398 protein-coding genes, 5 pseudogenes and 1 riboswitch (1 of these 404 only partly in view) are annotated in these 461373 nt (G+C 57.6%); of the genes and pseudogenes, 132 read left to right on the top strand and 271 right to left on the bottom strand.

The annotated features are described in order from the left end of the window. On the top strand, window positions 1–1139 hold the 3' portion of the coding sequence (locus QWJ34_RS09895) for an amidase (protein ID WP_302727387.1). 361 nt of this gene lie to the left of the window's left edge; only the last 1139 of its 1500 coding nucleotides appear in the window; the start codon falls outside the window, past its left edge; its stop codon occupies window positions 1137–1139. A 98-nt stretch (window positions 1140–1237) separates the two neighbouring features. Here the strand turns inward: QWJ34_RS09895 and QWJ34_RS09890 are convergent, their stop codons facing one another. Then, window positions 1238–2518, bottom strand: a complete 1281-nt coding sequence (locus QWJ34_RS09890) for a DUF1835 domain-containing protein (RefSeq protein ID WP_302727385.1) — start codon at window positions 2516–2518, stop codon at window positions 1238–1240. Window positions 2519–2738: 220 nt separating this feature from the next. Here QWJ34_RS09890 and QWJ34_RS09885 point away from each other — a divergent pair, with 220 nt between their 5' ends. Then, complete coding sequence (locus QWJ34_RS09885; RefSeq protein WP_302727505.1) at window positions 2739–3668, top strand: DUF72 domain-containing protein; 930 nt, start codon at window positions 2739–2741, stop codon at window positions 3666–3668. Window positions 3669–3770: 102 nt separating this feature from the next. Here QWJ34_RS09885 and QWJ34_RS09880 read toward each other — a convergent pair whose 3' ends face one another. Further along, window positions 3771–4373: a nitroreductase family protein gene (locus tag QWJ34_RS09880; protein WP_302727383.1), complete on the bottom strand. Its 603-nt coding sequence runs from the start codon at window positions 4371–4373 to the stop codon at window positions 3771–3773. 460 nt (window positions 4374–4833) lie between these two features. Between QWJ34_RS09880 and QWJ34_RS09875 the strand changes: the two genes are divergently transcribed. Next, entirely contained in the window at window positions 4834–6339 is a 1506-nt protein-coding gene (locus tag QWJ34_RS09875) for an alpha-amylase (protein WP_302727381.1), read from the top strand. A 412-nt stretch (window positions 6340–6751) separates the two neighbouring features. On the opposite strand, the gene QWJ34_RS09870 is transcribed toward QWJ34_RS09875, so the two are convergent. Then, window positions 6752–7387, bottom strand: coding sequence for a LysE/ArgO family amino acid transporter (locus tag QWJ34_RS09870; RefSeq protein ID WP_302727379.1), 636 nt, complete (start codon window positions 7385–7387; stop codon window positions 6752–6754). A 204-nt stretch (window positions 7388–7591) separates the two neighbouring features. Between QWJ34_RS09870 and QWJ34_RS09865 the strand changes: the two genes are divergently transcribed. Further along, complete coding sequence (locus QWJ34_RS09865) at window positions 7592–9058, top strand: aminotransferase-like domain-containing protein (RefSeq protein WP_302727377.1); 1467 nt, start codon at window positions 7592–7594, stop codon at window positions 9056–9058. Between the two features lie 536 nt (window positions 9059–9594). On the opposite strand, the gene QWJ34_RS09860 is transcribed toward QWJ34_RS09865, so the two are convergent. The 8 genes from QWJ34_RS09860 to QWJ34_RS09825 form a co-directional block, all read right to left on the bottom strand. Further along, window positions 9595–10266, bottom strand: a complete 672-nt coding sequence (locus tag QWJ34_RS09860; RefSeq protein WP_302727375.1) for an NAD(P)H-dependent oxidoreductase — start codon at window positions 10264–10266, stop codon at window positions 9595–9597. Between the two features lie 122 nt (window positions 10267–10388). Further along, window positions 10389–11402 carry a WD40 repeat domain-containing protein gene (locus QWJ34_RS09855; RefSeq protein WP_302727373.1) on the bottom strand — a complete coding sequence of 338 codons (1014 nt, stop codon included), beginning with the start codon at window positions 11400–11402 and terminating at the stop codon, window positions 10389–10391. Further along, a complete protein-coding gene (locus tag QWJ34_RS09850; protein ID WP_302727371.1) occupies window positions 11402–12757 on the bottom strand; it encodes a DUF4850 domain-containing protein in 1356 nt (451 codons plus the stop codon). Before QWJ34_RS09850 ends, QWJ34_RS09855 begins: the two co-directional genes overlap by 1 nt. Next, complete coding sequence (locus QWJ34_RS09845) at window positions 12754–13290, bottom strand: RNA polymerase sigma factor (protein WP_302727369.1); 537 nt, start codon at window positions 13288–13290, stop codon at window positions 12754–12756. The genes QWJ34_RS09850 and QWJ34_RS09845 overlap by 4 nt, the downstream gene beginning before the upstream one ends. Window positions 13291–13491: 201 nt before the next feature. After that, a complete protein-coding gene (locus tag QWJ34_RS09840; RefSeq protein ID WP_302727367.1) occupies window positions 13492–13893 on the bottom strand; it encodes a FlxA-like family protein in 402 nt (133 codons plus the stop codon). Window positions 13894–14116: 223 nt separating this feature from the next. Beyond that, complete coding sequence (locus QWJ34_RS09835) at window positions 14117–14659, bottom strand: hypothetical protein (RefSeq protein ID WP_302727365.1); 543 nt, start codon at window positions 14657–14659, stop codon at window positions 14117–14119. 294 nt (window positions 14660–14953) lie between these two features. Continuing rightward, window positions 14954–15604, bottom strand: coding sequence for a pyroglutamyl-peptidase I (locus tag QWJ34_RS09830; protein ID WP_302727363.1), 651 nt, complete (start codon window positions 15602–15604; stop codon window positions 14954–14956). A 49-nt stretch (window positions 15605–15653) separates the two neighbouring features. Beyond that, window positions 15654–16637: an aldo/keto reductase gene (locus QWJ34_RS09825; protein ID WP_302727361.1), complete on the bottom strand. Its 984-nt coding sequence runs from the start codon at window positions 16635–16637 to the stop codon at window positions 15654–15656. Window positions 16638–16813: 176 nt separating this feature from the next. Between QWJ34_RS09825 and QWJ34_RS09820 the strand changes: the two genes are divergently transcribed. After that, window positions 16814–18850: a DUF2207 domain-containing protein gene (locus QWJ34_RS09820; protein ID WP_302727360.1), complete on the top strand. Its 2037-nt coding sequence runs from the start codon at window positions 16814–16816 to the stop codon at window positions 18848–18850. A 248-nt stretch (window positions 18851–19098) separates the two neighbouring features. Further along, entirely contained in the window at window positions 19099–19608 is a 510-nt protein-coding gene (locus QWJ34_RS09815; RefSeq protein WP_302727359.1) for a hypothetical protein, read from the top strand. A gap of 189 nt (window positions 19609–19797) precedes the next feature. Here the strand turns inward: QWJ34_RS09815 and QWJ34_RS09810 are convergent, their stop codons facing one another. After that, a complete protein-coding gene (locus QWJ34_RS09810; RefSeq protein WP_302727358.1) occupies window positions 19798–21723 on the bottom strand; it encodes an acyltransferase family protein in 1926 nt (641 codons plus the stop codon). Window positions 21724–21970: 247 nt separating this feature from the next. Here QWJ34_RS09810 and QWJ34_RS09805 point away from each other — a divergent pair, with 247 nt between their 5' ends. Next, complete coding sequence (locus QWJ34_RS09805) at window positions 21971–22378, top strand: BlaI/MecI/CopY family transcriptional regulator (protein WP_302727357.1); 408 nt, start codon at window positions 21971–21973, stop codon at window positions 22376–22378. A gap of 31 nt (window positions 22379–22409) precedes the next feature. Then, on the top strand, window positions 22410–24038 hold the full coding sequence (locus QWJ34_RS09800) for a M56 family metallopeptidase (RefSeq protein ID WP_302727355.1): 1629 nt from the start codon (window positions 22410–22412) through the stop codon (window positions 24036–24038). 136 nt (window positions 24039–24174) lie between these two features. Here the strand turns inward: QWJ34_RS09800 and QWJ34_RS09795 are convergent, their stop codons facing one another. Genes QWJ34_RS09795 through QWJ34_RS09780 form a run of 4 tightly spaced genes read right to left on the bottom strand, consistent with a single transcriptional unit; the run spans window position 24175 to window position 28004 of the window. Next, on the bottom strand, window positions 24175–25245 hold the full coding sequence (locus QWJ34_RS09795; RefSeq protein WP_302727354.1) for an ABC transporter substrate-binding protein: 1071 nt from the start codon (window positions 25243–25245) through the stop codon (window positions 24175–24177). Further along, entirely contained in the window at window positions 25242–26063 is an 822-nt protein-coding gene (locus QWJ34_RS09790) for an ABC transporter permease (protein ID WP_302727353.1), read from the bottom strand. The genes QWJ34_RS09795 and QWJ34_RS09790 overlap by 4 nt, the downstream gene beginning before the upstream one ends. Next, window positions 26060–26881, bottom strand: a complete 822-nt coding sequence (locus QWJ34_RS09785) for an ABC transporter permease (RefSeq protein WP_302727352.1) — start codon at window positions 26879–26881, stop codon at window positions 26060–26062. The genes QWJ34_RS09790 and QWJ34_RS09785 overlap by 4 nt, the downstream gene beginning before the upstream one ends. Next, window positions 26871–28004, bottom strand: coding sequence for an ABC transporter ATP-binding protein (locus tag QWJ34_RS09780; RefSeq protein WP_302727504.1), 1134 nt, complete (start codon window positions 28002–28004; stop codon window positions 26871–26873). The genes QWJ34_RS09785 and QWJ34_RS09780 overlap by 11 nt, the downstream gene beginning before the upstream one ends. A 291-nt stretch (window positions 28005–28295) precedes the next feature. Between QWJ34_RS09780 and QWJ34_RS09775 the strand changes: the two genes are divergently transcribed. Further along, entirely contained in the window at window positions 28296–28481 is a 186-nt protein-coding gene (locus QWJ34_RS09775; protein WP_302727350.1) for a hypothetical protein, read from the top strand. Window positions 28482–28512: 31 nt separating this feature from the next. On the opposite strand, the gene QWJ34_RS09770 is transcribed toward QWJ34_RS09775, so the two are convergent. From QWJ34_RS09770 to QWJ34_RS09730, 9 genes are all read right to left on the bottom strand, one after another. Beyond that, window positions 28513–29703 carry a GNAT family N-acetyltransferase gene (locus QWJ34_RS09770; RefSeq protein ID WP_302727348.1) on the bottom strand — a complete coding sequence of 397 codons (1191 nt, stop codon included), beginning with the start codon at window positions 29701–29703 and terminating at the stop codon, window positions 28513–28515. Then, window positions 29681–31024, bottom strand: coding sequence for a F390 synthetase-related protein (locus tag QWJ34_RS09765; RefSeq protein ID WP_302727346.1), 1344 nt, complete (start codon window positions 31022–31024; stop codon window positions 29681–29683). Before QWJ34_RS09765 ends, QWJ34_RS09770 begins: the two co-directional genes overlap by 23 nt. A gap of 150 nt (window positions 31025–31174) precedes the next feature. Further along, window positions 31175–32089 (bottom strand): MBL fold metallo-hydrolase, encoded by a 915-nt coding sequence (locus QWJ34_RS09760; RefSeq protein ID WP_302727345.1) that lies wholly within the window; start codon window positions 32087–32089, stop codon window positions 31175–31177. Next, complete coding sequence (locus tag QWJ34_RS09755) at window positions 32082–33095, bottom strand: NAD-dependent epimerase/dehydratase family protein (RefSeq protein ID WP_302727343.1); 1014 nt, start codon at window positions 33093–33095, stop codon at window positions 32082–32084. Before QWJ34_RS09755 ends, QWJ34_RS09760 begins: the two co-directional genes overlap by 8 nt. A gap of 318 nt (window positions 33096–33413) precedes the next feature. Further along, the gene (locus tag QWJ34_RS09750) at window positions 33414–34784 is read right to left on the bottom strand and encodes an ATP-grasp domain-containing protein (RefSeq protein ID WP_302727341.1); all 1371 of its coding nucleotides are present in this window, start codon (window positions 34782–34784) and stop codon (window positions 33414–33416) included. A 365-nt stretch (window positions 34785–35149) separates the two neighbouring features. Next, window positions 35150–36148: a beta-ketoacyl-ACP synthase III gene (locus QWJ34_RS09745; protein WP_302727339.1), complete on the bottom strand. Its 999-nt coding sequence runs from the start codon at window positions 36146–36148 to the stop codon at window positions 35150–35152. Between the two features lie 234 nt (window positions 36149–36382). After that, entirely contained in the window at window positions 36383–36598 is a 216-nt protein-coding gene (locus QWJ34_RS09740; RefSeq protein ID WP_302727337.1) for a cold-shock protein, read from the bottom strand. A 113-nt stretch (window positions 36599–36711) separates the two neighbouring features. After that, window positions 36712–36912, bottom strand: a complete 201-nt coding sequence (locus tag QWJ34_RS09735) for a cold-shock protein (RefSeq protein WP_302727336.1) — start codon at window positions 36910–36912, stop codon at window positions 36712–36714. Window positions 36913–37298: 386 nt separating this feature from the next. Further along, window positions 37299–37898, bottom strand: coding sequence for a guanylate kinase (locus QWJ34_RS09730; RefSeq protein ID WP_302727335.1), 600 nt, complete (start codon window positions 37896–37898; stop codon window positions 37299–37301). Between the two features lie 196 nt (window positions 37899–38094). Between QWJ34_RS09730 and pepT the strand changes: the two genes are divergently transcribed. From pepT to QWJ34_RS09715, 3 genes are read left to right on the top strand one after another with little or no spacing between them, the layout of a single operon-like run. Continuing rightward, entirely contained in the window at window positions 38095–39330 is a 1236-nt protein-coding gene (pepT, locus tag QWJ34_RS09725; RefSeq protein ID WP_302727333.1) for a peptidase T, read from the top strand. A 44-nt stretch (window positions 39331–39374) separates the two neighbouring features. Further along, the gene (locus tag QWJ34_RS09720) at window positions 39375–39980 is read left to right on the top strand and encodes a pentapeptide repeat-containing protein (RefSeq protein WP_302727331.1); all 606 of its coding nucleotides are present in this window, start codon (window positions 39375–39377) and stop codon (window positions 39978–39980) included. Between the two features lie 41 nt (window positions 39981–40021). After that, window positions 40022–40969, top strand: coding sequence for an aldo/keto reductase (locus QWJ34_RS09715; protein WP_302727329.1), 948 nt, complete (start codon window positions 40022–40024; stop codon window positions 40967–40969). 173 nt (window positions 40970–41142) lie between these two features. Here QWJ34_RS09715 and QWJ34_RS09710 read toward each other — a convergent pair whose 3' ends face one another. Next, window positions 41143–42099: an IS30 family transposase gene (locus QWJ34_RS09710; RefSeq protein ID WP_302727327.1), complete on the bottom strand. Its 957-nt coding sequence runs from the start codon at window positions 42097–42099 to the stop codon at window positions 41143–41145. Between the two features lie 550 nt (window positions 42100–42649). On the opposite strand from QWJ34_RS09710, the gene QWJ34_RS09705 reads away from it, so the two are divergent. From QWJ34_RS09705 to QWJ34_RS09690, 4 genes and pseudogenes are all read left to right on the top strand, one after another. Further along, complete coding sequence (locus QWJ34_RS09705; RefSeq protein ID WP_302727325.1) at window positions 42650–43471, top strand: hypothetical protein; 822 nt, start codon at window positions 42650–42652, stop codon at window positions 43469–43471. An 890-nt stretch (window positions 43472–44361) separates the two neighbouring features. Next, window positions 44362–44957 (top strand): annotated as a pseudogene (locus QWJ34_RS09700) (uroporphyrinogen decarboxylase/cobalamine-independent methonine synthase family protein); the annotation flags it as partial. 414 nt (window positions 44958–45371) lie between these two features. After that, window positions 45372–45995: an acetate uptake transporter gene (locus QWJ34_RS09695; protein ID WP_483314258.1), complete on the top strand. Its 624-nt coding sequence runs from the start codon at window positions 45372–45374 to the stop codon at window positions 45993–45995. 246 nt (window positions 45996–46241) lie between these two features. Further along, a complete protein-coding gene (locus QWJ34_RS09690) occupies window positions 46242–46979 on the top strand; it encodes a DsbA family oxidoreductase (RefSeq protein WP_302727321.1) in 738 nt (245 codons plus the stop codon). A gap of 224 nt (window positions 46980–47203) precedes the next feature. Here the strand turns inward: QWJ34_RS09690 and QWJ34_RS09685 are convergent, their stop codons facing one another. The 3 genes from QWJ34_RS09685 to QWJ34_RS09675 form a co-directional block, all read right to left on the bottom strand. After that, a complete protein-coding gene (locus QWJ34_RS09685) occupies window positions 47204–48388 on the bottom strand; it encodes a response regulator (RefSeq protein ID WP_302727319.1) in 1185 nt (394 codons plus the stop codon). Between the two features lie 88 nt (window positions 48389–48476). Continuing rightward, on the bottom strand, window positions 48477–48854 hold the full coding sequence (locus QWJ34_RS09680; RefSeq protein ID WP_302727318.1) for a LytR/AlgR family response regulator transcription factor: 378 nt from the start codon (window positions 48852–48854) through the stop codon (window positions 48477–48479). A 106-nt stretch (window positions 48855–48960) separates the two neighbouring features. Next, the gene (locus QWJ34_RS09675) at window positions 48961–51984 is read right to left on the bottom strand and encodes an ATP-binding protein (protein ID WP_302727317.1); all 3024 of its coding nucleotides are present in this window, start codon (window positions 51982–51984) and stop codon (window positions 48961–48963) included. Window positions 51985–52211: 227 nt separating this feature from the next. Between QWJ34_RS09675 and QWJ34_RS09670 the strand changes: the two genes are divergently transcribed. Beyond that, entirely contained in the window at window positions 52212–52790 is a 579-nt protein-coding gene (locus QWJ34_RS09670; RefSeq protein WP_302727316.1) for a TetR/AcrR family transcriptional regulator, read from the top strand. A gap of 107 nt (window positions 52791–52897) precedes the next feature. Here the strand turns inward: QWJ34_RS09670 and QWJ34_RS09665 are convergent, their stop codons facing one another. The 11 genes from QWJ34_RS09665 to QWJ34_RS09615 all read right to left on the bottom strand — a co-directional run bounded on the left by QWJ34_RS09665 (window position 52898) and on the right by QWJ34_RS09615 (window position 68260). Further along, window positions 52898–53857 (bottom strand): helix-turn-helix transcriptional regulator, encoded by a 960-nt coding sequence (locus QWJ34_RS09665; RefSeq protein WP_302727315.1) that lies wholly within the window; start codon window positions 53855–53857, stop codon window positions 52898–52900. A 54-nt stretch (window positions 53858–53911) separates the two neighbouring features. Continuing rightward, on the bottom strand, window positions 53912–54769 hold the full coding sequence (locus QWJ34_RS09660; protein ID WP_302727314.1) for a GNAT family N-acetyltransferase: 858 nt from the start codon (window positions 54767–54769) through the stop codon (window positions 53912–53914). Window positions 54770–54909: 140 nt separating this feature from the next. Next, window positions 54910–56124 (bottom strand): NAD(P)-dependent malic enzyme, encoded by a 1215-nt coding sequence (locus QWJ34_RS09655; RefSeq protein WP_302727312.1) that lies wholly within the window; start codon window positions 56122–56124, stop codon window positions 54910–54912. A gap of 122 nt (window positions 56125–56246) precedes the next feature. Next, window positions 56247–57623 carry a 2-hydroxycarboxylate transporter family protein gene (locus QWJ34_RS09650; RefSeq protein WP_302727311.1) on the bottom strand — a complete coding sequence of 459 codons (1377 nt, stop codon included), beginning with the start codon at window positions 57621–57623 and terminating at the stop codon, window positions 56247–56249. Between the two features lie 780 nt (window positions 57624–58403). Then, window positions 58404–59111, bottom strand: a complete 708-nt coding sequence (locus QWJ34_RS09645) for a response regulator (protein ID WP_302727309.1) — start codon at window positions 59109–59111, stop codon at window positions 58404–58406. Beyond that, the gene (dcuS, locus tag QWJ34_RS09640; RefSeq protein WP_302727308.1) at window positions 59108–60757 is read right to left on the bottom strand and encodes a DcuS/MalK family sensor histidine kinase; all 1650 of its coding nucleotides are present in this window, start codon (window positions 60755–60757) and stop codon (window positions 59108–59110) included. Before dcuS ends, QWJ34_RS09645 begins: the two co-directional genes overlap by 4 nt. A 393-nt stretch (window positions 60758–61150) precedes the next feature. Next, window positions 61151–62287, bottom strand: coding sequence for a response regulator (locus QWJ34_RS09635; RefSeq protein ID WP_302727306.1), 1137 nt, complete (start codon window positions 62285–62287; stop codon window positions 61151–61153). 216 nt (window positions 62288–62503) lie between these two features. Further along, the gene (locus tag QWJ34_RS09630) at window positions 62504–66358 is read right to left on the bottom strand and encodes a DUF8202 domain-containing protein (protein WP_302727304.1); all 3855 of its coding nucleotides are present in this window, start codon (window positions 66356–66358) and stop codon (window positions 62504–62506) included. A gap of 234 nt (window positions 66359–66592) precedes the next feature. After that, entirely contained in the window at window positions 66593–67375 is a 783-nt protein-coding gene (locus QWJ34_RS09625; RefSeq protein ID WP_302727302.1) for an MBL fold metallo-hydrolase, read from the bottom strand. A gap of 39 nt (window positions 67376–67414) precedes the next feature. Beyond that, the gene (locus QWJ34_RS09620) at window positions 67415–68110 is read right to left on the bottom strand and encodes a type II toxin-antitoxin system VapC family toxin (RefSeq protein ID WP_302727301.1); all 696 of its coding nucleotides are present in this window, start codon (window positions 68108–68110) and stop codon (window positions 67415–67417) included. Next, on the bottom strand, window positions 68111–68260 hold the full coding sequence (locus QWJ34_RS09615) for a hypothetical protein (RefSeq protein WP_302727300.1): 150 nt from the start codon (window positions 68258–68260) through the stop codon (window positions 68111–68113). It lies immediately after the preceding gene. Between the two features lie 263 nt (window positions 68261–68523). Between QWJ34_RS09615 and QWJ34_RS09610 the strand changes: the two genes are divergently transcribed. The 3 genes from QWJ34_RS09610 (at window position 68524) to QWJ34_RS09600 (ending at window position 73893) form a co-directional block, all read left to right on the top strand. Next, window positions 68524–69399, top strand: a complete 876-nt coding sequence (locus tag QWJ34_RS09610) for an AraC family transcriptional regulator (RefSeq protein WP_302727299.1) — start codon at window positions 68524–68526, stop codon at window positions 69397–69399. A gap of 249 nt (window positions 69400–69648) precedes the next feature. Next, window positions 69649–71712: a YheC/YheD family protein gene (locus QWJ34_RS09605; RefSeq protein ID WP_302727297.1), complete on the top strand. Its 2064-nt coding sequence runs from the start codon at window positions 69649–69651 to the stop codon at window positions 71710–71712. Between the two features lie 24 nt (window positions 71713–71736). After that, entirely contained in the window at window positions 71737–73893 is a 2157-nt protein-coding gene (locus QWJ34_RS09600; RefSeq protein WP_302727295.1) for an S-layer homology domain-containing protein, read from the top strand. Between the two features lie 931 nt (window positions 73894–74824). Here the strand turns inward: QWJ34_RS09600 and QWJ34_RS09595 are convergent. The 3 genes from QWJ34_RS09595 to QWJ34_RS09585 are packed head-to-tail and all read right to left on the bottom strand — an operon-like array spanning window position 74825 to window position 78095. Then, window positions 74825–75766, bottom strand: coding sequence for an ABC transporter permease (locus QWJ34_RS09595; RefSeq protein WP_302727293.1), 942 nt, complete (start codon window positions 75764–75766; stop codon window positions 74825–74827). A 6-nt stretch (window positions 75767–75772) separates the two neighbouring features. Next, window positions 75773–77104 (bottom strand): ATP-binding cassette domain-containing protein, encoded by a 1332-nt coding sequence (locus QWJ34_RS09590; RefSeq protein ID WP_302727291.1) that lies wholly within the window; start codon window positions 77102–77104, stop codon window positions 75773–75775. Continuing rightward, window positions 77088–78095, bottom strand: coding sequence for an ABC transporter substrate-binding protein (locus QWJ34_RS09585; RefSeq protein ID WP_302727289.1), 1008 nt, complete (start codon window positions 78093–78095; stop codon window positions 77088–77090). Before QWJ34_RS09585 ends, QWJ34_RS09590 begins: the two co-directional genes overlap by 17 nt. Before the next feature lie 259 nt (window positions 78096–78354). On the opposite strand from QWJ34_RS09585, the gene desA reads away from it, so the two are divergent. The 5 genes from desA (at window position 78355) to QWJ34_RS09560 (ending at window position 82881) form a co-directional block, all read left to right on the top strand. Further along, window positions 78355–79443 (top strand): Delta(5) desaturase DesA, encoded by a 1089-nt coding sequence (desA, locus tag QWJ34_RS09580; RefSeq protein ID WP_302727287.1) that lies wholly within the window; start codon window positions 78355–78357, stop codon window positions 79441–79443. A gap of 172 nt (window positions 79444–79615) precedes the next feature. Continuing rightward, entirely contained in the window at window positions 79616–80899 is a 1284-nt protein-coding gene (locus QWJ34_RS09575; RefSeq protein ID WP_302727503.1) for a sensor histidine kinase, read from the top strand. 21 nt (window positions 80900–80920) lie between these two features. After that, a complete protein-coding gene (locus QWJ34_RS09570; protein ID WP_302727285.1) occupies window positions 80921–81520 on the top strand; it encodes a response regulator transcription factor in 600 nt (199 codons plus the stop codon). Window positions 81521–81567: 47 nt separating this feature from the next. Further along, complete coding sequence (gene rluF, locus QWJ34_RS09565; RefSeq protein ID WP_302727283.1) at window positions 81568–82335, top strand: 23S rRNA pseudouridine(2604) synthase RluF; 768 nt, start codon at window positions 81568–81570, stop codon at window positions 82333–82335. A 399-nt stretch (window positions 82336–82734) separates the two neighbouring features. After that, the gene (locus tag QWJ34_RS09560) at window positions 82735–82881 is read left to right on the top strand and encodes a hypothetical protein (protein ID WP_302727281.1); all 147 of its coding nucleotides are present in this window, start codon (window positions 82735–82737) and stop codon (window positions 82879–82881) included. A 286-nt stretch (window positions 82882–83167) separates the two neighbouring features. Here QWJ34_RS09560 and QWJ34_RS09555 read toward each other — a convergent pair whose 3' ends face one another. The 3 genes from QWJ34_RS09555 to QWJ34_RS09545 form a co-directional block, all read right to left on the bottom strand. Beyond that, the gene (locus QWJ34_RS09555; RefSeq protein WP_302727279.1) at window positions 83168–84043 is read right to left on the bottom strand and encodes an SDR family oxidoreductase; all 876 of its coding nucleotides are present in this window, start codon (window positions 84041–84043) and stop codon (window positions 83168–83170) included. 217 nt (window positions 84044–84260) lie between these two features. Beyond that, window positions 84261–85349: an alpha/beta hydrolase gene (locus tag QWJ34_RS09550; protein ID WP_302727277.1), complete on the bottom strand. Its 1089-nt coding sequence runs from the start codon at window positions 85347–85349 to the stop codon at window positions 84261–84263. 177 nt (window positions 85350–85526) lie between these two features. After that, window positions 85527–85808 (bottom strand): hypothetical protein, encoded by a 282-nt coding sequence (locus tag QWJ34_RS09545; RefSeq protein ID WP_302727275.1) that lies wholly within the window; start codon window positions 85806–85808, stop codon window positions 85527–85529. A gap of 223 nt (window positions 85809–86031) precedes the next feature. Between QWJ34_RS09545 and QWJ34_RS09540 the strand changes: the two genes are divergently transcribed. Further along, window positions 86032–91305: an S-layer homology domain-containing protein gene (locus tag QWJ34_RS09540; RefSeq protein WP_302727273.1), complete on the top strand. Its 5274-nt coding sequence runs from the start codon at window positions 86032–86034 to the stop codon at window positions 91303–91305. Window positions 91306–91489: 184 nt separating this feature from the next. Here QWJ34_RS09540 and QWJ34_RS09535 read toward each other — a convergent pair whose 3' ends face one another. The 8 genes from QWJ34_RS09535 to QWJ34_RS09500 all read right to left on the bottom strand — a co-directional run bounded on the left by QWJ34_RS09535 (window position 91490) and on the right by QWJ34_RS09500 (window position 102692). Beyond that, window positions 91490–91675: a hypothetical protein gene (locus QWJ34_RS09535; RefSeq protein ID WP_302727271.1), complete on the bottom strand. Its 186-nt coding sequence runs from the start codon at window positions 91673–91675 to the stop codon at window positions 91490–91492. A 326-nt stretch (window positions 91676–92001) separates the two neighbouring features. Beyond that, window positions 92002–93843, bottom strand: coding sequence for a glycoside hydrolase family 2 protein (locus QWJ34_RS09530; protein ID WP_302727270.1), 1842 nt, complete (start codon window positions 93841–93843; stop codon window positions 92002–92004). A 49-nt stretch (window positions 93844–93892) separates the two neighbouring features. After that, window positions 93893–94705 carry a carbohydrate ABC transporter permease gene (locus tag QWJ34_RS09525; RefSeq protein WP_302727268.1) on the bottom strand — a complete coding sequence of 271 codons (813 nt, stop codon included), beginning with the start codon at window positions 94703–94705 and terminating at the stop codon, window positions 93893–93895. A gap of 37 nt (window positions 94706–94742) precedes the next feature. Then, a complete protein-coding gene (locus QWJ34_RS09520; RefSeq protein WP_302727266.1) occupies window positions 94743–95708 on the bottom strand; it encodes a carbohydrate ABC transporter permease in 966 nt (321 codons plus the stop codon). A 197-nt stretch (window positions 95709–95905) separates the two neighbouring features. Then, window positions 95906–97210: an ABC transporter substrate-binding protein gene (locus tag QWJ34_RS09515; protein WP_302727264.1), complete on the bottom strand. Its 1305-nt coding sequence runs from the start codon at window positions 97208–97210 to the stop codon at window positions 95906–95908. A gap of 595 nt (window positions 97211–97805) precedes the next feature. Beyond that, window positions 97806–99410: a response regulator gene (locus QWJ34_RS09510; RefSeq protein ID WP_302727262.1), complete on the bottom strand. Its 1605-nt coding sequence runs from the start codon at window positions 99408–99410 to the stop codon at window positions 97806–97808. After that, window positions 99403–101364, bottom strand: coding sequence for a cache domain-containing sensor histidine kinase (locus QWJ34_RS09505; RefSeq protein WP_302727260.1), 1962 nt, complete (start codon window positions 101362–101364; stop codon window positions 99403–99405). The genes QWJ34_RS09510 and QWJ34_RS09505 overlap by 8 nt, the downstream gene beginning before the upstream one ends. A gap of 5 nt (window positions 101365–101369) precedes the next feature. Then, window positions 101370–102692 (bottom strand): extracellular solute-binding protein, encoded by a 1323-nt coding sequence (locus QWJ34_RS09500; RefSeq protein ID WP_302727259.1) that lies wholly within the window; start codon window positions 102690–102692, stop codon window positions 101370–101372. A gap of 373 nt (window positions 102693–103065) precedes the next feature. Between QWJ34_RS09500 and QWJ34_RS09495 the strand changes: the two genes are divergently transcribed. From QWJ34_RS09495 to QWJ34_RS09480, 4 genes are all read left to right on the top strand, one after another. Beyond that, entirely contained in the window at window positions 103066–104430 is a 1365-nt protein-coding gene (locus tag QWJ34_RS09495; RefSeq protein WP_302727257.1) for a family 43 glycosylhydrolase, read from the top strand. A gap of 297 nt (window positions 104431–104727) precedes the next feature. Next, window positions 104728–105333, top strand: a complete 606-nt coding sequence (locus QWJ34_RS09490) for an immunoglobulin-like domain-containing protein (RefSeq protein ID WP_302727256.1) — start codon at window positions 104728–104730, stop codon at window positions 105331–105333. A 118-nt stretch (window positions 105334–105451) separates the two neighbouring features. Next, window positions 105452–107083: a formate--tetrahydrofolate ligase gene (locus QWJ34_RS09485; protein WP_302727254.1), complete on the top strand. Its 1632-nt coding sequence runs from the start codon at window positions 105452–105454 to the stop codon at window positions 107081–107083. A gap of 782 nt (window positions 107084–107865) precedes the next feature. Beyond that, window positions 107866–110139 (top strand): beta propeller repeat protein, encoded by a 2274-nt coding sequence (locus QWJ34_RS09480; RefSeq protein WP_302727253.1) that lies wholly within the window; start codon window positions 107866–107868, stop codon window positions 110137–110139. Between the two features lie 249 nt (window positions 110140–110388). Here the strand turns inward: QWJ34_RS09480 and QWJ34_RS09475 are convergent, their stop codons facing one another. The 3 genes from QWJ34_RS09475 to QWJ34_RS09460 form a co-directional block, all read right to left on the bottom strand. Then, window positions 110389–111090, bottom strand: a complete 702-nt coding sequence (locus QWJ34_RS09475) for an NAD(P)H-dependent oxidoreductase (RefSeq protein ID WP_302727252.1) — start codon at window positions 111088–111090, stop codon at window positions 110389–110391. 899 nt (window positions 111091–111989) lie between these two features. Next, on the bottom strand, window positions 111990–113420 hold the full coding sequence (locus tag QWJ34_RS09465; RefSeq protein WP_302727250.1) for a DUF3999 family protein: 1431 nt from the start codon (window positions 113418–113420) through the stop codon (window positions 111990–111992). Continuing rightward, window positions 113407–116052, bottom strand: a complete 2646-nt coding sequence (locus QWJ34_RS09460; RefSeq protein ID WP_302727248.1) for a DUF2339 domain-containing protein — start codon at window positions 116050–116052, stop codon at window positions 113407–113409. Before QWJ34_RS09460 ends, QWJ34_RS09465 begins: the two co-directional genes overlap by 14 nt. A 242-nt stretch (window positions 116053–116294) precedes the next feature. Between QWJ34_RS09460 and QWJ34_RS09455 the strand changes: the two genes are divergently transcribed. The 3 genes from QWJ34_RS09455 to QWJ34_RS09445 all read left to right on the top strand — a co-directional run bounded on the left by QWJ34_RS09455 (window position 116295) and on the right by QWJ34_RS09445 (window position 119015). Next, the gene (locus QWJ34_RS09455; RefSeq protein WP_302727246.1) at window positions 116295–117503 is read left to right on the top strand and encodes an MFS transporter; all 1209 of its coding nucleotides are present in this window, start codon (window positions 116295–116297) and stop codon (window positions 117501–117503) included. Then, window positions 117496–118242: a TetR/AcrR family transcriptional regulator gene (locus QWJ34_RS09450; RefSeq protein WP_302727245.1), complete on the top strand. Its 747-nt coding sequence runs from the start codon at window positions 117496–117498 to the stop codon at window positions 118240–118242. Before QWJ34_RS09455 ends, QWJ34_RS09450 begins: the two co-directional genes overlap by 8 nt. A gap of 242 nt (window positions 118243–118484) precedes the next feature. Then, window positions 118485–119015 carry a DoxX family protein gene (locus tag QWJ34_RS09445; RefSeq protein ID WP_302727244.1) on the top strand — a complete coding sequence of 177 codons (531 nt, stop codon included), beginning with the start codon at window positions 118485–118487 and terminating at the stop codon, window positions 119013–119015. 174 nt (window positions 119016–119189) lie between these two features. On the opposite strand, the gene QWJ34_RS09440 is transcribed toward QWJ34_RS09445, so the two are convergent. The 3 genes from QWJ34_RS09440 to QWJ34_RS09430 form a co-directional block, all read right to left on the bottom strand. Then, window positions 119190–119735 (bottom strand): DUF2812 domain-containing protein, encoded by a 546-nt coding sequence (locus tag QWJ34_RS09440; RefSeq protein ID WP_302727232.1) that lies wholly within the window; start codon window positions 119733–119735, stop codon window positions 119190–119192. After that, window positions 119713–120057, bottom strand: a complete 345-nt coding sequence (locus QWJ34_RS09435; RefSeq protein WP_302727231.1) for a PadR family transcriptional regulator — start codon at window positions 120055–120057, stop codon at window positions 119713–119715. The genes QWJ34_RS09440 and QWJ34_RS09435 overlap by 23 nt, the downstream gene beginning before the upstream one ends. A 195-nt stretch (window positions 120058–120252) precedes the next feature. Then, window positions 120253–120594 (bottom strand): winged helix-turn-helix transcriptional regulator, encoded by a 342-nt coding sequence (locus tag QWJ34_RS09430; protein WP_302727230.1) that lies wholly within the window; start codon window positions 120592–120594, stop codon window positions 120253–120255. Window positions 120595–120724: 130 nt separating this feature from the next. Here QWJ34_RS09430 and QWJ34_RS09425 point away from each other — a divergent pair, with 130 nt between their 5' ends. Next, window positions 120725–121627, top strand: a complete 903-nt coding sequence (locus QWJ34_RS09425) for a DsbA family protein (RefSeq protein WP_302727229.1) — start codon at window positions 120725–120727, stop codon at window positions 121625–121627. On the opposite strand, the gene QWJ34_RS09420 is transcribed toward QWJ34_RS09425, so the two are convergent. From QWJ34_RS09420 to QWJ34_RS09410, 3 genes are all read right to left on the bottom strand, one after another. Beyond that, the gene (locus QWJ34_RS09420) at window positions 121618–122031 is read right to left on the bottom strand and encodes a hypothetical protein (protein ID WP_302727227.1); all 414 of its coding nucleotides are present in this window, start codon (window positions 122029–122031) and stop codon (window positions 121618–121620) included. The two genes, QWJ34_RS09425 and QWJ34_RS09420, sit on opposite strands and share 10 nt — an antisense overlap. A gap of 117 nt (window positions 122032–122148) precedes the next feature. Beyond that, window positions 122149–123192, bottom strand: coding sequence for a glycosyl hydrolase family 18 protein (locus QWJ34_RS09415; protein ID WP_302727226.1), 1044 nt, complete (start codon window positions 123190–123192; stop codon window positions 122149–122151). A 241-nt stretch (window positions 123193–123433) separates the two neighbouring features. Further along, the gene (locus tag QWJ34_RS09410; protein WP_302727225.1) at window positions 123434–123805 is read right to left on the bottom strand and encodes an IDEAL domain-containing protein; all 372 of its coding nucleotides are present in this window, start codon (window positions 123803–123805) and stop codon (window positions 123434–123436) included. Between the two features lie 194 nt (window positions 123806–123999). Between QWJ34_RS09410 and QWJ34_RS09405 the strand changes: the two genes are divergently transcribed. Then, window positions 124000–124446 carry an RrF2 family transcriptional regulator gene (locus tag QWJ34_RS09405; protein WP_302727224.1) on the top strand — a complete coding sequence of 149 codons (447 nt, stop codon included), beginning with the start codon at window positions 124000–124002 and terminating at the stop codon, window positions 124444–124446. 118 nt (window positions 124447–124564) lie between these two features. Here QWJ34_RS09405 and QWJ34_RS09400 read toward each other — a convergent pair whose 3' ends face one another. From QWJ34_RS09400 to QWJ34_RS09390, 3 genes are all read right to left on the bottom strand, one after another. Then, a complete protein-coding gene (locus QWJ34_RS09400) occupies window positions 124565–125611 on the bottom strand; it encodes an ABC transporter substrate-binding protein (RefSeq protein WP_302727223.1) in 1047 nt (348 codons plus the stop codon). A 370-nt stretch (window positions 125612–125981) separates the two neighbouring features. After that, the gene (locus QWJ34_RS09395; protein WP_302727222.1) at window positions 125982–128645 is read right to left on the bottom strand and encodes a cation-translocating P-type ATPase; all 2664 of its coding nucleotides are present in this window, start codon (window positions 128643–128645) and stop codon (window positions 125982–125984) included. Between the two features lie 147 nt (window positions 128646–128792). Next, window positions 128793–130325: a DUF4153 domain-containing protein gene (locus tag QWJ34_RS09390; RefSeq protein WP_302727220.1), complete on the bottom strand. Its 1533-nt coding sequence runs from the start codon at window positions 130323–130325 to the stop codon at window positions 128793–128795. 189 nt (window positions 130326–130514) lie between these two features. Between QWJ34_RS09390 and QWJ34_RS09385 the strand changes: the two genes are divergently transcribed. Further along, on the top strand, window positions 130515–132347 hold the full coding sequence (locus QWJ34_RS09385) for an ABC transporter substrate-binding protein (RefSeq protein ID WP_302727218.1): 1833 nt from the start codon (window positions 130515–130517) through the stop codon (window positions 132345–132347). A gap of 64 nt (window positions 132348–132411) precedes the next feature. Here QWJ34_RS09385 and QWJ34_RS09380 read toward each other — a convergent pair whose 3' ends face one another. The 3 genes and pseudogenes from QWJ34_RS09380 to QWJ34_RS09370 form a co-directional block, all read right to left on the bottom strand. After that, the gene (locus QWJ34_RS09380) at window positions 132412–133089 is read right to left on the bottom strand and encodes a hypothetical protein (RefSeq protein WP_302727216.1); all 678 of its coding nucleotides are present in this window, start codon (window positions 133087–133089) and stop codon (window positions 132412–132414) included. An 18-nt stretch (window positions 133090–133107) separates the two neighbouring features. Beyond that, window positions 133108–133767: a zinc-dependent metalloprotease family protein gene (locus tag QWJ34_RS09375; protein WP_302727214.1), complete on the bottom strand. Its 660-nt coding sequence runs from the start codon at window positions 133765–133767 to the stop codon at window positions 133108–133110. A 58-nt stretch (window positions 133768–133825) separates the two neighbouring features. Beyond that, window positions 133826–133999 (bottom strand): annotated as a pseudogene (locus QWJ34_RS09370) (winged helix-turn-helix transcriptional regulator); the annotation flags it as partial. Window positions 134000–134022: 23 nt separating this feature from the next. Here QWJ34_RS09370 and QWJ34_RS09365 point away from each other — a divergent pair. Together QWJ34_RS09365 and QWJ34_RS09360 are read left to right on the top strand one after the other, a co-directional pair. After that, window positions 134023–134286: a zinc-binding dehydrogenase gene (locus QWJ34_RS09365; RefSeq protein ID WP_302727502.1), complete on the top strand. Its 264-nt coding sequence runs from the start codon at window positions 134023–134025 to the stop codon at window positions 134284–134286. A 166-nt stretch (window positions 134287–134452) separates the two neighbouring features. Continuing rightward, window positions 134453–134821 (top strand): VOC family protein, encoded by a 369-nt coding sequence (locus QWJ34_RS09360; protein ID WP_302727212.1) that lies wholly within the window; start codon window positions 134453–134455, stop codon window positions 134819–134821. A gap of 171 nt (window positions 134822–134992) precedes the next feature. On the opposite strand, the gene QWJ34_RS09355 is transcribed toward QWJ34_RS09360, so the two are convergent. The 5 genes from QWJ34_RS09355 to QWJ34_RS09335 are packed head-to-tail and all read right to left on the bottom strand — an operon-like array spanning window position 134993 to window position 140666. Further along, window positions 134993–136531, bottom strand: a complete 1539-nt coding sequence (locus tag QWJ34_RS09355) for an extracellular solute-binding protein (protein ID WP_302727211.1) — start codon at window positions 136529–136531, stop codon at window positions 134993–134995. A gap of 51 nt (window positions 136532–136582) precedes the next feature. Next, window positions 136583–137449, bottom strand: a complete 867-nt coding sequence (locus QWJ34_RS09350) for a carbohydrate ABC transporter permease (RefSeq protein ID WP_302727210.1) — start codon at window positions 137447–137449, stop codon at window positions 136583–136585. A 22-nt stretch (window positions 137450–137471) separates the two neighbouring features. After that, entirely contained in the window at window positions 137472–138464 is a 993-nt protein-coding gene (locus QWJ34_RS09345; RefSeq protein ID WP_302727208.1) for an ABC transporter permease, read from the bottom strand. Between the two features lie 2 nt (window positions 138465–138466). Next, entirely contained in the window at window positions 138467–139663 is a 1197-nt protein-coding gene (locus QWJ34_RS09340; RefSeq protein WP_302727207.1) for a Gfo/Idh/MocA family oxidoreductase, read from the bottom strand. Beyond that, window positions 139650–140666: a Gfo/Idh/MocA family protein gene (locus QWJ34_RS09335; RefSeq protein ID WP_302727205.1), complete on the bottom strand. Its 1017-nt coding sequence runs from the start codon at window positions 140664–140666 to the stop codon at window positions 139650–139652. Before QWJ34_RS09335 ends, QWJ34_RS09340 begins: the two co-directional genes overlap by 14 nt. Before the next feature lie 232 nt (window positions 140667–140898). Between QWJ34_RS09335 and QWJ34_RS09330 the strand changes: the two genes are divergently transcribed. Further along, entirely contained in the window at window positions 140899–143178 is a 2280-nt protein-coding gene (locus tag QWJ34_RS09330; RefSeq protein WP_302727203.1) for an AraC family transcriptional regulator, read from the top strand. 514 nt (window positions 143179–143692) lie between these two features. Here QWJ34_RS09330 and QWJ34_RS09325 read toward each other — a convergent pair. The 5 genes from QWJ34_RS09325 to QWJ34_RS09305 form a co-directional block, all read right to left on the bottom strand. Continuing rightward, window positions 143693–144820, bottom strand: coding sequence for a GNAT family N-acetyltransferase (locus QWJ34_RS09325; RefSeq protein WP_302727202.1), 1128 nt, complete (start codon window positions 144818–144820; stop codon window positions 143693–143695). Between the two features lie 90 nt (window positions 144821–144910). Further along, complete coding sequence (locus QWJ34_RS09320) at window positions 144911–145987, bottom strand: dihydrodipicolinate synthase family protein (protein ID WP_302727201.1); 1077 nt, start codon at window positions 145985–145987, stop codon at window positions 144911–144913. Between the two features lie 2 nt (window positions 145988–145989). Beyond that, on the bottom strand, window positions 145990–147006 hold the full coding sequence (locus tag QWJ34_RS09315) for an NAD-dependent epimerase/dehydratase family protein (protein WP_302727199.1): 1017 nt from the start codon (window positions 147004–147006) through the stop codon (window positions 145990–145992). 111 nt (window positions 147007–147117) lie between these two features. Next, window positions 147118–148434, bottom strand: a complete 1317-nt coding sequence (locus tag QWJ34_RS09310; RefSeq protein ID WP_302727198.1) for a hypothetical protein — start codon at window positions 148432–148434, stop codon at window positions 147118–147120. A gap of 59 nt (window positions 148435–148493) precedes the next feature. Then, complete coding sequence (locus QWJ34_RS09305; protein WP_302727196.1) at window positions 148494–149525, bottom strand: potassium channel family protein; 1032 nt, start codon at window positions 149523–149525, stop codon at window positions 148494–148496. A gap of 240 nt (window positions 149526–149765) precedes the next feature. On the opposite strand from QWJ34_RS09305, the gene QWJ34_RS09300 reads away from it, so the two are divergent. Continuing rightward, complete coding sequence (locus QWJ34_RS09300) at window positions 149766–150278, top strand: DUF4178 domain-containing protein (protein ID WP_302727194.1); 513 nt, start codon at window positions 149766–149768, stop codon at window positions 150276–150278. 138 nt (window positions 150279–150416) lie between these two features. Here the strand turns inward: QWJ34_RS09300 and QWJ34_RS09295 are convergent, their stop codons facing one another. Genes QWJ34_RS09295 through QWJ34_RS09275 form a run of 5 tightly spaced genes read right to left on the bottom strand, consistent with a single transcriptional unit; the run spans window position 150417 to window position 153750 of the window. Continuing rightward, a complete protein-coding gene (locus tag QWJ34_RS09295) occupies window positions 150417–150830 on the bottom strand; it encodes a DUF350 domain-containing protein (protein ID WP_302727192.1) in 414 nt (137 codons plus the stop codon). Further along, the gene (locus tag QWJ34_RS09290) at window positions 150830–151471 is read right to left on the bottom strand and encodes a signal peptide protein (RefSeq protein WP_302727190.1); all 642 of its coding nucleotides are present in this window, start codon (window positions 151469–151471) and stop codon (window positions 150830–150832) included. Before QWJ34_RS09290 ends, QWJ34_RS09295 begins: the two co-directional genes overlap by 1 nt. Beyond that, complete coding sequence (locus tag QWJ34_RS09285; protein WP_302727189.1) at window positions 151472–152749, bottom strand: glutathionylspermidine synthase family protein; 1278 nt, start codon at window positions 152747–152749, stop codon at window positions 151472–151474. Continuing rightward, window positions 152746–153495, bottom strand: coding sequence for a hypothetical protein (locus tag QWJ34_RS09280; protein WP_368046418.1), 750 nt, complete (start codon window positions 153493–153495; stop codon window positions 152746–152748). The genes QWJ34_RS09285 and QWJ34_RS09280 overlap by 4 nt, the downstream gene beginning before the upstream one ends. Window positions 153496–153537: 42 nt before the next feature. Beyond that, a complete protein-coding gene (locus QWJ34_RS09275) occupies window positions 153538–153750 on the bottom strand; it encodes a hypothetical protein (RefSeq protein WP_302727187.1) in 213 nt (70 codons plus the stop codon). A gap of 420 nt (window positions 153751–154170) precedes the next feature. Between QWJ34_RS09275 and QWJ34_RS09270 the strand changes: the two genes are divergently transcribed. After that, a complete protein-coding gene (locus QWJ34_RS09270; protein ID WP_302727185.1) occupies window positions 154171–155682 on the top strand; it encodes a peptide MFS transporter in 1512 nt (503 codons plus the stop codon). Between the two features lie 243 nt (window positions 155683–155925). Here QWJ34_RS09270 and rhaM read toward each other — a convergent pair whose 3' ends face one another. The 7 genes from rhaM to QWJ34_RS09235 all read right to left on the bottom strand — a co-directional run bounded on the left by rhaM (window position 155926) and on the right by QWJ34_RS09235 (window position 162849). Then, window positions 155926–156243 carry an L-rhamnose mutarotase gene (gene rhaM / locus QWJ34_RS09265; protein ID WP_302727183.1) on the bottom strand — a complete coding sequence of 106 codons (318 nt, stop codon included), beginning with the start codon at window positions 156241–156243 and terminating at the stop codon, window positions 155926–155928. Between the two features lie 125 nt (window positions 156244–156368). Next, window positions 156369–157445 carry a dual-specificity RNA methyltransferase RlmN gene (gene rlmN, locus QWJ34_RS09260; RefSeq protein WP_302727181.1) on the bottom strand — a complete coding sequence of 359 codons (1077 nt, stop codon included), beginning with the start codon at window positions 157443–157445 and terminating at the stop codon, window positions 156369–156371. 188 nt (window positions 157446–157633) lie between these two features. Then, window positions 157634–158929 carry a glycosyltransferase family 2 protein gene (locus QWJ34_RS09255; RefSeq protein WP_302727179.1) on the bottom strand — a complete coding sequence of 432 codons (1296 nt, stop codon included), beginning with the start codon at window positions 158927–158929 and terminating at the stop codon, window positions 157634–157636. A 2-nt stretch (window positions 158930–158931) separates the two neighbouring features. Then, entirely contained in the window at window positions 158932–159066 is a 135-nt protein-coding gene (locus QWJ34_RS09250) for a hypothetical protein (protein ID WP_302727177.1), read from the bottom strand. Between the two features lie 13 nt (window positions 159067–159079). Beyond that, window positions 159080–159985, bottom strand: a complete 906-nt coding sequence (locus QWJ34_RS09245) for a diguanylate cyclase domain-containing protein (RefSeq protein WP_302727175.1) — start codon at window positions 159983–159985, stop codon at window positions 159080–159082. A 62-nt stretch (window positions 159986–160047) separates the two neighbouring features. Continuing rightward, entirely contained in the window at window positions 160048–161151 is a 1104-nt protein-coding gene (locus tag QWJ34_RS09240; RefSeq protein WP_302727173.1) for a glycosyl hydrolase, read from the bottom strand. 189 nt (window positions 161152–161340) lie between these two features. Continuing rightward, the gene (locus QWJ34_RS09235) at window positions 161341–162849 is read right to left on the bottom strand and encodes an HD domain-containing phosphohydrolase (RefSeq protein ID WP_302727171.1); all 1509 of its coding nucleotides are present in this window, start codon (window positions 162847–162849) and stop codon (window positions 161341–161343) included. A gap of 198 nt (window positions 162850–163047) precedes the next feature. On the opposite strand from QWJ34_RS09235, the gene QWJ34_RS09230 reads away from it, so the two are divergent. Together QWJ34_RS09230 and QWJ34_RS09225 are read left to right on the top strand one after the other, a co-directional pair. Further along, window positions 163048–163479, top strand: coding sequence for an NAD-dependent epimerase/dehydratase family protein (locus tag QWJ34_RS09230; RefSeq protein WP_368046414.1), 432 nt, complete (start codon window positions 163048–163050; stop codon window positions 163477–163479). Window positions 163480–163494: 15 nt separating this feature from the next. Continuing rightward, window positions 163495–164130: pseudogene (locus QWJ34_RS09225) on the top strand (epimerase); the annotation flags it as partial. On the opposite strand, the gene QWJ34_RS09220 reads toward QWJ34_RS09225, so the two are convergent. The 4 genes from QWJ34_RS09220 to QWJ34_RS09205 form a co-directional block, all read right to left on the bottom strand. Further along, window positions 164127–164414 (bottom strand): hypothetical protein, encoded by a 288-nt coding sequence (locus QWJ34_RS09220; protein ID WP_302727170.1) that lies wholly within the window; start codon window positions 164412–164414, stop codon window positions 164127–164129. The pseudogene QWJ34_RS09225 and the gene QWJ34_RS09220 overlap by 4 nt on opposite strands. Before the next feature lie 63 nt (window positions 164415–164477). Then, a complete protein-coding gene (locus QWJ34_RS09215) occupies window positions 164478–165494 on the bottom strand; it encodes an LLM class flavin-dependent oxidoreductase (RefSeq protein WP_302727168.1) in 1017 nt (338 codons plus the stop codon). 181 nt (window positions 165495–165675) lie between these two features. Beyond that, a complete protein-coding gene (locus tag QWJ34_RS09210; protein WP_302727166.1) occupies window positions 165676–166584 on the bottom strand; it encodes a methyl-accepting chemotaxis protein in 909 nt (302 codons plus the stop codon). 298 nt (window positions 166585–166882) lie between these two features. Next, window positions 166883–167797 (bottom strand): methyl-accepting chemotaxis protein, encoded by a 915-nt coding sequence (locus QWJ34_RS09205; protein ID WP_302727164.1) that lies wholly within the window; start codon window positions 167795–167797, stop codon window positions 166883–166885. A gap of 250 nt (window positions 167798–168047) precedes the next feature. Here QWJ34_RS09205 and QWJ34_RS09200 point away from each other — a divergent pair, with 250 nt between their 5' ends. Both QWJ34_RS09200 and QWJ34_RS09195 read left to right on the top strand, forming a co-directional pair. Beyond that, window positions 168048–169478 carry an AAA family ATPase gene (locus QWJ34_RS09200; RefSeq protein WP_302727163.1) on the top strand — a complete coding sequence of 477 codons (1431 nt, stop codon included), beginning with the start codon at window positions 168048–168050 and terminating at the stop codon, window positions 169476–169478. Then, complete coding sequence (locus QWJ34_RS09195) at window positions 169475–170023, top strand: hypothetical protein (protein WP_302727161.1); 549 nt, start codon at window positions 169475–169477, stop codon at window positions 170021–170023. Before QWJ34_RS09200 ends, QWJ34_RS09195 begins: the two co-directional genes overlap by 4 nt. Window positions 170024–170128: 105 nt before the next feature. Here QWJ34_RS09195 and QWJ34_RS09190 read toward each other — a convergent pair whose 3' ends face one another. Further along, window positions 170129–171535: a GGDEF domain-containing protein gene (locus QWJ34_RS09190; protein ID WP_302727160.1), complete on the bottom strand. Its 1407-nt coding sequence runs from the start codon at window positions 171533–171535 to the stop codon at window positions 170129–170131. Between the two features lie 251 nt (window positions 171536–171786). Between QWJ34_RS09190 and udk the strand changes: the two genes are divergently transcribed. Next, entirely contained in the window at window positions 171787–172422 is a 636-nt protein-coding gene (udk, locus tag QWJ34_RS09185; RefSeq protein ID WP_302727158.1) for a uridine kinase, read from the top strand. Window positions 172423–172578: 156 nt separating this feature from the next. On the opposite strand, the gene QWJ34_RS09180 is transcribed toward udk, so the two are convergent. The 8 genes from QWJ34_RS09180 to QWJ34_RS09145 all read right to left on the bottom strand — a co-directional run bounded on the left by QWJ34_RS09180 (window position 172579) and on the right by QWJ34_RS09145 (window position 183553). Further along, on the bottom strand, window positions 172579–172935 hold the full coding sequence (locus tag QWJ34_RS09180; RefSeq protein WP_302727157.1) for a nucleotide excision repair endonuclease: 357 nt from the start codon (window positions 172933–172935) through the stop codon (window positions 172579–172581). Between the two features lie 130 nt (window positions 172936–173065). Next, a complete protein-coding gene (gene ypfJ / locus QWJ34_RS09175; protein WP_302727155.1) occupies window positions 173066–173917 on the bottom strand; it encodes a KPN_02809 family neutral zinc metallopeptidase in 852 nt (283 codons plus the stop codon). Window positions 173918–174084: 167 nt separating this feature from the next. Further along, window positions 174085–174936: an EcsC family protein gene (locus QWJ34_RS09170; protein WP_483314257.1), complete on the bottom strand. Its 852-nt coding sequence runs from the start codon at window positions 174934–174936 to the stop codon at window positions 174085–174087. Window positions 174937–175183: 247 nt separating this feature from the next. Next, window positions 175184–176602, bottom strand: a complete 1419-nt coding sequence (locus QWJ34_RS09165; protein ID WP_302727151.1) for a YfcC family protein — start codon at window positions 176600–176602, stop codon at window positions 175184–175186. Further along, window positions 176603–177859 (bottom strand): M20 family metallopeptidase, encoded by a 1257-nt coding sequence (locus QWJ34_RS09160; RefSeq protein ID WP_302727149.1) that lies wholly within the window; start codon window positions 177857–177859, stop codon window positions 176603–176605. Between the two features lie 750 nt (window positions 177860–178609). Then, entirely contained in the window at window positions 178610–179521 is a 912-nt protein-coding gene (locus QWJ34_RS09155) for a LysR family transcriptional regulator (RefSeq protein WP_302727148.1), read from the bottom strand. 1163 nt (window positions 179522–180684) lie between these two features. After that, entirely contained in the window at window positions 180685–182319 is a 1635-nt protein-coding gene (locus QWJ34_RS09150) for a sigma-70 family RNA polymerase sigma factor (protein ID WP_302727146.1), read from the bottom strand. 271 nt (window positions 182320–182590) lie between these two features. Further along, window positions 182591–183553: a helix-turn-helix transcriptional regulator gene (locus QWJ34_RS09145; RefSeq protein ID WP_302727144.1), complete on the bottom strand. Its 963-nt coding sequence runs from the start codon at window positions 183551–183553 to the stop codon at window positions 182591–182593. Window positions 183554–183957: 404 nt separating this feature from the next. Between QWJ34_RS09145 and QWJ34_RS09140 the strand changes: the two genes are divergently transcribed. From QWJ34_RS09140 to QWJ34_RS09130, 3 genes are all read left to right on the top strand, one after another. Continuing rightward, window positions 183958–184581: a DedA family protein gene (locus QWJ34_RS09140; protein ID WP_302727142.1), complete on the top strand. Its 624-nt coding sequence runs from the start codon at window positions 183958–183960 to the stop codon at window positions 184579–184581. Between the two features lie 159 nt (window positions 184582–184740). Continuing rightward, on the top strand, window positions 184741–185034 hold the full coding sequence (locus tag QWJ34_RS09135) for a putative quinol monooxygenase (protein WP_302727140.1): 294 nt from the start codon (window positions 184741–184743) through the stop codon (window positions 185032–185034). A 447-nt stretch (window positions 185035–185481) separates the two neighbouring features. Continuing rightward, a complete protein-coding gene (locus tag QWJ34_RS09130) occupies window positions 185482–186462 on the top strand; it encodes a catalase family peroxidase (RefSeq protein WP_302727138.1) in 981 nt (326 codons plus the stop codon). A gap of 400 nt (window positions 186463–186862) precedes the next feature. Here QWJ34_RS09130 and QWJ34_RS09125 read toward each other — a convergent pair whose 3' ends face one another. The 4 genes from QWJ34_RS09125 to QWJ34_RS09110 all read right to left on the bottom strand — a co-directional run bounded on the left by QWJ34_RS09125 (window position 186863) and on the right by QWJ34_RS09110 (window position 190592). Next, window positions 186863–188113 (bottom strand): TIGR02452 family protein, encoded by a 1251-nt coding sequence (locus tag QWJ34_RS09125; RefSeq protein WP_302727136.1) that lies wholly within the window; start codon window positions 188111–188113, stop codon window positions 186863–186865. Window positions 188114–188116: 3 nt separating this feature from the next. Next, window positions 188117–188674 (bottom strand): riboflavin biosynthesis intermediates N-glycosidase, encoded by a 558-nt coding sequence (locus QWJ34_RS09120; protein ID WP_302727500.1) that lies wholly within the window; start codon window positions 188672–188674, stop codon window positions 188117–188119. Next, window positions 188671–189645, bottom strand: a complete 975-nt coding sequence (locus tag QWJ34_RS09115; protein WP_302727134.1) for an NUDIX hydrolase — start codon at window positions 189643–189645, stop codon at window positions 188671–188673. The genes QWJ34_RS09120 and QWJ34_RS09115 overlap by 4 nt, the downstream gene beginning before the upstream one ends. Before the next feature lie 149 nt (window positions 189646–189794). Further along, a complete protein-coding gene (locus QWJ34_RS09110) occupies window positions 189795–190592 on the bottom strand; it encodes a helix-turn-helix domain-containing protein (RefSeq protein WP_302727132.1) in 798 nt (265 codons plus the stop codon). Between the two features lie 268 nt (window positions 190593–190860). Between QWJ34_RS09110 and QWJ34_RS09105 the strand changes: the two genes are divergently transcribed. Together QWJ34_RS09105 and QWJ34_RS09100 are read left to right on the top strand one after the other, a co-directional pair. Then, the gene (locus tag QWJ34_RS09105) at window positions 190861–192327 is read left to right on the top strand and encodes a sulfatase family protein (RefSeq protein ID WP_302727130.1); all 1467 of its coding nucleotides are present in this window, start codon (window positions 190861–190863) and stop codon (window positions 192325–192327) included. 57 nt (window positions 192328–192384) lie between these two features. Next, a complete protein-coding gene (locus QWJ34_RS09100; RefSeq protein WP_302727128.1) occupies window positions 192385–193227 on the top strand; it encodes a YkgJ family cysteine cluster protein in 843 nt (280 codons plus the stop codon). Between the two features lie 145 nt (window positions 193228–193372). Here QWJ34_RS09100 and QWJ34_RS09095 read toward each other — a convergent pair whose 3' ends face one another. From QWJ34_RS09095 to QWJ34_RS09085, 3 genes are all read right to left on the bottom strand, one after another. Next, window positions 193373–193798: a GNAT family N-acetyltransferase gene (locus tag QWJ34_RS09095; RefSeq protein ID WP_302727126.1), complete on the bottom strand. Its 426-nt coding sequence runs from the start codon at window positions 193796–193798 to the stop codon at window positions 193373–193375. 204 nt (window positions 193799–194002) lie between these two features. Beyond that, entirely contained in the window at window positions 194003–194170 is a 168-nt protein-coding gene (locus QWJ34_RS09090; protein ID WP_302727124.1) for a DUF3934 family protein, read from the bottom strand. A gap of 190 nt (window positions 194171–194360) precedes the next feature. Then, a complete protein-coding gene (locus QWJ34_RS09085) occupies window positions 194361–195341 on the bottom strand; it encodes a radical SAM protein (RefSeq protein WP_302727123.1) in 981 nt (326 codons plus the stop codon). Between the two features lie 301 nt (window positions 195342–195642). Between QWJ34_RS09085 and QWJ34_RS09080 the strand changes: the two genes are divergently transcribed. The 5 genes from QWJ34_RS09080 to QWJ34_RS09060 all read left to right on the top strand — a co-directional run bounded on the left by QWJ34_RS09080 (window position 195643) and on the right by QWJ34_RS09060 (window position 201431). Next, window positions 195643–196872: a branched-chain amino acid ABC transporter substrate-binding protein gene (locus QWJ34_RS09080; protein ID WP_302727122.1), complete on the top strand. Its 1230-nt coding sequence runs from the start codon at window positions 195643–195645 to the stop codon at window positions 196870–196872. 820 nt (window positions 196873–197692) lie between these two features. Further along, window positions 197693–198679, top strand: a complete 987-nt coding sequence (locus tag QWJ34_RS09075; RefSeq protein WP_302727120.1) for a branched-chain amino acid ABC transporter permease — start codon at window positions 197693–197695, stop codon at window positions 198677–198679. Window positions 198680–198707: 28 nt separating this feature from the next. After that, entirely contained in the window at window positions 198708–200003 is a 1296-nt protein-coding gene (locus tag QWJ34_RS09070; RefSeq protein ID WP_302727118.1) for a branched-chain amino acid ABC transporter permease, read from the top strand. Continuing rightward, window positions 199945–200730: an ABC transporter ATP-binding protein gene (locus QWJ34_RS09065; protein ID WP_302727116.1), complete on the top strand. Its 786-nt coding sequence runs from the start codon at window positions 199945–199947 to the stop codon at window positions 200728–200730. The genes QWJ34_RS09070 and QWJ34_RS09065 overlap by 59 nt, the downstream gene beginning before the upstream one ends. Continuing rightward, the gene (locus QWJ34_RS09060; RefSeq protein WP_302727114.1) at window positions 200727–201431 is read left to right on the top strand and encodes an ABC transporter ATP-binding protein; all 705 of its coding nucleotides are present in this window, start codon (window positions 200727–200729) and stop codon (window positions 201429–201431) included. Before QWJ34_RS09065 ends, QWJ34_RS09060 begins: the two co-directional genes overlap by 4 nt. A 91-nt stretch (window positions 201432–201522) precedes the next feature. Here the strand turns inward: QWJ34_RS09060 and QWJ34_RS09055 are convergent, their stop codons facing one another. Further along, on the bottom strand, window positions 201523–203124 hold the full coding sequence (locus QWJ34_RS09055) for a histidine kinase N-terminal 7TM domain-containing diguanylate cyclase (RefSeq protein ID WP_302727112.1): 1602 nt from the start codon (window positions 203122–203124) through the stop codon (window positions 201523–201525). A 232-nt stretch (window positions 203125–203356) separates the two neighbouring features. Then, on the bottom strand, window positions 203357–204376 hold the full coding sequence (locus QWJ34_RS09050) for an SDR family oxidoreductase (protein ID WP_302727110.1): 1020 nt from the start codon (window positions 204374–204376) through the stop codon (window positions 203357–203359). A gap of 157 nt (window positions 204377–204533) precedes the next feature. On the opposite strand from QWJ34_RS09050, the gene QWJ34_RS09045 reads away from it, so the two are divergent. Beyond that, the gene (locus tag QWJ34_RS09045) at window positions 204534–205742 is read left to right on the top strand and encodes a hypothetical protein (protein ID WP_302727108.1); all 1209 of its coding nucleotides are present in this window, start codon (window positions 204534–204536) and stop codon (window positions 205740–205742) included. Window positions 205743–206035: 293 nt separating this feature from the next. Here the strand turns inward: QWJ34_RS09045 and QWJ34_RS09040 are convergent, their stop codons facing one another. Beyond that, window positions 206036–206515 carry a GNAT family N-acetyltransferase gene (locus QWJ34_RS09040; protein WP_302727107.1) on the bottom strand — a complete coding sequence of 160 codons (480 nt, stop codon included), beginning with the start codon at window positions 206513–206515 and terminating at the stop codon, window positions 206036–206038. 49 nt (window positions 206516–206564) lie between these two features. Next, complete coding sequence (locus QWJ34_RS09035) at window positions 206565–207152, bottom strand: NAD(P)H-dependent oxidoreductase (RefSeq protein WP_302727105.1); 588 nt, start codon at window positions 207150–207152, stop codon at window positions 206565–206567. A gap of 161 nt (window positions 207153–207313) precedes the next feature. On the opposite strand from QWJ34_RS09035, the gene QWJ34_RS09030 reads away from it, so the two are divergent. Further along, the gene (locus QWJ34_RS09030; RefSeq protein ID WP_302727103.1) at window positions 207314–207742 is read left to right on the top strand and encodes a MarR family winged helix-turn-helix transcriptional regulator; all 429 of its coding nucleotides are present in this window, start codon (window positions 207314–207316) and stop codon (window positions 207740–207742) included. 163 nt (window positions 207743–207905) lie between these two features. Here the strand turns inward: QWJ34_RS09030 and QWJ34_RS09025 are convergent, their stop codons facing one another. The 4 genes from QWJ34_RS09025 to QWJ34_RS09010 all read right to left on the bottom strand — a co-directional run bounded on the left by QWJ34_RS09025 (window position 207906) and on the right by QWJ34_RS09010 (window position 211296). Continuing rightward, complete coding sequence (locus tag QWJ34_RS09025) at window positions 207906–208406, bottom strand: SRPBCC family protein (protein WP_302727101.1); 501 nt, start codon at window positions 208404–208406, stop codon at window positions 207906–207908. 2 nt (window positions 208407–208408) lie between these two features. Then, entirely contained in the window at window positions 208409–208756 is a 348-nt protein-coding gene (locus QWJ34_RS09020) for an ArsR/SmtB family transcription factor (RefSeq protein WP_302727099.1), read from the bottom strand. Between the two features lie 934 nt (window positions 208757–209690). Beyond that, the gene (locus QWJ34_RS09015; protein WP_302727097.1) at window positions 209691–210755 is read right to left on the bottom strand and encodes an LLM class flavin-dependent oxidoreductase; all 1065 of its coding nucleotides are present in this window, start codon (window positions 210753–210755) and stop codon (window positions 209691–209693) included. A gap of 118 nt (window positions 210756–210873) precedes the next feature. Further along, window positions 210874–211296: a DUF3592 domain-containing protein gene (locus QWJ34_RS09010; RefSeq protein ID WP_302727095.1), complete on the bottom strand. Its 423-nt coding sequence runs from the start codon at window positions 211294–211296 to the stop codon at window positions 210874–210876. A 229-nt stretch (window positions 211297–211525) separates the two neighbouring features. On the opposite strand from QWJ34_RS09010, the gene QWJ34_RS09005 reads away from it, so the two are divergent. Next, window positions 211526–211792, top strand: a complete 267-nt coding sequence (locus QWJ34_RS09005; RefSeq protein WP_302727093.1) for an AbrB/MazE/SpoVT family DNA-binding domain-containing protein — start codon at window positions 211526–211528, stop codon at window positions 211790–211792. Continuing rightward, entirely contained in the window at window positions 211789–212124 is a 336-nt protein-coding gene (locus QWJ34_RS09000; protein WP_302727091.1) for a type II toxin-antitoxin system PemK/MazF family toxin, read from the top strand. Before QWJ34_RS09005 ends, QWJ34_RS09000 begins: the two co-directional genes overlap by 4 nt. Window positions 212125–212189: 65 nt before the next feature. Here QWJ34_RS09000 and QWJ34_RS08995 read toward each other — a convergent pair whose 3' ends face one another. Both QWJ34_RS08995 and QWJ34_RS08990 read right to left on the bottom strand, forming a co-directional pair. Next, entirely contained in the window at window positions 212190–215258 is a 3069-nt protein-coding gene (locus tag QWJ34_RS08995; protein ID WP_302727089.1) for a type III restriction-modification system endonuclease, read from the bottom strand. Window positions 215259–215271: 13 nt separating this feature from the next. Further along, entirely contained in the window at window positions 215272–217317 is a 2046-nt protein-coding gene (locus QWJ34_RS08990; RefSeq protein WP_302727087.1) for a site-specific DNA-methyltransferase, read from the bottom strand. Between the two features lie 147 nt (window positions 217318–217464). Here QWJ34_RS08990 and QWJ34_RS08985 point away from each other — a divergent pair, with 147 nt between their 5' ends. Then, a complete protein-coding gene (locus QWJ34_RS08985) occupies window positions 217465–217845 on the top strand; it encodes a helix-turn-helix domain-containing protein (RefSeq protein WP_302727085.1) in 381 nt (126 codons plus the stop codon). A gap of 281 nt (window positions 217846–218126) precedes the next feature. Here QWJ34_RS08985 and QWJ34_RS08980 read toward each other — a convergent pair whose 3' ends face one another. The 3 genes from QWJ34_RS08980 to QWJ34_RS08970 all read right to left on the bottom strand — a co-directional run bounded on the left by QWJ34_RS08980 (window position 218127) and on the right by QWJ34_RS08970 (window position 221214). Beyond that, entirely contained in the window at window positions 218127–218594 is a 468-nt protein-coding gene (locus QWJ34_RS08980) for a type II toxin-antitoxin system PemK/MazF family toxin (RefSeq protein WP_302727084.1), read from the bottom strand. Window positions 218595–218706: 112 nt separating this feature from the next. Continuing rightward, a complete protein-coding gene (locus QWJ34_RS08975; protein ID WP_302727082.1) occupies window positions 218707–220548 on the bottom strand; it encodes a stalk domain-containing protein in 1842 nt (613 codons plus the stop codon). 18 nt (window positions 220549–220566) lie between these two features. Continuing rightward, complete coding sequence (locus QWJ34_RS08970) at window positions 220567–221214, bottom strand: hypothetical protein (RefSeq protein WP_302727081.1); 648 nt, start codon at window positions 221212–221214, stop codon at window positions 220567–220569. Between the two features lie 141 nt (window positions 221215–221355). Between QWJ34_RS08970 and QWJ34_RS08965 the strand changes: the two genes are divergently transcribed. The 3 genes from QWJ34_RS08965 (at window position 221356) to QWJ34_RS08955 (ending at window position 222949) form a co-directional block, all read left to right on the top strand. After that, the gene (locus tag QWJ34_RS08965; RefSeq protein WP_302727080.1) at window positions 221356–221745 is read left to right on the top strand and encodes a helix-turn-helix domain-containing protein; all 390 of its coding nucleotides are present in this window, start codon (window positions 221356–221358) and stop codon (window positions 221743–221745) included. Window positions 221746–221880: 135 nt separating this feature from the next. Next, window positions 221881–222525: a helix-turn-helix domain-containing protein gene (locus QWJ34_RS08960; protein WP_302727078.1), complete on the top strand. Its 645-nt coding sequence runs from the start codon at window positions 221881–221883 to the stop codon at window positions 222523–222525. After that, window positions 222503–222949 carry a hypothetical protein gene (locus tag QWJ34_RS08955; RefSeq protein WP_302727076.1) on the top strand — a complete coding sequence of 149 codons (447 nt, stop codon included), beginning with the start codon at window positions 222503–222505 and terminating at the stop codon, window positions 222947–222949. Before QWJ34_RS08960 ends, QWJ34_RS08955 begins: the two co-directional genes overlap by 23 nt. Before the next feature lie 105 nt (window positions 222950–223054). Here QWJ34_RS08955 and QWJ34_RS08950 read toward each other — a convergent pair whose 3' ends face one another. Genes QWJ34_RS08950 through QWJ34_RS08940 form a run of 3 tightly spaced genes read right to left on the bottom strand, consistent with a single transcriptional unit; the run spans window position 223055 to window position 227732 of the window. Continuing rightward, the gene (locus QWJ34_RS08950; protein WP_302727075.1) at window positions 223055–223681 is read right to left on the bottom strand and encodes a hypothetical protein; all 627 of its coding nucleotides are present in this window, start codon (window positions 223679–223681) and stop codon (window positions 223055–223057) included. Beyond that, window positions 223678–224430, bottom strand: coding sequence for a DUF4391 domain-containing protein (locus QWJ34_RS08945; protein WP_302727074.1), 753 nt, complete (start codon window positions 224428–224430; stop codon window positions 223678–223680). The genes QWJ34_RS08950 and QWJ34_RS08945 overlap by 4 nt, the downstream gene beginning before the upstream one ends. Beyond that, on the bottom strand, window positions 224427–227732 hold the full coding sequence (locus QWJ34_RS08940; protein WP_302727073.1) for a helicase-related protein: 3306 nt from the start codon (window positions 227730–227732) through the stop codon (window positions 224427–224429). Before QWJ34_RS08940 ends, QWJ34_RS08945 begins: the two co-directional genes overlap by 4 nt. A gap of 219 nt (window positions 227733–227951) precedes the next feature. Between QWJ34_RS08940 and QWJ34_RS08935 the strand changes: the two genes are divergently transcribed. Both QWJ34_RS08935 and QWJ34_RS08930 read left to right on the top strand, forming a co-directional pair. Continuing rightward, the gene (locus QWJ34_RS08935; RefSeq protein ID WP_302727072.1) at window positions 227952–228521 is read left to right on the top strand and encodes a UbiA prenyltransferase family protein; all 570 of its coding nucleotides are present in this window, start codon (window positions 227952–227954) and stop codon (window positions 228519–228521) included. A gap of 178 nt (window positions 228522–228699) precedes the next feature. Continuing rightward, the gene (locus QWJ34_RS08930) at window positions 228700–229617 is read left to right on the top strand and encodes an aldo/keto reductase (RefSeq protein WP_302727070.1); all 918 of its coding nucleotides are present in this window, start codon (window positions 228700–228702) and stop codon (window positions 229615–229617) included. A gap of 184 nt (window positions 229618–229801) precedes the next feature. Here QWJ34_RS08930 and paiA read toward each other — a convergent pair whose 3' ends face one another. Continuing rightward, window positions 229802–230320, bottom strand: a complete 519-nt coding sequence (paiA, locus tag QWJ34_RS08925; RefSeq protein WP_302727069.1) for a spermidine/spermine N(1)-acetyltransferase — start codon at window positions 230318–230320, stop codon at window positions 229802–229804. Window positions 230321–230371: 51 nt separating this feature from the next. Beyond that, the gene (locus QWJ34_RS08920) at window positions 230372–230824 is read right to left on the bottom strand and encodes a MarR family winged helix-turn-helix transcriptional regulator (protein WP_302727067.1); all 453 of its coding nucleotides are present in this window, start codon (window positions 230822–230824) and stop codon (window positions 230372–230374) included. A 231-nt stretch (window positions 230825–231055) separates the two neighbouring features. Here QWJ34_RS08920 and QWJ34_RS08915 point away from each other — a divergent pair, with 231 nt between their 5' ends. Continuing rightward, a complete protein-coding gene (locus QWJ34_RS08915; RefSeq protein WP_302727065.1) occupies window positions 231056–232084 on the top strand; it encodes a CdaR family transcriptional regulator in 1029 nt (342 codons plus the stop codon). A 21-nt stretch (window positions 232085–232105) separates the two neighbouring features. Here the strand turns inward: QWJ34_RS08915 and QWJ34_RS08910 are convergent, their stop codons facing one another. From QWJ34_RS08910 to QWJ34_RS08870, 9 genes are all read right to left on the bottom strand, one after another. Beyond that, window positions 232106–235546: a DUF5704 domain-containing protein gene (locus tag QWJ34_RS08910; RefSeq protein WP_302727063.1), complete on the bottom strand. Its 3441-nt coding sequence runs from the start codon at window positions 235544–235546 to the stop codon at window positions 232106–232108. Continuing rightward, on the bottom strand, window positions 235546–236763 hold the full coding sequence (locus QWJ34_RS08905; RefSeq protein WP_302727061.1) for an S-layer homology domain-containing protein: 1218 nt from the start codon (window positions 236761–236763) through the stop codon (window positions 235546–235548). Before QWJ34_RS08905 ends, QWJ34_RS08910 begins: the two co-directional genes overlap by 1 nt. A gap of 311 nt (window positions 236764–237074) precedes the next feature. Next, window positions 237075–238217, bottom strand: coding sequence for a glycerate kinase family protein (locus tag QWJ34_RS08900; protein WP_302727059.1), 1143 nt, complete (start codon window positions 238215–238217; stop codon window positions 237075–237077). A 53-nt stretch (window positions 238218–238270) separates the two neighbouring features. Continuing rightward, window positions 238271–239566: a GntP family permease gene (locus QWJ34_RS08895; protein WP_302727057.1), complete on the bottom strand. Its 1296-nt coding sequence runs from the start codon at window positions 239564–239566 to the stop codon at window positions 238271–238273. A gap of 57 nt (window positions 239567–239623) precedes the next feature. Beyond that, window positions 239624–240118 (bottom strand): hypothetical protein, encoded by a 495-nt coding sequence (locus tag QWJ34_RS08890; RefSeq protein WP_302727055.1) that lies wholly within the window; start codon window positions 240116–240118, stop codon window positions 239624–239626. A 3-nt stretch (window positions 240119–240121) separates the two neighbouring features. Next, window positions 240122–240490 carry an aldo/keto reductase gene (locus tag QWJ34_RS08885; protein WP_302727053.1) on the bottom strand — a complete coding sequence of 123 codons (369 nt, stop codon included), beginning with the start codon at window positions 240488–240490 and terminating at the stop codon, window positions 240122–240124. A gap of 55 nt (window positions 240491–240545) precedes the next feature. Continuing rightward, window positions 240546–241490, bottom strand: coding sequence for a pentapeptide repeat-containing protein (locus QWJ34_RS08880; protein ID WP_302727052.1), 945 nt, complete (start codon window positions 241488–241490; stop codon window positions 240546–240548). 394 nt (window positions 241491–241884) lie between these two features. Next, on the bottom strand, window positions 241885–242229 hold the full coding sequence (locus QWJ34_RS08875) for a zinc ribbon domain-containing protein YjdM (protein WP_302727050.1): 345 nt from the start codon (window positions 242227–242229) through the stop codon (window positions 241885–241887). Between the two features lie 55 nt (window positions 242230–242284). Beyond that, window positions 242285–243526: a Zn-dependent hydrolase gene (locus QWJ34_RS08870; protein WP_302727048.1), complete on the bottom strand. Its 1242-nt coding sequence runs from the start codon at window positions 243524–243526 to the stop codon at window positions 242285–242287. A 205-nt stretch (window positions 243527–243731) separates the two neighbouring features. On the opposite strand from QWJ34_RS08870, the gene QWJ34_RS08865 reads away from it, so the two are divergent. Continuing rightward, complete coding sequence (locus QWJ34_RS08865) at window positions 243732–244628, top strand: diacylglycerol/lipid kinase family protein (protein ID WP_302727046.1); 897 nt, start codon at window positions 243732–243734, stop codon at window positions 244626–244628. 31 nt (window positions 244629–244659) lie between these two features. Here the strand turns inward: QWJ34_RS08865 and QWJ34_RS08860 are convergent, their stop codons facing one another. From QWJ34_RS08860 to QWJ34_RS08835, 6 genes are all read right to left on the bottom strand, one after another. Next, window positions 244660–245529: a helix-turn-helix transcriptional regulator gene (locus QWJ34_RS08860; RefSeq protein ID WP_302727044.1), complete on the bottom strand. Its 870-nt coding sequence runs from the start codon at window positions 245527–245529 to the stop codon at window positions 244660–244662. A 116-nt stretch (window positions 245530–245645) separates the two neighbouring features. Then, on the bottom strand, window positions 245646–246884 hold the full coding sequence (locus tag QWJ34_RS08855; RefSeq protein ID WP_302727043.1) for a VWA domain-containing protein: 1239 nt from the start codon (window positions 246882–246884) through the stop codon (window positions 245646–245648). 1 nt (window position 246885) lies between these two features. Further along, window positions 246886–249348 carry a DUF5682 family protein gene (locus QWJ34_RS08850; protein WP_483314256.1) on the bottom strand — a complete coding sequence of 821 codons (2463 nt, stop codon included), beginning with the start codon at window positions 249346–249348 and terminating at the stop codon, window positions 246886–246888. Further along, entirely contained in the window at window positions 249345–250448 is a 1104-nt protein-coding gene (locus QWJ34_RS08845) for an AAA family ATPase (RefSeq protein WP_302727040.1), read from the bottom strand. The genes QWJ34_RS08850 and QWJ34_RS08845 overlap by 4 nt, the downstream gene beginning before the upstream one ends. 44 nt (window positions 250449–250492) lie before the next feature. Further along, complete coding sequence (locus QWJ34_RS08840; protein ID WP_302727038.1) at window positions 250493–252331, bottom strand: HEAT repeat domain-containing protein; 1839 nt, start codon at window positions 252329–252331, stop codon at window positions 250493–250495. 33 nt (window positions 252332–252364) lie between these two features. Further along, window positions 252365–253804 carry an SWIM zinc finger family protein gene (locus QWJ34_RS08835; RefSeq protein ID WP_302727036.1) on the bottom strand — a complete coding sequence of 480 codons (1440 nt, stop codon included), beginning with the start codon at window positions 253802–253804 and terminating at the stop codon, window positions 252365–252367. 291 nt (window positions 253805–254095) lie between these two features. Here QWJ34_RS08835 and QWJ34_RS08830 point away from each other — a divergent pair, with 291 nt between their 5' ends. From QWJ34_RS08830 to QWJ34_RS08800, 7 genes are all read left to right on the top strand, one after another. Beyond that, window positions 254096–254749 (top strand): TetR/AcrR family transcriptional regulator, encoded by a 654-nt coding sequence (locus QWJ34_RS08830; protein ID WP_302727034.1) that lies wholly within the window; start codon window positions 254096–254098, stop codon window positions 254747–254749. Then, window positions 254746–257424, top strand: a complete 2679-nt coding sequence (locus QWJ34_RS08825) for a PEP/pyruvate-binding domain-containing protein (RefSeq protein WP_302727032.1) — start codon at window positions 254746–254748, stop codon at window positions 257422–257424. Before QWJ34_RS08830 ends, QWJ34_RS08825 begins: the two co-directional genes overlap by 4 nt. A gap of 195 nt (window positions 257425–257619) precedes the next feature. Next, the gene (locus QWJ34_RS08820; RefSeq protein WP_302727030.1) at window positions 257620–258915 is read left to right on the top strand and encodes a DNA-binding protein; all 1296 of its coding nucleotides are present in this window, start codon (window positions 257620–257622) and stop codon (window positions 258913–258915) included. Between the two features lie 123 nt (window positions 258916–259038). After that, entirely contained in the window at window positions 259039–259248 is a 210-nt protein-coding gene (locus QWJ34_RS08815) for a hypothetical protein (RefSeq protein ID WP_302727028.1), read from the top strand. A 50-nt stretch (window positions 259249–259298) separates the two neighbouring features. Next, window positions 259299–259811 carry a type II toxin-antitoxin system PemK/MazF family toxin gene (locus tag QWJ34_RS08810; RefSeq protein WP_302727027.1) on the top strand — a complete coding sequence of 171 codons (513 nt, stop codon included), beginning with the start codon at window positions 259299–259301 and terminating at the stop codon, window positions 259809–259811. Between the two features lie 294 nt (window positions 259812–260105). Then, the gene (locus QWJ34_RS08805) at window positions 260106–260975 is read left to right on the top strand and encodes a hypothetical protein (protein ID WP_302727026.1); all 870 of its coding nucleotides are present in this window, start codon (window positions 260106–260108) and stop codon (window positions 260973–260975) included. Between the two features lie 70 nt (window positions 260976–261045). After that, complete coding sequence (locus QWJ34_RS08800) at window positions 261046–262026, top strand: glycoside hydrolase family 43 protein (RefSeq protein WP_302727024.1); 981 nt, start codon at window positions 261046–261048, stop codon at window positions 262024–262026. Between the two features lie 549 nt (window positions 262027–262575). Here QWJ34_RS08800 and QWJ34_RS08795 read toward each other — a convergent pair. Continuing rightward, window positions 262576–265122 (bottom strand): carbohydrate-binding domain-containing protein, encoded by a 2547-nt coding sequence (locus QWJ34_RS08795; protein ID WP_302727022.1) that lies wholly within the window; start codon window positions 265120–265122, stop codon window positions 262576–262578. A gap of 273 nt (window positions 265123–265395) precedes the next feature. On the opposite strand from QWJ34_RS08795, the gene QWJ34_RS08790 reads away from it, so the two are divergent. The 6 genes from QWJ34_RS08790 to QWJ34_RS08765 all read left to right on the top strand — a co-directional run bounded on the left by QWJ34_RS08790 (window position 265396) and on the right by QWJ34_RS08765 (window position 276226). Further along, a complete protein-coding gene (locus QWJ34_RS08790) occupies window positions 265396–266256 on the top strand; it encodes a helix-turn-helix transcriptional regulator (protein WP_302727021.1) in 861 nt (286 codons plus the stop codon). A 219-nt stretch (window positions 266257–266475) separates the two neighbouring features. Continuing rightward, the gene (locus QWJ34_RS08785) at window positions 266476–267429 is read left to right on the top strand and encodes a glycoside hydrolase family 43 protein (protein WP_302727019.1); all 954 of its coding nucleotides are present in this window, start codon (window positions 266476–266478) and stop codon (window positions 267427–267429) included. Between the two features lie 135 nt (window positions 267430–267564). Further along, a complete protein-coding gene (locus tag QWJ34_RS08780; protein WP_483314255.1) occupies window positions 267565–269295 on the top strand; it encodes an extracellular solute-binding protein in 1731 nt (576 codons plus the stop codon). A gap of 178 nt (window positions 269296–269473) precedes the next feature. Next, window positions 269474–270433, top strand: coding sequence for an ABC transporter permease (locus QWJ34_RS08775; RefSeq protein WP_302727017.1), 960 nt, complete (start codon window positions 269474–269476; stop codon window positions 270431–270433). Window positions 270434–270452: 19 nt separating this feature from the next. Then, window positions 270453–271355, top strand: coding sequence for a carbohydrate ABC transporter permease (locus QWJ34_RS08770; RefSeq protein WP_302727016.1), 903 nt, complete (start codon window positions 270453–270455; stop codon window positions 271353–271355). Window positions 271356–271606: 251 nt separating this feature from the next. Then, window positions 271607–276226, top strand: a complete 4620-nt coding sequence (locus QWJ34_RS08765; protein ID WP_302727014.1) for an S-layer homology domain-containing protein — start codon at window positions 271607–271609, stop codon at window positions 276224–276226. A gap of 85 nt (window positions 276227–276311) precedes the next feature. Here QWJ34_RS08765 and QWJ34_RS08760 read toward each other — a convergent pair whose 3' ends face one another. The 9 genes and pseudogenes from QWJ34_RS08760 to QWJ34_RS08715 all read right to left on the bottom strand — a co-directional run bounded on the left by QWJ34_RS08760 (window position 276312) and on the right by QWJ34_RS08715 (window position 285859). Then, entirely contained in the window at window positions 276312–276827 is a 516-nt protein-coding gene (locus QWJ34_RS08760) for a hypothetical protein (RefSeq protein ID WP_302727013.1), read from the bottom strand. A 762-nt stretch (window positions 276828–277589) separates the two neighbouring features. After that, window positions 277590–278396, bottom strand: a complete 807-nt coding sequence (locus QWJ34_RS27100; protein WP_368046396.1) for a response regulator — start codon at window positions 278394–278396, stop codon at window positions 277590–277592. Beyond that, window positions 278389–279633, bottom strand: a complete 1245-nt coding sequence (locus QWJ34_RS08745; protein ID WP_302727011.1) for a sensor histidine kinase — start codon at window positions 279631–279633, stop codon at window positions 278389–278391. The genes QWJ34_RS27100 and QWJ34_RS08745 overlap by 8 nt, the downstream gene beginning before the upstream one ends. Window positions 279634–279887: 254 nt before the next feature. Continuing rightward, complete coding sequence (locus QWJ34_RS08740) at window positions 279888–280379, bottom strand: GyrI-like domain-containing protein (protein ID WP_302727010.1); 492 nt, start codon at window positions 280377–280379, stop codon at window positions 279888–279890. A gap of 173 nt (window positions 280380–280552) precedes the next feature. Then, a pseudogene (locus QWJ34_RS08735) lies at window positions 280553–280921 on the bottom strand (helix-turn-helix transcriptional regulator); the annotation flags it as partial. Between the two features lie 240 nt (window positions 280922–281161). Then, window positions 281162–283615 (bottom strand): carbohydrate-binding domain-containing protein, encoded by a 2454-nt coding sequence (locus QWJ34_RS08730; protein ID WP_302727008.1) that lies wholly within the window; start codon window positions 283613–283615, stop codon window positions 281162–281164. A 130-nt stretch (window positions 283616–283745) separates the two neighbouring features. Then, on the bottom strand, window positions 283746–284435 hold the full coding sequence (locus QWJ34_RS08725) for a DUF4956 domain-containing protein (protein WP_302727007.1): 690 nt from the start codon (window positions 284433–284435) through the stop codon (window positions 283746–283748). Then, a complete protein-coding gene (locus QWJ34_RS08720; protein WP_302727006.1) occupies window positions 284428–285237 on the bottom strand; it encodes a polyphosphate polymerase domain-containing protein in 810 nt (269 codons plus the stop codon). The genes QWJ34_RS08725 and QWJ34_RS08720 overlap by 8 nt, the downstream gene beginning before the upstream one ends. Before the next feature lie 481 nt (window positions 285238–285718). Beyond that, on the bottom strand, window positions 285719–285859 hold the full coding sequence (locus QWJ34_RS08715) for a hypothetical protein (RefSeq protein ID WP_302727004.1): 141 nt from the start codon (window positions 285857–285859) through the stop codon (window positions 285719–285721). 144 nt (window positions 285860–286003) lie between these two features. Between QWJ34_RS08715 and QWJ34_RS08710 the strand changes: the two genes are divergently transcribed. Both QWJ34_RS08710 and QWJ34_RS08705 read left to right on the top strand, forming a co-directional pair. Next, the gene (locus QWJ34_RS08710) at window positions 286004–286684 is read left to right on the top strand and encodes a response regulator transcription factor (protein WP_302727002.1); all 681 of its coding nucleotides are present in this window, start codon (window positions 286004–286006) and stop codon (window positions 286682–286684) included. Beyond that, complete coding sequence (locus tag QWJ34_RS08705; RefSeq protein WP_302727000.1) at window positions 286684–288189, top strand: sensor histidine kinase; 1506 nt, start codon at window positions 286684–286686, stop codon at window positions 288187–288189. The genes QWJ34_RS08710 and QWJ34_RS08705 overlap by 1 nt, the downstream gene beginning before the upstream one ends. Before the next feature lie 516 nt (window positions 288190–288705). On the opposite strand, the gene QWJ34_RS08700 is transcribed toward QWJ34_RS08705, so the two are convergent. Both QWJ34_RS08700 and QWJ34_RS08695 read right to left on the bottom strand, forming a co-directional pair. After that, window positions 288706–289278: an SEC-C metal-binding domain-containing protein gene (locus QWJ34_RS08700; protein WP_302726999.1), complete on the bottom strand. Its 573-nt coding sequence runs from the start codon at window positions 289276–289278 to the stop codon at window positions 288706–288708. 26 nt (window positions 289279–289304) lie between these two features. After that, window positions 289305–289868 (bottom strand): hypothetical protein, encoded by a 564-nt coding sequence (locus QWJ34_RS08695; RefSeq protein ID WP_302726998.1) that lies wholly within the window; start codon window positions 289866–289868, stop codon window positions 289305–289307. A 153-nt stretch (window positions 289869–290021) separates the two neighbouring features. Between QWJ34_RS08695 and QWJ34_RS08690 the strand changes: the two genes are divergently transcribed. Then, window positions 290022–290939, top strand: coding sequence for a phosphatidate cytidylyltransferase (locus QWJ34_RS08690; protein WP_302726996.1), 918 nt, complete (start codon window positions 290022–290024; stop codon window positions 290937–290939). Between the two features lie 15 nt (window positions 290940–290954). On the opposite strand, the gene QWJ34_RS08685 is transcribed toward QWJ34_RS08690, so the two are convergent. After that, window positions 290955–291626, bottom strand: coding sequence for a hypothetical protein (locus tag QWJ34_RS08685; protein ID WP_302726994.1), 672 nt, complete (start codon window positions 291624–291626; stop codon window positions 290955–290957). Continuing rightward, window positions 291623–292513 (bottom strand): helix-turn-helix transcriptional regulator, encoded by an 891-nt coding sequence (locus QWJ34_RS08680; protein WP_302726992.1) that lies wholly within the window; start codon window positions 292511–292513, stop codon window positions 291623–291625. Before QWJ34_RS08680 ends, QWJ34_RS08685 begins: the two co-directional genes overlap by 4 nt. 128 nt (window positions 292514–292641) lie before the next feature. On the opposite strand from QWJ34_RS08680, the gene QWJ34_RS08675 reads away from it, so the two are divergent. Together QWJ34_RS08675 and QWJ34_RS08670 are read left to right on the top strand one after the other, a co-directional pair. Next, on the top strand, window positions 292642–293619 hold the full coding sequence (locus tag QWJ34_RS08675; protein ID WP_302726990.1) for a DMT family transporter: 978 nt from the start codon (window positions 292642–292644) through the stop codon (window positions 293617–293619). A gap of 335 nt (window positions 293620–293954) precedes the next feature. Beyond that, window positions 293955–294404 (top strand): helix-turn-helix domain-containing protein, encoded by a 450-nt coding sequence (locus QWJ34_RS08670; protein WP_302726988.1) that lies wholly within the window; start codon window positions 293955–293957, stop codon window positions 294402–294404. 215 nt (window positions 294405–294619) lie between these two features. Here QWJ34_RS08670 and QWJ34_RS08665 read toward each other — a convergent pair whose 3' ends face one another. Beyond that, on the bottom strand, window positions 294620–295534 hold the full coding sequence (locus QWJ34_RS08665) for a DMT family transporter (RefSeq protein ID WP_302726986.1): 915 nt from the start codon (window positions 295532–295534) through the stop codon (window positions 294620–294622). Window positions 295535–295735: 201 nt separating this feature from the next. On the opposite strand from QWJ34_RS08665, the gene QWJ34_RS08660 reads away from it, so the two are divergent. The 3 genes from QWJ34_RS08660 (at window position 295736) to QWJ34_RS08650 (ending at window position 298418) form a co-directional block, all read left to right on the top strand. Continuing rightward, window positions 295736–296572, top strand: a complete 837-nt coding sequence (locus QWJ34_RS08660) for a TrmB family transcriptional regulator (RefSeq protein WP_302726985.1) — start codon at window positions 295736–295738, stop codon at window positions 296570–296572. A gap of 33 nt (window positions 296573–296605) precedes the next feature. Next, window positions 296606–297283 (top strand): TetR/AcrR family transcriptional regulator, encoded by a 678-nt coding sequence (locus tag QWJ34_RS08655; protein ID WP_302726984.1) that lies wholly within the window; start codon window positions 296606–296608, stop codon window positions 297281–297283. 154 nt (window positions 297284–297437) lie between these two features. Beyond that, a complete protein-coding gene (locus QWJ34_RS08650) occupies window positions 297438–298418 on the top strand; it encodes an SDR family NAD(P)-dependent oxidoreductase (protein WP_302726983.1) in 981 nt (326 codons plus the stop codon). Window positions 298419–298971: 553 nt separating this feature from the next. On the opposite strand, the gene QWJ34_RS08645 is transcribed toward QWJ34_RS08650, so the two are convergent. The 3 genes from QWJ34_RS08645 to QWJ34_RS08635 form a co-directional block, all read right to left on the bottom strand. Then, window positions 298972–299829: a class I SAM-dependent methyltransferase gene (locus tag QWJ34_RS08645; RefSeq protein WP_302726981.1), complete on the bottom strand. Its 858-nt coding sequence runs from the start codon at window positions 299827–299829 to the stop codon at window positions 298972–298974. A gap of 446 nt (window positions 299830–300275) precedes the next feature. Continuing rightward, window positions 300276–302765 (bottom strand): GH36-type glycosyl hydrolase domain-containing protein, encoded by a 2490-nt coding sequence (locus tag QWJ34_RS08640; RefSeq protein WP_302726979.1) that lies wholly within the window; start codon window positions 302763–302765, stop codon window positions 300276–300278. Between the two features lie 301 nt (window positions 302766–303066). Beyond that, window positions 303067–304788: a protein adenylyltransferase SelO gene (locus QWJ34_RS08635; RefSeq protein WP_302726978.1), complete on the bottom strand. Its 1722-nt coding sequence runs from the start codon at window positions 304786–304788 to the stop codon at window positions 303067–303069. Window positions 304789–305267: 479 nt separating this feature from the next. Here QWJ34_RS08635 and QWJ34_RS08630 point away from each other — a divergent pair, with 479 nt between their 5' ends. The 4 genes from QWJ34_RS08630 (at window position 305268) to QWJ34_RS08615 (ending at window position 308694) form a co-directional block, all read left to right on the top strand. Further along, on the top strand, window positions 305268–305972 hold the full coding sequence (locus QWJ34_RS08630) for a response regulator transcription factor (protein ID WP_302726976.1): 705 nt from the start codon (window positions 305268–305270) through the stop codon (window positions 305970–305972). Continuing rightward, the gene (locus QWJ34_RS08625) at window positions 305973–306950 is read left to right on the top strand and encodes a sensor histidine kinase (RefSeq protein ID WP_302726974.1); all 978 of its coding nucleotides are present in this window, start codon (window positions 305973–305975) and stop codon (window positions 306948–306950) included. 132 nt (window positions 306951–307082) lie between these two features. Next, a complete protein-coding gene (locus tag QWJ34_RS08620; protein WP_302726972.1) occupies window positions 307083–308027 on the top strand; it encodes an ABC transporter ATP-binding protein in 945 nt (314 codons plus the stop codon). Beyond that, window positions 307999–308694, top strand: coding sequence for an ABC transporter permease (locus QWJ34_RS08615; RefSeq protein ID WP_302726971.1), 696 nt, complete (start codon window positions 307999–308001; stop codon window positions 308692–308694). Before QWJ34_RS08620 ends, QWJ34_RS08615 begins: the two co-directional genes overlap by 29 nt. A 101-nt stretch (window positions 308695–308795) precedes the next feature. Here QWJ34_RS08615 and QWJ34_RS08610 read toward each other — a convergent pair whose 3' ends face one another. Genes QWJ34_RS08610 through QWJ34_RS08600 form a run of 3 tightly spaced genes read right to left on the bottom strand, consistent with a single transcriptional unit; the run spans window position 308796 to window position 310422 of the window. Continuing rightward, window positions 308796–309386: a TetR/AcrR family transcriptional regulator gene (locus QWJ34_RS08610; protein ID WP_302726970.1), complete on the bottom strand. Its 591-nt coding sequence runs from the start codon at window positions 309384–309386 to the stop codon at window positions 308796–308798. Beyond that, window positions 309383–309856 (bottom strand): VOC family protein, encoded by a 474-nt coding sequence (locus tag QWJ34_RS08605; protein ID WP_302726968.1) that lies wholly within the window; start codon window positions 309854–309856, stop codon window positions 309383–309385. Before QWJ34_RS08605 ends, QWJ34_RS08610 begins: the two co-directional genes overlap by 4 nt. A gap of 14 nt (window positions 309857–309870) precedes the next feature. Next, a complete protein-coding gene (locus QWJ34_RS08600; RefSeq protein WP_302726966.1) occupies window positions 309871–310422 on the bottom strand; it encodes a GNAT family N-acetyltransferase in 552 nt (183 codons plus the stop codon). Between the two features lie 284 nt (window positions 310423–310706). Here QWJ34_RS08600 and QWJ34_RS08595 point away from each other — a divergent pair, with 284 nt between their 5' ends. Continuing rightward, complete coding sequence (locus QWJ34_RS08595) at window positions 310707–310940, top strand: hypothetical protein (RefSeq protein WP_302726964.1); 234 nt, start codon at window positions 310707–310709, stop codon at window positions 310938–310940. 116 nt (window positions 310941–311056) lie between these two features. Here QWJ34_RS08595 and QWJ34_RS08590 read toward each other — a convergent pair whose 3' ends face one another. From QWJ34_RS08590 to QWJ34_RS08540, 12 genes are all read right to left on the bottom strand, one after another. Then, entirely contained in the window at window positions 311057–313978 is a 2922-nt protein-coding gene (locus tag QWJ34_RS08590; RefSeq protein WP_302726962.1) for a glycoside hydrolase family 3 protein, read from the bottom strand. Between the two features lie 309 nt (window positions 313979–314287). Then, entirely contained in the window at window positions 314288–314422 is a 135-nt protein-coding gene (locus QWJ34_RS08585) for a hypothetical protein (protein WP_302726960.1), read from the bottom strand. A 92-nt stretch (window positions 314423–314514) separates the two neighbouring features. Beyond that, window positions 314515–315450, bottom strand: a complete 936-nt coding sequence (locus QWJ34_RS08580) for a hypothetical protein (RefSeq protein ID WP_302726958.1) — start codon at window positions 315448–315450, stop codon at window positions 314515–314517. 45 nt (window positions 315451–315495) lie between these two features. Continuing rightward, on the bottom strand, window positions 315496–315675 hold the full coding sequence (locus QWJ34_RS27095; RefSeq protein ID WP_368046461.1) for an SEC-C metal-binding domain-containing protein: 180 nt from the start codon (window positions 315673–315675) through the stop codon (window positions 315496–315498). 365 nt (window positions 315676–316040) lie between these two features. Further along, window positions 316041–317351, bottom strand: a complete 1311-nt coding sequence (locus tag QWJ34_RS08575) for an MFS transporter (RefSeq protein WP_302726956.1) — start codon at window positions 317349–317351, stop codon at window positions 316041–316043. 94 nt (window positions 317352–317445) lie between these two features. Then, window positions 317446–318021 carry a TetR/AcrR family transcriptional regulator gene (locus QWJ34_RS08570; RefSeq protein WP_302726954.1) on the bottom strand — a complete coding sequence of 192 codons (576 nt, stop codon included), beginning with the start codon at window positions 318019–318021 and terminating at the stop codon, window positions 317446–317448. A gap of 551 nt (window positions 318022–318572) precedes the next feature. Next, on the bottom strand, window positions 318573–319625 hold the full coding sequence (locus QWJ34_RS08565) for a threonine aldolase family protein (RefSeq protein WP_302726952.1): 1053 nt from the start codon (window positions 319623–319625) through the stop codon (window positions 318573–318575). 116 nt (window positions 319626–319741) lie between these two features. Further along, window positions 319742–320248: a MerR family transcriptional regulator gene (locus tag QWJ34_RS08560; protein WP_302726950.1), complete on the bottom strand. Its 507-nt coding sequence runs from the start codon at window positions 320246–320248 to the stop codon at window positions 319742–319744. Between the two features lie 134 nt (window positions 320249–320382). Next, complete coding sequence (locus QWJ34_RS08555) at window positions 320383–321456, bottom strand: TDT family transporter (protein WP_302726948.1); 1074 nt, start codon at window positions 321454–321456, stop codon at window positions 320383–320385. 48 nt (window positions 321457–321504) lie between these two features. Beyond that, the gene (locus QWJ34_RS08550) at window positions 321505–322200 is read right to left on the bottom strand and encodes a GDSL-type esterase/lipase family protein (RefSeq protein ID WP_302726947.1); all 696 of its coding nucleotides are present in this window, start codon (window positions 322198–322200) and stop codon (window positions 321505–321507) included. A gap of 148 nt (window positions 322201–322348) precedes the next feature. Then, window positions 322349–323452: a DUF4179 domain-containing protein gene (locus tag QWJ34_RS08545; RefSeq protein WP_302726945.1), complete on the bottom strand. Its 1104-nt coding sequence runs from the start codon at window positions 323450–323452 to the stop codon at window positions 322349–322351. Then, window positions 323433–323972 carry a sigma-70 family RNA polymerase sigma factor gene (locus QWJ34_RS08540; RefSeq protein WP_302726944.1) on the bottom strand — a complete coding sequence of 180 codons (540 nt, stop codon included), beginning with the start codon at window positions 323970–323972 and terminating at the stop codon, window positions 323433–323435. Before QWJ34_RS08540 ends, QWJ34_RS08545 begins: the two co-directional genes overlap by 20 nt. A 247-nt stretch (window positions 323973–324219) precedes the next feature. On the opposite strand from QWJ34_RS08540, the gene QWJ34_RS08535 reads away from it, so the two are divergent. The 6 genes from QWJ34_RS08535 to QWJ34_RS08510 all read left to right on the top strand — a co-directional run bounded on the left by QWJ34_RS08535 (window position 324220) and on the right by QWJ34_RS08510 (window position 331024). Beyond that, a complete protein-coding gene (locus QWJ34_RS08535; RefSeq protein WP_302726943.1) occupies window positions 324220–324657 on the top strand; it encodes a hypothetical protein in 438 nt (145 codons plus the stop codon). Window positions 324658–324814: 157 nt separating this feature from the next. Further along, on the top strand, window positions 324815–325909 hold the full coding sequence (locus tag QWJ34_RS08530) for an S-layer homology domain-containing protein (RefSeq protein ID WP_302726942.1): 1095 nt from the start codon (window positions 324815–324817) through the stop codon (window positions 325907–325909). 591 nt (window positions 325910–326500) lie between these two features. Then, on the top strand, window positions 326501–327385 hold the full coding sequence (locus tag QWJ34_RS08525) for a helix-turn-helix domain-containing protein (protein WP_302726941.1): 885 nt from the start codon (window positions 326501–326503) through the stop codon (window positions 327383–327385). Continuing rightward, on the top strand, window positions 327382–328446 hold the full coding sequence (locus QWJ34_RS08520; RefSeq protein ID WP_302726940.1) for an alpha/beta hydrolase: 1065 nt from the start codon (window positions 327382–327384) through the stop codon (window positions 328444–328446). The genes QWJ34_RS08525 and QWJ34_RS08520 overlap by 4 nt, the downstream gene beginning before the upstream one ends. Before the next feature lie 121 nt (window positions 328447–328567). Continuing rightward, window positions 328568–329443, top strand: a complete 876-nt coding sequence (locus tag QWJ34_RS08515; RefSeq protein WP_302726938.1) for an SDR family oxidoreductase — start codon at window positions 328568–328570, stop codon at window positions 329441–329443. 267 nt (window positions 329444–329710) lie between these two features. Beyond that, entirely contained in the window at window positions 329711–331024 is a 1314-nt protein-coding gene (locus QWJ34_RS08510; RefSeq protein ID WP_302726937.1) for a histidine--tRNA ligase, read from the top strand. Between the two features lie 47 nt (window positions 331025–331071). Here QWJ34_RS08510 and QWJ34_RS08505 read toward each other — a convergent pair whose 3' ends face one another. From QWJ34_RS08505 to QWJ34_RS08495, 3 genes are all read right to left on the bottom strand, one after another. Next, on the bottom strand, window positions 331072–332226 hold the full coding sequence (locus tag QWJ34_RS08505; protein WP_302726935.1) for an epoxide hydrolase family protein: 1155 nt from the start codon (window positions 332224–332226) through the stop codon (window positions 331072–331074). A gap of 144 nt (window positions 332227–332370) precedes the next feature. Further along, window positions 332371–333489, bottom strand: a complete 1119-nt coding sequence (locus QWJ34_RS08500; protein WP_302726934.1) for a Fic family protein — start codon at window positions 333487–333489, stop codon at window positions 332371–332373. 154 nt (window positions 333490–333643) lie between these two features. Then, window positions 333644–335143: a malate:quinone oxidoreductase gene (locus QWJ34_RS08495; protein ID WP_302726932.1), complete on the bottom strand. Its 1500-nt coding sequence runs from the start codon at window positions 335141–335143 to the stop codon at window positions 333644–333646. A 297-nt stretch (window positions 335144–335440) separates the two neighbouring features. Here QWJ34_RS08495 and QWJ34_RS08490 point away from each other — a divergent pair, with 297 nt between their 5' ends. Then, window positions 335441–335653 (top strand): hypothetical protein, encoded by a 213-nt coding sequence (locus QWJ34_RS08490; protein WP_302726931.1) that lies wholly within the window; start codon window positions 335441–335443, stop codon window positions 335651–335653. 94 nt (window positions 335654–335747) lie between these two features. On the opposite strand, the gene QWJ34_RS08485 is transcribed toward QWJ34_RS08490, so the two are convergent. The 13 genes from QWJ34_RS08485 to QWJ34_RS08425 form a co-directional block, all read right to left on the bottom strand. Beyond that, entirely contained in the window at window positions 335748–336731 is a 984-nt protein-coding gene (locus QWJ34_RS08485) for a glycoside hydrolase family 43 protein (protein WP_302726930.1), read from the bottom strand. 179 nt (window positions 336732–336910) lie between these two features. Further along, window positions 336911–337183, bottom strand: a complete 273-nt coding sequence (locus QWJ34_RS08480) for a hypothetical protein (RefSeq protein ID WP_302726928.1) — start codon at window positions 337181–337183, stop codon at window positions 336911–336913. A 71-nt stretch (window positions 337184–337254) separates the two neighbouring features. After that, on the bottom strand, window positions 337255–338514 hold the full coding sequence (locus QWJ34_RS08475; RefSeq protein WP_302726926.1) for an MFS transporter: 1260 nt from the start codon (window positions 338512–338514) through the stop codon (window positions 337255–337257). A 690-nt stretch (window positions 338515–339204) separates the two neighbouring features. Further along, window positions 339205–340266: a Gfo/Idh/MocA family protein gene (locus QWJ34_RS08470; RefSeq protein ID WP_302726924.1), complete on the bottom strand. Its 1062-nt coding sequence runs from the start codon at window positions 340264–340266 to the stop codon at window positions 339205–339207. Window positions 340267–340375: 109 nt separating this feature from the next. Beyond that, complete coding sequence (locus tag QWJ34_RS08465; protein ID WP_302726922.1) at window positions 340376–341251, bottom strand: M15 family metallopeptidase; 876 nt, start codon at window positions 341249–341251, stop codon at window positions 340376–340378. A gap of 115 nt (window positions 341252–341366) precedes the next feature. Next, the gene (locus tag QWJ34_RS08460) at window positions 341367–342455 is read right to left on the bottom strand and encodes a sensor histidine kinase (protein ID WP_302726920.1); all 1089 of its coding nucleotides are present in this window, start codon (window positions 342453–342455) and stop codon (window positions 341367–341369) included. Further along, window positions 342448–343143, bottom strand: coding sequence for a response regulator transcription factor (locus QWJ34_RS08455; RefSeq protein WP_302726918.1), 696 nt, complete (start codon window positions 343141–343143; stop codon window positions 342448–342450). Before QWJ34_RS08455 ends, QWJ34_RS08460 begins: the two co-directional genes overlap by 8 nt. A 796-nt stretch (window positions 343144–343939) precedes the next feature. Next, window positions 343940–345067, bottom strand: a complete 1128-nt coding sequence (thiO, locus tag QWJ34_RS08450) for a glycine oxidase ThiO (RefSeq protein ID WP_302726916.1) — start codon at window positions 345065–345067, stop codon at window positions 343940–343942. A gap of 113 nt (window positions 345068–345180) precedes the next feature. Beyond that, a complete protein-coding gene (locus QWJ34_RS08445) occupies window positions 345181–346095 on the bottom strand; it encodes a thiazole synthase (RefSeq protein ID WP_302726914.1) in 915 nt (304 codons plus the stop codon). Between the two features lie 5 nt (window positions 346096–346100). Next, on the bottom strand, window positions 346101–346301 hold the full coding sequence (thiS, locus tag QWJ34_RS08440; protein WP_302726912.1) for a sulfur carrier protein ThiS: 201 nt from the start codon (window positions 346299–346301) through the stop codon (window positions 346101–346103). Between the two features lie 10 nt (window positions 346302–346311). Then, the gene (gene thiE / locus QWJ34_RS08435) at window positions 346312–346938 is read right to left on the bottom strand and encodes a thiamine phosphate synthase (protein ID WP_302726910.1); all 627 of its coding nucleotides are present in this window, start codon (window positions 346936–346938) and stop codon (window positions 346312–346314) included. A gap of 92 nt (window positions 346939–347030) precedes the next feature. Beyond that, on the bottom strand, window positions 347031–348143 hold the full coding sequence (locus QWJ34_RS08430; RefSeq protein WP_302726909.1) for a ThiF family adenylyltransferase: 1113 nt from the start codon (window positions 348141–348143) through the stop codon (window positions 347031–347033). 71 nt (window positions 348144–348214) lie between these two features. Continuing rightward, window positions 348215–348325, bottom strand: a riboswitch (TPP riboswitch). A gap of 362 nt (window positions 348326–348687) precedes the next feature. After that, on the bottom strand, window positions 348688–349476 hold the full coding sequence (locus QWJ34_RS08425) for an AAC(3) family N-acetyltransferase (RefSeq protein WP_302726907.1): 789 nt from the start codon (window positions 349474–349476) through the stop codon (window positions 348688–348690). 292 nt (window positions 349477–349768) lie between these two features. Between QWJ34_RS08425 and QWJ34_RS08420 the strand changes: the two genes are divergently transcribed. From QWJ34_RS08420 to QWJ34_RS08405, 4 genes are read left to right on the top strand one after another with little or no spacing between them, the layout of a single operon-like run. Further along, window positions 349769–350899 (top strand): iron-siderophore ABC transporter substrate-binding protein, encoded by a 1131-nt coding sequence (locus QWJ34_RS08420; protein ID WP_302726905.1) that lies wholly within the window; start codon window positions 349769–349771, stop codon window positions 350897–350899. 5 nt (window positions 350900–350904) lie between these two features. Further along, window positions 350905–351945, top strand: a complete 1041-nt coding sequence (locus tag QWJ34_RS08415; protein WP_302726903.1) for a FecCD family ABC transporter permease — start codon at window positions 350905–350907, stop codon at window positions 351943–351945. Then, window positions 351942–352997, top strand: a complete 1056-nt coding sequence (locus tag QWJ34_RS08410; RefSeq protein ID WP_302726901.1) for a FecCD family ABC transporter permease — start codon at window positions 351942–351944, stop codon at window positions 352995–352997. Before QWJ34_RS08415 ends, QWJ34_RS08410 begins: the two co-directional genes overlap by 4 nt. After that, the gene (locus tag QWJ34_RS08405; RefSeq protein WP_302726900.1) at window positions 352997–353824 is read left to right on the top strand and encodes an ABC transporter ATP-binding protein; all 828 of its coding nucleotides are present in this window, start codon (window positions 352997–352999) and stop codon (window positions 353822–353824) included. Before QWJ34_RS08410 ends, QWJ34_RS08405 begins: the two co-directional genes overlap by 1 nt. Before the next feature lie 117 nt (window positions 353825–353941). Here the strand turns inward: QWJ34_RS08405 and QWJ34_RS08400 are convergent, their stop codons facing one another. The 14 genes from QWJ34_RS08400 to QWJ34_RS08335 all read right to left on the bottom strand — a co-directional run bounded on the left by QWJ34_RS08400 (window position 353942) and on the right by QWJ34_RS08335 (window position 366483). Beyond that, window positions 353942–354346 (bottom strand): VOC family protein, encoded by a 405-nt coding sequence (locus QWJ34_RS08400; RefSeq protein ID WP_302726898.1) that lies wholly within the window; start codon window positions 354344–354346, stop codon window positions 353942–353944. Window positions 354347–354510: 164 nt separating this feature from the next. Further along, window positions 354511–355920: an MDR family MFS transporter gene (locus QWJ34_RS08395; protein ID WP_302726896.1), complete on the bottom strand. Its 1410-nt coding sequence runs from the start codon at window positions 355918–355920 to the stop codon at window positions 354511–354513. A gap of 846 nt (window positions 355921–356766) precedes the next feature. Then, entirely contained in the window at window positions 356767–357240 is a 474-nt protein-coding gene (locus tag QWJ34_RS08390; protein WP_302726894.1) for a MarR family transcriptional regulator, read from the bottom strand. Window positions 357241–357445: 205 nt separating this feature from the next. Beyond that, a complete protein-coding gene (locus tag QWJ34_RS08385) occupies window positions 357446–358180 on the bottom strand; it encodes a KDGP aldolase (protein WP_302726892.1) in 735 nt (244 codons plus the stop codon). Between the two features lie 20 nt (window positions 358181–358200). Continuing rightward, window positions 358201–359310 carry a DgaE family pyridoxal phosphate-dependent ammonia lyase gene (locus QWJ34_RS08380; RefSeq protein WP_302726890.1) on the bottom strand — a complete coding sequence of 370 codons (1110 nt, stop codon included), beginning with the start codon at window positions 359308–359310 and terminating at the stop codon, window positions 358201–358203. Between the two features lie 19 nt (window positions 359311–359329). Then, on the bottom strand, window positions 359330–360004 hold the full coding sequence (locus QWJ34_RS08375) for a DUF4310 family protein (RefSeq protein ID WP_302726889.1): 675 nt from the start codon (window positions 360002–360004) through the stop codon (window positions 359330–359332). Window position 360005: 1 nt separating this feature from the next. Beyond that, window positions 360006–360791: a DUF4311 domain-containing protein gene (locus QWJ34_RS08370; RefSeq protein ID WP_302726887.1), complete on the bottom strand. Its 786-nt coding sequence runs from the start codon at window positions 360789–360791 to the stop codon at window positions 360006–360008. Between the two features lie 30 nt (window positions 360792–360821). Further along, window positions 360822–361160, bottom strand: a complete 339-nt coding sequence (locus tag QWJ34_RS08365) for a DUF4312 family protein (RefSeq protein WP_302726885.1) — start codon at window positions 361158–361160, stop codon at window positions 360822–360824. A gap of 7 nt (window positions 361161–361167) precedes the next feature. Then, window positions 361168–361533 (bottom strand): SFCGS family glycine-rich protein, encoded by a 366-nt coding sequence (locus QWJ34_RS08360; protein ID WP_302726883.1) that lies wholly within the window; start codon window positions 361531–361533, stop codon window positions 361168–361170. A gap of 63 nt (window positions 361534–361596) precedes the next feature. Beyond that, window positions 361597–361956, bottom strand: coding sequence for a PRD domain-containing protein (locus tag QWJ34_RS08355; RefSeq protein ID WP_302726881.1), 360 nt, complete (start codon window positions 361954–361956; stop codon window positions 361597–361599). Then, window positions 361947–363080 carry an amidohydrolase/deacetylase family metallohydrolase gene (locus QWJ34_RS08350; protein ID WP_302726879.1) on the bottom strand — a complete coding sequence of 378 codons (1134 nt, stop codon included), beginning with the start codon at window positions 363078–363080 and terminating at the stop codon, window positions 361947–361949. Before QWJ34_RS08350 ends, QWJ34_RS08355 begins: the two co-directional genes overlap by 10 nt. 32 nt (window positions 363081–363112) lie before the next feature. Beyond that, window positions 363113–365023, bottom strand: a complete 1911-nt coding sequence (locus QWJ34_RS08345; protein ID WP_302726878.1) for a BglG family transcription antiterminator — start codon at window positions 365021–365023, stop codon at window positions 363113–363115. 26 nt (window positions 365024–365049) lie between these two features. Next, window positions 365050–365307, bottom strand: a complete 258-nt coding sequence (locus QWJ34_RS08340) for an HPr family phosphocarrier protein (protein WP_302726877.1) — start codon at window positions 365305–365307, stop codon at window positions 365050–365052. Between the two features lie 348 nt (window positions 365308–365655). Further along, window positions 365656–366483: an NADP-dependent oxidoreductase gene (locus QWJ34_RS08335; protein WP_483314254.1), complete on the bottom strand. Its 828-nt coding sequence runs from the start codon at window positions 366481–366483 to the stop codon at window positions 365656–365658. 303 nt (window positions 366484–366786) lie between these two features. Between QWJ34_RS08335 and QWJ34_RS08330 the strand changes: the two genes are divergently transcribed. Then, window positions 366787–367362 (top strand): TetR/AcrR family transcriptional regulator, encoded by a 576-nt coding sequence (locus QWJ34_RS08330; protein ID WP_302726873.1) that lies wholly within the window; start codon window positions 366787–366789, stop codon window positions 367360–367362. A gap of 400 nt (window positions 367363–367762) precedes the next feature. Here the strand turns inward: QWJ34_RS08330 and helD are convergent, their stop codons facing one another. Together helD and QWJ34_RS08320 are read right to left on the bottom strand one after the other, a co-directional pair. After that, window positions 367763–370210 (bottom strand): RNA polymerase recycling motor HelD, encoded by a 2448-nt coding sequence (gene helD / locus QWJ34_RS08325; RefSeq protein ID WP_302726872.1) that lies wholly within the window; start codon window positions 370208–370210, stop codon window positions 367763–367765. Window positions 370211–370435: 225 nt separating this feature from the next. After that, a complete protein-coding gene (locus QWJ34_RS08320) occupies window positions 370436–371044 on the bottom strand; it encodes a TetR/AcrR family transcriptional regulator (RefSeq protein WP_302726871.1) in 609 nt (202 codons plus the stop codon). Window positions 371045–371199: 155 nt separating this feature from the next. On the opposite strand from QWJ34_RS08320, the gene QWJ34_RS08315 reads away from it, so the two are divergent. Beyond that, entirely contained in the window at window positions 371200–371892 is a 693-nt protein-coding gene (locus tag QWJ34_RS08315) for an SDR family NAD(P)-dependent oxidoreductase (RefSeq protein ID WP_302726869.1), read from the top strand. Window positions 371893–371922: 30 nt separating this feature from the next. Here QWJ34_RS08315 and QWJ34_RS08310 read toward each other — a convergent pair whose 3' ends face one another. The 5 genes from QWJ34_RS08310 to QWJ34_RS08290 form a co-directional block, all read right to left on the bottom strand. Continuing rightward, complete coding sequence (locus QWJ34_RS08310) at window positions 371923–372288, bottom strand: GntR family transcriptional regulator (protein ID WP_302726867.1); 366 nt, start codon at window positions 372286–372288, stop codon at window positions 371923–371925. After that, entirely contained in the window at window positions 372285–372941 is a 657-nt protein-coding gene (locus QWJ34_RS08305) for an ABC-2 transporter permease (RefSeq protein ID WP_302726865.1), read from the bottom strand. The genes QWJ34_RS08310 and QWJ34_RS08305 overlap by 4 nt, the downstream gene beginning before the upstream one ends. Then, window positions 372934–373788, bottom strand: a complete 855-nt coding sequence (locus QWJ34_RS08300) for an ABC transporter ATP-binding protein (RefSeq protein WP_302726863.1) — start codon at window positions 373786–373788, stop codon at window positions 372934–372936. The genes QWJ34_RS08305 and QWJ34_RS08300 overlap by 8 nt, the downstream gene beginning before the upstream one ends. Before the next feature lie 102 nt (window positions 373789–373890). Further along, window positions 373891–374238: a DUF4260 domain-containing protein gene (locus QWJ34_RS08295; protein WP_302726861.1), complete on the bottom strand. Its 348-nt coding sequence runs from the start codon at window positions 374236–374238 to the stop codon at window positions 373891–373893. Continuing rightward, complete coding sequence (locus QWJ34_RS08290) at window positions 374231–374863, bottom strand: TetR/AcrR family transcriptional regulator (RefSeq protein WP_302726859.1); 633 nt, start codon at window positions 374861–374863, stop codon at window positions 374231–374233. Before QWJ34_RS08290 ends, QWJ34_RS08295 begins: the two co-directional genes overlap by 8 nt. Before the next feature lie 234 nt (window positions 374864–375097). On the opposite strand from QWJ34_RS08290, the gene QWJ34_RS08285 reads away from it, so the two are divergent. Next, window positions 375098–376048 (top strand): aldo/keto reductase, encoded by a 951-nt coding sequence (locus QWJ34_RS08285; RefSeq protein WP_302727499.1) that lies wholly within the window; start codon window positions 375098–375100, stop codon window positions 376046–376048. Window positions 376049–376553: 505 nt separating this feature from the next. Here QWJ34_RS08285 and QWJ34_RS08280 read toward each other — a convergent pair. From QWJ34_RS08280 to QWJ34_RS08265, 4 genes are all read right to left on the bottom strand, one after another. Continuing rightward, entirely contained in the window at window positions 376554–377048 is a 495-nt protein-coding gene (locus tag QWJ34_RS08280; RefSeq protein WP_302726858.1) for a VOC family protein, read from the bottom strand. A gap of 74 nt (window positions 377049–377122) precedes the next feature. Then, a complete protein-coding gene (locus QWJ34_RS08275; RefSeq protein ID WP_302726856.1) occupies window positions 377123–378841 on the bottom strand; it encodes a putative glycoside hydrolase in 1719 nt (572 codons plus the stop codon). A 33-nt stretch (window positions 378842–378874) separates the two neighbouring features. Next, window positions 378875–379813, bottom strand: coding sequence for a DNA-3-methyladenine glycosylase family protein (locus QWJ34_RS08270; protein WP_302726854.1), 939 nt, complete (start codon window positions 379811–379813; stop codon window positions 378875–378877). 81 nt (window positions 379814–379894) lie between these two features. Further along, window positions 379895–380728, bottom strand: coding sequence for a helix-turn-helix transcriptional regulator (locus QWJ34_RS08265; protein WP_302726852.1), 834 nt, complete (start codon window positions 380726–380728; stop codon window positions 379895–379897). Between the two features lie 141 nt (window positions 380729–380869). On the opposite strand from QWJ34_RS08265, the gene QWJ34_RS08260 reads away from it, so the two are divergent. Continuing rightward, the gene (locus QWJ34_RS08260; protein ID WP_302726850.1) at window positions 380870–381472 is read left to right on the top strand and encodes an isochorismatase family protein; all 603 of its coding nucleotides are present in this window, start codon (window positions 380870–380872) and stop codon (window positions 381470–381472) included. Between the two features lie 197 nt (window positions 381473–381669). On the opposite strand, the gene QWJ34_RS08255 is transcribed toward QWJ34_RS08260, so the two are convergent. After that, window positions 381670–382653, bottom strand: a complete 984-nt coding sequence (locus QWJ34_RS08255) for an aldo/keto reductase (protein ID WP_302726849.1) — start codon at window positions 382651–382653, stop codon at window positions 381670–381672. Window positions 382654–382992: 339 nt separating this feature from the next. On the opposite strand from QWJ34_RS08255, the gene QWJ34_RS08250 reads away from it, so the two are divergent. Beyond that, window positions 382993–383577, top strand: a complete 585-nt coding sequence (locus QWJ34_RS08250) for a TetR family transcriptional regulator (RefSeq protein ID WP_302726847.1) — start codon at window positions 382993–382995, stop codon at window positions 383575–383577. A gap of 68 nt (window positions 383578–383645) precedes the next feature. On the opposite strand, the gene QWJ34_RS08245 is transcribed toward QWJ34_RS08250, so the two are convergent. Beyond that, window positions 383646–384434 (bottom strand): nitroreductase family protein, encoded by a 789-nt coding sequence (locus tag QWJ34_RS08245; RefSeq protein ID WP_302726846.1) that lies wholly within the window; start codon window positions 384432–384434, stop codon window positions 383646–383648. A gap of 218 nt (window positions 384435–384652) precedes the next feature. Further along, entirely contained in the window at window positions 384653–385099 is a 447-nt protein-coding gene (locus QWJ34_RS08240; protein WP_302726844.1) for a TetR/AcrR family transcriptional regulator, read from the bottom strand. Window positions 385100–385246: 147 nt separating this feature from the next. On the opposite strand from QWJ34_RS08240, the gene QWJ34_RS08235 reads away from it, so the two are divergent. Next, window positions 385247–385999 (top strand): SDR family NAD(P)-dependent oxidoreductase, encoded by a 753-nt coding sequence (locus tag QWJ34_RS08235; protein WP_483314253.1) that lies wholly within the window; start codon window positions 385247–385249, stop codon window positions 385997–385999. Window positions 386000–386039: 40 nt separating this feature from the next. Here QWJ34_RS08235 and QWJ34_RS08230 read toward each other — a convergent pair whose 3' ends face one another. Continuing rightward, window positions 386040–387353, bottom strand: a complete 1314-nt coding sequence (locus tag QWJ34_RS08230) for an MFS transporter (RefSeq protein WP_302726843.1) — start codon at window positions 387351–387353, stop codon at window positions 386040–386042. A gap of 12 nt (window positions 387354–387365) precedes the next feature. Continuing rightward, complete coding sequence (locus QWJ34_RS08225; RefSeq protein WP_302726841.1) at window positions 387366–389399, bottom strand: alpha-L-rhamnosidase-related protein; 2034 nt, start codon at window positions 389397–389399, stop codon at window positions 387366–387368. A 169-nt stretch (window positions 389400–389568) separates the two neighbouring features. On the opposite strand from QWJ34_RS08225, the gene QWJ34_RS08220 reads away from it, so the two are divergent. After that, window positions 389569–390540: an AraC family transcriptional regulator gene (locus QWJ34_RS08220; protein WP_302726839.1), complete on the top strand. Its 972-nt coding sequence runs from the start codon at window positions 389569–389571 to the stop codon at window positions 390538–390540. 44 nt (window positions 390541–390584) lie between these two features. Here QWJ34_RS08220 and QWJ34_RS08215 read toward each other — a convergent pair whose 3' ends face one another. The 8 genes from QWJ34_RS08215 to QWJ34_RS08180 form a co-directional block, all read right to left on the bottom strand. After that, the gene (locus QWJ34_RS08215; protein WP_302726837.1) at window positions 390585–390950 is read right to left on the bottom strand and encodes a VOC family protein; all 366 of its coding nucleotides are present in this window, start codon (window positions 390948–390950) and stop codon (window positions 390585–390587) included. A 51-nt stretch (window positions 390951–391001) separates the two neighbouring features. Beyond that, the gene (dnaN, locus tag QWJ34_RS08210; RefSeq protein ID WP_302726835.1) at window positions 391002–392129 is read right to left on the bottom strand and encodes a DNA polymerase III subunit beta; all 1128 of its coding nucleotides are present in this window, start codon (window positions 392127–392129) and stop codon (window positions 391002–391004) included. Between the two features lie 100 nt (window positions 392130–392229). Then, window positions 392230–392496, bottom strand: a complete 267-nt coding sequence (locus QWJ34_RS08205) for a ribbon-helix-helix protein, CopG family (RefSeq protein ID WP_302726833.1) — start codon at window positions 392494–392496, stop codon at window positions 392230–392232. Between the two features lie 197 nt (window positions 392497–392693). Beyond that, on the bottom strand, window positions 392694–394154 hold the full coding sequence (locus tag QWJ34_RS08200; protein WP_302726832.1) for a DHA2 family efflux MFS transporter permease subunit: 1461 nt from the start codon (window positions 394152–394154) through the stop codon (window positions 392694–392696). An 89-nt stretch (window positions 394155–394243) separates the two neighbouring features. Further along, a complete protein-coding gene (locus QWJ34_RS08195; RefSeq protein ID WP_302726830.1) occupies window positions 394244–394831 on the bottom strand; it encodes a TetR/AcrR family transcriptional regulator in 588 nt (195 codons plus the stop codon). Between the two features lie 215 nt (window positions 394832–395046). Beyond that, a complete protein-coding gene (gene araA / locus QWJ34_RS08190) occupies window positions 395047–396465 on the bottom strand; it encodes an L-arabinose isomerase (protein WP_302726828.1) in 1419 nt (472 codons plus the stop codon). Between the two features lie 49 nt (window positions 396466–396514). Continuing rightward, window positions 396515–397210, bottom strand: a complete 696-nt coding sequence (locus QWJ34_RS08185; protein ID WP_302726826.1) for an L-ribulose-5-phosphate 4-epimerase — start codon at window positions 397208–397210, stop codon at window positions 396515–396517. Between the two features lie 31 nt (window positions 397211–397241). Next, on the bottom strand, window positions 397242–398843 hold the full coding sequence (locus tag QWJ34_RS08180) for a xylulokinase (protein WP_302726824.1): 1602 nt from the start codon (window positions 398841–398843) through the stop codon (window positions 397242–397244). A gap of 554 nt (window positions 398844–399397) precedes the next feature. Here QWJ34_RS08180 and QWJ34_RS08175 point away from each other — a divergent pair. Next, on the top strand, window positions 399398–400489 hold the full coding sequence (locus QWJ34_RS08175) for a GntR family transcriptional regulator (protein ID WP_302726823.1): 1092 nt from the start codon (window positions 399398–399400) through the stop codon (window positions 400487–400489). Window positions 400490–401259: 770 nt separating this feature from the next. Here the strand turns inward: QWJ34_RS08175 and QWJ34_RS08170 are convergent. The 5 genes and pseudogenes from QWJ34_RS08170 to QWJ34_RS08150 all read right to left on the bottom strand — a co-directional run bounded on the left by QWJ34_RS08170 (window position 401260) and on the right by QWJ34_RS08150 (window position 406469). Further along, window positions 401260–402879 carry an ORC-CDC6 family AAA ATPase gene (locus QWJ34_RS08170; protein ID WP_302726821.1) on the bottom strand — a complete coding sequence of 540 codons (1620 nt, stop codon included), beginning with the start codon at window positions 402877–402879 and terminating at the stop codon, window positions 401260–401262. A gap of 1 nt (window position 402880) precedes the next feature. After that, window positions 402881–403603, bottom strand: coding sequence for a hypothetical protein (locus tag QWJ34_RS08165; RefSeq protein WP_302726820.1), 723 nt, complete (start codon window positions 403601–403603; stop codon window positions 402881–402883). 135 nt (window positions 403604–403738) lie between these two features. Continuing rightward, a pseudogene (locus QWJ34_RS08160) lies at window positions 403739–403999 on the bottom strand (ABC transporter ATP-binding protein); the annotation flags it as partial. Between the two features lie 86 nt (window positions 404000–404085). Continuing rightward, the gene (locus tag QWJ34_RS08155) at window positions 404086–405876 is read right to left on the bottom strand and encodes an S-layer homology domain-containing protein (protein WP_302726819.1); all 1791 of its coding nucleotides are present in this window, start codon (window positions 405874–405876) and stop codon (window positions 404086–404088) included. 185 nt (window positions 405877–406061) lie between these two features. Then, window positions 406062–406469, bottom strand: a complete 408-nt coding sequence (locus QWJ34_RS08150; RefSeq protein ID WP_302726817.1) for a VOC family protein — start codon at window positions 406467–406469, stop codon at window positions 406062–406064. A 308-nt stretch (window positions 406470–406777) separates the two neighbouring features. Here QWJ34_RS08150 and QWJ34_RS08145 point away from each other — a divergent pair, with 308 nt between their 5' ends. Beyond that, complete coding sequence (locus QWJ34_RS08145) at window positions 406778–407437, top strand: YczE/YyaS/YitT family protein (RefSeq protein WP_302726816.1); 660 nt, start codon at window positions 406778–406780, stop codon at window positions 407435–407437. A 101-nt stretch (window positions 407438–407538) separates the two neighbouring features. Here QWJ34_RS08145 and QWJ34_RS08140 read toward each other — a convergent pair whose 3' ends face one another. Both QWJ34_RS08140 and QWJ34_RS08135 read right to left on the bottom strand, forming a co-directional pair. After that, complete coding sequence (locus tag QWJ34_RS08140) at window positions 407539–409029, bottom strand: aldehyde dehydrogenase family protein (protein WP_302726814.1); 1491 nt, start codon at window positions 409027–409029, stop codon at window positions 407539–407541. A gap of 15 nt (window positions 409030–409044) precedes the next feature. After that, window positions 409045–410130, bottom strand: coding sequence for a 5-methyltetrahydropteroyltriglutamate--homocysteine S-methyltransferase (locus QWJ34_RS08135; RefSeq protein WP_302726812.1), 1086 nt, complete (start codon window positions 410128–410130; stop codon window positions 409045–409047). Window positions 410131–410657: 527 nt separating this feature from the next. Here QWJ34_RS08135 and rsgA point away from each other — a divergent pair. Together rsgA and QWJ34_RS27090 are read left to right on the top strand one after the other, a co-directional pair. Then, window positions 410658–411695, top strand: a complete 1038-nt coding sequence (gene rsgA, locus QWJ34_RS08130; RefSeq protein WP_302726811.1) for a ribosome small subunit-dependent GTPase A — start codon at window positions 410658–410660, stop codon at window positions 411693–411695. A gap of 486 nt (window positions 411696–412181) precedes the next feature. Then, window positions 412182–412709 (top strand): phosphotransferase, encoded by a 528-nt coding sequence (locus QWJ34_RS27090; protein WP_368046370.1) that lies wholly within the window; start codon window positions 412182–412184, stop codon window positions 412707–412709. A gap of 141 nt (window positions 412710–412850) precedes the next feature. Here QWJ34_RS27090 and QWJ34_RS08120 read toward each other — a convergent pair whose 3' ends face one another. The 14 genes from QWJ34_RS08120 to QWJ34_RS08055 form a co-directional block, all read right to left on the bottom strand. After that, window positions 412851–414761, bottom strand: coding sequence for an RNA-binding domain-containing protein (locus QWJ34_RS08120; protein WP_302726809.1), 1911 nt, complete (start codon window positions 414759–414761; stop codon window positions 412851–412853). A gap of 271 nt (window positions 414762–415032) precedes the next feature. Continuing rightward, a complete protein-coding gene (locus QWJ34_RS08115; protein ID WP_302726808.1) occupies window positions 415033–416772 on the bottom strand; it encodes an ABC-F family ATP-binding cassette domain-containing protein in 1740 nt (579 codons plus the stop codon). Window positions 416773–416926: 154 nt separating this feature from the next. Continuing rightward, window positions 416927–417337 carry a DUF6157 family protein gene (locus tag QWJ34_RS08110; RefSeq protein WP_302726806.1) on the bottom strand — a complete coding sequence of 137 codons (411 nt, stop codon included), beginning with the start codon at window positions 417335–417337 and terminating at the stop codon, window positions 416927–416929. Between the two features lie 250 nt (window positions 417338–417587). Next, window positions 417588–418259 carry an MOSC domain-containing protein gene (locus QWJ34_RS08105; RefSeq protein WP_302726805.1) on the bottom strand — a complete coding sequence of 224 codons (672 nt, stop codon included), beginning with the start codon at window positions 418257–418259 and terminating at the stop codon, window positions 417588–417590. 16 nt (window positions 418260–418275) lie between these two features. Further along, window positions 418276–419514, bottom strand: a complete 1239-nt coding sequence (locus QWJ34_RS08100) for an MDR family MFS transporter (RefSeq protein WP_302726803.1) — start codon at window positions 419512–419514, stop codon at window positions 418276–418278. A 23-nt stretch (window positions 419515–419537) separates the two neighbouring features. Beyond that, window positions 419538–419855, bottom strand: coding sequence for a YciI family protein (locus QWJ34_RS08095; protein WP_302726801.1), 318 nt, complete (start codon window positions 419853–419855; stop codon window positions 419538–419540). A gap of 47 nt (window positions 419856–419902) precedes the next feature. Beyond that, the gene (locus QWJ34_RS08090; protein WP_302726799.1) at window positions 419903–420907 is read right to left on the bottom strand and encodes a radical SAM/SPASM domain-containing protein; all 1005 of its coding nucleotides are present in this window, start codon (window positions 420905–420907) and stop codon (window positions 419903–419905) included. Between the two features lie 24 nt (window positions 420908–420931). Further along, window positions 420932–422152, bottom strand: coding sequence for a M16 family metallopeptidase (locus QWJ34_RS08085; protein ID WP_302726798.1), 1221 nt, complete (start codon window positions 422150–422152; stop codon window positions 420932–420934). Window positions 422153–422169: 17 nt separating this feature from the next. Next, window positions 422170–423420, bottom strand: a complete 1251-nt coding sequence (locus QWJ34_RS08080; protein WP_302726797.1) for a M16 family metallopeptidase — start codon at window positions 423418–423420, stop codon at window positions 422170–422172. A gap of 52 nt (window positions 423421–423472) precedes the next feature. Further along, window positions 423473–423616 carry a hypothetical protein gene (locus QWJ34_RS08075; RefSeq protein ID WP_302726795.1) on the bottom strand — a complete coding sequence of 48 codons (144 nt, stop codon included), beginning with the start codon at window positions 423614–423616 and terminating at the stop codon, window positions 423473–423475. Between the two features lie 24 nt (window positions 423617–423640). Continuing rightward, window positions 423641–423928 (bottom strand): PqqD family protein, encoded by a 288-nt coding sequence (locus tag QWJ34_RS08070; RefSeq protein ID WP_302726793.1) that lies wholly within the window; start codon window positions 423926–423928, stop codon window positions 423641–423643. A 15-nt stretch (window positions 423929–423943) separates the two neighbouring features. Next, on the bottom strand, window positions 423944–424978 hold the full coding sequence (locus tag QWJ34_RS08065) for a radical SAM/SPASM domain-containing protein (RefSeq protein WP_302726792.1): 1035 nt from the start codon (window positions 424976–424978) through the stop codon (window positions 423944–423946). Between the two features lie 281 nt (window positions 424979–425259). Next, a complete protein-coding gene (locus tag QWJ34_RS08060; RefSeq protein ID WP_302726791.1) occupies window positions 425260–425844 on the bottom strand; it encodes a helix-turn-helix transcriptional regulator in 585 nt (194 codons plus the stop codon). Between the two features lie 396 nt (window positions 425845–426240). After that, window positions 426241–427152 (bottom strand): DUF7687 domain-containing protein, encoded by a 912-nt coding sequence (locus tag QWJ34_RS08055; protein ID WP_302726790.1) that lies wholly within the window; start codon window positions 427150–427152, stop codon window positions 426241–426243. A gap of 68 nt (window positions 427153–427220) precedes the next feature. Between QWJ34_RS08055 and QWJ34_RS08050 the strand changes: the two genes are divergently transcribed. Then, entirely contained in the window at window positions 427221–428096 is an 876-nt protein-coding gene (locus QWJ34_RS08050; protein ID WP_302726789.1) for a DNA adenine methylase, read from the top strand. A 6-nt stretch (window positions 428097–428102) separates the two neighbouring features. Here the strand turns inward: QWJ34_RS08050 and QWJ34_RS08045 are convergent, their stop codons facing one another. After that, window positions 428103–429047 carry a nucleotide-binding protein gene (locus QWJ34_RS08045; RefSeq protein WP_302726788.1) on the bottom strand — a complete coding sequence of 315 codons (945 nt, stop codon included), beginning with the start codon at window positions 429045–429047 and terminating at the stop codon, window positions 428103–428105. A gap of 235 nt (window positions 429048–429282) precedes the next feature. On the opposite strand from QWJ34_RS08045, the gene QWJ34_RS08040 reads away from it, so the two are divergent. Beyond that, window positions 429283–430143, top strand: coding sequence for a hypothetical protein (locus tag QWJ34_RS08040; protein ID WP_302726786.1), 861 nt, complete (start codon window positions 429283–429285; stop codon window positions 430141–430143). Window positions 430144–430268: 125 nt separating this feature from the next. After that, the gene (locus QWJ34_RS08035; RefSeq protein ID WP_302726785.1) at window positions 430269–431312 is read left to right on the top strand and encodes a hypothetical protein; all 1044 of its coding nucleotides are present in this window, start codon (window positions 430269–430271) and stop codon (window positions 431310–431312) included. 33 nt (window positions 431313–431345) lie between these two features. Here QWJ34_RS08035 and QWJ34_RS08030 read toward each other — a convergent pair whose 3' ends face one another. After that, window positions 431346–431717 (bottom strand): helix-turn-helix domain-containing protein, encoded by a 372-nt coding sequence (locus tag QWJ34_RS08030; protein WP_302726784.1) that lies wholly within the window; start codon window positions 431715–431717, stop codon window positions 431346–431348. Window positions 431718–432058: 341 nt separating this feature from the next. Here QWJ34_RS08030 and QWJ34_RS08025 point away from each other — a divergent pair, with 341 nt between their 5' ends. The 11 genes from QWJ34_RS08025 (at window position 432059) to QWJ34_RS07975 (ending at window position 443784) form a co-directional block, all read left to right on the top strand. Beyond that, window positions 432059–432340: a hypothetical protein gene (locus QWJ34_RS08025; protein ID WP_302726782.1), complete on the top strand. Its 282-nt coding sequence runs from the start codon at window positions 432059–432061 to the stop codon at window positions 432338–432340. A gap of 21 nt (window positions 432341–432361) precedes the next feature. After that, window positions 432362–432856, top strand: a complete 495-nt coding sequence (locus tag QWJ34_RS08020; RefSeq protein ID WP_302726781.1) for a hypothetical protein — start codon at window positions 432362–432364, stop codon at window positions 432854–432856. A gap of 45 nt (window positions 432857–432901) precedes the next feature. Then, complete coding sequence (locus tag QWJ34_RS08015; RefSeq protein ID WP_302726780.1) at window positions 432902–434584, top strand: copper amine oxidase N-terminal domain-containing protein; 1683 nt, start codon at window positions 432902–432904, stop codon at window positions 434582–434584. Between the two features lie 159 nt (window positions 434585–434743). Beyond that, window positions 434744–435379, top strand: a complete 636-nt coding sequence (locus tag QWJ34_RS08010; protein WP_302726778.1) for a hypothetical protein — start codon at window positions 434744–434746, stop codon at window positions 435377–435379. Window positions 435380–435668: 289 nt separating this feature from the next. Continuing rightward, window positions 435669–436700 carry a hypothetical protein gene (locus tag QWJ34_RS08005; RefSeq protein WP_302726777.1) on the top strand — a complete coding sequence of 344 codons (1032 nt, stop codon included), beginning with the start codon at window positions 435669–435671 and terminating at the stop codon, window positions 436698–436700. A 293-nt stretch (window positions 436701–436993) separates the two neighbouring features. Next, window positions 436994–437512 (top strand): bifunctional DNA primase/polymerase, encoded by a 519-nt coding sequence (locus QWJ34_RS08000; protein WP_302726776.1) that lies wholly within the window; start codon window positions 436994–436996, stop codon window positions 437510–437512. Continuing rightward, complete coding sequence (locus QWJ34_RS07995; protein ID WP_302726775.1) at window positions 437491–439350, top strand: DNA primase family protein; 1860 nt, start codon at window positions 437491–437493, stop codon at window positions 439348–439350. Before QWJ34_RS08000 ends, QWJ34_RS07995 begins: the two co-directional genes overlap by 22 nt. A gap of 576 nt (window positions 439351–439926) precedes the next feature. Next, window positions 439927–440391 carry a JAB domain-containing protein gene (locus QWJ34_RS07990; RefSeq protein ID WP_302726774.1) on the top strand — a complete coding sequence of 155 codons (465 nt, stop codon included), beginning with the start codon at window positions 439927–439929 and terminating at the stop codon, window positions 440389–440391. Window positions 440392–440425: 34 nt separating this feature from the next. Next, on the top strand, window positions 440426–440554 hold the full coding sequence (locus QWJ34_RS07985; RefSeq protein ID WP_302726773.1) for a hypothetical protein: 129 nt from the start codon (window positions 440426–440428) through the stop codon (window positions 440552–440554). Then, window positions 440555–442168: a recombinase family protein gene (locus QWJ34_RS07980; RefSeq protein WP_302726772.1), complete on the top strand. Its 1614-nt coding sequence runs from the start codon at window positions 440555–440557 to the stop codon at window positions 442166–442168. Further along, the gene (locus tag QWJ34_RS07975; RefSeq protein ID WP_302726771.1) at window positions 442147–443784 is read left to right on the top strand and encodes a recombinase family protein; all 1638 of its coding nucleotides are present in this window, start codon (window positions 442147–442149) and stop codon (window positions 443782–443784) included. Before QWJ34_RS07980 ends, QWJ34_RS07975 begins: the two co-directional genes overlap by 22 nt. Before the next feature lie 35 nt (window positions 443785–443819). On the opposite strand, the gene QWJ34_RS07970 is transcribed toward QWJ34_RS07975, so the two are convergent. The 6 genes from QWJ34_RS07970 to QWJ34_RS07945 form a co-directional block, all read right to left on the bottom strand. After that, the gene (locus QWJ34_RS07970; RefSeq protein ID WP_302726769.1) at window positions 443820–444110 is read right to left on the bottom strand and encodes a DUF3892 domain-containing protein; all 291 of its coding nucleotides are present in this window, start codon (window positions 444108–444110) and stop codon (window positions 443820–443822) included. Window positions 444111–444130: 20 nt separating this feature from the next. After that, on the bottom strand, window positions 444131–444298 hold the full coding sequence (locus QWJ34_RS07965; protein ID WP_302726767.1) for a hypothetical protein: 168 nt from the start codon (window positions 444296–444298) through the stop codon (window positions 444131–444133). A gap of 67 nt (window positions 444299–444365) precedes the next feature. Beyond that, complete coding sequence (locus QWJ34_RS07960) at window positions 444366–445025, bottom strand: ImmA/IrrE family metallo-endopeptidase (protein ID WP_302726766.1); 660 nt, start codon at window positions 445023–445025, stop codon at window positions 444366–444368. Window positions 445026–445030: 5 nt separating this feature from the next. Further along, a complete protein-coding gene (locus tag QWJ34_RS07955) occupies window positions 445031–445375 on the bottom strand; it encodes a helix-turn-helix domain-containing protein (RefSeq protein ID WP_302726765.1) in 345 nt (114 codons plus the stop codon). Window positions 445376–445497: 122 nt separating this feature from the next. After that, a complete protein-coding gene (gene rlmH / locus QWJ34_RS07950) occupies window positions 445498–445977 on the bottom strand; it encodes a 23S rRNA (pseudouridine(1915)-N(3))-methyltransferase RlmH (protein WP_302726764.1) in 480 nt (159 codons plus the stop codon). A 231-nt stretch (window positions 445978–446208) separates the two neighbouring features. Continuing rightward, complete coding sequence (locus QWJ34_RS07945) at window positions 446209–447168, bottom strand: quinone oxidoreductase family protein (protein WP_302726762.1); 960 nt, start codon at window positions 447166–447168, stop codon at window positions 446209–446211. A gap of 244 nt (window positions 447169–447412) precedes the next feature. Here QWJ34_RS07945 and QWJ34_RS07940 point away from each other — a divergent pair, with 244 nt between their 5' ends. Beyond that, on the top strand, window positions 447413–447880 hold the full coding sequence (locus QWJ34_RS07940; protein ID WP_302726761.1) for a MarR family winged helix-turn-helix transcriptional regulator: 468 nt from the start codon (window positions 447413–447415) through the stop codon (window positions 447878–447880). 127 nt (window positions 447881–448007) lie between these two features. Here the strand turns inward: QWJ34_RS07940 and greA are convergent, their stop codons facing one another. From greA to QWJ34_RS07885, 11 genes are all read right to left on the bottom strand, one after another. After that, entirely contained in the window at window positions 448008–448487 is a 480-nt protein-coding gene (greA, locus tag QWJ34_RS07935; protein ID WP_302726760.1) for a transcription elongation factor GreA, read from the bottom strand. 75 nt (window positions 448488–448562) lie between these two features. Continuing rightward, window positions 448563–449630 (bottom strand): YdcF family protein, encoded by a 1068-nt coding sequence (locus QWJ34_RS07930; protein WP_302726759.1) that lies wholly within the window; start codon window positions 449628–449630, stop codon window positions 448563–448565. A gap of 123 nt (window positions 449631–449753) precedes the next feature. Beyond that, window positions 449754–449921: a CxxH/CxxC protein gene (locus QWJ34_RS07925; RefSeq protein ID WP_302726758.1), complete on the bottom strand. Its 168-nt coding sequence runs from the start codon at window positions 449919–449921 to the stop codon at window positions 449754–449756. Window positions 449922–449980: 59 nt separating this feature from the next. Beyond that, window positions 449981–451231 (bottom strand): S1C family serine protease, encoded by a 1251-nt coding sequence (locus QWJ34_RS07920; protein ID WP_302726757.1) that lies wholly within the window; start codon window positions 451229–451231, stop codon window positions 449981–449983. A gap of 100 nt (window positions 451232–451331) precedes the next feature. Beyond that, entirely contained in the window at window positions 451332–452141 is an 810-nt protein-coding gene (locus QWJ34_RS07915) for an MBL fold metallo-hydrolase (RefSeq protein WP_302727498.1), read from the bottom strand. A 31-nt stretch (window positions 452142–452172) separates the two neighbouring features. Next, entirely contained in the window at window positions 452173–452898 is a 726-nt protein-coding gene (gene yycI, locus QWJ34_RS07910) for a two-component system regulatory protein YycI (protein ID WP_302726755.1), read from the bottom strand. 116 nt (window positions 452899–453014) lie between these two features. After that, on the bottom strand, window positions 453015–454310 hold the full coding sequence (locus QWJ34_RS07905) for a YycH family regulatory protein (protein ID WP_302726754.1): 1296 nt from the start codon (window positions 454308–454310) through the stop codon (window positions 453015–453017). Continuing rightward, window positions 454311–456176, bottom strand: coding sequence for a cell wall metabolism sensor histidine kinase WalK (walK, locus tag QWJ34_RS07900; RefSeq protein ID WP_483314252.1), 1866 nt, complete (start codon window positions 456174–456176; stop codon window positions 454311–454313). A gap of 3 nt (window positions 456177–456179) precedes the next feature. Further along, on the bottom strand, window positions 456180–456899 hold the full coding sequence (gene yycF, locus QWJ34_RS07895; protein WP_302726753.1) for a response regulator YycF: 720 nt from the start codon (window positions 456897–456899) through the stop codon (window positions 456180–456182). 387 nt (window positions 456900–457286) lie between these two features. Continuing rightward, window positions 457287–458927 (bottom strand): M23 family metallopeptidase, encoded by a 1641-nt coding sequence (locus QWJ34_RS07890; RefSeq protein ID WP_302726752.1) that lies wholly within the window; start codon window positions 458925–458927, stop codon window positions 457287–457289. A 214-nt stretch (window positions 458928–459141) separates the two neighbouring features. Further along, window positions 459142–460428, bottom strand: coding sequence for an adenylosuccinate synthase (locus tag QWJ34_RS07885; protein WP_302726751.1), 1287 nt, complete (start codon window positions 460426–460428; stop codon window positions 459142–459144). 455 nt (window positions 460429–460883) lie between these two features. On the opposite strand from QWJ34_RS07885, the gene QWJ34_RS07880 reads away from it, so the two are divergent. Continuing rightward, the gene (locus QWJ34_RS07880) at window positions 460884–461030 is read left to right on the top strand and encodes a hypothetical protein (RefSeq protein WP_302726749.1); all 147 of its coding nucleotides are present in this window, start codon (window positions 460884–460886) and stop codon (window positions 461028–461030) included. Window positions 461031–461373: the final 343 nt, after the last annotated feature.

Genomic DNA, 461373 nt, shown 5'->3' with positions numbered 1-461373 from the left:
ACACGAACACGCCGGAGTTCGGCCTCAAGAACATTACCGAGCCGGCGCTGCACGGCCCGGCGCGCAATCCGTGGAATCCGGCGTATTCCCCGGGCGGCTCCAGCGGCGGCGCGGCGGCCGCTATCGCCTCGGGCATCGTGCCCGCCGCCGGCGCGAGCGACGGCGGCGGCTCGATCCGCATCCCGGCGTCGTTCACCGGCCTGTTCGGCCTCAAACCGACGCGCGGACGGACGCCGGTCGGCCCCGGAGTGGGCCGCCAGTGGCAGGGCGCGTCGATCGACTTCGCCCTGTCGCGCACCGTGCGCGACAGCGCCGCGCTGCTGGATCTGCTGCAAATCCTGCAGCCGGAAGCCGCGTTCCAGACGCCCCTCTACCCGGGCGTCTATGCCAGGGACATGCGGACGCCGCACGAGCGTCCGCTGCGGATCGCCTTCACGACCGCTTCGCCGGTCGGCACGCCGGTGTCCGGCGACGCCGCGGCGGCGGTCATGAAGACCGTCCGGTGGCTCGAAGACCGGGGCCACGAAGTCGAAGAGAAGCTCAGCCCCGTCAACGGCGTGCGCCTGATGGAGAACTACTACACGATGAACGCCGGCGAAGTATCCGCCATGTTCATTACGCTGGAGCAGATGCTCGGCCGGCCGATCCGTCCGGACGAAGTGGACATCATCACGTGGGTGTTCGCCGAAGCCGGCAAAAACGTCTCGGCGGCGGAGTTCGTGCACAGCCTGAACGAATGGGACGTCGCCGCCGCCCAGATGGCGGAACTTTCGCTGCGCTGCGATCTGTACGTCACTCCGGCGACGGCTTATCCGGCTCCCCGCGTAGGCGAGCTGACGCACAAGCCCGACGAGATCGCGCCGTGGATGAAAGTCAGCGAACTTTCGGCAGACGAGCAGCGCCGGATGCTGTACGACATTTTCGAGCGCAGCCTGACCTATACGCCGTTCACCCAGCTCGCCAACCTGACCGGCCAGCCCGCGACCAGCCTGCCGCTGCACCTGACGGCGGACGGACTGCCGCTCGGCGTGCAGATGATCGCCGCCAAAGGCCGCGAAGATCTGCTGCTGCGGGTCGCCGGACAGTTGGAGCAGTCCGAGCTGTGGGTCGGGATGCAGGGCAATCCGATGCTGCCTTAGCTTTTAAGCAGAGCGCCAGCCGCTTCCGCCAGCCGAGATCTTCGGCCCGGAAACGGCTTTTCTTTCACTCTCCCGCGGCTTTTCCCGCTTCCAGCCGCCTACCGTACAGGCCGCACTTCGTACATCCGCATCAGCCGGGGCACGCCGCGAAACTCCAGTTTGCCCGAGTAAACGAGCATATTCAGCCGGTGATTGAGAAAACCGTCGCTCAAGTGTTCCTCCGAGTAACCGATCGCCTGCCCGACGACCCGCGCCGCTTTGCGGTATTCGCCGCCGGGACCGCAGACTTCCGCCGCGGTTTCCAGCAGATAACCGTCGTAATAATCCTCCGGCACCGCGACCACGGAGCCGTCCCGATACGTCCGAAGCGTAGCGCCGTCCACCGACAGAGCGGTCCATTCCCGTTCCAACCTGCGGCGCTCTTCGCCGGGCAGCGCGATAGAAATAAGCCCTTCGTCCTCCGCTTCCACCGCTTTCCCGTCGCGTAGCATTCCCGGCTCCTTCAGCCGCGCCGCCTTCTCCCACGTCATCCCGGACGCCGCTTGCCACACCGCGCGCAGATCGTCGGGCATCATTTCACCGCTGTGCAGATGCGTAACCGTAATCCCTTTTCGCCCGATGCGTCCGAGGCTTTGCAGCCGCCCGTAAACGTCGAGCGCGTCCACGATCCGAACCGTGCCCGCAAAATGCCGGAACAAGAACAACACCAGCCGCAGCGCCGTCTGATCCGCCGCCGTTCCAGCCGCCCAGATCACAATCTCCGTATCGGCAGACAGCCGTTCCGGCAGTTCCGCCAGCAGCCGGTAATCGCCGTCCAGCCCGCGCCGCCGTTCTGCATCGCCCAGCCCGGCCGTTTCCTCCAGCCAGCCCAGCCGATCGATCCAACCGCCTTCATGCTTTCCGGACTCTTCGTACTGCCCGTTTTCCTCGTTCCCGCCGCCTTCCCGGCTGTCCAATCCCCGGATCGGCCCGTAGGACAAATTGTCGCCCAGCGCATACACCCGCTCCCGCCCGGACTCGATCTCCGGCTGCAAAGCCTGACGCAGGCCGGCCGCCGCCGAATCGCTCGGCACGATATGGACGCGCTCCAGCGCGTCCGCCGCACTCAACCCCGGTTCCCGCTCAAGCAGCGTCCGGCGGAACGTATTCCAGTCCCCGACTCCGACCCCGGACGCTTCGTTTTCAATCTTCTCGGCTCCGAACGCTTCCGGCCCGAAGCCGTTCCCCGTCTCTGCCTGCAGCGCCTCTTCTCCGCCCAGCAGCTTATCCAATACCGCCCGCAGCTGATCTTCGTTCATCCCCGCCGTCATTTCAAGCAGCCGGCGCTTTCGATCCGGCTCTTCAAGCTTTGTTTTCCGCGCTCCCTCTCCGTTCCCCATCCCTGCATTCCCCATCCTTCCCTGCCCTATTCGTATACGGCTTTTTACTCATTCTAACCGCTGCGCGCAGTCGATTGCATCCGCCCGCGATCCGTTCCGCCCGCGAATCGCGCATCTCCCCCCGATTGCCCCTCCCCCGTTTCGTTTAAGTATCTAACAAGACGGAGAACCGGCCGCCGGCTCTCCGCGCGAGAATGACGGCCATAAGGAGGAGATCCCCATCATCACCATCGGACTGACCAATTTCAGCGACCACGACGAGCTGTACGGCAAGCTCAAGCCCGCAGAGCGGCTGCCCGCTTACAGCGAGGCGTTCAAGATCGTGGAGCTGGACAGCTCGTTTTACGCGATTCAGCCCGTCAAGAATTATGAAAAATGGGTCTCGCAAACGCCGGACGACTTTGGCTTCGTAATTAAAGCTTATCAGGGCATGACCGGACACCTGCGCGGCAAAAAGAACTACTTCGATACGGCCGAAGAAATGTTCGCCGCTTTTCATACCAGCCTGGAACCCGTGATCGACGCCAAAAAGCTGACCATGACCCTGTTCCAGTACCCGCCCTGGTTCGACTGCACCCGCGAGAACGTGGAGAAGCTGCGCGTGACGCGCGAGTTTATGAAAGACGTGCCGTGCGCGCTCGAATTCCGGCACCAGTCGTGGTACTCGCCGCAGTTTCGCGAGAAAACGCTGGACTTTATGCGCAAAGAAGGCTGGGTGCAGACCGTCGTCGACGAACCGCAGGCCGGCAGCGGCTCGATCCCGATCATCGCGCGCGCGACGAGCGACGACGCCACCTACGTCCGGATGCACGGGCGCAACGTCGGCGGCTGGCACAAGAGCAGCGATCCCAACTGGCGCAAGCTGCGCTACCTGTACCGCTACAGCACCGAAGAACTGAGCGAGTGGCGCGATATCCTGCTCGATCTGGACAAGCAGAGCAAGCACGTCTACGTCGTGTTCAACAACAACTCGGCCAAAGACGCCACGCCGAACGCGCTGGAGCTGATGGAACTGCTCGGCCAGCGCGAACCGGACGGGACCTCGTCGGCGGACGGCGGTACCGGCAGGGCCGGCGGCGATGCCCGGTCCGAAGACGGACAAAGCGGCGGCGGTGAAACCGATCCGCCGGACACCCTTTTTCAAGACTGAATCGATACGCATCATAAAAAGCAGCCCGGCTGTCCGATCCACGGATCGCCGAAGCTGCTTTTTTGCAGTCGTTCTTATTCGTTCACGGTCCTGCCTTGCGGCTTACTTAAACCACTTCAACCGTTCTTCCAGCGGCTTGAATTCTTTCTCGCCGGCCGGCGCGGTCGGTTTGCCGAACGGCATCTGCGCTTCGAGCTGCCAGCTGGCCGGGATGTCCCATTCCGCTTTGACTTTCTCGTCGATCAGCGGATTGTAATGCTGGAGCGAAGCGCCGTAACCCTCGCCTTCCAGCAGCGTCCAGATCGCGTACTGGTGCATGCCCGAAGACTGCTGCGACCAGACCGGGAATTTGTCCTGATACAGCTGGAACTGCTCCTGCATGCCGCGGATCACCGATTCGTCCTCGAAGAAAAGCACGGTGCCGTAGCCGGCTTTGAAGCTGTCCATTTTCTCCTGCGTCGAAGCGAAATTGCCTTCCGGCACGATGCCTTTGAGCACTTCGGTCGCGATGTCCCACAGACGGTCGTGCTGCTCGCCGAGCAGGACCACGATGCGCGCGCTTTGCGAGTTGAACGCCGACGGCACATGCAGCAGCGTCTGTTCGATCAATTCGCGGATTTGCTCGTCGGATGCTGTCTGTTCTTTGCTGATTCCGTAAATACTGCGTCTGTTTTTAATCAGTTCCAGTGTTTGTTCGGTCGTCAAAGTGAACGCCTCCTCATTGATGATTGTTCCGCGGACAACCGCGAAAGCAAGCCCACTTTATCATTACCTTTTTTCGGCGCATTCCAAGCATCGCGGGCGAATTTTGACAGTTTGTTCGATTTCTCCGCTTCGGCGTTCGCCTTTTCGAATCCCGCCGCGCCTCCGCGCTTTTTGCGTTGAAACGTTATCGGAATGTTTACTTTTCAAAATCGCCCGCCCATCGTTTAAATCCCCCGTCCTTTTGGGTAACTTGTATTATTCCTGAATAGCTAGCAGTATGGCTAACGAATTTACCGCGTTCGACTTTCCGGATGGCCGCTCGGCCTTATCCTTATTTGCAACTATAAAAGAGGCGCTCCCCGCGGCCTCCTTCCTGCACCTATCGACCCTACTTTCGGCTCCAAAACCGAATAGGCGGCACACTACGCGAATCCAGACTACGAGGAGGCTTTTTTTTGTTATGACCGTAAATCATACGATGATGCAGTTTTTTGAATGGCATGTGGACGCGGACGGGCAGCACTGGAACCGGTTGAAGGAGATGGCCCCCGAGCTGAAAAAGCAGGGCATCGATTCCGTCTGGATTCCGCCCGTCACCAAAGGACAATCCGCGGAAGATACCGGCTACGGCATTTACGACCTGTACGATCTCGGCGAATTCGACCAGAAAGGCACGGTGCGCACCAAATACGGCACCAAAGACGAGCTGAAAAGCGCGATCGCGGCCTGTCACGAGTTCGGCGTAGCCGTGTATGTCGACCTGGTCATGAACCACAAAGCCGGCGCGGACGAAACCGAACGCTTCAAAGTGGTCGAAGTCGATCCGAACAACCGCAACGAAGTCATTTCCGAGGAGCCGTTCGAGATCGAAGGCTGGACCAAGTTCACGTTCCCGGGCCGGGGCGACCAGTATTCCGCGTTCAAATGGGATTCCCGCCACTTCAACGGCACCGACTTCGACAACGCGACCGGCAATAACGGCATCTACCGCCTCGGCGACGAGAACCGCAGCTGGGACGACAAAGTCGACAACGAGTTCGGCAACTACGATTACCTGATGTTCGCGAACCTCGATTACCGAAACGACGAAGTCCGCGAGGAAATGATGGAGTGGGGACGCTGGCTCGTCGACACGCTCCAGTGCAGCGGCTACCGCCTTGACGCGATCAAGCATATCAACCACGACTTTATCCGCGAATTCGCGGGCGAAATGATCCGCAAGCGCGGCGAGGACTTCTATATCGTCGGCGAATTCTGGAACAACGACCTGAACGCCTGCCGCGAATTCCTCGATACCGTCGATTACCGGATCGATCTGTTCGACGTATCGCTGCACTATAAGCTGCACGAAGCTTCGCAGTCCGGCAGCGCGTTCGACCTGACGAAGATCTTCGACGACACGCTGGTGCAGACGCACCCGACAAACGCGGTTACATTCGTGGACAACCACGATTCCCAGCCGGGCGAGTCGCTGGAATCCTGGATCGACGACTGGTTCAAGCAGAGCGCGTACGCGCTGATCCTGCTGCGCCGCGACGGCTATCCGTGCGTGTTCTACGGCGATTACTTCGGCATCGGCGGCGAGAATCCGATCGACGGCAAAAAGCAGGCGATCGACCCGCTGCTGTACGCCCGCTGCCAGAAAGCGTACGGCGAGCAGGAAGACTACTTCGACCATCCGAACACGATCGGCTGGGTGCGCCGCGGCGCCGAAGAAGTGATCGGCTCCGGCTGCGCGGTCGTGATTTCGAACGGCGACGAAGGCGGGAAGCGCATGTGCGTAGGACCGGAACGCGCCGGCGAAGAGTGGATCGACCTGACCAACACGCGCGAAGACAAGATCGTGATCGAAGAAGACGGCTTCGCCACTTTCCCGGTCAACGGCGGCAGCGTGTCCGTGTGGGCCCTGCCGGAAGAAGACGGCACGATGGACTGCGCGGCGGACAGCCCGACGGACGGGGAGTAAAGCTCGGCGAAGGCGAGACGAGGCGGATCGGAGCCGCGCGGCTGCTCGAGCGGGGCGAAACGGCAAAACGGAGGAACGCGGATTGCGGGACGCTGCAAAAACAGCCAAAGCGCGGCGGAACGCGGATTGCGGCCGCCCAGGCTCAGCCGGGCAGCGGCGCTTGGACGTTCCGAACGGCGCGGTTGCGCCTGGAAAACAGGTTGTTTCCCGTCTGAGCATCCTGTCGCTCCGTTAGCACACAGTCGGTATCGTTCTCCATCCCGATCGGCAGACCCGATGCTGCATGTACCCGTGCCGCACCCCAAATTCCCAGATAAAAAAAACCGTGAACGCCGCGCGCATCGAGACGCGCCGCGGCCGTTCACGGTTTTTTGCCGTTTTTCCGCTCGGCTTCGTCCTGCTTGTCCCTGCCTTATCCGCCCATGCGCCGCGATGCTTCGCGGATCAGCCCCGTCAGCAAATACGCGGCCGTTCCCCAGATAAACAGCGCCGACGCTTTGTTGAACAGCGTCATGACGCGGTCCGCTCCGCGCAGGCGGCGCAGCGCCGATCCGGCGGCGGCCAGCCCGGCGAACCACAGCCAGGACACCGCGACGCAGGCGGCGGCGAACCGCAGCTGCGCGGCGCCGGAATAGGCCAGCGCGCTCGTGCCGATCACGCCGACGGTATCCAGCAGCGCGTGCGGATTCAGCAGCGAGACCGACAGCGCGAACAGAATTTGCCTGCGGGCCGCCAACGGCCGCGCTTCGGCGCCGTCCGCGGCCGCCGGCTTCGCGCGCCAGAGCGACAGGCCCATATAGAGCAGGAACAGCACGCCGGCCAGCAGCAGCGCCAGGCGCAGCCCGTCGAACTTCAGTACGACGGCCGATACGCCGAATACCGCCAGCAGGATCAGCAGCGTGTCGCACAGCGCCGCGGCCAGCACGGCCGGCAGCGCCCGGAGCAGCGAAGGCTGCGCCGCTCCCTGCGAGAATACGAATACGTTCTGCACGCCGAGCGGCAGAATCAGCCCGAAGGCCAGGATCAGTCCGTGCAGCACGGCTTCCATTGGATCGACTCCTTTTTGCGTACGGCTTGGCCGGTTACGGTTTTCATTTGCCCTGCTTCCATGTTACGATGCCGGGAGCAAAAGAAAACGGCCAATTGGACGGTTTTTCGCCCATCCAATTCTTCGATACGGCCTGCCGCGCCCATTTCGCACAGGGTGCCGTTCCGCCGAATCCGATCCTATTCGCAAAGGAGCGTGTCCGCCATGGACTGGAAACCTTCTCCCCATCCCCACCTGCCTTTGCAGCGCCAGATTGCAAGCTGGATCGCCGAGCGCGTCGAGACCGGCGATTGGGCGGCGGGCACCCGTCTGCCCGCCCAGCGGGAGCTGGCCGCGCGCTGGGGCGTCAACCGCAGCACGGTGCAGGCCGCGCTGGACGAATTGAAAGCGGACGGGCTGCTCGAAGCCCGCCGGGGTTCCGGCGTCTACGTCTCGGGCGGCGCCTGGAATTCGCTGCTCAAGAGAGCGCAGCCCAACTGGCAGCGGCATATCCGCGCCGGCGTGCACCGGCCGAACCGGCACACGATCCGGCTGATCAACGACAGCGAGCCGGACCCGTCGTTTATCCGGCTGGGCACCGGCGAGCTGTCGCCGGACCTGCTGCCGGCCGCGGCGATCGAAGACTCGCTGCGCGAGATCAAGATCGATCCGCAGGAGATCGGCTATTCTTCGCCGCTCGGCAGCCTGCGGCTGCGGCGCGCGCTGTGCGCCTATCTGGCGGAACGCGGCGTGCAGGCCGCGCCGGACAATATCTGCATCGTGTCCGGCGCGCTCCAGGCGCTTCAGCTGATTGCCGTCGGGCTGCTGGAAGAAGGCTCGGCCGTGTTCCACGAGCCGGCCACTTATTTGAATTCCGTGCATCCGTTTCAGTCCGTCGGCATGCGATTGTTCCCCGCGGAACTCGGGACGGGGCTGGAGGAGCGGCTTGCGCGCATCGCACGCCGACGCCAGTCGCTGCTTTACGCCATTCCGGCGCTGAACAACCCGACCGGACGCTGCTGGACGCAGGCGGAACGCGACCGCGTCTACGCCGCCTGTACCAAGCTGCGGATTCCGATCGTCGAAGACGACGTCTACCGCGACCTGACCTTCGATCCGCCGCCGCCTTCCATGAAGTCGGCGGATACGTCCGGCCAGGTATTGTACCTGGGCAGCCTGTCCAAGACGCTCAGCCCGGGGCTGCGCATCGGCTGGATCGTCGCGCCTTCGCCGGTCGCCGCCCGGCTGGCGGACGTCAAGATGCAGACGGATTACGGCTCCAGCGCCTTTTCCCAAGCCATCGCCGCGCACTGGCTGGAAACCGGCCTGTACGAGCGCCATCTGGAGTCGCTGCGCGGCGAGCTTCGGGCAAGAGCCGACTTCGCGCAGGAAGAACTGCGCCGCCTGGGATTCGACGAACTGGCGCAGTGGACGCCGCCGGAAGGCGGCTTCTATATCTGGCTGCGATTCCGCCGCCCGATCGTGGACAAACCTTTCTTCCTGCGTCTGCTGGAGCGCCGGATCTTGATCAATCCGGGCTATATCTACGATCCCGGCGATCTGCATCATATCCGCTTATCGTACGCTTATGCGTCGCGCGCGGAGACGATCGCGGGGCTGACCGCCCTGCGGGAAGAAGCGCTGCGGGCCGAGGCGGAGGCCAAGACCGGCGCCGAGGCCGCGGACGATTGAGCCGGTCCGACTTCACAATTGCGAAGCCGGGCAGCCGGGCATTCTTTTTACGCCCCCATCGTGCAGGTCCTTTGAAGCTCCGCGGAAAATGTGTACATTTAGTCCGCATTTCGGGCTGAAAAAGAAACGGTACGGAAAAATGCTGACTTTTAGTCCGCATTTTACGAACGAATCGTCGTTTTTTGCGATTTTCACGCCCTAATGCGCACATTTAGTCAGCATTTTCGTTCGATCCTCGAATTTATCGCTCAAATGCTGACTTGGCGTCAACATCTGTTGAGCCTCCCCGGTGCTCCCCTTCAGCCTTGAGCGGCGGCGGCGCCTTCCGATCTCGCCGCCGGATCGACGAGCCGTCTCGTTTGTACACCTAATATGCACTTGACCAAATCGGCCAGCGCTTCTTCGATAATAGCGGTATTTGCGGAGCTGCTTTGTTGTTTACACTCATTTCGCGGAGAAAAGCAGACTGCTCGGCGCACGAAAAAGGCTTCGGAACATAGTTCCGAAGCCTTTTTCCGCCCGCTCCCCGGTCCAATTCAAACCCAGCGGACCGCGTCTTCTTTGGTTCGTCTCGTCTGCGGGCGAAGCTCTTTATGCGGGTTCCGGTAGCCGAACGCGGCCATCACGCTGACGCCGTAAGCGCCGCCTTCCAGCAGGCCGGCTTCGTCCAGCACGGCGTCCAGCTTGACCCGGTCGAAGCCTTCGATCGGGCAGGAGTCGATGCCGATCTGCGCGGCGGCCGTCATCATATTGCCGAGCGCGATATATGTCTGCTTCGATGCCCAGTCGAACAGGCTGCGCTCGTCGCGCAGGTCGAAGTCGGATTCCTGGAAACTTTTATAGATGCTGGACGTCATCCGTTCGACCAGCTCTTCCGGGTAGCCTTTGACCTTGAGCATATGCTCGGCCAAATGCGGGGAATCGTAGCGTACGTCGCGGCGGGCCAGAATCACGACGAAGTGGCTGGCTGTCGGAGCCTGCCCCTGCGCCCCCCAGGAAACTTCGCGGATCTTCTCGCGCAGTTCCGGGCTTTGCACGACGACGAATTTCCACGGCTCAAGACCGATCGAACTCGGCGACAGCCGGCCCGTTTCCAGAATAAAATCAAATTCCTCGGCCGGAATCTTCCGGTCGGGATCGAAAGATTTGGCTGCGTGTCTGAAGCGGTATGCGTCCAGGATTTGTTGTCTTGTCGTTTCGCTGCTCATCGGGTAAATGTCATCCTCTCAAAGTTGCGCGCAGCGGTCGATGCGCACGGCGATTGATAAACCGATAACCGAACCGGTTACTTTTAATTACCGATTAATTTTACCGCTTTATCCAACCCCGGTCAATCGCTCTTCCGATAAACGATCCGGCCTTTGAGACTTTCCGCCGCATTCATCAATTCCGCCCGGCCGGCATCCCGCAGCCGCTCGATTCCGCCGGTCCGCGGCGTATACCGGTACAGGCCGAAGCGATCCGACGGATTCTCGCCGATCCAATCCAGGAAATCGCCGTTTTTGCTCCAGACCAGAATCGCAACGGAGTAAAAGTCGCCGGCAGCGATTCCGCTCAATTCTTTCGTCTGCGGATCGTACAGCGCAAACCGGTTCTCGGCCGCGTCCCCGAATGTCAGCGCGAGCGTATGGCCTTCGGGCGACCAGGCCGAAGTATGCGCGCTGCCGGCGCCTCCGCCCCATTTTTCCAGCACCCCGCTCATCTTCTCGTAGGTTCCGGCCGCCAGGTCCAGGATCAGCAGTTGATTCCGAGGATTGAGCGGTCCGGCTTCGCTGCCGATCAGAGCCAGATACCGGCCGTCCGCGGAAAAAGATACCTGTACCAGCGAATCCAGCTCGTTCTTCAACGCGACCGGCTCCGGCAGCGCTCCGCCCTCGACCGTAATCGCGCCGACTTTCGCCGCTTCCAGCGGTACGCCTTCCCCGGCCGGCTCTCCGTAATATTGCTCCACTTCGGCCTTCACCTTGTATGCGCCGCTTTGCCAGGTCATACGGTCCGGCAGCACGGTTTGGACGATCGACCTGCCGCCCAGATCGTACGCGGACATATCGATGGGGCCCGAATCGGGCCCGATAAGGTCTTCGGCGCCCTCGCCGTCGCTTTGGACCGCCGCATCTCCCGGCGCTTTCCCGTTCGTCGCCTGCGCGCTGCCCGGCCCGGACGGCGAGCTTTCTTCCGCAGCCTGCGACTGCCGGACGTTCCCGTTCCCCGGAGCCGATGCCGTCTGCTCCGGCGAACCGCAGCCGGCCGGCAGCGCAAGCGCCGCGGCCCCCGTCAGCAGCACGGCAAATATCCGCGACAGACCGGCTTTACCGCTGCCGCTCTGCCTTTTCGGCCTGCTCATCATAAGATCTTCCCCGTTTCGTAATCGTTCAACGCATCGCGAATCGCCTTGTCGTAACCAAACGGATTCTCGCTGTCTCCGCCGGTCCAGTACACGACGACGAAGTTCGCCCCGATAAACAAATGCGGGGAAATGCCGGATTCGTTCGTGCCGGCTCCGGCGTTCAAAGTCCCGTTCAGGTTCTCCAGACCGGCCTGCGCGTCTTCCCGGCTGGCGAAGCGGAAGAACGTCAGCCGCTCGGGCCGCGCGCCGCCGGCTTTCTTGAGGTCGATCAGCCGTTCGCGCGGCTCGACTCCGTTCACCGGCCGGTCGTACACCGGAGTATCCGATTCGGACAGATCCGACAGAACGAGCCCGTCCGCGCGAAGCCGTTCATAGAGTTCTTTGATGTCGTAAATCATCTCTTCCGGCTTCAGGGCCTGCGCCTTCGCCTCCAGAGCGCCGTCGTTGTCTTCGAAGAACCGGAGGATGGTATCTGCGGCGGTACTGTTTGCCGTGCCGGCAAGCGACATTTCCAGCTTGCGAAACAGATTTCCCTGTCCGGTCATCGAATAATAAGCCGCGCCGCCCGCGACCGCCCCTTCTCCCTGGCGTGTCCACTCATAACGGGAAAAACCCTTTTCTTCCGCCTCGTTGGAGTACAGCACGCGCAGATTCGTCCCTTCGCGGGTGTCCGGCTCGTAACCCTGCTGCCCGGCCCATTCCGCGCGGTCCGGGAAATACGTTCCGATACCCGAAATTGCAGGGCCGTTAAAGGAGACGTCGTATTCCAACTGCTCGACGGGATTGTCCGGGTCGGCAAATATTGAGCTGAACGACCCGTTCGCTCCGGCGACGGCGCTGACGAGCGTCCACGTTCTCGGCACCAGCAGCAGATAACCCTGCCCGTCGTCCGGGTGATAGACCAGCACCGATTTGAGCTGCGCGGCTTCTTCCTCGGTCAGCGCAAACGTCATCTTCGGCAGCGACGGCGCGGTTTCCGTGCGCGGGTAGCCGACCGACATTCTCGCCTGAACGGTCTCCAATGGAACGGAAACCGCTCCCGTGCCGACCGATCCGTCTTCTTTCTTGTGCGGAAAAGCCAGCCATACCGACTGCCTCGGCGTATCCGGCGCCGACACGGCCGGCTTCTGCCGCAGCGAAGACAGCGCTCCGCTGCTTTCCAGCGCGATCACGCCCGCCAGCAGCGCCGCTCCCAGCGTCAGCACGCCCGCGCGGCGTCCGAACGTCGACACGCGGCTCGGCCCGGCTTTGAGCTGTTCTTCCACCCGGCGCATCATCTGCGGCGTAAACGAATTATTGCGAAAAGGTTTTGGCTTCAGCTCTTTTTCCCAGTCGATATCTTTTTTCGTCATGCTTCGCTCCGCTCCTCTCCCCATAATTCGGCCGCTTTGCGGCGCGCGCGCTGCAATCTCGACTTGGCCGCCGATACCGTAATGCCAAGCGCTTCCGCCAGCTCTTCCATCGACATTTCGTAATGCGCCCGCAGCATCAGAATCTCCCTGTATTTGACCGGCAGTTCCAGCACCGTCCGCCAGACTTCGCTCGTCAGCTCGGCGCGCAGAAATTCTTCTTCCGCCGAATCGGACGCGTTCGTTTCCGGCAGTCGGTCGGTCAGCGTAACCCGGCGGACGAACGCCAGACGCCGGTACGAATACCAGCGGTTGCGCGCGATTCGCAGCAGCCACGTTTTGACGGCCGCTTCTCCCCGGTACGAATGCAGATGGCGATAGGCCCGGATAAACGTTTCCTGAGCCAGGTCGTCCGCCAGTTCCCGGCTGCGCGTCAGCATGTATAAGTAATTCCATACGTCCTCCCCGTATTGTTCCATGACCGGTACAAAAGCTTCCGCGCTCATGGCCACGACGTCTTTCAGTTCATGCGCCATACCGCCCCTCCTTCTCTTCTCTATCCACAATGACCCCGTCAGCGGAAGAAAAGTTGCTGGTCCCGGAAAAAGAAAAGAACCCGGACGGCGGGATTGGGCCGCGTCGGGTTCTTTTCCAAGGGGTGGAGCTGCATAAGACCGCTTCGTTCAGAGCCGCCGGGACCGGGGGATCGCCGGCGGGAAGGGGTGACGCCGGGCGGTTTACGCCCGGATGTCGAGCAGGCTGCCGACCGGTCCGGCCGAAGCCGAAGCCGTATTTTGCAGCAGGGCTTTGCTTCCGCCGGACGCCTGATCGGCGGCCGAGCCGTCCGCCTTCGCGCCGCCGGCGGGAGCCGCGGCCTCGGACGATTGGGAAGATTGAGTCTTCTGCGCGTTCAGCTGGGCGATCTGGCGTTCGAGCTGCTGAATCTGCTGCTGAATCTCTTTGGTTTTTTCCGCTTTTTCTTCTTTGCTGTCCGAGCTCTGCTTAGCCTTGGTCAGTTCCGATTCCAGCGTTGTTTTCTGCTTCTCCAGCTGCGCAAGCTGCTGCGACGCGCTTGAAGAAGCGGAGTAGCCGGAGTAGCCGGAAGAGACGCCTGCGGCGGATACGGATGAGATCGCCATGTTGAACCCTGCTTTCTATACGGAAATTGGAGGACCGGACTGGGATCGGTCCGCCTGCTGCCTCGTATTATAAAGCGGCTGTATGAATTCCGTATGAACGAAAGAGCGAACTCCGAAATTCCGTCAAAAAAGTCCGTCCCCAGGACCGGGGACGGACTTCGCATTCTTTTCTTCAAAAGCGTAATCCCTGCGCCGGAGCAGTCCGGCTTCCGCCGCCGCTCAATCAAACGCTGACGTCGAAATTGCGGCCGAGCTTCGCGGCCTGCGCGGGCGGCTTGTGGCTTTCCCACGGCTGAACGGCGCCCGCAGTCGGCGGAGCCGCGTACAGCGAACCGGGCGCGTCGAACGAAGCGAAAGCCGCCCGGGCGAGCTCGCCGCCTTTGCGCATCAGCTCGGAATGCGCGGCGGAAGAAGTTCCTTCGCGGGTTTGCGGTTCTTCCGGTTCCTCGGGCAGCGAGAATTCCGGCTGTTCCCGGTGTTCGGAGCCTTCATGCTCCTGACGGCCCTGAACGGTGAATTCGGGACGTTCGCCGTTGGCGGCGTCCAGCAGGGCGATATGGCGTTCCAGCAATGCAATATGACGCCGCAGGCGCATGGCGCGCTGTTCGCGGTCGGCTACCGATTCCGGCATCTGAAGCACGCGCGACAATTCGACTTCCAGGCTGGTCTTGCGATTCTCCAGGGGCGCTTTGCCTTGACGGCTCGGCGTATAGCTGCCGTTCATAGCGGGCAGCTTGCTGAGCGAAGATATTGGAGAGAAGCTCATGATGTCATCCGCCTTTCCTGATGAAAGTTTGAAATCGTCCGGGCATTCGCAGGTCGAGTCTGGATTCTTAAAAGCAGCAGCAACGGCTACTATGTATGGGCAACGGAAGTCCGTTAATGGGCTGAATCCGAAAATCGGCACAGGGCATGCCGATTCCGTATTCATTACCCCCTTTTTCTCATTTGTAACAGCCGAATGCAAAAAAACTTGCAGAAACCGGTAATTCGGTCGCTGCAAGCTTATCGATTTGCTAATTCTTTAATTTAGGACGTGCACGTAAATTCGGCGACGCGATTACGGCAAAGCACGCCGGTCGCCGTCAACCTGCCCGCGCACCGCTTCCGCCGTCGCGCGGACGATCAGGCGCAGCCCGTCCAGCAGCGTTTCCTGCGGCAGCGACGGCAGCGACGGCTTCAGGGCCGCCAGCTTGGTCGAAGCCGGAAAGTGCACGAAGCCGGCGAGCGTGTCCGCGCCGCTCCGGCGCAGTTCGTCCAGCAGCGCGTACATCGTATTGTTGCAGATATACGCGCCGGCGGTGTTGGACAGGGCCGCCGGAATTCCGGCGGCGCGCAGCTCCTCCACGATGCGGCGAACCGGCAGCGTCGCGAACAGCCCGTCCGGTCCGCCGGCGCGGATCGGTTCGTCCCGCGGGCTGCAGCCGCCGTTGTCGGCGTAACTTTCGGTGTCTTTGACATTGATCGCGATCCGCTCCGGCGTGATCGCCGTGCGTCCCGCGGCCAGGCCGCAGGCGATGACGGCGTCGGGGCGCAGCCGATTCACTTCGGCGAGCAATTCCGCCGCGCAGTCGTCGTAACGCACCGGCAGCAGCAGCGTATGCAGCTCGACGCCGTCGAACGATTCTCCGGCGATCCGCTCCGTCAGTTCCTGCGTCGGATTGATCGGCGAATCGCCGAACGGCTCGAAGCCGGAAATCAGAATTTTCATGGATAGACCTCCGTCTTTTTTGCCTATTGTATCATTTTTGCGCGCGGAGTCAGATCTCGCCCCGGACATGCGGCTTGACGCGGTCGCGATAGAAGTCGGCCAGCCGGCCGATTTCTTCCTCGCTGTAACCCGGCGCCTGCGCCGCGCCCAGATTGTCTTCGACCTGGCGCGTATTTTTGAAACCCGGAATAATCGTGCTCACGCCCGGCTGATCCAGAATCCAGCGCATCGACGCCCGGGCCATATCGCCCCGTCCTTCCGCGATCCATTTCAGCCCGTCCGCCAGCTCCACCCCTTTTTCAAACGGCAGGCCCGCAAACGTCTCGCCCACATTGAACTGCTCGCCGTTGGCGTTGAAGTTCCGGTGATCGTTCGCGGCGAACGTGCTTGCTTGGGTAAACTTGCCGGTCAGCAGCCCGCTCGCCAGCGGCAGCCGGACAAGAATGCCCACGCCTTTTTCCGCGGCCTGCGGCAGCAGTTCCTCCGTCGGCGTCTGCCGCAGCAGGTTGAAAATGATTTGAAGCGCGCTTACGCCCGGCACGTTCAGACAAAGAAGTCCCTGCTCCACCGTTTCCACGCTGACGCCGTAATGCCGGATCTTGCCTTCTTTCTTGAGCTTGTCCAGCACGCCGAAGACGGCCCCGTCCCGCAAAATGCCGGTCGGCGGGCAGTGAATCTGGTACAGATCGATCCGCTCGCGGCCGAGCCGCTTGAGGCTGTCTTCGCAGTAGTGTCGCACCGCTTCCTCCGAATAGTTGGCCGGATCGCCGATATCGCCCGCCCGGCAGAATTTGGTCGCGATATGGATTTCGTCTTCGCGCCCTTTCGTCGCTTCGGCCAGCAGGTTCTCCGCATGTCCGCCTCCGTACACGTCCGCCGTATCGAAAAAATTCACGCCTTCGTCCATCGCGCGGCGCAGTCCTTCAAGAGCGTCTTCGTCGCTGGAGCCGCCCCAGTCCCCGCCGATCGCCCATGTGCCGAAGCCGATCTCGCTGACCCGCAGATCACTTTTGCCAAGCTGTCTGTACTTCATGCTCGCGCCTCCCGTCAATCTGTTTCTTCATTTCAATGTACGTAAAAAAGGAAGCGGTTGCAAGCGGACGCGCTCTTTTACTTATTCGAAACGACTTTCCGGAGCGCGCGTAAAAGGATACACTGGAACGATAAAAAAGAAGCGAAACGCAGCAAAATCCGAACTGGAGGAACCTTATGTCCCGCATAACCCGCAAATCCCCTTATCCGGTTAGCCCGGGAGATATCCGCCGCAAAAGGCGCCGCACATGGAACTGGATCGCCGCCCTTATGCTGGCTGTCGTCCTGGCTGTTTCGACGTGGGGTACGCTGACCGAGCGCAAATTCAAGATCGAACGGACCGAAGTGAGCGCGATCGTCCGCGAAGACGGCAACCTGATCGTTTACGAAGTGTACGATTACCGGTTCAAAGGTCATTATAACGGAACGACCCGGGCACTGCCTTCTTCCGGCTACGGAAAAATCGAGGCGTTCGAAGCTTACAAAGCGCCGGCGGAACTGTCTTTGGACACGCTGCCGACAGACGAAGAACTTGCCGGTCTGGAGAAGCTGGAGACGACTCATCGCTATGAAAACGGCCTGCCCGTATACCGGGCGTACACCGAATCGGAAAGCGAAAAAGTTACGGTGCTGTACCGTTACGCACTCAGCGATGTCGTACATACCGAGAACGGAACGGCACTGCTGAACTGGTCGTTTTTCGACAAAGACAACCAGAGCGCGCTGCGGAACCTGAGCATCGCCGTCACGCTGCCCGCCGCCGCGGCGCCGGAGCAAACTTCGGTCTTTCTGGAGGACAAATACGGCGGCCGGATCACCGCACAAACCGGCCGGACCCTCAGTTATTTCAACGATCTGCTGCCGAAATACAGCGAATCCCGGCTGCATTTCCGCTTTCCCGCCGAACTGGTGCCGCAGGCTCCCGCAGGCGCTGCGCTGGCGGGAAAGACCGAGCGAAAGCTCCGGGAACGTTATGCGCTTCGGGAAGCGCTGCCTTCCATTCCGCACGTGCTGGGCGTTTTCGCCGCGATCTCGGCGGCGTTCGCGCTGCTGTGGGCGCTTCTGCCCCGAGTGCGCAGGCTGTTTGCGCCCGGCGGCCTTCCGTCCGACGAACAGCTGCTCGATCTGGACCCGCTGCGCATGGCTTATATCCGCCGCCATTCGCGGCTCCAGGACGAAGACGTCGCTTCCGGACTGCTGTCTCTGTATCGCAAAGGAGCGGTGCGGATCGACAAAAAGGATAAGCACGGCGCATCGGCGGAAAGCCGGCACTACCGGTTGTCCGCCGACGCCCGGGCCGTTTCTTTGCAGCCGTCCGAACGCTTTCTGATCGGCTGGCTGCTTCCGAACAGCGGAAACGAAACGTATACGCTGAATTCGTTGAGCGGGTTGAGCGCAGCGGAACGTTCGTCGGCCAAGCGTCTGGAGCAGGGACAGAAAATCTACAATCAAACCTTCAGGCCGAACTTCAACGAATGGTCGAAGCTTGTCGGGGAAGAAGAGCCGATGCGCGGCGACGTGCGCCGAAACCGCTGGTTTACTCCCGCATCGGTCGCGATCGTATGGATCATCGCAGCCCTGGCCGTTTATCTGCTGGCGGCCGGCCTGGCATCCGTAACGGCAATCGTATGGGGCGGCCTGCTGTTCGCGGCGCTGGGCGCGCTGGCGACCTATATGTGCCTGACGAATCCGGAAAGCGGAGCCGCCGCCGGACGCGCCGGCATCCTGATTTGCGGCGCGCTCGCTTCCCTCGCTGTGCTGTACCTGGACGAACGATACGGCTTCCGGCTGGCCTCTTTGACGATGTGCGCCTCCGCTCTGCTGACGTTCTCTCTCCCCGCCGGCTTCGCTTCGGGCGAAGCGGTCCGGCTGCATGCCGGCATTCGCCACCTTTCCGGGCGGCTGTCGAAGCAGCCCGAAGCGCTGCGGGGACTTGCGCCGGCGGAAGCGGAACGACTGACCGTATGGATGATCGCCGCCGGCACCTATCAAGACTCCGCGAAGCCGCCGCACGAACGGCCGAGCTTCGATTATCGGCACGACGACAACCGATTCCCGCTCTCGATGAATCCGAACGCCTCCTTGTTCGCGTTCCACTTGTTCTCCGGCTCGCTATCGTATCCGCTGCTTCCGGGCGGCGGTTCGGATTCCGGCGCCGGCACGACTTCGAGCGGCGGAAGCGGGGGCGGAGGAGGCGGCGCCGGCGCGTTCTGAATGCTCCGGGACGAAGAGCGCGGGCAGGCTGCAGCCCTCTGCACGAGTGCCGCGCAGGCAGCCGCCGCTCCGCAAATCGGTCTCGGGACCGAGGCCATTTCCACCCGCTGGACGAGGAAAGAGGCTTCCGCCCGGCGTAGAATAAGAAAAGTAAATAGGAAACGCAAGCTCGTCCAAGCTTTATCGGACCTGTCGGGTTAACGCTATCGCCGATTTATATTCTACATAAAAGAAAAGGAGGAATTGCGATGGCAAAAAAAGCGATTCTGGGCCCGCTGCTGATCCTGCTCGGCGCTTACATGCTGTTCGGCCAGAGCACGGGCATGACGCCGGGTTCGATCTTCGGCTACTTCTGGGCTTCGCTGTTCATTCTGCCGCTCGGTCTGTTTTTCCACTGGATGTATTTCTCGATGACGCACGGCCGGGCGCCGGGGCTGCTGATTCCGGGCGGCCTGCTGGTGACGGTCGCCATCGTCTGCCAGATCGCCATGCTGTTCGGCAGCTGGGATATCATGTGGCCGGGCTTTATCCTGGCTCCCGCGGTCGGATTGTTCGAATTCTACTGGTTCGGCGGCCGCAACCGCTGGCTGCTGATCCCGATCAACATCCTGACCGTGCTGTCGCTGCTGTTCTTCGCCGTGTTCTCGATCTCGGCGCTAACCACCGGCGTCTTCCTGGGCCAGCCGGTGCTGGTGTTCCTGCTGATCGGGGCGGGCGTTCTGCTGCTGCTCTCGTCCCGCCGGAAAGTCAGACATTGATCGGGCGGCCGGGTCGATAAACGCAAAACGCGCCAAAAAGCTCCCGTTTTTCGCGATAAGCGGAAAGCGGGAGCTTTTTGGCGCGGGTTCGAAACCGTAACGGTGTCTATGCGCACATTCAAAAAAAGGGATGGGCTCCGCTTCGCCGCAGCGAAAGCGCCCCATCCCTTCATATATCTATCTGCCGATTTATGCGCCGCGCAGCGCGTCCACCAGCAGTTCCGTGTACGCCCGCGCTCCGGCCGGCATCAGGTGCACGCCGTCCTTGGCGAAATAATCGTCGCGGCCGGCGCTGGCCGAGTACCAGTCGACGAGCGTGATCCGCTCGTCGCGCTGCGCCGCGCGTTCCAGCGCCGCGTTGACGACCTGTTCCCACGGACGGGGAACCCGGGTATTCATCAGCACGATCTTTCTCACGTCCGTCAGCTCGGCGAGCAGCGTGTCGAGCTGTTCGTCGGTAAACGAGCCGTTGGTGCCCAGCTCGATCACCACCGTGCTGCCGATCCGGTTCCGCGATTCCAGTTCGGTAATCAGCGCCGGAGCCTGCGACATCTGGCGGCCGACCAGTCCGTCGACTGTGATGCCCGGCAGCTCGGCCGCCAGGTACGGCTCGATATCGAGCATGACGGAGTCGCCGATCGCCGTGATGCCGATGCCCGCTCCCGCCGGCAGCGCCGCCGCTTCGCCGGTCCCGGCCGAAGCTTCCGCCCCGGCGGCCTGCGCGCCGCTTTCCGGCGTTCCCGCCGCCGCGCCCGGCTGCGGCTCGGCGGCCGCGGCTTCGGTGCCCGCGTAAGGCGTCTGCTCTTCCGGCGCTGGCGCCAGCACATTCATGAGCACGCCCAGCAGCAGAATGCCCGCCGCGGTTCCGCCCAGCGTGCTTGCAAGCCGTTTGCGTCCCGCGCCCGGCGCGCGCATGACGCGCCGCCACCATTTGCCGAATTCGCCTGTACGCACCGGCTGCTCGATATAGCGGTAAGACAGCGCCGCCAGCGCGAAGCTGACCAGCAATTGCAGCAGAATCCGCGTGATATTCGGTCCGCCCGTGTTGACGAGCGGAGTCGTCAGCACAATCACCGGATAGTGCCACAGATACAGCCCGTACGAGCGGGCGCCGATCCAGCGCAGCGGCTTCGCGCCCAGCACCCGGCCGAGGCGGCAGGCCGGATGAGCCAGCGCGGCGACGAGAATCGTCGTCGCCAGCGACAGCAGCACCATGCCGCCCCGGTACAGGAACGTGCCGTAATCGTTCGACTTGAAGATCAGCACCGCGATCACGATCAGGCAGATCGTCGCCGTGATATCGAGCGTCTTCGTCGCGGATTTCGAAATATTCGTTTTGAGCTTGCGGCTCGGCCAGACGACGGCGAGCGCCGCGCCGATCAGCAGCGAGAACAGCCGCGTATCGGTACCGTAGTAGACCCGGCTCGGATCTTCGCCGGGATGATACATGATGCCCATGGCCAGCGCCGAAGCCAGCGACAGGCCGGCCAGCACCAGCGCCAGCCTTGCGCGCCGCTTGTTGGCCAGGATCAGCCCGATGCCGAGCAGCACCGGCCAGAAGATATAGAACTGCTCTTCGACCGCCAGCGACCAGAGGTGGCCGAGCGGCGACAGCGGGCCGAAGCTCTGGAAGTACGAGACTTCGTGGAAGATCAGCCACCAGTTGCTGTAGTACAGCAGCGCCGCCGGAACGTCGCCGAGCATGGCCGGCAGCCGGGACCGGTCGACGACGATCGACCACAGCACCGTCGCCAGCACGACGGCCAGCATGGCCGGCAGCAGCCGCTTCGCGCGCCGCACCCAGAAGTCTTTCATGTCGAAGCGGCCCATTCGGTCCCACTGCGCCATCAGGATATCCGTGATCAGATAGCCCGACAGCACGAAGAACATCGTGACGCCGAGCAGTCCGCCGGGCGCCCATTCCGTATGAAGATGATAAAAAATGACCGCCAGTACGGCCAGCGCCCGCAGTCCGTCCAGTCCCGGCATATAGCGGCCCGCATTGTGCTTCGGCCGCTCGGCGGCGGAAGTCCGTCCGCCCGATGCCCGGGAATCGCTGCCGTAACGCCGATTCTCGCTTTTCGCCTCGTTGCCTGCGTGTTGTCCGTTGATCATGGCCTCTGCCCTTTCGCTGATTCGGATTCTGTCGTTCTCCGGCGGGAATTCGAGCCGCCAAGCAGCGGTCCGGTTCAAGATAACTATGTCTTATTATAAGCAGGAGTCGCCGCGATAGCCAGAATTGAGTCGTTTTTTTCCAGCTTTCATTTTGCCGGAACACACATTGGAGGAGTTGACTTCTTTATTCGACAAATGTAAAATCAACTTAATTAATTCACCATTTGTCGAATAAGGAGCGTGCAGGATGAAAAACAAATCGGGACGGCTGCCGGATGCGGAGCTTGAAGTCATGAAGATCATCTGGGATTCGCCGCAGCCTGTAACGTCCGCGGATATTATGAAAGCGCTGGAAGGCAGCAAGACCTGGGGCGTCACCACGGTGCTCAACTTTTTGAACCGGCTGCAGGAACGCGGCTTCGTGTCCAGCGAGCGTCGAGGCAGATTCAATGCGTACCGGGCCGTCGTCGACGAGAACACGTATTTGAAAAGCGAAAGCAAAACGATCCTGGAGAAGCTGTACGGCAATTCCCTGAAAAGCTTCGTGGTGTCCTTGTACGAGAGCGATTCGCTGACGGAAAAAGATTTGAAGGAACTGCGCGATTTTATCGACGACCGAACCAACGACGCCCACTCGAACAAAGACAAGGATTAAGCTTGGAAGATCCCCTAAAGGAGGACTGACTTTGCTTGAACATCTGTTGGCGACTCTGATCGAAATTACGCTGGGCGCTTCGCTCGTGATCCTGGCGCTGCTGCTGCTCCGCCCGCTGACAGGCAGGCGGTACGCGGCCAAATGGCGGTACTGGATCTGGCTCGCCGTGGCGATCCGGCTGCTGATTCCGCTTAACTTCTCGCTGCCTCAAGCGCCTTTGCAGATCGAGCGTCCGGCCGCCGTCGAATCGGCAGAGCCTGCTTTTCCGGCCGAAGCCGTCTCTGCGGCGGATACCGTGGCCGGCAAAGAAGCGGCATCCGGAATGCCGGGCAATACGAAGACAGGCGATAGCTTTCTCGCTTCGGCGAAGGCGTCCATGACGGCGGCGCAGATCGCGTTATTCGTCTGGCTTGCGGGCGCGATTGCTTTCCCCGCATTCCATATTGCCGGGCATCTGCTGTATATGCGCAAAGTCCGCAGATGGGCGAGAAACGCCACCGATCCGGACCACGTCGAAACGTTCGCGCAAACCCTGTCCGAACTCGGCATCCGCGGAAACGTCCGGCTCAGAACGAGCCGCGCGCTGAACGGGCCAATGCTGACCGGACTGCTGCGCGCGACCGTCTGGCTGCCCGCCGGGACGTACGACCGACAGCAGTTGGAGGTCATTTTCAGGCATGAACTTATTCACCATAAACAGCGCCATCTCGTTTACAAAACCGTTCTGCTTGCCGCGCAGTCGGCGCACTGGTTCAATCCGTTCGTGCATCTGCTCGCTCGGGAAGCCGGCCGAGACGTCGAACACGTCTGCGACAGCGAAGCCGTCAAAGGCCGAGGCCTGGAGTACCGCAAACGGTACAGCGAAGTCATCCTGTCCATGATGAGCGCGCAGTCGGGCAGAAATTCGGCTTTATGCACCCCTTTTACCGGAGGCAGAAAAGCGATGCTGCGCCGCTTCGCGAGCATTCTCGATACGCGAAGCAAATCCGGCGGACTGCCGGCCGGACTGCTGCTATCCGCGTTGCTGGTGTCTTCCGGCGTTCTGGTGGCGTGCGGAACGGAACCGCGCCAGACCGCCGAATCTGCGACCGCGTCGGACCCCGCCGCTTCTGGGAAAGAGTCCGAATCCGAAGTACCCGAGCCGGCAGTGTCCGAACCCGAAGCGGCCGAGCCCGAAGATTCGGACAAGAGCGAACCGGCCGATAACCCTTCTTCCGCGGAAAAAACCGAGCCTCCGCAATCGGACGCCTCCACGGAAACGAACGAGCCGGCTCCGGCGAAGCCGACCGAAGGAAACCTTCCTTACCGCACAACGGTCCGGGACGACGCATCCCGCGATTTTCTGAACAGCGAGAGCGGACGCGACCTGCAGCAGACAGCCAGAACGTTCACGGAAGCTTATCTTGCAGGCGATCGCGAGAAGATGAACGCTTATTTGACCGATCCCGATCGCAGAAGAAACCATTATCCTTCGAAAACCGATAATCAGACGATACAATCCGTCAATCTTAAGTTCATCATCGAAGACAGACCGGGTAGACTGCAAGGCGTGTCGATGGAGCTGTACTATTCGGACAGAGGTATGCTTTACTATCTGACACTGGAAATGCAAGAAACCGAAAACGGCTGGACGATCGCCTCTTACGGACTGGAAGGATAACGGACCGAACAGCCCGGACAACCGGGCAGCGCGCACAAAAAACGGCTTCGCCGTCCACTTGCCGCCGTGGATTGCGAAGCCGTTTGCTTTTGTTTACTTTATCCGTGCCCGCGCCCGGAGCTTTCCGTTCCGCCGGTCAAGCCCCGTTCATTTTAAATTGCAGGAACAGCTCGTTGTAGTGCACCAGCATCTTTTTGCCCAGATTCTCGTATACTTCAAGCTGTTCGGTCAGGCTGTCCGGCGGGTAGAAACGTTCGTCGCCCGAAATGTCTTCCGGCAGCAGGCCGAGCGCGGCGTCGTTCGGGGTCGAATAGCCGACGTACTCCGTATTCTGCGCGTTCACTTCCGGGTCGAGCATAAAGTTGATAAACTGCATCGCCCCGTCGACGTTCTGCGCCGTTTTCGGAACGACCATGTTGTCGAAGTACAGATTGGACCCTTCCTCCGGCACCACGTAATCCAGTTCCTCGTTCTCGCTCATGATCTCCGACGCGTCGCCCGAGAACACCAGCCCCGCCGCCGCTTCGCCGTTCGCCAGCAGCAGCTTGATCTCGTCGCCGACGATCGCTTTGACGTTCGGGGACAGTTCGTTCAGCTTATTCAGCGCCTGCTGAAGATGCTCTTCGTTCGTCTCGTTAAGCGAATAGCCGAGGCTGGCGAGCCCCGTTCCGATTACTTCCCGGGCGCCGTCCGTCAGCAGGATATCGTTGCGCAGCGACGGGTCCCACAGGTCTGCCCAGCTCTTGAACGTCAGGTCGGTCAGGTTCGGGTTGTACACGACGCCGAGCGTGCCCCAGAAGTAAGGCATCGAGTATTGGTTGTCCGGGTCGAACGACAGGTTCAGGAACTTGGGATCGATATTGGCCATATTTGGAATCTTGTCGTGGTCGAGCGGAATCAGCAGGTCTTCTTCCCGCATCTTCTCGATCGCGTAATCGGACGGCACGGCCACGTCGAACGTGGTGCCGCCCTGCTCGATCTTGGTCAGCATCGCTTCGTTCGAATCGAACGTCTGGTAGATGACCGTGATGCCCGTTTCTTCCTGGAAACGGTCCAGCAGTTCGGGATCGATATAATCGCCCCAGTTGTAGATGGTCAGCGTGTTTCCGCTCGTATAGCCCTGGCTGGAGTTGAGCCGGTTCGCCAGGAACATCAGCGCGAAGGAAACCGCCAGAATCAGGATCAGCACGCGGCTCATCGACTTCATCTCGGCACCCCCATCCGCGCGGCGGGCTCGCCGTTTTTCCGCTTCTCGCCGCGCCGCGTCGAAATGTAGTACGCGACGACGAGGAATACGGTAAACAGGAAGATCAGCGTGGACAGCGCGTTGATCGACAGCGACACGCCCTGCCGCGCCCGCGAATAAATCTCGACGGCGAGCGTCGAATAGCCGCTGCCCGTCACGAAGAACGTGACGGCGAAGTCGTCCAGCGAGTACGTCAGCGCCATGAAAAATCCGCTGAAGATGCCCGGACGGATAAACGGCAGAATGACTTTCGCCAGCACGTCGCGCCGGCTTGCGCCCAGGTCGCGGGCCGCGTCGATCAGCGTCGGGCTCATCTCCTGGAGCCGCGGCAGGATCATCAGCACCGCGATCGGGATGCTGAACGCCACGTGGGAGATCAGCACCGACGCGAAGCCGAGCTTGACCCCGACCAGCGTAAACAGGATCAGGAACGAAGCGCCGATAATGACGTCCGGGCTGACGATCAGGACATTGTTGAGCGACAGCAGCGTGTTTTGCACGCGGCTGCGGCGGATGCTCTGGATCGCGAGCGAGCCGAATACGGCGATGACGGTCGCGATCGTCGACGACAGCAGCGCGATGACCAGCGTGTTGATGACGATAATAATCAGCCGCGTATCGGCAAATACTTCTTTATAATAATCCAGCGTAAAACCTTCGAAGTCGTGCATGGTGCCGCCGCTGTTGAACGAATAGAACATCAGGTACAGAATCGGCGCGTACAGCACGGCGAACACCAGCACCAGGTACAAGTTGGAGATCCCGTTCTTTTTCCTCATCTCCGCACCCCTTTCTTACCGCTGCCGCCGGTCAGGAACATAATGACGGCCATCGCCACGATCAGGAACACGGCGACGGTCGAGCCCATGCCCCAATCCTGCGTAACGAGAAAGTGCTGTTCGATCGCCGTGCCGAGCGTAATCACTTTGTTGCCGGCGATCAGGCGCGTAATCATAAACAGCGACAGCGCCGGTATAAACACCGAGATGCAGCCCGATTTCACGCCCGAGAGCGTCAGCGGAAAAACAACCCGTCTGAACGTGATCCAGCCCGAGGCGCCGAGGTCGCGGGCCGCGTCGGTCAGCGATACGTTCAGTTCTTCCAGCGCGTTGTAGATCGGCATGATCATAAACGGCACGAAAATGTAGATCGACACGAACACGAAGCTGCCGCTCGTAAACAGCAGCTGTTTCTCGCCGAAACCGATCGAGCCCAGCAGCGCGTTGATCGGGCCGTACGTGCCGAAGATGCCGATAAACGCGTACGTTTTCAGCAGCAGGTTGATCCACGTCGGCAGGATGATCAGCAGCAGCCAGAGCTGCTTGTGCTTGGTCCGCGTGAGCAGGAACGCCGCCGGATACGCGATCAGCAGCGAGAACAGCGTAATCAGGAACGCGTACCAGAACGAACTGATCGTCATTTTCAGGTATACGGGCGTAAAAAAGTCCACATAGTTGGAAAACGTCAGATTGCCGTCCACGTCGAACAGCGAGTAGTACACGACCAGCACGACAGGCGCGATGACGAACAACGCCACCCACAAATAGTACGGAATGTAGGCGAGCGACCGCGCGTTTCCGCTGCTTTTACCGTTCATGGCCCGCTCCCGGCGTTTCCGCTTCGTCTTCGTCGTCCTCGTAGGCTTCGAGTCGTCGGTCGAACTCTTCCTCCGTTTCCCCGAAGCGCATGACGTGGATCGCTTCCGGTTCGAACGTCAGGCCGATCTGCGCGCCCACCTCGGCCCGCCTGGTCGAATGGACCAGCCATTCCTGGCCGGATTCGTCGTAGCAGCTGATCTCGTAGTGGACGCCGCGGAACAGCTGCGTATCGACTTTGACTTTGAGCTTTCCGGCTTCCTGCGCGGTGATCTCCAGGTCTTCCGGACGGATGACGATCTCGATCGGCTCGTTTGCGCGCAGGCCGGCGTCGACGCACTCGAACCTTTTGCCGTTGAACTCGACCAGATAGTCCTCGATCATCACGCCCGGCACCATATTCGATTCCCCGATAAAGTCCGCCACGAAGCGGTTGATCGGCTCGTCGTAAATATCGTTCGGCGTGCCGCTCTGCTCGATGCGCCCTTCGTTCATGACGAAGATATAATCGGACATCGCCAGCGCTTCCTCCTGGTCGTGCGTGACGAAGATGAAGGTGATGCCGAGGCGCTGCTGAAGCTCGCGCAGCACGTACTGCATCTCGGTGCGCAGCTTGAGGTCGAGCGCGGACAGCGGCTCGTCGAGCAGCAGCACTTCCGGCTCGTTCACGATCGCCCGGGCGATCGCCACGCGCTGGCGCTGGCCGCCGGACATTTCGGTGATCGCGCGGCGCTCGTAGCCTTCCAGGTTGACCATTTTCAGCGCTTCGGCCACTTTGGCCTCGACCACGCTTTGCTTCAATTTCTTGATGCGCAGCCCGAACGCCACGTTCTCGAACACGTTCAGATGCGGGAAAAGAGCGTAGTCCTGGAACACGGTATTGACCTGGCGTTTCTCCGGCGGCACTTTGTTGATGATCCGTCCGCCGAGGTAGATCGAGCCGGCGGTCGGCTCCATGAATCCCGCGATCATGCGCAGGATGGTCGTTTTGCCGCAGCCCGAAGGACCGAGCAGCGTGTAGAACTTGCCCCGCTCGATTTCGAAATCGATCTTTTTCAATACGGTCAGTCCGTCTTCGTACGTCTTGGTGACGGAGTCGAAACGGATGATAGTCTGTTCTGCGATGATGAAACCCCTCCTCTGGCAACAGGATATCCGGACCCCGAACGGCTCCGGCCTTATCCCGATATTCAACGTGATCGTTAACCTGTTTCTACCCGCTATTCTATAGAAAAAAACTCGCGGATGCTACATATGTATGTATACCGGGGTCGCTTTGTTGGTTAAAACTTGGGGGAATATTCGGCATTTTGCGATTTGTATGCGGCAATGGAGAGTCGAAAAAAAGGTTCAGGTTCGTTTAAGGGGACGGCGTTATATTGGAGGCATTACCCAAAGTGAAAGGAAGCGATAGATATGTCTATGCTCACTGTAATCACCACGGTGTTCCTGATCGCCGTGTTCGCCCTGATCGTGATCCGCAAGATTCCCAAGAAAGCCGTGCTCCCGGCGCTCGCCGGGGCGATGATGCTGCGTCTGGCGGCGGCCGTGCCGCTGCTGGCGGGAACCGGGCTGCTCAGACGGCTGACGGAACTGCTCTGATCGGGCTGCAAAAAAACGCGGCGGCGCTTCTTCAAAATTTGTATTTGCGCATAATCGGGACGCCGACGCGGTTCAGCAGCGGCGAGAGCAGCGCCCAGCCGACGCGGCGATAAAGCGGCAGATGACCGTCGTAAACCGCGCTGTATTCGATCTCGGCCGCCGCGCCGCGGTTGCGCTTGAACTGCGCGGCGCCGGCGCTTTCGTGCAGCAGGCAGCCTTCTTCGGCGGCCAACCGCAGCAGCACGGCCGACAGCATGCGGTACAGGCCAGTTTCCTGCGGCAAACCGGTATCGTAGCCGAATACCGGCGTCGTCATCACGCCGCCCTGCGTGTAATAGCCGAGCACCGCGTCGAGGCGGCCCGTCGCGGCCGAGCGCAGCGCGTGAACCTTGAGCAGACCGCCGCTCAGCGCCAGCTCGAAGAAGCGCGGCGTGAACACCGGGTTGTGCGCCGAGTATTTGTCGATGTACAGCAGCCGGTACAGCTCCGCCAGGCGGGGCGCGTCCGCGGCGCACAGTTCGTCCGGGCCGCAGACTTTATAGCCGTGCTTGTCCAGCAGGGCGTAGTCGCGCTTCTGGAGCCAGCGGGCTTTGGACGGAATGCGGTCCGGTGAATCGTACAGGTAGACCTGCCGGCTCGGCACAAGGCGAAAGCCCAGCTGCGCCAGCGTCTCCAGCCAGAGCGGCGTGGTTCGCGCGTTGAGCGAGCGGAAGATCACCGCGCGGTCGGGGTACTGCCGCAGCAGCAGCGCCACGGCGGAGCGGATCTGCTCTTCGCCGCGCCCGGGTTCGAGCGGCGGGTAGAGATTGGTGGACAACAGGCGGTTGTTCACCTGCACCGCGCGGTTGAAGCGCGAAGCTTTGAGCAGCACGCCCGCCGGCGCAAGCAGCGCGCCGAGCGCCAGCCGGGCGGCGCGCGACTTGAGCAGCGCGAGTTCTTCGCGCGCGTAGCTCACGTAATGCGTGTACGGCGAGAACACGTAGGAGTCGCCGTATTCGCGGTCGCCGACGCTCAGCGGCAGACAGAGCCCGGAGTCGTCGTCGCGCAGCAGCGCGGGGCGCGTGTGCACGTTCGCGATCAGGGCGGGCACGCCTTCGCGGTGCATCGCGGCCAGCCAGCGGAGCGCGTGGGCTTCGCCCGGCACGGGCGCGGCTTGCGGACCTTCAAGCGCCCGCAGCAATTCGTCAAGCTCCTCCGGTCTATACAGGCTCCATCCGCTCATCGACCGCGAACCTCCTCCGCACGCGCCTCAGCTTGGTTCCGTCCGGGACGAACCGGTACGGCGCGAACTCCATGGCCGGCACGACCGCCCCGATGCGGCCGCACAGTTCGGCAACCGCCCGGCGCACGTCGGCTTCGGCCTGCCCGAACCCGGTTTGCGTATCCGTTTGAAGCTCCACGATCAGCCGGGACGGCGATTCCTGCTCGGCGCGGTACGCTTCGATATGCGCCGACGCCCCGATAATCGCCCGCGATACATAATCGGGAAACAGCGTCACGAATCCGCCGCCGTCCTCCCGGGGCAGCACGAACAGGTCGTCGCTGCGTCCTTCGATACGCTCGATCGCCGTGAACGGCGAGCCGCACAAACAGGGCTTCGTGCTTTCGGTAAGCAGATCATCGAGCCGGTAGCGGACGATAGGCTGCGCGAAGCGCACGAAATCGGTCACAATCGGGGTAAAAACGCCGCGCTCCCGGTCGACGTATTCTTTTTCGATATGCACGACATCTTCGTTCAAATGCAGCGTGCCGTGGGGGCAGGTCGCGCCCAGAAATCCTTCCGTGCACTGATACACCTGGTGAATCCGCCGGCCGAACGCTTCCTCGATCACAACGCGGTCCAGCGGGTCCAGCACTTCGGCCATCGACACCAGATGCCCCGGCGCAATGCGCAGTTCTCCGGTCCGCAGCCGCTCGGCCAGCAGACGCAGCATGGACGGCGGCGCGGCGAGCACGCTCGGATTCTGCGCGTTCAGCCTCGCCACATGTTCCTCCAGCGGATTCAGCAGATCGTAGAATTCGAACGCCACCCGGCGGCTGCGGACCGATCCGTACAGATTGCTGTCGGCCCGCAGGAAAAAAGCGATATTGTGCCGCTGAAGCAGCGAGCCCGGCAGCACTCTCGCCAGAATCGTCCCCGTCCAGGCCAGACGTTCGCGGCGGCTGACCAGAAACAGCCCGCGGCTTCCCGACGTGCCGGAAGACAATCCGATCGTCAATCCGCCGATCTCCGGCGTAAAGTCGCGCGTGCGCTCCGCTTCGAGCGCCAGGCCCATCGCTTCTTCTTTGCGGATGCCCGCCGTGTTCAAACGGTCGAAATTGTCCATCATCGCTTGTTTGTCGATCTCGGGAAACCCGCGCCAGTCCGGCGTCGGCCGGTCTCCCCAGAGCTCGCGGTAAAAAGGCGAAGCCGCGCGCACGCGGTCCAGATGATGCACGATGCGCGGCTCGCGCCAGCGTTCCAGCTCATCGCGGCCGTCGAACTTCGCGCGGCCGCGGGCGGCGAAGTAGTGGTAAAGGATAGGCAGAGCGTCGGTGTTCATAGCGGTCGAAGCCTCCTTTCAAAATGATAAAGAGCTGCATACGTAGATTTGTTTTCTGGAAATTCAGGTTTCTTGGATCAAGTCCGTATTTGTGCGTAAAAACCAAGCAGGCCGGTTTGCCGGGGAGGGCGGCGATCTGCGATCGCGCCGTTACAGACTCCGTCCTTCCTTGACATACAGCCGCTCCGCTTCCGGGCAGTGCGACGCGATCACGGTGAGTTCCGGGAAGGCCGCGGCCAGCTTCCGCAGGCGGCGGAAGCTGGCGGCGTAAGCCCGGCGGTCCGGCATAATCACGCCGGCCAGAGCGCTCGGCGGGCGGTTCTCCCGGTAAGCCGCGGCCGACCAGGCGGCGTCGGCGCACAGCAGGCGCGGCCCCCGCTCCGTGCGCAGCAGCAGGCCGATCTGCCCGTAGGCATGGCCGGGCAGATCGACGGCGAGCAGGCTGCCGTCGCCGAGCACATCGGTCGCGCGGCGGAACGGAAATTCCGGCAGAAAGCCTTCCGGCAGTTCGATGCGCGATTCCGGCGCGAACGGCTGCGCGCGCTCCGCGAAATCGTCCGGCAGCAGCCCGGACAGATAGCCTTTGCGCACAGCCGCGATGCCGCGCAGCCGGCGCATGCAGTCGAACGCTTCGGGTTCGTACAGCAGTTCGGCGGCCGGGAAATCGCGCAGGCCCGCGATATGATCCGCGTGAAAATGCGAAACGATAATTCGCGGAATCCCGGCCGGATCGATGCCCGATGCTCGAAGCTGCGCGGCCGCGCCCTGCTCCGGGCGAAAATCGACCGGCGTCGCCATCCGGTACAAGCGGGCGGGAAACGGCTGCGTTTCCCGGAAAAAGCGCTGCGCGTAACCGGTGTCGAACAGGATCGTTCCTTCGTCCGGATGGAATATCGCCGCAAACAGCGCCGGTATACGTACGCTGCGCGGACTGCCGCCGCGAATCGTCACCCACTCCGGGTGACGGCAGCTTCCGGCGGAGAACAGCCGCAGCGATACCCGCGGAGCAAAGCGGCCGGTATACGCCCAGAGGGCGTCGAGCTTCGAATGCGCCGGATTACTCATCCCGCCGTTCCTCCTCCCGAGCATACCACCATCTTGCGAAACGCTCCAATCCGTCTTCAAGCCTTATCCGCGGCCGATAGCCGAGCACTTCGCGCGCCGCGTCGATATTCAGCGTCTGGCTGCGTCCGAGCATCCCGACCAGCGGCGCGGTCAGCATCGGTTCGCCGCGCGTCAGCCCCAGCCGGGCGGCGCTTTCCATCGCCAGGGCGGCGGCGCGGGCGGCTGCAAAAGGCAGCTTCCTGGCGCGGAGCGGACGATCCAGCTTGTCGAACAGCAGCCTCGCGGCTTCGGCGAACGGAACCGGCGCGCCGCCGCTGATATTGAAAACGCGCCCCAGCGCTTCCGGCGGAGCCGAAGCGCACAGCTTGAGCGCGCGCACGGCGTCGTCGATATACGTCAGGTCGAGCAGCGCCCGGCCGCCGCCGATCAGCGGCACGCCGGTCCGCCCGTTCGCTTCGACGATCCGCGGAAGAATCGAAGTATCGCCGGGACCGTACAGGGCGCGAGGACGCAGCATAATCGTTCCCAGTCCGGCTTCGGCGGCGCGAAGGATTTCGCATTCCGCCGCAAGCTTGGTCCGGGCGTACGTTCCCGACTGCCGCGCGGGCAGCGGATCGCTTTCGCGCACGCCGGTCCGATCCCGCGCGCCGAAATACACGCTCGGCGTCGAGACGTGCACCAGTCGCGGCACGTCCGCCCGCAGACAGCCGTCCGCGATATTGGCCGTGCCGCGAATATTCGCCGCTTCGAATATGGCCGTGTCGCCCCAGGAAGCGGAATGCGCTCCGCAGTGGTAAACCAGATCGAAAGCGCCGTCCGCCACAGCCGCCAGAATCGCCTCGCGGTCGGCCAGCTCCGCGCGCGCAAAGCGGATTCCGCCGCGCTCAAGCTCCGCGCCCGCCTGTTCGCTGCGGCCGAGTCCCGTAACTGCATGGCCATCCGCCGCCAGACTGCGCGCCAGGCTTCCGCCCAGGAATCCGGTCGCGCCGGTAACCAGTATGTTCATAAGCGCGTCTCCTTTCGTTAAAAATCGTTATCTTGTTTGCTTCCCGGTACAGCCGTCGGCATCGCGACTTTACGACGGGCGGAATGCAGAAATGCAGCCCTGTGGATGACTCGCGAACAAAGCGACTTATCCACGGTTATCCCGAGCTTATCCACGCTTTCTGTAGATTTCTCGCCCAAAAGGGGCGGAAAAAGGACTTATCCACATGTGGATAGCGCATTTTTTCTCTTTATTCGCTGCGGATCTATCCACAGTTTTCGGGGCGTATTCGCTTTTCTTTCTCTATCCCCTTTTGGAGAAAAGAAGTTCGAATGCCGCTTATGTAAAAGTGCCGTTCCCGCCGGCCGCCGATTCTCCGATGGCTTCTCCGTTCCAGCGAATATCGTGCACGGACGCTTCGGAAGACGATATGCCGAGCTTGCGCGAGCGGCGGCGCAGTTCCAGCAGCATGCGCAGCGCTTCCGGCATTACGGCGGCGTCGCCGCGCCGCAGCAGCACATCGCGCGAGCCGCGAAAATCCCGCAGCCACTTGGCGAACCGGCGCGGCGAACCCGTCTGGGCCAGGCCGCTGCCGAGCATCGGCAGCAGCAGCATCGGCGTCCGCGCCGGAGCCGCGAAGATCGTCTCCCGCACCTTGTCGGGCCGCGCCAGGGCGTCCAGCAGATCCGGACGACGGTCCGGATCGGTCGCCCCCTCCGAAGGCGCCGGCCGCAAACCGGCTTCGGCCCGGACCGGATCTTCGCCGGCCGCCTCCGGGCCGGCCGCCGTTCCCTCCGCGCCGCGCTTCGCCTGCGTCTGCGCCGCCAGCAGCAGATGCACGCCGCTCGTGGCGCGCGGGTTGCATTCGATCGGCAGCAGCGCTCCTTCATCCGTCCGGATGAAGTCGAACGCCAGCTGTCCGCTGAAGTTCGTCCGCTCCGCGAAGCGGACCGCCCATTCCCGCGCCTGTTCGTCCGCCGCGGGTTCGAAGCAGACGGACGCTCCGCTTGCCGTCTGCGGCGCCCGGTACGCCGCGTGCGCCAGCAGCCGCCCGCGATGGGCGACGCCGTACGTGCACAGCATCTCGCCCGCGGCGAATCGCTGCGCGACCCAGGCCCCGCCCGCGCGCGCCGCTTCCGCGCGGGCTTCTTCAAGCGTCCCGTGCAGCGACAGCCGGGACGAGAAGCGGGAGAATTCCGGCTTCAGAATATAAGCCGGATCTCCGGATCGCGAGCGCGGAATCTCGCCCGCGATCCGCTCTTCGCCGATTCCGCTTCCCGTCTCTCCCCGGTCCGGAAACTCCAACCGGACCGTTTCCGGCACCGCGAAGCCCAGCCTCGCGCAGAGGCGGATAAAGGCCCATTTGCTGTGCAGTTCGCGCAGCGTTTCGAGCGGCGGCGCCAGCACGCGGCAGTCGGGGCCGAAGCCGCCCCGATGCGCGGAGATATAGAAGATCTCCTCGCAGGTCGGCAGCAGCAGGCCGATCTCTTCGCTGCGCACGATCTCGCGCAGCGCCGCGGCGTAGCCGTCCGGGTCCTGCGCCGGAGGCGGCACGCGGAAGCTGCGTTTGACCGCGCGCGAACCCGCGCACAGATGATGCTCCAGGCTTTCCGCGGCGTACACTTCCGCGCCGCGCGCCGCGAAAGCGCGCGAAAGATCCAGCGCGCAGGGCGCGCGTCCGCCCGTAATCAGAACCCGCAGTCCGTTCATCGTCTTCCTCCTTCGCTTGTCGTTCGCCCGTATCCGCCGCTTTTTCGAACGGCTGCAAGTCCGACTGCGCGCGGGACATCGTCCGGCCGTAACCCGGCCTTCTCCCTCGCCCCGGCCGGATAGCAAGAATCGCCGGACTTTTCCTCTCCGCGTCGCCCTGCTCTGTCCTTGTCCAAATAAAGTGCACAAATCCATCTCTTTCTCCGCCCGCGCCCCGATTCTCCCGATCAAATGCAGAAATCCACTTTATTCGCGGTATAATCGCAAAAGCTTGCCCAACCGCGGAATTAAGATGGATTCCTGCATCCGTTTCGCAATCCACAGGCGTTCCCGGACAAATAAAGTGGATTTTCGCACTTCACTGCTCAATACACCAGCGCGACTCCGCCGAGCGACAGTCCGGCGGACGTGCCGACCAGCAGCACGTTGTCGCCGCGCGCAAGCCGGCCTTCGCGCACGGCCATATCGAGTCCGAGCGGGATCGACGAAGCGATTACGTTGCCGTAATGCGGCGCGATAAACAGCATCTGTTCTTCCGAAATGCCCAGCTTGCGCCGCAGCAGCTTCATCGCCATCACGCTGCCCTGATGCGGCACGACCAGCTTGAAGTCGGACATGGACAGCCCCGCGCCGCTGAGCAGCTTCCGCATAAACTCCGGCAGCAGGCGCGAAGCCTGGCGGAAGATCGCTTCGCCGTCCATCGAGAACAGGTAATCGGCCGCGTTTTCTTCACTGTAAAGCGAAGCCGGGATCCCGCTGCCGCCGCCGCGGATCTCGGAATGGTGCGCGCCTTCGCTGTGCGTGGTCATCGCGGCGTGCAGGATGCGCGACGGCTCGCCTTCGGCCGAACGCTCCACGACCGCGGCCGCGGCTCCGTCCCCGAACAGCGCCGCGCTTTCTTTGTTCGACCAGTCCAGTCCTTTCGAAGCAATCTCGGTGGACACGATCAGGATGCGGCGGTAGCGCCCCGCGTCGACCGGATACGACATGGTATCGAGCGCGGTCACAAAGCTCAGGCAGGTCGAGTTGATATCGAAGCACGGAACGCCGGAATCCTGTTCGCCCAGCGCTTCCTGGATCAGCGAAGCGGTGCACGGAATCGGCTGCTGCATGGTGCCGCTCGCGCAGACCAGGCAGTCGATATCGGAGAACGACAGCCCGGCCGCTTCCAGCGCATCGCGCACGGCGAAAGCGCCCATCTGAGCCGCCGTTTCTTCGCCCGCGAAGTGACGATTGGCGACGCTCGTTTTGCGCATTACCCAGCCGGGTTCGATCCCCAGCCTCCGGTCGATCTCCGAATCCGGTATTCCGGCGCCCGGCACATATTTTCCCGTTCCCGTAATCTTGACGCGTCGTGCTTGCATGACATTTTCCCCCTCGGCGTATTCTCTGTATTCCGCCCGATGCTTACGGCAGTTATGCGTTTGTCAGCATTATACTATTTGTTCGCTAATCCTTCTAATCGGCCTTTTACTCTCGCAAAGCGAATTTGCCCGTAAACGCAAAAAAAACCGCATCCGGATTCCGCGTTGCGGCTCCTTGGCGGTGGCTCGATGCGATGCTGTATCGGCTTGCTTTGCTTTTCGTTCGCGTCTTTCCTATTTCGCTTTCTGTCTGGCTTCGGCGGTCAAATTGGCCAGCACCGGAAGCTTTCTCACGCTTTTTTGCATGGGAGAAGAACAGATCGGGCAGACCGGAACGTCGTCGAACGAAAAATTATCCCTCATCCAGCCTTTGCATTCTTCCTTCCCGCAAACCCACACTGCCGTCTCTTCTTCAGGAACATCGTCGGACATCTTCTTGCGAAAATACATAAGTGCGCCTCCTCGGGTTGGATTAAAAACATGCTCAGCGACAGCTGACGGACGTTGATACGAAAAAAAGACTGTCCTCAACACAAGTTAAGGACAGTCTTTCCAAAGCTAAATTACAGCTTTACAACGTTCTCAGCTTGCGGTCCGCGGCTGCCGTCAACGATGTTGAATTCTACGCGTTGTCCTTCGTCGAGGGTTTTGAAGCCGTCGCCTTGGATTGCGGAGAAGTGTACGAATACGTCGTTGCCGCCTTCAACTTCGATGAAGCCGTAACCTTTTTCTGCGTTAAACCACTTAACTGTACCTGTTTCCATGAGAGAATACCTCCAAAAATTTAATTCCGGATCTTGTCGAAAAGCCCGGCAACATGCATTTTTTATGGTCCGTTTGGGATATAAAAAAATCACACATTGGAAAAGGTTCCATAAACCACTCATGACAACCCTTTCCAATATGTGAAATCAGGTATGTTCAGTCCGTTCATGACTAAGACGATCTTATCATACCTCGTATTCGAAAGCAATCTTTTTACAAATGTTCGGGTCGGGAGGCGCAGTAAAGAAAAACCCCCTCGGTCCGATAGACCCGGAAGACCTTTCTTTTACCTGCTTGCTTTCGGGACCTAAGCCTACTGTCTTGCGCCGTAATCGGCCGGGGCCGACCGCATTCGCGGCCCGCCGCTTTTTTGCGTCCGGGCGCTTCAGTCCGCCGCCCCCAGCAGCGGACGCAGCGCCCGGACGATCGAACCGGCGCGCGCAAGAGCCCCTTCGCCGCTGCGCACGACCAGGTCGCAGCCGTCCAGCGCGGCGATCTCTTCGTCGTAGCCGGCGAGCCGCGCCGCGATCTGCGCTTCGTCGGACCCGCGCGCAAGCAAACGCGCTTCGCATTCGCCGCGCGACGCCGACACGCCGAGCAGCAGCGAACGCTCGCCGAGCAGTTCCCGCGCCACCCTCGCGCCGCTCGGATCGAGCACGATCGAGCGGGCCTGCCCGCCTTCCGCCGTTTCCCGGATGGAAGCCAGCGACGTGCCGTACAGATGTCCGCGGTATTCGCTCGTCTCCAGCATCGATCCTTCGCGCATCATGCGCTCCAGCGTTTCCCGCCGCGCAAAATGATAATCGACGCCGTCGATTTCGCCTTCCCGCGGCGCCCGCGACGTCCAGGTGACGATGCGCGGCAGTCCCAGCAGCGCCTGCAGCGTCGTTTTGCCCGAAGCGCTCGGCCCCTGGAACACGACCAGGGAAACGTCCAGGCCGCCCGCTTCGTTTCTGTCTTCGCTTCTATCGATCATGGAATTCATATTCGACCTCCGTGCGCCGGAAATATTTGCGTTTGTATTGTCGCATGTTTGCGCTTGATGCGCCAGCCGAGTTTTCCATGCTAAAATAACGGTATGCGCCTGCCTGTCGCATTGACCGCGGGGCGGCCAAATCGAACGGTTCCTGCGTGTAACGCATTTATATGGAGGAACCGAAGCGGAAAGAAGGAGTTTATCCATGAAAAAAGAGCTGATCGAACGTCTCGACCGTTACGCCCGTTTCGATACCCAGTCCAACGACGAGAGCGAGACCTGCCCGTCCACGCCGGGACAGATGCTGCTGGCCGAGCAGCTCGTGCGCGAGCTGACGGAACTGGGCCTGACGGAAATCACGCTCGACGAGAACGCCTACGTAATGGCAACGCTCCCCGCCAATACGGACAAAGAAAACGTGCCGGTGATCGGCTTCCTCGCCCATCTCGACACCGCGACGGAACTGACTGGCGCCAACGTGAATCCGCAGGTAATCGACAGCTACGACGGCGGCGATATCGTGCTCAATACGGAGCTGAATATCGTTTTGTCCCCGCGCGAGTTTCCCGAGCTGACGCACTACGTCGGCCACACGCTGGTCACGACCGACGGCACGACGCTGCTCGGCGCCGACGACAAAGCCGGCATGGCCGAGATCATGACCGCGCTGAACTACCTGATCGCGCACCCGGAACTCAAGCACGGCAAGATCCGCGTCGCGTTCACGCCGGACGAAGAAATCGGCCGCGGACCGCAGCGCTTCGACGTCGAAAAGTTCGGCGCGAAGTACGCGTATACGATGGACGGCGGACCGCTGGGCGAGCTGGAATACGAAAGTTTTAACGCCGCGGCCGCCAAAGTCACGATCAACGGCGTCAGCGTCCATCCGGGCACGGCGAAAGGCAAAATGATCAATGCTGCGAAGATCGCGATGGAATTCCACCGGCGTCTGCCGGAGCAGGAATCGCCGGAATTCACGGACGGTTACGACGGCTTTTTCCACCTGATCCAGATGGGCGGCGGCACGGACCGGGCGACGCTGTCGTACATTGTCCGCGACTTCGACCGGGAAAGCTTCGAGCGCCGCAAAAACATGCTGGAAAACATCGTGGCCGAGTTCCGTCAGACTTACGGCGAAGAGAACGTGATTCTGGAGCTGCGCGACCAGTACTATAATATGCGCGAGAAAATCGAACCGGTGATCGAGATCGTCGATATTGCGCGCGAAGCGATGGAAGGGCTCGGCATCAAACCGGACATCCGTCCGATCCGCGGCGGCACGGACGGCTCGCAGCTGTCGTATATGGGCCTGCCGACGCCGAACATCTTCACCGGCGGCGAGAACTACCACGGCCGCTACGAGTACGTGTCCGCCGACAATATGGTCAAAGCGACCGAAGTCATTCTGGCCGTGGTACAGTCGTTCGAACGCAAGGCCTGAACCGCCAGGCGGCCGGGAACGGCGGAAGGAGATCAGCGAACGCTATGTTTGAATACGAAAACCGGACTTACGAAGACGTCGATTTCGGCGCGCAGGATCTGCGGGACGGGGAACTGACGAACTGCACGTTTATCAAATGCAGGTTCTCGTTCGGCTCCCTGGAGGAGATGCTGACGCAGAACTGCCGGTTTACCGAATGCGATTTTCGCGGCGCGGGGCTGAACGGCTCCATCCACCGCGAAACGGCGTTCGAAAACTGCAATTTTGCCGAAGCGAATCTGTTCGCGGCCAAGTTCGACAGCTGCAAGATGACGGGTTCCGACTTCGCCGGCGCGAAGCTGGACGGCTTCACGGTCGTGCGCGGGGACTGGTCGTACACCAATCTGCGCCACGCCCGGCTCGACCGGCAGGATCTGCGCGGCGCGCGTTTCTACGAAGCCGACCTATCGGAATGCAGCCTGCAAAAAGCCGACCTGCGCGGCGCGGACCTGACCCGCTGCCAGCTCGCCAAGTCGAAGCTGGCCGGCGCGGATCTGCGCGACGCCGTGCTCGACGGAATCGATTTCAAAGCGCTCGACGTCAAGAACGTGCGCATGGACCGGGAGCAGGCGGTGCTGTTTATGCGCTCGTACGGGGCGAAAGTGGATTGAGCATTCAGACCTTTTATTTTCCGGAAAGCGAGGGTTCTTTTATGACAAAAGCAGTGAACACAAGAGTGAAACTGGGCAAAAGCGGATTGGACGTATCGCCTGTCGGCCTCGGCGCCAACGCCGTCGGCGGACATAATCTGTTTCCGAACCTGGACGAAGAAGCCGGTAAAGCCTCGGTGCGCGCGGCGCTGAGCGCAGGCATCAATTTTCTGGATACGGCGTTTATCTACGGACCCGGTCGTTCGGAAGAGCTGATCGGACAGGTGCTGCAAGAACTCGGCCGCCGGGACGATGTCGTAATCGCCACCAAAGGCGCGCACAAGATCGTCGGCGGGAAGACCGAATTCGACAACTCCCCGGCCTTCCTGCGGCAGTCGGTCGAAGACAGCCTCAAGCGTCTGCAAACCGACTATATCGACCTTTACTATATTCATTTCCCGGATGAACATACGCCGAAAAACGAAGCCGTGGGCGAGCTGGCGAAGCTCAAACAGGAAGGCAAGATCCGTGCGATCGGCGTGTCCAACTTCTCGATCGATCAGCTGCGCGAAGCCAACCAGGACGGCCACGTCGACGTGTTCCAGGGCGAATACAACCTGTTCAAACGCGGCGCCGAAGACGAACTGCTGCCTTACGCGCAAGCAAACGGCATCTCGTTCGTCCCTTACTTCCCGCTCGCTTCCGGCCTGCTGACCGGCAAATACAGCGAAGACGACAAACTGAGCGAGAGCAAACTGCGCAATCCGCTGTTCCAGGGCGAGACCTTCAAGCGCAGCGTGGAAAAAGTCAACCGCCTGCGCGAAATCGCCGTCGCCCAGAACGCCGGCATCGCCAACGTCGTCCTCGCCTGGTACCTGACCCGGAGCGCCATCGACGCCGTGATCCCGGGCGCCAAAACCGACGACCAGGTCTCCGCCAACCTCAAAACCCTGGACGTCGACCTGAGCCCTCAGCAGATCGAACAGATCGATTTCCTGTTCAGGGATTAATAATAAATATCATTTTTTACTTAATACAAACTAGATTTATTACTGGATCATAAAAAAATTATATATTTTGAATAAAGATGTGTAAAAACTCGGCCAGTCTATGATAGACTGGCCGAGTTTTTACTCCTTTTATCAAAATAAATATATTAAATTTTTACTTATATGACGAATTATCAATCCAAGTGCAACAACTCATGTTGAAAAGATTCGTGCGTCGAGTTCCAGCTTAGACATTTGCGAAGCCGGTTGTTAATGAGGTCAAGAGCCTGCTGAAGCTCGGCGTCGGATACGTCGGCAAAATCATGGCCTTTGGGAAAAAACTCTCGAAGCAGGCCATTTGCATTCTCGTTTGAGCCTCGCTGCCAAGAGGAATACGGATTAGCAAAGTAAACCTCCACGCCATGGACCTGTTTGAGCGCAGCATGACAAGCAAATTCTTTGCCCCGGTCTACCGTTGCCGTTTGAATCGCCGCCTTCGGATACTGCGCAGCCAACACGCCAAAGGCGACTTCCATCGACAACGCCGTTCGATTCGCCATCTTAATCGCCTGGTAAAATTGAGTTTTTCGTTCGATGAAGGTCGCGAAGCAAGCTTTGCTTTTTCCACGGCTGGAGACGACAGTATCCAGTTCCCGGTGGCCGAACGTTTCTCGGCTGCGAATCTCTTTCGGACGCTGCTGGATCGAGAGGCCGAGGGTAAAGCGTCCCCGTTTCTCCGGCGGTTTCCGGCGTTTGCCTTTGTGCCGAAGGACCTGGAGATCCCCACGGTTTAGTCGGCCCGTGTAGAGCCAGTTGTAGAGCGTTTTAAAAGCGACCGTGGGAAGCCCCTTAGCTTTCCGACGACTTGCGATTTGCTCGGGAGAATGGGTCTTCTTGAGATCCGCTTCGATCTCGCTCGCCAGTGTTGGATTCCATTTTCCGTTGGGTTTCGAAGCTTCTCTTCGATCCGCGTAAGCTTGTTGGACTTCTTGCGCCTCGTACCGTTCGGGTGATCCATTGCGCCTCAATTCCCGGCTGACGGCTCCCGCTGATCGGCCCAATGCCCGTCCAATCGCCCGGACCCCGGCTCCCTGACTGCGTAAGAGTTCTAGTTTGCTGCGTTCGATTATGCTAAAAGGAGTGTAGCTCATAGTAGATTCTCCTTGTAGAGAGGTTGTGGGGACTTTATTCTACACGAATCCGGCCATAAGCCGTTTTATATTCAATTCGAGGTGTTGCAGCTCATTTTACAATCCGTCATATAAAATATAGTAAATATATTTATTTTGTAATATATAATTTAAAAAATACATATTATATACATTTTTTTGAATTTAAATTAATTTAATTAATGTTTTTAGAACGTACTCTTTTTCTTTCTCCTCCAAACCATAAGAGACTAAGCATTTAAATTTTTTGACGATATTTCTTACGCTTGTTTCAGCTTACTTTTACTTATCAAATTTATATTGACACCAAATCAGTCCTTGTATGGTAATGATTAATTTATGGATAAGATTTTTTACAATTATCTTTACTTTCAAAAATATTTTAGTATAATTTGTAATTGTAGTATTCTATGTTACAAGTAAGCGATAATGATGTAATTTTTAAATTTAAATTTATGTTATTAAACTCACTTGCTAATAAAGGATTCACTACGAAACAAATATAAATTAATTATGAAAGAAAGTTGCTATTTTGAGAAAAAAGAATGTATTAAGTGTTATGTTGTCGTTGCTTATGGTGTTTACTTTTTTATCTAGCGCTAGTGCTGAAGTTGTTGAGGATCCTAAAGAAGACTTAATCTCTGCTTTGCCGGATTCCACTTATGCAAATGAAGTTGAATTAGATAACCAGTTGAAAGAAATGGGGTTTAATTCGGAGGAAATTTCAGGAATGCCAATTGATTTAAAAAGAGAGATTTCTTCTAAAAAAGGTAAAAAAGCAATTTTACAGAAAATAGATTCTATAGACTTAAATCAAAACAAAGGAAATGAGTTAAATCCTGATCAATTTGGCATTACAGGATTAGTTCCCACTCCAATTCTGTCCGGCTATGCAGTATATTCAGGCACATCGAATAATGGCAAAGAAAGTATTTACCAAGTTTACGCTACATACTATTGGGATGGAAATCCAGAAGTTTATCTTACTGATACTCTAGCTATGGCTTGGAAAGAAGCTGCCGTACCTACGGGAACTGCAAATGGACAACACACTCTCGTCGACTCTATTGGTTCGAGATCATATAGTTCGCCAGTACAAACCCAAAAAGTTAGCGGAACTGCTTGGAATGTTGATATAAAGTATGCTGGAGTTTCTGGTGTTCAAAGTGGATGGGGACGTCAAGAATTGCGCTATTTAACTTCTCTTAGAGGAACTACTACCGCTATTGAAGTGGGCTATTCTCATCGAACAGTTCCAGCATTTGTCACTGCAGTATCACTCAACTTTGGTTACATTTCTTTTAGTGGAGTTGGACAATTTAGTTACGGTAACCGCTTTACCTTCATTTTGTAAACTGTCTTATGATATAATTAGTATTCCACAAAAATCTTCTCATTAACTCAATGAGGAGATTTTTTAATCTAAAGTATTTAGAATTAAAATTGTATGGTTATTTAGGTAATGTTACAATTTCAATGATATATAAGCGATCCAATGAGTAAGTATATTATATAGCAAGCTTCATAGATTAATAATTTTATACAAACTAAAACAAAAGGAATGAGCATGCAATGGTTTTATTTCTTTATATTTTTGGCACTTTTGTTTCTACTTTAATATTGTCTTTACTATTCAATTTCATAGGTATTGATGTTTTCTCCGGTCCTGATGCTAATGCTTTTTATTTTTATGGATCATTCATTATTGGTATTTTGCTATATATCAGTAATAAATTTCGTTCTAAGTAAAAATCATTGACTTGTCCTCTGTAACATTAAAAAAAGTGCCTGAAAAAATTGTTTTTTTAGAAGACTTCATCACATAGTCTGTGAGGCTATGTTTACTCATTCAATCATCCAAACAAGATTTACAATCCTAACAAGCTCTATTAGGATTTCAATAAATCAATTTACGGATAGGAAAATGGGATACTGACACAAACTTTGAACACCGGACTTTGGCGCGCCGTCAAGCTGCAAAAAGAAACCGGCCTCCAGATCGTCACCGACAGCGAATTTCGACGGGCCTAATACCTTGTCAACTCTAATCAGAGGATTACGTTCTCCTGAAATGTACATGCTTTAGGTGCGTTTCAGGAGAGCCTAATCTTACCTTTAGCGTCGACAAGTTACCGGAATAATTCCCTATTCATGGATAAAATGAATGAAATCCAGTTCCACGGCAAGAACGAGTTCCCACTGTACGAAGATCACGAAGCGCTGCTCCGCGACCTAAGCGAAGCTTACGGCAAAGCAATCCGTGCGTTCTACGACGCGGGCTGCCGCTACCTCCAGCTCGACGATACGTCGTGGTCCATTTTCTTCACCGGCAATATGCCGGAAGCGTTCCGCGCCAAAAGCTTCACGATGGAGCAGCTTCAGGAATATTCGGTGCGCTCGATCAACGAAGCGTTCAAAGACAAACCGGACGATATGGTCATCACTATGCATATCTGCCGCGGCAACTTCCAGTCCACTTGGAACGCTTCGGGCGGCTACAACGCCGCTTCGGAAGCGATTTTCCAGGGCCTCGAGCTCGACAGACTGTTTCTGGAATTCGACGACGAACGCTCCGGTTCGTTCGAGCCGCTGCGTTACGTGAACCATCCAGACCTGCAAATCGTGCTCGGCCTGGTTACGTCCAAGTTCGGCGAACTGGAAAGCAAAGACGAGATCAAGCGCCGCATCGAAGAAGCGTCCCGCTACGTCTCACCGGACCAGTTCTACCTGATCCCACAGTGCGCTTCGCTTCGACCAAAGAAGGCAATCTGCTGACCGAACAGCAGCAGTGGGACAAACTGCGTTATGTAGTCGAGATTGCGCAGGACGTCTGGAAATAAGCAGCCTGTTACTTTATCAACGCTAAATGTAAGTTTACGCCCACCTGTGATTAAGAGTTGACAACGTACAAGCGAGAAGCGTTTCGATTCGAAGGAACCTCCCGCTTCCGCTCATGCCGCCGCCCGACGGACAATCGATCCGTCAGGCGGCTTTTCTCGTGTTCGACCGTATGGGCTCGTCTGCGTTGCTCTCGCGCAGGCCCGGATCATACGTCAAAATGAACGTAAGCGCACTCATTTCCGCATTCATGTTCCCGAGGCTTGTTTTTTCGGAAATTTTTCATCGAAACGCGTTTTTCCGTATTCATTTCGTCTTTCTTTTCGAGTACAATGGGTCAGTTGAGTTCCGCGAAGAACGGAACGATTCGGTATTTACTCGCTTTTTATTTTGCATTGTTGGAGGAATCGTTTACAATCATGAACCACCCGTCCCCTTCTACCGTCAAAGTCGTAACCGCCGATCCGGGCGCCATCGGCTTGTTCGGTCTGGCCATCGTCACGCTCGTCGCTTCGTCGCAGAAGCTCGGACTGACCGAGGGCCTCGGCTATGCCGCTTCCTGGGCCGTTTTCCTGGGCGCTTTCGCCCAGCTCTTCGCCAGCATTCAGGATGCCAAGCATAACAACACGTTCGGCATGACCGCTTTCGCCGCTTACGCCTTTTTCTGGTTCGCCATGGCGACCAACTGGCTGATGAAAATGGGCACGTTCGGTCCCGGGCTTGCGGGCACCGTCGACGGCAAACAGCTCGGATTCGCTTTTGCCGGATACCTCGTCTTCACGTTATTCATGACGATCGGGGCGATGGAAACGAATAAAGTATTATTCATCATCTTCTGCCTGATCGACTTCCTGTTCCTCGGCCTGACGCTCGACGCGTTCGGCGCGCCGGAGTTCTTCCACGAAATGGCGGCTTACGCGGAAATGGCGATCGGCATCGTATCGCTGTACGGCTGCGGAGCCAACGTGCTGAACGTCCACTTCGGACGCGAATTCCTGCCGATCGGCAAGGCGTTCGGAATCTTCAAGCCGCGGGCTTAATCCGCTTCGCCATTCGCTCCCTATCCATAAACGAAATAAACCGCCCGCTCGCGCCGGTCCGCGAAGCGGGCGGTTTATTTTCAGTTTGCCGAAACGAAGAATGCGCGGATAGAAACGAATTTATTTTGTAATCGTTCGAGTTACCGCTTGATTTACTTACTAATTGTAACTATAATAATTTTAAGTAAGTAAATTCACCGCCGTTTTCGTCTGTTTACGGAAATCGGCCCAAAGGAGTCAATCCCGATGAAAATCGAAGTATGGTCGGACTTTGTCTGCCCGTTTTGTTATATCGGCAAACGCAAGCTGGAGCACGCGCTGGAACGTTTCCCGCAAAAAGACCAGGTCGAAGTGGTATATAAGAGCTTCGAACTCGATCCGAATTCTTCGCGCGAAGCGCACAGCGGCGATATTCACGATATGCTCGCCGGCAAATACGGCATGAGCCGCGAGCAGGCGATGGAAGCCAATCGCAATGTCGGCGAAGCGGCGCGCGCCGTCGGTTTGAACTACGATTTCGACCGGATGAGCCCTACGAATACGTTCGACGCGCACCGGCTGGCGCACTTTGCCGCGGAGCAGGGCTTGTCCCATGACGTAACCGAACGGCTGCTCCAGGCTTACTTCACGGAAGGCGTATTCCTCGGCGATCACGAGGAGCTCGCCAAGCTGGCCGCAGAATCCGGCCTCGACCGCGCCCAGGTGCTCGATATCCTGAACTCGGACGCTTACAGCGAGAACGTCCGCGCGGACGAGGAAGAAGCCGTGAATCTCGGCGTTCGCGGCGTGCCGTTCTTCGTGCTCGACGGCAAGTTCGCCGTATCCGGCGCGCAGCCGGATTCGGTATTCGACCAGGCGCTGGAACGCGCCTGGGGCGAGCGCCCGGCGCTGACCGTGCTCGGCGGCGAGTCCGCGGAAGCGGACGGCTGCGCCGACGGCTCGTGCGCGGTGCCGCAGGATAAGCCGGATAACCGGGCGCATTAAGAATAATGGCGGATATCCCGTTATTGGGGGATAAACAGCGGGATGTAAGCCGCAATCGGCAGGCTCGACACGAAAGGCTCCCGGTCTTCGCATCGTTTGCGAAGACCGGGAGCCTTTTTGCCTTGCTTGTTCTTTTGGCTTTCTGCACGCAGGACGGCGGACCGACCGGCATAAACGGCGGGCGCTGACGGACGATCCGCATCCATGCCGGTCTGCTTTGGCCTTTACGCCAGATGGGACAAGCGCAGCCGCTCGTGCAGCTGCCGGGTCGCTTTCTCCGGCGGCACGCCGAGTTCTTCGTCCAGGCGGCGTTCCAGCCGGCGGTAGCAGTTGAGCGCTTCGCGCAGATCGCCGGAGCGCTCGCAGGCCAGCATCTGCTGCCGGCAGACTTCTTCCGCGAACGGTTCTTCCTGCTGAAGCAGCGACAGGCGGCGGTTGGCCGCGGAAGATAATCCCGCCTCCGTCTCGTAAGCGGCCAGGTCCAGCGTCAGGCGCAGACGCCGGCGCTTCAACTCCTCGGCCCGCGCTTCCGCCCACGGATAGTCGTGCTGCTCCAGATAACCGCCCGTCCACAGGGCAAGCAGGCGCTCCGCCGAAGCGGCGCCGAAGCGGTCGAGCGACTTCAAGCGGTCCGCTTCGCGCTCGAAGATTTCGGCGTCCGTTTCCAGCCCGCCGCGCAGCAGGCGGTAGCTCTCCTGCCGGTACTCCAGCTTGACCTCCGCGTTCCATTCCTTGAGAATCTTGCGGATCTGATACACGGACGTATGCAGATGCGTGACCGCTTTGTCCGCCGACGCTTCCGGCCAGAGCAGCTCGATCAGTTCGTCGCGCGTTACCCACTGCTCGCCCCGGTGCAGCAGATAAGCGAACAGCTCCTGCGATTTGGCCGTTCTCCATTTGACGGGCTTCGACGCGCCGGTCTCCCGGACGCGCAGCTCAAGCCGGCGGAACGCCAGGATGCCCGGCGCGCACGCCTCGGCTTCCCGGGCCGGTTCGCCGCCTGCGGCCGCTTCTTCCGCTTCCGCGCGGTCTGCCGGCTGCGCCGGACGACGTTCGCCCGGCGAGAGACGGCCGATCGCTTTTTCCAGTCTCGAAGCGCCGATCGGTTTGAGCAGATAGTCGATCGCCTGCAGATCGAACGCTTCCACGGCGTAATCGGAGTAGGCGGTCACGAATACGATCGAGATGCGCGGATCGAGCTGCTGAATATGCTCGGCCGCCTCCAGCCCGTTCATTTCCGGCATGCCGATATCCAGAAACACGACATCCACCCGCTCCCGGGACAGATATTCGATCCCTTCCTTTGCCGAAGTGCACAGCGCCGCCGGTTCGATCCGGCCGTTCGCGCGCAGAAGGCGCTCCAGATGGGCCAGGGCCGGTTTTTCGTCGTCGATCAGAATTGCCCGCATGAATGAATCACTCCGTATCTGTCAGTTTCTTGGGTGCGCTTGCCGGGGCTTTGGGACGCGCGCCGCCGACAAACCGCGGGCCGCGCCTTCAATCCGTCCGGAGTTCCCCGCAGTCCAGCCGCAGCCGGCCGATCGTCCGGTCCAGCCTGTCGCTGTTCAGCGGTTTCAACAAGTAATCGAACGCTCTTTGTTCAAAAGCGGCGACAGCGTAATCCCGGCTCGCCGTCACATAGACGATGCGGACGTTCGGCAGCAGGCCGCGAATCCGCTCCGATGCGGTCAGGCCGGACGCTGCGCCCAGTCTCGCATCGACGAACAGGGCGTCCGGGCCGAGCGCGGCCGCTTCCCCGACTGCCGAGGAAGGCTCGGCCGAGCGGCCCACCAGTTCCACGTCCGCGTAGCGAAGCAGCAGCCCGGCCGTATTTGCGCAGGAATCTTCGTCGCAGTCCAACACATAAATTTTCACGGCTTCCTTCCTCCCTTCGGAACAACGAATTCGATCTTCGTATTCCTATCATAAGGGAGAAGGCTGAACATTTTCTGAACATGGCCGCGCGGCGCGGTTAAGCGGTTTACAGGCCGGCGGCTTTGGGCAGCTCGAACGCGATGAGCGTGCCTTCGCCGCCCGAACGGTCGCCGAGCTTCAGCGACGCCCCGTACTGGGCAAGCAGCCGCTGCTGAATATTGCGCAGGCCGACGCCGCCCTGGCGTCCGGCCATGATCTCTTCGAATTCCGCCGCGCCCATGCCGACTCCGTCGTCGGCGACGACAACCGAGACCGAAGACCCGAGGTCGCGGATCTCCAGCCGGACGGTCCCGCCGGAAGAACGCCGCATAATGCCGTGCCGGACCGCATTCTCCACCAGCGGCTGGATGCTGAGCGGCGGCACGAATTCGCCGAGCAGATCGTCGACTTCGCATTGGAACTGGAGCCGGTCTTCGAATCTCGCCTGTTCCAGCGCGATATACGCATGCACCAGATCCAGTTCTTTGCTCAGCGGCACCAGGCGTTCCCGGTTGTGGAAGTCGAAGCTGCCGCGCAGATAATGACTCAGCTCGATCAGCAGTTCGGTCGCTTTGTCCGGGTCGACCGGGCAGGTCGAGATAATGACGTTCAGCGCGTTGTACAGAAAGTGCGGCTTGATCTGCGCCTGGAGGAACGCCATCTCCGTACGCACGGCTTCTTCCGCCGCGCGGCGCGTCGCGATCAGGGTGCGCGCCCGGGCCCGCAGTTCGCCGGCGTCGACCGGCTTGCCCAGGAAGTCGCTCGCTCCGGCGTCGAAGCCGGCGCGAATATCTTCCGGCAGCACCCGCGCCGTCAGCAGCAGGATCGGAAGCTCGGCCAGCGAGCGGCGTTCGCGCAGCCGGCGGCACAGCTCGATGCCCGACATGCCGGGCATCATCCAGTCCGTGATGACCAGCTCGACGCCCGCGCCGCTTTCCATAAAGGCCAGCGCTTCTTCGCCGCCGGAGACGGCCGAAGTATCGTAACCGGCCGTCGTCAGCAGATTGAGCAGCACCCGGCGGTTGATCGGATCGTCGTCGACGATCAGCACGCGGCCGGAGCCCGAAGGCGCAAGCGGCATATCCGCTTCCGGCGTTTCTTCCGCGGCGTCCGCTTCTTTGAACGCCGCGGGCGGCAGCGATGCTTCTTCCGACGCCGGAAGCGTAAAGAAGAAACAGGAACCCGCGCCGGGTTCCGACTCCAGCCAGATCCGCCCGCCGGCCAGTTCGACCAGCTCTTTCGTAATGCTCAAGCCCAGGCCGGCTCCGGCTGCGTTCCGCTCGTCCGTCACCCGTTCGAAACGGCGGAAAATATCCGGCCAGCGATGCCGTTCGATGCCGACTCCGGTATCCGATACCCGGACGGTTATCGTTCCGCCCAGCTCGGAAGCGCCGATCCGGATTTCGCCTTCGCGCGTATATTTGACGGCGTTGCCCAGCAGGTTGTACAGGATCTGCCGCAGCCGGTCTTCGTCCATCTTTACGCTGGGCAGATCGTCCGGCAGGTCCTGCACGATCGCGATCGGCTTTCCGTCCAGCGTATAGCCGATCACCTCGACGACCGAGCGGACGACCGAAGCCAGATTCAGGGGGCGGGCGTCCAGACGCAGCCGGCCTTCTTTCATTTTGGAAAAGTCCAGGATATCGCCGACCAGCAGCGACAAGCGCTGTCCGACCGCCATAATCATGGCCAGGTTTTCTTTCTGTTTGAACGATGCCGGACCCGCCGCCCCTTCAAGCATCGAGCGCGCGATATTGATAATGCCGTGCAGCGGCGTGCGCAGCTCGTGCGACGTATTCGCCATAAACTCGTCTTTCAGGCCGTCCAGCGTCAGCAGGCGTTTGGACAAACGCTCCACTTCGGCAAAGGCGCGGACGGAGCGGCGCACCAGCAGCACCGTCTGCGCAAGCACGAACAGCACCAGCTCGTACACGATCATCCAGCCCGTTTCCATCTGACCGAACAAATAAAGCAGGCTCAGCAGGATCGACATGGAGATGCTCAGCAGCCCGATTCCGATAAACAGCAGATCTTCCGGCTGCCGGCGCGCCCATTTGCTTATAACCAGGCAGACGTAAACGATGCTGGCAAACGAGATAAGCGGAATCAGGCCGTCGGCCCGCGATACGAGCGCCATCGGCAGAATCAGCACCGCCGCCGTTCCGACAGCCGTGACCGCGATATACGCCGTCAGCACGGCACGGCGAACCGCGCCCGGGGACAACGCCGCCATATAGGCGATCAGGAACAGGTAGATCAGATTCGACGAAGCGGCCTGAAGTTTCAGCACCGCCATGTAAGACAGGTCGGGCAGGAAGAAGTCGATCAGCTTCTCGCCGTGCGTCAGCACGTAGATCGTGCCCATCAGACAGAACAGACCCAGGAACAGCTGGGGCAGTTCGCGTTTATGCAGCCCGTACAGCAGCAGGCAGAGCACGCCCGGCATCAGGAACCCGCCCAGCATGGCGACATCGCGAATCACATCGCCCTGATTGTCGTGCAGAATGACATTCTCCGGCCCGAACTGCACGGGAGAGATAATGCCGCCCGACGAGTAGCTGAAATTGGAAGCCTGCACGATCAGCTCCGCCCGGTCGCCGCGCACGCGCGTAAAGCCGGTATACGGAATATTTTTCTGCACGCCCTCCGACACGGATGCCGCGGGCGTTCCGCTTGCGCCGATCTCTTCGCCGTTCAGGTAGACGCGGCTCGCCATGCGCACATTGGCGATGCGCAGCCCGTAATCCTCGTCGACGCTGCGTCCGAGCAGCACGGTCAGCCGGTACGTGCCGGATCCGAGCGGTCCGTCCGGCATCGCGCGGTTCCAGGCGCCCGGCACGGCGGCCGTCAAACTTTCCGGCGCATTCTCGGCGAAATCGTCCGGACCCAGCAGGCGGCCGGGATAGAATATCCACTCGCCGTTCAGCGAGACCGGGCCGCTCCGCTCGTAATTCCAGCCGCCAAGGTCGATGACTCCGGCTTCGGCCTGCGGCAGATCCCGCTGCGAGTTCCACATATTCATGAGTCCGACGCCGGGAACGATCATAATCAAGAAAGCGCCAAGCAGCAGTTCCAGTCCTTTTTTCCACATCTGTCGTATCGCTCATTTCTGTGCGGCAGGCGCGCCAAGCCGATGCCTTTATCGTGAAAAAACGATCTTTTTATCTTTTTTTCGGCAAAAGGGGGCTTTTTATAAAGAGCAGCGAAAAGGTTTTTTGAAAAAGTAAAAACCGCGGGCGCGCTCTGTGCGGGATTGCGGCACCGAAAAGGAGCTGGTACGCTGAATGGGTCGTTCGACCAGGAAAGAGGGAAGATCGCTTGAAGGAGAATCCGAGGAAAAAGCAGATTGTCGAAGCGGCGGCGCGGGCTGTTGCAAACCGGGGATACGACCACGCTTCGATCAAGGAAATCGCGGCGGAAGCCGGTCTGGCCGCGCCGGGATTGATCCATTATTATTTCAAAACGAAAGAAGAAATTCTGCGCGAGGTGCTGCTGCAAAGCGCGCGGCAGTATGCGGAAGAGATGGACGGGCTGCGCGGCGAAGCGTCCCCGGAGCTGTTCGGTCCCAAAGGCCGCCGGCGCGCCGGAGAAACGCCCGGGCACGAGCCGGAATGGTACAAGCTGCGCTATGAATTGTTCGCCCAGGGGCTGCGCAATCCCGAGCTGTCCGCCGGCGTCGGCGGCCTGATGGAGATCGGCCGCGGCGGCATCTCCGGCGTGCTGGATTCGGCGCTGCACGGACTGGAAGAAGCGGAACGCGAAGCGCTGTCCGCGATCCTGCTCGCCTGCTTCGACGGCCTGGCCCTGCAGAAGCTGCTTCAGCCCGAACTGGATCTGGAACAGGCGTACGCGCTGCTGGAGAAAATGATCGTGAGCCGTTTTCCGGAAGCGGAGTAAGCGAGGGCGCAAGCGAACCCGCGCGGGGACCGCTCACGGCGAACAAGCCCCGGCCTGGAAAAGCGCGAGGCTGTTCGATATCGCTTCCCGCTGCCGACAGCATTCTGTCAGTAGCGTTTCAGCATATTTTGCAGTTCGTCGCGCACAAGCGTCCGAAGTTCTTCCGGCTCGAGCACTTCGGCCGAAGCGCCGAGCCCGAGCAGCAGCGGCAGCAGCTCGCGGAAATGCCGCACCCGAAAATGCAGCAGCCGGTCTGCGCCGTCCGGCTCCATCCGCTCCAGGTAGTACGAGCGCTGCTCCTTCACCCGCTCGGCCGCGGACGCGTCGGCCCGGACGACGGCCCGGAGGGTCCGGTCGTCGGCCGCCCGGTAATCCGACAGGCGGAAATCGTCCGGCATGCGGAACGTTTCGTCCGTGCGCGTCAGGCCGCGCATGCGCGATACGCGAAAATGGCGAATCGCCTGCTGGCGGTCGCAGCGCGCGATCAGCATCCAGACGCCGCGCAGCAGAGCCAGACCGTAAGGCGCGGCCGTCCGGCGGTCTGCTTCGAGCGCGCTGCCGGATGCGGAGGACTCTTCGCCGGCTTTGACGTAGACGAACTCCACTTTGCGCCGCTCCAGCACGGCTTCCCGCAAGCATTCCGCGGCTTCGAGTTCATCTTCGCTTTCCGGCGGCTTTTTCTCGCTCACCAGCTTGGTCGCGGCGCGCAGCCGTTCCACTTCTTCGAGCACGTTCGCGGGCAGGATCAGTTCGAGCTTTTCCCGGAACGCGCGCGATCCCGTCTGCACCCGTCCGCCGAAATAACGGGCCGTAAAGTCCGTGCCGATCAGCGCCGCCAGCGCTTCGTCGGCCGTCAGCATAACCGGCGGAAGAAAATAGCCTTCCATCAGCGAATAACCGGTTCCCGGCGTGCCGAGAATCGGAACGCCCGACTCGCTGAGCGCCTGCATATCGCGATAGATCGTCCGAACGCTGGTCTCGAATGTCCGCGCCAGGTCTTCCGCCCGGCGCGGGCCTCCGCGCTGCAGGCGCAGCAGAATCGCCAGCATTCGGTCGGTTTTGTTCAACAGCGATTCCTCCTTTGAAAATCGAACACGCGGACCCGCCGGCAAAAGCTTGCGCTACCGCGCATTCGGTTCATGGAAGCGCACATCCAGCAGCCGTCCTTTCGACACAAATCCGACTCTGCGGTATACGCCGTTCGAGTCGGGATTGGCCGTATCGGCAAACAGCATCGGGGTGATGCCTTCTTCCAGCATGCGCAGGCAGAGCGCCGAGACCAGCGCGCCGGCGTAACCGCGTTTGCGGCATGCGGGCGGCGTGTAGACTTCGTTCATCCGGCGGTGCCGCCGCGACGCATGGGCCAGATTCGCCATCGCCGCCGGCTGCCCGCCGACTTCCCAGAAGAACAGATTGCCGGAAGCCGCCATGCCCGCCGCGTCGTCCGCAAACGAATCGGCGGTCCGTTCCATGCCGAACGCGTCGCGCACGAATCCGGCCAGAAACTCCGCCACCGTCTCCGCATCGTCCGGACGAACGGCGCGCGCCGCGCCTTCCACTCCCGAAGGCGCGCGCACGTCCGTACAATCGTACGCTTCAAGCCCCATATTTTCTCTCGCTTCCAGACCCTGCCGCGCCGCGTACTCCTTCATCAAAAAGCGCATATCGTCTTCTTGCCCGGTCGCTCCGCTCAAACGGACGCTTCGGCGATCCAGTTCGTCCAGCAGTCCGCGCACTCGGGTCTCCCGCTCCGCCCGATCCAGCGAGGCGTCGATCCACAGCCAGCCGTTCCGTCCCTGCGACCAGGTAAAGATCAGTTTCTCGTCGCCCGCTTTCAGGCGCAGCGCTTCCGGGTTGTCCCGGTTCAGGTGCATCAGATTGTAGCGCACCTCGTCGTCCGTAAACGGCCGGCGGTCCAGCACGTCGTCTTCGCGGCCGAAACTTTGCAGCGCGGCCGGTTTCTTCGTTTGCTTATCCATCGCCTTGTCCTCCCTGTTCATCCCTATGTAAAAAAAGCTCCGTTCCTCGGGAACGAAGCTTGTCTCCGTATACGGACGGTATAAATTCCAGCCATTGTAGCATTGGCCGGGCGGGGGCGTCAATGACGAAGTCGGGGCCGTTATTCCGCCGGCACCATCGAACGGATTCGCGCGGCTTCCGTGCGGTCCGCCGCGGAACGCGCCGCGCCGCTGCGCGCGGCCGCTTCGGCTACGGCTGCGCGGACCCGTTCGACGACGAGCGGGTCGAACACGTCGGGGACAATATAGTTCTCGTTCAGGTCCGCCGGGTCGATTACCGACGAGATCGCTTCGGCCGCGGCCAGCTTCATCTCTTCGTTGATATCGGTCGCTCCGCAGTCCAGCGCGCCGCGGAAAATGCCGGGGAAGCAGAGCACATTGTTGATCTGGTTCGGGAAGTCCGAACGTCCCGTCGCCATGACGCGGACATACGGCGCGGCCAGCGCCGGGTCGATCTCCGGCACGGGATTCGCCATCGCGAATACGATCGGGTCCTGCGCCATGCCGCGCACATCGCCCTGCGTCAGCACGTTCGGCGCGGACACGCCGACGAATACGTCCGCTTCCGCGATCACGTCGGACAGCGTTCCTTCTTCCAGATACGGATTCGACACCCGGGCGAAGTCGTTCCAGTGTTCGTTCCCGTAGACCTCGGCCCGGGTCAGCGCGCCGTGCCGATCCACGCCGATCAGGTTGACCGCGCCGGCTTTAAGCAGCATTTTGGAAACGGACAGGCCGGCCGCCCCCATGCCGTTGACGACGATCTTGACCTCTTCGATCGACTTGCCGCAGACTTTGAGCGCGTTCAGCAGCCCCGCGAGCACGACGATCGCCGTGCCGTGCTGGTCGTCGTGGAACACGGGAATATCCAGCTCCGCCCGCAGCCGCGCTTCGATCTCGAAGCAGCGCGGCGAAGAAATATCCTCCAGGTTGATGCCGCCGAACGTCGGCGCGAGCGCTTTGACGACGGCGATGATCTCTTCGGTATCTTTCGTATCCAGGCAGATCGGCACCGCGTCCACGCCGGCGAACTGTTTGAACAGCGCCGCTTTGCCTTCCATGACCGGCATGGCCGCTTCCGGACCGATATCGCCGAGCCCCAGCACCGCCGTGCCGTCCGACACCACGGCGATCGTATTTTTTTTCGTCGTCAGCTCGTACGCTTTCCCTTGATTGCGCGCGATCTCTTCGCACACCCGGGCGACACCCGGCGTATACACGCGGGCCAGGTCCTCTTTGTTGCGAATCGGATTTTTCAGCAGGGTCTCCAGTTTGCCGCCTTGATGCAGATCCATAATTTCTTCAAGCAGTCCCATATCATTCGTCCTCCCGTATGCGATTTGTCGGTTGCGTTTGACTTTTACGATTCCGATTCGATATTTCGATGTTTCGATCAGGCTTCGCCTTTAAGCGGCACGGCAGTCCGGCCGGCGCGCGGTCAGCCGCCCCAGACCGCAATCAGCAGCGTGGCCGCGACCACCGTCAGCGCGCCGCCGATCCGGGTCGAGATCTGCGCGAACGGCATCAGCTCCATGCGGCCCGATGCCGACAGGATCGCCACGTCGCCCGTGCCGCCCAGACCGCCGCGGCAGCCGGTTACGATCGCCGCTTCGACCGGATACATGCGCACCCATTTGCCGACGAAGTATCCGCTCAGAATCATCGCCGCGATCACGCTTGCGCAGGTCAGCACGTAAGGAACGGAGATTATCGCCGCCACGTCGCCGAGCGGGATGTACAGGATGCCCAGACCGACCATCAGCGGCCACGTCAATGTGCCGGAAACGAATTTGTAAAGATGATACGCGCCCTGCTCGACTTTTTTCGGCAGCAGATTGCTCACTTTCAGCAGCGCGGCGCCGAAGATCATCAGGATCGGACCCGGAATGCCGACGAACGGCGACAGCAGACTTCCGGTAATAAACAACCCGCAGGCGAACAGCAGGCCCGCTCCCATCAGCGCAAAGTCGATCTTCTCGCCGTCGTAGGCGCTGCCGCCGAGCTTCTTGCCGTCTTTCTCGCGGACCAGCACGCCGCTGCCGGTGATCGAAGGATTCTTGTCCGCCATTTTCTTCAGCAAACCCGCCCCGATAATCGCGAACACGTTGCCGATTACCGCCGCCGGGATCATCTGGGCGACGAACGCGCCGGAGTCCCCGCCGAGAATCTGCGAGAACGCGATCGACAGCGGCAGGATGCCTTCCCCGACGCCGCCGGCGATGATCGGGATCACGATGTAGAAAAACGCGCGGTGCGCGCTGTAGCCGAGCAGCATGCCGACGCCGACGCCCACTCCGACCGCGGCGAACGTGCCGGCCATCATCGGGATAAAGATGCGGATAAAACCGTCGATCAGCGTGCGCCGGTTCATGCCGGTGATGCTGCCCGCGACGAGACAGGCAATGTACAGGTAGAGAAAATTCGACGTTTTCATCAGCGTGTGCACCGCGTCGATGACCGGCGGATTCAGCACGTTCCAGAATACGAGGAAAGACGGAATCATCAGCGACAGAATAGCCGGACCGCCGATATTTTTGAGCAGCGGAAGCTTGAAGCCCAGATCGCTGAGCAGGATGCCCAGAATGATAATGACCGCAAGTCCGCCGATCATATCGTTGGGCAGCCGGCCGAGCGCGGCGGCTGCGAATATGATGACCGCAAGCACCAGATACAGCGGGAGAGGAACGACGCCGACTTTGAGCCGCATGACTTTCAGATCGCCGACTCTGCGCAGCACGCTTTTCTTGCTCTGCGTCTCTCCGGCGCCTCGCTCCTCCTGCTGCGGCAGGATCGGCTGCTGGATTGCTTTTTCCATGGGGTTGACCTCCTTGTAATCGTTTGCAAGATCATCCTACTCCCCTTGGGAACACTTTTGTTTTTATGAAATTAACGAATTCTTTTTTTAAATTAATTAAGTAAGCGTTATCAAAAAAAGACGTCCGGCGTTGGATGGGCGGGCGGGCTATGTAGGGACGGTCGGGAGAATCGGCGAGGAAACGCGCCGACAGCGCGCGGATACGAAGCGGATACGAAGCGGATACGGCGCAAAAAAAGACTTCCGCTTGTTCGGCGGAAGCCCCGGGCTGTCGGGAAAGCCGGGTAGAGTTCCCGACGGAAAATAGCGACGCAGGTACACTTATTTAGGGCGAAACCCTTCGGTTTCTTCAAATAGCGACGCAGGCGCAGCTATTCGGGAGCCAAAAGCCGAATCGGGGCGAAAAAACTCGAAATAGATGTATCAGCGCCGTTATTTCCTCGAAAGCGTGAGATTAAGCCGGAATAAGGGCCTATACGCAGCTATTTCGATTTTTCTTGCCCTCTGCTTTATTTCTCCAGCCTTTTCCCCGAACTTTCATTCCAATCGAACCTAACTCGTACTTTGACCGCATTCAATTTAAGGTTTGCGTCCATCGGAAACACGCACGGTTCAAGTGCGATTCCAACGGAGACTTCGTACACGGGTCAGGTACGAATCTCAGACGAGCATAACCTTACATTCATCTGTGACAAAGTACTAATTGGGTTTACATCAAATCGTTTCTCGACAATCCAAGGCTTCCGCTCGTTCGGCGAAAGCCCTGGCTGTTCTATCCGTTCAGACGTAAGCCGCGATAATCGTGCGCCCGCCCGGCAGGACGCGGTAGCGCTGCACCGGCCGGCCGATGGTGCCGTACATCTGGTCCATCTCCAGCACGTTCATCTCCGTCAGGCCGGCGAGATACTTGCCGGCCGAGACGCGCGAGACGCCGGTCGCGGCCGCGATCTCCTCGCTGGAGAACGAATCGCCCGGCAGCGATTCGATCGCGTTCCAGACCGCGCGCAGCGTCTGCTTCGTGAAGCCTTTCGGCAGCGGCTCGCCGCGGGCCGGCTCGGCGGTCCGCCTCGTCAGCGCGTCCAGCTCGGCCTGGCCGAGATTCGAGCGTTCGCGCAGCAGCAGGTGCCGCTCCCGGTAAGCGCCGAGCGCGCCTTTGAATCGGCCGAATTCGAACGGCTTGATGAGATAATCGACGACGCCGTTTTGCAGCGCCCGCTGGATGCTGCCTTTGTCGCTGGCGGCCGAGATCACGATCGCGTCGATCGGTAGGGAGCGGCGGCGGATCTCCGCCAGCAGTTCCAGGCCGTTCTCTTCTTTCATGTACAAATCGAGCAGAATCAAGCCGAACGATTCTTCTTCCAGCTTCTTCAGCGCTTCTTCGGGCGATTCGGCCCAGCCGCCGAATTCAAACCCTTCCACCCGTTCCAGATAGAACCGGTTCATCTCCGCCACCATCGGATCGTCTTCGACAATCAATACCCGGATCATCCGCTCACCCCATTTTTCGTAAAGTACGGCAGTTCCACCACAAAGCAGGTGCCTTCGCCCGCTTCGCTCTCCCAGGACACCGAGCCTCCGAGGCGTTCCGCGCTGCGGCGAACCAGGTACAAGCCGACGCCGCGGTCGCCGCCTTTGGTCGAACAGCCCTGCTCGTACATGCACGCCGCGACTTCCCCGGAGATACCGGTGCCGTTGTCGCGCACCCCGATCTCAAGCGAGCTTTTCGCGTACACGAACCCGATCTCGATTTCTTTGCCGGTATCTTCCGGCCTCGGCGCTTCCATCGCGTTCTGGAGCAGATTGCCGACAATCGTCACCAGTTCCCTGGATACGGCCGGCTCCGCCGCTTCCGGCAGTACGCCGTCTTCGCGCACCGTGAGCCGGATCCCGGCTTCGCGCATCAGGCTGAGCTTGCCGAGCAGGAAGCCGGCCATCACCGGGTCTTTGACCTGGGTCGCCACCGCGCCCGCTTCGATCTGCAGGCTCGGCACGGCTTCCTGCAAATACTCTTCCAGCCGGTCGTAGCGCTTCATATGCGTCAGCCCCATGATAATATGCAGCTTGTTCATGAACTCGTGCGTCTGCGCCCGCAGCGCGTCCGCATACAGCGAAATGCCCGACAAGCGCTCCATCAGCAGCGCGATCTCGGTCTTGTCGCGGAACGTGGCGAACGCGCCTTCCACCCGTCCTTCGATCCTCACCGGCACGACGTTGACCAGCAGCGCCGTCCCCCCGCGCTCCACCTCCAGATTGTAGACCGGCTCGCCGCTCGCCAGTACCCGTTCCAGCCGCAGCAGGGAACGGAAATCGGATTCCGCCGGATCGGCTGCCGGTTCCCGCGCCTCCGGTTTGCTGCCGCCCGGCGCGGCTTCCGGCCGCCGTTCTTCGCCGATCAGCCGCTTCGCTTCGGCGTTGATGAGAGTGATCCGCAGCTCTTTATCGACGGCGAGTATGCCTTCCTTCGCCGATTGGAGCATGGCGCTGCGCTCTTCCAGCAGCCGGGCGATCTCGTCCGGCTCCATGCCGAACATCATGCGTTTGAGCCTGCGGCCCAGCAGCACCGCGCCGAAGATGCCGAGCAGCCCGCCGAGCAGGATGCCCCAGTAGAGCAGCCACATATTTTGCCCGACCGCCGTTTTTACGCTGCCGAGCGACAGGCCGACGGCCACCGCGCCGACCTGTCCGCCGCCTTCGCCGTAGATCGGCGAGAACGCCCGCATGGACGGGCCCAGCGACCCGGTCGCCGCGGAGATCGATTCCTGTCCGCGCAGCACCGGCGATTCGTCGCCGCCGGAGAAATGCTTGCCGATCAACGTCGGATCGGGATGCGAGAGCCGAATCCCGTTCATGTCGATCACGACGACGAACTGGATATTGTTCGCCCGGCGCACTTCCTCCGCGTAAGCCTGCACCGCCGCGCGGTCTCCGCCGGCCTCCAGTCCTTTCTGCACCGTCTCGGTATGCGCGACGGTGCGGGCGATGCCGACCGCCCGCTGCTCCAGGCCTTCGCGCGTATGCTTCGAGATTTCGATGCTGATCATGGTGTACAGCGCGAGCAGCGCAAGCGCCACGACCGAAAGCACCATGAGCGTAATCGTGGTTTGAAACCGCATTCTATAACGGCCGATCTTCACCGGTATCCCTCCGTTTTTGCATAGTTGTTAGGCATTATAACCGATTCGCCCGGTAAACACGAGGAACCCGCTCACAGGAGAGAGCGGGTTTGCGGGTGATCGGGAAAGTCCAGCAAGAACAAAAAGGCCGGGGAGCGCCGGGGGAATTTCGTTCCGATCGCGTGTTGAAACCAGAAAGTTTGATTGGATTTTCAGGGTATCTTCCCGGTTTCAAAGGCGACCACTACCGTTTCTCCACGATATTCCCCCTCTGCCTAAATCGCCTTTTTCTCAGGCTGTAGACCTTTCCACACATCCTAACGACCCGCTCGCCGAAATGAGCGGGTCGTTCGTTTTTACGGCGCGAATCGTTTATGTAGTTGTAGTGGGGTCAGAGTGTCGTCTGCGCCGATTCTAGCGTGCTTTGCGCCAGCGTCTGTACCAGCGGATAATATCCGCGCCGATCTTCGCGTCCATATCGGCGTAAAGTTTGGATTCCAGCAGGCGGTACTGTTCTTCCACCGCCGTTTTGTCGCCGATCTCGGCGTAGATGCGCATCAGGTTGAAGTAGCTCTGCTCGCTCAACGGACATAATTTCTGCACCTGCTGATTGACTTTCTCGGCAGAATCGAAGCGGCGGCGCTTGACGTAAAAGTCGTTCAGATTCTGCGCGTGCCTCAGCCAGAGCCGGCGAAGACGTTCGCGTTCGTTCTCGGCCCACAGATAGTCGTGGTCCGCCAGATAGTCGCCGGCGTAGCCGCTCAGCGTTTCTTCATGCTCGCTTTCCGAAGACGGATCGAGCGGGGGCAGCGACGTCAGCCGCTCTTCCCAATCTTCCGCGTCCACCCGGATATCGCCGAGTTCCAGGCGGTAGCCGGCGCCCGGGCCGCCTTTGGCGATCGCGACGTTCAGCCCCGCCGCTTTCATCGTGCCCCGGATCGCGTAGATCGTGTTGTAGAGCTGGGCCGCGGCCCGTTCGAGATCGTATTCCGGCCACAGCAGATCGAACAGCACGTCGCGCCCGACCACCCGGCTGCGGTTGTGCAGCAGGTAGGCGAACAGCTCCTGCGCTTTCGACGTTCTCCATTTCAGAAACTCCGGTTCCCGACCGGGCTCCTGCATTCTCAGATGCTGAAAACAAACCAGCTTCGGCTGCTCGCTGATACTCTGATCGTACTTCCGCCGGGCGTCCAGACGCTTTTTGACATATTTCATCGTGCTTCGCAGCCGCTCCCGGTTGACCGGCTTGACGATGTAGTCCAGCGGATGGACCTCGTAAGCTTCGACCGCATAACGATCGTAGCCCGTGACGAACACGATCTCGATCGGACGACCGAGCCGGTGAATCCGCCTGGCCAGTTCCAGCCCGTCCGTCTCGGGCAGGCGGATATCCAGAAACACGACATCCGGCTCCAGCGTATCGACCGCTTCCATCACTTCCCGCGCATCGTTCAGCATCCCCACCACCTGCACATCGACAGGCTCGCGTTCCAGCATACTTTTTAACCGCAGCAGCGCCAACTTTTCATCGTCGACCAGTAACGCTTTCATGACCGTTGCCTACCTCTCTATCCCCTGAATCTGATTCATGACGTCCACTTCCCCGTCCAATTTCGAGCATACCAAGAACGCATCTACAAAAAATATACAATTTGAATAATCCTGCCCGGCCGGAAGGCGGCGCGCTTATAACAAAGAACCTTTCCCCGCCGCGGCGGCGAGAAAAGGTTCTTTCGCAGTAGACTTACAGGGAGCCTAAATTCCGGTTCAGTTCCCGGAAATCCAGTCTTCCCCGCCGCCGCTGCGGTCGGTGTAGACGTGCCCGGTCGCGGCTTCCAGCAGGTCGCCGTACGCCCAGTGGCCGGCCGGCACGTCTTTCCACGACGCAGCCGGCGATCCGTGCAGCGGACCGCGTTCGAACAGCCGGTTCAGGATCGTCACCGCTTCGGCGCGGGTGAGCTGCCCCTGCGGACGGAACGTGCCGTCCGGATAGCCGCTCATCACGCCCTGCGCCTGCACCGCCGCGATCGCGCCCGCGGACCAGCCTGCCGCCGGCACGTCCGGGAACAAACCGGAAGCGTCGCTTTCGCTCAGACGCAGATAGTTAAAGGCGATCGTCGCCATCTCTTCGCGCGTGATCGCGCCCTCCGGCTTGAACGTCCCGCCGGTGTAGCCTTGCATCCAGCCGGCTTCGCTGACCTGACGGATCTCGTCGGACGCCCAGTGGTTCTTCGCCACATCCGCAAACGAAGCCGGCGACAGCGCGCCCAGTTCGCCCAGACGAACCAGCATCGCCGCCATCTCGGCGCGCGTTACGCTCCGGTCGGGACGCAGCGTGCCGTCGGTGTAGCCTTGCAGGTAAGCCTTATGACTGCCCTGCTCGGCGTCCAGCGACACGATCGTAAACGTGCTGAACTTCGAGATGCCGAAGCGCAGGCCGAGTTTATTCGCAGCCGCCGCCGGGCTGTCGATCGTCTCGACCGCGCCGCGCACCACTTCTTTCGTGCCGTCGCTGTGCTCGATATAGACGCCGAGGTTTTGCAGGAACGTTTCGCGCGCCTGCGCATCCGCCGGCAGTTTGGCGCCGTCCAGCGGCAGCACCAGCGTCACCGGACGGCTCGACAGATTGGTCTCGATCGTCATCGGGCGGGACACCACCTCCGCCGCTTTACTGCCGCTCAGTTCGCGCACCACCCGTTCGGTCTGCGCGCGCTGCTCCACGCTCTCGCGCTCCTGCGCATTCTTCACCGGAACGAGGCGGAAGTAAAAGCTGCTGTCCCAGCCTTCCAGCGAAGAAGCCGGCAGGACGACCAGTCCGTTCGGATTGTGGATCTCCAGGTCCATCTTGTTGGCTTTGAGCAGATTCACCGTTTCCAGCGGCACATCCACGTTGACCCGGCTGACCGCGTCGGCCTCGTCCGGGATAAGAATGCGCGCGACGGGATCGTTTTTGGCCAGCGCTTTATCGATCGCTTCCCGCGCTTTTGCCGGCGTAAACGTTACCCGGTCGCTCAGCGTGCCGTCGGTGTCGGTAGTGCGCTGAAGCTCCACCTTCGTGATGTCCCGAAGGTCTTCCGCGCCCGATGCGACGTCGACCGCGATGATCTGCGTAGTCGGGCCGTTCGGCTGAGGAGTTACGGCAGCCGGCGGGTTGGAAATGCCGGGATTGCCCGGTTCCGGCTGCGTCGGCGGATTGTTGGTGATCGGCGTCAGGTTGGCGCGCGCCGTATTCAGCTTGTCCAGAGCCGCGTCCACCTGGGCCTGCGTCGCTTTCGGATCGTTAAGAACGCTGCGCGCTTCTGCTCGCGCGGTCTCCAGAGCCGTCCAGCTTGAAGATGTGTAGCGCGACGGATTCAAGTTCTCCGCGTCGATCCGGTCGGCGCGGTTCTTCAGCGCGGCTTTGTCGGCGGCAACGGTAAATATTCTCGTCCGGGTCGCCGTCTGGCCGTCTTTGGCCGCGGTGACTTTGAGCGTATACACGCCCGGCGGCAGATCGCCGACCGGCGTAAATGTCCAACTGCCGCCCGCGTCCACCCGAGCCGTTCCCGAACCTTCCGGCAGCGGCCGGCCCTGCGCGTCCAGCAGTTCCACCGTGACGTCCGAGCCGGATTCGACCGTTCCTTCGAACGAAAGATTCGTTCCCGGCACGGATGCTCCCGATCCCGGCCGCGTGATTTGCAGCGAAGCGCCCAGGCCGCTTTGCGCGGTTTCTTCAAAGCTTGCGACCGGTCTTCCGTTCGTGCCTTTGAGGCTGCCGGCCGCTCCGTCGTAAGCGATGCCCGCTTCGTCGATACCGGATAGATCCAGCTCTTCCGGCAGCGTTACGATCACTTTCGTCGCATCACCGGGATCGACGGCGATCGTCAGGTTCTCGACAGGGACGTTTTGTCCGCCTACGGTAACGGTAAAGCCCGCAGGAGCATCGCCGCCGAACGTTACGGGACGATCCAGCGTAACCACGATCCGGCTGCCCAGCGGCGTTTTCTCCAGCACCGCTTTTTCGAACCCGACTTCCGCAAGTTTAAGCGCTTCGTAAGCGTCGCTCAGATTGTGCAGCGCCGCATCGATCTGCGCCTGCGAGGCATTCGGATTGCTCAGCGCCGCCGCGGCGGCGTCCCGCGCGTTTTGAAGCTCCGTCCAGCTCTCCGAAGTATAATTTTCCTCCTTCAACGCTCCGTTTGCGACTGCCGTATCGATCTCGCCGCTCAACGCGCTCAGGTCCGTTTTGTCGACGTGCGCAAACGTGAAAAAGCTGCCGTCCGGCAGATCGGCGCTGTTCAGCGTGACCCGTCCGTCGCCGTCAAGCGGAATCAGCCGCGGTTCGCTCAAGTCCTCGCTGCCGCCGATTACCAGGTAATACTGCTCCGGTTCGGCCGCGGCGCGCTGGGCGATATCCGGCTTTAACGTGATGTTTTGGTGGGACCAGTTTGCGGTCGCCTCTACTTTGTGCATGCGCTCCATGCGCTTGAGCACCGAGGTTCCTTGGGCATCCGTGTAGCCGACGCTCAGATCGTAGCCGCCGCCGAGTCCGTTGTCGCTGAACGTATAGAAAGACCGGTCTTGCGGGATACTTACCGGATTGGCGGCGTTGAATTCCGCAATCGCGCTGCCCAGCGCCAACGTGACCAGGGAATCGGCTCCCTGCGACTTGGATTGTTTTTGCAGCAGGCTTCCATAGTCGTCGCGCCCGATACCGGTGATGCGGCTGCCGAATTCCTCGTTATCTGCGGCCGCCCATACTTTCGAAGCGCCGTCGCTGGAGATATAGTCGGTCGGATCGCCGTTATCGGCCGTAAGAGTAATCCCGTATTTCAAAGCCAGGTAGCTTTGTACCTGCTTGCGTTGCGGTTGAGTCAATTCGCTATCGAAAATAATCAATTCTCCCACCGACCCGTTGAGGGGCTCGCCAAGATTGTTCGGTATGCTGGATACATAGGAACCGATAGCGACGGGCGTCGGATGAGGAGCAAAAGAAGCTTTTGGCGCCGCCCCGGCACGACCGTTATTCCAGCCCAATCCCGCCGCCGCCGAAACTCCAAAGAGGTTGAAATTCCCCGCCGGATCAAGAGGTCCTCCATTTATCGCGCTTCCTACCCTGGACCCCGCGTCGCTGAACTGGGTCCCGGTTTCTCCCGTCGGAGTCCCTCTGAACAACGAGCGAATAGCCGGATTGGAAGCCGTGGAAAAGTAAGGCCCGGCGACCGTGCCGCCCGCACCCTTTTTGCGTACAGCCGCAAAAGCTTCGTTCGTCGCATACACGCCGGAGTCTTCCGTCGGTCTAAGCACGCTCGACAACTGGCCGGGAAATACCACTGCCGGATTGAAGTTTGCTTCGCCGGCATGAACGGCAGTCGAATTCGTTCCCAGATCCTCGAAAATATTGATTCCCGTTTGATCTGCCCAATTCTTGAATTCACCGTTTTCAACTTGGACTCCCGCATCGGCCCGCAGCCATAGCTTTAAGTGGGCAGGGTCCACTCCGCCCGGCGAAGGATTGCCAGGTCCCGCTTCCGCGTCTGCCTGCCTTTCCCCGATTCCCGCGAAACCGCCAAAAACCAGCGTCGCCGCCAACAGCATTTTAAGCGGTTTCTTTACATTCGTCCCGCTTTTTCTTTTTACCAACTTCATCCTGCCTCCTTATTGACCCGAATTGCCTGTTTTCGTCAAATATCCCGCGTATAAACAGGCTTTTTCGAGCATAGCAGGAGCGCCTCTACAAAAAATATACAGGGCGGAGCCGGAATCTCGGCTTCCGTATTGCGCTCCCCGGCGCCGTCCGGAAACATAAAAAAGACGGAGGATCTTCCCTCCGCCTTTGTCGTTATCCGCTTCTTTTTATCCGATTCCGTTCCGACTCTAAAATTGCACGCTGAACCCTTCGAACCGGTGAATCCCCGTCCCGAACTTCGCCAGCCCCCGGTCCCGCAGGGTTCCGGCCGCTTCGCGCGCACGTTCCAGGATGGCGGCGTCCAGACCCAGCGTATTGTGCGAACCGTAGACGCGGCTTACGTTCGGGATATCCGCGATTTTTTCCCACGAAGCGATCAGGTCCTGCGGGCTCGTCGACGGGTAGAACGCGTAGATCGGCGTCTCGCCGTACAGCAGGTCGCCCGTAAACAGAAAGCCTTCCCGTTCGTCGAAAAAGCTCAGATGTCCCGGCGAGTGGCCCGGCGTATGGTAAACCGAAAGCGTGCGGCCGCCGAGATCGAGCGCGTCGCCGTCGGCAAGAACGCCCGCCGGTTTGCCCCGAAAAGGCGTATACGCGTGCGGATTGAAGCCGGGCGGAATCGGACGGGTGATGTCCCTGCCGATATCGCGCCGAATCTGTTCGATGCTCAGTCCGGTAATGCCGTTTTCCAGCCAGTCCCGATCCAGCTCGTGCACATAGATGCGCTCGAACCGCCCATGGCCGCCGATATGGTCGGTATGAACGTGCGTGGTCACGACGTCGATCGGCAGAGCGGTCAGCCTGTCGGTGACGCGCTTGATATTGTCGATGCCGAGGCCGGTGTCGATCAGGATCGCCTTTTGCCCGCCCAGCAGCAGAAACGAATGAACTTTCTCCCAATGTCCGTACTCGCTGATCGCAAACGTCGAATCCCCGATCGGCTGTACGGTAAACCAACTGTCCTGAAGCATGAAGCAAACCCCTCTCGTCAGGAGTAGATACTTTAGAGCTTAAGGGAATTTTCTATCAAAAACTTCCTGCCCTAAATTTTCGAGCAAATCTTCTTTAAGATCTAATTTCTCCAACATACCGCGGGTATCGTAACTTTCGTTCTTTTTGTCTGTTCTGAGCACTTCAACTTTAGAGTTATTGCCCATGTCTTTGTCATTGGATACGAGGTAGAGACACTGAATGTTTAAAGCCGACGCTACGATCATAGCATCGGCGGACGCCAGAGGATCATGGATCATAATATCCATCGCATCTTCTACAACCCCGTCCGTGCACTCGAACAGAACAAAATACGAAATGAGAGGACGAACCAAGCTAATCGCTCGTTGACTATATTGCTTAAGCTTTTCCGGTTCTTTTTTGATAACTTGTTCTACCCAAGAACGTCTTAGAAGAAAAGCCTGCTTTTTAAGTTTTGTATTATCCGCGTCAGGATGAATATTTTTGTAATTTGTGACCTCGTCATCGATATATAACAAACGCGACAACGTATTGATTAACTCGACAATAACGGTTTCGGAAGTACAAAGCGCAGCTTCTTTCTTAATTAGATAAGTCAGAAACAAAAAGCAGGGAAGGTGCTGTCCGTCTTGCTCATAGAGATAAGAAACCAGGATATTTGTATCTACAAAAAAAGCATCTGTACCTGAGACCGGCACAATGCTTTCTCCAAAATCTATTGTCGATGTCGTCATTTATTTCCCTCTAACTTCACGACAAATTCCTTGAGCATCGATCACATTTTTAGTTTTAACAGACCCGGCGGCTTGGATCATTGCACGCTTGGCTTCAGGTGTTATTTGTTTTTTCTTTTCTGCAATTTTAGCTAAAGCTGTTGGAGACATGGTATTTACCTCCTACTGAAATATAATATTTTGGGATAGACAACTAATTTCAAAATGTAGATGCTACTAATCTTAGATTACCACAAGTTCAGACAACTTTATATAACTTTGAACAATCAAGTGTGTCCGAGATGCTGAAATTCACTAAGCGCAATAAGATCCACTTCTACTTCAAGCGTATTATCCGTCCGAACCGGCGCGGGAAATATCGGGCGGAGCGGCGGCGATTCCCGGTATGCTGATGCAGAGAAGGAGGACTTGCGATGGATATGCTGAAAAATATGAACGACGCCATGGCCGAGATCGAGCGCCGGTTGGGCGAAGAGATCGACCTCGGACGGATCGCCCGGATCGCGTGCTGCTCGGAGCATCATTTTCGGCGGATGTTTTCGTTTCTGGCCGGCGTGACGCTTCCCGAGTACATCCGCCGGCGCAGGCTGACGCTGGCCGCGATGGAGCTGCACAGCGGCGAAAGCCGCATTCTCGACCTCGCGCTCAAATACGGATACGGTTCGCCGGATTCGTTCGCCCGCGCGTTTCGCGAGCTGCACGGCATTATGCCGTCGGCGGCGCGCGGGAGCGGCGTGACGCTCAAAGCCTATCCTCCCCTGACCTTCCGGCTCACTATCGAAGGAGGCGATCCTATGCAGTATCGCATTGTGGAGAAAGAAGCTTTTCGCATTGTCGGCATCATGAAAAGAGTGCCGATCGTGTTCGCCGGGCCCAACCCGGACATCGAAGCCATGTGGCGCGGCCTGGACGAAGAGCGAATCCGCGAACTCGCGGAACTGTCCGACACGGAGCCGGGCGGCATCGTCAGCGCATCGGCCAATTTCTCCGAAGGGCGAATGGAGGAAAAAGGCGGGCTGGATCACTATATCGGCGCCGCGACGACGCGGGAGGCCCCGGACGGCCCGGCTTCGCTCGACGTAGCGGCGGGAAGCTGGGCGGTGTTCGAGACGGTCGGCGGTTTCCCGGAGACGACGCAGTCGACCTGGGGCCGCATTTATTCCGAATGGCTCCCCTCCGCCGATTACGAAGTCGCGGAAGGGCCGGAGATTCTGTGGACCGAGCGCAGAGATCCGAAGCTGCCGGACTACCGGAGCGAGATCTGGATTCCGGTGCGGCGAAAAGGCTGAACGGCGAAGCGGGCGGCTCTGTCCGGGCGTTTCCACTCCGGAGCGCCGCCCGTTCTCGATTCTTTTTTCGATTCGTTTTTGCAAACCCGCCGCCTTTTGCCGGCGGGTGATTTTTTTGTGGTTTTATTGCAATATCTATCCATAATTACATTCAAAAATCCGACATATTCAGTATAAAAGCCGCTGTATGTCCGTTCTTTCGACGCATTCAACGAAAGTTCGGGGCTAAAAAGGAGGATTTCGGGCATTATGCTGCTCGGCGTATATCACCGTACAGACCCGCTCGAAGCCATCGGACGGGAACGCATTCAAGCCATGATCGAAGAAGCTCGGCGTCAGGATATGGCAATCTGCTTTTTCGATGCGGAAGGCATCGACCTGCAGCGCGGAACGGTCACCGCGCTGCACCCGCACGAAGACCAGTTTCACCGGCGCGAAACGCCGTATCCGGACATCGTGCTCAACGAATGGCCCGAACTGGCCGCGGGGCGTCCCCAGCAGGAGAAAGAGCTGCGCAAACTCGTGCCGTTCGTCGTGCACCTGATCGGCGGCAAGAAAACGATCTACGACCACCTGCGCGCCGAATTCGGCGAACTGCTGCTGCCGACGGAAAGACTCGATTCGTCCGCGCAGGCCGTCGAAGCGCTGGAGCGCTGCGGCGATATCGTCGTCAAACCGAGCGGCGGCCGGCGCGGCGAAGGCATCCTGCGCGTCCGGGCGGAAGGCGAAGGGTATCGGCTCGACGGGAGCGACGGCGAATCGCGGCTGCTCTCCCGCGAAGAGCTGGACCTGCGGATAAACGAAATCGCGGCGCGGGAAGAACTTTATCTCGTGCAGGCGTATCGGCCGGTGCTGACCCCGGCCGGCGAACCGCTCGACTTCCGCGTGCATGTGCAGCGCGACGAGCACGGCGAATTCCGCGTCACCCGCACCTACGCGCGCGCCGGACGCCCGGGGGCCGTCACCAGCAATCTCAGCGGCGGCGGGCGCAGCCCGGATCTTGAGCAAACGCTCATCGCCATGTACGGAGAAGACCGGGCCGGCGCCATGCGCGAGAAGCTGGAAACCACCGCGCTGAAGCTGGCGGAAGCCGTCAACCGGCCGTATTCCTTTCTTATTAACGAACTGGGGATCGACCTGCTGATGAACGAAAAAGGCGAGCTGCATTTCCTGGAGGCCAACACCGCTCCGGAAACGCGCGACCACGAGGCGCTTCGCGTCGTTCGGCTGCTCGGCTTCTGCCGGCATATGGACGATGTGCGGCGCGGGCGAATCCGGTCGCGGCGGTCGATCGGGCTGCTGATTCTGGAAAAGGACGAAGAGTTCCGGCTGTACGACGCGCTCGCGTTCGCCAGCGCCGCCCACGAAGCGGACTTTTTCTACTTCCGCGCTTCCGACGCCGCTTTTGCTTCGCCGCTGATCAAAGCGCTCGTATTTCGCGGCGGCGGCTGGGAAGCGCAGTACCGGCGTCCGCCGGATGTGGTATACGACCGGCTGAAAGAGCGGGGACTTCAGCGGTCGGAGAAAGCCTACCTCAGGCTCGAAGGCATTCCCAATACGCATTCCCGCCTCGCCGGCAGCTTCAGCAAGCTCAAAGCTTACGAGATGCTGAGCGGCGACCCCGACGTCGATCTGCACCTGATCCCTTACGCGGCGCTCGACTCGGCGGAGAGCGCGCTGGAATTTATCGACCGGCACGGACAAAGCGTCATCAAGCCCAGCGGCGGGACCAAAGGCTCGGCAATTGTCGTCGTGCGCAAAGAAGGCCGCAAATACCGCGTGGACGATCCGCTGTACAGCCATCTGCTGCCGGCGGCGCAGCTGACCGATCTGCTGCGCGGACTGGCGCAAAGCAAGGATATGGTGCTGCAAAAGTTTATCGACAGCGTAACGCCGGACAATCTGCCGTTTCATATCCGGGTTCACCTGGCGAGAAACGCCGAAGGCGAGCTGCGCATTATCGGCCATATGCCGTATATCTCGACGCAGCAGCGGCACAAAGTCGTCAACCATCATTCCAATTTGCGGGCGTATACGCAGTGGCAGTGGTTTACCGCGCATCAGTTTCCCGGACGCGAAGCGGACATGCAGGCGAAGATCGAACGCGCCGCTTATACGATCGCGAATCGGATCGAAGAACGGATGGAGCATCGTCTCTGGGAGATCGGCCTCGATCTGGGCATCGAACAAGACGACTCTATCTGGCTGTACGAAGCCAATATGAACAAAGTCGGCGTCATTACGCGGGAGCTGGAACTGGCCAAGGTCATCGTCCCTTCCTGCATCCGTTTAATGGGAACGGTTTCTCCATAATCTTGACAACCAGGAGCGTGCATCATGAAAAAAAACAAGAAATCGGCAGCCAGCCGCAAAAAGAAAACCGTCATCTTCCGTTCCGCCGTTCTCACCACCGGCATGACCATGCACATGCTGTCGGGAGCTCCCGCCGCCGTGCACACGGAGTCCGTTTACGAAGGCGATTCCTACGCGTACCTGAGCCAGTACCTCGGCATCGGCAAAGCTTCGGCCGAAGCGGCCATCGAGCCGGACAACAAGTCGAAGTCCGATATGCAGGCGCTGACGGAAGGCGATAACGGAAATCCGCCGAACCCGGGCACGGGCGGTGGCGGCGGCATGCCGCCGATTACCGATCCGGCCCCGGGGCAGAACGAGCCGAATCAACCGACCGAGCCGAATCAGCCGACCAATCCGACCGAGCCGACTCAACCGACCAACCCAACCGGGCCGAATCAACCGACCAACCCAACCGAGCCGAATCAGCCGACCAACCCAACCGAACCGAATCAGCCGACCAATCCGACCGAGCCGAATCAACCGACTAACCCAACCGAGCCGAATCAACCGACCAACCCAACCGAGCCGGCTCAACCGACCAATCCGCCTAATACGGATCCGGCCTGGCAAAGCGTCAAGGTATCGGCAGGCGACGGCACCATCACATTGAGTTACAATACGCCGAAGAAAATCAGCAGCGGCCTGCTCGAAGTATCGACCGACGGCGGCAAAACGTATAAACTCGTCGATAAATCCCAGTACCAGAATTTTTCCGAGCATTCGCTGACTGTAACCGGTCTCGCCAACGGACAAACGTATTACTTCCGTTTCAAAGTCTCGGACGGAGCAAATTCGGGTTACTCGAATGTCGTATCGGTCACGCCGAAAGCCGCGGTATCCTCAAGTAAGCCAAGCAGTCCGTCCACGGTGGAAACGCGCGTGCCGACGCCGGCCGTTCAGACGCCGGCTCCGGCCTCGTCCGGAACTTCGATCCAGGCGCTCGCCGTAACGGCCGGCAAACTGAGCTCCCAGGCGGCCAGTCTGACGCAGGCGACGACGCCGGACGGCAAAAGCCGGGCCGATCTGAAGCTGTATGCGGAAGGCATCACGGCTGCCGCCGTGCAGGCCCTGCAGGGAGACACCGTCGCGATCCGTCTGCCGGAGCTTAAAAATACCGGACTTCAGGTCTCTGTCGACGGCAGCACACTGAGCGCTTTGTTCGCCAAATCCAACAGCCTTTCCGTCAGCACGGGCGACGTGGGCATCAAGTTCCCGGCCGACCGGCTGAAGCTGGCCGACGCCGCCAAGATTCTCGGCGTAACCGCCGATCAGGTTCAAGTCCGGATTCAGATCGAGCAGACGCCGGTCACGTCGGACGCGGCCGCCTGGGCCAAAGTCAATGGAGCCGTTCCGGTCGGCAGCGCTTATACGTTCCGCATGCTGGCCACCAACGGAACGAATACGACGGAAATCTCGACCTACGACAAACGCTACGGGCAGCAGACGATCCCGGTTCCTGCGGGAACTTCCGATCCGGGCAGTCTGGGCGCGGTCATGCTGGTCAGCGGCAAATACGTTCCGGTTCCGGTAACGTTTAACGCGGACGGACAGGCGGTCGTGCACACGACGGGCAGCAGCCCGGTCATGCTGGTCAGCTATGCCAAACCGGCCGCGCAGGGCAAATGGTTCGACGGCGCGGTAAGCACCGCAGCGTCCAAAGGCATCCTGGACGGAGCGGACGCTTCGGCACCGCTCAGCCGCGAACAGTTCGCGAAGATGGCCGTGCGCGCGCTCGGTCTGGAAGCCTACGGAGCGGATTCGACCTCGGCGCTGGCAGCGGCGAGCCAAGCCGGACTGCTCGACGGGCTGCCGGAGAACGCGCTGCAGCCGGGCGGAGCGATCACGCGCGAAGAAATGATCGCGGTGCTCGTTAACGCAAGCCGCCAGTTCGGCTTGACGCTGGGCGAATCGGGCGGCGCGTCCGCATCGTCGACAACGGCTCGCGCAGCGTTCAAAGACGGCGCGCAAATCTCCGATTGGGCCGGCTCGTATATCGATGCCGCCTACGCGGCGGGCATCGTGCAGGGCGACAAAGGCAAGCACATCGCCGCCCAGCGCCAGGGCACGGCCGGCGAAGCGGCCGCGATGCTGGTCAACCTGCTGCGCAGCACGGGATTGGCCGACCCGGCTTCCAGCTGAGGCGGACGGCACGGGTTTGGAACCGACCGCGTTTTTAAGAAAAGGAGTTCCGGCGGATTCGCCGGTCTCCAAACCGTATCGCATGTGAAAATCGAAAAGGACCCGTTCTCGCTATTGAGCGAGAACGGGTCCTTTTCGCGCGGTTCCGGCCGGACGCCCGGACACAGCATCAAAATCCATGCGTGCGTAAAAATCCATGCTTTGCTTAAAAACAAAGCGAGCCGCGTCCGGCGGCGCTTGAGAGCGATTCCGCCGTTTTCTCAAGCTGGACCGCTCGTTTCTCGCGATAAAACAGGAAATGCTGATCGTAAAGCAGCATATATCGAAAAATCCGGGCGAAAAACTAAATTGCTGACCTAATATGCGCATTTTGTCTCAAAAACCGATAAAAATGATGATTTGCCTATAAAATGTGTTCTTAATGTCAGCATTTTGCCGCCAACCTTCTTTTTCCGCCGAAAATGTTGACCGGATATGCGCATTTCCAGCGCAGCTTTGAAAAGAACTTGCATAACGAGGCGGCAAAGCGAAATTCCGTTTGCAGCTCTGTTTCGGAGCGGAGCCTTTTTGCACGATTTGCGACAAGGCGCCGGGCGATAATTTCGGGCTGCATTGCTTTTTAGGACACGTAGAGAAGCGATTTCAGATTTTTCTGCGGCTACGTTGACGAAAAAGCAGCGTAGGAAGCCCAATCGACTCTTTTGAAGACTTTTATAGGCTCTACGCTGCTTAATTGTCAATTTAGCTTCGCTCTGCGCGCCTTTTGCATGCTCTACGTTGACTTTTAAGCAATCGGATGACTGCCGCCCTCCGGCTTGGCCTGTGCTTAGGGCGTGTTTTAAAACTTCGAAGGGAGCAGATTTGACTGAATTTTTGTTCGATGCAAGGAACTTTTTCGAAGGCGTGCCGGGGCACGATCGAGTCCGAGCTTCTAATCGCGCCAGCGCATAAACCGGTGCTCGAACAGGTCGACCAGCACGAACAGCACAAATCCGACCAGGCTGAACAGCAGGATGCCCGCGTACATTTGAGGATAATTCAGCCGCAGCCAGGCGTCCATGATAAAGTAGCCCATACCGTGCTCGGTGCCGTAAATCTCGGTGAAGAACAGGATGGAAAACGCCGTGCCGAGCGAGATGCGCACCGTGCTCAAGATCGAAGACAGCGCGCCCGGAAGCGTGATGTACGCAAATTTCGCCATACGGCCGGCGCCCAGGCTGGACAGCACGTCATACGTATTGGCGGGGATCGCCCGGACGCCGTCCCGCACGGAAATGATAACCTGGAACACCAGGATCAGCGCGATCATGACGATCTTGGACGTTTCGCCGAGCCCCAGAAACAGCATCGCCACCGGAAGCAGCGCGATCTTGGGCACCGGATAAGTCAGGTACACGACCGGATCGAGCAGCCGGTTCCAGCGCGGCGAGCGGCCCATCAGCAGGCCGAGCAGCAGGCCGGCGACCAGCGCCAGCAGGATGCCCGCGAATACGCGGCCCATACTGAAGCCGATATTGAGCAGCGCTTCGCGGCCGTCCAGATCAAGCAGCGCCCGGTATACGACGGCGGGCGACGGCAGAATATCGCGATGCAGCGCCGCGGCAAGCAGCGCCCACAGCAGATTGAGCACGGCAAACACGGCGACAAGCCGCAGGGGAGCGGCCCATCGGCCCGCCGCTCGGACGGAGCCGGCAAGTTCCGTGCCGCCGGGGGCGGGCGAGCCGAGCGGCGATGCGGGCTTTCGGACGCCATCGTTCGATTCGGCCTCCTCCGGCTCCGGCCGCCGGGCGTATCCCGGTTCATCGGCCGGCTCCCGCTTCGGATCGCGGCCGTTTAAGCGTTCCCGTTCGGATTGTTCAGGGTCGGATTGCATATCGGTTCACCACGCTTCCCGGATCATCCGGCGGACGATCTGCGTTCGTTCATGAAATTCGGCGCTGCTCTGTTTGTCCGTGTACGACATGGCGAACAGGTCTTCGTTGTCCACGATCCGCACGCCGCTGCCGGACGATTCTCCGGCGGGCGCCAGAATCACGATCTTCCGCCCGAGCAGCAGCGCCTCTTCCACGTCGTGCGTGACGAAGAGCATGGCGGCCGGCTGCTGCCGCCAGCTGCCGAGCAGCAGGCGCTGGAGGCTTTCGCGCGTCAGCGCGTCGAGCGCGGAGAACGGCTCGTCGAGCAGCAGCAGCTCGGGCCGGATCGCGAAGGCCCGGGCGATCGCCACCCGCTGCTGCTGCCCGCCGCTCAGCGAGCGCGGATAGCGGCTTTCCAGGCCGGCGAGGCCGACCAGGTCGAGCCAGTGCCGCGCGGCCGCGCCGTGGGCCGCGCTTTTCTCTTCCGGCCGCGCGATCTTGAGCGCGGTCCGGACGTTGGCGTAAGCGGTCTGCCACGGCAGCAGACCGTAGTTCTGCGGCACGAGGCCGATGCGCATGGCCCGCGCGCTCCCGGCTCCGCCGGCCCGGCCGCCGCCCAGCGGGCGGCCGTCCAGCGCCATGCTGCCGGCATAGCCCGGCAGCAGCCCCGCGGCGGCGCGCAGCAGCGTCGATTTGCCGCTGCCGGAAGGGCCGAGCACGGTATAGATCCCGTGCCCGGGCAGATCAAGGTCCAGCGGCCCCAGCACCGGGCCGCCGCCGTAATCCGCGACGAATCCGCGGATTTCCAGCCCTTTGCCCGGCGCGACTGCGTCCGCGCCGCCGCGCCCTGAAGCCGCTATCATTCCCGGCGCCGCCTCTACCGTTTCGGCCTCGGCTCCAGTCGCGCGCTTTGGCTCCGCTCCTCCGGCTCTTCCACCCGAGCCTTCGGCCGGCATTCCCAGGGCCGCCTCTACCGTTTCGGCCTCGGCTCCAGTCGCGCGCTTTGGCTCCGCTCCTCCGGCTCTTCCACCCGAGCCTTCGGCCGGCATTCCCGGGGCCGCCTCTACCGTTTCGGCCTTTTCGCCCGTGTGCGCTTCCGCCATGCGCCCGCCTTCGGTTGTCTCGGCAGCATAGGGGCCGGCCATCCGTTCGACTCCGTCCCCGGCCGCGCGCTCCGGCTCCGCTTCTCCGGCTTTTCCAGCAAAGCCCCCGGCTGTCTCTCCCGGTTCGGCTCCTCCGGCCAAGCCCCCGCCTGCCTCCTCCCGCTTCGCTTCCCCCGAACCGGCGCTCAAATGGCCGCTTCCGGCCGCCGCTTCTACCCCGTCTTTTCCCCGTTCGTCCCTATTTGAACTGGACATCGGAGATCACATCCGCGGCCTTGATGTCCTTCGTCAGCAGTCCTTTCTCGCGCGCCCAGTCCAGCGCCGAATCCACCTGGGCCGGATCGACCTGGTTCGCCGGCACGTAATCCGGCACGTCGATCTGGTCTTTCAGCGTTTCCGGGTAGCCGACTTCCTTGATAATCAGGTCGATGTATTCGGACTGGTCGTGGCTCTTCATATATTCGACCGCTTCGTCGTAAGCCGCGTACATCTCGCGGATCGCGTCGCCTTTGGCGTCGATGACGCTCTGCGGGAACGCGAGCACAAAAGGCTCCACATCCGCGCTGTGCGTCGAGCCCAGCACGTTCAACCCGTCCGCTTTGCCCATCGTCACAAACGGCTGCGGCAGCACGGCCGCGTCGGCTTTGCCGTTCTTGAGCAGTTCAAGCCGGGTCGGAATCTGCGGCACTTCGGTCACGGTGATATCGTCTTCGGTCAATCCCGCCTGCTTGAGCATCATCGCCATCGTGTATTCGGTCGACGTATTTTTGGACAGGATGACGGTTTTGCCTTTGAGGTCGGCGGCGCTCTTGACGTCCTCGCTGCCGGTCAGCAGATCGAATTCGCCGAACGTCGTGCTGGTAATTTTCACGTCCTGCCCCGCTTCGTTATAGATCGAGATCGCGACCAGGTCGGCGCTCAAACCTTCGACTTTGCCCGCCTGGAACGCCACGTCGCGGTCTTTCGCGCTTTTGAACGTCTGGATATCGAGATTCACGCCCTGCTCTTTGTCGAAGCCCCGGTCGTGCGCGATGATAAATGGAATCGCGTCGATCGACGGCAGCAGGCCCAGCGTAATCGTTTCGGTCTCGGCCGTCTTCCCGGCCGCATTCGCCGCTCCTTCGCTCGTTCCCGCCGCGTTCGAATCGGTCGTTCCCCCGCAGCCCGCCAGCGCCGCGCCGAACGCGGCGGTGAGCATCATCAGCATAACGGGACGCTTCCCGATTCGTGTTTTGTGGTTTTTCATTTGTTCCAGCTCCTGTTCTATATCTGTGTTTTCGGCTCCCGCAAAGATAATTGTTCATTCGTTCACAATCCTGCTCAACCGTACCCATTTTACTCCCGTCTCCGCATTTTGTATATTCATAAATTGAAATAATCGGCCGAACATATGACATTTGTCATGCCTTCGAACTGACGTTTATGACTACGTGCGCAGACGGATTTTTTCTATACTTGGGGACAATAGAGACGTTCGGCGAACGCTCGCGAAAGGGGAATCCATCATGAACCCGTCCACGAAGAGCCCATCCGTCAATCCCATTGCGGAACTGAAGAAATACATGAAGCCTTTTGAGAAAACGGATTCCAGAGCCAGCATCCTGCAAATGGTCAACACGCTGGTCCCGCTTGTGCTGCTGTGGATCGGCGGTTATCTGCTTCTGTCCGTATCGTACTGGCTTGCGCTGCCGCTGCTGATCGTCGCCGCCGGCTTCGTGATCCGCACGTTTATCATTTTTCACGACTGCTGCCACGGTTCGTTCTTCAAAAATAAAAAAGCGAACGACGTCGTCGGCACGATTACCGGCGTTCTGACGCTGATGCCGTACCGCAAATGGAAGTACAGCCACTCCCGCCACCATGCGACGAGCAGCAATCTCGACAAGCGCGGCGAAGGCGATATGTGGCTGCTGACCGTCGGGGAGTACGCGGAAGCTTCGTTTTGGAAACGCCTGGCGTACCGCTGCTACCGCAATCCGCTGATTATGTTCGGGCTGGGCCCGATTCTCGTGTTCCTGATCCAGAGCCGCTTCAACCGCAAAGGCGCAAAAAGCAGCGAACGCAACAACACGTACCTGACCAACGTTCTGATCGTCCTTCTGTACGCCGCTTTGATCTGGGCGGTCGGCTGGCAGGCGTTTGTACTGGTACAGGGGCCGGTGATGTTCGTATCCGGACTGCTGGGCATCTGGCTGTTCTACGTGCAGCATCAGTTCGAAGATTCGTATTTCGAGCACGAAGAAGAATGGAGCTACGTACAGGCCGCCGTCGAAGGCAGCTCGTACTACAAGCTTCCCAAGCCGCTCCAGTGGATCACGGGCAATATCGGATTCCACCATGTGCATCATCTGAGTCCCAAAGTGCCGAATTACAATCTGGAGAAAGCGCACGATGCGTCGATTCCGCTGCAAAAAGCGACCACGATCACGCTGCGCACCAGTCTGGAGTCGCTGAAGTTCCGGTTGTGGGACGAGGACACCAAAACGTTTACCGGCTACCGGGGCGCCGCCTCGACCGTTCTGCCGAAAACGGCCGTTCGTCCGTCGGACGTCCTCGAAACCAAGACCGCGCATCCGCTGCTGCCGCGCGAGTAGGGAACCGCGCCCCGGAATCTTGCATTCCGGGGCTTTGTTATGGGCAAATCCGGCCTACCGAACCCTGTGAAGGAGGAAATCCGTGGGTTATAATGGAATCGAAAACATCAAGCGTACCGGAGCCGGAGCGGCGGGGTCCGCTGACGGCGAAAGGCGAGGAGGCCTGACGATCGTGCAAAAATGGTATCAGATTTTCCAGCGCAGCACCGGACTGAATCCCTATGTATGGGTCGTCTTTTACATTTTGCCGTTTTACTTTATCTTCCGTTCGTCCACCATGTATCACGCGGCGGCCGGCATTTTTATGGTGATCGGATTCTTCGTCTGCTACCTGCTCGCTTTCGCGACGCGCGGCCGGCTGCGCTATTTCTGGACGGGGATGCAGATGCTGTTCTCGGTCGCGATGTCGCTGATGTTCGGCTATATTTATTTCGCGGTTTTTCTCGCTTATTTTATCGGAAATATCCGCAGCCGAATCGGCTTTTTCATTCTGTACTCTCTTCAGCTTCTCGCTGTTCTGGCGTCCGTATATGTGGGCTATATGCGCCTGAACCCGCTGATGATCGCCCAGTGGCCGTTCGTCGCGCTGTGCGTAATCGCCGTGATTCTTCTGCCCGTCACGACCTATAACCGCAACCGCAGCGAGCGGCTCCAGGGGCAGCTGGAAGACGCGAACAAGCGGATCTCGGAGCTGGTGGTAATGGAAGAGCGGCAGCGGATCGCCCGCGATCTGCACGATACGCTGGGACAGAAGCTGGCGCTGATCGGCCTCAAAAGCGATCTGGCCGCCAAGCTCGTCGCCAAAGACCCGCAGCGCGCCGAAAGCGAAATCCGCGATGTGCAGCAGACCGCCCGCGCCGTGCTCAAAGAGCTGCGCGAGCTGGTCACGCAGATGCGCGGCACGCATATCGAAGACGAAGTCTACCGGCTGCGGCAGATTCTCAAAGCGGCGGATATCGACTTCACTCTCGAAGGCGATCCGAATGCGACCCAGACTTCGCTGCTGAACGAGAACGTAATCAGCATGTGTCTCAAAGAAGCGGTGACCAACGTGGTCAAGCACAGCGGCGCGTCCGCCTGCCGGATCGAGATCGAGCCTTCGCCCGCCGAGCTGATCGTCCGGGTGGGCGACAACGGCTCGGGCATCGCGGAAGATTACGCCCGGAGCCGCGGCAGCGGACTGCGCGGGATGTTCGAGCGGCTGGAGTTCGTCAACGGCAGCCTGGAAATCGCGAACGGACAGGGAATTTTTTTCGACGCCGAGGAAAACGGGGTCTCTACGAACGCTGCGGAAGATGCCGATGACGCTCGCGCCGCGAAGCCTGCCGGTCCGGAACATGCGCATGCGAACCGCCGGGCAAGAGGACGCGGCACGCTGCTGACCATGCGGATTCCGAACGTGCTGGTCCGGCCGGACGCCGGAGCCGCGGAGCCGCGGCCTCACAAAACGCATTAAGCCGGATAAGGAGGGGCACGGATGATTCGAATCGTAATCGCGGAAGACCAGCGGATGCTGCTCGGCGCGCTGGCTTCGCTGCTCGATCTGGAAGACGATATGGAGGTGGTCGGGCGCGCCGGCGACGGCGAGGAAGCGGTGCGGCTGGTCCGGCTGCACAAGCCCGACGTGTGCGTGATGGATATCGAGATGCCGCTCAAGACCGGGCTCGAAGCGGCCGAGGCGCTCAAAGGTTCCGGCTGCCGCATCCTGATCCTGACGACGTTCGCGCGTTCCGGCTACTTCGAGCGGGCGATCAAGGCCGGCGCGCACGGCTACCTGCTCAAGGACAGCCCGAGCGAGGAACTGGCGGATTCGATCCGCAGCGTCATGTCCGGCCGCCGGATCTACGCGCCGGAATTGGTCGACGACGCCTACGCCGAGGAGAATCCGCTGACCGACCGGGAGAAAGAAGTGCTGCACCTGATCGCCGAAGGCAAGAACACGAAGGAGATCGCAAGCCTGCTTTTTCTGACCAACGGCACCGTCCGCAATTACGTGTCCGTCATCCTCGACAAGCTCGGCGTCAGCAACCGGATCGAAGCGATCACGCGGTTCAAAGAGAAAGGCTGGTTCAAGTGAACCGGCTTTTTTGAATTGCGCGTCAAACCTGTACAACCCCCGCCCGCATGCGCTATGGTAAACAAAGAACTTTTTTCGAATCAGAAAGGTGTGCGTACAATTTGCGGATCAACAAATATATCGCCGAGTCCGGCTTCACGTCGAGACGCGGCGCGGACAAGATTATCGCGGAAGGCAAAGTGACCATCAACGGCGTTAAAGCCGATCTCGGCAGCCAGGTGGAGCCGGGCGACGACGTGCGGGTAAGCGGCAAGCGGATCAAGGAAAAAGCCGCGCAGGAGAACGTGTATATCGCGCTCAACAAACCCGTCGGCATCACCAGCACCACCGAGCGCAGCGTCAAAGGCAATATCGTCGATTTCGTCGGCCACTCGCAGCGGATCTTCCACGTCGGCCGGCTCGACAAAGACTCCGAAGGATTGATCCTGCTGACAAACGACGGCGATATCGTGAACGAGATTCTGAGAGCGGAGAACCGGCACGAGAAAGAATATATCGTCACCGTCGATCGCCCGATCACGCCCGAGTTTCTCAAAAAAATGGCGGCCGGCGTAGAAATTCTGGATACGAAGACGCTGCCGTGCGAAGTGGAACAGCTGTCCAAGTTCGTGTTCCAGATCACGCTGACCCAGGGCCTCAACCGCCAGATCCGCCGCATGTGCGAAGCGCTCGGCTACAACGTCCGCGCGCTCAAGCGCATCCGTATCATGAACATCTACCTGAACAGCCTCCCGACCGGCAAATGGCGCGACCTGACGGCGAAAGAGCTGGACCGGCTGTTCAAAGATTTGGATTATACGCCGCGGCAGCTTTAAGCGAAAGAATCCCGGGTTGAACATGCAGGCCGAGCACAGCAAAAAGCAGGATTCGAGGAACCTTCCGCCGCCGAGTTCTCGGGGTGTCGAGAAAGCCGGGTAGGGTGCCAAACGGGAAATAGCGGCACAGGTACACTTATTTGAGGCGAAACGCTTTGATTTCTTTAAATAACGACGCAGGTGCAATTATTCGGGAGCCAAAAGCCGGATCGAAGCGAAAAAGCTCGAAATAATTGTATGAGCGCACTTATTTTCTAAAAAGCGTAAGATTAAGCCTGAATAAGGGGCTATACGCAGCTATTTTAGATTCGTCCTGCTGCTCGCTTTATTTATCCAGCCCTGCGGCTTGTTCCGGCTTCGCTGACGCTGGGCACCGGACTGCTGGGCGCCTGCGGGACTTTGTCCGAAACGGGCGCTGCCGTCCACCGGATAAGCCAGCGGATCATGGTCATGAACGGCGGCCGCCTCGTCGATACTTTCGCCGCGCCGGAACTGTTCGCGGAAGAACGCCATCCGTATACGAAAGAATTGATTTCGATTTTCTGAAGGCCGCCGGCGTCCCCGATGCGGCTAAAGGATATACGATCCGTTACACCGCCGCCGCAAGAATTTTCGGTATCCGCAATCGCCTTTTCCCCAAAAACGCCCCTCTAGGCTTACCGAATACCGCTTAGCGGTTCGATAAGCCTATCGAGGGGCTTTTTCAATACTTTAACACTTCAACGACGCTTTCCCGATAGCATTCCGTGATCGTTTTTTACGTCTCGCTTTTTCATTTTCCCGTTCCGATCCGGGCTTGCCGACAGGAACGGGCTTTCAAGGACAATTCGATTCAGCCTTTCACGACCGCTTCCACCGCCGTTTTCAGCGGCGTATAGTCGTCCCCGATCAGCTTCACCAGATCGTCCGACGGAGCGGCGAACTGGCCGCTTTCGATCGCCGTGTCCACGACGTGGACCATAAAGCCCGCGCCGCCTTCCGGCACGCCGGCCGCGACCAACGCGCTTACGGCTTCCGGGGCCGGCAGCGCCGTATGCCGCACCGGCTTGCCGGATACTTCGGCCAATACGGCCGCGTATTCGTCGTAGGTAAACGGCTGCGGAGCCGTCAGTTCGTAGATCTTGTTCTCATGCCCTTCGCTCGTCAGCGCGACGGCGGCAGCGCGAGCCAGGTTGTCGCGCGTCACGTAGTTCATCCGGCCCGTCGGCGCGGCCGAGATCACCGTTCCGGCTTCCGCCACGGCCGACGTGCCTTCGTTGACCAGCAGGTCGAGATAGAATCCGTTGCGCAGGAACGTATACGGGATGCCGGTCGTGCGGATCGCGTATTCCGTCGCCAGGTGGACGTTTTCCAGCCCGATGTTCATCTTGTCCGCAAAAGCGAATCCGGTATACGCGATATGTTCGATCCCCGCGTTGCGCGCGGCTTCGACGACCGTCGCGTGCTGGCGGACGCGCAGCGTGTTGTCCATCGAGGAAGCGGAGACGAACAGCAGCTTCTCCCCGCCTTCGAACGCGGTCGCCAGCGAAGCCGCGTCGTCGTAATCGCCCAAACGCAGCTCGACGCCGAGCCCGGCCAATTCCGCAGCTCTGGCTTTGTCGCGGACGACGCCGGCGATATCGGACGCGTTTACGCCCAGGTCCAGCAGATGACGGATCGCGGCGGCGCCCAGGTGGCCGGATGCTCCGGTAACGATAATTTTGCTCATGTGTATTCGCTCCTTTGAAGGTGAAATTCAATTGTAACCATTATAGTTCCAGGAGCGAAACCCTGTCAAGTCGGCGCCGGACGGGAGCCGGGTGTCGGAGAACCTGACGGTCTTGAAGCCCGCATGCTCCTCTGCCGATTCGAAATTTTTCGAATCTCCGGTTCCCGAACCCTGACTCCCGCATCCTCAATCCTCAATCCTCAATCCTCTCAAAACTTTATCGCGCGCTCCCCGTCAGCTCCAGCGCCGCTTCCACAATTTTCTGCGGCTGATAAGCCTGGATGGAGTGGGCAGAATCCTGCACCACTTCAAGCTTCGCGTCGGTGGACCAGGTGCTGCCGAACTCGCGCAGGCTGTCCATCCGCTCCTCCGTCGCTTCGCCGAACCAGTCGGCCGCCAGCACGATCATCGGCGCGTCGAGCTGCTTTTTCTGCGCCACGATCTTGTTCGCGTTGGCGTGCATCCGGCGCATCTCCTCCGTCACGTTGGTATTGCAGGCCACCAGCAGCGTCGCCAGCCGATCCTGCTCGCGCATCTCCGGGGTCAGCAGCTTCAAGCCGTTTCGCTGTCCCGACAAATACCCGGCGAAGCCGTTGACGTGATACAGCGCGCGCACAATGCCGGACTTGATCGCGATCCGGTTCAGGTCCGAACGCAGCGCGCCGGAGCGGAACGTCTGGTAAAATTCCGGGCTGCCCGTGTCGATCATCAGCAGTCCCGCCACATCGTCGGGATACAGCTGCGTGTACCGGATCGCTTCCAGACTGCCGAGCGAATGCGCGGCCAGGACGAACGGCGGACGGACGTCCGCTTGCGCCAGCGCTTCGTGCAGCTCTTCCGCGATCTCGTCGATGTCCCGCTTCTCGTCCGTCACGTCGCTGTACCCGTAGCCGAAACGCTCGACGACCGCGAACTCCGCCTGCCCGCGCAGGCCTTCGTACACCGGCGAGAAATCCGCGTACGGATTCGCCGTCCCCCAGCCGGAGATCAGCACCACGGCCGGCTCGGCCGGCGCGCGGTCCGTTTTCTCCTCTTTGTACACATGCATCCGGTGCCCGCCCACCTGCACCAGCTGCCCCGGCACGGTATACGCGGCCCGGTCGCTCTGCTCGCCGAACCATTGATACACGAATCCCGTCAGCAGCAGCGCGAATACGACGATCAATCCCCAGCCGAAGCCGGACAGAAGCCTGCGGATCAAGCTTTTTTTCCTGCGCCGCGGCTTCCGCTCTTTCGGTGCGGTCTGCTCCATTTGTTCCGTTTGACCGATCCCGGTGTCCGCCTGCGTTTCCGGTTGTTTCTCCATCCGAACGCCTCCTTTTTCCCAACCTGTTATTTCCCTCTATCCAAAAAGACGCATTCTCCGCACAAAACCTCACCGGACGGAGCAAATTTGCCGCCGATCCGCCGACCGTTTCGTATGAAAAATGCGTCTTCGCTTTGCACGTATCTATTAGACGCGCGTCCGCTCGGGGAATCCTGCTCAGTCCTCGTAACCCGCCAGGCCCTGCTCGGTCAGGTAAGCCATTTCGGCGTCGAGGATTTCTTCCACCTGGAGTTCGTTCAGCTTGACGTCTTTGCGGCTCATCACGTAATCTACCAGCTCGTCGCCGTCCACTTCGATCACGTCGCCCGCTTTTTTCGCCGCAGCGCCGATAAAGTCCGTCTCGTGCTTCAGCACCAGCTTCACCGCGTCTTCTTTGAGACTTGTTTCCTTCGTAATATAGGCGATCAGTTCGCTCCGGTTCACTTGTTGCTCGCTCATTTTCGTGTTCATCCTTTCGCCGCTTGCGTTGATCCGGCCTCTGCCGGCACGCTCCCATTGTAGCACAGGGGCGGCGGGACATTGTTCAGAATTTGTTCAGAACGGTTTTCTATAATGAAAGAGCAAGTTCTTCCCGATCCATCGCCCCTTTCAAAACGTAAAAAAAGGAGAAGTGAAAGTCACGAAACACCCAATAAGCACTATTCGGAGCAGGAAAACGCCTATGCTTTTTGCTTTGCTGCTGATGCTGGTCCTGTTTGCGGCAGCGGGAGCGCCCGTACATGCCGAAGGAAGCCGCGATCTCGTCGAAAGCGGAAAAGGCAATCGGCCTTATATCGAATGGGCGCCCGGCACCACGCTGGCGGGAATCGAGCGCAAGACCACCCTGTATACATACGCAAAACCGGGAGAAACGATCTACCTCGGATCGAGCGTAGCGGAATCTTACAATGCCGACAGCACTCTCGCAGGCAAAGAAGATATCGTGGTAACGGACCCCGACGGCCGAAGAACGGCGCTGGATGTCAAGTCGACCGGATCGGGCCTGATCGATACGCTCGCCAAGGAAAAAGCGGGACCCAAAACGGCGTCCAATACCGGCGGCTACACGCCTCTTTCGGTCGAAGCCGATTCGGAAGGCTGGTGGAAGATCGAGTTTCACGGCACCACGGCCAAAGAAGATCCCAAAGTCGTTAAAGTTAACGATAATTTCCCGACGGGAACCGAGCAAAAAGGGACGGTAGCCGCCTGGGATATCACCGTGACAGACTCCTCGAGAACCCCAAAAGAAGGACGGACGTTTTCTTACTACCTGTCGCTGAATATGGGCGGAAACGGCGCGAATCTGTACTCGAAACTCTTTATACTCACCAAGGACGGATTTCAATACGAAACCGACCTTAACGGAATCGATCCGTACGGATTCGGCTTTTTCTCGAATAACCGGGGATTTACGGACAGCAGCGGGAAGACGCTGTATCACTCTTCCACGATGAAAAACTCGGCGCTTCAAGGCGGCATCAAAGTCCAGGACCCGACGCTGCCCGATACGGAAACGGACAAAACGCACCGGATTTTCTTCAATGTTCCCAGCAGCGATCTGCCCGGGAACGTACCGACCGAACCGCGGCCTCTGGCCGATATAACCGACGGCAGTTTTCGGTTTACGGGAAAAGATACGGAGTATCCGTCCGCTTCTCCGGGAGCCGGAGGCGAATTTTCTTTTGAAGCCGGCAAATCCGGTACTTACCAGCTGGTGATCGATACCAACCGGGACGGCAGTTTCAATCCCGCTTCGGACCGCGTATTGGAAAATACGTTCGGCGCCGGAACCAACCGGACCGTGTGGGACGGCAAAGATCGTGCCGGAACCGTTCTTCCGGAAGGCCGATACAATGCGAAGCTTATTATCAAAGGCGGCGAATACCATTTTCCGATGCTCGATGTGGAAAGCGCGAATAACGGAATCAAGATCAAAGCGCTCAATCAGCCGAAAACTCCTGCGCTGCCTGCCGGCGTAAACGAGTCCACTATTTATTGGGACGACACCAACTATACGACTTCCAGCGGCACGCCGGCCGTTACAACGAACATCAATCTCGATCCGGGAGCTTCCCAGCTCGCCGCGAGTCCGCGGGATGCGACAGCCGGCCAGGACAGCTCCGGCGGAAGCCGCGGCTTCACCAACAATTACGGCGACCAGAAAGCGATCGACACCTGGACGTATTTCCCGGGTCCGAGCTACAGCGCTGCGTTCACGGTCAAGCCGGCCGTATCCGGTCTGGTGTTCGTCGACCTCAATAAAAACGGCGCGCGCGAAGCGGGCGAGCCCGGCTTTGTCTCGGCCAAAGTGACGATCACCGGGGCGGATAAGCTGCCGTATCCGGTCATCACCGACGAGAACGGCGCTTATCGCTTCTCCGCCGGTTCGGGCAGCGTCAATGCCGGTCTGAGCCTACCGGACGGCTACCGCTCCACAACGGGCGGAGAATCGCAAACGGTCGTCGTGACGACAAGCGCCGACGCGACGTTCGCCCCGTTCGGCATCGTGGACGATACGCCTCCGGCCGCTCCCGTTGTCGTCGGAATTAAAGCGGCAACGGACACGGGCGCAAGTTCGTCAGACCGTATCACCGCGAATCGGACCCCGGTATTCTACGGAACGGCGGAAGCCGGTTCCACTGTTGTGCTGTACGATACGGACGGGACCACGGTACTCGGCTCAACTCGAGCCGACGACAGCGGGAAGTGGGAGATCCGCTCCTCCGCGCTCGCGAACGGCGAGCATTCAGTCAGCGCGAAGTCCACGGACGCTGCACGCAACACAAGCGCACGCTCCAATATTCTTTCGCTGCTTATCGACACGCAGACTTTCGTTACGATCGACCGGCCTGTCAACGGCGCGGAATTCGCCGATAAGCGGCCGGAATTCCGCGGCAGCATGGATCGTCTGACCGGAGTCGCCGTTTCGATCGACGGCGCTGCGGCCGAACAAGCGGCAGGCTGGTCGTCCGCAGGCTTCGGAAGCTGGACCTATACGCCGGCCTCCGATCTGTCGGAAGGTCCTCATACCCTGAAAGCTGTCGCAACCGATACTGCCGGCAACGTCGACGAGCGCGAAATCTCGTTTACGGTGCTGCCCGCTCCGGCCGAGCCTGCAGAACCTTCCGAGCCGTCGGAGCCGTCCGAACCGGTGATTTCCGGCCTTATTGTAAGCGGAGCCGATTCGCTGCCGATTCCGAAATCCGGCGAAACCGATACGGCATCCGTCTATACGGCGGCTTATAAAGAAACGCCGGAAACCGCGCCTTCGGAAGAAATCGTCTGGTCCCTGAAAGAACCCGCCGCAGGCGTCGAGATCGACGAATCGACCGGCAAACTGACGGTGACGGACGCGGCGCAGCCCGGCTCGGTCGAAGTCGTCGCTTCGCTTAAAAGCGATTCGAATATCACCGGCAGCAGGGCGGTAACGCTGAGCGCCGCGCCGCCGGCGGAAGTGTTCGCTTCCCTGAGCGGAACGGTTTACAGCTCGACCGGCGGCATCGTTCCGGGCGTTACCGTCCGGGCGGAAACCACGGACGGCAGCGAGCAGTCGTTCGACACGGTGAGCGGCGCTAACGGCGGATACGCGTTCGACAAACTGCCTGCCGGCAGCTACGCGGTCTCCGTTCGCGGCGGCGGACGCACGCTGGCCGAGGAATCGCTTACGCTGAGCGACCGGCCGGAAATTCGCGACCTGCACCTGGCGGAGCTCGCTGCGATCTCGCTGTCCGCCGATCCCGATGAGCTGATCGGCGACGGACTGTCCTCCAGCAAACTGCGCGCGGACGTTACGGACAAAGTATCCGGCGATCCGGTCGAGAACTTGCGCATTGGGTTCTCCGCAAGCTCTGGCGAACTGAGCGCAAGCGAGGTCCTCACCAACGGGAAAGGTATCGCGGAGGTTGTTTATACCGCGCCGAAGCTCGACAGCGACCAGCCGAAAGAAGAAAAAGTCCGGCTGGTCGTCCGCGATTACAAATCCGGCATCTTCGCCGAAAAAGAAATCACGATCAAGCTGCTTCCGCCGTCGATTAACGGCGTAGTCACAAGCGGAGGCGTCGCGATTCCAAACGCCGTCGTCAAGATCGCCGAAGACTTCGACAACAACGGCACGATCGACTTTACGGCCGAAACGGTCACCGGCGCGGACGGCAGCTATCATATCGCCGTGCCGAGAGGCAGCTGGAAGTATACGCTGCATATTTCCGCGCCGATCTCGATCGGCGGCAGGACCGAAACGATCCGGCTTCAGCAGCGCAGCGACGTCGGCGCGCTGAATAAGCCGAACGAAGAAGTCCCGGCGATCCGGCAGATCAGCGGCAAGCTGTTCGTGCAGGAAAGCGAAGGCCTGGCTTCGCCGTTCGACGGCTTCGTGCAAAGCGGCGGCGTAAGCGGCTCGCTCTACGACGCAAAGGGCGCTCCGCTCTCCAAAAGCGTCGATATCGAAACGGACGGCAGCTATCGCGTCGACGATGTGCAGCCCGGCACGTACCGGCTGCTGTTCAAGTTCAAAGCGCCTTCCGGCGACACGCTGGCCGGCGTATTCAAGGAAGTGACCGTCGACCAGGAAGGCCAGCTCACGATCGAACCGGTGCTGATCGACCCTTACGGCGTCGTAACCGACTCGGCGACCGGAGCCGCGATTACGGGCGTGGATATGCGGCTGTATTGGGCCGATACCCCGCTGAACCGCAGCCAGGGACGGACGCCGGGCGCACGGGTCGACCTTCCGGAGCTGAAAGATTTTGCGCCGAACCAGAACCACAACCCGCAAAGCACCGTGACCGACGGAAGCTATGCCTGGATGGTCTACGAGAACGGAGACTATTACATCCGGGCGGCCAAGACCGGTTACGACGATTACGACAGCCGGATCGAGAAACGCAATCGCCCGGCAGCGCCGGGCGAGGACAGCTGGATCGAGAACGGGATCATCCACGTCGGCCAGACGATCGTGCAGTACGATCTGAAGCTGACGAAAAGCGGCTCGTCCCCGGGCGTTCCGAGCACCCCGGGCAGTCCGGCGGCGCCGAGTACGCCGGCTTCGCCGGGCGGCGCTTCGTCCGGCACGGGCGCGGCTCCGGCCGCCAAAGTGCCGGCCGCGCCGATCAAGCTGTCGCTCAAGACCGCCGAGATCGGCGGCTCGAAGCTGACCTGGCAGCCGGCGGACGGCGCGGATTACTACCGCGTGTACCAGGGCGGCGTCCTGACGGCCGACAACGTCAAGCTGCCGGAATACTGGCTTGCCGGCCTCGAAGCCGGCCAAAGTTATACGTTCCGGGTCTCGGCGGTCTCCGCCGCCGGCGAATCGCCGCTGAGCGAAGAGATCGCTTGGACCGCGCCCGAAGCGGGCTCGCATATCCATTATATCTTCGGCTATCCGGACGGCACGTTCCGGCCGGCGCGGTCCATCTCCCGCGCCGAGATGGCGGCGATCATGACGCGCATCATGATCGGCAACGAAATTCCGGCCGCGGAATCCCTCCGCTACGCCGACGTGCCGGCATCCCACTGGGCGGCCGGTTACGCCGACAGGGCGGCTTCGCTCGGCGTTATGAACGGGCTGCCGGGCGGCGCATTCCAGCCGGACCGTGCGATTACGCGCGGCGAACTGGCCGCGATCCTGGTCCGGTTCCGCAATCTGGAACCGGCGGCGTCCGGCGGCTTCTCCGACACCGCCGGCCACTGGGCCGAAGGCGATATCGGCGCCGCGGCCCGCGCCGGACTGCTCAAAGGCTACCCGGACGGCACCTACCGTCCGAACGCCCCGATCTCGCGCGCGGAGCTGGTCACCGCGGTCAACCGCATGCTGGGCCGCGGCCCGCTGCTGGGCAACCTGCCGGCGGACTGGCCGGACGCTCCGGTCGGCCACTGGGCGTACCGCGACATTATGGAAGCCTCCCTCGATCACGACTATGCGATCCAAAGCGGCGGCGAGTACCGAAGCGGACCGTAAAGTCCGCTTCCCGTCCGTCCTCCGCAGCGTACTCCAGGCTCCCGCCCCCATCCGGCGCGGGAGCCTGTTTTGCTTTCTTTGAATAATTCCAAATAAAAAGCCGCAGAACCCGGAGTCCCCGAGTCTTGCGGCTTATCGTATTTCAAGGTATCTATTCAACCTTGACGCGCTTATATATAACAACTTAATGAAATTGAACGATCTTGTTGCGCGCTTCTTCCTGATAGGTCAGCGGGCTCGGAGTCTGCGGCGTGTGGAGATGACGCGCGGCGGAGAACTCCAATTTCTCATAGTCCGCGTCTCCCGAAGCCATGTCCGCGTGCCGCATGCCGGATACCCAATTTTTAAATTCTTTCAATCCTGCGATCATATTTTCCATCCTCCCTGGATGATGAAACTCTGCAAATTTGATTGGAAATGATTACACTTACATTATATCGGAAACAGGCTTTATCGAAAATAGTGTCCACTCCATAAAAACATGATTTTCCCGTGAACATTATGTGTCAAAAGATATACGGCGTCTTTTTGTATATGTATAACAGATAAATGTATTCCCAAGGAGGACATCGGTAAATTTTAAAATAAAATGAATTCATAAAAAATCCGGTCCCGCCCGGCTTCCGCGCTGTCGAACGCGGAAGCCGGGCAGGAACCGGATCGGGTACATCGTATTCAGGCTGCGCGAACGCCGGCTTACCGCCCGCCTCTTACCACTTTGCGGATCTCCTCCAGCGGAACTTTCGGCGTCCGGTCGTAGGTGACCAGGCCGTTGATCTCCTGCTCCACGTCGGTCAGCTGCGTATAGCAGAAGCCCTGCACGACGCCGGATACCGTCATCGGACGGATGACCGCGCCGAGGCGCTCCAGGAAGTCTTCGTCGTTCTCCGCGCCGGAGTAGCCCCAGCCTTCCTGCTCGGTCTTCTTGTAGGCGATGCCGCCGAATTCCGTCACCAGGATCGGCTGGCCTTCGTAGCCGCTGCCGCCGACGAAGATGCGACGGTTGCCCGGAACGCCGCTTGTGGCTTTTTCCGGCGTCGCATAGCGCTCGTTCAGCACGTCTTCCCTCCACTCGTAATCGTGGACGGCGACGATATCCGTCCGCATCATTTCCCAGCCGTCGTTGTAGATCACGGGGCGGCTGTCGTCGAGCGAACGCGTCAGGTGGTACAGCGTCAGGCCGTGATCCTGCTGGCGTTTGTCGATCTGCACGTTCGGGATGCCCCAGCTTTCGTTCATCGGCACCCAGACGACGATGCACGGATGGTTGTAATCGCGGTCCACCGCTTCCTGCCACTCGCGCGTAAAGCTGCGGACGTACTCTTCCGAATACGCGTAAGCGTTGGCCGCTTCGCCCCACACGAGCAGCCCCATCTTGTCGCACCAGTACAAGAAGCGCGGGTCTTCCATCTTCTGGTGTTTGCGCACGCCGTCGAAGCCCATTTCTTTCGTCAGCTTAATATCGCGCACCAGGTCTTCGTCCGTCGGCGCGGTCAGCACGCCGTCCGGGAAGTAACCCTGGTCCAGCACCAAACGCATATAGTACGGACGATTGTTCAGGTTGATCCGGCCGTCTTCGATCGAAATCTTGCGCATGCCGAAGTAGCTGCTTACCGCATCCACCGTCTCCCCGCCGCGCACCAGCTCAAGCTCCGCGTCGTACAGGCTCGGCTTCTCCGGCGTCCACCAGCGGCCGAGGCCGTGGTCATTGAAGTCGCTCAGTCCGATCGCGCGCGATTCTTCGGCGTTCAGCACCGGGAAGCGTTCTTCCGCGATCAGTTCTCCGTCGAAACGGATGCGCACGACCGCGGTGACGGCTTCTTCCGCCGCAGCGGTTTTGGTTCCCGCCGCGCGTCCGGCGTTGACCGCTTCCCGTGAGAAGAACACCCGCATCCGCACTTCGTTCCGGTCGATATCCGGCGTGAATTTCACTTTGGCGATATGCGCTTCGGCCACCGGCTCCAGCCAGACCGTCTGCCAGATGCCCGTCGTGCGCGTATAAAAGATACTTTCCGAGCCTTCTTTCCAAAACTGCTTGCCCCGGGGCAGCGTCACGTCGCGGCTGAAATCTTCGGCGCGCACCACGATCTCGTTGCCGCCGTCCGCATTCAGCAGGTCGGTCACATCGGCGTGAAACGGCGTGTGTCCGCCTTCGTGCGAAGCCGCCCAGCGTCCGTTGACCCACACGGTCGACGCATAGTCGCACGCCCCGATATGCAGGACGACGCGTTTGTCCGTCCAATCGGACGGGGCGTCGAAGCCGCGGCGGTACCAGACCAGGTCGTGGAAGCCGGGATCGCCGATTCCGCTCAGCCTGCTTTGAAAAGCGAACGGCACCGTAATCCGGCGATCGAACGCCCCGGCGCCCGAATCGTACCAGCGCTCGCGGTCGCCCCGGCGCTCGTCGTCGAACGCGAACTCCCACTCCCCGTTCAGATTCAGCCACTCCGCGCGTTCGAACTGCGGACGCGGATATTCGGGACGGGGCGGCACTCCCGCGCCTTCCGATTGATTTTGGAATACAGATAGATTCGACATAATTCCTCCTAAAAAATAAAGTTGTCCAGATAAAACTTCCACTTCCCGCCTACATTTCCTTCCCGCCGGTGAAAGCGATTCCTTTGATAATCTGCTTCTGGAAAATCAGGAACACGATCAGCACCGGAATCGCGGCCAGCGCGTTCGCGGTCATCGGCAGGGCGTATTCCTGGTTGTACGAACTCTGGAACATCGGCAGGCCGAGCGTGATCGTCATGTAGGCTTTGTCCGAGATGGAGATCAGCGGCCAGACGTAATCGTTCCACGAGCCGATAAACGTAAAGATACCGAGCGCGGCCAGCGCCGGACGCGACAGAGGCAGGAAGATGCGGTACCAGATTTTGAAAAAGCCCGCTCCGTCGATCCGCGCCGCTTCCTCCAGGTCTTTGGGCAGCCCGTCGAAGAATTGTTTGAGGATGAAGATGCCCATCGGGCCGGCGATCGCCGGCAGGATCAGCGACACGCGCGTGCCGAGCAGATGGAAATCGCGCATAAGCAGATACAGCGGGATCAGCGTCGCTTCGGCCGGGATCATCATCGCCGACAGGAACAGGACGAACAGCACCCGGCTGCCGGGAAAACGAATGCGGGAAAACGAATACGCGGCCATCGACGCCAGCATCAGCACAAGAGCGGTGGTGACCGCCGAGACGACCAGACTGTTGCCCATCCAGCCGAAGATCGGAGCCTGGTTCAGCACCGTCCGGTAATTGTCCATCGAGACATGGAAGCCGCCGCCAAACAGATTGCCGCCTTCCGGAGTCAGCGACAGCAGCAGCATCCAGACGATCGGCGTCAGGAACATCACGGCCAGCACCGCCGCCGCGATGCGGACGACATACGGATATATGCGGTCGAGCATGGGAACCCCTCCTATAACCTTGTCAACGCTAAAAGTACTATTCTCCGAGTTTGCGCAGCAGCAGCGTTTGCAGCAGCGAGACCGCCAGAATGACCAGCATGAGCACAAAAGCGATCGCCGAAGCGTAGCCCATCTGGAACGTCTGGAAGCCGTTTTCGTAGATCGAGAACACGACCGTCTTGGTCGCGCCCGCCGGTCCGCCGCCGGTAATCAGCTTGGACTGGCCGAAGATCTTGAACGAAGCGATCGTTTGCAGCACTACGACCAGCACCGTCACGCGCGACAGCGAAGGAAACGTGATATAACGGAACGTCTGCCAGCGGCTCGCCCCTTCCAGGCCGGCCGCTTCGTAGAACGATTCGGGAATGTCCTGGAGTCCGGCGAGGAACAGCACGAACACGAAGCCGATCGTCCACCACAGCGTCGCCATGACGATCGAAGCCCAGGCCAGCGTCGGATCGGCCAGCCAGAAGATCTCGCCGCCCGCAAGCCCGATCCCGCGCAGGATCTTGTTCAGCAGGCCGGTATACGGCTGGAGAAAGATCACCCAGATGCTGGAGATGACGGAGACGGACAGCACGTACGGCATGAAAAAGGATATCCGCAGGAACGATTGTCCTTTGCGAATCCCGTTGACCAGCACCGCCAGCAGCAGGCCGACGCCGGTAATCAGCGGCACGCTGACGACCGTGAACAAGACCGTATTGAACAGATTGGAGCGGAACTCCTCGTCGGCGAACAGATTCGTATAATTTTGCAGCCCGATAAACGTTTTGTCGCCGAGCAGCGACCAGTCGTAGAAGCTGACCCGGAAGCCGTACAGGATCGGGATCAACGAGAACAGCGCAAAGAATATCGTATACGGCAGCACCATCAGGATGCCGGCGGCCCAGCCCTGGCGGTTCAGCGAGCTTTTGGGCGAGCGGGCGCTCGCGCCGGCGCTGCCGGTACCGCCCGCGCTGCCCGGACTGCCGGTATTTCCGGCCAAAGTCTTGGAAGCCATGGTCAAGCAACTCCTCTCGTGTGGATAATGAACGGCGGACGAAGCCGAAGACAAGGCGCCGAAGCGGCCCGATCATCGAGTCTGCGGCGGAAGTTTGCGCGCAAGCGCGCCGGGGCCGATAAAAAAGGGAAGCCTCCGGCGGCACTGCTTGCCCCCGGCCGCTTCCCTGTCGCGCGTTCTTCGCCCGACGCCCGGCGTTACTTGCCCGTCGTCTTGTCGATCGCCGCGTTCGCTTTTTCAAGCGTCGTTTTGGCGTCCTGTTTGCCGGCCATCATTTTCTCGAATTCTTTGACCACGTTGTCGTTAACCTGGCCCTGTTTGTCGTTACGCGGCCAGTATTTGACGAAGTTCGCGGATTCCGCGTAATCGCTGCGGTACGGCATGTCCTTGAACGCCTGCGAATCCAGCACTTTGGTCACGCTCGGGATATGTCCGGCTTTGGCCCACATTTCCCCGTTGTCGGCCAGCCACTTCGCAAAGGTCAGCGCGGCTTTCTGCTTCGCCGGATCTTCTTTGCCATGCTTCGGCAGCGCCAGCGTGTGCGAATCGCCCCATGTCGCCGGCTGGTCGTAAATCTGCGGCATCGGCACGACGCCGAAGTCCAGGCCGTCGATATTTTCAAACGAACCCGTGCTCCACACGCCCGTAATCAGCACGGCGGCGCGTTTGTCCTGGAACAGCTTGACCGCGTCGTCGATCTTCGGCGGAATCAGCCCCGAGGTATACAGGCTGTCCACGTATTCCAGCGCTTGAAGCGCCTGCGGATTGTTCAGCTCGGCTTTGCCGCTCTCGTCGTAGAACTTGCCGCCGTCTTTGAGCTGGTTGTAGAAGCCCCAGAACATCCAGTACGAATCGATGCGGACGCTCGGCTGCGCCAGCGGCGCGACGTCTTTCGGAGCCGCGGCCTTGATCTTGTTCAGGAACTCCGTGAAGCCTTCCGGCGACTTGTCGTAGATCGGATTGCCGTCGTCGCCGAGCACGCCCGCGTCTTTCAGGTAATCTTTGTTGTAGTACATGACGATCGCGTGCGTATCGAGCGGAACGGAATAGTGCTTCTCGTCGTAAACGGTCGAATCGAGAATGGTGGGATTGAATTCGCCCCAGTCGAGTTGGACTTCCGAAGCCAGTTCGTCGAGCGGCGTCACGAATCCGGCCGGAACGAACTGCGGCATGCGCGCGGAGTGCAGCACCGTAAGGTCCGGCGCCTGGTCCGACGCGATCGCCGTTTGCAGCTTGGTGTAGTAGTCTTCCGCTTTGTTGGCGAGCTGTTCCACGCGGATCTCGCTGTTCTCCTGGTTGAACTTGTCGATCATGGCGGTCATGAACTCCCCGTCCCCGCCGCTAAAAGGCGTCCAGAACGAAATCGTCGTTTTCTCGCCGGCGGCCGTCCCTCCGTCGCCGGTATTCGTCGTCGTGCCCGGCCCTCCGGCGGCGCACGCGCTCAAGCCCAGCATCGTCGTCAGCAGCAGCGCGGCCATTTTGAATTTCGGTCTTTGTCTCATCTTGCGGCCTCCCCTTTGTGTATGATCCGTTGCGGATGCTTTGTGCTTCCTGACCGTTTCGCATCTTGTTCACGCTTACATCTTTATCATACGAGCGGGAAGCTCCCGACAAAATGACGCTTCTTTGGACGGAGTGGACATATATTTAGAAATTAACCTGTGGGTTACGGAGTGGGAGGGAGTTGTCGGATAGGCCGGAGGCCGGGGAGAGGAAATTCGGGAATAAAGCGCGGTCGGGCAAATAACGTCGCGGGTACACTTATTTTCGATAGGTGGAAGGTAAATAGACAAATAACTGCACAGGTACACTTATTCTCGCCTTTTTTGTCGTTTGGCAGGCTGTTTGGGCAAAATAAATGTATGTGCGCAGTTATTTCGTCTGATGGGCGGTTGAACGCAAAAATAACGGTATGCGCGCGCTTATTTTCCACGGCCGATTGTTTTGGATTTCGAGCCGGTCATTTCGGATTTCGAAAGGGGGATGCGATGGGTTTAGGCTTCGGACATGCTCGAAAAAGCGAATTCCGGCTTGAACCGGTTCGAATCCCGCCTTCACAGCCGGGAGGTCGTTCGCTGCGCGAAGCGGGATTCGAAATCATACGTTCAACCGCCCGCCGCGAAGGGTTTCGCGGTACTCCTTCGGCGTGCGGCCGGTTTCGGCTTTGAACACGCGGTTGAAGTGGCGGATATTGGAGAAGCCGGTCTCGTAGGCGATGGCGGCGATCTTCTCGTCGCTGCCGAGCAGGCGCTTCGAGGCTTCGCGGATACGCACTTCGGTCAGGATCTCGACGAACGAGCGGCCCAGCCGATTCTTGAACAGGCTGCTCAGGTACGAAGCGTTCAGATAGACCAGCTCGGCCATGCCGCCGAGCGTGATCGGCTCCGCGTAGTGCTCCTCGATATGGCGGACCACCCGGTCCACGGCGTGGACGCTGCCGCCTTCGTCGGACGAGCGCAGCCTGCGGTGCAGCGAGCGCATCAGCTCCGCGCAGTACAGCGCCAGCTCGGTCCGCGAGCTGATCGACAGCGCTTCGCTCAGCGCGCCGCCGATCTCGCGGCCTTCCGGCCAGTCGCCCTGCAGGCCGCGGTCCGCCGCCAGGGCGTAGGCTTCGAGCAGCATCCGGCTGATCTGCTCGTGGATCACGGCCGGGCTCGCGCCGGAGCCGCACAGCGCCTCGACGCCGCCGCGCACCCGCTCGGCCAGTTCGTCCTCGCTTTCTTCCAGCAGGCTGTGCTCCAGCACATGGCGGCTGGTCAGCTGCGTGCGGGCCGCGCCCGGTTCCTGGCGCGGCGGATCTTCGTACAGCAGCACGCGGTTGCCGCCGGCCGTCAGCCGGTAGAGCAGGGCGATCTTCGCCTCGCCGTAAGACTTCGAGATCTCTTCGACGCCGTGCACGCCGCCTCCGACTCCGATCGTGATCGTCAGATCGGCTTCGCGGTGGATCTTCGCCGCGATGCGCTGCGCCAGCGCCGCGATATCCCGGCGCGACGCCTCCGATACCTCGGCGTCCAGCAGCGCTACGACGCTGTCCCCGCGCCGGAAGACGAAGCCGGAGCGCACGCCGGCCAGCGATTCCTCCACGAACTGCCGGATATACAGCGCGAACAAATCCGCCGCCTGGCTTTCGTAGCGCTTGGGCTCGACCGAGTCTTTATCGAGCTCGGCCACCAGGGCGTACACGCCCCGCTCGAACTCGATGCCCGCTCCGCGCAGATCGCCCAGCCGCGCGTGCGGCAGCTCGCCGCGGACGAGCCCGTCCAGCAGCCGGCCGCGTTCTTCCGCCAGCGCCGACGGCTTGGGAGAGGCCGAGCGCTCGCGCTCGTCCAGCTCCTTTTCCACCTGCCTCAGCACTCTGTACAATTCTTCTTTGTCCACCGGCTTCAGCAGATAGTCGCGCGCGCCGAACCGCAGCGAACTCTGCGCATAATGAAAATCGTTGTATCCGCTCAGCACGAAGCAGCGGATCTCCGGGTAACGCTGCCGGATCGTTTCCTGCAGCCCGATTCCGTCCAGTTTGGGCATACGGATATCCGTAATGACCAGATCCGGCCGACAGCGCCCGATCTCTTCCAGCGCTTCCAGTCCGTCTTTGGCTTCCGCGGACACCTCCCAGTTCAGGCCCGACGTTCCGATCAGATGGCGAAGTCCCCTTCGGAAGATCGTTTCGTCGTCGACTACCAGCACTCTGCGTTTATTCATTGCTCCGTCTCCTTTCTTCCTTCCGCGGCTTCGCCGCGCTTTGCTTGATCGTCTCCGGCGGCGCGGCTGCCGAAGGCGACGCTTCGCGTTCCGGCCCCGGCGTTTGCGCCGGCTCGTACTTCCGTGCGTCCGCTTCTATTCCGCCGCGCCCTTGCTCCCGTTCCGCCGCCTCCGCTTCGGCGCCGGCCGGAAGGCCGATCTCCGCTTTGAGCCCACCGAGCTCCGACCGCTCCAGGCGGATGCCGAAGCCCGCGCCGTATTTCAGCGCCAGGCGCCGGTGCACATTGACCAGGCCGTGCCCGCCCGGTCCTTCGGGCAGCAGGCCTTCTTCCATCTTGGCGTTTTGCAGCCGCAGCGCGTCTTCGTCCAGGCCGGGACCGTCGTCTTCGATCGCGATCGACGTCGCATGCGCGTCTCCGCCGATCCGGATCAGGATCTCGATATCGCCGCGCCCCCGTTCCAATCCGTGCACGATCGCGTTCTCCACCAGCGGCTGGAGCGTCAGCCGGATAATCGGCCGTTCCAGCAGACCCGGGCCGGCTTCGATCCGGAACCTGAGCCGTTCCTCGTAGCGGATGCTCTGGATCGCCAGATAACCGCGGATATGCTCCAGTTCCTCGCGGATCGTCACTTCCGCCCGGCCGCCGCCGATGCTGTAGCGCAGCAGCGCGCTCAGGTGGTTGGTCATGCTGACCACCTCGCGGTTGCCTTCGAGCTCCGCGTACATACTGATCGAACCCAGCGTGTTGTACAGAAAATGCGGATTGATCTGGCTTTGCAGCGAAGCGATCTGGGCGTCTTTCTCCCGGATCTCGGTCTCGTACAGCCGGTAGGTCAGCGAGCCGAGCCGCGAGACCATCAGGTTGAACGTGCGGCTGAGATGGCCGATCTCGTCTTCGCTCTCGACCGGGATGGAGATGCCGAACTCGCCCTGCTCCACCCGCTTCATCGAGCGGCGCAGCCGGCTGAGCGGCCGGGTAATCCGCAGCGAATACAGGATCGACGCGAGCACCGACGCGAACAGACAGGCCGCTCCGACCAGGAGCATCTGCCGGTTGACCGTGTCCGCGTCTTTGAGCAGCACGCTCATCGGCACGGCCTGAAGCACGGTCCAGCCCGTGACGGGCGACGTGATATAGGTCATGAGCGCTTCGGAACTTCCGCCGCCGAGCGTTACCGTGCCTTCTCCGCGATAATCGGCCAGCCCGCCGGCCGGTTCGGGAAAGCTCCCGCTCCGGTAGACCTGCTTGCCTTCAAGGTCGATGACCGCGACCGAGCGCTCCCCGCCGCCCGACAGGCTCGCGATGCGGTCGCGCAGATCGCCGGACGGCACATCGATCTTGAAGATGCCCAGCGTTTCCCCGGTTTCCAGGCTGCGGATCACGCGCACGGCCGAGAATACGTCGTAGGTCGAACCGTTGTCGGACAGCATAAGATGCGGACCGAAGAACACGGCTTTGCCCGACGAAGCCCCCTGCGCGAACGACCGCAGATCGGGATCGTAATCTTCGGTAAAGCGGCCCGGACTGTCCGGCGGCTCGATATACGAACGCACCTTTTCCGCCTGAAGCGTGATCCCGATCGTGTCGACCCGGCCGTTGACCCGGATGCGCCGCATAAATTCCTCCAGCAGCTTTCTTTCTTCGTACAAACTGCGCGCCTCGACGCCCCGGCGTTCGAGATAATCGAGCAGGTCGGGCGTTTGATACGGCAGCAGCGTGAGCAGCGCAAGTTCGTTCATATAAATATCGAGATTGTTGCTGAACTCCCGCACGGCGTCGGCCTGATAAGAGCCGACGTTGCGCTGCATCGACTTGGAATAGCCGATGCTGCCCAGCAGCGAGGACAGCAGCAGCGGCACCGCGATCAGGATCAGGTTGATGACGATCAGCTTGAAAGCAAGCCCGCGGTTTTTGCGGAACCGGCTTCTCCAATGCGTTATGCGTTCGCGCATGAGACTCACTCCTCCAGAATCCGGTCGATCGTCGGTTCGAGCCGCTTGAGCATCCCCGCCACCGTCTGCCGTCCGGACCAGATCCGCTCCAGCTCGCCGACAAGCGCGTCGCTCACCCGCCCCTGCCGCGGATTGTCCGGGAAGTACGCCACGTCGTCCGCCGCCGCGGCATAATCGCTCCGGTGGGGCAGCGCGAGAAATTCCGTCGATCGGGCCGCCGCTTCGAAAGCGGGGATATGTCCCGCTTTGGCCCAGACGTCGCCGTGGCGGGTCAGCCAATCGGCGAAGCGCAGCGCGGCCCGGCGCTTGGCCGGATCGGGCTCCGGCTGCGTCGGCAGCGCCAGCGTATGCGCATCGCCCCACGAAGCCGGACGGTCGTAGATCTGCGGCAGCGGCATCACGCCGAAGTCGAGGTCTTCCGCCTGTTCGAACAGCCCGATCGACCAGACGCCGAGAAACAGCGTCGCCGCTTTGCCGCGCGCGAACTGGCTGGTCGCGTCGTTGATATCCGGCGGAATCAGCCCTTTGCGGTACAGCGAATCGACATAGTTCAGCGAGCGCTCGGCCGCCGGCATATCCAGCTCGGCGTGCTTGCCGTCCGCTGTATACAGCGTGCCCCCGCCGTCGATCTGGCTGTACAGCGACCACCACAGCCACAGCGAATCGATGCGCACGTTCGGCACGGCCAGCGGAGCGACGTCGGCCGGCACGCTGCCCTGAAGCTGCTCCAGAAAGTCCGTGAAACCCTGCTCGCCCGGCTCCATTTTCACTTGGCCGTTCTCGTACAGCCCGGCTTTCTCCAGCCATTTCTTGTTGTAATACAGCACGCTGAAATGAGCATCCAGAGGCACGCCGTAATGGTAATTCCCGTTCTCGAACACGGTTCTGCGCAGGATGTTCAGATTGTAACCCGCCCAATCGATCCCCGCCTCTTCCGCCTCGGCCGCTCCGATCTTCGTCAAGAAGCCCGCCGGCACGTACTGCGCGTACTGCGACACATGCACGATCGCGATATCCGGCGCTTCCCCGGTGACGATGGCGGTCGGCAGTTTCGTATAATAATCGTCCAGCTTGTTGTTGTTCATCCGCACAATAACCCCGTCTTGATTCTCGGCGTTGTAGCGGGCGACCAGCGCGTTCATAAACGAGCTGTCCCCTCCGCTGAACGGCGTCCAGAAATCGATCGTTACCGGCTCCTCCGGCGCGGCGGGCGCTTCGTATCCGTTTTTATAGCCGGAAACCAGCCAGATCCCCAGGCCCAGCAGCATCGCGGCCGGCACGATCCACAGCAGCTTTTTGTAACCTTTTCCCCGTTCCCGGCGGCTCATCCCGCTCTCCTCCTTGCTGCCGACTCCGCGCCCTGCCGAACCCGCCGCATGTTCCGCAGGCCCGCGCGCGCTCGTACGACAATTGTAATGCGAAAACCCGCGCAAACGGCGTTTTCTTTCCTTTTCCCAAAATACCGTCCAGACCCAAAGATATGTCCACTCTCCCGCCGCATGGAATCTCTTTCCAAAAATAAGACCGCGGTTCCCAAAAATCCGTCCTGTTCACGTCCGCTTTTTTGCGTTACCTTGTTTATGTACAAGTTCAGGTTGAAATTCGCACTCTTTTGTAAGCGCTTATTTTGTAAAAAAATCGCGAAATCGGAGGGAGATGCAGATGAAGAAACGTTCCTGGATCAAGGGAGGTCTGGCGCTTATGTTAATCAGCACAGTGCTTACCGGCGGAACGGCCCTGGCCGCGCCTACCGTGCAGAACAATTTTTACAACGTGGTGATGCAGGACGGGGCGGACCCGTTTATGTACCGGCACACCGACGGATTTTACTATTTTACCAAAACGACCGGCAATAATGTGACGCTCTGGCGTTCCAGCACGCTGACGGGCGTGGACGCGGGCGATACGCGGGCGATTACCACCGGCGGAAGCGGCGTGTGGGCCCCGGAACTGCATTACATCAACGGCGCCTGGTACATCTACTACGCCAAAGACGACGGCGACAACGCCAACCACCGCATGTACGTAATGCAGAATACTTCCGCCAACCCGATGGAAGGCGCGTGGGTCGACAAAGGCCAGATCACCGATTCCACCAACCGCTGGGCGATCGACGGCACGGTGCTGCAAAGCGGCGGACAGCTGTACTTTATCTGGTCGGGCTGGGAAGAGGGCGTGAACGTGCGGCAGATCCTTTATATCGCGCATATGAGCAACCCGTGGACGATCGATTCGGCGAGAACGGAAATCGCGCGCCCGAGTTACAACTGGGAAACGAACTACTCGCCGAACGTCAACGAAGGTCCGCAGATCCTGGTCAAAGGCGATACGATCAACGTGGTTTACTCCGCCAGCGGCAGTTGGACCGACGACTATTCGCTGGGCCTGCTGACGGCAAAAACGAACAGCAACCTGCTGAATGCGTCCTCCTGGACCAAGCGCAGTACGCAGGTGTTCAAGACCGGGAACGGCGTTTACGGACCGGGGCACGCCAGCTTCACCAAGTCGCCGAACGGCCAGGAAGACTGGATCGTGTACCACGCGGCCAAGCGGCAGGGCTCCGGCTGGGATCGGGAGGTCCGCGCGCAGAAGTTCACTTGGAACGCGGACAATACGCCGAACTTCGGCAGCCCGGTCAACCCGAATCAACCGATTACCCTGCCGGGCGGCGAGCCGCAGCGTACCCGCTACGAAGCGGAAAGCGGACGTTTCGGCGGCACGGCCAAAGTCTCGCAGCACCCGGACAGCTCCGGCGGCGCGAAAGTCGGCTATATCGATACGGACAGCAGCTACGTGGAAGTGGACGTGAACGCGGCGACCAGCGGCACGTACATCCTGTACGCTCGCACCGGCAACGGCACCGCGGGCGGCGCCTGGTCGACGCTGAAGCTGTCCGTGGACGGCGGCGCGGCGAGCGATTTCTACGTGGCGAACCAGGGCTGGGACAACTGGGGCACTTCGACCAGGAAGCTCACGCTGAGCGCGGGCAATCATACGATCCGCTTCGCCAAAGGCACCGGCTACGCCGAGCTGGACGAGTTCGATTTGTTCCGGATCGGGAACTGAATCGGAGCGGATTCGCGCAAAAAACGGCGGACGCCCGAGGCGAGATACGCAGAGCGGATAACAATGAAAAGCGAATTACGGAAAGCGTATGTATGATGGAAAAGCAGATCGGAAACGTTCCGGGCGCGCCCACCGCGCTCGGGGCTTTTTTGGCGTTTGGGGCGCGGCGGATCAGGCGAGTACGGCACGCGATCGGCGGGCGACGGGCAACCTTTTTTCGTTTCGACGCGTTGTTATAGAAAAGGAGCGGGAGCGAAGCGGAGGCCGGCGGTTCGCAGTCCCGGAAGGAGGCGCGCGATGAATTTCATCATACGCATAGCGAGTGAACGGAGAATGAACCGGGCGATCCGCGACGAAAAAAGGCGAAGCAAAAGCGAGACGCCGCGGCGGCCCGGGGTGCTGCGGCGGATTCCGCTTCTGCTGCTCGCGCTGCTGACGCTGCTGGCGGGCTGCGAAGGCGGCGGGCTGCCGGACGATTTCGCCGGCAAGCATTCGCCGGGGAAGTACGGCAATACGACGGACGACGGCTCCACCACGATTATGGGCTGGAGTACCGAAGCGGACGCGGTCTACGCATTGGCGGAACAAGAAGTGTATGGTCCGGACTCCGCGGTTTCTCTTGTCCTGTTCAATACAAGCGAAGAAAACCTGTTCTACGGTATCGATTACCGCATCGAGATGAAGACCGGCGGCGCCTGGACGGACGTGCCGTTCGGGCAGACGGTAGGAATCGATTCGCCGGGAATCCGGCTGGCTCCGAACGAAGTCTGGCGGCAGCAGGTGCAGTTGGAAGACTTCCCGCCCGGCCTGTACCGCTACGCCAAAGACGTCGAGCTTGAAGAAAGCGGCGGCAGGAAGACGGCGTACGGACAGTTCACGGTGAAATCTGCGGATTCGGACTGACCGCCGCCGGTGACAAACCCCGTTGCATCCCCGGCCCCGATCGACGATAATACCCCTGTGCGTATTCATTTAGATTAGATGCGCAAACTCCGAAGGAAGCGGGAGGTACACAACCGGCATGAGACCGATTTACGAAGTGGCCGCGGGAGCCGGCATCGACGAGGAACATCTGGAACTCTACGGCAGGTACAAAGCGAAGCTGAACCCTTCGCTGCTGCATGAACGCAAAGACCGCCCGGACGGCAGGCTGGTGCTGGTCACGGCCGTTAATCCGACGCCGGCGGGCGAAGGCAAAACGCTGACCACGATCGGGCTGGCCCAGGCGCTCTGCGCGCTGGGCACAAACACGGTCGCCGCGCTGCGCGAGCCGTCGCTCGGACCGTGCTTCGGCATGAAAGGCGGCGCGACCGGCGGCGGCCGGGCGCAGATCGTGCCCGCCGAAGACATCAATCTGCACTTTACCGGCGATCTGCACGCGATCTCGTCGGCGCATAATCTGCTGTCGGCGCTGACCGACAACCATATCTACCACGGCAACGCGCTGGAGCTCGATCCCAAGCGGATCGTCTGGAAGCGGGCGGTCGATATGAACGACCGCGGGCTGCGCAGCATCGTGACCGGCCTCGGCGCGGGCAACGGGCTGCCGCAGGAAAGCGGCTTTCTCATCACGTCCGCTTCGGAAGTGATGGCCGTGCTCTGCCTGAGCGAAGACGCCGCCGATCTGAAGGAGCGGCTCGGCCGCATGATCGTCGGCTACAACACAGCCGGCGAAGCCGTCACGGCCGCGGACCTGAACGCGGTCGAGGGCATGGCGATTCTGCTCAAGGACGCGATCAAACCCAATCTCGTCCAGACGCTGGACGGAACGCCGGTCATTGTGCACGGCGGGCCGTTCGCCAATATCGCGCACGGATGCAGCAGCGTGATCGGGACCAAGACGGCGCTCAAGCTCGGCGACGTGGTCGTGACGGAAGCGGGCTTCGGCGCGGAGCTGGGCGCGGAGAAGTTCTTCGATATCAAATGCCGGCAGGCGGGTCTTGCGCCGGACGCGGCGGTGCTCGTCGTCACGGCCAAAGCGCTCAAATACAACGGCGGCGCGCCGGTCAAGGAACTCGGCGCGGAGAATCCCGAAGCGCTGACGGCCGGGCTCGGCAATTTGCGCCGGCATCTGCGCAACTTGAAAATGTTCGGCGTGCCGGTGCTGGTGGCGGTGAACCACTTCGCCGCCGACCGCGAGTCCGAGATCGCACTGATTCTGGACGCCTGCCGGGAGCTCGGCGTGCCGGCCGAGCTGTCGGACGTCTGGGCCGACGGCGCGGCCGGCGGCGAAGCGCTGGCGCGGACGCTGCTGCGGCTGCTGGACGAGCAGCCGGGCGCTTATGCGCCGCTGTACGACGCGGCGCTTCCTCTGCGCGGCAAGATCGAGACGATCGCGACGCGGCTGTACGGCGGCGAAGGCGTATCGTACGCGCCCGGCGCTTCGAAAGCGCTGGCCGAGTTCGAGCGGCTGGGCTTCGGGCATCTGCCGGTGTGCATGGCGAAGACGCCGTACTCCTTCTCCGACCGCCCGTCGCTGCTCGGCGCGCCGGAAGGCTTTACGGTCGGCGTCTCCCGCGTGTCGCTGTCCGCGGGAGCGGGCTTCGTCGTCGTCGAGACGGGCAGCACGATGACGATGCCCGGCCTGCCGAAAGTTCCGGCCGCGGAGCGTATGCAGCTTGAAGCGGACGGGACGATCGAAGGGCTGATGTAAGCGGAAGCCTGTGTGCGCGCGGCGCGGCGCAGAAGGCGGTTCGTTGACGGCAGGCCGTAATTTGCGGCAGGCGATGGTTTGTTGGAGAAGCCGGTCCTTCGTGGAGCCGGCTTTTCGGCTTTACGGAATAGGTGCATTGCAGAAAATCATAGAGTTTCTCTTTATTTCCGCATTGTGCAGGTCACCTTCTAAGGCGCGCCGGAAAATGTGAGCGTGAGGGCAACATTTCCGGCAAAAAAAGAAACTTGGCCGTAAAATGTTGACGTTTGGAACATATTTTGAGGGAAAATCTGCGTTTTTGTCGATTTTCGCGCCAAAATGTATGCGTGAAAGCAACATTTTATCGAATAGTTTGGATTTTTTTGATAAATGTTGCCTTACCGACAACAAGCTCTGCTGCAATACGATAACGCTCCGGCAATCTTGAATATCGGAACCGCCATCAAGCGTCGTAAGGACGCGGTCCCCTTTGTTTTTACACACAACACAAGTACGGACTTGATCCAACTTGGGCTGTGCGGCAGCCGATTTTATATGTTAATTCTGCTCTCCCTTATCTCTTCCGCCCTTTTTCAATATCTGCCTCCCCTCCAATCCGCTTCACACGTCCGCCCCTCGAAGCTCCAGCAGGTTACAAAACTGGAATCTAATATGACAGCCTCCCGGTTGAACCGGACGGCGCAAAACCCGACAATGGGTAAGGCGCATGGAGCGTTTCCGGCGCCCTTTCTATTTTTCTGCCCAAACGGATCATCTTTATCATAACCAAAGGAGCTGACGGTATGATCGGACCGAATGCCAATTCGATATTCGCCCTGCTGGGCGCAAGCCTGCTGATTCTGGGCGGCGCGGGAACGGGATCGACAATCACGACAACGGAAAAAGCGAGTCTGGCGGAGGCGGCCGTACTGCTGACGGCGGCGCAGCCTGCGCAAAAATCCGACGGAGGCGGAGCCGCCGATAAAGCCTCGACAAACTTGTCCGCGCAAAAAGGAACCGCCGGCGCCGCACGATCGGGAGCCTCGTCCAAAACGGCGCAGATGCAGGCGGACGCACAGAATACGTTCGTACAAGACGGCAGCCGGGCATTGGCCGATGCCTCCGCCGTGCCTTCGAGCATCGAGCAGATGCGTTTTCTGAACGGAAAGACAGGCTGGATCGTCCGAGCGGACTCTCCCGTTCCGGATCGCGCCAAGCAGCCGCTGCGCCTGCTGACGACCCGGGACGGCGCGGCAAGCTGGAGCGCGGAACGGACGATGCCCGGTCGTTACGCCGCAGGACTCGACCCGGTCAGCGCCGACAGCGGCTGGGCGCTGGTTTACGACGGCCCCGAAGAGCGCGATCTTACGCCGTACTACACAAGCGCGCGGATCGTACATACGTCGGACGGCGGCCGGACCTGGCAGACCCAGTGGAGCGGGAAAGCCAATTATCAGGACACTTTCCCCGCCCGGAACGACCTGATGATGAGCAGCGCCAAGAACGGCTATGCGATCGTAAACGGCAAACTGCTGACCACGACCGACGGCCGCAGTTGGAAGGCCGCTTCGCTCGGGCAGGAGGGCTTTGTGCCCCAGCACCTGACGCATTCCGGCAGCGGAAACGTCTGGGTATCCGGCGTCATGCCTCCGCGCAAAGGCGCGGTGGACGCGCTTGTCGTCGCGGTGCTGCATACGACCGACGGCGGCAAATCCTGGACCAGGCAGCTGGCCGCCGGACCGGTGGACGAAGAGAACAGCGACAGCAGCCAGCTGCGCAGCGGCGGACTGGACTTTGCCGACGCCAAAAACGGCTTTCTGCTGACGCACGATCCGAGCATGCTGGCGGGCGATCTGTACCGGACGAGCGACGGGGGCAAGACCTGGAAGAAAGCGCAGAGCAAGCTGCGCAGCGGACGCCCGACCCTGACGGCGCTCGATTTCGTCGACGGCCGCAGCGGCTGGATCGCGGCTTCGCCCGGCGCGGGGCCGATCGAAGGCGGATTGATGATGACGAGCGACGGCGGCAAAACGTTCGAAAGCAGTCTGAAAGCGGGCGACGACGTGAGCTTTGCGCAGCATTTTGCGGACGGGAACGGCTATGCGGTCGGTACCCGCAGCGCAGCCGCGGACTACCTTGTGCGGACGGACGACGGCGGACAATCCTGGTCGCCGGTTTATCCGTCCATCCTGCCGGCGCGGGAGATTTCGTTCGTCGACGAACAGGCCGGCTTCGGCCTGGGGACGATCAACGGCGAGAATCGGCTGCTGCGCACCGAAGACGGCGGCCGGACCTGGACGAAAAGCTACAAGTTCGGAGAGCGACAGCGCTTGTACGGGATGGATTTTATCGACCGCAGCGAAGGATGGATCGCCGTTTACTCGACTAACGAGCAGACATTCAAATCAAAGCTTGACCTGCTGCACACCTCCGACGGCGGCAAAAGCTTCGAGACCAGCGCTCTGCCGGCGGGCAAAGATGCAACGGTCGCGAACGACAGGGTGCAGCTTCGCTTCGCCGACCGGCTGCACGGTACGCTTATGTATTCGGACGGACGGAAGGTCGTCATTATGCGAACGGCCGATGGCGGCGTAACCTGGTCGCGCAGCGAGGATGATTTGCAGGCGGAGGTCTTCATGTACGCTCTGCGCGGCGGCAGCGAACTGCAGGGCTTCGAAATGAGCGGACCTGGCGAGGAGACGAGATTTTTCCGCAAAAAAATCGGCAGCGGCGCATGGACGGAATCCGGGCGCTGGAACGGGGAATGGTCCGAGCCGCTTGCCGCCGTTTATCCGGACGCCGACAATGGCTATCTGTTGGCCTTAACGGACTCTTTGAAGCCGGGAGTATCCGCTGAGTACCATCTGCTTGTAACGCAAAACGGCGGCGGCTCATGGACCGATCATCCTTTTGACGCGACGATCGGTCTGGACGAGCAGGATATCCGGATGGACTTTATAGACAATCTGCACGGCTGGATTCTGACCCGCGGCGGCCTGCTGTGCACTGAAGACGGCGGCCGGAACTGGACGCTGGTGAGCGGAGCCGCCGCACAAGCCGCCGGTAAATCGAAATAAAATCGGATCGTACGAAAAGGCGCTGCGGCGGATCGAAGAACAAATCGCGAACAGCGGCAATGAACTGGAATGCGAATCGACGGCACGACAAATAAGCCGGATTCCCGCTCTGCCAGGAGAAGGAAGTCCGGCTTATTCCTCTTTGTTCGGATTGCGTCGCGGAGTCGGCGGAATGCTTCGCTTGCTTACCGACGCTGTGCTCCGCGCCTCATGCCGGGGCGCTTGAAAGCTGATTTATAAACCCGGCACTTACCGCCACTCGACGACTTCGGATTTCTCCCGCCGCGTCTTGGGCGGCGCTTCGCCGGCGCGGCGGCCGAAGGCGGCCATGCAGGCCAGGCCGAAGTGCTCGGCGTCCAGCGCGCCTTCTTCCGTCAGCACGCGCTCCAGCTCGTGCTTGACGAAACCCTCCATCGGGCAGGAGTCGATGCCGATCGCCGCGGCGGCGGTCATCATATTGCCGAGCGCCAGGTACGTCTGGCGGCAGGCCCATTCGAACATGGCCCGCTCGTTTCCCTGGAGCGCAAATCCCGTGCGCAGAAATGCGTCGTATGTCGCGCGCTTCGCCTGCGCAATCTCCGGCGGCAGCTTCTGCACCTCGCTCAGCATGTGCGAGATATAGTCGGAATCCGCGACCATGTCCCGCGGCAGACGCGCCAGCACGAGAATCGCGTGGCTGGCCGAAGCCAGCTGTCGCCGCGCGCCGCCGGCGTGCGGCGCGATTCTGTCGCGCAGCCCGGGGCTCTGCACCACCACGAACTTCCACGGCTCGAAGCCGTACGAACTCGGCGACAGCCGCCCCGCTTCCAGAATAAATTCGAAATCCTCCGGCGCGATCTTATACGCCGGATCGAAATCTTTGACCGCGTGCCGGAATTGATACGCGTCCAGCAGCTGCCGCTTGATCTCCCCGTATTTCCCCGCTTCTTCATGATCCTGGTTGCCCTGCATGGTATGATCCTCCTTCGATTGACTCTCTTTTTACCTTACCCGTTCGACCTTGTTTGTTCCAGCTTTCTTTATTCCGGCATTATGAAGCGCGTCTATAAGGTTGTAGATCCATAAGTACAGCAGTGAATTTTAATATCAACGTCGGGGGACGGGAAAACGAATCTTATTTCGATGGGGGACTGGCGCAGTACATAGGCTGGAGCATTCTGGGCTGGCTGGTTACTGCGGTTACGTCGGGTTTATGCTATCCGCTTGCCGTAGTAATGATTTACAAGTGGAAAGCCGAGCATACCTTTTTCGCCTGATCGATAAAAGAGCGCAGCCCGCAAACTTTTCACGAAACGCAAAGAACCTTCGTCTCCGCGATTCAAGCGGTAACGAAGGTTCTTTTTTAGAAAGCCAGCAGCTTGTCTCACTCAGATAAAGAGTTTTCGTTCGGGTGGATTGCATACGGTTTAGTTGCGATTCACCCGAATCAGTAAATCTATTGGAGACTTTGCCAATGGATCAGGTACGAAGTTTCGCGGCACAACAAGCGAGCCATTTGTGCAAATAGGCATCAAATTCGGCCCATATCCTTTCATATCCAATCAATCATGCAAATGCGCAACAAATGGAGACCGAATCAGGCATATTTCCCCTAAAAAGCCCGATTCTCTCGAAAATTAGTGCGGATACGCATCAATGATGCCGCATATTCCTCAAAGCGCCGAATTTGTTGCGGATATGCATCAATCGCCGATCCTGCACCATCGACTCGCCGCAGGACTTCGCTCCGGTCGCGTTATACCGCCGAGCGGAAGGCGAATCCGCCCCCGCATCTCCGCATCTCCGCCTATTCGTCTCTCTGCCTATTCGTCTCTCTGCCTATTCGTCTCTCTGCCTATTCGTCTCTCTGCCTACCTCTTCCGCATCTTTCTGCCCACCAGCACGATCAGCAGCAGGGCCACGGCGACGATCACGATGTTGAACAGGATCTGGAGCGAAGCTTTCGCTCCGACTCTGGCGCCGCCGGAAGGGTCGGTTCCCGGCCGGGAGTCGGCCGGGGTGAACGCTTCGGCCGATTCTTTGCCGAGCGAAGCCTGGACCGGGCCGTCCCGCTCGATCTGCGCCCGGAAGTCGGCGATATCGTAGCGGGGCAGCTCCTGCCCTTCCGCGCCGTAAACCAGGCGGTACGGTCCCGCTCCGGTGTCTTCGAACACGATCCGGTCCACCCGGTAGCCGACTTCGATCGACTGGATATCGAGCGGCGGGTTGCCGCCGTTGTCGATCACGATCGTCGGTTTGGGATTGCGTATGGGTTCCGCCAGCAGGATCTCGGTATCGTCGATGCGGCTGCCGTCCAGCTCAAGCCGGTTCAAGCGGCTGGGCGACAACACGTCGGCGCTGCGGCTTGGAGTCGGCTCGATACCGAACAAACGGCTGAAGCCGCTGGAGCCGTCGGAAGCTTCGGCGTTCACGACGATCCGGTCGATCTTGAGCCGGTCCGCGTTGTAGAGAACGACCCGCGACATCGTCAGCGCCGGTTCCACGTTGAACGGCAGTTCCTTCGTCCGCAGGTACTGCTCCCCGCGCAGCGGGACTCCGTTATCCTCCAGCGTCGCCGCGGCGAAGTCCAGATCCTCCGCGTTATTCGGCACGGTCAGGCGGTAATAGCCGTACTTGAGCGGCCGCCCCGCCTCGATCACGTCCCGGCTCACGCCGTCTTCCGCCCGGTACAGCTCGCCTTCGGCCGCCTGCTCCCAGCGCCTGCCGTCGTAGCTGCCTTCGAGCGTAACCGTCTTGAGAAAGCTCCGATTCGGCAGTTCAAACACGATCCGGCTGCCGACAACGTCTTCGTTCTCCGCTTCCGGCACCACCCGAAAATCGAACCGGCTTCGGTCTTCCGAGTCCGCGCGGTCCACCCGTTCCATCCGATAGGAACGCTCCGGTCCGCGTTCGTCTTCGCCGCCGGATTCGATATAGTAAGGCACCCATTCGCCGGACGCGTTGACGACGCGCACGTCCTCCAGATTCTCCTGCGCCCGCGCGTAGACGTCTTCGTCCAGAAAAACGGCCTGGTAAGCCGAGCCTTCCGCCGTCGTAATGTCTTTGGCGAACGGCCACAGCGCCCCGGTCGGGCCCGGCGCGGGCGCTCCGGAAGCCGAGGCCGGGCTTTCCCGCGCAGCGGCCGGAGCGAGCGCTAGCGTCAGCGCGCATATCGCGGTTCCAAACCGAAGAAATCTTTGAATGCTGCGCTTGCGCCGTTCTTGCGGCCGCGGATTGCTTTTTAAAGCAGCTTCCGCCGTCCGCTCCGCCCAAATCTGCGCGGCGTGTTTAGGATTCCGCATCGGGGCTTCCTCCTCCTTTCGTCTGCCCGGTTTGTTCCGCCTCCTCTTCCATCCGGTTCGAGACCCGCTGATACACGTACGAGATGCCGAGCAGGATAAAGCCCGCCACGAAGTACGCGATAATCCGGCTGCCCAGTCCCGACAAGCCGAGATCGACCGCCAGCAGCTTCGCCGTGCACAGCAGCGTCAGCGCAAGACCCATCCGGCGGATATACACGTAGCGGCGGCGGAAGCCGTACACGATGCACGCCAGCGCGATCAGCAGATACGCGATGCTGTACGTCATGCCGAAATTCTCGATCCGCAGCTGCTGCGACAGCAGCGCGGTCAGCATGATCGTCCCGTATGCCGCCACGCCGACCGGATACCACTCGCCGCTCGCCGGGTAGCGCCGCACCCATTTTCTCGCCTGGACCGTCGCGCTCCAGAACACGGCGGCGTTGACCGCGATCATAACGGCCAGCGCCAGGTAATCGTCGAATGCCCGGTCGGCCGGATCGTAAGGCAGCACCCGCACGCCCAGCATTTGCAAAATGACGATCAGGCAGCCGATTCCGTGCAGCACCGAAGCATAGATCGACACGAACCGGTCCCGCAGCAGCTCCGTGCGCTCCAGCGCCTGCGACAGCAGGACGGAGACGGCGGCGGCGAGCAGCATTTTGTAGAAGGTGTAATGGCCTGCGTCTTCCGGTACCCACAGGTCGTACAAATAGAACGTCTCGTAAAGTCCGTAGAACCACAGATTCACGAGCGACACATAACGGAACGTCAGCAGAATCCGGCGCTCCTCCGCGTTATGCGGCCGGATCGCGCTCCGGCTGCCCGGGGACGACCCGTCCGGTTCCGCAGACGCCCGCTCCCGCCGCGCATGCTCTCTTTCGCTCCGCCACTCCAGCGCGTAGAAGACCGACAGGCCGAGCGCGGCGAGCGTAAGGATCGTATATTTGGGCATAAAGTAAGGCGACGACACGCCGATCAGCTCGTAAAGCGCCGTCTGCGGCAGGTCCGCCAGAACAAACGCCAGCACGCACAGCAGCATCACGGCCCAGCCGGCTCTTTCCAGCAGTTTCGAGCCGGTCCGGCGGCCGTAGACGCTGAGCACGCAGGCCTCCGCCACCCAGCCGAGCGACGTCCACTGCCAGCCGAGCTGGAACGGAACGACGAGCACGGCGAACGTCAGCGAAGTTGCGTAGAACAGCAGGCGGGCGCCTTTTTCCCCGGGCAGATGCTTCTCCGACAGCCAGCCGAGTCCCGCGTACAGCAGGCAGAACAGCAGCGCCAGCAGGCCCCGGAACTCGATGCCTTCGGACGTTTCGAGCAGGCCGTACATGACGCCGCAGCCGACGACCGTGTTCGCGCCGAGCAGCACCACGTCCCATTCTGCCAATTTTTGCTTGAACCGGAACGGATACGCAAGCGTCGCCAGCAGATACATCAGGAACGTCACAAACGCGTACGCGGCTCCTACCCAGCGGCTGTCCGCCAGTCCGGCCAGCAGCAGCATCGACGGCGTGTTCAGCAGGAAGCTGATATACTGCACGGCGGACCATTTTTTATACAGCGAAACGAGCACAAGCAGCAGATTCAGCAGGAACAAATACCCCATCGCCAGATAAACGGCCGGTCCCGACAGCCCTTCGGCCAGCGCGTACGACAGCAGCGGCAGATAGCCGCCGACCAGTCCCAGCGCGCAGATCGTTCGCGACTCGTACCGCAGCGACAGCAGCACGACGGCGAGCGTGACCAGCACGGACAGCAGCAGCGCCGTTATCATGCCGATGATGCCGAGCAGGAAATAGCTGTAGAATACCGATCCGTACAGCACCGCCGTCCCGCCTCCGAGCAGCCCGAGCGCGAACGTGCGGCGTTTGCGCCGGTACAGCCATTCGCCGCCCGCCAGCAGAATCGCCCCGAATACGAAAAAGACGCTGCCGCGCACATAATCGTTGAACCACATCGAATACGAGTAGCTGAAGCCCATGCCGACCGCGATCAGGATCAGCAGGATCGCCAGGCGGTTGATCCAGTTCAGGCCGATCTTCATCTCGAGCCGGTTCTGCCGGATACGCTTCTGCACGGTCGCTTCGTCGACGCCTTCGCTTCCCAGCCGGCCGTAACCCTCCGTCATCGGCTCCTTTGCGCCGAGATTCGCTTCGTCCTGCCAGCGCCGCCGGCGATCCAGCCGCTGCTCGAGATCGGCCGACAGCTCGGCCAGCTGCCGCCGGAATTCCTCGCCGTCCCGTTCGCCCAATTTCCTCGAAGCCGTCATCATCTTATGTATATGGGCTTTGGACTGCTCTTCGAACTGCCGGAGCCGATTCGCCTGCGCGCCTTCCTGTCCGCTGAAATACGTTTCCATCTTGCGGCTCGACAGCCTCAGAATATTCAGCTTCTCGTCCAGGATCTGCTCGGTCAGCGAGATTCTCAGCTCCGAATTTTCTTTGCTCAGCTTGTCGCTTTCCGCCCGCAGTTCGGCCAGCCTTCGCCTGTCCTGTTCGGTCTGGCGGCGCAGCTTCTCGTTCTCGCTGATCAGGTCGCTCGCTTCGTACTCTTCGAGCAGGGCCCGCGTCTCGCGCAGCAGATTGCGCTGGTTGCTTTCGATCGCGAGCAGCCGCTCCTTGAATTCGTTCATCTTCCGCAGCCTCCTTCGTTTGAACGCCAATGGCGATAACGTCGTATTTGTGAAAGTCCGGGATGTTGAATCTACTATATAGGGGTTCTGGTGGAAAAAGGGTTACTTCCTGTTACCCTTTTTGTCATCTTTATGATTGCGAAAAAGGGAGTTTAATCGGTATTTACTTTGCGGACAAAAAAAGATAAGATGAACACGCCAAAGGATTACACAGTGTAAACCATAAAAAGGAGAATGCTTGTATGTCCGCTTCTTCTCGCCGATTCGGCCTGCCTCTGCTGATTCTGATGCTTAACTTGTTTATCGCGCTGCTCGGCCAGGGCATGGTTATCCCTATTCTGCCCGATTACTTGAAACAATTCGATGCGGCCGGCACCGCAGCCGGATATCTGGTCGCCGCATTCGGCGCGGCCCAGTTCCTGTTCTCGCCGGTCGGCGGACAGCTGTCGGACCGATTCGGACGCAAAAAGTTGATTATGACCGGGTTGTTCTTTACGGTCGTGTCGGATTATCTGTTCGCAATCAGCCATACGCTCGGTCTGCTTTACGCCGCCCGCTTTATCGGCGGAATCGGCCTGGGGCTGATGGTGCCGTCCGTTATGGCTTATGTGGCCGACAGTACTACGCCGCAGACGCGGGCCAAAGGCATGGGGTATCTGGGCGCCGCCATGAATCTCGGCATGGTGCTCGGGCCCGGGCTCGGCGGCCTGATTGCCGGCTTCGGCATCCGGGTCCCGTATTACTGCGCGGCGGGCCTGGGCCTGATCGCCACGATCCTCACACTGCTGCTGCGCGAATCGCTGCCGCCGGAACTTCGCCGAACCGCCGGTTCGAACCGCCGCGGACGCGAGCCTCTCCTGCGCGGCATCGCCGATTCGTTCCGCACGCCCTACTTTCGCTATCTGCTTCTTGTACTGGTGATGACATTCGGTCTGGTCAATTACGAGACCGTTTATGCGTTGTTCGTCGAGCAAAAATACGGCTTTGACGCCGGACGCATCTCGATCGTGATTACACTCGGAGCGGTGATCGGCATCGTCTGCCAGCTATGGCTGCTCGACCTGCTCGTGCGGCGGCTCGGCGAAACGAAACTGATCCGCCTATCGCTGGTCGTAACGGCCGCCGCCCTGCTTCTGATGCTGATTAAGATCAATTTGTTTTATCTGCTGACCGTATCGGCGCTTTTTTTCGCGTTCAACTCTTTTTTGCGGCCGACGGTCGGCACGCTGATTGCCAATGCCGCGGGAGACCGCCAGGGCTACGCGTCGGGGCTCAATACCACTTATATGAGCCTCGGCAGCGTCGCCGGTCCGCTTCTTGCCGGCGCTCTGTTTGACAGACAGCCGAATTCGCCCTATATTTTAGGAGCTTTTATCCTGCTGGCGGCGCTCTCCCTAACGGGCCGGAGCGAACGAACGCCGGCTTCGGAACGGAAGTTAAATCATGAATGAAACGTGGCATCAATACCGCAAACAGCAGAACCGGGAAGAACTGATCGCGGCCGGCCGCTCCCTTTTTCTCGAACGCGGATTTCCGAACGTGGCGGTCAAGGACGTCTGCGAACAATCCGGCGTCAGCCGCGTCACCTTCTATAAGCATTTCGATTCGCTCGACGAGCTGATCTTCGAAGTGCAAATGGAGGCGATGGAGCATATGGCGAACTTCGTGCGGGAAACGGGCCGCAGGACGGCGGAAGATCCTGCGGTGCCAGAAGCGCAGACTCCCCGAGCTCCTTCTTCTGCCGCCGGGACGGACGGCGCGTCCGTTCTGCGTGCCATGCTGGAAGCCTGGACGCTGTACGCGTCCGTTAACCGCGGTTATATGAAGTTTATTCTGCTGTTCGACCTGCATTACGACGCGTACCCGCCGGAAAGGGCGCTGCAGGAACGCTATAAAACGTTTATCGACGAGCGCAAAGCCGACCACTTTTTAAATCCGGCGCTCGAAGCCGGCCTCCGCGACGGTTCGCTGCATCCGGATCTCGATCTCAAAGCGACGAGCGAATTCGTGTTCACCGCGATGATGGGCCTGCTGCAAAAATTGAGTTTGTCGCCGGCGCGGCGGGAGATGGATAAAGAGGATGCGCGGGGGCAGGCGGAGGCCGCGATCTCCCGGCGGTTTATCGACATGATCCTGCATTCGCTCAAAAACGTTCCGGAGCTGCCGGAAAGCGGCGCAGAGCGCCGGTAACGTCTATTTTGTCCTGCGGATAGACGTTACCGCTTCCGGCTTCGGCTTCGGCTTCGGCTTCGGCTTCGGCTTCGGCTTCGGCTTCGGACAAATATTTTAAATTTTATTTAATATTGTGATTTTTATCACATTTAAAATTTTAGATTTAATTTAAGATAAGGACATGGAAGAGATGATCATCAACCAAAACAAACGAGCCGCCCGAAAGAGCGACTAAATAAACTCACAGGAGAGTGGAGAAAATGAACAACTGGCTGAGAACAAACAAAGTGGCAATGTGGATGCTGACCGTACTGCGCGTGTATATCGGGTACAAATGGATTACCGGAGGCTGGGGCAAGCTGACCGGCGGATTCGACGCTTCGGGCTTCCTGCAGGGCGCGCTGGCGCAGGCAGGCGGCGACCACCCGTCGGTGCAGCCGATCTGGGCAAGCTTCCTGGAACACTTCGCCATCCCGAACGTCGGCCTGTTCAACGTACTGGTTCCAATCGGTGAATTCGCGGTCGGCCTGGGCCTGATCCTGGGGATGTTCACAACGTTCGCCGCTCTCATGGGCATGGTCATGAACTTCGCGTTCGTCTTCTCGGGCACCGTCAGCACCAACCCTTACCTGATCCTGGCGGAAATCTTCATCGTCGTCGCCGCTCTGAACGCAGGCAAGATCGGTCTGGACCGCTGGGTGATTCCTTACCTGAGAGCGCATGTCTGGGGCCGCAAAAACAAAGAACAAGCCCCTACCGGCGGCGTTCCGACTCAAACCAAAGCCGCTTAACCGGACAAAAAACAAGCAGCGCCGCCTCCCGCATTCTTCGCGAATGTTGGAGAACGGCGCTTTTATTTTACGATTTATTTTGATCCTGTAATCCGCGTGCTTTGCCGGTTAAGCGTCCGGACGATCCGTTACAGCGCGAGTCAATCGGCTTCGGACCGGAACGCCGCTTCTTCTTTACTCGTACAGTCCGCTCTCGCGCTTGACCCGCCGGATCTTGCTTATGTAGACGAACATCATCCATAGAAAAGGCAGCGATACCGCCGCCCCGAGCAGCGTCAGCGTATCGGCGGTTCCGCGCGCCGCGGAACCGGCTGCGAGCGCTGCGTTGCCGACGCCGAGCAGCCCGGCCGTCAGCGCTGCTTTGCGATAATTCGCAGCCTGCGACGAACGGTCGGTATAGAGGCGGAAAACGCCTTCGTCGGCGCGCCGCCGGAAGTAAGCCCAGCGCAGGCAGCGCGTAACGTACTGCGCTCCGCCGCCCTGTACGAACCCCAGCTGTTCCCGCGCGCCGCGGGACAGCATCGGCGCCGCGTCGAGCAGCAGCATCCCGTAGCGGTATTCGCCCGGCGTTCCGCGTTCGAACGCATACCGGCGCGCATACATACGGGTCAGGTTCCAGCCTGCCCCGGCCATCTCGTTGAGCCACGCCTCTTCTTTTTCATGATCGAAAAACCATCTGATGCGTTTGATCTCCTTCTTAATCCGCTCGCCGCCGCTCATCGCGATTCCTCCCCATGATTTCCAGTCCGCCGCTTACCAGCTCCCGCAGCCGTTCCAGCTCCGCCGCAGCCGTTTCCCGGCCGAGTCCGGTAATGACATATTCTTTCCTGCGTCCGTCGGTTTCCGCGTTCGCCGGCTCGATCCAGCCTTTCTCCGTCATGTTCTTCAGCGCTCCGTACAGCGTGCCCGGCCCAAGATTGACCCGCTCGCGGCTCATCTCCCGCACAAACTGCATGATGCCGTAGCCGTGCCGCGGTTCGTGCAGGGACAGCAGAATGTAGTACGCGGCTTCGGTGAGCGGCTGCGCATCCCGGCTCTCCACGTCGTTCGCCTCCTTTCATATCGCCCAGCGATATATCGTCTACCGATATAATAGCACCAACTATATCGCGTGTCGATACAAAAAATCGTTTTCGCATCCGATGAACGAAGGACTTCGCAGTCCGCCGCATCGGCGCAAAAACGATTGAATAAGAATAAAAAAGGGCAGAACGTCCACGGTCCGTTTGCTTGCTTTTCACGATTCCGGCATATGCTTTCCGCCCCACGTTACGATCGCTTCGATCAGCGGCACAAGCTCCCTGCCCGCTTCGGTCAGCGAATACTCGACTCTCAGCGGCATCTCCATATAGGCTTCGCGATGAACGACTCCGTAAGCGATCAGCTCTTTTAGCGAATTCGCCAGCGTTGTGGCCGTGATGCCGCCCAGTTTTCTTTTCAACTCGTTATGCCGGATCGGCTCGTGCTCCGCAAGCACGGCAAGCAGCGGCAGATTCCATTTCCCTCCGACAACCTGAAAAGAAAAAGCGGCCGGACAAAGTTTCTTTCTATCGAATTCGTTAATTACGGCAGCCTCCAATCCGCGGGGCGGTATCTTTTGATGTACCAGGTTCGGAAAAAGACAGTTATTGATGCCCGCCCGATAAGTCTTATAATTGTACTACGTGACAGAAGGAAAGTTAATAGGATTTGAAAAGGGGAGGATGTCCATGAACAACAATAGGTTTTGCGACCTGAACACCGGCGTATGCGGTCCCGCGGAAGAAGATTCGAACGGGATCGTGAATTTCGCGCCGGAAGCGCCGAAAACGACGTTGTACTACGTAACGGACCCCATCTGCTCCCACTGCTGGGCGCTCGAACCGGTACTGAGCCGCTTCGTTCATCAGTACGGACAATACTTCCGTTTGCATATCGTGATGGGCGGCCTGCTGCCGAGCTGGCACGGATTCGGCGACAGCGCCAACGGAATCGGCAAACCGGCCGACGTCGCGCAGCATTGGAGAGAAGTCGGGGAACATTCGAGAATGCCGATCGACGGCGGGTTATGGCTCGACAATCCGGTCCAGTCATCGTTCCCTCCGTCGCGGGTATTCAAAGTCATTCAACACAAGCACGCGGGCAAAGAACAGGAATTTCTGCGCAAAGCCCGCGAACAGCTTTTTGCTTTCAACGAAAATATCGCCGAGGACCGCAGCCTGATTCGGCTTGTCGATCAAATCGGCCTGGACGGGGCGGCGGTCGTGGAAGAAGCGTCGCTCGAACCGGCGCAGGATCTGCTGGAGGAAGACTTCGCCCTGGCCGCCCGGCTCGGCGTCCGCGGATTTCCGACGATCGCGATCGTAAACGAAGAGAATCGGGGCGTGAAGATCGTGGGCGCCCGGCCGCTCGAAGCTTATGTAAAAGGTCTTGAAGAAGTCCTGCAAAAAACGCCGATCGCCGCCGATTTGCCCGAATTCGGCGAATGGTCATCGGGCGGCGAGAAGCGTTTCGGCAAAGAAATCGAAGTCATGTACGATCTGCATCCCGAGCAGGTGGAAGCTTTTATCGCGTCGCAGCCGGGCAGCGCGTCCGAGCGTATCCGATACGTGCTCGGCGAGCTTTATATTTGAGAAAACCGCCGCCGGGCCGGACGTCCCGGCACGTTTACGCCGTGGCTGCGCGCCAGATCGATCAGGGCCGAAGCGCCGAAGTGCACAGCCATCAGCACTTCTTCCCGCTCGGCCTGGCTGCGGTAAGCGGGCGGCGAGGCGGGCAGCGCGTCCGCTTCGCTCAAACGCAGAGCCGGCTCGATGCCCGCCGAAGGATCGGCGCCTTCCTCCGCGCACAGCACCAGCAGTTCGAGCAGTTCCGCCGCCCGCTCGGGATCGCGGATGACCACCGGCGCCCCGTCTTCGGCTTCCGTCTCGTGCCCGACCAGCTCGCTCAGCATCAGCCCCGCCCACTCGGCGACTTCCGTCGCTTCCTCCGGCAGCACCCGAACCCGGATCATACTTTCGTTCATCCCGTTTTGCATGTGTATTCACTCCTCCTGATTCCGTTTCTTTATCCTTATTGTAAGAAATAAAATAAGAAGATAAAGAGAAGATTGTCAGGACGGAATTTCGTATTTTACAGCCCCTGCTGCAAAACGCTATTTCAGGCCCGCGTTCAGCGCGGTCCAGAACGAACCGTCTTCCATCCCCAGCGCATACACGGACGTACCGGCCAGCTTGTATTTGCCGACCAGACGGGTCTTGACCTTGACGCTGTAGGCATCTTCGTACCAGACCACATGCTTGTCCCCGTTCTTCGCCGTATAGCGCAGCACCATGGACGCCGTGGCGGAATCGCGCTTCGCGGCGTTCTTATGCGCCGAGGCAAGTTTGTTCGCCTGGGTCCAGGTGATCATAAAGCCGCTTTCGTCCGAGGGATTGGACAGATTCCAATCGTTGGCGTAAGCCGGCATGCCCATCAGCAGCTTGGACGGCTTGATCTTCGACGCGGAGTATTTGAGCGTCGATTCGATCCAATCGAGTCCGGCCGATGTGCCGGGTTCGCTCCATTTGCCGTATTCGTCGTAAGTCATGAGCTGCACCAGGTCGGCGTATTTCCCGATCGCGGCGTAATCGAACGCGCCCGTCCAGTCGTCCTCCGGATCGTCCGACGCTTTCGCCGGCACCGAGATCATCGTCGATTTCCCGTGCTTGCGCAGTTCCCGGGCGGTATCGCGCACGAACAGGCTCAGCGCGCCGCGGTCTTCCGGCCGCACGGCTTCGAAGTCGAGATTGATCCCGGCATAGCCGTTTTCCAGCACGGTATCGCGTATATGGCCGATCAATCGGCTTTTCGCTCCCGGATCGGTCAGCACCCGGTGCGCGATATCCGGGTCCCATTCGCTTTCGCCGTAATTCGATACCAGCGCCCACGTTTGCAGCTTGAAGTCCGCCGCCCGGTCCAGCGCTTCTTCCGGCACTTCCCCGACCAGGTTTCCGTCTCCGTCGGTGCTGAGCGTATCGGTAGCCAGGCCGGTGAAATACCGGTGATACCGTTCCAGCGCCGCGTCCGATTCGTCCGTGTAATAAGCCAGAACAACCGGCTTCTCGTTCGCGTCCGCCTGTGCCGGCTTCGAGCCGGCGCAGCCGGCCAGCAGTACGGCCGCGGCCAGCAGCCCGGCGATTCCTCTGCGTTTCGTCATTCTCGTTCCTCCGCTTCCGACGCACGATTCCGCCGCCTCGTGATTCTCGTATTTTACAGCCTGTATCTTCATTCTATTTCTTATATCGTCGGCTGCCGCTCCATTGTATAACAGGCCGCGCCAAAAAAGAGAAGAACACAAAAAAGCGTCCCGGTCGCTGAAGGATCGGAGGCGCTCTATGTGTGAATCGTCAGGCTATAGGGTCGTTCCAGCCGAATCTGTAAAAGGATAAGCCGCTTTATCACCGGATGTCCGGCGATCCCAGACGATTGACCGGTTTGTAACCCGCTCCGTCTTCCCGGCGTCTCATGCGTTTCGGGCCGCTGCGAAGCTCGCCCGTCAGCTCGTTGAACCATTCTTCGTCGCGAATCTGGAGCGCCAGGTCGATCAGGCTTCTCAGCTCCTGTTCGCTCTTGCGCGGACTGTCCGAAAGTTTCTTCATGCCCCGGTCGGACACGGCGATTTCTTTGCCCATCAGCTCTTTGTTGTCGCTGTGGGTCACCTGCAGCAGAGCCGTCTGAATCGGCGCGCTCGCGGCAATCAGATATCCGTGTACCAGAGCTCCGTCGTCGGTATAAGCTTGAACCCATTCTCCCGTCGTCCATTTACTCATCTCGAACCACCTCTCTCTTCCCCGGTTGAAGTTTGTTGTTTGCCTGATTCGGCTGAAGGAATTATACTGGTGCTATAACTGTAATTATAAAGTATACAGTTCTAAAGGTCAAGGAAGGTGAAGAAGCCTTCGCCCTGCCGCAGCTGACCTTCAGAGCTTATCTTTATATTAAGTCAAGTTCAGGAGGAATAAACATGAATAGCGAATTTCCTGCCGCCGTTCATCTGCTCGTTTATCTGGCTCACCTGCCCGGACGCACGGCCAACAGCGAAGAGCTGGCGCTCAGCCTGCATATCAACCCCGCCCGCGTGCGCAAAACGATGCGCTGTCTGCGGGAACAAGGTTGGGTCTCCACCCGCGAAGGACTGGGCGGCGGCTATTCGCTGGACGCCGATCCCGCGGCTCTCCGGCTCTCCGACGTGTACCGCGCGACGGACTGCGGCGGACTGCGCCCGAAGAAAGGCACGGGCCGCGCCGATTCCGATTGTCCGGTGGGCTCCGGCATCGCCGGCGCGATGGACGGCTACTTCGCCGAAGCGGAGCGCCGCTACCTGGAAGCTTTCGACGGCGTGACGATCCGCGACGTGCTGGAGAAGACGACGCGGAGCGATTCTTCCGCCGGCGAAGCGGCGCCCGGTTGACGCGGCCGCCCCATGCGGCAGGCGACTATCTGCGCAGGGCATACAGCAAAAAGCCGCGGCCGTCGAAAAGACGGACCGCGGCTTTGAAGTTATTCGTAATTTTGCCGTAAACGCGCGCTTACTGCCCGCCGGCTACGCTCGACAGCACATCGTCGATAATCTTGCCGTTGGCGATTGCGCCGGTATAGAGCCAGCTCGAATCGCCCGTAAATTCGTAAACCTGGCCTTCTTTGACGGCCGGGATGTTTTTCCATACCGGATCGGACAGCACCTGATCTTTGTCTTTGCCGCTGGCGTTGACCAGGAACAGGTAATCGGCGTCGATGTCGGCCAGCAGCTCAAGCGACAGGCTGCTCCAGTTCGATTCGCTCGATTCCGACGCCTGCTTGACGATATCCGGCACGGTCATGCCCAGGTCGTTATAGATTACGTCGCCGCTGGACAGATTCTGGTTCACGACAAAGACGTCTTTTTCCAGCACCCACAGCACGGCCGCTTTTTTGGCTCCGCCGGTCGCTTCGTCGACTTTCGTCTTCGCGTCCGCCGCTTTGGCGTCGTAGTCGTCCAGCACTTTCTGCGCTTCGTCCTTCTTGCCCAGCACGTCGCCGATCGTCAGCAGTTCGTCTCTCCAGTCGTTGTTCTCCGCGCCGCCCACGACGTAAGTCGGAGCGATTGCCGAATACTGCTTGTACTTCTCGCCCGCCACCAGGTCCGGCCCGTCGATCAGAATCAGGTCCGGCGAATAGCTGGCGACCACTTCCGGCGGCAGGTCGAACGGGATTCCGGGAACGCCGGACAGCGAATCCTGCAGATAAGCCTGTACTTGATCGCTCTTAATCATCCACTGGGCGACCGGCTTCACGCCGAGCGCGACCAGATTGTCTTCCAGGTACGACGCGATGATCGCTTTCGGTTCGGCCGGAATCGTGACTTCGTGATCCATCGCGTCTTTCATGACGCGGTCTTCGGCCGGCGCCGCCGCGTCGGTCGTCGTTTCGTTCGCGGCCGTTTCGTTCGCCGCGCCGTCCGTTGTCGCCGCTTGTTCAGTCTGCGTGTCGTTCGTCGCCGCTTTTTCCGTGCCCGCGTCGTTCGAGCACGCGCTGACCACCAGCGCCAGTCCGCCGATTACTGTAAAAGCCAAATGTTTGAACGTCTTTCTTTTCATCTCTACATAGCCCCCGTTATGTCGATATTTATACTGATAATGATTCTCATATTCACCAATATAACGTGTGGGTGGAGAATGTGCAAGGAGTTTGGGAAAAGAAGCGCCGGATTTCGGCGCTTCGGGTTGTCCTAGAAAGTCCTATTCGTAAAAGAAGTAAAAAGGCTGCGGAGAACTTTCGTTACGGTCGCGTGTTGAAACCAGGAAGATTGATTAGATTTTCATGGTATCTTCCCGGTTTCAAAGGCGAACGCTATCGCTCCTTCACTGAAATTTCTCCTCCGCCGATTCTTCTTTTTCAAATAGACTTTCTGAACAACTCAACGGACCGGAATGCGGCTCTTTTTTTGAGGGTGAGGATGGGGACGGTTTAATTTCGCGCTTCATTTCGCGAAAGGCGGACACGGACCACTTTGACGATCTCCATCAGGATAACGGACGCCAGGGCCAGGCCGGCGGCGAGCAGCCATTGATTCCAGCCGAAAGCGGCCGGGATCGAGAAGATCTCGCGCACGCCGGGCAGCAGGGTGACGACGTAGAGCACAAAGCAGAACAGCACGGCGCCAAGCACGTATTTGTTGGCGAAGAAGCCTGCGCCGAAAGCGGTCTGCACCTGCGAGCGGGCGGCGAACGTCTGGAGGGTGCGCGCCAGGATCAAGGTGGTGAACGCCATGGCGACGCTCATTTCCGGCGATTCCAGGAGGCCCAGGTACTGCGAGACGATGACGGCCGCGCCGATCAGGACGCCGCGCGTGATGACGGTCGCAAGCGTTCCGCCGGCAAAGATGCCTTCGTCGATATCCCGCGGTTTGCGGCGCATGACGTCGGGTTCGGCTTTCTCCATGCCGAGCGCGATCGCCGGCAGAGAGTCGTTCAGCAGGTTGATAAACAGCAGCTGCAGCGCGGTGAACGGATTGATCCAGTCGAAGATGAGCGCGAACAGGATCGCGATAATCGCGCCCAGGTTGCCGGAGAACAGGTACGCGATCGACTTCTTGATATTGTCGAACACGGTCCGGCCGACTTCGACGGCGCTGACGATCGACACGAAGTTGTCGTCGGTCAGCACCATCGCCGCCGAATTCTTCGCCACGTCGGTACCGCTGCCCATCGCGACGCCGATATCGGCCTGCTTGAGCGCGGGCGCGTCGTTGACGCCGTCGCCGGTCATGGACGTGATGCGGCCCTTTTTCTGCCAGGCGCGCACGATGCGGATCTTGTTCTCCGGCGATACGCGCGCGTAGACGGCGATATGCTCCAGCCGCCCGTCCAGTTCTTCGTCGGACAGGGCGTCCAGCTCGCGGCCGGTCAGCGCTTCGTCGCCTTCTTCCATCAGTCCGATCTCGCGGCCGATCGCCTGGGCGGTCGTCTTGTGGTCGCCCGTAATCATTACCGGACGGATACCGGCGCTGATCGCTTCCGCGATCGCGTCGTACACTTCGTCCCGCGGCGGGTCGATCATCGCCGTCAGGCCGACGAAGACCAGTTCGTTCTCGTCGTTTTCGCCGACCGAAGCCCCTCCTGCCAGCTCCCTGTAGCCGAACGCCAGCACGCGCAGCGCACGGTTCGAGAAGTCTTCGTTGCGTCCGCGGATCTTTTCCAGCCATTCGTCGGTAAAAGGACGTTCCTCGCCGCCGACGAGAATGCCGGAGCAGCGTCCGAGCAGCACGTCGGGGCCGCCTTTGACCAGCAGCAGCCGCCGTCCGTCTATCGTGTGCACGGTGGACATCAGCTTGCGGTCGGAATCGAACGGAATCTCGTCCTCGCGCTCGTATTCGTTCCGGACCTGCTCGTGATCGCGGTTCTTCTTGGAACTGTAGGCGAGCAGCGCCGTCTCGGTCGGGTCGCCGATTTCTTTGCCGTCCTCCCCGATGCGCGAATCGTTGCACAGCACGGCGATCCGCATCAGCCACTGCTCGGAATCGGTCCATTCGCCCGGATCGTCCGGCATTTCCCCTTCGCGGCCGTCCGGCACGTAATCGTCGACGACCGTCATTTTGTTCTGAGTCAGCGTGCCGGTCTTGTCGGTGCAGATCACGCTCGTCGAGCCGAGCGTCTCCACCGCCGGCAGCCGCCGGATAATCGCGTGGCGCTTCGCCATCTTGTTCGTGCCGACCGCCAGCACGATGGTGACGATCGACGACAGCGCTTCGGGAATCGCGGCGACCGCGACGGCCACGGCGAACATAAACGAGTTCAGGATCGCGCCCGTCATATCGCCGTCCGCGCCTCCCCCGCCCGAGAACCATTCGCGCCCGGCTTCGACGCCGAAGATCACGACGCACAGCGCCAGGATAAACACACCCAGCTTCTTGCTGAAACTTTCCAGTTTGCGCTGGAGCGGCGTCTGCTTGGCTTCCGCGCTTTCCAGCAGTCCGGCGATCTTGCCGATCTCCGAATTCGCTCCCGTTCCGGTCACCGCCATCGCGGCGCGTCCGTACACGACGAGCGCTCCGCTGAACGCCATATTTTTGCGGTCGCCGATTCCGGCTTCCTCGTCGATGACGTCCGTGTGCTTTTCCGCCGGTTCCGATTCGCCCGTCAGCATGCCTTCGTCCGTCTTGAGCGAACCGCTTTCCAGCAGCCGTCCGTCGGCCGGGACGTAGTCGCCCGCTTCCAGCAGCACGATATCGCCGGGCACCACTTCGCGCGCCTCCACCGTCGTCACCTGTCCGCCGCGTTTGACTTTCGCCGCCGGCGCGGACATCTGCTTCAGCGCGTCGAGCGAGCTTTCGGCTTTCTTGGTCTGCACGACGCCGATCGCCGAGTTCATGACCAGCACGGCGAAAATGATAACCGATTCGATCACTTCGCCCAGCGCAAGCTGCACGACGGCCGCCGCCAGCAGCACAATGACCATGGGGTCTTTAAAAGATTCCAGAATCAGCTTCCAGACCGGATCTTTCTCCCGGTCTTTCAGTTCGTTGTACCCGTATTCCTTGAGCCGCCTGTCCGCTTCCTGCGGATCGAGGCCGTCGGCCCGGGTTTGCAGCTCCTCCAGCGTTTCTTCGGGGCTTGAACGGTAAAACTCCATGAAATTCCTCCTTCGTCATTCGGCGCGGACCGGATATTCACGGATGCCGGGGTCGGGGCTTACCCGGCCGCTTTCCCCTTTTTACCCCGAAGAAGGAGGCTTGGTTCCAAGAATTAAGTGAACTTTTCAGTAAATTTTCTGCGATATTCAATCATTTACATACTGTTCTTCCAGCAGCCGATGCGCCCGGAATTGCGACAGCGTCCACGATTGCCAGCTCGATTTGTCGCCGGCGGTGGTCGCCCATCTTTGCCGCAGCATCTCGTCCAGCTCGTCTCTTCCGGCGTTTCTCGCTTGGATCAGCACGGGCACGGCGTCGTCGGACAAGAGGTTCAGGTACCCAAGATCCATCTCCGCGCCAGCCGTTGCCCGTCCCAGGTTCAGCACGGCGATCATGCGGTCCATGCAGACGTAGTTGATCGCCAGATAAGAGCATACGGCGAGGGCGACCGACCATTTGGCGAGCGACAGCCTGCGCATCCCGACACACACTCCGAACAGAAGCAGCAGCAGGAACAGGAAGATCATGAACGCATGCACCAGAAACCGCAGCTGCGTATAGCCGTAAGCCTGCTCGTACAGCGCCAGCCGCGAGAAAGCCGACCCCAGCATCCCGATCGAGCAGAACACGAGCAGGTACAGCAGCGCGCGGTTGAATCTTCCGATCGCGCCCGTGCCCGTTGTCGAACCGTACAGCCCGAGCACCAGCACGCCCAGATTGATAAACGTCACGCCGATCAGCTCGCCGAAGCCGCTGCGCGCATACTCCGCGTACGAAGCCGATTCCGGCAGAATGCCGCTCCAGGCGCCGAACAGATAGGAGAATTGAAGCGCGACGAACAGCAGATACACCAGATTGATGACCGTCAGCAGCGTGGCGAGCACAACCGGTTCGAGCTTGAGCGGCGGGTCTTCGATCATGACCGGCTGCGGCCCCTGAACGGGCGGAGCGAAGCGCGGCGTGAGGAATCCCGACACATAAGTAAAAAAGAAAATTGCGAACACCAGCGCCCAGATACTCCGTCCCAGTCCGCCTTCAAGAGACAAACGCGACAGCAGATCGGGCAGGCGATCCAGCATCCCGCGCAGCACGCCGTCCGCCGAAACCAGCAGCATGCCCACGATAATCAGGATCGGCGCAGCAAGCAGCAGCCCGTACACGATTTGTTTGAACGCGCGGGATCTCTCCCGCTCTTCTTCGTTTCCTTTTCCCGCGCCCGGACGGCGAAACAGCCGGAACAGATCCGGGATATGCAGAATCGTCTGGCGCAGCAGATGACCGAACGCATCCGGAAGCAGCCTCAGATCGGCCCAGTCCCGGCGCTTCGCACCTAACAGATACGTGACCTGCCAGGCGAGCAGCGCCGGCAGCGCAAGCAGGTTCAGCAGGTAAAACGCAATATTGGCGAACAGCGCATAAGTCATCGAAAGCAGCAGCACGGCGAGCGTCAGCAGGATGCCGGCGCGGTCCGGCGCGCGCATCGCGCCCCGGCCGAACGTCCACAGATAAAGCTCGAACAAGATCACGAACAGCGGCACGGACAGACCCGGCGCCTGCTCGTAGAACAGCAGCTGATGCGCGGCTCCGAGCAGGAGCGCGGCGGCCGGAAGCAGCAGCGGGTGCCGATCCGGCCTCAGCGAAGAACGGCTGTCCGGAGGGTGAAGCGGCGTATCGTTCATTTGGCAATACCTCCCGATAGAAACGGCCGAGCCTGAACGCACAGACGGGGCCGCTTACGTTTGAACTGTATTCTTTTCCCATTGTAGATGATAAAATAAGAAAATAAATAGAAAGGTTCGGGAGTGTTTTTTCGTATTTTGCGAAGATAGACGGACGATGGAACGGACCGATAAAAAGGAGGCCGAACGATGAAGCTGCACAGGCAGTTCCTGCTGCTGCACGAGCGGTACGGAGCGGAAAAGGAAACGCAGACGACGCTGGCCGAGGTGGCGGACACGCTGGACTGCACGCATCGCAGCGCGCTGACGGTGATCGGGAAAATGGCCGACGCCGGCTGGATCGAATGGTCGTCGAAGCGCGGGCGGGGCAAACGTTCGGGACTGTCGTTTCGCATAACGCCGGAGGAGATCGCGGCCCGGTCGGTCGCGGAAGCGATCGGCCGCGGCGATATCCGCGGCGTCGCGGGCGAATTCGGCGGCGAAGCGCCGACGCCGGCCATGCGGGACCGGCTGCGGGATTCGCTGCGGGATTATTTCGGCCATCACTCGGAAACGCGGACCGGGCGGCAGGTGGACACGCTGCGGCTGCCGATCCGCCAGCAGCTGCATTCGCTCGATCCGCTGCGGACCAATCTGCTCGCCGAATCGTTCGTCGCCGGGCATGTGTTCGACGGACTGGTCCGGCAGGAGGAAGGAACCGACGGCATCCTGCCCGCGCTGGCGCATTACTGGGAGTCGGACGACAGCGGCCGGGTGTGGACGTTCTATCTGCGCAAAGACGTGCAGTTTCACGACGGGCGGGTATTGGACGCGGAGGATGTAGTCTATACGTTCGAGCGGATGAAAAGACTGCCGGAACGCACATTGTACGGGTTTATGTTCCGCAACGCGGAGAAAGTGTCAGCGGCGGGACCGCTGACGGTGCGTATCGCGCTGCGCCGCGCGCACGCGCTGTTCCTGCCGTTTCTGTGCACGAGCCGGGCGGCGATCGTGCCCAAAGAAAAGCGCGGACGCGGCGGCGCGGCGGCGGAATTCGGCCGCCGGCCGGTCGGCACCGGCCCGTTCAAGGTGACGCAGCTGAGCCGCGACCTGTGCGTGCTGGAAGCGTTCGGGCCGTACTTCATGGGCCGGGCCCATCTGGACCGGGTGGAGATCGTCAATATCCCCTGGCGGATGCAGACCGGGGATGAAAGCGGCGGCGAAACGGAATCGCCGTTTCAGATTCTGCCGGGCTCGGCGGGGGCCGGAGGCGGCAGGGCCGAGGACGACGGGCATTCGGGCGAAGAGCGGCGGCGCGGCGAATGGAGCCGCGCGCACGCGGAAGTGTTCTCGCGCAAGTTCGTGACGTGCAACACGAAAAGCGGCCCGCTGCGCGACCCTGCGCTGCGGACCGCCGTGATGGACGCGCTGGCCGCGAAGGAATCGGCCGTTGGGGCGGGAACTCCTGCACCGGCAGACGGGCCGGCGCAGGCGAAAGCCTCAGGCGGCGAATCTCCGCCCGGACCGGCTGCCGAAGCGGCGCGCGCGGATTCCTGCGCTTCCGAGCCCCCGGCGGTGCCCGAACTCGGCCTGGTCACCATTCCCCAGTACCGCAAAGACGCCGCTCTCATCCGGGAGCGGCTGGAACGAAGCGGCTATGCGTGCCGGGTCAAGATCGTCCCGGTCGAGGACTTCAAAGGCGCGGCCCGCCTGCAGACGGACCTGATCCTGTTCTCGCTGATCCGCGACCGCGACGAACATCTAAGGCTGTTCGACCTGTATCTGACGCTGTCCGAACATACCGATTCGCAGACCCGGCAGTTTATCCGCCGGTCGCTGAGCCGCGTCGCCGGCGAAGAAACGCCGCGCCGCCGCGCGCTGGAGCTGGACGCGATCGAAGCCCGGCTGATCGCGGAGCATCAGTTGCGCGTGCTGTACGAAGTCCCGCTCCAAACGTCGTATCTGCCGAGCGTGCGCGGCCTGCGCTTCGGCGGTCAGGGCTGGGTGGACTTGCGGACGGTATGGTTCCCGCCGAGCCCTTAACGCCCCAGAAGCGGTATAAATTCTTGCCTGTGCGCTTTTATCCATTTTGACGGCCGCTCCCGGTTCAATCCGTCTTGATCGAGCGTACCCGATCAATCAAGTTTTGCAGAGTTTTTCCATCTGTCTGTTCCGTAAAAGACTTCATTTCTTCATCTTGTCCCTGAAAGGCGGACAGCACATAATTTTCGTCAACAACATAGTAAGTCCCATAGCGGGTAAAAGAATAGCTTCCTTGCTGCTCGTCGCCAACACCTTTTTTGATAGCTGTCAAAATTTCCATGCCCGGCTGAAGCTGTGGTTCGACGTCTTGCAGCTCGGAGTTATAAATGAGGTTGACATCTCCGGATACTTCTTCGCCGGCGACAAGTTCGCGCACTTTAACCTTATAAGAAATGAAATCAGCCGAAGGAGGCCCTTCTCCATTGGCTTTTTCTTTGTCTGCCAAGTTTCCTTCCGGCGTGCCCGGTTCTGCAATCAATTCAACTTCAAGATCGGGATTCTGTTCAACGACTTCAGCAATGATTACAGAATCTGCATAAGAAAGAACTTCTTCGAACGGAATGTCCCTCATTTCAACATTGGGGGAGCTTGCTTGCGATAACGGATATTCACTGCGTAATTCCTGAATTCTTTCCGAAGTTAACGACAAGCTATTCTCGGCAGGCTTCGCAGTATTGGAGCTGGAACACGCTGTTAACGTTACCGCCAATATAGCCAGCACGAGTATTGAGATTTTTTTCATATTCGCTTCTCCTTTCACTTAATATTTTCCATTCAAATCAGTTGTATCGTGTGCTTTTGGCGTGTAGTAACCTTCATAATTCCCCCATGTACGCATGATGGACTCTGCCGTAACAGGATAATAAATATCATTAGGATGTCCTAAACCTAAGACGTGACCAATCTCATGAGTCATCACGGCAACTCTGTGATTTCCCGGATTTGTTTTACTATAGTTAGAAGCGTACGGTGTCATGTAAATTTGGGCCGATGCTATCTTTTTTGAAGAATTCTGCACAGTTGACGCATTGATTGTTGAGCCATTTGTATCATACAAATCTGTTACAGCTATGATGCCTACTCCCGTAATACCAAATCTATTATCCCAATAAGTTTTAGTAGCCGCTGCCATATCTACATTCGAAGAGCTAAATGCAGTTTGATTGATTATAACTTTTTGAGAATAAGTATCCCATAAAATTGAGGCTGACTGATAAGCACTGTTATAAGAAGCATCCAAATTATCTCCATTTATTTTCAAATATGCTTGTCCATTGCTTAAATTCGCCCACTTTATCGGGATAGGGGTCCAGTTCGGAGAGCTCCCGGTATAATACATCTCATGTGCTTGAACTTTAGAAACAAAAGCCAAAACAAATAAGGAAAAAAATAAAATCAAAGACTTCTTAATTATTTTCATTCATATACCTCCTTTTTATTATATATATTCATTAAACAAGTTAATTGTATTTTAAACCCATAATTGGTTCCAGCGCGCGGCCGAAGTCGGTCAGCGAATATTCGACTTTGGGCGGGATTTGCTGGTAGACTTCGCGGTGCACAATGCCGTCTTTTTCCAGCTCGCGCAGCTGCAAAGTCAGCATTCGCCGGGTGATGGTCGGGCAGATGCGGCGGAATTCGTTGAACCGCTGTAGAGACCGCCCAGCCGGTCGATCTGCTCAAGCTCAAAGACAAAAGCGGCACGTTCGCCTGGGAGCTGATGTTTACCCGTCTCCTGTTCGGAACGCCGGACGTGATCCGCCAGCACGAACTGCTGAACGCGACCGCCGATCTGGTGGACGACGGCCAAACCGTCACGACGCTGACCGAACGCCTGTCGCCGTTCAACGCGACCAATCTGCGCGAAGCGCACCGCCGTATCGAGACCGGCAGCATGATCGGGAAGCTGGTGGTGGAAGGGTTCGGGGAAGAAGCGTAGCGGAAATTGCGCACTGCCGGCTTTTATAAAAATATATCGAAAAAAAGCTTCCGAAAAAAAGACGGAGCGCTACTGACATACTGCTGGCAGGAGAGGGATTGTACACTTGAACTATAGAAAATGAATTTGCAATCCAATCAACCGCACCTACAAGGAGGACAACCCTATGCCGGCAATCGGCCCGGACTTTATCTCGCTTCAAGTCAGCAATCTCGAACGCTCCGCCGAATTTTATCAAAGCCATCTCGGACTCGTCCGTTCGCAGGCGGGACCGCCTCATGCCGTCGTTTTCGACACAAAGCCGATCACGTTCGCTCTTCGCGACCTGCTGCCGGGCGTCGAACTCGGGCCGGGCGCCCGGCCCGGACTCGGCGTGGCGCTGTGGCTGCACGCCCCCGATGCGCAGGAAATTCACGACAAGCTCGCCGCGGTGGGCGTAGAGATCGCTTCCGCGCCCATAGACGGACCGTTCGGACGCACGTTTACGTTCGCCGACCCGGACGGCTATCTGGTGACTCTGCACAGCAAAGCCTGAGACGCGGATCAACAAGACAAAGCCGGCAAAATCAAGCAAACCGCGCGCACCGATACGTAATCGGCGCGCGCGGTTTGCGTTTGGCCCGGACATACCCGCAGAGGCCCGGATATACCCGTACAGGTCCGGACAGCTTGTTCCGTCCGGCCACGGGACCGGCCCGGCGCCCTGTTATTTCACGGCCGCTTTGGCGCGTTCGGACGCTTTCTTGTAGATATCCAGGATTTCTTCGTAGCCCAGCTTCTTCTGCTCTTCGACGAACTGGTCCCACTCGTCGAAGCTGCGAGTGCCGATAATGAACTTGGCGAAGTTCTCGTCGCGGTGGCTGTTCAGCGAATCGCCTTTGGTGCTCAGCACCTGCTGCTCTTCCGGCGCGAACGCCGGCAGCGACTGCTTCTCCCCGTCGTACTGCGGCGCCTGTTCGTAAGCGGACTGCAGCTCCGGCGAAGACACGGAGATATGCGAGTCGAAATCGAACCAGGTGTACGTGCCGTCGGTGGACAAGCCCGTCTTTTTGCGCAGATCGGTGATGTCCGTGTATTTCTCGATAAAAGCGTCGCCCCGGTACGTCTCGCCTTCTTTGCCCCAGCTTACCGCCTTGCGGCCGTCTTCCGAGTAGAAGTAGTCGATAAACTTGACGATGTCCTTGATCTTCGGCGACTTCGACGAGATCATAAAGCCTTCTTCCATCGTGGCCGTGAATACGTTCTTCTGCGGTCCGTCCAGCGCCGCCGGAGGCGCCATGAAGCTCATCGAGAAATCCGGATTGTCCGGCCGCAGCGCGAAGTTGTAGAAGTCGATCCGCCCGATATAATCGAGCGTGATAAACGCCCGGTTCGTCGAGACGATATCCTGCCACATCTTTGTGTCGATCGTCAGGAAGTCTTTCGGAATCAGCCCTTCTTTATAAAATTTGTTGAAGTACATCAGCATTTCTTTGTACTCATCCTGCACCGCCGCGTACTTCCACTCGCCCGTCGCTTCGTCCGGATAGAAGCTGGCTTTGTTCGTTTCGACCGGAGCCGGAACGCCGAAGCCCGCGCCGAAATCCTGGAAGTAGCGCAGCCCGCCCCGGAACGTCAGCGGATAACTGTCGGGGTAAGCGGCTTTCAGCTTTTTGAGCGTATCGTACAATTCGTCCCAGTTCTTCGGCGGCGCCAGGTTCAGCTCCTTGAAGACGTCTTCGCGGTACATCCAGGTCCGGCGGTTCGACTCGCCCAGCCCTTCGTTCGGGAATACGTACATTTTGCCGTCGTAGGACAGCACGTTCTGCGTTTCGACCGGGTGCTGCTCCATCCACGCTTTGAAATTCGGCATTTCGTCCACATAATCGAGGATATTCACAAGCGCGCCCTGCTGGCCGAATTTGTCGGCAGTCGCTTTTTGCTGCGTCCACATCAGGTCGGGCATATCGCCGGAAGCGATCGTCAGGCTCAGCGCGTCTTCCAGCAGATTGCCGGCCGGCACCTGCACGTCGAGCGTCACGCCCGTTTTCTCCTTGATATATTCCCACACTTTCCAGTTGGCGTCGTACGGCCAGCTCGGGTTGCTGTAATCGAGAAAAGTCAGCGTTTGCCCCGGCGTTTCTCCGGACGCGTCCGCGGAGCCGCCTTCATTGCTTTTCGTCGTGGACGATCCGTCCGAACACGCTCCCAGCAGCAGACCGCACCCCATGACAACGGATAACACGCCGGTAAACTTTTTGCGCATATTTGCCCCTCGCTTTCTGTGATTGACGATTGGGTACTGCCCGACAAACCGTTAACCTTTCACCGATCCGATCAGCGCGCCTTTGGCGAAATACTTTTGCAGGAACGGGTACACCAGCAGGATCGGAACGGTCGTGACGATAATGGTGGCGTACTTGAGCGATTCGTCGACGATCATGCCGTCCCCGCCGATCCCGGCCGCTCCGCTCGCGCTGGCGTTGCCCTGAAGCACCATGTTGCGCACGATGACCTGGAGCGGAAACAGATCCGCATCCCGCAGATACAGCAGCGCCGAGAAGAAGTTGTTCCAGATCGCGACGCCGTAGAATAATCCGATAGTGGCCAGAATCGCTTTGGAGAGCGGAAGCACCAGCCGGAAAAAGATCCCGATATCGTTCAGCCCGTCGATCTTGCCGGACTCCTCCACCTCCTGCGGCAGCGCCGAGAAGAAGGTCCGCATGACGAGCAGGTTCCACGTACTGACCGCGCCCGGCAGCACCATCGCCCAGATCGTATCGATCAGGTGGTAGCTGCGCACGACGAGGAACGTCGGGATCATGCCGCCGCTGAAAAAAAGCGTCACGATCACCAGGATCATAAACGTCCGGCGAAGAAGCATGTCTTGCTTGGACAGCGCGTACGCGCCGGCGGCCGTAATCAGAAGGGAAATCGACGTGCCGAGCAGCGTATACAGGATCGTATTGAGGTAAGCCCGCCCGATCGCCGCGTTTTCGAATACGACCGCATAAGTGCGCAGATTGATTTCTTTGGGCCATAAGTACACCTGTCCTTTGAGGACCGGCACCGTGCCGCTGAGCGAGACGGCGAGCATATAAACGAACGGATACAGCGCGGTGACGGCCAGCCCGGCCAGCACCAGGTACAGCAGGACGTCGAAGACGCCGAATTTCGGTTTCATATCGCTTCTCCTCCCCGGTTCGTCACCACAGGCTTGTTCCGCTGACGCGGCGGCTGATCCAGTTGGCGGTAAAAATAAAGAACAGGTTCACCAGGCTCGCAAACAGGTCGATCGCCGTGCCGTAGCTGTAATTCATCGCCTGAATGCCGGTCCGGTACACGTAAGTGCTGAGCACGTCCGCGGTCGAGTAGATGGACGGATTCTGCATGAGCAGCACTTTTTCAAACCCGATATCCAGCACATGGCCGACATTGAGGATAAGCAGCGTCACGATCGCGGGCACGATGCCGGGCAGCGTCACGTGGCGGAGCTGGTGCCAGCGGCTCGCTCCGTCCACCGTCGCCGCCTCGTACAGCAGCGGGTCGATGGCGCTCAGCGCGGCCAGATAGATAATCGTTTCCCAGCCGATGTGCTGCCAGATTTCCGACAGGATGTAGAGACTCCGGAAGTAGTTCTCGTTCTGCATAAAATTGATCGAATCGTGCCCGAACCAGCCGATTGCCTGATTGACGATGCCGCCTGTCGGAGACAGGAACAGCGCCATCATGCCGACCACCACCACGTTCGAGATAAAATGCGGCAGGTAGCTGATCGTTTGCACGACCCGCTTGACGAGCGCGATGCGTACTTCGTTGAGCAGCAGCGCCAGGATGACGGGAGCCGGAAAACCGAACAAAATCTTGTACGCGCCGAGCACGATCGTATTCTTGACCAGCTTCATGGAATCGGGACTTTCGAAAAAAAGAGTATAGTGCTTCAGTCCGACCCACGGGCTGTCCCACACGCCCTGAAACGGATTGTAATCCTTGAACGAGATCAGGATGCCGAACATGGGCACGTATTTGAACATCAGATAGTAGATCAAAGCCGGCAGAAACAGCAGAAACAGATACTTGCTTCGGTTCCATCTTACTCGAAACAGCGCCGCTTTGGACGCCCCTGCCCCGGATGCCCCGGCCGCGGAACCGATATCCGGCGGTGCCGAAGGCGATGGATCGATCGTCGATTCGCTCATAATCAGGCCTCCTTGTCCGGCGCTTGAGCCGTATTGGTCGAGCTTCCTTGAAGTTTCACCCGGACGCCCGTTTCCGCGCTGCGGTTCGCGGCTTCCAGGAAACGCACGATCTCCAGCGTTTCGCGCGGATCGACGGGGCCGGGTCCGCCCGCCAGAAAAGCGATCACGGCTTCGAGCTGGCTTTCCAGATAAGGTTTGTCGCTTGCCCGGACTTCGAACGAATGCGATAATCGCGTCCCGTGCAGCGTGCCGCCGAAGCTTTCGCCGCCCGCGCGGCCGCCCCGGATCGTGCCGATCCGGCCGTCCGCCCAGATCCCGGTCAAGACGTCGTGGCCCTGCGTCCGCGCCGCGAAGACTTCGACGCAGCCGGGTCCCAGCGCCCGCAGCAGCATCTCCGCCGTGTGGATGCCGTACCAGAAGTAGCCGGCCTGGGTCGGCTGCATCGGCATCGGACCGTACAGGTCCGCGCCTCGGACCGCGCTGCGCGCGAAGGCGGAGGAACGCGCTGCGCGCGCGGCCTGCGGCTCCGGCGAAAGCTGAGATTCGCCGGCGGCGGGCGGCTCCGCCAAGGAAAAGCGCGGCCCGCCGGCAGGCGAGGCTTCCGCGTCCGCCACGGCGCGAATCGCTTCGCTCAGCGCTTCGGCGTGCCTGAGCGACGAAGCGCTCATCCACGGCGCGCCGTACCGGGCGGCCGCGCGGCGCATCCGCTCCGCGTCGCCCGAAGACAGGGCGAACGGCTTGTCCACGAAGATCGGCTTGCCGTAGGCCGCCATGATCCCGAACAGCTCCGGCCGGGTCCGGCCGTCGACCGCCTCCAGCATCCAGGCGTCGCACTCCTTCGCCACGGCTTCGATGGAATCGAGCATCGCCACGCCGAAGTCGCTTTGCAGCTCGCGGACGAATCCGTCCAGCCGCTCCGCGCTCAGCGGGAAATCGGGCGAAGGCTCGCCCGGCCAGGCCGCGGTCAGGGTCGCGCCGGCAAAAGCCGGAGCGGGGCCGGGCGCCGTAACCGCGCCTCGATCCGCTTGCGCGGCCGCGCCGGCGGCGCCCGGATTTGCCGCAGCCGCAGGCGGCGCCATATACGGCGCCGCCCCGCCGTTCAGCAGCCGGGCAAACGTCCGCACTCTCGGATTGTCGAGTCCGATCATGCCGATGCGCAGGACCCCGGCGGACGAATCCCGCCCGTTACCGCCGCGCATGACGAGCGTCCTCCGAACCGGCCGCCTGTTCCACTTCGATCTCCGCGCCTCGCTCGCTCGACAGATACAGGCTTTGCACAGCCGCGACCACGCTGCGGGAATACGCCATGGAGCATTCCGGCTCCCGGTCTTCCCGGATCGCGCCGAGCAGATCTTCGAGCTGCCGGACGAACGGGTCCGGCTGCGGAGGCACCGGCAGCTTGCGGTACTCTTTGCCTTCGCCGATCCACAGCCCGCTGCCGGTCCGCAGCTTCAAGCTGCCGCCGGTAAAGCGCAGCTCCGTTTCGTCCACGACGCCGCCGGGATGTCCCGATACCCCGAGCGTAGCCGGGACGCCCGCCGACGTTTCCAGCAGCGCGCAGCCCCCGCTTTCCACGTCGCCGCGCGTCGGGGTGTAGTCGACCACCGCTTTCACCCGGGTAATGCGACCGCCGGTCAGCCACTGGATCTTGTCGATGCAGTGCGAGCCAAGATTGGTCAGGATGCCGCCGCCGGCTTTGGAATGTTCGAAGAACCAGTCCGGCCGTCCCGGCAGATCGTACTGCTGATGCCGGGTATCGCCGATCATCACCAGCCGGCCGAGCCGGCCGCTGTCGATCCACGCCTTCGCCTCCAGATTCTCCGCCATGTAATGCTGCGTATGGCCCACCATCACCCGGACGCCGCCCGCTTTTGCCGCCGCGATTATCCCGTCGCATTCGCGGACGTTCAGCGCCATCGGCTTTTCGAGCAGGATATGGATGCCCCGCTCCGCCGCAAACTTCGCCGCCTCCGCGTGCAGGTAATGAGGCAAAGTCACCACGACGAGATCCGGCTTTTCCCGAACGATCATGTCCTTGTAATCGGTATAAGACGAAAGGCCGTATTCCGCCGCCAGTCTGTCCGCTCGCCGCTTCTGCACATCGGCAATCGCGCAGGCACGGATATCCGGGAGCGACTTCATGGCCTCCAGATGAAACCGCGCGATATTGCCGGCGCCGAGCACGGCCGTGCGATAAAGCATGCTGCCCACCTCCCTGTCATGTTTCGAGAGCAATCATAACAAGCGGGTCCGCGAGCCGCTATTAGGCTATTTTTTGTTTCTTCTCTAAAATTTAAATCATTGTCCGTTGTTGGCGAAAATCATGAAAAAAGATAAGTTTTCGAAGCGAAGAGAATTGAGAGGTAAACTGACACCGGCTTATACTTAAAAGGTGCAGCGTTCCCGATCACGATCGAAGAAAGGAAACCGGAGTATGGACTGGACGACAAAAAAACGGCGCGGCGCGGCTCGAAATCAAACGTCTCTTTTCTACACTTTGTTCAGCAGCTTCATCGCGGTCATCGTGCTGCTGACGTCGCTCAATCTGGCGGCTTACAGCTTTTTTAGCGACAACATCAAGAAAGAGATCATCCTCAACAGCAGCCTGAACCTGGAAGCGACGGCGGCCAATTACGAAAAGCATATCAAGCTCATCCGCAATTTCATGCTCGGCTATCTGTTCGACAACGACACGCAGATCCTGAAGCGCGGCAATCCGATGCGCCGTTACGAGGTGGTCGTCGACGCCCAGCGCTCGCTGCACCTCAACTTGAACAACACGCTGCTGTATCTGGACAACCTGATCTACTATTTTAAAAACGATAATTTCGTGATCGAACGCGACGGCACCCGCGACGCTTCGACGATGTTTAACAAATTCTACGTCCAGTCCGGCTACACGCAGAAGTTCTGGGACGGGGAAATGGAGAGCGAAGAAAGTTTCCGCGTGTATCCGGCGGCTTCGTTCCGTTCGGACGCGGCGTTCCAGCAGCAGGCGCTCGGCACGTTTATCCCGGTTATGGTCAAGAACGCCTACGATCACGGCTTTGCGTTTATCGCCCTGCTGGACGGCAGCAGGATTTACGAAGCGTTCCACCAGAACAAGCCGGACAGCCACTTTTTTATCGTCGGCGGGCAGGGGGAACTGCTGTTTCTGTCCTCAGATTCCGAAGGCTTCGTCCCCGACCGAACCGCGCTTGAGCAAAAAGGAACCGGTTATGTGCGCGTCGGCGACGGTTACTATTTCTACCGGACGGGCGCGGAGACGGGTTTCACTTATTTCGAAGCCGTGTCCGACCGCGGACTCGCCCGCCAGATGGACCGGCTGAACGCGGTGATGGGCACGCTGCTGGTCTTGTCCCTCCTGATCGGACTGGCCGTATCCTACTGGTTCTCCAGACGCTTCCACAATCCGCTGGCGGCCATGATCCGTTCGGCGCAGTCGCTGAGCGCGGTCGGCGTCCCGGTGGGCGAAGGCAGCCGGATCAAGGAATTCAATCTGCTGCGCAGCGCGCTGAGCGATCTGTCGAGTTCCAAAGAAGAGTACCGCAAAGACCTGCTCGCCAAAAACAACCTGCTCCAGCAGTTCGCTTATATGTCGCGGCTCAAGAAGATCAACGGGGGCGGCGAGCTGCTGCCCACCCCGATCGATACGGACGGGCCGTACCGACTCGTCCTGTCGCAGATCGAATTCAAGGAGCGGTTCGCCCGGGAGATCGCCAACGCGCCGCAGCGGGCTTTCAATATGTACAAGGAATTGATCGGCGCCCATTTCTCGAGCGTCTACGACAACTCGCTGACGTTCCAGCTGGAGCAGGACCAGATTCTGTCCATTCTGTTCGTCAAAGAAGAAGGAGCGGCGCGGCAGCCGGACAATCTGGACCAACTGGTCGGCCTGCTCGCCACCGATATCCCGTACTGCAACTTCACGCTGGCGATCAGCCCGGCGCGCTACCGCTCCGCCGATTTCGCCGAGACGTACCAGGATGTGCTGGACCTGATCAAGCAGCGCAGGCTGGGCGAAGACGTGCAGGTGATCGGCGAGTGGGTGCCGCAGCCTTCGCTGATGATTCCTTCGTCGGCCGAAGAACAGGAGCTGATCGCCAATTTGCAGTCGGGCTGCGACGAGATTACCGTTCCGCTGGTGGACCGGCTGCTCGACGATCTGGAACGCGCGGGCGCGCTCGCCCAGCAGTTCCAGGACTTCGCCAAAGACGTCGTCAACCGCACGGTCAAGATCATGTACGCGCGCAATCTGCCGCTTAATACGCTGGCGGAAGGCGGTTCGCCGTACGACCTGCTCAAATCTTGCCATACGCTGGACCAGTACAAAGCGTTCTTCCACGGCCTGCTGTCCCGCTCCGCTTCGGCGATCCGCGATAAGAAATCCGAGACGGACATCATCATCAAGTTCGTGACGGACTACGTCGAGGAGCACTACGGCGACGACCTGTCGCTCGATATGATCGCGGGCAAGCTGGGCATCACCGGGCCGTATCTCTCCACCTATTACAAGGAGAAGACCGGCACCAATTTCAGCGAATACATCCTGTCCGTCCGCATGCACAAAGCGACGGAGATGCTGCGCGAAACCGACCTGAAGATCCAGGAAATCGCCGCCCTGGTCGGCTACTACACCGTCGCTTCGTTCAACCGCGTGTTCAAACGCTTCACCGGCATCACGCCGAGCGAGTTCCGCAGGCATCATCGTTGAGTTGAGTTGAATTGAGTTGAGTGGAGAGGCGCGAGCACGATTGCTGCGGATACGCAGCAATTCCGGCGGTTTGGAACTAAAAAGGCGGGCATTGATGCGTATGCGCAGCAATTTTTGTCCGATCAGGCCCTTTGCAAAACAATTTGGTCTTTGGAGGCCGGAAATGATGCGGATCTGCATCATTCCCTTCGTTTGGCCGCTTAATCGGCCGAATTTGATGCCGATTTGCATCATTTCTTTCGCACGGGTGCTTGAACCCGATCAATTGGCCTGCCAAGTGCTTGATCGGCTTGGATGAACGCGGATCGGCCGCCCGATATTACCGCGCATCGCAAAAAGAACCTTCATTCTCCGCCGCAGCGGAAGAGGAAGGTTCTTGCGGTTGGCGTGATTCTGATTGGCCCGGCCTCTGTTGGCCTGGCCCCTGTTGTCCGGGTTCCTATTGGCCGGGGTCCTGTTGGCCCGGTTCCTGTTGGCCGGGGTCCTGTTGGCCGGGGTCCTGTTGGCGGGGTTTCTAAACTTCGGCCGAAGCGCATTCGCCGCTAAGCGGCTCCAGCGTCTTATCGTACTTCGCGTAGCGTTTCCACGGCGTATAGCCGAGTTTGCCGTAGAATTCGACGAACGGCGTCGTGTCGATCACGATATGCCGCATCCCCGCCAGGCGCAGCGCGCGGTCGGCCGCCTGCACGATCGCCAGGCCGTAGCCGCCTCCGCGGCAGGCCGGATCGATGCCGAGCGGGCCGATCCCGCCCAGTTCGCCTTCGAACAGCGGCGCCCAGTAGACGTTCTGGGCCAGCAGCGGCGAGCGCTGCGTGTTCATCCGGCAGAAGCCGGCCAGCCGGCCTTCCAGCTCAAGCAGCATGTACTCGCGGCCCGTCCCGCCGCTGTTCCAGTAGTCGCGCTGCTGAAGATCCCAGCCGCCCGGAAAGCAGCGCGCCATAAACGCGGTCAGCGCTTCCCGGTCCCCGGGCCGGGCGGCGCGGAACACCGCTTTGCCTGCTTCTCCCGTTTTTCCCGCTTTTACCGCTTTTCCCGCTCCTGTCGCTTCCACCGCTTCTACCGCTTCTATCGCCTCTTCGGCTTCTCCCGCTCCTATCGCTCCTTGCGCCCCCGACGCTTCCTTGGCGCGTTCGGCTCCCGCCGCCTCCGCCGCCCCGTAATGATTCACCAGATCGAACGCATCTTCGCGATGCGTATAGCCCCTGCGCTCCAGCCAGGCGCGCGCAGCGGTCGATTCCGCCGGAACGCCGGGGAACATCCGGCGGTGCAGATCGCCGCCCAGCACGATCCGCCGGGCTCCGGCCTGCCGCAGCGCCTCTTCGGCCCGGCTCAGCAGCAGGCTGCCGATCCCCCGGCCCCGGCCGGCCGGGGAGACGACGAGCGCCTGAATCCAGCCGGTATCCGGCCGCAGTCCGAAGCGCAGCTCGTCGCCCGGCCGCGGAAACTTGGCCGTTACCAACCCCGCGGCCGGCCCGGCCGGCGTCTCGCGCGCGATCCATGAGCCGGCGCGCAGCAGCCGGACGTCTTCGACCGTATTCTGCCGCAGCAGCCGCTCCCGCATGGGAAATACCGCTCCCCATGCTTCGTTCCACAGCGCTTCCGCTTCTTGCAGATGCTTTTCTTCAAAAGTTTCCAGCCGCACAGCCGCTCCTCCTTGCATGCTCGACGTCGATTGCCGCGCTGTCCGATTGCCCGCCTGCCCGGCTTTTCCGGTCTGCGGGCCGATTCGGCTTTACGCTCTCCACTCCGCCAGGCCCGCCGCGACAAACTCGTCGTCGTTCAGCCGCGGGTACTGCGCGTAAACCCGGTCGATCTCTTCGCTCTGGCCGGGCGACAGCATCTCCTCGGGATTCAAACACCAGGTTCCTTGCATCAGCCCCTGCCGGACCAGCACTTCGTGAATGCCCGGGATGCAGCCGGCAAAGCCGTGCGCCGGATCGAAAAAAGCGGCGTTCGTATCGGTAACCTGAACCGCTCTCGTCAGCCATTCGCGGTCGAGCGAGCTTCCGCTCCGCACCGCTTTGATCTCCTCCAGCAGTTCCACCGCCCGGCGGGTCCAGACCGCCCAGTGGCCTAGCAGTCCTCCGACCACTTCTTTCTCGACCGTTCCGCCGTCCGTTTCGAACCGGAACGTCGTCAGCAGATCGGCCACGATATTGTCGTCGTTGCCGGTGTAGAGCGCAATCTCGTCGCGGCGCGGCGAGTGGCAGACCGCGCGGACCACATCCAGCGTCTGGTAGCGGTTGAACGGGGCCATTTTGATCGCGACCACATTCGGAATATCCGCAAAGCGCCGCCAGAACCCGTAGCTGAACGCGCGGCCGCCCACCGAAGGCTGCAAGTAAAAGCCGATTACCGGCATCTTTTCCGCTACCCGGCGCGTGCGTTCGAGCAGTCCTTCTTCGCTCAGATCGCCGAGGCCGCCCATGCTGAGCAGCGCCGCGTCGTAGCCGAGTCGGATCGCAGTCTCCGTTTCCGACAGCGCCTGGCCAAGCGGGCCGCAGATTCCCGCCACCCGGATAAACGGCCTGCCGATCCCGGCGCGTTCGACTTCTTCGGACGCCAGCGCCAGCACCGTTTCGAACAGATCGTGCCGCGGCTCGCGGATCTCGAACTGGGTAGAATGTACGCCTACGGCGATTCCTCCCGCGCCCGAAGCGAGATAATAACGGGTCAGCGCGCGCTGGCTCTGCTCGTCCAGCCGGCGGTTCTCGTCCAGGGCGAGCGGGTGGGCGGGAATCACCAGGCCGCCATGCAGCGCGGCGCTTTGTTCGGGCGACAGCCGCCGCGCGGATTCACGGTTCGTCATGGTCAGAAATTCCCCTTTCGTTCCTGAAAATGCGTCGGCTTGTTCCAGACTTCTCCGCCCCCGGCCACCCACTCCGCCGTCCAGTCGATCATCCGCAGCAGCGATACGCCCGGATAGCCGAACAGAGCGTGCGCTTTGGAGGCGTTGTTCAGCAGCGCCGTTTCCGCTTCTTCGCCGGCGAATCGCGCTTCCCTGCCCAGCCGCTCCGCAAAAGCGTTCGCCGCCCAACGGATCGAGAACGTCTCCGGGCCGGTCACGTTCACGACGTTCGGCGGACTCTCGCACCGGGTCAGGCAGCGCAGCGCAATCGCATTGGCGTCGCCCTGCCAGATGACGTTGGCAAAGCCCATGGTCAGGTCGATCTCCCGCCCTTCATGAACCGCCTTCGCCAATTCGAGCAGCACGCCGTAGCGCATGTCGATCGCGTAATTCAGCCGGTACATGACCATCGGGGTGCCGTTCTTGCGCGAATGGTATTCGAAGATGCGCTCGCGCCCCAGCGTGGACTGCGCGTACTCGCCGAGCGGCTCGGGCGCGGTCCGCTCGTCCGCTCCGCCGCTTGCGACCGGACGGAACGGATAGATATTGCCCGACGAGAACACGACGATGCGCGAATCTTTGTACTTTTCCGCCACGCGCCCCGGCAAATAAGTGTTCATCGCCCAGGTAAAATGCTCGCGTCCTTTGGTGCCGAATTTGTTGCCCGCCATGTAGATCACGTTCGCCGCGTCCGGAAGCGCGCGCAGCGCTTCGTCGTCGAGCAGGTCGCAGGAGATCGCGGTCACGCCGGCCGCTTCCAGCTCCGCGCGGGCCTCGGCGTCGGAGAAGCGCGATACGCCGATCACCTTTTTATCCAGTCCGCCTTCGCGAATCGCGTTTGCGGCGAGCCTTGCCAGGCTGGGGCCCATCTTGCCGCCCGCGCCCAGCAGCACCAGGTCGCCGGGCACCGAACGCAGATCGCGAATCAGCGCCTCCGTCGGTTTCGCCAGCACCTCTTCCAGTTGTTCGATCGTTTTCAAGCCGTACCGCTCCTTCCGTCTGAGCTTTTTTTCAAGCATACGACGGTCCGGGATATAAAGACAGGACGTTAAATCGTCTTTAAATCGGCAGCCCTCCGCGCTTCCGCGCGTTTACAGCGACCGGTCCATCAGGAAAACGAACCGGTAAATCTGTCTCGGACGGCCGCGCGGCATTTTCTCGTAACCCGCGATCTCGACCAGTCCCCCGTCCATCCACTGAATCAGCAGACGATGCGCGCTGCGCACCGTAATATTCAGCAGCGACGCCAGTTCGTGCACCTCGTATTCGTATTTCTCGAAGCGGGCCATATGATGCAGCAGTTTGCCGAGATACGCGCCGGTCATGCCGGCTTCCCCGGCCTGCCGGATCAGCTCCGCGTCGATGGGCGCAAGGATGGCGCGCACCGGATCGGCCATCTCCAGCGGCCCGATCAGGGTCGCGTCTTCGCGGATAATAAAGCAGGCGTCCCCGCCCGCTTCTTTGGCTTTGCGCAGCGCGCTTCTGGCGTTGGTTCCCGCATCGTTGGCCGACAGCCCGAACCCGATGCCCAGGCTCAGCGACAGCCCGTAGGACTGGTAAGCGTCTTTGGCGAGCGGAATCGTCTTGTAGCCGCCGGTCTCCCGTTCGAAGATGCCCCGCGTTGTAAAAAATAAATATTCGTCGCCGCCCAGCGCAGTCAGATGTCCGTCGAGCTGCTCCACGTACTGCAGCAGCATACGGTGGATCTCCAGCTTCAACTTCTGCACGTCGTGTTCGCTGGCCCGGTTCATCGCGAGCCGGCCGAAGTCGTCCACGTTGACGATGCCGACCACGATCTGCGCTTCCTTGTTCCGCCGCGACTCAGTCGCAAGCAGCGCCCGTTCCAGAATCACGATGATATCCTGGTCCGACGGTTGAAGCAGTTCGCTTGGAATCGACAGCGCTTCCAAACGCTGCGCCGTGCGTTCGACGCCGGTAAACGCCAGGCCGCAGCGCCCGGATTCGGCCATGTTCCGATGGAATTCCGCCAGGCTGTCGGCCGAAGCGTAAGACGGGCCTTCGTAAACGCAAACGTCCGTCCCTTCCAACCTGAGGTCCGCCAGCGTGCGCGCCACCATCGCCCGCGTCAGCGAATCGACCGAGATTCCTTCGTTCAGGCGTCCTCCGGCAAAAGCTTTGAACAGCGCCCGGTACAGTCCGGCTCCGTTCAGCGGAACGTAGAAGACCGGCACGTTCGTCGCCGCGTTCAGCTTCACTTCCCGGTGGGCGGGCGCGCCGGACAGCAGCAGCGCCTCGGCTTCCGCGCCCAGTTCCGCGGCCGCCGCCACCGCTTCGCCTTCCTCTTCCGCCACCCGCGCCACGGGCCGGAAGGTCGGAAACGAACGCAGCACCCGCAGCACCCGCTCCACAAACGCTTCGGTCCCGATGATTCCGAGTTTGATTTGCATGGTCGGCCTCCTTTTGCTTCGTTTTTGCACGTTTACGCGGTCGGGCCGTCGCTTCGCCGTTATCGGCGGGGCCGCTCTTCTCCGATAATCCTCCGATACGTCTCCGCGTCCGACACTACGTACAGCCGGGCTTCCGCCGGGATCGGCGCGTTCAGTTTGCGGTTGATGCCGAGGTCTTCGCGGTCGGCGATCAGGGTCGCGCCGAGCTCCAGCAGCGCGCGGAACGCGTCGCCGTACGTTCGCCAGGCGGCATTCGCCGGTATTTCGTAGATATCGCTTCCGTTCTCGCGCTTGAGCAGCTGCGTGATGACGTCGGAGCTGCCTTCGTGCAGCGCGGCGCGCACGGCCAGGCGCGAGATGGCGTCGTGCGACAGGATGAACTCGTTCACCTGCGCATGGCGGAAATTCTGCACATGATTCTCCATCGTGATCTCGACGGTCGTATGCACCTGCGGCGCGAGCCGTTCGATGCTGGACACGACCAGCAGCGATTTGCCGTCGATCAGCGCCGCTTCCGTAATACGTTCGTCCGCGAAAACGATCGCCGCCCGGCACGCTTCGATGTTCGCTTTGCGCAGCACGGCGTCGGAAGCCGGATCGCCGCTGATAAAATGCACCTGTTCCAGCTGCTCCAGCGGATGGCGATTGCTTTCGTCGATCAGCACGATCTGCGTTTTCGGCGCATGGTTCAGGATTTCTTCGACGGCCGACTGCGCTTTTTTGCCCCAGTTGACGATAATGACATGTTCTTTTCCTTCAAAAGCCAACGTTCCCGCCCCTCTCTGGCGCTGCACGTCCGCGATGGTATCGATCACTTTGCCGATGACCAGACTGAGCAGCCCGATGCCGAAGATATACAAAAAAATCGTAAAAACTTTGCCTGCGGGCGAAGTGGCGAAATAGTCGCCGTAGCCCACCGTGGCCATCGTCGTCAGCACCCAGTAGAACGCGTTGAACCAGCCGCCGAACGTGGCGGGCTCGATCGCGTAGGCGACCGTGGCGCTGAACAGAACGAAACCGAGAATAATCAGGCCGATATGCGATTTGCGCAGATGCATAAGTCTCGTCGACAGCCGGATAAAGAAATGCAAACCTGCTCCTCCTCGCTTGGAATTGCGCCGCGGATCGTCTAGGATATAAACAATCCGAAACGCGGCGCATCGATACTGCGTACAACCTTTACCGCAAAAATAATCAAGCCTATTACCTTGTCAACTCTTAATCGGAGGTTTACGTTCGCCTGAAATGCACACGCTCCAGGTGCATTTCAGGCGGGCGTAACCTTACCTTTAGCGTTGACAAGTTACTATTCCAGCCTGGAGGTCTGATCCATGTCCATGTTCAAACGCATCCGCAATATCTTCGCCAAACCGGAAGCTCCGCTTGCCGAGCGCGGCATTCTCGATATCGGCCCCGGCGATATCTGCGAAGTCTCGCTCGTCACGTACGAAGTGACCGGCCGGACCCGGAACGCGCGCCGCAGAGCGGTCGTGCTTACGCTGCGCGACGGCGCCAATCTGTCGTATCTCGTCGTCGAAGAACGCGAAGAGAACGTCTACGGCCTGTACCGGCCGATCGACGGCAGGCTCGATTCGATCGACGAAGTGCCTTCGACGATGGAGCTCGACGGCACCGTGTACCATCTCGAAGAACAGTACAACGGTCACGTGGAAACGACCGGACGCACGCCGTTTATGCAGGGCGGCGACCAGTCCGTCTGGCAGTACCAGTCCGACAATATGAAGCTGCTGCGCATCGAATGGATGGACGGACGCTTTATGCTGTACGAAGGCGAAGACATCCCGCCGGCCGACGTGCGCGTCATTCGCGGCGGCGGCGCGTAGGCCGGCGGCTCGGCTGCCGGGCCGCTTCGCTTCGCAGGCGGCCAAGCTCCCAGGCGCCGCGCCCTGCGCGATTTCTCCGCTCAGCTCGATAAGGCCGCGCCCGCTAAGTTAGCGGGCGCGGCCTTTTTCCTGCGGAACTCAGATAATCAGACTGCTGATGGAGATCGCCGTGCCGATAAACACCGCGCACAGCAGCAGTCCGACAGCCACGTTGCCTTTTTCCAACTGCTCGGCGACTTTGAACTTCGGCGTGACCAGATCGAACACCCAGTACACGATCACGAGGCACACCTGTCCAATCAGGAACCAGATCGCCATAAACCAGATCGACGTGTTGGTGTACGCCGAGATGCCGAGAATGATGCCGGTCGCGATAAATTTGCCGCCGAGCGCAAGTCCCACGGCGACGTTGCCTTTCTTCAGCTCGTCCATGTCGTTGAACGGCGTCTTCAGGAAGAAGATCAGCATGCCCACGATTTGCAGCACGATGATCGCAACCAGACTGATCGCCAGGTTAAGAAAAGTCGTTCCGTCGAATCCCAATTCCGCCATCAATTCGCCCACCCCCGAAATTTCGCATATGCCAGATCGTAATCGGCAAAGTCATGCACTTCCTCCAGCACGACGGAAGCCGTTTTGGCGTCCTTCAATTTGCCGTAGCGCGCGTCGTCCACCGGCTGCTTGATGCGGTTGCCCGACGGCAGTTCCACCACGGCAAAGCTGCGCGTCTCGCCGTTGTACGCTGTCCGGTACACGCCGACCACGTCGACATCCGTCGTGACCGACACTTTCAGATTCTCCAGATCGGCCTGCGCCGCCGCTTCGTCCGGATACGACTTGAGCGTCGTCCAGCCGGACAGCTGCACGTCGTTGCGTCCCTGGTCGTCCGTCGTAAGCGCGGCGCTCATGGATTGCAGCGTCCAGACTTTCTGTCCGGTCGCGTAGTTGGCGTCGTTCGGCAGCAGCTCGTTGTCCGGCAGAAGGGTCATATCGCTGCCGACCAGATCGCCCACCTCCCCTGCTTGAATCCGGTAATCCCAGGGCACGGTATTGGTCCCCGGCCCGTCGTCGGCGTTCGTGCTCAGCACCGAGCCGTTCGAGCAGGCGCCGAGCAGCAGCGTCAGCAGCAGAACGGCCGCCAGAACCGGAAGCCGGCCCGGCCGCCTGGCGGAAACTTCGAATAGTTGCCGCATTCATTTCACTCCCAACGCGATAAAATGGCTGGCATTGCCGGTGATGAGTCCGCCGGCGCGGCCCAGCAGTCCGCACGGAACGCCGTCGATCACAAACATGCCGGTAAGCAGATGCAGCTCGCCTTCGCAGGTCTCGACATGCGGCAGATCCGCTCTTTTCTGATACACGACCGGAAACAGATCGCTCGTGTCGTAGCCTTCCTCGTCCTGAAGTTCCAGTTCGCCGCCGCGGCCGTACATGCGCACCGAGCCGCCTTCGCGGCCGAACATGGACTTGGACACGTAATCGCCGGAGAACACCGGTTTGTTGTATGTAGGCAACATGTAGCGGGCGATGGCTTCGCGTTCTTCTTCGCCGTACAGCATGCCCAGTTCGTACAATCCCCAGACGACGGCCATCATGCCTTTGGACTGCAGCAGGATCGCGTGCGGGGGATTGAACAGCTTGAGCTGCCCGCTCTCGACCGCGTAAGCCAGCGCTTCGCCGCCGTCGTCGACCGACATCCATTCTTTGGGATACAGCGCGAACATGCGGCCGATCGGCGATCCTTCGCCGTCTTTGACCAGCCCATCGTCGATCGACAGATCGAGGCAGTCGACCAGGCGCATCTCGCGGCCGCTGTGCTTGACCAGCGCTTCGATCGTGCCGGAATCCTCCAGATGCCCGCCGTAAGCGATGCACGCCGCCGTGTCGGGCTGCTCTGCCGCCCAGGCGGCGCGGACGCGCTCCGGCATGGAGCCGTTGACGCTGCGCAGGCCGGTCCGGCCGCAAATCCACGGCGTGGCGATCGACGCTTCCACATAGCCCGTCGGGGTATCGGCGTTCAGTTCAAGCAGTTTGATGGAGACGCCCGGTTCGGCGTTCTCCGCTTGAACCGCGCCTTCCGCGGCGGCTTCCGCTTCGGATTCGGCGGCCCCCTCCGCTTTCACTGCCGATACGGCAAAGTCGAACCGCGCATAGCGGCTGATCTTCGCTTCGTCCGCGACGGGCATCTGGTCGAGCATATTCCACAGCACCGGCGGGATGCCGATCAGCTCGTACAGGTCGCGGCGGCGGTGCACGTAGCGGACCGCTTTGTCGAACACGCTCCACAGCCGGCGCGACGCCTGTTCAAGCTCTTCGTACACGGCCGCGTCCATCGCGGCGGCCTGGTCGATCCAGTACCGCTCTTCTTCGTAGTCGGCCCAGGCGAAGCCCAGCCCGCGCAGCTCCTCCACAAGCGCTTCGCGGCCGGGCGACGGACTGCCGACGATCTCGAATACGTCCGCCCCGCTCATCCGCCGAAAAAGCCTCCGGATTTCGAACCCGACGATTTCGAGCCGGACGAGCCGAGACCGCTCGATTTGCCGCCGACGCTGCCGGAGCCCGCGGACGTGGAGCGGCGCGTAATTTTACCGGTCGAAGTCGACGTTTTCGGACGCACCGTCGATCCCGTCACCTGGCGGTTCTGGAAGCTGCCGCTGCTGTAGGTGCGCGGCGTGTACGGCGTGCTCGTGCCGGCGTAATAGCCGCGGCGGCCGTCGTACCAGCCGCGCGACGAATACACGCCCGCGTTGTTGAACAGAAAATGATACAGCAGCATGTCGTCCCAGCCGAAGCCGGAACCGTAGCCGCCGTAGTAATTGTTGACGACCGTCGCCTCGCTTGAATCGCCTGTGCCGGCAGCCGGCGCGGTCGTCTGTTCTTCTTCCTGAAGCTGCTCCTCGGTAATCGGCAGGCTCCAGTCCACGCTCGGGTCGTAGTACTGCTTCACTTCGTCGGTCGACCACTCCGTCAGCTTGGGCTCGGACGAGCCGGAGCCGCCGGACGTTCCCGAAGCGAGCGCGCCGCCCGGGATAAACGCCGCGTTCGCGATCAGCGCGAGGCCCAGCGACGTCGACAGCACTTTGACCGGCCGGCTGAACGACGGTCCGTCGGCAGCGGGCCGCTTTGCTTCGGACGACGGACTCCCGGCGGATGCGGGTTCGCTTTCGGTATGAAGCCGGTTCGTTTTGTCCTTTTCTCCTTGATCCCTATGATCCACGCTTTATTCCTCCTTCGTAGGCCGGGCGCGCGGGCGTCCGGCTCAGCCGTGCATCGGCACGAGCAGCAGCTCCAGCTTGCCCGTGTCCACGTTCAGGCGCCCTTCGACCGCTTCGTATTCCCGGCCCTGCACGACCAGGTAGTTCGCGTGTTCCAGCGCCGCCACCATATTCATGCTCCAGGAGCGCTCTTCGATCTGCCGCAGCTCGCCCCCGACCATTTTCTCGAATAATACGACTCCGATATCCTGCGTCATTCCGGCATCCTCCTTCCGCTTTTTGAGACCGGCGGCCCCGTAATATCCCCGACTATTTTATATCCACAAAAAGACTCGTTGACTTACGCTTGTTCTATACGCGCTCCCCAATGATCCGTTGCGCGCAAACGCGGGAATTACCGAAAAATGTTCACCCCCGGATATTCCCATCCAGCATACGATTTCTGTTTGTCGAAGGCAATATTCCGGGCGGGCGGCCGCCGGACGGAAAAATCGGCTTGCTCGCTGCGGCGCGGTAAAAAACGCCCAACTGTTCGGCGCGCAGGCCGTAAACTTCTTGCCCGAAGCAAAAAAAAACGAAAATATATGCCACATGACATAGACGAAACGCCTATTTTGGGTTATCTAAGGAGAGGCGCTGTTTTGCAGGCGCTGTTTTTGACAACATGGAGGGGTTTCATGAGAGGCGAGAGAGAACAAAATGCCGAGATCACCCGGCAAAATATTGTGGACAGCGTGCCGCAGACGGGATTTTTCGGGCATCCGAAAGGTCTGCTGACGCTGTTCTTCACGGAGTTCTGGGAACGGTTCTCCTACTACGGGATGCGCGCGCTGCTCCTGTACTATATTTACGACACGACGATCAACGGCGGGCTGGGCTTTACGCAGGCCACGGCGGCCGCCATCATGTCGGTATACGGATCGCTGGTCTACATGTCGAGTATTATCGGCGGCTGGCTTGCGGACCGCGTGTTCGGCAAAGCGAAGTCGCTGTTCTACGGCGGCGTGCTGATTATGCTCGGTCACATCGCGCTGGCTTTCCCGGGCGGCGCGAACACGCTGTTCCTGTCGATGGGCCTGATTATTATCGGCACAGGGATGCTGAAGCCGAACGTATCGAGCACCGTCGGCGAACTGTATGCGGAAAGCGACAACCGGCGCGACGCCGGATTCAGCATCTACTACATGGGCATCAACATGGGGGCGTTTATCGCTCCGCTGATCGTCGGCACCGTCGGGCAGAAAGTCAATTATCATCTGGGCTTCTCGCTGGCGGCGATCGGGATGCTGGCGGGCCTGCTGGTCTTCTTGTTCACGCGCAAAAAAATGCTCGGGCTCGCCGGCGTCAATGTGCCGAATCCGCTTACGGCCGAAGAGCGCGGCCGCGTGCTGACGCGCCTGGGCATCGGAGCGGCCGCGATCGCGGCGATCGTCGCCGTAGCGATCTGGCAGAAATGGCTGACCATCCATTCGTTTACCGTTACGATCAGCGTGCTCGGCGTGCTGATTCCGATCGCTTACTTCACCGTCATGCATACCAGCAGCAAAACGACGGAGATCGAACGTTCCCGGCTGCGCGCTTATATCCCGCTGTTTATCGCGGCGGTCATGTTCTGGTCGATTCAGGAGCAGGGCTCGACTATTCTCGGCATCTACGCCGATACGCGGACGCAGCTCGACTTCGCGGGCATCCATATCGAGCCGTCCTGGTTCCAGTCGGCCAACCCGCTGTTTATTATCGTGCTGGCGCCGGTCTTCGCCTGGCTCTGGACTTCGCTCGGAGACCGGCAGCCGAGCGTTCCGGTCAAGTTCTCGCTCGGCCTGCTGTTCGCCGGATTGTCGTTCCTGGTGATCCTGCTGCCGGCGCAGCTCGGCGGAGGCGGACTCGTGAATCCGCTCTGGCTCGTGCTCAGCTACTTCGTCGTCGTGCTCGGCGAGCTGTGCCTGTCGCCGGTCGGCTTGTCCACCACGACCAAGCTGGCGCCGGCCGCGTTCTCGGCCCAGGCGATGAGCCTGTGGTTCCTGGCCCCGGCCGCGGCGCAGGCGATCAACGCATTGATTGTCCAGCTGTATTCGGAAGACAACGAAATGATGTACTTCGGCACGATCGGCGGCCTCTCGATCGCGCTTGGCGTCGCGCTGTTCCTGATCGCTCCGGTGATCCGCAAAGCGATGCGGGGGATTCATTAAAAGTAAAAGGCCATTGCTGCAAATCGGCAGTAATTCCGGCCGTTTGGAGCGGACAGGCGACGATTGCTGCATATCCGCAACAAAATAAAAGCGAATCGGCCGTTTAGGGTCCGATTCGCTTTTTTATTGCGCAAATTGATGCGGATCTGCATCAATGCCTGCTCCAAGCCGCTTTATCCGCCGAATTTGCTGCGGATTTGCAACAACGGTTAAGCGCGGCGCTTTTTGCATGTCCAATCCGCTCTACTTCTCCAGATGGAAGACTTCCTTCAACTCCTGCGACACCGGACTGTGATCGGGATTCGTTTCCATAATGTCCTGCATGTAATCCCACCATTTGCGGCAGGTTTCCGTATCCGCCGACTTCGCCCACAGCTCCTCGTCTTCGATCTCCAGATAAGCGAACAGCGTGTCGGTATCGGTGTCCAGAAAGATCGAATAGCTGAGCATGCCGTGCTCTTTCAGCATCTGTTCCATCTCCGGCCACAGCTCGTCGTGCCGCCGGCGATATTCCTCGTGGTGCTCGCGGTATACTTTCATGATCGAAGCTTTGCGGATCATATTCTTCTTCCTCTCCGTTCAGGGAATAAATACGGCTTCCGTCTCAAATTATAAAGCTTTCCGCGCAAAAAAACAGGCTCCGCCGATTGGCGAAGCCTTGAATTCCGCAATCTTGAATTCCGCAATCAAGAAACCGCGGTTCCTTCATTCTTCATCTGCTTGCTGCGCAGCTGTCCGCAGGCGGCGTCGATATCGGTGCCGTGCTCCATGCGGACGGTGGCGTTGATCCCGCGCTTCTTGAGCACGTCGTAGAAACCGTCGATCGCTTCCGCCGTGCTGCGCTGGTACTGGCTGTGCTCGTCGACCGGATTGTACGGAATCAGGTTGATGCTCGCGAGTTCCTTGAACTCGTCCAGCAGATCGGCCAGTTCCGCCGCCGTTTCGCGGCCGTCGTTGACTTCGCTCAGCAGGATATACTCGAACATGATGCGGCGGCCCGTGGTGTCCAGGTAGTAACGCACGGCGTCCATCAGCTTCTCGATCGGGAACGCGCGGTTGATCTTCATGATGCGCGTGCGCAGCTCGTTGTTGGGCGCGTGCAGCGAGATCGCCAGATGCGTCTGGGTGCCGAGGTCCGCGAACGCGCGGATCTTGTCCGGGATGCCGCTGGTCGACACGGTGATGCGCTTCGCCGCGATTGCCAAGCCTTTACGGTCTTTGACAATCTCCAGGAAGTTGATCAGGTGCTCGAAGTTGTCGAACGGCTCGCCGATGCCCATCACGACGATATTGGTCACTTTGTCGCCGCTGCCGGCCGCGTCCAGGTAGCGCTGCACGGTCATGATCTGCTCGACCACTTCGCCGGCGGTCAGATCGCGGCTTTTCTTGATGAGGCCGCTCGCGCAGAAGCTGCACCCGATATTGCAGCCGACCTGCGTGGTGACGCAGACGGACAGGCCGTACTTTTTGCGCATCAGCACGGTCTCGATCAGGCTGCCGTCATGCAATTGAAGCAGAAACTTGACCGTGCCGTCGGACGCTTCCTGCTTGACGAATTCGGTCATCGTATTCAGCGAAAAATGTTCCCGGAGCAGGTCCAGACAGGCGGCGTTCACGGCCGTCATCTGTTCGAACTCCGTCGCTCTTGCGGTATACAGCGCCTCCCAGATATGCGAAGCGCGCGATTTCTTCTCGCCGTGCTCCGTCAGCCAGCCGGACAGCGCATCTAAAGTCAGTCCGTAAATGGACGGTTTGCTGTTCATGGTGAATTGTCCTCTTTTCAAAAACCGTCGGTCCGCCGCCGTATTCGCCGCATTCCCCGGTACGTAAAATTCGGCCCTGCCGCCAAGATGGCGCAGAAGCCGATGATTCGCTCTCCATTGTCCCAAATTTCGCCAGAAAACTCAAGGCCGAACCGCTTATTTTATCCGATCCGGCCTACCTTCTGCATCTAACCGAAACGCTGGGTCTTATACCACTTCGCCTTGCGCCCGGTTACCCGGTCGACGATCATCTCGCCGAGGGCCCGGATCGAGATCAGGATAAACAGCTGCGCATACGTAAAGTAGGAGATGCAGGAAAGAATAAAGTTGCGCGTATTGCTCTGCCCGATATCGGTCGCGAGCGCCAGATTGATCTGGAGCACGTACAGATAGTACATCAGTCCCCAGGCGACGACCAGGTACACGTATACGTCCCCGCTGAACTGAAACGGCGAATACACTTCCGGGCGGAACCAATGGATAACCCGATACACCAGATTGACTATGAAAATGAAATCGGAGATCAGGATCGCCGCCATGAACCAGAAGTAGCTCGCGGCGTAATAGATCACCTGGATCTTGACCCGCCAGTTCGTCCGGTCGAACAGATGATGCAGATTGCCGAGCACCACGTCGAAATTGCCTTTGGCCCAGCGGCGGCGCTGCTTCGCGTACACGTCCAGGCTTTCCGGTTCCTGCTGGTACGCTTCCGCGCGCGAAGCCAGCGCGATCAGCTGTCCGCGCCGCAGGATTTCGAACGAAATCGCGGTATCTTCGGTAATGGCGTCGGTATCCCATCCTCCGATCTCGCGCAGCAGTTCCGCTTTGATCATAAAGTTGGTTCCCGGGATGGTGCCCACCTTGAACAGCTGCCAGAGCCCGGCGTGGTAAATGCGCTGCGCGGTCACCAGCTCCAGATTGACGCAGCGCGACAGGAAATTTTGGCCGCGGTTGCGCGCTTTGTTGCGGCCGAACACGGCGCCGTAGCGCTGCGGATTCTCAAGCGCCGTCTGCACCAGGAACAGCAGCGCGTTCTTCTCGGGAGCGGCGTCCGCGTCGTAGATGCAGACCCACTCGCCCCGGGCAAGCTCGAACGCATCGTTGAGCGCGCCGGATTTGCCGCCGGTTCCGGTGCGCTCCAGCACGGTAAAATCCCGCTGTGCGTAGTCGGGACGGCTTTTGAGTTCGCACAGCTTCTCCGCGGTCGCGTCGGAGCAGTTGTCCGCAATGACGATGAACTGAACTTTTTCCGCCGGATAATTCAGCTTGAGGACGTTCTCCGCGGTGGCGGCGATTACCAGTTCTTCGTTATGGGCGGGGACGAGCACGGTTACGGTCGGATAGGCACTCGTATCGCCCGTAATGCTCCACGGCCTTCTCCGTTCTTTGTAGATAAAACGGGTGGCGCCGGCCATGATCAGAATCGCTTCGAATACGGCCAGCCAGATACTGATGATCGACAGCAGCAGCAAAATATCGGACATGCTCAGCGCCCCCGATCGTAATCGCGGTTCACCCGGGCGCGGAACAGCAGCGTCATGACCGACAGCGTCAGGATGGCGAGGGCGAATATCGCGCTGACGGCGACGCACAGCGGAATAAACCAGCTTTCGTAATGCATTCGTTTCACCTTCTCAAATATATTCCCCGATCAGGTCGGTCTCCGCGTTGCGTTCCAGCGCGGCGAGCACGGCGTTCACATCGGCGTATTTGTCGAACTGCTCGGCCTGGAACACCAGCGCGCCGGCGCGAATGACGAACTTGAGCGGACGTCCGTCCATGTTCAAGATCTCGGTATCCATCATCGCGTTCTTGATGCGTTCTTTCATCGCGTCCACATCATCCGGCCGGGCCAGCGGGCAGATGACGACGAACCGCCCCGAGCCGATGCCGAACTTGTAATCTTCGAACCGGATCTGCCGCTGGATGGTTTCGGACAACTCCAGCAGCAGGCGGCTGTATCCGGGCGCGCCCAGCGCTTCGCGCACCAGCGGCAGGAAATCGATCTTGAACAGCAGGATGCAGAATCCGTAGCGGTCGGGATAGCGACGCGCCAGATTCGACTGCTTGACGAGCGTGGAAGCCAGCGCCGAATCGCTGCCGAGCGCGGTATCGAAATCGACGTCCGGATTGATGCTTTGCAGCGTCCCGATCCGGTCGGCCAGCTGGCGGGTGCGGATAATATTGCGTTTGAGAAACACGGCAGCGGCCGTATTGGCCGGATACAGCAGCAGCCAGGACCAGGTCAGCAGATTGGCCGGCGCATAAGTGACCAGCCAGACGAAGTAGGCGACCAGGCCCGTAAACGTAAGCACGACGGCCGCTCCCCCGGGCAGAGCAAAGCCGAGCAGCAGCGTCAAAAGACCGGCCGCGACAAACAGCGGAACGGCCGGTCCGGCCGCGGCGTGGGTGTACAGATACGCATAAGCGATTCCCTGCTGGGCCATCGCCAGCAGAATCAGCAGCGTGTAGCCCAGCACCGCCCGGTAATTGGGCAGTTTTCTTCTCATCGAAACCGGGATGGCAATAGAATTAGGCATGGCATTCGATTCCTTTTACAGTAATTGTTCAATGCTGGTATTGAAATGAGACAAGCGTACGTCTAACGATCGTGCAAACGGTCCTCGGCGAGCAGCGGAAGCAGATTGTCGAACACATGGGTATCGCCGTCGAACACGTAGCCGCCCGAATAAGCGCCGTCTTCGCCGCGCAGCGCAAGCATCCGCTTCGCAAGCGCCGCCGCCCATTCGCGGTCGCCTTCTTCCAGCGCCAGCAAAATGGCAAGGCCGTAGACGGAAGGGGATTCGTAATCGGCCGCGGGCTTGCGGCTTTCGCGATCATAGCGCCCGGGCAGCCGCCCGCGCTGCGCGAATTCGCGCCGCAGAAACTCCGTCAGCTCCGACGGCTTTCTGCCGGCTTCCGCGCCGTGCAGGCCGACCAGCAGCTGATCGATCAGATTGACGGTGTCGTCGTAGACGAACCCGCCCGTGGACACCGCATAACTTTTCGGATAGAAAACGCCGTCGACCGGCATATCCCGCAGCAGCGCGGCGTGGCGCTCCAGCATGTCTCCGTCGATCAGTCCGGCCGCATTCATGCGCCGCAGCGCGCCGATATCGTCGTAAGCCAGACTGAACACGGAAGCGGAACGGCCGTTTGCAAAATCGTGAAAATCGACGAAATATTCGCCGCTTCGCACGCTGCGGTTCAGCGTTTCGGACAGCGAAGCGGCCAGGCGCGAATATTCCGGCTCCTCCCACCGGTCGGCGGCTTCGAGCAGCGCCCCGATCACGCGCAGGTCGTCGCCGAGCGCTTCGGTCGTAACGGAAGCTGTTCCGTCTTCGTCCAGCTTCCAATACAGATAGTTCTCCGGCGCCAGGAAAAACCGCTTCAGCGCCGACACCGCCTGCTCGAAGCGGGGCCGATCGCCGCGCTGCGCCGCATAAACCATCCAGAATCCGAGCGATTCCGACAGCGCTTCGCGTCCCGCGACGATATCGGCTTCCTGCGGCTTCGCTTCGCGCAGGTACGTGGCGATCGTTCCGTTGGCGTTCTTCATATGCGTCTCGATAAAAGACTGGGTCGGCGAGGTAAACGGCTGCATCCGGAACGCTCCTTTCAGGCTGTAAGCGACGACCAGCGCCAGCAGACCGGCGGCAGCGAGAGCGAGCAGGCTCCGGCGTAAAAGTTTTCGCTTGTTTTTCATTCTTCGGCTCCTTGTTCAAGAAGAAAAACAATAAATTCCCCCGCAAATTTCTTCTTATCATAATGATTATGAGATAAAAATGCAATTTTAGTCATATCGAACAAAAGTCATGGAGAAGCAAACAAACAAGCCCGACGCGGGCCCGCGCAGGCTTTGAACTTTGTATATGGGCCGTGCGGCCCCGGCGGCTCAAAAGACTTTTTCATCCATATAAGCCGCCCGGATCATCAGAAACTCGCCCAGATGCTCCAGGAACAGATCGGTCAAGACGGGATCGAAATGCCGGCCGCGTTCGCGTTCGAACAGCTCGACGATCTCATCCAGCGGCCATGCTTTTTTGTACACCCGGTCGCTCGCCAGCGCGTCGAACACATCGGCGATCGCGGTGATGCGGCCGTACAGATGGATTTCTTCGCCGCGCAGTCCGTGCGGATACCCGCCGCCGCCGTATTTTTCGTGATGCTGCAAAGCGATGATCGCCGCCGTTTTGAGGATCGGGCGGTTCGAATGCTTCAGCATCTCGTAGCCGGACAGCGCATGCGTTTGCATCAACCGGTATTCGTCTTCCGTCAGCTTGCCCGGTTTGTTGAGAATGGAGTCGCTGATGCCCACTTTGCCGATATCGTGCATGGGACTCGCCAGCTCCAGCAGCTTGGCTTCCTCTTCCGGCAGCCCGTATTTGAGCGCCAGCAGTTTGGTATACTCCGCCACCCGTTTGACATGGAAGCCGGTTTCTTTCGAACGCGTTTCCGCGATCTCGCCCAGCGTGTAAATGATTTCTTTTTGCGTATTCTCGATTTCCCTGCGCAGCTCCAGATTCTCGAACACCGCGTCGGTATTCGTGCAGTACGCTTCGGCCAGATACTGCTCCCACTCGCCAAGCTGCCGGCCGGCGTCGATAAAGATCAGGCGCTCGGTGCCTCCCGCGCCCGGCGAGTAGAACGTGAAGCCTTCCATCGTCATCGAATGCCGGTTGAACGTATGCAGCAGCGGCAGGACGTTGTCCGCATCCAGCGGCAGTTCGTCCGCATTGAGATGCGTGTATTTGCCGACCGACGCCACATTGCGCCATTTGTGCTTGCGCTTCTGGAGCACGATGCCGTCGTAAGCGCCTTTGGTGTTCAGGATCGAGGCCAGATGCCGCAGCACGTCCTGCCCCAGCTCCTCCGGCGATACGGCGTTCAGCACGAGCGAAGACGACAGCGCCGCGTATTCGAGGCTCTTCTTCTCCCGCTCGATCGTTTTGAAATCGCGGTAGGCGCGCAGGGGCACGGCAAGCATCGCCCGCAGTCGTCCCGCTTCCAGTTCTTCCCTCGGCCGCAGCCCGTCGATCTCGTAGCCGAGCAGAATCTCTTCTTCGGCGTCGAAATGCGCTTCGCCCGCCAGGGCCACGATCCGCACCGCGGCGTTGGACAGCGTGCCGCGGACGAATTCGACCAACTCCAGCGCCGCGCAGTCTCCGGCCGGCCCCAGATCCAGCAGCACCACCGCCATGTCCGGCTGATCGGCCAGCTTCTGGCGGCCTTCGCGTTCGCTTTCCGCCAGCGTTACGTTTACTTTTTTTCCTTCGAACTCAAACCCGGCCAATCCGCTGCGCGCGGCCGAGAACAGCTCCCGGTCGCCTGAAACCAGCAGTACGTTCCAGCCGGAATCTGTATGTTTTTCACGTTCTCCGCTCTTCGTCAGTTGTCGTTCCATCCATGTCTCCTCCAGCGATATTTTCAATCGATGCTTGGACTACACCCGTTCTTGCCGCTTGCGCTTCTTTCCGATTTATCGTCAAATTTGCTCATAAATTAAAGCCATTTTGAGGATTTTCGGGTACTAAATTAAAGATTGGAACAAAAAAGCGCTTTCGATTGCAGAATCGATTCGCCGGGAGGAGAGAATGGCCTGATGAGTACGCTTTCGACCGTCGGATCCGAACGGCGCATCGTGTTGGCCGGCGGCACCGGCTTTATCGGCGGCGCGCTGGAGCGGTATTACAAGAAACTCGGTTATCAAGTGGCGATGATCTCCAGACACGACGGACATATCGCATGGAACGACCGGGCCGGCATCGTCGAAGCGCTGGACGGGGCGGAGATGCTCGTCAATCTGGCGGGCCGGTCGGTCAACTGCCGCTACAACGAACGCAACCGCCGGCAGATCATGGACTCGCGGACGCAAACGACGACGATTCTCGGTCGTGTCTTCAAACCTCGAAGGAAGCAGATTTGGCTGAATTTTCGTTCGATGCAAGGAACTTTTCCGAAGGCGTGCCGGGGCACGTCAAGGGAACGTGACGCGGCAGCGGGCGAAAAGGCAGCTAAAGATGCACTTCAGTAGGTTTGAAGACACGCCCTAGGCGAAGCCGTGCGGGAGTGCGCCGATCCGCCGGAGCTGTGGATCAATTCCGGCACGGCGACGATTTACCGCGATGCGCGGGACCGCCCGATGACCGAAGAAGGCGGCGAGTTCGGCAGCGGCTTTTCGGTGGAGGTGGCGAAAGCCTGGGAAAAAGCGTTCTTCGCTTTCGACCTGCCGCGCACGCGGCAGATCGTGCTGCGCATCGCGATCGCGCTCGGCCCGGGCGGCGGCGTGATGACGCCGTACAAGAACCTGGTGCGCTTCGGCATCGGCGGACGCCAGGGGCCGGGCGACCAGCGCTTCAGCTGGATTCATATCGACGATCTGTGTGGCATCGTGGATTACGCGCGGCGGAACAAGGAACTGTCCGGCGCGTTCAACGCTTCCGCGCCGCAGCAGGTCACGAACGCGGAGCTGATGCGCGAGCTGCGCCGCGCTTACGGCCGCGGCTTCGGCCTGCCCGCTCCCGCCTGGATGCTGGAACTGGGCGCGGCCGTCATCCGCACCGAGACGGAGCTGATCCTCAAAAGCCGCTGGGTCGCCCCGGAGCGGCTGCTGCGCAAAGGATACGAATTCCGTTATCCGGAACTGCGCGAAGCGCTGGCGGATATTGCGAAGCGGCGAGTCTAAAAGAGGGTAAGGGGTTGAAAAAGCGAAGCGCCGCCGCAAGCGGTCAGGGCGCGGAAGCGCGAGTGGGCAGGGCGCGGAGGCGCGAGCGGGCAGGGCGCGGATTTGCGCGCAAACGCGCAAATGGATGCCGAAGAAGGGGCATTGCTGCAAATCGGCATAAATCGGAGCCGTTTCGGCGGGAAAACGGCGGCATTGATGCGGATACGCATCAATTCGGAGACAAGAAAGCGCGATACCGGCCAAAAAATCCGGATCGCGCTTTTTTTGTTGCGGATATGCAGCAATCGCGCCCTATCCCGCTTAAACAGGGTCGAATTGCTGCGGATATGCAGAAACGGCCCGAACGGTTAAGTCCCGGCGGCCGGATCGCCGGAAGCGAGACCGGGCAGCCTGAAGGCTTCGGCCAGCAGCCGGTACATCTCGAGTTTGAGCTCGAAATCCGGCGATACCGTCGCCAGCATCAGTTCGTCGGCTTCGTACAGATCCGCGAGCCGGATCAACTGCCGGCGCACGCTTGCGGGATCGCCGACAACCATGCGGGCGCGGCCCGCCGCGATCGCTTCAAGCCGGCGCTCCGTGTACGAACGCGATTCGGCTTCCCCGATCGTCGGAACCCGATCGAGTTTGCGGTCTTCGGCGATATCCAGCAGGTAATCGTCGAAGACGCGCGCAAGCTTCTCCGCCTGCGCTTCGTCGCGGCCGCAGACCGCGAAGAGCGACACGATCACCGCGGGCCGGTCGCCGGGCCGCGCGGGCGCAAAGCGCTCGCGGTAAGCGCGCACCGCCTCGCGTCCGGTCCGGCCGCGAACGAAATGGCCGTAAGCCAGGCCCATTCCGTTCGCGGCGGCGATACCGGCTCCGTCTTCGCTGGAGCCGAGCAGCCACAGCGCCGGCCCGTCCGCCGGCGCCGGCAGAGCCCGCACGTCTCCCGTGCCGCGAATATACGCGGCCAACCGCTCCGCCTGCCGCGGGTACAGGCGGAACGAACCGCTGCGCCCGTCCAGCAGCGCTTTCGACGCCGGCGCCGCTCCGCCGGTAGAGCGGCCGACGCCGAGATCGATCCGGCCGGGGTACAGCGCCGAGAGCACCGAGAAGCTCTCCGCCACCTTGAACGGGCTGTGCATCGGCAGCATTACGCCGCCGGAACCCACGCGCATGCGGCCTCCGGTCGCCGCCGCCAGCGCCGAGACGAGAATCTCGGGCGCGGAGCCGGCCAGCACCCGGTTGCCGTGGTGCTCCGAAACCCAGTAGCGGGTGTAGCCCCAGCGCTCGGCCGCCTGCGCCAGCCGAACCGATTCGGCCAGCGCCGTTTCGGGCGAGCCGCCCGCGCGAATCTCCGAATAATCCAGTATGGACAGCCGCATCGTCCGCTATCGCTCCTTTCGAGGACTCCGCCCGCGTTTTCGCGGCGGATGCCTTTGCAAGATATACTCCCTATTATAAAGGTTCTTCTTATAAAAGTTCTTCCGGGCACGACAAAAAAGGCCTTCCCGGCATTCGTGCGTCGGTTCAGACCTTTTTGCATGCGCCCGCAGCGCCGCCTGTTCAAATAATGCTGTTGAAGTCGCGCGCCCGCGCGTCGAGCTGCTCGGAAGCGGCGGAGATATCTTCGAACTCTTCCATGGCGGTGCGGATTTGCAGCTGGCTTTTGGAAATATTGTGCTGCGCCTGGTTCGTGCCCTGGGCGATGTTCGCGACTTCCTTCGTGATGCCTTCGATATTGCGGCGCACCTCGACGATCGACTCGGTAACGCGGCCGGCCAGCTTGCGCACTTCTTTCGCCACGATATCGAAGCCCCGGCCGTGCTCACCCGCATGCGCCGCTTCGATCGCCGCGTTCAGCGCCAGCAGACTCGTCTGCGACGCGATCTCCTGAATCGTCTGCACGATGCCGCGAATCGACTCCGCCTGGTGCTGCAAACTGGCGAGCGTCGTGATATTTTCGCTGGACGATACCGCGATGCGCTCGATGCTTTCCAGCAGCTCCTGGCTGCGGGTAATGCCCGTTTCCGCCCGGACGTTCAGCCCTTCCGACATCTGCTGAAGCTCGACGACCACTTCTTCGATATTCTTCTGCCGGCGCGTGATATTCGTTGCGACTTTGAACACGGACAGCACTTTGCCGTCGTGGTCGACCACCGGCATATACGTCGCTTCCAGCCAGATCCGCTCCCCGTGCGCGTCCATGCGCTCGATCTTGTCCTGATAGCTGCGGCCCGCCAGCAGGTCGCGCCAGAACTTTTCGTACTCCGTGCTGTTCACGAATTCCGGGAAACAGAACTGCCGGTGCTGCATGCCGATCATTTCCTGCTCCGTATATCCCATCGCATGGGCGAAGTTCGCATTGACGTGAACGACGCGGCGGTTCAAATCGAAGCGGATCAGCGCAAGATTTTTCTCCAGCGCGGCGATTACCAGTTCATTATTTACTTCCGTCGGGATCTTCACGTTCATAACCAACCACCCATTCCTGAAATTTAAATAAACCAAACTCAGATTCCGGCAATCCAATTTCGCACAATCTTTTACCTTATTCTTATATATCGTCCCTTGCCGGCTTATTATTAGTTATTTCGACTTTTATTCAGAAAAAAATTATTGAATTTTATTCCATATGAATTCATCGCGAACTCATTCAGGCGAACGCGGCAAAAAAGCCGGATGAAGTCCGGCCTTCCGCTTCGTCGCATCAGGGTAACGACACGCCGGATATCATCTGCGGCTTGTCTGTCTCGATCAAGCGAGACAAGCCCTAGATCAGCTTGGAAAACTCTTTCGCCTGCGCGTCGAGTTCGCCCGAAGCGGCCGAAATATCGGCAAATTCGTCGATCGCCAGCCGGATCTGTTCCTGGCTCTGCGTCACGGTATTGCGGGCCCGGTTGGTGCCGTTGGTAATATTTTCGACTTCCTTGGTAATCCCTACGATATTCTGGCGCACCTCGACGATCGAATCGCTGACGCGGCTCGCCAGCTTGCGCACTTCCTTGGCGACGATATCGAAGCCGCGTCCGTGCTCGCCCGCGCGGGCCGCTTCGATCGCCGCATTGAGCGCCAGCAGGTTGGTCTGAGACGCGATCTCCTGAATCGTTTGCACGATGCCGCGAATCGATTCCGCCTGACGCTGAAGACTGGACAGCGTATCGATATTTTCGCCGGACACTTCCGCGATATGCTCGATGCTTTCCAGCAGCGTCTGGCTGCGCTGGATGCCGGCTTCGGCGCGGATATTGAGGCCGTCCGACATCTGCTGAAGCTCGGTCATCACCGTGGCGATCGTTTCCAGGCGCTCCGTGATGTTCGACGCCACTTTGGCGATCCCCAGCACTCTCCCGCCGTCGCCGAAGACCGGCATATACGTCGCCTGCAGCCAGATGCGTTTGCCCGAAGCCGTCTTACGTTCGACTTTGTCTTCGAAGCTGTTGCCTTTCATCAGCTGCAGCCAGAAACGCTCGTAACCCGAGCTCTCTACAAAGTTCTGGGTGCAGAACTGCTTATGATCCATGCCCAGCATTTCTTCCGACGTGTAGCCCATGACTTTTGCAAAGTTATCGTTTACATAAACCACCTTGCGGTCCAGACCGAAGCGAATAATCGCCAGGTTGTCTTCCAGGGCTTTCATGACGACTGCGTCGCTGACTTGTTCATCGTTCAATCGGTTTATAGCCACAACTCTTCCTCCCGCTAAACCTAATTTTATAATTCTGCCTGCTGGCTAAGTTTTGCACAACTAGATTTCCGAAAACTTTTAATAACCCATATATCGGACTTGCACCCAGTTTCCTTTATAGAATTTTGGAATCAGCTTGACTTACCAGCATTCTAGTCTGCCTTCTACGGTTATGTTAGAATGTCGGTAATCCCGAGAGTAACTTCCCAGGTTTAACCGGTTGTTTAAAAATTCAAAGTAGGTGAGCGGAGTGAAGGTAGAGCAGTTGGGTCCTATCAAAAAATTGGAGATCCATCTCGGTCAAGAAACGATTCTGATCGGTAAAAACAATTCAGGCAAAACTTATGTTTCCTATCTGCTGTACGGGATTTTCAAAAAAATAGATAGCTTGAAAAACGAAATATTATTTGATTACTTCTCAAACCTCTACAGTGAAGAATCGGGTCTGAAAATGAAAGTAAAAAAAGATCATATAACGAATTATTTTATTGAAGAAACGCTAAAAAGAATAAATAAGTCGATCCATGAAGATCTGCCTCACCTTTTTAATCTGCCGAGATCCGAGTTCAAAAATACTAAAATAGAAATAGAAAGATCTGATTTAGATTTTTTTGAACAAAACTCCAATAACAGAGTCGCTACAGATATGGAAGGTCAATACGCAAAATCGGGACTCAAAGAAAATTTGAAAGTATCTGTTTATATTTCTACAGCAAAGAACCAGGAATGGAGTATCGAAATCAAAGATGCTAGCTCGATTATCCCGCATTTATCTCAAGATGAACATATTTGGGCATTAGAAGGTTGGGATCTGGAAAGCCCAATTGTAAAAGATTACTTATTAAGAATTTGTGCTTCTGTCTTTTCTTATCGTTTATTTCCATCTTCTAATGTTTTATATGTCCCTGCTGAAAGAAATGGAATAAATGTTTTTAGAAATGAATTAATGACGATAAGATCTTCTGAAACCTTTGATGTGGAGAATGTTAAAAAGCCTTTGGCCACTTATCCGATGCCTATAGCAGATTATATGAAATATTTAACGCTTCTAGATATTAATCATGAAGAGAAATTTCCTGATCCAGATCCGAATCACGATAGAAAAGATACTTGGACGGAATTCTCAAAAAACATTCTTCGCGGAAAATACGAATACGACGAAAATCAAAACGAATATTATTACCGAGAGCTCTATTCTTTCGGAGCCGACTCAAGCCCGCGCTATCGCAAACATAAAATCCCGTTGAAAGCCGCTTCTTCTTCCGCTAAGTCTCTATTCGGGCTGGAGTATTATTTGAAGTACAGATTCAGCTTTGGAGATATTTTGTTCGTGGACGAACCGGAAATGAATCTCGATCCCGAGAATCAAATCAATATGGCCGGCATACTTGCTAAATTAGCGAAACTCGGAGTTAAAGTGGTGATCTCCACACACAGCGATTATGTGGTGCGATCCACAACCAATATTTTACTGGCAGACAAACTGGAAACCTTTCGCTCCGAAGAATCTCCTGTCGTTACATTAGGATACAGCTTTGATAAAGACGGAATGAAACCGCTTGGGGATCTGTCGAAAGCAGACTACATAGCCAGCTTCGATAACGCCAATGCCGCTCTGGAAGACCACTATCTGAGTTTGATCGAACAGCTTGAGGAAAAGGAGACTCGGCAGCAGCTATGAGCATAGAGTCAAATTTCGAACGGTTTTTAAAAGAAGATTATTTCGAAATTCTGAACAATGTCAAACATATAAAACTAGCGGAGAATAAAGGAATTCCTTACGAAGTAACTCTCAGGGTCTCAAGCAGGGAAAATAAATTTTTGCTGATCAAAAACATAGAAGATTTAAAAAATAACGATATGAACTATATTAAAGAAAAACCCAAGGACTGCGACTATATCATCATCGACCTTTTAAAACAGGTAATTTTTATAGTTGAACTTAAGGACACGGATACGACTAATACGGAGCTTATCAAACAGCTGCTAGCTGGCGAAAAATGGCTCGACCATTTACTGTTTTGCTGTCAGTGCGATGAAGCGGATCTTAAGAAATGGGATATTCACAGAGTACACATCAGGTATTTAAGCGTCAGACCGCCGAGAAACTCCCGCAAGTCGGCAACGCAAGACTTTTATACGTTTGAAAAAGACGACAAAAACCGTCGTTTCAAAAGAGTAAAAGGCAAAGAATTCAATATTGACGATATCAGAAGGACAAACTGATTCGGCAAGCGAAAATATCGCTATGCATGACCAATAAAACTATTAAAACCTCGAACGAAAAGCCTGTCACACAGCTTTCTGTTCGAGGTTTTTTAAAAATAATCTTCAAGCCCCCGTCGTTTCCGGCGGGCGGCCGGTGCCGCTTCCGAACAGCGTCGCGCGGTTCTTGCCGCTTTTCTTCGAAGCGTACAAAGCGGCGTCCGCCTGCTGGTACAGCTCCTCGAACGTCTGCAGGTTGCCGTCGGCATGCAGGATGCCGATGCTGGAGGTGACGCCGATCTCCTGGCCGTCGGTCAGCACGAAACTCGTGCGCTCGATCGCGCCGCGCAGCCGCTCGGCCGCGTCCAGCGCCTGCTCTTGCGTCACGCCGGTCAGGAATACGGCGAATTCTTCGCCCCCGAAGCGTCCGGCCACTCCGGAATCGCCGAAGCCTTCGCGCAGCAGCGCCGCGAAGCCGGCCAGCACCGTGTCGCCCGAGACGTGGCCGTATGTATCGTTGACCGGCTTGAAGTCGTCGATATCGAGCAGCATAAGCGCAAGTCCCGGCTCGTGCAGCCGCTCCCCGATCAGCTCCAGGAAATGCCTCCGGTTGATTAACCCCGTCAGCCCGTCCGTCGTCGCGTGGCGCGTAAGCACGAGCTGCTGCGCTTCCAGCTTCTCGTTTTTCTCCTGGAGCTGCTCCATGTACATCTTCGTATTGCCGATGATCCGCCCGGCCTGCACCGCGATCTCGCCGATCTCGTCGTAAGGGCGGTCCATGCGGAGTCCTTTCTCGAACAGTTCGTCCACATCCCCGTCCGCCAGCTGGCGGAACGCGTCGCGCAGCTGGTGCAGCGAACGGATGAGCGGCCCGATCAGCCATTTGCCGAGCAGATAATTGACGAAAAAGCACAGCATGCCGAGCAGCAGCATCAAGAACGCCGTTACGCCGACGATCTCCACCAGCAGCGGCGGATAGATGCGCGCGGTAATCAGCCCGATCTGCCGCCCGTCTTCGTCCAGGATCGCCGCTTCGTACGGTTTGTTGAAATATTCGTACAGCCAATTGCGCTCCTTCAGCGATTCCCGCACCGTTCCCGAAGACGGCAGCATGGCGCTGCGAAACAGCACGCGCCCTTCCAGCTCGATCGCCATATCCACCGTATGCAGATGGCGCGGCATCTCCCGCCCTTCGTCGTACACAAGCGGCTTGCTGCCGTCGATCAGCGGAATGCGGTAATTGACGATCTCCTGCCGCTCGACCGCCGCTTTCCAGTCGGCGTAGCCCGGCGATTCCTCCGACATGTCTTCCAGCGCCGCGATTCCGTGGTTCTCGGGAAACGCCGGCGACGTCATCTCCCGCATCGTCGAATGCGCGACCAGCTGCGCGCCGAGCTGCGCCAGCGGCCGGATCACGATCGACAGCAGAATCGTCACGATCACCGCAAATACGAGAATCGTAAACAGCGTGGACGTGTTCATCGAATAGCGAATAAGCCGGCTCAGACTCTGGCTGCGTGTTTTCCCTTTCAAAAGGACTTTCCCCCCGCCCTTTATATGCGAATAGTCGAAGCTCCAACGAAAAGCCGCCGAGCGGCAGCTTTGCATTTTTCCTCATTTTAAAGGGGCGGCGGCCGCCATGCAATCAAATTATTACGCAAATTGCCGCGGAATCGACAGGAAATCCTGCGAAAGCGGGTGAAAAAAAGGCCGCGCTGTGCTACAATACTGAAATTGCAATCCGTTGCAATCGGCCATCATCCTAGGGAGGTTTATCGATCGCCATGCTTACAATCGGTATCGCCGGGGGCACCGGCTCCGGCAAAACGACCGTAGCGCGTTCCGTCATCGAGCGTCTCGGCGCGGGCAAAGTCACTTTCATATCACAGGACAACTACTATAAAGACCATCCGGAGCTCAGTTTCGAAGAGCGCGGGGCGATCAACTACGATCATCCTTTCGCGTTCGACAACGAACTCATGGTGCAGCATCTGCGCGACCTGAACGAAGGACGCACCGCGCATGCTCCGGTCTACGACTTCACCGTTCACGCCCGTTCGGCGGATCAGACGGTGGAGCTCAAGCCGAACAACATCGTCATTATCGAGGGACTGCACGTCCTCTCCGACGAGAATCTGCGCGGCCTGCTCGATATCAAGGTCTTCGTGGACACCGATCCGGACGTGCGCATCCTGCGCCGCGTGCTGCGGGACATCGAAGAGCGCGGCCGCAGCATCCGTTCCGTGCACAACCAGTACCTCACGACGGTCAAACCGATGCACGAAGCATTTATCGAACCGTCGAAGAAATACGCGGACCTCATCATTCCCGAAGGCGGGCATAACGAAGTCGGCATTCAGCTGCTGTCGATCCTGACCGAGAAATACCTGTCGGGCGACCACAAGTGGACCAAGCCGTAAGGCCGTACGCTTGCGAACTTCCGTTTGCGCGATCCGTCAAAAAGAAGCCTGCTTCCGTAAACGCCGCATGATGCGCGTCCGGAAGCAGGCTTCTTTTTTGCAGGAACGGACAGCGGCGGGACGGAAAGTTCCGCGCGCCGCGTTTTCAAACCTCCGTTACTTGTAAAATACTTTCTCCGCATTATACTTGGCGCGGCCGGTGTTGATGAGGTACGTTTCGTAAATCTCGCGCTCCATCTGGTCTTCGACCAGGCAGACCTCGATCCGGCGCACTTCTTCGCGGTGGTTCTTCATCGGGGACACGCTGTCCTCGAAATGCTTTTTGATGCGGGGTCTCAGCTTGCGCGCTTTGCCGACAAACAGCAGCTCGTCGTTCTCCCCGTAGAACATAAAGATGCCGCCCGCTTCGCGGGTAATCAGATGAAAATCGGTAAATCCGTAAATATGGCTGAGCTGCGGGTTCGCCTGTTTCTCGATCACGACGTCCGGCTTCGGCGCGGTAATTTGGATCATGCTCGTCACTTCCTCTTATCGTATGAATGATGCGCGCGGAACGTTTGCAAAAAAGCGTTATGCGCAGCGTTCGGCGATGCCCATCCTACCACAGAATGCCGGAAAGCGCGAGTGCCGAAGCGGCGGCCCGTTACAGCCCGCCCTGGAACGTATCCCCGCCCTGGATGGTGCCGCTCTCGAAGCCTTTGTAGAACCAGCTCTTGCGCTGCTCCGACGTGCCGTGCGTAAAGCTGTCCGGCACGACGTACCCTCTCGCCTGCATCTGGATGCTGTCGTCCCCGACCGCGCTCGCGGCTGTCAGCGCTTCGTCCAGATCGCCCTGCTCCAGCAGGTTCTTGCCCTGCTCGTAGTGCGCCCAGACCCCGGCGTAATAGTCGGCCTGGAGCTCCAGTTTAACCGAGTATTTGTTGTATTCCGTTTCGCTCAGCTTCTGGCGCAGCTGGTCGACTTTCTGGCTCGTGCCGAGCAGCTTCTGCACGTGGTGGCCGACTTCGTGCGCGACTACGTAAGCCATCGCAAAGTCGCCCGGCGCTTTGAAGCGCTGCTTCAGCTCGTCGTAGAAGCTGAGGTCGATATACAGCTTCTCGTCGCCCGGACAGTAGAACGGACCGACGGCGGAACTTGCGGTTCCGCAGGCGGACTGCACGCTGCCCGAGAACAGAACGAGCGTCGGATTGCGGTAGGTTTTGCCGTTTTGCTTAAATACATCGCTCCAGACGTCTTCGGTATCGGCCAGCACGACCGATACGAAGTCGGCCATTTCTTCTTCCTCGGCCGTTCCCTGGTAAGCCTGCGACTGACCGCTGTCGGTCGACGTGACGCCGTTCAGGATGCTGCTCGGATTGCCGCCCAGCAGCATTACGATAATGACGATCACGATCCCGCCGACGCCGAGGCCGCCTCCGACCATCAGCCCGCCTCCGCCGCTTTTGCCCCGCCGGTCTTCCACATTGCTGCTCGCTCTTCTGCCTTTCCACTGCATGCGCGTGTCCTCCTCGCCCGCGGGTTTCCCGCTCTCTATGTGTGCTCTATGTCAAGAATTAACCCGTAGACGGCCGGTTAACGCTAAAGCGCACGGACGCGCGCGTAAAGAAGCCGCTGGGAGACCCCGGCGGCAGAATAGAAAGAATAAACGGGGACCGGCGCGGCTCAGTTCTTCCCGGCCGACTCCAGCTTCTCCAGACGCTCCAGAATCCGGCGCTTGCGGTACAGCATGCCCGCCGCTTCCGTTACCCCGTCAAGCGTCTGCCGGTTCGTAAAAGCGCCGAAGAAAATGCCCGCGACCGGCACGGCCTGCAGCAGCTTTTTCCAGCCCCAGGTATCGCGGTAAGCGGTCATGACCTCGCGCCAGCCCTGAAGCTTGGACAGCGCGGAAGCCGAAGACGGCAGACGGCCGTCCTCGCCGACTTTGAGATTCAGTTCGTCCAGCACCGCCTGCTTGCCGACGACGTCGGAAGCGGAGAATTGAAGCACTTTGACCGCGAAGACGCGCTCGATCTTCTCGTTCGGATCGTAGCCGTAGCACAGGCCTATTTCCTGGATCGCTTTGAGCGACAATCCGAGCACCGCCGGAATATCCGCGGCCAGCGTAAACACGCCGCCCACGCCGGTGGTCGCCCCCTGGGCGGTCGCGGTATTGCGGCTCGACTTCGACAGCCGCTCCGCCGCTTTGTCCATCACGGATAGCGGATACGCTCCCCGTTTGCCGTCGCCGTCGCCGCCGTCCAGCTTCCTGAGCAGCTCGTCCACTTTGCGCCGCGCGACCAGGTATTTGCCGCCGTGCTGCACGTAATTGCCGAGCTCGTCCAGCAGTTGGCCGATCTTCTCGTGCACGATCTTCGGCGTCAGCTTGTCGAGGACCTTGAACGGCAGGCGGGTGATGCGGTCCCAGATCGCCAGCTTTTTCTGGCTTTTCTCCCACTTCTCCACCTGCTTGAGCGCGCTGCGCAGCTCGACGTCCGTTTCCGGCGGCGCGGAATGCTCGCGGTCTCGGGAATTTATGTCCGTCCCGGACGGACTCTCGCCGGTCGCCTCGTCCTGCCCGTTTCTTTTATCCGCTTCGTTTACCTCGGTCGTCTCCTGTGTATCCGTTCTGTCAGCCATACAAAAAGCCCTCCTTTTCCCTCCATTTTTCTCTGCTCCCTTCAGCCTAACACGTTCGGGCGGCGAGAGAAAGAAACGGGGGAATCGGAGGGCTGTCGTTTATCGTTCGGCGGACGTTGCGGCTCGATTTTCTTTTGAAAAAGTCTTAATGATAGTGAATGCCGTTGGCCACCAGCACGAAGATCGCGCCGATGACGAGCCAGGTCAGCATGAGCGGCCAGAAGAAGCGCACCCATTTCTGATACGGGATGCCGGACACCGCCAGGCTGCCCATCAGGGCGGACGAGGTCGGCAGGATCATGTTCGAGATGCCGTCGCCGAGCTGGTAAGCCAGCACGGTCGTCTGGCGCGTGATGCCGAGCAGGTCGGACAGCGGTGTCATGATCGGCATTGTCGTTACCGCCATGCCGGAGCCCGAGGTAATGAATACGTTCATCACGTTCTGGAACAGGTACATGCCCAGCACTTGAACCGAACCCGGCAGCGAGCCGACCACGCCCGACAATCCGTACACGATCGTGTCGATCACGCTGCCCTGTTCGAGCACGACCATAATGCCGCGCGCAAGACCGATAATCAGCGCTCCGTAGGTGATGGCGCTGGCGCCTTTGACGAACTCGCCCGCGACGCGGCTGGGGCCGAAGCCCGCGCAGAAGCCGGACACGATGCCCATCGTCAGGAACAGCGCCGCCAGCTCTTCCATCCACCAGTCCATTTTCGATACGCCCCAGACGAGCGAAGCGAAGCCCAGCGCGATCGTCGCGATAACCAGATAATGCTTGTACGTCATGGCCGGCAGGCTGGAAAAGTCGAGGGTTTCGCCCGTCGCTTCGGCTTCCAGCTCGCGGACGATGCTTTGCGAAGCGTCGCGGCGCACGCGCCGGGCGTAACGGACGATGTAAAAGCCGGTGGCGGCGATCAGGCAGACCAGCAGAATGACGCGCAGCCAAGCGCCGGAGAAAATGGGCACTTCCGCGATCGCCTGGGCCAGCCCGACGTTGAACGGATTCAGGATGCCGGCGGTGAAGCCGCAGGCCGCGCCGAGCGTAATCATCGCGGTCCCGGTCAGGGCGTCGAAGCCGAGCGCGCGGGCGACGGCGATCCCGATCGGCACGAACACCATCACTTCGGTCGACATGCCCATCGTGAAGCCGCCGACGGAGAACAGGGCGATAAAGATCGGGATCACCCACAGCCCTTTATCGGCGAATTTGCGCGCGACCCGGCCGGTAACGGCTTCGATCGTGCCCGTCGCCGAGATCACCTGGAACGCGCCGCCGATAATCAGGATAAAAAAGACCACGTCGGCCGAATCGACCAATCCGTGCACAATCGCTTTGGGAATGCCGAACACGCTGACCGGATCGCTCTCCACATGATGATACGAGCCCGGCACGACCAGCGAGCGTCCGGTCGCTTCGTCTTCCACACGGTCGAATTCGCCGGACGGAATCAGGTAGGTCAGCGCCGCGCCGAGCAGCACCAGCAGAAACAGGATCACGAACGTATGGGGCATCTTGAACCGCTGGCGCAGTTTGACGTCTACGGGGGTTTCGGTTTTCATTCAGGCATTCTCCTTCTCTTGCTCGCTCTGCTTCCAGGCTTCGAATTCGCCGCGCACCGCCGCCAGCGCCGAAGAATCGGCGAACAGGTCGTAAGCCGTCAGCGCCAGCGCGCGGGCCGCGCGATTCAGGTAGACCATGCCGGCTTCCCCGCCGGCCAGCTCCGCGAACGCAGGCGTATGCGTACCGGCGTCGCCAAGGCGGATATACGGATGGATCGCCGCCGTCAGCCGGCTGACGTTGCCGATATCCGAAGAACCGACGCCGCCGCTCTTCGGCGGATCGCTCACTTCGAGGCCCATATTCTCCAGATTGGCCCGAAACAGCCTGGCCAATTCGCGGTTGTTGTTGCGTTCGGCATAGATCAGGCCTTCGGCGATCCCGACTTCCGCCCCTACGCCTTCGGCCGCCGCGCGCACGGCGCGGTAGACTTTCTCCCGCACGGTGTGCAGGCCGTCCACGTCGGCGGCGCGCAGGATGAATACCGCTTCGCACAGCTCCGGCACCACGTTCGGGGCGTCGCCGCCTTTGGTGATGATGCCGTGGATGCGCACATCGTCCTTGACGAACTGGCGGATCGAGTTGATCGCCACAAACGCGTTGATCATCGCGTCCAGCGCGCTGATTCCCCGCTCCGGCGACGACGAAGCGTGCGCCTGGCGGCCGCGGAACGTAAATGTCGCGTCGACGCAGGCGAGCGCGCCGCGCAGCACCATCGTTTTCTCCTGCGGATGGCACATCATCACCGCGTCCACGCCGTCGAATATACCGGCTTCGCTCATGATGATCTTGCCGCCGCCTTCTTCTTCGGCCGGCGTACCGAGCACGATCAGCCGCCCCGGCAGATCGGGGCAGGCTTCCTTGAGCGCCAGCGCCGCGCCGACGGCGGAGGTGCCGATCAGGTTGTGCCCGCAGGCGTGGCCGACGCCGGGCAGGGCGTCGTATTCCGCCAGCAGGGCGACGGTCGGCCCGTCCGCGGCGCCCGCGCCGCCGCTCCAGACGGCGCGGAAGGACGTTTCGAGACCGGCCAGCCCGGTCTCGACGGCGAAGCCGGCCGCCTCCAGCGGTGCGATCAGGCGCCGCTGCGCGCGGTGCTCGCGGAAGCTGAGCTCCGGATCGGCGTGGATCTCGCGCGCGACGGCGCGCAGATTGGCATCGTTGTCATGAACGGCCTGTTCGATCCGCCGCTTGGCCGCGTCGGCGTGCAGGCTGGCTTGCGGATTCGGTTCGTGCTGGGAAGGTTCCGGCGTGTCTGTCATATGTAGATCATCCTTTGCTCGGTTAAGTTTGGCAGGGCGGGCAGTCCCGCTGAATAATCATTGCGATAAATCGTATAATTATTCATTTTTGTGAATTATATTACCGGTTAGAGTAGGATAAGTAAAATTAATATTTTTTATTTCCGTACTTAAAAAAATTTTATGTATAGATGGGATACTTATGTTATAGAGGGGATCCTGCGGATAAAGCGGACGGATCGTGCGTGAAAAGACGCAGCGTCTGCTTGGTCTGGGAGGAAGAGCGAATACTGCGAGCTCGGCTTGGGCAGCAAACGTGCCGCTGCTGTTCCTTTATTCGATTTGCTGCTTTCTTTGTTCCACTTCTTTATTCGGTTTTATTCAGTCTGCCGTTTTTCCGTATTTTCACGGTCCTTTAGCTCGCCGCCCCGCCGCCTTTCAGACGGCTAACGGAACGAAGCGCCGTTAAACACGCTTTTTGCGGACCGTCGGCGCTCTAACGGAACTCAGTAACGCTAAGCCGTCGATTTGCCGCTTCTGTAGGGTGTTTTGTATACATTAGAATTCCCTGGTTCCGTTAGATTTTCAAAACGGGCGAATCGGAACCAATAGCGGCGCTCGGTTCCGTTAGCGCGGGACGTGATAGGAGCATGGAACGTGATGGGAGCGCGGGTTCGGACTGGCGGTGGAGCAAATCATGCCCTCGCGGCAAAAACAACAAATACAACGAATACAACGAATACAACGAATACAACGAAAAAAAGCCCCCTGTCACTCGGGGGCCGATCCGGTAGAAGCGGCGTGCTGCTCCTCCATAAAGCGGATAAACTCGGCGACCATCGACAGTTCGCCGGCCTGCTCGCGGTGCAGCATCCACGTTCGGCGGCGCAGCGGCGTACCGTCGAGCCGCTCCAGCTCGTGCGTGTACAGGCCGCTGCCCGGCGGTACGAACACACCGGGCACGAACGAGTAGCCGAGTCCGTGCCGGACCATTTCCCGGCACGTCTCGTAGGCGTCCGCGCGCATGGATACGAGCGGAGGCTCGTCGTAGCGTTCGCGCCACCACGCCTGGATGTCGCGGACGAACATGGACGGCGTCTGCCGCGCACCGCCGATGCGGGAATCGGCGTATTCGATCTGCGGCAGCCGGGGCAGCCCGTCAAGATCGACGGGGCCGCCGGCGATCAGGTACACCGGCTCGTCGTGCAGCAGACGCCGGCTTTCCGGCCACGGATAATCGCCGCGGACGATGCCTACATGGATCTCCCGCGCGTTCAGCAGCTCCAGCACTTCGCTGCTGAGCGCGCAGGTGACGTCGAACTGCACGTCCGGGAACAAATCCCGGAATCGGCGCAGCAGCGGCGGCAGCATGTACAGGCCGAAGTAGCTGGCGACGCCCAGGCGCAGCGTGCCGCGGACCCGGCCGCGCATGCTTTGCAGCTCGTCTTTGACCCGCGCCAGTTCTTCGCTCATCCGGCGAGCATGCGCGGCCAGCGCTTCGCCTTCCGGCGTCAGCTGCATGCCGCGGGCGTGCTTGACGATCAGCGGCACGCCGAATTCGCGCTCCATCTGCTGAAGGCGGTAAGTCAGCGCGGGCTGGGTGACGTACAGCTTTTCCGCCGTCCGCGTCAGGCTGTGCCCTTCGGCCAAATATTTTAGCATCGCGGCGTCTTTGTCGTTCATGGCCGGACCTCCCTTTCTGAATATCCCGATCGGCACAGCCGACACGGCGCGGCCGCGCTGCGTTCCCCTTTCAGGTGCGCGAAGCGGCTGTTTGTGAACTTCCTGTTCTTTTTCAAAAAGATCCGAAACGAGGGCAGCTCGCAAAGGAAGCAAATAAAAGCAGTATTGCGCAGAAGCATTACTTTGAGCGAAAACGAGCCGTATCGAGGGTGTTGATGCAAATATACATCATTTGCACCTCCTACATCCCCTTACGGGTCAAGTCCCTATTCAGGTGTAAAAACGAAACGTCTCGCCGATCCATTGGAGAGGCCGGAAAACGCCGGACGCCGCTCAAGACCGAAGGGCTGCACCGGGGCTGCACCTCGAATCTTGACGCCAGATCAGCATTTGAGCGAAAAATTCGAGGATCGAACGAAAATGCTGACTGAATGTGCATATTGGGACGCAACAATCGCAAAAAACGGCGGTTTGTTTGTAAAATGCAGACCAAAAGTCAGCATTTATTCCGTACCGGTTCTTTTCCAGCCCGAAATACGGACCAAAAATCAGCATTTTCTGCGGGGCTCCAAAAGGAGTTGCACAGTGAGCCTGTAAAAAAAGTGTACGATTGCGTCTCTTTTTTGGGAAAATGTTTTTACCCATCGTTATAGACTCGATTCCCTCAAGGCCGAAAAAGGCGAAACATGCTGCGCGTTCGCGGCATTCAGGGTGTCGAGAAAACCGGATAGGATTCCAAACGGAAAATAGCGGCACAGGTACACTTATTTGAGGCAAAACGCCTCGGTTTGTTCAAATAGCGACGTAGGTGCAACTATTCGGGAGCCAAAGGCCGGATCGAAGCGAAAAAGCTCGAAATAATTGTATGAGCGCCGTTATTTTCTCGAAAACGTAAGATTAAGCCTGAATAAGGCGCTATACGCAGCTATTTTAGATTCATCCTGCTGCTTGCTTTATTTCTCCAGCCTCTTCCCGATCTCTCATTCCAATTGAACCTACCTATATTAGATTTACGTCCAATCGTTTCTCCATCATCTGAATGATGTACGTTCGGCAGCATTTCCCGCTCTCCGGAGCCTCCGCTGAAAAAACGATGCGCATAGGCAGCATCCGGCCCAAAAGACGCCTGCGGCTTCGCCGCCGCTTCCGGGACGGCGGCGTTCCTACGCTTCGCGAACCGGGCGGATCTCGCCCGTTTCCGCGTCGCGGCGCAGTACAGCGCCTTCGCCGCGCAGCCGCAGGCCGCCGGCCCAGTCCAGCGCGCCGCCCGCTTCGCCGGGCCCGACCGCGCCTTCAAGGGCGCGCCGACCCAGATCGGTCGGCGCAAAAACACTGCGTCCGAAGTCCGGCGGCATGCGGACGAAGTTCGGGAATGCCGCCGCGCCTTCCATGCGCAGCAGCGGGGCCGGGCCCGCGGTCATCCGCTCCAGATGCCGCCAGAACTCCAGGTCGCCGAGCCCCAGCAGGCTCAGGCGGCTTCCCGCCGCGGCGAACAGCTCGCGCGGCGAGGCGGCGCCGTCGGCCGCCGCTTCCAGTACGGCGCGCTCGATCGCGCCGAGGCCGTCCGCCGCGGACGGAATCCGCGCCAGATGCGCTTCGAACGCGGCGCGCGCAAACGGCAGCGCGGAGCTGTCTTCCGACAGGAAGCGCAGATGCTCCTGCGGGTCCGGCGACGAATAGGCGGCCCACAGCCGGGCCCCGAGGTCGAGCTCGCGCCGGCCGACCGGCTGCCAGGTGCCGGACAGCGTGCCGATCTGCCCGGCCGTCAGCTGGCCGAGGCCGCGAAAGTCTTCGACGCCCGGATAAGCGCCGATGCAGAGCAGGCTCAGCCGCGCTTCGCCGAGCCGCATCCGGCCCAGCCGGTCCAGCAGCAGCGCCAGCATCGTCTGGTCGAACAGATCGTGCTCGAACCACAGCACGATCTCGCCGTATTCGGCCGCGCCGCGAAGCGCGCGCTCCTGATCGGCGCATCCGCGCAGCCACTGCGCTCTCGGGATGCCCAGCTCCCGCTCCATATATTCGGCCCGCCCGAGCCGGGCCGACGCTTCTTCCATGTCGGGGTACGCCGGCCCGAACGGATACAATTCCCTCCAGACCAGCACCTCGCCTTCGATGCCCGCTTCGCGCAGCCGTTCGGCCGCGTGGTCTCCATTTACAATATGCAGCATGCCCGTTCCTCCTTCGTACAAATCGCGGAACGCGGCCGCGAAGTCGGCGACGGGCAGCGCGGAGCGCAGCCGGGCCCTGGCGTCGAACAGCCTTTTTTTCAAAGCCGATTCCGTCGCGCCCAGATAGCCCGACATTTCCCGCAGCGAGCAGCCTTCGAAGTAGAACAGCCGGACCGCGTCGCGCTGGCCGGCCGGCAGCTGCTCGACCGACTCGTACAGCGCGCGGCGCAGTTCGCGCCGTTCGGCGACCGCTTCCGGCCGCGGCGCTTCGTCGGCGACCTCGCCCGCCGCTTCCAGCCCCAGCGAAGGCAGCCGCTTGCGGCGCGTCAGACGCGAGGCCCGTCGCTGCACGATAACCTTGAACCAGCCGGGGAACGCTTCGTCGTCGCCCAGGCGGTGCAGATTCGCATACGCTTCGGCAAACGCCTCCTGCGCAGCGTCTTCGGCCAGGTGCATATCCCGCAGCCGCCCGTAAGCGACCGCCACCGCCATGCCGCCGTAGCGCCGCACGATTTCGTTCCAGGCTTCGGCCCGGCCGAGTCTGGCGAGCCCGACCGCTTCGGCCGAACCGCTTTCCCCGGCCTCCGGCCGCCGCACATCCTTCTTCGTCCGTCCGCTGTGTTCTCCCATGTTTCCCGCCTCCGTCTTCTTCGGTCTGACCGCGTTCTTAGGGCATGTCTCAAAACTCGCTGACGTGCATCTTGAACTGCCTTTTCGCCCTCTCAATGAATCGCACCTAAAGCGTGTACGATTCATTCAATGCCTGCGTCACTTTCCCTTGATGTGCTCCGGCACACCTTCGGAAAAGTTCCTTGTTGAGAACGAAAATTCAGCCCAATCTGCTCCCGTCGGAGCTTCAAGACACGCCCTAATCATCAGGTGCCGGCGGACGGCGAAAAGGTTACCGGAGCGCTTTCTCTATATCCGGTGCGGCATCGGCGTATCTCGCCACGATCCGCGACGCGCGCTCGGCCAGCTCGGCCGCGGCTTCCGGCGGAGACTCCACCAGCACGCTGTCGCCGTAGCTCAGCAGCATGCCGTAGAACCACTCGTCCGCCGCGTACCCGCCGGCGATGCGCACGCTGCCGTCCTCCAGCTCCCGGATGCGCGACGCGTCGAATTCGTCCGCCACCCGCAGCCGCACGCACGGACGGAACAGCAGCGACACCTCGATTCTCGGCGCGGCGTCCCAGTCGTCTTTCCACTCCCGGGTATCGAGCGGCGGCGCTTCCCGGCGCACGAACGGCCGGCCCGTTTCGCGGAACTCCAGCATCCTCGACAGCCGGAACAGCCGAAATTCGCTCCGCAGCAGGCAGTAAGCGTACAGATACCAGACGCCGCCTTTCATGAGCAGCACTTCCGGTTCCAGCGTGCGTCGGCTTTCGGCTCCGTTCATGTTCAGGTAGCGCACTTCGACGCACAGACACTCCCTGGCCGCCCGGCGCAGCCGTTCGATCCGGTCGCGAATAGGACCGTTCAGGCTCCAGGAGTTGAAGTCGAATACGACGCCGGGGCCCGTGCTTTCCCGCCCGGATTCCCCGCCCAGCAGCGCCTGCACTTTCTCCGTCAGATCGGCAAAGGTGCGATCGTCCAGCGCGGTCGCCGCCCCTTCCACGGCCGAGCGGATCGCTTCGATCTCGCCCGCGTTCAGCATCTGCCGCCCGATCGTGTAGCGCTCCATCAGCTCGAACCCGCCCGATATGCCCTGGCGCGATACGATCGGGATGCCCGCGCGGTTCAGCGTTTCGATATCCCGGTAAACGGTCTTGGTCGAGACTTCGAACCGCTCCGCCAGCTCGCCCGCGCTGATGCGCCTGCGGTTCAGCAGCAGAATGGTCGTCGCCAGCAGCCGGTCGATTTTCATGGTCGTTCACTCCTCCCCGCGTTCGGCGCGCGCCGAATATTCCTTCGATTTCCTTCCTATCATTGTACACCAAACGGACGTTCGGGGGCAGCCTCAATCTTGCGCACTGCATGAAATCGCGGGGGTCGGCCGAGGTCTTTGCGGGTAAAAGGAAAAGACGGCCGGCCCGCGGCCGCCGAAGCCGCGTTTTGCGCCAAACTTGCTTCCGGCACAGCCGATCGTTTACGATCAAGGCAGCGGATTCACGGGAGGAGGCTTATTGCAATCCCGGCTGTTTTTTCGCGCATATCGTTGAAAATAGTCGCTCTTTTCTGAAAATATATCTCTTTTTACATATTCAAAACGCATCTTCAGTCGGCCGAGCAGCGTACAGACCCACAAAAAATGGAACCGGGGTGAACGAAATGGAGAATTGGATTACGAGCTTTATGAACGAATGGGGATATATCGGGATTTTTCTGCTGATCGCGCTGGAGAATATTTTCCCGCCGATTCCGTCCGAGGTCATTTTGACGTTCGGAGGCTTTATGACGACGCAGTCGGACCTGCATATCGCCGGCGTCGTGATCGCGTCGACGCTCGGCTCGGTCGCCGGCGCGGGCGCGCTGTACGCGCTCGGGGCATGGATGAAGCAGGACCGCATGGAGCGTTTTATCGAGAAGTACGGCCGCTGGCTCAGACTGAAAAAAGAAGACGTCGGCAAAGCGTACGGCTGGTTCGACCGCTTCGGCAAATGGGCCGTGTTCCTGTGCCGCCTCGTGCCGCTGGTACGCAGCCTGATCTCCATTCCGGCCGGCAGCGTGCGCATGAATTTGTTTTCGTTTCTGCTGCTGACCACGCTCGGCTCCCTGCTGTGGAACACCGTGCTGACGTTTATCGGCAGCGCCGTCGGCGAATCGTGGGAAAGCGTGGTCGGTCACATGGACACGTTCTCGAACGTCGTCTACATCGTGTTGGGGCTGCTGCTGCTCGCGGGCGCGATCGTCTTTTTCCGTAAAAGATCGGTCAAAAGCCGCTCGGAATCGTAAAAAAGACGCCTAAACGCGGCTTGAACGGAATTTGCGCGGTCGGCGGGTTCTTCGCTTCGGCGTTCGCCGGGTAATGGAAAACGAGAGCAGGAACGATCGCGCTCCCGACGCCGCATTCCGATACGCGGCGGGAAGCGCAGAACAAGGAGGAATCCGCACATGGAAGAGATTACCGTTACCGCCATTCTCAAAGCCAAACCGGGCTCGGAACACGAGCTGCGCGGCGAGCTGATCAAAGTCGTCGGCCCGACCCGCACCGAGCACGGCTGCCTGGAGTACGTGCTGAACGAATCGCTGGAGGACGACGGCCTGTTTATTTTCTACGAGCGCTGGGAAAACCGCGACGCCGTGCAGGCGCATCTCGACAGCGACCACTACAAGGAATACCGCGCCGCCACCGAGAAACTGGTGGAGAAAAGAGAGATCTTCCGGGTGCAGCCGGTCACGGCCTGATCGGCGGGTCGGCGGCTGCGGTCGCAACCTGTGACGGCCCGGCCGGCGAGTGCGGGTGGAGCCGAGCGATTGCCGCGCGGCTTCGGCCGGTCGGCTCCCGACCGGTATGCCGAATGTGAAAGAAGAGATACGAAATACCGGATACCGGATACCGGAGGACCGGTGTCGAACATCGTGCAGTCCGAAGCAAAGCCGGGTCCCGCAGTCCGTTTCCGCAAACGCGGAAAACGGGCTCGGGGTCCGGCTTTTTCGATTCGAGCAGGCCGGGAAATCGGTACCGGACGCTGTGGTTTGCGGTCGTTTTGCGGTCCTTTATAGAAGGAAAATTCCGGCCCCGGTTGGATTGTTCTTTCCGCGGGTAAGGAAAGATAGGCTGCGGCGGGCCCGGGCAATCGGGCGCCGGCGGAGTCTTATCCTATCCTGATTACGCACGAGGTGAAACGTTTCATGTCCAACCCGCTCAGACTCCTTTCCCCGGACTCCCAAGCGGGAGGCGCCGGCGAATCGGACCCTATACATTTCGATCCCGCGGCCGATGCCGTGGACGAACTCGAAAGCGTCTCCGGCGTACACGCCGGCTATCGGCGCGCGCACGCGCGGGGTATCTGCTGCCGCGCGTCTTTCCTGCCGAGCGGCAAAGCGGCGGCGTTTACGACCGCTCCGCATCTGCAGGAGCGCGAGATCAAAGCGATCGTCCGCTTCTCGGGCAGCTCGACCGACCCGGGACTTGCGGATCTGCTGTCTCCCGCCAAAGGCATGGCGGTGCAGTTTCTGCTGCCCGAAGGCGGCCGCACGAATCTGGTCGGCGTAACGGTGCCGGTCTTCTTCGCGCGGACGCCGCAGTCGTTCATGGAGATGCTGACGACGCTCAACCGGACGCGCGCCGGCCGGATGAGCAAATCCGAAGCGCTCAAGAACTTCGCGCGACACTTCGGCGAAAGCCGGCAGAGCCTGCTGGCGCTCAAACGGCTGAAACCGCCGGTCAGCTACGCCGCCAATCTGTACTACTGCATCCACGCGTATTTGCTGGTCGACGACGAAGGACGGCGCAGACCGGTCAAATTCGAATGGATTCCCGACGCGGGCGTGCAGACGCTGTCGATCCACGAAGCCGCCGCGCAGCCGGACGACTACCTGGAAAGCGAACTGCGAACGCGGCTGGGCGAGCAGCCCGCTTCTTTCCGCCTGAGCATCGTGCTCGGCGAAGAAGGCGACCCGACCGACGATCCGACCAAGCGCTGGCCGAGCGACCGCCGCCGCATCGACGCCGGACGCCTGGTCGTACTGGAACCGGTGGACGAACCGGCCGGACTTGTGATGGACCCGACCGTTATCCCCGACGGCGTCGCCCTCTCCGACGATCCGATCCTGCGCTTCCGCCGCGATACCTACGCCGAGTCGTTCAAGCGGCGCAGCGCGGAGCACTGAGAAGCGGTTCGCACCGGATCGAATACGCACATTTTAGTCGGGATTTTAAATCATGTTTCGGGCTCAACCCAAACGAGCCGAATGGACTGCGAAAATCCACTTTATCCAACTCGGTAAGCGCCGATTTTATGCAGCAGATGCAAAAATCCACTTTATCTCCGAAAAAAGAGCCCGATCGGCTCGAAATTCGAAAATGAAGTGGATTTCTGCATTTCATTGGCGATTATTCGCTTTTCCCACCGAAATAAAGTGGATTTTCGCACTCTGCGGCGTTAAGATATACGGCCCGAGGTCGAAGCGGCGCACGAATTCCGCCGCGATGCCTTTGCCCATGCGGGCGTCGGCGTAGATGCAGTGCGCCAGTACATATCCCCGAACGGGGAGTCCCCATCGGCCGGCGTTACAGCGCCCGGCCCCAGATCCGTTCGAACGGACGGATATTTTCTTCGCTGCGCGAGCGGTCCAGCACGGCGAAGACGATCTCGTCGAAATACGAAGCGAAGCCTTCGCCGTCCAGCAGCCGGCGCCACCATGAGGCGACTTCGGCCGGATCGTTGCCGAATATGCCGCAGCCGTACGCGCCGAGCACGAGCGCGCGGACGCCGCGCTCCGCGAAGATCGCGAGCGCAAGGCGCATGCGCTCCAGCATCGCGGCTTTGGCGAGCTCGGCGTTCTCGCCTTTGAGCAGCACCTGCCCGTAGTTCACCGCGGGCAGCGTCAGAACCGAGGCGGCCGCGGGCTCGGCCGCCAGCTCGAACCGCTCGTCGCGGAAGAAGACCGCGTCCGGCGTATAAATCGCATGGTGCGTGTAGATCATCGACCCGCACCGCTTGTTGGCCCGGTAGTATTCCGGATGCCGCAGCTGCGCGGCATACAGCCCGCTCGACGCGGCCAGGCTTTCTTCCTGCGCCATCGCCCCGTTCAGGAAGCCGCCGCCCGGATTCTTGGCGCTGGCGAAGTTCAGCACGCCGATCTGCCGGCTGCCGGCGGCGTACAGATCGCGCACCGTCTTCACGGCCGACTCGTTCGCCACGCGGAAGTCCGTCCGCGCGCGCAGCGGCTTGTCCACCGCGGAAGCCGGCCGGTCCTTCGCCGCTTCGCGCGCTTCCGGCGCTCGATCCGCGGCCGACGCCCGCGGCTGCTCCCGCCCCGCTTCGCCTCGCGCATCGATGCGGCGCGCCGCTTCCACGGCCAAACTTCCCGCCTGCGGCCCGCCGACTTCCGCTTCGTCGATTTCCGCCTTGGCCTCTTCCGCTTCTTCGGCGCTCGATTCGTCCTTTCCCGTTTCTTCGAATCTCGCTTTCGCTTCTTCCGCTTCTTCCGCTTCGTCGTCCGCTCCGCTCTGCTCGCAGCTGATCTTCCCCGTCTCCAGCATCTCCGATGCATACGAATTCGTGCCGGCGATCACCGCGCCGCTGCCGCCGAAGCGCCGCAGAATCTCCGCGCCCCGCTCGGGCGTAATCAGTTCGCTGCTTTGCTCGGACAGCCGCTGCGCTTCGGCAAACTCCACGGTCCGCCCGCGGTATTCATAGCTGCCGCGCCGGGCGATCTCCACCGTCTCGGCCGCGATCAGCCTGGCGCGGTCCCGGCGGTCTGCCGCCGTTTCGCGGCCGGCGCGCGGCCGCGTATTCAATCCGTGTTGATTGTTCATCTCTCAATGCCCCTCCTCGATCAGCTCGTCCCGCGCCTCGCTCAGCGCAAATCCGAGCAGGTTCGTGCCTTTCCATTTAACCGGCTTTTCGATATCCGGGTCGTTTTTGTCCATGCCGATGCCCCAGATGCGGTCCTGCGGACTCGCTTCGACGAGAATGCGGTTTTCGGTCTTTTTCAGAAAATCCCACAGCTCGCGGTTCTGCCGGAACTTCTCCAGGCCTCCCTGCTTGACGATTCCGTATGCCTCGCGGTTCCATACATTTCCGTCGAAATTCCGCACCTCGCGGCCGAACGCTTTCATCTGCTTGGGATGCTTCGCCTGCAAAATCTTGGTCCGCGCTTCTTCGTCCCCGAACAGCCGCGCTTTTTCCGCCATCATATACTGCTCGGCGCAGCTGTACCGCGTTCCGTCCACGGCAAAGCCGCTCGGCCACCACTGGCTCAGGCAGCTTGCGTCGACCCTGCCCGGCGTTTTCGGCGTATGTCCCCAGAAAAATAAATATTTCAGCCGCTGTCCGCCATTGTAGGCTTTGCGCAGTGCGGCCAGATTGTAGATCATCGGTAGTCGCCCCATTCCTCGCGGCTCCACTTGTACAATCTCGAAGGGCGGTGGCCCGCGTTTTCCGTATAATCGTCCGTTTTCTCGACCAGGGGTTCCGCTTTGCGGCGAAACGCCGCTTTCAGCAGTTCCCGGTCCAGGATCGCTTCGTACACCTGCTGAAGCTCCGTCAGGGTAAAACGCTCCGGCATCAAATGCAGCGCCAGATCCGTCGTCTCCGCCCGGCCGCGAAGCCGCTCGATCGCCATCGCGATGATCTTCGCATGGTCGAACGCCAGCCCGCCGCTCTCCACGATCCGGTATTCGTCGGCCGACGCCCGGTTCGTGCGGGTACGGCTGCGTTCGACGACCGCCGTCAATTCGATTCGCTCCGCCCCGTTTTCGCCCGCGGCGGCTTCATCCGTTTCCAGCGCCAGCTTCAGCTCGTAACGCCGGACATGCCGCATTCCGCCTTCGTCCAGATGCTCGCGGCTTTCGCTTTTGAGCCGGTACGCCAGTTCGAACCATGCCGCGCGGTCCGCGTCGTCGCCCGCCCGGACTTCCAGGCCGCGGCCGTCCACGAGCGCCATATACGCGCAGCTCATGACCCAGGCGCGAGGGTCGCGGCCCGCGTCGCTGAACGTATGCAGCTGCTCCAGATAGACGCGGTCCACGCCCGTTTCTTCCCGCAGCTCTCTCGCCGCGGCCTGTTCGGTCGTTTCGTGCGGACGCACGAACCCGCCCGGCAGCGCCCAGCGGCCGAGATGCGGATGCCCGCCGCGCCGAATCAGCAGCACGCGCAGCAGCCTTTTGGGCAGCTTGCGGTAATTCTCTTCGCGTTCGTCCGATACCGTAAAAATAACCATGTCCGCCGCCACCGAAGGCCGCGCGTAATCGCCGGCGTCGTAGCCGCGCAGAAATTCCGCTTCGGTCAGGCCGTCGGCGTCGCGCGGTTCCCGGGAAGTCTCGTCGGTCCGATTCTTTTTGTCCATAAACATCCGTCCCCTGTCCAAATAACCTTGTCCGGCTTTTTCGAAGCGCTTATTTGTTAAATACATATTGATATTATCTATTTGTTACTAACATGATAAAAAGAAAGCCGCTTGCTGTCAAGCCGGCAGGCCGCGGGAAGAAGCTCCGGTCAGAACGGTTTCGGTCCGGTGCCGCGGCCGCTGCGGACGAATTCCGTCGGCGACAGTCCGGTTTCTTTTTTGAACATCCGAAAAAAAGCGGAAGCGTCGTAGTACCCGAGGTAAGCGGCGATTTCGGCGATATTCATCTCCGTATGCAGCAGCAGATAAGACGCTTCGTCCGTTCGCAAACGATGCAGATGGCGAATCGGCGGCAGCCCGTTCACTTCCCGGTAGATCCAGGCGGCATGGTTGGGAGAGCGGCCGATCAGATCGGCCAGTTCCCCGATCGCGACCGGCTCGCGGTAATGCTCCAGCATATAAAGCCGCATCGCACGTCCGCACTCCGACAAAGCCGGAGGCATTTCGGGGCGCTCCCGCTCCCGCGACAAACGGCCGAGCAGCTCCTGCAGCATGCCTTCCGCCGTGTATGCGCTGTAGGCTTTACTTTCGCGCGCTTCAAAAAACAGCCGTTCGAACGCGCGCCGGACAGCCTCGAAATCCCTCGGCCGGAACAGCCCGGGACAGCCGGGCGACAGAAGCGGAATTTTCTCCTCTTCTTCCGGGGCGCAGCGAAACAAAACGCTGTACTTCATATGCGGCGTTTCTCCGACATTGCCGCCGGAACGAATTACGTCTCTGGGCATGACCAGAACGTCGCCGCGCCTGACGATCATTCGCCGGCCGTTAACCGTATAACCGGCTTCGCCCTGCACCATCAGCACCAGTATCGGCCGCCGCAGCCGCTCCGTCCGCGTCCGCCAGCCGGGAATATTCCGGTCGAAATTCACCGCTTCCAATATCGGCATCCGCTTCGCCTCCTTCGCCCGTCGAGCTTTGTCCCCTCAGTCTAACAAACCTTTTTGCCGGGCGCATCCGTCCGCAGCGATCCGCTTCCGCGCTCTTTCTACCGTAAGTCCGCCGTAAGATTGTACATGATCCGAGGAAAGGTCCATGACGGGGCGGACGCGCCTTTTCTATACTGGACAAGATTCTGCATGCAGGAAAAGCGATCCGGCTCCGGCGGCGCAAGGCGGAGGCCGGGTACGATTCCGATTCCCGAAAGGACTGAACCCTATGAGAGTACTTCTGCTCGACCTGGATTCGACCAGTCCGGATCATCTGGGCTGCTACGGCTACGAGCGCGATACGTCGCCCAATCTGGACCGGCTGGCGGAGCAGGGCGTGCGCTTCACCAACTACTTTACATCCGACGCCCCCTGCATGCCTTCGCGCACCGCGCTGATGAGCGGACAGTTCGGCATCCATAACGGCGTCGTCAACCACGGCGGGCGCGCGGGCGACCCGCGGCAGGAAGGCGAAGACCGGGAGTTCGTCGCCCGCCTGACCGACGAATGCTTCCCGGCGCTGTTTCGCGCCGAAGGCATGCACACGGCGCTGGTCAGCCCGTTCGGCGAACGGCATTCCGCGTGGCACTTCTACGCCGGGTTCAACGAGATCCACAATACCGGCGCGCGCGGAGGAGAGTCCGCCGAGCAGGTGACGCCGGTCGTGCTGGATTGGCTGGAACGCAACGCGCGGCGCGACGACTGGATGCTGTACGTCAATTACTGGGACCCGCATACGCCTTACCGGGCGCCGGAAGAGTTCGGCAATCCGTTCGAGGACGAACCGCTGCCCGGCTGGATGACGGACGAGACGATCGCGCGGCACCGCGCAAAGACCGGACCGCACAGCATGCGCGAGATCAATATGTACGACAGCCGCGAGCAGCCGGAGTACCCGCGCCAGCCGGGAGAAATCCGGGACCGCGACGACCTGAAGCGCATGATCGACGGCTACGACTGCGGCATCCGCTACATGGACGGCCATATCGGGCAAATCTTCGAGACGCTGGAGCGGCTCGGCGCGATGGACGACACGATCGTGGTAGTCACCGCCGATCACGGCGAGAATATGGGACAGCTCGGCATTTACGGCGAACACGGCACGGCCGACCGGGGCACCTGCCGCATCCCGATGATTATCCGCTGGCCCGGCATGCGGCAGGGGCATGTCGATCACGGCCTCCACTACCATCTGGACCTGCCGCCGACGTTCGCCGATCTGCTCGGCCGCCCCGCTCCGAAGAGCTGGGACGGGCAAAGCTACGCGCCCGCGCTGAAATCCGGCGAAGACAGCGGCCGCAGCTATCTGGTGATCTCGCAGTGCGCGCACGTCTGCCAGCGCAGCGTCCGCTTCGGCAGATGGCTGTACATGCGCACCTACCACGACGGCTATCATTTGTTCGACCGAGATATGCTGTTCGATCTGGAAGCCGACCCGTACGAGCAGCGCAATATCGCTTCGTCGCATCCCGAACTCTGCCGCGAAGGCATGTATCTGCTGGCCGAATGGCACGACGACATGATGAAGTCGATGCCTTATCCTTGCGATACCGATCCGCTCTGGACGGTCATGAGCGAAGGCGGACCGTATCACGCCAGAGGCCATCTGCCGCGCTATATCGAGCGGCTGAAAGCGACCGGCCGGGCCGAAGCCGCCGAAGAACTGGCCCGCCGGCATCCGCGCGAATTCGAATAAAGAGCGCGATGGGCGTATAATGGGAAAAGAATCCAACGACAAGGAAGTGACTTTCCCATGCCGGATACGCCCGCAGCGGCGGACCGAAAACCGCTGTCCGAAGAGCTTTGCTTCTGCGGCAGCGGACGCAAGCTCAAGCACTGCCACAAAAGCGCCTCGGCCGACAGCCGGGCGGTTCATGTCCATAACCTGTACCGCGAGGTCGACGGGGCGATCGAGGAGTACCGGTCGCACAGCCCCAAGCAGCCGCCGTGCCGGGAAGGATGCAGCGCCTGCTGCTCCGATTACTTCCCGGTCTCGCAGGTGGAATTCGAGCTGCTGCTCGTGTACATGGAGCGGCACTGGAGCCAAGGCGAGATCCGCGAAGCGTTCGAGCGCGCGGAGGAAGACCTAGAGATTCTGCGGCGGGAGAATCCGCCCCTGCACGATTCCCTGACGCACGGCGCCGACCGCGGCGGCGAGCTCGACGCGCTGCGCCGCCACGCCGGGCGCAACGGCTTTCCCTGCCCGCTGCTCGATCCGGGCACGGGCAGATGCCGCGTGTACGCGGCGCGGCCGTTTATCTGCCGGACGCACGGCAGCTCGCATACGTTCTACGGCACCTGGCGCGAACGCCTTCAGCCGGAACGGATCTGCGAATATATCGACGGCGGCCGCGCCCACCGGAAGATCACGCCCAATGTCGCGGACTTCTGGCCGCGCTACGACGAATTGACCGACGTGCGCGTCGGAGCGAAGCGCCGGCCGCTGCGCCAGTACCCGATCTTCTACTGGCTCGTCCTGTACGGACGCCACGGCAGCGGACACACGGCCCGGCTCGGCAGCCGCGACAACTTCGATCTGCCGCTCGCCGAGCACAACGCCCGCATGGCGGCGCACGAATCGGCCCGGGCGAAGTAACGGCTTCCGCTCCCGCGCGCAATTTTCGCAAAAAAAGAACCTTCGTTCACCGCTTTCGACTGCGGCGTGCGAAGGTTCTTGCGTTTGTGGAAAATTTATAACCGCGGCATTGCGGGACCCGGGGTCTGCGTGCGCGCCGCTTCATTTACTTCAGCACTTTTTTCAAAAAGTACTGCCTGGCTCCGTCATACGGCGAATCGTCCAGCACGCCGAACACTTCGTAGCCCTGTTTGCGGTAGAAATCCGGCGCTTGAAAGCTGAACGTTTCCAGTTGGACGTAGCGGCAGCGATGTTCTCTCGCCAGTTCCTCCGCGCGCTTCAGCAGGCCCGAACCGGTATCGCGTCCGCGCAGCGTTTCGTCCACCCAGAGGTAGTCCACATGCATCTGCTCCCAGTAGAACGATGCCGTAATGCCGGCGATCACTTCGCCCGCTTCGTTCTCCAGCGTCAGCTCCACCGTTTTCGTGTCCCGATCGGCCAGTCTGCCGCCCGCCTGCTTCCGATTGTACGCGCGCAGCTGCGGAATCACCCGGCTCTCTTCCTTGTCGATCCACTGTACATTCAGCTCCATCCCGTTCGTCCTCCTTCGCCGGGCGATCCCGACGCGAATAGGGTTCTTATCGTACTTTCCTTTGCCTGCTTCATGCGCCGCCTATCCCGTTCGAGTCGAAAAAGAGGCCGCCCCGGTCGTGTACAATGACACTCGGAAGCAGCCTTCTTTACCGCAGCCGCAGGCGCAAACCGGTCTCCGGCCGCCCGCGCGATTATGCCGATTTTATGATGGATTCGCCGGGCCGGACTTGTCCGCGCCGGTTTTCTCCGCGTCGGCTTTACCTTTGCTCTTATACGGCTTGGGGGCGCTTTTTTTGCGGTTCTCCGCTTTCTGCCACCGGTTCCAGCCTTTCTTGCCGGTTCCCCGGCCCGTTCCGCCTTTTTTGCTCATGCTGTGCTCGCCTCGCTTTCGCGCGCTCCGGATTGCTTTTTGCCGCGAAAAATCGCTGTGCTCCGTGCGCGTATACGTCCTGTCTATCGTACGTTACGCCGTGGTCGGACACAAGCCGAAATATCGCTTCCGCGCGCAAAACGTCAGGTATACCGCGAGCGATCGCAAACCGCTCCGGCGCTGCGACCGCTTATTCCCCCGCCGGAAACAGCGCGTCGTAAGCCGGGCAGGGAAGCCGCTCCAGGAACTCGGCCAGCGCCGGCGGACGGTTGGCGTAGATCGTTTTGAGGTCAGCGCCTCGATACACATTGCCGATCACTTCCGGGCGGCACAGCTCGCAGATGAGGATATCGCCGTTGCCGTGCAGATGAAGCTGCTTTTTGCCGTCCACGCAGTTCGAGAAATACACGCCCGGCTCTTCCTTGAAGCCCAAGCGTTCCATAAACCGGTCCATGCACGTAAAATACAGCTCCGTATCCGGCCGGCGGGCGGCGATCAGGTCGCTTACCGAACGCACCAGCGCTTCGCGCGTCGCGACGGCGTTCCAGCCCGGCCGCTCTTCGTGGTCCATGACGATGCTGTTCTGGATCTCGTGGATGCGCACGCCCAGTTCGTGCACTTTGGCGCTGATCGCCGGCATATTGCTCTGCGTCGGTCCGAACAGCAGCGTTTCCAGCACCGTTTCCAGTCCTTCTTCGGCGCACAGACGGATATTTTCGACCACTTTCTCGTAAACGCGCGGGTCCATGCCGTAGTAAGCGGCGAACGACTGCGCATCGGTAAAGTTGAACGACAGATGGATATTAGACAGCCCCGCCCGCTTGAGCCGGCGAATCCGCTCTCGGCTGAGCAGGCTGCCGTTCGTGTTGAGCTGGGTGGCGATGCCGCGCTCCGAGCAGTAGGTCACGATCTGCACGCAGTCCTCGAACTTGAGCGTCACTTCCCCGGCCGACAGCCGTACGCGCTTGAGCGTCGGAATATCCGAAATCAGCCGAATCACCTCGTCCGCCCCGATATACGAGCCGTCGTCGCGACGGTAAGCGCAGCAGTAGTCACATGCAAAATTGCAGTTCGACGTGACGCCCACTTCCAGCCCTTCCAGCTCGTATACGCCCGGCGTTTCCAGTTCGAGCGCTTTGTATTTGTTTTCCGTATGCGTTTCTGTTTGCACTTCGTTCAACCTCTTCCGTCCCTCGATGGGTTCTTCGATTCCTTGGACATTATAGCGAAAAGACCCGGAAGGACGGTGTGACAAAGCTAACCCTCGCCTTTTGACAAAATTTCTGTACAGCCTGTGCTCTATGTCCTTTACATGTTATTTATATGTTATTTTTAATTCCATAAAAACGATTCGATGACATTATTTTGATGATTTTTTCAAAAAATAGCTTGTCCGAACTCCCTTTTCCTTGTATATTCACCTCATGAATCGCCTTTATCCGTTACATAAGTTAACATTAGGAGGAAGAGAGATGAAAAGAAAAACAGTGGGGTTGGCTTCTCTGGCTTTGTTCATGAGTATCGTATCGGCCTGCGGCAGCAGCGGAGGCGGCACGACCGCAAGCGGCACGCAAACGGGAACGACGGGCAATGCCGAGGGTTCGGCTTCGGGCACGGTCATCAAGATCGCCACGCAGTCGCCGCTGTCCGGGTCCAGCTCGATCCAGGGCGAAGCGATCCGGCTCGGCGCGCAGCTGGCGCTCGAAGACCGCGCGCAGGAGTTCAAAGACCTCGGCTTCACGCTGGAGCTTGCGCCGTTCGACGATCAGGGCGACGCCAAGAAAGGCGTGGCGAACGCCGAAATGATCGGAGCCGACCAGGCGGTGCTGGGCGTCATCGGCCACCTGAACTCGGGCGTCTCCATCCCTTCCTCCGTCGTCTACGAGAAATACAACATCCCGATGATCTCCCCGGCCAGCACGGCGACGGAATTCACCGACCGCGGCCTCAAAGTCGCCAACCGCGTCGTGGCGCGCGACGACTTCCAGGGACCGGCCGCCGCGCAGTACGCGGTGAACGAGCTGGGCGCGAAGAACATCTTCGTCGTCCAGGATAAAACGGCTTACGGCCAGGGCCTGGCCGAAGCGTTCCGCGACGAGGCGGAGAAGCTCGGCGCCACGATCGCCGGCTACGAAGCGATCACCGTCGGCGAGAAGGATTTCAACGGCGTGCTGAATATCGCGCTGAGCAAAAAGCCGGACTTTATTTTCTTCGGCGGCCTGTACGCGGAAGGCGGTCTGCTGGTGAAGCAGGCGCGGGAAAAAGGCATCTCCGCGCCGTTTATGGGCGGCGACGCGCTCGACTCGTCCGGCATGGTCGAGATCGCCGGCGACAATGTGAAAGACTCGCTGTACAGCTCCGTCGCGACCGATATCGCCAAAGCCGAAGGCGGCAAGGAGTGGGCCGACAAGTACAAAGCGAAATTCAACAAAAACGCCGAAGGCTACTCCGTCTACTCGTACGACTCCATGACGATCATGCTCGACGCGATCAAGAAGTCGATCGAAAGCAGCGACGGCAAGATTCCTTCCCGCGAGACGGTCCGCGACGCCGTCCGCGCCACCAAAGACTTCAAAGGCATCGCGACCGAAGTCTCGTTCGACGACATCGGCGACAACATCTACGCCAAAGTCTTTATCTACAAATTCGAAGAAGCGACTTATCCGGGCACGATGGTGTCGGAAGTCAGCAAGCAGCAGTAAAACCGGAAAGCCGGAAAGGGCCGCGCGAGACCGGAGTAAGGCGAAAGCGGCAGTAAGGCGAGAGCGGCAGTAAGGCGAAAGCGACGGCGCGGCCAGCCGGCAGAATCGGTCAAGGAAAGCCGGCGGCCATTTCCGCAATCTCCGCTCTTTTTCCGGCCGCTCCTCATCTAACGGAACCGAAAGACGCTAATCGCCTGTTTTAGCGTCTTTTTCAAATCTAACGGAACCCAGCGACGTTAAATGCCAAGTTTACCCGGCCAAGCGGCCGATTTCGGTCATTTAAGCGCGCTCCGTTCCGTTAGCCGCGAAAAAGCGCCAGAATGCCGCCAATAGCGCCTCCTCGTTCCGTTAGAAGAGAGGCAGCCCTCAGCGAACGGAGTTTCGCCGAGAGCGCCGCACTTTCCAGCGTGCTCGCTTCTGCCGCACGCCGTTCCCGCAGACTCCAGTCCTGAAGCTTCAGGTCTCAGGACCATGGTTCTGGTTCTGGTTCTGGTTCTGGTTCTGGTTCTGGTTCTGGTTCTGGTTCTTTCTTTCCCGCGGCCCCGTCCGCGCAGCGCTTCGAAAATACCCGAAGCGCCACCCGCCGCCCACCGAAAGGCCGCAAGGGGCAGAGGGGGGATCCGTGTAGTACAGACTTTCGGAGAAAGTCACTTCGGAAGCATATGCTTGGCGTTCGCCTTTGAAATCGGGAAAATACCACTTAGATTCCAATCAAATTTTCCCGATTTCAACACGCGATCGAAACGGATTCCCCCGGCGCCCCCGGCGCCCCCGGCGCCGCCTTTCCTCCCATCCCAACAGAAAGGAGCTGACCCGTATCATGCTCGGAAGTATATTAAGTTCGCTGCCCCAGGTGCTGATCGACGGGCTGGCGCTCGGCGCGATCTACGCGGTCGTGGCGCTCGGCTACACGATGGTCTACGGCATTCTGGAACTCATCAACTTCGCGCACGGCGAAGTGTTTATGACCGGCGCTTTTGTCGGCACGGCTACCCTGTTCATCTTCGACGACGCCGGCTTCCTGGCTTCGGCGCCCGGCTGGGTCGTGTATTTCCTGATTATCCTCATCTCCATGATCGTGACCGGACTGCTCGGCATGCTGATCGAACGGATCGCTTACCGGCCGCTGCGGCGCGCGCCCAAGCTGATCTCGCTGATCTCGGCGATCGGCGTGTCGTTCGTGCTCCAGGACCTGATCCGCTTTATCGCGGAGCTGATTACCGGCAACTACATCGTCAGCGGCATCTCGCTGTTCAAAGGCACGGCTCAGCTCGGCACCTCCACGATCACCGCAAGCTTCAACGACGCGTTCGTCAAAAACAACACGTTTATCATTCTCGGCGTAGCGATCCTGCTCATGCTCGGGCTCGATTTGTTCGTCAACCGCACCAAATGGGGCGTCGCGATGCGGGCCGTCGCGCAGGACCGCGAGACCGCGTCGCTGATGTCGATCAACGTCAACAAAGTCATCGTGCTGACGTTCTTTATCGGCTCGGCGCTCGGCGGGGCGACCGGCGTGCTGTTCGCCCAGCAGTACGGCACGATCGACCCGTATATCGGCTACATACTCGGACTCAAAGCGTTCACCGCCGCCGTGCTCGGCGGCATCGGCAATATCCGCGGCGCCATGTTCGGCGGGCTTGCGATCGGGCTGCTCGAAATGTTCGCGTCCGCCAATCTCGGCCTGATTACGCACGGCAGCTTCGGCTCGGAATACAAAGACGTATTCGCTTTTGCGATCCTGATCCTCGTGCTGATCTTCAAGCCGGAAGGCCTGTTCGGCAAAGCCGTCAAAGAAAAAGTCTAATCCGCATACGCCGGAAAGGAGGAAATCCATGTCCACGCTCAAACTCACGCTCCAGCGCAGCAAAGTGCTGCAGCTTACGCTGCTGGCCCTGTTCGTGATCGTATCGGCGGCCAGCGTCTACCTGACCGACCGTTCCGTGATCGCGTTTATCCTGCTGCTCGGCTCGCTGCTGCTGCTGTATTACACGTCGCTGACCAACGGCATGAAATGGGCGGTCGCCGGCCTGCTGCTGATCCTGATTATCCCGTTCGCCACTTCGGGCGGCCCGTCGCACGAATCGTATATGGAGGTCGCCACCCAGTGCGGCATCTATGTGGCGATGGCGCTCGGACTCAATATCGTCGTCGGTTTCGCGGGACTGCTCGATCTAGGCTTCGTGGCCTTTTTCGCGATCGGCGCGTACACCTACGGCATCTTCGCGACGGGTCAGGCCAACAACTTCATCCCCGGCGATCTGTTCCCGCTCTCCGGCGGCACTTTCTGGATCTTTATTATTCTTGGCGGTATGATGGCGGCGTTGTTCGGCGTCCTGCTCGGCCTGCCTGTGCTGCGGGTCAAAGGCGATTATCTGGCGATCGTGACGCTGGGCTTCGGCGAGATCGTGCGCATTATTTTCAACAACCTGGAAAAGCCGGTCAATATCACGAACGGGGCGATGGGCTTGTCGTCGATCAGCCCGCCGAACCTGTTCGGCCTCCAGTTTACGTTTCCGCACCAGTTTTACTTTATCGTGCTCGGCATTCTAGCCTTCGTCATCTTCGGGGTGCGCCGGTTCGAGCATTCGCGCATCGGGCGTTCGTGGAAAGCGGTGCGGGAAAACGAAATCGCCGCGCAGTCGATGGGCATTCCGCTGATCCGCACCAAGCTGACCGCGTTTGCGATCGGCGCTTCCTTTTCCGGGCTGATGGGCGTCGTGTTCGCGGCCAAACAGACGTTTATCGACCCGTCCAGCTTCACGCTGCTCGAATCGACGACGATCCTCGTCATGGTCGTGCTCGGCGGCATGGGCAGCGTGCCCGGCGTGATTCTCGGCGCGGTGCTGGTGACGCTGCTCAACTTGCAGGTGCTGTCCGAGTTCACCGGCTGGCTGAACCAGCTGTCGATGCAGGGCGTCATTACGCTGCCGAACGCGCTGTCGCCGGTGAAGATGCAGCGTTTTATTTTCGGCGCCATCCTGATCCTGATCGCCATCTTCCGGCCGCACGGGCTGATCTCCGCCAGAAACCGTAAAGTCGATATTCAACAGGTAAAGGAGGAATCGGCGCATGAGCATTCTCAAAGTGCAGGGCCTCGTCAAAAAGTTCGGCGGGCTGACGGCCGTTAACGGCGTCGATTACGAATTCGAGCGCGGCAAGATCTCCGCCGTCATCGGCCCGAACGGCGCGGGCAAAACGACTTTTTTCAATATGATTACCGGCATCTACGTGCCCGACGGCGGCACGATCGAGCTGGACGGCCGCTCGATCGTGCGGGTGAAGCCGGACAAGATCACCGACCGGGGCATCGCGCGCACGTTCCAGAATATCCGCCTGTTCGGCAGCATGACGGTGCTGGAGAATGTGATGGTCGGCATGCACATCCATCTCAAAGCCGGCATCGTCAGCACGCTGCTGAATCTGCCGGTCGTGCGCCGCGAGGAGCGAAGCGCGATGCACGAAGCGTACGAGCTGCTGGAATACGTCGGCCTGGCTTCGCTGTACAACGAAGAAGCGGCCAGCCTGCCGTACGGCGCGCAGCGGCGCCTGGAGATCGCGCGGGCGCTCGCCGCCCGGCCGAAGGTGCTGCTGCTCGACGAGCCTGCCGCCGGCATGAACCCGCGCGAAACGGGCGAACTGACGGACCTGATCCGCCGCATCCAGAGCGAGCGCGAGATCTCGATCATCCTGATCGAGCACGATATGAAGCTGGTGATGGAATTGTCGGACCATATTCTGGTGCTGGACCACGGAGAGAAGATCGCCGAAGGCGGTCCGGCGGATATTCGCAGCAACCCCAAAGTGATCGAAGCGTATCTGGGCAAAAGCGCGCTGGAAGAGGAGGTGCCGCTGTGAGTTTGCTGGAATTGAAAGAAGTGCAGGCGTATTACGGGGGCATCCATGCGCTCAAAGGCGTGAATATCACGGTCGAAGAAGGCGAGATCGTGTCGCTGATCGGCTCGAACGGCGCGGGCAAGTCGACGACGCTCAAAGCGATCTGCGGACAGGTCAAAACGAAAGGGACGATCTCGTTCGACGGCAAGCAGATCCAGTCGCAGCCGCCGCACGTCACGGCGCTGAGCGGAATCGCGCACGTGCCGGAAGGCCGGCGCATTTTCCCGAAGCTGACGGTCAAGGAGAATCTGGAGATGGGCGCGTTCTCCGTCCGCGACAAAAAATTGGTGCGCGAGCGGATCGAGCGGGCGTTCGCGCACTTCCCGCGGCTCAAAGAGCGGTATCATCAGGCGGGCGGCACGATGAGCGGCGGCGAGCAGCAGATGCTGGCGATCGCCCGCGCCATGATGATGAAGCCGCGCATCCTGCTGCTGGACGAGCCGTCGATGGGCCTCGCTCCGGTGCTGGTGGACCAGATCTTCGAGATTATCCAGGAGCTGAACCGCGAAGGGACGACGATTCTGCTCGTCGAGCAGAACGCCTACCAGGCGCTCCAGATCGCCCACCGGGGTTATGTGATCCAGACCGGCGAGATCATTATGCAGGACGACGCCAAAGCGCTGCTGCGCAGCGAGGTGGTCAAGGAAGCGTACCTGGCCTGAATCGAACGGCGTCGGCGCAGCATGAACAGGCCGCCCTTCTCCTCCGTAACCGGAAGAAAAGGGCGGCCTGTTTGCGCGGCGCACGCCGCGCTCAATCGCCTTCGAGCCTTTCGGCTTCCGCGTCTTCGCCGGCGTCCGTCGTTAAGGCGCACATCTCGACCCGGTTGCGCCCCAGCTGTTTGGCGGCGTACAGCGCTTTGTCCGCGCGGCGCATCAGCGTCTGCATGCAGACGGCTTCGCCGATGCAGGGCGTCCGCACATGCGAGACGCCGAAGCTCGACGTAATGCGGATCGCCCGGCCGTCCAAATGCAGGTCGAGCCGCTCCGCGGCGGCGCGAATCCGCCCGGCCCGCTCGCGCGCTTCCCGCGCCGACGTGTCCGGCAGGCAGAGCACGAATTCGTCGCCGCCGTAGCGGCCCGCGATATCGCGGGGTTCCAGCACCCGGAGAATCAGCTTCGCGACTTCGCTCAGCACCAGGTCGCCGGCTTCGTGCCCGAACGTATCGTTGACTTTTTTGAAATGATCCACGTCGAACATCACCACCGAGACGCCCGAACCGCCGGATTCCGCTTCGCGCAGCGCGATCTCCGCCCGCTCGATCAAAGCGTTTTTGTTGAGCAGCCCGGTCAGCCCGTCGGTGATCGCCAGCCTTTTCAACTCTTTCTCCATCTCGACCCGCTGCGTGATATTGACGAACGTGACAATCGTGCCCGCGCGGTGTCCACTGCGGTGATGCACGGGCGAGAAGCGCAGATGCAGCACTTTGGAATCTTCTTCGGTGCCGAGCTGAAGCTCGCATTCCCGGCCTTCGGACACGCTTTGCGCAAGCAGCGGCTGACCGGCCAGAATTTCGGACGCCGGACGGCCGATCCTGCGCTTGGTCAGGTCCGGCACGAACGCCAGCAGCGCGCGATTGTAATCGACCACCACATCCTGCTCGCCCAGCACCAGGACGCCGTCGCCCATGCTGTCGAACACGATGTCCCGGGCGATCGGCGCCACGTTGAACATGCGGAAGCGGAACACCGCCATGCTGTGGAACACGAACGAAAGGCTGATAAATACCGGCCCCAGGTCGATCCCGTACGGACTTTTTCCCGCCAGATAATACAGATTGCCGGCCACCGGCATCAGCAGTCCCGCCGTCATCGCCAGCATCTGAAGCCGGAACTGCCCGCTGGTGCGCCGTATTTGGAGCAGCAGCAGGGCGATCGAGACCGCCAGACAGCCGTACAAATACAGCACGTGCACGATATACCACGGCCCGTGTCCGAGATCGACGATCGGGAACGGCACGCCTTTTTGCAAACCGATCGTCGCGTAATACAAATGGTGAAAGTCGTTCGTATGCTGAAAAACAAACGTCAGCGCCGGAATCGCAAACAGCGCCCGCTTCTGCCACGGGCCCAGGGTAATGCCGATGTATTCGAAGCACATCAGCAGCGTAAATACCGGCAGGAACGGCAGAGCGAAATATTCGACGCCGATCCAGAATTGAATCTGTTCCAGATTCGCGCTGGTCAGCTCGAACGCATATCCGAACGAAAGCACGGAAGCCATCAGAGCCGCCAGCACGTAATACCCGCCGCCCGGCGCGTTCTTGAATCGAAGCAGGGCATGCACCGCCAGAAAAAGACTCAGCGTTCCTCCCAGCAAAATAATCAATACGTATACGAGTAATTGCTGCGCCATTTTCACCTACTCCATCCAAAAAGTTAGGGGCAAATTCGGGTTCGGCCTGTATATCCGTCTATCGCCCGCCGGTCTCTTTCTTGCTGCAACAGCCTCTATTATATAGCAGCCCAGCACACAAAACCCAGCCAAAAAATGGAGATTCCCGTTGTCCGTCCGCCCCAAAAAGCCGCTTCGCGAACGTTCGCGAAGCGGCCCGGACCGGCGATCGTCTCAAATAGGGATTCCGGTTCTAACCTTTGTTGATCTCGGCAATCGCTTTCTCCAGCGCACTCGCCACCCGGTCGCTCCAGGCGTCGAAGTCCGGATCTTCCTGCTGCGACTCCGGATGAGCCAGCATATATTCGACCGCTTCGCGCAGACCCTGGTCGGCTCTTGTCGTCGCGGAGAATTCCGGTACCAGACGCTTGATCTTGGAGTTGTCGAACACGACGGTATTCGCTTTGTCGCCGAGCAGGCTGCCGCGCAGATCGTCTTCGCTGACCGCGTCCAGGAATTCCGAAGACACGTGCAGCGCGTTCAGCTTCTTGCCCAGCACACTCGCCACGATCTCGTGGATCTGGTTCCAGGTGACCGACTCGTCGGACGTGATCTGCACCGCTTCCCCGATCGCATGGACGTTGCCCATCAGGCCCGCGAAGCCGACGGCGAAGTCGCGGCTGTGCGTCACGGTCCACAGCGACGCTCCGTCTCCGTGGATAATGACCGGTTTGCCTTCCTGAATCCGTTTGAGCACCTGCCACGGGCCTTTGCTTCCGTGCACGCCGATCGGCACCGAGCGCTCGCTGTACGTATGGCTCGGCCGCACGATGGTGACCGGGAAGTTCTGTTCGCGATACTGCTTCATCAGATATTCTTCGCAGGCAATCTTGTCCCGGGAATATTCCCAGAACGGATTCGCCAGCGGCGTTCCTTCGTTAATTCGGTAGTCCGCCGGCGGCGACTGGTACGCGGAAGCGGAGCTGATAAAAATATACTGCTTGGTCTTATCCTTGAACAGCCGGTAATCCCGCTCAACCTGCTCCGGCACGAATGCGATAAAGTCGGCGACCACGTCGAATTCGTGCCCGGCGATCAGTTCTTTCACTTTTTCTTCGTCGTTGATGTCGCCCTGCAGAATGTGCGCGCCGCCGGGCAGATCTTCGTTGCGATTCCCCCGGTTCAGCAGATACAGCTCGCAGCCGCGCTTCAGCAGCAGCTTGGTGATCTCCGTGCTGATTGTGCCCGTCCCTCCGATAAATAGCGCTTTCATCACATGCACCTCCAAATTGGAATACAAGCCTGACGCGTTCCTTTTCAAGATAGCACGACGGGCCAAGGACTACAAATCCGTTACTTCTGGTTCAACTCTCCTATTTTTCTTTAAAAATTCAATAATACAACTATTTTCACCAAAGGAGCCCGCCTTTATGAAAAAGTTCGCGCGTTTCCCGATTTTCCTGGCGCTCGGCACGGCCGTTCTGATCGCGCCGGCTGTCTCCCTGACCGCTCCTCTCCCCCTGGCCGCCGCTGCCGCCGTTTCCGTTCCGACGACCGTTACGCCCGCCGCCGATCTGCGCACAACCCTGGCCAAAGTATACGGGGAGCATGCGTATGAAAGCGTGATTGCCATGCAGAAACTGTTCGACGAATCGGAATCCGCCGGGGACGCCAGCGGGCTGCTCGGCCAGAACGGCAACAAGATGTCCGGCATGATCCAGGACGTATACGGCGTGAACAAAGCTTCCAAGTTCGGCGCGTCGTGGACGCTCTATAACAACAACCTCAAAGTGTATGCCGCCGCGGCGCGGGACAACGACGGAGCGGGCAAAAAGAAAGCGTTATCCAATCTGCGGGCGTATGCTTCCGATTTCGGCAAATTCATGCACACGCTCAATTCCCGCATCGACGCCGGCAAACTCGAACAGGATCTGGACGCGTATACCGATCTGCTGCTGAAATCGTTCGACGCTTATGCGGACGGCCGGTACGACGAAGCTTATTCGGCGGCTCACGACGCCTATACCCAGTCGGCCCGTGTCGGAGCGTCGCTCGCGACGTCGATCGCCGCGCAGTTCCCGGCCAAGTACAAGCGGACGACCACGCAGACCGAAGCCGCTTATTTCCGCCAGCATATGGACCAGGCGCTGGGCGAGCACGCGTTCCTGGCGATGCTGCTGCTGGAGAAGGGCAGCGACAAGAAGCCGGACTACGCCAATGTCAAAAAAGCGCTCGACGCCAATACCGAAGCGATGGCTTCCACGCACAAAAGGCTGTTCGGAGAAGGCGCGGCCAAAACGTTTAAAGCGCTGTGGAACCGCCATATCAACGATTACATCACGTACATGAACGCGACGCTGATCGACGACGCGGCGGGGCGCAGAGCGGCCAAAGCGGATCTCGACGATTTCGTCGCGGACCTGACCGCGTTCCAGACGTCGCGGCTGCCGCTGAACAAAACGAAAACGATGCAGGGCCACGCGCTGCACGGCCAGCATGTGCTTGCGGTATTCGACACGTATCATCAAGGCGACTACGACCGGACGTACCGGCTGATGGGCGTGGGGTACAATCATATGTGGATGATGGGCAATATGCTGTCGGAGGCGATTGTGAAAAAGATGCCCGGGATGTTCTGAGCTGCTTCTGGCTCAGAATTATTGAGAAGGTCCTATTCGTAGGGGAAGCGTGAGGCGCTGCGGGAGAAATTCGTTCCGGTCGCGTGTTGAAATCGGGAAGAACTGATTAGATTTTAGGTGGTATCTTCCCGATTTCAAAGGCGAACACTGTCGTTCCTTCACTGAATTTCTCCCTCCGCTAGTCGGCTTCCTATTACGAATCAGACATTTTCAACACTTGAAAGAGCGGCAGAAGCCGCTCTTTTTGTGTTGGGTGTGTAGTATTGAATCGGCATTATTCAGCCGCTTCTTGTTCAGGCACGAAATCTCAATTCCATATCGATTTCGCCTTCCTGGGTGGAAAAAACGGTGAAGCCGAGGCTTCGGTACAGATTTTTTGCCGCTTCGTTGTCTTCGTCGCAGGTGAGGGTCATGCGGGGGGAGCGTCCGTCGGTTCTTGCGCGCTCGATGATAAGTTCCATCGCTTTGCGGCCGCAGCCGCGGCCCTGGCAGCGTTGATCGATCAGGAACTGCCAGAGGAACAGGCTGCCGGATTCGGGGTCGCGGCGCAGCAGCATAAAGCCGACCGGCCGGTCGTCCAGACAGACGGCCAATGTTTCCGAGACGTCCCGGTAGATATAGGCTCGCGCCAGGCAGTCGACGACGGGCAGGACGTAACGGCGCTGACCGGCCGACGGAGACAGCTGGATGCAGGCTTTGAAATTGGTTTCGGTCACCGCTTCCAGATGAATGTTCGCGGCCGCCGAGGACGTTTTCAACAGGTTCTTTTCCATGTTCGAAGATCTCCTTCTATATAACAGAGATTGGCGGCATTCGCGCGGCTCAGCCGGCTACGGCTTTGAAATACCGGTACACCCGGTCCAGTTTGCGGGTATGGCCGCCTTTGGGGCTTTCCATGCTGCCGAATTCGAAAAACTTCACTTTGCGGATGCCGACGTAGTTGAACAGCGCTCTGCGCATCAGCATCCGGTGGGCGTTGCCCAGCCACAATTGCAGGTAGCCGGCCGGGCCTTTCATCACGGACACGCAGACGACGGATTTGCCTTTAAGCAGCCCTTCCGGCATCAAGCCGCCTTTGTCGCGATAAGCGAACTGCGAAGCGAACATCCGGTCGATAAAGCCCATCAGCATCGCCGGCGGCCGCCCCCACCAGATGGGGTAAACCAGCACCAGCTTGTCCGCCCACAGCAGCAGCTCGCGATGGCGCGCCAGCTCCGGGTCGATGTGCATATCGCGTCTGCGTTTGTCTTCGTTGAATACGAGCACCGGGTCGAACCCTTCTTCATACAGATCGAGCACGCGAACTTCCTTTACTTGCTTATTCTCTCCGCTGCCCCGCAGCACCTCCTGCATAAACGAATAACTCAGACTCCGGTGATTCGGATGGACGTAAATCAACAGCATATTCATTGTTATCGCTCCTTTTTATCGGCAGGCGGATCGGCCGGGATGCGGTCCGAACCGGTACTTGTCTTTTGATAACAAAAAGGTAGCATATCCCCTATAATATTGTCAAATGATAATTGTTTAAAGATAAGTTTTTTGTTATGTTAAAAGCAAGAGGTGAGCCCATGGATCGCAGCGCGTTGTTTCAGAAATTCCTTACTTTTACGTCATCCGTGCATGAAGTCAGCCACGAGCTGACCCGGGGCGTAAAAAACGAGGACGTAACCCCCGTTCAATACAAAATTTTGGAGTATATGATGTTCAGCCAGCCGGTGACGCCGAGCGAGATCGCGGACTGCGTCGACCTGTCGCTGCCGAATACAAGCCGCGAACTGCGCAAGCTGACCGAAAAAGGACTTTGCGAAAAAACGACGGACAACGCCGACCGCCGCCGCCAGCTGTTCCGGCTGTCCGCGGACGGCCAGGCGATGATGGGGCGCGTGTTCGCGCAGGTGCAGCAGGGCTTCGAGCAGCGAATCGACGGACTGACCGAGGAAGAACTGCAGGAGCTGGAGAAGGCGCTGGAACTGCTGCAAAGCAAGGTATTCCGTTAAAAAAACAAGCGCGGATCCGCCTCGAAGCCTTTCGGCCTTGAAGCGAACCTGCGCTTGCTGCTGCCGTCCGCGCTTAATCGGTCGATCGAACGGCCTGGAGCAGGGAATCGGCGAGCGTTTGCAAATCGGTCAAGACCGCCGCGTCGTTCACCTGGCCGTCCGCTTAACCCAGGTATTCGTCCAGACGATCCCACGTTTCGCGAATGCCCTGTTCCATGCCCATCTCCAGCACCGTTTTGAGCGATTCTTCCGAATCGTACGCCGTCCGCGAGATCACTTTTGTGCCGCTTTCCGTTTGTTCAAAATGAACAGCGGTATACGACGGAGGCAGCTCCTCGTTAACGCCGCCTTCTTCGTCGGAAAAGTAATCCGTATAGTTCAGCGAGTTCGGCGCGTCGATCTCTCCGTACACCGCTTTGCCCCACGACTGCATCCCGTAGTAGTCGCCCTGCGACTTGTCCACGCACGTCATACAGTAATGCCAAACGCCTTCCGGGCGCAGATCGAGCTTGCAGGCCGTCAATTCCCAACCTCTCGGCCCCCACCAGTGCTTCAAGTGTTCGCATTCGGTAAAAGCGGCAAATACCTGTTCGCGCCCCGCTTTGAATTCGCGTTCCAGTACAAACTCGCGGCCTTCGGCTCTTACGGTTGTCGGATTCTGCATGTTTATTCCTCCTCGGATTTGGGTTGGATCTTCGTTTGCATCTGCGGCAGATACTCGTCCAAACGGTCGAAACGCCCGCTCCAGAGCTGCCGATAGTCGTCCAGCCAGGCGTCCAGCGCGCGAAACGATTCCGGCTTCAGCCGGTAGTGCCTGCGGTTCGCTTCCGCTTCGGCTTCGACCAGCCCGGCTTCCTGCAGGATTTTGAGATGCTTGGATGCCTGGGGCTGCCGCAGCTCCAGGGCACCTGCAATCTCGCCGACATTGAGCGGCCCGCGGCGCAGCAGCGTGACGATCCGCATACGGCTCGGTTCGGCCAGCGCACCGAATACTTCGATAGGTTCTGCTGTCATAGGGGCCTTGAGCACGCGCAGGCCGCTTGGAAACTGGCATCCGGCAGGCACTCGGAAGCTCGGGCTGTTTGCCGGGCGGACCGAGCGGCTCGCGCCAGGCAAACAGCCCGGGCCGGAGACGACCGGCGTCGATTGGGCGTTCCGAAAGCCGGCCCGACCCGCTTGTGGGCCTGACGCCCGTAAACGGACCAACGCGTTCTCGCAGAGGATCACCTCTTTCGTTGTGTGGTTGGTTAGAATTATTCTCACAAGTCTTGCAGCTTATGCAGAAGGCGGGAAAGTGAAGCTGTTCTTTCTACAAATAATATACTCCATAAAGAATATTCCTGTAAAGGAATATTTAAAATTTATTGCTGTCCGTTCCGGAATCTGCGTCGTTTCGCCGGATCTCCAGGCGAATGCGCATGACACCGAATACAGTCCGGCTCGAATCCAGTACCGGAACACACTTTCAAACTCGTTGAAGCCTGCCTTTAGCCGCTTTCGAGCCGCATAAACTGCACATATCCACTTTATTCTCCTATCCGTTCCTCAAAAATAGCGATCGGATGCAAAAATCCACTTTATTTTCGTTTTCGACGCTTTTTCGGCTGTCGAATCGAGAATAAAGTGGATTTTCGCACTTCGTCTTCGTTTGATCCGTTCCCTGTCTACAAACGAAGTGGATTTTTGCATTTGATCTGGGTTTGAGTTTAATTATCGAGAGCGGTATTCGGGCTAAGCTTCGAATCCGGTAAGTCGGCCGCATTCGAAGACGAGCTTACGGTCAAAGATCGTCCTTTTGAAACTTCCGATGAAAATGTGCTCATCCGGACAATATTCCCGGCCCGAAGCCGACTCCTCGGGCGGCCCGAAGCGGCTCGTACGTACCCGAGCCGAAACGAACGGCCGCGTCCCGCCACGCCGCGCGGGTTCAACGCCTACTCCTTAGCGTTTATTCCGCCGGCGATCCCGCCGCTTCCCACGCCGCGATCTCTTCGCGCACGATCGGCGCGACTTTGGTGCCGAGCAGCTCGATCGAGCGCAGCACGTCGTCGTGGTTCTTCATGGTGCCGACCGGCGTGTGCAGCATAAAGCGGGTAATGCCCACCCGCTTGCGCAGGTCGATGATTTTCTTCGCGACTGTCTTCGGGTCGCCGACGTACAGCGCGCCTTCCGGCCCGCGCAGCGCGTCGTAGCCCTGGCGGGTGTACGGGCCCCAGCCGCGTTCTTTGCCAAGCACGCTCATCGCGTACTGCATGGACGGGAAAAATTTGTCCGCCGCTTCGTCGTCCGTTTCGCCGACAAAGCCATGCGAGTGCGAAGCGACCGGGAGCAGCGAGGCGTCGTGGCCGGCATGGGCCGCGGCGCGTTTATACAGATCGACGAGCGGAGCGAACTGGATCGGGCGTCCGCCGATAATCGCCAGCACGAGCGGCAGATTCAGCAAACCGGCGCGCACGACGGATTCCTGGTTGCCGCCGCTGCCGATCCAGATCGGCAGCTTCTCCTGTACCGGACGCGGATATACGCCGCGGCTGTTGATCGCCGGACGATGGCCGCCTTTCCACTCGACGATCTCCGATTCCTGGATCTTGAGCAGCAGCTCCAGCTTCTCGTCGAACAGCTCGTCGTAATCGTTCAGATCGTAGCCGAACAGCGGGAACGACTCGATAAACGAGCCCCGGCCCGCCATAATTTCCGCCCGCCCGTTCGAGATGGCGTCCACGGTCGCGAAGTCCTGGAAGACGCGCACCGGATCGGCCGACGACAGCACGGTTACGGCGCTGGTCAGCCGGATGTTCTCCGTGCGAGCCGCGGCCGCGGCCAGAATAACCGCCGGAGCCGAAGCGGCGTAATCCGCCCGGTGATGCTCGCCGACGCCGAAGATATCGAGGCCGACTCTGTCCGCTGTCACGATCTCTTCCACAACCTGGCGGATACGCTCCGCGTGGCTGATTACCGGTCCGTTTCCGTCTGCGGGCGTAGTTTCCACAAAAGTACTGATGCCGAGTTCCATGAGTATATGATCTCCTTTTTGAACAAAGAATAATTTATTAAAGTAAGTTACTATAATTATTTTATATACTCATTATCGGGCTTTCGGCTGTGAATTTCAAGTCCTTTTTGCAAAGCGTCTACATACGGGTGAAGAAAGCCGCCAGACTTGTCCCTCCCAGCAAAATAATCAGGCCAATCGGAAGCATAACCACCCCGATGATCAGGAACACCAGCCCGCTCTGGGCAGGCGAATCGATGACAGCCTGCTGCGGATCGTCCGGATTGTATTTGACCCGCACGCGCGTATCCGGCCAGAAACCCGGCGACTGCGACATCGCCGACGTCCGCATATACTCCGAGCCGTCTTTGGTTCGATATGCGAACGTCGGCCGCCGATCCGGAAAATTCCGCAAAATTTCTCCCTGCTTCACGATAATGCCTTCCGTCTCGATCCAATCCGCGCTTCTTCGTCTCATCGTCAACCCGATCAACGTAAACGCAATTCCGAGCAGCGTCAGCACACCGCCGGGAATCAGAATACCAAGCATCCATAGGGGCATGGGGTCACCTCTCCTCTAATTAAAGGACAATTGACGGTTTCATCTATCAAATAGCATGAGCATATGTCCAGTTTCTAATTATTTAACCTTAAACAGATATAGAAACATGCCATGTAGTCTCTTTGACCGATCCGACCCTTTGATATTCAAATATTGTATATCACATGGATATACAATATCGAAATGAAACGATATAATATTGATAAAATCTTGAAAGGATGCGATCAGGATGACTACGGTTACACTTAGCCGTTGGGGAAATAGCAACGGCATTCGAATCCCGAATCAATTTCTAAAACAATTAAATCTCGTTGAAGGCATGCAGATAGAGGTTACTCTGACTTCCGATAATCAGCTCCTTCTGCGCCCGTTAAATTCCGTCGATTCAAATGAAGAACTTCGCAGTCATTTGGACAGGCTTCTTTCAAAAATAAAAGTCGATTCGCCGCGTCATGAAGAAATTGATTTTGGAATCGAAGGAGACGAACTTATTTGATTATTCCTGCACGCGGCGATCTGATCTGGCTGGACTTTGATCCGCAAACCGGTCAGGAACAATCCGGCCGGAGACCCGCTATCGTCTTATCCGAATATGCCTTTAACGAATTGACCGGGTTTGCCGTTGTATGCCCGATCACCAATCAATCCAAAGATTATGCGTTCGAGATCCCGCTTCCCGACGGGCTTGCTTTTACGGGAGTGGTCCTAACCGATCAATTTAAAAGTCTTGACTATAAAAAATGCAAAATCAAAGTGGCCGGAAACGTCTCGGCTGAGCCGCAGTTTCTCGGCAGCGTTCTTCGAAACGTCCGCTCGATACTGGCTTAGGACATAAAAAAGCCGCATGTCTTCCTCAAGCGAGGAGAACATGCGGCTTGATGACAAGCGGAATTTCATTTCATCACTTTATTAAGAAGCTCTTCGTAACTATCCACCACATCGTACCTCAACTCCGCTGTATTCAAGCTCGCAAAGTGCTTCCGCGCGCATGCAATCTTCGCATTCTCCACGCCGCGAATATCCATGGAGCTCATCGAGCCCTTCGTTTCCGCGATAAAGTAGATGTGTTTGACTTCGCCTTCTTTGAACACGATCGCCCAGTCGGGGTTGTATTTGCCGACCGGCGTAGGGATGTAGAAGCCGCCCGGAAGCTTGGCATACACCAGTACTTCGGTATTCACATCCAGTTCCTTCGCAAACTTCTGCTCGATCCGCGAATCGGTCACGACGTAATCGTAAATGTGTTTTTCGACCGGAAACGCGTTCTCTCCGAGTTTGCCGCCGAGTTTGCTTGCCGTAAAAATATCGCTTCCGTACGTCTCGTTTACCGCATCGTACGTGATCGACTGGATCACGGTCGACGCTTTCTGCTCATTGATCAGCCTGGCGGCGCGCAGCATAAACTCCTCTGGATTCTCCCGAAACTGCATAAACGTCGCTTCTTTGACCCCCGACAGAATCGCGATAATCGTCCGGCGGGTGAGCTGCGCGGCGTCCATCAGCTTGCCGACCAGATCGTATTTGACGGAATAATTGATGGCTGCCCGTTCGGTCTGGTTGAGCTTCTCGCGCAGTTCGAACGATTCGCCGGACAGCAGCTTTTCTTTCGATTCGATGGTTTTCATCTCGCCGTAGGCCACCGTGTAGCGCAGCGCCGGCACCCTCAGTTCCGTCTCCAGCTTATGGATGCAGTTGCGAATCAGCTCGCTCGAGTCGAATTTGACGGTATACACAGATTTGCGGTTGATCTTCGTCCACAGTTCCTGGAACTCCCGCTTGTTGAAATTGGCGTTGGGAACCAGCCCGTTGACGTTGCGCTCGCGTCCGTTCTCGGCCAGCGAAGTCCGGTCCGGCGTATAGATCGACTTCAGCAGATGCAGCACCGGCTCGCGATAAGGCTCCAGCTCTTCCGGCAGCTTCACTTCTCCCTGCTCGGCGTCGGCAAAATAAGTGTCCGTGAGCTTGTAGTCGTCGTCGACGTAATTGTCGCGAATCATCCCGTGCAGCAGCTTGCGGGACAGCGAATCGTCGAGCTTCAGCGTTTCGCCGCGCGCATCGGTCAGTACCCGGTCCAGGAAAAACGCATGATCCGCTTTCCGCGGCCGGTCGGCCAGCGTCTCGGCGATCTCGCTTTGCAGCTGCCGGGCAAACAGCTCGTACGACTCGCTCGCCACCACCGTCAGCACATTGATCTCATGCACGTCGTCGTTCGCCGATTCGGCGTCGATCCGTTCTCCCTGCTGGTTTACGCACAAACGCAGGCCGCGCCCGACTTCCTGCCGCTTTTTCATCGTCGAATCGCTGTGCTTCAAGGTACAGATCTGGAACACGTTCGGATTATCCCAGCCTTCTTTGAGCGCCGAGTGCGAGAAGATGAAGCGCGTGGGTTCGCCGAAGCTCAGCAGCCGCTCTTTGTCTCGCATGATCAGATCGTATGCGTCGGCATCGTCGGACCCGGCTTCCGCATTGCGGCCGGACACTTTGGGATCGACGAACCGCCTGCTTTTTTTATCGATGGAAAAATAACCTTTGTGCGTCGCGCGCCCCTGGATTCCGTTTAGATAGCGCACATACGGATCGTCCGCGAACAGCGACAGCTGCTCGTTCACCAGATTCGCGTATTCTTCCTCGAAAATATCCGCATACTCGCCGCCCTGTTCCTCGCCGCTTTCGCCGTACTGCCGGTACTTGGCGACCTCGTCGATAAAGAACAGCGAAAGCACTTTGATCCCCCGAGAAAACAGCTTCCGTTCTTTCTCCAAGTGCGACTTGATCGTTTCCCGAATCTGAATCCGGCGGAAATGCAGTTCGTTGACGTCGCCCCGGACATCGCCCGCGCGCAGCGTCACGCCGTTGGTAAACGTGACCGTATTGTTTTGCCCGTTGATCTCGGCGACCCGGTAGCCCCTGTACTGCTCCATTTCTCCGGAATGCGTATACAGGTCGTAGCCCTGGTCTACTTTTCTCGTCTGCTTTTTCAGTCCGGATTGGGTCATCGTTTCGAATTCCAGCCGTGCGATCGGCGCGCGCTTGGCGCTGACGTCGATGCCTTCCAGATACAGATAACTTTCCGTTCCCGCGCTCCCTTTTACCGAAATGCCTTTGACGTCGATCTTCTTGACCAGCTTCATATTGTAGGCGTCGAGCGCGTCGAGCCGGTAGATCTTGTTGTAGTCTTCCTTATGAGTAGCCGAATAGCGCAGCGTAAACAGCGGGTTAAAAACTTTCAGCGACTCCTTGGTCTTCGCGCCTTCCACAGACTGCGGCTCGTCGACGATCATAATCGGATTCGTGCTGGCGATTACGTCGATCGGGCGGCGGGAAGCGAAATCGTCCAGCTCCATATAGATGCGCCGCGCATCCTGCCCCCGGGCCGCAAACGCCTGCGAGTTGATAATCATCACGTTGATGCCGCCGTCGGCCGCGAACTGTTCGATATGGTGCAGCTGCTTGGAATTGTACACGAAATGCCGCGCCTTGATCCCGTACTGCGACATAAAGTGCTCTTCCGTCATCTGAAAAGTCTTCAGCACGCCTTCGCGAATCGCGATCGACGGTACGACGACGATGAATTTGCTCCAGCCGTACTGCTCATAAAGCTCGAACATTGTCCGGATATATGTGTACGTCTTGCCGGTGCCGGTCTCCATCTCGACGGTGAGGTTGTAGCGGCCTTCGAGCTTGTCGGACACGGGCAGATCGCTCATCCGCTGCAGCATCCGGATATGGTCGAGCACGTCGCTGTCGGAGATGCGGATCTGGTTGTTTTTGAAGCCGTAATCGGCGTCGAGCACAGCGGCTCCCGCACGGCCTTGAGCGATATCGCCGGCGTATTCCACCTTCTGGCGCCGTCCTTTATCCAGCGTAAACCGCGAATCGCCCTTGGGCTGACCCTGGAAAACGTCGACGACTCGCTGCACCGCTTCGAGCTGGAACGGCTGCTGTTTGAATTGAATTTTCATGGCTGCTCCTCCTCTACAGAACCTGAATATCCGTGGACGGCGAGAGCAGCTTGAAGATTTCTTCCAGATTGATACGGTCCGAATCGTCGGCAAAAGAAGCGTCCCGGCAGATAAAGCGCAGCGGCTTGTCCTCGGCGGCGATCCGGCGGATCAGCGCTTCGGGAATATCCGTATCGAAGCAGGCGATCAGCGAATTGCCGGCGACGTAGTGGAAAGTAAACCCGTCGATCTCGCGCGATTCCATCGGCAGCGACAGCAGAAGGCCTTTTTCCAGCATGACCTGGATCAGCAGGTCTTCGCCGGTGCGGTCCCCTTTGATGTTATCGGTGAGGTCGAGCAGATCGCCCTGCCCCAGCTTGTCCGGTGTGTAGTAGATGTCCTTCATGTTGCTGAAATCCACACGGTACACGCGGAACCCGTAATCGATATCCGCGCCGGTCTCGGCCTGGATCTTCTTCGCGGCCCGGCGGATGCGTTCTTTGCCGATTTCGCAGATGGTGGCGTAGCCGGCTTTGCGGGCTTCGGAAGTCTCCGGCGTCTGCTCCGGGAGCTGGACCATGATATATTTGCGATTGCCGCCATCCTCGGCGTTGAGCTGCATCACCGCATGGGCGGTGGTGGCGGAGCCGGAGAAGAAGTCGAGGATGAGGGAATCTGAGGAAAAGGCAAAATAGTTCATTAACTGCTTACTAAATTTATAAGGCTTAGGATTATCAAAATTAATTTTTAAACTTTTAAATAAAGCGTCATCACTACCAGCAAAATAAAGAAGGGAGGGCACATTTTCTTTCATATTTTCTTTCAGCAGATATTTTCTATTGGGTATTGTAGTTTCATCTTTTCCAAAAATGATTTTTCCATCTGCTAATAGCCGTTTCATAGTAGAGCTAGGATTTCTCCATCCCCTCTCAGGTAGAGAACAAGGTTTTTTAGTTTCTGGATGGATTAGTGGGATAAAGTAATCGTCCGGTGCTTTCTTCTTGTTGGGCCATGCCATAGAAACCGGACGATATACTTCACCATCCGAGTCTATATTACAATAAGCCGCTTCTCCACCGGAAAAACTTTGGTTTTTAATCCATTTATAGAATTCTTTATTGACGTTTTCTATTGTTGATTTAATTTTATGTTCTTCAAATTGATGTACTGAAAGATTATGAGATTGAACTACTTCTCTCAAATCACTAGGCAATTCCTTTTTTCCAATTTTAAGAAAAAGATCTTTCGCTTTTGCTATAATCTTTGAAGCATTTGTTTTATCCCTAGTTAAAGGATTTTTTGAAATAAAGTCACTTTTACTTTTTGCATATGCTAAAAGTATTTCATGTTGATAAGCAATGCTAGTAGCATCTCCCTTAGGATTACCTTTGTCCCAGATGATTTCTCCTAAGAAGTTATCTATTCCATAAATCTCGTCAAGTGCTTTTTTTAAGTTTACTACTTCGTTTTCATCAATATGCACAAGGATACTTCCTTCTTGATGTAAAAGATTCCTAGAAGTTTTTAATCTAGAATATATCATAGATAACCAGTCACTATGAAATCTTCCATTAGTTTCAGTATTTCTAAAAAGTCTTTCACCATCTTCGCCTACCTGTCCTGATCCCTCCAAGTATTCTTCACTCGACTCACTAAAATCATCCCGATAGACAAAATCCTTCCCTGTATTATAAGGCGGATCAATATAAATACACTTAACCTTCCCTAGGTAAGACTCTTGAAGCAGCTTCAGAACCTCCAGATTATCTCCTTCAATATAGAGATTCTCCGTCGTATCCCAATTCACGCTGTCTTCCTTCACCGGGCGCAGCGTTTTGTCGATCGGCGTGTTGGCGTTCAGGATCGCTTCTTTTTTGCCCGGCCAGGTCAGCTGGTAGCGTTCTTTCTCTCCTTCCACCAATTCATCGGACAGCAGCTGCTTCAGCAGATCGAAATCGATTGCTTTTTTGAGCTTCCCATCTTCTCCGGCAGTCTCGGTCGATACTTCGGGAAACAGTTCCGTGATCCGGTCCACATTCTGCGCGGTAAGATCCGGTGACTTCATGTTCAACTTTTGCATGAGTACCCCTCAATCCAGTTATTTTCCTAAATTGTAGCACTGGATACCCGAAAGTTCTATTTAAAATATACTTTTTATAATTTATATATCTATTATGGTAACTTAATTTTCGAAAAACTTGCCTACCCTCTTAATTGAGGTGATTATATGTCGGATCTGGCGAAACTGATTGGCGCTCAATTAAGAGCAATTCGAGAAGCTAAAAATTTGACTCAAGAACAAGTGGCCGAGCTTACAGGGCAGGATGGTTTTAGTAAGTCCCGAGTATCTGAAATTGAAAGAGCGACTAAAGACTTTCAGATCGGCACCATTGAACTGATCATGAACGCCCTGGATATTTCTCCCGGCGAATTATTCAACGTACAGCAGCTTTATATGACGCAGGATACCGAAGACAAGAAGCAGATGGTCGATTTGCACCGTTATATGTTGATGGAACGAGATCTGGAAGACGTCAAATACGTCGTTCGAACGACTCAGGATTTTCTGGACGCAGTAGAAAGAAACCGCAAAAAGCCGCTTCCATAAGGAAGCGGCTTGAGCTTGAATTTTGAAGAAAAATATAAAAGCAGGCGTCATCTCTGACACCTGCTTCGTTTGGGAACGATCAAAGGCTCCCGATACTAAACATAACGTAAGTCCGCGACCATGATCGCTTCGACTCTCAGGCTAGCCTTCAAAGCGTTATCGATCATGTACAGACGATATAAATAAATCTCAACTTCTATGACGTATTATACAATAAAAAAAGAGTTTGGTCAACGAAAGTACAAGCCGTACGTAACGATAAACAACTGCGGACTGATCGCTCAGATTCCAAAGAAATATTTTAACCGCTTGGAGATCTGTTTCATATCTGCGTCGTCAATAAAATCAATTACGTCACCAATACGGGCTTTACTGACAATCCGAACATCCTCACATTGAACAATAGAATTGTGATTCAGTTTACCGTATTTACTTTTGAACAGTTTATATTGGCTGGCCAGCAATCTTTTACTAACAGGTTTTCCGGTTGTTCGATCAATTTTGTTTTCTTCTTTCGTTAACGGAACTATAGCCACATTCCCGCTCGTTTGATTGTTGGAATCCACAGAAACCACAATTGCCGGCCGTACTTTGTTCTTTTCAAAACCCACATTTTCCCCGAGAAAAGCCGTTACAATTGCTTTTCGCGGAAAAAAGTGCCCTCTTCCGCCTGTATATTTTTCATTGATTTTCTTTTGCAAAGCGAACCAATCGATAACTTCGCTATATCTATTGTACTTGTACGCCATTTGCCCATCCCCTATTTATTATTCATATGCTTAGGTTGTCGAGAAAGCCTCGACAACCTGAATCCAATACAAACCAAACCTTCGTGCTTCATCCTATCCTTCCGCCCTCGCGTCAATTCCTCCATCTAAAGAAAGAAGGCACCGTATTGGAATAAGCGTTGGTTGTAGTGAACCCTTCATCGTAGTTTGCCCATTCATCAAGGGTGATCGACTCGTAACCTACTTTAAGGTACGGGTATTTATACCAAAAATCGTAGTAAGATCCCGTAAACTTCATGGACGGATACAGAGCCGCCAGAGTGCGCCCTATTTTCTCCTGATGATCGCGCATTTCCTGGAGCGTCAACGCTCTTTGTTCTTCGCTGATCGAATTGCCGTATTTAATCTCATAATACGACGCGAAATCGAAACGGGTATGGATCTGATAGTCGTACGGCCACATGATAGTATCGTTATGCCGGATTTCAAAATCAAAATTCATATCGCCTTTATAAGTCGTATGCAGCGTGCCGAAATTCTGCTGTAAAATACTTTTCAATTCACTTTCGTCCGGTGTGGGGCTAATTGCTGCGGGCAGTTGAAGTTGTCCAAGATCGACCTGGCTTTCTGTTACAGAGGTTTCTTGCAGTTGAAATGACGCCTGAGTCTTCGACTTTTCCCACTTGTAGCCCAGCGTTAAGCTGTCGAGCGGCATATCCTGCGGCACGCTGAATACGATCCATCCCGACGTTTCCGTCTTATTTCCCAAGTAGTATTGGAAATACGGCTGAGGAGCGGCGGGGATATAAACAGGAAAGATTCGCTCGCCTTTTGGATTGAGCAGCACAAAATCCGTATCGTCTACAGCTTTGTTCGACTGTATCTGATTTGCGAAATCAGCTTTAACAAGGACGGCAAGATACTCTTTCCCTGCGGCAGGCCCGGAATTTAAATGAGAGGCTTCCACGATTTTTGCCCAGGCTTGCTGCCCTTTTAATACTTGCTCTACGGTAAGTCCAACCTTTATTTTACTCACCGATCCGTTTCCATTCGTTGTCTCAATCGTAACCGTCTGTCCCACTTTGGCAGGAAGATTGCCAGATTGACCGGATAGATCCGTTCCTGTTATTTGCGCCAGATAAGATAAAATATTTTCAGCCTGCTGCAGCTGTTCCGGCATATTCAAACCTTTCATCATTTCTACTTGGTCACGGGCATCATCAAGGTAACCAAACTTCGTGTACGGATTGACGTAAGACAAATCCGTATACGGCGCCAGAAGTTTAACCAGATCTTCTCTGGAAAGTAGAATGGCAGTACTCAGCGGCGTCGAATCCCATTTATCGAGTTGGTTGGCCGAAACGCCTTTTTCCAGCAGCAGCCGGTTAATTTCTATTGAAGAGGTAGCGGCAAGATGCAGGTAATTGGATTTGTCTTTATCCGTATAACTTAAATCGACGCCTTTATCGATCAGCTTTTTCACTTTATTATAGTCGTCGCGGCCGATAGCCAGCTTCATTTTGCCCGGATCGCTTACTGCAATCCACAGAGTCGTAGCAGTCGCTGAATTCGCCTTATCGAGGTCGGCTCCAAGTGAAAGTGCAATAGATTCGACGGGAATATAAATGTTCCCTTTGATCAATTGAGGAGCCGCGGCCAAAGTGATTGTTTTTCCGTTAAGCGTTGCTTTTTCACTTCCGATTGTGAGCAGCAGCTTGGTTTTATCCTTTTTGATCGTAAGAGTCTGCTTCTTGGAATTCCATTCATAAGTCGTACTCATCTTTTTTAATACCGGTACATAAGGCGACATGACGACACCGTTAATGATTTGCGGTTTCTGGCTGTTGTAAGCGACCGTGCTTCCTTCTATCCTGATCTCGACACTTTTGGCCTGCGCATGTACGGATGCCGGATCGAACAGGGTAAAGATCAACGCCACAATCATAAGGCTTGCCCATATTCTTTTTCGATTCACTCTAAATCTCCTTCCTTCTTAAAACTTACCGTCGTCTTTCACCTTCGTATTTTGCTTGATCATATCCTGGTACTTCAGTCCCTCATACAAAATAGCCATATTTGCTTTAAAATTATCACCTATGGCATTCAAAGTAATACTGGTATCTCCGGTTTCCCAAGAAGAATATAACTGAAGATCGCCGGTAATAAGCGCCATACCCCAATTTGAACGCGGTTCATCTCGGTACAGATCGCCCTTCCAGATTTCATCGTCCCGATCAGGTTCTCCATATCTATCGGTCAGAGAATCCTGGAACCTGTCGTAGTCCGATATATACTGATTTTCGTTCATATGATCTTCCTGCAGCATATAAGCGCTGGATACCAGCTGATCATCGATCAAATTATAATAGACGACCACATTGAGTCCGCTGACTTGATCCTTGTACAGAACGGCCCCTTCTTGCTCTCCAGCCGGCTCGGAACCTTCTGCTGCGATAATCTGCTCTCGCGACATTCCCCATGTCGTATTGCGAAAAGTCGGATTTTCAGTCTTAACAGGTGCCGCTTCTTCGCTATCGCTTGTCTGCTCGGCCACGCTTGCGGGCGCAGCCGGTTCACCCGGGGTCCCGCAGCCTGACATTCCAATAGCCGCCAACACAAGCATCCATGCCGCTTTTTTCATCCCAATCCCTCCTGAGCAGTACTCTTCTGCAATAATACTCACATAATTGTACTATTCAAGCGGGAATTTATAAATATTTTTCTTCTATAATGGTAACTCTATTTCCGTATTTTTTACCTAACCTCAAATTGAGGTGATCACATGTCGGATTTTTTGAAACTGGTCGGCGAGCAATTGAGGAAAATTAGAGAAGCCAAACGTTTGACGCAGGCACAGGTTGCGGAGAAGACAGGCAAAGACGGATTCAGCAAATCGAGGGTCTCGGATATTGAACGGGGACAAACCAATATCTCGCTCAAGACGCTTGAAACGATGATGCAGGCTCTGGATATCTCGCCAGGCGAGCTGTTCAACTTTCAAACTCTGTACCTATCGCAGGATATCGAGGATAAGAAGATGATGGTGGACTTACATAAGTTCACGCTGATGGAGCGGGACTTAGAAGAAGTGAAGTATGTAGTGCGGACTACGAAGGATTTTCTGGAGACGTTAGATGGTAAACGAGGAAAAAAAAGCAGCTTTAATCCTTAAGGAAGTAAAGAGAACATATAAAAAGAATGAGCTGCTTAGAACGATATTCACTTTCTTTTTACTTTCTGTTTACTTTCGTTTTATTGACTATAATCAACGAAGTGAATATACTGAGGAGAAAGAGGTGAACCAATTATGCGTCCGACAGCAATCGAAAGAAATCTTCTGACTGGAACTGCGGCCCGTGATTATATGAAGAAAATGATCGAAACGGACCATGTCTTGACAGCCGCTCTCGTTAAAAACTTAATATTTACCGTGAAAGGCGCTGAACAATACAGTGGTTCTTTGAACGAAGAAGACCTGATGAATGAAGAGCGATTGATCGAGTACACAGCCAAGATTTTTCAGCATATCTCCGAAGAATCGACTAGAGATAACATTCCAACCTTTTCCACGACTGAAGTCGCCAAATATATCGGTGTATCTCCCCAAACGATTAATACCTGGCTGCGTGAAGGCAAGATCATCGGCGTTGAAAAAGAAGAGAAGAAATGGTCGAAAATCCCCGAAGATGCCGAAGTTATTTTCACAAACGGTAAGCAGGTCCGAATTGCTGTGTTGAAGACAAATTGGGAAAAGGAAAACCAGCAGCCGGAAGTGGACGAGATTGCATATTTAGAGGCAAGCATTCAAGAACTCGAAAAAAAATACGGCGGCCCCTTTGAAGCCGTTTTTGGCGGCAAAACGATCAAAGAATTGACGGTCGAGGATACAGATGCTTCGGTTTGGTGGTCATATAAAGCGAGGCTTAAACATGCAAAAATTTCTGGGCATTGATAAAACGACCTTCTCTAACCTGGAGTATATGTATAGCGAGATTCTTGAAGCCCGCGATTTAGAAAGAAACAGACTCGAACTGGACCACAAAAAAGGAAGAGAAGTGAACGCAAAAATCACTTTTCATCATTATGATGGATATTTGCGCTGCAAGGAAATTTTCGAAGGAACGAATCTTATTGAATATTACTATGACTGGTATGCGGGCAATGGAGAAATCCTCCAAAAATTTCATGCTCATTACCATACGAGCGATACGCCAGAAGAAATCAAGAAGTTCGATCCCTGGCACTGGCACGTTCCGCAAGGGTTGGAAGATAAAGACGGACATCGGATCGAAGGACCGCCGGGTTTCACAATCCATGAAGTACTTTCTCAACAGGTCCTGCCTTATATTCTGCGTGTGAGACGATCTCAGAAGTAACTGTAATCAGGCCGCTTAAGTATTTCTGTGCCGCGCCAAAAAGACGACGATACTATTCGCCGTCTTTTCTATATTGTAGCGAGAAGAACATTCTCGAATGTTCTTCTAATTCCGTTCCCTCCCCCGCTTCCACTCCAGAATCTTACCGGCATCTTCCGCTGAAATGCCTTCGGGCCCTACAACAGCAACCAGTTTCCCGCCCGCTGTAAGATCCGCTATGGTTTGGAGCGACGTTTCGGCAGGTTCGCTTTTGAATTTTTCAGGCATTTGCATCACTCCCATATACCGGTTGAAAGGCAGTTCCATAAGTCCCAGCTTTCTATAAAACGCATGCAGAATCGGGTGCCCCATACACTGCAGTGCGATAAAATAATCATATCCCCATTCGTAACTTCGACTGCATGTGTAAGCCAGAAGACTTTCAACAACATGATCGAAGTCCGGATCGCCGCTTTCGTCGAATCTCCGATTATGCGCGGCGCTCTCGATCCACAAAACGAACAATCCTTCCATATCCGGCTGGTTTCGGTATACGACAATCCCTTCGATCCGATCGCTGTTCCGAAGCGTCATCTTAACCGGAAAAACATCCGGTTTATCCAGGTAGGCCGCCCAGCGTCTTGCTCCGAATATCCAGCCGCCCCGGCGTACGGTCAGCAGCGGAAGATCTTCTTTCGTCAGCGGGGCGAACTCGACCGGGCAGAACTCCCCCGTTTGTTTATTCAGAATCAACCAAGTTCCCCTCCCGACAGCGAAGAATCTCCATTCCGCAAAGCAGCCAGTTCTTTCCGCTTCCGCTGCAGCTGCATATTCAGCTCCACCTGGCGGTTGTACTGCTTTTCTTTGCGCACTTTCGTTTCCAAACGCAGACACTCCCGGCCCAGCGCCTCGATCCGGCTTTTGCGTTCCAGCAGTTCCTCCAGCGGAAGATTGTCGGCGAGCGAAGCAGGCGTCTGCGCCGAAGCGGACTCGCTCGAAGTTTCGCTTTCCCCCGTTATCGACACAAGACTGCGCACGATATGCTCGTACACCGCCTTCAAATCCAGCCCATGCAGCACTTCGAACTCCGCGCCGCCGGCTTCGCCGTCCTCCGGCCGCCACTGCGATTCGTGATACGAACGCACAACGGCCCGGTTCTCGTCCGATTCGCTGCGCTCCTTGTACGCAATCGCAAGCTTGCTCTCCCGCCCGCAGCGCAGCACGTACAGGATCGGATACGGAATCGCGCGGTCGATGCCGCGCAGGATCTCCGGCGAATACTCCCGCTGGCGCAGTACTATCTCAAAAATCTGGATTTCATCGATTCCGTCCCGCGCTTCCAGACGTATCGTTGCGGGCGAAAGCTTGTGCTTCCAGACCACGGAATCCACCTGACGCGTGAACAGCTCTTTCAGGCCGGAGTCGGCATGCAGCTTCTCGTAAAATTTATTTTTCGGAATCTTCTTGTCGACAAGGGTGCCGGACGGCAGTTTCAGCTTCATGATGGTGTCTCCCGTTCAGTCGATTCTGCTGCGGCTTCCATATCCCGAATCACCACAAAGCTCAGCAGCTCGAAGTCCTCCAGCCCGCGGATGGAATCCAGCAGCGCCGTCGTCCCGCCCGCGCTGAACAGACTGTCGAGATCGCCTTCTTCCTTGACCTGGACGATCGAGAGAACGGCTTCTTCCAGCAGCCGCGAGTAGCGGCGCATATTGCGACCGTCGCGCGTTTCTTCGTTGAAGTCCCGGCATGCGGCTATCACAGGTTCGACCTGGCCCCGGCAGAGCGCCCGCAGCACGTCCAGCGTTTTTTTGACATCGAGATGATTGGTTACGACTTCTCCGTTCTCTCCGATATAGACCAGGTAAAAAGGATGCAGCCGGTTCTGGCGCTTCGCGTCGAGCTCCTGGTCGATATTGCGCAGCACGTAGATCACGCCCGGGCGCGAAATGCCTTTGCCGCCGTCTGTCCCCACTACCGCGTGCAAGCCTCCCGGAACGCTGTCCAGTCCGCCGTTTTCTTTGACGTAGCCCACCAGATCCATCCGAAAATCGTTCAGCCCCAAATCGGTAATCGATACGCCGGTATCCATCTCGTCGAGATCGACCACTTCTTCCTGCAGCCGGTCGAGCTGGCGTTTGCGGTATTCGAGATCGCTCGAACGATTGAACAGCACATTGTCGTCTCCGGTCGCCGTCATATCCATGATGACCATCCGATTCTCGACGCGCGCTTTCAGATTGATATACTCGTCCAGCGACAGGTCCGGCCAGAAATTGACCAGTTGAATCTGCTTATTGCGCGAGCCGATCCGGTCCACCCGTCCGAAGCGCTGAATAATCCGTACGGGGTTCCAGTGAATATCGTAATTGACCAGATAGTCGCAGTCCTGCAGATTCTGACCTTCCGAGATGCAGTCCGTGGCGATCAGCAGGTCGAGTTTGCGTGTTTCGAGAGGCATCGTCAGATGTTTTTCTTTGGAACGCGGGGAGAAGCAGGTCAGCAGAGTATGGATATCGCTGCGCAGTCCCGCCGTATTTTTATTTTCGTCGCTGCCCGTAATTTTCGCGCTTTCGATTCCGTATTTTTCTTTCATATAAGACGACAGGTGCGTGTACAGATAACCGGCCGTGTCGGAAAAAGCGCTGAATACGATCACTTTGCGATTGCCTTCGTTGATCGGTTCCCGTATTTTCTTGTCGATGATTTCTTTGAGCACGTTCAGCTTCTTGTCGTGTTCCGGCGTCACTTTCATCATCTCGTCCAGCAGCTCCGCAAGAATATGCCGGTCGTGCTCCAGATCTTCTTTCCAACGCAGCAGATCGATATCCGCCAGATTGATCTTGACGTTCTTCCCGATACTGAACTCGTCGTCGAGCCAATCGTCGTTATCCAGATCCGCTTCTTCCGGTTCCGAATATTCGACCGTACCGTTTGTTTCGGCCGCTTCGCCGCGGCTGCGCTCGTACTCGTCCGCCCGCTCCAGATTCCGCTCCAGATTGTCGACGATCTTGCCCAGGGTCAGGCGAAACGATTCCACCGAGCTTTCCAGCCGCTTGAGCAGGTTGATCCGCATCAGAATCTGCAGGCTGCCTTCACGGTCGATCTGCCGGAAGCTTCCGCCGCCTCCTTTGACCCGGGTATCGTACAGATTCTCGTAGAAGCTCATCCGGCTCGGTTGAATATATTGAAACGGCGCGTAAATCCCCAGATTGATCTTGGACAGCTCGGCGAAGATAGCCTCGTATTCCGGCACGCCTTCCAGCTCCGTAATCGCGCAGTACTCGGATAACGGAACACGCCGCTTCGGAAACTCGCCGATCTCCTCCGTGTCGTAATATTTCTGGATATGCGTGCGCGAACGGGCGATGGTCAGGCTGTCCAGCAGCTCGAAAAAGTCGAAATCCAGCATCCCCAGCAGCACCGGCGTCGTCCGCTCCTGCGCATCCAACTTCGACCATTGGTTGAACGCCGATTGGGCGCGCCGGAAAATATCGTCGATGCCGCGATCCGTGTCCAGCCTGGCGTTGATCTGCTCCGGATCGCCTTCGTAAGCCAGCGCCAGCTGGTTGCGCAGATCTATAAAGCGGTTGTTGACCGGCGTGGCCGACAGCATCAGCACTTTGGTGCGAACGCCGCTTTTGATCACTTTGTTCATCAGCTTCTGATAGCGGGTTTCTTTATTTTTCTTCGCCTCGTTGTTGCGGAAATTATGCGACTCGTCGATCACCAGCAGATCGTAGTTGCCCCAGTTGAGCCGATCCAGCGGCATGCCGTTGGAGTACCCGCGATCGCGAGACACATCCGTATGGTACAGCACGTCGTAACGCAGCCGGTCCGCCGCCAGCACATTGTTGTTTACCGGCTGCCGGTAAGTCATCCAGTTGTCGCCAAGCTTTTTGGGACAAAGCACTAGCACCGACTTGTTGCGCAGCTCATAGTATTTGATCACGCCAAGCGCGCTGAAGGTCTTGCCCAGACCAACGCTGTCCGCCAGAATACAGCCTCCGAATTTCTCCAGTTTGTTGATCGATCCGATAACCGCGTCTTTTTGAAACGGATACAGACGGTTCCAGATCGCGCTTTCCTTAAAGCCGGTCGCTTCGTTGGGCAGCACGTCTTCGTTGAGATCGGACAGAAACTCGTTGAAAATATTATAGAGAATCGCATAGTAAACGAACTCCGGCGAGTTTTCTTTATACACGGACGAAATTTGCTCGGCTACCTGCTGCGTGACGTCTTCCAGTTTGTTTTTGTCGTTCCAGACCTCATCGAACAAACCCATGTAGACGCCGGTCGCTTCCGCCTCGTCGAACCGATGCACGAGACTTGCGAGCGCGCCGCCTTTCTCGTAACCGAGCTCGACCGTGCCGAAGCCGTTCAGCGGCGTATAGGTCAGCGCTTCGCCTTCCGATTGCACGTTCAACATACCCGGCATGGAAGCCTCGGTCCGGTTGGACTTGAATTTCACCTTTCGTCGAATCCATTCTCCGCATTCTCTCGCTATTGCTTTTTGATTTAGCTCGTTTTTTAGCCGGATTTCAAATGCAGTCCCGTATAAACTGTTTTCGCGGCTTCGTTTGGGGATATAGAATTCGCGTTTTTCCCTGCCGACCGCGTCGGGAACGAATGTGGGTGAAGTAAACAGGAAGCGGACTTCGTCCACCTGTTTCAGTTCTTTCATCAAAGCCTCGTAAGCGTACAGGGAAAAATAAGACGCGGCGATCGACACCTTACTGCCTTTGCCGAGTGTCTGCTTCAAGTCGTCACCGAGTCTTTCGCTGATATTATTGATGATTTTCATTTATTCCCACCTCTTATACATATACTAAGGTTTTAAAATCCCGTATTGCAAGTACTCGATGAGAAATTGAAAAATTAACACTCGCGAGAGTTAGGCTTATAAACCGGCTTTGCTCTTTTACTTTATTCTTTTATCCAGGTTCATATGGTTCCCTTCTCCGTGCAGGTGTTATAGGAAGGTAGTCCAAGAATTTCACGGCAAGAAAGGAGTCCTGCGGAAATGAGCTCCACCTCCCGGCTTGTGCTCAAAAACGGTCTGCTGCTGATCGGCATCTGGGGCGCCGTCTCGTATTCGGCGCCGCCGCTGCGGCTGGCTTACGTGCCTTTCGCAGGCGAGTGGCTGAGCACGTTTCCGTCCACGTTCGCGCTGGGGCTCGGCGGAGCCTGGCTGCTGCTCGGAAGCCTGCCGGAATGGGCGCTGCAAAATGCCTGGGTCAACGCCATGTACTGTATCGCCTGGGTAATGGTGCACCATATCCCCGACCTGGAAGCGGACCGGAACGCTTCGCCCGTCAAGCGGACCAGCGTCGTGTGGGCGGCAGAGCGCTTCGGCATTGCGTTCGCCCGTCTGCCCGGTCTGCTGTATTTTGCGGTCATCGGCGCTTCTTCCGTCTGGCTTGCGGCGTCGGGACGCTTCGTCGGCGCAGCCGGCGTGCTGATCGCGTCCGCTTTGTCGATCTACTGGCTGGCAAAAGCCGATATGCAGGATGCCGCGTCGGTCACTTCCTGCGAGAAAAAGATGCTGCTGACCGCGATTCTTCTGGCGGTCTGGCTGGGAATTTTCCATTAAAGCAAGAATATTCGCCAAAAAAGCCCGTAAGCCGTCCCGCTCTCTTGAAAACGTTTTATTTTTATGTCAGACTTGTTATGCCTTTAGTAACGCACGCGCCCTGAGGCGGCAGCAATCCCAATGAAACAGACGATTGGCATGGAGCCAAACCCGTTAAATATGAGGAGGAAGCGCAGTCATGAGAACGATGAAACTCGGAAGCAGCAATCTTGAAGTTCCGGTAGTGGCCGTAGGCTGTATGCGCATCGACGGCTTGGAGAAAAAGGAAGCGGAAACTTTCGTACAAACGTCCCTGGACGAAGGCGCGAACTTCTTCGACCATGCGGATATTTACGGCGGCGGCAAATGCGAAGAAATCTTCGCAGAAGCGGTACATATGAACCCGTCCGTACGCGAAAAGCTGATTCTTCAATCCAAATGCGGCATCCGTCAGGGCCAATTCGATTTCTCGAAAGAGCATATCCTGTCTTCGGTCGACGGCATCCTCAAGCGGCTGAACACCGAATACCTCGATATCCTGCTGCTGCACCGTCCGGACGCCCTGGTTGAGCCGGAAGAAGTAGCGGAAGCGTTCGACCAGCTCGAATCGTCGGGCAAAGTGCGCCATTTCGGCGTCTCCAACCAGAAGCCGATGCAGATCGAGCTGTTGAAAAAATTCGTGAAGCAGCCGATCGTCGCCAACCAGCTCCAGCTCAGCATCACGAACGCCAATATGATTTCCAACGGCGTCAACGTCAATATGCTGATCGACGAGTCGGTGGACCGCGACGGCAGCATTCTCGACTACAGCCGCCTGAACGATATCACCATCCAGCCGTGGTCGCCGTTCCAGTTCGGATTCTTCGAAGGCGTATTCCTGGATAACGAAAAGTTCCCGGAACTTAACGCGGAGATCAACAAAGTCGCCGAAGATCACGGAGTCAGCAACACGACGATCGCGATCGCGTGGCTGCTGCGCCACCCGGCCCATATGCAGCCGGTGACGGGCACCATGAACCTCCAGCGCATTAAAGACTGCATCAAAGCGAGCGAAGTGCAGCTGTCCCGCGAAGAGTGGTACGGCATTTACCTCGCGGCGGGGAATAAGCTGCCTTAAGCGATAGATTCGAACGTTTTGCTCTGATGCGATCGAACGGAATAGACCGGAAAACAAACGGCTTCGCCCATCAGGCGAAGCCGTTTTAATTTATCTTCACTTTGAATTTCAACTAATTATAATCTGGCGGCGCACTATCGAAGACAGCATCAGATAATATACGATTCGACTTTTCCCGCAGCGTTCAATCCAGCGTCTTCGTCAGGATCAAATCCGTCTGCTCGTCGTCGCCCATCCAGAACGAATGCGCGCCGGTCTGGACAAAGCCCATTTTTCGATAAAACGCCAGCGCGTTTTCGTTTTGTTCCCACACGCCCAGCCAGATCTTCGTTTTGCGTTCGGCCGCGGCTGTTTCCAGCGCTTTATTCATCAAATATCGGCCCAGTCCTTGTTTTTGAAACCGGCGGCCGATATAGATTCGCTCGATTTCAAGCGCGTCTTCGCCCATGTTCTCCGACTGCGCCTCGCCGGTGTTCAGTTTCAGGAGTCCGGCCGGCGCCTTATCGACAAGAATAAAAAAGAATTGCGAATGCGGCTCGGACAGCTCCGACTCCAACTGCCGGGCGGCGAATGCTTTATCCAGGTACTCCCGCATATTCTCCGGCGAATTCCGGTCTGCGAACGTGTCGCGGAACGTTTCGATACTGATTTCTCTCAGCTCATGCAGATCTTTGAGGCCGCACGGCACGATTTCGATCGTCATTTCACTATTCATCTCCTCGACTCCAAACGATCATTTCCGATTACGACAGATTCAATAGATTCTTTTGTTTCCTTTTTTGACCGATTCCCAGTCGACTTCCACGTTTTTTCTGGCTTTTTGCAGCAGTTGAAAAAAGACTGCCGCTTCTTCGCCGGAGAACCCGTTCAGCGCGACCCGGTTAGAATGATCGTTTTCTTTTTTAATGAACGGATAGACCTGCTCGCCTTTGCTTGTCGGAAACAGCTTTTTGATCTTGCGGTTCCGCTCGTCTTCCCTTTTCTCGATAAAGCCGTTTTGTTCCAGCTTTCCTACAGCCCGCGAAGCGGTGGTGCGGTCCACTTTGATCATCTCGGCCAGCTTTTCCTGAATGATTCCCGGATGCTCGCAGATTCGCACCAGATACAGATACTGTCCTTTGGTGAGGTCGTATTCTTTGAATTCCATATTGCTGATCGAGTCCAGCGCTCTGGCGATCATTCCGATCTCGCGCAGAATTTCCTGCATGGCGGCCAGCTCCTTTTGTGCACGGATTGTCAGTCACGACTTCGGTTAGATGAAATCCTATAATATTTTTATTGCATTTGCAACAAAAAATTCAGCAATAACGAATAATCTGGGCAGCGGGGACTTTTTTAGAGCGATATTCATAAAGTCACTTTATCCCGCCTGAAAAACAGGTATACTATTTATTCATATGCACAATATCAATCGGCAGATTTAAGAGGAGGATCGCGGATGTTTCAGCTCTCGGAGAAGCAGGCCCAGGAGATTGTCGACAAGATGATGCGGGACATTCCTTACAATATCAATATCATGAACGACCGGGGCGTGATCGTGGGCAGCGGGCGGCCGGACCGGGTGGGAACGGTGCACGAAGGAGCAGTTCGGGCGCTCGCCACGGGCCGTATGGTCGAGGTGCGCGAGGACGGCCGTTTTGAGAAAAAAGGCACCAACGAGCCGATCGTAATCGGCGACAAAAGAGTCGGCGTAATCGGCATTACCGGCGAGCCCGACGAGGTGCGGCCGTTCTGCAATATCGTGCGCACGACCGTGTCGCTGCTGATCGAGCAAAAAACGGCGCTGGAAACCCTGGCCCGGGAAGTCAGCCGGCGCGCGGCGTTTATCCGTATGCTGCTGGAGCATCGCGGTCCGTATACGCAGAAGATCCGCAAAGAAGCCGCGGTTTACGGAATCGACCTGGCGCTGCATACGACAGTGCTGCTGCTCACCGGCTTCGAACCGAACGAAGAGTCGGCTCCGCTGCTGCTGCGGGCGCCTTCCTTTGCGCCGGAAAGCGGCGTCCATCTGCTTCTGCTGCAAGGAGACGGCGCGGCCGAACCGCTGCTGGAACCGCTGCTCAAGCGGCAGCCGCGCGTACGGGCGTCGTCGGGACGCCGCGAAGCGCTGGTCGCCGACAGCTATGCCCAGGCTCGGGCCGCGATGAACGTGCGGCTCGCGCTGCGGCCGTCGGCGTCCTTTCTGCGCTTCGAGGACGTGGAGTTCCTGGCCGGCCTGGGACAGGCCGATCTGCCGCCGAGAATAGGCGCCGCGGCCCGGCTTGAAGATTACCCGGACCTGCTGGACACGCTGCGCGTGTTCATCGGCCGGGACGGCAGCATGTCCGCTTCGGCGGCGGAACTGAATATCCACCGCAATACGCTCCAGTACCGGCTCGGCCGCATCGCGGAGCTGACGGGCAAAGATCCGCGCCGTCTGCTGGAGCTGTTCCAGCTGGTGCACGATCTGTTGGCGGAAAGCCGGTAGACGGCCGATCCGCTTACAGATTTAATGCGGAACCTGAACTTCAAAGTCGTCTTTATAAGACTTATCGGCGTTGAAGAATACGATATCTCCGTCTTTTAGCGAAAACGCGTTTCCCCACGAATCATTGACGCTGCGCTTGAACCCTTCCAGGCTCCACTGGTTCATCAGCGGCGCGTTGATGTACTGCAAATGCGGATCTGCGAGGTCGCCGTTTTGGATGCTTTCGATATTGAAGTTCAAAATAATATAGCCGTCGCGCAGGAAAATCGGGTCGCGCTTGGTCAGTCCGCGGTGCGTCCGGCCGTATTCGGCCAGGTTGGTGCCTTTCGCCACCACATAAGGATCGCCCGGCAGACTGTATTCCCCGTACCATTTCTGCACCGCCGCGTTTGCGCGAGCGTAATCGACCGACGCCGGCAGATGGCTTTTCGGCCCGATCAATGTGCGGATCTGCTCGGGGAGCAGCAGCAGATCGAAGCCGCCGACCGGCGTTTTGAGCTTGGCGAAACGATGAATATAATCGCCGATATATACCTCCCGGCTCACCCCGTTCATTTCCGCAAAGCCGTAATCGTGCTCGTATTTGTACCGCGCCGTATCGGTCATTTCCTCTTCCGGCACATTGCGCAGCCGATCGTTCAGAATGACATAGCGCTCCTGCGTATCTTCCGGCGAACCGACCTGGATGAACGTCCGATGATCGTCGTTGTAATACAGATCGACCGGCGTTTGGGTTTTGCCGTCCCTGCTGACGAAAGTGAAGCTCGGCGTGATGCGGATTCCGTCCTGCTTGCCGAACATATTCCCTTTCGTTTTCAGGTCGAACTTGACGTGGTAGCCGGTCTTGACCGCGATATTCTTCATTCCCTGGAGCGGATTGCTGCCCGGCAGGATCGGGAGCGTGAACGGAGCGGCGCTGCCGCGCGCATCGCCGTCGATGCCGAGCAGCCCGGTCCAGTAGGTACTGCCGGTGTGCGTCGCGCTGCCTTCCATGGTGCGGAAAACACGTTCCCAATTGTAATCGGCGATATCGGTGATGTGGAAATCGTACAGCCGGCCGATCACTTCCACGTCTACGGTGTCGACTGCGGCATGGTTGTTCAGATCCAGATTGGCATCCTGCTGGTACGGCAGATTGTCCGGCGCGTTTTCGGCGATATTGCGGAAATACACCTTGTAGTCGCCTTCGTCGACCCAGACCGGGAGGAAGAACGTCGTATCGAGCTGACTGATCGGAATATCGATCCAGGTGTCTTTGGGATAGAACGTCGATTGGTCGGCGGTATAGACATCAAACGGGAAACGAACCTGTTTGGCGCGGAAGTATTTTGCATAATCGCGACTGCCGTAACCCGGATAGTTCGCGTGCTGTCCACTGGTAGGCATCGTGATTGTAAACGGCCGATCCAGGATAAAGGCTGTACGGCTGTAATTAGGCGTAGTTTTCTGGTTATGTGCGGCATCGTCGGATGCCGAGGAATAGTTGACGACCGGTGTATGTACGGTGACCGGGTTGATATTTGGAATCGGGTACGTGTCGCCGGCCGGCGCGTTGTAATTGGCGCTGACGCCTTTGTACGTGAGCGCACCCATGCTGGCTGCGGCGTATCGGTTGGTTTTGGTGTTTGGAATCATGTGGTTGGGACTGTACAGCACGTCCCGGCTTGTTTTTTGCGGGTCCGGCACGGCTTTTGGTTCCTGTGTTTTTTTATCGACTACGGCATCATCCATAAGAACCTGGCCGTTGAAGGTCAGCCGATCGTTATTGACTTTGATTTCTTTGATTTTAGCGCTGGTCTCACTCGTATATCGAATTTGTTCATTCGGAATTTCCGGCGGTGAGGTAGTGCCGGTTAGCGTTTCGGAGTCTGCCCAGTTACCCGGTCCGGGATCCCCGACGGCGTTTCCTTTTCGGGTCAGTGTAAGATTAGGCGGGGTATACCCGCTCGGTGTAAGCGTGATTTGTTCGCCGCTGAACGCATAGTTTTGCAAGACAGCGTTATCGATTTGATAGACGCCCAGTTTATCGACGACCCAATACGAGCCGTTACGCTCGAGATGTGCCGGATAATCCCGGGTTTCGCTGCTTCGCTGTTCGACACGTTCCGGAGGACCCGGTGTCCCGTCCGGTTTGGTTGTCGGCGTTTCTTCATACCAGACCAGATTATACGTTTTGGTTACGGTAATATCGTAGGTGCATGCAGTAAGCTTCTCCTGGTATTTGTACTGATGCAAATAACTGTTGGCCAAAACATTCCCGTATAGACTTTCCGATGTTGGAATCCCTTGCAGCACATCGAAGATCTCCCGGTCCCGCTGATCGGCTTTGATTACGGCGCTGGCTTCAGGGATCATTTTCTGTCCTTCCATCGTGCGGCCGTTTTGCGTCGAACACTCGCCGCGAGGCGGTTCGGGTTCGTGCGTATCCGCTTCGGTGTAGACCCAGTAATGATCAGGATATTGGTAGGTGAACGTTGTTACAGTAAATTTGTAAGCGGCGTAGTAAAAGGCCATAGCCTGCGCATTTGGATTATTATCTTTGTACGGGACCATTTCGTCGTCAGGTCCTTTTTTGGTATAGTATTTTGGATTGCCGCGTTCATCGTGATCTTGGGTGAAGGTAATTGCGGCGAAATCCAGATCCCGTGTTGCACCCGGCGTTTCTTTCGGCATAAGCCCGACGAGAATGGATTCGATTTGTGTTGACGGATGCGCTGTACCTTTCATATCAACATCACCGGTTAATTTAAGATCACCTGTTTTTACTTCTTGGGTATAATCCACTTCAACTTTTGCATTTGGCAGCAACTGCGGATTGTTGGCCTGCACGATCGCGGTCCGATCATCCAGGAAGGTTTTAGGGAAGGTGAGTTTTGACCCATCTACGGTCGTTTCAAATTCTTTGGATCTTGAATATTTGATAGTCATTCGAATTTGTTTACCCGGCACGGTTAAATAATCTGTTCCGCCAATCGGTTCTTTGGGGACGGTTATGTTTCCGTAGGCGTCCCAGGTGCCGCCCTGCCCGTCAGCGATCCAGCCCTGCCCGATAGTACGGGTCCAGGCCATCCAAGAGCCCGCGGCGTTGTTATCTTTAGAAACGACTTCGATTTTTTCGCCATCAAACGTTTGGGTTCCGGCGTAGCTTTGGGCATTGACTTCAACTGTTTTAACCTGCTGGTTGCCTTTGTAAAATACGATTTTTTGAATTTTGTTTCCTGTCCCTGCATTTTCATTGATCGTTGTAGTAGACGCTTTGGGTGTTTTCCCAAACATTAACGCCTTTTTGCTCGGATGTGTTGTGGGTGCGTCCGATCCGATGTAACTGAGCTCTTTTTTGACCGGTGCGGCTTCGACCTGACTGCCTATAGGAAAAAAAACACCCAACACACTGCACGCAAGGAGAAGTGCAGTGAGTCCAACAAACGTAAATTTCTTTTTTCGTTGCCGGTTTGCATGCATTATTGAATACCTCGAAGACTGAGCAGCTCACTTTCTTTGAATTCGCTGCCGCCGATCGGAACTTGCAGAACGATTTCGATGTTGTGCCCATTTTGCATCGTGCCGGTTTTGGGGATAATCACGGCTGGGATATCCGAAGGTAGGGACCGGTTGCGATAAATACGGGCAGTCTGATTGAGTTTACCAGCAAAGAAAGACTGCATGTCTGTGTTATGAAAACCTTGAAGGTTGAATTGCAATTCTTTTTGAGCACCGTATTTATCTGGATTTTTATTGAATGCCGGTTGGCCTTTAAAGTACAGTACATACGAATTTTTGTTGTCTTTGACAAACAGGTCTTTTGTGCTGGCTCCGTTGTTGTACCATTTCAAAGTGTCGATATTGCCGAGCAGCCCACGATTCGGATCGTTCGGATCAGCCAGATCGATTGCGACCAAAGCATCGAGTTTACCTTGATATTGACCGTCTTTGGACGTGAAGACCATCTTCTTTTCGTTCCACATTTCTTCGATCGAACTTTTACCTTCGCTTTTCCAATCCGATTCCGGCGTAACGAATTTCTCCGGCATCACTGTGAAGATGTTCGTCCCGTGCCACAGAATTTCGGCTGCGCCGACTGCGTAGCGATCGGCCGCCAGCTTATCGCCAGCGTTTGCTTTCAGAATTCGTTCGATAATCACGACGGCCTGTGCACGGGTCGTCAGACCTTCCGGTGCGAGCTGCGCTTTGCCGACGCCTTGGATCAGGCCGGATTTCGTTGCGAGATACATCCATTTGTCGGACTCGCCGGTTTTCTCGCCGATCGCCCGGGCTGCGACCCGAGCCATTTCGTCGCGCGTCATGACTTTGTTCCAGCCGGCGTCGTTGTTCGAAAAATCAGCGCCGGCATACAGACCGGCTTGGGTCGCGGCATCGACATACGGGACGTACCATTTTCCGGATGCGGCCGGCGCGTCGAGATTCAGAGCCGATACGACCATCTTCACGAATTCCGCGCGGCTGACACTGGCGTCGGGTTTGAACGTGCCGTTGGTGTAGCCGTTCACGTAGCCTTTATCGACGGCTTTCTGAATAGCGCCAGCCGCCCAATGGGCCGGTTTGATATCGGAGAAATCGCTCTTTGCCGCGTAGGCCGAAGGCGAGGCTTCCCCAATCCCGCTTACTGTCAATGCCGCTGCCAACATCATTCCTAGAACCTTTCCGTAGCTCTTGCTCATCTTTAGACACTCCTCTTTTTGGTTGTATTTAATTTTTATTCCTAAAGAAATCCATATTATTCATTGTCTCTCGGTTGCTTGTTTTAGAAAAGACCTAATTTTCACCAACCGCAAGAATTAGTCTTCCTGCATTCACCGGAAAAACAACAAAACGCGGACGTCCTTCTCCCTCACAGGAAAAGTTCGTCCGCGTTCTTCGCGAGTATGAAATACTGTTACGTTCAACTTAAAACATCCATAGTTAAAAAGCAAGCTTTTTACGGCTCGACCGAAAGCGAAGGGTCCGGTCTTTTCCGTTTAACATCCGATGCTCAATCCGCGAACTTCAATACGCGCGCGATATTCTCGCACGTGCGTGCCACGTTCTCGGGTCCCGCCGCCAGCAGGTCCGGCAGCTCGCCCGCGCCCGGCACGATGCCGAACACGGCGTCGATGCCTTCCTCGTACAGCTTGTCGATCCCGTCCCCGATGTAACCGGCGACCGCGATCACTTTCTTCCCGGCGCGTTTGGCCGCGGCGGCGACGCCGTGCGGAGTCTTGCCGAACTGCGTCTGGAAGTCGATGCCGCCTTCCCCGGTGAAGACCAGATCGACCGCCGCCGCTTTGCGTTCGAGCTGCGTATAGTCGAGCACGATCTCCACGCCGCGGCGCAGCTCGGAACGGGTAAACACCAAGAGCCCCGCGCCGAGTCCGCCCGCCGCGCCCGCTCCGGGCACCTCGCGCACATCGCGGCCCAGCTGCTTCCGGATCGTTTCCGCGTAATGCGCCAGATTCGCGTCGAGCGTGCCGACCATCTCCGGCGTCGCGCCTTTTTGCGGACCGAACACCGCCGACGCTCCCTGCCCGCCGCACAGCGGATTGGTCACGTCGCAGGCGACGACAATCTCGACTTCGCTCAAGCGCGCATCCAGTCCCGACGTATCGATCGTGTTCAACCGGGACAATCCGCCGCCGCCGCGCGGAATCTCTTTACCGTTCTCGTCCAGAAACTTCGCGCCGAGCGCTTCCGCCATGCCCGCGCCGCCGTCGTTGGTCGCGCTGCCGCCAATGCCGATCAGGATGCGGCGCACGCCGCGGTCCAGGCATTCGCGAATCAGCTCGCCGGTGCCGTAGGTCGTCGTGACCAGCGGGTTCTTCGTTTCTTTGGTCACCAAATGAATCCCGCTCGCCGACGCCATCTCGATCGCCGCCGTTTCGCCGTCGCCCAGCAGTCCGAAACTCGCCGTCACCGGCTGTCCCAGCGGACCCGTGACTTCTTTCGTATGCAGGCTGCCGCCGGAAGCGTCGACCAGCGACTGCACCGTGCCTTCGCCGCCGTCGGCCATCGGGACGTGGATAAATTCGGCGTCCGGGTAAACACGGCGCAGCCCTTTTTCCATCGCGATACAGACTTCCTTCGCCGTCATGCTCTCCTTGAAGGAGTCGGGGGCCAGCAGAAATGTTTTGCCGCTCATCGAATCACTCCGTTTCCGTTAATCGTTTGCTTATCCAGAAATCATCATAACTTTTAAAAAATAAAACCGTACAGAATCGTGGCGACAATCGTCATCGTGCCGCCCACGATCGCTTCGTAAGGGATAAGGCCCATCCGCTGGCGGATGGTCATCTTCATCGCGTCGGCCGTAACGTGGAAATAGTTGCCCTGCGGCAGCGAATCGATTACGGTCGCGCCGGTGTGCACCATAACGGCCGCCGCCAGCGGAGCCGTGCCCATGTTCAGGATCGCTTCGCCGAACGAGCCGGTCGCCAAGATGACGCCCGTCGAAGTCGAAGCGGTCGCCGCCGCCATCAGGATACCGGAAATCGGCGCGAGGAACGTGCCGGAGATGCCGGAAGCTTCGATCAGCGATACCACCTGCGACGACAGATCGGAAGCCGAGATCAGCCCCGCGATGCCGCCGGCGCCGATCAGGATCAGCACGGTCGCGGTCATTTTGCTAAGGCCCGACGACGTATATTGCAGAATCTTGCCGCCCTGCCGCATCGCCAGCATCCCGATAATGCCGGCCAGCGGCAGGATGTACATCGCGTCCACTTTGAAGCTCGCCAGCGCCTGGATGCCCGAAATGGAACCGATCGGGTTGATCATCAGCAGCACGACCGCGACCAGAGGAGCCACGATCGCCCGGCCGAGCGGCGGATACTTCGACATATCGACTTCGCCGCCGGGAATCTCGTTGTCGGCGACTTTGATCCCTTTGTTCTTGAGCAGCGAAGCGACGAGCACCGTTACGGCCAGACCGCACAGCGCCGGCACCAGCCCCGCCAGCATCACCCGGCTCAGATCGAGATCGAAGCCGCGCGCCGCCGCGATCGTATTCGGGTTCGGCGAGATGATATTGCCCGCTTTGCCGCCGCCCGACAGAGCCAGCAGCAGCGCTACTTTCGAGATGCCCATCTTATTGCCGACCGACAGGGCGATCGGCGCGACGATCAGCACGGCGACCGGGATAAACACGCCCACCGCCGTAATAATCATGGTCGCCAGCGACAGCGCGAGAATCGCCCGGCTGCCGCCGAATTTGCGGACGATGGCCTGGGCGATCGTTTCCGCCGCGCCGGACTCCATCATGACGCCGGCCAGCACGCCCGCCGCCAGCACCCGCAGCACCGTGCCCATGACGCTCTGCGTGCCGTTTACGAGCACGCTGACCGTCTCTTCTAGATTCGCGCCTCCGATTAAAGCGCCTACAATTGCGCCCAGAAACAGCGCGTACACCGGATTAAGCTTCCGCAGGATCAGAATAATCGCCAGGGCAAGCCCGATTAACGCCCCGATCCAGCTGATTGTCAGTCCATCCATCTTGCATCCTCCCACCAATCGCATACTGCCGCCGTTGCGCGGCGTTTCGACGAATCGTCATTGACAAGCAAGCTTGAACACGCTTTCAGTATAGGCTTTCATCGGCGGGAAAAGATATTGATGGAAAGACGAAATGTATTGGGCATTTGCACAAAGAAAAGGGATATCAATTAAGGATGGACAGAGAAGCAGCGGCCGACCGATGTTGGCGAAATACGAAACCGGGCGCGGCGAAGCCGGAAGGAATAGGGTAAAGCGCGGCAGGGACAGACGGAGAAAGGCGCGAACAAGCAGAGATCGGCGCGATTGAGGAGATGCTTGATCGATAGTTTCTGACATACAAACACTTCTTCGCGGCGATTGCTGCGAATCGGCAGCAATTGGGGCTGTTTGAACAGGCCGGCGGAAGATTGATGCAAATCCGCAGCAAATTACCGCCGAAAAACGCAGTATGGCCCAAAAAAGACGGCGAGTCGAAAAAATTGATGCGCATCCGCAGCAATCGCCGGTTTTTTCGAAAAAAAAGCCGAAATTGCTGCGGATCTGCATCATTCTTCAGCTCAACCGATGGTACACGGCAAACGGTTCCCCGTCCCGGAACGGCGCCCTGATCTCGTCGAGCTTCTCCAGCAGCGCGGCGTCCGGACGCAGCCCGACACTGCACAAATTCTGTTCTACCTGTTCGGGCTTCGTCGCGCCGACGATCACGGTGGAAACGGCCGGGCGGCGAAGCAGCCAGGACAGGGACAGCGTGCCGGGCGCGGTTCCCGCTTCTTCCGCAAGTTCGCCGACGGCGCGGCCCAGTTCCAGATAGCGTTCATTCAAAAAGCGGCCGAAATTCGGATCGGTCTGCGCGCGCGAACCCGAAGGGGCTTTGTCTGCGCCGCCCGAGCCTGCGAGTATACCTCCGGAAGGCCGCTGCATGGCGGTACGTCTTGAAGCGGCAGCGGCCGCTTCCGCAGCTGCGGCCCGCCGCGATTCAGCGAAGGATCGCCGGCCAGTGTTCCGGCCGCGACAGACCCGAAGGCAGCTGCGTCGACGCGTCGCCCCGCGCCGCGTTGACCTGCATCTGCGTGAGGAACAGGCTGGCGCGCAGGTCCGCGCCGGACAGGTTCGCGTCGCGGAAGTCGGCGCCGATCAAGTCGGCGGCTTCCAGGCTGCGGCCGCGCAGATCGGCCGCGATCAGGTACGCTCCGCGCAGATTGGCGGCGCGCAGGTCTTCGCCGCGCAGATCGGCGCCCATCAGGTCGGCTCCGCGGCCGATGGTCATGCGGCGGCCGGACCTGCGGCCGCCGGCTTTGCCCCCGCGCGGAGACGACGTTCCGCGCGATTCCCCGGCGCCGCCCGCCGCGGGCAGGCGGCGCTTCGCTTCGGCGCGAACGAGCTCGCTGCCTTCCAGCAGCAGCCCGTTCACCCGCGCGCGCTGCGCGGAAACGCTCAGCTCAAGCAGAGCGTCGGGGGCGAGCCGCGAGAAGCGCTCGGTCTCTTCGAGCGCTTCCCGCAGCCGGGCGTGGAGCGGCGAGGCCGCCGCGCGGCCGAGCAGCTCCTCCAGATACAGCATCAGTTCGTGGAGCTGCCAGACGATCGGCAGCGCCGCGAACATGGTTGCGGCCGTTTCCGGCCGCTCGCGCCAGTCGACGCCGGCGAAGGTCAGCTGCGAGACCTTCTGTCCCGCGCCGAGGCAGTCGTACACCGTGCAGCCGCGAAAGCCGCGCTCGCGCAGCTCCGTATGGATGCCGCAGCGATAATCGCCCTGCAGATTCCGGCACGGTTCGCCCGCCGCCTTGTCTATGGCGAAATCGACCGACTTCGCAAACGGCAGAGCCGCGCAGCACAGGCCGAAGCAGCGTTCGCAGTCGGCTTTGAGCCGGCTCCGGTATTCGTCCGGTCCCGGATTCGCTCCGGTATACAGCGAATTGTCCATTAAGAATGTTCCTTCTTTCTCTAGGGCGTGTCTTCAAACCTCGAAGGAAGCAGATTTGGCTGGATTTTCGTTCGATGCAAGGAACTTTTCCGAAGGCGTGCCGGGGCACGTCAAGGGAAAGTGACGCAGCAGAGGGCGAAAAGGCGGCTAAAGATGCACTTCAGTAGGTTTGAAGACATGCCCTACGGCGTGTCTTCAAACCTCGAAGGAAGCGGATTTGGCTGAATTTTCGTTCGATGCGACTTGTCTCAAATCGATGTTCGGTTTCGTCCGTTTGAATCGCACCTAAACCGTGTGTCATTCAAACGAACGAAAGCCTACTATAGGAGTGAGACAAGCGACTGTACAAGGAACTTTTCCGAAGGCAGGCAGCCTGCTCGATCCCGCTCGAACGCTAAGCTTTCCGCACAAACTCCGATTTCAATTTCATCGCGCCGAAGCCGTCGATTTTGCAGTCGATATCGTGGTCGCCGTCGACCAGTCGGATATTTTTGACCTTCGTTCCGATCTTGAGCACGGAGGAGCTGCCTTTGACTTTAAGGTCTTTGATCACAGTAACGCTGTCCCCGTCCCGCAGCACGTTTCCGTTGGCGTCGCGGACCACTTTTTCCCCGTCGCCGGCGCCGGATTCTTCCGCTCCCGGCACCCATTCGTGCGCGCATTCCGGGCATACCAGCATATTTCCGTCTTCATACGTGTATGCGGACCCGCATACCGGGCAGTTCGGCAGTTCGTTCATCCTATATTTTCCCCGTTTCTGTTCATTTGATTTGTTCGATTATCGCAGCCGCGCCTTATTCCGCTTCCGTCAGCGCTCTGGCGGCTTCGTGGAAAATGCGCACCGCGTCCGCGATATGCGCGGCGTCGGTCCATTCCTCCGGGCAGTGGCTGAGGCCGTCACGGCTCGGCACAAACAGCATGCCCGCGGCGGTGAAATCGGCGAAGATCATCGCGTCGTGCCCGGCTCCGCTGCTGATCGGCCGGTGCGCGATGCCGAGAGCGCCGCTTTTTTCCCGCAGCAGCGCGCGAACCGACTCGTCCATCCGCTTCGGCGCGATGTAGAGCTGGTCTTCGATCTCCACTTCGATGCCGTCTCCGGCCGCGGCCAGCGCCAGTTCTTTCGTTTTGGCCAGGACGCTGCGCACATGCTCTTCCGCGCCCGAGCGCAGATCCACCGTGAACACCACCCGGTCGGGAATTACGTTTGCGCCGTTCGGGAACACGTTCAAACGCCCGACCGTCACCACGGTGCTTTCTTCTTCGCCTTCGGCGGCGTCCGGCAGCTGCGCGACGATCCGCGATGCCGCGACCAGCGCGTCCGAGCGGCGGTTCATCGGCGTGGTACCCGCGTGTCCGGCCCGGCCTTTCACCGTGATCTGCACCTGCGCCAGTCCGACGATCGCGTCGACGACGCCGACCGGAATGCCGCTGTCTTCTAGCAGCGGACCCTGCTCGATATGCAGCTCCAGATACGCTTTGATGCTGCCCTGCTCGCGTCGGCCCGGCAGCGACGGATCGAGTCCGGCCGCCCGCATCGCTTCGATCGTCGTTACCCCGTCCTTGTCGGTCTGCCGCGCAAACTCTTCCTTGCTCAGCACGCCGAGCATGGCGCGCGAGCCCATCAATCCGCCGGGAAACCGCGCGCCTTCTTCCTCGATCAGCGCGAACACTTCGAGCGGATACGCGTGCCGCGTTCCGTTTTCCGCAAACAGCCTCGCCACTTCGAGCCCCGCGATTACGCCGGCCGGACCGTCGTACGCGCCGCCGTTCGGCACGGAATCGAAATGCGACCCGATCAGCACCGACGGCGCTCCCTCGATCGTTCCTTCCCTTTTGCCGAACAGGTTGCCGAAGCCGTCTTCCCGCACGTCCAGTCCGTACTCCCGCATCCGTTCCTTGAGGTAAGCACGCGCGCCCAGATCCTGCGGGCTGTAGGTCAGCCGCGTCGTCCCTCGTCCCGGCGTCGCCGTAAAGCGCTCCAGCTCGGCGATATGCGTTTCGATTCTTTCTTGCAGCGATTTTTCGCTTCCGTTCAAGCCGCCTCTCCCCTTTCTTTATTTAACGTCGTTTGAGCAAAAAACAAGCGGACACCGCCAGGCAAGCGGCCTCCGCTCCTTTGTTCATCTGTAATCAGTATAAAATCGACGCTTCCGCGCGTCAATTCGCTGCCGTTTTTTGGGTAAAGATAGGGCATACATGCAATTTAACGTTTTTCAAAACGAAAATCGGAGGAGACGATCCGTGAAGCAGGCGATGATTATTATGAATCCGTCCTCGGGCAAAGAGAGGGCGCTGGAATATGTTCGAAAAGTGGAGGACGTGCTGCGGGACGAAGCAGGCTACGATGTCGTAGTCAACGAGACGACCAAAGAACTGGACGCGACGAATTTCTGCATCGGCGCGTGTCAGGACAAATTCGATCTGGTGGTATCGATCGGCGGGGACGGCACGCTGCACGAAACGATCAACGGAATGCTGGACCAGCCGCACCGGCCGAATCTCGGCGTAGTGCCGCTTGGAACGGTCAACGATTTCGCGCGGGCGTTAGAGATTCCGCTCGATCCCGAGCAGGCGATTCGCACGCTGGCTTCCAGCCGGCTGAAAAGGGTGGATATGGCGCGCATCAACGACCGTTTATTCGCGAATGTGGTCGCCGCCGGTTCGCTGGCCGACGCGCTGTCTTCCGTCTCGTCCGAAGACAAATCGAAGCTGGGCGCGTTCGCCTATTTCCGCGAAGGCGTCAAAGAACTGCTCGGCAATTCGGCCGCGTCGCTTATGATCGAGCACGACGGCGGGACATGGGAAGGCCAGGCGCCGATCTTTATCGCCGCGCTGACCAATTCCGTCGGGGGCTTCGAGAAGCTGGCGCCCGACGCATCCGTCGACGACGGCCTGCTGCACGGATTCATCCTGCACGACCTTAACTTTTTCAATACGCTGACAGCCGGGGTCTCGCTGCTCCAGGGCAATCTGAAAGACCACAAAGACGTGGAGTACTTTACTTCCAAAAAAATTCGCGTTTCTTCGGCCGAACCGGTCAAAACCAACGTGGACGGGGAAACGGGCCCGGAACTGCCGATCGAGCTGCATATTCTGCCTTCGCATGTGTGCGTAATCGTGCCGGAAGAAGCGGAATAGACGCTTTCTGGCGGGGAACGCGGATTGAAATTTACCGGTTCAGCAGCTCGCGCATTTTCTCTTCCGTTCCGCTTCCGGGCACGGGAACGAACAAACACCAGTGCAGATCGGGACGGCCGTCGATCTCGCCCGCCGAATGCGTTTGGAACTCCAGCAGGCCGGTTCCCGGCAGGCGGTAGCGGGCCACTTCCACCCTTTTTTGCCGGATTTCATGCTTCTCCCACAGTTCGGCGAAGACCTCGCTCTCGCTCAGCAGCCGGTCGAGGATTTCCCGGTAACCCGGCTTGTCCGCGTTGCGTTCGTATTCGCCGCGCGCGATACCGACGCTGTAAGCGGCGAATTCTGCCGCATTGACCAGCCGCTCGCGGTACACCGGGTCCGTGAAGATCAGGCGCATCATATTGGGCCGCTCCGACGAGGCGGTATCGAAATCGCCCATGACCAGCTCCGCGGCCCGGTTCCAGATCAGCAGATCGGTCAGTTCTCCGGTGACGATCGAAGGATAAGGCAGGCTGTCGATCACGCCCTGCAAGAAAGCGGGGACGTCGGCTGCCGTCTGCGCCCGGACGGACGTGCCGCTCCCGGACCCGAGCGGGTCCGGTTCGGCGGCTTCCGCCAGATCGAACAGGTGCCGCAGCTCGTCGCGGCTCATTTGCAGCGCCGTCCCGATGCCGCGCAGCACTTCCGGCGACGGATGCACATCCCTCCCCTGTTCGAGCCAGGTGTAATAAGTCACGCTCATATTGGCGAGATACGCGACTTCTTCGCGCCGCAGCCCCGGCGTTCTGCGCCGGCCCGGCAGCGGGTCGATCCCCGCCGCCGCGGGCTGAAGGCGCTCCCGCCGCGATTTGATAAAGCCGCCGAGCGTTTGCGCGGGCAGGCTCGTTTTGTGTACGTTCATGCTGAATGCTCCTTTCCGGTTGACCCGTCGGCGTTCGCTGTTTCCATTGTAACGCAAAGACCGCCGCGGCCGCATCCGCGGCCTTCGGCGGTCCTGACTGAACCCGTAAGCTTTCGTTATCCTTTTTCCGACGTCAGCTTCTTCGCCAGTTCGCTCATATCGCGGCCCTGGAGCGCTCCGGCCACCAGTTCCGGCAGCATGCCCGGCGTGCAGGCGAAGCAGGGCGTCCCGTCCCGTGACAGCTGCCGCGCCAACCGCTCGTCGTAGAACGGGCGTCCGCCGTCGGACAGCGCCAGCAGGCAGAGCGTGCGCACGCCGGATTCGCGCATCTCGCGCATCCGCCGCACCAGCGCCGACTGATTGCCGCCTTCGTACAGGTCGGTAATCATGATAAACAGCGTTTTCTTGGGGTCCTCGATAAAATTCTCGCAGTACGCGACCGATTTGTTGATGTCGGTCCCGCCGCCGAGCTGGATGCCGAACAGCATATCGACGGGATCGTTCGCGCACTGCTTCGTCAGGTCGACCACTTCCGTATCGAACACCACGACCCGCGTATCGAGCGCCGGCATACTGGCGAAGATCGCGCCCGTGACCGACGCCCAGATCACCGAATCGGCCATCGAACCGCTCTGGTCGATATCGAGAATGACCGTCCATTCCTTGCTGCGCCGCGCCCGGTCGAAGTAGTAGAAGCGCTCGGGAATCAGGATTTTCCGCTCCGTGTCGTAGTGTTTGAGATTGCGCTGGATGGTCCGCTTCCAGTCGAGGCCGCTGAGCGACGGCAGCGGCGTGTGCTGCCGCTTGTTCAGCGCGCCGGTGACGGCCCGCTGCATGTCTTCTTTCATGCGCATCATCAGTTCGTCCACGACCGCTTTGACGAGCTGGCGCGCCGTGTCTTTGGTTTTCTCGGGAATCTTGCCTTTGAGCGCCATCAGCGTGCCGACCATCTGGATATCCGGCTTGACCGACGCCAGCAGCTCGGGCTCGAACAGCAGCTGCTTCCAGCCCCGGCGCTCGATCGCGTCGTTCTGGATAATCGAGACCACATCCTCGGAGAAGAGATTGCGCACGTCGCCGAGCCAGCGCGACAGATTGACCGAGCCTCTGCCGCTTCCCGCTCCCCGGCCGCCCGAACCGCTGCCGGAGCCCCGGCCCGAGCCGCCGGCGGACGGGCTTCCGTCGGTCGTTTCGTCGTAGATCGCCGCCAGCGCCGCGTCCATGACGGCTTCTTCTTCCGTCAGCCGCAGTCCGCCTGCGCCGTTCATGTTCTCCAGCGGCTGCTGCGCCGCTTCGCCCAGAATCAGCCGCCAGCGGGACGTCGAATATTCCTGCTTCTTGTCCGTATTGTCCATATCAAAAGTCCCCAAAGTCGAAATCGTTCAATTCGTCCAGCATCTTGTCCTCTTCCTCCTTCAAGTCCCCGGTCAGAATTTCCGCGGCCTGCTCGCCGCTTACGCCCCACAGCTCGCCCAGCGTTTCGGCGATCATCGTTTTCTCGTGCGGCGAGAACGAGCTGAACGCCCGCCGCAGGAACACGAGCGCCCGCTTGAACTCGTCGTTGTCCAGCGAATTGATATAGTCGTTCAGCTGTTCCCACAGACTCATGCGCGACAGCAGCGCGTAGCGGTTGCGCATGGACAATCCTTCGAACCAGCCGGCGCCCAGATCGGCCGGAATACCCGGCGACAAGCGCCGCGACACTTCCTCGGCGCAGCGCTGGGCGTCCATCTCGCCGCGCTCCAGCAGCAGCGCGCAGGCAAAGCCGGACAGCTTGGGATTGCGGTCGTCGCGCTCGGACAGACCGCTCAATTCCTGCGCCCAGAGCGGCGCGTCCACCGCATCGTCATGCTCCTGCGCGATCCGGTTCAGGTCGCTCATCGCGTCGACCATGCCGTAGGCCGCTTCGTCGCTGCAGTTCGCCGCGTCGGACAAATACAAGCAGCCGCGGTAGAACAGCTGCTCCAGCAGCGGCACGAGCGGCGCGGTATCGGCGCGCCGGATATCGCCGTAGGCGATAACGCCCGCCAGGGAAGCAGCGGCCGCGGCGATCTGTGCCACGTCGCGGCTGTCGGCCGCCAGCGCCTGAAGCACGCGCCGGCCGTCTTCCATCTGCGCCGTCATGCCGCAGCGCACGGCGACGCCGATCAGCGCGGATGCCTGCGCGATGGAGGCGCAGGCTTCCAGCTTCTCGCGCAGCTTGTACGCGCAGGCGACTTCGATCGTCTCGCCGAGCAGCGTCGATTCGACGACGCGGATCTCGGCTTCGGGCGTCCACTGGATCACCCAGTCCTCCGCCCAGATCGCCCGCTCGCCGCCGCCCGGCTTCGCATGGACGAACGGGATCTCCAGCAGCGCCAGCCGGTGGAACAGAAACGAACGATTCAGGTCGAGAAACGCCGCTTCCTCCGACGACACGCGGCGATTCTCCCGCAGGTCGAGCGACAGGTCGGTCGCGACGGCCGTTTTGTACCTGGTCAGCTTGAGCCGCTTCAGCTCGCGGTTCAGGTCGTCCTGGAGCGGCGTCTGGCTGACGCCTTCGGCCAGGCTGCCGATCTCGGTCCCGATATCGACCCGGGCCAGAGATTCGGCCACGACCGACAGCTCGCCGCGCCCGAGCAGCGTCTGCGCGGCGTCGCGCAGTTCCAGCAGCGTCGGCGCGCTGCCGCCGTGCAGCGAAGCCAGCCCTTCGGCCAGCCGCACGGCCTCGATCACTTCGGCCGTGGAGCGGTGCGTGCCCGCGGCCCGCAGATTCCGCGCCGCCGTCGACAGATACAGCCGCGGCAGCTCGTCCGGCTTGCCGGCCTCGATCGCTTCCCACATCAGCTGGAAGTAATGCGGCGCGCCGTTGCCCGCGCCGTAACCGGACAGGCTGGACAGCCGGTAATACGAATACGGCATCAGCGTCAGCTTCGAGCCGCGCGAAGGCAGCGCGGCCAGCTCCTCGTCCGTCATGGCGCCGCCGGCCGGACGCTCCAGCGCGGCGGCGTGGTACGCGCCGCAGACGACTACGATCTTCTCCGGATCGTGCCCGGCTTCGACCGCGGCCAGAATCCGCCGCCGCATATACGCTTCGCGCACATGGTTGTACGCGTGCTCCTGCGGCTGCTCGGCGCGCTCGCGCTCTTCGCCGAGCGACCGCATCTCGGCGGAGAAAGCCAGGATGGATTCCCGGTACGTATCCGGGTTGGCGTTGTGCTCGTAATGACGTTCCCAGTACGTCTCGTAATCGTGCTCGCCGGCCAGTTCGGCGATCCGCTCGTATACCGAGCGCCCGCCCGCGCCGCCGGGCTCCAGCTCTTCTTCGCCTTCCGGTTCGGCGGCCGGGGTCTCGCCGGAAGCCGGCAGTCCGCTCCCGCCTTCGGCTTCGTCCGCCCGGTCCGCGGCGGCTTCCTCTCCGGCAGCCGCGCTATCCGGCGCCGCTTCTTCCGCGCCGCCTTTGCGTCCGCTCCGCTCTTCTTCGCTTCGCCGCCGCAGGTCCTGCAAAGCCAGCGCCGCGCCGGACGGCAGGTCGATCAGCTGGCACAGCGCGCGGTGCTTCGCCGCCCATCTCATCGCCTGAAGCTCCGGTGAATACACGGCGAACGGCCACAGCGCCGTGCGCACGGGCATGTCGTCGGTGAAGGCAAGCACCGCCACCGGCGGCACCGTCGAAGGATGGACCAGATCGCCGATCATGTCCGTCGCGTCGGACGGTCCTTCGATCAGCACGGCCGTCGGCTGCACGCGGTCCAGGTATTCCAGCAGATGGCGGGCACCGCCGGGGGACAGGTGCCGGACGCCGAATACGGAGACTTGGACGTCCTCCGCCGTCTTCACTCGTTCATCTCCGTGCACGCCCGATACAATCCGCGCCACTCCGATCCCCGTTTCTTCATGACGTTGTCCAGGTACTCTTTCCATACCAGCTTGTCCTTGTCGTCGTCTTTGACGATCGCGCCCTGCAGCCCGGCCGCCAGGTCTTCGTCCGTCAGCTTGCCGCTGCCGAAGCTTGCGGCCAGCGCCATGCTGTTGGTCAGCAGCGAGATCGCTTCGGCCGTCGAGATCACGCCGGCCGGCGATTTAAGCTTTTCTTTGCGGTCCAGCGTCATGCCGCTGCGCAGCTCGCGGAAGATCGTCACGACCTTGAGCAGCGCTTCGTCGGCCGGCGGCGAAGCCTGGAGCTGATACGAAGCGGCGATCTCGCTTACCCGCTTCTTGACGATGGACAGCTCCGTGTCGAGATCCGACGGAGCCGGCAGCACGATGATGTTGAAGCGCCGCTTGAGCGCCGCCGACATCTCGTTGACGCCGCGGTCGCGCGTATTCGCCGTCGCGATGATCGAGAAGCCTTTGCGCGCGCTCGTCTCGCTGCCGAGTTCCGGCACCGAGACGGTCTTCTCGGACAGGATGGAGATCAGCGCGTCCTGCACCTCGGAGGCGCAGCGCGAGATTTCTTCGAACCGGGCGATGCTGCCGCCTTCCATCGCCCGCATGATCGGGCTGCGCACCAGCGCCTCGGGCGTCGGTCCGTTCGCCAGCAGCATGGCGTAGTTCCACGAGTAGCGCACCTGTTCCTCGCTGGTACCGGCCGTGCCCTGCACGACGAGACCCGAATCGCCGCAGACCGCGGCGGCCAGATTCTCCGACAGCCAGGACTTCGCGGTGCCCGGCTCGCCGATCAGCAGCAGCGCGCGGTCCGTGACCAGCGTGGCGATCGCCATTTCGACCAGCCGCTTGTTGCCGATGTATTTGGGCGTGATGTCCAGCTTGCCGGCTTTGCCTCCGGTCAGGAAGGTCAGTACGGAGCGCGGCGACATCTGCCAGCCGGGCGGAATCGAGCCCTTTTCTTCTTTTTTCAGCGCCTCGATTTCGTCCCGGTACAGCTGCTCCGCCGGAAGTCTCATCGTATCCTGCGTGCTTGCATTGACTGCGGCCATTGATTCATTCTCCTCTCGATTGCGGATTCGTTATTCGTTATTCGTTACACCGAAGATGCCCGGCGGCGAAGCGAGTGAATAATCTCTTCCATCTCTTCCTTGATGCCCGCAAAGCGCGTTTCCCGGATCAAAGGCTCCAGGCGGTCCGCCGCTTCGCCGGCAAAGCGGTCGGGCAGACGAAGCAGACGCTGGGTCTCGTCATGGTAGACGGTATAAAGCTTTTTCCAGTCCTTCTTCTCCATCCAGCGCATCAGCAGCTCGTAACGCGTCTCCTCGTCGAATCCGCCGGCGTCGAGCGCGATGAAAATATAGTGTCCCCTGTAGTTGCCGCTCGTCGTTTCTACGGCCTGTTTAAGATACGGAAGCAGCTTCCGGCTGCCGGGAGCGGCCAGCGCCGCGACCATCTCCAGATCGTCGCGCTCGATTGTCCAGTCCAGCCAGCGGGGGTCCCACTCCGCCTCGATCTGTTCCTGCGGCAGCCGCTGCCGGACGTAGCCTTTGTAGACGTAAACTTCTTCATGCAGCGTCTCCAGCAGCTGCTTGTGCACGACCTGGGCTTTACGCGATACGGCGGCCTTGAGCTTGCCCCAGCCGCTGCCGGCGTAGCGATTGTACACCTCGGCCGGCGCAAGCTGTCGTCTCGCGGCATGAAACGCGTACGGCAGGAAACGGGGATCTTCCTGCTCCATATGCTCCAATACGCTCAGCGCGTCCGGCGTGTCCAGGTCTTTCAAATACCCGGCGGCCGCATGCAGAATCCGCATGCGCTCCACATCGTCCAGCCGGCCCAGCGACGGATAATGCGGCGGATGCTCGGCCAGGTCCAGGTACAGCCGTTCCAGCCCGGGATGCTCCGCCCGGCGAAACGCGATCGTGAACGGCTCCAGATCTTTCCAGAGCTTGTCTTTGCTTTTGCGGTCTTCTTCGCCCGTATACCCGCTGCGCAGACGCTCTTCATACAGCTTCAACAGCCGTTCGATCATCTCCGGCGAAGGATCGTTCCCGATCGCTTCGGCCGCCGCCAGAGCGTCTTTGCCGACAAAAGATTCGTACAGCCGGTCCCGTCCCGCTTCCGAATTGCGCGCCGCAAGCGCGGCATAAGCGCCTTCGCGCACCGTTTTCTTCTTGTCCAGCGACCATTCCAGCAGCCGGTCTTCGAACGACGGATGCGAACCCAGACAAGCGATCGCCGCGGCGCGGACTTTATCGGAGCCTTCCTCGGCGGCCCGGACGAGAATATCCAGCGAACGGTTGTCCTGCGCGCCGACGCCGAGCCGGCGCACGACTTCCAGCCGGCGTTCTTCTTCCCGGCCGCCCTGGATATTCAGTCCGTCCAGCAAATAAGGCAGAATAGCCGCGCCGTAGGCGGGCAGAATCTTGTGGGCGGCCAGATCCCCGATCTCCGAATACGAATCGCCAAGCGCCCGAATCGCAAACGGAAACAGCCGCAGATCGCGGAACAGCCCCTGATCGTATGCCGATCTTACGATCTCGTAGCGGCCGCCGCCGGAATCGGACAGCGCATTTTGCACCTCGGCCAGCTGGCGGTACGAATGCACCGTCGTCAGATCGGACAGTCCGCCGTCGGTCGTTTCCCGGTTCTGGACGGTTCCTTCCGGTGCTGTCGTCCCCTGGGTCGACAGCACCGAATTGATCAACAGCGACAGATCCTGAAGCTTCAAAGCGCGGTCCTCCGGCTGCGCAGATCCGGTCAGCGCCGCCACGCCTTCCGCCATCCGTTTGAACACCGGCGCGCGCTCCCCGAGCTGCGCGAGCTTGGGCTCCATTTTTTTCAGCCGGAAATCGTCCGCCGCCAGATCGCTGCCCGCGATATACAGCCGGCGCAGTTCGCCCTGCAGTTCCTGCAATAAAGTCGTGCTCATAAACGTCTCCCCTTTCGTTTATCGGAATGAGAATCAGTACAGAAGCCGTGTAATCCGTTCTCCCTGGATCAGCGTCAGCGGCTGGGCGACCAGCCTGCCGGTGTCCATCCGGTGCTCGAACATCGCCAGCACGCAGCAGTCTTCCAGCAGCGAAGACTCCGTCAGCGCAAGCAGGGACGTGGAGCCCTGCGGCAGCCGGTAGACGTCGCCCAGCGCCAGCGTATCGCCGGCTTCGTCGACGAGAGCGAATCCCCCGTCTTCCGTTTGCGCGATGCGGGAAGCTTTGAGCAGCACGACCGGCGCCCGGTCGGCGAGCGGGTCCTTGAGCTGGTTTTTCACCGCTTTGACCGCGTCGGCGATCGAAGACCGGGCCGAGGAACGGACGGCTTGAAGATCGGCGCTCTCGGTTTTGCGAGGCAGCAGGCCTTCGAAACGCACGCGGGCGTTCAGGCCGCCGGGATAACGATACAGCTCGCCGATCTTCGCCACGTTGAAAAAGCTGTCTTCCTGTTTCATATGCTTGACCGCTTTGAACGGACGGTATTGTACGGTGCGGTGAATCGCTTCGCCGCCAAGCTCCAGCCAGAAGCCCGTATCGATATATTCGCGGCGCGCGTCGTCTTTGTAGCTGTAAAAAGCGAGTTGAAGCAGCTCCACGTCTTCGCTCACCCGTCCCGCTTCCTTGAGTTCGGACAGCTGCCAGGCGTGTCCCAGCCATTCTTCGATCGTCGATTCGCTGTCCGGCGCAAGCTCGGGATCTTCCAGCTTGGCCTGCAAATACGATCGGCCTTTCTTGATAAAAGCGTGCAGGAGCGTCAGCTGCTCCGCCGCGTATGTATAGCTTCGTTCCCGGTCGCTTTCATTCTCCAGCAGCAGCGCGAGGCGCCGCAGCTCGTTCTCCGCTCCCGTCAAATAACTGCTGCCGAGCCGCTTGGCGTGCTCGTTCAGGTTCTTCGCCGTGCGCGCGTCCGCCGTTCCCAGACCGCCCCGCACCAGCGACAGCGTCAGCTTCTCCAGCTCGTCCAGCGCTTCGAGCTGCCGGCTTACTTTTTTCTTGAGCGCGCTCTTGTTGACTTTCTTCGGCTTGGCGTCCGCTTCTTCGGTCGCTTTCTTGGCTTTGTTTTCCTCGCGTTTCTCCGCCTTCTCCCGCTTGGACGAGATATCCTCGGGAACCGAAGACGTTTCGAACGTCAGGCCGTCCGCGTACGCATACATCAGACCGAGCGCGTGCTTGCACGGAAACTGCCGGCTCGGGCACGAACAGCGCGATACCGGATTGTCCGGCGCGACGAAGTCGACGGAGCAGACGTAATTGGACTTGCCGCTGCCCGAGCATTCGCCGAACAGCAGATCGCCTTCCTCGGACTTGTTCAGCTTGACGAATTTTTTCTGGGCAACCAGCCCCCGGCCGTTCTTGACGGCGGCGGCGTTTGGAGCGAGCGAATCGATATAAGATGCGGTCAGTTCAAGCATTGAAGCGCCTCCTCGCTTTATGAGTTGTTAAGAGTTGCTAAGATTATACTGGAAACCGCGGCAAATCTCACGTCTGGGTACTTTTGGGGCTGCGCGCCGGCGATTCGTTTCTTTTTTTCTTTCAAAACAAGAACACACATTCCCTTTTTCGGCAATATATCATACTTTCCCCGGAGTTTCAAATCTGCGCGCCCGACCGTTTTCCAAAAAAAAGTTTAACCCGATTGACAAATGCCTCCGCTCCTTTTATATTCGATATACAAATTATTCATTTAATTAAGGAGAAGAATATTGAATACGGGAAAAGGAAAGCGCGCCTACGACAGTCCCCTTCGCCGCCAGCAGCAGGAGATTACAAGCAAAGCGATCATGGACGCCGTCGAACAGCTGATCACGGAAGGTCGCATTCATAATTTCACGATTCAGGAAGTCGCGCGGCGGGCGGGGGTTTCCTACGGTTCGGTATATCGGCATTACTCCTCCCGCGAAGCGCTGCTGGAAGGTCTTCGGCAGTGGTGGCTGGACCATCACGTCGGCCGCATTCCCGCATACGCCGGCACGCTGGACGGACTGCCCGACTGGATTGCCAAAATGATTCCGGAAGTTTACGGTTCCCTGCCCCAGATCCGCGCGCTGCTGCTTACCGTCTCGGCGCTGCGGATGGACCGCAAGCATTCGAGCACGGGCGACCGGGACGAATGGATTCGCGCGCTCGTCGAGCGGGAAGCGCCGCACGAAGCCGATGCCGAACTGCGCGATTCTTCTTACCGGACGATCCGGCATTTTGTAAGCATGAATACCTGGGTCGAGCTGCAAAGCCGTTACGAACTGGATGAACGGGAACTGGTCGCAACGCTGCAAACGGGCCTTAGTGCCCAGATCCGTTACTTGAGAGAGAAAGCTTCGGGAAAAACGGTATCCGAGAAAGAGGAGGACTCACAATGATGGAATCGGCGGATGACTTTTTCTCCGGCGTCCTCAGCCCGCGCGACCGGCGTTTTGTGTTGAATCTGCGGGATGCGGCCAGTGCCGATCCGGAGCTCGCCGGCGGCAAAGCGGCCAATCTGGCGAAGCTTTTGCAGGCCGGATTTCCCGTGCCGGAAGGCATCGTCGTCACGACGAGCGCGACCTCGGCATACGAAGCGGGGCTGAATGGGCCGGAAGACGGAGGAAATACGGCGGAGACGGAAGAAGCGCGGCGGGGCGCACGGATGCGGCAGGCCGCTTTGTCCATGCCGTTCGATCCCGCCGTCAAAGCGCTGCTGGGCCGGGAACTGGAACGTCTGGGCAGCGCCGCTTTTGCGGTCCGTTCCTCCGGCGTGGCCGAAGATCTGGGCGGGGCTTCTTTTGCCGGACAGTACGATACGTTCCTGGATGTGCGGGGAACGGACGAGGTCGAGCTTGCGGTGCGAAAATGTCTGGCTTCCGCGTTCAGCGACCATCTGCTGCGCTACCGCGCGGAGCAGCGCATCGAAGCCGGCCGGATGGCCGTGCTGATCCAGCCGATGCTTGCGCCGGACGCGGCCGGAGTGGCGTTTACCGTCAATCCGGTGACCGGCCACCGCGGCGAAGTGCTCATCAGCGCGGTGCGCGGCGTCGGAGAGCGGCTGGTATCGGGACTTGCGACGCCGGACGAATGGACCGTGCGCGGCAATCTGGCAAGCGCGACGAGCACGCCCGAGCAGGCCGTCGACGACAAGCAGGTGCTGCTCGTCGCCGAACTGGCCCGCCGGACGGAAGCGTTCTTCGGCGCGCCCCAGGATATCGAGTGGGCGATCCGCGGCGGCGAGCTGTATCTGCTGCAAGCCCGCCCGATCACGACACTGGGCGATTCCCGGACCGAGGAAGCCGGAAAAGCGGCGGCGCCCGCAGCAGACGCAGAGTCGCCGAAGGCCGTCACAGCTTCCAAGCCCATGTCCGAAGTCCCGGTGGATGTGCCCGAAGGATACTGGGAGAGAGAAGCCTCGCATTATCCCGAACCGCTGTCGCCCGCTACCCGGACCACGTTTATCCCGGCCATGAACCATGCGATGACGACGATGTGCAGCGAGATGTCGCTTATGATCGAGTCGCTGGAACAGCGCTCCATCGGGGGCTGGATGTACCAGCGGACGGTGCCGCTCGGCGGCAAAGACCGTCCGGCCCCGCCGGCCTGGCTGATGCCGCTGCTGATCCGCGTCGTGCCTTCGATCCGGTCGAGAATCGCCGGTTCCGTGCGGACGGTGCGGTCCGACTTCGGCGGCAGGATGCTGGGCGGATGGAAAGACGAGCTAAAACCGGCGTTGATCGGCCGCACCGCGCAGCTCGCGGGCGTCGATCTCAATCTTCTGACCGACGGCGAACTGGCGGTCCACCTGTGGGAAACCCGCCACTTTCTCGGTTACTGCCTGGACCAGCATATGCTGATGAACGGCGCGCTTCAGCTGGCGCTGGCGGAATACGCTTTTGCCTGCCGCGATTGGCTGGGCTGGAACGACGCGGAAACGATGCTGATCTTCAGCGGCCTGTCGGAAGCGTCGAGCGAGCCGGCGCGGGAGATGTCGAAGCTGGCGCTCTGGGTACGCGGCATTCCGCAGCTCGCGCGGGAGCTGGAATCCGGCGCGCCGCTGCCGGAGCTGCAGCGGCGCTATCCGGAATTTGCGGACAAGATCTCCGCTTACCTGCGCGAGTTCGGCCGCCGCGCCCTGCGCTCCGAACTGGCGTATCCGACGCTCGCGGAATCGCCCGGGCTGCTTGCCCGGCTGCTCGGCGAGCAGGTCAAAAGCGGCTACGTCCCCGGCCGGGACGACGCCGTGCACGACCGCCGGCGCCGGGAGCGGCTGTCGGCGGCGGAAGAAATTCTTGCAAGCCGGCCGGAAGCCGACCGGCTGCGCTTCAAACAGCTGCTGCGCCGCGCGGAGATCGCTTATGCGGCGCGCGAAGAACACGGCTTCTACGATCGCGACGCGCCGTTTGCCCTGCTCCGCTACGCGCTGCTCGAAGCGGGCCGCAGATTGGCGGAGCGCGGTTGTCTGCCGGAGCGCGGCGACGTTTTCCTGCTGGAATTCGACGAAATCCAACAGGCGCTGCGGGGCGAGCGGGACCGTTCGGCAATCCGCGCGGCCGCCGAGCTTCGGCAGAGCGAAATGAACTGGACTTTCGCCCATCCGGGTCCGGCCAGCTACGGCGAAGCGCCTCCCCCGCCCCCGTCCTTTGCGTCGTTCCCGACCGAAGCGCGGCTTGCCGCGGAAGCGGCGGTCTGGGCGATCGAGCGCATCTTCGCGACCGGGGAAAGCGGACAAATCCAGACGGACGCGAACCGGATTACCGGCATCTCGGCCTCCGCCGGCCAGTACACCGGCACGGTCCGCGTCGTGCGCGACGAATCCGAGTTCGGTAAGATCGAGCCCGGCGACGTGCTCGTCTGCCCGATCACCACGCCCGCGTGGTCGATCCTGTTCCCGAACATCGGCGCGCTGGTCACCGATTCCGGCGGCATCCTGTCCCACTCCGCCATCATCGCCCGCGAATACTGCATCCCGGCCGTCGTCGCCACAGGCAACGCAACCGCCCTGCTCCTCGACGGGCAGCGCGTAACCGTAGACGGAATTCGCGGCATCATCGAGCCCTCCCTGATTTAACATCATAGATCCACGCCATATCCATGAAAGACGAGGTTAGCCCCGCACTCCATCCTCCGGAGCGAAACAAGCCGCGCATAAGCGATTATGCGGCGGCTTGTTTTTGTTTTTGAGTCTTAAAGTCGATTGACCGCTTTACAGTTTCATACTATATTTCTAGTAAATTTGAAAATATTTTGCGGAGGTGATAGCTTCTTGCTTATGCAAAAAACACTTCGCTCCGAAATTGAAAAAAGTATTTTGGAGTCCAGCTTAAACTTTGCGGAATTCAGCCGCTTGTCCGGACTTAACCGAGGAATATTCAGTGCCGTCTTAAACGCCAATCCGCCCAAACCGATCTCTTTGAATCAGCTGGAAACGATCGGCAAAGCTCTGGGCCAGGCACCGGATTGGATGTTCGATTACTATGTGGAAGAATGCTTTTATCACGGCAAACCGAACCGGCGCAGAGTCGAACCTTTTCTGATCCGCTGCGCGGATTTGAAACGAATCGATCTGATTGAACAAGTATTTTCTCGCCTGCTGGAAGATCTAAAATATTTGGATATGATCTTCGAAATCGGCGAGACGCTTTATTTATCAGATAGAAAATTTGAAGCGATTCCTTTTTACGAATGTGTTGTACATAACGAACGTTATCATCAATCAGAAAGAATGGCTGTCAGCCATTATCGTTTGTTTTGCGCGTCGATTAGCGAAGAACATGAGGTGAATTTACGGGCCATTATACGATTTGAACCTTACTGCGAGAACTTGCCTATTCATCTTCGATTAGCTGCTTTGATGAACCTGGTTGATCTCTATATTGCTCTGGATAAATGGAACGAAGTTGAACGAAACGCTCAAAATTTAATTACGCTTTCGAATACGTTATACCGGATGAATAGAAAAAACAAAGAACTTTCCCTATTGGAAAAGCCTCTGGTGGTTTACTATGGTTACGGCTTTCTGGCTATGGAAAATGTTATGATTTCTTACGGAGAGTACGAAAAGGCAAAGATCTATCTAGCGGGTTACGAAGATTTAAGCTGGTTTCAAGGTATGGATGATAAAGCTAAAGCTCAGGTTGTACGCTTCTCTATTTTTGCCGAACAGAACCGGAATTATCTTGACTTACGACTTGGGGATCAAATGGCTGTTGAAAAATGTATGAACTTCCTCGAACTCTATCCGGAAGACGGTCTCACCGCTCTACTTACTTTGTTAGAGATTGCTAATACGAATGACTACAATATCAACGAAGCGATCGAGCTCTTACTCAAAAAAATAGAACAAGAACCTGATCCAAATTATTACCAGAGCAAACTTATCAAATCTCGCTACCAATTAGATATTTATTATCAAAAATCAATATATTATAGACGTAACAAGCAATATAAGAAAGCTTTAAAAGCAATCCTTAAAGCAACAGAACTAGCCGACGAAATCAACAGCATAGACAGCCGAAAAGTTCACGGATTACTTTTGAGTTTGTTGGAGCAAGAAACCTAATTTCGATCGGCATAAAAGCTCGCAAGAAGTTCAAACTTCTTGTATCCGTGATATAATAATAAATATACGATTTTGATTCTTTTATTTTTTGCTCGGGTTTATAAGAACAGGAGGCGATTTATTGTGAGCAATCTCATCAACTTCCCTAACAAGCCAAGCGAAGATAAAGACTCTCTTGCCAACTTGAAATCGACGATTCAAAAGCGTTTTGGGGTCTCTCTTACCGAGCTAATTGGCGAAGACGGCAAACGCAATGAAGAAGTACAAAAAAAAATCAATAGGGCTCTGCAAAAAGAAACCCTTTTAATCGCTTCGAAGAAAAATTTAGATTGAGTCCGCTTAAACAGTCGGGCTCAATCTTTTTAGTATAGGAGTGTTTATACTTGCAATCATTCAAACGAGGATACGTTGCAAAAGCCAAGCTCCCAAAAACTTTGCATACCTCCGAGACACCCGAGCCGGGCTTTGCGATGCATGGAGAACATTTTGTTATTCTGCTGCATGATGATACCAATCCTGATATCGATTCGAGAAGCGCTTTAGTCATGCCTATTACATCAGCCAGAGCAGAAGTTAAGAAAGCAGCAAGACAAAACCGGCAAATGCTCCTTGCTTATGTGCCCATCGATCAGGCAAGGCACCCTTTTCTCGAAGACGACAGTTATGTAAGTACCGGACAAGTTATGCCTATAAATCGGGCATGGCTGGATCAATATGTAGGAGAAGTACATACCGATACCATGGAGGAGATTGATCTTCAAGCAATCCAAAATCTCGGGTTGATGTCCATGGCGTTAAAGCTTGGCGAAGAACTCTACAAAGGAAAGCTTGAGAAAGCAAGCGACAAAGTTGCCGATGAACAATTAAATCGCTCATCTAAAGCAGATCTTTCATAACGTTCAAAAAGCAGTTTATTTCCCGGACTGCTTTTTTCTTATTTCCTTTTCTTTCGCTTTAAAATCTATTTTCCCCATTCCAAGGAGGACCATCTAATGAACATGCCAAAGAACAAATTTCTTCTTTCCTTCCTTCTGGCTTTAGGCTGCCTGGCTTCGCCCTTGGCGAATTCTCCCGCAAGCGCGGCAGCCGCGTACTACCCCGATCAACTGCTGAACCCGCAGGTGCAAACGGCAGCCGTAAGCGGTACACAGACTCTATTTATAGACAAAAATCTCGGACAATTACAGCTTTTGAACCGGTCGACCGGCAAGATCGAGTGGACTCGGAAGTTCCCGGTCCTATACGACTGCGAAGTCCTGCCGGGTTCCGGCAAGATCGTCGTTCTCACCGAGTCGAACAAACGGATTCAGAAGCAGGTCTTTTCCGCCAAAGGCCAACAGATCAGCCAGCAGACTTTTTCCAATATTACGGGCGGTTCCGACCCTCAAATTCAATGGTCGGCTGCCGGAGTCGGGACGAAAGAAAGCGTAGCCGTGATGAGCGGGGATCGCCTCTCGGTCTATCAGTATCCCTGGAAAAAGCCGGTTTACCAGCTGTCCATGGCCGCAAGCGAGGATAAAAAAGATGAAAGCGTAAGTCTGGCGGATGCGCAGTTTCAGTTTCCTTATTTTATAGCCAAAGTAAATGGACTCAGTCTGGGGCAATCGAGAGATTACTACAAGGTCATAAACGTATCGAGTAAAAAGCTCAATCTGATCTTGTTCCCTACGAATGTAAGCAGCAGCTTCAGGGCGGAAGGCGCGAGCCTGGTTGTGAATACGTCCAGCATCGGCAGTCCGTTAGGTCTCTCAACCTACACGCCGATCGTGTATGCGCGATACGACCTCAAGACGGGCAAAGCCGGCACGACCATCAAACGCACCTTCACCCAGCCCGATTCCAACTGGTCTTCCAGTTACTTCGACGGACGGCTGCTGTTAACCGACACGGAGCGGGGCGAACAGACTCTGCTGAATCAAAGCGGCCAAGTGCTTGCCGAGCGGACAGCGGTTCCGGCGGATCTGAGAGACAAGCTTGTCGGATACAGCGGAGCAAAAGCTTTTATCCTGGCTCCATTCGGTAAACAAAGCGCGGAATTGCGGAGCATTTTTGAAAAGTAAGTCGTTCGCCTTCTTATTATGATAAAATTGATACCGTTTACATAGATCCGCACAAAAAGGAGGAATCCTCATGACCGCTGCCACCACCTACCGCAACCCGATCAACATCCAGAACATCGGCGATCCGTTTATTCTCAAAGCTTCCGACGGAAAGTATTACTGCTACCCCACTTCCGCGGGCGACGAAGGATTCAAAGCCTGGTCCTCGGACGATCTGGTCGAGTGGCAGGAAGAAGGCTTCGTGTACGAAAAAAGCAAAAACGAACGGGCCTGGGGCTATAAGCAGTTTTGGGCGCCGGAAGTCGTGGAGTTCGAAAGCAAGTATTATATGTATTACACCGCCTGCTCGCTTGAAAAAGACAGCCTGCGCATCGGCGTCGCCGTAAGCGAAAGCCCGACCGGACCGTTCGAGGACGTGTACGACCGCCCGATGTTCGATTTCGGCTATGCCGCGATCGACGCCCATGTGATGATCGAACCGGACGGACGCGCGTTTATGTATTACTCCCGCGACTGTTCCGAGAATGTGGTCGGCACCTGCCGGGAAAGCCATATCTACGGCGTGGAGCTGAACGCGGATCTGCTGAGCGTCCGGGGAGAAGGCAAGCTGCTGCTCAAACCGGACCAGGAATGGGAGCTCAAGTCCGGCAATGAATTCCGCTGGAACGAAGGCCCGTTTGTCATCAAGCGCGGCGGTCTGTACTACCTGATGTATTCGGCCAACTGCTTCGCCCATCGCGATTACGCCGTCGGCTACGCCACCTCCGACCGGCCGCTGGGCCCGTTCGAGAAATACGCGCACAATCCGATTATGTATGCGGACAGTCCCGACGTTTCCGGTCCGGGCCATCACAGCGTCACGGAATCTCCCGACGGCACCGAGCTGTTTATCGTATACCATACGCATACCGACCCGACCGCAGGCGGCGGCAACCGCCAGGTGTGCCTCGACCGCATGAGCTTCCGCGAGGACGGCTCGATCGAAGTGCAGGGGCCGACCCTGTCCGATCAGCCGGTTCCTTCGAGAGACGGACGCCGGTCGCATACGTAACGATAGAAGCGAATACCGGGTAGAGCCGAATTCTACGGACTCGGGCGCGAAGCGGGCTTAGTGAACGACAGACCGTAAGCACCTGCATAACGTCATCATCCGAAAAAGAAAAGTAGGCGGAGTCCGGGCTTCGAATAGATTGCGATTCTTTCGAAGCAAACGAAATAACTGCACAGGTGCATTTATTTAAGCCGGGAGATCTCCTATTTTCAAAATAGCTGCGCACATACAATTATTTGACGTAAAAGTTGGCTTGAGAGCGTAAGAGCCATGATTTAAATGTATGTACGCACTTATTTGGCCGGAATACGAGAATTTCCGGAAAATAAGTGTACTGAGGCACTTATTTTGAATTCACCGGCATATTCGGCTTCTGCGGCTGCCTTATCTTCCTTTTCAGTCGGAACGAAACCGGCCAGCCGGCATTTAGGCTTCTCGCCACGCCAAAACGGCAGCCCCGCTATCGGGCTGCCGTTTATTTTGCCATTCGTCCGGTTCTTCAACCGGCCGCTTGGCCGCTATCTGCTTTTTACGCCCGCTTATTCCTGCTTACCGTCTTCCGCCGCCTCCGCCCATCATGCCGCCGGTGTTGGCGGTCGTGATGCCGGACTCGTCCAGCCAGGTAGTCTGGCTGCCCGAGATCGTGAAGGTCACGACGTCGCTGCCGCCGGCCGAGAGGGTATACGCGCTGCCGTCTTTCAGATCGGCGGAGCTGACCACTACCGTGCGGAATTCCTTCGACGGCGTTACCGTCGCGATCGTATTGCCGTCGCTGTCTTTGACATCGACCTGCGTGCCGGCCGCCTGCGTTTCGGTAAACGTCATCGCGATCGAGAGCTGCGACGAATCGTCGCTCGGCGCCTGGGCCATGCCCGCGCTGCCGGACGCAATCAGCGTGCCTCCGCTGATCTCGAACGTGCCGTCGTAATCGAGCGCTCCGTTGCCGTCGTTGGTCGGGCCGAAGACCGTTACGGTGCCGCCCGTCATCGTGATCGAGCCGTTGGAATCCAGACCGTCGCCGTCCGCGTTCACGTTCAGCGTGCCGCCGTTGATAACCAGCTGGGCATTGCCGGCCTGCATGCCGCCCATTCCGCCGCCTCCGCCGAAACCTCCGCCCTGCTGCCGAGCGCCGCTGCCGTTCGTCGAAGCGCCGTCATTGGCTGCCGGTTCGCTTGCAGACGCATCGCCGGTCGAAGCGTTCGCCGAAGTCGAAGGTTCCGCGCCGACCGTCGTCACCGAAGTCGAATCCGTCGCCGCTGCCGAAGCGGTCGTGACCGATGCTGCCGCCGTATCCGCCGAAGCCGTTACGACCGAGCTTGCGCCCGTATCGACCGAAGCTGTGTTCGCCGCTGTATCCGCCGTTTCATCCGCGGTTGTGCCATCGGCCGCCGCCGTTGTATCGTTCGTTGTCGCCGTGTCGCTTTCCGACGCGTTCACGCCGTCGTCCGACGCCACGATATTCACGTCGCCGTCGTTGAGCGTGATCGTCTCGCCTTCCAGTCCTTCGTAGCTGGCCGTCACGTCGATCGTGCCGCTGTTGATGGTCAGCGTCGTTTCCGCGTGCAGCGCGTCGTCGCCCGTCGCGATCGAGAACTCGCCGCCGTTCACTTCCACGATGCCGTTGCTGTGCAGCGCGTCGTCGGCCGAATCGATCTTGAACGTGCCGCCGTTGACGACCAGTTCGGCGCCGGCTTTGAGACCTTTCATACTTTCCGTCTCGGTTGTCGCGGTACCGGTCGCCGCTGAAGCCGCGCTGTCCGACGCCGCGCCGGAAGCCGACCCGTTTCCCGTATTCGCGGCCGAAGAAGTTCCGCCCGTCGTCGAGTCTGTGCCCGATGCTGCGCCCGACTGCGCGCCCTGGGCCGAATCGCCCGGCATGGCCGGAGGCGTTCCGCCTTCGGTCGGCTGCTGGCCGTCCGGCAGCGCCGGCGGTCCGTCCGTCGAAGCGTCCGTGCCCGAAGTCCCGGAAGCCGCTCCGTTCTCGTCGACGGCCGGTCCCTGGCCGGTGCCCGGGTCGCCGGTTCCGCCCGGTCCGTTCATACCGCCTTCCGGACGCTGTCCGCCGCCGCCAAAGCCTCCTCCGAAGCCGCCGCCCATTTCTTCGGTATGCTCCGGTCCGTTCGCGTTTCCGCCGCCGGTGACGACATTGAAGTCGCCGCCGTCCACGACCAGATCCGTTTCCGCCTGGATGCCGTCGTTGGCCGCCGTAATATCGAATGTGCCGCCGACGATCGCCACGAAGCCTTTTTCCGTATCTTCGTCGTTGGTGGACTTGATGCCGTCGCCTCCGGCGTCGATCGTGATCGTGCCGTCTTCGATATATACGTGATCTTTACCGACCAGCCCGTCGTCCGCCGCTTTCACGTCGATCGTGCCGCTGACGATGTTCAGGTCGTCTTTGCTCGCGATTCCGTCGTTGTAGTTCGCCGTTACCGTCAGGCTGCCCGTACCGTTGATCGTCAGGTCGGCTTTGCTGAAGATGGCCGCGCTCGGCTCGTCTTCGCCTTCGGCCAGCGTGTACGACTCGCCGTCCGTTACCGTATTCGCCGTGCCGTCGGCCAGGGTCAGCACGACTTTGTCGGCGGCTTTGATATAGATCGGGGCGCTGTCGCTGTCGGTCAGATCGACGCCGTTCAGCACGATGTGCACCCGATCCGCGTCGGCCGTGTCCACGATAATCTGTCCGTCACTCAGCGTTCCGCTGAACACGTACGTGCCGGCCGCCGTGATCGTCACCGATCCGTCCGCCGCTTCGGCGCCCGTTCCGTCTACGGAAGCGGACGTTCCGCTCAGCGTAATCGTCGTAGCGTCTTCCGCGCTCCAGGCTGCGTCGTAATCTTCGTCGTCCAGCGATACCAGATCCGCCGCTTGGAGGCCGGTCGCTTGCACCGCCGCAGCCGCGGCCGTCGTGGTCGAGACCGTCGTCTGGCCGCTTTGCGTCGTCACCGCTGCCGTTTCGGCCGCCGCATCGGTCTGCGCCGTGGTGGCCGAACTGCATGCCGACAGCGTCAGCATCGCGCCGAGGAAAATGACCAGTCCCGTTTGCTTTCTCGCCCGGAACTTTTTCGTTTTGTCCGCTTTGGTTGTCTTTTTCATCTATAATCGTTCCCTTCTCTATTTGAATTGAAGTCGATCGGTCTGTTGGAATGAGTCTGTTTTGAGCTTGAACTCATATTAAATCTTGAAGCTTTAGTGAATCTTAAATATAAAAAGAGTTCGAAAAGGTTTTTCCGCTTTGTTATTTCACGTATCCGAGAATCTTCAATCATTGTGTTTAATGCGGTTCTTCTGTAAAATTATATGAATTAGAAAGACACCGACATTCATAGCGGTTCCCGGCCATGCGCGACAAGAAAGAGGTTGCAGAATATGGAAAACGAGGAAATGAAGATTATAGCCAGTATCGAACGATTCAAACCTCATACTTTTACTTTCGAAACGGAAGACAGCGCCTTTATGTCCAATTCGGGACTCTTTATGTCGCATTCGCACGAATACGACGAGCTGACGCTGATTCTGGAAGGACAGGGTTACTACAGCTCGCCCGAGCAGAATATCAAAGTGGCCGCGGGCGACCTTATCATGATTCCGCCCGGCCTGCACCACGGCTTTGTGTGCACCGTTCCGTGGCAGGGGATCTCCGTGCATTTTCGTCACGAGCGGCTTCCGGTGCACAGCCGGTATCTGCTGCACGGGCCCGAGCACGAGAACGGCCGTATCCATCACGCCCATCTGGACCCGGAAGAACTCAAGTGGGCCGAAACGAGCCTGTCCCGGCTGGAGTTGGAATGGCGCTCGGGCCGCAAAGATATCGATTCGTATCATTTAATGCGCCTCGCCCTGGAGACGACGCTGCTGCTGTTTCAGCGCAGCCTCACCGAAGAAGCGCCCGCGGGCGGCTCCAAAGACCAGGGACTGATCCAGGAAGTATTGAAAGAAATCCACGCCCGCTATTACACCGGCATTACGGTCGGGGAACTGGCCGCCCGGCATTTTCTGTCCGAGAGCAATCTGCGCAAAAAGTTCACCGAAGCGATGGGCATTTCCCCGAAGCAGTACATTATCAATCTGCGGCTGATGGAGGCCAAGCGGCTGCTTCAGCAGACCGACAAAGCGATCGAAACCATCTCATCCGAAGTCGGCTTCACGTCGTCGAGCCGCTTTTACGATTTCTTCGTCAAGTCGGCCGGCGTGACGCCGCTCGAATGGCGCCTCAAAAGCCACTCTTGATCCGAAATTCCCGGAACCGCCCAATGGGCGGTTCTTTTTTTCGACCGTCGAAACCGCTTGAAGTCTGTGCCTTTTCGGGATGGAAATGAAGCGTTTTCATAATTGCTTGACGCTGCTTCTTCTTTGATAATAAACGTACACCCGGTCACGAAGCGCTTCGCCGAGATGCGGCGGCCGCGTTCGTGGACGGAATGATTAGAGGGCAAAAGGAGTACGCAAATGACGAACAGCTTAACGTTTCGCAACCCGGTGGCCGCAAAATCGGCCGATCCCTGGGTTTATCGGCACACCGACGGCTATTACTACTTCATGTGTACGCTGGGCAGCCGGCTGGATCTTGTACGCTCGGCGCGCCTGACGGAAATCGCGGACGGCGAACGCAAAACGATCTGGGCGCCGGAACCGGGCGGACGCCACAGCCACAACTTGTGGGCGCCGGAGATCCATTACCTGGACGGCAAATGGTACATCTACTACACCGCCAACGACGGCGGAGGCGACGACACCCGCCAGGTGTGCGTGCTCGAGAACGAACACGCCAACCCGCTGGACGGAGAATGGACATGGCGGGGCGCGCTCCCGACGCCGTCTCCGGGACTCGACGGCTCGGTGCTGAAGCATCGCGGACAGCTTTACTTCCTGTACGCCGGCTACGGCAATTTCCCGGATTACGGTTCGGCGGTCTACATCATGCGCATGACCAACCCGTACACGATCACCGGCGAACAGGTGCTGCTGACGGCGCCGACGCTGGACTGGGAGAAGCAGGGCGGCATGGCGATCAACGAAGGCCCGGTTATACTGTATCGCAGCGGTCGCTTGTTCATGGTCTACTCGGCCAGCACCACCTGGTCCGAAGATTACGCGCTCGGCATGCTGACGATGGACGAGAACGCCGATCCGATGCTGGCGTCTTCCTGGACCAAGTCGGAGCAGCCGGTTTTCCGCAAGAACGTCGAAGAGAAAGTGTTCGCCACCGGGCACAACAGCTTCACCGTTTCCCCGGACGGCACGGAAGATTGGATCGTGTATCACGCGCTGTCCGCTCCCGGCGAAGACACTTCGCTGCGCGCGACGCGCATTCAGCCGTTCGGCTGGAAAGCCGACGGAACGCCGGACTTCGGCTCGCCTGTGGGCGACGAACATCCGATTCCGCTCCCTTCCGGCGAGTAGGACGAGCGCCCGCTATCGGGCACATCCAAAAATTTGTCCATAAGACCGGAAAATCCGTCAATTGCGGGTGTTGGATGAAAGCGTTACCATTTAAACAGACAATAAACTAAAGAGAGCAGGGGGATCGACATGGAAATGAAAAAATTCGCGAAGCGCGTGTGCAGTCTGGCAGCGGTATCGGTACTTGTCGTTTCGACGGCGTGCAGCAGCGGCGGAAGCAAGACCGAAGAAACCGCCAAGACGGACCCGGAAGCCACCGGCAAAGTCGAGCAGGTTGCGTTTACCGATATCAGCGGCGATATCCGCGGCAACGAGAAACCGACGCAGGAACAGCTCGACGAAGTCAACAACACGCTCAACGATACATATCTGGGCGATATCTTCGACCAAACGATCCCGAGCGACTACTCGGCGTATCCGTTCAAGGAAGATGTTACGCTCGACGTCTGGATGCCGGCCAACACCAACGTGCCGGACATGAACAAACAGGTCGTGCAGGATCAGGTGGAGAAGCTGACGGGCATCAAAGTCAACTTCATCACGCCGCCGGTCGGCCAGGAAGCGGATGCCTTTACCCTGATGATCTCCTCGGGCGAACTGCCGGACATTATCATCGATCCGGGCCGTTACCCGGGCGGGCTCGAAGCGGGCCTCAACGACGGCGCTTTCCTCGACCTGACCGACCTGATCGAGAAGAACGCCCCGAACTACAACGCATGGCGCAACTCGGACGAAATGCGCCGCAAAACGACCGTCACCGACGACGGCAAACTGCTGGGCATTCACGGCATCGCGCCGTATTCCGAATGGATGTGGTTCGGCATGCTGATCAAGAAAGAAGCGCTGGAGAAAACAGGGCTGGACGTGCCGACCACGGTCGACGAGTGGCATACCTTCCTGACCAAAGCCAAAGAAGTCGGCTACTCCGAACCGCTCAACTACGGTTCGACGTACGGCCAGATCTTCACCGGCATCCTGAACGGCGCTTACGGCGTATGGGATTGGACGTTCATTGACAAAGACGGCAAAGTGCAGTGGGGCCCGGCCCAGCCGCAGGCCAAAGAATACCTGACCACGATGCAGCAGTGGAACAAAGAAGGCCTGCTGAACCGCGACTGGGCGACAGCGGACTTCAACCAGCGCATGGCGACCGCCATCTCGGATAAAACGGCGGCCATGATGGACTCCCCGGACACCATGTGGAGCTACTGGAAACAGCAGAACGATATCGACTTCGTCGGCGCGCCGAACCCGGTACTGAACGAAGGCGACCAGCCGCAGGTCAGCTACAAGAACTTCATGAGAGCCGGCACCAGCGCGGCGATCACGACGCAGGCCAAGAACGTGGAAGCGGCGATGGCGTTCCTCGACTTCGGCTTCAGCAAGAAAGGCTGGGAACTGCTGAACTACGGCGAATACGGCAGCGTCCACCTGATCGACAAAGACGGCAAACCGTACTTCCCGGCCGACAGCTACATCTACAAAGATCCGGAAGGACAGCCGGTCGCGACGACGCTGCACAAATACCGCATGCACAGCTGGCCGGATATCCGCGACGAGCATAACTCCAACCCGCTCATCGTGGCCGAAGGCAGCTACTCCGGCGATATCCGCAAGACCTGGACGGAAGAAATGGATTCGAGCATGACCATGCCTCCGATCACGTTCACCCAGGCGGAAGCTTCCCGCGAAGCGGAACTCGGCAACCAGCTGGCCACGCTGCGCAGCGAATATTTCGCCAAGATCATCATGGGCGAGATGCCGGTGGATTCGTACGACAAGTTCCTCCAGGAAGCGCAGAAGATGGGTCTCGACGAGTTCCTGAGCCTGCACCAGGCGGCGCTCGACCGTTACAACCAGCGTTAATCCGCAGTCTCAAACCTGCATAAGCCAAAAAAAGTTCGCACACGCATCGGTTCCTGCCCGTCTCCGGAAAGCTCAAGCTTCCCGGGACGGATCGGACCGATTCGCGTTTTGCGCGCAATCCACGGCGCATAATCGGATTGATCGCACGAAAGAGAATTTACGGGGAGGTGACTGACTGGTGCTTACGCTGCGGAAAAACAAAAAGATAGCCGTCTCCGAACGTCCGAACACCGCGATGGTCATCAAGAAAGACGTTCGTAAAAACTGGTTTCCTTATTTACTCGCTATTCCGGTCCTCGTCTGGTTTATCGTTTTCTGCTACGGACCGATGTGGGGCGTACTGATCGCGTTCAAAGATTACAAGCCTTTGCTCGGCTTCGCCGACAGCCCCTGGGTGGGCATGAAGCACTTCGTCGACTTTTTTCAGGGACCGTACTTCTGGCGCGTCATCAAGAACACCCTGCTGCTGAACCTGTGGGGAATCGGCTTCGGCTTTACGGCCCCGATCATCCTGGCGCTGCTGCTGAACGAAATCCGCAATAAAATGTTCAAACGCACCGTGCAGACGATCACGTATATGCCGCACTTTATCTCGCTCGTCGTCGTGGCCGGCATGATCCATATCTTCACGGCCGACGAAGGCATTATCACGCAGGCGCTGCAGTGGATTACGGGCAAAGAATATTCGTCCCTGCTCGGCTATTCTTCGATGTTCCGGCCGCTTTACGTCTTCTCCGGCATCTGGCAGAGCATCGGCTGGGAAAGTATTATCTACCTGGCTGCGATGGGCTCGATCGATACGTCGCTGTACGAAGCGGCGGATATGGACGGAGCGAACCGGCTGCAGAAAATGTGGCACGTCACGCTGCCGCAGATTACGCCTACCATCGTCATTTTGTTCATCTTCGCGGTCGGCGGCCTGATGGCTTCCGGTTACGAAAAAATCATCCTGCTGTACAACCCGCTCACGTACGACACGGCCGACGTTATCGCGTCCTACGTCTACCGCCGCGGTCTGCGCGAAGCCAGCCTGAGCTATTCGACGGCCGTCGGATTGTTCAGCGCCGTGATCAACTTCGGCCTGCTGTGGATGACCAACAGTATCGCCAGACGCAAATCCGAAGTCAGCTTATGGTAGGAAGGGGAGGAATGACAAAATGGTCCAATACAAATCGCTGGGCAACCGGCTGTTCGACGGCGCGATCTATCTGCTGCTCACCGTTCTGACTCTGATCTGCCTGTATCCGATCGTGCATATCCTGTTCGCCTCCATGAGCAATCCGGGGCAGTTGGTCGCGCACAAAGGACTGCTGCTGTCCCCGCTCGGCTTCACGCTGGACGGCTACAAGCTGATCTTCCGGGACAACGCCCTGCTCGTCGGCTACGGCAACACGCTGCTCTACGTGGGACTCGGCACGGCAATCAATATGGTCATGACGATCATGGGCGCTTATGTGCTGTCCCGCCGCGAGCTGTTCTTCAAAAAGTACATCATGATCCTCATCACCATTACCATGTTCTTCGGCGGCGGCCTGATTCCGTGGTTCCTGCTGATGAAAGACATCGGCCTGTACAACAATATCTGGGCGATGGTGCTTCCGGGCGCGATCAACACCTGGAACATGATTATCCTGCGCACCGGCTTCCAGGCGCTGCCGCAGGAGCTGGAAGAAGCCGCGACGATCGACGGAGCGAGCCAGGCGCGCATCCTGCTCAGCGTCATTATCCCGCTGTCCAAAGCGACGCTGGCCGTTATCTTCCTGTACTACCTGGTCGGCAACTGGAACTCCTGGTTCAATGCGATGGTCCTGCTCCAGGACCGCGTCAAGTTCCCGCTCCAGCTCTTATTGAAAGAAATCCTCGTCGCCAACGACACCAGCGCGGCCACCATGGGCAGCGCCGGCGGCGTCGTGATCGACAGCGCGGGCAGCGCCACCGCCTACCGCGAACTGGTCAAATACTGCACCATCGTCGTCTCGACGCTCCCGATCCTGGTCGTATATCCGTTCCTGCAAAAGTATTTTGTAAAGGGCGTGTATGTGGGGTCGATCAAGGGGTAAGGCGCTTTGCCACATTCCGGATAGCTTTTCTCAAAAAAATCCTGCCGAAACAGAAGCTCATTCTGTTTCAGCGGGATTTTTACTGTTGAAAAAAAGATATATTACATTTTTTAACACTTCGCTCAGTTTTCCTCATCGAATGTCTCTGTACCTTCTTTATCCCATTTTTTTGCTTTGCAACCTGCATGTCAATCCCTGGCCTTTTTTTGCGAAAATAGCAAAGTATCGAATTATGAGACGGGAGGCAACCTATGTTCAACAAGCTCGGAAAACTCGGATTATCGTTCATGTTACTGGTCGCATTCATCCCCGTAATGACCGCTCCTGCGTATGCCGCCGGACCGCCGTTTAATCAGACGAGCAGCTTTGTGATTCAGACCGATGTTCAGTCGGGACAAGGTTTTTACGTGCAGGATATACAAGGGCTGCCCAACGGCAGCACCGCTGTATTAACCACTCCTTCAGGCTCTTCCTCCTACCAGAATTTGAAAGTGTATAATACTGCCGGAAGTCTAATCAGCAATACGAGCCTTAACCCGCTTATGGATACTCGTTATCAAAGTATGGCAATCAGAATGAAGACACTCAGCAGCGGCCGGATTCTGATTGAATACAATAAGAGCATGCTCCAAAGCAATCCCTCACAAGGAACGGTTACGGAAAGCGCACCCGGTGCCTACTTTATGATTTTGGACGAGAACGGCAACAAAGTCTTGCAACAAACCAAAATCAATACCTTCAACCAGGCCAGCTCACCTAAGCTCACCGAATATGTAACGATCGCGGAACTATCCAACGGAAACATCATCTTCTCCTACCGTCGAAATGACAATGCCACTCTGGCGACCCGAATTTTCACGCCTAGCGGCGTTGCCGTCACAAATGACACTCTGCTTGAGACTACGGATTCAAGAACGGCGCAGATTAAAGCGGGCAATGGCAATTATGTAGTGGCTTATCTCGCCGGTGGAGCCTCAAATAGCGTTTATCTAAAGTTCTTCAATAACGATGGATCACTTATCACGACAAAGGAAATCAATGACGGAAGCAGCAAACCCGAAGTATTTCTTGAATCGCTGTCAAACGGGAATTTTCTATTTGGAACGTATAGATATACTTCGGGCAATACCAGCCTCAGAATCTATGACGGAAACGCAACTGAACTCAAAACATTCTCAATTCAGGGGTCCATGACGAATGGCGTGACGGCTCCTTATAAAAGCGGCAGCTTTTCCGGCTTCGTGACTCTCAGCATAGACGCAGCATCCAAGGCCGGGGAAGAAAATGCGAACGCAACCGGCCAAGCTTATGAAGGTACGCGGTACGCGAATTTAACTTATTACGATGATTGGGGCAATCTGATATCTACCACCGAAAAAGTGGATTCAGGTCCAATCGCTCTAAAGGATTATGACCCGGGGATGGGATACTTTGAGACTCAATACGGCCCTGAATTCAGGTTGTTCTCCGGTTATGCCAACGGTGTCGGAATTTGGAATCAACAGGAATTGCCCAACTATCACTACTCGATCAGAGTAAAAGCATTCGACGTAGGATCTTCACAAGAACAAACTCCGGCAGCGGTCATTAATTACGCGACGGAACGATTGACCGGATTGATTCCTTTCGCCATGTATACTATAGACGGTACAGGGGTAACAGCCGATCCAAACGGCAGCTTGGCGATTGGAGAGTCCCTGCTCGGCAATACGATTAAACTCGTCAAGAAAGGCAACAACACATCTAGTACAGACAGCGAAGAACAGTCGATCGTCCTCCCTTCCCGCCCGGCAGTCCCGACGGGAATCAGCGCGAAGGATGAGACATCCATCAACGGCAATAACGGGATATTGACCGGCGTCACATCGGCTATGGAATACAGACGCAGCAATGGGACATGGAGCGCCGGAACGGGATCGGACGTGACCGGTCTCGCACCGGATACGTACGAGGTCCGAACCCGGGCAACGGCCTCGACGTTCGCTTCCGCTGCGACTTCGGTGACCATAAAGACCTTTGTGGCTCCACCGGAAAATACGCCAAATGCCCAGATCGATTATGAGACGGAAAAGTTGACAGGGCTGGCGCACAACAGTGTATACGTTATCAATGGCTTTGACACAGTGATAACAGATGCAGACGGCAATCTTCCCATCCTCAATGCCTGGTTCAATACGACAGTGCGGATCATGAAGACTGGCAACGGTTCAACTACGGCAAACAGCGCGGAACAGTTCCTTCAAATCTCCGGGCGGCCGCCGGTTCCATCCAACATCGTCAAGACGGACGAGTCAGCGATCAATACCCAGGATGGGACGTTGGCCGGAGTAGACTCCACGATGGAATACAAGCGTGGCGAGAACGGGACATGGACAAGCGGTACCGGTTCAACCCTTACCGGATTAGCACCGGATACGTATTATGTACGGGTGAAGGGAAGCTCTACCGCCTTCGTGTCTGAGACGATCTCACTGACGATAGGGGCCTTCATGGCCGTGCCAGAATCCATTCCGGCAGGCAGCGTCGATTATGCGACGGAACAACTGACCGGATTGAATGCCAACGCCGCTTACACCGTAAACGGCATCAGCGTCACCACGGATTCAAACGGCAATCTGCTTATCGAAGAAGCCTGGATCAATACCGTGATCGAGATCGTCAAGATGGGCGACGGAATCTATACCAAGGAAAGTCCCGCTCAATCTCTGTCTCTGTCCACTCGTCAGGCGGCGCCGATTGGCGTAGACAAAACGGATGAAACGCTGGCGAATCATAACGACGGAACGTTGATCGACGTCACGTCCGACATGGAATACAAGCGAGCGGCCGATCTCTCCTGGACAAGCGGAACGGGATCGACCATTACCGGACTGACTCCGAACACTTACTTCATTCGGACCAAGGCCACAGCGAACAGCTTCGCTTCCGTGCCTGTCGAACGGGTCATCCTGGCCTCGAACATCGTGGTGCCTCCGGCTCCGGGCGTTACCGCCGACGATGTGAATAATACCATTGTCGGCCTGGATACCTACATGGAATTTTCGGTCGACGACGGCCCTTATATCCGTTATGACGGAACCAACGCACCGAACCTGAGCGGCAGCCATAACGTCAAGGTACGCATAGCGGCGGACGGCCCTGTGCCTGCCGGACCGGCCGCATCGCTCACCTATACGCCGAATGTTCCAGCAAGCGGTCTGACCGTCACCGCCACCGACCCGAGCGGAGCGGAGAACGACGGCAGAACGCGAATCGCCGTCACTCCGGCTCCGACTTCGGGCCATAAGCTGATGTACACCATCTTCAAGGGTGGACAAGCGGTTGTGCCGATTGTCGGAAGTCAATTGACCGGCTATTCCGCCCTGCCAAGCAGCGGGCTTGTGTCCGCAGCGAATGGGAATCTAATCGGAATCGCCGAAGTCGATGCCGACGGTAAGGTCTTGAAGTTCGGCACGGCAGCGGCCGTGGTTGTGGCAGAACCGCCTGCTCCGGGCGGCGGCTCGAATACGGGCAATCCGCCGACGTCGGGAGATACGGGCGGCGGTGGCGGTACCGGCGGCACATCTACCGGTACGACAGGCGGCACGTCTACCGGTACGACAGGCGGCACGTCGACGACCGGAACAGTTAACGTTCTGGTCAACGGCAAGCAGGAGAATGCCGGCACAGCCAGTACGACGACGGCCGGCACGGTAACTACCACGGCGATCACTGTCGATTCGACCAGGATTCAAGACAGACTGAACGCGGAAGGACCGGGAGCGGTCGTCACGATTCCCGTGACGCTCGATTCGAACGTCATCGTCGGCAAGCTGAACGGGCAGATCGTCAAGAATATGGAAAATCAATCGGCGACGCTCGTTCTCCAGACCAATAAAGCTTCTTATACGCTCCCTGCCAAAGAAATCAATATCGAAGCGCTGGCCCGCACGCTCGGCGGCCAGGCGAATCTGCAAAACATCGAACTGGAAGTATCCATCGGCGAAACGACCGCTTCGATGAATCAAACGGTGGCGGCTGCGGCGGCCGAGCGGCAGTTGACGCTGGTCGCGCCTCCGCTGGACTTCAAAGTCACGGCGACTTACAACGGAACAAGCACGGAAGTCACCAATTTCAACGCTTATGTGAAGCGGACCGTAGCGCTGCCCGACGGCATCGATCCTTCCCGCATCACGACGGGCATCGTCGTCGACCCGGACGGAACGGTACGCCATGTGCCGACCAAAGTAACTCGGATCGACGGGAAATACTATGCCGAGATCAACAGCCTGACCAACAGCACGTATTCGGTCGTCTGGCATCCGATGACGTTTGCGGATGTCGCGAACCATTGGGCGAAAGCGGCAGTCAATGACATGAGTTCCCGTATGGTCGTCAACGGGGTCAGCGACACGGCCTTCAACCCCGACGCGGACATCACGCGGGCGGAATTCGCGGCGATCATCGTACGCGGCCTGGGCTTGAAGCTGGGCAGCGGCGAGACTTCATTCGCCGATGTATCGCAAGCTTCCTGGTATGCGGGCGCTGTGCAGACCACATCCGAGTACGAACTGATTGCCGGATTCGAAGACGGCACATTCCGGCCGGATGCCCGGATCACGCGTGAACAGGCCATGACAATCGTCGCCAAAGCGATGAAGCTGACGGGCCTGGCCGACCGCACAGGAGCGGCAAACACAGGCGCACTGAGTGCCTTCTCCGATGCGGATCAGGCGGGCAGTTGGGCCAGAGACAATCTGGCACTGGCCGCCAAGGCGGGACTGATTACCGGACGCAGCGGCGACAAACTGGACGCCAAAGCCAATGTCACCCGCGCCGAAGTCGCCGTTCTGATCGAGCGGCTTCTGAAGAAGTCGGATCTGATCGACTGATACAATTGGACTAACCATCAAACAGGCCGGCTGACGGACGATACTCCGTTAGCCGGCCTTTGTCGGTCATCGGTCCGGTTTTTCATCAAGCGCTCAATCCGGATACGGCTTCCGAACGAATCCGTCTTGCCCGAACCAGCAGACCGACGATGCGGACGAGCAGCATGGAACCCGCCATGAAGATGAACGCCGGTCCGATGATGTACAGATCGAAGTGGTGGAGCTGCGAATATTCGTAAGCCGTTCTGCCGTGGCTCGTTACCCACTGCACCAGGCCGATGCGCAGAATGAACATGATCGACAGAACGCCGACGCTGGCGATGCCTGTTGTGATATAAGTCCTGCGAGTCTTGTTGTCGTATTCGACATGCGACATCAGCAGCAGCAGCGCGCCGATCAATGCGCCGAAAGCGGCCGATGCGGCGAGCACCCAGCCGTTGCTGCCGCCGCTCGGGATATCTCTCAGATAAGTGGCACCAAAATAGCTCATGACCCCGATCGGCAGAATCAGTCGAATCGGATTGAAGACTTTTCGGCCGAACGTGGTCCAGGTCAGAAGAGCGAAAATAGCGAGTGTCGAAATCCAGGTTGCGGTTGTCATTGTTGTTGCCTCCTTGTGTTGTTCTTGGGATGTCTTCATCATATCCCCCGCAAGGAGAAGCCGCGTCCACCGACAGATCGGTTCTAAATTGAAACGTTGTCCATCTGCAGGTGGATGCGCTGCGGCCAAAAATCGGTTATCCACAGCAAAAACGACCTCAAAACTGTCGATTATGGTTATCCACAATGTGCATATCCGTTTTCGGCGCTTTATTTTATCCACAACTCTTCATCCCCGGCTTTCTCTTCACGCAAAAAGAACCGGCTTATGCCGGTCCGGATTGTCGAGAAACGATTGGATGTAAACCTGATTAGCTCGTACTTTGTCAATTTTCAATCCGTGGTTGATGTTCGCCTGAAACGCACACGCTTTAGGTGCGATTCCACCCTGAAACTTCGTACACGGGTCAGGTACGAATCCCAGGCGAAGATAACCTTACCTTTAGCGTTGACAAGGGGGCAGGTTCGATTGGAAGGAAAGGCCGGGGAAAGGGCTTGAGAAATAAAGCAAAGGGCAAGAAGAAACGAAATAGCTGCGTATAGGCCCTTATTCCGGCTCAATCTTACGTTTTCGGGAAAATAACTGCGCTGATACATTTATTTCGATCTTTTTCGCTCCGATTCGGCTTTTGGCTCCCGAATAGCTGCACCTGCGTCGTTATTTGAAAAAATCGAAGGGTTTCGCTCAAAATAAGTGTACCTGTGCCGCTATTTTCCGTTTGGAACAATACCCGGCTTTCTCGACAGCCTGCCGCCGCCCGGCTTATTCCACCATCCCGCTGCGGATCGCGTACACCACCGCCTGCGTCCGGTCCTGCACGTCGAACTTTTGCAGGATGCGATGCACATGCGTCTTCACCGTGCTTTCGCTGACGAACAGCCTGGCCGCGATTTCTTCGTTGCGCAGGCCGTAGGCCATCTGCTGAAGCACTTCCAGTTCCCGCGCGGTAAACGGCTGGAGTGGTCCGGTCTCTTCTCCAGCACTAGCTCCGCTGGCACCTGCTCTGGTGCCGCCGGCCCCGTCGGCGCGGTTTCCGCCGTGCTCGCTGCTCCGGCCGCCGCGGCCGCCCGGGCCGCCCTGCGGCTGCGCCTTCGATTCCGCTCCGGATTCCGAGCCCGACGTCTCCGCCGCGCCCCGTGCCTGCCGCTGAAGCGCCTGGCCGATCAGCTTCGCGGCCAGGGCCGTGCGGAAGATCACTTCCCCACGCAGCGCCGCCCGGATCGCGGCCAGCAGTTCCTCCGGCTCGGTATCTTTGAGCAGATAGCCGACCGCGCCGGCGCGGATGCCTTCGAAGACGTATTCCTCCGTATCGAACGTCGTCAGGATCACAATCCGGCAGTCCGGCTGCCGCGCCAGAATCCGCCGCGCGGCTTCGATGCCGTCAAGCCCCGGCATCTGCACATCCATCAGAATCAGGTGCGGGCGCGACGCTGCCGCAAGCTCGTCCGCTTCCAGCCCGTTCCCGGCTTCCCCGGCCACTTCCATATCCGGCTGCGCCCCGATAATATACTTCATCCCCTGCCGCACAAGCGGCTGGTCGTCCACCAGCAGAATCCGCGCTCTATCCATGCGTCCGCGCCTCCCTATTCGTATCGGCCGCCAGCGGCAGCCGGATCTCGATGCTTATTCCGTGCGGCTCGGCCGCTTCGATGACGCACTCCCCGCCGGCGTCCCGGCAGCGCTTGCGGATGCCGCTCAGCCCGAAGCCTTCGCGCAGCTCTTCGCCCGGCTTGAGTTCGCCGTCGTCGCGGTAATGCAGCGAGACTTCGCCGGCTCGCTGCTCCACCCGGATATCCACGCGCTTCGCGTTCGCGTGCCGGATCGTATTGGTCAGCGCTTCCTGCGTGCAGCGGTAAAGCACGGCGGCCGTTTCCGGCGGCCAGGCTTCGCGCCCCGCTTCCTCGCCCAGATCCAGTCCGATCTTGAGCGAGCCGGCATCGGCGGCCTGGCGAACCAGGCTGCGCAGCGACAGCGCGCCGGCTCCCGTCTCGTCCGCGCCCATATCGTGGACGACGGTCCGCACTTCCTGCATGCAGGCGCGCGCCACGTCCAATACCGTGCGCACGATCCGCTCCGACTCCGCCGGGTCGCTCCCCAGCACGTAGGGCAGCGCTTGAAGCTGCACGATCACCGACGTCAGCCGGTGCCCGATGCTGTCGTGAATATCGCGGGCGATCCGGCTGCGCTCCTCCAGCACGGCGTACCGCAGCGACTGCACGGTCGCCCGCTCCAGTTCTTCATGCGCACGCTGAAGATCGGCGTGCGCTTCGGCCAGCTCGGCGTGCACGACCTGGAGCGCCTGCGTATGCTTGCGCTCTTCTTCCGCATACGCCCGCTGTTCGTCTTCGCGAATCCGTCTGAGCCGGACCAGACGCAGCAGCATATACAGGCCGACATAGATAAACAAGTCCTGCCGGATCAGCGGCAGCCAGGGCTGGCCGCCGTAGAAGACCAGCAGCAGGAACGTCAGCAGCAGCATCGCCGACGCTTCGATCGCGGACAGCCGTTCCGGCAGCTTGAGCGCCATATAGCTGAGCAGAAAGCCCTGGAGCGTAAACAGCAGACCGGTCCGATCGTCGAATGCCAGCCAGTAAACGATCGCCATCGCATAGAGCGCCGCCAATAAAGCGGACAGAACGCGCGACGAAGGGATTCTCGCGGCGGCGTTCAATCCGGCGATATAGCTCAGGCACAGCACGACCGCCGCCGCTCTCGCCGATATCGTTTCGGGAAACTGCGTCCAGAAAATAAACAGCAGAATCAGGCTGACGGTAATACTTCCTCTTCGCGTGTACAACATCTGCATCGGCGCTCTCCTTTCCGGAAACCGTTCCGGTTTGTTCGAAGCTTCCGGCGTCTGCCCGGTACGCCGACCCGGATAAAAGTAAGATTGCGCCCGCTTTTTCGCTTCAGTTTCTACATTCTAGCACAGCGGACGGAACTCCTTGCAGTCCCCGCCCTTCCCTTTTCCCTGCCGAGTTCGCCGCCGAGGCTTGTTCCATGCAAAAAAAGCCCGCCGGAGAAGCCGTTTCTCCCCGCGGGCCTGCGCTTTTACCGCGATTAATCCGCGATCCTGCGCCGGACCGGAATCCAGATCTCCATCTCGTACAGGCCGTCTTCCCGGTCGTACGTCATCTCAAATTCCGGTTCGTTGAGCGATTCGTAATCGCTGGTCGGGAACCATTCGCTCCAGATCCGTTTCCACAGCGAATGGATGTCGCTCTGCCCGTCCGGATACGTTCCGGTCGAGAAGATCGCATACGTCCGGGGCGGAACGGACAGCCGGTCGAACTCTTCGGGCGCGCCGCCCGGCGGCGGCATATACCCGATCAAATACGACATTCGGTCTTCCTGTTTGTGATACAGCACGGCGTGGATCTGTCCGTTCGCCGGCAGCCCGGCGGCCGCGCGAATCCGGTCCACCGTTCCGTCGCCGATACACTGCATCCAAAAGTCGGGAATCTGCTCGAACGGCTGCTCGCCGATATTCCCGATTTCCGTAACCCTGCCGAACATCTCCATACCGCCTTTTTCTTCAATCCTGTAATTCATCTCCGCATCTCCTTAGGGCGTGTCTTCAAATTCGCTGAAGTGCATCTTTTGCCGCCTTTTCGCTCTCTACTGCGTCACTTTCCCTTGACGTGCCCCGGCACGCCTTCGAAAAAGTTCCTTGCCGAGAACGAAAATTCAGCAAAATCTGCTTCCTTCGGAACTTGAAGCCACGCCCTAATTGAAATATGAAAAGACATCCGAGGATAGGCTTTCAGCCGGGCGCCGGGTTTGCGCGCGTCGGCCGGGACGATGCCGTGCATTTTTTTGAACGCGCGCGAAAAAGCTTCGGGCGACTCGTATCCGTATTTCAGCGCGACGTCGATCACTTTGGCGTTCCCCTGTTGAAGCTCGAACGCGGCCAGGGTCAGTCTTCTGCGCCGCACATACTCCGACAGCGGCACATCGGTGATAAACGGAAACATCCGCTGCAAATGATACGTCGAACAGCAGGCGATCGCCGCCGCCCGGCCGTAGTCGATCGTTTCCGCCAGATTGCGCTCGATATAATCCATAACGCCGTTCATGCGATCCAGCCAATCCATACGAACCCTCCTTTCTTCTTCATTGTAGGGACGCGCGCCGCGCAAAGCCTTGCAATCCCTGCACCGAAATGTCGGATCGGGCGGCCTTCGGCGCGTAAGCGGCTGTTCCTTGTTCCTTCTATCATACGACATCCCGCATACGGCAAAAAAAGCGTCCGCTTCCCCCTCGACTTCCGGGAAAAGCGGACGCTTTTATAGATGGGGCCCGGTCTATGGCTTGGCTGCCACAAACCTGCCGGCTTACTTCGTCGTTGTCGTCGTGCTTGTGCTTGTCGAAGTCCCCGACGCGCTCGTGCTGCTCGTCGTGCCGGAGGCGTTCGTACCGCGCGGTCCGCGGTCCGTTCCGTCTCCGCCCATGCCGCCGCCCATACCGCCCATGCCGCTCGGCGCGGTAGTGACGCCGGAAGCGTTCACCCAGGTCGTCGCTTCGCTATCCGAGAATTCGAACGTCGTATACGCCGTGCCGCCGCTGTATGTGCCGCCGGTGTACAGACCGTCGAAGTTCGTGCCGGTCGACTTGCCGCCGGTCGAAACGGTGTACGTTTCGCCTGCTTTCAGCGCCGAAGAGCTGACCACGACGGAGCTGAACGATTTGGCCGGCGCGAAAGTCAGAACGTTGTTGCCGGACGAATCTTCCACGTGCACCAGAGTTCCCGCCGCAAGCGAAGTCGCGAACGTAATGCCCAGCGAGCGCTGGCTGGAAGCCGTGGACGGCGCCTGCGCCATGCCGGAGCTGCCGGAAGCGACGAGCGTGCCGCCGGTAATCGTAAACGTGCCGTCGTAGTCGAGCGGTCCGTTGCCGTTATCCGTCGGGCCGTTGACGATGACCGTTCCGCCGCTCATCTTGATCGAGCCGTTGGAGTCGAGACCGTCGCCGGCCGCGTCGACCGTCAGCGTGCCGCCGGTGATGTTCAGCATCGCGTTGCTGGCGGCCATCATGCCGCCTCCGCCCATGCCGCCGCCCGGCATCTGCGAAGCGGACGAAGTCGCATCGGTCGAAGCCGCGCCGGAAGCCGAAGCGCTGCCGGTGGACGTGCTTGTGGATGCGCTCGTCGACGCGCCTGCCGCCGGAGCGGCCGGAGCCGTCGTAGTCGTATCCGCCGCCGCTGCCGTCGGATCGTCGCCGGCCGCGTTCACGCCGTCGTCGGAAGCGGTCACGTCGATATCGCCGCCTTTGATATTGATTACGAAGCCTTCCAGCGATTCGTAGCTGTCCGTGACGACGATCTTGCCGCTGGAAATCTCCAGCACCGCGTCGGCGTGGAACGCGTCGTCGCCGGTCGCGATATTGAACGTGCCGCCGACGATATTGACGTTGCCGTTGCTGTGCACCGCGTCGTCGGCCGCGTCGATCGTGAACGTGCCTTTGTTGACGACCAATTCCGTTCCGGCTTTGAGCGCCTTCATGCTCTCGGACGTTTCTTCTTCGGTCGTCGCGCTGCTGTCGGTCGTCGTTGTACCGGCCGCCGCATTGCTATTGCCCGCCGGATTCGTCGTGCCGGTCGGAGGCGTCGTCGTGCCGTCGGAGTTGGTCGGAGGCGTTCCGCCCGCGTTAACCTGCGGCGTCGTGGTGCCGTCGGCGTTCGTCGGAGGCGTCATGGCTGTGCCGTCCGCGTTGGTCGGAGGCGTCCAGCCTTCCGGCATTTGCCCGCCGAAGTCTCCGCCGCCCATGCCGCCCGGGCCTTCTTCCGTATGTTCCGGACCGTTCTTGTATCCGCCGCCGGTCACGATATTGAATGTGCCGCCGTCCACGACGAGCGACGTTTCCGCCTGGATGCCGTCGTTTGCCGCCGTGATATCGAATGTGCCGTTCGAGATCGCGACGAAGCCTTTGGCCGTGTTGCTGTCGTTATTGGACTTGATGCCGTCGCCGCCGGCCGTAATCTTGAATGTGCCGTTCTCGATCACGACGCGGTCTTTGCCGACGATGGCGTCGTCCGCGGCTTTGACCGTAATCTTGCCGTTCACGATATTCAGATTGTCTTTGCTGTGGATGCCGTCTTTATAATTGCCCGTCACGTTCAGCGCGCCCGTGCCGTTGATCGTCAGGTTCGTTTTGCTGAAAATGGCCGCATCCGGTTCGTCTTCGCCTTCGGCGAACGTATAGTCCGAAGCGTCGGTAAAGGTATTGGTGGTGCCCGCCGACAGCGTGACGACGACTTTATCCGCCGATTTGATATAGAAAGGCGACGTTGAGTCGTTCGCGACCGTCGCGCCTTTGAGCACGATATGCACATCGTCCGTATCGGCGGCAGCGACGATAATTTGTCCGTCCGTCAGCTTGCCGCTGATAACGTACGTGCCGGCTTTGGAGATCGTGACCGTGCTGCCCGTCGCTTTGGCGCCCGAACCGCTGACCGTCGCTTTGGTATTGTTCAGGGCAATCGTGGTATACGTCGATTTGTTCCACGATACGCCGTAGTCTTTCGTTTTGAGCGTGACGAGATCGGAGACTTTCAGATTCGCGACTTTCAGGTCCGACGCGGAAGACGCGGCGCCGGAAGAGGATGTTGTCGCATCGGCGCTCGTGGAAGCGAGCAGATAGCCGTTGTAGGAACTCCACGACAGCCCCTGGGCGCTGACGCTTGCCGCGCCGCCGGTCAAGAGCAGAACCGCGCCGAGGAAAGCCGCGGTCCGCTTCGCTTTTGCAGTCTGGAACTTTTTCGCTTTTTCGATCTTGGTTGTCTTTTTCATGGGTAAGATTCTTCCTCTCTTCGGTTCGGATTCGTATTGTGCACGCGTTCGTTCTATGCGCAGGCCCGGCCCGGACGCCCTGTAACAGCCGCGCCGGGCCGAATGGTTTGTCTGACGTTGGACGAGAAACTTAGTATTCCGCCGCTACCGGAGGAGCCATGGTCAGCGACAGGTCGAGATTGCCGTTGCGGGTACGGATCGAATCGAGAAACGCTTTCTGATTGACGCTTTGATCCATCGTGACCGAGTAAACCAGTTCGTACAGGCTGCCGAGTTCGGTGGTGCGGATCTTTTTGAGATCGTGCTGCACGCCGAACTTTTGGAACACTTCTTCAAAAGCTTCTTCGTAGCCGAGATTTTCCGGGATCGTCACTTTAAGCGTCTTCTGCTGCGACTTTTTCACGCCGAATTTGAAGCGGCTGAGCACGAACATCACGACGCAGAGGATGAGGGTGAACAGTACCGCGTAGCCGAGAGAGCCGACGCCGCAGGCCAGGCCCGCCGCCATCGTGAACAGGACGTACGTGATGTCTTTGGGATCGCCCGCCGCGCTGCGGAAACGGATGATCGAGAACGCGCCGGCCAAACTGAACGCACGGGCGACGTTGCTGCCGATCATCAAGATGATGACCGCGACGACGATCGGGAGAATGACCAGCGTCAGGGTGAAGCCCTGCGTGTAGGTCGCTTTGTTCGTTTTCATGTAAGTCAGGCTGATGATCGCGCCCAGGATAATCGCCAGGCCGATCGTCACCAGGGCATTGGTCAGGGTCAGGTCGGTCGTTGCGGTCGTTGTACTGTTGAGGATGGAATCAAGCATAAAGCACAGTCTCCTTTTCGGTTGCACGTTCGGTAGTCGGCAGGTCGCTTACCGCGTTCAATTGGATATTGGGATTCAGGTCGGGCACCATTCGTCTGTTTTTGAGCAGCTTCTTGTATTCATTGCCGTATTTCGAAAAGCTGGTGCGGTACAGTCCGTGTTCGGACAGCATTTTCGACAGCCAGGCCGGCACCGTCTTCTCCGCTTTCACTTCCATCAACCACTGGCCCGGCTGCATCAGCTGCTCGCCGTAATCGCCGCGTTCCAGCTGGACGTCGTAGCGCCGGCAGCGGATATTCGTATCGAACGTAATCCGCAGATCGCGGCTCGTTTTGTCGAACAGGGCTTTGCGGTCGTAGGAGAGATACACTTTCGGTTCCAGGTCGTACAGGCGGAGGAAGTATTCGATCTCGTCGAGCACCTGGGCGTTCATGTAAGGCTGGAATTCGGGCGGCTGTCCGGTGCGGACAAACTCGTAAGCTTCGTTCAGCTTGAGCGCCGTGCGTCTTTTGTTGACCAGACCGAACACTTTTTTCTTGATCTCCAGGTAGACTTTCGCGTCTTCGTTCGGTACGCCGTAAGCGCGGAGGCGAAGCTTTTCCTTGTATTTCGGCTTGGCCAGGCTCTGGCGGATCAACGAATCGTGCGGGGTATCGAAGTACAGGTTGCTGATACAGTAGAACTCGTTTTTGTTGTATTCGTCTTTCTCCATATATTCCAGCAGCGCCGCGTAAATTTTCTCGTAAGCCGCATGATCCATCAGGTATTTGCTTTCGTACCGGTTGAAGACCTCGATCGCCATCTTTCATCGTTCCTTTCGCTGTAGGTTTTCGTGTTCGCTTGCCATACCTGTATCTTAGAGCCGCAACCTTTAATGAATCTTAAATAATCGAGATGTTTGTAAAAATCCTGGGAAATCGCCCCGTTTTTTTACACCCGTTTTACATTGCGTTCGCGTTCCGCGGTTTTCTTTCATTATATGCAGCATATTTGCAAAGGTAAAAACTCAGACCAAAATAGGTATGCCGCAGACGGAAATTCTTTTGTAAAAGCTGTTATCGGCAAAAAAAGTCCAGGCGCAGATCGCTGCACTTGGACTCTAGGCTGTATTTTATTTAAGGTTTTCCATGCTGCTTTTGCAAAGGATTGAAAATGTCCTGCTCCCGGTAGTATAATTGAAACAAATCAAAAAGCTCTGCCGCTGGAACGGCAGAGCTGGGACACAAAGCCGGGGGAAACCACGGCGCGCACTAATTGCTTAGTACAAAACCCACCGCGGGCTGTCAACCTTTAGCGGTGGGTTTTCTCTTGCGCTGCTTGATTTTACGACGCGCCAATCGGTACAATTTTCGGCCGCTGAACAAAATGCTCAATGCAGCCGCTGCACCTTTTAACACATCCACAAACTCCGCGAGAACGATCATGGCTTTCACCTCCTTTACGGAAGGCTGCGCCGTGATCGCCCCACCCCTACACTTCACCCTACAAAACTTTAAGATTGATTAAAGGTATGCCCGATATAATGAACACAACGCACAAACAGAACTCAAACAGAGGGTGGCAAACTCATGCGAATCTTGATCGTGGAAGACGAACAGCATCTGGCGGAAGCCTTGTCGCAAATTTTGAAAAAGAACAATTACTCGGTCGATGTCGTCCACGACGGCGAAGACGGCCTCGATTACGCGCTCAGCGATATTTACGATCTGCTGCTGCTCGATATTATGCTGCCGGGCATGGACGGGATCAGCATTCTCAAAACGGTGCGGGGCAAAGGCATGTCCGTTCCGGTGATCCTGCTGACGGCCAAAGGCGAGACGCCCGACAAGATCGCGGGGCTGGATTACGGCGCGGACGATTATGTGGCGAAGCCTTTCTCCGCGGACGAGCTGCTGGCGAGAATCCGGGCGGCGCTGCGGCGCAAAGGCGAGGTGGTGCCGGAAGAAGGACTCCAATTCGGCGATCTCAGGCTGAACACGGCCAATCCCAAACTGACGGTCAAAAGCAAGGAAATGAAGCTGAACCTCAAAGAGTGCGAGCTGCTGGAACTGCTGATGCTGCGCAAGCAGGCGGTCACGTCGAAAGAGCAGATCATCGAGAAGCTGTGGGGATTCGATTCGGAAGCGGAGCACAACAATGTGGAAGTGTATATTTCGTTTTTGCGTAAAAAATTGAATTTCCTCGGTTCGGAAACGCGTATCACGACGATCCGGGGCGTGGGATACGTGCTGGAGGAGGGCAAAGCGTAATGGGAATGTTCGGCGCCAAAACGTCAAATTCGTCGAATCCCTTGTTCAGCAAGCTGCGCAACCGGTTCCTGATCGTCAACCTGGTCACGATCGTCGTGATTATGCTGGTGGCGTTCGCGACGATTTATGTGATTACGTACCGTCAGGTGCACGATGAGATCGGCATGGACCTGGACCGCACGACCAATCTGTACCGCAGCGGCATGGACGGCAATCTGCGCGACGGCGACCTGAACGATGCGCAGCCGGGCGCCGACGGAAGCGGGAATCCGGGGCAGAACGGTTCGGGCAGCGGCGGCGAAAATACCGGCCGGAGCGGTTCCGCCGCGGCCGAAAGAACGGATGCCGCCGCGGGTTCGGCGGATAACGCCGCGGCGGACGGGAGCGAAAGTTCGGGAGCGGCAGCCGGCAGCGGCGAAAGCGGCGGCGATATGGGCGGACCTCCGCCGGGCTTCGGCAGCGGCGACATGCCGCCGGAACGTTCGGTTTCCTTCATGCTGCGCACCGACTCGACCGGTACGCTGGCCGCGACGGAGTCCCGGTTCAATATGAGCGTAACCGACGACTTCTACGCCGAGGCGCTGAGCCTGGCGCAGTCGATCGGCCGCGATCAGGGGGATTTCACGCTGGACGACAGCCGCTGGACCTTCAGCAGGCTCAAGACGAGCGACGGCACCATGTACGTTTTTATCGATACGACGTCCCGTCAGTCCATTCTGACGACTCTGATCTACGCGTTTCTGGCCGTGGGCCTGGTTATGCTGATCGTGCTGTTCTTCTTCAGCCGATTCTTCGCCAACCGTTCGATCGCGCCGGTGCGCGAAGCGTTCGACAAGCAGAAACAGTTTATCGCGGACGCGTCGCACGAACTCAAGACGCCGCTGGCCGTAATCAACACCAACGCGGACGTGCTGCTGGCAAACGGCGACGACACGATTCGCAGCCAGGAGAAGTGGCTGCGCTATATCAAGTCGGAGACGGAGCGCATGGCGAAGCTGACCGGCGATCTGCTCTACCTGACCGAGATGGACGACTCGCGGACCAATATGGTCTTCGCCCGCTTCGATCTGAGCGAGGCGGTCGAGAACGTGATGCTGACGATGGAAGCGGTCGTGTTCGAAAAGAACCTGACGCTCGATTACAGCATCGAGCCGGGGCTCGGCATCGTCGGCAGCCGCGAGCAGATCATCCAGGTGACGATGATCCTGCTGGACAACGCGATCAAGTACGCCGGTCCGAACGGCACGATCGACGCGCTGCTGAAGCGCGAGCACGGCGAGATCGTGCTCGCCGTGACCAACACCGGCGAAGGCATCCCCGCCGAGCATCTGCCCCGCGTGTTCGACCGTTTCTACCGGACGGACAAATCGCGCGCCCGCTCGCAGGGCGGGCACGGCCTGGGCCTTGCGATCGCCAAGTCGATCGTCGAACAGCACAAAGGCCACATCTCCGCCAGCAGCGCCATCGGCGGAAAAACGACGTTTTCGGTGCGGTTCCCGGCGTAAGGAATCCCGCTGCGGTGAATTAGCTGCGCAGATACAGTTAATTTGCCGCCCGGCTCCGATACTGCTCAAATAACTGCACAGGTACACTTAATTTTGCGAAATCGGCCTTTTTTCTTGCTTCTCAGGCGAAATAGATGTACTGGCGCTCTTATTGTTCGGTTTCCGTTGATTTTCGGCGAATTAGATGTATTCCTGCAATTATTTCGGTTTTCGATCTTTTTTTCGAGCAGGAAGAAACAGGTTCTCTCCAAAACTCGGAGGCCCCGTCTGAAAACTCGCACAGACTATAACGAATACGAAAAAACCTTCACCCCCGCGCCAATCGCGGGATGAAGGTTTTTTTGAGTTTGGCTCGGACGAGGGTTCGGGCCTGGTTACTTCTTTCTTTATCTTGTGTCGGCCGATGCGTCGGCGCACATCGCAACGCCAAAAAAGCCGCGGCCCCGCATCACGAATGCGTGATGCGAAGACGCGGCCTCCGTTTGCGCGTACCCGGTTTCCCTTCCTCCGGATCGCTTATTCCCCGTCTGCTTTTACCTCCAGCTCGAACCCTTCCGGCTCGCCCGCTCCTTCGAAAGGCGCCGTCTCCCAGCGCAGCAGCTCGCCGTCTTCATCCAGTGTCAGCACCGCGCCCGACACCGGCTGCCGCTCGTCCAGGCCGTTCGCCAGCGCCTGCGAAGCGAAGCCCAACAGCGGACGCAGGATATCCTGCTCCTCGAAGCCGCCGAGCACGAGGCCGCCCCAGAGGCGGTTCGCCAACGCTTCGAGCAGGCGGCGCTCCGCCGGGCGGAATCCCTCGCCGTAAGGCGTAACCGCGTGCAGGCGCGCGCCGTCCAGATCGTCCAGCAGATCGCCGGCGAGCTCCATCAGCCCGGCGTCCAGCTCTTCGCTGCGCGGCTCCGCAGCCAGGCGTTCGTTCAGGCCGGCAATCCGGCCGAGCACGTAAGATCGCGGCGAGAATGCCGGGTCGGCCTGCCGCAGCCGCGCGAACTTGTCCGACGGCTGGATGACGATTGCTTTATCGATGCAGCACTTCTTGTACTTTTTGCCCGACCCGCAGAAGCACGGGTCGTTTCGTCCGATTTTCAACGTCGTTACTCTCCTTTGTCCACGCTTCAAATTTCCTGCCGGCTGTCCGGCGGCGCCGGCTCGTAAGCGTTCAGCCTGCCTTCGTACACCAGCGCCATCCGCTCGCTCTGCCGGAAATCGTCGGGCGTCACCAGCGCGGGCAGCTTGTTCCAGATCTTGATTCCGGAGCGGTGCAGGATCTCGGCTACGAACTGCGAACAGAAATACGAATTACTGAACTCCACCGGCTCTTTGAACGCCACGCCGACGATGCCGAGCAGGTTGTACAGATACTTTTCCCGGCTGCGGATAAACACGTTCAGCACCCGCCGCATCTTCTCCACTTCGCGCTCCGTCACGTTCAGCTCGTAGATCACGCAGGTCGTGTTCGGGTAGCGGCTGAACGTGCCGGTGCGTACATCCTCGCGCACAAAGCCGCCGTCGAGCGGGTTGTACGGATTTTTGCGGCCGAAGCTGTACAGTTCTCCCAATTCGCGGTCGAACGAGATCGAAGCATGGTTGTACGGCGCGCGCGTGTAGGTCTGGATCATCCGCGTAAACAGCGTGCCCGTGTTCGTCAGCAAAATATAAACACAGCGATTGTCCGTCATGCCTGGGTCTCTCCTTATCCGGCGCGTGGCCCGGCTTCCGGCTTCGTCAAACGCCCGCGCCGAACAAAGGCATTGCGCCATTTCGAGTGATTCCTATATTATAACATATGACTGTTTTGCCGGAATTCGACTTCCCGATAAGTTGGTGATGATTTGTTCAGTTCTTACGTGGTTCTGCTGCTTGTGCTTGTCGCTTTGGCCGCCGCGAATCTGGTCTACGTGTTCGTCAGCCGCCGGCAGCCCGGCAAAGATTATTCGTCCATCGGCGCGCGCATGAAAGTCTGGTGGGGGATGTTCTTTATCTTCTGCCTCGCCACCCTGTTCTCGCCCGCCGTCTCGCTGGTCTCGCTGATGATCCTGTGTTTCTTCGCGCTCCAGGAATATTTTTCGATGATCCGGGGAACCCGCAAAGCCGACCGGCGGCTGTTCCTGTGGGCGTATCTGGCGATTCCCGTGCAGTTCTACTGGATTTACACCGGCTGGTACGGCATGTTTATCGTGTTTATCCCGCTGTACGTGTTCCTGGTGCTGCCGATTCCGAGACTGCTGGGCAAAGGCACGTTCGGCTTCCTGCGCAGCGTCAGCTCGACCCAATGGGGATTGATGCTGATGGTATTCGGCCTGAGCCACCTCGCTTATTTCCAGTTCGCGACCCCGGAATACGGCGGCGGGCTGGTGCTGTTCCTGGTCGTCCTGACGCAGCTCAACGACGTGGTCCATATGGCGGTATCTCTTTATTTCGGCAAAAAGAAAGTCGTGCCCACCGCCAACCCGCGCCTCACCTGGGAAGGTTTCGTCTGCGCGTTCATCGCGACGACGGCCGCCGCGTACGCCCTCGCCCCGCTGCTGACGCCGTTCGGCCCGCAGGCTTCGCTCTGGTTCGGCATGCTGCTGTCGCTCGCCGGTTTCTTCGGCAGCCTGACCGTGTCCGTACTCAAGCGCGATCTGCTGATCGAAGGCGAAGACAAAGCGGCCGCGCCGAAAAAAAGCTATTTGAGCCAGATCGACAGCCTCACGTATACGGCGCCGGTGTTTTTTCATGTGGTGCGGTATTTTTTCGAATTCATGTAAAATCAAGGCTGGCGTTTACCTCAGCGTTTTCAACAGCCGAACAATCTTCGCCGACGTCATCGCGTTCCCGCTTCGCGCCGATTGATCCGTTCCGGGCACGATCGCATCCAGAGAGTATCCATGCTGGTTTTGCAGCGGATACGTGTCCAACCGATCGAACGAATCGTTCGCCAACGCCGGAAACTCCGCCCAGAAGTCGTCCAGCTCGCGCCGCTGCGCAGTCGATAACCGGAAGTCCGCATCCACCGCCGACTCCACGTCGAAAAGAAAATAAACCGTCCCCCGACGCGTCATCTCGGCAAACGGCTCGCGCTCGCGGATCATCGACATATCGTCCTTCAGCACCGGAAAAGGCCCCGCGATCTTCGGGACTTCAATCTCGCCCAGCCGCTCCATGCAGGCGGCGAATTCGGCTTTTTTCAACGGATCGGGCGGCGTGTATTCGTAATAATCCGGCGCCAGTTCGTCCAGCAGCCGCAGCCGCTTCTCGTGCGGCGTATCGTATTCGTTGAACGACAATACGAATTTAGCCGCCGGCTTTATTCTTCTCAACGCCAAAAATTGTTCCCGATTCACGCTTCCGGCAAGCCCTTCCGCCCCATAACGACACCCTACCCATACGTCGCCCGGCAGCAAACCAAGAAAGTCCGCTCTCGCCGCCCCGTTCACTTTGACGATCGATGTCACGTCTTGTTCGCCTCCTTCTTTTTGTACGCCAACGGAGTCAGCCCCGTCTTCAACCGGAACTTTTCGATAAAATGGCTCGTGCTGACAAACCCGACGCGGTAGCCGGTCTCCGTCACGTTCGCGTCTCCCCGAAGCAGATCCATCGCCTGCCGAATCCGGTAATCCGCGACGTAACCGAGCGGCGTGCCGCCGAGAAAAGTATTGAAGTACCGACAGCATTCCGACCGGCTCAAACCGCCCGCCCGCGCGATGTCCTCCAAACGAACCGGTTCGGCGTAATGGTCGTGAATCCAATTCAGCATATGCTTGACCCGCCGGCTGCGCATTCCGCGTTCTTCGCCGGGCTTCGGCTCCGGCCCGCCCGCGATCACGTCGTGCCATAACCGGGTCAGCAGCATCGCGATCTCCGGTTCGTAAAAAGCGGGCTTTTGTTCAAGCAGCCGGTGCACTTCGCCGATCCCGTCCAGCAGCCGTTCTCCCCGCCCCGACCGGGCGTCGAAGCGCAGATAAGGCATGCCGGCCGCGCCCAGATAAGGCGTCAGGTACGCCTCCCGCAGCTCGCCCGGCAGCAGGAAATGCGGGGCGGCATTGAGCGAGACGTAGACGCAGCCCGAACGGTTCCGGTCTTCCGCTCCGTGCAGGCAGCCGCCGTTGATAAACAATCCTTCGCCCGCGCGCAGCGTCAATTCTTCGTCGTTGACCCGGAACGCGCCTTCTCCCTGCTCGACCCGGACCCACTGCACCTCGTCGTGCCAGTGCAGCGGAATGCGGCCGTGCACATGGCGGTCGATCCGCGTGCGATAACAAGCGACCGGCAGGATCGCGGTGCGGTGGGACGTCAGCTCGCGCAGACTTTCGCTTTCGATCGGAAAATTCCGGTTTTGCATGATTCACCTCAATACCCCGATATTTTTGGCTTCTTTTCGCGTATTTTTCGTGTCTTTCTCCGCTTACAATCATTCTATCACGATAGAACGGTTTGCCACAGCGGCCGAAAAGAAAGGAAATCGACAGGATGGAAAAAAGAACGGAACCGCAAAAAAAGCCGCAAACGCGGCAAAAAACCGCAATGTCGCCGGACACTGCGGCCGATCTCTCCCCGAATCGCAAAACCGGTTTGTTTTTCGTTATCGCGGGCGCCGTGTTATGGGGCGTCGGCGGTACGGTGTCCCAGAAGCTGATGCACCATTACGGCGCCGACGCGGCCTGGCTGGTCACGATCCGCCTGCTGGTCGCGGGACCGCTGCTGCTGCTTCTGCAATTCGCGCTGAAAGGCGGCCGGCAACTGCTGCGGATCTGGACCGACCGCCGGATCGCGCCGCTGCTGCTGATCTACGGATTGGCCGGGATGCTCGCGGTGCAGTATACGTTTATCGCATCGATCGGCTACGGGAACGCGGCCGTCGCGACGCTGCTTCAATATATGTCCCCGGTCGTCGCGCTGCTGTATGTGCTGCTGAGACGGCGCCAGGCGCCTACACGGCTTGAACTTACGACCGCTGCGCTGGCCTTGCTCGGCTGCTTCATGCTGCTCACCAACGGTTCGTTGTCGTCGTTGTCCGTACCCGCGCCGGCTGTGATCTGGGGATTGTTGTCCGCGGTCGCCGCCGCTTTCTACACGCTGGCCGCCGTCCCGCTGCTGCGCCGATACGATTCGCTCGTCGTGGTCGGCTGGGCGATGACGGTGGGCGGTCTGGCGCTTGCGGCGATTCGTCCGCCGTGGAATGCTCCCTGGCCGGCGCTGGATGCTGCCGGTTACGGGTATCTGGCGTTCGTGCTGGTCTTCGGGACGACGCTGGCTTTCTGGTTTTATATCGAAAGCCTGCGCAATCTGCCGCCGCAGGAAACGATCGTACTCGGCAGCCTGGAGCCGCTCGCGGCCGTGCTGACCACGGTGGTCTGGCTGCATGAACCGTTCGGAACCTGGCAGTGGGGCGGCACGATGTGCATCATCGCGGTCGTGCTGCTGATGAGTCTGCGGGGCAGGAATTAGCTTACAACGTCCCCCAGTACACTTCCGTTTCATAGTCAAAAGAAATCCGGCCGTTCTTCGCGGTACGGTCGAAGATTCGGCGCAGTTCGTCCGTCATCGGCGCGTAGTTCGCGTCGTCCGGCGTTCGTTTTTTGAATATTATACAGAAGAAACCGAATTTCTCGCAACGCGGCTTCCGCCGATCAGATCCAGACCGCCGCGGCGCTGTATACCAGCAGCAGCGCCATGTTGGTATTGAATCCTTTTGCATGACGGATCAGAAAAGGCTGGAATAACGCGCCGAACGCAAACTCAGCCTGGATAAGCTCGCCGACCTCACCGGCATCAGCAAAACGATGCTCGGCCAGATCGAGCGGGACGAATCCAGTCCATCGCTTACCACCGTATGGAAAATCGCCAACGGGCTGAAAGTCTCGTTCACTTCTTTAATCGTCGAACCGCCCGCGGACGCCGTCGCGGTGAGCCGGGCGAATATTCAAATGATGGAAGACTCGGAGCAAACCTACCGGCTGTATCCGATGTTTCCTTACGACGCCGAGCGCGGCTTCGAAGTGTATACGCTGGAGATGGAACCGGGCTGTGTGCTGGAATCGGAACCGCACCGCGAAGGAACCGAAGAACTGATCTCTTTGTTCGCGGGCACGCTCGAGCTGATGATCGCGGGCGTAAGCCATACGATCTTCGGCGGCGACGCGATCCGCTTCCGCGCCGATCGCCCTCACCGTTACCGCAATTCGGGAACGGACACCGTTCATCTGAGCATGACGATCCGTTATCGGGATTGAGCAGTATCCAAGCGAAATTAGCTGCTTGTCTCGCTGTAATCCAATCCTGCGTTGATTCGAGACAAGTCAATAAACTTCGCCCCAAACCCTTATTCCACGGAAAGCGGCCGCGGCCGCTTTCTCGATTTCAACACGCGGCTTTGAGCTTTTCGAAAATTGCGCTTCGGACGTATACGCCGGCAATTTCTCTTGCGGCGGATAAGCTTCCGCTTCGCTCACCGGATCGGCTTTTTCTTTTCCCTCACACTGAGGATCACGCCCAGGATCACGATGCTCCCGCCGATCCAATCCCCCGGCCGCAGCGCCTCTCCAAGCACCGTGATCGACAAGGCGACGCCGAAAATCGGCACGAGATTCATCAGAGCCATCGCCGTACCCGCCGTCAGTCCCCGCAGCCCGTAATTGTAGAGCATAAACGCCGCCACCGAGCAGAACAGCCCCAGATACAGCAGCATCCAGATCGACTCCGTCGTCGGCATCCGCCATTGGTCTTTTTCGATCAATGCGAGCGGGATAAACGCAATCGTACCCGCGATCGTCTGGTAGAAAGACACCGTCGCCATCGAGTAGCGGCCGACCACTTTGCGCGTCGCGAAGTTATACACCGCAAACACGAAGCCCGCCGCGATCAGCAGCAGATTGCCGGTCAGCTCGTGCTCCCCGCCCTGCTGCGCCGCGCCGCCCGAGATCCGGTATACGCCGAAGATCGCCATCGCGATCCCGATTCCGCGCATCCATGAAATCCTCGTCCGGTAAAAAAAGAACTCCAGCAGCGCCGTCACGGCCGGATACGAAGCGACGATCAGCGCGGCGCTCGACGCCGTCGTCAACTGCACGCCTATATTTTCAAGCGCGAAATACATCGTCGTGCCCAGCAGTCCGCTGAGAGCCATCATGCCGAGGTCCCGGCGTGCGGGCAGCGCGAACTCGCGGCGCACCGCCACGATAACTCCCAGAATCACCGAAGCGATCGCGAACCTTGCGGCTCCGAGCGTCAGCGGCGGAAACGAAGCGTACGCGATCTTGGTACCGACGAAAGACGTACTCCAGAGCATAATCGCAATTAACGCGGCAATCAGGTAAAGCGTCCGCGTATGACGAAGCCCGGTATCGGCGATATTCGTCTGCACAAGCTGTGTTTTCCTTTTCGCAAGAGTGCCCAATTCCGTACCTCCTTCATCGAACTTTATTAGTCGCTACTCCAGTAGTCACTGGTATACAGATATAGCATTGGCGCTATCGGCTGTCAAGTGGGATAATGGAAACGGCTGTTGCAAGCGGCGCCGCGCCGCCCGCGGCCGAGTCTATCGCGAACACGGGGAGGCCCAAGCATGAAGCCCGAAATCGTCCACATGCTGCAGGAATTGAACTTTACCGAATACGAAGCCAGGGCTTATCTGGCGCTGTTGGATAAATCGCCGCTGTCGGGCTACGCCATCTCGCTCAATTCCGGCGTGCCGCGCTCCAAGATCTACGAAGTGCTGGGCGGACTGGTCGAGCGCGGCGAAGTCATGGTGAGCCACGAAGAACCGGCGCTCTATACGCCGCTGCCGCCGCAGGAGCTGATCCGGCTTAAAAAGCGCCGCGCCGAAGCGTCGCTCGAAGCGGCCGAGGCGGCGCTGGAACAGTACGCTTACGTCGCGTCGAACCGCGAAAATATATGGAACATCAACGGCGCCGACGCCATCCTGAGCCGGGCGGCCGAAACGATCCGCCGCGCCGAAGGGCGCGTGCTGCTGGAGATCTGGCCGGAAGAAGCGAAGCTGCTGGAACCGGAACTGCGCGCCGCGGCCGGGCGGGGATTGGACATCCTGATGATCCTGTACGGGGAGCTGGAATTCGATTTCGCGCAGGTGTACCCGCACGATTCGAGCGCGGAGATCACGCGCGAATACGGCGGCCGCTGGCTCGTCGTCAGCGCGGACGACCGCGAGGTCGTCGCCGGCATCGTATCGCTGGGCACGGACAGCCGCGCGGCCTGGACGGTGCATCCGGGGCTGGTCATGCCGATCACCGAAGTCATTATTCACGATCTGTATATTTACGAGATTATGCAGGCGCACCGCGATACGCTGGAAGCCACGTTCGGCCCGGACCTGATCGAGCTGCGCAAACGCTACAACTTCGGCCCAAACGGCTACAGCATGGCGATGAAGCTGGGATTGTAACCGCCGAGGAACGAAGGAATGGGAGGAACGACTATGGAAAGCAACAAAGCGCGTCCACATAAGGCGGATGGTAAAAAAGAAAATACGCGAAGCACGGGCGCCGACGGCGCGGCGAAGGCTTCCCTGGCGCCTTCGCGCGGACGGCCGAGAAGTGAAGAAGTGCATGCCGGCATCTTGCAGGCGACGCTTGACGTGCTGGCCGAAGGCGGCGTGGACAAGCTCAGCATTGAGACGGTCGCGCAGCGTGCCGGCGTGGGCAAAAGCTCCATTTACCGCCGCTGGGGCGGCAAAGACGAATTGATCGTCGCCGCGCTGGAACGGATCAAGCCGGAGATGAACACCGATCTGCACGGCGATCTGCCAGAATCGCTGTTTGCGCTGTCGAGCAGCTTTGCGCAGCGTATGAACAACCCGCTTGGCCGGCAGATGCTGTCGCTGTTGATCTCCACGCTCGCCGGCAGTTCGCCGGTGTCGGAATCGTACTGGGAGCAGCATTCGCTGCCCAAAACGCAGGAAATCTCTTTGCTGGTCGAACGCTTCCGCGAATCGGAACGCCTGCGAGGCGATGTCGATCTGAATGTGGTCACCGACTTTATGGTCGGCTTCGCCGTATACCGCCTGCTGCTCAAGCCTGCCGCCGGCGAAGCCGAACTCGACGCGGAATTGAAGCAGGCGGTCGACCTGCTGCTGAACGGGTTGAGAGAACGGTAGATAGTAACCGGCGGCGGTCGGACCGGAGTTTGTGTGTATGGCAATTGTATTCACCGTCAGCCCCGTTTTCATGCGAAAGCGGGGTTTCTTCTTGACAATATACGATACGGTACTGTATCGTATTTAATATCAATCGATGAATGGAGTGCCGTGAATGAATACAAACCGGGAAAAGCCGGCAGCACCGCAGGGCGGAACCGTTATTATTACCGGGGGCAATGCCGGTCTGGGCTTCGAGGCCGCCAAGAAGATCGCCGCCGACTCCGGCGGCTGGCATATCGTGATCGCCTCGCGCAGCATGCAGCGAATGGAGCCCGCCGTACAAACGCTGATCCGGGAAACCGGCAGCCGCCATATTACCGCAATGACCCTCGATCTGGCTTCGCTCGATTCGGTGCGCCGCTTCGCGGATCGGTTTGCTTCCGCCGGGCTGCCGCCGCTGCGCGCAATTATTTGCAATGCCGGCTCGAATTTCGCGCAGGAAACCCGGGCGACCGACGACGGCGTGGAAGCGACATTCGGCGTCAACCACCTCGGGCATTTCCTGCTCGTCCGGCTGCTGCTTGGACAGCTTGAAGAAGGCGGACAGGTGCTTGTCGTCAGCAGCGATACCCACGACCCTTCCGCCAAGACCGGCATGCCCGCTCCCCGCTACGAACACCCGGAGATCATGGCCGATCCGGCCGCGTCCGACCGGCAGCTGGCGCAGCTTTCGCCGGCCCAGCGCGGAAGCGTCCGTTATACGACTTCCAAGCTGTGCAATTTGTACTTTGCCTACGAGCTGGACCGGCGGCTGCGGCGCGCCGGCCGCGCCGTGATCGTTACGGCTTTCAATCCCGGCATGATGCCCGGCAAAGGCTCGGCCCTGTCGCGGAACTTCCCGCCGATTCTGCGGTTCGCCTGGAACTATGTCATGCCCGCGCTGCGTTTGTTCAACAGCGCCGTGCGCAGCACCAAACAGTCCGGCGGAGACCTGGCCGAACTGCTGCTGAAGCATCTTCCGGTCGAACACAGCGGCACGTACTGGGACGGCCCCAGGGCGATTCCGTCCTCGGACGAATCCTATGAAGAGCCGCGGGCGAAAGAACTGTGGAACTGGAGCTCGGCTCGCACGGGCTTACCCGCGGAGCTTTGAGAGCGGAGTTGTGAATGCGGAGCGGGGACCCGTCAAGGAAACACGACGCAGCGTTAACGGATTGGCGCCTCAAGCATGCACGAATCCTTAAGAGGGCGAAAAAGCAGGTCAAGATGCGCTTCAGTGAGTTTGCGTACAGGTCCTGGATAGAACAAGTGAGTAAGCCGGCGATTGAGCCGCGCATCCTTTGAATTGGCGGGCTCGCATCGAGGCCGCGGGGGTTCGAAATGTCGGGCTCGGCGCTTTCGGGCACGATATTTCGATTCGCGTTAATCCGCGGTAGCCAGCCCGATTTGGCCGAACAGCATCTCCGGGTTCCGTCAGAACAACGCGAGTGATGCGGCAAACCGAAAAAGACGGGGTTTGGCGGCAGCTTCGTCGTTTCCATCCGAAGCCGCTGCTCGAAACGCCGCCGTTCCATTTTCGCCGTGCATAGTCCATCCCTTTTTGAGCGTTCGCATACTTCGGCGCCGCTCCTTGTCCGGTTCCCCGCTTCTCTACATTTCTACGTTTCTACATGTCCACATTACCGCGCTCGCCTGCTTCTGCGCTTCTACACTTCGCCGATATACACTTCCGTTTCGTAGTCGAAAAATACCCGGCCGTTCTCCTGATTGCGATCGAAGATTTCCCGCAGTTCTTCCATCAGCGGCTCGTAGCCGGGGGTACCGGGCGCGGGCACGTAAGACGAAGAACGCACGCGGCCGCTCAAGCCTTCGAAATCGAAGGTTTGCCGGTTGGGAAAGCGCTTTTCGGACAGGGTGCCGGGCTTGAAAAATCCGTGCAGGATGTCCGGCGACACATTGCGATGATTGACCTCGCTGTAGTCCGTGCCGCGCCGCAGCAGCAGCTCTTCGTACTGCTCCAGGAAGGCGCTGCCTTGCGTCAGGCGGGCGTTCCAGATCAGCGCGGCGCGGCCGCCCGGCTTGAGAATGCGGTCGAATTCGATACGCGCCGCTTCGCGGTCGAACCAGTGAAACGCCTGCGCGCAGACGATCCCGTCCACCGAACCGTCCGGCAGTCCGGTGGCTTCGGCCGAAGCGTCTTCGGACCGGAATCCTTCGAAGCCGGCCAGCGCCGCCTCCGCCGCTTCGCGCATCTCCCGATTCGGCTCCACCGCGACGACCTTTACGCCGCGCTCCAGCAGCAGCTTGGAGAAAATCCCCGTGCCCGCCCCGAGATCGGCGGCGGCCGAACCTGCGCTCAAGCCCGCCGCTTCGCAGACGTAATCGACCGCCTCCGCCGGGTAGCCCGGACGATATTTGGCGTAAGCTTCGACCCGGTCGGAGAACCGGGCTTTGCTGTCGGGGTTGCTGTCGTCAGGTCGACCGGCTTCATGCCGGCCGCTTTGGGTTTCCCTGCCGTCGGGTCCGTTATGGTCCGCTTTGTCATTTCCGGCCTGCTCGCTCATTTTGCATCGCTCCTTATAGATGAACTCAGATTAGTTTCACTAAGCGAAACCCTGTTTCATAAATAACTTTTAAAATAGTGTACCACTTTCCTCAATGTACATCCAGCGAGGAAGCAGCCGAGGTTACCGCGAATTCACGCCGGAATCCGGACGGTTGCGCCGCGGTCTCCTTCAATCAATCGTAATTCAAATAAAAAAGACCGGCTTATCGCCGGTCCCGCACGCGCTAACGGATCGCCTATCTTTTAACGCCGGTTTCTCGCAAACTTCCGGTATTTAACGGATCGTATGAACGCCTGGCCGCCAAGCGTGGTGCCAATCCGATGGCACAAGCATCCGCGGCCCAATCGGGAAACCGGGAAACGTACCCGTAATCGGAGCCCGAATCCGGCCCGCAAAAGAAACCGCGGTGCGCGGTCCGCGCCAGCGCCGCAGCCGCAGCGCTTCTACAGCGGCAGCTTCACCTTAACTTCGTACACCCCGCCCGGCTGCGCGTGCCGGACGATCCCGCCGTCCAGCCGCTCGCCGCCGGCATACACTTCCGCTTCGCTTACCCCGGCTTCGCGCGTGATCGCGATGCGGTACTCCGCGCCGCGGAACCGGCGCACGGCGGACGCTTCGCTCCAGTCGGCCGGCAGCTGCGGCGCGACGCGCAGGCCGTCCGGCGTTCCCTGCACGCCGAACAAGCCGTCGATCACGCAGCGGTACACCCACGGCACGGTGCCCGTGTTGAACAGATGGCTGGAGCGGCCCGCCGTGCGCGGGAACTGCCGGTAAGCCCCCCGATAGTAATTCGGGATAAAGACCGGAAGCTGGCCGCGCTGCGCGATGTCCGCTTCGTCCGTGCCCGGCAGCATCTTGCGCAGCAGCCGGTAGGCGTTCTCTTTCTCGCCGACCGCGTACAGCGCGTAAATATAAAACGCCGCCGCATGGTTGTACACCGCGCCGTTCTCCGCCGAGCCCGGATGCTTCTGCGTGACCCGGCCGACGTCTTCGCGCATCGCCGTGTACGACGGCGCAAGCTTCTCCACGCCGTAAGGCGATTCCAGCTGCTCTTCCACCGCGCGGATCAGCTTCGCTTTTTTCGACTCGTCCGCCGCGCCGCTCAGCAGCGACCAGCCCTGCGGATTAATGAAGATCCGGCCTTCCTCGTCCGACCGGATGCCGAACGCAATCCCGTCGTCCGTAATGCCGCGCGCGTACCAGTCGCCGTCCCACAGATGCCGGTTGACCGCGCCGTTGATCTCCTCCGCCTGCTCGCGGTACTCCGCTGCTTCGTCCGCGCGGCCGCCGCGCTCGCAAATGTCCGCCCACACCCGGCACGAATACGCGGTGGCGATCGTCAGCCAGCCGGACACGCCGCGGCCTTTGTAGCCGACCATATTCATCGGGTCGCACCAGTCGCCCTGGTTGATATAGTTCAGCCCGCGCTCGTCCCGGTCGCCGATCAGCCACTGCACCGCGCGGTCGATATGTTCGAAGACGGACGCCGTTTTGTTCCCGCCCGCATACGGAACTTCTTCGTCCAGCAGGCCGTAGTCGTTCGTTTCGTCGAGATACGTCAGCAGGCACACCGGCAGCCAGACGCAGTGGTCCGTATGCGGCACCTGGTTGATATATTTCAGTTCCGCGCCTTCGTACAGCACAATGCCGTCCGGCATCGAACCGTCTTCCCGCTGCTGCGACAGCGACGTCAGAAACGCATTCCGCGTGCTGCGCGAATCGATATAACTCATCCCCATATGGTCCTGCAAATAGTTGCGCGTCTGCGGATCGGTGGACAGCCGGTTGGTCACGCCGTGATAATACACCTGACGCGGCAGCCAGTGGTTGACGAAGTTGTCCAGATCGGCGTCCGGCGTCCGGATGTCCAGGCAGCCCCGGCCCGCCGCGATATAGTCCGCGTAATCGCGCGCCGCCGCATCGAAACCGTCTTCGGAAAACGCCGCCGGATCTCCCTCGCGCTCCCCGCCGCCTCCGTTTTCTTTTGCCGAAAATAAATCCGGGTTTCCGAACGCCCCGTTGGCGGGTTCCGCGCCGGCCGCGTTTTTATTTCCGCCGAAGTACCGTTCCCGGATCGCCGCCACTTCTTCCTCGTCCTTCGCCGGCCCGAACACGAACCGGTACTCCCGCTCTTCGCCCGGCGCCCACTCGCCCCGATACTGCATCGCGGCGGCCGGCATCTCGTAGCGGGAATCGCCGCAGGCCAGCGTTTCGCTCTCCAGCGCCGACGGACGCATAATGCCGCCTTCGCCTTCGAACGCCTCCTGGCTCACTTCCCATGCAAGCGGCTTCGTTTCGGCCAGCAGGTAGGTTTTGTCGCGCAGCTTTTGGATAGCCGGGTAGTCCTGCACTTTCTGGTACGGCGTGATCGACGAGCAGACGACGGCCCCCAGCTCCTCGACGTATTCGCCGGACTGGTTCATCCACGACATGTAGCCGACGCTGAAATACGGATACAAGCTGAGCTTGCGCGTTTCTTCGCCTTCGTTCTTCACCTTGATCCGCCACAGCTCGGCCGCTCCGTCCCTCGGCAGCGTCAGCCGCAGCTCGATACGCAGGCCGCGGTGGATAATCGTCCACACGATATCGTGCTTGCCCGCCGCGAATATGTAGGTCTCCGGCAGCTCGCGCGTCGGCTCGTACGGAGCGGAGAAGATATGTCCGTCCTTTTCGTCCTTGATAAACAGAAAACGCCCCGGATGGTGCGCGTAATACGGCTGTTCGGGCTGCATAAACGTTTTCGCTTCCAGGTTGGGCGCGTGCGAATACTTGGCCGGCTCCGGCTGCATGAACTGGGCGACGGCGTAGCCGCGGCAGTTCATGTGGATCATCATCTGGTCGTTCCACAGGAAGCCCGAAGCTTTCGGCAGCGCCGTGGGACTCGTCAGTTCGTAATACTGCTGGTCTTCGGTCGGTCGGATCGTGCGGGTCATGGACTCACTCCTTATCGCGATATGATTTTATTATACGCTTTCATTGCCGGGATGGCACGGGGTGGGACTTGCAGGGCTTTCGGGCTTGAAAATAATACAGGCGGACCCGGGGCGCTTCACCGGAAGTGTTGTCGGCATAGATTACGTTTGTCCGGCGCCGATTCCGCCCGCCAAAAAAGCGGCTCTTCTCCCGCAGCGATGCCGGGAAAAAGCCGCCTGCCGCGGTTCCAAGCCGGCCGCTGCACGATCGCGGTCCGGTTATCCGCCGCGAACGCGCCGCTTCGGATACGGCGCACACCTTTTACGTGCCGCAGTAGGTCACGTAACCGCCGCCTTCCTGCGGCGGAAGCTGCGCGTATTCCGCCTGGTCGGCCGCGTGCGCGTAAGGCCGCGACAGCGCGTCGACCAGCCTGCGCAGCGGACCGTAATCGTCGGCGTTCACGGCCGCCGCCAGCGCTTCTTCCACCCGGTGATTGCGCGGAATCACCGCCGGATTATGACGGCGCATCCGCTCGAACGCGGCGGACGCGGAATCGCTCCGGCGGCCCAGCCGCGCCTGCCAGCGCTCTCGCCAGGCGCGGTACTCGCCGCTGCCCAGCAGAGCGTCGGCGCCCGGAAACGAAGCCGGGCGGGCGGCTTCCTCCGCGCCGATGCCGGCAGCGGAAAGTTCGCCGCCGGATGCCGCCCCGGCTTTGGCGGCATCCGGCCCGCTGCCGGCGCCTGCTTCGCGAACGCCGGCGTAATCCAGCTCGGCGTTGCCCGCGTCGTCCGCGATCGACGGCGCCGCGGCCGCCCGATCTTCGCCCGCCTGCGCTTCGACTGCCGCTTCTCCCCCGGCTTGGTCCGCTTCGCCGACCGGCGCGTCGAACGTCAGCCCGACGAACGTATTCGTGTAATCCGCTCTGAACGCTTTCATCAGATCCAGCAGATCGCCGATCAGCTGCTCGTCTTCCGGCTCCGCGCCGGACAGACCCAGCTTGGCCCGCATTCCGGCGAGCCAGTGATCCAAATACAGCCGCTCGAAGCGGTCCAGCATCGTCTGCGCCAGTTCGACGGCGCGTTCCTGCTCTTCGTGCAGCAGCGGAACCAGCGTTTCCGCCAGCCGGGTCACGTTCCAGAGCGTGATATACGGCTGGTTGCCGTAAGCGTAGCGGCCGCCGGTGTCGATCGAGCTGAATACGGTCGACGGATCGTAAGCGTCCATAAAAGCGCACGGCCCGTAGTCGATCGATTCCCCGCCGATCGCCACGTTGTCGGTATTCAGCACGCCGTGGATAAATCCGGCGAGCATCCACTGCGAGACCAGCGAAGCCTGCCGCTCCAGCACCCCTTCAAGCAGCCGAAGATAACGGTCTTCGGCATCCGGCGCGATATCGGGATAATGCCGCCGGATGGCGTAGTCGGCCAGCGTCCGTACCGCGTCCGGCCCGCCCCACTGGGCGGCGTACTGGAACGTGCCGACGCGCAGATGGCTCGCCGCCACGCGGGTCAATACCGCGCCGCGCAGATCGGTCTCGCGGCGCACCGGCTCGCCGGTCGTCACGACCGCCAGGCTGCGCGTCGTCGGAATGCCCAGCGCGTGCATCGCCTCGCTGATGATATACTCGCGCAGCATCGGGCCGAGCGCGGCCCGGCCGTCTCCGCCGCGCGAGTACGGCGTGCGGCCGGAGCCCTTGAGCTGGATATCGAACCGGCCGCCGGCCGGCGCGATCTGCTCGCCGAGCAGCACCGCCCGGCCGTCGCCCAGGCGGTTGAAGCCGCCGAACTGATGGCCCGCATAGGCCTGGGCCAGCGGCTCCGATCCTTCCGGCACGGCGTTGCCGGCGAAGATGGCCGCGGCTTCTTCGCCGCGCAGCCATTCCGGGTCCAGTCCGAGCTCCCGGGCCAGCTCCTCGTTCAAGATCACCGCTCGCGGCTCGCGGACCGGGACCGGCTCCACACGGCTGTAGAACAGGTCGGGCAATCCGGCGTAGCTGTTATCGAAATTCCATCCGGCGGATGAAGAAATAGAAACTTCGGTCATGGGACGACCTCCTTATGATTAACGTGATGATTAACGCGCAGAGTCTCCAACAATAAGTCAGATGGGACTCTTAACAAATCAGATATAAATCTCAACGAACCGGCTTCAATAAACAGGCCTCAACATTCCGACCCCAAACTTCCGCGCTCGCAGCCTAACGGAACCGAGCGGCGTTAATCGCATCTTTACCGGCTGCCCGGCGCGCTAACGGAACTCAGCGGCGGTTCCGCTACCCCTTAATACCCCCGGAACAAGTCCTCAAACGCGCGCTTCGGCCGCCGGACGCCAACTGCGAACCGTCCGCCGCGACTCGAAACTCCCCCGCCGCCCTTTTTCCGGCGCGCATAAATCCTTTCCCAAAAACGGCCGCTCCCTTTAGAATGGTAGGAAAAGCCGCCTTCTTCCTGCCCGGCAAGGATCGCGCGATGCGATATTCCGGACGGGAAAGCGGCGGCGCGACAACCAAGGAGGACGAACCGGTGCAAGGAAATCTGCTTATCGTCGAGGACGATGCCGGAATCAGCGGCATGGTCGCGGATTATATGGCCAAAGAAGGCTATCGCTCGACCGTCGTGCACGAAGGCGACCGCGCGCTGGATCGATTTCTGGCGGACCGCTACGATCTGGTGCTGCTCGACCTGATGCTGCCCGGAATGAGCGGCATGGACGTGCTGCAGCAGATCCGGCGGGTCAGCCGGGTGCCGATCCTGATCGTGTCGGCGAAGGACAACGAAGTCGAGAAAGCGCTGGGACTGCGTTTCGGAGCCGACGATTATATCGCCAAGCCGTTCTCGCTGCTGGAGCTGGCCGCCCGGATCGAAGCGTCGATCCGCCGCGCGACCCAATACTCGGCGCCGCAGGCCGAAGCCGAGCCGGCGCCGCGGCTGCTGAGCGTGGGCGAACTGAGCGTCGATCCCGACAATTTCAGCGTACGCAAGAGAGGCGAGGAGATCAAGCTCACCGCCAAAGAGTTCCAGATCCTCAAGCTGATGATCCAGAACCCGACCCGCGTGTATACGAAAGCGATGCTGTATCAGCTGGTCTGGAACGAAGAATACTATAAAGACGACAACGCGATCAACGTGCATATCCGCCGGCTGCGGGAGAAGATCGAAGACGATCCTTCGAACCCGCGCTACGTGACGACGCTGTGGGGCATCGGCTACCGGCTGGGGGAAACGTAGATGCCGGCGCTCGGATGGACCCTGCTGTCGGCCGCCGCCGCGCTGGCGTTCGGCATTCTGTACGGGCTTGAACTTCTCCGCGGCCGAAAGCTGCGCCGCGATCTGTCTTATATGACCGACAAGCTCGCGCGCTACGCCGACAAGGATACGCTGCCGGGGCGCGAGCGGCTGCTGGTCGTCACCGGCGAGCCGGAGCTGCGGCGGCTGCTGACGGGCATCAACGACCTCATCGACCGCGCCGCCGGCCTGGCCGCGGATTATGCGCGCTCCGGGCAGTCGATGCGCCGCATGCTGTCCAACGTTTCCCACGATCTCAAGACGCCGCTGACCGTGATTCTCGGCTACGCCGAAGTGCTGGAGCGCAGCCCGGACCTCTCCGAAGACGAACGCCGCGCCATGCTGGCCCAGGTCTACCGCAAGACGCTCGAAGTGCACGAACGCATCAACGCGTTCTTCGATCTGTCCAAGCTTGAAGCCGACGATTACAATCTGCCGCTGTCCGTGATCGACGCGGCCGAAGTGTGCCGGCACCGGATTCTCGGCTATTTCGACCTGCTGACCGAACGCGGCTTCGAAGTCGAGATCGCGCTGCCGGAGCATCCGGTCTGGATCTACGCCAACGAAGAAGCGCTGTCGCGCATCCTCGACAATCTGCTGTCCAACGCGGTCCGCTACGGCGCCGACGGCCGCTTCCTGGGCCTGCGCCTGCGTGCTTCGGCGGAGCAAGTCGTCATCGAAGTCGCCGACCGGGGGCGCGGCATCCCGGCCGCCGAACAGGCCAACGTCTTCGAGCGTATGTATACGCTGGAAGATTCGCGCAGCCGCAATCTGCAGGGCAGCGGCATCGGCCTTGCGATCGTCAAGCGCCTGACCGAGCGGCTGGGCGGCAGCGTGACGCTGGAGAGCGAGCCCGCCCGCTCGACCGTGTTCGCGCTGGCGTTCCCGGCTTCCCCTTACCGCCCGGAGCAGCCGAAGTAAGAAATACGTAAGAAATGCGACAGGTGAAAGAAAGGGTTCCTCGATAAGATGAATTCAACAGAGATGGGCGAGGCGCAAACGGCGCCGGCCCTCATCCAAATCTCATCCAACCCAACGAGGAGTTGAACGATCATGACGCAAATCATCCGCACGCAGATGCTCACCAAGAGCTACGGCCCGGTCGAATCGGTTTCGAACGTATCCATGAATGTACGGCGCGGCGAAATTTACGGATTTCTCGGTCCGAACGGAGCCGGCAAATCCACGGTAATGAAAATGCTGCTCGGCCTGGTCCGGCCGACGGGAGGCGAAATCGAACTGTTCGGGGAGCGGCTGCTGCCCGGCTCGAACGAGCATCTCAAGCGCATCGGCCACCTGATCGAAACGCCGGTGTTCTACGAACGGCTGACCGCCGAGCAGAATCTGGAGCTGCACTGCGAATATATGGGCTACCCCAACAAGCAGGCGATCGGCGAAGCGCTGCGTCTGGTCCAGCTGGTCGGCACGGAGAACAAGCCGGTCAAGCAGTTCTCGCTCGGCATGCGGCAGCGCCTGGCAATCGCCCGCGCGATCTGCACCCGGCCGGAGCTGCTGCTGCTCGACGAGCCGATCAACGGCCTCGACCCGGAAGGCATCCAGCTGATGCGCGGCGTGTTTCGCCGGCTGCGTGACGAATGGGGCATGGCGATCCTGATCTCCAGCCACCTGCTGCCCGAAGTCGAACAGATCGCCGACACGATCGGCGTCATCAATCAGGGACGCCTGCTGCGCGAAGTTCCGCTGGACAGCGTGCGGGCGTCGACGACGGAATTTATCGAGATCTCGACTTCCGACGCCGCTCTTGCCGCGTTCGTCCTGACCGAGAAGCTCGGCGTGACGAACTTCAAGCAGACGGGCGAGCGCACGCTGCGCGTCTACGGCACGGAGCTCGGCCAGGAAGCGCTGTCCAAAGGGCTGATCCTGAACGACGTGCCGATCGAATCGATCAACCGCCGCCATCACACGCTGGAAGAATACTTTTTCGATATCATCAAAGGAGGAAACGGACATGATGCATCTCGTCAAGCTGGAGCTTAAAAAAGGGAACCTGGCCCGTCACATTCGCGGTACGCTGATCGCCTGCGCCATTATTATCGCCGTGATGCTCATGATGTACTTTATCAAAGACTCCGATTCTTCGGGCGCCGTGTTCAAGAACCAGCTCGACATGCTGGGCGGGATCGACACGCTGACGCGCGCAACCTTTATCATTTACGCGTCTTCCCTGCTGTCGAGTTTGATTATCGGCGAGTACAAAGACAACACGATGTCGCTGCTGTTCGCCTATCCGATCAGCCGCAAGCAGCTCATGTTCGCCAAGCTGTCGATCGTATTCGTATGGTGCTTCTTCAGCATCGCCCTGACCAATCTGCTGACCGACGCGCTGATGCTTACGATCGACTCGCATTTCGGCTACGCGGGCACTCCGGTTTCCTCCGGCGATCTGCTGCTGCACGCCGGTTCCGTGCTGACGCAGGCGGTCGGCGCGGCGGGCATGAGCCTGCTGCCGCTGGTGATCGGCCTGCGCCGCAAATCGGTGTCCGCGACGATCATTTCCTCGATCTTTATCGTGATGATCGTGGCTTCGAACAACTTCGGCGTATCGCTCAGTTCCATCGTCGCTATCCCGCTGTCCCTGGCCGCGATCGGCGTCCTGGGCACATATCTGAGCTTCCGCAATATCGACCGCGCGGACGTGGCTTAACCGGTTCGCCGGGCAGCCCGTCCAACAATCCCGTATTTGCAAAAAAAGCCGCATCCCGCGTACTTTCGCGGTGTGCGGCTTTTTTGCGTATAAGGAAACCGTCATTTGCGACGGATTCCGCCCAGAAAAATTTCGACGCCGCGTTCGAACAATCGCTCCAGCTCAGCCGGTTCCATGGTGAAAATCAGCGGACACAGCGAACCGAGCCAGGTGCCGAGCAGAAAGGTCGCGCTTTGCAGATCGCCGATCTCGAACGCGCCTTCGTCCACGCCCTGCCGCAAAATGTCCGCGTATACCGCCATCGGCGTTTGCGCCAGTTCTCCGAGCTGCTTGAGCGTCTGCGGGTCGGTCTGCGGATTCGCCGCCAGTTCCTGGCCGACGTGCAGCAGCGGCGTTTTGTAGTTGTGCATAACGAAACGCGCCACCGCGTACATTTTCTCCGTCGCTGTCGGATAATTCGACGCGATGGCCTCCCACTTCTCGCCCCAGCTTCGCATCGTCTCCTGCGCGAGATGCACGAACAGCTTTTCCTTGTTTTCGAAGTGGTAGTAGATATGTCCTTTGCTGAAGCCCGACTCTCTGGAGATATCTGCGATCGAAGTCGCCGTAAAGCCTTTCCGGGCAAAAAGCTGCGCCGCCTTCTCCGCAATCACCCGCCGGGTTTCTCCGCTGTCGTAATGCCTTTTCGTCATGCGAAGTCTCCTTTGTTTCTGCCGCAAACGTTCTCCCACTCCGGCCACGGCATGATCGCAAACTCCGGGCGCGGCTCGTCGTCCAGCATCGCCAGCAGCTCGACCGAGTGGCCGTCGGGATCTTCGAAGTAGACGGAGACGGCCGGCATAAACGGAAACACGCTCAGCGGCGCTTCGCTTTCGCCGAAGAAGTTGGTAGTCTTCACGCCGCGTTCCTGCAGCGTCCGGCGCGCCGCTTCAAGCTCGTCCAGCGCCACGCGGAACGCAAAATGCTGACGCTGCACAAGCGGCGACGGGTAGTTCTCGCGGATGCCGAACATGGCCTCGCCGGGCGCGCCGATCCAGTAAAACTTCGATTTGCGCGCCGGGTCGTCATGCAGCGGAATCAGTCCCAGCACCCGCTCGTAGAACTCGGCCGACGCTTTGTAATCGCCGACGTTGATATGCGTTTCGAACAGTCCTTTAAGCACGATAACCCCTCCCGTCAGAAAATTTTATAAAAATACAGCGTTTTGTCGATCTCGGGAATGAATGTCTGCTTCATGGTGTCCAATCCGCCCAGCGTCATTCCCTGCTTCAGGTAGAAGCGGCACGCCGCCAGATTGTCGTCCTGCGCTTCGAGCGACAGGCCGCGCAGTTCGTGCTCCCGCGCCCACGCTTCGGCCGTGCGCATCAGCATGCCGCCGACGCCGAGCTGACGGTGCGAGCCGCGCACGGCGATATTTTCGATATACGCGAAGCCCGTCCAGTCGCGCACGATGCGCACCTGCCCGATGCAGAGCGAGCCGCGAAAAGCCAGGTAGATCGCTTTTTGACTGCTGCCGATATAGTCTTCCCAATCCAGCCGGTCGTCGGGGAAACGGATATAGCGCGTCTCGGCGAACAGTTCCTCCGTATGCGTCCAGACGCCGCCCCGGTAGCCCGCCACAAGCCGGCCGAAGATCGGGAACGTTTCGTTCGTGTCGTTGATGTATGGAATGTGCTCGCGGTCGAAGCGGATAAGTTCAATGTCGGCGCTAAAGTCCTTTTGTACCATGGTACCCTCTTTTCTGTAAGCCGGATCGATCCGGGCAATCGCGACACTGTCGTTCTTACCCGGTCCGGCGAATTTCTCTCGTCCTATTATATAGGAAAAAGCCCATTAAACCGCGGTTTAGCGCCAAAACAGATGAAATTTTCTACCCGGCAAACAGCGTTCGAATTTTTTTGTCAAATTTGAAGTAAACAGGATTGATTATCTCAAATTATTCATATAAACTCTCTTTAAGCTACCGAGTAAACGGCGGTATCCACCATACGACGAAGGCGAGGGAATTAAGGATGAAACGTTTTAAAAAAGCGATGGTCGCTTCGGCATTTGCAGCTGCGGCAGTGGTATCGGTTGTGGCTCCGGCTTCGGCCGCTGCGGTTGGCGGAGTTTCGCAGGCCAATCTGACGGGTTTTGAGAAGCAGCAGAGCCCTCAACAGCTGGAACAGTACAAAAATCTGTTGGATTTGATTAACAACCTCCGCAGCCAGCAGCAGGAACAGACGGCGTCGATTACCCGGAGATAGAGCCTAACGGATAGACTGCGGCAGTCGATCCAAGATAAGTAAGCAGCGATAAAAAAGCGAAGCAGCGGCGGACAAGATCGCCATTGCTTCGCTTTTTCAGTATTCCATATTCAGGTTCAGGCAAAACGGATCGTGCTGACGGACAATTTGCCGTTCAGGATCACGTACACATCCTGTCTGCCGGACACGCCGGTCAGGTCCGCCTGAACATCGTTCCACTGGTGAGCGCCGCCCGCATCCACGGAAGCGGTGCCGGCCAGCGTGCCTTCCGGACCGCCCAGACGGATCTCGATCGTGCCGCCCGAGACGCTCGCCGCGCGCAGCGTCAGCGCGGACGCTCCGCCGCCGAACTCGGCGTCCTTGAACGATATCCAGCCGGATTCGCGTTCCGGAGAGACTTCCACGGCGCTGCCGCCTTCGCGGCATTCGCCGAGCAGCACGCCTTCGTAAGCGTCGTAGTTGATCGCTTTCGTCGGCTGCGTCAGGTCGCGCGGCGGAATCGTTTCGCCCGCTACGTTAAGCTCCGCGCTAACCGGCAGTTCGCCCGAAGACGGGCCGGCCGACAGCGCGTAGACGCCGTTTTCGACCACGAAGCGCTCGCGGGTCACGTCCCAGATCGCAAGTTCGCTCAGCGGGATGCTGAACGATACGTCCTGCGATTCGCCCGGCGCGAGCGAAACGCGGCGGAACGCCAGCAGCTGCTTGAGCGGACGCTTCACGCGCGATTGCTCCGCGCGGCCGTAGATCTGCACGACTTCTTCGCCGGCCCGATCGCCCGTGTTGGTCACGGTAACGGTCACGCCGATCTTCGCGTTTTCCGACGCTTCCAGATCCGCGCTATCCAGCTTCACGCCGTCGTAGCGGAACGTCGTGTACGACAATCCGTAGCCGAACGGGTACAGCGCTTCGCCTTCGAAGTACCGGTAGGTGCGTCCGCCCTGGATAATATCGTAGTCCATAAACGCCGGCAGCTGGTCGACCGACTTATACCAGGTCATGCTGAGGCGTCCGGCCGGGTTGGCGTCGCCGAACAGCACGTCCGCCACCGCGCGGCCCACTTCCTGGCCGGCGTGCGTCGAGTACAGCACGGCCGGCACGTTGTCGTTGACCCAGTTCAGGGCGTACGGATAGCTGCCGATGACCACGACGATGGTGTTCGGGTTGACGGACAGCACTTCCTTGATGAGCTGTTCCTGCGACGCCGGCAGCGTGATGTCCGGACGGTCGACCGTTTCTTTGCCGTTGATGAGCGGATGGTTGCCGACGAATACGATCGCGGCGTCCGCGCCTTTGGCCGCCTCGCGCGCCGCTTCGAATTTGTCCGTGACTTTTTCCACATCGAACACCTCGGCCTGGAGCGCTTCGGCCGCGGAGCTGCCGAGGCCGGACGTGCCGGTCGCGTCGATCTCGTTCGACGTTTCTTCGCCGCGTCCGTCGCCCGACAGCAGCTCGCCGCTCTCGCCTACCGTCACCGGCGTGTCTTTCCACGTCGAGAAGGTCAGGGAAGAGTTCGCGGCAGCGCCGTTTTCCGGACGGGCCAGGAACACTTCTTTCGTAAACCATTCCCAGATGCGGTTCGCCGAAGCTTTCACGATGCGGTCGTCGGTCGTCAGGTACAGCCCGTTGTCTTCGGCGATCAGGGTCGTATTGTCCCAGCCCCAGTCGGTCAGTTCGAACACGGACGCGCCGTCCGCCGAGTCGGCCGATGCCGCCAGCGGCGATTCTTCGCCGGCTTGCACCGCGACGTATTTGCCGTTCTTTTTCGCTTTGAGCTTGATGCGGTCGGTACCGCCGGCAAACGCCGTTTGTCCGCCTTTGCCCGCGCCGTCCAGCTTTTCCTGGATGCCCGCCAGCGGCGTGATCGCGTACGGCAGCTCGCCGCTGTACCAGTCGCGGTATACGGTGCCGCCGAGCGGCCCGATCACGGCGACTTTTTGCAGCTTGTCCGCTTGAAGCGGCAGCGTCCGGTTGGCGTTTTTGAGCAGCACGACCGCTTTGTTCGCCGCGGTGCGCGCCAGTTCTTCATGCTCTTTTTTCAAAATGGCCGATTCGTCGATTGCCGCATACGGGTTGTTCTCTTCGGGATCGAACTCGCCCAGGCGGAACCGCACCCGGAACGTGTTGCGCAGCGCGACGTCGAGGTCGGCTTCCGCGATCTGCCCGTCCTTCAGCGCTTCGCGCAGCGAAGACTTCATCAGCTCGCCGTCGTCGGTCAGGCTGTCGATGCCGCCTTCCTTGACCGAGCGGGCGACCGCTTCGGTATGCGATTCCAGATAGCCGTGATCGCGCACGGTGCCGGACACGTCGAACGCGTCGCTCACCACGAAGCCGTCCATGCCCCACTCGCCTTTGACGATGCCGTTCACGTCGGGGTTCAGGTTCGCCGGCACGCCGTTGACCGAGTTGTACGACGTCATCATGGACTGCGCGCCGCCTTCTTTGAACGGAATCTCGAACGCTTTGAGGTAATATTCGCGCATATTGCGCGGATCGAGGCTGACCGAAGCGTCGCCGCGGCCCACTTCGTTGTTGTTGCCGATAAAGTGCTTCAACGTGGCAACCGCTTTCAGGTACGTCGGATGATCGCCCTGGATGCCCTGCACGAGCGCGGACGCCAGTTTGCCGGCCAGAATCGGGTCTTCGCCGTACGCTTCCTCGGTCCGTCCCCAGCGCGGGTCACGCTCCATATCGACGGTCGGCGCCCACAGCGTCAGCCCGTTGATCTCCGGATCGCGTTTGTAGAAACCGCGCGCTTCGTCGCCGATCGCGCTGCCGATCTGCTTCATCAGCTCTTCGTCCCACGTGCATGCGAGACCGATCGGCTGCGGATAACCGGTCGCTTCGCCCAGCCACGCCATGCCGTGCGCCGCTTCGGTGCCGTGCTTATAAGGTTTGACGCCAAGCCGCTCGACGGCAGCCTGGTATTGGATCATCAGATTCACTTTCTCGTCCAGCGTGAAGCGGGAAACGAGGTCGTTTACGCGTTCCTCCAGCGGAAGCGATATATCCTGAAACGGGAATTCATATTGGGCAGTCATACTTCTCCTCCTTAAACGGACGTTCTCAGCCTTATTGTATGATAACGCGTTCATATGGACTACCCGAATAATTGGAGGCGTTTTCATGTGAGATTCGGGAATCTTTTTCCGCTTAATATAAATCAAAAATCTTATTGAGATCAACTTGTTGAGGCTTGCGCGATTCAAATAATGGGTATTATACTGAATGTAACGCATTACATTAAAAAGAGCTTCGTCGCTGGAACGACAAAGCTCTGGGACTCTTAACATCGGGCGGAACACCCCGGCATACGCGTATGCGAAAAACCCACCGAAGGCGGTCAACCTTTATGCGGTGGGTTTTTTCTTGCGCTGCTTGATTTTGCGACGAACCAATCGGTACAACTTCCGCACGCTAAACAAAATGCTTAATGCAGCAGCTATACTTTTCAGAACATCTACCAGCTCCGCGAGAATGATCATGGCCTTCACCTCCTTTACGGAAGGCTGTACGCCGTGATCGTCCCACCACTTCTGCTCAAAGTCTTGCTGCCATTATAGCATGAAAGATACTCTCAGTTCTCTAGTCTTTGCTTCAATTTATCGTACATTCCGCTTTGCGATGACGGTATGCTTGCAATAAGTCGGTAACCGTCCAGCAAATCCTTTTTAGCGTGTTCGACTAAATAAGAGATGTCTTTGCAGAATTGATCGTCGCATTCTTTGAACATCGAGATTTGCTCTAAATTAAGCACAGCGAATGTGACGCCTATGACATAAGCGATTAACGAACGATTAATTTCGGTGAACGGTTGATATTCTTTGAAATAAGCTTGGGCGCTAAGCACATCAAGGTGTACAAATCGGGAGGATTCTCTAAAAAACGAATTGTATAACTGTCTGTCTTGCCTATACTTGCTTTGCTTCGCCAAAGAAGCGATGCTGACCGGCTGTTCGTGGTTGGCATTCAAAATATTCTCTTCAAAGAATTCTTCGGATCGATTCAGAGCCACCATATAAAGATAGCTTTCAAAAATAGATCGAGAAGTGGCGAGTATATTTTCTTCGAGCTCATGTTCGGCCAGCTTATGAATGGATTCCAGATTATTCAACGTCTTCATGGCGCATAGACCGCCGTAATCCAAAACAGAATTCACTTCGTAATTAAAGAAATCTTTATTGCCTTCAAGATGCTTTTTGATGAAATAGTTATAAGCATCACGCAAGTTAGTTCTTAGCTTGAACGCTAGATCTTTTAAGATATCATTAGCGATACTTACTAGAAGCAGCACGTTGATTTGGTTGTCTTTCAGAGGTTCATTCATTGCATTTTGATATTCCTTGACATATCCTTCAAACTCTTTAACGTAGCCCGGCGGTGCAAGGTGGACATTCTCTGAAGTAATCAGCCAACCACTCTCCATGTAAGCGTAAATCAAAGCTTCGCCAACTCCAGCACGTCTCATCAATTGTACGGCATGCTTTGCATGTTGGTTACTCTCCTCGTACATACTCCAAAACACATGATCGTTATCGTTTACGTCCCTACCGTATAGTTAAGTAAAGCGCTCTTTTAAACTTTCAAAGTTCTCCATTAGTTCTTCTCCCAAAGAGAACTTGCGTATCGCATTTCCTTTACCGTCGTGCAGCCACTGGATGCCTCGTTTTTTGCAACAGTTTTTATATTTTCGATTAGAATCGCATAGACATACTTCGTTATCTTCCAGTTCGAACATTTTATTTTCCATCTCGCCATCCCTTCCGCTGCTTCCCTAATTCTTAGCGTGCTGCCATCTTATATTTATAAACATTGTAAAGTAAAAAAACAGGGTATAAGTATGGTTGGCAAAAGGATATAGCGAATCTCTCAAGTAAGGCTAAGGCATTCTAGAATAAAATCCAGAAATTTTCATGCGTTATCTCGCGACTGGGCGAGCCGTTAATCTAATCTACAGAAAATCATGCATAGTACTAGAGCCGAAAAAGGCCTTCTCACGGACATGCAATCCGCTAGAAGGCCGAGCAGGATCGGCGGGACCGAGGTACAGAAGGAAAACGACGAAAAAAGCTCCCGAGCGGTAGAACGCACCGCGCTGCACGTTTAACGCTTCGCTCCATCTCGCCTCTCACTCGCGCGCTCCAGCAGCCGCTCCGTCCGTCGTTCGACTCTGCTTTCCGTCCCGTAATACCCCAGCGCCAGCAGCGGAAGCGCCGCCGCGATCATCATCGCCAGCTTCCAGCCGCCGGCGGCGAAAGCCCAGGCGCCCACTGCGGAGCCGGCCGCCCCGCCGAGAAAAAAGATCGCCATGAACAGTCCGTTCAGGCGGCTGCGGTACTCGGCTCCGATCGCGAAGATTTCGCGCTGGCTCAGGATCAGGTTGGCCGACACGCCAAAGTCGAGCAGCACCGCGGCCGCCAGCAGCAGGCCGACCGTCAAGACCGAGCGCGTCTGCACGAACATGGGCAGCAGCGCCGCGACCGCGGCCATCGCGAGCGCGATTCCGGTCGCAGGGCGGACCAGGCCGCGATCCGCTACGCGGCCGGCGATCGGAGCGGCGACGGCTCCGGCGACGCCGACCAGCGCAAACAGGGCGATGCCCGTTTGCGTAAAATGAAAGACCGGTCCGCCCAGCAGCAGGGGCGCGGTGGTCCAGAACAGGCTGAACGCGCCGAACATGCAGGCGTGGTACAGCGCGCGGCGGCGCAGAACGGGCGCCGTCAGCAGCAGCCGCCCCATGGAGCGGAGCAGCGCGGGATAAGCAATCCCCGCCTGCGGCCTGCGCGCGGGCAGCACGCGCAGCAGCACAAGCGCAAGCGTCAGAATCAGCGCGGCGGAGACCGCGAACACCGAGCGCCAGCCCAGCCAGCCGGCGAGCAGGCTGGAGACGGGACGCGCCAGCATGATGCCGAGCGTAAGGCCGCTCATGACATTGCCGACGACCCGGCCGCGATTCTCGTCGGACGCCAGATGCGAAGCGTACGGAACCAGGATCTGCGCGGCGACCGAGCCGAGTCCGATCAGCATGGCGGCCAGCAGGAACAGCGGCGCGCTGCCGGCGACGGAGGACAGCGTCAGGGCCAGAACGGTAAACAGCAGCAGCGACGCGACCAGCCGGCGGTTCTCCAGAATGTCGCCCAGCGGCACGAGCAGCAGCAGGCCGGCTGCGTAGCCGATCTGCGTCAGCGTAACGATCAGCCCGGCCGATCCGGCGGACAACCCGATAGTCTGCCGGATCGGCTCGACCAGCGGCTGCGCGTAATACAAATTGGCGACGATGATTCCGCAGGCGGCGGCCAGGAAGATCAGCAGCCAGGCCGGGATGTCGGCCGGAGCCGCTGCGCCCCGAACCGGGACCGCCGCTTCCGTTTTATTTTTCTCCAATCGTGCGCCTGCCTGTTCGTTCGTGTTCATCCTCGGTCACTCTCCTTCGGATCTCTTTATTTCACTTTCCGGACCAATCGTTCCGAAAAGGGCAAAAAAACAGCTCCCGGCACCCTGCTTTTTTTCACAGCATGCCAAGAACCATCTCGATCATCGACTCCGCCCGTTCCCGGCTGTTGTTCAGTTTGGACGCGACGTTGATGCCGTGATTGATCGTCAGCAGCATGTACGCAAGATTGTCGACATCCTTGTCCGGCGAGATTTCGCCCGACTCCTGCCCCCGCTGCAGCAGCTCGCGAAACGCAATCCGCAGCTCGTCGAAATGAATGCGCATCAGCCGGTTGATCTCGTCGTCGGGCGAATCGACCGTGACAATCGTGTTCGTGACCAGACAGCCCATCGGAGTATCTTCGCGAAACGAACCGTCGATATGCCGCTCAAAATAAAGGCGGATGCCCTCTTTGGCCGACTTCGATTCCAGCAGGAATCGCCGCTTCTCCCGGCTCGTCCCCCTGTACAGCTGCGTGGCTTCCAGGTACAAATTGTGCTTGTCCGTAAACGTCTCGTACAGACTGGACCGGCTGATGCCCATCGTCTCCAGCAGATCGGCCATGCTCGTGGCGTCGTAGCCTTTTTCCCAGAACAGCAGCATCGCCTTGTGCAGCACCCGTGCGCGATCGAATTCCCGGGTTCGTGCCATCCTTGCTCCTCCTCTGTCGTTCGTCATGGAAGGCAGTATACTCTTTTCGGAACGTTCAGTCCAGTATTTCTTCAAAAAATAACATCCTTCTGAGCGAACTGCTTGAATAATCCTGTTCCGCAGCGGAATTTCAACGTCTCCATCTTCGTCTTGCCGAACTCTGCGTAGTTTAGCAGCGGCTTTGGCGCGTAAACGATTCTGAAGATACTCAGGGTGAAAATCGAAACGGAGCCGACTTTTCGTTTTCCCTTTCAATCCACCACAGCCCGCTTACCGTCATCACTGCCAGCGAAGCGCGGAAGCGTAAGGGAGCCGATGAAGTGCAAAAATCCATCTTCTGACCGCCTGACGGCTACCGAGAGCCAATAAAGCGCAAAAACCCACTTTATTCCTCGGAAAAAGGATCTTTTAGCCGTTTTTCCGTAGATAAAGTGGATTTTTGCATGTTATAAAGTGAAGCAGCGTTCAGAGTCGGAAAGCAAGTGGATTTCCGCACTTTATTCCAGCTGTACTCCCTATAGAGAACGCTTCGGCACGCGGTATCTTATTCCTTAATCACCCGTCAGTCCGCGCAGCCGCCGCAAATCCCCGATCAGCTCGTCGATCTCGCTCTCCGTCGTCGCCCAGCTTGTGCAGAAGCGGACCGCCGTGTGCGAATCGTCGATTTTTTCCCACGTCGAAAAAGCATGCTTCTCCCGCAGTCCGTCCAGCATCCCGTCCGGCAGGATCGGGAACTGCTGGTTGGTCGGCGAGTCGTAGCGGAAGCTAAAACCCATCTCCGCCAGCGCCCGGTGCAGCTTCATTGCAAGTTCCACCGCGCTGCGCGAAATCTCGAAGTACAGCCCGTCCTCGAACAGCGTCTCGAATTGGATGCCGAGCAGTCGTCCTTTCGCCAGCATGCCGCCGCGCTGCTTGATCATATAACGGAAATCGCGTTTCAGCGCTTCGTTTAGAATCACGACCGCTTCGCCCATCAGCGCGCCGACCTTCGTCCCCCCGATGTAGAACACGTCGCACAGCCGCGCCAGATCCGGCAGCGTAACGTCCGCGCCTTCCGCCGCCAGCGCATAGCCGAGCCGCGCGCCGTCGACGAACAGCGGCAGGCCGCATGCCCGGCAAACCGCGCTCAACGCCTCCAGCTCGGCGAGCGAGTAGATCGTCCCGTTCTCCGTGGACTGCGAGATATAGACCATGCCCGGCTGCACGATATGTTCGTGCGTAGCGTCGTTCCAGTGGGCGTCGTACGCGCGGCGCACCTGCTCCGCCGTAATCTTCCCGTCGTCGCTCGGCAGCGTCAGCACTTTATGTCCGGTCGATTCGATCGCGCCCGTCTCGTGTCCGGCGATATGTCCGGTTTCCGCGGACAGCACGCCCTGATGCGGACGCAGCAGCGCCGCGATCACGGTCGTATTGGTCTGCGTTCCGCCGACCAGAAAGTGCACGTCCGCCTGCTCCGTACCGCACTCGCGGCGGATATGCGCGCGCGCTCGTTCGCAGTATTCGTCGGTGCCGTAGCCGCTCGTTTGTTCCATATTGGTCTCCAGCAGCCGCTGGAGAATGCGCGGATGAGCGCCCTGGGTATAATCGCATTCGAATCGGGTCATGAATCAAAATCTCCTTCTGTGATGTAATGATAGAACGTACCCGGTCCGATTCTTTGGATAGAACCGATCTGTTCGGGAAAGCGCTTGGTATTGCTGCTCACGAAAAAGAGGGAGACTCAGAGAAATTCACTCTCGTCGGCCTCCCCTTTGCTCTCGTTCAAACGGTTCAACTGCTGTTCGAATTCGTGCCGATTTCTGGCTTGATCGAGTGTGATTTTGAAATACTTTTTGGGAATTCTCCAATGGCCGCCGTCGGTCTGATACGCTTCGGGATATTTGCCGCGATCGCACCATCTTCGCACAGTCTGGTCGCTGACTCCAAGAATCTCCGCCGCTTCGGAGGAGGTATGGACTTCGATCTTTACGGCCGAAAAGCGGCTGCCGGCTTCCTGCGTCGATATTTCGTTAAAACGACTCGCCAGAAGTTTGGCGACAATCCGATTTTGAAGCTCTTCTTTATCCGCCTCCTGTACAAGTTCCAGCAGCAGCCGGATATATTCCAGCAGTTGAACATACGCCTGCTCGATATTCTTATCCGTCCAAGAACGCCGAATCTGCTGGTCTATGCGGCGTATGGAACGGGTCAACTCCGGCGAAGGCAGATCGATCGGCAGGTCGTCCATAAAATCCATAGGCTGCCTGAGCAGCGTAAAAGGTCTCTCTACGATACTTTTGAATATAACTTTTGCATTTTCCGGACGATTTTGCTCGTTGAGTAAAGCTACCGAAAACCCAACAAAAAACCAACAAATAAGAGTTAACTATTCTTACTCTTAGCCATCCTACTCACCCACAACCCAACCTCCACCGCCAGCAGCGCCGCAATCCCCCACGCTCCTCCGTTTAGCACCCAGCCGCGCAGCTCGTGCAGAACGCCCGCCGCCGCGCCGTCTCCTTTTGGGAAGATCCGCTCGCCCTGTGAAGTGAAGAAGTAGAACATGCCGAGCGTAAACAATCTCGTCCACTGGACCGGAGCGTAAACGCCGATTCCTTTGGCCCAACCGGACCTGCGGATACGGAGTGCGGCGCGGACCAGTTCCGCGCCTTCGACCAGCAGCAGCATCAGGAGCGCGAAGACCCAGATGCCGAGCAGCAGCCCGCTCGGAAACACGTAGGATTGCAGCGCCGCCGCTCCCGTAATCGCGGCCGCTCCGTACATGATGCAGTTGGTGTCCAGCCAGTCTTCGGTCAGCTTCCAGCCTTTTCGGCTGTAGCGGAGCGCAAGCAGCGCCATGCCGGCGATATAGAACATAACGCCCAGCAGCACCAGTACCCGATAGATCATATACTCCCGCGCGCCGAACACTTCGTGCAGCAGCAGGGAGACGGACTGCACGGACACCGTCGTCAGCAGGATCGCGCCGTGCAGCCTGCCGTGCAGCCGTTCGGCCGCGATCTGGCCGGCGGCGAGCGCCGCCGCGAACAGGTAGAAGATCAGGAAACCCGCATTGCCGATGCTCAGCACCAGCAGCACCGGATGCAGTTCCGCGAAGTTCACATGGGCCGCCGTCAGCGCCGAGGACGTTCCCGCCACCCACGTCCCGATGGCGAAGCGCCCGATCGGATCGTTCCAGTACGACTCCCTGAAGCGGCCGAAGCGCAGCGCCGACAGATAAGCGGCGCCGTGCAGCAGCCAGAGCACAAGCGTCAGCGCGGCGAAGACCCGCACGCCCGGCGAGCCTTTGCCCGCAAAATGCACCATCACGCCCTGCGTAAAAATCGCCAGCGCCATCACGCTTCCGCCGGAAGCCGCCGGCACCTTCGGCAGTTTGACCGTGAGCGCAATTGCGATTGCGGCGAGCAGCGCGATGATCGAAACGGCTGTCAGCATAAAGCCAGAGCACCTCCCGCGAACCGGCGATTCTTTTCAATGAAACGTTTACAGGTACCGGAGCAAATTCTCCCACACTACCGCGTACCCGCTTGCGAACATATGAATACCGTCGGTCGAATATTCTTCTTTCAAATTACCCCTTTCGTCCGTCAGCCCTTCATTCACGTCGATAAAAGGATGTCCGAGCCGCTCCGCCAGCGTCTTTACCGCTTCGTTCGCCTGCCGCGTAGCCTCGTTGGTCCGGCGCGACAGCACTTCCCGCATTCCCTCCCTGTCGGTGTAAGGAAACTCGGCTTCGCCGTTTACCGGATAGTAGGCCATCAGGAAAATGCGGCAGTCCGGCAGCGCGTTCCCGATCCGCGTCAGGATGGCTTCGTAATTGGCGATCAGCTCGTCCGGTCGGTACTCCGGCGAGGCGACGTCGTTGGTGCCGATATTGATAAACAGGCGCGACGGCGCGAGATCGAGCACGCACGCGTCCAGGCCGAGCAGCAGCTCGGTCGTCACAAAGCCGGACACGCCGCGGTTGTAGATGCGATGATTCGTGCCCGAAGCCAGCTGAAGCTCGTACACCGGAAAATGTTCCATCAGCGAAGAACCGGCGAATACCGTTTGCCCTTTGCGCGCAAGCGTATTCAGAACGTCGTAATGCCGCAGTCTGTCGCGTTTGTCCGGCGGCAAATCGGCGTAAACGGACGTATGGTCGGATGCGGACGGTTTCGGTGAAGACGATGAAGACATGATTCGAGTTCCCCCTTTTTTCGATTCGCGATTCCTTGCTTCCTATTCCTTTTCCCATCTTAAAAGAAGACGCCGAAAATAACCACCTCCGGCGCGGAGGCGGTTATGCGGGAATGGATGGTTCGGTTCAAGGCTGCGCCGCCTCTTCTCATTTCGGCAGAGGCACGTCCATTTCGATATACGTGTAAGGCTTGCCGTTCTGCTCGCCGGGCATGGCGAAGCCGAGCGTAAGTTCCTTCGCCTGGGAATCGATAGGTTCGAATGTGTAGAACTGCTTGCTGCCGGTCTCCAAATCAGGCTCGCCCGCCCCGGAAAGACTCTCGTACTCCCTGCCGAGATCGTCGCGAATGATATCGAAAAGTTCGAAATCGTCCGCATTGACGAAGGTTCCTTCCGTGTCTTCCGCTTTCGGTCGATGATGAAACAGAACCTGGGTCGTAACCGGCGTTAAAATGATACGATCGACCACTACACCGCGTTCGACCAGCTCCTTCGGCACCTCCGGTTCTTCAATGACCGTCTTCGCCGCATTGGATTCGACCGGCACTTCAAGTTCGAACGGACGATCCGCTCCTTCTATATTCAATACCAGCGACAATTCGAATTTATCCGGCAGGGACTCATCCAGCGGCCGGTCCATGACTACCATCACGGTTCCGTCGCCCGCCGCCCGATAACTCGGCAGCAGCGTCTGCGAACCGTAAGAAGCCTGCACGCCGTCCAACATGCCGCGCTTCGGGTGATTGAGATCGCCGCCATTGTACAGCGCTCCGTCGCCTTCCCGATACACCTCCAGCGCAATCCGCGTCCCGTCGTAGATCACATTGCGCACGCCCACCGTCATGCCGCCCACGGTCGCCGTCAACGACGAAGGCTGCACCAGTCCCTGCTCTTCCGCCGCTTTCAGTCCGTGGTCGCCGTACAGCGAGAAAATGCCGCCGATAATCGGCACATTCTGCATCGCCTGGGCAAACGACGGCGACGCGAAGCCCAGTCCCGTCAGGCCCGCGCCCGCCAGCAGCACGCTCGCCGCGGCGATCGCGGCCGTTCGCCGCAGCCGCGAGAAGCGGCCGCGCTTCGCCGCTCTGCGCGCGTACGCCGCTGCTTCCGGGCCCGTCGGCTTATGCGCGTCGGCCTCGCCTTCCCGGATCATGCGAAACGTTTCCTCCAGACGCCGCTCGACCGCGGACGGGATCTGCGCCGCCCCGGTCTCCCTGAGGCCCGCCAACCTGTCAATATTTTGCCGTTTCACGATATCGCTCTCCTTCCTCCGGCGCTTCCAGCCAACTTTTCAGCTGGCTCCGGCTCCGCTTCAGTCTCATCTTGACCGTGCCTTCGCTGACGCCCAGCACCCGGGCCGCTTCGGCGATCTTCATGTCTTCCATATACACAAGCACCACGGCGAGCCGCAGCGGTTCCTTGAGCCGGTCCACCGCTTCGCGCAGCTCGATCTGCCGGTATTCCGCGGAAACTTCGACCTTCTCCGGCAGTTCCCCGGGCAGCGACAGCTTCGATCTCCGGCGCAGAATCGTCGTGCACTCGTTGATAAGGATGCGGTACAGCCACGTTTTGAAAAAAGCCGGTTCTTTCAGCCCGCCCACCGCCCGGTACGCTTTGAGAATCGTTTCCTGGAGCGCGTCGGCGCAGTCCTCGTCGTTTGCCAGCATCGCCCGCGCGGTCCGGTACATCGAGCTTTTCAGCTCCTGCACCAGTGTCAGGAACGCTTCGGCGTCGCCGCCTTTTGCACTCGAAGCCAGCCGCTCTCTGTTCATTTTTTCTATATCCATAAGTCCCGATCGCCGCTTGCCCGCGGGTGTCTCGTATCGGTCGGACGCATCGTCATCTTCCTTTCCGCAGGGGACCCGGGTCCCCGTGATCGCGCTTCTTGTTCGTTTGTCGACATGGATTAGATGGACGGGCTCGGCAAAAAGTAACGGCTTTGAGCATAAAACGGATATCTTTCACTGCGCGCGGCGATCCCGGCTGTTTATGATGGAACGAAAAAGCGGAGGTGATCCCGTGAAAACCAAACTGCCGATCGCGCTCGCCGCTTTGCTTGCCGTGCTGGTCGTTTGCGGACTGGGAGCCGGCGCGGTGCATTTCTTTCGTCCGCAGGCCGTCCAGACGTTCGAGCTCCAGGTCGGGCAAACGCGCCGCGACGATCTGCCGGGCGTGCTGGACGGGGGCCGGGCCTCGTATCGGAAAAACAAGCGGCTGTTCGCCGTCGTCGTGTACCCCGATCCCGACCAGGTGGAGCTGAACCGTAAAGCGCGGGTATACGTAACCGAGGACAGCAGCGGAAAAGTCGTGCAGGAGCATCCGATCGCCGAGCACGGCGACCTGGCGGCCGAGGAAATTCCGCTGAACAATTCCGACTGGGAACCGGGACGTTATACCGTTTCGTTCGAGCGGGGAGGGCAGCTGATCGCGCAGAAAAAAATCGTGCTGGCCGAGTGAACGCCGGTCGGCAAAGCGATACAAGGACGTGTCTTAAACGCTTTTTCTTTTCAAACACGGGATCTTGAGGTGCAACCTTTCGCGAAAAAAGCTCGTCTGGGGAAATATGAACGAAGTCGTTCGAACCCACCCCATTTTCCAAGGAGGCTGTACTCGCATGAAAAAGAAACTGGCAACCACCATTCTGTCCGCGTCCGTGCTGACGGCATCGCTGGGCGGCTCGCTGTTCGCGGCTGCGCCGTCTTTCAAAGACCTCAAAAACGTCCCGGGCCAGGACAAGATCGAAGCGCTGCAGGCCAAAGGCGTCGTAAAAGGCGTAAGCAGCCAGGCGTTCGCTCCGAATGCCGCATTGACGCAGGCGCAGGCCGTGCAATTTATCGCAGGCGGCTTCGAGCTGAAAAATACGGCGGACTGGAGCAAAGGCGAACCGTCTTCGGCCCACGATCTGTTCCCGGCCGTAAAAAGCGACGCCTGGTACGCCGATGCTTTTCTGAACGCTTACCATAATCAAGTCGGCATTCCGGAATCGGTCGATCCGTCGGCCAAGATCACGCGCGAAGCGTATGTCGATTACCTGATCGACGCGCTCAAAGCGGCGGGCAACCTGCCGATGATCAATATCCTCGTGCCGGAAATCGCCGACCAGGATGCGATCGATATCGACGTGCTGGGCTCGGTGCAGCTCGGAATCGCGCTGGACATCGTCGAGCTGGACGCCGACAAGAACTTCAAGCCGAACGCCGAAATCACGCGCGCCGAAGCGGTTGTGATGCTGTATAACGCGATCGAGTACATGAACCGCCTCAACACGGGACCTTCGCCCGACACGGACGCGCAGGCTCCGACAAGCGGCAGCTACGCTCCGGCGGACAACGGCAAAACGCTGATTATGTACGGCCTTCAGCAGGCGCTGGAACAGAACGCCGGCAAAGACGTGAAATACTTCGTCGCGATCGACCTGTTCGCAAGCGGCTCGCCGCTCGATCCGGAAAGCCAGGAAGTGCAGGCCGAAGTATCCCGTCTGCAGGGACTGGGCTACGACGTGAGCTACGACAAAGTCTGGGGCTACAGCGGTCCGCTGAACAAAGTCGATTACCCTTACGTATCCGGCTACTTCACCGCGAAGCAGCTTGCGGAATTTGCGACCAGCCCGAGCTACGGCTATTCGATCCATTTCCCGGTCAACGGCGACGGCTCGGCTCCGGCCGCCAAAGACGGCGCGATCGCGGGCTTCAACAATATCGTGGAGTAAGAACGGCGGCCAACTGCCGAGCGATTACAGGATAAACGAAACGAGTAACGGCAGGGAGCCGTGTAGGGTTCCAAACGGAAAATAACGGCACAGGTACATTTATTTGGGGCGAAAACCTTCGTTTTCTTCAAATAGCGACGCAGGTGCAGCTATTCGGGAGCCAAAGGCCGAATCGAAGCGAAAAAGCTCGAAATAATTGCATGAGCGCAGTTATTTTCTTGAAAACGCAAGATTAAGCCGGAATAAGGGCCTATACGCAGCTATTTCGATTCTTCTTGCCCTTTGTTTTATTTCTCAAGCCCTCTCCCCGACCTTTCCTTCCAATCGAACCTGCTCCCTTGTCAACGCTAAAGATAAGGTTATATTCGCTTGAGATTGAAGTCTCAGGGTGGACGAAGTATTAATTAGGCTTACATCCAATCGTTTCTCGACGATCCGGGAAGCCGGCGCGGAAGATCGCGCCGGCTTCTTTTTTGTGCGGCCGTTCTTTTTGGCCTAAAATATAAGAAACGCTGTCGAAGACAGGCCGGATGCAGGCGGGAGGCAGACCCTGCACAGAAAACATACAAACCCACGAAAGGCGGACAGTCCATGAAAACCTACCGTTCCTCCTCGGCGCTCGGCGAATTTATCCGTTCGCGCCGGCAGAAGCTCAGCCCGGCGGACAGCGGCATCGAGCCGCTGCCGGGACGACGGCGCACGCCGGGCCTTCGCCGGGAAGAAGTCGCCTATCTCGCCAATATGAGCGTCACTTACTATACCTGGCTGGAGCAGGGCAAAGAACTGAATCCGTCGCAGGACATCCTGCTCAGCATCGGCCGAGCGCTTCGTCTCAGCGATTCGGAGCAGCATTATCTGCTGTCGCTGGCCGAGACCGTTCCGGTCGCCGAGCCGGTCGCGGACGCGCGCACGGATATTCCGCTGCTGCGGGCGCTGGCGGGGCAGCTTCGCTATCCGTCTTTTATCACCGACGACAGCACGCAGGTGCTGGCCTGGAACCGCTCGGCGGAACTTCTGCTCGCGGACTTCGGCCGTCTGCCCGAGGAGGATCGGCATATCCTGCATCTGGTGTTCGAGAACGGGGATTTTCGCAGCCGGCTGGTGAACTGGGAGCAGTTCGCCCGCTACACCGCGGCCTGGGTGCGCACGATCTTCGAGCGCAGCCGGCGCAGCGCCGGTTATATGGAACGGTTCGAGCGCCTGAATCGGGAAAACGAAGATTTCCGCCGCTGCTGGGACCGGTTCGAAGTCAAACAAAAACATGTGACGACCCTGACTTTCCGGCAGCCGATTCCCGACACCGGGGGCGAGCGGGAGCTTGTATTCGACGTCCATTCGGCCGGCAGGATCGACCAGGACCCGAGCCTGATCTGGACGATCTTCGTGCCCGCGGCGGATACGGATACCGAAGAATGGCTGACGGCGCTGACGGAACAAAGCGGCGATCCCTTTTTACCAAAGGAGAATAAACGATGAAGGTTAAACTCGGCATGATCGACAAACAGCTTCGTTTCAAAGGCATCCTGATGAAAGCCCTCACGCAGAAATCGAGCGAAGCGAAATACATCGCTTCCGCGAAAAGCGCAAAAAAAGCCCTCGCTGCGCGCGCCGGCAAAAATATCGACGGGCTGCGCTGCGGCGAGGAATGGATTCCGCGGCGCGGCGGAAACGGCGAAATCCGGATTCGCATTTACCGGTCTCCCGGCGGTTCGGGCGCCGCGGCCGATCCGGCCGGCGTGCCCGGCATCCTCTGGCTGCACGGCGGCGGCTATTCGCTCGGCATTCCCGAGCTGAATACGGATGCCTACAAGAACCTGATCGCCGCCCATGACTGCGTGATCGTCGCGCCGGATTACCGGCTGTCGATCGACGCGCCGTATCCCGCGGCGCTGGACGACGCGTACGATACGCTGCTGTGGATGCAGGCAAACGCGGCCCGGCTCGGCATCCGCGACGACCAGCTGATGGCCGGCGGAGAAAGCGCCGGCGGCGGGTTGTGCGCGGCGCTGTCGCTGTACGCGCGCGACCGGGGCGAAGTGAATCTGGCGTTCCAGATGCCGCTCTACCCGATGATCGACGACCGGATGCAGGGCGAATCGGCGCAGGATAACAACGCGCCGATCTGGGATTCCAACTCCAACCGCTGGGCGTGGAAGCTGTACCTGGGCGAACTGCATGGCGGCGATGTGCCGCAGTACGCCGCGGCCGACCGGGCCGAGGATTACCGCGGCCTTCCGCCGACCGTGACATTCGCGGGCGAGCTGGAGCCGTTTCGCGACGAAACGGTCCGCTATGCCGAGCGGCTGCGGGAAGCCGGCGTGCCGGTGGAGTTCGAGCTGTACCCCGGCTGCTATCACGCATTCGATATGATGGTCCCCAAAGCCGACGTCAGCCGCCGGGCGACGGCGTTCTTCATGCGGGCGTACAAGCATGCGGCGGAGCATTATTTTGCGGCGCAGCCGGGAGGTCCGGCAGTGGACGCGGCGGCGGCAGACGCGGGGTCGCCGCGTTCCCTTTTGCAAAACGATCCGCAATAATCCGAACAATACGCCTGCCGCCCAGCCTGTTACTCCCGTTACCCGTATAAGCATGCTGTGGCTGGCTCGCCCGGGCATCCCGTATGCTGAAGCGGACATCATTTACGGGAGGCTGATCGATATGCAAACATGGTTGATTACAGGCGCTTCGGGCGGACTGGGTTCGTCTTTGACCCGACAACTGCTGGAACGGGGAGACCGCGTCGCGGCGACGGTGCGCAAGCCGGGCGTGCTGGACGAGCTTCAGGCGCAGTACGGCGAACGGCTGTGGCAGGCGCGGCTGGATTTGACGAATCCGCAGCAGATCGCGGAAGTCGTGGAGCGCGCGTTCGCCGAGCTGGGCGTCATCGACGTATTCGTCAACAACGCGGCCTACGGGCTGTACGGCGCGGTCGAAGAAGCGAGCGACGCGCAGATCGAGCATCAGTTCCAAACAAACGTGCTCGGCTCGCTGCGCGCCGCCCGCGCGGTCATGCCGTTTCTGCGCGAGCAGGGCCGCGGCCACCTGGTCCAGATCTCCAGTATGGCCGGTCATTATTCGATTCCGGGCATGGGGCTGTACTGCGCGAGCAAGTGGGCGGTCGAAGGCGCTTTCGAAGCGCTGGCGAAAGAAGCCGCGCCATTCGGCATCCGGGCGACGATGGTCGAACCGGGCGGCATCCGTACGCCGTTCATTACCGGCAACGCCGTCTACGGCGAGCCGCTGGACGCATACCGCGAGCAGGAAGCGGGCCAATTCACCCGCATGATGCGGGGCGAAGTGCCGGGCATGAACGATGAAGCGGCGTTCAACCGGATCGTGGTCGGCGACCCTCACAAGATGGCGCGGCGCATTATCGAGCGCGTCGACGCCGGAGACGGTCCGCTGCGCATGGCGCTCGGCAGCGACGCCTACGCCACGATCCGCGCCGCGCTGCTGGAACGTCTGGCCGCGCTGGAGAAGCAGCAAGAACTGGCGTATTCGACGGACGGCGACGATGTGATGCAGCGGGTTTGAACCTCCGATGCGGACTCGGTTTATCCGGGCGGCCCTTGCGTAATTGCGAATAGCTCGTTATAATCGAGCTATTCTTACGCCGAAGGAGATTTCCGTCATGAACCGAATCCGACCGAATCAACTTCATCATCACAAGAAGCGTTAGCATCCCTTTAACTTTCGAGGGAGGCTAACGCTGTTCGCGTTGGCCTCCCTGCGGCATATAAACGCGCAGGACCAAGAGGTCCTGCGCGTTTTTTTATTTGAGCCGAAAAGGAGCGAATCGCTATGCAAAACGTAAAAGGAACTTATGATTTCTTCGGGAAGCGTCAGGCTGTCCGCAAACAAGCGCAGTCGACTCTGGAACAAGTCTTCGAACTCTACGACTTCGACGGCATGGACTCCACCATCTTGAACGAACTGGATCTGCTGACTTCCAAATATGCGGGCGGCGAAGAAATCCTCAAAGAAATGTACCGCTTAACGGATCAGGGCGAGCGCAGGCTGGGGCTGCGGTACGATTTGACGATTCCGTTTGCCAAAGTCGTCGCTTTGAATCCCGGAATCGAACTGCCGCTGCGGCGATACGAGATCGGCAAAGTATTTCGCGACGGTCCGGTCAAAAAAGGCCGCCTGCGCGAGTTTCTGCAATGCGACGCCGATGTGGTCGGGATCGCCGGACCGGAAGCGGAGGCGGAGCTGATGCAGCTCGCGGCCGAAGTCTTCCGCCGGCTCGATCTTCCGGTTGTGCTGCGCTGGAACAACAGGCGCTTTATGGGCGAATGGCTGAAAGCGCTCGGCGTGCCGGCCGGCGATGCGTTATCCGTCATGCTGACGCTCGATAAAGTCGAGAAGATCGGTCCGGACAGCGCCGCCCGGGAACTGCTGGACAAAGGAATCGTCCCGGATGCGGTCCGGTCTATTCTGGACCTGCTCGGAGACGACGGTTTTACTTTTGAAAAAGCGGCGGATGTCTGCGGACTCGGCGAGACGCCGGGCATGCTTGAAGTAAGATCGCTCCAGTCCCTGATCCGCGAGCTGGGACTGGAACAAATCTGCCGCTTCGATCCGTTCCTTTCGCGCGGACTTTCTTTCTACACGGGAACGGTCTACGAAATTTTCGATGCTTCGAATGCGTTCACTTCCAGCCTGGGAGGCGGAGGCCGTTACGACGCCATCATCGGGCAGCTGATCGGCCGGGAAGATCTCGCGTATCCCACAGTCGGGATTTCGTTCGGCATGGAATCGATCATAGAGCTGCTGGAGGCTCGCAGGATCAAGACGCCGGACGCCTCGGCAATCGTTCTTCCGATTGGAGACGTAAGCGGTCCGGCGCTTCGTACCGCGCAGGCGTTAAGAGCCGCGGGCATTCGTACAAGCCTGGGCGGCAGCGGACGCAAGTTAAAAAAAGCGCTGGCCGCGGCTTCCGCGCGGGGCATCCGCTACGCGGTGCTTATCGGAGAAGACGAAGCGGCGCTCGGACAGGTGCGGATTAAAGATATGGAGCGGCAAATGGAAAACAGCCTGCCTCTGGAAGAAGCGGCTGCTTATATCCGAGCCGGAATTGAAAATGCGGAAAGTCCGGCCTCGGCGAACATTTAAGATGCCGCGATCAGCCAACCATGACCAGCCGGAGCGCTTCCTGTCCGCTACTCCTCCCGAAGCACCGAACCGACAAACGCCCTGATCTGCTCCGCCAGCAGCGCCGGCTGCTCCAGCGAAGCGAAGTGGCCGCCGCGCGGCGCGTGCTCCCAGTACACGATATTGTAGACGCGCTCCGCCCACTCTCTGGGCGGCATGGGGATTTCTCCGGGAAACAGCGTCACGCCGGTCGGCACCGCGACGCCTTCGCCTGGACCGAAGCGCAGCGGCACTCTGGCGCTCTCGGCGTACATCCGCATCGAAGAAGCGACCGTGTTCGTAAACCAGTAAATCGAGATATTGGTCAGCAGTTCGTCTAGCGACACGGCGTTCTCCAAGTCGCCGCCGCAGTCGCTCCAGGCGCGGAACTTTTCCGTAATCCAGGCGGCCAGACCGACCGGCGAATCGCTCAGCGCAAAAGCCGGCGTATCCGGCTTGGTGGCGTGCAGGGAAGCATACGCGCCTTCGCGCCGCGCCCAATCCTGCATCCGGTCGAGATAATCCTGCTCGTCCGCGCTGAGCGGACGCTCGCCTTCACCCGACGAAGGGCGGAGATTGCCGAGGATATAGTTGAGGTGCAGCGCCTTCACTCGCTCCGGATACAGCGCCGCCAGCCAGGTCGATACGCTCGATCCGACGTCTCCGCCCTGCGCGTAGAACGTTTCGTATCCAAGAAGCGTCATCAGCTCCGCCCACAGCGGAGCGACGGCTTTCGGCCCCATGCCCGGTTTGTCCGGGATCTGCGAGAAGCCGTAACCCGGCAGCGACGGAATCACGATATCGAACGAATCTTCCGGATCGCCGCCATACTGCGAAGGCCGGGCCAGATAAGACGACAGCTTGAGGTGTTCGATAAAAGAACCCGGCCAGCCGTGCGTGACGATCAGCGGCTTGGGCGATTTCCCTTCGCCGCGAATATGCACAAAGTGGATATCGAGTCCGCCGATATTCGCCTTGAACTGCGGAAAGCCGTTCAGCCAACGCTCCTGTTTGCGCCAGTCGTATTCGTTCGTCCAGTAATCGACCAGCCGCCGCATGAACGCCGCGTCCGCGCCGAGCGACCACGGCTCCGCGTCGAAACCGGACGGCCACTGGATGCGCTGCAATCTGTTTCGGAGATCGTCGATCTGCTGCCGGGGAATCTCGATGGTAAAAGGCTGCATGGATAATCACGCTCCTTGACAACGGTAAGAGTACTTTATCGAATAAATAAGGAAACAGACGAAGCTAAATAGGGAAAAGAAATTTCTCTAATTACGACATGTAAGGAATCTGTGAATTTCTTTGTTTTTATTTAAGCGGCATTTTCACTCTTCTAAATATCCCAAATCAGCTATAGTTAAGTTTGAATATTTTTCTCCTACTTGATAAGAAGTAATACGAGAACTTCCGCTAGCCGGCTTTAGCAAGCCTTTGTTATGCCACTCTTTCATCCAATTCCCAGCAGTCCTTGGCGGGATTTGAAAAACCTCCGAAATATCTTTGGGCTTAACGATATTATCATTCTGAAACAGCAATCGAAGAAGAAGCCTTTCTTTAGGATCTAAAGTCAAAACAAGAGGATTGATTAAGCTTTTACTATTTCTTTGTGCAGAATCTGCTACTTGTTCAAAAGCGTAAGCCATAATTCTGACGAAATATTCAATCCAGGGAGAAAGAGTCTTCGGGTCATGACGTCCGTCATAGTAAAGAACAGGCAATTCCATTTGTAAATTTTTATAGTAACCGGAGAGGTCTGAAAAATAATATTCTTCCATCGAATTAAATCCTCGAAGATTATAGCCTTCTGTAGATAGAATATAAGATGCCAATGCCCTCGAAGTTCTGCCGTTTCCGTCTTCAAAAGGATGAATTGTCAAAAGTTGATAGGCAGAAATCGCAGCTTTAATGGGAATAGGAAGTTCTCGTTCTAAATTAATCCATGCTGCCAGTTCATTCATAAGCTCCGGTACATCAACCCATTCTGGCGGAATATAATCAGGCTTTCCTGTGGCTGCATCATAAACAGCAAAAAGGATGCCCGGAGGCATTGCACCGCGATAGTCAGATTCTTTTGTCCTTTTTCCGACTCCTCTTCTCTCAATAATGGCATGAAGACGTTTAATGAAAGATTGGTTAGTAGGATATTTTAATCGCCGTGCCGTATCAAGAAAAGATAAAGCCTCCCAGTAGTTTCTAACCTCCTCTTCTGCCCGAATCCTAGAATGTTCTCGCTTCGCTCTTACTACATGGGATACCTGTTCCAAGCTCAGAGGATTACCTTCGATTCTTGTAGAGTAGTGAGTCATTTTTACACGTGCTTTCATTCTGAGTTCGCGTTCGACATCTGCCGGAATGGGAAGAAGCTCTACTATGGCTCGTGATTTTTCTATAGACATTAAATCTTTTACTATAGAATGAGTGTATTCGAATTTAGGCAGAAACATATAATTCCTCCTTTATCTCTATTATAAATGAAAATAGCGAAATTAATTTTCTCTATTTTCGAAGATTAACACCTTTTAGTTACTTTAATTCTTATAGATGCACAAAAAGCCTTCCACCCTATAAGGATGCGAAGGCTTTGCCATTCATTCCGCTTTAACGCTGAAGCGCTTCTTCCCCGCTCAACCCCAGCGACCGGGCGGTCGCTTCGTGCAGCTGCTTGAACAGCTCCGGGTTGTCGGACAGCTTGGTGCCGTAGGAAGGAATCATTTCCTTGATCTTCGGCTCCCAGTCCGGCATGCGCTGCGGGAAGCATTTACGCAGCACGTCGAGCATGACGTGCACGGCGACCGACGCGCCCGGCGACGCGCCGAGCAGCGCGGCGACGGAGCCGTCGGCGGCGCTGACCACTTCGGTGCCGAACTGGAGCGTGCCTTTGCCGTCCGGCGTGTCCTTGATGACCTGCACGCGCTGGCCCGCCGTGACGACCGACCAGTCTTCATTTTTCGCGTCCGGGATAAACTCGCGCACTTCGTTCATCCGCTGGTCGTTCGACAGCATGAGCTGCTGGATCAGGTACTTGGTGAGCGACATCTCCTTCGCGCCGGCCGCCAGCATCGTGAACAGATTGTTCGGCTTGACCGAACCGATCAGGTCCATATTCGAACCGGTCTTCAGGAACTTCGGCGTAAAGCCCGCGAACGGACCGAACAGCAGCGATTTCTTGCCGTCGATGTAGCGCGTATCCAGATGGGGAACGGACATCGGCGGCGCGCCGAGCTTGGCTTTTCCGTACACTTTGGCATGATGCCGTTCGGCGATCTCGGGATTCTTGCAGACCATAAACAGCCCGCTGACCGGGAACCCGCCGATATGCTTGGATTCCGGAATGCCCGTCTTCTGGAGCAGGGGAAGGCTCGCGCCGCCCGCGCCGATAAAAACGAACTTCGCTTCGTGGTGCTCGACGACGCCGTTGTCCAGGTTCTGCACTTTGACTTTCCACGGTCCGCTGCCGGAACGCTTGATGTCCTTGATGCTGTGGCGGTACTGGACTTCGACGTTCTTGGTCTTGAGATAATCGAACAGCAGGCGCGTCAGCGCGCCGAAATTGACGTCCGTGCCGGAATCGATCTTGGTCGCGGCCAGCGGCTCGTTGACATCCCGGTCCTGCATCATCAGCGGAATCCATTCTTTAAGCTGCTGCGGATCTTCCGAATATTCCATGCCCTGGAACAGCGGGTTCAGTGATAGCGCTTTAAATCGCTTGCTTAGAAAAGAAACGTCTTTCTCGCCCGTCACCCAGCTCATATGCGGAATCGGCATGATAAAGTCGCGCGGACTGCGGATCAGCCCTTTTTCCACCAGAAACGACCAGAACTGCCGCGACAGCTGGAACTGCTCGTTGATATTGACGGCTTTACTGATATCGATCGAACCGTCCGGTTTCTCCGTCGTATAGTTCAGCTCGCACAGCGCCGCATGGCCCGTGCCCGCGTTGTTCCATTCGTTCGAGCTTTCCTCGCCGGCGCTCGCCAGCTTCTCGAACACTTTGATTTCCCATTCCGGCGCCAGCTCTTTCAGCAGGGCTCCCAGCGTCGCGCTCATGACTCCGGCGCCGATCAAGATCACGTCTGTTTTTTTCGGTACGCTGCTCATAAAAGACCTTCCTTATCTCGTATATTTGCAAAAAAGAGCAGGTTCCCCCGCCCGGGTGCTACAAGTACAAGAAGTCAGGCTCCGCTCCACGACACGTTTTCTCTATATATACTTACTTCTGGCTATATCCCAATCGGAGCCTTACAAAAAGATTATCGGCATCTATCCCCATCATTATACACCATTTTGAAACACAGTTGAAAATTTAAAGGAATTCGGCAAGCATCCGGCGGAACCGTTTGCGGCCTTTGTACGTAACAGGTTGGACCCCCCTATTGAAAAAGGAGAATCTCATCCATGAAGCATAAACGCTCGCTGTTTCGTTTCGCCCTCGCCGCCCTGATGCTCGTCACCGGGGTCGTCATGCTCGGCAGCAACCTGTGGGCCGGCATCTTCGTCCTGTTCGTCGCCGCATACGCGCTGACCAGCGCCATTCTCTGGCTGAAAGTCGAACGCAGACCGCAGGAACCGCCTGCGGCGACGAACCGGCCCAAAGCCAAATCGCGCTGATTCCCGATAAAATCGACCAGCCTGCCGCGGAAGCCGATCCGGTGCCCGCGGCAGGCTGGTTCGACATCTCGCCGCGGACCGCTGTCAGGCAGGTTCAGCGCTTCAACCGGAACGTCTCGCCCGTATCCTCGATGTCGTACAGATAGCCTCTGGACTCCGGCAGCTTGAACGGGCGGTGCAGAATGAGCTTCCATTGTCCGTCGAATGTGCGAAACAGCATGCCGTGCCCGCTGTCTTCCTTTACCAGCGGTTCGAGCTGCTCCCACGGGCCTTCAAGCCTGCCGCTCGCCGAGCGCGCGATCGTCTGCACATAGCCGCCGTCCTCGTAGCTCGACCACAGCATGACCAGACTGCCGCCGGACGTGCGGTGCAGCTGGCAGCCGTCGGTCACGTATTCGCGCACCTTTCCTTCGGGCGGCAGCGGCGCTTCGCCCTCCTCAAGCCAGGGCGCGTCCGAGCCGCGAAACAGCACGATCGGTTCGCTCGCCGCCGCCGACAGATCGTCTGTCAGCCGCACCGCTTCGACCGTCCCGTCGATCGTCTGCACCCATTCGTGGCAGTACGCCATCCACGGCAGGCCGTCCTCGTCGATGTGCAGCGTCCCGTCCAGCGTCATGTCGGCAAAAGGCACCACCGGCGCGTCCGCGTCCAGCAGCTCGAACGGGCCTTCCGGCGAATCGGACACGGCGACGGCCGTTCCGCGCCAGTGCCGGCCGTAGCCGTTGACCGGGCCGCCTTCGAGCGGCCGGCCTTCGTTGTGCAGCGTCACGAACAGATAGAAACGTCCGCCATGCTCGTGCACCTCCGGCGCCCATGCGCCGTGCTGCGGATCGGCCCAGACGCCGTCCGGTACCGCAAAGACCACATACGGTCCTTCCCACTCGTCCAGATCGGCGCTTTTGTATACGAGCACGCCGTGCCGGTCCACCCCGTTCAGCCGCGGCGCGGCTCCGGAGTACAAATAATACGTGCGGGTGCGTTTGTCGGCGAGCACGAACGGATCGTGCAGCGGGATATCGGCGAGGCGATGGCCCCGCTGCGGACGGTTGGCGTCGGAAGCGGCGTTGTAGGCGGGCATGGAAGATCAGCTCCTTTTTGGTGAATACGGTTTCATTTCATTATCTCTAACTATACCGGCGGAGTTTCGGGAGATGCAAGTTGTTTGGAGTTTCCGCTCCGCCGTCAGGTCGATTATGGAATTAGGGTAAAATAAAACTCATAAATCGAATAGCGGGCACAGGAAAGGAGCGAATTTTATTAATGATGCAGCCGGGTAACTTGAACGGTCCCGAAGGAGACGCGGCCAGGCAGCGGATTGAGGAAGAAGCCAGACAAGCGGGTGAGCGAAATTGGACGGGCATCATCGCGGCGGTTGTTTTCACCCTGATTCTCGTCGGCGTTTTCTACGCAGCGCTGTATTTCAGGACGCATTGAGTTCCAGACCAGGATCGGAAACAGGAAGAAGCCGCCCTGCTTACGCACGGCGGCTTTATTTCGCGCGCCGATTCGCGGCCGGGCGTCCGGTTTCAAGGCGAATCGGATATTCCCGTCCATGCTGACAGCGGGATATCGGGATCGAGCGGCAGTTACGCGTCCGTCCGTTACTCAGACGGGGGCTCGGCCCCCGTTTCGAGGACGCGGAAACGCCTGACTCCCACTGCGACCAGCAGGCCGAGAACGGAGATCGCGATTCCTGCGCCGAGGAACCAGGTCTGCACGCCGTAGGCTTCGACGACCGGGCCGGCGATCGCCAGGCCGATCGGGGACGACAGCACGGTCAGGCTGGTGACCAGCGAGATTACGCGGCCGAGCTGTTCGGGCCGGTAAGCTTTCTGGATCATCGCCATGTAGGGGCCGTTATAAAGCGGGACAGCGGCGCCCATCAGCAGCGACAGGGCGACGAAGCCGGCAAAAGCCGACTGCGGCAGCGTGCCGCTGAGCAAGCAGCTTATGCCGATCAGCAGCAGGCTCAGACTGAAAAACGCCGCGTCGCCAAGTTTGCCGGCGAATATCGCCAGCGCCGCGCCGCCGGCGATCATCCCGATGCCGAACGCCGCTTCCACGAGGCTCGCGGCGTATCCGCCAAGCCCGAAATGCTCCAGCGTCATCAGCGGAAACAGCATCGCAAGCGGCATAAACACAATGCTGAACGCAATCGCGACCAGGCTGAGCAGCACGATCGGTTTGACGGCGACGAATGCCTGCCAGCCGCGCGCGAATTCCCGGAAGAACGCAGGCGTTTCGACTTCACCGGCCGAACGCCGCTGCCGGGGAATATGGACCAGCAGCAGCATCAGGTTCGCAAACAGCGCGCCGCCGACATCGAGCAGCAGTACCGTTCCCAGCGAAGACGCGGAATATACCGCGATGCCGAGCGCAGGCCCTGCGACGCTGGAGGCGGAAAGCACCATCTGCTGCCAGCCGGCCACGCGCGTCAGCTGATCTTCCGGCGCGATCAGCGGGATAGCGGCCTGGAACGCCGGCGCGTGAAAAGCAGAAGCCGCCGAACGGATCGCCAGAATGGAGTAGACGACAGGCAGGGCGGGATCTCCAAGGTAAAAGTAAATCCCCAGCAGCAGGCTGAACAGCGCAATCGCGCCGTCGGCGGCGATCATGGTCGCTTTGCGGTTCCAGCGGTCGATCCAGACGCCGACGAACGGTCCGAGCAGCCCCTGGGGCAGCAAAGCGGCAAGTCCGGCGATCAGCAGCACGGCGGCCGAACCGGTCGTTTCGGCCAAATGCCAGAGCACGGCAAACTGCACCATCGAAGAGGTGAGGATCGAGAACAGCTGGCCGGTGAAAATAACGGCGAACGTTCGCCGCCATGAGTTCGCTGCAAGCTTTGGCGTGGAATTTGTCATACGGGCGAGTCTCCCTTCTTGGCCGCTCTTTAAGCAGCACAAAAAACTCATTCTTTGCGAACGCGGCAAATCGGAAAAGCGGACAAACGCAAATAAACCCGGCATTCCTATATCTTGGTCAACGTCCAAGTCTTTTGGCGGAATCGAGCAGGTTCGGCGGTTGTTTTTTCCGGTTTATCGCAAGCGCATCGAATGGGTCACAGGGAACACCTCCGTTTGAGATTGTGTCCAGATTAACCGATCGGCTGATGCGGCGCAACAAGCAAAAAGCGGATTCCCGCCAGGGAATCCGCTCAGAGTGTCGAGAAACGATTGGATGTAAACATCATGAGGGAGGTTCGATTGGAATGAAAGATCGGGGAAGAGGCCGGAGAACTAAAGCGATGGGCAAGGCGAATCTAAAATAGATGCGTATATACCCTTATTCCGGCTTAATCTTACGTTTTCGAGAAAATAACTGCGCTCATACACTTATTTCGTGCTTTTCCGCTTCGATTCGGCTTTTGGCTCCCGAATAGCTGCACCTGCGTCGCTATTTGAAGAAATCGAAGAGTTTCGCCCCAAATAAATGTACCTGTGCCGCTATTTTCCTTTTGGAACAAGACCCGGCTGTCTCGACACCCTGAGCGGATTCCCGCCAGGGAATCCGTTTGAGGATTTCCGTTGAACGGCGTCCGTTCCCGCTGCCGTTCAAACCAGCCGCCGCGTCAGGTCCGTCCAGCCTCCGGCCGGATTGCGCAGCGCTTCGAGCACGACCTGCGCGTTATAGCCGTCGCGGAAATCGTAAACGGTGCCCGGCTGTCCGTCCAGGATGCGCAGGACCTGCTTGAAGATCGGCAGTTCGCCGCTTTCCTCGTCGCCGGAAACCTCCACCGGCCGCGGCTTCTCGCCGGCCGCTCCGGCGAACAGATTACCCCAGTTCTCCAGCGCGACCGTGCCGGCTTCGCCGCGCACGACGAGCGAAACGCGTTCTTCCCCGTCCCGATGGTCCGTTCCGGACAAATAGATCTCGCGCTCGTCTTCCAGGCGCAGCACGGCTTCGACCGTGCTTTCGCATTGTCCGCCGCCGTCGGGGAACCGCACATCGCTGCGCACCTGCGCGATCGGGCCGAATACCTGCTGGATCATATGAATCCAGTGGATGCCCACTTCGAGCAGGTAGCCGCCTTCGCGGCGCGTCGAGATCCAATCGTTCCGCTGCCAGGCGCGCGGCCACTGCGGGAACTCCAGATACAGGTCGATGCGCGGCGAAGCGGCCCGACCGGAATCGGCCGGCTCCGACCGACCGCTCTGTGTTTCCGAAGCGGTTGGAGCCGGGAACCGCTCTTCTATCAACTGTTTGAACTTCAGCACCGCCGGTTCCAGCGGGAACGAGAAATGCACGACGTTCAGCCGGTCCGAGTTCCGCGCCAGCTCCAGCAGGGCTTCCGCTTCTTCCAGGCTGTTCGCGAGCGGCTTCTCGCAGAACACGTGCATGCCGCGTTCGAACGCGCGTTTTGCCGCGTCGAAGTGCATGGACGGCGGTACCGCGATATAGACCAGATCGGCGTCCGTTTCCGCCAGCAGCGTCCGGTAATCCGTATACAGCTTTGCGCCGCCGCCCGCCGCTTCGCTTTCCCGCCGCAGGCTTTCTTCGCTGCTGTCGCACAGCGCAACCAGCTCTACCCGGTCCACGTATCGCGGCACCAGACGGTGAATCATACTGCGTCCCATATTGCCCAGGCCGATCACGGCCAATTTGATAGTGCCCATAAATTCCTCCCGATTCGGCTTCGGCCGATATGTAGATATGTGGATCGGCGCACGAAACGCGCGTCCCGTCTGCAAGCCGCCGCAAGCGGCAGCGCCTCCGGCCGCGCGTTCACAGATACACCGTTACAATAACGCCGCCCCGGTTGTCGCCCGACAGCGAGTAGTCCCGGTTTGCGGGCACGCTGAGCTTCGACAGCCGATCGGGCGCGTAGTAGTGGATCTCGTAGTCCCTGCCGCCGACCGTGGTCGAGATATCCGGATCTTCGTCGAGCATATCCAGGTACTCTTCCAGCACCAGGTTGTTCGTCCGCATAATCGCGCTGTGCGGCAGTCCCACATAGCGAAAATGCCAGGGTTCGAATCCGATGCCCGTGATCTCCGTCTTGTCCGCCGGATAGCGCAGCACGAAGCCGTATCTCGCCGAGTTCCGCTCCAGCCACCGGCCTTCCGCCGCTTCGCTCATCTTCCCTTCGGTGGAACCGATATCCAGCGACAGCCCCAGATTGTGCTCGCTGTAGCCGGCCGGCAGCGCGTACTCGGCTCCTTTTTCCGCATACAGCGCGCTCTGCTCCGCTTCGTCCCGATAGCCGCTGCTGATCAGGAAATGATCGACGCCGTCTTCACCGGCCGCCGCGGTCATCGCCGCGAACTTCAGCGCCACCTCCCGCGACAGGCGGATGCCGCCGTCCAGCAGCGACGCCCCGCCGGTCAGTTCGGGCTGCCCGAACAGATCGACCACGTCGGACTTCACCCCCTGCGGCCGCACCGGGTAATCCCGGTTCACCAGCAGCAGGTCGCCCCGATTCAGCCGTTCTTCCGTAATTTCGAGATGCTCGCCTTTCTTGATCGGCGCAATCGTCCGAACGATGCCGTCCTCCGCCGGATTGCTCCGTTCGCCGAACGTCTCCTGCCGCTCGATCAGCTTGAATATCGCCACGACCAGCAGCAGCAAAATCAATCCTGTCGTAAACCCCCACTTTTTCATCCCCGGCCATCCTCTCGTATATTCTGAATAATTTCAGCATAGAGAAGGCCGTTTAAGAAAAGGCGTCGGCAAATCTGAAATTTTTCTTAAAACGAACAATATGCGCGCGCCGGCCTCACAGCGGCAAACGCACTTCGAACACCGTCCGGATCACGTCGCTCTGCGCGGAAATCGTCCCCCGGTGGCGCTCGACGATATTTTTGGCGATAAAAAGCCCCAGCCCGGTGCTGCCTTCCCGCTGCACGCGCGCCCGGTCGCCGGTGTAGAACATCTCGAACAGATGCGGCAGCTCGCTCTGGGGGATGGAATCGCCGTAATTCGTCACCGTCACGACCGCTTCGCCGTTTTCGGCCGCGCACGCGATATCGACATACCGGCCGTCGCGCCCGTAGCGGGCGGCGTTCGTCAGCAGATTCTCGAACACGCGCGCCAGCAGCTCCCCGTCGCCCTGGATCTCCACGTCCGGCGCGATTTCGGTGCGGGCGGTCAGGCGGTTTTTCTCAAACACGGGGTAAAGTTCTTCGTTCATCTGCTCCAGCAGACGGCTCAGGTCAAGGCTGCGGGTGTCGAGCGTCAGCATCCCGTAATTCATGCGCGTGATCTCGAACAGCTCGTCGATCAGCCGCTCCAGGCGCCGGGACTTGGTGAACGCGATCGTCGCATAATGCTTGATCTGGTCCGCCGACAGTTCTTCGTTTTGCAAAATGAAATCCAGATAGCCGAGCACGGACGTCAGCGGGGTACGCAGATCGTGGGCGAGATTCAAGATAAGCTGGTCTTTGCTGCTTTCGGCGAAATCGCCGCGTTCCACCGCTTTCTTGAGCTTCTCGCCCGCCAGATTCATATCCGCCGCGATGCTGCCGAATTCGTCGTTGGAGCCGATCGACACCCGACTTTCGAAATCCCCGCTCGCCAGACGACGGATGCCGGTGGAAATCTCGCGGAAATACCGCGCGTACGGCTGGGTCAGCCAGAAGAAAAACAGGATCGCCAGCGGCACGAAAAAGATCAGGAAAAAATTCAGGTCGCCGAAATTGCCCACCAGCCGGCGGAAGTCCGCGAGCGAATCGCCGTATCGAGCGTTGCGCACATAGTAGAGCTGCATCGCTTTGTAGATTCCGTACGTGACGCCGCCCGCCAGCAGCATGCTCAGGCCGAGCAGCAGGATCATGCGGATGCGGAAGCTGCCGGTCAGTCTACCCATTGAACGCGTACCCTACGCCCCAGACCGTTTTGATCCACTTGTTCTTGTCGGCGTCCTCTCCCAGTTTGCGGCGCAGCGTGCGGATATGCACCATCACGGTGTTGCCGCTTTCGTAGAAATCTTCGCCCCACACCCGCAAAAAAATATGTTCCGCGCTGAACACCTTTTTCGGATGGCCGGCCAACAGGTGGAGAATATCGAATTCTTTGGGCGTCAGCTCGATCGTTTTGCCGTACAGCTTGACCTCGCGCTTGTCCGCGTCGATCGTCAGGCCCCCCGCTTCCACCAGCGAAGAACGGCGGTCGTCCGGTTCGCTCAGCAGCGCGGTCCGCCGGAGCTGCGCGTTGACCCGGGCCACCAGCTCCATCGGGTTGAACGGCTTGGTCATATAATCGTCGGCCCCGATCACAAGCCCGGTAATCTTGTCCAGATCGGACGTCTTCGCGCTGAGAAAAATAATCGGCATCCGGTATTTGTCCCGAATACGCCGCGTCACCTCGTGTCCGTCCAGCTCCGGCATCATGATGTCCAGCACGACCAGGTCGACCGGCTGGGACTGCACGATCCGCAGCGCTTCCGCCCCGTCGAACGCTTTGAGCGTGCGGTAACCCTCCTTTTCCAGATGCAGACCGACCAGATCCGCGATTTCCCGCTCGTCGTCCGCGATCAGTATTGTGGCACGTTTCATATTGGAATCCGCTCCTTGGGTAAATGATGGGTGAAGCAAGCCGCAGATCGGGACGCGCCAGTGAGGCCGGCCTCCGAGGAGGCAAGGTGTCCGAGCTGCCGGATCGGAGTAGATGATTACACCTTTCGATCTTCGGGTCTCCAAACCGCCGGCGTAGAAAATAACGTCGTATATACACTTAATTCGGACGCAAACGGACGATTCGATAAAATAAGTGCAGAGATACCGTTATTTCCTCCATATTGAGCAATGTGGGCCATTTTCGGCAAAAATAATTGTATGTGTGCAGTTATTTGGTTATCTGCGCTAAATCCCGCAAAAATAAGTGTACCTGTGCCGTTATTTGGATTGGACGGGCCGGTGTCGAGCCGGATAGCGGGAAGCTCGGCTCGGCTGCCGCCTCATCCCGTCCTATTCGGCGCGCTTCGCTTTGAATACCGGCTTCCCTATCAGAATAAGACGGCCGAAACCGTAAAAATGTGCGCCAAATCCGTAAAATACGGTTTCTATTTTACGCGGAAACGGCAGATGTGCAACGGCAGGGCCCGCCTCTGCTCCATCGCGCAATCGAGCGCTGTCCACAAAGCGAAAGCCGAAAGCCCGCTGAGCGGGCTTTCGGCTTTCGCTTGCGTTTGCGCTCCGGCAGCACATCATGGTCCGGCGGTCCGGCAGATCGGCCGGCCGTGATTCGGCATCCCTCAGCAGGGTGCGCCGCTTTGCGGCCCCGGCGCGGTTCGTCGCTGTGCGGCCGCCCGGCACGCAGCGCTGCGCCTGCGGCGCCACCGCCCGGAGCGGCTCAGCGCGCCGCCGCTCCGAACCGTTCCGGCCGGAACGCCCGCTGCCAGTCCGGCAGCGGGCGGCCTTCCGCGCAGTCGCCGATCAGCTTCGCCGTGACCGGGCTAAGCAGAATGCCGTTGCGGTAGTGTCCCGCCGCAAACAGCACGCGCTCCGCGCGTTCCAGCCGGCCGATCAGCGGCCGGCCGTCGAGCGTGGCCGGGCGCAGGCCGGCCCAGCGGTGGAACGGCTCCGCCTGCCCGAGCGCGGGCAGCACCCGCTTGTTCCAGCGCATCAGGCGCGCGATGCCGCGCTCCGTCACGCTCGTGTCGAAACCCGCGACGTCTTCGGACGCGCCGCAGACCAGGGTCCCGTTCGCTTTCTGCACCAGATAGCCCTGGCTGCAGAAGACCATATGGCGCAGCGGCGCGCGCTCTTCGCGCCACTCGTAGGCGCAGATCTGCCCGCGGATCGGCTGCACCGGAATCCGCAGACCGAGCCGGGCGGACCATTCGCCCGCCCAGGCGCCGGTGCAGACGACCGCCTGCCCCGCGGCGAAGACTTCGCCGCCGCGCGAGCGCGCTTCGATCCGCGGCTCCCAGGCCGCAAGCTCCAGCGCGCCCAGCCGCTCGCGGATGCGCACGCCGCTGCGCAGGCATGCTTCTTTCAGCGCCGCCACAAAGTCCGGCGCATAAACATGGCTCTCTTGCGGCGTCCACAGCGCCGCCCGCACCTCGCCCGACAGCCCGGGCTCGGCTTCGCGCAGCTCCGCGCCGCGCAGGATGCGGCCGCTCGACCCGTGCCGCCGCTGCCAGCGCAGCCGGCTCTCCAGCGCCGGCAGGTCCGCTTCGTGGTAGGCGGCGTACAGACTGCCGCACTCCGTGTATTCGAAGTCCAGGCCGGAGTCTTCCCGGACGGACCGCTGCCAGGCCGGGTACAGCTCCAGGCTTTCCCGGCACAGCGCGAAGAACTCGTCCGGCGCTTCCGGCACCTCCGAATACGGCGCCAGCATGCCGGCCGCGGCCCCCGACGCCTGCCCGCCGCAGACGCCGGTCTCCAGCAGCGTCACGTCCGCGCCGCGGCGGCGCAGCTCCAGCGCGCACGACAGCCCGACAATGCCTCCGCCGATGACGATTATCGAATCGTTCATCCGCGATCAGCTCCCTTCCCGGCTCGGCCGGCATTCGGGCCGTATGGAACTTTGCTTCCATCCGCGCAAAGTCCCGCGCGCAAGCGCCTCGCCGGCCGGTTTCCCGCGCCCGTTCATTCCACGATCAGCGACTCTAGGCCGCTGCTGGCCGAAGCGTACCGCTTCTTCGGCGTCCGGCCCGACAGGTAGGCCAGCCGTCCGGCCTCGATCGCAAGCTTCATGGCGAGCGCCATATGGACGGGGTCCTGCGCTCTGGCGACCGGCGTGTTCATCAGCACGGCCGCCGCGCCGAGTTCCATCGCGAGCGCCGCGTCGCTCGCCGTGCCGAGCCCGGCGTCTACGATCACCGGCACCTTCGCTTCTTCGGCGATCAGCCCGATATGGTACGGGTTCAAGATGCCAAGTCCCGTCCCGATCGGCGCGCCGCCCGGCATGATCGCGGCCGCTCCGGCCGCTTCCAGCCTGCGGCAGATCACCGGGTCGTCCGAGATATACGGCAGCACCGTGAAGCCTTCTTCGACCAGGATCTCCGTCGCCCGCAGCGTTTCGATCGGATCGGGCAGCAGCGTCCGCTCGTCGGCGCTGATCTCCACCTTGATCCAGTCGCTGAGACCCGACGCCCGCGCCAGCCGCGCGATGCGCACCGCTTCTTCCGCCGTCCGCGCTCCCGAGGTGTTCGGCAGGAATTGAAACGCCCCCGGCTCGATATGCTGGAGAATCGAATCGTCTTCCGCCGCTTCCAGATCCACGCGCCGGATCGCGAAGGTCAGCACCTCCGCGCCGGAGACGCGGATCGCTTCGGTCTGCACGAACGGATTGGGAAACAGCCCCGTGCCGAGGAAGAAGCGCGACGTCAGCTCCAGACCGCCGATCCGCCAGGTATCTCCGGCATAAGCGGCAGCATTTCCTCCGCCGGCCGAAGCCGTCTCCGAAGCGGATTCTCCGGAACGGACTCTCTTATTTTCCGTGAACGCCTTGACTGCTTCTCCCGCGCCGTATTCTTTGCTTTTTCGATCTTGTCCACTCATCCCGTTCAGCCTCCTCCCACAAAATGAACCAGCTCGATCTTCATCCCCGGCTCCACCGCCGTATCCGCCCATTCCCCGGACGTCAGCACTTCGCCGTTCACTTCCGCTACCACCGGACGCCCTTCAAGCCCCAGCAGCCGGACCACATCCTCGATCGTGGACGCTTCCAGATCCCTTTTGCTTCCGTTGACCGTCAGTTCCGTCATAAGTCCGCATTCACCCTTTCCGGCGCTCCAATTTTTGAATAAAGCTTCTGCAAACGCCCGCCGGATCGCCGCTGCCGACGATCTCGCTGATCGCGCACAGCCGGGCCGCTCCCGCTTCGATCACCTCGTCCGCGTTGCCCAGCTTGATGCCGCCGATCGCCACAAACGGAATTTCGATCCGCCGCGACACTTCGCGGATATAATCCAGCCCGACCGGATCGACGGCGTCTTCCTTGGTCCGCGTCGCATAAACGGGTCCGGCGCCGATATAATCCGCTCCCTGCTCCTGCGCCAGCAGCGCTTCTTCGATCGCGTGCGTGGAAATGCCGATAATCCGGTCCCCGACCCGGCGCCGCGCTTCTTCGAGCGGCAGATCGCCCTGCCCCAGATGGATGCCGTCGGCGTCCACTTCCAGCGCCAGGTCCACGTCGTCGTTGACGATAAACGGAATATCCCAGCGGCGCGTCAGCTCCCGCAGCGCCTGCGCTTTGCGCCGCCGGCCTTCCTTCGACCCCGTTTTGTCGCGAAATTGAATGATATCCGCGCCCCCGATAATCGCCTGCTCCATCACTTCGACCAGATCGCGCCCCGGATGAAAATTCTCTCCGGTAATCGCGTATAAACGAAAATCCCGCATGTCAGCTGCTCCCCCTTTTGCTTGTCGAACTGCCGATTCTCCGGCACAATTCCTTTTTCCCCTGCGTCCTGGATCGCTTCCCTCCGCAAGCTTCAACTCCCGATATACCGGTCGTAAATCGTCCGCGCACGAACGGGATCGTCCGTCCCCTGCACCAGCACCCGCCCGTCCGCGAACAGCACGATCCGCCCGCCTTCCGGCAGAGCGCCGCGCAGCAGGTACGGATTGGCTTTGAGACCCGGCAGCGCGGCGCTCAGCTTCCGTTCCCACAGCTCCAGATCGAACGGCGCGCGGCCGGCGATCTGAATCGAATCCCGGCCGCACAGCGACAGCGTCGTTTCTTCTTCGCGCCCGAGCGCCGGATACTGCCGCAGCCCGCAGCACAGGCAGTCTTCCCGCGGCCGGCCCAGCTTCAGCACATGATAGTAATTGTTCCACACGTCGAACGTGACCAGCCCGTCTCTTCTCGCCGCTTCGTCGCCCACCAGAAATTTCAGCGCTTCCGCCGCCTGGTACGACGCGACCAGATCGACCACAGGCGAGATCACGCCCACGGTATCGCACGTCTCCCCGCCGGAATCGGCGGCCGGGATCAGGCAGCGCAGGCACGGCGTCGCGCCGGGCACGAAGATCGCGCTCATGCCGCGCGAGCCGACGGCGCCCCCGTACACGAACGGAATGCCTTCGCGGTAGCAAACGTCGTTCAGCAGAAACCGCGTTTGAAAATTGTCCGTCCCGTCCAGCACCAGATCCGCGCCTTCGATCAGCTCCGTTGCATTGCCCGGCGTAACGTCGGCCGTGACCGCTTCGAGCGAGATCGACGAGTTGATGCGCCGCAGTTTGCGCTCCGCCGCGACCACTTTGGGCAGCGCCAGTTCGGCGTCTTCCTCGTCGTACAGCATCTGCCGCTGCAAATTGCTGCGCTCCACATAGTCGCGGTCGACGATGCGCACGCTTCCGACGCCCGCGCGGACCATATGATTCGCCAGCACCGTGCCGAGCGCGCCCATCCCGACGATGCAGACGCGGCGTTCGGCCAGCCGGCGCTGTCCTTCCGCGCCAATCGGAGCGAACAGCGTCTGCCGGGAGTACCGTTCGTCGGGCGCGCCCGCGTCCGGCGTTTCCCCGCGGCTTCCTTCGTTTTTTGCCGCCGCTGCCTCCCCGCCTTGTATATCCGGTGTGCGTTTGGTGCGTTCAGCTTCCACTTTCCGCGATACCTCCTTTTCCCCCAATCCGGATATGCAAAAAAGCCATCCGAGAATACACGAATGGCTTGGACAATTCGAATGAGGTTCTCTACGCCAGCATTACCTGGATCAGATTAACGGTCCGAAAACACAAGGTTTCCATCTCAGCCGGACTTCATCCAGCACCCGCATTCTTATGAAGTTTGAGTTCAGCATAACGAATTGGCGGAAAAATGGCAACCGGAAGCGGGACGGCGCATTGCTGCATATCCGCATCATTTTGAGCGCGGCAGAGCAGGAACGCGGTCATTGATGCGTATGCGCAGCAAATTCGGACGAAACCCGTTCATTTGCCTGCCAAAAAGCTTGTTTGCGCAAAAAATGATGCGTATTCGCATGATTGCTCGCCCAATCGCCTGTAACCGCCGAATTTGCTGCCGATATGCAGCATTGCCGGACGCGGCAGCCGCGAAGAAGGGAGTCCCGGCGGAATCCGCCCGCGATTAAAGCGCGAACGCCCGAACCGTCGATCGCGGCTTCGGCTTCGAATTCAACCTCTATCTCAAATACCGCTTCCTTCTCCGTTCCGACTTTGTTCCAACGCCCGATTATCCGAAAACAAATCCGGATTCACCTCCAGCATGGTCGTAATCACCCGCGCCACGCCGGCCGCGTCACACACCCTGACCTCCGCGTCGCCCAGCGTTCCTTTTCGCATCACGCCTTCTTTCTCCAGCACCCCGTCCACTTTCCAGAAATGCTCCGACCAGGACAATCCGCAGTGCCGGCGCGAAGGAACGGGAATCTCGGTTCCGTCCGGCAGCACGGTAATCAGGTCTTCATGGCCGTCCGTCAGTCTGCCGGGAATATCCGCCCACTCCTCGACACCGTGAATAAACGTATTGCGCCGCAGATCGACACCGACCAGCAGAATAGTCGCCCGGCGATCGAGCAGCCTGCCCCAGACCGACCCCCGCGCGCACGGCGTGTCGAAGCGCTCGTCGCCCCGCGTAAAGTCTTCGGCGTCCGCGCCCAGCGCGGCTACCGAATGCGTCGGATGCCAGGAACGGACAACGCCGGGCCGTTTGCGGAACAGCTCGGGCAGGATGCCGACGCAGCACGGCGTATCCTCCACGTAAAATTTGGGATTCCGCGCCTTGATCGAAGACCAGGTATGCGTCGGCAGCACCAGCAATCCGTCCTCCATATACGCCGACCAGGCATCCAGCACCGTGTCCGCCCCGCCTTCGACCGCTCCCAGGCTTTTCATCGAAGAATGGATCAGCAGTGTCCCTTTCTCGTCGATTCCCAGCTTTTGCAGCTGACCGATCAAACTTTCCCGTGTATGCATGTTTGCCCTCCCGAACTGTTATTTTCTGAATTCAATTTTAAATAAAACGCTTTTTAACGTCCAAAATTACCGGAATCGCCCGAAAAGTTCGGGATTGGACTGCGAATTTGTTATTGACACTCTTTCCGGAAAGCGGCTATAGTAAGTGAAGTTGATAATCATTATCAATGTATATCCATGCTTACATAGTCTCAATTCGCTTTTTTCCTCCTTCTATTTTAACCCGGGGCGAACGGCGCGGCAAAGTCAATCAGGGAACACAAAAATACAGCCTGATCTGAAAGGGGACCTCATGAACACCAGAAGAAAGTTTGGATTCGCCTCGTTAATTCTCGTTATGATGCTGATGCTCGTGCTCTCCGCCTGCGGCAATTCGCAAACGGCTTCGAACGAATCGGCCGGCACCGAACCGGCGGTCACAGAAGAAACGGCGGCTCCGGACGCGGCAGCCGAAGAACCCGCCGAAGAAGAAGCGCCGGCCGAAGACGCCGCCGCGCAGGACGATACCCAGTACCCGGTCACGATCAAAAGCGCGCTCGGCGACGCCGTAATCGAGAAAAAGCCGGAACGCGTCGTGACGATCCAATGGGGCAACCAGGACGTGGCGCTGGCGCTCGGCGTCGTGCCGGTCGGCTTCTCCGCCGCAAACTTCGGCGTGAAAGACGAAGACAAAGGCCTTCTGCCTTGGACGAAAGAGAAACTCGACGAACTCGGCGCGACCGATCCGAACGTGTTCCAGGACACCGACGGCCTCGACTTCGAAGCGATCTCCGACGCCAAGCCCGACGTGATCCTGGCCGCTTACTCCGGCATCACGCAGGAAGATTACGATACGCTGAGCGAGATCGCTCCGGTCGTCGCTTATCCGACTTCCCCGTGGACGACCAAATGGCGCGAGCAAATTCAGTTGAGCGCCGAAGGCATGGGCCTGAAAGTCGAAGGCGATCAGCTGATCGCCGATACGGAAAAGCTGGTCAGCGACAAGTTCGCCGCTTATCCGCAGCTTAAAGACAAGAAAATCGCCTGGGTTAACTTCTCGGCCGACGACCTGTCCAAGCTGCACATCTACACGCCGGTCGATACCCGCGTATCGTTCCTGGAAGAAATGGGCCTGACTTACCCGGAAAGCATCACGTCGAAGATCACCGATCCGGACAGCTATTCGCTGGAACTGAGCGCCGAGAACGCCGAAGCGCTGAACGACGTGGACATTATCGTCGGCTACGGCGACGACAAACTGTACGAAGCGCTCAAAGCCGATCCGCTGCTCGGCAAGATCCCGGCCATCGAACGCGGTTCCGTGGCGTTCATCGCCGCCGATACGCCGCTGGTTGCGGCCGGCACGCCGACTCCGCTCTCGATCGCGTACACGATCGACGACTACATGAAGCTGCTCGGCGCCGCCGCCGACAAGGTTAAATAAACAAGATGAGCCATCTTACGGTCTCGAGCGACCACCGTCCGAGTCCGCACATCCCAAAGCATTTCTCCACGGTACTGATCGTGAGCCTGATCCTGCTGGGGGCGAGTATTCTCGCTTCCCTGGCTTTCGGCTCCCGGGCAGTGCCGTTTCACGATTTAGTCGACGGTTTGTTCCACCCCGAGGTGGACTCCTACGGGGCGAATATCGTGCGCAAACGGGTCTCCCGCACGGTGTTCAGCCTGTTTTGCGGCGGAGCGCTGGGCGTGTCCGGCTCGCTGATGCAGGCGGTCACGCGCAATCCGATCGCCGATCCGAGCATCCTGGGCGTGAATACGGGAGCTTCCTTGTTCGTGGTGTGCGGCATGGCTTTCCTGAATATGACTACGGCAAACGAATATATCTGGCTGGCGATGGCCGGAGCCGCGATTACGGCGGTGTTCGTGTTCGGCATCGGCTCGCTCGGACGCGGCGGAGCCACGCCCATCAAGCTGATTCTGGCCGGAGCCGCGACCAGCGCGGCGCTGTCCTCGCTGGTGACGGCGATCCTGATCCCCCGCTCGCACGTCATGGACCAGTTCCGCTTCTGGCAGGTGGGCAGCGTCGGTTCGGGAACGTGGAACAGCATTACGACTTTTATTCCGTTTCTGCTGGTCGGCCTGGCGATCGGCTTCCTGACCTCGCCTGCGCTGAACGCGCTGGCGCTGGGCGACGAAGCGGCCAAAGGGCTCGGCGTCAAGACCGGCACGCTGCGGCTGATCGCGGCGCTGGCGGGCGTCGTGCTGTGCGGCGCCGCGACGGCGCTGGCCGGACCGATCGGCTTTATCGGCCTGCTGGCGACCCATGTCGTGCGGCTGATGATCGGACCGGATCTGCGCTTCGTGATTCCGATGTCCGCGATCGCCGGAGCCGTCATCCTGACCGTCTCGGATGTGTGCGGCCGGCTGATCGGCAGCCCGGGAGAACTTGAAGTAGGCGTGGTGACCGCCTTCGTGGGCGCGCCGATTCTGATCGTGCTCGCGATACGGGCAAAGGGGCGTTCCTTATGACCCTGACATTGAAAAGCAAACCCTTTGCCGGCTCCGTCGCGCTGATCCGCGCGGGACGGCGAGAGCGGCAGCGCCGCTGGCTGCTCGTCACCGGCATTCTGGCTTTGATTGCTGCGGGTCTCTGCTGCGCGATGCTGATTCTCGGTAATACGATCTATCCGCTCGACCAGGTCGTGCGCGCGCTGGCCGGCGAGAAGATCAAAGGCGTCTCGTTCGCCGTTAGCACGCTGCGGCTGCCGCGCATGCTGGCCGGATTGTTCGCCGGTTTCGCATTCGGCGTCGCCGGCTATACGTTCCAGACGCTGCTGCGCAATCCGCTCGCCAATCCGAACGTCATCGGCATCACGTCGGGTTCGAGCGCCGCGGCCGTGTTCTGCCTGACGGTGCTGCAGGCGAGCGGGGCGTTCACGTCCGCCGCCGCGGTGGCGGCGGGACTGGCGACGGTCATCGTGATCTATGTCCTGTCGCGCGGCAGGATCTTCTCGATCGGGCGGCTGATCCTGATCGGGATCGGCATTCAGGCCATGCTCGACGCCGTAATCTCTTATCTGCTGCTCATCAGCTCGGAGAAAGACGTGCCGGCCGCGATCCGCTGGCTGTCCGGCAGCCTGAACGGCTCCAAAATGAGCGAACTGCCGCCGCTGGTTATCATCGTGCTGATCTGCACGCCGATCCTGATGGTTCTCGGCAAGCACCTGCACGTGCTGGAACTCGGCGAGCAGTCGGCTTCTTCGCTCGGCGTCAGCACCGACAAGACAAGAATCGCGCTGATCGTCTGCGCCGTGTTCGTGGTGGCGATCGCGACGGCCACGACGGGTCCGATCGCGTTCGTCTCGTTCCTGGCCGGGCCGATCGCCAAGCGGCTGGTCGGAACCGGCTTCCACAGCCTGATTCCGGCGGGACTCGTCGGCGTCAATCTCGTCCTGGCCGCCGATCTGATCGGCCAATACGCTTTTGTCACCCGTTTCCCCGTCGGCGTCATTACCGGATTGCTCGGAGCGCCCTACCTGATCTTCCTGTTGATCCGAATGAACCAGAAAGGGGAATTGTGATGAAGCCGAACCATATTTTCCGGGCCGAGCAGGTCGTCGCCGGCTACGAGCACAAGACCGTAATCAACGGCGTGGACCTGAGCCTGCCGGGCAATAAGATCAGCGTGATTATCGGCTCGAACGGCTGCGGCAAATCGACGCTGCTCAAAGCGCTGGCCCGGCTGCTCAAGCCGACTTCCGGCAGCATCACGCTGGACGGCAGGCCGATCGCCAAATACCCGTCCAAGCAGCTGGCCCGGATCGTCGGGCTGCTGCCGCAGTCCCCGATCGTGCCGGAAGGCATCTCCGTCGCGGACCTGGTCGGACGCGGGCGCTTCCCGCACCAGCCGCTGCTCGGCGGCTGGTCCAAGAAAGATTACGAAGCCGTCGCCGAAGCGATGGAGCTGATGGATATCACGGAGTTCGCCAACCACAACATCGACGAATTGTCGGGCGGACAGCGCCAGCGCGTCTGGATCGCCATGGCGATGGCGCAGCAGACGGATATCCTGTTCCTCGACGAGCCGACGACGTTTCTGGATATCACGTATCAGGTCGAGATTCTCGACCTGCTGACCGACCTCAACCGCAAGCACGGGACGACGATCGTCATGGTGCTGCACGATATCAATCTGTCCGCGCGCTACGCCGACCATATCTTCGCGCTGCAGGACGGCCGGCTGATTGCGGAAGGCACGCCGACCGAGGTCATCACGAGCGAGCGGGTCAAAGAAATCTTCGGCCTGGACAGCGAAGTGATCGCCGATCCCGTTTCGGGCTCGCCCATGGTCGTGCCGAAAGGGCGTTATCACGCGCAGACGGCCGCAGGCGCGGGGATTTCGTTTTAACCAGGCATATGGCAGCCGGGCCTATAGGCAGGCTTGCATCGAAAAAGGATCTCCGTTTCCGCGGTTAGCCGCGGGAGCCGGAGATCTTTTTGGTTTGCGCGCCGGAACGGGGACTGCTTATCCCTGTCCGCTCAGCTCCTGCGCAATTTCCCACACATGTCCGCCCGGATCGGCGAAGCACGCCGTACGCACGCCCCACGGACGGTCGACCGGTCCGTTCAGCAGCTCTACGCCCTGCTCCCGCAGTTCCTCGCATACCGCTTCGACGTCTTCGACGCGAATCGTAAACTGGAACCGCGAGCCGCTGCCCGGCTCCGCCACTTTGCCCGGTTCGATCAGACCAGGCGCTTCGGAGCTTTGGAGCAGATTGATGCTCATATTCCCGAAGTCGAACACGGCCGAGTGCTCGTCCCCGAACACCTGCCGAAGCCCGAATACTTTTTCGTAAAAAGCGACCGTGCTCTCCAAATCCTCGACGAACAGCGTAACCACGTTGATATTCCTCGCCCCGAGTGTGTCCATCTTTCATTCCCTCCGCTCTTTGAGTGCCTGAATAGAAAGCGCCTTTTTCCTTTTCAAAGCTATTTTACAAATATTTCGGTTCAAAGAGAAGGCGGATTCAGCTAATGGAAAAATGAATATTCGACGCGGTCAACGAACCCGGCGCGCGGCGGATGAACAGCCGCTCAGATGGGTTTCTTGCCGGTAAGCAGCAGTCCCGGGATGAAGATCAGCACAAGCACGATCGCGGACAGCAGGAATCCGGCGTGATATCCTTCCAGGCTGCCGGCTATCGTATGCGGAAATTGCAGCGCGACGGTAGCGACAACGGTGGCGATTACGGCCGAGCCGAAGCTCGAACCGAGGTTTTCGATAATGTTGATGCCGACGCCCGCTTCCGGAAGCTGCTTGCTGCCGAGTCCCGTATACGCTTCACTGGTGAGCGGAAGGCTGATGCCTCCGACGCTGGTGCCGCGGATAAACAGCACGAGCGAGATCCAGACCATACTGGTCTGATCGGTGATAAAGACGAGCGGAATCGAGCCGATCAGCGAGAGCGCGATACTGACCAGGACGACTTTTTTGGCGCCGATCCGGTCGATCATCTTGCCGATATACGGCCGGGTAATCAGCATGCCGAGCCCCTGCGGAATCAGCGCCAGCGCCGCTTCGATCGCGGTGAAATGGCGGAACGTCTGGAAGAACAGCGGCAGGATCAGCATCGGGCCCATGATCGCGATATTGGTCAGGAACAGTCCTGCGCTGGCGGCGGAGAAGCTTCGGTGCGCGAACAGGTTCAGCGGAAGCACGGTCCGGTTGCCGCGAACGCGGTTGTAGACGAAGTAGACGATTGCGGAGGCCAGGCCGATGCCTGTCCACAGCAGCGTTTCGTTATTATTGAACGAGGCATGGTCCGCCGCCTTGCTGATGCCGTAGATCAAAGCCGCACTCATTACGGACAAGGCGATAATGCCGAATGCGTCGAGTTTGCTGTCCTTGTTGAACGGTTCGAAGTCGGGGACGGCTTTGATCATCAGCGGGACGGCGATCAGGACGACGAACACGTTGATAAAGAAAATCCAGTGCCACGACGCGATCTGAACGACGAAGCCTCCGACGACCGGTCCCAGGATGGGGCCGAGGATCATGGGCGTGCTGACGATGGCCATCACTCTGCCGAGCATGTCGGGACCGGTCGTTTTGACCAGCAGGGTGAACATCAGCGTGGTAATGACACCGGCGCTGAAGCCTTGAAGCAGCCGGAACAGGATAAAGCTCGATACGTCCCAACTGACTCCGACCAGCACGGAGATCACGCCGAAAGCGACGACCGCGCCGATAAAAATCTTCTTGCCGTTGAATCGGTTCATCAGCCAGCCGGAGATGGGAACGGCAATCGCCAGCGCCAGCACATAGCCGGTGATCGCCCACTGGATCGTGTCCAGCGTCGTATTGAAGTCTTTGTTGAGCTGATCGATTGCGATGTTGACCATCGTGGAATCCAGCATGGGGGCGATGGCTCCGAGCGCGATCGCCCAGGCAGCCATCAGTATTTCTTTGGGAATGCCCATTCCCTTCGATTTGGTTTTGGCCATGGTAATTCTCCTCTTGGATGTTGGGATGTGTTTGCGAGCCGCGGGGCGAGAGATGCGAATCTCATTTTACCTTCCTCGGAAGCAAAATCATCGTATCATCTTTTTCCTTCCTCGGCAACAAAAATTTAAAAATAAAAAAGCAGCCCGCTCTCTGTGGAGTTTGGCTGCCAGTAGCTTGTCTCAGTTAGATAGTAGGTTTACGCTCGGCTGAATCGCGCATGGTTCACGTGCGAATCCGTTGGAGATTTTGTACACGGGCCAGGTACAAATTCTCAGACGTGCGTAACCGTTCATTGGATTCGGAACAAGTCACCCGTGACTTGTTCCGAATCGATGTTCGGTTTCTGCTGTTGAAATGGCGGTTCGCTCATGCGAACCTGCCTGTATCACGCGGAAGCTCTCCGCTTACGTTTACGCTTACGCTGCTTAAAAGTCAACGTAGACGGCAGTTAGACGCTAAATTCGGAGCTACAGTGATGAAAAAGCAATGTAGACGCTATCTTGAAACAAAAAAGGGCTCCAGCGGCGCTGTACGTTGCATAAAAAGCAACGAAGCCTGCCGAAATCAGCGTTTTACCGCTCTACGTTGCCGAAAAGTCAACGTATGGCACCGACGAGGCTCTGCGTCCGCAGCTGTACGGCCGGAAAGTCGGCGCGGCCGATAGAGCCGCGGCCGATCTGCCGGGCTTCCATCCGGTGCCGATAGTCGGTGCCGCCGGCCGAAACCGAACCTCTATTTTGAGGCAAGCCGCCGGGGCTTGTTAGGGTTGGGCTTGAGGGCGAGTCGGATTGTTTGGGTTGTTGGCGGGTTCGGATCGGGTTGGTTTTCGCGATCCGATTCCGTGTTTAGTCCACTGTCGGGTCGATGCCGAGCTTCTCGATCTCCGTGTCCAGATGCCGGCTGTATTTTTGGATAAACATGAGCATGCTGTCGAACTGCGCGTCGGTCACCTGCTCGAAGATCGCTTTGTCGCGCTCCCGAAACTCGTTATGCAGCTCCTCGTGGATCTCGTAAACGGATTTGCCCTGCTCGGTCAGACGGAAATAGATTTCTTTTTTGTTCTCCGGCTTGCGGTAGCTTTCGATCAGCCCTTTTTGCATCATCTTCCGGGTCAGTTTGCTGATGGCGCCGCTGGTCATGTACAGGGACTCCGCCAGTTTGGTTACGTTGGGGTCCGTTATTTGGTGGATGTATTCGATGCAGTGGACTTCGGAAGATTTGTAGCCTCGCAGGCCGTCTTCCATTTTCCCTTTGTTCAGCCAGGTCAGTTTATTGAATAGGTCCCTGAATTCGCTCATGACCTGTTCTTCTTTGTTCATAGCCCGTTCTCTCCCTTGTCGGCGCGTTTGAATCTGTTGTCTTTATTACCTTACCAAAAAGGACCTGTTCGTTAAAGAAGCGCGGGGAGATGCGGGAGAAATCCGCCTGGGTCGCGTATGGAAATCGGGAACAGCAGAGTCTCCGAGACGCGCAAAAACCCTCCGATCAGGGAGGGTTGGAGAGATCGAGACGGATCGCGCGGACTTATCTCGCCCACGCCGGCAGTGCGGCGATCAGTTCCTCGATGTCCGAGATCCGGGTCAGGCCGGTCGCCGGGTCGATGATGGAGGTATAGATATGCGGGACGATGGTCTGCGCGCCGTGTTCGGCGCAGACTTCGACGATGCGGCCGATGGAGCGGGCGTCGATGCCGCCGGTCGGTTCGAACAGGGCGATGCCCTGGCGGACCGAGGCTTTGACCATCTCGGCGACTTCGTCCAGGCGATCGGTTCCGTCGATCGGGTACAGCTTGACCGAATGCACGCCGAGTTCCGCCAGCATGGCGGCGGCCGCGTCGCAGGTCAGGTCTTCGCGGTAGGCTCCGCTCTGCGGGCCGGTCGCGATCCGGACCCGGCCCGGCGTGCCGCTTGGGGTAACCAGCGCGTTCACCAGCGTATGTCCGCTGCCTGCCGCGCGCAGCGCGCCCAGCGTGTAGCCGGCCGCCGGGAACACCTGGTTCACATGCTCCGGCCGGGTTTGCGCGGCCACGTCGACGACCCGGCTCCACATGGCGGGATCGCCGCCGCCGAGGCCGACGGAGACCGGAATGCCGGCCTGCTGAAGCTCGCGGACCCGGCCCGCCGCTTCGTCGTTCGTGGCGAAATGCTTGACCATGACGCCGATGTATACCCGGCCGCCGGCCGCCGCCGAGACCTCGGCGGCGTTCGCGGCGTCGCGGGCCAGTACGTTCAATTTGACGATGGGATGTTGAATAGACATTCGGCTTCGACTCCTCTTACCTATTTCTGTTGACTCTGCACAATTTCCTTAATACGCGCCGCGATGGCTGCTTCCTGGCCGGGCAGCAGCGGCCGAGGATCGACGTAGATCACGCCGAGACCGGCTTTATGGCTGCGCGTATAGATCGCCGGTTCTCCGGTCTTCAGCCGCTCCGCCAGCCGCGCGGCGTCAAAGCCCAGAGCGGCTTCGTCCACTTCCAGCTTGGCCCGGTAAATAGCCCGGCCCGCTTCGTCCTGCACGATGCTGCCGCGAAGACCTTCGATCCCCCGCAGCTCTTCGATCAGCCACAGCATGCGTTCCTTCTGCCGTTCGGACTCGTCCGTCCGGTCGGCGTAGCGTTCCAGCGCCGCCAGCAGGCCGGCGATGCCTTCCTTGCCGATCTTCATCGGCCGTCCGATGCCGTCGTACTGCTCCCGGCAGGCCCGCATATAATCGGCGCGGCCGCAGATCAGGCCGGAAGTGGGTCCTTCCAGCGCTTTGGCGCCGCTGTAGATGACGAGTTCCGCGCCCGCCGCGATATAGCGGCGCAGGTCTTCTTCCGCGGCGGCGTCCACGATCACCGGCAGTCCGCGCTCGCGCGCGGCGGCGATCATGACCTCCAGGCTCTGCATGCCGCTCTGCGCGGTGCGGTGGGACTTGACATAGAACAGCGCGGCCGTTCTGTCGTTGACGGCTTCGCGGATATGCCGCTCTTCCGTGAGATCCGGTTCGCCGACTTCGATCGTCCGGCCTCCGCCCAGCGCAATCATCTGCCGGACGAAAGCGCCGAACGGCTCGGAATGTCCTTTTTGCACCACGATCTCGTTGCGCAGGCCTTCGGAATCCGGCAGACGTCCGATCAGCTTCGGATCGCTCCCGGCGATCACCGCCGCGACCGCGATTGCCATGCCCGCCGAAGCGCCGGAGGTCGGACAGCCGTCCTCCGCTCCGGTCGCTCCGGCGATCGCGCGGCCCGCCGCCTCCATAAAGTCGGAGACGTCCACATAATCCATCGCCGCTTCGCCGACCGCCGCGGCCACTTCCGAAGCCACCGCGCTTCCGCCGAGAGCCGTCATTTTGCCGCTTGCGTTAATGACCGGTCTGCAGCCGTACTGCGCAAATCTATTCATTGCACCATCCCGTTCTGATTTACTGCGGCGGCGCGATCGGGAAGAAGATCCCCATAATCATGGCGCCGATAATCGCTCCGCCCGCAATCGGTTTTTTGAAGTAATAGAACACCGCGGCCATCAGGGTGGCGCCGATTCCGACCGGAATGGAAGCCATAATCGCGGAAATGATCAGCAGCGGACCGAGGTAGCGTCCGGCCGCGTTGCCCGCGCCCATCATCACGTCCGCGCCGTAAGTCGATTGCGCCGACTTGATCGTAAATTTGCGGATCGTAATAATGAGGAAGCCGATCAGAAAACCGATCAGCGCCCCGGTCGCCAGCGACAGCGGGAAGTTCTGGAGCGGAGCCGTCAGTCCGGCGCCCAGCAGCATCGCCGGAATGCCGATGCCGACGCCGGTCTGGATCGATCCGCCCACGTCGAGAATCCCGACCAGCGGACCTTCCAGCACCCGGGCGAACAGGAAGCTTGCGCCGAAGGCCGCCGCCGCTCCGTAGCCGCCGCCTTCGATGCCGGCTTTGAGCAGCGAAACGATCGCGATATCGTTGAACGCGCCGACGCCGTACACATAATACAGATGCGTGCCGGCAAAAGTACCCGACGCTACGCAGGCGACGAACAAAGTAAACGCCCATTCGGAAAACCAGAAGCCGCGTTTGGCCGTATCGGCCGCCTGGATATCAACATTGCCCATATTACTCCACCACCGTTCCAAAGAATGCGTGCAGATCGATCAGACCCTGCGGAATGCCGATATTCAAGCTGTGCAGCAAAGCCACGTCGAACGCCCGGAAAAATCCGCTGAAGATAAACAGCAGAACGACGGCTATAGTGATCGACTTGGTGACGCGGTTCCAGCCGCTGTCGTCGAGGCCTTTGCCGATCAGGATGCCCAGCACGAGTCCCGGCACCGCGTTGCCCATAACCAGATGGGCGAAGCCGCCGAGGATGGTCGCCCAGATCCCGGTCCGTTTGCCCGCGTCCATCGCGGCCGTCCAGAATACCAGCGGCATGATCGGATTGAGCAGCCAGTTGGCCGCCGGCACGATAACGCCGCTCGCGATCGTTTGCAGGCCGGCCGGAATAGCGGATGCCGTAAAGTTCAGGAACGTCACGACCACCGCGCCGACCGCGGCGCCGGCAATCGCCATTTTTTTCGGATTGTACATCGTTTCTTCGACTTTGCGATTGCGGATCAGCAGGATCGCCGCCGACCAGTGCGGCACGATCCGGTGATCGACGTCGCCCGTCAGCGCGCCTGCGCCGACGACGGACGCCCAGGCATTGAACAGAAAGCCGAGGCCGAACGAGAAGTGGGCGACGGGATCGTCTTCGCAGGCGTTCAGTTCCCCCAGACTGCGAAACGCGCCCAGCCCCTGCACGGTCGGAGCGTGGAACATGCGGGCAGCGCCCGCGCTGACGCCGAACCCGACCAGCAGGCCGATAATAATCGATTCAAACACGATAGCCAGACTGTTCAAATGAGTACCCCCCAAACTTCAGATAGCCGATCAGCGCAGATGCAGCGCATGCTGGGCCGGAGACAAATTCTCCTTGTGCTCTTCGTACGGAATATCCGACAGCTTCACGTACCGCAGGCTTACCGATACGTTCATCCGAATATCGCAGCGGGTCCGGGTGCGCGGAAACAAAAATCCGAGAAACCGCTCTTTGTAAGTCAGTTCTTTGGCGGAAAGCACTTCCACGTCCTGCGGGACGATCTGCAGGATCATTTCCGGAAGCTGCTTCGTCACCTCGACTTTCACCTGGCTCATCGCCTTCTGGAAAGCTCCGGCTCTGCTCTCCGCGCTTCCGTTTACCGTCACGGTCATTTCCTGCTCGCGATACACGATGCAATCACCCCTTGTTCAGCTTGATGTATTCTTCCGTCAGGCTCTTGCCCAGTTCTTCCACGTCGAGAAAACCGAACCCGATCGCTTTCTTGCCTTCGCGAATCGCCGTCACGCCGCTTTCCACCGAACGCAGGCCGTAGACCATCGGATACTTGTACTTGTTGTTGGCGTTGATCGCGCCCGCTCCGCCGCTGCCGCAGAACGAAATGCCGAAGTCGGCCTGCTCCGCGTTCATCACGTCGCCAAGCTTCATATCCGCGCCGATGCCGGGAATCAAGATGGCGATTCCGCCCGCCGCTTCCACGCCTTTGGCTACGCTTTGCCCTTTGCCCAATCTGTGCCCGATTACCACTTTGACCTTCTCTTCCATATGTTCCACGCTCCCGTTCTTTGGATTTGGTCGGGATTCGGCAAGGATTTGCCCGAGTTCCGTTTACGCCTTGGCGGCTTCGAAATGCACTGTCAGATAAAAAACTTCCGCGTCGTCGAGTTCTCTGTCTTCCGGCAGTTCATAGCTTTCCAGCACCCGTCTGCTCACCTCGGCAAACGCTTCGCTTACCTCGTCGAACATGCCGTCTTCAAGCTCCGGCAGGTAAGTTCCGCCGCGCACACGGCGGATAAAAGCGGTTAGGTGCACGCCCATCGCGAGCGTCCGCTCGAACGACAGGATGACGCCTTCCTGCTCCGCCAGACGCTGCGCCAGTTCCAGCAGAGCGGTGATTTCGCCGACTTCTTCCGGCTCGATCGCTTTCTGCCGCTTCATTTCTTCCAAAGCCTGCTGCGTTATTTGCATAATACGACCGCCCCGTCTTTGACCGCATAGCCGGCTTTGAGCACCTGCTGCGCGGTTAATGTTTGCCCGTCCGCGTCGACCAGCTCCGCCGGCTCGTCCACGAGCTTCAGCAGCGTGATATCGGCGGGCGTGCCTTCCTGCAGCGTTCCGAGCCGGTCGCCCTGCTTCAGAACTTTCGCCGGCGCGAGCGTCGACATTTCCACCACCTGCTCCAGCGAATAGCCGAGCGCAAGCAGCTTCGTCATGGTCAGCGTCTGGCTGTAGACCGGTCCGCTGCGCCAGTTGTCCAAATAAATATCCGTGCTGATCGAGTTGGGATGAACGCCGAGCCGCCGGGCCTGCTCCATCACCCGGAAGCTGAAGCTGGCGCTGCCGTGGCCGACGTCCAGCAGCACGCCCCGGTCCAGCGCGGCCCGCGCCTCGGGAATCAGCCGTCCGTCTTCGGCCAGAATACCGCCCGGTTTGCCGTGAAAAGCATGCGTGACCACGTCGCCTTCTTCGAGCAGATCCAGTACTTCGCTTAGGGCGGGCGGCGCGTTGCCGATATGCGCCATCACCGGCACCCGCGCCCTGCGGGCGGCGGCTTTGGCGATCCGCAGCGGCTCGACGCCGCTGCCCTGCACCACCGAACCGCTCATGCGGGCTTTGATCCCGATAATGATCTGCGGGAACTGCGCAATCCGCTCGACCGTGCGGTCCATATGCAGCGCGGCGGTATTTTTCAGCTCCGACTTGCCGCCTTCCAGTCCCAGACTCGAAATGTTCAGCCAGGCTTTCACATCCGTCGCGTTCTTTTCCACACTGTCTCTCAGAAAGCGTTCGAAGTTCTTTTCCCCCGAGCTTCCCGCGTCCACCACCGTCGTTACGCCCTGGAGCACGCCGACCGTGTCCGCCCGCGCGCCCATGCCTTCGACCGATTCGAAAACGTGCGCGTGCAGGTCGATCAGGCCCGGCACCGCGTAATAGCCCGAAGCGTCCAGCTCCTGCGCGCCTGTTCCGGCCAGACTCCCCGGCTGGGCGACCGCCGCGATCTTCCCGTCCGACACCGCGATATCGTAAGCGCCGCGGCGTCCGGCAGACGGGTCGATCACCGTTCCGCCGTGGATGACCAAATCGTGCTGCATCTGCAAACCCTCCCTGCTCTCTTCCTCTATCCCTATTCCAGATAGCGGAGTATGGCCTCAATCTCGCTGCTGTTGATCTGGATATGATGTTCCTCCAGAATCTCCCGAAGCGCCGCTTCGGCCGGAGACCGGAGATCCGGCTCCGCCGGAAATTCTTCCGCCTGCCGGTACTCCGTCCCGAATGCGATCCGGTTCATCATATACAGCAGGTGAAGCGTCAGTCCGTCGGCCCGTTCCGGAGACAATCGCTCCCCGAACCGGTCGATAATCTGCTTGCTGAGCGTGTATCCTTTGAAAATGATATTTTGAAACCGGTACGCCAGCGTCGATTGGCTTCCGCCGGCGGGATAGCTTTCCGGAGTGCCCGCGCCGCGCGGCGCGCTTCCCGCTTCTTCGATCCGCTTTAGTTCGGAGCGGATTGCCAGAAAGTCCGGCCTGCCGGGAATGGCATTCACCACCACGACCGGCACGTCCGCCGGAACGGCCGACACGCCGTTCGAAAGCGGAAAGACGCTGACAATCAGATCGTAGCGATCCAGGTCCAGCACTTTGCCGAGTTCCATAATGGAGCAGACCGCGGCGACATGAATCATTGGGATTTCTTTTTCGATCAGCGTTTTGAGCAGCGCGGAAGTGCCCATGCCCGTCCCGCACACGACCGCCGCCCGATACCTCGGCAGTTCGTCCCTGCGCTCGTAAGCCGTTTGGAACAGCAGGGCGAGCGAAGCGACATCGGAATCGTTCAATGCCAGATCGTAAGCGGCAAAAGCGATCGCGCCGGCTTCCTTCACATGCTCGAACATCGCCCGGTACGAGCGCAGAATCTCCTGCAGCAGCGGATGCGGTTCGACGACGCCGTAGCTGTGCTTGTTCAGCATCTCGGCGACGCGGGCCAGCAGCGCATTGAACAGCTGCATGTCTTCCTCGAACGATACGCCCGTCCGCTCCCCGACTTCCCGGAGCAGCGACCGCACGATCTCGAACGTATCCGACGAATCGAAGCCGCTGCTCGGCGCGCCGCCCGTTCCGGGCGCGATCGCCATCGTCGCCTGAAGCGAAATATAGCGGATCGCTTCGTCGGACATCGAAAATCCCCATTCTTCCGGAGCTTCGGACAGAATCCGCCGAAAAACGGCGTGGCCTTTCAGTCCGTCGATCAGGCGCTCCGATTCCGGATCTTCCGGCGGCAGCGCCGATTCGTACTCGCGGCGCTGCACGGCGATGCACAGGCGGATAAATACGGCGACGATGACGCGGTCCGACAGCAGCACGCCGAGCTGCCGGTCCAGTTCTTCCACCAGGCGCCCCAGCGCATTGAAGATCCGCCCGCCATCGGGAACCCCGAGCCAGAAGCGCTCCAGCACGATGCTGTAGTGAGGCGGCGCCTGCCGCCGGGCCGCGCCCTGCACGATCTCGAACAGGTCGCTTCCGTCGACCGAATCCTGCACGACGCTTTCCAGCGCCGTCCGTTTGCGATTCTCGGCGCCGACGATCTCCAGGCCCAGCCTGGAACGCTCGATGCGAAGCTCCCAGCGACCGAGAAATTCTTCGGTCAGCAGCAGATCCGACTGCGTGGTGCTGCGGGTGACCTGATTGCGCTTCATCAGTTCTCCGATCGTGAGCGGCGAATCGCTCATCATCAGATCCAAAATGGCGCAGCGCACCCGCTCCAGCTGGTTCATAAATACCCGGCCTGCCGAATCTTCCAGCTTGGCCAGCAGCTGTGTGCGCTCTTCGTCTTCGCAGTCGATCCAGATGCCGACGCTGGACTTGGACTGCACTTCGATATTCTCTTCGCGCAGCCAGATCCGTACGGCTTCCAGATCGTATTTGATCATCCGCTCGCTGACCTGAAATTCGTCGGCGCAGTGCTTGATTCTCAGCGGATACTGAACCTGCAAGATCTTTTTGAGAAGAGCTCGCGATCTCACGGATAGCGTCATTCTGTATCTCCCCCTTAGGCGCCGCGTTAATCCAGGAAAGATTCCAGCAGGTCCCCGATTTCCTGGAGGGCTTCTTCTTCCCGGTCGCCTTCCGTTTTGAGCAGCACCCGGTCTCCGCATTGAAGCTCCAGAGTCAGGATGCTGACGATGCTTTTCGCATTCACCTCTCTCCCCTCTTTTGTAAGCGTAACCATACAAGGATAGATTTTAGCCTTCTTCATGATTTCTCCCGAGGGTCTGGAGTGAATCCCCAGCGGATTGGTAATCACAACTTCTTTCTGCATAAAAGTCCTCCGTGTTTCATCTTATTTCATTCTTGCTCTTCTGTCCTTAGTGCATGTCAGGAAAATATACATGAACTGTTGTTAATAATCACAAAATAACTGATATTGCAGCTTCTGAATAGATCCAAACTGTTTCACCTTCCATGAGGCAATAGAGTTTTAATCTGTCATGATTGTGACATAAGGTACATGTTTACAGAGCCGTTCGCATACAAAAAAGGACTCGTTAAACCGGGCTTTGTTCAAAGCGTCCGGTTTACGAGTCCCTTTCATTATTATTTACGCTCGTTTGCTTGCTCCGTAAACAAGCGTTTTTTTAAGAGCTTGTATCCTTAGCCCTTATACTTTTTACTGGACTGTAAGCACAATCTTGCCTTGAATGTGTCCGCGGGCGGCCCGCTCGTGCGCTTCGCGGGCGCCGGCGAGCGGGAAAGTGCTGTCGATTGCGACGCGGACCGTTCCGTCTTCGAGCAGGCGGCCCAATTCCGCGAGCTGCGGACCGTTCGAGCGCACCTGGGTCGTCGACACGGCGATTCCCAGCTTTGCCGCTTCCTCGGCGTCGGAGAAGCCCAGGAATACCGGGAACAAAGCGCCGCCGCGCTTGAGCGTGCGCAGGAAGCGGCCGGTTGTCGGTCCGCCCAGCGTGTCGAGAACGAGGTCGAGGTCGTGCGCGAGATCTTCGGGATTGCTCTTGGTATAATCGATGAATTCGTCCGCGCCGAGCTGACGCAGGAACGATTCGTGCTTGCCCGATGCCACCGCGATCACGTGCGCGCCCTGCCATTTCGCCAATTGGACCGCCAGATGGCCGACTCCGCCCGCCGCGCCGTTCACAAGTACCTTTTTGCCGTTAAGCGGTACCGGGCGGTGCTCTTCTGGTTGAAGCGGATTCGCTTCGCGATGCCCCAGCTCAATCAGGAACTGCCAGGCGGTCAGACCCGCCATGGGCGCTCCGGCGGCCTGCGCATGATCGATGCCTGCCGGCTTGAGCGCAAGATGGGACGCCGGCGCGGCGACGTACTCGGCATAAGCGGCGCTTTCCGCCATGCCGGGAAAACGAACCATGCCGAATACTTCGTCGCCGACGGCGAAGTCGCGCACATCTTCCGCCGCCGCTTCGACGACGCCCGAGATGTCCGTTCCCAGGATAATCGGGAAAGACAACTCCGGCGCCACTCCGGAGGAAGAGCCTTGTATCCGTCGCGCAGATACCAATCCGGCGGGTTGATGCCGACCGCGCGAACCCGGACCAGCACTTCCCCCGGCTTCAATTCGGGAAGCGGCGCTTCCTCGTAACGCAGGACTTCGGGACCTCCGAATTCGTGCTGACGAACGGCTTTCATTGTGTGTATAGACATCTTGCTTTCTCCTCTCGCGTACCTGAGTTATAATGAGTTGAGCACTGCTCCGTTTATTAGGAGCAGTGCTCCGCTTAAAAAATTATACGGAGCAGTGCTCCACTTGTCAAGGAGGAACCTTATGCGCTCCGACGCGAAAAAAAATTACGATCATATCTTACAAGTCGCGCATATCGTCGTTACCGAGCAGGGCGCCGACGCATCGCTGCGCGATATCGCCCGCAGGGCGGATATCGGGCTCGGGACGCTGTATCGCCATTTTCCTACCCGAGAAGCGCTGCTCGATGCGCTGCTGCGCTCGGGCTTCGACGAACTGACGACAAAAGCGCAGGAGCTTGAAACCGCGAGTTCCTCCGACGCCGCGCTGCTGTCCTGGCTGCGCGAAGTGGTGACGGGCACGGGCGTCTACCAGGGGATCGTGACGGTCATGGTCGCGGCCATGGAAGATACGGAATCCGCGCTTCACGCTTCGTGCGCGGCGCTGCGGGCGGCAGGGGCCCGGCTGCTCGTTCGCGCTCAAGCCGAAGGGTTGGCGCACGCCGATATCGACGGCGACGATCTGTTCTCGCTCATCGCCGCGCTCGCCTGGCTGAGCGATCAGCCCGCATCCGCCCCGCGCGCCGAACATCATTTTAATATTATCGCCAGTTCGATCTTGACGAGCCGCGCGAGCGGCAATCTCAGGACGCAGCTTTGAACCTGGGCATTCATGCAAGAAGAGGACTCCCGCGATATACGGGAGTCCTCAGATTGTCGAGAAACGATTGAATGTAAATATAAATAGCTGCGTATATGCCTTTATTCAGGCTTAATCTTACGTTTTCGAGAAAATAACGACGCTCATACCCTTATTTCGAGCTTTTTCGCTTCGATTCGGCCTTTGACTCCCGAATAATTGCACCTGCGTCGCTATTTGAAGAGACCGAAGCGTTTATCCTCAAATAAGTGTACCTGCGTCGCTATTTTTCGTTTGGAACCCCATAAGTCTCTCTCGACGCATTAAGAGGACTTCCGCGATATGCGGGAGTCCTCTTTTTGATGCCTGTGAAGCGATTCAAGACTCGCTTGGACGAGCTTGGCATCGGGGCGCAAAAGCCTCAAAGCGGATAGACGGACGTCTTCGTTTCATACAACGATTCGTCCACGCTCTCGATAAACGGGCTCCACTCTTCCGCGGCGAACAGGGCGAGGCGGTGCATGGCCCGCGTGCAGGCGGTGTAGAACAGTTTGCGCTCTCCGGCTTTGCTGTAGCTGCGGGCGGAAGCGTCGTAGATCAGCACGGCGTCGAACTCGACGCCTTTGGCCAGATAGACGGGCAGGATCAGGGTTCCCTGTTCGAACTCGGGCGTGGTCTTGGTGACTTCTTTCAGTCCGGCGCAGCCTGCGGCGGTCAGCGCTTCATACGCTTCGCGGGCTTCGGCCGCCGTTTTGGTCACGATACCGATGGAGTCGAAGCCTTCTTCGCGCAGCCGCGCAAGATGGGCGGCCAGCGCTTTCGTTCGATCTTCCGGCGTATCGGCGCGCACGAGCAGCGGCCTGCCGCCGCTGCGGTCGAACGGCTCGATCCCCATCGTTTCCGGCAGCAGCGCCCGGGTGAATTCCACGATCTCCCGCGTCGAGCGGTAGCTGCGCGTCAGGCGGAACAGCCGGGTGTCTCCGGCCCCGTACAGCGAGATCAGCGGAGAGCCGCTGCCGGACAATTCCGTCGACTGGGCGAAGATCGCCTGGCTGAAATCGCCGAGCACGGTCATTCGGGCGCGCGGGAACATCTTTTTGAAGAATGCGTATTGAAACGCCGAATAGTCCTGCCCCTCGTCGATGAATACGTGCCGGATCTCCGCGCTGCCGCGCATGCCTTCGATCAATTCTTTTAAGTACAGATACGGCGTCGCGTCTTCATTCAACAGCTCGCCGCACGCCAGCTTCTCCCGGGTCTGCCGGCAGATCGCGCTCCAATGGACGCCGAGATCGGGATCAAGGGCCGCGGGAGAACACCGGTTGGCGGACGAGTCGTCTTCCGGTTCGAACAGCTGTCTATAAATCGCCGGCATATCGATAAACGCCATAGCGTTCACGCCGCGCTTCAGCGGCTTGAACGCTTCGCCGACCAGACTTCGGCGCAGCTGACGCTCCACTCGTTCGGAGAAATCGAAATCGCCTTCGTCCGGTCTGCGCTTGCCTTCGATTCGCGCCCGGGCGGCCGCATACTGCTCCACGAAGTCGAACACGTTCTGCTCCCGGTGCTGGTCGCGATAGGCTTCTTCGTACAGATCGCTGTCGATATAATTCAGCTCTTCCTGCACCCAGTCCGCTTCGTATTCGCGGCGCTCCAGCGTCTTGAGTTCCTCCAGCAGCCGCTCCTGGAGTTTGACGACGCGGGTGGTCAGGCGCATCGAGTCGTCATAACCGTAGAACTCGGCCTTCATCTTCTCGGCGGTCATCAGCTCGCGGCCGCGAAATACCAGAGGTTTGAACCTCATGCCGCTTTGTTCCAGGCTCTGCGCGTACCGGTGCAGTTCGTCCAGAAAAGCGGTCGACGCTTTGTAACGGATGCCGCTCAGCCGCGCTTCGTATTCCGAATCTTCCGCTCCCGACAGCACGTATTCCATCTGGTCGAACGGGTCTTCCAGCTTGAATGTCCGGCCGAGCCGGCTGTCGAGATATTCCTGGAACGTGGTCTGCCGCATATTTTCTTCGCCGAGTTCGGGCAGAACGGTCGAGACATAGCCGTTGAACATGGGATTGGGCGAAAAAAGCACGATCTGATCCGCTTTGAGCCGGTCGCGCTGGCTGTACAGCAGATAGGCGACGCGCTGGAGCGCAGCCGATGTCTTGCCGCCGCCGGCCGCGCCCTGCACGATCAGCATGGCGCTCGATTCGTCGCGAATGATCGCGTTCTGCTCTTTCTGGATCGTGGCGACGATACTTTTCATCCGGTTGTCCGCCGCTCCCCCGAGCACGTCCTGCAGCAGCCGGTCCCCGATCGTTTCGCCGGTATCGAAGACGCTTTGCAGCTTTCCGCCCTGAATCCGGTACTGCCGCTTCAACTCCATGACGCCCGCAATCGGCCCGCCCGGCGTCTCGTACTCCGCCCGGCCCGGCGAATGGTCGTAATACAGGCTCGCGATCGGCGTGCGCCAGTCGTAGACGAGAAATTCAAGGCCGTCCGAAGCCGCGAACGAAGACACGCCGATATAGACATCTTCCGTAAAGCCCGTCCCGTCTTCGCGAAAGTCGATCCGCCCGAAATAAGGAGACTCCAGCAGCTTTTGCAGTTTCTTGTGCTGCCGGACTTTATTCCGGTAACTGCGCTCGCGTTCCGACAGCAGCGCTTCCTGCTGCTCGATGCTGTACACGGTCTCCTCGAAGTCTTCCCCGGTAGCCGTATTGACGCTGACTTCCTCCCAGAATTTCCGGCGGATATCCACGGCCTGTTCCTGCAGCCCTTCCACTTCCGGTTCGATCTCCGCAATTCTTGCGCGCAGCTTGTCGGATACCTCGTCCAGCCGCTGCTGCTCCCGTTGCCAGTCTTCGTTTCCGATCATTTCCCCATCCACTCCCTTTATTCGATTTTGGAGAAAAACCGTTTGACAGCCCGCCCGAACGCATGGTATGATTAAAGTGTAAATAAGATGTGATAATTATATTTTCTTTTAAATGCACAGGAGGTTCTCTCATCGTAGCACAGAGAGACGTGCCCGGGCAATATTTTTTTGCGCATAATCAACCCCAGCGGAGACGCTGGGGTTTTTGGTGTTTATTCCGTTTTTTTATTCTTCGCGCAGTTCCCAGCCTTGGATCACGTATCGCACGGCGGCGGTCGCCCGTCCGGCGGCCTCGTCCCGGCCAAGCTTCGTCTGCGCGAACATGCCCTGGTGATACATATCGGAGAAGCCCTGGCTGACGGCCAGCAGAACGTCCATCAGCTCGGGGATCTGGCTCCACGTCGCCCGCGGCGCCGCATCCTGCGTCAGCGAGAACAGGAATCCGATCATTTCGCGCTTGCGCTCGTTGAAAGGAACGAATTCCGCTCCTCTGAGCGCGCCGAACAATTCCACGCCGATAAAATGGTCGACTGCGTAGCGCACGTAAGCGCCCGCCGTCGAAGCCAGGCGATCCACCGGATCGCTGCCGGCGGCTTCGGCCGAAGATCGCATTTCCGCAATTTGTCCGTTCAGGAATACGACGCCCGCTTCCATGAGCAGACTCTCCCGATCCGGAAAATGACGGTAGGGGGCTCCCGAGGATACCCCGGCGCGTTTCGCTACTTTGGCGACGGAGAATCCGTGGACCCCCACTTCCGAAATCAGCTCCAGCGAAGTCCGGATCAGCGTTTCTCTCAGATCGCCGTGGTGGTAACTCCGTTCGCGTTCAGACATTCGTTCACTTCCTTTCCGCTCCTTGCCTACTGTCCGTCTATTCATTATAACGCAATATAACGCAACTCCCCAGCCTAATGTAATAGACAACTTACATTCTCTTTGTTATCATGTAAGTGCGTTCTTACATTCAATCCGAAAAGGAGATCTGCAAAATGACGATTACTTTGATTACCGGAGGCAATAAAGGACTGGGCTTTGAATCGGCGCGACGCCTGATCGAACTGGGGCACACGGTTTACATCGGAGCGCGCGACGCGGAGCGGGGCTCAAAAGCCGCGGAAGAGCTCGGCGCCCGGTTTGTACGGCTCGATGTGACGGATACCGATTCGATCGACGCCGCCGCGGCGGAGATTCTGCGCACGGAAGGCCGCCTCGACGTGCTGGTGAATAACGCGGGCATTACGGGCGCATACAAAAAGCCCGAGGATATCACGGCCGCGGATATCCGTCAGACTTATGAGACGAACGTTTTCGGTTTGGTGAGCGTCACGCACGCTTTTCTGCCTCTGCTGCGCCGCTCGGAGGCTCCGGTGATCGTGAACGTGAGCAGCGGACTCGGCTCGTTCGGCACAGTGACGAATCCGGACAGACTGGAATCGCAGATCAATGCGCTCAGCTATACGTCGTCCAAGTCGGCCGTTACGATGCTCACGATCCAATACGCCAAAGGACTGCCCGATATCCGCGTCAACGCCGTCGATCCGGGGGCGACCAAGACCGATCTGACCGGACAGGGACACCAGACCGTTACCGAAGGCACGGACGCGATTGTCAAAATGGCGACGATCGGCAAAGACGGCCCGACCGGAACCTTTACGGACCGCAGCGGCGTTATGCCGTGGTGATTTCTGCTTCGAGATCAAGCCGCCGCTTTTTCAATACACCTTTTTCAGCAGCTCGATCGCTTCTTCCAGCGTGACGCCGAACGACTTGTAATACTGCGCATCGCTCTCCAGCTGCTTCAGGATCGTTTCGCTGCGTATGCGCAGCATCTCGTCCGGCGTGAAGTCGGCGACGAAACAGCCTTTGCCCGTCGTCGTATGGATCAAGCCGCTGCGTTCGAGTTCTTCCCAGGCTTTCTTGACCGTGATCACGCTGACCCGAAGCTCCAGGGCAGCCTGGCGGATCGGGGGCAAACAGTACCCGCTTTCCAGCTCGCCTTTCAGGATTTGGGCGCTGATTTGTTCGTGGATCTGCTGGTAAATCGGTTTCTCGGACGCGTTCGAAATCGTTACGTTCATATGATCTCCACTTTCAGGAATCGTCTGGCTGAAACTCGATAGGCGATCAGAGTAAAAGCAGTAAAAACGAGCACGCCCGCAAGCAGAATGGACAGCTGGAGTCCCGTATTCTCCGTTCCCGGGCCGTAGAAAATATCGTTCAGAGCGGCGATCCGGATTCCGGCCCACTGGACGGCTAAGGCAAACAGGATCGCGGCCGTGCTGGAAACCGTCGTGGCCGCGCCGTATTTATAAGCCGTTTTGTAATACATGGGCAGAAGAATCAAGTTGAAGATCGCGAGCATGACGAAGCATAATCCCCAGAACCCGGGGTGAGGCGCGAAAAAGATATAAGTCAGGTTCGGATACAACCGGAGCGTAAAAGCGCCGAAGATCATGGCAATCAGAAGATGCAGAAGCTCCAGCACGACGATCACGGCGAAACGGGCTTTGACGATGTCTTTTTTGGTCACGGGCATCATCGTACTGAACAGCAGATCGTGCTGACTTTTGAATCCGCCAAACATATTCGGTACCGTGATAAAGCAGAAATACATCGGCACGAGAAAGTAGACCCATCCGGGAATCAGCATCAGGGCGCCTGTAAATAAAGGTAGGGCCAAGAACCAGGGACTTATGCCCAGCTTCAAATCTTTCATCACCAAATTATACATACACATCCTCCTTTTTCGCAAAATAAATCATGATCTCTTCAAGACTCGGCGCGGCCGCGTGTATATCGGAGGAATGATCGAAGTCACTTGTATGGATCAATCCGGTAAAGCCGAAAGAGTTGATTTTATACGAAATCAGGCGCTCTTTCACCTCGTGCAGCTGCTTCTCGCTCCCGCTGAGCAGACGGTAGGACTCCAGCAGATCGTTCTTCTCGGCGCTGGCGACGATCCGTCCGTCCTGGATAAACGTAATAAAGTCCGCGCATTTCTCCAGATCGGAGGTAATATGCGTGGAGAACAGGATGCTGATCTCGCCGTCCATAATAAGCTGCTGAAAAACACCCAGCAGATCGTCCCGCGACACGGGATCGAGTCCGCTTGTCGGTTCGTCCAGAATCAGCAGCTTGGCGCCGTGGGATAACGCGAGGGCCAGACTGTATTTGACTTTCATGCCCCTGGACAATTCGGCGATTTTTTTATTTTCGTCCAATTTGAACCGGCGCAGATAGCTGTAGTAGACGTCGTCGCTCCAGTTCTTGTAAAACTTCTTGGTAATGGCGGTCAGCGTCTTGATCTTGCTGCGCGTATAGAAGTCGATATCGCCGAAAGCGCACCCGATATCCTGCTTCAATTCCATCTCGTGTTCGGCGATATTTTTGCCAAGCACACGGATCTCGCCGCTGTCGACCCGGATCATGTTCAGGATCGATTTGATCGTGGTCGTTTTCCCCGCCCCGTTGGCCCCGATGAACCCCATGATATATCCTTTTTCCAATTGAAACGATACGTCTTTGAGCTGAAAATCCGCGTATTTTTTATGTAAATGACGAACCTCCAAAGCCAACATAAGATCCCTCCCTGAAATTGTGTATGTTGTGCATTCACAATGTATCATGGAGGGATTCCAAAAGTCAATTTGCGGTTTTGTTCGGGCGGCCTGCCGCTTCGTTCAAAGCCTCTGAATATGCGTATCCTGAAACCCCGTCGCATACCTCAAACCGTAGCCCATCATCCGGTCCAGACCGATATGCGCCGTCCAGATCAAGCCGATCATGAGCGGGAGATCCGCCGAGAACGCAAGCCCCGCCAGGGTCAGCAGCAGAGGAACGACGAACGTATGGGCGGCATTGTACGCATAAGCGCCGACCCGGGTATTTACCGCGTACCCGAGCATGGACAGATCCGGCGCAAACAGCAGCAGCAGAAAAGGAAGCCAGCCGTACCCGTTGGCAAAATAAAGATAAGCGCCCAGCGCCAGCATAACCAGCCCTTCGATTCGAATCAGCCGTTTATTCATGCGTTTTCCCTCCTTTTTCTTCGGCTTCCGACCGGATTCCGCCCAGAATCCAGCCGATTCCCCGCGCCAGCCGCTCGTGCGAGATCGGCTCCGCCGACAGCAGGGCGGGCGCCTGGAGCGTCAATCCGTCGAACACGGCCTGGACCAGCGAAGCCAGCGTTTCTTTCTCTTCCGCGTTCAGCGGCAGCTCCAACCGGTCGAGAATCCGTATCATGCCCGACTTCATTTCTTTATACAGATCCGACAGCTCGCGGGCCAGCTTCTCGTTGTTGACGCTCTCGGTCCATAAGCTGATCAGCAGTGTGAACCATTCGGGATTTTCTTTGCGAAATTGGACGACGTGCAGCAGCGCCTGCTGAAGAAGTTCGGCCGGGGAGGTGTGCGGTTCCAGTTGGGCGAAAGCGGCTTTCATGCCCCGGTTAATCATCCACTCCCGGACCACTTCGACCAGCAGCGCTTCTTTGGTGCCGAAATGGTAGCCGATCAGCCCCTGCGCCACGCCGGCTTTAGCCGCGATGTCTTTCATGGTCGCCCGGGTATAGCCCCCTTGGCCGAACAGGGTAAACGCCGCCTGGATAATCGCGTTTCTCCGTTCTTCCTGGTTTCCTTTTTGGGTCTGGTTCATGATATATCCACCTCTATACTGTTTGTTTGAACAGTCAGTTTTATTGTGTTTAATATAAAACTGTTCGCTTGAACAGTCAATAGTTTTTTTATGAATCCAATTCGATCGAAACGTGTGCCTGGTAAAAGTTTTACTGGTATAAACACTGCGTGGCTGCACGATCCGGCTTGGATTAAGATAAGTTTGTGCTTCTTTCTATCCATTCAACCGCAGAAACGGAGGTTCATCTTTATGATTCAGCAGCGAAAATTGGGCGATCAGGGTCTTGAAGTATCAGCGCTCGGTCTGGGCACGATGATGATGCCGGACAACGAAGAATCGGTGCGCACGATCCGGGGAGCCCTGGACCTGGGCGTCACCATGTTCGATACGGCGGACCTGTACGGGGAATTTGAGCTTGGAAGATTCGGCAGCAACGAGAAGCTGGTCGGACGCGCGCTCCGGTCGCGGCGGGACGAAGCGATCGTGGCGACCAAATTCGGCATCACGCATACCCAGGGTCCCAAGGGCGATCCGGCTTATATCAAGAAATCGGTGGACGCCAGCCTGTACAGCCTGGGGCTCGATTATATCGACCTGTATTACCAGCACCGTCCCGATCCGAACACGCCGATCGAAGAAACGGTCGGAACCCTCGCGGATCTGGTGCAGCAGGGCAAGATTCGGTATATCGGATTGTCCGAAGCGCCGGTCGATCTGATCCGCCGCGCGCACGCCGTCCACCCGCTGAGCGCGGTCGAAACGGAATACTCGCTGTGGAGCCGGGAAGTGGAAGACGAGATTCTGCCGGTACTCAAAGAACTGGGCATCGCGCTCGTTCCCTACAGTCCGCTCGGACGCGGCTTCCTGACCGGCCAGATCAAGAAGTTCGAGGATCTTCCGGCGGACGATTACCGGCATAACTTTACGAGATTCCAGGGCGACAACTTTGTCAAAAATCTGGAGCTCGTTTCCCTGATCGAAGAACTGGCCGCGAGCAAAGGCTGCACCCCGGCCCAGCTCGGCCTGGCCTGGCTGCTCTCGCAGGGCGAACGGATCGTGCCGATCCCGGGCACCAAACACCTGGAGCGAGTGCGGGAGAATCTCGGCGCGCTGGAGGTCCGGCTCAGCGAAGAAGACCTGGCGGAGATCGAACGGATCTCGCCCAAAGGCGCGGCGGCGGGCGACCGGTTCGGCGGACTGTAACCGGATCGGATCGTCGGGAGACTTCGCCCGGCGCAGCAGACGGCAGCAGACGCACGAAAGCCCATCCGGAAATCGGATGGGCTTCAGATTGTCGAGAAACGATTGGATGTAAACCTCATAGGCAGGTTCTATTGGAATGAAAGGCCGGGGAAAGAGCTGGAGAACTAAAGTGAGCAGCAGGACGAATCTAAAATAGCTGCATATAGGCCCTTATTCCGGCTTAATCTTACGTTTTCGAGAAAATAACTGCGCTCATACCATTATTCCGGGCTTTTCCGCTTCGATTCGGCCTTTGGCTCCCGAATAGTTGCGCCTGCGTCGCTATTTGAAGAAACTGAAGGGTTTCGCTCCAAATAAGTGCATATGCGTCGCTAATTTCCGTTTGGAACCCTGTCCGGCTTGCTCGACAGTCCTAAGCCCATCCGGCAGTCGGATGGGCTTTTCTCTATGTTTGGCTTCACAAGAAGCTTCATTCTCGCAAAAGTCCCGCCGCCCCGAACGGCGCTCAGCCTTCGTAAGCCCGCTCCAGTTCGGGAATATCCAGCTTCTTCATGCCGAGCATGGCTTTCGTCACCCGTCCGGCGCTGTCGGCGTCGCCGCTGCCCAGCAGCTCGTGCAGACGCTTCGGCACAATCTGCCACGACACGCCGAACCTGTCTTTGAGCCAGCCGCACTGCTGCGCCTTCTCGTCTCCGCCTTCGGAAAGAGCGTTCCAGTAACGGTCCACTTCGTCCTGGTCGTCGCAGCTTACGATAAACGAGATCGCTTCGTTAAACTTGAAATGCGGACCGCCGTTGAGCGCGACGAAATTCTGGCCTTCAAGCCGGAATTCCACCGTCATGACTTTGCCTTCGGCCGTCTTGTCGTAGCTTTCCTTGCCGTAACGCGCCGTTCGAACAATCCGGGAATCGGAAAATAAAGAAGTGTAGAATTCGGCCGCTTCCTCCGCTTGAGTATCAAACCACAGGTTGGGTGTGATCTTCTGGATCTTGCCCGGCATGCTGACTCCTCCTTCGTTATCGTTTCCTTGCGCCTCCAGCATAGCAGGAGCCGCCGTCTCTCTCGATAAACGGTTTACGGCGTTGCTTTCGCGCTCCCGAACACGGCCTTCCCCTTCGAATCTTCGCCCGGATTGCTGAGCGCAAGCCCGATATAAGCCCGGTCGTTCATCGGAACGCGGATACTTCCGACCCGCGTCCAGCTCCTGCCGTCACCGGAAACGAAGCCGACGAACGTATCGCCCGAGCGGCTCAGCTTCAGCCAGGCCGAAGACGAGGCGCCGGCCGTGCGATCGGCGGTCTCTCCGCCTTTTTCCGTGCGATATTGAAAAGACGCCCCGTTCTCCGGCGTCAACACCATATCGACATGCCGGGCATCCGCGGCCAGCGATTCCCGAATCGACAACCCGGCTTTGGCCCAATCGTCCAAACGGCTCAGCGATTTGACCTGCACGACCATCTCCGCATTGCCCGCGATCGGCCGGTAAACGAAGTTCAATCGATCGGACTCGCCCCAGACATCCGTGGAGGAGCCGCCGAGCGTAAAGTGCTTCTTGGACGATTGGTACGCGGCCGTTCCCGGCATCGAACCGATATTTCTGGCGCTCCATGCCGCCGGCAGCTTCGCGTCATAATCCTGTTCGCCCGAAGCCGGCCAACCGGTCCGTTCGTCGATCGCGGCCAGCTCGTCTTCCGTCCACGCGCCGTAAGCGAAAAACGACAGCCGTTCGACCTCCGGATAATTCCGCCGGATGCCGGCGTAGATCTCTTGATAGTCTTCGTCCGTCCAGTCCTGATCCAGCGTCGGCACGATCCGCGCCTGCGTCCCCGCAAGCCGGTTCCGCACGTCTTTCAGGATGCCGGACCGGTCGCCGTATACCCACTCGCCGTCGTAACCCCAATCGTCGAAATAAGCCATCGGGGCGATGAAATCGACGTACGATTTGAACTTGGCGACGTTTTGCCCGACTTCCGCGAACTGCGGCGGCAGCACATATACGCCAAGCCGCACGTCCGGATTGGAGGAAGCCTCCAGGTCGCGCCGCACGTCGCGCACGTACTGCCCGATCCGATCCGCGCGCCACTCGTTCCACTGCTTGCGCCGAACCGAATCTTTGGCAAAATCGATGTCGAGCGGCGAATAGCCGAACTGCGCCTTGTATTCGGCGATCGTATAGTCGCTGACGTCCATGTTGTAATCGTCGAAACGAATCCAGTCCAGCACCACCCCGTCGACCGAATAGTTTTCGACCACTTCCCGGACGATGGAGCGTTCGTACCGCTGCACCTCGCGGTTAAGAGGATTCACGAAGTATTCGCTGCCGTTCGAACCTGTAAACGGAACGCGGACGCCGTCCTCGAGCGCCTGCATCTGCCAGTCCTCGTTTTGCAGGAACGCTTCCTGGTCGTGAAACTGCGGAATCCAGGCGTTCACCTTGATCCCGGCGGCATGAGCCTGCGCCACGACTTCCCGCAGCGCGTCGAAGTCTTCGTAGCCTTCCGCGACCGGCGCGATTTTGCTCCGATAAAAGACCTGCCCCGAAGGCGCCTCGTCGTCTTCGTCCTGCTTCACGTTCATGCTGATGACGTCGACGCCGTGCCGCTCCGCCAGTTCCATGAAGTCCCTCACATCGGCTTTGTCCTTGAACTGGTTGACCGTGCGGACGATCACTTCCGTTTCGAACGGCGGGTAATCGCCTTCTTCGGCCGAGGACGGCGCGGCAGCGCCGAGCAGCGAGAAGGTTAACACAAGACTCGTAAGCGCCGAAAATTTCTTTTTCCCGACAAGCGTCATCGGTTTCGCCTCCATGCGTTCGTTTTTATCGGTTCAATATAAAATCCGCCACAAATAAAACGTCGCATACGACTCCCAGAGCGACCACCCGGCGGACAATTCCAGTATATGCGCCCGGGTCGGCTTGGCGTCAAGACCCAACACGTATTTGATCGAATTGTGCAGGCCCACGTCGTCGATCGGAAAAGCTTCCGGCAGCCGCAGGCAGCGCATCAGCACGTAATGGGCGGTCCACGGCCCGATGCCGTGCACGCGGGTGAGCATTTTCTCGGCCTGCTTTACGTTTTCGGCCTGGAGAAGCTGCTCTTTGGTCAACTCGCCTTCGGCAATCAGCCGGGCGGTTCCGATCAGGTACTCGCATTTCTTCACCGTCGTGATCCCGGCTTCGGTCAGCTGCTCGGGCGTAAGCCCGGCGACCCGCTCGGCGGTCGGGAACAGCCAGTACGTTTCGCCTTCGCGCACAAGCGCCCGGCCGAAGCTTTCGACGAACCGTCTTTTTAACGTATAGGCGAAGCCCAGATTGATCTGCTGCCCGAGTATGCCCCAGCAGACGGCTTCGTACAGATCGGGAATGCCCATGTTGCGCAGCCCGTAGAACGACTCGACCGCCTGCTTGAGCAGGGGATCGTTCTTCGCCATCCGGTAAAAAGGCGCCAGGTCGGTGCCGAGGTCGAACCAGTCGTGTACGTACTCGGCGACGCCGGCGCGCAGGGTCGGCGAGTCGGCGTCGGGCTCTTCGAGGAAGCGGACAATAAGACGGCGTTCGTCGTAGGGCGCGATTTCGACCACCGTATCCTGCCGGCCGACGGCGATCGCTTTATACATTTTTCCGCCGCGCAGCGTATACAGGGTTTCGTTGGTCGCGGTCGCAAGATGGTTATAGTTTTCGGCAAAACTGAATTCGGCGGGAACGGGAATCAGGAGATCGGGGCCGTGGTCGGACCAGAAATGCGAGCTGCGGGTATTGGGCATGGGATGGGTCGGACCTCCGTTTCGTAAGGGCGCAGTCTGGTTGCATCGAATGTACTCCATCTATTAACCGTGCGAGCGACCCTACGAGCCGAGAAGTTTATTCATCCGCTCTCGGGTGTCTTCGTCCAACGGCAGGTTGACGGTAACTTGAAGATCGACGGAGTCCATAGCCTGAAAAGAAAGATGTCCGAAGCGAAGGCGGCCGGCAGCAGGGTGATACAACCGCTTCTCTCCTTCCGGCGCGTGAACGACTTCGTGCAGCGGCCACCATTCCCGAAATTCTTCGCTGGTCCGACTCAAATCTTCGATCATTTCGGTCCACCACGGCTCCTCCGCCGCTCTCGCATAGTTGGCCCGGAATTGAGCCAGCCGATGCTTCGAATTTTCCTCCCAGCGCTCCCCCAGCAGCTGCCTGGCATAAGGAGTCGTGAACAGCCGCCAGACCGAATTCCGCTCGCGCGCTCCCATGGCTTCGTAATCCCCGAACACAAGCGCCGCCGCCCGGTTCCAACCCACTACGTCCCATCTGGAGTTGACTACAAAAGCGGGACTTGCTCCCTGTTCGTCCAAAAACCGCTGCAGCAGCGGGCCGACCCCGCTTTGCGGTTCGCGTTCTTCGCGGGGCAAATGGCCGGCGGCGAGCAGAAACAGATGCCGGCGTTCGCTCCCGCTTAATTGCAGAGTTCGGGCAAGACTTTCCAGCACCTGATCGGAAACCCGAATATCTCTTCCCTGCTCCAGCCATGTATACCAATCGATGCTGATTCCTGCCAGAACCGCGACTTCGGCTCTGCGGAGTCCGGGCGTTCTTCTTGTACCGGTCGACGGCAATCCCAACTGCTCCGGCGTCAAGCGGGCCCGTCTGGTTCGAAGGAACTCGCCCAGCTCTTTCATTTTATCCTGGCTTCCCTTCATGCCGCCGCCTCCGTTTCCTGCTTGATCCGAACCTGGTAGCCGCAATCCTAGGTTCATTTCCCTTCTGTTTATCTTACACCGCCGATCCTATACTGGCATAGACGCGAGCGACTGCCATATTGAAACAGGAGGACTTTGGAGATGAATACACAAGATAACGATTATCGGACCGATACGGAAAAAGAACGCCTGCTGGACTGGAACAAGACCGCGCTGGTCGTGATCGATTTGCAAAAATGGCTGGGAACCGGATATGCGCCTTACTCGGCCGGTCAAGTCGCTGCCAACGCCGCCAGACTGGCCGGACGCTTCCGGGACAAAGGGGCTTTCGTCGTGCTGGTGCACGTTTCGAGCAAAGATCTTCAAGACATGCCCCGGCCCAAGCTGGACGCCGCGCCTCCGGCGCTGAATCTGGCGGCAGGCTGGGACGAATTCTTGCCTGAACTGGCCCAGGCTCCCACCGACCATATCGTCTCCAAAAAGCAGTGGGGCGCCTTCCATGGAACCGATCTCGATCTGCAGCTGCGGCGCCGAAAGATCGAGACGATCGTGCTGTGCGGCATCGCTTCGGGTATCGGCGTGGACACGACGGCCCGAGAAGCGTTCCAGCACGGCTACGATCTTGTATTTGCGATCGATGCGATGACGGGCTTTACGCAATCCGAACACGAACATGTCCGGGACGTCATCTTCCCGAGAATAGGACGGATACGCACAACGGAAGAAATTATACAGGCGGATTAAACAGCGTCTGTCCGCACAGTCTCGATATCCAGCTCGATCCCGATCTCGTTTCCCACGACGACTCCGCCGGTTTCCAAAGGCAAGCTGAACGTCAGGCCGAACGCGCCTTTGATTTCGCATACTGTGAAGCATACAAAAAAGCTGCTGACAGCGTTGTGTCGGCAGCTTTTGCGGTACGTCATGCGATTTTTTGCTTTTTAATTGCCCAGCTTGTCCGAAACCCGGGACGGGTAGCGTTCGCCGGCAACCTCGATCTTCGACAGCGCTTCGCCCAGGCTGTTCAGATCGGCGGCGGTGAGTTCCACTTCGGCGGCTCCGAGATTCTCTTCCAGGCGTTCCAGCTTTCTCGTGCCCGGAATCGGAACGATCCACGGTTTCTGCGCCAGCACCCAGGCCAGCGCGATCTGCGCCGGCGTTGCCCGCTTCTCCGCCGCGATAACGCGAATCAGCTCGATCAGCGTCTGGTTGTGGTCCAGATTCTCCGCGTTGAACCGGGAAGTGAGCGTGCGGTTGTCGGCACGGTCGAAGACCGTGTTCTTATCGATCGTCCCCGTTAGAAAGCCTTTGCCCAGCGGACTGAACGGAACGAACCCGATCCCGAGTTCTTCCAATGCCGGCAGCAGTTCCGCTTCCGGGCTGCGCCACATCATCGAATATTCGCTCTGCACGGCAGCGAGAGGCTGCACGGCGTGCGCGCGGCGAATCGTGGCCGGATCGGCTTCGGACAGTCCCCAGTGCCGGATCTTCCCCTGCGCGATCAGCTCCTGAATCGCGCCGGCCACTTCTTCGATCGGCACGTTCGGATCGACGCGGTGCTGATAATACAGATCGATCGTCTCGACCCCGAGCCGCCGGAGCGAACCTTCTACCGACTGCCGGATCTTATCCGGGCTGCTGTCGAGCACCGGGCGCAAATTGTCCGACATCAAGCCGAATTTGGTCGCAATCGCGACTTTGCCTTTGAGCGGGGCCAGCGCTTCGCCGACCAGCTCTTCGTTCGTATAAGGCCCGTACAGCTCCGCCGTATCGAACAGGGTCACTCCGCGCTCGAACGCCTGACGAATCAGCGTAATCATTTCTTGTTTATCCGGCGCAGGACCGTAGCCCATGCTCATCCCCATACAGCCCAACCCGAGCGCCGATACCTCCAAGCCGCTGTTTCCAAGCATTCTTTTCAACATGATGATCATCCTTTCGCGTCTATCTTTTGTTAATTGACTAACCGGTTAGTTAAATATAGTCCTTTCTAACCGTTTAGTCAAATGATATACTGATCGGGAAACGAAGCGAATCGCAATTCTAGGGCATGGCTTGAAACTCCGAGGGGAGCAGATTTGGCCGAATTTTCGTTCTCGACAAGGAACTTTTCCGAAGGCGTGCCGGGGCACGTCAAGGGAATGTGACGCAGGCATTGAATGAAGCGTACACGCTTTAAGTACGGTTCATTTAGAGGGCGAAAAGGCAGCTAAAGATGCACGTCAGCGAGTTTTAAGACACGCCCTCAATAAGGATGATTGAATATGAGAAATGCCGAAGCGACGCGCGAGCTGATCCTGACCGCCGCCATGGACGAATTTTCCGCTTACGGAATCGCCGGGGCCCGGGTCGATCGCATCGCCAAGACCGCCGGATTCAACAAGAACCTGATCTACGTGTATTTTGAAAATAAAGAAACGCTGTTCGCGACCGTGCTGCAAAAATATATCGACCGCGCGTTCGACGCGATTCCGTTTACGCCCGAAGACCTGCCGGATTACGCGGCCAGGGTGTTCGACTTCGCCATGGACAATCCTAAGCTGATGCGGCTGCTCATGTGGTCCAATCTGGAGCAGCCGATATCGGGCCGCCCCGAGCGCGGCGAAGTGCACGAGCAGAAGATGCAGCAGATCCGGCAGGCGCAGGACTCCGGCCGCACGGGCTCCGCGTTCTCGCCGAAGTTCCTGCTGACGTCGATCATGACGCTGGCCACCGCCTGGACGGCGACCAACCCTTTCGGCTCTTCGGGCGCTTCCGATGCGGAAAAAGACCGGGCCGGTTTGAGAAGATCGATAGCCGAAACGGTAGAGCTGATGGTGCGGGCGGAAGCCGGGAAGCCCCGGCCGTAAAACGGTCCGGCCATCAAAAAAGACGATTCTCCATACGGAGAACCGTCCAACGACAGGCAGATTCCGATTTACTCCGAATCCCCATTCTTCATAAAATTCTGCGTCTCCAAATAATTCAGCACCGTCTGCGAGAAGTCGAGGTGCGATTCTTTGGTGTATTTGGCGATCGTGTAGATCTGGGCAAGGTTTTTCAGTCCCAGCTGTTCGGTCATTTCTTTGAGATGAGGCACGTCCATGTAGCGTTTCCAGCCTTTTTCGTTGCGGTCCTTGTAGATCTCCTGAATGCGCTCGTCCGAATAGTCCTGGTACTGCTCGTCATGCACCAGTCCCTGCTGCGGCAGGCGGTCGCGGAGCGCGGGAGATTCGGCCGGGTAGCCCAGCGAATAGCCGACGACCGGCACGACGTTCGGCGGCAGATTCAGGATCTCGCCGATCTGGTCGCAGTTCGCCAGCGTCGAGCCCATGTAGCAGATGCCGAGCCCTTCATTCTCCGCCGCCAGCGCGCAGTTCTGCGAAGCGAGCGTCGCGTCGATCGCCCCGATCATAAAGCTCATGAAGTTGTCGAAATGCACCGGCGCGTCGTTCAGCTCCAGCCATCTGCGCATCCGGTTGAAGTCCGCGCAGAACGTCAGCAGAACCGGCGCGTCCAGCACCATCGACTGGTCCATATGCGGCGTGTACAGCTTCTGCCGAAGCTCCGGGTCCCGTGTAACCACGATCGAATAAGACTGCATATTGCCGCTGGACGATGCCCGAATGCCGGCTTCCAGGATGCGGTCCAGCACTTCCTGGCCGACTTCCCGATCCTCGTAAGCTCTAATCGAACGGTGTCCGTGAATCACTTCGTTGAATTCCAAAGTCCTCATCCCTCCCCATTTGCGATGCTCGTTTCCCCATTCTAAAGAAATCCGCTTGCTAACTCAAGAACTGATCAGCGTTCCCGCAACTCCCAGCCTCTGATCAGATGCCGCACAGCAGCGACGGCCCGTCCGTCAATCTCCTCTCTGCCAATCCTCGTATGCGCGAACATCCCCCTGATGGTACATATCGGAGAAGCCCTGGCTGATCGCCTCCATCAATTCGATGATCTCGCTCCAGGTCGCGCTTGCTGCACCAACGCGAACAGGAATCGGACCATTTCGCGTTTTCCCTCGATAAAATCGACGAATTCCATTCCTTTGAGCGCGGCAAACAGTTCAACGCCGATAAACCGGTCGATAGCATACCGCACATAAGCGCCGGCCGTCGAAGCCAGTCGATCCACGGGATCGTCGCCGGCGGCTTCGGCCGCGGCACGCATTTCCGCCGACAACCTGGCTAGAAAAGCCAGCCCCGTCTCCATCAGCAGACTCTCGCGATGCGGAAAATGACGATAAGGCGCGCCCGACGACACACCGGCCCGCTTCGCCACCTTGGCCACGGAGAAACCGCTGATGCCGACCTCCGAAATCAACTCCAGCGAGGTGCGAACCAGCGTTTCCCGCAGGTCGCCGTGATGATAGCTTCCTTCCCGTTCAGACATGGTATCTCTTCTTCCGTTCTCTATATTCGGCCTTTGCGTTTATTATAGCCTACCCTTGCGCCTGAATGTAATGAAAAACTTACATTCATTCTGCCAGCGTGTAAGCATCCTTTTACATCAATCGCTGATAAAAAGGGGCTCTGCAAAATGACGCTTACCCTAATTTCTGGAGTCAATAAAGGATTGGGCTTTGAAAGTGCGCGGCGTCTTATCGAATTGGGCCATAGCGTTTATATCTGGGCGCGCGACGCGGAGCGCGGCAGGCAGGCCGCCGAGACGCTGGGCGCCCGGTTCGTTCAGTTAGACGTGATGGACACGGACTCCGTGAATGCCGCCGCGGAAATTCTGGCACAGGAAAGCCGGCTAGACGTCCTGATTAACAACTCCGGCATTACCGGCGCGCACAAGCCACCCGAAGACATCACCGTGGACGACATTCGCCAGACTTATGAAACGAATGTGTTCGGCATCGTGCGCGTGACGCATGCTTTTCTCCCTCTGCTTCGCCGTTCGGACGCTCCGGTTATCGTAAATGTCGGCAGTGGACTCGGCTCTTTCTGCATGGTCACGAATCCCGAAACGCTGGCGTCGAAGGTCAACACGCTCTCCTACAGTTCGTCCAAATCGGCCGCGTCGATACTTACCCTGCAGTATGCCAAAGGACTACCCGATATTCTGGTAAACGCCGTCGATCCAGGCCGACTCGAACCGGTCTTACCGGGCAAGGCCATCAGACGGTCCAGCAGCGGGTGTCAATGCCGTTGTACCGATGGCGACGATCGGCAAGGACGGGCCGACCGGCACTTTTACGAAACGCGGCAGCGTCATACCGTGGTGAGCAGCAAACGTCAAGCGCAAAGAACCGAAGCCGATGTTTATCGGGCTTCGGTTCTTTTTTAGAGCGTTGAGTGAAAGTTGGATGGGAGGTGTGATTTTAACATTACTTCTGCGCCGCTGCTCTCGCGCTTGCGCTCGGCTCCGGCCCTTTGATGCCGGGATCGGCGATATTGTACTTTCTCACCATCCGGATCGTAACGCCGGCGAAGATCCAGCAGATCAGCAGTGAGGCGACGAGCAGCCACATCAGCAGATTCGGGGAATAATTCATGATGACCGGAGTGAACACGGAGCAGACGGCGGTCAGGATGCGCACGATCGCGATCGACACGCCCGTGGCGCTGGCCCGCATATCCGGCGAATAGAAGGCCTGCGTCCAGATCTTGAAGATCGACTCGCCGTGCAGATTGTTGCAGGCGGAGTAAACGAAATAAGCGATGGAGAACACGATCCAGGACGTCGCGCCGAAGATACCGGATACGACGAAGGACAGGGTGCACAACAGCAGGCCGATGTTCATCATGGTATAGCGGTGCTTGGTATCGGCGAAGCGCATGTAGATGAAGAACAGAACGGCAATCGCGGCTGCGTTGGCGAAGAAACCCAGCGCCGTCGAATACGACTGCGAACGGCCGTTGATCGTCACGAGGAAGTAGTTGACGAATGAACCCCAAGTGTTGGCCGGAATATTCCAGAACAGATAGAAGCCGGTCACGGACAGCAGCGGCAGCAGGTACCTTTTCGAAGCAAAAATAGTTCGAATCGACAGCTTCGTCTCCGGCTGGGTCGAAGCGTTCTTGTGCGCATTTTCTTCATACAGCTCCTGCTCCACCTGGCGGAACCTGCGCGAGAATACCCGCATGCCCCAGTTGATGAGCGCCACGGCGGCAATCCAGATAAACAGCAGCCGCGTGCCGGTCATGCCCATCGTCGCGGTGGCGAAGCCCAGCGCCTGCGAGAGCAGAATGCCGAGAATCCAGAACATGCCAGTCACCGTAATGACTTTGCCGTGTCGTTCGGGCGCGACGCGTTCGGTAATGACGGCCAGCGAAGTCGGCAGGTCCGCTCCCGAAGCCAGCCCGGCAATGACCAGCCCGACCAGCAGCATCTCCAGACTGCCGGCGAAGCCGATAATCAGGCTGCCGACGGCCACCAGCAGAATGTCGATGTTGAACACGCGTACGCGTCCGAATTTGTCTGACAGCCGTCCGCCGAGCAGTGCACCGATTGCCACGGACAGCGTCAGCGTCGTGCTGATGACTCCCGTCCACCAGGCGTTGACCCCGAAGTGATCGGACCAGATTGCCAGGGCAATGCCGGCGCTGACCAGCAGGGCGGCGTCCAGATACGAAGCAATCCCCGCGATACTGGCCAGAAACCAATCTTTTCCCGACAGCTTTTCATTTGCTTTGTCCATGTTCATTCTCCTCTAACTTTGATAGGATCCTGATAAGGTCACGCTTACGGCCTGTCCCGGCGGCAGCTCGACAACGCGGTCCGACAGGCGCAGGACGCCCCTGGCGGCGCTCGCGGTCACCGTCAGCCGCTCCCGAAGCCGCTCGATTGTCACGCTTCCCGCTCCAACCGGCAGCGTGCAGGTCAGCTCGCCCGGCAGCTCGGTCCGCGGCGCGACTTCAAAGCTCGCGTATCCCGGCGCCGTCGGCCGGACGCCCAGGAGATAGCGGCCGATCAGGTAGATCGGGCTCGCGCCCCAGGCGTGACAGAGACTCTTACCGTATTTGTCTCCGTACATCGCGTACTTCTCCGGTCCCGTCTCGCTCGGATCGTAATACTCCCAGAAGGTCGTCGCACCCTGGTCCAGCATGCCTCCCCAGTAAGACTTGATCTGCTCGATCACATAAGCGTATTCGCCGATCTTCGCCATCACTTCCAGCTCCCAGAACTTGAAGTACGGCGTATGAATGGCGGGGATGTCCGGATTCAGCAGCACGCGCCGCTTGATCGTCTCCACTCTCTCTCCTTCCGCATAACCGAACAGAACGGCAAAAATGTTGGCGTGCCGGGTCACGTTTCTGCTGCCGGATTCGTAGCTGTCGATATAGCCGCCCAGCTCCTCGTCCCAGTAGAACCGCTCGATGTTGGTCTTCAACTCCGCCAGCTTCTCCTCCAGGTCGAACGCGGGCTTTCCCAGCGCTCCGCGAACGACGATCACGCTCTCGTACGCGCGGGCCAGCAGCATCTGTTCCGCGCACAGCGGTCCCAGCTTGTCGAATTCCGCCCAGTCGATATAAATCCAGTCGCCGGGCCGGCCGTAGATGAACCCGCGTTCGTCGATCTGCCGACAGCAGTAGTCCAGCAGCGATTCCATTTTGGCATAGACCGTCTCCAGAAACCGCAGATCGCCGAAGGTGTTGTAATAGTCCTCCAGACTGATAAGCCAGTACAGCGAGTAATCGACGATAGTGTTGAGATGCTGCCGGAACGGCTCGCCGCCGCGCAGTCCCACAATGGTCCGCTCGACGATCTCTTTGTTGAAGAACGTATACGGATTGATAAAATAGCTCTGATACGCGTCGCCCGACCAGACCCACTTGTCCCGCTTGATCCCGTCCAGGAAAAAAATATCGCTGCACGCGCGGAAAGTCCGATCGGCGACCGCCCAGATCTCGTTCAGTCGTTCGTCCGAAGACTGGAATTCGCTCACTCCACCGAAGTCAACGAACTGGCGATCCGCCGTGACGACAACCGAATCGTCCTCGATCCCGGGCAGGAAAATATAGCGAAAAGCCCGAAGCCGCGTGGCAAATGTAAGCTCCCCGATCCGTTCCAGTCCGTGGTCGTCCGAAGACCGGATGTTCTGCCTGAGATAGCAGTCCTCCACGTCCAATGCCTCCGTCCGGCTCTCGCCGTAGCAGAGCGTAACCGCTTTAAATTCGGCGTTGAACGTAAGAAGCGTCGCCGCCGTGACGTCGTAACCGAAGTCCAGCAGCCGTCCTCCGTTTACCTGTTCGATCGCGATCGGCTCTTTCAGCTCATGCGCGTATGGGAATACCGCCGGGTCCTGCTCCGGCCGGGTAAACAGCTCGCTTACGCCTGCCGGTAGTTCATGTTCGAGGTGATTGGACGCCAGCCATGATTCGTCGGAAGCAATCACCCGACCTTGTACTAGCACGCTCGGCAGTCCCTCCAGATGGGCGACCACCGCCTCGATCTCTACTTTGCCGGGCGCACAGGTCACCTGTTGGCCGAACGGATATTTCTTGACCTGCTTGCTTCCGTCCGGCAGCCGGCGCTTGACCGCGATGTACCCTTTGCCGCGTACATATGCCGTAAACGTCGTTTGCTCCGCCAGTTCATAAATGCGCGAAAACTCGATCTTATGATTCCAGCCCGACGCATACCAGTAGGCCGGCCAGTCGAAACCGCGTTCCTCGCGGCTGAAGTTCTGCTTCATCATATGGTAAATCTCAAAATCGCCGGGAAACCATATCCAGCCGTTCATTGATCTCATTCCTTCCTTATTTCTTGTTAACCGCTTACAAAACCAAGTATAATCTAAATATAATCCACATCGAATGGTATTAAATTATGTAAGAATGGTCTTTATTCATGTTTGTTTGAAAGATCCGCGAAATCGATTTGCAATGTGTTTCAAATGAGGAGGGTGGAGAGTGAATGTACGAACGCTAGACGAGGAGTTGTTTCGGCATACGGAGATCGAGCGCCTGCAGCTTGCGGACAAGTTGAATATCAACGAACTGAATTTGCCTTATGCTCTACAGCGCGTCCCCAAAATTCCCAAGGAAGCCTTTTTTCTGGACGGCAATATTTTCATCAACAAGCAGCAGCGCTTCTCTCCGATCCCGGCGCATACGCACGACTTCGTCGAGATCAACTACATGTATTCGGGCAGCTGCACGCAGTATATCAACGAGGAGAAGATCAACCTGAAAAAGAACCACATCGTAGTCATGGACAAGGATGTGGTTCACCGGGTGGACGAAATCGGCGAAGACGATATTCTGATCAATATTCTGGTACACGAGAGCTTCCTGTCCACCAGCATTCTGTTCGAGGCGGCTCAAGCGCATTCCATCTTCAGCGAGTTTCTGGTCAACGCGATTCGCGAGAAATCGGTTTACCATAATTTCCTGCTGGTCGACGCCTCCGAGAATGCGATGATTCTGCAGGTTCTGCGCGGCATGATGATCGAACATTTCGGCTGGAAGCCTTTTCGCGAGGAAATCATCAAGCATTACTTCTCGGTCTTCAGCTACGAGATCAGCCGCGAGCTGGAGAAGTGGGCGCTGGAAGGCACGCGGAACCCGGCCAACCCCAAGCTGATGGAGATCGTCCATCACATCGACCGGCACTACCGCGATATCTCGCTCGAGTCGTTGGCCGAAGCATTCCAGTACAACAAAAATTATCTGTCGCTCAAGATCCGGCAGGAGCTAGGCAAAGGATTTCTTGAACTTTTGAACGACAAACGCCTGAGCGTTGCTCGCAAACTGCTGCGAGAAAGCGATCTGTCCGCCGCCGAAATCGCATACGAGATCGGCTACAGCGATTCGAGCTATTTCTACAAGCTGTTCAAGCAGCGATATGGAGAAACGCCTCTAAGTTACCGGAAGAAAAGTTGAGGAGTCGGGCAAGAAACGAAACAGCTTTCCGATTAGCCTATTCGTCAGCGATGCTGTGCCAGCTGCACTTCAAAGCCGTCGGGGTCCAGGATATAGAAAAAGCGCAGATGCGGATTGGGCTCAATCGGACCGCGGGCGACAGGGATGCCTTTTTGCCGAAGTTCTTCGATCGCCGCGTCCACGGACTCCACTTCGAAACCGACCGAAATTCCGCTGTCCGGCCGCACCGCCTTGTCGCCGCCCTGGATCAGTTCGATCTTCGGCTGGCCTTCCGGACCCAGCATGGCGATAAGCTTGCCCCGGCTTTCGAAGCGGCGCTGGATAGGCAGACCGAGGAGGTCATGGTAAAAAGCGAGAGACGTTTCGAGATCGCGAACGCGAAGGGTGATCCAGTTCAGGGTTAAGCGCATGGGAATCGGCTCCTTTTTACAAATAAGGTTGAAAACCAAACAGCAAAAGCATTATTCCGGCGTCCGGACCGAGGTGATCAGATACAGGCTGGACTTGAGCGGATCGTCCGGGAGAATCACGAGAGGCGTATTTTTGCCCGCATACCGGATTCGGGTCCGCCCGCAGTCGCTGCCGCGCAGCAGTTCGAGCAGCAGCCTGCCGTTCAGCGACAGCGCAAACGCTTCGCCGCTCATCTCCAGCAGAGGCACTTCGTGTTCGATATCGCCTACCTCCGCCGTCCGGGACGACAGCCGCAAACGCTCCGCGGCCGCCGCCAGACGGATCGTATTCCCGCCGGCCAGGATAGTGACGCGCTCGACCGCTTTGAACAGGGCTACCGTATCGACGAAGATTTCGGACAGAACATTTTCGGGAATCACGCTTCTCACGGCCGGAAAAGTCCCTCGAATCAGCGTGGACTCTACCTCCAAACGGCCGGCCGTGAACTTTACTCGGCTGTCCCCCACCTCAATCTCCGCCGCTGCGTCTTCGTCGCCCAGCATCCGGGAGATTTCTTGCAGATTTTTGGCCGGAATAATGACGTTGAAGCCGCTGCCGGGGCCGTTCTCCATCTGCACGGCCCGGGACGCCAGACGGATTCCGTCGGTTGCGATCAGGCTGAGCGAATCCCTGTCGTACTCCCACAGGACTCCCGTTAGCACCGGCCTGTTCTCCGATGCCGACGCCGCTGCCGCCACCTGCTTGACCGCCGATCTCAGCAAAGCGTTATCCATGCGAAAGGTGCGGGACGAACGTTCCGCCGCGTGGCCGAGATCGGGAAACTCCGCCGGGTCCATTCCGCATAACCGCATATGAAAAGGCCCGGAAGAGATGGTGAGGATCAGCGGTTCTTTGAGCTCTAGCGTCACTTTTTCGTCGTCGAGTTTGCGAATAACGGCGTAAAAATACGTCGAAGGGATCACGATCGCTCCCGCTCTCGCCACCGTCACGGACGCGCCGTCCTGCGGAAGCGTAAACCGGATCGTCAGGCTTCCGCTGCTTGCCGTAAACGTCACGCCTTCCGCGCCGGCTTGAATCTTGATCCCCTGCAGGATCGGCATCGGACTATTGCCCGCCACGGCTTTGACCACGTGCTGGAGCGCATGGATCAGCGAATCTCTTGCCAGTTCAACCCGCAAAGTCTTCACCCGCCTCGGATAGAATTACTGCGAATAGTACCTTGTCAACGCTTAATCAGAGGTTTACGTTCGCCTTAAACGCACACGCTTTAAGCGCGATTTAGGTGGGCGTAGCCTTACCTTTAGTGTTGATAGGGTAATAGTACGACTCCAGAATGCTGCGAATGATCTCCGAACGGGATTGGTTGTGCTCCTCGCGTTCGGCTTCGATCTTCTCCCAGATTTCTTCCGTCAGGGTCAGCGAGACTTTCTTCGTCACGCCGATGCTTTTTCTGCCGGCGCCTTCCCGCAGCCCTCCTTTTGTAAAAACGAAGCCTAATTGTCCTTGTTTGTTGGAGACGTCGACTTTGATCGGGTTGGACTTCAAATTTATATCTCCTTTTTGATTAAAGTTACTTTATTCAATAGGGTTATGTATCTATCTTAGCATGGCGTTATCAAGGTTTGCAATATTTTAATCGGCCGCCTAAAACCCAAGCGCGAAGCAAAAAGAGCGATGCTTTCCCTCGATGGGAGAAGCATCGCTCTTGAACGTACTTTTGGACAACGCGGGCCGATTAATGATTAATGCATCGGGCCCTGCGATTTCGCCGCCGATCCGACTTTGACGCGCTTCACGAACAGCGACACGATCAGGCCGACGATCGCCAGAACCATCGCGAACACGAACGCGCCCTGCACGCCCGACGTGAATCCGGCGAGCTTGTTCTCCGGGCTTTCCGGATTCGCGATCCCGCTCAGGAAGCGGGCCTGGCCGGCGCTCAGGATGCTGACCGCCACCGCGGTTCCGATCGCGCCGGATACCTGTTGGAGCGTGTTCATGATCGCCGTGCCGTGCGGGTAATACTCGCGCGGCAGCTGGTTCAGACCGTTGGTCTGCGCAGGCATCATGATCATGGAGATGCCGACCATCATGAAGATATGCAGCGTGATGATCGTGCCAAGCGTCGTTGCCGGATTGATGCCCGTGTACATGAACAGCACGACCACCACGATGGCGAGGCCGATGACGACCAGCCATTTCGGACCGAATTTGTCGAACAGACGGCCCATGACCGGGGACAGCAGGCCGTTGAGCAGGCTGCCCGGAAGCAGGACCAGACCGGCCGTCAGCGCCGTAACCGCCATGCCCTGCTGCAGGTACATCGGCAGGATCAGCATCGACGAGAGCATCATCATCATGGAGATGAAGATCAGCACCAGGCCGAGCGTGAACATCGGGTATTTGAACGCACGCAGGTCCATCAGCGGCTCCTTCATCTTAAGCTGGCGGATACTGAAGAGCAGCAGGGACAATACGCCGATCGCCAAAGTGCCGATCACGATCGGACTCGTCCAGCCGCTGCCGGCTTCGCCATGCCCGCCCGCGCTGCTGAAGCCGTAGACGATACCGCCGAAGCCGAGCGTGGACAGCACGATCGACAGCACGTCGATCTTCGGTTTAGTCAGCTTGGAGATATTCGGCAGGAACAGCAGGCCGCACACCAGCGAGAGGATGAAGAACGGCAGGGAGATCCAGAAGATCCAGTGCCAGCTCAGGTTGGCCAGGATCAAACCGGAGATACTCGGGCCGCTGGCCGGCGCGAACATGATGACCAGGCCGATCAGGCCCATGGCGGCGCCGCGCTTTTCGATCGGGAAAATAACCAGGATCGTATTGAACATGAGCGGCAGCAGCAGCGCCGTACCGATCGCCTGCAGCACGCGCGCCAGCAGCAAAATTTCAAAGCTCGGCGCAAGCGCGGCCACGAGCGTGCCGGCGATCGAGAAGATCAGCGACGTCGTAAACAATTGACGCGTGCTGAACCACTGCAGCAGCATGCCGGATACCGGCACCAGGATCCCCAGGACGAGCAGGTAGCCGGTCGTCAGCCATTGAATCGTCGTGGGCCCGACTTCGAGCATCGACATAAGCGGCGTCAGCGCCACGTTGAGCGCCGTTTCCCCGAACAGGCCGATAAATCCGCTCAGCAGCATCGCGAACAGGATCGGAAATACTTTGTACGTTTGGTTTTCTTGCTTCATATCCTGCCGGCTTCCTGCGGAATCGGCTTTCATTGAACCTTCCACTCTTCCATCCTCCTCGAACATCTCGAACTTTCTGTTGATACGCGTTACGGAGTGCCCTGCACATGCTTCGCCACAGCCGCCAAATGGTCGGCGGCCGCAAGCAGCGGCTGCTTGCTCTGGTTCGTCAGGCTGATGATGAGCGCGCCTTCCATCAACGCGACGACCAGCAGCGAAGTCTTCCGCGCCTGTTCTTCGCTCATGCCGTCCAAGACGAGGTGCTTCGTAATGACGACCTGCCAGTCGGCGAACACGCTCTGGCAGTCCGCGCGAAGATCGCTGCTGATGCAGGACGTCTCGACGGCGGCCCAGAAGCTGAACGGCATAAACCCGGTAAATCCGGCCGCTTCCGCTTCATCCGCCATATCGCGCACGAACTGCTGAAGCCCTTCCGCCGTATTCGCATGCGCGGCAAACGTTTCTTCGAACTTCCGCAAAATATGCTCGTTCGTTTTATGGATGCATACATGCGCGAGCTCTTCTTTGCCCTGCGGAAAATAATGATATAACGACCCTTTAGGCGCCTGGCTTTCTTTCACGATCTGATTCAAGCCGGTCGCATGATATCCTTGTGAAAAAAACAGTCTCGCTGCCGTATTGACGATGGCCTCTTTAGCATTGGACTTTTCACTCACCCCAGACACTTCCTTCGAAAATTATATCAATCGGTCTACATACATTATCTTTATCAAACGGTGGCTGTCAATACTTTTGCATCAAATTTAAAATGTAATCGTTATCAACAAAAGCGATCTTCGGACCCATAAAAAAGAGAACCGTTCCGGATCGACGCGTGCGTCGTTACTCCGGAAAACGGTTCTCTCGTTCACGCTGAAATCAAACCAAAAGCTTATTTAATGACGACGTACTCCAGATTGACCAGCTTCGCGTAAGTCACGATCTGGTCGGTGGTCAGGTTCAGCGATACGACGGTATGGTGGCCGCCGCCGTTCTCGATCCAGGCTTTGACGCCGTCCTGGAAGTTCGGCTTCACCGTCCACAGCACGCGCGCGACCGGAAGGTTCGGAGCCGGTTCGGTCGGTTCGAACGCGGTCACTTCGTTGATCAGCAGCTTGTAGTGCGTGCCGCGGTCCATCATGGACACGACGACGCCGTCGCCGGCTTTACCGTCGAACACCAGGCGGGCCGGATCTTCTTTGCCGCCGATACCGAGCGGGGACACGACGACTTTCGGCTTGCTGCTCGCCAGCGACGGATCGACTTCCAGCATATGCGATTGGAGAATCGCTTCCCGGCCGGCCGCCATTTCATACGTGTAATCTTCCATGAAGCCCGTATTCTCGTTGTGGCTCATGATCTTCATCAGACGGTCGAGCGCCGCCGTTTTCCAATCGCCTTCGCCGGCGAAGCCGTAGCCCTGCGCCATCAGGCGCTGAACGGCCAGGCCCGGAAGCTGCTTCATGCCGTGCAGGTCTTCGAAGTTCGACGTGAAGGCGGTATAGCCTTTCTCGTCCAGGAAACGCTTGAGCGCGATCTCGTAGCTCGCCTGGATGCGGACGCTCGCTTCCCAGTCTTCTTTGCTGTTGGTGCCGTAATCGAACTCGTACAGATCGGCGTATTCGGCCATCAGCTTGTCGATCTCCTGCTCCGTCACGGCGTTCACGACTTCGACCAGGTCGCCGATGCCGTAATAATCCACCGTCCAGCCGAACTGGATCTGCGCTTCGACTTTGTCGCCTTCGGTGACGCCCACGTTGCGCATATTGTCGCCGAAGCGGGCGACTTTGATGCCAAAGCTTTCGTTATACGCAGCCGCGACGTCCATCCAGTCCGCGATCTGCTTCTGTACTTCCGGACGCTTCCAGTACCCGACGACGACTTTGTTCTGCTTGTTCAACCGGGCGTTGATAAAGCCGTATTCGCGGTCGCCGTGCGCGGCCTGGTTCAGGTTCATAAAGTCCATGTCGATCGTCGCCCATGGAATACTCTCATTATACTGCGTCGCCAGATGCAGCAAAGGCTTTTGCAGCAGCTTCGTGCCGCGAATCCACATCTTGGCCGGCGAGAACGTGTGCATCCAGGTGATAATTCCGGCGACTTCGTCGCGGTAGTTCACTTCTTTCATGATTTCGGTAATTTTGTCCGCGCTGACGGCCAGGTCCTGAAGCACGAGCGGATAAGGCAGCACGCCGCTGCTGTTGAGCGCGTCGGTCATTTCCTGAGCATGGGCTTTGACTTCGGCCAGCGCTTCTTCCCCGTACAAATGCTGCGAACCCACGACGAACCAAAACTGTTTATCTGCTGTCATCTTCATCATCCTCTTTTCATAAATGGTTGAGCTTCGCTTCGAATCGAAATTACTTCTGCCCGTAGTAAGCGTCTTTCCCGTGCTTGCGCAGATAGTGCTTGTCGAGAATGCCCTGGGGCAGCTCTTTGGCAAAATGGTTCAGCTGGCGCGCGTACAGATTCATTTTGCACACTTCTTCCAGTACGACGCTGTTCACGACCGCCGACTTGACGTCTTTGCCCCAGGTAAACGGCGCATGTCCTTGAAGCAGCACGGCCGGGATCTCCATTACGTCCACGCCGAGCTTGTCGAACGTCTCGATAATCACGCGTCCCGTCTCCGCTTCGTACCCGCGATCCACTTCTTCCTGGGTCAGGAATCTCGCGCACGGCACGGCCCCGTAGAAGGTGTCGGCGTGCGTGGTGCCCATCACCGGAACGTCCAGTCCCGCCTGCGCCCAGATGGTCGCCCAATTCGAGTGCGTATGCACGATGCCGCCGATCTGCGGATAATGCTTGTACAGCACGGCGTGGGTCGGGGTATCGGACGAAGGACGCATGTCGCCTTCGACCACGCTGCCGTCCAGATCCACGACGACCATGTCGCTCGGCTTCATTTGCTCGTAATCCACGCCGCTCGGCTTAATGACGAACAATCCGCTTTCCCGGTCGACCGCGCTCGCGTTGCCCCAGGTGAACTTCACCAGGCCGTGCTTCGGCAGTTCCAGGTTCGCTTCGTACACTTCTTGTTTCAGCTGTTCCAGCATTGCATTCACTCCTGTTCGATTTCGGATGGTTCTATTTCAGATGATCCACAGCCGCCTGCTCGATCGCAAGGCCGGCTTGATAGCGCTCGATAAACACGCGGAATCCTTCGACATCTTTGGCGTCCGGCGCAAGTTCTTCTCCTTCTACGTCTCGGAACACTTTGCCGCCGAGGAACCGTTCCAGGCTTTCTTCCCGTTCCTTGTTCGTCATGTAGGACGCCAGCAGCGCCATGCCCCAGGCCCCGCCTTCGCCGGCCGTGGACATGACCGAGATCGGTACGTTCAGCGCGGCGGCCAGAGCTTTTTGCCCGACGACCGGAGTCTTGAACAAACCGCCGTGGCCCAACAGACTGTCGATCGCCACCTGCTCGTTCTCGGTCAGGATATCCATGCCGAGCTTGAGCGCGCCGAAAGCGCTGAACAGATGCGCGCGCATAAAGTTGGCGAGGTTGAAATGGCTTTCCGGCGAACGGACGAACAGCGGTCTTCCCTGCTCAAGCCCCGTGATATTCTCGCCCGACAGGTAGCCGTAGCTCAGCAGCCCGCCGGCGTCCGGGTCGGCTTCGAGAGCTTTGCTCAGCAGCACGCCGAACAGTTTGCCGGAATCGGCGCCGAAGCCCATCGCTTCGGAGAATTCGCGGAACAACCCTACCCAGGCGTTGAGATCGCTGGAGCAGTTGTTGGCGTGCACCATGCCGACCGGACTGCCGTCCGGCGTCGTCACCATATCGATCTCGGGGTACAGCCTGGACAGTTCTTTTTCCAACACGATCATCGCGAACACGGACGTGCCCACGGAAACGTTGCCGGTACGCTTCTTGACGCTGTTCGTCGCCACCATGCCGGTTCCGGCGTCGCCTTCCGGCGGGCACAGCGGAATGCCGGGCCGCAGATCGCCTTCGGGATCGAGCAGGGCCGCTCCGTCTTCGGTCAGCGCGCCGGCCTGTTCGCCCGCGAGATACACTTTCGGAAGAAGGCTCTCCAGCTTCCACGGATAGTTCTTGTCTGCGATCCGCTCGTCGAACTGCCGCATCATCGCCGGGTGGTAGCTGTGCGAAGATTCTTCGATCGGGAACATGCCGGAAGCGTCGCCGATGCCGATCGCCTGCTCGCCGGTCAGCAGCCAGTGGATATAGCCCGCCAGCGTCGTCACATGGCCGATATTCGGCACATGCTCTTCGCCGCTCAGGATCGCCTGGTACAAATGGGCGATACTCCAGCGCTCGGGGATATTGAATTGGAACAGGTCCGTCAATGCTTTCGCCGCATTTCCGGTCGTCGCGTTGCGCCAGGTGCGGAACGGCACCAGCAGCCCGCCTTCCCGGTCGAACGCCATATAACCGTGCATCATGGCCGAGAAGCCGATCGAACCGACGGTTTGCAGCGTAACGCTGTATTTCTGCTGAACTTCCTGCTTCATTTCGCGGTAAGCGGCCTGGAGACCCTTGATAATCTCTTCGCGGTCGTACGTCCAGTATCCGTCCTTCAGCCGGTTCTCCCACTCGTAGCTGCCCGAAGCGATCGTCTCGAACTTCCGGTCGATCAGGACGGCTTTGATCCGGGTCGAGCCGAATTCGATGCCGAGCGACGTGTCTGCGCCGGCAATCGCTTCTTTCCATTGGGTATGACTCATGTTTGCAGAACTCCCCTTTCCGTTTACAGGCTGTATGGCGATCCCTTCGCGCCGCGCGCGGCTGCCGATCCCGTCGTCGGCCAGGCGCGTCTTCGCCGGGTTTTGCTCAAAAGAATACGGTTTCAACAATGAACAGTTTTAGTATATTTTTTGTACGTACATTTGTCAATAAAGTTCGGTAGTTATACTAACATTAAGATCCTGTTCGGTAGAGAAGCTGGGGGAGCTGCGGGAGGGGTTGGTTTCAGTCGCGTGTTGACTTGGGGAAGCCGGATTAGATTTGAATAAGGGAGCTTCCCCAAGTCAAAGGCGAACACTTCGTTCTTCCACTCAACCCCTCCCTCCGCTTGGACGCTTCTTCTACCTGCTTAAGACCTTAAAGTGTAGGATAACTACCTTTGGGGAGGGAAGGAGAAGGAATGGGCCCCGTATGTGTAATCGGCTTCCTATAAACCTTTTAAGCGTACATCTTTCAGGCTCGTTGGCTAATTAGTTGATTCGTGATAAGATGTGTACGTACAACTTTTGAGTGAATGATGAAAGAAGTGAATCCGATGAAGCCCAAATATAAAGTGATTATCGAAGATATCAAGAGCCATATTCTCACGGGAACGTATAAGGCGGGCGAGAAGATTCCTTCGGAATTCGCTTTGCAGGAAAGTTACGATGTAAGCCGGCAGACGGTGAGAAAAGCGCTGCTGGAGCTGTCGAACGAAGGCTTCCTGCGCAGCGAAAGAGGGTCGGGCACGTATGTGAGCAGCCAGTACCGGTCGAAATCGGGGGCGAAGTCTTCGAATAAAACGATCGGGGTCATCACGACGTACATCTCCGACTACATTTTTCCTTCCATCATCCGCGGGATCGAAAGCCGGTTGAACGAAGACAACTACTCGCTGCTGCTCGCCAGCACCAACAACGATATCGCCCAGGAACGCAAAGCGCTGGAGATGATGCTTTCGTACGGGGTGGACGGGCTGATCGTGGAACCGACCCGCAGCAACGTCTACAATCCGAATATCGCGTATTATTTATCGTTTAAAGAGCAGGATGTCCCTTTTACGATGATTAACGCTTATTACGAAGAGCTGGAAGTCCCCTTCTTCTGTCTGGACGATGTGCAGTCGAGCTATCTCGCCACGCGCGAGCTGATTGGCAAAGGGCATACGCAGATCGGGATCATCGCGAAAATGGACGATTTGCAGGGGAAGTTTCGGATGAAAGGGTTCATTAAAGCGCTGGGCGAAGACAAGCTGCGGTTCCGGCACGAGCATGTCCTGTCGTTCGATACGGACAGCAAGCCGGACCTGTATGCTAGCCTGGAAGCGTATCTGACCGAGCACCGGGACGAACTGACGGCGCTGGTGTGCTACAACGACGAGGTCGGGCTGGAAGTGGTCAACGTATGCAAAAAGCTAGGAATTTCGATTCCGGATGAACTGTCGATCGTAGGCCAGGACAACTCGTATATGGCGAAAAACGCGAATATTCAGTTGACGACGCTGACGCACCCGCAGGAACAGATGGGCCGCGACGCGGCGGACTGGGTCATTAAGAGTTTGCAGGGGAAAAAGGATCTGCCGGAGAAAAATTATTATCAGCCGGTGCTGGTGAAGGGCGAGACGGTTCGAGTGGTTGAGGTGGAATAGGTGTCAGGAAAATTCTATTTGCTAAAAATGCCAGTGTTGCAGGGAATCTTCTGACTTTTCCGCTGTGTGAATATTCTTCCGAAAGGTAAATATTAGGAAATATTACCGAATCCTCTTCGCATAATGCTATATGAAAATGACCGGAGGTTATCGTAAGAATAAGCGGTTCTTTAAGCTCAAGCGTTACCGCTTCATCTTCAAGTTTGCGTACAAATAATATAGGAGGGTCGTGATCGTTCACGCTTTACCGACTGTGACAGCAACGCCGTCTCAAGTAGAATTACTGCTAATAGTACGAATCCAGAATATTGCGAATTACCTTCGAACGGGATTGATTGTGTTCCTTGCATTCGGCTTCGCTCTTTTCTGATATTTCTTCTGTCAGACTTAGCGATACTTTCTTAGTCGCTTCAATGCTTTTTTCTGCTGGTCCCTTTGCGGATACTATCTTTTGTGGATCGAGGACTACCCGACTTTGTTTACTTAAAGATATTTATTTTGATAGGATTATTTTCATTTCCTAAATTTAAAATTTCTATTTTGATTAAAGACACTCTATTCAATCTAGAATAATTTTAGTTTGCTCATAGGTGGAGAGGAGAGTAAAGTTTAGGTTTGTTGTATCAAGAGCAACTGCACTAGGTTAATGTAAATGTAACAAGCCATTTCAAATCATAAAAAATCAAAAAAAAGAACCCTACTTTGGAAAAATAAGGGTTCCCAATTCTGTGATAGTGCTTAAAATAAGATATCAAACGCTCAAAAATAAATCAGCCAGAGAGGTATTCGTAAACTGCGGTTACAGCTGCATTTCTGATACGCCTTGCTTTCTTTTCACCAATATAATGAGCTTCTTGTAACTTGCCCTCTGAAGCTTTTAAAATTTCACCAACGGTATAAATATTTATAGACTGTAACTTTTCTCTTTGCCAAGGAGTTAGGTCTAGTACTTCTATATCCTTACTTAGTAATTGTTTAAGCATAGTAGACATATCTGGTTCAGTGAATGTTGGCATTGCTTCCAACAGTGTTTCGTAAAATCGATAATTTATTCCGTATTCGGTCATTCTTTTAGGAGTAATCGATTTTGCAATTTCAAAACCTGTGGATGTGGGTGTTGCTTCTAATGCCATCAAGCATCCTAAGTTAGTAGAGTACCTTGTTCCAATTTCAGCTCTAGTCGCTCTAATACCAGAAGCATGCTCAAATACAATCCCTGTATATTCTAACAATCTTAAAGCTTCCTTTATAGCTTGTGGGATATCTCTATGCATCCAAAAATAACACGTTGTTTTTTTGTCTTCTGATAAATATTGAGAGTTTTTCTTATTAAGTTCAGGTAAAACTTCTATTTCAACAAATTTCCTACCCCAGTCAATAATTTCACGATGTCCCGTATATTTTAGAGCCAGTCCTGAATGTTCAGCCCAAACATCATTTCGATAGTATTCTCTAATAACAGAGTTAACTTCGTCTCCTCTCAAACCAGGCGCTTGCATTACAGTTTTTAAAAGATGTCGAGGATTCCCACTAGCTGCATAGGCAAGAATAGAGAAATTTTGGCCTCTTTGTATTATGTTCCTTATAAGAGTGCTATCACCAGTGGCTTGTTTGCTAACAATATCTCTCATAGCACTAACGTAAGAACTATCTTGCACATCTCTATGAAGTGAAAGAATAGTTGCATCATGAATTGGTTGGAAGGTGTCCCCATAAACTGTTACACCAGGATAAACTGCAGCATTACAAGTAATATATGGGCTTCTTAAATCTCTAAAAAGAGTGAAAAATTGTCTTTGTTGCTCAGGCCATAATACATGGGCTGCTTCATCAATGAATATTACTAAACGTCTTATACTTGTTGCTAGACAAATATCTTCAATTGCATCTAAAAAATGATCTATCGTAGGTATGCCACTTGTATCTACTTCTACTCCCGGTTCTTGCCAAGAAGACTCAAATAAATCAGCGATTTCTTCGATTTTGGTTTTTAAAGATAAGGTACTTGGCTGTGTACCGCCCGCCAATATAGCTAAACTTGCTGGAGTTGATGTAATTCCGCCATTATTCCTTAAAGCACGAAGTATTTCATTACATAGTCGAGCCATCATCCATAAATGAAATTGCGCTTGATTACTAGTTTGTATTAATGAGCTTTTTCTGAAAGTAAGATAAACAGGCAGTATCTTATCTTGCTCAAAGTTGCCTAATAATTCTTTTTGAGCCATTCTGAAGAGAAAGGATTTTCCCATACCTCTACTTCCCACTAATACAATTGGATTCACAGCTTTTAACTGATTGATGATCTGTCGATCTTGCTTCGTTTCAACGAAGTAATCACTTATTTCTTCTAATCTTATTTCTTCTGTTCTATAAAAGAACTCGCTCAATTTAACCCTCTCCTCTATCTGACAAGAAATAATTTTGAATATATTTTAAATTTCCTAAATACTGACTTATCATTGCCTCTAATTTATATAGTCCTATTGACGAAACTTCATTTAAATATCTAGCACATAAGCAAAAGGTAATCACAACTCTTATAGACTCAGCTTTATCATGCCATTCTAAGAATAATTCTTCATTAAATTCTAGTGAACTAGGTAAATAGATTTGAGTACGATAATTACCATGAGTAAATTCAGAACATTCTCTATAAACTTCTTGTGCTAAAATTCTATAACCATCCGAAGCTTCTAAAAATCCTTCTCCAAAGCAGGTAATAAAGTCATTAGAGAATATCCCAGATTCCTTATCAATTACTTTATTCCAAAAAACATCTTCTTTTCCTATCATCCATAGTTTTAGTTTTAGTTCATTTACTGAAAAGTATACTCCTGCTAAACAATGCTCTAAAAAAAATCTTAGTGAGTTGAAGGCTTGTCTATATTGTCCTTGAGCTACTGCTATCAAACCATGATGATATTCAAGAAAAGCCACTTTAAACATTTTATTTTCTGACCTTGTTTCAAGTAGATTCATCCACTTATCTAAATCTTCAAGAAATGCATGACTATGAGCTTGTAAGGACTTCGTATCAAAATCAGAAGTTTTATTGATGATTTCATTGAAATTACGGTTAACACTTAAATAATACTCAAATGTCGAATCCATGTAATTCACCCCTAAATACTATTAAGTTTAATTACATAATTATAATACTTTTTATACGATGAAAAGAAAATACTTTTTCGTTGCCTTTGCTTAAGCTACTATTCTACTTTGACCGGATAACGATCCGATTTTCTACTCAAGGATTTCACCTTCGAAGCTATAGTTCGCCATATGGGCCCGGATCCCGTCGTACGTCTTGAACCCGGCGTCGATGAATTCGTTCAGGATCGTATTGGAATCGGTGAGCGTTTCGCCTTGAAGCTGCGATAAATAAGTGACTTTCACATCCGCGTTGATTGCGATGGAATCACGGTTATTTGGGAAGATATTGCGGAGCAAAGTCGTCTTCCCTTTCCCGTTAGGGCCTATGATCGCGACTTTATCCGTCGAAGGAAGAAAGCTGCCATGAAAATCTATCCGTATCCTACGGCAAATAGAGGACTCCCGGATCGGGAGTCCTCTACAAATACGAGCAGCTTATCTCAGTTCAGCGAGTCCAATGCGGTCTTTAACTGCGGGTTGAATTCCAGCACATTCAAGATGATTTGCACGGCTTCCGCGCGCGTGGCGCCGTTCTTCGGATAGAAGTTCCCGGTTCCGTTCCCGTTAAAGATCCCGGCCTGCGCTCCCGCTGTGATCTCGGCTGCCGCATAAGCACGATCCAGGTCGTTAAAACGGCCTTTTTCTTCGTCCTTCGCTGCGTGATCCAGATTGACAATGCGCGACAACATGACCATCATTTCTTCACGTGTAATCGTTTGATTCGGCTTGAAACGGTCGTCCGTATACCCCTTGATTACTCCTGTCGATACAAGATTCTTGATATCTTCTTTCGCCCAGTGGCCTTCGATATCTTTCGGCATCGTACTTGTATTCCCGCCTTGGATATTGAACGTGCGATTCAGAATCGCCGCAAATTCGGCGCGAGTGATAAAATGGTTCGGCCTGAACGTTCCGTCTTTGTAGCCGTTAACCAGCTGCAATTGGATAAACGTACGGATCGGCTGTTCGGCCCAGTGTCCCTGCGTGTCCGCGAAATCGATTGCAGCGTCGGTTTCCTTCGCCGCCGCCACAAGAGATACGATTTTCTTGACCAAATCGTCTGTATTCACAATACCTGTCTTGAATAGATCGGCTGCTGGTTCCGGCAGTGCCGGCGCTGCCGGCGTTACTGCCGGTGGCGTTACTGCCGGCGGCGCTACTGCCGATGGTGCCGGGTTTGTTATAACCGGTGTCTCTACGGGCACAGAAGGCGCCGGCCGCACCGGAGCCGGCGCTCCAAATTCGGGCCGGGGAAGCGTCAGCGGCGGGACCGTCCGACTCGTCGCCGGCGTCAACCCCGCAGCATCGAACGACAGCTGCACGCCCGTCAGCCCCGCCGCATTTTTTGCTCCAAGATCGGCAAAGGTTACGACGCCTGCGTTCGCTGTTACCGATGTGGTTCCGGTCAGCGTCCAGGCGCCGGCATCTTTTTTCGATGCCGTTACTACGGTGCTGTTATCGCCCGTGCTTGTATTCCCGTAAGCGTCGCGCAGCGTAATCACAGGCTGCCGTGCGAACGCACTCCCGTTGACGGTGGGAGCCGCAAGATCGGTCTTCAGTTCCATAGAAGCCGCTTTTCCCGCGGTAGACGTGATCTTGAGCGCGTTTGTTGCCGGCGTCGCTACGCTTTCCACGCTCAGCGCAAGGGTTTGCTCCGCCGCTTTGTTCAGTGTCAGGTTCACTTCGGCCACACCGTTTACAAACATCGCACTGACCGTATTCGGACCTTCGGTCAAATCGATTCCGCCCAAGCTGCCGTACGATCCGTCCGGTGCGGCGGCATAACCGGAGATCGTCACGTGGCGCGCCCCGTTGAACGTTGTATCCGCGATGTCCGTCGAATCCTTCACCGTCAGCGTGATCTCATTATCCGCTCCGACTCCCACGATCAATGAGGCGGCCACGGCACTCGCCGTATACATAGGTTCCGGCCCATTTTTCACAATCAGCTGCAACGTCGATTCTTTTTGAATATTATAATCGGACAGAGTGCGCTCATTCTCCAACTCTTTACCTTCAAATACCAACTGCATGTCTTCCGGGGCTATTCCTTTTTTATCCTGTATTTTTGCTTTTACATTTTCGATCGAATCGCTTGCTTCTACGTCTAGAGTAATCGTTTCATTTATGGATATTTCAACGGAGATTTGCATGGCAAAAGCATACTGCGGGAGCGAAAATAGCAAAACGACCATTAACAACAGGCTGGTGTAATGTTTCTTTGTTCTCATGGGGTTATCCTCTCGCCGATAGTTGTATGGATTGCTTTCTTCATACTTTATCGTCCGGGAGAGTCCCGCTTATGAGTTACGGGGAACGAAATTGAGCGAAAAAGTGATACTTTTGAAAAACAAAAAAAGCGAGAAAAGCTTATCGCTTGTCTCGCTTGTCTCGCTTACCTACTCAATAGAAGGAGTTATCGGGATCTGCGGCTGAACCGCTGAATCGCTTCTTCCGTTACCGGCGTAAACAGATTCACCAGATTGCCGTCCGGATCGCGCAGCAGCAGGGAGCGGTTGCCCCACGGCATCGTGGTCGGTTCTTGTACCCAGCTCTCGACAAACGGCTTCAAGCGCGCATATTCGGCCTCGACGTCTTCGACAAAAAATTCGATGATGACGGTACGGTTGCTCGCCGCTTCTACGGAATCGGATCCGAACAAGCGCGCCGTCTGGGCATGAGCGATCGCAAGCGTGCAGGACGGCAAAACGAATTCGGCGAATACAGGCGCGGGCCGCTCTGCTGTAACCCCGGTGACCTGCTCGTAAAACTGCACAAGCCGATCTACGTCGTTCGTGATGATGCGTATCGAAGCGAAATTCATAAAGATCATCCTTTCTGAATGGGAAGCTGGATCGTGATATTCGTATGATAAAAAAACGTTACTGACAGCATTATGTCAGTAACGTTCCAGTACCTTGTCAACGCTAAAGGTAAGGTTATGCTCCCCTGAATCGCACCTAAAGCGTGTGCGTTTCAGGCGAACATAAACCACTGATTAAGAGTTGACAAGGTACTAGAAAGATAAAATGGCCCATGAAAAAACGACACTGTCCCGCTGTACAAACTATGCTATAATGACGGCGTTGTTTACGCTTGCATGTTTGGCAATCTGATCATAGGACGGTTGATATGAAGGGATTCTTCGGTACGCTAATCGATCCAAAACGCTTGATCCTTATGCTGATCGGCAATATTTTTTTGGGCATGGGCATCAGCATTTTCAAACTGTCCGGCCTGGGCAACGATCCGTTCAGCGGCATGGTGATGGCTCTCGCGGATACGAGCGGGATCGCGTATGCCCGGTTTCTGATCCTGCTCAACCTGTTTTTGTTCGTCGTGCAGCTGATCTGGGGACGCCGCTTTATCGGAGCCGGAACGATTGTGAACGCTGTATTGCTCGGTTACTTCGTGACTTTCTTTTACGATATCTGGATCGATGCGCTTGGCGAGCCTCAACTTCTGTGGCAGCGCGTGGTGACGGTCGCGATCGGCGTCGTCATATGCAGCTTCGGCGTATCCCTGTATCAGACCTCCAACGTCGGCATCGCGCCTTACGACTGTCTGTCGCTGCTCATGAGGGATACTTTTCCGCGAGTCGGCTACTTCTGGCACCGCATGTTTACCGACGCTTGTTGCGCGCTGGTCTGCTTTTTGTTCGGCGGCATTATCGGGCTGGGGACGCTGGTGTGCATGTTCGGGCTGGGACCGATCATTCATTTCTTCAATGTATATGTCAGCGAAAAATGGTTGGCTAAAAAATGGTCGAACGCGAAGGCGGTAAGTCCGTGAAAAAACGCCTTGTCCGCCGATTCTCGGGAATCAGCAGGCAAGGCGCAGCGTTAGCCTATTTTTTCGCAATCCCAAAAGGATCTTGAATGAAAAGTATCGAGTTACTCCGGGATATAAGGCAGATCCAGCATCTTCGGCACATTAATCACATGCTGCTCCGTATACGTGCGGATGCCTTCTGTGCCGTATTCGCGGCCGATACCGGATTGTTTGAAACCGCCGAACGGGAAACGAACGTCCAGTCCTTGCACCGCAGCCGTATTGATCATGGTCGTTCCGGCTTCGAGTTGACGCGCTACGGCAATCGCTTCTTTTTCCGCTCCCCATACCGAACTCGTCAATCCGTAGATACTTTCATTGTGAAGCGTGATGACCTGATCTTCGTCGTCAAAAGGCAGAATCGGAACCGTAGGGCCGAACTGTTCTTCCACGACGATACGGTCATGCGCATCGCAGCCCAATACCAGGGTCGGCTGCAGGTAATAGCCTTCGTCGAACCTTTTCTGATCCAGAATTCGGCCGAGCGAAATGACTTTGGCTCCGCGTTGCTTCGCGTCTTCGACCAAGCCCAGCACGTACTCTTTTTGCTTCAGGTTATTCACCGGACCTACCGTCGTATCGGCATCGAAAGGATCGCCGATCCGTATCCAACGGTTGGCCGCCTCGATATATTTTTCCACAAACGCGTCATAGATCGAACGGTGGACATACACGCGTTTGGCGATCATGCAGATCTGGCCCGTCGTCAAGAAGTTGGACACGACAATCCGGCGCATCGCGCGTTCATCATTCACGTCAAAGCTCTCCAGGAAAATCGCCGCGTCATTGCCGCCAAGTTCCAGCGTCATGTCTTTGATGGTGTCCGAAGCCGCCCGGATAATATGCTTGGCCGTTGCCGTTCCGCCCGTAAAAGCAATCTTCGTCACATGAGGATTCGTCGTCAGCTCAACGCCCACGTCCGCATCGCCGTGCACCACGTTGATGACGCCGGCCGGGAACTCGCTCGCGATGATCTCCGCCACCTTTGCCGCCGCCAGCGGCGCGTACGGACTCGGTTTCAGCACGATCGTATTCCCCGCAAGCAGGGCAGGAGCGATCTTGATCGTCGACAGCGCAATCGGATAGTTCCACGGGCTGATTGCCGCCACCACGCCGATCGGATCGTAAGACAGAATCGTTTTTCCATGATCATGCTCGGTAACCTGCTCCTCAAGAGCCGCTGCCGCTTCGTTGCAAGCAAACTCCATCCACATCAACGAGACGTAAATCTCCCCGTGCGCATCATATAAAGGCTTGCCGTGTTCTCGGGACAGCAAATGCACGATCTCGTTTTCCGCCGCCCGGATCTTCTCGATCGCTTTGCGCATTCTCGTCACGCGTTCTTCGATATCGGTTTTTTTCCACGTTTTAAAAGCTTCCGCCGCCGCTTCGATCGCTTCGACGGCTTGTTCTTTGGTCGTGACCGGGAAATAGCCGACGATCTCCGTAGGGTTGGCCGGGTTTTCTTTGGACGACTGGGAAAGGGACTTCACGTTCCGGCCGTTAATCAACGCTTCGACGGTCACGGCTTCTTGGTTGGCTTGAATAGTCATAAGATATCCCCTCTCTTAAACCCACACTTCGTCTGCAATTTCTTTGACATAGCGAAGCTTGCGCCATTGTTGCTCTTCCGTCAAAATATTGCCTTCTTCCGTGGACGAAAATCCGCACTGCGGGCTGAGGCAAAGCTGTTCGAGAGGGACATATGTCGCCGCTTCGGCGATCCGGGCTTTGATTTGCTCTTTATCCTCCAGCTCGCCTGTTTTGGATGTCAGCAGACCGAGCACGATCTTCAAATCTTTGCGATTAACGTGCTTCAACGATTCGAAACTGCCCGAACGCTCGTCGTCGAATTCCAGGAACAGTCCGTCCACGTCCAAGCCGCCGAAGATCACCTCGGAAGCGTAATCGTAACCGCCCGTGGAAAAATAGTTCGATTTATAGTTACCGCGGCAAATATGCATCGTGACGACCAGATCGGCCGGTTTGTGCGCCAACGATTCGTTAATCATGCGCTGCATCGTTTGCAGCTCTTCCGCCGGTTCCAGACCTTTGGCGCGCAGCTTGTCGTGACCGGCGTCCGAGAACAGATCCGCCCAGGCGGTATCGTCCAATTGCAGGTAGCGGCAGCCCGCGTCGTAGAAAGCTTGGATCGCTTTTTGATACGCCGCGATCGTGTCCTGAAGGAACTGCTCGCGATCCGTGTAGACGTTAGCGCCGTTTTCCAAGCGATACAACAGCATATTCGGACTCGGAATGGTCTGTTTCGCTACCGTATCGCCCGCATGCTGCTGCACGAATTTGAAGTCTTCCACGAAAGGATGCGTCGAGAAATCGACTTTGCCGACCACGCGGATTCCGCCTTTGCGCGTCTGCATATTGTGGAACTGCGGACCGTCGATCTGCTGCAACAACTCGACGCCGTCCAGACCGCCCAGGAAGTCAAAATGCCACCAGCTTCTGCGCAGTTCGCCGTCCGTCACCCCGAGCACGCCGTTTTCTTTCTGCTTTTCGATGATGCGGATGATCTCCTGATCTTCCACCGCTCTCAATTCTTCATGCGTGATACTGCCCGATTTATACTGTTCGCGCGCCTGAGTCAAGTTCGCAGGGCGTAAAAAACTGCCTACATGGTCGTGTCTGAAAGGGATCATATCGGTTGCTCCTTCTGGATTTTGGTTCTAATGAGTATACCACAACCGAGCAGGATTCCGGTCATACGAAAAAAGCATGTCTAGTCATATGGTTGAGTGATAGCCGGGAATCCGGCCGCGATCCGGTCGCCCAAAGTCCCGGGCACGCCCGTCACCAGAACGGTTTTGAGACGAACAGGCATTGCTCTTTTCCGGGGAAAAGAGTACGTTATAAACAGCTTGGGTCCAAGTCGGAGCCAGGCGAGTTCCTGTAACGCGAAAGGAGAGGATTATAATGGCAGCTACTTATCAGGTGGTTTCTTCTTAAAACCGCATAGCCGGCATAAGCGAAAAAGCACGGACCGCGTCCGTTTTATTTGCTGTGCCCTCTCCAGTACCCTTTCGTGAATATTGCTGTTTGCGGGATACGATACAAGGTCGTATCTTTTTGGCGTTTTTATGCCGCGCGGCAGCAGCTTCTTCAGAGGCTGCTTGCCCGCGGCATTTTTGCGTCCAAAAACAACATTAAAGGAGCTAACCACACAACCATGACGGATTTAAAAACATACGGATACATCGAAACAAAAGCCGTACCTGAAGGACTGCTTCCCGGCAGGGTGACCGAGCTTCGACGGGAAATTTTCACCATCGCGACCGAGCGCGGCGAAGTTACGGCGGCGCTCAAAGGCACGTTCTATCACCGTGCGGAAACGCGCGCGGACTTTCCGTGCGTCGGCGATTTCGTGCATCTTCGTTATAACGAACACGGATCTTCCCGGATCGTCGAGGTCCTGCCCCGGCGGTCCAAATTCTCGCGCGCCGATTACTCCGGGCATGCCGTGGGCTACGCCAAAACGCTGCTGGAACAGGTGGTCGCGACCAACTTCGATTACGTGTTCATTCTGTCTTCCCTGAACCGGGATCTCAGCGCGGCCCGCATCCTGCGGTATGTAACGCAGGCCGAGCGGAGCGGCGGCCGTCCGGTTGTGCTTCTGTCCAAAGCCGATCTGGTGCAAGATTACAGTCTCCCGCTGGGGGAAGTGACGCAAAGTATTCCCGGGGTGCCGGTCCATGTCATCTCCAGTCATTCGGGCCTGGGACTGAGCGAACTCTCTCCTTATCTGGCGCCCGGCAAAACCGTCGTGTTCCTCGGCATGTCCGGCGTCGGCAAATCGTCCCTGCTCAACGCCCTGATGCGCCAGGATGTCATGAAAGTGCAGGATATCCGGGAAAACGACAGCCGCGGCCGGCATACGACGACGCACCGCCAGCTGTTCATGCTTCCTTCCGGCGCGATGGTCATCGATACGCCGGGTATGCGCGAACTCGGGCTTTTCGACGCCGAAGACAGCATAAGCGCAAGCTTTGCCGATGTGGAAGCTCTGTTTGCCCGGTGCCGCTTCGCGGACTGCCGACACCGGACCGAACCGGGCTGCGCCGTTCGCGCCGCGCTTGCCGACGGTTCGCTGCCGAATGAACGGTGGGAGCGTTATCTGGCCCAGCGGCAGGAGAGCGAATACGTCCGGAACAAAACGGCGGCCGGCCCGAACAAACAAGCGAAGAAAAACGGAGGAAAACGAAAATGAACACGAATCCCGAAACGCTGCGCGACGTCTTGAGCCGGCAGTTTAAGAAAGACGTGATCGCCGCCGACTGCCAGACCGTACCTTTGCAGGGCGGAACCGTAGCGAGCGTGCACCTGTTAACCGGCACGGCCGAAACGGCGGATAGCGAAAGATTGCTTTATCGGCTGGTACTGAAAACGCAAAAGAAATGGGAACGCTATGGCGATCCGGAGTCTTGGCGGCGCGAATACGACCTGTATGCGTCCGGCCTGGAAGAAACGTTTGGGGACGATTTACGCTGGCCGATCTGCTATCGTGCCGAGATGAACGCCGAAGAAAACGAATTTCACCTGTGGCTGGAATACATCGACGGCGCAGCCGGTGCGGAGCTGACGGTATCCATGTACGAGCATGCCGCGTTGGCGTGGGGACGTTATCAGGGCAGGCTGTATTGCGGAGCGGCCCGACGTTTTGCGAAGCCTGACCAACCTGAGTTCGACGGATTTTATGAAAAAAAACGATGCGCATTATCGCTCCTGGCCGGCCGGCCGCGATTATATCCGCTCGGACGCGTGCGAATTTCCGCAGCGCCTGAAAGACATGCTGATCGAAATCGACGAACGTTCGGACGAGATCTTTGCCCGGATCGAAAGCCTGCCGCTCGTGCTGTGCCATCGCGACTTCTGGTCGGCCAACCTGATCCATGCGGGCGGCACAATCGCGCTCATCGACTGGGATACGGCCGGATGGGGCCGCGCGGGCGAGGATCTCGCCAGCCTGATCGCGGACGAGACGGACCCCGAGCATATGGTCGAATACTACCGGAGATGCGTTCCCGCGTATCACAAAGGTTTTTCGGAAGAAGCACAGATTCCTTATATCGAAGATCACTGCGTGTACGAGATGATTCTTCTGGTATTCGGTTATCGGCTTGTGGGAAGCTATCTCCGGGCGGAGGACGACCGGGGTAAGAAAAATGCGGTTCGGGCGCTCGAAAAAATTCATGAAATGAAAAGTGTCGGGAGCAAAAGCTGAATTTGGGGGAAGGCGGCTGGAATTAACACCAGAACAACCATTCAAAGGAGGAACTTCAGGCGAAGTTCCTCCTTTTTTTAATACAAAGTATTTACCATGCTCGAAACAGCTTACTTTTACGTGTTAGGCAAGCTATCGGAATCAACTTTCTTCTGCAGGTACAGCATAAACCCAAGCACTATTTTTTTTGTCATAAATTCTAATCAATCTCTGTTCTCGCACAAGCTTCATCAGGTAATGATTATATATTGTAGCCTCCCCTCTATTAATGAGCGTCGCAATTGTCCGAATATCAAGAGCTCTGACCTTACATAATTCCAGAATGACCCCCATCATTTCAGAACCGGTGACTCTTTTTCTCGTGTTAACTCTGATAGCGATAGATTGCAGCATTGAATCTTCCGATACATAATGTTGAGTTGGTTCTTCCGTATGTTGAACTGATTCGCCGTTATGTTGGGTTGAGTCCTCCTTATGTTGAACTCGTTCATTATTATGTGGGGTTAGATCCTCATTATGTTGAATTAATTCGTCGTTATGTTGGACTATATCTTCACTATGTTGAATTTGCACCTTAAACAGATCAGATAATACGTAACTCATCCATCTACTTTTGCCTTGAGGCAGCAGCAGCCCTTGTTCCACCAAGAAAGAAAGGAGTTTATTCAATTTTTGCGAGTTTTGATCGAGTAGAACTTGAAGCCGTTTATTCGTGACTGATTTTTCTTGATGAGCGGTAACTAGAGCCAATATATGTTCCTTTTCCAGAGATTCATAGCGTTCTTTTAAACGGCTTTTTAAGAAGCTTACACTCTCTTCAGGCAATAAGGACATGCTAAGCAAAATCAGAGTTGTTCTGTCAGGTTGAACTTCTTCTTTGATCTCAGGAATTCGCCAATGCTGTTCATTCCACGCTTGGACAATTGCAGGTATTCCTGAACCGGCACGTTCACCTAAACCGATTAACGAAAACATTTTAAATAAGCTGGCGTTTCTCGGATCGCTTACCCCACCTTCCATAGCCTGTCTAACTGAAACCCGCATGCTTCCTGGATTGGAAAACTGAAAGCTTGTCGGATATTTTTCAATTACAATTCCTCTATCCCCATAGAAATCAGCATGCAGCAGTGTATTTGCCAATGCTTCACGCAGAGCTATGTGTACATTCGTATCCTGTTGTCGCAGCAAATCAACTGTACGGAAAGGAATATTCAAATCTTCGGTTAGACGATTAATCACTTTGAAAAAGAACTCATAAATATTCCCTGCCCAAGTACCGTCATTAGAAACAATTCGATGAGACCATCGATTAGAGGCTTCATTTCTAGAATATTCTCGGTAATCCAAAAAGTATTGAGGAAATTCGTCGGTAATTGCCCGCTCTTTGCCAAACATGAGTAGCCCCGCTGCTGTTAGTCCCTCTTTTTTACTCTGGCGATTTCTCCCCCATGCTCCAATCTCAATCAGAAAATTTGGAATTTTCTTAGCGAGAAAAGGATGATGAGGTTTTAAAGCTGCTAAACGTGAAGGGTAGCCATTTACAGATTCAATATCAAGATCTTCGATTGTAAAATCTTCAAGGATCTTGCGATCTTGAGTTTCATCGGACTGATCGGCAAGCATAGCCCGCACTTCACGTTCCGTACATTTATAATCACCTTCATAATTCCGCTTATAAGAGCCTGTTAGCGGGCTAAAACCAATATAAATAGGCTTTTCATCTCGATAAGCACGACGAACTGAAATTTTTATAATCTTCTTTTGACTATATTCCAAAACCTGAACATCGTCTTCAGTAAGAATATTCCGACTGATCTTTTGTGAATTATTCAGAGTACTCCAAAGATTTTTTAGAAGCTGATCTACATCGATCTCTACTACCGTTAAAGCATCTCCCTTTTCTTCAATTCCTAATATAATGACGCCACCGTTCGTATTTGCAAAAGAAGAATAGGTATCCCACACATTTTTAGGAAGGCCACCACCCGCACCCTTAAATTCAATCTCCTGGTTTTCTCCGATTTCTAGCAAAGCATGAATATCATTCTCCATCAGCTATTCCTCCGTAGTTAAGCGTGTTGACTTTATTTAAATACAGTACACCCTATTACTCTATCAGCGAATTTTTGGTTAGTAATGGAATAAAACAAAAGTCCCCTATAATATAAGGGCTGTTGTCTTAATAAATTATAACAGCCCATACTGAATTCAATAAGCATACAAGAAAAAGACACTGAGAGTTTTATGCTCAGTGTCTTTTTTGATCTTGTTTGGCCTTTTGCCGCCGTTATCATGCTGTTGTCGTCGATCGTCCGCCTGTCGTCTAAAGCAGCTTGATGATCTCTTCCAGCTCGTCGACCAGACCTTTTGCCGTTTCAAAGTCCGTATTTTTCAAAGCCAGTTCGATCTGCATTTCAACGGCTTTTTTCTTCTGTTCGTTTTCCAGATAGTCTTTATCGAAATGGCTGGCGTAGATCATTTGTCTGAATTTGCGCATGCTCATTTTTCGAATCGTTTTGTCGTCGATGATTAGCACGTAATCCATACCGTTCACCACCGAATAGAAATCGTGGGAAATCATGAGGATCGCGCCTTTGTAGTCTTGAATAGCTTTCTCCAGCGCGATCTGCGTATACAGGTCCAAATGACTGGTCGGTTCGTCCAGAAGCAGCAGATCGGCCTGACTGCCCGCGACTTTGGCCAACTGCAGCATATTTTTCTCGCCGCCGGATAACGATCCGATCTTCTGCTCCAGGATCTCGCCTTCGAAGCCGTAATTTGCCAGATGCGCCCGGATCTCATCGTACGTGTTGAACCCGGCGTCGATGAATTCGCTCAGGATCGTATTGGAATCGGTGAGCGTTTCGCCTTGAAGCTGCGATAAATAAGTCACTTTCGTATCCGCGTTGATGGCGATAGAGTCACGGTTGTTTTTGAAAATATCGCGGAGCAACGTCGTTTTCCCCGTGCCGTTCGGGCCGATGATCGCGACTTTATCCGTAGATCCGAGCTCGAAATTCACATCGCGCAGAAGCAGTTCGTCGAAGGCGGCGCTGTAGTTCTCCACTTTTACCACGATGCGGTCTTCCGCTTCATGATCCATGTCAAAACGAATATTCGGCTGCTTGATCGCGACAAACGGCGCTTTGATCCGGCGGGCTTCCAGTCTTTCCTGGAACTTCACCCGGGCTTTGAGCGCACGGCCTTTGGACGGATCCGCCACGTTCGTTGCGAGCTCTCTCAGGTTGTCGATGAGGTGATCGTAGCGCTCGATTTCTTCCGCTTCGCCGACCGCGATCTCCTGCAGCTCGATCTTGGTCTGGAGCAGCGAGAAGTTGTAATCGATATACCGCCCGTCGAATTCCTGGATCTCCGTGTTTTCGAGGTGGATGATCTTGTTGAAGCAGTGGTTCAGCAGATAGCGGTTGTGCGTGACGACCAGCAGCATGCCTTTGTGGGAATTGATGAGTTTCTTGAGCGCGTTGAGATTTTCAAAATCCAAAAACACATCCGGCTCGTCCATGATCAGCAGGTCCGGGCTGCCGAGCATTTCTTTCATCACTTGAATCAGCTTGAACTCCCCGCCGCTCAAAGCGGATATGCTAACGTCTTTGAGCTTCATCAGGTTGGCGAGATTGAGCTGCTTATGAATGATACTTTCGTAATCGTCCCCGCCGATCGCATCGAGTGCGTCCAGCGCCGATTGAACCTTGTCCATCAGCACATCCATATCCGAAGCGGTCGCCATCTCGGCATACAGTTCGTTGATTTCGTCCTGGATCTTGATAAAGTCTTCCGCGATATATTCAAAAACAGTCGTTTCCGCCGCTTTGTCCACCTGCGAGAACTGGCTGACGTATCCGATCTTGCAGTCCGGGTCGATCTCAAGCTTGCCTTCGAACAAATACTTTTCCGGGTCCGTCAGCATCTCGATCAGCGTGCTTTTCCCGCTTCCGCTGGTGCCGATGAACGCGCAGTGCTGACCTTCTTCGAGGATGAAAGAAATGCCGGTATAGAGTTCTTTTTGCGGGAAAGAGAAAGAGAGATTGTCTACTTTGATCATGGTGTTACCTTTCTTGAGCGCCGTGAAGGCGGGTATTGTGGGGTATAGGGCAGTGAGTGAAGTTAAGGCTGCCGGGTTTCAGAGTAACACTGATTGGGAGGGAGTACAAATGATTTGTAGAGGAAAGGCGAATCCATAGATTGCTCATAATAGTCTAGGCCCGATTGGAGCGCATCGCTTTGAGTTGTTTTAACTTTTTATCGCGGCTGAACGCTGCATAAGCCTCCGATTCGACCGCATACAAAGCCACCTTGCCGTCGGTGTCGTGATGAATGCCCCAGCCGTAACGCTTGCACAGCGAGGACGTGCGCAGACAGGGCTGTCCTTTGGCGAAAAAAGCTTCCCGCGCCGCTCCTTTCTGCTCTTCGGCAATTTCGCTCCGAATCGCATGCACCTCGAACAGCACATCTTCCTGCGTATACCGGTACGGGTGATCGGCGATCATCTCGTACTGGAGGACGGCTATGCTTTTGGATGCGCCTTTGGCTTTGGGGACTTCGGCTTGGGCTGCGGGACAGTCCTCGGCAACTGCGATAAACGTGTCGTAGTAGTTGTGGGTTTTCATGGGGGTTGCTCCTTTGCTTATTAGAGATATTTATCTACTCCATCTTTTTGAGATTTATTTAAAAAAATTCTGCCTATTGCACTTAAATTTTGTGAGGGCGTGTACGAAAACTCCGAAGAACGTAGATTTAGCTGAATTTTCGTTCCCGTTAAGGAAATATGACATAGAGGAGGACGAAAAGGTAGCTAAAGATGTACGTCGCTAAGTTTGCGTACAAGGCCTAAATTAAAAAATCTTTTTTCAGCTCGACTTACATACCATGAAGTCTATTTGACGAATCGTCGCGATGTCCTGCTAATCTCAATTTAAAAGTCGTTACGACACTCGGAGATAAGGCTTCCAACTTCAAAATGTTCATCAGCAATTCTTTGTTTGGAATATCCGTATAAAGAGCTTCATTAATTGCTTCAATAGAAATTGCGGCAGGGTGAGCATAAGAACGAACAACGGGACTTTCGATACTTACCCACCCTTCCTGAAGAACACGCATTAAAAACCCCGTTCGTCCCAGTTCTTGAAAAAGAACCGGGAGCCGCGGATAATTGAATTTTTTGGCCAGCTTATGACAAGGGGGGCGCGGTTGAGTCACCTCAAGCTTCGTATCGCCCCAATCGAAAATATCGCCAACATGCACTTCAGACTCTCTCATTCCTTGTACCGTAAGGTTTTCTCCGAATGAGCCGAAAGGAAGTTCCCGTTCCAATTCCCGTTCCCAATCCCGATAATATTCAACTGGATATGCACAAACGGCTTTATCCGATCCACCGTGTCTAATCTTATTGGCTTGTTCGTCGCCTTGAAAACCAAGAGCGGATAAAAACACTTGTTTTTTTGTCGACTTTTTCGTGATCGCGGATAAAACCTGTTTCCCTTCATATTCAAAACATTCGATTTTCCCGATATTCAATGAACAAATTTGCATGGTCTTTCCCCCTCTCTCATACAGCTTTATCGGTTCGGGGCACTTTTTGCATGGGATTTATTTCTTGATGTTGTGCGTTATGAATAAGATGATAAATGGTGAATCCGCAGATTATCAATAGAACGGAAATAACAGAGAACATCACACGACCTCCGAAATACTCGAATATGAGTCCGAAAAAGATCGGACCTATTATTCTTGGTATTTGCATATATAAGCCGAATACCGAGTTGTATCTCCCTCTCGTTCCTTCGGGCGAAATAATGGACACATATTTTTGCAGATGAATGATGCCTATAATCTCGCCTACGGTAAAGATCAATTCTATAGCAACCAATACGAGAAAAGAGGACGCCCATCCGTAACCTAAACTTACAGCAGCGAAAAGCAAACAACTGATCAAAATCATAGAATGAGATGATTTATTCCCGGTCTTCTTTGGAAGCCAAAGCATCAATAAAATAACCACAACAGAGTTAATCGTCATAAGTCCGGCGAAAACGGAAGAGGCATTAGCGAAGTTTGTTTTTAAATGTAAAGGAAGTGTAGTTTCTACTTGTGAATACAATAAGCCTATAGGCAACGCGAATAAAGTTAGACGATACAGCAATTTATGTTTCGCATACGGAAGCCGAATCGAATGAACCGAGGACTTATCGGATTGTAAAAGGTTTTGCGGGCGTGTTTCCGGAACTCTCCATCCAATCAGCAACGCAAAAAGCAAAAAAGATGCTGAACAAATGACAAAAACCACATTCTGATTCAACAGATATATGCCTAAACCCAGCAATGGTCCCAGTGCACCGCCGACATTGACCGCGCCGTGGATCAGTGCAAAAGCTCCCGCTCTTTTTTCTTCGGGAACGATATCGGAAATTTGAGCATTGGCTGCTGGCAGAAACATCGGCATTCCCATGCCTCCAAGAATAGAAATCAGAATCAACATCCACAAGGTGTCGGCAAATATAAAGCCAAGCATGGATATCGCCTGAATGGTTAACGATATAAGCATGACCGGCTTCCGTCCGTAACGGTCCGCCAGCCCCCCGCCCCAGAAACTAAGTACGATTCCTGCCAAAGGCTGAAGGCCGACAACCAGCAACGGCATCATCACAGTTCCGCCGAGTTTATCCGAAATATAAAAAACAAGGAAGGGCCGAATCATAAACGTCGTTAACGCGCACAACCCGGTTCCAATTACTCGAATCCATACTATAGGGTCTTGTCGTCTGAAATCAGAAAAAGCTGTTCGCATGAAAGAATCACCCTTTCTCCCATCTACTCGATAATGCCCATATGCCCATTACTTTCAAGCGACAATTCCCAAGTACGCAGTTCATAATTCTCTTTGCCTGAAAGGACATAAGGATCGCGCTCCGCGATTTGTACGGCTTCTTCTTTAGATGAAGCACGGATGATCACCATACCGCCGGCATAATCCGTAAACGGCCCGCATAATACCAATTTCCCTTCCTGATCAAGGCTCCGCAGATGATTTACATGGGCGCGAATAAGTTCAAGACTCATTTTTTCGTTTGTGGCATGGCTGAGCAAAATAACATAACGAATATCTTCGTCCCTGGTCACATAGTTCATTCTGATATTCTCCTTTTTCGAACAAAATGTAATTCATTATAAATGCTTTAATCCGCATGCAACCAGCAGTGCGAATCTTCGGCTAAATAATCATGGTACAATCCGTAAGCGACGCCTCGACAGCCTCCGCATTTTTCACGAATTCCGCATTGACCGCAATTCCCGCCCAAGTTGCTTCTGTCGCGCAATTGCTGGATGACCAAAGAGCTATCCCATATTTCTCGCAAAGCTTGTTCTTTAACGTTGCCTAAACGTACCGGAAGCATGACGCAAGGAGTGACCCAACCGTCCGCGGAAATATACCCCTGAGCCATGCCGGCCTGACATCCTTTAAAGCCTTCCTGGCAAGCTAATGAAGGATCTACCAATGCCATTTGGGCCAAATGGCTGCTGAATTTCATAAGACCTTTAAGTTGTTCCCTTTTATTCACCCATAATATCGCCAAAGACTTCCATTGTTCGGGAAGCAAGTCCATACTCTGACTTCCTCGGCCTACAGGTACAAACTGGGACAGGTTGAACAGATGCACGCCTTTCGCTAAAGCAAATTCAATAACTTGCTCAGTATGGTGAACATTTTGTTTATGAGGGGTAAAACAAAGATGAGTCTGCAGCCCGGCTTCCAAAGAAGCGTCAATGGCACGTTCCACACGGTTGAAAAGACCTTTCAACCCTCTTACTTCATCATGCGTACGTCCTATTCCGTCAAGGCTGATTTGAATGCGTTGAAGCCCGAATTTTTTTAATTTCTTCGCTTTTTCGAAATCCAACCACCAGCCGTTGGTTCCAAGGCCCACCTGCATACCATGATAGGCAGCACGTTCAATAATGGATCTGATATCCGATCGAAGCAAAGGCTCGCCGCCGGATAAAGCCAGGTCTATACACCCCATATCCGCCAACTCGTCAACCAATTTCAAAGCACGCTCCTCACTCAGTTCTCCTGGCAAACAAGTGCCTGAACTTGACGAGCAATGCACACAATGCGCATTACATAAATTAGTCACCGACCAAACCATATGTATGGGATAGCGAAACCACTCCTCCAACATTTGCAGCCCACTCCTTTTGATTTGTCATTCACGTATTTCGAAATACTCTTGATGATCAAATTGCCGTGCCGCTACGTCTCGAAGATCGCCAAGAGTAATTTGATCGATAAAGGATAGCAATTCGTCCAGAGTAACCATACGCCGATGTCGCATCCAAGCCTGAGCAATCGAGACTGCGCGACTGTGGGAAGATGAAGCATCTAGAGCCATTTGTGTTTTTACTTTTTGCTTTGCACGATTGTATTCACGCCATGTAATATTTCCGGCTGCTATCTGCCGCATTTCGTTTAGGATCTTTTCACGTACGGCATTCAATTGGTCTTTTTTGGCCAAGCCATATATTTTGAACAACCCTTTTCCACCGAACACAGAATACACGCAGGTAATTTGTTGTGCCAATCCGGACACGACTATTTCGTTATAGAATCTTGAACCGATATAGTTATCGTCGCCCAACAAAGTACATAACAAATGAACCGCGTAGTGATGTTTGTCTTCAAGCGGAGAAAGATTCCAAGCCCACACGGCATAACTCGGCTCCGTTTGTGCTTGTGCCAGATCTATTAACTGCGGTTTTACGGTCAAAGGCGGCTCGATCTCGATCGGAAGTCTGGTATTTTCCCAACTTCGTATCATTTGTAGGCAAGAATCTATGGTCTTGCTGCTTTTGATATTACCGGAAATAACCAATAAAATATTAGAGGGAATATAATTTAGTTTATGAAAATCCTCAAGACCCGCAATGTTCATTTTTGAAATTTCCTCATCGCTGCCTATTAATAGTTTTCCGAGTCGTCCTGGATATACGTGTTGATGAAGTCTGTGAGTAAGTCTGCTGCGCGCTTCTTCCGACTGTCTGGATAACTCTCGGCGAATAATCGCTTGCTCAAGGTTAAAATCTTTTGTTCGCAATAAAGGGTAACGAAGCATATCGATTAACACAGAAAACATAGACGGTAATTCTTCCGGAATCGAGCGGCTATAAAAACATGTATATTCCCACGTAGTAAAAGCATTGATATGGCCTGTCGTTTGAGCGAACGCGGAACCCATAGCTCCATCCGGATAATGTAGCGATCCTCGAAACAGCAAATGTTCCAGGGCATGCGCGATCCCTATCTGTTTGTCCGATTCCGATCTCGCTCCGCCCAGCACGAAAAAACTCGCCGTCGCGCTCACCATTGAAGGCATATCTTCCATCATTACATGCATACCGCTTGGAGATTTCCATTGCGTATAAGTCATAATGTCCTCCTAATGATTCAATGCCAACGTCGAGGTGGGAAAGGTCCTAAGGTCACGATCCCCATTTCCGTAGCGGGAACGATATTTTGCAAAGTGGATTGAATATCTTCCGAAGTCACTCTGCCTATCGCTTCTTTCATAGCCGCTAACGTTCCGGGATAGCCCGGATACCATAAAGCGGTCAATAAGGTATTCATTCTGGAAGCAGTGCTTTCCGATCTGAGAACCATATGTTTCAAAAGCTGATTTTTGGCGATTTTGACTTTTTCTTCGGGAAGCCCTTCTTTTTTTATTTTCTCAATTTCATCAATAATCACGCATGTAGCCCAGGGTACGAAGTCAGCTTCCGTCGCCAGATAAAAGGTTAAAAGGCCCGTATCTCTAAACGACATCAAGCTGCTTCGTACCTGATACGCCGCTCCTTTCTTTTGTCGAATTCGATCAAAAAGCTTTGAACCGTCCCCTCCGCCCATCGCTTGTGACAATACGGCAGATGCAAAGAAATCGTGATGCGCACACGATGCGCAGGGTACCCCGGCTGCCAAATGAACCAACTTTCCTTCTTGTTCGATAGCGTACACGCCCGATCGCCAAACAGAAAATTCTTCTGCGGGAACTTTTCTTGAACCTTGCGCCGTACCGATTTGATTAAGCTTGTCTAGCAATTTGTCCAATCTTTTTGCCGAAATGCCTCCGACTACGGCGACCACGCAATTACTCGGCACATATAAACGTTCGTAAGCGGTTTTTACCTTGGGCAAATTCAGCTTTATCATATCCTCGGCCGAACCTGCGGCTGATCGCCCGATTTTTTGTCCTCCAGCCATTTTCTCGCGCAACGCATCCATAATATACGTATTCGGTTCTCTCTGACGTTTATTCGAAAGCGACGTTATGTAATCCTTGCTGGCCGAAAAGGTCTCGAAACAGCAATCAAACTTCAAAATATCTTGCACAAAAAGTTCGAAGACCGATTCAAACTGATTGCAAAGCACTGTCGTCCAATGACGTGTCCACTCGATGTTAGAAGCTGTTTTCAAGTTTGCGCCAAAATCGGCCAAAATTTTTCGATCGTCTTTTTGTTTTGGTTCCCTTTGCCATATCCAATGCTCAAGAATTCGTGAACTGCCTATTTCATCATCCTCTTCGACTCTCGTACCTGCACCTGCAAGTAATCCGATAGATACCGTGCTTAAGCCAGGTAAGGGAAGATAAACAATTTCCAATCCGCTACTTAATCTGCGAGAGATTATTCCACTTCGATCCATCTGCTCCCCCTTGTAAAAAGAACCTCCGGCAGCGCCCGAGGCTCCTTTTTTGCTATATGACTCTCCAGGCGATTACAGACAATTCCCCTAAATCTACGACATCCAATTCTTGAATGGCTGCCAGTAAATCGGCGTCTTCCATTTCTTTCATATTATCTCGCGCGATATCCCACAACATTTCTTTGGTTACGTCCATTTGTTCACCCCCTTTCCGGAATGGTTAAGACGTTTGGAGCAGCCCGCGCTTCAGCAGCTTTTGAAGTAATTTCATAACTTCCATATGTCCTTGATCGCAATGCAAGGACGGAATCGCTTCTTCGACAAGTTCAGTAATCTCGGTAACCCGAGCCGGCTTCTCGCACAACTTCAATAATATATAAGCTAAGCGAGACAGCACATGGAGTTCGTCCGTTCCAGGGTTATACACTACATATTTGCAGTTCTCTTCCTTGCGCGTTGCAAGAGTTGACGAAAGCATCAGCATCGTATCCGCATTTATAGTTTGCATCCTATCCCTCTTTTCCTAAACTTGAACGAATTCAGGAACTATCCAACAATAAGGATCGCCCATTGAAGCATCGTTATGATAGGCTAACGCCGCAGAACGGCAGCCTCCGCATATAAATTTGTGCTCGCATGTGCCACAATTCCCTTCGTTTCGGGTCGTTCGGTCTCGAATGTTCTTCAGAACCGGCGAGTGACTCCAAATTTCCTGGAAGCTCTGTTCACGCAAATTTCCCGCGATCAACGGCAAAGTCACACATGGAGTAACGTCGCCACTCACCGTAATGCGAGCTGTAACATAGCCTGCACCGCATCCTATATATTGGGAGGCCTGCTCCGGAGGAAGCATTAACGCGACACGACAATCATGCCAATAGATTTTCAGTATTCCGGCATATTCTTGCTGCATAGAGATCCATTCCGCAATCACATCGCGGAGTTCATTCGGCGTAAGCGCCAAGATGCGTTCTCCTCTTCCCGTAGGAATGAACTCCGATAAGTTCACTCCATTCGCGCCGAGTCTGGCTGCCAGCTCTACAACTTTTCGTCCATCTCTAAAATTGATCCGGGTCGGCGTGTACCCTACGGTCACATTAATCCCGTGTTTCACTAATATTTGGATAGCCTTTACAGCTTTGTCGAAGAGTCCTTTGACTCCGCGTACCTGCTCATGCACTTCAGCTGTTGCTCCGTCAATGCTTACGCAAACCCCGGACACTCCGGACTGGATAATCCGATTACACATCTCGTCATCGATTATGGCGCCGTTGGTGCCGATCGATACCATCATCCCTTTGGACGTAGCGCGGGAAGCTATATCCATCCAGTCTGGACGCAATAACGCTTCTCCTCCGGAGAGTCCGAGAAGAAGAACCCCCGCTTCGGCTAATTGGTCGACTACCAAAAGAGCCTCGGCTGTATTCAGCTCGTTGGGATGCCGCCGACCCGCTCCCGAATAACAATGCACACAATTCGCGTTACATAGAAGCGTAATTTCCCAGACTAAGTAAAAAGGCGCCTTAAACTGATCTTGTATGGCTGCGATATTACTCATATTTCCCCCTCTTCACGTCCACAGGAATTTTTCTGCGATATGCACCTTAAAATTACCGCATACTGACAAAAATAAAATCGTACAATTGAGGTATCCTTCAAAAAATAGCCAAATGTTAGAAAACAAGGTTGTATTTCAGCAGATTTCTCCACGCAAAAAGACCTCATCTCACAATGAGGTCAGCTCCAAAAATCGAAATTTTCTTGATATACTGCAAAAAAGCGCATCTGTTAAATGCACCACGTTTATCGCGCGGCTTTTAACGTCAAATCCTCCGTTGCTTACTTGAGAAATTCGGCGAAAAAGAGCGCAACGGCTTCCTTTTGATTATGAACTTCGAGTTTACTTAAAAGATTGCGGATATGAGTCCGCACTGTAGTGTAAGCGATATGTAACTCTATAGCAATGTGCTGCGCCGTATAGCCCTTGGATAACAGGGCGAGTACTTTGATTTCTTGAGAAGTTAATTTTTTGATAAAAGGAAAAGCGGAAATTTGTTCAAGAGTAATCCAGATTAACCGTTTGTCATAGCTGCTGGCTCGCATATACTTTTGCAAAGGAAGCGAGACCGAATCGCTTTTAAAAAACACGGTGCGTGATCCGTTACAATTTTTCATATATTTGGCGGCACTCAGAACTTTACAGTTCTTACAAAGGCTTTTCCCGCTGCAATCGCTGAAAAGATCAAGAGAACGACAAGTTTTTCCAACCGTCTGTAGAGCAGGAATATCAAGCAGTTTGCCCAATTCAGCGCTCCAATACAAAACTTCCCCGTTCTCGTCGATAATGAAATAACAATCAGAAGTTTGTTTAATCCAATCTATTTCTTCAGCAGTACCGGCGAAAGGCGGTTTAAATTCAATCATCCCTTTAACCCCATCCCCAAATAGTAATCAGTGAAGTTTTTGGATTTATTTTAAAAATTAATGTTTTATTAACTTTTTTTATTTTTTATTATAGCACTACCTATTAGAGTGTCAACTATTTTCTCATAGCTATATTGAAGCCATAACAAAGTAAATAACTTTGCACGCTCCCGGCTATAACATTGTATTTCAAGCTTCTGAAGTAAGAGCGGGTACAATTCATTAAGCTTAAAACTTTATTCTTATTAGCTTGTTTCACTTATGATAAGGTTCACCGTATCAGTCATAGAGCGAAAACGAGAGAACACCAAAAAAAGGTGTCCTCCCGTTTGTTACTTTATTTAAAAAGTCTTCGTTAGGAATTATCTCCATTCGATTTTGTAGCATTCCAAGCTATTAAGTTTCATCTATAACTACCTCTGCTGGCCGGTCTTCGGTAGGATCTGCGAAATGTTGGACAAGCAACTCAGTTATGAACTCTTCCCATCTTTCGAATATTTCTTTGCCAAATATCACCTCAGAAACTTGGCCCCGATGCAGCATATCAATTATTCTACAAAGATAGGACTTACCCATGTTCCACCAAGTGTTATACGCATCAATTAAGTATACATGTTTGACATAGTGTCCATAATCCTCCAACTCTGTTATCTCAAAGCCATCTAATTGAGTTTCGAATACACCATCTGCAATACGACTACCAAAAGTAGTTGTATAGTAATACTCTTTAATTTCCCAAATAGCAGATGGGTTTCTAGTACTCGGAAAAGCGCCATCAAATCTTCTAGAGAACGTTGTTATCAATCGATTATTGCCATCAACTACGTAAGTTAAATTTCTCGGATCATCGTTAAAAGAAATATCATCATCTTTACCGTAATTTAGGCCATGTTTGTGAGAATATTTTCTCATAGCTAGTTCCGTCAAGATGTTAATCATGCCAGTAAAATATGCGTAGTCTTTCTTCTCTTCCTTTTGTTTATTGTAAGGCAGAGAACACGTGAAATTGTACTCATCGTAAAACTTCTTTTTAAGCGTATAGAAACCACTTCTTGCAACCTCAACATCCAATAATTGCTTTTTCACCACATTATTTAGAGTCATCGCTCTATATTCAATGTACTCTTGGACCAAATGTATAGTTTCTTCATCTACAAATAAATACAACTCATTAAGTTTGCTTCTGATAAGACTCTTAGAGAAGTAAATTACTTCACCCTTTTTCGAATATCCCATTTGCTCAGAGAGAAGTCGAACAATTCCCCAGAAAGGAAGTGGTTGATTCAAAAATTTCGCATTGGGTTTCACTGTAACACCTACACTTTCTTTATGTTAAAATAAGAAAATCAATAGCTTTATCAAAGGAGAAACTGTACATGCCTGTAAAGACAAAAGTACCCCAGCTTCTGAAGTGGGTAGGTAACAAGCAACGATTTGCTGAAGAAATCGTTTCATATATGCCTAAAGAAATTGACGTTTATTATGAACCTTTTCTAGGTAGCGGAGCTATTCTTGCAACTCTAGCTCATGCTCCAAAAGATGATTTGTTTGCTCCTAAAGTTTCACATTTTTACGGTAGTGATATCCTACCAGAACTAATTGGCGTTTTTAACTATGTTAAAAATAATCCTCGAACTCTTATTGACTATTACAGATCCAATATTGAACACTATGCAGACGATAAGTCAGGAAATTACAAAAAAATTCTAGACAAATTCAATAACTCAAGAAGCCCTCTTGACTTTGCAGTCCTTTCTAGAACATGTTACTCAGGAATCATAAGATTCAGAAAAAGAGACGGACACATGAGTACCCCAGTAGGTCCTCACAACCCAATATCACCAGAATCATTTGAAGAAAGAGTTATGTTTTGGAATGGCCTTCTTAAGGAAGCTACTTTTCAAAACTGTGACTTCTCAGAGACCATGGCGCGTGCAAAACAAGGAGATCTAGTTTACTGTGATCCTCCTTACACGCATAGTCAGACTATTCTCTACGGTGCTCAAGGATTTAAAATAGATGCTCTTTGGAACGCTATATATGACTGTAAGCAACGCGGAGCTAAAGTAATGCTTTCCATCAACGGTACAAAAAGGTCTAAGCAAGAAGATATTGGGGTGGTTGTACCAGAAGGCTTGTTTGAAAGAAGCGCTTCTGTAAACTGTGGAATCTCTATGGTAAACAGGTTACAAAGAGCTGGAGCAATTATGGATAATGAAAATGTAGATGACAAACTATTATTTACTTGGTAGGCGAGATTACTTCTCGTCTATTTTTTTATAAATAAGCAGGTTAGAAGTTGAAGGTATATTTTTAGCTTCTACTTCTTTATAAGAGTCTTCGAACCATTTGCTTGGGATCTTTTTTATATTGTGAATAGTTATACTCCCTACTTGATTGCTGTTTTTCACAAAATCTATCAGTTCCTTGTAATTTTCAAATCCACAACATACTCTATTAGTAACTCTTCTATCCTCTTCAATAATACTTTTTAATTCTTTATGTCCCGCAAAAGAAGTAGTTCCTGACAAAAGGTACTCATCACCTCGAAACCCTACAACAAATTCGTCTCCAACTTTCGGCCACTGGTCCTTTGGAAGTTTACTAAAAGGAAAATATCCGCCTGGCCACATAAACGTAGCTTTGTCTGTAGTTGGTAGAGCTTTTAAAACATTCTCTTTCCAACTTGATTTATCTTTCCCAAGATATTGTCTATACAAAGTTGTTTTTCTCTTATCAGTGTTACTAAAAAATGTCGTTTCTACTTTACTAACCGAATTAGAAGTAATCTTATTTAACCAGTTAGAAATTTTCTGTTCTGCTGCTATACTTTTGCTTAAATCACAATAAATAATACCTTGTAGATCAGAAGCAATTTTAGAACTTCCTTGGCGGCAAATAATCGTCTTCTGCACTCCAAGTCTCGCTGCAAACAGTCCATATTCAATTAAAACATTATCTCGGGCTTGTGCAACTGTTCCTTGTGTAGTATTAATGACATCATCTTCATTGAAAATGAGGATAGCTGCATCAACGCTTTTCGAAATATCAATCAATTCATCAAAAATATAGTTTCCAGGGAGAAACCGCTCATTATCAGTCCATCTTTGAGGAGTATGTCCAGCGTTTTCTACCCATAAAGCTACTTCATTCAAAGCCTTCTTCGCTTCTCCAGAACTACCTATAAACACTTTTAATCCCATGTATCTCTCACCTCATATGTGTATGTAGTACTATTATAATAGTTACCAACATAGATTCCCACCCTAAAACTTGCTTTCCTAAAACCAATTTTATATTTAACCTCTATTGATTTAGTTTGTACATTAAAAGAACTAATCAAGAAGCTTAAATGAAACAACCTAGAAAACAACCAAATATTATAACTGTAGAGCCACTTCATAAAGTGGCTTATTTTATTTTTAGGAGGAGTTACAAATGAGAGTTATCCAAAACCGACAAGACATCGCTACCATCCGCTCTACCTGCACTTTCCCCACCTTGCTCCCTCAAATTCAAGCCCATTTTGATCGCCTCCACTCCATTCACAGCACCGAAGACGATGCTCTCTTCACTCTCGACCACTACGGCCCGATCATCATCCTCGAACCCGGCGACAACCTCCATGACCTCTCCTTCGTTGGCCTCAGCCGCGAAGACGGCGGACTGCTTGGTTGCACACCAGAGTACGTCCACACAATTGAGCTCCCGAATCAGACCGGCACAGCCTACAAGATAGGAGTCGCCTACAACGACTCCTACACAACAACCTTCTTCACGCTAGCCGACTCCCACGACGAAACGGTCGAGAAGTGGTTGCGCCAAAAAGCCGGCCTAGCGCCCACCGACAACGACCTCATCCTGAAGAGTCTAAAAGAACTCTTCGAGCAGGACGAAACCGACCTCGGCCCCGAAAACGGGGGCGACAACATCTGGCTCATGCTAGTGTCGGCCCGCCCCTTTACACCCGACACACCAACTGCTCTCCTCCCCGCTTACGCCCACAATCTTCCCTTCGACAATGATCCATTCTCCCAGTCTCCGCTCCCGCCCACTCACCTGGTCCGCCTCGTTCTCCGCACCAACAACCTGATCGACGGACCAAACGAATACACCGACGGCAACACTTACTGCTTCCGGGTGAACCGGGAACGCGAACAGGCCGAATTACTCTGGGAAGACGAAGCGTTCAACGACACTCCCATCTTCCAAGGTGGAGACATCGCTTCGGCGATCCATTGGGTCAGTGAGCTTGCTGCTCCTTTCTATATTCAATACGAAGATCCATTTCTCAAATAACGTCGTTGCCTCACTGTAACAATTCTTCCTAAACGCCATACCAAGTACATTCAAACCTACAAAAAAAGCGACCCGTATCTCAAATACGAGTCGCTCTTACTTTTTATAAAAGGAGCCAATCACTGATGTCTTTACAACTGACCGATTCTAAAAAGAAAGCTCTCGCGACACTTATCAAAAACAGTCACGAGATGCACCTCACCCGTTTCCCTTTTGCCAAGTACCCGACCGAACCTTTAACAGCATGGAAAACACAGTTCAGCAAGCCAGCCGAAGTAGACGCCCTTACACTGAAAGCAGCACTATCGTGGTCTTGTGGCAAGTGGCAGCAACAGGGCATTCCTTATCCCTATAGAAGATTGCATTTGCAAATCATCAGTAAATGGAAGGCGTTCTTAGAAGAAACAGAGTCAACGATGGACTATTCATCTATTATCTCCTATTGGGCAGACTTACTCGGACAAGAGCAGCCCGCCTTCAACACCGTTGCGTTTCTCGCCCACTTACTATGTTCCGATCAAGTAGAACTGGTCGATTCCAAACGTTTAAAAGGCATGAATGATCTGCTTCAAGAAGCAGATCTGGCGGGCGATTTTTCCAACTTTGAAGACGTTCAAACTGCTCTTAAACAGTACACCGAGTTTTACCGACAGCTTTTACCGAAAGTCGAATCTTACTGGGAAGAACGTTCATCGGAAACGTTTAGTCGATTCTTGTTCGCTTACGGCTATCGCGATGTGTTGGAGAAGGTTGCTGAGAAGCATCATCCTTTGCCGGAACCGCTCATTACGGCTCTTGATTGGGACAGTACCACCAGCCACAACTTTAAGCTCGATTCAATCACCGAAAAAGCAAACGCTGATCGGCTATTCGCTTGCCTTTTGTTGGCGCTGGATCTTCAAGAAAAATCGTCTGCCCCACTTACGATAAGCGAAGTTTTGAAGCTGATTCCTTTGGGAACAGGAGGAGTGTGCAATTCAGGCAGCTACAACTATGCTTTTATCGCCATGTTCGGAAAACAAAAAGAGCGGGATTACTTCGTATTCGATAATCCGGCGATAGCAGACGAATTCACACATCAAGCCAACCAATCGACGCGGGATATGAATTTTTACAAGAAGCACCTGGATACCGTTGTTAAAGTAAATTCTAAATACATCAAGGCTTGAAATCTTACGCAGGCTTAATGCTTCGCAATCACATCAATTCGAGTCCTCTTTCCACTCAAACGCAGCTTTTAAAAGCGCCAAAATCTTCTTATGTTCTCGTTCGGGTCTCGTCAACATTAATGCTACGACTTCTTCCAGCGCATCGGTATGACTGGCGGGATCTATTCTTCGATATACCTCTTCCAGCGAAAGGGATAAACCATTCGCGATTTTCTTTAACGTGAACACGGAAATGCTTTTCTCTCCACGCTCGATCTGTCCGATGTAATTCGAATTCAGCTCCGCAAGTTCGCCCAGCTTTTCCTGAGACAATCCCTTTTCGACACGAAGCTCTCGCACCTTTTCACCTAGCAGTTTTACAAACAGTTCGGCGGATTCTTGATCGCTCTTTGCTTTGTGGACCATGAGTTAATCACCTCATGTTAAGCGTAGAGAGCGTGATAGTTAAGAACCAACTACCAGGAATACTATTCCTGTGATATTATCGTATTAAAAGGTACATAAATTCATTTTAACTGTATCTACTAATACAAATCACTTTTTAAAAAGCTAAAGTGAGGTGTTATTGCTTCTAAAATTACTATCTATTAATACGTAAAAGTTCTATCGTTTTAAAAGCACATTTGCTATCCCGCTCTATTCATACAACAAACAATATCTACTGCTAATTGGCATTAAAAATTTCTTCGTTATAAACAGTGAGCTACCCTAGTAGCTTGTCTCAAAATCAGAAAGGTGGATTTAACTTGGATACCGCTCAAACCATCGCTATGTTCGTCATTGCTATTGCACTATTCATCATCGTCAACAAAATATTCCGCGTTACTTACTTCGGAATCAAAGGATTCTTCTTTGTTTTCCTCTGCTGTATGTTGGTGGCGGCAGCGATTGTGACTTGGCTGTTCTCATTTGTAGCCAATCACTACGGCTGGTTAATTGGAGGAGTTATCGTTCTGCTCGTCCTGATTGCAATCGGTAAGCGCAGTAGCAAAAGCCGCGAAGACGAGCCTATTGAACCAATCGAATAATTAACGAAAAGAGGAATAAAGATGAGCTTACAGCTTTTAGATGAACTTCCTATCAGCGATCACTCCATTAGAGCAGATGTATTTCTGGGTTGTGTCGCCAAAATGTCGCTTGAAAAAATCAAAGGCATGGAGCGACCGTTCGCCCTTCACCTGATCTCCGATACAGCAGAAGTTCTGCTTCGCCAAACTCCCGAAAAGATCGAACCCGTTTTTGAAACGAGAATGAATTTGCTTTACAACGAAAAAGGCGGATTTCTTGCACTGTTGCAATGGTCGTTTGCAAAAGGAAAAATGCGTCGTAAGAAGCCAGTTTTGTCCATTAAGCGCAATACGATCAGTGAGCTTTCTAAAATAGAAGTTACGGAAAAACAAGCAATGGCCTGCCTACTACTTGCTGCAAGTGCATTGGATTTTCTGGCGCAGCAAATTCAGGTTTTCGAACTGGAAACACACCTTGTGATGCGTACCATTAGTGAGGAAGAAGCCAAAACTCTATTTAATCAACTTGCAGAGTAAATCTAAGCAATTATGAAAGATATTTAGGGTAGGAGGAATCCATATATGAGAAACAAGTACCTAAAGGTAGTTTTGTTGATGATCGCGGCGTTTTGCTTGCTGTCTTCCGGCAGCGTAGCTACAGCTAGCCAGGCCAATTCGGAGATTACTGTCACGATTGACGGCAACCCGATCTATCTCGATACACCGCCGCAAAAAGTCGAAGGGAGAGTTTTGGTTCCGCTTCGTTCTATTTTTGAAAACCTGGGAGCAGAAGTGAAGTGGGACAACAAAACTCAGATGGCCACGGGCACCCGAGATGCCACCACCGTTGTACTGAGTTTGAACAAGATCACTGCAACGGTAAACGGAAAGACTCTGACGCTGGATGTTCCTGCGAAGAAAATCGACGGAAGAATTCTTGTTCCGACTCGATTCGTTGCGGAGAGCCTCGGCGCTGTAGTGAAGTGGGATTCCAGCAATCATCGCGTTGCAATCGTCACAGGATTGGCTGATTCCGCAGAGACGGAAGGCATTTATTATTTTGTCTACAACAGCCAACGTGTAACAGACGCTGATCTAGCAGCAATCAAAATGTATACCAACAAGTTCAAGCATACCTACAATATTCTTTTGGATACCGGATCGCTCGCTACTGCTCCACAAGTATATGAAACCCTTCAAGCCGAGCGCACAAAGCTTAATCTTCCCGTTTCAGGGATACAGCTTTTCGGAGTCGAGACTGATGTATCCGCTTTTTCTTACGTGCATAAAATGAAAACCATTGAAAATAACGGAAAATGGGATGGCGTCGAAAATAACCAGAATGAAAAGTTTAAAACGGATCATTTCTACTCGACCTTCAAAAACGAAAGTAAATACTTGAAAGACGACATTTCCGTGTATGGTATCTTGCAAGAAGGCAACCCGATCAGCATCGTTCCGGAGTGGCCCGTTTCTCGTCTCCCTCTGACCAAAGGCGAGTTTGCTCATTACATTAATAATTACGAAGATTATCGTGAGCAAATTAAAGACAAGTCGGTTCCTACGGTTGCTCTTTCAACTCCGCTTAATTTTCAGGACGGATATGCTCAAAACGATGTTGGCTTTTTCATGCAGCGTTTGAATGAGGAGAATGAATTTAATCTTTTTAAAAATGTAACCTTACGTACCTATTCTAAAGACTTCGCTACCAACATAGAAAAGGAAAACAAAGCTGGAGCTGCCGACTTCATGATCGGGAGCGACGGTGATGTCAAAGCTGCTTTAGAAGATAAAGTTCCGTTCCTTGATCGTAAAAATATTGCCAACTTGCAGTCAAACTACTATACCGCCTTCTTCTGGTATCTCGCCGCCGCTAAAGGACTGGATACAACCAGCTTTATTCATGATGGGATGGTTAACGGTAAATTGATTAATCCGATTGCGCTAACTACTTCTCGTTCCAATGGTGGCGTAGCCAACTATATCTGGACTCGCGTGCCGACGCCTGAAGGCGAACAGGACGGCATTTGGCAAGATTACGTCGCGGTAGATAAGGAGCTGTTGGAGAAGCAGAATAGTTTGTACTACTTCATTTACAAATACTATGAAGCGGTCGATAGCGGTAAAGACAGGCTAAAGAGTTTCTACGATGCGAAAGTGGATTATGCGAAATTAAGCGAAAAGAATAAAGGCGATCTGCAAGCTGCGTTCGGGTTCGAGTATGTGATTGCTTTGCACTATTTAGGGTTAGCTGATTATAAATAGGTTTTGGAGAAAGCTATCGCATTAAGCGGTAGCTTTCTTTTTTTGCTCTCACTCTCAAATTACTAATATGCCTACAAGATTTTCTGATTTTTCTGACATCTCATACCATTGAAGTTTATTAATTATTATGGTTGACTGGAATGAAAGGAGCGATCAAATATGGACGATAAACCCTATAACCGAGGTACCCAATACTCAAAATCAAAAGAGCAGGATTCGCAGAAAGACTATTATTCCTTGCGATCCATTGCTTCAGAGATCTACCCAGATTTAAGTGAAAAAAGAGCATATGAAAAGACGTTGGAGAACTTTAAAGAGGTTTGTACGCTTTTAGGGAAAGACCCGGAGGAATTCCGTCCTTCGCCGACTTCAACTTTTAGAATACCTGCGAGTCAAAAAACGGGAATCATAATTCTTATCCGTCATCTGGCGATCTACCAGGCAGGTATGCCGTTCAAAGATCAAGATTATAAAAAAATCTCGAACTTCGCTAGAGACATCTTGGACATCAAAGAGGATTTTGACCGTCTTGACTATGAAGGCAACGCAGAAGATCAGATGAGTGTTGCTGAGCTTTTTTATAGCTCTTCAGATATACGCAACCTCCTTACTCATGAAATAGAAAAAGAATTGGTCATGAAACTGATTGAAGACTTTAAGTACATAAACGAGAAAGTTCCCGCTGATCGGACAACGCTATATGCCGAGCATTACCAGAGTACGGTTAAAAGAGCAATGAATGAAGCTTCCAAATATATAAGAGCATTTGTCGAAAAAGAATTGTATAAGCAGTAACTCATACAAAAATGCAGGCAGCCACCCGGCTGTCTTTTTTTATACGCAAATTCAGAACGTACGTTTGTACCTAAAAATCAAAAGTAAGCTCGATTTTGGGAATATTTTTAGATGTTCTCCTGAATTATGATCGTTCTATAAGAATTCTCAATCTTTAGATGTCTGAGGATTCCTAGAATCTACTCGTTCCTTGAAAACCAAAAAGCGCTGGCAACTAAACGCTCCGAACGAGTAGTCGTTAACCAGGCAGACGTATCACCATCAAATTATCTAAATGGAGGTTTTACTCATGACTAACAACTCTCTTACCACGCAATTCTTGAAGAACCGCGATCTTTGGCAATTAATTTTGACGCTCGCTTCGAAGAAACAAGACTCCGAGGGTATTTCGGTAGGAATCCTGGATACGGCAGAGACGCCGATCAATCTCAGCATCTATGAGACGTTGGCAACTGAATATAATCAATTTCTTCAAGAAGGATACTTGAGCAACATCTCCTTGGTAATCAACGGCATCGACGGTCAGCTGTTCTCCTCCGATCAGGAGGAGGATCTCATCAGCAGAGCCTACGGTCGGCTCGAAACGCCATTATTCGGGGAAGGCTTGGAGATCTTCCGAAATGGCTTTGAGTTACATGTTGTCTGGACACCCCCTATCCCCGTAAAGCTTACAGACAGTATTACAGAACGGGAGGAAGAGACACGCAGAAACATCATCTATTACTTTGATAATGAGTTAAAACTGATGGTACAAGACGTGAATTTGCGCTCTCTCAAAGATAGTCGGGGATGGGAAAGCTTCTTTTATGAAAAGTATTTTCTACCGAAAAAATTTAAAGAAATCGTAGGAGATCAAGACTCCCAAAATTCTTCACCACAGGAGTGGCTTGAGAACGAGGAAGAGCCTTGCGTGATGGATTACATTCTCACGGGAAAAAGAGCTTTGCTTCAAGACATCGTCGATAAGCAGCTTCCTGATTCGCTTGGTTTTGACATTTGTATTCCTGAACCATTCGTGCCTACTGATTCAACTTGTTTATTCCTGCCTTTCTTCGAAGCGCGCATTAAACTTGTCGAAGATATGTCCGCAGTCTCTGTAATCAACACGATCACCCGTACGTATGAACTTATCGACTGCAAAGCAGAAGCAGAAAATACCTTAGTCGTTTCTTGTAGATGTAATGAAGGGCCTTACACTTTTACGGTTGACGATATAGTAAGGAACATTCTGCATAATCTTGGCCCCAAATTGACAGCATTTTTTGAAAAAGAAGAATTACGACTAGAAAAGCTGTTCTTCACGATGACTACCATGGAGTGATATTTGGAAAGCTATTTTTGAGACGCGTTTTAAAACCTACTTGAAGCGCATCTTTATCTGAATTTTCGCCCTCCACATCGTCACGTTTTCTTAGCGTGCTCTTGCACGCTTTCGAAAAAGTTCGTTGTAGAGAACGAAAATCCAGCCAAATCTGCTACCTTCAAAGTTTTAAAATGATCTTTAGTAGAGGCTTTTCATGCACTAGCCCTCTACTAAAGATTTGGCTGGAGGCATTATCACTTAAAGTTCACGCTAAAACATACAGCCTACAAACTATAAAGGAGGCTTAACACTTGCTTACAGAAGCCCTTCGATATACGCAACTCTTATTTCCGATTATTCCGCTATGTTCACATAATCATTCTCATATGTCCGAAGCCCATGTGTTGCACTGCAAATCTCCCGGCAAGCGACCGCTTATTAAAAACTGGCAGAATGCTGGAGTACCTTCTGAGCAACAAGTAAAAGAATGGTTCAAACGTTGGCCTACTGCCAATATCGGTTTGGTGTTGGGTAGGTCAGCCGGTCTTGTAGCCCTTGATGTCGATGGAGAATTCGGACAATCCATGCTGACAGAATTGTCCGGTAACGACCTTCCGGCAACTTGGCAATTTACTACTCCCGGCGGAGGAATGCGATATGTTTTCTCTCTTCCGCAAAATACAGCTTGCCCAAAATTCACCTACCGTGACCCCGATTCTACTCATACCCATTCAGAACTAGCAATTTTGGGAGACGGCTCATGCACAGTTTTGCCCCCATCCATACACAAAAACGGAGGAATCTACACATGGATCAATTCGCCAGAATGACTAAACCAGCAGTAGCACCAGCATGGATGTTAGAGAAACAAAATTCTCCATCTGGAAGTGCTGCTTCAAAAAAACTTAATCCCACACTTGTACACCTGTCAGAACAATGCCCTGTTTTTGATGAAGACTTCGCTAATCAACAGGAAGATGGGCTGTGGGAAGAGCGCTGGCATCAATGGACTTCGCTGCTTGTGAAATCAGGACATCCAGAGGCGGCTCTGGAATTTTCCAAGGCTTCAAAAAAGCATGACGAGAGGAGCGAAGAGCGGATTGCCGCTCTTCAGTCTGAAGAAAATCGTGGAACAACACGTTGTACAACGTTCGGTTGCAACAAGCAGCAAATCTCCAAATGTCATAGGAGAAGCATTCGACGGAACGAAAATGATGAGATCACCAATAGCCCCGGAAAGTTCGTTGCAATTTCGCAACATCCGTCACATCAAAACAAATCTATACCAAACCTTACAGCCGTAGGATTCAGCTTTGATCCAAACACGGGTCAACCCAAGAAACTGAATGCTAATATTTTTTCGAAGCATGTAGTCGAAGCGCGTTTGGATTTGATTTATGTACATTCTGATCGCTTCTATCTGTATAAGGACGGAATCTGGAAGCTTCTCACCGAAAATGCACTACGACGAATCGTACGAAATATTCTACATGAGTACGTCCCTAATTTCTGGACCTCAGGAGTAGAAGAACAATATATGCAGGCTCTTACACTTGACACACCTTCAGTCGAGCAGATCGACACAAAACGTCAATTCATCAACCTCGAGAACGGTATGCTGGACTTAGACTCATTTAAACTCGTTCCACACGACAAGAGCTTTTATTCTACTGTTCGTATTCCCCTTGCATACGACGCAGAAGCAGAGTGTCCGCAGTTCATGAGGTTCTTAAACCAAATCTTCGAAAATGACAGTGAACGAATCCAGCTGGTACAAGAGATGTTTGGATACTGTCTGACCTCAGATGTGATTGCCCAAAAAGCATTTATTCTTTTTGGGAAAGGAGCCAATGGGAAGAGCGTTCTAGCAGATATATTAGAGACAATCATCGGCCCGGCGAATACATGTGCGTTAACGCTTAGCGATCTTGAAAATTCTTTTTCTCGCTCTGAGTTGGTAGACAAGCAATTGATACTCTCTACGGAAAACGAGACGGATTCTAAAGGAATCAACACTCAGTTTCTTAAGTCGATTACATCGGGCGATGCCATTCGTGCTGAACCAAAGCACAAACAGGGCTTCATGTATCGACCCTTTTGTAAAGTTGTACTCGGTATGAACAACCTGCCGAACTCACGTGACAAAAGCCACGCTTTTATGCGCCGACTTATCATCATCCCCTTCAACCGGACCTTTGATACAAACGAAGCGGACGTTCATTTAACAAAAAAACTGAAGAAGGAACTATGCGGAATTTTTAATTTTGCGCTTGAAGGGCTACGAACTCTACAGAAAAAGGATTTTAAATTTATACAACCTGAAGCATCGAATCAGATATTAAAAACCTATGAAGAAGAGATTAATCCCCTTACTCTTTTTGTCGAAGAAACGATAGAAAAAGGTACAATGGAGGATCGTGTGTCTAACAAAAATTTAGAAAGAGCCTACAAAAACTGGTGCGACGAAAATAGCATCTCTCATCCTCTATCCAATCAAAGACTCGCCCGCGCCGTTCGCGAAACGTTAAAAGGAAAGAAAATTCCTACAGAACCTATCAAAAGCGGGGGGCTAAGATACTCCTGTGGGATTAAGCTGAAGCCTAACTTGAGCAAAGGTCGTTACAACCGCACTTTAGAAGAAGTTGACGACATCGACTCGATGTCGTAAAGAACAGTCTTTGTCCTGAAAAAGACTCATTGAGAACATTACCTAATTCAACTTTACCTTGTTAGGGACAGATGTAGGCACTTTAGGGACGAACTTTTTCCAAAGTGCCACTCTCTCGTCCTTAAATATTTAAGGATTCCTCTGACTTTGTGGCACTTGTGGCAGTTATTAAAAGAAAAAGAGAAAAGAAAATCTTTTTTTACTCCTTCTTCTCTGCTTACTACCAAAAAAGTTTTAGTCCTAAACCGCCACAGCGCCACGAAAAATATACAAGTCCTTGAGAGACAAGATATTTGGGAAAGTCACCGTCAAAAAAAGCGTCCCTTTCATGTGCCCTTTACACAGAAGCTCTAGCCAGAAAATTTTGAATGCTCTAAGCAGCCTGCCTTTTTTCTTTTTTGGGAACTCGCATCCGAAATAGATGAACTTTCAAGCAGATATTATGATTTAGTACCCCTGGAGTAACAGAGGGCATCATTATTTGCGAGGAGGAAAAAGGATGTTCAAAAAGGTTTGCATGAATGGTCTTAAACAGTCAGAGGCTGAAGAAAACGGTAAGGGAAAGGTGGCGGTATCATGAAAGAGCCTAAACCTAGCCCTGCAAAACGAGTTCAAATTGTCAGTCTTCAAATGGTTAGGGAACGTACCTCTATTCTCTATCCACAACGCAAGATTACCCGGCCAGCAGATGCCGCCGAGCTATTTCGTCAGTTCATCGGTAACTGCGATCGGGAAGTGTTCTGCATCATGACACTCGACACTAAAAACCAGCCTACCGCTTTACATGAAGTGTCTCGTGGAACGCTGAATGCTTCTCTTGTACATCCAAGGGAAACATTTAAGCTGGCTATCATCTCGAACGCTGCTTCAATCATAGCTTGTCACAACCATCCCTCTGGCTTGCCTGATCCGAGCCGCGAAGACGTCGAGTTGACCGAGAGGATTCGAGATGCCGGATCACTGATGGGCATCGAACTGCTCGACCATCTCGTACTCGGTGAAAACCGTTTTGCCAGTATGAAAGAACGAGGCTTGATGTAAAACAAATGACTATTTACTCAGGAGGCGAAGAACTATGGACACACAGACTACAAGCTCAGAGTTTTCCCTTTTCATCGACATTCTTTCCGATATGGTTTGTCAGTACCTCTCCGCCAATCGCGAAGCGCTTGCTAGCGAAAATGCTAAAGACGAGGCTGCTTAGATGGATGAGCCTGTGAAAGTTAAGCCCTTTGCTGCGCTTTACGTCCGTGTATCTTCCGAAGAGCAGGTCAAGGGATTTAGTTTGGAAGCCCAGCGGGAGGAGCTTCTTCATTACTGCGCGCTTCACTCTATCCACGTCTACAAACTTTACGCTGATGAAGGGATCTCCGGCAAGTCAATTACGGGAAGACCCGCACTTCAGCAGCTTCTTCACCACGCCAAACAAGGGGAATTTGGGCAGGTTATCTTCTTGAGAATGAACCGTCTGGCACGGAACCTGCCGGACTTGCTCCAGATGTCCGAACTATTTCAATCTCTCGGCATCCGAATGCACAGCTTAACCGAGGAGATGCCGCCAGACACTCCGATTGGAACTTTTCTTCTTCAAATGCGGGGAGCGGCTGCTCAGTTCGAGCGCGAGCAAACAGCAGAAAACGTAAAGTTAGGCCTTCGTCAGCGCAGCAAGCAGGGAAAATGGAACTGCGGTAATATCGTGCTCGGTTATCGCTGGGGAAGTGACCGCAAAGATTCGAGCATTTCTAAAGCAGAAATCGTGCCTAACGAAGCTGAGATTGTAAAGCAAATTTTCGAATGGTATGCTGCGGGCCTTGGCTTTAAAGCGATTACGAATAGGCTCAACAAATCCGGAGCTCGGACGAAAAAAGGCAAACTTTTCAGTGTAAACGGTGTGCGTAATATTTTACGAAATGTGAACTACGCGGGAAAGATCAAGTACAGAACTCGGGAACCGGTGAAATCCAAAGATCAGCAAACTGAATACGTCGTAACAGGAGAACACATGGCGATCATTTCCAAAGACCTATGGGATCGCGTTCAGTATCAGTTAAAAGAGCGCTCTAGGCCATCCTTGAAAAAGATCGAGAGAGTGTACCTGCTGCCCGGCCTGCTCAAGTGTCCGAGCTGCGGCAGCGGAATGATTCCGATCCACACCAAAAGACGAAGGCAAAGCGGCGAGTTAATCGTCAGACACTACTACGTATGCGGAAGACACCACAATCGAGGCTCAAAGGCGTGCAGGCCAAATCATATTCCAGCAGATGAAATAGAAAACTGGATAGCCAAACAAATCGAAAAACTCGTTTCCAGTACGGCGGCCCTTAACCAGTTGAGTACAGCAATTTGTGGCAAAAAAAACTCACAGAATCACCCCGATCTTATTCGAGAATTATCGGACTTGGAAAAGGAACTAAACATGCTGCGGCAGCGCAAGTCGCGTTGCTTCGAAATGTTCGAAGATGACTACCTTAGTAAAGAAGAACTGCAAGAAAAATTGCGGAAGCTGGATACGGCGTCGGAACCACTTATCCTACGAAAAACTGAATTGGAGCAGCGGATCGCTTCAACGAACAATTTTACCGTTGTTAAGTCAGATGAAGTACAAAAGGCGCTAACTCAGTTCCAATCTTTGTTTCTTCAATCTCAGCCTGAACAGCAGAAGCGGTTATTGAAAACCATGATCGAGAAGATCGTGGTACCTACCGATCGCCAGATTGAAAACTCTATCATCTACGGAACCGCAGCTATCGCTCACCTCAATATTACAGCCGTTTCGGAGAAAGGAATGTCATCTGTATGGAAAACACAGTCGGCGTAGCCATCTACGCCCGCGTTAGTACCGAAGAACAAGCCGAACACGGCTATTCGATCGACGCACAACTCGATACGCTTAGAACCTACTGCAAGCTCTACGACAAAGTGATCTTTGACGAATACGTGGATCGCGGAGTCAGTGGTAAAAGCATGGACGGTCGATTCGAGCTTCAACGAATGCTCCGAGATGCCAAAGAGCGTCGCTTTAGCGAAGTAATCGTTTGGAAGTTCAACCGCTTGGCACGCAAGAACATCGACCTGCTTCATATCGTTGATCTATTGGAGAAAAACAATGTGGCATTCCGCTCCTTCTCGGAAAACTTCGAGACCGGAACCCCGATGGGGCGCTTCGCCCTCCAGATGATGGGAGCCGTCGGTGAACTTGAACGCAATACGATCGTCGAGAACGTGAAGATGGGCCACAAGCAGCGTGCCAAGACCGGTAAGCATAACGGTCAGGTTCCGCTCGGGTACAAGATTCAGAAAGTCGATGAGCATGGTAATCCGTATGGCCGCGATACGAAAGTCGTCGTGGTCGAGGAAGAAGCGAATCTCGTGCGCCGCATCTTCGAAATGTACGCTAGTGGTCGTGGGCTTAAATCAATTGCCAACGAGCTGAACCAGGAAGGCCATCGGACAAAGCGAAAAAAGCCGTTCTCTACGACCGCCATCAAGAACATCGTCACCAATCCCATGTTTGTGGGAAAGATCCGCTACAATCGCTATGAGAATTGGTCCGAGAAGCGTCGTCGGGGCCAGAGTGACAACGAGATCATTGCGGAAGGACTGCATCCGGCGATCATTTCTGAAGAGCTGTGGGAGAAAGTCCAGTTCCTTCAGCGAAAAAAATCGAAGATGCCTCAGAAACGCTTTGAAGGCGAGTACCTGCTGACCGGACTCATCCGCTGCCCCGAATGCGGGGCAGCGATGACCGCCAGCCGAACGGTCAACAGGATGAAGGACGGAACCAAAGTGACTCGTATGTATTACTCGTGCAGTCGTTTCCGCAGCCAGGGAAGCTCTGTCTGCCACGCCAACAGCGTTCGCAAGCTGGCAGCAGAGCAGGCGGTGACTGATCGGATTCGTAGCGTCGTCGAAAACCCTTCGATTTTGAAGGCGGTTGTGCAGAGGGTGAACGAGCAAAGGACTCAGCAGTCCAAACCGATGCTGGTTGAACTCACAGCTGTAAAGTCTCGCATTGAGAAACTGGAGGAGAAGAAACGGAAGTACCTGGAGCTGTACGAGATGGATGAGATTGATCGGGCGCTGTTCAGTGAACGGCTTAGAGAACTGAATGAGGAGCTGGATGTAGAGCTGAGGCGCAGGTCGAAGCTGGAGGCGGCGGTTCGAGGCGAGCAGTCGGAGCCGGTCCCTTACGAACTTGTGCGTTCCTTGATGGAAAGGTTGGAGGAGCTACTAAGAAGATCTCCTTTTGTACAGCGAAAAACGTTGCTTCACTTGATTGTGAAGCGGATCACTCTGGATGAGAGGAAAAGAGTGGATCGGATCGAATTAGCATTTAATGAAGAAGCACAGAAGTATTTTTTAAACGTAACCCCTCCTGCTGATGACTTAGCAGGAGGGGTTCGCTTTGTTAAAAGTATTTTGCTTGTACTATAAACGATAACCATTTCCCTTTCTGAACAGCGAAGTAATTAAAGTGGACACTCAGCCAAACTAAGGAGGTTGTTCGGATTTTCTCCATCGGTTTCTGTTTTCAAATACTTATTTCCATAACGGCTAGTAGCAACAATTACGTTTACTGTATGTCCCCCTTTACTAACGAAAAAGCTCCACTCTCCGCTCTCAATACCTGTAATAGCTCTTTCCTGAGAAACCTTCCATCTTGTTCCGTCTTGATTTTTACCGCCAATACTCATAATCTTCTCATGTGGATTGTAACGATCTCTTTTGTTCACACACAAAACTTCATGTCTGCTTGCCAAGATAAAACGCCTCCCTTCCGCTATTCTTTCGTTACACCTTTAAATGGTTTACTGCTGCTCGTCTTTTGATCCATGAATTTGCCTGTCGAAGTATCTCTCTTCACCCAGTTGCCGTTAGGTGCTTTGAACTGAGTTCTACCTGTAACAGCACCAACTCGTCCGTTACCTTTTGATCCGTTTTTAGCCAAGATTCTCACCTCCTTTCGTTGTTGTGTTGATAATCAACTCTACAATATATTTAAAAAGAGAGATAGCTCAAAAATCAAAAGCTATCTGTCCATCGTATTCATCTTTTGAGTTGTATACCTTTCCCTCATGGATATAAAGCAGCCCTAGACGATTTAACCTTACACAGAGCGCACTGATTGATACTTTAAAGCAGCTCGCCAACGTATAGAGGTGTCCCATTTCTATATTTCCAGATGCTTTAAAGTTACCAATAAACTTCTCTATCGCTGGTTTCGGCATAAGTATAGCTCCTGCGAACATGTCAGCTTGTTGCTCAATTGGAGAACGTGAAGAGTGGCTTCTGCAATAGAAAACTTCTTGCTTCTCCTTTAAGCTCAATGCGGTTTGCAAGTTATCCTTATCATCTACGTGAAGCACCCAGTGACCTAACTCGTGAGCCATGGTGAAATTCATTGTCCCTATCTTCTCTTCAAAAAACTCTTTCTGACTTTCATTCATGATGATTCGTTTTTGGCTAGGGATAATAGCAGCCATCACATTTCCTTCTGGATCAAAATGATCAATAGGTTCCCAAGCGAAATCTAGATCATAATGAAACTCAATGATTTCATCGATCGGAGTAGGTTTTGGAAACACCATATCTTTGAAATCAAATTCGTAAGCAGTAAGTATATTTAATGCTATGTCTTCCATGGCTTCTGAAGAGATATAAGGAACCTTAGCCATTGCATCTACTCCTTATCGTCACTGGGCTCATTAATAATCTTTTGAATCTGACTCCACTGGTTTTGCGATAGCTTTGGTGCACTTCGAAGAAACAGTGGAACCTCTTCGATCTCGGTAATAACTTTTTGAAGCTCACTAGGTATCTTATTAGCTGCTATCAACAAACGATCAGAGTCTTCATTAAAAATTTCAGCTATCCTTATTATTTTATCTTCTGCAGGAGGAGCCATAGAGCCACTCTCGATCTTGCTGATATAGGTAAAATCAATGCCAATCATATCAGCGAGTTTGCGTTGACTAATTTTATGCTCTTTACGAAGTTCTTTGAGCATTTCTCCAAACTCGTTCAATTGTCATCATCCTTTTGACATACATGATATAGTATGTTGATATTAAAGTCAACACTAAATGAGCCTATCTTCTATGTTTTACACTTTCTATAACTTCTCTACGCGAAGCACAAAATTTCGCCCTACTTATGATACGGTTCGTTCCTGTTAATTTTAATAGCCCGATACACCTGCTCCACCAACACCAGCCGCATCAGCTGATGCGGCAAAGTCATCTTCCCGAAGCACAGCTTCTGCTGCGCTCGCTTCAGCACGTCATCCCCGATCCCGTGGCTGCCGCCGATCACGAATACGACATGGCTGCTGCCGTACGTGCCCAGCCGGTCCAGCTCCGACGCCAAATCTTCCGAGCTCCACATCTTCCCCTCGAGCGCCAGCGCGATCACATGAGCGTCGGGCTTGATGTGGCTCAAGATCCGCTCGCCTTCCTTATCCTTCACGATCTTCACTTCGGCATCGCTCAGGGTGTCCGGGGCTTTCTCGTCCGGCACTTCGACGATTTGCAGTTTCACATAAGGCGTCAGCCGTTTGCTGTACTCCGCGATGCCCTGGACCAGATACTTTTCTTTCAACTTGCCGACTCCGATGATTTGAATAAACATGGTTCCTCCCGTAATCCGTTCATTTGTCTATCTTCCACTATACCGTCCAGCCTGCGGGCTGTCCAAGCTCTTTATGCGGCAGCGGGCCGTTCTCGCAGCAGCCGAAACGCAGGTATCCCTTAGTCATTTTTCCCCACGATAAAAAAAGCTCTTACCGAACGCAACGTCCGTGTAAGAGCTTTTTGCTTCGCATTTCTATAAGCGCTTACCTGCCGGGCCATCCAGCCTGCTTCAAGGCACAAACACAACCCGCCGCGAAGCGTCTGCCGGCTCCTGCCAGACGGCTTCGACCTCGGACAGCGGTACGGTCCGAGTGTTCAAGGACAGCTTGCCGCTCGCGATCGCTTCGATCAGCGCGGGGAATTCGGCGAGGTAGCCGGCGGCGGTGACCGAACCCTGGCCGCTGCCGATCAGGTGGAAGTTGGCCGAGCGCAGCGCGGCGGAAGGGATCGACGCCGAAGCGCCGGCCATCGAGCCGATCTCGATCCAGTGCAGCGCCCGGCTGCGGTCGGAGCGCCGCTTCAGCAGCGGCAGCATGGCAAGCTCCGCGACGTGTCCCCACAGATAGTCGATGACTACATCGACTTCGGACGCCGCTTCGGCGAGGCGGGCGGACACTTCCGCCGGGTCGCCGGACAGCGACACGACTTCGTCCGCTCCCATGCCGAGCAGCTCCTGCAGGCGCTGCGGATCGCGGCCCGCGCCGATTACCCGGCTTGCGCCGAACAGTTTGGCGATGCGGACCGCCATCTGCCCCGAACTGCCGGTTGCGCCCAGCACCAGCACCTGCCCGCCGGGCGAAAAGTCGACGCGGCGGCGCAGCGCCACCCAGGCGGACATCGCCGGGTTCATCGCCGCGGCGATATGCACCGGATCGGCGCCTTCCGGCAGCGGCACGCAGCGGCGCAGATCGACGACCGTCTGCTCGGCCATCGCGCCGTATGCCGTATCGGGCGAAACAAAGTATGCCGTTCTTCCGTCCGGCAAACGGCAGACCCCGTCGACGCCCGGGATCAGCGGCAGCTCGCCGGTGCTGGTGTAGTGCGAACCGTCCGCCTGCCCGCGGACGCGCAGGTGCAGAGCCGACGCCAGAACGTCGACCCGCACTTCGCGTTCGCCCGAAGGCTGCGGCGCCTCAAAGCTTTCATACTTCGGAACCGAACCGAAAGATCTGACTAAGGCTGCATTCATCAATAATTCCTCCTTGGATGGTTAACGTCTATTCGGCGCTGCCGGCGAAGCTTCATGCCCTGTCGCCGGTTGAACTTCGCCTGCGTTTCGTCGTGCTCGTGCAAAGCTCAAGTGTCCAGGCAGCTCGAAATTTTTAGTTTGTCTCACAAACAATATAGTTTGTTCCACGTACTAAGTCAACTACTTTATGCTATAATGACGAAAGAACCCGCCAAACCCATTACACAATCCGGAGTGAACGCTTATGAATAACGAGACTTTCAACCCTGCTTCCCAACCGTCCGTCCCTGAAAATACCTCTTCGATCGTAGACAGCCTCGCCCAGCTGTCGTACGTGATCCAATCGGTGCTGGGCCGTTCGGGCGCCGTGTACGATCTGTCGCCGATCCAGCTTCGTCTGCTCGGCATCCTGCGCGACCGCGAGCCGAGCATGAAGCAGCTGGCCGAACGCCTGGAGCTGGACAAGTCCAGCATCACCGGCCTGATCGACCGCGCCGAGCGCCGGCATCTGGTCGAGCGCATTCCTTCGCCGGAAGACCGGCGCGGCTTCAACGTCAGGCTGACGCCGGACGGACGGCGGATCGCGCGCGAGATCGGCGGCGAGATCGAGCGCCGGATCGGCGAACTGGCCGGGGTGCTTACGGAAGCCGAGCGCGGGCAGCTTGCGTCGCTGGCTCTCAAAGTCGCCGAAGCCCGCAGCGGGCCGGACTGAGCGGCTTACCCCGAAGCTCGGAAGAGCCGCCCGCCCCGCCTTTTTCCACGCCAAAAAAGACGGCCTCCCCGCGCAAACGCGCGGCCGGGCCGTCTTCTTTTTCCGATGCAATTCTTTAACCTGATTCCTACAGTCCCTTGATCTCCAGCAGCTCGTACGAGATCGTGCCCATCGGCGCGTCCACGTTGATCTTGTCGCCGACGGCTTTGCCCATCAGGGCTTTGCCGAGCGGGCTTTCGTACGAGATCTTGCCGTTTGCCACGTCCGCTTCGGCCGGTCCGACCACCTGGTAATCCAGCGTGTCGCCGAATTCGATGTCTTTGAGCACGACGTTGGAGCCCACGTGAATGGTGCTCGAATCGGTATGCGCGGCGTCCGCGATGCGGGCGCTGTTCAGCATTTTCTCCAGAATAATAATGCGCGTTTCCATAAAAGCCTGGTCGTCCTTGGCCGAATGGTACTCGCTGTTCTCCTTGAGGTCGCCGTAGCTGATCGCCAGCTTGATGCGCTCGGCCAGCTCTTTGCGTTTCACGTATTTGAGGTCGTCGAGCTCCGCCTGGAGCTTGTCGAACCCTTCCTGCGTCAATAATACTTCTTCTTCTGCCATGCTTTGCTCACCCCACTTGAGTTTCTTCTTTTTAAGTGTACTCTTTTTCGCCTCAACAATCGACTTATTCCCGGATTATCCGCCGAGCGAACGATTCGTCCACCAGATCGCCAGCACGATCAGGACGAACATCAGCGCAATCCCGCCGAGAAACGTCATATGCCATCTGCGGTACATGGACAAAATGGCGATATACTCGCGGATGAAGGCATTCGGCAGATAATAAAAAGCGGTTTTCGAACCGATTCCGTCCGCTTTCAGCCCCGCTTTGCGCGCGTACACGCCGGCCCGGAACAGGTGGAAGTTGTTGGTCGCGAACACGGCCGTATACTTTCCTTCGCCGCTTTCCGCATCCATGATCTTTTTGGAAAAAGCCATATTCTGCAGCGTGTTGACCGATTGGTCCTCCATGCGAATCTGCTCGCCGGGAATACCCTGCTCCAGCAAATAATTGCGCATGGCGGCCGCTTCCGAGATGATCTCGTCCGAACCTTTCCCGCCGGATACGACGAACACGGGCGGTATGTACGGCACGGCTTCCTGCTTCCTGTAAAAGTCGATGCCGCGCTTCAGCCGTCCGGCGAGCAGCGGCGTCACTTTATCGCCTTTGAGCCCCGCGCCGAGCACCACGATATAGTCGCGCGGCGGCCGCGGGCGCACCAGATTGTACAGCACGCACGATACGAGGTAGCACAGAAAAACAAAGCCGAAGTAACCGGTGACCACCGTCATAAAGCCGACCGGCAGCGCCAGCTCCTCACGGTCCGTCCACAGCGAAGAAGTCATCAGCAGTCCCAGGTACGCAAAGATCAGCAGGCCGAGACCCAGCGTGAGCAGGTTTTTCGGCCTAAAGCCTTCTTTGCGCCAGAGGATGCGCGCGTTGTAGATCAGTCCCGCGCCCGCGCCGACCACCAGCAGCGGCAGCAGCACGACAAACGCGAGCGCTCCGAACGCGGCGGCGTACATGACCGTATTGTTATCGTCGGCGACCCGGATCAGGCTGATCATCAGCGAAAAAGCAAGAAGCAGCAGTCCGAACGTCAGCAGCATGCCGACGCGGATTCGCCGTTTGTCGCGCAGATAGCTGACCAGGAAAGCCAGTAGAACGAGGGCTGTCAGCCCATAGCCATAAAGCGGATTCATCGGTTCAAGGCTCCCTTTCACTTCCGCCGGTTGCCGGTCGGATATCGGATAACGATCATTTAACAAAGTCCGGGCCGGCGGGGCGATCGGGTGCTTCGAATGGATGCCCGGCTCGGGCGAAGGTCAGACGACCAGCACTTCCGCCGGCTGTTCGCAGTGCGCGCACTGGACGGGCGGGTCCCAGTCGGAGAATTCGGTTTCTTTGAGATTCACGAGGTCCGGCGCGTCTTCGTATTCGTCGACGAAGTCCTCCAGCGCTTTCTCGATATGTTGTTTGCAGACACAGTACATGAACGACACTCCCGATTGTTCGATTTATTGGTTTGAAAAAGGCCGCCGAGCGGCCGGGCTTACTCTTCGCCCTGCTCCGGACGTTCGCCGAGCGTAACGCTGACGCTCTGCTTCTTGCCGTCCCGATAGTAGCTGATGGTCATCTTATCGCCGATCTGCTTTTTGCCGTAGAGGTATTTGCGCAGCATAAGCGTGGAGTCGATGCTCTGGCCGTCGAAGCCGACGATCACGTCGTTGAGCTCGATGCCCGCGTCTTTGGCCGGGCCGAGCGATTCCAGCACGACGACGCCTTTGGTCACGCTGCCGGGCAGCTTCAGGCTGTCCACCTGGTCTTCGTCCATCGGCGAGTACGGGTTGTTCAGGTCGAGCGAATACACGCCGAGATACGGCCGGCTGATCTTGCCGCTTGTCAGCAGCTCGCCCGCCGTCGCCATTACCTGGTTGACCGGAATCGCGAACCCGATGCCTTCGACGCCGGTGTCGGCGATCTTCATCGTGTTGATGCCGATCAGGCGGCCGTCCAGATCGACCAGCGCGCCGCCGCTGTTGCCTTCGTTGATCGCGGCGTCGGTCTGGATCACCTGCTGCTCCCAGTCGTAGACGCCGTCTTCGTTGAGCGATACCGGCATGACGCGCTTCGGATAGCTGACGATGCCCGAGGTGAGCGTGTCGCCGAGTCCGAGCGGATTGCCGAGCGCGATCACCGTCTCGCCGAGCCGCAGTTTGTCGGAGTCGCCGATCTGCGCCACAACGCCGACTTTGGCGCTGTCGATCTCCAGCACGGCCACGTCCGTAATCGTATCCGAACCGACCAGCTTGGCTTTGAGGCTGGTTCCGTCGATCAGCACCGTCTCCAGTTCTTTAGCGCCCGCGACGACGTGGTTGTTGGTAATCACGTAAGCTTTTCCGCCGTCTTTTTTGAAAATAACGCCGGAACCCAGCGCCGCTCCCTGCAGCGTCGTATCGCCCGCGGTGCGGTGATTGACGACGCTGACGACCGACGGCCGCACGGACGCCGCGGCCTGGATCAGCCGGTCGTACGGATCGCCGGACGCCAGGGCCGAAGTCGAGCCGAGTCCCGCCGAAGATGACGTTCCGCCGAGCTTCGGCAGCACAAAGACAGCGAACGCGCCGCCCAGCAGCAGCGCGGTGAGCAGCGAAGCCAGCAGCGCGCTCAATACGATCGTGCCGGTGCCCGCGCCGGAGCGGCGGTACCCGCCCGATCGGCCGCGCCGGCGGCTGGAACGTCTCCCGCCTCCGCTGAAGCCTCTGCTTCCGCCGCCGTAATATTCGTCGTCAAACAGGCTCATACTCACCCTTCTCTCTGCATCGCTTCCGGCTTTGCTCCGGTCCCGATTTGCTGTTATCCATTAAACCGATTTGCCGCCCGGCGACTCCGCGGGTTCAAGTTCAGTCTTTGCTTCCCACTTCGTCCCACGGCGTCGGCATATTCCAGTGCGTATCGCGCAGCTGGAATTCGCTGTCCTTGAAGAATACGCCGCAGTCCTCCATCGAGCAGCGCACCGTCATTTTCGCGATCTCCATCATATTGTGGTCGCGGCTGAGATGCGCCAGATACGTCCGCTTGAGCCGTCCGTTGAGCAGATCGCCCAGCGCTTCGCCCGCCGCCACATTGGACAAATGGCCGATATCGCTCAGGATGCGCCGCTTGATATTCCACGGATACCGGCCCATTCGCAGCATCTCGATATCGTGGTTGGACTCCAGCACCAGCACGTCGGAATCGATAATCGACTCTTTGACTTTGTCGCTCATATACCCGAGGTCCGTCGCCAGGCTCAGCTTGTGCGCGCCGTCGTCGAACGTGTAGCCGACCGGCTCCGCCGCGTCGTGCGAAATCCCGAAAGAAACCGCGCGCAGCGAGCCGAAATCTATCGCCGCTCCCGTTTCCAGAATCCTGCGCTGCTCCGGTTCGATCTTGCCCACATGCTTCTCCATCGCTTCCCAGGTGTTCGCGTTGGCGTAGACCGGCAGATGATACTTGCGCGCGATCGCGCCCAGACCTTTGATATGGTCCGAGTGCTCGTGCGTGATCAGGATGCCGCTCAAATGCTCGGGCGACACCTCGCGCTCGCGAAACAGCTCTTCCAGCCGCTTGGCGCTAAGCCCCGCATCGACCAGCAGCGACGTATCGCCGAGCTCCACCACCGTGGCGTTGCCCGTCGAGCCGCTGGACAATACGGTAAAACGCATTCCCATACCCATTGCTCTCTCCTTCTCTCTCGCTGCTTCAGGGACTGATGACGTCTCCGCTTGCGCCCTGTACATAATAGACGCTGTATGCCGCTTCGCTTTCGATCGTAAAGCGCCATACCGGCGCCGCGACCTGCGTCTCGGAATCGAACGTCTGGCCGTAGAAGCCCAGCGCGATATCTTTGACCACCGAGCCTTCGGGCAGATAGTTTTCGATCAGCGTGCCGAGCGCTTTCTGCGCCGGAAGCACTTCCGCGCCGCCGCCGGCATCTTCGATCACGACCGGCGCGCCGCGGTAAGCGGTAATCTTCTGATCGGTATAAAAAAGTTCCAGGTTAACGTTGAACAGCGGCCAGCGCTGCTCGAACAGCGGGTGCAGCGTGAACGAGCCGTCCCCGCCTCCGAACGCGTCGTAGCTGTAGTCGCCGATATTCGGAATCTCCGCTTTCAGCGCCGAAGCCAGGTCGCCCGGCGCGAAGATCAGCTTGCTGTCGGCGGACGCTTTCAGCGGCACCGGTTCTTCCGGCGCGGCGCCGGCGTACCGGTACGAAATCTTCGGCAGGCTCGGCGTATCGCCCGGCACGGAGGTCAGCACCTGGATATTCTTGTCTTCCATCGCCCGCTGCGTGCTTTCGCTCAGCGAATCGAACCCGAGGCTGACGCCCTGCTGCTCGCGCGCATCGGTCCACAGCTGATAGCCGAGCACCAGATTCAGCAGCAGAAACGCATAGATCAATACGTTTTTGGCTCTTCCCCAATCCAAGTCCCGATTCCTCCTTTCGGCCGTATGCCGGCCGGCTCAAGAATCCCGCCGCCGCTACGCTTCCTCCGCCGCCGAAGCAGCCGGGCCCTTCGCGGCGAAGCCGCGCGGCCCGCGCGTCAATTGAACGTGACGGTCGTGCCGTCCGACATTTCGGCGGCCCAGCCCGGCACGAGCCGCAGCGTCTCGCCGTTCATGCGCGGCGTGTACGCCGGATACAAACTAACGACTTTAAGCCCGTGCACTTCTTCGACTTTGGCGATCCGGTCGATCAGCTCCTGTCCGCCGGACAGCGTGTACTGCGGTCCCTGCTCGCTTTCTTCCGTCGTTTCCATCAGGGAACGTTCGTAGAACGAGACGGTGCCCTGCTGGAGAATCAGGTTCATATAGCCGTAGCGCACGGTGCCGCTGCCGAGAATCGGCAGCGAGCCGTAATACTGCTGGAAGCGCAGATTCAGGTCGTCGTCCAGCTTCGACTCGCCGGACGGCAGCACCGCGCGGTAGCTGCCGTTCCAGCCGCCGTGCTGGTTGATGAAGTCCACCGCGGACAGGACGCTTTCCGTAGCGTCCGCGCGAATCGCCGGCACCGCCGCCGGGTCGGTGTACGTCATCCAGCGTCCTTCGTCCTCCACCTGGAGGCTGCGCTTGCTGTCGGTATAGATATCCGAGCCGTCCTGCTCGTGGATATTGCGCGTCACCGCCGGATCGGCGAACAGATTGCGCTGCATCTGGTCGCTTGTAAACGAGGCGGTGTCCAGCACCGCTTCGGCCAGCACGATCGGCTTGGACGGGATATACAGCGTATGCTTCTTGAGCGCCGTATACGGCGTCCATTCCGCGCCGAACGCCACGTGCTGAAGCACGTCCTGCACGGTCAGGTCGATCTGCGTCGCTTCGTACACGTCTTTGCCGTTCGAGCTGAAGAAGAACGCCCGCGGCTTCTCGTCGCCGCTGCCCGTATAGATCCAGATGCGGTCGATGCTCGTCGTCTCGAACGCGGGATCGGCCGCCAGCCGCATCGTTTTCTGCAGCAGCGGCACGGGCAGCCCGGTGCCGAACGACAGCTCGATGCCGGAGTTGTTCTCGGCGATCTTCTCCCAGTCCGTGCCGCCGGACGGCTGCACCTGGAACGCCGCGAAGTCCCGCGCCTGGATACGCGCATAGATCAGTTTGTAAAAAGCGGAATCGGGATAGAAGACCGTATGCCTGTCTTTGCCCATATGGATAACCATCCGGTCGGGATACAGCGTATCCTCGACGCTTTTCTGCTCGCCCATCTCGTCGGTGCGGACGTAGCCCGCCGACGAGACGGCCACCGGGCCCGTGCCGGGCAGCCGGTAGATCAGCAGATAGCTCTGCACCAGACTGACGGCGACCAGCAGGGTCAGCGCCGCCGTTTTGAGCCGTTCCTTCATCTAGGCGCCGCCTCCTTCCGCATAGGCCGGCAGCGTGAAGGTCACGACCGTGCCCTGCCCCAAGTCGGATTCGATATAGATCTCGCCGCCGTGCGCCTGCACGATCTCGCGCGCGATCGCAAGCCCCAGGCCCGTGCCGCCCATGCCGCGCGAGCGCGCTTTGTCGACCCGGTAGAAACGCTCGAAGATCCGGCCGAGTTCTTCTTTCGGGATGCCGATACCGGTATCCGATACGACGACCGCGAAGCGGTCGCCGCTCTCCAGCGGATAAGCGTCCAGCGTCACGCGGCCGCCTTCGGTCGTGTACTTCATCGCGTTCGAGACCACATTGTCCAGCACCTGGTCGATCTGGTCGCGATCGATGCCGACGTAAGCGCCGAGTTCCGGCGAAGCTTCCAGCGAGATCGAGATGCCTTTGCGGCGCATCGGGAACGCGAAGCGCTCCGCGACCTCCTCGATCAGCTCGAACAGGTCGGTGCGCTTGTGCCGCACCGCCGTCTCCTTGGAATCCATGCGCGAGAGCTGGAGCAGGTCCGTGACCAGCCGGATCATGCGCTCGGTCTCGTTCTGGATGACGCCGACGAAGCGTCCGGACACTTCGCGGTCGTCCAGCGCGCCGTCTTCGAGCGCTTCGGTATAGCTCTTGATCGTCGTGAGCGGCGTGCGCAGCTCGTGCGACACGTTCGCCACGAACTCGCGCCGCAGCGTATCGAGCCGTTCCTGCTCGGTGATGTCCTGCAGGACGGCGATCGTGCCGCTGACGCCCACTTCCGCTCCGCCTTCGCGGCGGTGGATCGGGCTGAGCGTCGCCCGGATCGTCAGGTCCTCGCGCCCGCCCGGCGCCGCGGGCGCATCCGGCGTGCCGCCGCTGCCGCCGAGAATAATGCTGCGCAGCCCGGCGTCGACCAGTTCCTCGTCCTCCTCCGGCAGCTCGAGCAGATCCGAGATGCTGCGGCCGATAATCTCGGCTTCCCGCATCCCGAGCATGGCGCTGGCCACCCGGTTGACCAGGATGACCGAACCCCCTTCGTCGGCGGCGATCACGCCGTCGCTCATATTGGTCAAGATGGAGGCCAGCTTCTCCTTCTCCTCTTCGTTGAGCGACAATACGCCCTGCAGCCGGCTCGTCATATGGTTGAACGCTTCGCCGAGCTGCCCGATCTCGTCGCTGCCGAATACCGGCATGCGGACGTGAAAGCGCCCTTCGGCGACCGCGGTCGCCCGTTTGGTCATTTCCTTGATCGGCTGCGTGACCGTGTGCGCCAGGATGACGCCCAGCACGGCCGTCAGCCCGAGCGCGATCAGCACGCCGGAGATGAAAATATTGTTGATCCGCTGCATCGTATCGTACAGCCCCTGCATCGAAGCGACGATATAGATCGCGCCGACGATCTTCTCGCCGCTGAACACCGGCTTGGCGACGACTTTCTTGCGCAGGTTGTCTTCGTCGATAATGTATTCTTCGTTATCGTCGATCCCCTGCAGCGCGCGGCTGACGACGGTCTGCGTATTCTTGCTGTTCACCAGGTCCGCGTGCGAGGACAGCGAAGTGATCAGCACGCGCCCGCTGACGTCGAGCACCTGGATCTCGCCGCTGCTCATGCTGGAGAAGTTGTCGACCAGCGTGCGCAGGCTCGCGGTCTTGTCTTCGGCCGCTTCTCCGCTGCCCGTCCAGTTCTGTCCGGCCAGGACGGATAAGAGCTCCGCCTGCTCTTTGAGGTCGTTCGTAAAGTTGTTCGTCAGCGACGTCTTCATCGCGCTGACGAAGTACACGCCGATCAGCTGCATCGCGATCAGGATCAGCAGCATGTACACGATAATCAGCTTCGCCTGCACCGAACGGAAAAACGGCGCTTTGCGCAGCATCTGTCAAAATCCTCCCGGCTTGTTGGAACGCATCATATAGCCGAGGCCGCGCCGGGTGAGGATATATTCCGGCTTGCTCGGATCGTCTTCGATCTTCTCGCGCAGCCGCCGGATCGTCACGTCCACGGTGCGCACGTCGCCGAAGTATTCGAAGCCCCAGACGGCCTGCAGCAGATGTTCGCGGGTCATGACCCGCCCGGCGTTCTTCGCCATATAATAAACGAGCTCGTATTCGCGGTGCGTCAGGTCGAGCGGCTCGCCGTTCTTGTACACCGCGTACATATCCGTATCGATAAAAAGGTCGTCCACGGCCAGTCCCTGACGCTGGACTTCCGCGCCCGGATGCAGCGACGCGCCCGGCTGGTGTCTGCGCATCTGCGCTTTGACCCGCGCCAGCAGCTCGCGCGTGCTGAACGGCTTGGTGACGTAATCGTCCGCGCCGAGTTCCAGGCCGAGCACTTTGTCGATCTCGCCGTCTTTGGCGGTCAGCATGATGATCGGCACGGCCAGCTTGGCCCGCACTTCGCGGCAGACGTCCATGCCGTCTTTGCCCGGCAGCATCAGGTCGAGCAGAATCAGGTCCGGCGGCTCGCTGAGCGCCAGCTCCACCGCGCGGATGCCGTCGAACGCGCAGGTGACTTCGTAGCCTTCTTTTTCGAGATTGAATTTCAATATATCCGCAATCGGCTGTTCGTCGTCGACAACCAGGATTTTGCCCTGCATTTCTTTCAGCCCCCCTGCTTCGACTCCCCCGTTTTGATGCGGGGATATCTTCGTTATTTTACCATAGGCGACGGGAAAAAGCGCCGCCGGGAATAAACCCGGCGGCGCGGAATGTCGTGAAGAGGCGCTGTTTAGAAAAGTCGGTGAGGGGCGCCGGGGGAGTTTGCTTCGGTCGCGTGTTGAAATCGGGAAGCTGTGATGAGATTTAAGCGGCGGCTTCCCGATTTCAAAGGCGAACGCTATCGCTCCTACACAAACTCCCCCTCTGCCCCTGAGACTTTTCTGCGCTTCGAACTTCTCGACATGGCGGCCGCCGGCTCATACCGGCGGCGCTTTAATGATTGGAGGCGGGAAAAGCAGCGGCTGGGTGGTTCAGCCGCGCGATAATCAAGGCAGATAAGACAAAGGATTCTCGGGGCTGCCGTTATGGCGGATCTCGAAGTGCAGATGCGTGCCGGTGGAACGGCCGGTATTGCCCATCACGCCGATCGACTCGCCGCGGGAAACGGATTGGCCGACGCTCACGCCGATGCTGCTCAGGTGGCCGTAGCGCGTTTCGAAGCCGTCGCCGTGGCTGACGATGATGATGTTGCCGTAGCCGTTCATCTGGCCGGCGTAGGTAACGGTGCCGGGAGCGGACGCCATGATATTCGACGATCCGGTCAGGTCGACGCCGGCGTGCAGTTTACCCCATCTCGTGCCGAAGGTGCTGGAGATGGACGCGCCGCCGACCGGCCAGCCGAATCCGCTGCCGCTGGACGATACCGGCTCCTGCTGCTCGGAATCCGAGCTTTCGCTCGGCGTCGACGATTCAGGCGACGAAGCCGCGGACAAGGAAGTCTCCAGCGTTTTTTCTTCGATTTCGACGACGGGCTTTTCGACCGGTTTGGCTTTGGTGCCTTTGACAACGATCATCGGGGAAGATTTCTTGACCACTTCCTGGCCGATCCATTCTTCGCGCACGATCTCGCCGTTTTCTTTGGTCAGCCGGTAATTGACTTCTTTCACGCCTTTGCGGCCTTTGGAGATCACCATGCGCTTGCCGACGTACATTTCCGAACTGTGGCGGATCTCGATCTCGGCCGCGGTCGGCATTTGTTCCGATACGGATTCGACCGTCGTCACGGTAATGGCCGGATCGGGCAGCGTAATGCGCAGTTTCTGGCCGATCTGGAGCGTGAATTCTTCGATATCCGCGTTGTTGGCATAGATCTCGTCCTGGGTAATCTCGAACCTGGCCGCGATCGAGCTGACCGTATCGCCTTCCGCAACGGTGTAAGTCACCGGTTTTTCTTCGCCGTTCTTGAGCAGGTCGTAGGCTTTGGCCTCGGTCAAGATGCGATCCGGCGACGTTTTGGTATCGGCGTACGAGACTTTTTCATTGACTTTGATCGATTCCAGCTTCGACGCCGAACCCTCCGCGGAAGAAGAGGACGCGCCGGTCGAAGCCAGTTTTTTGACGGCGTTCGACGTCTGCGTTCCTTTTTCTATGTAGGATTTCTCGACTTTATCGATCAGCTTCTTGGCGGTGTCTTCATCCTTCACGATCCCGATCGCCTGTCCGTCCACGAGCAGCTCGACGCCGGTGGCGTACGCTTTGATCATGCCGTCCAGCTTGTCCAGCGTCGCCTGCGTGGCCGGCTCGGCTTTATAGCCCTCGGCCGCTTCCGCGCGAAAACCGTCCGCGTACAGCTTCATGTCCGCGTCCGGATATTTTTTGGAAAACTCCCGCTGTTTCTTCGCAATCAAGTCGGCGAGCTGCTGTTTGTCCGCGATCGTGCCGACCGCTTCGTCGCCCGAATAAACCGTATAATAAACCGTAGTATGATCTTCGATATATCGGAACCCGGCAAACGTCAGTCCGCCCGCAAGCGCCACGCTTCCGAGGATGCCCGCCGCCCATTTGCGCGCCCGGTTCGGCCCTCTGGTTCCCGCTGTGAATGTGCCCGGCCGACGCATCTCCGGTTGAGTGTCCGACTGCTCCAGGGATACATTTTCGCTCGGGCCGCTGCTGCTTTGACTCTCCATGATCTTCTCCTTTGCCTTGCAAACTTACGGGGGGAAATAGTAACAAAATCTTAACCTTTTCAACCCTTGTCTACTTTACCACACCCACGAAGAAATTTTCAACTTTGACAAAATGAGAAAAACCCGCGCGGGGCGCGGGTTTGAACGTAGCTAACTCTCTTTTTATACGAACAAGATGTGACATCCCGCCCGCCGCTTTCGCTTCGACGCGGACTTATACGTAAATCGGCAGAACCGGATTCGTCTGCTCGCGGTTGCGGCCGACCGAGAAGATGGCGATCGGAATCCCGGTCAGTTCGCTGACGCGGTTGACGTAATTGCGGGTCGTTTCCGGCAGATCGTCGAGCGTCTTGGCACCCGTGATGTCTTCGTGCCAGCCCGGCATTTCCTCGTACACCGCTTCGCATTCCGACAGCAGTTTGAGGCTCGCCGGATAGTGGTTGATGACTTCGCCGCGCAGCTTATAACCCGTGCAGATCTTGACCGTTTCCAGCCCCGTCAGCACGTCGAGCGAGTTGAGCGACAAGCCGGTGATGCCGCTGACGCGTCTGGCGTGGCGCACCACGACGGTGTCGAACCAGCCCACGCGGCGCGGACGGCCCGTTACGGTGCCGTATTCGTGCCCCGTTTCGCGGATGGTGTCGCCGATCGCGTCGTGCAGCTCGGTCGGGAACGGACCGTCGCCGACGCGGGTCGTGTACGCTTTGGCGACGCCGATTACCTGCTGGATTCTCGCCGGGCCCACGCCCGAACCGATGCATACGCCGCCCGCGGACGGGTTGGACGAAGTGACGAACGGATACGTGCCCTGGTCGATATCGAGCATGACGCCCTGCGCGCCTTCGAACAGCACTTTTTTATCCTCGTCGATATAATCGTTCAGCACGACCGACGTATCTTTGACGTAAGGACGCAGCACTTCCGCATATTCCAGATAGCTCTTCAGAATTTCTTCGACGTCCACCGGCGTACCGCCGTAGACCTGCTCGATGATATGGTTCTTTTCTTTGACCAGATGGCGCAGCTTGAGCTCGAATTCCTCGGCGTCCATCAGGTCGGACATGCGGATGCCGGTGCGCGCCGCTTTGTCCATATAGCACGGCCCGATCCCTTTGCCGGTCGTCCCGATCTTGTTCGGTCCTTTACGTTCTTCTTCCAGCGCGTCCAGCACCATATGATACGGAAGAATGATATGCGCGCGGTCGCTGATAGACAGGTTCTTGGTTGTAAAATCGTTGTCGTGAATATAATTAATCTCGTCGATCAGCGCTTTGGGGTTGATGACCATCCCGTTGCCGATCACGCATGCTTTATCTTGATAGAAAATGCCCGACGGCACCATCGTGAGTTTATATTTTTTGCCTTCGATCAAAATGGTATGGCCCGCGTTGTTGCCGCCCTGATAGCGAGCGACCACGTCGGCGCCTTCCGCCAGATAATCCGTGATTTTGCCTTTGCCTTCGTCTCCCCACTGCGTTCCCACTACGACTACCGTTGCCATTGTACATTCCTCCGTGGGTGCCTTTGCACCTTTGTATTGGTCGTCCGTCCTCTATCCCGGCAGGAATTTCGTCAGTGGAAAATACCGGCGGAGAAGCGTGCTAACGGACGAGCGGAAACGGCTCTTCGACGCTTTTCCCTATCCTTTAGTCGAGTGAAAAAAGGACGAAAAAAGCCGGAGAGCGATCCTTATGCTGCTTTAACGCAGCAATAACAGTGTACCAGCCCCATTTTTTAAAGTCAAATAAATGACGAACGAATTCACGTTTCCGTAAAAGGAACGTTCGGAACTGAATGCTTCTTCTGTCAAGAAATCTGCCATACTTCTACACTTCTTTTCTCATTCGCTTTCCCGGCCCCGAACCGGTTTTGTTTTTCGCCCGATTGCCGGAAACGGTTCCCGGGACCGATCCGGAGCGAAACCCACCACGAATCGACAACAGAGGAGGAAAGCAAGTGAATAAAATCGGCCTCAAACTGCTCGCCAACGCCGTCGTGATCGTCGGTCTCTTCGAATTCGCTTTCCATATCCGGCTCCTCCAAAGCGGCATCCCCGGTCGTAACGACAATGAAGGCAACGGGAAACTGCCGATGCAGCGTTGAGGGAGACAGGACCTCAGGAAAACTAATATTGCTTTTTTAAATTCACTGTGCTCGCCAGGGGCGGCACCCTAAGCTTTTCAAAACGAAGAAGAAGGGCCCGGCATATCTCAAGCCGGGCCCTTCTTCTCTCCCCTCCCTACCCCCGAGGCCGCCCGGTTGGCGGCGGCTTTTAGGGGTGGGCGGCTTGGCCATGTGTGCAGCAGCCTGGAAAATGAATGCGGAGGGAAGGGGATGTTCGTGGAGGAGTTAAAGACTTTCGAAGAAAGTCACATCGGAAGCAGCGTGCCCAGCCAAGCACTCTTTTTCTAGCCGGTGAAAGTCCGGTCGCGGGAGGGGCCAAGCC

The sequence above is a fragment of the Saccharibacillus sp. CPCC 101409 genome (assembly GCF_030518235.1).
Taxonomy (GTDB): domain Bacteria; phylum Bacillota; class Bacilli; order Paenibacillales; family Paenibacillaceae; genus Saccharibacillus.
This window is presented reverse-complemented; position numbering and strand designations above follow the sequence as displayed.

Bases quoted from the DNA above. Each gene is read 5' to 3' on its own strand.
- QWJ34_RS09735 (WP_302727336.1), bottom strand. From the start codon at position 36,912: ATGGAAACAGGTACAGTTAAGTGGTTTAACGCAGAAAAAGGTTACGGC.
- QWJ34_RS09620 (WP_302727301.1), bottom strand. From the start codon at position 68,110: ATGACGACATCGACAATAGATTTTGGAGAAAGCATTGTGCCGGTCTCA.
- QWJ34_RS08895 (WP_302727057.1), bottom strand. From the start codon at position 239,566: ATGGATGGACTGACAATCAGCTGGATCGGGGCGTTAATCGGGCTTGCC.
- QWJ34_RS08340 (WP_302726877.1), bottom strand. From the start codon at position 365,307: ATGCAGAAAGAAGTTGTGATTACCAATCCGCTGGGGATTCACTCCAGA.
- QWJ34_RS09785 (WP_302727352.1), bottom strand. From the start codon at position 26,881: ATGAACGGTAAAAGCAGCGGAAACGCGCGGTCGCTCGCCTACATTCCG.
- QWJ34_RS08965 (WP_302727080.1), top strand. From the start codon at position 221,356: ATGTCGGATTTTTTGAAACTGGTCGGCGAGCAATTGAGGAAAATTAGA.
- QWJ34_RS08860 (WP_302727044.1), bottom strand. From the start codon at position 245,529: ATGAACGTACACAAAACGAGCCTGCCCGCGCAAACGCTCGGCGGCTTT.
- QWJ34_RS08070 (WP_302726793.1), bottom strand. From the start codon at position 423,928: ATGCAAACTATAAATGCGGATACGATGCTGATGCTTTCGTCAACTCTT.
- QWJ34_RS09810 (WP_302727358.1), bottom strand. From the start codon at position 21,723: ATGATCAACGGACAACACGCAGGCAACGAGGCGAAAAGCGAGAATCGG.
- QWJ34_RS08475 (WP_302726926.1), bottom strand. From the start codon at position 338,514: ATGACAAATTCCACGCCAAAGCTTGCAGCGAACTCATGGCGGCGAACG.
- QWJ34_RS09055 (WP_302727112.1), bottom strand. From the start codon at position 203,124: ATGGCGCAGCAATTACTCGTATACGTATTGATTATTTTGCTGGGAGGA.
- QWJ34_RS08250 (WP_302726847.1), top strand. From the start codon at position 382,993: ATGAGAAATGCCGAAGCGACGCGCGAGCTGATCCTGACCGCCGCCATG.
- QWJ34_RS08915 (WP_302727065.1), top strand. From the start codon at position 231,056: ATGTTTCAGCTCTCGGAGAAGCAGGCCCAGGAGATTGTCGACAAGATG.
- QWJ34_RS08765 (WP_302727014.1), top strand. From the start codon at position 271,607: ATGTTCAACAAGCTCGGAAAACTCGGATTATCGTTCATGTTACTGGTC.
- QWJ34_RS08355 (WP_302726881.1), bottom strand. From the start codon at position 361,956: ATGCAAATAACGCAGCAGGCTTTGGAAGAAATGAAGCGGCAGAAAGCG.
- QWJ34_RS08135 (WP_302726812.1), bottom strand. From the start codon at position 410,130: ATGATCCCTTTCAGACACGACCATGTAGGCAGTTTTTTACGCCCTGCG.
- QWJ34_RS08560 (WP_302726950.1), bottom strand. From the start codon at position 320,248: ATGGACGACCTGCCGATCGATCTGCCTTCGCCGGAGTTGACCCGTTCC.
- QWJ34_RS09655 (WP_302727312.1), bottom strand. From the start codon at position 56,124: ATGGGACTGCTTGAAGAAATTATGGATCTGCATCAAGGCGGCAAACTG.
- QWJ34_RS08540 (WP_302726944.1), bottom strand. From the start codon at position 323,972: ATGAACAGAGAGCGGCTGGCTTCGAGTGCAAAAGGCGGCGACGCCGAA.
- QWJ34_RS08620 (WP_302726972.1), top strand. From the start codon at position 307,083: ATGACGCAAATCATCCGCACGCAGATGCTCACCAAGAGCTACGGCCCG.
- QWJ34_RS08445 (WP_302726914.1), bottom strand. From the start codon at position 346,095: ATGAGTGGACAAGATCGAAAAAGCAAAGAATACGGCGCGGGAGAAGCA.
- QWJ34_RS09610 (WP_302727299.1), top strand. From the start codon at position 68,524: ATGGATATGCTGAAAAATATGAACGACGCCATGGCCGAGATCGAGCGC.
- QWJ34_RS09270 (WP_302727185.1), top strand. From the start codon at position 154,171: ATGAGAGGCGAGAGAGAACAAAATGCCGAGATCACCCGGCAAAATATT.
- QWJ34_RS08680 (WP_302726992.1), bottom strand. From the start codon at position 292,513: ATGCAAAACCGGAATTTTCCGATCGAAAGCGAAAGTCTGCGCGAGCTG.
- QWJ34_RS09480 (WP_302727253.1), top strand. From the start codon at position 107,866: ATGATCGGACCGAATGCCAATTCGATATTCGCCCTGCTGGGCGCAAGC.
- QWJ34_RS09445 (WP_302727244.1), top strand. From the start codon at position 118,485: ATGAACAACTGGCTGAGAACAAACAAAGTGGCAATGTGGATGCTGACC.
- QWJ34_RS09820 (WP_302727360.1), top strand. From the start codon at position 16,814: ATGTCCCGCATAACCCGCAAATCCCCTTATCCGGTTAGCCCGGGAGAT.
- QWJ34_RS09135 (WP_302727140.1), top strand. From the start codon at position 184,741: ATGGAAGAGATTACCGTTACCGCCATTCTCAAAGCCAAACCGGGCTCG.
- QWJ34_RS08235 (WP_483314253.1), top strand. From the start codon at position 385,247: ATGACGCTTACCCTAATTTCTGGAGTCAATAAAGGATTGGGCTTTGAA.
- QWJ34_RS08825 (WP_302727032.1), top strand. From the start codon at position 254,746: ATGATGGAATCGGCGGATGACTTTTTCTCCGGCGTCCTCAGCCCGCGC.
- QWJ34_RS08375 (WP_302726889.1), bottom strand. From the start codon at position 360,004: ATGGGCAATGTTGATATCCAGGCGGCCGATACGGCCAAACGCGGCTTC.
- QWJ34_RS09105 (WP_302727130.1), top strand. From the start codon at position 190,861: ATGAGAGTACTTCTGCTCGACCTGGATTCGACCAGTCCGGATCATCTG.
- QWJ34_RS09840 (WP_302727367.1), bottom strand. From the start codon at position 13,893: ATGGCGATCTCATCCGTATCCGCCGCAGGCGTCTCTTCCGGCTACTCC.
- QWJ34_RS08050 (WP_302726789.1), top strand. From the start codon at position 427,221: ATGCCTGTAAAGACAAAAGTACCCCAGCTTCTGAAGTGGGTAGGTAAC.
- QWJ34_RS09425 (WP_302727229.1), top strand. From the start codon at position 120,725: ATGAACAACAATAGGTTTTGCGACCTGAACACCGGCGTATGCGGTCCC.
- QWJ34_RS09150 (WP_302727146.1), bottom strand. From the start codon at position 182,319: ATGGGAGAACACAGCGGACGGACGAAGAAGGATGTGCGGCGGCCGGAG.
- QWJ34_RS09770 (WP_302727348.1), bottom strand. From the start codon at position 29,703: ATGAGCGGATGGAGCCTGTATAGACCGGAGGAGCTTGACGAATTGCTG.
- QWJ34_RS09390 (WP_302727220.1), bottom strand. From the start codon at position 130,325: ATGAACGATACGCCGCTTCACCCTCCGGACAGCCGTTCTTCGCTGAGG.
- QWJ34_RS09835 (WP_302727365.1), bottom strand. From the start codon at position 14,659: ATGAGCTTCTCTCCAATATCTTCGCTCAGCAAGCTGCCCGCTATGAAC.
- QWJ34_RS08100 (WP_302726803.1), bottom strand. From the start codon at position 419,514: ATGCGAACAGCTTTTTCTGATTTCAGACGACAAGACCCTATAGTATGG.
- QWJ34_RS08900 (WP_302727059.1), bottom strand. From the start codon at position 238,217: ATGAGCGGCAAAACATTTCTGCTGGCCCCCGACTCCTTCAAGGAGAGC.
- QWJ34_RS08260 (WP_302726850.1), top strand. From the start codon at position 380,870: ATGAATACACAAGATAACGATTATCGGACCGATACGGAAAAAGAACGC.
- QWJ34_RS08875 (WP_302727050.1), bottom strand. From the start codon at position 242,229: ATGAACGAACTGCCGAACTGCCCGGTATGCGGGTCCGCATACACGTAT.
- QWJ34_RS08525 (WP_302726941.1), top strand. From the start codon at position 326,501: ATGAAAACCTACCGTTCCTCCTCGGCGCTCGGCGAATTTATCCGTTCG.
- QWJ34_RS09355 (WP_302727211.1), bottom strand. From the start codon at position 136,531: ATGCGCAAAAAGTTTACCGGCGTGTTATCCGTTGTCATGGGGTGCGGT.
- QWJ34_RS08215 (WP_302726837.1), bottom strand. From the start codon at position 390,950: ATGCGCTTAACCCTGAACTGGATCACCCTTCGCGTTCGCGATCTCGAA.
- QWJ34_RS09290 (WP_302727190.1), bottom strand. From the start codon at position 151,471: ATGCGGCAACTATTCGAAGTTTCCGCCAGGCGGCCGGGCCGGCTTCCG.
- QWJ34_RS09455 (WP_302727246.1), top strand. From the start codon at position 116,295: ATGTCCGCTTCTTCTCGCCGATTCGGCCTGCCTCTGCTGATTCTGATG.
- QWJ34_RS08090 (WP_302726799.1), bottom strand. From the start codon at position 420,907: ATGTTGGAGGAGTGGTTTCGCTATCCCATACATATGGTTTGGTCGGTG.
- QWJ34_RS09130 (WP_302727138.1), top strand. From the start codon at position 185,482: ATGTCCAACCCGCTCAGACTCCTTTCCCCGGACTCCCAAGCGGGAGGC.
- QWJ34_RS08115 (WP_302726808.1), bottom strand. From the start codon at position 416,772: ATGATCAAAGTAGACAATCTCTCTTTCTCTTTCCCGCAAAAAGAACTC.
- QWJ34_RS08510 (WP_302726937.1), top strand. From the start codon at position 329,711: ATGCAAAACGTAAAAGGAACTTATGATTTCTTCGGGAAGCGTCAGGCT.
- QWJ34_RS09160 (WP_302727149.1), bottom strand. From the start codon at position 177,859: ATGACAGACACGCCGGAACCTTCCCAGCACGAACCGAATCCGCAAGCC.
- QWJ34_RS08255 (WP_302726849.1), bottom strand. From the start codon at position 382,653: ATGTTGAAAAGAATGCTTGGAAACAGCGGCTTGGAGGTATCGGCGCTC.
- QWJ34_RS08175 (WP_302726823.1), top strand. From the start codon at position 399,398: ATGAAGCCCAAATATAAAGTGATTATCGAAGATATCAAGAGCCATATT.
- ypfJ (WP_302727155.1), bottom strand. From the start codon at position 173,917: ATGCAGTGGAAAGGCAGAAGAGCGAGCAGCAATGTGGAAGACCGGCGG.
- QWJ34_RS08420 (WP_302726905.1), top strand. From the start codon at position 349,769: ATGAACACCAGAAGAAAGTTTGGATTCGCCTCGTTAATTCTCGTTATG.
- QWJ34_RS08145 (WP_302726816.1), top strand. From the start codon at position 406,778: ATGAAGGGATTCTTCGGTACGCTAATCGATCCAAAACGCTTGATCCTT.
- QWJ34_RS08225 (WP_302726841.1), bottom strand. From the start codon at position 389,399: ATGAACGGCTGGATATGGTTTCCCGGCGATTTTGAGATTTACCATATG.
- QWJ34_RS08005 (WP_302726777.1), top strand. From the start codon at position 435,669: ATGACTAACAACTCTCTTACCACGCAATTCTTGAAGAACCGCGATCTT.
- QWJ34_RS09340 (WP_302727207.1), bottom strand. From the start codon at position 139,663: ATGCGCGGCGGTAACGGGCGGGATTCGTCCGCCGGGGTCCTGCGCATC.
- QWJ34_RS08305 (WP_302726865.1), bottom strand. From the start codon at position 372,941: ATGTATAATTTGGTGATGAAAGATTTGAAGCTGGGCATAAGTCCCTGG.
- QWJ34_RS08350 (WP_302726879.1), bottom strand. From the start codon at position 363,080: ATGCAGCACGATTTGGTCATCCACGGCGGAACGGTGATCGACCCGTCT.
- QWJ34_RS08065 (WP_302726792.1), bottom strand. From the start codon at position 424,978: ATGAGTAATATCGCAGCCATACAAGATCAGTTTAAGGCGCCTTTTTAC.
- QWJ34_RS09065 (WP_302727116.1), top strand. From the start codon at position 199,945: ATGAGCATTCTCAAAGTGCAGGGCCTCGTCAAAAAGTTCGGCGGGCTG.
- QWJ34_RS08890 (WP_302727055.1), bottom strand. From the start codon at position 240,118: ATGATGCAGATCCGCAGCAATTTCGGCTTTTTTTTCGAAAAAACCGGC.
- QWJ34_RS08675 (WP_302726990.1), top strand. From the start codon at position 292,642: ATGGAAAAAAGAACGGAACCGCAAAAAAAGCCGCAAACGCGGCAAAAA.
- QWJ34_RS08940 (WP_302727073.1), bottom strand. From the start codon at position 227,732: ATGAAAATCATCAATAATATCAGCGAAAGACTCGGTGACGACTTGAAG.
- QWJ34_RS09520 (WP_302727266.1), bottom strand. From the start codon at position 95,708: ATGGCTTCCAAGACTTTGGCCGGAAATACCGGCAGTCCGGGCAGCGCG.
- QWJ34_RS08635 (WP_302726978.1), bottom strand. From the start codon at position 304,788: ATGACCGAAGTTTCTATTTCTTCATCCGCCGGATGGAATTTCGATAAC.
- QWJ34_RS09360 (WP_302727212.1), top strand. From the start codon at position 134,453: ATGCCGGCAATCGGCCCGGACTTTATCTCGCTTCAAGTCAGCAATCTC.
- QWJ34_RS09685 (WP_302727319.1), bottom strand. From the start codon at position 48,388: ATGCGGGCAATTCTGATCGACGACGAAAAACCGGCCCTGGCCCATCTG.
- QWJ34_RS08075 (WP_302726795.1), bottom strand. From the start codon at position 423,616: ATGGACGTAACCAAAGAAATGTTGTGGGATATCGCGCGAGATAATATG.
- QWJ34_RS09860 (WP_302727375.1), bottom strand. From the start codon at position 10,266: ATGAGCAGCGAAACGACAAGACAACAAATCCTGGACGCATACCGCTTC.
- QWJ34_RS08565 (WP_302726952.1), bottom strand. From the start codon at position 319,625: ATGACCCGATTCGAATGCGATTATACCCAGGGCGCTCATCCGCGCATT.
- QWJ34_RS09110 (WP_302727132.1), bottom strand. From the start codon at position 190,592: ATGCCGATATTGGAAGCGGTGAATTTCGACCGGAATATTCCCGGCTGG.
- QWJ34_RS27090 (WP_368046370.1), top strand. From the start codon at position 412,182: ATGAAAAAAAACGATGCGCATTATCGCTCCTGGCCGGCCGGCCGCGAT.
- QWJ34_RS08500 (WP_302726934.1), bottom strand. From the start codon at position 333,489: ATGTTTCTGCCTAAATTCGAATACACTCATTCTATAGTAAAAGATTTA.
- QWJ34_RS08295 (WP_302726861.1), bottom strand. From the start codon at position 374,238: ATGAATAAACGGCTGATTCGAATCGAAGGGCTGGTTATGCTGGCGCTG.
- QWJ34_RS08720 (WP_302727006.1), bottom strand. From the start codon at position 285,237: ATGGCGATCGAGGTCTTCAACCGGTACGAAAGCAAATACCTGATGGAT.
- QWJ34_RS08080 (WP_302726797.1), bottom strand. From the start codon at position 423,420: ATGGATCGAAGTGGAATAATCTCTCGCAGATTAAGTAGCGGATTGGAA.
- QWJ34_RS08985 (WP_302727085.1), top strand. From the start codon at position 217,465: ATGTCGGATCTGGCGAAACTGATTGGCGCTCAATTAAGAGCAATTCGA.
- QWJ34_RS08880 (WP_302727052.1), bottom strand. From the start codon at position 241,490: ATGGACAATTCGCTGTATACCGGAGCGAATCCGGGACCGGACGAATAC.
- QWJ34_RS09165 (WP_302727151.1), bottom strand. From the start codon at position 176,602: ATGAAAACCGAAACCCCCGTAGACGTCAAACTGCGCCAGCGGTTCAAG.
- QWJ34_RS08120 (WP_302726809.1), bottom strand. From the start codon at position 414,761: ATGGAGAATGATATTCATGCTTTGCTAGAAATCGGAGAAAACCAGGAG.
- QWJ34_RS09440 (WP_302727232.1), bottom strand. From the start codon at position 119,735: ATGAGCGGCGGCGAGCGGATTAAGAAGGAGATCAAACGCATCAGATGG.
- QWJ34_RS09875 (WP_302727381.1), top strand. From the start codon at position 4,834: ATGACCGTAAATCATACGATGATGCAGTTTTTTGAATGGCATGTGGAC.
- QWJ34_RS08460 (WP_302726920.1), bottom strand. From the start codon at position 342,455: ATGGGTAGACTGACCGGCAGCTTCCGCATCCGCATGATCCTGCTGCTC.
- QWJ34_RS08570 (WP_302726954.1), bottom strand. From the start codon at position 318,021: ATGGCACGAACCCGGGAATTCGATCGCGCACGGGTGCTGCACAAGGCG.
- QWJ34_RS09825 (WP_302727361.1), bottom strand. From the start codon at position 16,637: ATGAAGTACAGACAGCTTGGCAAAAGTGATCTGCGGGTCAGCGAGATC.
- QWJ34_RS09865 (WP_302727377.1), top strand. From the start codon at position 7,592: ATGGACTGGAAACCTTCTCCCCATCCCCACCTGCCTTTGCAGCGCCAG.
- QWJ34_RS09755 (WP_302727343.1), bottom strand. From the start codon at position 33,095: ATGAACATACTGGTTACCGGCGCGACCGGATTCCTGGGCGGAAGCCTG.
- QWJ34_RS09555 (WP_302727279.1), bottom strand. From the start codon at position 84,043: ATGAGCAAAATTATCGTTACCGGAGCATCCGGCCACCTGGGCGCCGCC.
- QWJ34_RS08990 (WP_302727087.1), bottom strand. From the start codon at position 217,317: ATGCAAAAGTTGAACATGAAGTCACCGGATCTTACCGCGCAGAATGTG.
- QWJ34_RS08505 (WP_302726935.1), bottom strand. From the start codon at position 332,226: ATGCAGCCTTTTACCATCGAGATTCCCCGGCAGCAGATCGACGATCTC.
- QWJ34_RS08485 (WP_302726930.1), bottom strand. From the start codon at position 336,731: ATGCCCGCCTACAACGCCGCTTCCGACGCCAACCGTCCGCAGCGGGGC.
- QWJ34_RS09385 (WP_302727218.1), top strand. From the start codon at position 130,515: ATGAAGCTGCACAGGCAGTTCCTGCTGCTGCACGAGCGGTACGGAGCG.
- QWJ34_RS09645 (WP_302727309.1), bottom strand. From the start codon at position 59,111: ATGATCCGGGTATTGATTGTCGAAGACGATCCGATGGTGGCGGAGATG.
- QWJ34_RS08575 (WP_302726956.1), bottom strand. From the start codon at position 317,351: ATGAACACGAACGAACAGGCAGGCGCACGATTGGAGAAAAATAAAACG.
- QWJ34_RS09710 (WP_302727327.1), bottom strand. From the start codon at position 42,099: ATGAGCTACACTCCTTTTAGCATAATCGAACGCAGCAAACTAGAACTC.
- QWJ34_RS09460 (WP_302727248.1), bottom strand. From the start codon at position 116,052: ATGAACGAATTCAAGGAGCGGCTGCTCGCGATCGAAAGCAACCAGCGC.
- QWJ34_RS08265 (WP_302726852.1), bottom strand. From the start codon at position 380,728: ATGAAGGGAAGCCAGGATAAAATGAAAGAGCTGGGCGAGTTCCTTCGA.
- QWJ34_RS08400 (WP_302726898.1), bottom strand. From the start codon at position 354,346: ATGGACACACTCGGGGCGAGGAATATCAACGTGGTTACGCTGTTCGTC.
- QWJ34_RS08760 (WP_302727013.1), bottom strand. From the start codon at position 276,827: ATGACAACCGCAACCTGGATTTCGACACTCGCTATTTTCGCTCTTCTG.
- rluF (WP_302727283.1), top strand. From the start codon at position 81,568: ATGCGCTATGGTAAACAAAGAACTTTTTTCGAATCAGAAAGGTGTGCG.
- QWJ34_RS09050 (WP_302727110.1), bottom strand. From the start codon at position 204,376: ATGAAAGCGCTATTTATCGGAGGGACGGGCACAATCAGCACGGAGATC.
- QWJ34_RS08010 (WP_302726778.1), top strand. From the start codon at position 434,744: ATGGACGATAAACCCTATAACCGAGGTACCCAATACTCAAAATCAAAA.
- QWJ34_RS09890 (WP_302727385.1), bottom strand. From the start codon at position 2,518: ATGGGGAACGGAGAGGGAGCGCGGAAAACAAAGCTTGAAGAGCCGGAT.
- QWJ34_RS08980 (WP_302727084.1), bottom strand. From the start codon at position 218,594: ATGGCGTACAAGTACAATAGATATAGCGAAGTTATCGATTGGTTCGCT.
- QWJ34_RS09030 (WP_302727103.1), top strand. From the start codon at position 207,314: ATGGATCGCAGCGCGTTGTTTCAGAAATTCCTTACTTTTACGTCATCC.
- QWJ34_RS09395 (WP_302727222.1), bottom strand. From the start codon at position 128,645: ATGGAGTTTTACCGTTCAAGCCCCGAAGAAACGCTGGAGGAGCTGCAA.
- QWJ34_RS09525 (WP_302727268.1), bottom strand. From the start codon at position 94,705: ATGCTCGACCGCATATATCCGTATGTCGTCCGCATCGCGGCGGCGGTG.
- QWJ34_RS09855 (WP_302727373.1), bottom strand. From the start codon at position 11,402: ATGAGCAGGCCGAAAAGGCAGAGCGGCAGCGGTAAAGCCGGTCTGTCG.
- QWJ34_RS08580 (WP_302726958.1), bottom strand. From the start codon at position 315,450: ATGTACGAGGAGAGTAACCAACATGCAAAGCATGCCGTACAATTGATG.
- QWJ34_RS08465 (WP_302726922.1), bottom strand. From the start codon at position 341,251: ATGAAAAAGTGGGGGTTTACGACAGGATTGATTTTGCTGCTGCTGGTC.
- QWJ34_RS09375 (WP_302727214.1), bottom strand. From the start codon at position 133,767: ATGAAAATAATTAAGAAGTCTTTGATTTTATTTTTTTCCTTATTTGTT.
- pepT (WP_302727333.1), top strand. From the start codon at position 38,095: ATGAAAAAAGAGCTGATCGAACGTCTCGACCGTTACGCCCGTTTCGAT.
- QWJ34_RS09510 (WP_302727262.1), bottom strand. From the start codon at position 99,410: ATGAATAAACGCAGAGTGCTGGTAGTCGACGACGAAACGATCTTCCGA.
- QWJ34_RS09660 (WP_302727314.1), bottom strand. From the start codon at position 54,769: ATGGATAAGCAAACGAAGAAACCGGCCGCGCTGCAAAGTTTCGGCCGC.
- QWJ34_RS08155 (WP_302726819.1), bottom strand. From the start codon at position 405,876: ATGAGAACAAAGAAACATTACACCAGCCTGTTGTTAATGGTCGTTTTG.
- QWJ34_RS09335 (WP_302727205.1), bottom strand. From the start codon at position 140,666: ATGCTTTATCGCACGGCCGTGCTCGGCGCCGGCAATATCGCGCGGTTT.
- QWJ34_RS09745 (WP_302727339.1), bottom strand. From the start codon at position 36,148: ATGCAAGCACGACGCGTCAAGATTACGGGAACGGGAAAATATGTGCCG.
- QWJ34_RS09530 (WP_302727270.1), bottom strand. From the start codon at position 93,843: ATGTCGAATCTATCTGTATTCCAAAATCAATCGGAAGGCGCGGGAGTG.
- QWJ34_RS09245 (WP_302727175.1), bottom strand. From the start codon at position 159,985: ATGCCTAATTCTATTGCCATCCCGGTTTCGATGAGAAGAAAACTGCCC.
- QWJ34_RS09255 (WP_302727179.1), bottom strand. From the start codon at position 158,929: ATGTCCGATATTTTGCTGCTGCTGTCGATCATCAGTATCTGGCTGGCC.
- QWJ34_RS07925 (WP_302726758.1), bottom strand. From the start codon at position 449,921: ATGTACTGTGTCTGCAAACAACATATCGAGAAAGCGCTGGAGGACTTC.
- QWJ34_RS08490 (WP_302726931.1), top strand. From the start codon at position 335,441: ATGAAGCATAAACGCTCGCTGTTTCGTTTCGCCCTCGCCGCCCTGATG.
- udk (WP_302727158.1), top strand. From the start codon at position 171,787: ATGCTTACAATCGGTATCGCCGGGGGCACCGGCTCCGGCAAAACGACC.
- QWJ34_RS08200 (WP_302726832.1), bottom strand. From the start codon at position 394,154: ATGAAGCAAGAAAACCAAACGTACAAAGTATTTCCGATCCTGTTCGCG.
- QWJ34_RS09550 (WP_302727277.1), bottom strand. From the start codon at position 85,349: ATGGAGAAACAACCGGAAACGCAGGCGGACACCGGGATCGGTCAAACG.
- QWJ34_RS09760 (WP_302727345.1), bottom strand. From the start codon at position 32,089: ATGAGTAATCCGGCGCATTCGAAGCTCGACGCCCTCTGGGCGTATACC.
- rlmH (WP_302726764.1), bottom strand. From the start codon at position 445,977: ATGTTTATTCAAATCATCGGAGTCGGCAAGTTGAAAGAAAAGTATCTG.
- QWJ34_RS09320 (WP_302727201.1), bottom strand. From the start codon at position 145,987: ATGACGAACCGTGAATCCGCGCGGCGGCTGTCGCCCGAACAAAGCGCC.
- QWJ34_RS09450 (WP_302727245.1), top strand. From the start codon at position 117,496: ATGAATGAAACGTGGCATCAATACCGCAAACAGCAGAACCGGGAAGAA.
- QWJ34_RS08410 (WP_302726901.1), top strand. From the start codon at position 351,942: ATGACCCTGACATTGAAAAGCAAACCCTTTGCCGGCTCCGTCGCGCTG.
- QWJ34_RS08165 (WP_302726820.1), bottom strand. From the start codon at position 403,603: ATGGATTCGACATTTGAGTATTATTTAAGTGTTAACCGTAATTTCAAT.
- QWJ34_RS08920 (WP_302727067.1), bottom strand. From the start codon at position 230,824: ATGCAGGAAATTCTGCGCGAGATCGGAATGATCGCCAGAGCGCTGGAC.
- QWJ34_RS09420 (WP_302727227.1), bottom strand. From the start codon at position 122,031: ATGCAAAACGGGATGAACGAAAGTATGATCCGGGTTCGGGTGCTGCCG.
- QWJ34_RS08020 (WP_302726781.1), top strand. From the start codon at position 432,362: ATGAGCTTACAGCTTTTAGATGAACTTCCTATCAGCGATCACTCCATT.
- QWJ34_RS09815 (WP_302727359.1), top strand. From the start codon at position 19,099: ATGGCAAAAAAAGCGATTCTGGGCCCGCTGCTGATCCTGCTCGGCGCT.
- QWJ34_RS09830 (WP_302727363.1), bottom strand. From the start codon at position 15,604: ATGAAAATTCTGATTTCCGGCTTCGAGCCGTTCGGCGATTCGCCGATC.
- QWJ34_RS09850 (WP_302727371.1), bottom strand. From the start codon at position 12,757: ATGACGAAAAAAGATATCGACTGGGAAAAAGAGCTGAAGCCAAAACCT.
- QWJ34_RS08640 (WP_302726979.1), bottom strand. From the start codon at position 302,765: ATGACCCGCACGATCCGACCGACCGAAGACCAGCAGTATTACGAACTG.
- QWJ34_RS08960 (WP_302727078.1), top strand. From the start codon at position 221,881: ATGCGTCCGACAGCAATCGAAAGAAATCTTCTGACTGGAACTGCGGCC.
- QWJ34_RS08395 (WP_302726896.1), bottom strand. From the start codon at position 355,920: ATGGCCAAAACCAAATCGAAGGGAATGGGCATTCCCAAAGAAATACTG.
- QWJ34_RS08785 (WP_302727019.1), top strand. From the start codon at position 266,476: ATGACGAACAGCTTAACGTTTCGCAACCCGGTGGCCGCAAAATCGGCC.
- QWJ34_RS09080 (WP_302727122.1), top strand. From the start codon at position 195,643: ATGAAAAGAAAAACAGTGGGGTTGGCTTCTCTGGCTTTGTTCATGAGT.
- QWJ34_RS08095 (WP_302726801.1), bottom strand. From the start codon at position 419,855: ATGAACTATGTGACCAGGGACGAAGATATTCGTTATGTTATTTTGCTC.
- QWJ34_RS08360 (WP_302726883.1), bottom strand. From the start codon at position 361,533: ATGGAAGAGAAGGTCAAAGTGGTAATCGGGCACAGATTGGGCAAAGGG.
- QWJ34_RS08345 (WP_302726878.1), bottom strand. From the start codon at position 365,023: ATGACGCTATCCGTGAGATCGCGAGCTCTTCTCAAAAAGATCTTGCAG.
- QWJ34_RS08970 (WP_302727081.1), bottom strand. From the start codon at position 221,214: ATGAAAAAAGCGGCATGGATGCTTGTGTTGGCGGCTATTGGAATGTCA.
- QWJ34_RS09775 (WP_302727350.1), top strand. From the start codon at position 28,296: ATGTCTATGCTCACTGTAATCACCACGGTGTTCCTGATCGCCGTGTTC.
- araA (WP_302726828.1), bottom strand. From the start codon at position 396,465: ATGACAGCAGATAAACAGTTTTGGTTCGTCGTGGGTTCGCAGCATTTG.
- QWJ34_RS09675 (WP_302727317.1), bottom strand. From the start codon at position 51,984: ATGTGGAAAAAAGGACTGGAACTGCTGCTTGGCGCTTTCTTGATTATG.
- QWJ34_RS09490 (WP_302727256.1), top strand. From the start codon at position 104,728: ATGAATTTCATCATACGCATAGCGAGTGAACGGAGAATGAACCGGGCG.
- QWJ34_RS09595 (WP_302727293.1), bottom strand. From the start codon at position 75,766: ATGCAATCCGACCCTGAACAATCCGAACGGGAACGCTTAAACGGCCGC.
- QWJ34_RS08835 (WP_302727036.1), bottom strand. From the start codon at position 253,804: ATGCTTGAACTGACCGCATCTTATATCGATTCGCTCGCTCCAAACGCC.
- QWJ34_RS09650 (WP_302727311.1), bottom strand. From the start codon at position 57,623: ATGGAAAAAGCAATCCAGCAGCCGATCCTGCCGCAGCAGGAGGAGCGA.
- QWJ34_RS08705 (WP_302727000.1), top strand. From the start codon at position 286,684: ATGGGAATGTTCGGCGCCAAAACGTCAAATTCGTCGAATCCCTTGTTC.
- QWJ34_RS08515 (WP_302726938.1), top strand. From the start codon at position 328,568: ATGCAAACATGGTTGATTACAGGCGCTTCGGGCGGACTGGGTTCGTCT.
- QWJ34_RS09300 (WP_302727194.1), top strand. From the start codon at position 149,766: ATGTCCATGTTCAAACGCATCCGCAATATCTTCGCCAAACCGGAAGCT.
- QWJ34_RS09095 (WP_302727126.1), bottom strand. From the start codon at position 193,798: ATGGAGCTGAATGTACAGTGGATCGACAAGGAAGAGAGCCGGGTGATT.
- QWJ34_RS07975 (WP_302726771.1), top strand. From the start codon at position 442,147: ATGGAAAACACAGTCGGCGTAGCCATCTACGCCCGCGTTAGTACCGAA.
- QWJ34_RS08790 (WP_302727021.1), top strand. From the start codon at position 265,396: ATGGAAAACGAGGAAATGAAGATTATAGCCAGTATCGAACGATTCAAA.
- QWJ34_RS07920 (WP_302726757.1), bottom strand. From the start codon at position 451,231: ATGAGCCTGTTTGACGACGAATATTACGGCGGCGGAAGCAGAGGCTTC.
- QWJ34_RS09635 (WP_302727306.1), bottom strand. From the start codon at position 62,287: ATGAAAGCGTTACTGGTCGACGATGAAAAGTTGGCGCTGCTGCGGTTA.
- QWJ34_RS09590 (WP_302727291.1), bottom strand. From the start codon at position 77,104: ATGTCCAGTTCAAATAGGGACGAACGGGGAAAAGACGGGGTAGAAGCG.
- QWJ34_RS09240 (WP_302727173.1), bottom strand. From the start codon at position 161,151: ATGAAAAACAAGCGAAAACTTTTACGCCGGAGCCTGCTCGCTCTCGCT.
- QWJ34_RS09405 (WP_302727224.1), top strand. From the start codon at position 124,000: ATGAATAGCGAATTTCCTGCCGCCGTTCATCTGCTCGTTTATCTGGCT.
- QWJ34_RS09195 (WP_302727161.1), top strand. From the start codon at position 169,475: ATGAGCATAGAGTCAAATTTCGAACGGTTTTTAAAAGAAGATTATTTC.
- QWJ34_RS08935 (WP_302727072.1), top strand. From the start codon at position 227,952: ATGAGCTCCACCTCCCGGCTTGTGCTCAAAAACGGTCTGCTGCTGATC.
- QWJ34_RS09090 (WP_302727124.1), bottom strand. From the start codon at position 194,170: ATGAGCAAAAAAGGCGGAACGGGCCGGGGAACCGGCAAGAAAGGCTGG.
- rsgA (WP_302726811.1), top strand. From the start codon at position 410,658: ATGACGGATTTAAAAACATACGGATACATCGAAACAAAAGCCGTACCT.
- QWJ34_RS09295 (WP_302727192.1), bottom strand. From the start codon at position 150,830: ATGGCGGAATTGGGATTCGACGGAACGACTTTTCTTAACCTGGCGATC.
- QWJ34_RS08230 (WP_302726843.1), bottom strand. From the start codon at position 387,353: ATGGACAAAGCAAATGAAAAGCTGTCGGGAAAAGATTGGTTTCTGGCC.
- QWJ34_RS27095 (WP_368046461.1), bottom strand. From the start codon at position 315,675: ATGTTCGAACTGGAAGATAACGAAGTATGTCTATGCGATTCTAATCGA.
- QWJ34_RS09015 (WP_302727097.1), bottom strand. From the start codon at position 210,755: ATGGAACTCGGCATCAGTACTTTTGTGGAAACTACGCCCGCAGACGGA.
- QWJ34_RS08550 (WP_302726947.1), bottom strand. From the start codon at position 322,200: ATGTCTTCATCGTCTTCACCGAAACCGTCCGCATCCGACCATACGTCC.
- QWJ34_RS08740 (WP_302727010.1), bottom strand. From the start codon at position 280,379: ATGAATTACAGGATTGAAGAAAAAGGCGGTATGGAGATGTTCGGCAGG.
- QWJ34_RS09605 (WP_302727297.1), top strand. From the start codon at position 69,649: ATGCTGCTCGGCGTATATCACCGTACAGACCCGCTCGAAGCCATCGGA.
- QWJ34_RS09285 (WP_302727189.1), bottom strand. From the start codon at position 152,749: ATGAGCGGGGCGGACGTATTCGAGATCGTCGGCAGTCCGTCGCCCGGC.
- QWJ34_RS08660 (WP_302726985.1), top strand. From the start codon at position 295,736: ATGAAGCCCGAAATCGTCCACATGCTGCAGGAATTGAACTTTACCGAA.
- QWJ34_RS08035 (WP_302726785.1), top strand. From the start codon at position 430,269: ATGTCTTTACAACTGACCGATTCTAAAAAGAAAGCTCTCGCGACACTT.
- QWJ34_RS08060 (WP_302726791.1), bottom strand. From the start codon at position 425,844: ATGATTGAATTTAAACCGCCTTTCGCCGGTACTGCTGAAGAAATAGAT.
- QWJ34_RS09345 (WP_302727208.1), bottom strand. From the start codon at position 138,464: ATGAGCGAATCGACGATCGATCCATCGCCTTCGGCACCGCCGGATATC.
- QWJ34_RS08470 (WP_302726924.1), bottom strand. From the start codon at position 340,266: ATGGGCACTATCAAATTGGCCGTGATCGGCCTGGGCAATATGGGACGC.
- QWJ34_RS08330 (WP_302726873.1), top strand. From the start codon at position 366,787: ATGCGCTCCGACGCGAAAAAAAATTACGATCATATCTTACAAGTCGCG.
- QWJ34_RS09120 (WP_302727500.1), bottom strand. From the start codon at position 188,674: ATGATCTACAATCTGGCCGCACTGCGCAAAGCCTACAATGGCGGACAG.
- QWJ34_RS08615 (WP_302726971.1), top strand. From the start codon at position 307,999: ATGATGCATCTCGTCAAGCTGGAGCTTAAAAAAGGGAACCTGGCCCGT.
- QWJ34_RS09495 (WP_302727257.1), top strand. From the start codon at position 103,066: ATGTTAATCAGCACAGTGCTTACCGGCGGAACGGCCCTGGCCGCGCCT.
- QWJ34_RS08725 (WP_302727007.1), bottom strand. From the start codon at position 284,435: ATGCTTGATTCCATCCTCAACAGTACAACGACCGCAACGACCGACCTG.
- QWJ34_RS09210 (WP_302727166.1), bottom strand. From the start codon at position 166,584: ATGAACGTGAAGATCCCGACGGAAGTAAATAATGAACTGGTAATCGCC.
- QWJ34_RS08710 (WP_302727002.1), top strand. From the start codon at position 286,004: ATGCGAATCTTGATCGTGGAAGACGAACAGCATCTGGCGGAAGCCTTG.
- QWJ34_RS09330 (WP_302727203.1), top strand. From the start codon at position 140,899: ATGGACTGGACGACAAAAAAACGGCGCGGCGCGGCTCGAAATCAAACG.
- helD (WP_302726872.1), bottom strand. From the start codon at position 370,210: ATGATCGGAAACGAAGACTGGCAACGGGAGCAGCAGCGGCTGGACGAG.
- QWJ34_RS08040 (WP_302726786.1), top strand. From the start codon at position 429,283: ATGAGAGTTATCCAAAACCGACAAGACATCGCTACCATCCGCTCTACC.
- QWJ34_RS08800 (WP_302727024.1), top strand. From the start codon at position 261,046: ATGACCGCTGCCACCACCTACCGCAACCCGATCAACATCCAGAACATC.
- QWJ34_RS07905 (WP_302726754.1), bottom strand. From the start codon at position 454,310: ATGAAGGAACGGCTCAAAACGGCGGCGCTGACCCTGCTGGTCGCCGTC.
- QWJ34_RS08150 (WP_302726817.1), bottom strand. From the start codon at position 406,469: ATGAATTTCGCTTCGATACGCATCATCACGAACGACGTAGATCGGCTT.
- QWJ34_RS08415 (WP_302726903.1), top strand. From the start codon at position 350,905: ATGAGCCATCTTACGGTCTCGAGCGACCACCGTCCGAGTCCGCACATC.
- QWJ34_RS09215 (WP_302727168.1), bottom strand. From the start codon at position 165,494: ATGCGGCTGTCCATACTGGATTATTCGGAGATTCGCGCGGGCGGCTCG.
- QWJ34_RS09125 (WP_302727136.1), bottom strand. From the start codon at position 188,113: ATGAACAATCAACACGGATTGAATACGCGGCCGCGCGCCGGCCGCGAA.
- QWJ34_RS07980 (WP_302726772.1), top strand. From the start codon at position 440,555: ATGGATGAGCCTGTGAAAGTTAAGCCCTTTGCTGCGCTTTACGTCCGT.
- QWJ34_RS07940 (WP_302726761.1), top strand. From the start codon at position 447,413: ATGAATAACGAGACTTTCAACCCTGCTTCCCAACCGTCCGTCCCTGAA.
- QWJ34_RS09155 (WP_302727148.1), bottom strand. From the start codon at position 179,521: ATGAACGACAAAGACGCCGCGATGCTAAAATATTTGGCCGAAGGGCAC.
- QWJ34_RS09275 (WP_302727187.1), bottom strand. From the start codon at position 153,750: ATGACGCAGGATATCGGAGTCGTATTATTCGAGAAAATGGTCGGGGGC.
- QWJ34_RS09715 (WP_302727329.1), top strand. From the start codon at position 40,022: ATGACAAAAGCAGTGAACACAAGAGTGAAACTGGGCAAAAGCGGATTG.
- QWJ34_RS07990 (WP_302726774.1), top strand. From the start codon at position 439,927: ATGAAAGAGCCTAAACCTAGCCCTGCAAAACGAGTTCAAATTGTCAGT.
- QWJ34_RS09535 (WP_302727271.1), bottom strand. From the start codon at position 91,675: ATGATCGCAGGATTGAAAGAATTTAAAAATTGGGTATCCGGCATGCGG.
- QWJ34_RS08780 (WP_483314255.1), top strand. From the start codon at position 267,565: ATGAAAAAATTCGCGAAGCGCGTGTGCAGTCTGGCAGCGGTATCGGTA.
- QWJ34_RS09615 (WP_302727300.1), bottom strand. From the start codon at position 68,260: ATGTCTCCAACAGCTTTAGCTAAAATTGCAGAAAAGAAAAAACAAATA.
- QWJ34_RS09005 (WP_302727093.1), top strand. From the start codon at position 211,526: ATGACTACGGTTACACTTAGCCGTTGGGGAAATAGCAACGGCATTCGA.
- QWJ34_RS07885 (WP_302726751.1), bottom strand. From the start codon at position 460,428: ATGGCAACGGTAGTCGTAGTGGGAACGCAGTGGGGAGACGAAGGCAAA.
- QWJ34_RS09845 (WP_302727369.1), bottom strand. From the start codon at position 13,290: ATGGCGCATGAACTGAAAGACGTCGTGGCCATGAGCGCGGAAGCTTTT.
- QWJ34_RS09075 (WP_302727120.1), top strand. From the start codon at position 197,693: ATGCTCGGAAGTATATTAAGTTCGCTGCCCCAGGTGCTGATCGACGGG.
- QWJ34_RS09020 (WP_302727099.1), bottom strand. From the start codon at position 208,756: ATGACAGCAGAACCTATCGAAGTATTCGGTGCGCTGGCCGAACCGAGC.
- QWJ34_RS08185 (WP_302726826.1), bottom strand. From the start codon at position 397,210: ATGCTGGAACAGCTGAAACAAGAAGTGTACGAAGCGAACCTGGAACTG.
- QWJ34_RS08885 (WP_302727053.1), bottom strand. From the start codon at position 240,490: ATGCAGCGGCCTTCCGGAGGTATACTCGCAGGCTCGGGCGGCGCAGAC.
- QWJ34_RS09545 (WP_302727275.1), bottom strand. From the start codon at position 85,808: ATGAGCGAGCAACAAGTGAACCGGAGCGAACTGATCGCCTATATTACG.
- QWJ34_RS08715 (WP_302727004.1), bottom strand. From the start codon at position 285,859: ATGATCGTTCTCGCGGAGTTTGTGGATGTGTTAAAAGGTGCAGCGGCT.
- QWJ34_RS08275 (WP_302726856.1), bottom strand. From the start codon at position 378,841: ATGACGCTTGTCGGGAAAAAGAAATTTTCGGCGCTTACGAGTCTTGTG.
- QWJ34_RS08105 (WP_302726805.1), bottom strand. From the start codon at position 418,259: ATGCAAATTTGTTCATTGAATATCGGGAAAATCGAATGTTTTGAATAT.
- QWJ34_RS09035 (WP_302727105.1), bottom strand. From the start codon at position 207,152: ATGAATATGCTGTTGATTTACGTCCATCCGAATCACCGGAGTCTGAGT.
- QWJ34_RS08625 (WP_302726974.1), top strand. From the start codon at position 305,973: ATGCCGGCGCTCGGATGGACCCTGCTGTCGGCCGCCGCCGCGCTGGCG.
- rhaM (WP_302727183.1), bottom strand. From the start codon at position 156,243: ATGATCCGCAAAGCTTCGATCATGAAAGTATACCGCGAGCACCACGAG.
- QWJ34_RS08745 (WP_302727011.1), bottom strand. From the start codon at position 279,633: ATGCAGATGTTGTACACGCGAAGAGGAAGTATTACCGTCAGCCTGATT.
- QWJ34_RS08770 (WP_302727016.1), top strand. From the start codon at position 270,453: ATGGTCCAATACAAATCGCTGGGCAACCGGCTGTTCGACGGCGCGATC.
- QWJ34_RS08650 (WP_302726983.1), top strand. From the start codon at position 297,438: ATGAATACAAACCGGGAAAAGCCGGCAGCACCGCAGGGCGGAACCGTT.
- QWJ34_RS09475 (WP_302727252.1), bottom strand. From the start codon at position 111,090: ATGCAGGGCAACCAGGATCATGAAGAAGCGGGGAAATACGGGGAGATC.
- QWJ34_RS08670 (WP_302726988.1), top strand. From the start codon at position 293,955: ATGCTCGGCCAGATCGAGCGGGACGAATCCAGTCCATCGCTTACCACC.
- QWJ34_RS08390 (WP_302726894.1), bottom strand. From the start codon at position 357,240: ATGAACAAAGAAGAACAGGTCATGAGCGAATTCAGGGACCTATTCAAT.
- QWJ34_RS08320 (WP_302726871.1), bottom strand. From the start codon at position 371,044: ATGTCTGAACGCGAACGGAGTTACCACCACGGCGATCTGAGAGAAACG.
- QWJ34_RS09350 (WP_302727210.1), bottom strand. From the start codon at position 137,449: ATGAAACCGAAATTCGGCGTCTTCGACGTCCTGCTGTACCTGGTGCTG.
- QWJ34_RS07930 (WP_302726759.1), bottom strand. From the start codon at position 449,630: ATGAATCCGCTTTATGGCTATGGGCTGACAGCCCTCGTTCTACTGGCT.
- QWJ34_RS09230 (WP_368046414.1), top strand. From the start codon at position 163,048: ATGAGTACGCTTTCGACCGTCGGATCCGAACGGCGCATCGTGTTGGCC.
- QWJ34_RS09010 (WP_302727095.1), bottom strand. From the start codon at position 211,296: ATGCCCCTATGGATGCTTGGTATTCTGATTCCCGGCGGTGTGCTGACG.
- QWJ34_RS08425 (WP_302726907.1), bottom strand. From the start codon at position 349,476: ATGCATACACGGGAAAGTTTGATCGGTCAGCTGCAAAAGCTGGGAATC.
- QWJ34_RS09235 (WP_302727171.1), bottom strand. From the start codon at position 162,849: ATGGAACGACAACTGACGAAGAGCGGAGAACGTGAAAAACATACAGAT.
- QWJ34_RS09410 (WP_302727225.1), bottom strand. From the start codon at position 123,805: ATGAGTAAATGGACGACGGGAGAATGGGTTCAAGCTTATACCGACGAC.
- QWJ34_RS09100 (WP_302727128.1), top strand. From the start codon at position 192,385: ATGCCGGATACGCCCGCAGCGGCGGACCGAAAACCGCTGTCCGAAGAG.
- QWJ34_RS07915 (WP_302727498.1), bottom strand. From the start codon at position 452,141: ATGGGAATGCGTTTTACCGTATTGTCCAGCGGCTCGACGGGCAACGCC.
- QWJ34_RS08140 (WP_302726814.1), bottom strand. From the start codon at position 409,029: ATGACTATTCAAGCCAACCAAGAAGCCGTGACCGTCGAAGCGTTGATT.
- QWJ34_RS08590 (WP_302726962.1), bottom strand. From the start codon at position 313,978: ATGACTGCCCAATATGAATTCCCGTTTCAGGATATATCGCTTCCGCTG.
- QWJ34_RS27100 (WP_368046396.1), bottom strand. From the start codon at position 278,396: ATGGATAGAGCGCGGATTCTGCTGGTGGACGACCAGCCGCTTGTGCGG.
- greA (WP_302726760.1), bottom strand. From the start codon at position 448,487: ATGGCAGAAGAAGAAGTATTATTGACGCAGGAAGGGTTCGACAAGCTC.
- QWJ34_RS08300 (WP_302726863.1), bottom strand. From the start codon at position 373,788: ATGTTGGCTTTGGAGGTTCGTCATTTACATAAAAAATACGCGGATTTT.
- QWJ34_RS08530 (WP_302726942.1), top strand. From the start codon at position 324,815: ATGAAAAAGAAACTGGCAACCACCATTCTGTCCGCGTCCGTGCTGACG.
- QWJ34_RS09505 (WP_302727260.1), bottom strand. From the start codon at position 101,364: ATGCGCGAACGCATAACGCATTGGAGAAGCCGGTTCCGCAAAAACCGC.
- QWJ34_RS09765 (WP_302727346.1), bottom strand. From the start codon at position 31,024: ATGAACACCGACGCTCTGCCTATCCTTTACCACTACTTCGCCGCCCGC.
- QWJ34_RS08380 (WP_302726890.1), bottom strand. From the start codon at position 359,310: ATGAATAGATTTGCGCAGTACGGCTGCAGACCGGTCATTAACGCAAGC.
- QWJ34_RS09045 (WP_302727108.1), top strand. From the start codon at position 204,534: ATGAAAAAGTTCGCGCGTTTCCCGATTTTCCTGGCGCTCGGCACGGCC.
- QWJ34_RS09870 (WP_302727379.1), bottom strand. From the start codon at position 7,387: ATGGAAGCCGTGCTGCACGGACTGATCCTGGCCTTCGGGCTGATTCTG.
- QWJ34_RS07960 (WP_302726766.1), bottom strand. From the start codon at position 445,025: ATGGCTAAGGTTCCTTATATCTCTTCAGAAGCCATGGAAGACATAGCA.
- QWJ34_RS09690 (WP_302727321.1), top strand. From the start codon at position 46,242: ATGAAAATCGAAGTATGGTCGGACTTTGTCTGCCCGTTTTGTTATATC.
- QWJ34_RS09500 (WP_302727259.1), bottom strand. From the start codon at position 102,692: ATGAGCCGCCGGGAACGGGGAAAAGGTTACAAAAAGCTGCTGTGGATC.
- QWJ34_RS09585 (WP_302727289.1), bottom strand. From the start codon at position 78,095: ATGAAAAACCACAAAACACGAATCGGGAAGCGTCCCGTTATGCTGATG.
- QWJ34_RS08955 (WP_302727076.1), top strand. From the start codon at position 222,503: ATGCAAAAATTTCTGGGCATTGATAAAACGACCTTCTCTAACCTGGAG.
- QWJ34_RS09310 (WP_302727198.1), bottom strand. From the start codon at position 148,434: ATGCAAATCAAACTCGGAATCATCGGGACCGAAGCGTTTGTGGAGCGG.
- QWJ34_RS08085 (WP_302726798.1), bottom strand. From the start codon at position 422,152: ATGACTTATACGCAATGGAAATCTCCAAGCGGTATGCATGTAATGATG.
- QWJ34_RS08600 (WP_302726966.1), bottom strand. From the start codon at position 310,422: ATGGTACAAAAGGACTTTAGCGCCGACATTGAACTTATCCGCTTCGAC.
- QWJ34_RS09025 (WP_302727101.1), bottom strand. From the start codon at position 208,406: ATGCAGAATCCGACAACCGTAAGAGCCGAAGGCCGCGAGTTTGTACTG.
- QWJ34_RS08645 (WP_302726981.1), bottom strand. From the start codon at position 299,829: ATGAGCGAGCAGGCCGGAAATGACAAAGCGGACCATAACGGACCCGAC.
- QWJ34_RS08015 (WP_302726780.1), top strand. From the start codon at position 432,902: ATGAGAAACAAGTACCTAAAGGTAGTTTTGTTGATGATCGCGGCGTTT.
- QWJ34_RS09795 (WP_302727354.1), bottom strand. From the start codon at position 25,245: ATGAAGTCGATGAGCCGCGTGCTGATCCTGATTCTGGCGGTTTCCTTC.
- QWJ34_RS08495 (WP_302726932.1), bottom strand. From the start codon at position 335,143: ATGAGCAGCGTACCGAAAAAAACAGACGTGATCTTGATCGGCGCCGGA.
- QWJ34_RS08655 (WP_302726984.1), top strand. From the start codon at position 296,606: ATGGAAAGCAACAAAGCGCGTCCACATAAGGCGGATGGTAAAAAAGAA.
- QWJ34_RS08385 (WP_302726892.1), bottom strand. From the start codon at position 358,180: ATGTCTATTCAACATCCCATCGTCAAATTGAACGTACTGGCCCGCGAC.
- QWJ34_RS08610 (WP_302726970.1), bottom strand. From the start codon at position 309,386: ATGACGAAAAGGCATTACGACAGCGGAGAAACCCGGCGGGTGATTGCG.
- QWJ34_RS08455 (WP_302726918.1), bottom strand. From the start codon at position 343,143: ATGAAACGTGCCACAATACTGATCGCGGACGACGAGCGGGAAATCGCG.
- QWJ34_RS09540 (WP_302727273.1), top strand. From the start codon at position 86,032: ATGCTTTTTGCTTTGCTGCTGATGCTGGTCCTGTTTGCGGCAGCGGGA.
- QWJ34_RS08280 (WP_302726858.1), bottom strand. From the start codon at position 377,048: ATGCCGGGCAAGATCCAGAAGATCACACCCAACCTGTGGTTTGATACT.
- QWJ34_RS08310 (WP_302726867.1), bottom strand. From the start codon at position 372,288: ATGAACGTAACGATTTCGAACGCGTCCGAGAAACCGATTTACCAGCAG.
- QWJ34_RS08270 (WP_302726854.1), bottom strand. From the start codon at position 379,813: ATGCCCAATACCCGCAGCTCGCATTTCTGGTCCGACCACGGCCCCGAT.
- QWJ34_RS08945 (WP_302727074.1), bottom strand. From the start codon at position 224,430: ATGAAGCTGAAACTGCCGTCCGGCACCCTTGTCGACAAGAAGATTCCG.
- QWJ34_RS09485 (WP_302727254.1), top strand. From the start codon at position 105,452: ATGAGACCGATTTACGAAGTGGCCGCGGGAGCCGGCATCGACGAGGAA.
- QWJ34_RS09570 (WP_302727285.1), top strand. From the start codon at position 80,921: ATGATTCGAATCGTAATCGCGGAAGACCAGCGGATGCTGCTCGGCGCG.
- QWJ34_RS08240 (WP_302726844.1), bottom strand. From the start codon at position 385,099: ATGTCTGAACGGGAAGGAAGCTATCATCACGGCGACCTGCGGGAAACG.
- QWJ34_RS09750 (WP_302727341.1), bottom strand. From the start codon at position 34,784: ATGAACGGACTGCGGGTTCTGATTACGGGCGGACGCGCGCCCTGCGCG.
- thiO (WP_302726916.1), bottom strand. From the start codon at position 345,067: ATGAACGATTCGATAATCGTCATCGGCGGAGGCATTGTCGGGCTGTCG.
- QWJ34_RS09070 (WP_302727118.1), top strand. From the start codon at position 198,708: ATGTCCACGCTCAAACTCACGCTCCAGCGCAGCAAAGTGCTGCAGCTT.
- QWJ34_RS08585 (WP_302726960.1), bottom strand. From the start codon at position 314,422: ATGATCATTCTCGCGGAGCTGGTAGATGTTCTGAAAAGTATAGCTGCT.
- QWJ34_RS08995 (WP_302727089.1), bottom strand. From the start codon at position 215,258: ATGAAAATTCAATTCAAACAGCAGCCGTTCCAGCTCGAAGCGGTGCAG.
- QWJ34_RS08315 (WP_302726869.1), top strand. From the start codon at position 371,200: ATGACGATTACTTTGATTACCGGAGGCAATAAAGGACTGGGCTTTGAA.
- QWJ34_RS08030 (WP_302726784.1), bottom strand. From the start codon at position 431,717: ATGGTCCACAAAGCAAAGAGCGATCAAGAATCCGCCGAACTGTTTGTA.
- QWJ34_RS09730 (WP_302727335.1), bottom strand. From the start codon at position 37,898: ATGAATTCCATGATCGATAGAAGCGAAGACAGAAACGAAGCGGGCGGC.
- QWJ34_RS09720 (WP_302727331.1), top strand. From the start codon at position 39,375: ATGTTTGAATACGAAAACCGGACTTACGAAGACGTCGATTTCGGCGCG.
- QWJ34_RS09145 (WP_302727144.1), bottom strand. From the start codon at position 183,553: ATGAAAATCGACCGGCTGCTGGCGACGACCATTCTGCTGCTGAACCGC.
- QWJ34_RS09400 (WP_302727223.1), bottom strand. From the start codon at position 125,611: ATGAAAAGAAAGACGTTCAAACATTTGGCTTTTACAGTAATCGGCGGA.
- QWJ34_RS09380 (WP_302727216.1), bottom strand. From the start codon at position 133,089: ATGAAAAAAATCTCAATACTCGTGCTGGCTATATTGGCGGTAACGTTA.
- QWJ34_RS09805 (WP_302727357.1), top strand. From the start codon at position 21,971: ATGAAAAACAAATCGGGACGGCTGCCGGATGCGGAGCTTGAAGTCATG.
- QWJ34_RS08730 (WP_302727008.1), bottom strand. From the start codon at position 283,615: ATGAAAAAGACAACCAAGATCGAAAAAGCGAAAAAGTTCCAGACTGCA.
- desA (WP_302727287.1), top strand. From the start codon at position 78,355: ATGAACCCGTCCACGAAGAGCCCATCCGTCAATCCCATTGCGGAACTG.
- QWJ34_RS09515 (WP_302727264.1), bottom strand. From the start codon at position 97,210: ATGAGACAAAGACCGAAATTCAAAATGGCCGCGCTGCTGCTGACGACG.
- QWJ34_RS08910 (WP_302727063.1), bottom strand. From the start codon at position 235,546: ATGCATGCAAACCGGCAACGAAAAAAGAAATTTACGTTTGTTGGACTC.
- QWJ34_RS08290 (WP_302726859.1), bottom strand. From the start codon at position 374,863: ATGAACCAGACCCAAAAAGGAAACCAGGAAGAACGGAGAAACGCGATT.
- QWJ34_RS07985 (WP_302726773.1), top strand. From the start codon at position 440,426: ATGGACACACAGACTACAAGCTCAGAGTTTTCCCTTTTCATCGACATT.
- QWJ34_RS08905 (WP_302727061.1), bottom strand. From the start codon at position 236,763: ATGAGCAAGAGCTACGGAAAGGTTCTAGGAATGATGTTGGCAGCGGCA.
- thiE (WP_302726910.1), bottom strand. From the start codon at position 346,938: ATGCGGGATTTTCGTTTATACGCGATTACCGGAGAGAATTTTCATCCG.
- QWJ34_RS08045 (WP_302726788.1), bottom strand. From the start codon at position 429,047: ATGGGATTAAAAGTGTTTATAGGTAGTTCTGGAGAAGCGAAGAAGGCT.
- QWJ34_RS08405 (WP_302726900.1), top strand. From the start codon at position 352,997: ATGAAGCCGAACCATATTTTCCGGGCCGAGCAGGTCGTCGCCGGCTAC.
- QWJ34_RS09740 (WP_302727337.1), bottom strand. From the start codon at position 36,598: ATGTATTTTCGCAAGAAGATGTCCGACGATGTTCCTGAAGAAGAGACG.
- QWJ34_RS08555 (WP_302726948.1), bottom strand. From the start codon at position 321,456: ATGCTGACAGCCGTTTCGATCATCGCGCTGCTCGCCGCAATCGCAATT.
- walK (WP_483314252.1), bottom strand. From the start codon at position 456,176: ATGCTGCGCAAAGCGCCGTTTTTCCGTTCGGTGCAGGCGAAGCTGATT.
- QWJ34_RS09040 (WP_302727107.1), bottom strand. From the start codon at position 206,515: ATGGAAAAGAACCTGTTGAAAACGTCCTCGGCGGCCGCGAACATTCAT.
- QWJ34_RS09790 (WP_302727353.1), bottom strand. From the start codon at position 26,063: ATGAGGAAAAAGAACGGGATCTCCAACTTGTACCTGGTGCTGGTGTTC.
- QWJ34_RS08795 (WP_302727022.1), bottom strand. From the start codon at position 265,122: ATGAAAAAGACAACCAAAGCGGACAAAACGAAAAAGTTCCGGGCGAGA.
- QWJ34_RS08695 (WP_302726998.1), bottom strand. From the start codon at position 289,868: ATGACGGACAATCGCTGTGTTTATATTTTGCTGACGAACACGGGCACG.
- QWJ34_RS07945 (WP_302726762.1), bottom strand. From the start codon at position 447,168: ATGAATGCAGCCTTAGTCAGATCTTTCGGTTCGGTTCCGAAGTATGAA.
- QWJ34_RS09140 (WP_302727142.1), top strand. From the start codon at position 183,958: ATGGAGAATTGGATTACGAGCTTTATGAACGAATGGGGATATATCGGG.
- QWJ34_RS09625 (WP_302727302.1), bottom strand. From the start codon at position 67,375: ATGCTTCAGGACAGTTGGTTTACCGTACAGCCGATCGGGGATTCGACG.
- QWJ34_RS08110 (WP_302726806.1), bottom strand. From the start codon at position 417,337: ATGAAAACCCACAACTACTACGACACGTTTATCGCAGTTGCCGAGGAC.
- QWJ34_RS09250 (WP_302727177.1), bottom strand. From the start codon at position 159,066: ATGCATTACGAAAGCTGGTTTATTCCGCTGTGCGTCGCCGTCAGCGCG.
- yycF (WP_302726753.1), bottom strand. From the start codon at position 456,899: ATGCAGGGCAAAATCCTGGTTGTCGACGACGAACAGCCGATTGCGGAT.
- QWJ34_RS09600 (WP_302727295.1), top strand. From the start codon at position 71,737: ATGAAAAAAAACAAGAAATCGGCAGCCAGCCGCAAAAAGAAAACCGTC.
- QWJ34_RS08845 (WP_302727040.1), bottom strand. From the start codon at position 250,448: ATGGCCGCAGTCAATGCAAGCACGCAGGATACGATGAGACTTCCGGCG.
- QWJ34_RS07995 (WP_302726775.1), top strand. From the start codon at position 437,491: ATGGATCAATTCGCCAGAATGACTAAACCAGCAGTAGCACCAGCATGG.
- QWJ34_RS09180 (WP_302727157.1), bottom strand. From the start codon at position 172,935: ATGATCCAAATTACCGCGCCGAAGCCGGACGTCGTGATCGAGAAACAG.
- paiA (WP_302727069.1), bottom strand. From the start codon at position 230,320: ATGACGATCGAAATCGTGCCGTGCGGCCTCAAAGATCTGCATGAGCTG.
- QWJ34_RS09465 (WP_302727250.1), bottom strand. From the start codon at position 113,420: ATGCGGAATCCTAAACACGCCGCGCAGATTTGGGCGGAGCGGACGGCG.
- rlmN (WP_302727181.1), bottom strand. From the start codon at position 157,445: ATGAACAGCAAACCGTCCATTTACGGACTGACTTTAGATGCGCTGTCC.
- QWJ34_RS09115 (WP_302727134.1), bottom strand. From the start codon at position 189,645: ATGGACAAAAAGAATCGGACCGACGAGACTTCCCGGGAACCGCGCGAC.
- QWJ34_RS08840 (WP_302727038.1), bottom strand. From the start codon at position 252,331: ATGAGCACGACTTTATTGCAGGAACTGCAGGGCGAACTGCGCCGGCTG.
- QWJ34_RS08520 (WP_302726940.1), top strand. From the start codon at position 327,382: ATGAAGGTTAAACTCGGCATGATCGACAAACAGCTTCGTTTCAAAGGC.
- QWJ34_RS08595 (WP_302726964.1), top strand. From the start codon at position 310,707: ATGAAACGTTTTAAAAAAGCGATGGTCGCTTCGGCATTTGCAGCTGCG.
- QWJ34_RS08855 (WP_302727043.1), bottom strand. From the start codon at position 246,884: ATGGACAATACGGACAAGAAGCAGGAATATTCGACGTCCCGCTGGCGG.
- QWJ34_RS08180 (WP_302726824.1), bottom strand. From the start codon at position 398,843: ATGAGTCATACCCAATGGAAAGAAGCGATTGCCGGCGCAGACACGTCG.
- thiS (WP_302726912.1), bottom strand. From the start codon at position 346,301: ATGACGGAACTGACGGTCAACGGAAGCAAAAGGGATCTGGAAGCGTCC.
- QWJ34_RS09415 (WP_302727226.1), bottom strand. From the start codon at position 123,192: ATGACGAAACGCAGAGGAATCGCCGGGCTGCTGGCCGCGGCCGTACTG.
- QWJ34_RS08930 (WP_302727070.1), top strand. From the start codon at position 228,700: ATGAGAACGATGAAACTCGGAAGCAGCAATCTTGAAGTTCCGGTAGTG.
- QWJ34_RS07890 (WP_302726752.1), bottom strand. From the start codon at position 458,927: ATGGAGAGTCAAAGCAGCAGCGGCCCGAGCGAAAATGTATCCCTGGAG.